The 452,704-nt window shown below is 63.1% G+C and carries 415 protein-coding genes, 4 tRNA genes, 1 other RNA gene and 6 pseudogenes (1 of these 426 cut by a window edge); 223 read left to right on the top strand and 203 right to left on the bottom strand.

Features of this window, described 5'->3' with window-relative positions; translation table 11 throughout:
* Positions 1-155 carry the end of an orotate phosphoribosyltransferase gene (locus H2LOC_RS08480; protein ID WP_136496004.1) on the top strand. The gene continues 535 nt to the left of window position 1, outside the view, so 155 of the gene's 690 nt are visible here — the last part of the coding sequence; its start codon lies off the left edge, out of view; the stop codon is at positions 153-155.
* A 24-nt stretch (positions 156-179) separates the two neighbouring features.
* On the top strand, positions 180-842 hold the full coding sequence (locus H2LOC_RS08475) for a M15 family metallopeptidase (RefSeq protein ID WP_136496003.1): 663 nt from the start codon (positions 180-182) through the stop codon (positions 840-842).
* A gap of 139 nt (positions 843-981) precedes the next feature.
* Here the strand turns inward: H2LOC_RS08475 and H2LOC_RS08470 are convergent, their stop codons facing one another.
* Entirely contained in the window at positions 982-2,358 is a 1,377-nt protein-coding gene (locus H2LOC_RS08470; protein WP_136496002.1) for a glycosyltransferase family 4 protein, read from the bottom strand.
* Positions 2,359-2,453: 95 nt separating this feature from the next.
* Between H2LOC_RS08470 and H2LOC_RS08465 the strand changes: the two genes are divergently transcribed.
* Positions 2,454-3,551 carry an FkbM family methyltransferase gene (locus H2LOC_RS08465; RefSeq protein ID WP_136496001.1) on the top strand — a complete coding sequence of 366 codons (1,098 nt, stop codon included), beginning with the start codon at positions 2,454-2,456 and terminating at the stop codon, positions 3,549-3,551.
* Positions 3,552-3,637: 86 nt separating this feature from the next.
* Here the strand turns inward: H2LOC_RS08465 and H2LOC_RS08460 are convergent, their stop codons facing one another.
* The 6 genes from H2LOC_RS08460 to H2LOC_RS08435 form a co-directional block, all read right to left on the bottom strand.
* Positions 3,638-5,221 carry an OpgD/OpgG family glucan biosynthesis protein gene (locus H2LOC_RS08460; protein WP_136496000.1) on the bottom strand — a complete coding sequence of 528 codons (1,584 nt, stop codon included), beginning with the start codon at positions 5,219-5,221 and terminating at the stop codon, positions 3,638-3,640.
* Positions 5,222-5,433: 212 nt separating this feature from the next.
* Complete coding sequence (locus tag H2LOC_RS08455) at positions 5,434-7,023, bottom strand: ATP-binding protein (protein WP_136495999.1); 1,590 nt, start codon at positions 7,021-7,023, stop codon at positions 5,434-5,436.
* Between the two features lie 413 nt (positions 7,024-7,436).
* Complete coding sequence (locus H2LOC_RS08450) at positions 7,437-7,670, bottom strand: hypothetical protein (protein WP_136495998.1); 234 nt, start codon at positions 7,668-7,670, stop codon at positions 7,437-7,439.
* A gap of 130 nt (positions 7,671-7,800) precedes the next feature.
* Positions 7,801-7,886: transfer RNA gene (locus tag H2LOC_RS08445), tRNA-Leu, on the bottom strand.
* 205 nt (positions 7,887-8,091) lie between these two features.
* Positions 8,092-10,023, bottom strand: a complete 1,932-nt coding sequence (gene acs, locus H2LOC_RS08440) for an acetate--CoA ligase (RefSeq protein WP_136495997.1) — start codon at positions 10,021-10,023, stop codon at positions 8,092-8,094.
* 132 nt (positions 10,024-10,155) lie between these two features.
* Complete coding sequence (locus tag H2LOC_RS08435) at positions 10,156-11,124, bottom strand: serine hydrolase (RefSeq protein WP_136495996.1); 969 nt, start codon at positions 11,122-11,124, stop codon at positions 10,156-10,158.
* Positions 11,125-11,428: 304 nt separating this feature from the next.
* On the opposite strand from H2LOC_RS08435, the gene H2LOC_RS08430 reads away from it, so the two are divergent.
* The 8 genes from H2LOC_RS08430 to H2LOC_RS08395 all read left to right on the top strand — a co-directional run bounded on the left by H2LOC_RS08430 (position 11,429) and on the right by H2LOC_RS08395 (position 21,606).
* Entirely contained in the window at positions 11,429-12,511 is a 1,083-nt protein-coding gene (locus tag H2LOC_RS08430; protein WP_136495995.1) for a cytochrome-c peroxidase, read from the top strand.
* A 138-nt stretch (positions 12,512-12,649) separates the two neighbouring features.
* A complete protein-coding gene (locus tag H2LOC_RS08425; RefSeq protein ID WP_136495994.1) occupies positions 12,650-13,006 on the top strand; it encodes a DUF2946 family protein in 357 nt (118 codons plus the stop codon).
* A gap of 375 nt (positions 13,007-13,381) precedes the next feature.
* Positions 13,382-15,904, top strand: coding sequence for a TonB-dependent receptor (locus H2LOC_RS08420; protein WP_136495993.1), 2,523 nt, complete (start codon positions 13,382-13,384; stop codon positions 15,902-15,904).
* Between the two features lie 73 nt (positions 15,905-15,977).
* Entirely contained in the window at positions 15,978-16,433 is a 456-nt protein-coding gene (locus tag H2LOC_RS08415; protein ID WP_162009728.1) for a TonB C-terminal domain-containing protein, read from the top strand.
* Between the two features lie 13 nt (positions 16,434-16,446).
* Entirely contained in the window at positions 16,447-17,865 is a 1,419-nt protein-coding gene (locus H2LOC_RS08410; protein ID WP_136495991.1) for a PepSY-associated TM helix domain-containing protein, read from the top strand.
* Positions 17,866-18,207: 342 nt separating this feature from the next.
* Positions 18,208-20,184, top strand: coding sequence for a PQQ-dependent dehydrogenase, methanol/ethanol family (locus tag H2LOC_RS08405; RefSeq protein WP_162009727.1), 1,977 nt, complete (start codon positions 18,208-18,210; stop codon positions 20,182-20,184).
* A 73-nt stretch (positions 20,185-20,257) separates the two neighbouring features.
* Entirely contained in the window at positions 20,258-21,142 is an 885-nt protein-coding gene (locus H2LOC_RS08400; protein WP_162009726.1) for a quinoprotein dehydrogenase-associated putative ABC transporter substrate-binding protein, read from the top strand.
* Positions 21,143-21,255: 113 nt separating this feature from the next.
* Positions 21,256-21,606, top strand: coding sequence for a hypothetical protein (locus H2LOC_RS08395; RefSeq protein WP_136495988.1), 351 nt, complete (start codon positions 21,256-21,258; stop codon positions 21,604-21,606).
* A 50-nt stretch (positions 21,607-21,656) separates the two neighbouring features.
* On the opposite strand, the gene H2LOC_RS08390 is transcribed toward H2LOC_RS08395, so the two are convergent.
* From H2LOC_RS08390 to H2LOC_RS08380, 3 genes are all read right to left on the bottom strand, one after another.
* Positions 21,657-22,586 (bottom strand): hypothetical protein, encoded by a 930-nt coding sequence (locus H2LOC_RS08390; protein ID WP_136495987.1) that lies wholly within the window; start codon positions 22,584-22,586, stop codon positions 21,657-21,659.
* Between the two features lie 82 nt (positions 22,587-22,668).
* Entirely contained in the window at positions 22,669-23,157 is a 489-nt protein-coding gene (gene gpt / locus H2LOC_RS08385) for a xanthine phosphoribosyltransferase (RefSeq protein ID WP_136495986.1), read from the bottom strand.
* Positions 23,157-23,921, bottom strand: coding sequence for a competence/damage-inducible protein A (locus H2LOC_RS08380; RefSeq protein WP_136495985.1), 765 nt, complete (start codon positions 23,919-23,921; stop codon positions 23,157-23,159). The genes gpt and H2LOC_RS08380 overlap by 1 nt, the downstream gene beginning before the upstream one ends.
* 186 nt (positions 23,922-24,107) lie before the next feature.
* On the opposite strand from H2LOC_RS08380, the gene H2LOC_RS08375 reads away from it, so the two are divergent.
* Positions 24,108-24,449 carry a hypothetical protein gene (locus H2LOC_RS08375; RefSeq protein WP_136495984.1) on the top strand — a complete coding sequence of 114 codons (342 nt, stop codon included), beginning with the start codon at positions 24,108-24,110 and terminating at the stop codon, positions 24,447-24,449.
* A gap of 62 nt (positions 24,450-24,511) precedes the next feature.
* Here H2LOC_RS08375 and H2LOC_RS08370 read toward each other — a convergent pair whose 3' ends face one another.
* From H2LOC_RS08370 to H2LOC_RS08350, 5 genes are all read right to left on the bottom strand, one after another.
* Entirely contained in the window at positions 24,512-25,363 is an 852-nt protein-coding gene (locus tag H2LOC_RS08370) for a nucleotide-binding protein (protein ID WP_136495983.1), read from the bottom strand.
* Positions 25,364-25,462: 99 nt separating this feature from the next.
* Entirely contained in the window at positions 25,463-25,930 is a 468-nt protein-coding gene (locus H2LOC_RS08365) for a hypothetical protein (RefSeq protein ID WP_136495982.1), read from the bottom strand.
* Between the two features lie 212 nt (positions 25,931-26,142).
* Positions 26,143-27,060: a prephenate/arogenate dehydrogenase family protein gene (locus H2LOC_RS08360; protein WP_202620551.1), complete on the bottom strand. Its 918-nt coding sequence runs from the start codon at positions 27,058-27,060 to the stop codon at positions 26,143-26,145.
* Positions 27,057-28,163 carry a histidinol-phosphate transaminase gene (gene hisC / locus H2LOC_RS08355; RefSeq protein WP_136495981.1) on the bottom strand — a complete coding sequence of 369 codons (1,107 nt, stop codon included), beginning with the start codon at positions 28,161-28,163 and terminating at the stop codon, positions 27,057-27,059. The genes H2LOC_RS08360 and hisC overlap by 4 nt, the downstream gene beginning before the upstream one ends.
* Before the next feature lie 45 nt (positions 28,164-28,208).
* Complete coding sequence (locus tag H2LOC_RS08350) at positions 28,209-29,072, bottom strand: chorismate mutase (RefSeq protein WP_136495980.1); 864 nt, start codon at positions 29,070-29,072, stop codon at positions 28,209-28,211.
* Between the two features lie 197 nt (positions 29,073-29,269).
* Here H2LOC_RS08350 and H2LOC_RS08345 point away from each other — a divergent pair, with 197 nt between their 5' ends.
* The 4 genes from H2LOC_RS08345 to H2LOC_RS21525 all read left to right on the top strand — a co-directional run bounded on the left by H2LOC_RS08345 (position 29,270) and on the right by H2LOC_RS21525 (position 32,517).
* Positions 29,270-30,721, top strand: coding sequence for a choice-of-anchor tandem repeat GloVer-containing protein (locus H2LOC_RS08345; protein WP_136495979.1), 1,452 nt, complete (start codon positions 29,270-29,272; stop codon positions 30,719-30,721).
* Between the two features lie 105 nt (positions 30,722-30,826).
* Positions 30,827-31,891, top strand: a complete 1,065-nt coding sequence (gene hrcA / locus H2LOC_RS08340; RefSeq protein ID WP_246207083.1) for a heat-inducible transcriptional repressor HrcA — start codon at positions 30,827-30,829, stop codon at positions 31,889-31,891.
* A gap of 126 nt (positions 31,892-32,017) precedes the next feature.
* Complete coding sequence (locus H2LOC_RS21530; RefSeq protein ID WP_154331601.1) at positions 32,018-32,185, top strand: hypothetical protein; 168 nt, start codon at positions 32,018-32,020, stop codon at positions 32,183-32,185.
* A 161-nt stretch (positions 32,186-32,346) separates the two neighbouring features.
* Entirely contained in the window at positions 32,347-32,517 is a 171-nt protein-coding gene (locus H2LOC_RS21525; RefSeq protein ID WP_202620550.1) for a hypothetical protein, read from the top strand.
* A 199-nt stretch (positions 32,518-32,716) separates the two neighbouring features.
* On the opposite strand, the gene H2LOC_RS08330 is transcribed toward H2LOC_RS21525, so the two are convergent.
* Together H2LOC_RS08330 and H2LOC_RS08325 are read right to left on the bottom strand one after the other, a co-directional pair.
* Positions 32,717-34,951 (bottom strand): primosomal protein N', encoded by a 2,235-nt coding sequence (locus tag H2LOC_RS08330; RefSeq protein ID WP_136495977.1) that lies wholly within the window; start codon positions 34,949-34,951, stop codon positions 32,717-32,719.
* Positions 34,952-35,002: 51 nt separating this feature from the next.
* Positions 35,003-35,356 (bottom strand): small metal-binding protein SmbP, encoded by a 354-nt coding sequence (locus H2LOC_RS08325; protein WP_136495976.1) that lies wholly within the window; start codon positions 35,354-35,356, stop codon positions 35,003-35,005.
* Positions 35,357-35,494: 138 nt separating this feature from the next.
* On the opposite strand from H2LOC_RS08325, the gene rnpB reads away from it, so the two are divergent.
* Positions 35,495-35,879, top strand: an RNA gene (gene rnpB, locus H2LOC_RS08320) — RNase P RNA component class A.
* Between the two features lie 93 nt (positions 35,880-35,972).
* Here rnpB and H2LOC_RS08315 read toward each other — a convergent pair.
* Complete coding sequence (locus H2LOC_RS08315; protein ID WP_136495975.1) at positions 35,973-36,329, bottom strand: endonuclease domain-containing protein; 357 nt, start codon at positions 36,327-36,329, stop codon at positions 35,973-35,975.
* Positions 36,330-36,415: 86 nt separating this feature from the next.
* Positions 36,416-36,835, bottom strand: a complete 420-nt coding sequence (locus H2LOC_RS08310) for a protease inhibitor I42 family protein (RefSeq protein ID WP_136495974.1) — start codon at positions 36,833-36,835, stop codon at positions 36,416-36,418.
* A gap of 298 nt (positions 36,836-37,133) precedes the next feature.
* Here H2LOC_RS08310 and rsmH point away from each other — a divergent pair, with 298 nt between their 5' ends.
* The 11 genes from rsmH to H2LOC_RS08255 all read left to right on the top strand — a co-directional run bounded on the left by rsmH (position 37,134) and on the right by H2LOC_RS08255 (position 50,269).
* Positions 37,134-38,144 carry a 16S rRNA (cytosine(1402)-N(4))-methyltransferase RsmH gene (rsmH, locus tag H2LOC_RS08305; protein WP_136495973.1) on the top strand — a complete coding sequence of 337 codons (1,011 nt, stop codon included), beginning with the start codon at positions 37,134-37,136 and terminating at the stop codon, positions 38,142-38,144.
* Positions 38,145-38,573: a cell division protein FtsL gene (gene ftsL, locus H2LOC_RS08300; RefSeq protein WP_136495972.1), complete on the top strand. Its 429-nt coding sequence runs from the start codon at positions 38,145-38,147 to the stop codon at positions 38,571-38,573.
* Positions 38,570-40,384 (top strand): peptidoglycan D,D-transpeptidase FtsI family protein, encoded by a 1,815-nt coding sequence (locus H2LOC_RS08295; protein ID WP_246207082.1) that lies wholly within the window; start codon positions 38,570-38,572, stop codon positions 40,382-40,384. The genes ftsL and H2LOC_RS08295 overlap by 4 nt, the downstream gene beginning before the upstream one ends.
* Positions 40,384-41,841, top strand: a complete 1,458-nt coding sequence (locus H2LOC_RS08290; protein ID WP_136495971.1) for a UDP-N-acetylmuramoyl-L-alanyl-D-glutamate--2,6-diaminopimelate ligase — start codon at positions 40,384-40,386, stop codon at positions 41,839-41,841. The genes H2LOC_RS08295 and H2LOC_RS08290 overlap by 1 nt, the downstream gene beginning before the upstream one ends.
* A complete protein-coding gene (locus tag H2LOC_RS08285; protein ID WP_136495970.1) occupies positions 41,838-43,268 on the top strand; it encodes a UDP-N-acetylmuramoylalanyl-D-glutamyl-2,6-diaminopimelate--D-alanyl-D-alanine ligase in 1,431 nt (476 codons plus the stop codon). Before H2LOC_RS08290 ends, H2LOC_RS08285 begins: the two co-directional genes overlap by 4 nt.
* A 14-nt stretch (positions 43,269-43,282) precedes the next feature.
* A complete protein-coding gene (gene mraY, locus H2LOC_RS08280) occupies positions 43,283-44,365 on the top strand; it encodes a phospho-N-acetylmuramoyl-pentapeptide-transferase (protein ID WP_136495969.1) in 1,083 nt (360 codons plus the stop codon).
* Positions 44,366-44,367: 2 nt separating this feature from the next.
* Positions 44,368-45,783 (top strand): UDP-N-acetylmuramoyl-L-alanine--D-glutamate ligase, encoded by a 1,416-nt coding sequence (gene murD / locus H2LOC_RS08275; RefSeq protein WP_136495968.1) that lies wholly within the window; start codon positions 44,368-44,370, stop codon positions 45,781-45,783.
* Positions 45,780-46,973, top strand: coding sequence for an FtsW/RodA/SpoVE family cell cycle protein (locus tag H2LOC_RS08270; RefSeq protein ID WP_136495967.1), 1,194 nt, complete (start codon positions 45,780-45,782; stop codon positions 46,971-46,973). The genes murD and H2LOC_RS08270 overlap by 4 nt, the downstream gene beginning before the upstream one ends.
* On the top strand, positions 46,970-48,091 hold the full coding sequence (locus H2LOC_RS08265; protein ID WP_136495966.1) for a UDP-N-acetylglucosamine--N-acetylmuramyl-(pentapeptide) pyrophosphoryl-undecaprenol N-acetylglucosamine transferase: 1,122 nt from the start codon (positions 46,970-46,972) through the stop codon (positions 48,089-48,091). The genes H2LOC_RS08270 and H2LOC_RS08265 overlap by 4 nt, the downstream gene beginning before the upstream one ends.
* Before the next feature lie 198 nt (positions 48,092-48,289).
* A complete protein-coding gene (gene murC / locus H2LOC_RS08260; protein ID WP_136495965.1) occupies positions 48,290-49,693 on the top strand; it encodes a UDP-N-acetylmuramate--L-alanine ligase in 1,404 nt (467 codons plus the stop codon).
* A 156-nt stretch (positions 49,694-49,849) separates the two neighbouring features.
* Positions 49,850-50,269 (top strand): DUF2267 domain-containing protein, encoded by a 420-nt coding sequence (locus H2LOC_RS08255; RefSeq protein ID WP_136495964.1) that lies wholly within the window; start codon positions 49,850-49,852, stop codon positions 50,267-50,269.
* Between the two features lie 75 nt (positions 50,270-50,344).
* Here the strand turns inward: H2LOC_RS08255 and H2LOC_RS08250 are convergent, their stop codons facing one another.
* Positions 50,345-51,676 carry a M48 family metallopeptidase gene (locus H2LOC_RS08250; RefSeq protein ID WP_136495963.1) on the bottom strand — a complete coding sequence of 444 codons (1,332 nt, stop codon included), beginning with the start codon at positions 51,674-51,676 and terminating at the stop codon, positions 50,345-50,347.
* A 745-nt stretch (positions 51,677-52,421) separates the two neighbouring features.
* Positions 52,422-53,173 (bottom strand): annotated as a pseudogene (locus H2LOC_RS08245) (IS5 family transposase).
* A 139-nt stretch (positions 53,174-53,312) separates the two neighbouring features.
* On the opposite strand from H2LOC_RS08245, the gene H2LOC_RS08240 reads away from it, so the two are divergent.
* The 5 genes from H2LOC_RS08240 to murB all read left to right on the top strand — a co-directional run bounded on the left by H2LOC_RS08240 (position 53,313) and on the right by murB (position 57,767).
* Positions 53,313-54,548: an IS701 family transposase gene (locus H2LOC_RS08240; protein WP_246207081.1), complete on the top strand. Its 1,236-nt coding sequence runs from the start codon at positions 53,313-53,315 to the stop codon at positions 54,546-54,548.
* A 240-nt stretch (positions 54,549-54,788) separates the two neighbouring features.
* Positions 54,789-55,942, top strand: a protein-coding gene (locus H2LOC_RS08235; RefSeq protein WP_136495120.1) for an IS3 family transposase whose coding sequence is annotated in 2 segments (ribosomal slippage) — positions 54,789-55,038 and positions 55,038-55,942 — 1,155 coding nt in all. Because the reading frame shifts where the segments join, the coding sequence is not laid out codon by codon here.
* Positions 55,943-56,086: 144 nt separating this feature from the next.
* Positions 56,087-56,404 (top strand): ribbon-helix-helix protein, CopG family, encoded by a 318-nt coding sequence (locus tag H2LOC_RS08230; protein ID WP_136495961.1) that lies wholly within the window; start codon positions 56,087-56,089, stop codon positions 56,402-56,404.
* Positions 56,397-56,834 carry a type II toxin-antitoxin system VapC family toxin gene (locus H2LOC_RS08225; protein ID WP_136495960.1) on the top strand — a complete coding sequence of 146 codons (438 nt, stop codon included), beginning with the start codon at positions 56,397-56,399 and terminating at the stop codon, positions 56,832-56,834. Before H2LOC_RS08230 ends, H2LOC_RS08225 begins: the two co-directional genes overlap by 8 nt.
* A gap of 9 nt (positions 56,835-56,843) precedes the next feature.
* A complete protein-coding gene (murB, locus tag H2LOC_RS08220) occupies positions 56,844-57,767 on the top strand; it encodes a UDP-N-acetylmuramate dehydrogenase (protein ID WP_136495959.1) in 924 nt (307 codons plus the stop codon).
* Between the two features lies 1 nt (position 57,768).
* Here murB and H2LOC_RS08215 read toward each other — a convergent pair whose 3' ends face one another.
* Complete coding sequence (locus tag H2LOC_RS08215) at positions 57,769-58,266, bottom strand: GNAT family N-acetyltransferase (protein ID WP_136495958.1); 498 nt, start codon at positions 58,264-58,266, stop codon at positions 57,769-57,771.
* A gap of 60 nt (positions 58,267-58,326) precedes the next feature.
* Positions 58,327-58,593: a hypothetical protein gene (locus H2LOC_RS08210; protein ID WP_136495957.1), complete on the bottom strand. Its 267-nt coding sequence runs from the start codon at positions 58,591-58,593 to the stop codon at positions 58,327-58,329.
* On the opposite strand from H2LOC_RS08210, the gene H2LOC_RS08205 reads away from it, so the two are divergent.
* The 10 genes from H2LOC_RS08205 (at position 58,568) to H2LOC_RS21730 (ending at position 68,603) form a co-directional block, all read left to right on the top strand.
* Positions 58,568-59,491, top strand: a complete 924-nt coding sequence (locus H2LOC_RS08205) for a D-alanine--D-alanine ligase (RefSeq protein ID WP_154331600.1) — start codon at positions 58,568-58,570, stop codon at positions 59,489-59,491. The genes H2LOC_RS08210 and H2LOC_RS08205 overlap by 26 nt on opposite strands.
* Complete coding sequence (locus tag H2LOC_RS08200) at positions 59,458-60,489, top strand: cell division protein FtsQ/DivIB (RefSeq protein WP_136495956.1); 1,032 nt, start codon at positions 59,458-59,460, stop codon at positions 60,487-60,489. The genes H2LOC_RS08205 and H2LOC_RS08200 overlap by 34 nt, the downstream gene beginning before the upstream one ends.
* On the top strand, positions 60,486-61,799 hold the full coding sequence (gene ftsA / locus H2LOC_RS08195; RefSeq protein ID WP_136495955.1) for a cell division protein FtsA: 1,314 nt from the start codon (positions 60,486-60,488) through the stop codon (positions 61,797-61,799). The genes H2LOC_RS08200 and ftsA overlap by 4 nt, the downstream gene beginning before the upstream one ends.
* A 92-nt stretch (positions 61,800-61,891) precedes the next feature.
* Positions 61,892-63,658 carry a cell division protein FtsZ gene (ftsZ, locus tag H2LOC_RS08190; RefSeq protein ID WP_136495954.1) on the top strand — a complete coding sequence of 589 codons (1,767 nt, stop codon included), beginning with the start codon at positions 61,892-61,894 and terminating at the stop codon, positions 63,656-63,658.
* A gap of 315 nt (positions 63,659-63,973) precedes the next feature.
* Positions 63,974-64,891 (top strand): UDP-3-O-acyl-N-acetylglucosamine deacetylase, encoded by a 918-nt coding sequence (lpxC, locus tag H2LOC_RS08185; protein ID WP_136495953.1) that lies wholly within the window; start codon positions 63,974-63,976, stop codon positions 64,889-64,891.
* A 198-nt stretch (positions 64,892-65,089) separates the two neighbouring features.
* Complete coding sequence (locus H2LOC_RS08180; protein ID WP_136495952.1) at positions 65,090-65,971, top strand: outer membrane protein assembly factor BamD; 882 nt, start codon at positions 65,090-65,092, stop codon at positions 65,969-65,971.
* A gap of 268 nt (positions 65,972-66,239) precedes the next feature.
* On the top strand, positions 66,240-66,377 hold the full coding sequence (locus tag H2LOC_RS08175) for a hypothetical protein (protein ID WP_154331599.1): 138 nt from the start codon (positions 66,240-66,242) through the stop codon (positions 66,375-66,377).
* Positions 66,378-66,392: 15 nt separating this feature from the next.
* Positions 66,393-66,878 (top strand): hypothetical protein, encoded by a 486-nt coding sequence (locus tag H2LOC_RS08170; protein WP_136495951.1) that lies wholly within the window; start codon positions 66,393-66,395, stop codon positions 66,876-66,878.
* A 204-nt stretch (positions 66,879-67,082) separates the two neighbouring features.
* On the top strand, positions 67,083-67,508 hold the full coding sequence (locus H2LOC_RS08165) for a cupin domain-containing protein (RefSeq protein WP_136495950.1): 426 nt from the start codon (positions 67,083-67,085) through the stop codon (positions 67,506-67,508).
* Between the two features lie 21 nt (positions 67,509-67,529).
* A complete protein-coding gene (locus H2LOC_RS21730) occupies positions 67,530-68,603 on the top strand; it encodes a hypothetical protein (protein WP_246207079.1) in 1,074 nt (357 codons plus the stop codon).
* A 20-nt stretch (positions 68,604-68,623) separates the two neighbouring features.
* Here H2LOC_RS21730 and H2LOC_RS08155 read toward each other — a convergent pair whose 3' ends face one another.
* Positions 68,624-69,880, bottom strand: a complete 1,257-nt coding sequence (locus tag H2LOC_RS08155) for an alkaline phosphatase family protein (protein WP_136495949.1) — start codon at positions 69,878-69,880, stop codon at positions 68,624-68,626.
* 182 nt (positions 69,881-70,062) lie between these two features.
* On the opposite strand from H2LOC_RS08155, the gene recN reads away from it, so the two are divergent.
* The 3 genes and pseudogenes from recN (at position 70,063) to H2LOC_RS08140 (ending at position 74,946) form a co-directional block, all read left to right on the top strand.
* The gene (gene recN / locus H2LOC_RS08150; protein WP_136495948.1) at positions 70,063-71,745 is read left to right on the top strand and encodes a DNA repair protein RecN; all 1,683 of its coding nucleotides are present in this window, start codon (positions 70,063-70,065) and stop codon (positions 71,743-71,745) included.
* A 214-nt stretch (positions 71,746-71,959) separates the two neighbouring features.
* Positions 71,960-74,368, top strand: a pseudogene (locus tag H2LOC_RS08145) (sensor histidine kinase); the annotation flags it as partial.
* Between the two features lie 176 nt (positions 74,369-74,544).
* Positions 74,545-74,946 (top strand): response regulator, encoded by a 402-nt coding sequence (locus tag H2LOC_RS08140; protein WP_136495946.1) that lies wholly within the window; start codon positions 74,545-74,547, stop codon positions 74,944-74,946.
* 246 nt (positions 74,947-75,192) lie between these two features.
* Here H2LOC_RS08140 and H2LOC_RS08135 read toward each other — a convergent pair whose 3' ends face one another.
* The gene (locus H2LOC_RS08135) at positions 75,193-76,470 is read right to left on the bottom strand and encodes a glycosyltransferase (RefSeq protein ID WP_136495945.1); all 1,278 of its coding nucleotides are present in this window, start codon (positions 76,468-76,470) and stop codon (positions 75,193-75,195) included.
* Between the two features lie 678 nt (positions 76,471-77,148).
* On the opposite strand from H2LOC_RS08135, the gene H2LOC_RS21520 reads away from it, so the two are divergent.
* The 6 genes from H2LOC_RS21520 (at position 77,149) to H2LOC_RS08110 (ending at position 81,518) form a co-directional block, all read left to right on the top strand.
* Entirely contained in the window at positions 77,149-77,319 is a 171-nt protein-coding gene (locus tag H2LOC_RS21520) for a hypothetical protein (protein ID WP_202620549.1), read from the top strand.
* Between the two features lie 100 nt (positions 77,320-77,419).
* A complete protein-coding gene (locus H2LOC_RS08130; RefSeq protein ID WP_136495944.1) occupies positions 77,420-78,598 on the top strand; it encodes an ABC transporter substrate-binding protein in 1,179 nt (392 codons plus the stop codon).
* Positions 78,595-79,569 carry a YVTN family beta-propeller repeat protein gene (locus tag H2LOC_RS08125; RefSeq protein ID WP_246207077.1) on the top strand — a complete coding sequence of 325 codons (975 nt, stop codon included), beginning with the start codon at positions 78,595-78,597 and terminating at the stop codon, positions 79,567-79,569. Before H2LOC_RS08130 ends, H2LOC_RS08125 begins: the two co-directional genes overlap by 4 nt.
* Entirely contained in the window at positions 79,566-80,309 is a 744-nt protein-coding gene (locus H2LOC_RS08120) for an ATP-binding cassette domain-containing protein (protein ID WP_136495942.1), read from the top strand. Before H2LOC_RS08125 ends, H2LOC_RS08120 begins: the two co-directional genes overlap by 4 nt.
* A gap of 2 nt (positions 80,310-80,311) precedes the next feature.
* Positions 80,312-80,554, top strand: coding sequence for a hypothetical protein (locus H2LOC_RS21515; protein ID WP_136495941.1), 243 nt, complete (start codon positions 80,312-80,314; stop codon positions 80,552-80,554).
* Positions 80,555-80,666: 112 nt separating this feature from the next.
* On the top strand, positions 80,667-81,518 hold the full coding sequence (locus H2LOC_RS08110) for an ABC transporter permease (protein ID WP_136495940.1): 852 nt from the start codon (positions 80,667-80,669) through the stop codon (positions 81,516-81,518).
* Between the two features lie 6 nt (positions 81,519-81,524).
* On the opposite strand, the gene H2LOC_RS08105 is transcribed toward H2LOC_RS08110, so the two are convergent.
* Positions 81,525-82,001, bottom strand: coding sequence for a J domain-containing protein (locus H2LOC_RS08105; RefSeq protein ID WP_136495939.1), 477 nt, complete (start codon positions 81,999-82,001; stop codon positions 81,525-81,527).
* Positions 82,002-82,154: 153 nt separating this feature from the next.
* On the opposite strand from H2LOC_RS08105, the gene H2LOC_RS08100 reads away from it, so the two are divergent.
* A complete protein-coding gene (locus H2LOC_RS08100) occupies positions 82,155-82,811 on the top strand; it encodes an alpha/beta hydrolase (RefSeq protein ID WP_136495938.1) in 657 nt (218 codons plus the stop codon).
* A gap of 12 nt (positions 82,812-82,823) precedes the next feature.
* On the top strand, positions 82,824-83,513 hold the full coding sequence (locus tag H2LOC_RS08095; RefSeq protein WP_136495937.1) for a glycosyltransferase family protein: 690 nt from the start codon (positions 82,824-82,826) through the stop codon (positions 83,511-83,513).
* Between the two features lie 20 nt (positions 83,514-83,533).
* Here the strand turns inward: H2LOC_RS08095 and H2LOC_RS08090 are convergent, their stop codons facing one another.
* From H2LOC_RS08090 to H2LOC_RS08060, 7 genes are all read right to left on the bottom strand, one after another.
* Entirely contained in the window at positions 83,534-85,597 is a 2,064-nt protein-coding gene (locus H2LOC_RS08090; protein ID WP_136495936.1) for a thioredoxin domain-containing protein, read from the bottom strand.
* Between the two features lie 175 nt (positions 85,598-85,772).
* On the bottom strand, positions 85,773-86,702 hold the full coding sequence (locus H2LOC_RS08085; RefSeq protein ID WP_246207075.1) for a hypothetical protein: 930 nt from the start codon (positions 86,700-86,702) through the stop codon (positions 85,773-85,775).
* 292 nt (positions 86,703-86,994) lie between these two features.
* Positions 86,995-87,522 (bottom strand): translation initiation factor IF-3, encoded by a 528-nt coding sequence (infC, locus tag H2LOC_RS08080; protein ID WP_136495935.1) that lies wholly within the window; start codon positions 87,520-87,522, stop codon positions 86,995-86,997.
* A 203-nt stretch (positions 87,523-87,725) separates the two neighbouring features.
* Positions 87,726-87,968: an FmdB family zinc ribbon protein gene (locus H2LOC_RS08075; protein ID WP_136495934.1), complete on the bottom strand. Its 243-nt coding sequence runs from the start codon at positions 87,966-87,968 to the stop codon at positions 87,726-87,728.
* 214 nt (positions 87,969-88,182) lie between these two features.
* Positions 88,183-89,397, bottom strand: coding sequence for a patatin-like phospholipase family protein (locus H2LOC_RS08070; RefSeq protein WP_136495933.1), 1,215 nt, complete (start codon positions 89,395-89,397; stop codon positions 88,183-88,185).
* A 38-nt stretch (positions 89,398-89,435) separates the two neighbouring features.
* Positions 89,436-89,888 (bottom strand): hypothetical protein, encoded by a 453-nt coding sequence (locus H2LOC_RS08065; RefSeq protein ID WP_136495932.1) that lies wholly within the window; start codon positions 89,886-89,888, stop codon positions 89,436-89,438.
* Positions 89,889-90,196: 308 nt separating this feature from the next.
* Positions 90,197-90,805 (bottom strand): hypothetical protein, encoded by a 609-nt coding sequence (locus H2LOC_RS08060; RefSeq protein WP_136495931.1) that lies wholly within the window; start codon positions 90,803-90,805, stop codon positions 90,197-90,199.
* 87 nt (positions 90,806-90,892) lie between these two features.
* Here H2LOC_RS08060 and H2LOC_RS08055 point away from each other — a divergent pair, with 87 nt between their 5' ends.
* The 3 genes from H2LOC_RS08055 (at position 90,893) to H2LOC_RS08045 (ending at position 93,011) form a co-directional block, all read left to right on the top strand.
* Positions 90,893-91,474, top strand: a complete 582-nt coding sequence (locus H2LOC_RS08055; RefSeq protein WP_162009723.1) for a DUF2975 domain-containing protein — start codon at positions 90,893-90,895, stop codon at positions 91,472-91,474.
* Positions 91,475-91,476: 2 nt separating this feature from the next.
* A complete protein-coding gene (locus tag H2LOC_RS08050) occupies positions 91,477-91,740 on the top strand; it encodes a helix-turn-helix domain-containing protein (protein ID WP_136495929.1) in 264 nt (87 codons plus the stop codon).
* Positions 91,741-91,865: 125 nt separating this feature from the next.
* A complete protein-coding gene (locus H2LOC_RS08045) occupies positions 91,866-93,011 on the top strand; it encodes a serine hydrolase domain-containing protein (RefSeq protein WP_162009722.1) in 1,146 nt (381 codons plus the stop codon).
* A gap of 117 nt (positions 93,012-93,128) precedes the next feature.
* Here the strand turns inward: H2LOC_RS08045 and H2LOC_RS08040 are convergent, their stop codons facing one another.
* Positions 93,129-93,821 (bottom strand): GyrI-like domain-containing protein, encoded by a 693-nt coding sequence (locus H2LOC_RS08040; RefSeq protein ID WP_136495927.1) that lies wholly within the window; start codon positions 93,819-93,821, stop codon positions 93,129-93,131.
* 102 nt (positions 93,822-93,923) lie between these two features.
* Between H2LOC_RS08040 and dapF the strand changes: the two genes are divergently transcribed.
* The 3 genes from dapF to H2LOC_RS08025 all read left to right on the top strand — a co-directional run bounded on the left by dapF (position 93,924) and on the right by H2LOC_RS08025 (position 97,319).
* A complete protein-coding gene (gene dapF / locus H2LOC_RS08035; RefSeq protein WP_136495926.1) occupies positions 93,924-94,790 on the top strand; it encodes a diaminopimelate epimerase in 867 nt (288 codons plus the stop codon).
* A complete protein-coding gene (mtaB, locus tag H2LOC_RS08030) occupies positions 94,787-95,989 on the top strand; it encodes a tRNA (N(6)-L-threonylcarbamoyladenosine(37)-C(2))-methylthiotransferase MtaB (protein WP_246207073.1) in 1,203 nt (400 codons plus the stop codon). Before dapF ends, mtaB begins: the two co-directional genes overlap by 4 nt.
* A gap of 655 nt (positions 95,990-96,644) precedes the next feature.
* The gene (locus tag H2LOC_RS08025; protein ID WP_136495924.1) at positions 96,645-97,319 is read left to right on the top strand and encodes a TerC family protein; all 675 of its coding nucleotides are present in this window, start codon (positions 96,645-96,647) and stop codon (positions 97,317-97,319) included.
* Between the two features lie 49 nt (positions 97,320-97,368).
* Here the strand turns inward: H2LOC_RS08025 and H2LOC_RS08020 are convergent, their stop codons facing one another.
* Both H2LOC_RS08020 and rpsU read right to left on the bottom strand, forming a co-directional pair.
* Entirely contained in the window at positions 97,369-98,226 is an 858-nt protein-coding gene (locus H2LOC_RS08020) for a tetratricopeptide repeat protein (protein WP_136495923.1), read from the bottom strand.
* Between the two features lie 110 nt (positions 98,227-98,336).
* Positions 98,337-98,579, bottom strand: a complete 243-nt coding sequence (gene rpsU, locus H2LOC_RS08015) for a 30S ribosomal protein S21 (RefSeq protein ID WP_136495922.1) — start codon at positions 98,577-98,579, stop codon at positions 98,337-98,339.
* Positions 98,580-98,803: 224 nt separating this feature from the next.
* Here rpsU and H2LOC_RS21510 point away from each other — a divergent pair, with 224 nt between their 5' ends.
* The 7 genes from H2LOC_RS21510 (at position 98,804) to H2LOC_RS07980 (ending at position 105,319) form a co-directional block, all read left to right on the top strand.
* The gene (locus tag H2LOC_RS21510; protein WP_136495921.1) at positions 98,804-98,986 is read left to right on the top strand and encodes a hypothetical protein; all 183 of its coding nucleotides are present in this window, start codon (positions 98,804-98,806) and stop codon (positions 98,984-98,986) included.
* A complete protein-coding gene (locus H2LOC_RS08005; protein ID WP_136495920.1) occupies positions 98,986-99,759 on the top strand; it encodes a metal ABC transporter ATP-binding protein in 774 nt (257 codons plus the stop codon). Before H2LOC_RS21510 ends, H2LOC_RS08005 begins: the two co-directional genes overlap by 1 nt.
* Positions 99,749-100,618 carry a metal ABC transporter permease gene (locus tag H2LOC_RS08000; RefSeq protein ID WP_136495919.1) on the top strand — a complete coding sequence of 290 codons (870 nt, stop codon included), beginning with the start codon at positions 99,749-99,751 and terminating at the stop codon, positions 100,616-100,618. Before H2LOC_RS08005 ends, H2LOC_RS08000 begins: the two co-directional genes overlap by 11 nt.
* Positions 100,619-100,620: 2 nt before the next feature.
* Positions 100,621-101,499 (top strand): metal ABC transporter substrate-binding protein, encoded by an 879-nt coding sequence (locus H2LOC_RS07995; protein WP_136495918.1) that lies wholly within the window; start codon positions 100,621-100,623, stop codon positions 101,497-101,499.
* 66 nt (positions 101,500-101,565) lie between these two features.
* Positions 101,566-102,675, top strand: coding sequence for a CobW family GTP-binding protein (locus H2LOC_RS07990; protein ID WP_136495917.1), 1,110 nt, complete (start codon positions 101,566-101,568; stop codon positions 102,673-102,675).
* A gap of 126 nt (positions 102,676-102,801) precedes the next feature.
* A complete protein-coding gene (locus H2LOC_RS07985) occupies positions 102,802-103,341 on the top strand; it encodes a YqhA family protein (RefSeq protein ID WP_202620548.1) in 540 nt (179 codons plus the stop codon).
* 196 nt (positions 103,342-103,537) lie between these two features.
* A complete protein-coding gene (locus H2LOC_RS07980) occupies positions 103,538-105,319 on the top strand; it encodes an alkaline phosphatase family protein (RefSeq protein ID WP_136495916.1) in 1,782 nt (593 codons plus the stop codon).
* Between the two features lie 209 nt (positions 105,320-105,528).
* Here H2LOC_RS07980 and H2LOC_RS07975 read toward each other — a convergent pair whose 3' ends face one another.
* Together H2LOC_RS07975 and H2LOC_RS07970 are read right to left on the bottom strand one after the other, a co-directional pair.
* Positions 105,529-105,933, bottom strand: a complete 405-nt coding sequence (locus H2LOC_RS07975; protein WP_136495915.1) for a winged helix-turn-helix domain-containing protein — start codon at positions 105,931-105,933, stop codon at positions 105,529-105,531.
* An 11-nt stretch (positions 105,934-105,944) separates the two neighbouring features.
* Entirely contained in the window at positions 105,945-106,820 is an 876-nt protein-coding gene (locus tag H2LOC_RS07970; RefSeq protein ID WP_425487327.1) for a xanthine dehydrogenase, read from the bottom strand.
* 372 nt (positions 106,821-107,192) lie between these two features.
* On the opposite strand from H2LOC_RS07970, the gene H2LOC_RS07965 reads away from it, so the two are divergent.
* Positions 107,193-107,621: a group III truncated hemoglobin gene (locus H2LOC_RS07965; RefSeq protein ID WP_136495914.1), complete on the top strand. Its 429-nt coding sequence runs from the start codon at positions 107,193-107,195 to the stop codon at positions 107,619-107,621.
* A 25-nt stretch (positions 107,622-107,646) separates the two neighbouring features.
* Here the strand turns inward: H2LOC_RS07965 and H2LOC_RS07960 are convergent, their stop codons facing one another.
* Together H2LOC_RS07960 and H2LOC_RS07955 are read right to left on the bottom strand one after the other, a co-directional pair.
* Positions 107,647-108,240 carry a 2-hydroxychromene-2-carboxylate isomerase gene (locus tag H2LOC_RS07960; RefSeq protein ID WP_202620547.1) on the bottom strand — a complete coding sequence of 198 codons (594 nt, stop codon included), beginning with the start codon at positions 108,238-108,240 and terminating at the stop codon, positions 107,647-107,649.
* A gap of 128 nt (positions 108,241-108,368) precedes the next feature.
* Positions 108,369-110,189 (bottom strand): aminopeptidase P family protein, encoded by a 1,821-nt coding sequence (locus tag H2LOC_RS07955; protein WP_136495913.1) that lies wholly within the window; start codon positions 110,187-110,189, stop codon positions 108,369-108,371.
* 194 nt (positions 110,190-110,383) lie between these two features.
* On the opposite strand from H2LOC_RS07955, the gene H2LOC_RS07950 reads away from it, so the two are divergent.
* Positions 110,384-111,238 carry a right-handed parallel beta-helix repeat-containing protein gene (locus tag H2LOC_RS07950; RefSeq protein ID WP_136495912.1) on the top strand — a complete coding sequence of 285 codons (855 nt, stop codon included), beginning with the start codon at positions 110,384-110,386 and terminating at the stop codon, positions 111,236-111,238.
* 217 nt (positions 111,239-111,455) lie between these two features.
* Here the strand turns inward: H2LOC_RS07950 and H2LOC_RS07945 are convergent, their stop codons facing one another.
* Complete coding sequence (locus H2LOC_RS07945) at positions 111,456-113,135, bottom strand: electron transfer flavoprotein-ubiquinone oxidoreductase (protein WP_136495911.1); 1,680 nt, start codon at positions 113,133-113,135, stop codon at positions 111,456-111,458.
* Between the two features lie 217 nt (positions 113,136-113,352).
* Between H2LOC_RS07945 and H2LOC_RS07940 the strand changes: the two genes are divergently transcribed.
* The 6 genes from H2LOC_RS07940 (at position 113,353) to H2LOC_RS07915 (ending at position 117,635) form a co-directional block, all read left to right on the top strand.
* The gene (locus H2LOC_RS07940) at positions 113,353-114,327 is read left to right on the top strand and encodes an HlyD family secretion protein (protein WP_136495910.1); all 975 of its coding nucleotides are present in this window, start codon (positions 113,353-113,355) and stop codon (positions 114,325-114,327) included.
* Positions 114,324-115,259, top strand: a complete 936-nt coding sequence (locus H2LOC_RS07935) for an ABC transporter ATP-binding protein (RefSeq protein ID WP_136495909.1) — start codon at positions 114,324-114,326, stop codon at positions 115,257-115,259. The genes H2LOC_RS07940 and H2LOC_RS07935 overlap by 4 nt, the downstream gene beginning before the upstream one ends.
* Positions 115,256-116,416, top strand: coding sequence for an ABC transporter permease (locus H2LOC_RS07930; protein ID WP_136495908.1), 1,161 nt, complete (start codon positions 115,256-115,258; stop codon positions 116,414-116,416). Before H2LOC_RS07935 ends, H2LOC_RS07930 begins: the two co-directional genes overlap by 4 nt.
* An 86-nt stretch (positions 116,417-116,502) precedes the next feature.
* Positions 116,503-116,712 carry a hypothetical protein gene (locus tag H2LOC_RS07925; protein ID WP_136495907.1) on the top strand — a complete coding sequence of 70 codons (210 nt, stop codon included), beginning with the start codon at positions 116,503-116,505 and terminating at the stop codon, positions 116,710-116,712.
* Positions 116,713-116,994: 282 nt separating this feature from the next.
* Complete coding sequence (locus tag H2LOC_RS07920) at positions 116,995-117,177, top strand: hypothetical protein (RefSeq protein WP_136495906.1); 183 nt, start codon at positions 116,995-116,997, stop codon at positions 117,175-117,177.
* 26 nt (positions 117,178-117,203) lie between these two features.
* On the top strand, positions 117,204-117,635 hold the full coding sequence (locus H2LOC_RS07915; protein WP_136495905.1) for a hypothetical protein: 432 nt from the start codon (positions 117,204-117,206) through the stop codon (positions 117,633-117,635).
* 16 nt (positions 117,636-117,651) lie between these two features.
* Here H2LOC_RS07915 and H2LOC_RS07910 read toward each other — a convergent pair whose 3' ends face one another.
* The 9 genes from H2LOC_RS07910 to H2LOC_RS07870 all read right to left on the bottom strand — a co-directional run bounded on the left by H2LOC_RS07910 (position 117,652) and on the right by H2LOC_RS07870 (position 129,562).
* Positions 117,652-118,140: a TOBE domain-containing protein gene (locus H2LOC_RS07910; RefSeq protein WP_136495904.1), complete on the bottom strand. Its 489-nt coding sequence runs from the start codon at positions 118,138-118,140 to the stop codon at positions 117,652-117,654.
* Between the two features lie 90 nt (positions 118,141-118,230).
* Positions 118,231-120,411 carry a TonB-dependent receptor gene (locus tag H2LOC_RS07905; protein WP_246207071.1) on the bottom strand — a complete coding sequence of 727 codons (2,181 nt, stop codon included), beginning with the start codon at positions 120,409-120,411 and terminating at the stop codon, positions 118,231-118,233.
* Positions 120,412-120,441: 30 nt separating this feature from the next.
* Positions 120,442-121,758 (bottom strand): di-heme oxidoreductase family protein, encoded by a 1,317-nt coding sequence (locus tag H2LOC_RS07900; RefSeq protein ID WP_246207069.1) that lies wholly within the window; start codon positions 121,756-121,758, stop codon positions 120,442-120,444.
* Entirely contained in the window at positions 121,755-123,071 is a 1,317-nt protein-coding gene (locus H2LOC_RS07895) for an ABC transporter substrate-binding protein (RefSeq protein ID WP_136495901.1), read from the bottom strand. The genes H2LOC_RS07900 and H2LOC_RS07895 overlap by 4 nt, the downstream gene beginning before the upstream one ends.
* Before the next feature lie 196 nt (positions 123,072-123,267).
* Positions 123,268-124,059, bottom strand: a complete 792-nt coding sequence (locus H2LOC_RS07890; protein ID WP_136495900.1) for a TOBE domain-containing protein — start codon at positions 124,057-124,059, stop codon at positions 123,268-123,270.
* 202 nt (positions 124,060-124,261) lie between these two features.
* A complete protein-coding gene (locus H2LOC_RS07885) occupies positions 124,262-124,495 on the bottom strand; it encodes a hypothetical protein (RefSeq protein WP_136495899.1) in 234 nt (77 codons plus the stop codon).
* A gap of 50 nt (positions 124,496-124,545) precedes the next feature.
* Positions 124,546-128,001, bottom strand: coding sequence for an ATP-binding protein (locus tag H2LOC_RS07880; RefSeq protein WP_136495898.1), 3,456 nt, complete (start codon positions 127,999-128,001; stop codon positions 124,546-124,548).
* A complete protein-coding gene (locus tag H2LOC_RS07875; protein WP_136495897.1) occupies positions 127,998-129,248 on the bottom strand; it encodes a metallophosphoesterase family protein in 1,251 nt (416 codons plus the stop codon). Before H2LOC_RS07875 ends, H2LOC_RS07880 begins: the two co-directional genes overlap by 4 nt.
* 17 nt (positions 129,249-129,265) lie before the next feature.
* Positions 129,266-129,562 carry a DUF6156 family protein gene (locus H2LOC_RS07870; RefSeq protein ID WP_343040077.1) on the bottom strand — a complete coding sequence of 99 codons (297 nt, stop codon included), beginning with the start codon at positions 129,560-129,562 and terminating at the stop codon, positions 129,266-129,268.
* A gap of 283 nt (positions 129,563-129,845) precedes the next feature.
* Here H2LOC_RS07870 and H2LOC_RS07865 point away from each other — a divergent pair, with 283 nt between their 5' ends.
* Entirely contained in the window at positions 129,846-131,564 is a 1,719-nt protein-coding gene (locus tag H2LOC_RS07865; RefSeq protein WP_136495895.1) for an OprO/OprP family phosphate-selective porin, read from the top strand.
* 158 nt (positions 131,565-131,722) lie between these two features.
* Here H2LOC_RS07865 and H2LOC_RS07860 read toward each other — a convergent pair whose 3' ends face one another.
* Positions 131,723-133,468, bottom strand: a complete 1,746-nt coding sequence (locus tag H2LOC_RS07860) for an outer membrane protein (protein ID WP_136495894.1) — start codon at positions 133,466-133,468, stop codon at positions 131,723-131,725.
* Between the two features lie 281 nt (positions 133,469-133,749).
* On the opposite strand from H2LOC_RS07860, the gene H2LOC_RS07855 reads away from it, so the two are divergent.
* On the top strand, positions 133,750-133,971 hold the full coding sequence (locus H2LOC_RS07855) for a hypothetical protein (RefSeq protein WP_136495893.1): 222 nt from the start codon (positions 133,750-133,752) through the stop codon (positions 133,969-133,971).
* Between the two features lie 674 nt (positions 133,972-134,645).
* On the opposite strand, the gene H2LOC_RS07850 is transcribed toward H2LOC_RS07855, so the two are convergent.
* From H2LOC_RS07850 to H2LOC_RS07830, 5 genes are all read right to left on the bottom strand, one after another.
* The gene (locus H2LOC_RS07850; protein ID WP_246207067.1) at positions 134,646-135,212 is read right to left on the bottom strand and encodes a hypothetical protein; all 567 of its coding nucleotides are present in this window, start codon (positions 135,210-135,212) and stop codon (positions 134,646-134,648) included.
* Between the two features lie 357 nt (positions 135,213-135,569).
* Positions 135,570-136,271, bottom strand: coding sequence for an aquaporin Z (aqpZ, locus tag H2LOC_RS07845; protein WP_136495891.1), 702 nt, complete (start codon positions 136,269-136,271; stop codon positions 135,570-135,572).
* Between the two features lie 199 nt (positions 136,272-136,470).
* Entirely contained in the window at positions 136,471-137,352 is an 882-nt protein-coding gene (locus tag H2LOC_RS07840; protein ID WP_136495890.1) for a gluzincin family metallopeptidase, read from the bottom strand.
* 190 nt (positions 137,353-137,542) lie between these two features.
* A complete protein-coding gene (gene blaOXA, locus H2LOC_RS07835) occupies positions 137,543-138,358 on the bottom strand; it encodes a class D beta-lactamase (RefSeq protein ID WP_136497031.1) in 816 nt (271 codons plus the stop codon).
* Positions 138,359-138,633: 275 nt separating this feature from the next.
* Positions 138,634-139,401, bottom strand: a complete 768-nt coding sequence (locus H2LOC_RS07830) for a class I SAM-dependent methyltransferase (RefSeq protein WP_136495889.1) — start codon at positions 139,399-139,401, stop codon at positions 138,634-138,636.
* Positions 139,402-139,461: 60 nt separating this feature from the next.
* Between H2LOC_RS07830 and H2LOC_RS07825 the strand changes: the two genes are divergently transcribed.
* Both H2LOC_RS07825 and H2LOC_RS07820 read left to right on the top strand, forming a co-directional pair.
* Positions 139,462-140,265, top strand: coding sequence for a helix-turn-helix domain-containing protein (locus H2LOC_RS07825; protein ID WP_136495888.1), 804 nt, complete (start codon positions 139,462-139,464; stop codon positions 140,263-140,265).
* A gap of 106 nt (positions 140,266-140,371) precedes the next feature.
* Positions 140,372-141,628: a Swt1 family HEPN domain-containing protein gene (locus H2LOC_RS07820; RefSeq protein ID WP_136495887.1), complete on the top strand. Its 1,257-nt coding sequence runs from the start codon at positions 140,372-140,374 to the stop codon at positions 141,626-141,628.
* 274 nt (positions 141,629-141,902) lie between these two features.
* Here H2LOC_RS07820 and H2LOC_RS07815 read toward each other — a convergent pair whose 3' ends face one another.
* Genes H2LOC_RS07815 through H2LOC_RS07805 form a run of 3 tightly spaced genes read right to left on the bottom strand, consistent with a single transcriptional unit; the run spans position 141,903 to position 146,498 of the window.
* A complete protein-coding gene (locus H2LOC_RS07815) occupies positions 141,903-142,106 on the bottom strand; it encodes a hypothetical protein (RefSeq protein WP_136495886.1) in 204 nt (67 codons plus the stop codon).
* The gene (locus tag H2LOC_RS07810; RefSeq protein ID WP_136495885.1) at positions 142,103-142,777 is read right to left on the bottom strand and encodes an ImmA/IrrE family metallo-endopeptidase; all 675 of its coding nucleotides are present in this window, start codon (positions 142,775-142,777) and stop codon (positions 142,103-142,105) included. Before H2LOC_RS07810 ends, H2LOC_RS07815 begins: the two co-directional genes overlap by 4 nt.
* Positions 142,778-142,793: 16 nt before the next feature.
* On the bottom strand, positions 142,794-146,498 hold the full coding sequence (locus tag H2LOC_RS07805) for a vitamin B12-dependent ribonucleotide reductase (protein ID WP_136495884.1): 3,705 nt from the start codon (positions 146,496-146,498) through the stop codon (positions 142,794-142,796).
* Positions 146,499-147,003: 505 nt separating this feature from the next.
* Between H2LOC_RS07805 and H2LOC_RS07800 the strand changes: the two genes are divergently transcribed.
* The 9 genes from H2LOC_RS07800 (at position 147,004) to H2LOC_RS07760 (ending at position 156,186) form a co-directional block, all read left to right on the top strand.
* On the top strand, positions 147,004-147,546 hold the full coding sequence (locus H2LOC_RS07800; protein ID WP_136495883.1) for an SRPBCC family protein: 543 nt from the start codon (positions 147,004-147,006) through the stop codon (positions 147,544-147,546).
* Between the two features lie 727 nt (positions 147,547-148,273).
* Positions 148,274-148,834 carry an SRPBCC family protein gene (locus H2LOC_RS07795; RefSeq protein ID WP_136495882.1) on the top strand — a complete coding sequence of 187 codons (561 nt, stop codon included), beginning with the start codon at positions 148,274-148,276 and terminating at the stop codon, positions 148,832-148,834.
* Positions 148,831-149,775, top strand: a complete 945-nt coding sequence (locus H2LOC_RS07790) for a YVTN family beta-propeller repeat protein (protein ID WP_136495881.1) — start codon at positions 148,831-148,833, stop codon at positions 149,773-149,775. Before H2LOC_RS07795 ends, H2LOC_RS07790 begins: the two co-directional genes overlap by 4 nt.
* Positions 149,776-149,869: 94 nt before the next feature.
* A complete protein-coding gene (locus H2LOC_RS07785; protein WP_136495880.1) occupies positions 149,870-150,907 on the top strand; it encodes a SphA family protein in 1,038 nt (345 codons plus the stop codon).
* Positions 150,908-150,985: 78 nt separating this feature from the next.
* A complete protein-coding gene (locus H2LOC_RS07780) occupies positions 150,986-151,393 on the top strand; it encodes an NADH:ubiquinone oxidoreductase subunit NDUFA12 (RefSeq protein WP_136495879.1) in 408 nt (135 codons plus the stop codon).
* A 114-nt stretch (positions 151,394-151,507) separates the two neighbouring features.
* Positions 151,508-152,242, top strand: coding sequence for a DUF2155 domain-containing protein (locus H2LOC_RS07775; RefSeq protein ID WP_136495878.1), 735 nt, complete (start codon positions 151,508-151,510; stop codon positions 152,240-152,242).
* A gap of 298 nt (positions 152,243-152,540) precedes the next feature.
* Complete coding sequence (locus tag H2LOC_RS07770) at positions 152,541-154,124, top strand: phytoene desaturase family protein (protein WP_136495877.1); 1,584 nt, start codon at positions 152,541-152,543, stop codon at positions 154,122-154,124.
* A 490-nt stretch (positions 154,125-154,614) separates the two neighbouring features.
* Entirely contained in the window at positions 154,615-155,169 is a 555-nt protein-coding gene (locus H2LOC_RS07765) for a hypothetical protein (RefSeq protein WP_136495876.1), read from the top strand.
* A gap of 429 nt (positions 155,170-155,598) precedes the next feature.
* On the top strand, positions 155,599-156,186 hold the full coding sequence (locus tag H2LOC_RS07760) for a hypothetical protein (RefSeq protein WP_136495875.1): 588 nt from the start codon (positions 155,599-155,601) through the stop codon (positions 156,184-156,186).
* 131 nt (positions 156,187-156,317) lie between these two features.
* Here H2LOC_RS07760 and H2LOC_RS07755 read toward each other — a convergent pair whose 3' ends face one another.
* Together H2LOC_RS07755 and H2LOC_RS07750 are read right to left on the bottom strand one after the other, a co-directional pair.
* Positions 156,318-157,616 carry an SCP2 sterol-binding domain-containing protein gene (locus tag H2LOC_RS07755; RefSeq protein WP_202620546.1) on the bottom strand — a complete coding sequence of 433 codons (1,299 nt, stop codon included), beginning with the start codon at positions 157,614-157,616 and terminating at the stop codon, positions 156,318-156,320.
* Positions 157,617-157,647: 31 nt separating this feature from the next.
* Entirely contained in the window at positions 157,648-158,049 is a 402-nt protein-coding gene (locus H2LOC_RS07750) for a MarR family winged helix-turn-helix transcriptional regulator (RefSeq protein ID WP_246207063.1), read from the bottom strand.
* Between the two features lie 175 nt (positions 158,050-158,224).
* Between H2LOC_RS07750 and H2LOC_RS07745 the strand changes: the two genes are divergently transcribed.
* Positions 158,225-158,575, top strand: a complete 351-nt coding sequence (locus H2LOC_RS07745; RefSeq protein WP_136495872.1) for a hypothetical protein — start codon at positions 158,225-158,227, stop codon at positions 158,573-158,575.
* Between the two features lie 119 nt (positions 158,576-158,694).
* Positions 158,695-159,282: a hypothetical protein gene (locus tag H2LOC_RS07740; RefSeq protein ID WP_136495871.1), complete on the top strand. Its 588-nt coding sequence runs from the start codon at positions 158,695-158,697 to the stop codon at positions 159,280-159,282.
* A gap of 107 nt (positions 159,283-159,389) precedes the next feature.
* Here H2LOC_RS07740 and H2LOC_RS07735 read toward each other — a convergent pair whose 3' ends face one another.
* Together H2LOC_RS07735 and H2LOC_RS07730 are read right to left on the bottom strand one after the other, a co-directional pair.
* Positions 159,390-159,794 (bottom strand): cell division protein ZapA, encoded by a 405-nt coding sequence (locus H2LOC_RS07735; protein ID WP_136495870.1) that lies wholly within the window; start codon positions 159,792-159,794, stop codon positions 159,390-159,392.
* A gap of 2 nt (positions 159,795-159,796) precedes the next feature.
* Positions 159,797-160,117 (bottom strand): DUF4164 family protein, encoded by a 321-nt coding sequence (locus H2LOC_RS07730; protein ID WP_136495869.1) that lies wholly within the window; start codon positions 160,115-160,117, stop codon positions 159,797-159,799.
* A gap of 348 nt (positions 160,118-160,465) precedes the next feature.
* On the opposite strand from H2LOC_RS07730, the gene gap reads away from it, so the two are divergent.
* The 6 genes from gap to H2LOC_RS07700 all read left to right on the top strand — a co-directional run bounded on the left by gap (position 160,466) and on the right by H2LOC_RS07700 (position 165,410).
* Positions 160,466-161,473: a type I glyceraldehyde-3-phosphate dehydrogenase gene (gene gap, locus H2LOC_RS07725; protein WP_136495868.1), complete on the top strand. Its 1,008-nt coding sequence runs from the start codon at positions 160,466-160,468 to the stop codon at positions 161,471-161,473.
* Between the two features lie 189 nt (positions 161,474-161,662).
* Complete coding sequence (locus H2LOC_RS07720) at positions 161,663-161,920, top strand: hypothetical protein (RefSeq protein ID WP_136495867.1); 258 nt, start codon at positions 161,663-161,665, stop codon at positions 161,918-161,920.
* A gap of 100 nt (positions 161,921-162,020) precedes the next feature.
* The gene (locus tag H2LOC_RS07715; RefSeq protein ID WP_136495866.1) at positions 162,021-163,214 is read left to right on the top strand and encodes a phosphoglycerate kinase; all 1,194 of its coding nucleotides are present in this window, start codon (positions 162,021-162,023) and stop codon (positions 163,212-163,214) included.
* A gap of 190 nt (positions 163,215-163,404) precedes the next feature.
* A complete protein-coding gene (locus H2LOC_RS07710; protein WP_154331596.1) occupies positions 163,405-163,554 on the top strand; it encodes a hypothetical protein in 150 nt (49 codons plus the stop codon).
* 280 nt (positions 163,555-163,834) lie between these two features.
* Positions 163,835-164,518, top strand: a complete 684-nt coding sequence (locus H2LOC_RS07705; protein ID WP_136495865.1) for a hypothetical protein — start codon at positions 163,835-163,837, stop codon at positions 164,516-164,518.
* A gap of 352 nt (positions 164,519-164,870) precedes the next feature.
* Positions 164,871-165,410 carry a hypothetical protein gene (locus H2LOC_RS07700; protein WP_136495864.1) on the top strand — a complete coding sequence of 180 codons (540 nt, stop codon included), beginning with the start codon at positions 164,871-164,873 and terminating at the stop codon, positions 165,408-165,410.
* Positions 165,411-165,471: 61 nt separating this feature from the next.
* Here the strand turns inward: H2LOC_RS07700 and H2LOC_RS07695 are convergent, their stop codons facing one another.
* Positions 165,472-165,957 (bottom strand): peroxiredoxin, encoded by a 486-nt coding sequence (locus H2LOC_RS07695; protein WP_136495863.1) that lies wholly within the window; start codon positions 165,955-165,957, stop codon positions 165,472-165,474.
* Between the two features lie 375 nt (positions 165,958-166,332).
* Here H2LOC_RS07695 and H2LOC_RS07690 point away from each other — a divergent pair, with 375 nt between their 5' ends.
* Together H2LOC_RS07690 and hemA are read left to right on the top strand one after the other, a co-directional pair.
* Positions 166,333-167,718, top strand: a complete 1,386-nt coding sequence (locus tag H2LOC_RS07690; RefSeq protein WP_136495862.1) for a M20/M25/M40 family metallo-hydrolase — start codon at positions 166,333-166,335, stop codon at positions 167,716-167,718.
* 316 nt (positions 167,719-168,034) lie between these two features.
* Positions 168,035-169,318: a 5-aminolevulinate synthase gene (gene hemA / locus H2LOC_RS07685; RefSeq protein WP_136495861.1), complete on the top strand. Its 1,284-nt coding sequence runs from the start codon at positions 168,035-168,037 to the stop codon at positions 169,316-169,318.
* Between the two features lie 329 nt (positions 169,319-169,647).
* On the opposite strand, the gene H2LOC_RS07680 is transcribed toward hemA, so the two are convergent.
* Entirely contained in the window at positions 169,648-170,385 is a 738-nt protein-coding gene (locus tag H2LOC_RS07680) for a tetratricopeptide repeat protein (RefSeq protein WP_246207061.1), read from the bottom strand.
* A 632-nt stretch (positions 170,386-171,017) separates the two neighbouring features.
* Between H2LOC_RS07680 and H2LOC_RS07675 the strand changes: the two genes are divergently transcribed.
* The 3 genes from H2LOC_RS07675 to H2LOC_RS07665 all read left to right on the top strand — a co-directional run bounded on the left by H2LOC_RS07675 (position 171,018) and on the right by H2LOC_RS07665 (position 172,514).
* A complete protein-coding gene (locus H2LOC_RS07675; protein ID WP_136495859.1) occupies positions 171,018-171,401 on the top strand; it encodes a c-type cytochrome in 384 nt (127 codons plus the stop codon).
* Between the two features lie 103 nt (positions 171,402-171,504).
* Entirely contained in the window at positions 171,505-172,137 is a 633-nt protein-coding gene (gene queE, locus H2LOC_RS07670; protein ID WP_136495858.1) for a 7-carboxy-7-deazaguanine synthase, read from the top strand.
* 2 nt (positions 172,138-172,139) lie between these two features.
* Positions 172,140-172,514 (top strand): 6-pyruvoyl trahydropterin synthase family protein, encoded by a 375-nt coding sequence (locus tag H2LOC_RS07665; protein WP_136495857.1) that lies wholly within the window; start codon positions 172,140-172,142, stop codon positions 172,512-172,514.
* Between the two features lie 42 nt (positions 172,515-172,556).
* On the opposite strand, the gene ygfZ is transcribed toward H2LOC_RS07665, so the two are convergent.
* Positions 172,557-173,396 carry a CAF17-like 4Fe-4S cluster assembly/insertion protein YgfZ gene (gene ygfZ / locus H2LOC_RS07660; RefSeq protein ID WP_136495856.1) on the bottom strand — a complete coding sequence of 280 codons (840 nt, stop codon included), beginning with the start codon at positions 173,394-173,396 and terminating at the stop codon, positions 172,557-172,559.
* Positions 173,397-173,560: 164 nt separating this feature from the next.
* Here ygfZ and H2LOC_RS07655 point away from each other — a divergent pair, with 164 nt between their 5' ends.
* The 3 genes from H2LOC_RS07655 to H2LOC_RS07645 all read left to right on the top strand — a co-directional run bounded on the left by H2LOC_RS07655 (position 173,561) and on the right by H2LOC_RS07645 (position 175,941).
* A complete protein-coding gene (locus H2LOC_RS07655; RefSeq protein WP_136495855.1) occupies positions 173,561-174,886 on the top strand; it encodes a dihydroorotase in 1,326 nt (441 codons plus the stop codon).
* An 89-nt stretch (positions 174,887-174,975) separates the two neighbouring features.
* Complete coding sequence (locus H2LOC_RS07650) at positions 174,976-175,383, top strand: hypothetical protein (RefSeq protein ID WP_136495854.1); 408 nt, start codon at positions 174,976-174,978, stop codon at positions 175,381-175,383.
* Positions 175,384-175,479: 96 nt separating this feature from the next.
* Positions 175,480-175,941 (top strand): DUF1643 domain-containing protein, encoded by a 462-nt coding sequence (locus H2LOC_RS07645; protein WP_136495853.1) that lies wholly within the window; start codon positions 175,480-175,482, stop codon positions 175,939-175,941.
* 76 nt (positions 175,942-176,017) lie between these two features.
* Here the strand turns inward: H2LOC_RS07645 and putA are convergent, their stop codons facing one another.
* Complete coding sequence (gene putA / locus H2LOC_RS07640) at positions 176,018-179,056, bottom strand: bifunctional proline dehydrogenase/L-glutamate gamma-semialdehyde dehydrogenase PutA (RefSeq protein WP_136495852.1); 3,039 nt, start codon at positions 179,054-179,056, stop codon at positions 176,018-176,020.
* 273 nt (positions 179,057-179,329) lie between these two features.
* Here putA and H2LOC_RS22070 point away from each other — a divergent pair, with 273 nt between their 5' ends.
* The 3 genes and pseudogenes from H2LOC_RS22070 to H2LOC_RS07625 all read left to right on the top strand — a co-directional run.
* Positions 179,330-179,608 (top strand): aldolase/citrate lyase family protein, encoded by a 279-nt coding sequence (locus H2LOC_RS22070; protein WP_136495851.1) that lies wholly within the window; start codon positions 179,330-179,332, stop codon positions 179,606-179,608.
* 40 nt (positions 179,609-179,648) lie between these two features.
* Positions 179,649-180,406 (top strand): IS5 family transposase gene (locus H2LOC_RS07630; protein ID WP_425487306.1). Its coding sequence is split into 2 segments (ribosomal slippage): positions 179,649-179,994 and positions 179,994-180,406, totalling 759 coding nucleotides; the frame shifts between segments, so codons are not numbered across the junction.
* A gap of 30 nt (positions 180,407-180,436) precedes the next feature.
* A pseudogene (locus H2LOC_RS07625) lies at positions 180,437-181,117 on the top strand (HpcH/HpaI aldolase/citrate lyase family protein); the annotation flags it as partial.
* A 307-nt stretch (positions 181,118-181,424) separates the two neighbouring features.
* Here H2LOC_RS07625 and H2LOC_RS07620 read toward each other — a convergent pair.
* From H2LOC_RS07620 to H2LOC_RS07590, 7 genes and pseudogenes are all read right to left on the bottom strand, one after another.
* Positions 181,425-181,888, bottom strand: a pseudogene (locus H2LOC_RS07620) (IS5 family transposase); the annotation flags it as partial.
* A 23-nt stretch (positions 181,889-181,911) separates the two neighbouring features.
* A complete protein-coding gene (gene tnpC / locus H2LOC_RS07615) occupies positions 181,912-183,498 on the bottom strand; it encodes an IS66 family transposase (protein ID WP_246206786.1) in 1,587 nt (528 codons plus the stop codon).
* 78 nt (positions 183,499-183,576) lie between these two features.
* Complete coding sequence (tnpB, locus tag H2LOC_RS07610; RefSeq protein ID WP_136495377.1) at positions 183,577-183,921, bottom strand: IS66 family insertion sequence element accessory protein TnpB; 345 nt, start codon at positions 183,919-183,921, stop codon at positions 183,577-183,579.
* On the bottom strand, positions 183,918-184,307 hold the full coding sequence (locus H2LOC_RS07605) for a transposase (protein ID WP_136495378.1): 390 nt from the start codon (positions 184,305-184,307) through the stop codon (positions 183,918-183,920). Before H2LOC_RS07605 ends, tnpB begins: the two co-directional genes overlap by 4 nt.
* 68 nt (positions 184,308-184,375) lie before the next feature.
* Positions 184,376-184,693, bottom strand: a pseudogene (locus H2LOC_RS07600) (transposase); the annotation flags it as partial.
* Between the two features lie 69 nt (positions 184,694-184,762).
* Positions 184,763-185,344, bottom strand: a complete 582-nt coding sequence (locus tag H2LOC_RS07595; protein ID WP_136495849.1) for a hypothetical protein — start codon at positions 185,342-185,344, stop codon at positions 184,763-184,765.
* 223 nt (positions 185,345-185,567) lie between these two features.
* Positions 185,568-185,993, bottom strand: coding sequence for a hypothetical protein (locus H2LOC_RS07590; protein ID WP_136495848.1), 426 nt, complete (start codon positions 185,991-185,993; stop codon positions 185,568-185,570).
* Positions 185,994-186,419: 426 nt separating this feature from the next.
* Here H2LOC_RS07590 and proS point away from each other — a divergent pair, with 426 nt between their 5' ends.
* Genes proS through H2LOC_RS07575 form a run of 3 tightly spaced genes read left to right on the top strand, consistent with a single transcriptional unit; the run spans position 186,420 to position 189,768 of the window.
* The gene (gene proS, locus H2LOC_RS07585) at positions 186,420-187,763 is read left to right on the top strand and encodes a proline--tRNA ligase (RefSeq protein WP_136495847.1); all 1,344 of its coding nucleotides are present in this window, start codon (positions 186,420-186,422) and stop codon (positions 187,761-187,763) included.
* Positions 187,760-189,079 (top strand): lipoprotein-releasing ABC transporter permease subunit, encoded by a 1,320-nt coding sequence (locus H2LOC_RS07580; RefSeq protein WP_136495846.1) that lies wholly within the window; start codon positions 187,760-187,762, stop codon positions 189,077-189,079. Before proS ends, H2LOC_RS07580 begins: the two co-directional genes overlap by 4 nt.
* Positions 189,080-189,084: 5 nt before the next feature.
* Complete coding sequence (locus H2LOC_RS07575) at positions 189,085-189,768, top strand: ABC transporter ATP-binding protein (RefSeq protein ID WP_136495845.1); 684 nt, start codon at positions 189,085-189,087, stop codon at positions 189,766-189,768.
* A 3-nt stretch (positions 189,769-189,771) separates the two neighbouring features.
* Here the strand turns inward: H2LOC_RS07575 and H2LOC_RS07570 are convergent, their stop codons facing one another.
* Positions 189,772-190,350, bottom strand: a complete 579-nt coding sequence (locus H2LOC_RS07570; protein ID WP_136495844.1) for a hypothetical protein — start codon at positions 190,348-190,350, stop codon at positions 189,772-189,774.
* A 480-nt stretch (positions 190,351-190,830) separates the two neighbouring features.
* Here H2LOC_RS07570 and H2LOC_RS07565 point away from each other — a divergent pair, with 480 nt between their 5' ends.
* On the top strand, positions 190,831-192,027 hold the full coding sequence (locus H2LOC_RS07565; protein ID WP_162009720.1) for a GGDEF domain-containing protein: 1,197 nt from the start codon (positions 190,831-190,833) through the stop codon (positions 192,025-192,027).
* Positions 192,028-192,086: 59 nt separating this feature from the next.
* On the opposite strand, the gene H2LOC_RS07560 is transcribed toward H2LOC_RS07565, so the two are convergent.
* Positions 192,087-192,503 carry a response regulator gene (locus H2LOC_RS07560; protein ID WP_162009719.1) on the bottom strand — a complete coding sequence of 139 codons (417 nt, stop codon included), beginning with the start codon at positions 192,501-192,503 and terminating at the stop codon, positions 192,087-192,089.
* 295 nt (positions 192,504-192,798) lie between these two features.
* Positions 192,799-194,136 carry a multicopper oxidase family protein gene (locus H2LOC_RS07555; protein WP_136495840.1) on the bottom strand — a complete coding sequence of 446 codons (1,338 nt, stop codon included), beginning with the start codon at positions 194,134-194,136 and terminating at the stop codon, positions 192,799-192,801.
* Positions 194,137-194,360: 224 nt separating this feature from the next.
* Here H2LOC_RS07555 and H2LOC_RS07550 point away from each other — a divergent pair.
* The 5 genes from H2LOC_RS07550 to H2LOC_RS07530 all read left to right on the top strand — a co-directional run bounded on the left by H2LOC_RS07550 (position 194,361) and on the right by H2LOC_RS07530 (position 200,933).
* Positions 194,361-194,445 (top strand) — tRNA-Leu (locus H2LOC_RS07550).
* 211 nt (positions 194,446-194,656) lie between these two features.
* On the top strand, positions 194,657-196,012 hold the full coding sequence (tig, locus tag H2LOC_RS07545) for a trigger factor (protein WP_136495839.1): 1,356 nt from the start codon (positions 194,657-194,659) through the stop codon (positions 196,010-196,012).
* 323 nt (positions 196,013-196,335) lie between these two features.
* Positions 196,336-196,968, top strand: a complete 633-nt coding sequence (locus H2LOC_RS07540; protein ID WP_136495838.1) for an ATP-dependent Clp protease proteolytic subunit — start codon at positions 196,336-196,338, stop codon at positions 196,966-196,968.
* A gap of 77 nt (positions 196,969-197,045) precedes the next feature.
* Positions 197,046-199,055 carry an acetyl-CoA carboxylase biotin carboxylase subunit gene (locus H2LOC_RS07535; protein ID WP_136495837.1) on the top strand — a complete coding sequence of 670 codons (2,010 nt, stop codon included), beginning with the start codon at positions 197,046-197,048 and terminating at the stop codon, positions 199,053-199,055.
* Positions 199,056-199,208: 153 nt separating this feature from the next.
* Positions 199,209-200,933, top strand: a complete 1,725-nt coding sequence (locus tag H2LOC_RS07530) for a hypothetical protein (RefSeq protein ID WP_202620544.1) — start codon at positions 199,209-199,211, stop codon at positions 200,931-200,933.
* Between the two features lie 498 nt (positions 200,934-201,431).
* Here the strand turns inward: H2LOC_RS07530 and H2LOC_RS07525 are convergent, their stop codons facing one another.
* Together H2LOC_RS07525 and H2LOC_RS07520 are read right to left on the bottom strand one after the other, a co-directional pair.
* Positions 201,432-203,177, bottom strand: coding sequence for a SulP family inorganic anion transporter (locus H2LOC_RS07525; protein ID WP_136495836.1), 1,746 nt, complete (start codon positions 203,175-203,177; stop codon positions 201,432-201,434).
* A complete protein-coding gene (locus H2LOC_RS07520; protein ID WP_136495835.1) occupies positions 203,174-204,202 on the bottom strand; it encodes a sulfate ABC transporter substrate-binding protein in 1,029 nt (342 codons plus the stop codon). Before H2LOC_RS07520 ends, H2LOC_RS07525 begins: the two co-directional genes overlap by 4 nt.
* Positions 204,203-204,545: 343 nt before the next feature.
* On the opposite strand from H2LOC_RS07520, the gene leuS reads away from it, so the two are divergent.
* From leuS to holA, 3 genes are read left to right on the top strand one after another with little or no spacing between them, the layout of a single operon-like run.
* Complete coding sequence (gene leuS / locus H2LOC_RS07515) at positions 204,546-207,167, top strand: leucine--tRNA ligase (protein WP_136495834.1); 2,622 nt, start codon at positions 204,546-204,548, stop codon at positions 207,165-207,167.
* Entirely contained in the window at positions 207,154-207,690 is a 537-nt protein-coding gene (locus tag H2LOC_RS07510) for an LPS assembly lipoprotein LptE (protein ID WP_136495833.1), read from the top strand. The genes leuS and H2LOC_RS07510 overlap by 14 nt, the downstream gene beginning before the upstream one ends.
* An 11-nt stretch (positions 207,691-207,701) precedes the next feature.
* Positions 207,702-208,703: a DNA polymerase III subunit delta gene (gene holA, locus H2LOC_RS07505; protein WP_136495832.1), complete on the top strand. Its 1,002-nt coding sequence runs from the start codon at positions 207,702-207,704 to the stop codon at positions 208,701-208,703.
* Positions 208,704-208,715: 12 nt separating this feature from the next.
* Here holA and H2LOC_RS07500 read toward each other — a convergent pair whose 3' ends face one another.
* The 7 genes from H2LOC_RS07500 to H2LOC_RS07470 all read right to left on the bottom strand — a co-directional run bounded on the left by H2LOC_RS07500 (position 208,716) and on the right by H2LOC_RS07470 (position 212,668).
* Complete coding sequence (locus tag H2LOC_RS07500; protein ID WP_136495831.1) at positions 208,716-209,132, bottom strand: hypothetical protein; 417 nt, start codon at positions 209,130-209,132, stop codon at positions 208,716-208,718.
* 33 nt (positions 209,133-209,165) lie between these two features.
* The gene (gene purQ / locus H2LOC_RS07495) at positions 209,166-209,852 is read right to left on the bottom strand and encodes a phosphoribosylformylglycinamidine synthase subunit PurQ (protein WP_136495830.1); all 687 of its coding nucleotides are present in this window, start codon (positions 209,850-209,852) and stop codon (positions 209,166-209,168) included.
* A 12-nt stretch (positions 209,853-209,864) separates the two neighbouring features.
* Positions 209,865-210,101 carry a phosphoribosylformylglycinamidine synthase subunit PurS gene (gene purS / locus H2LOC_RS07490; RefSeq protein ID WP_136497028.1) on the bottom strand — a complete coding sequence of 79 codons (237 nt, stop codon included), beginning with the start codon at positions 210,099-210,101 and terminating at the stop codon, positions 209,865-209,867.
* Positions 210,102-210,276: 175 nt separating this feature from the next.
* Positions 210,277-210,792, bottom strand: a complete 516-nt coding sequence (locus tag H2LOC_RS07485) for a DUF3280 domain-containing protein (RefSeq protein WP_136495829.1) — start codon at positions 210,790-210,792, stop codon at positions 210,277-210,279.
* Positions 210,789-211,268: a hypothetical protein gene (locus H2LOC_RS07480; RefSeq protein ID WP_154331594.1), complete on the bottom strand. Its 480-nt coding sequence runs from the start codon at positions 211,266-211,268 to the stop codon at positions 210,789-210,791. Before H2LOC_RS07480 ends, H2LOC_RS07485 begins: the two co-directional genes overlap by 4 nt.
* A 139-nt stretch (positions 211,269-211,407) precedes the next feature.
* Complete coding sequence (locus H2LOC_RS07475) at positions 211,408-211,800, bottom strand: hypothetical protein (RefSeq protein ID WP_136495828.1); 393 nt, start codon at positions 211,798-211,800, stop codon at positions 211,408-211,410.
* 118 nt (positions 211,801-211,918) lie between these two features.
* Positions 211,919-212,668: a phosphodiester glycosidase family protein gene (locus H2LOC_RS07470; RefSeq protein WP_136495827.1), complete on the bottom strand. Its 750-nt coding sequence runs from the start codon at positions 212,666-212,668 to the stop codon at positions 211,919-211,921.
* A gap of 169 nt (positions 212,669-212,837) precedes the next feature.
* Here H2LOC_RS07470 and H2LOC_RS07465 point away from each other — a divergent pair, with 169 nt between their 5' ends.
* Together H2LOC_RS07465 and ribB are read left to right on the top strand one after the other, a co-directional pair.
* The gene (locus H2LOC_RS07465) at positions 212,838-213,242 is read left to right on the top strand and encodes a hypothetical protein (protein ID WP_136495826.1); all 405 of its coding nucleotides are present in this window, start codon (positions 212,838-212,840) and stop codon (positions 213,240-213,242) included.
* Positions 213,243-213,352: 110 nt separating this feature from the next.
* A complete protein-coding gene (gene ribB / locus H2LOC_RS07460) occupies positions 213,353-214,471 on the top strand; it encodes a 3,4-dihydroxy-2-butanone-4-phosphate synthase (RefSeq protein ID WP_425487326.1) in 1,119 nt (372 codons plus the stop codon).
* Here ribB and H2LOC_RS07455 read toward each other — a convergent pair.
* Positions 214,446-215,480: a DUF4062 domain-containing protein gene (locus H2LOC_RS07455; protein ID WP_136495824.1), complete on the bottom strand. Its 1,035-nt coding sequence runs from the start codon at positions 215,478-215,480 to the stop codon at positions 214,446-214,448. The two genes, ribB and H2LOC_RS07455, sit on opposite strands and share 26 nt — an antisense overlap.
* Before the next feature lie 109 nt (positions 215,481-215,589).
* A complete protein-coding gene (locus tag H2LOC_RS07450) occupies positions 215,590-216,195 on the bottom strand; it encodes a L,D-transpeptidase (RefSeq protein WP_136495823.1) in 606 nt (201 codons plus the stop codon).
* Between the two features lie 232 nt (positions 216,196-216,427).
* On the opposite strand from H2LOC_RS07450, the gene H2LOC_RS07445 reads away from it, so the two are divergent.
* Entirely contained in the window at positions 216,428-217,357 is a 930-nt protein-coding gene (locus tag H2LOC_RS07445) for a histone deacetylase family protein (protein WP_154331593.1), read from the top strand.
* 85 nt (positions 217,358-217,442) lie between these two features.
* Here the strand turns inward: H2LOC_RS07445 and ykgO are convergent, their stop codons facing one another.
* The 3 genes from ykgO to H2LOC_RS07430 form a co-directional block, all read right to left on the bottom strand.
* Positions 217,443-217,568, bottom strand: a complete 126-nt coding sequence (gene ykgO, locus H2LOC_RS07440; protein ID WP_136495822.1) for a type B 50S ribosomal protein L36 — start codon at positions 217,566-217,568, stop codon at positions 217,443-217,445.
* A gap of 278 nt (positions 217,569-217,846) precedes the next feature.
* Positions 217,847-218,599: a 7-cyano-7-deazaguanine synthase QueC gene (gene queC, locus H2LOC_RS07435; RefSeq protein WP_136495821.1), complete on the bottom strand. Its 753-nt coding sequence runs from the start codon at positions 218,597-218,599 to the stop codon at positions 217,847-217,849.
* A gap of 134 nt (positions 218,600-218,733) precedes the next feature.
* Positions 218,734-220,275: a sensor histidine kinase gene (locus H2LOC_RS07430; protein WP_154331592.1), complete on the bottom strand. Its 1,542-nt coding sequence runs from the start codon at positions 220,273-220,275 to the stop codon at positions 218,734-218,736.
* Between the two features lie 168 nt (positions 220,276-220,443).
* Between H2LOC_RS07430 and H2LOC_RS07425 the strand changes: the two genes are divergently transcribed.
* Positions 220,444-221,097: a uracil-DNA glycosylase family protein gene (locus H2LOC_RS07425; protein WP_136495820.1), complete on the top strand. Its 654-nt coding sequence runs from the start codon at positions 220,444-220,446 to the stop codon at positions 221,095-221,097.
* Here H2LOC_RS07425 and cysE read toward each other — a convergent pair.
* Positions 221,094-221,906 (bottom strand): serine O-acetyltransferase, encoded by an 813-nt coding sequence (cysE, locus tag H2LOC_RS07420; protein ID WP_136495819.1) that lies wholly within the window; start codon positions 221,904-221,906, stop codon positions 221,094-221,096. The genes H2LOC_RS07425 and cysE overlap by 4 nt on opposite strands.
* 55 nt (positions 221,907-221,961) lie before the next feature.
* The gene (locus tag H2LOC_RS07415; RefSeq protein WP_136495818.1) at positions 221,962-222,732 is read right to left on the bottom strand and encodes an alpha/beta fold hydrolase; all 771 of its coding nucleotides are present in this window, start codon (positions 222,730-222,732) and stop codon (positions 221,962-221,964) included.
* A gap of 190 nt (positions 222,733-222,922) precedes the next feature.
* On the opposite strand from H2LOC_RS07415, the gene H2LOC_RS07410 reads away from it, so the two are divergent.
* Positions 222,923-223,492 (top strand): hypothetical protein, encoded by a 570-nt coding sequence (locus tag H2LOC_RS07410; RefSeq protein WP_246207059.1) that lies wholly within the window; start codon positions 222,923-222,925, stop codon positions 223,490-223,492.
* Positions 223,489-224,127 (top strand): SGNH/GDSL hydrolase family protein, encoded by a 639-nt coding sequence (locus H2LOC_RS07405; protein ID WP_162009718.1) that lies wholly within the window; start codon positions 223,489-223,491, stop codon positions 224,125-224,127. The genes H2LOC_RS07410 and H2LOC_RS07405 overlap by 4 nt, the downstream gene beginning before the upstream one ends.
* Before the next feature lie 7 nt (positions 224,128-224,134).
* On the opposite strand, the gene H2LOC_RS07400 is transcribed toward H2LOC_RS07405, so the two are convergent.
* A complete protein-coding gene (locus H2LOC_RS07400) occupies positions 224,135-225,124 on the bottom strand; it encodes a tyrosine recombinase XerC (protein WP_136495816.1) in 990 nt (329 codons plus the stop codon).
* Between the two features lie 59 nt (positions 225,125-225,183).
* Positions 225,184-225,507: a DUF1476 domain-containing protein gene (locus H2LOC_RS07395; protein WP_136495815.1), complete on the bottom strand. Its 324-nt coding sequence runs from the start codon at positions 225,505-225,507 to the stop codon at positions 225,184-225,186.
* 321 nt (positions 225,508-225,828) lie between these two features.
* Here H2LOC_RS07395 and purC point away from each other — a divergent pair, with 321 nt between their 5' ends.
* A complete protein-coding gene (purC, locus tag H2LOC_RS07390) occupies positions 225,829-226,623 on the top strand; it encodes a phosphoribosylaminoimidazolesuccinocarboxamide synthase (protein WP_136495814.1) in 795 nt (264 codons plus the stop codon).
* Between the two features lie 269 nt (positions 226,624-226,892).
* Here the strand turns inward: purC and H2LOC_RS07385 are convergent, their stop codons facing one another.
* The 3 genes from H2LOC_RS07385 to H2LOC_RS07375 all read right to left on the bottom strand — a co-directional run bounded on the left by H2LOC_RS07385 (position 226,893) and on the right by H2LOC_RS07375 (position 229,548).
* Positions 226,893-227,894: a histone deacetylase family protein gene (locus H2LOC_RS07385; RefSeq protein WP_136495813.1), complete on the bottom strand. Its 1,002-nt coding sequence runs from the start codon at positions 227,892-227,894 to the stop codon at positions 226,893-226,895.
* A complete protein-coding gene (aroC, locus tag H2LOC_RS07380; RefSeq protein WP_136495812.1) occupies positions 227,894-228,979 on the bottom strand; it encodes a chorismate synthase in 1,086 nt (361 codons plus the stop codon). The genes H2LOC_RS07385 and aroC overlap by 1 nt, the downstream gene beginning before the upstream one ends.
* A gap of 176 nt (positions 228,980-229,155) precedes the next feature.
* Positions 229,156-229,548, bottom strand: coding sequence for a hypothetical protein (locus H2LOC_RS07375; RefSeq protein ID WP_246207058.1), 393 nt, complete (start codon positions 229,546-229,548; stop codon positions 229,156-229,158).
* Positions 229,549-229,646: 98 nt separating this feature from the next.
* Between H2LOC_RS07375 and H2LOC_RS07370 the strand changes: the two genes are divergently transcribed.
* Positions 229,647-230,404, top strand: a protein-coding gene (locus tag H2LOC_RS07370; RefSeq protein WP_425487302.1) for an IS5 family transposase whose coding sequence is annotated in 2 segments (ribosomal slippage) — positions 229,647-229,992 and positions 229,992-230,404 — 759 coding nt in all. Because the reading frame shifts where the segments join, the coding sequence is not laid out codon by codon here.
* Between the two features lie 163 nt (positions 230,405-230,567).
* Here H2LOC_RS07370 and H2LOC_RS07365 read toward each other — a convergent pair.
* The 7 genes from H2LOC_RS07365 to H2LOC_RS07335 all read right to left on the bottom strand — a co-directional run bounded on the left by H2LOC_RS07365 (position 230,568) and on the right by H2LOC_RS07335 (position 242,508).
* Positions 230,568-230,972 carry a hypothetical protein gene (locus H2LOC_RS07365; RefSeq protein ID WP_136495811.1) on the bottom strand — a complete coding sequence of 135 codons (405 nt, stop codon included), beginning with the start codon at positions 230,970-230,972 and terminating at the stop codon, positions 230,568-230,570.
* A 670-nt stretch (positions 230,973-231,642) separates the two neighbouring features.
* Positions 231,643-232,764 (bottom strand): amidinotransferase, encoded by a 1,122-nt coding sequence (locus H2LOC_RS07360; protein WP_136495810.1) that lies wholly within the window; start codon positions 232,762-232,764, stop codon positions 231,643-231,645.
* Positions 232,765-232,883: 119 nt separating this feature from the next.
* Positions 232,884-233,255, bottom strand: a complete 372-nt coding sequence (locus H2LOC_RS07355) for a YXWGXW repeat-containing protein (RefSeq protein WP_136495809.1) — start codon at positions 233,253-233,255, stop codon at positions 232,884-232,886.
* A gap of 128 nt (positions 233,256-233,383) precedes the next feature.
* Complete coding sequence (locus tag H2LOC_RS07350) at positions 233,384-236,500, bottom strand: efflux RND transporter permease subunit (RefSeq protein ID WP_136495808.1); 3,117 nt, start codon at positions 236,498-236,500, stop codon at positions 233,384-233,386.
* On the bottom strand, positions 236,497-239,631 hold the full coding sequence (locus tag H2LOC_RS07345; RefSeq protein WP_136495807.1) for an efflux RND transporter permease subunit: 3,135 nt from the start codon (positions 239,629-239,631) through the stop codon (positions 236,497-236,499). Before H2LOC_RS07345 ends, H2LOC_RS07350 begins: the two co-directional genes overlap by 4 nt.
* Positions 239,632-239,641: 10 nt before the next feature.
* A complete protein-coding gene (locus H2LOC_RS07340; protein WP_136495806.1) occupies positions 239,642-241,015 on the bottom strand; it encodes an efflux RND transporter periplasmic adaptor subunit in 1,374 nt (457 codons plus the stop codon).
* Positions 241,012-242,508: an efflux transporter outer membrane subunit gene (locus tag H2LOC_RS07335; RefSeq protein WP_136495805.1), complete on the bottom strand. Its 1,497-nt coding sequence runs from the start codon at positions 242,506-242,508 to the stop codon at positions 241,012-241,014. The genes H2LOC_RS07340 and H2LOC_RS07335 overlap by 4 nt, the downstream gene beginning before the upstream one ends.
* A 908-nt stretch (positions 242,509-243,416) precedes the next feature.
* Between H2LOC_RS07335 and H2LOC_RS07330 the strand changes: the two genes are divergently transcribed.
* Both H2LOC_RS07330 and H2LOC_RS07325 read left to right on the top strand, forming a co-directional pair.
* Positions 243,417-245,777, top strand: a complete 2,361-nt coding sequence (locus H2LOC_RS07330; RefSeq protein ID WP_136495804.1) for an Orn/Lys/Arg family decarboxylase — start codon at positions 243,417-243,419, stop codon at positions 245,775-245,777.
* Positions 245,778-245,788: 11 nt separating this feature from the next.
* Positions 245,789-246,373, top strand: coding sequence for a GNAT family N-acetyltransferase (locus H2LOC_RS07325; RefSeq protein WP_136495803.1), 585 nt, complete (start codon positions 245,789-245,791; stop codon positions 246,371-246,373).
* Positions 246,374-246,587: 214 nt separating this feature from the next.
* On the opposite strand, the gene H2LOC_RS07320 is transcribed toward H2LOC_RS07325, so the two are convergent.
* The 10 genes from H2LOC_RS07320 to H2LOC_RS07275 all read right to left on the bottom strand — a co-directional run bounded on the left by H2LOC_RS07320 (position 246,588) and on the right by H2LOC_RS07275 (position 254,742).
* On the bottom strand, positions 246,588-247,487 hold the full coding sequence (locus H2LOC_RS07320) for a F0F1 ATP synthase subunit gamma (RefSeq protein WP_136495802.1): 900 nt from the start codon (positions 247,485-247,487) through the stop codon (positions 246,588-246,590).
* On the bottom strand, positions 247,484-249,997 hold the full coding sequence (locus H2LOC_RS21910) for an alternate F1F0 ATPase, F1 subunit alpha (protein ID WP_162009717.1): 2,514 nt from the start codon (positions 249,995-249,997) through the stop codon (positions 247,484-247,486). Before H2LOC_RS21910 ends, H2LOC_RS07320 begins: the two co-directional genes overlap by 4 nt.
* Positions 249,994-250,773 (bottom strand): F0F1 ATP synthase subunit delta, encoded by a 780-nt coding sequence (locus H2LOC_RS07310; RefSeq protein ID WP_136495801.1) that lies wholly within the window; start codon positions 250,771-250,773, stop codon positions 249,994-249,996. Before H2LOC_RS07310 ends, H2LOC_RS21910 begins: the two co-directional genes overlap by 4 nt.
* A gap of 3 nt (positions 250,774-250,776) precedes the next feature.
* Positions 250,777-251,058, bottom strand: a complete 282-nt coding sequence (locus tag H2LOC_RS07305) for a F0F1 ATP synthase subunit C (protein WP_136495800.1) — start codon at positions 251,056-251,058, stop codon at positions 250,777-250,779.
* 100 nt (positions 251,059-251,158) lie between these two features.
* Positions 251,159-251,833 (bottom strand): F0F1 ATP synthase subunit A, encoded by a 675-nt coding sequence (locus H2LOC_RS07300; protein WP_136495799.1) that lies wholly within the window; start codon positions 251,831-251,833, stop codon positions 251,159-251,161.
* A complete protein-coding gene (locus H2LOC_RS07295; protein ID WP_136495798.1) occupies positions 251,823-252,122 on the bottom strand; it encodes an ATP synthase subunit I in 300 nt (99 codons plus the stop codon). Before H2LOC_RS07295 ends, H2LOC_RS07300 begins: the two co-directional genes overlap by 11 nt.
* Positions 252,119-252,427, bottom strand: coding sequence for an AtpZ/AtpI family protein (locus H2LOC_RS07290; RefSeq protein ID WP_246207056.1), 309 nt, complete (start codon positions 252,425-252,427; stop codon positions 252,119-252,121). The genes H2LOC_RS07295 and H2LOC_RS07290 overlap by 4 nt, the downstream gene beginning before the upstream one ends.
* 16 nt (positions 252,428-252,443) lie before the next feature.
* A complete protein-coding gene (locus H2LOC_RS07285) occupies positions 252,444-252,836 on the bottom strand; it encodes a F0F1 ATP synthase subunit epsilon (RefSeq protein ID WP_136495796.1) in 393 nt (130 codons plus the stop codon).
* A 29-nt stretch (positions 252,837-252,865) separates the two neighbouring features.
* Positions 252,866-254,299 (bottom strand): F0F1 ATP synthase subunit beta, encoded by a 1,434-nt coding sequence (atpD, locus tag H2LOC_RS07280; RefSeq protein ID WP_136495795.1) that lies wholly within the window; start codon positions 254,297-254,299, stop codon positions 252,866-252,868.
* Positions 254,296-254,742, bottom strand: coding sequence for a MarR family winged helix-turn-helix transcriptional regulator (locus tag H2LOC_RS07275; protein ID WP_246207054.1), 447 nt, complete (start codon positions 254,740-254,742; stop codon positions 254,296-254,298). The genes atpD and H2LOC_RS07275 overlap by 4 nt, the downstream gene beginning before the upstream one ends.
* 332 nt (positions 254,743-255,074) lie before the next feature.
* On the opposite strand from H2LOC_RS07275, the gene H2LOC_RS07270 reads away from it, so the two are divergent.
* Entirely contained in the window at positions 255,075-255,536 is a 462-nt protein-coding gene (locus H2LOC_RS07270) for a hypothetical protein (RefSeq protein WP_136495793.1), read from the top strand.
* Here the strand turns inward: H2LOC_RS07270 and H2LOC_RS07265 are convergent.
* Genes H2LOC_RS07265 through H2LOC_RS07255 form a run of 3 tightly spaced genes read right to left on the bottom strand, consistent with a single transcriptional unit; the run spans position 255,530 to position 263,312 of the window.
* The gene (locus tag H2LOC_RS07265) at positions 255,530-258,859 is read right to left on the bottom strand and encodes an efflux RND transporter permease subunit (protein ID WP_136495792.1); all 3,330 of its coding nucleotides are present in this window, start codon (positions 258,857-258,859) and stop codon (positions 255,530-255,532) included. The genes H2LOC_RS07270 and H2LOC_RS07265 overlap by 7 nt on opposite strands.
* The gene (locus tag H2LOC_RS07260; protein WP_136495791.1) at positions 258,856-261,972 is read right to left on the bottom strand and encodes a multidrug efflux RND transporter permease subunit; all 3,117 of its coding nucleotides are present in this window, start codon (positions 261,970-261,972) and stop codon (positions 258,856-258,858) included. The genes H2LOC_RS07265 and H2LOC_RS07260 overlap by 4 nt, the downstream gene beginning before the upstream one ends.
* A 50-nt stretch (positions 261,973-262,022) precedes the next feature.
* Positions 262,023-263,312, bottom strand: coding sequence for an efflux RND transporter periplasmic adaptor subunit (locus H2LOC_RS07255; RefSeq protein WP_136495790.1), 1,290 nt, complete (start codon positions 263,310-263,312; stop codon positions 262,023-262,025).
* Positions 263,313-263,554: 242 nt separating this feature from the next.
* Here H2LOC_RS07255 and H2LOC_RS07250 point away from each other — a divergent pair, with 242 nt between their 5' ends.
* Both H2LOC_RS07250 and H2LOC_RS07245 read left to right on the top strand, forming a co-directional pair.
* Positions 263,555-265,090, top strand: coding sequence for an efflux transporter outer membrane subunit (locus H2LOC_RS07250; RefSeq protein ID WP_136495789.1), 1,536 nt, complete (start codon positions 263,555-263,557; stop codon positions 265,088-265,090).
* 88 nt (positions 265,091-265,178) lie between these two features.
* Positions 265,179-265,925, top strand: a complete 747-nt coding sequence (locus H2LOC_RS07245) for a bestrophin-like domain (RefSeq protein WP_136495788.1) — start codon at positions 265,179-265,181, stop codon at positions 265,923-265,925.
* A 45-nt stretch (positions 265,926-265,970) separates the two neighbouring features.
* Here H2LOC_RS07245 and H2LOC_RS07240 read toward each other — a convergent pair whose 3' ends face one another.
* The gene (locus H2LOC_RS07240) at positions 265,971-267,575 is read right to left on the bottom strand and encodes an efflux transporter outer membrane subunit (protein ID WP_136495787.1); all 1,605 of its coding nucleotides are present in this window, start codon (positions 267,573-267,575) and stop codon (positions 265,971-265,973) included.
* A gap of 302 nt (positions 267,576-267,877) precedes the next feature.
* On the opposite strand from H2LOC_RS07240, the gene H2LOC_RS07235 reads away from it, so the two are divergent.
* From H2LOC_RS07235 to H2LOC_RS07220, 4 genes are all read left to right on the top strand, one after another.
* Positions 267,878-269,071 (top strand): efflux RND transporter periplasmic adaptor subunit, encoded by a 1,194-nt coding sequence (locus H2LOC_RS07235; RefSeq protein WP_136495786.1) that lies wholly within the window; start codon positions 267,878-267,880, stop codon positions 269,069-269,071.
* 59 nt (positions 269,072-269,130) lie between these two features.
* A complete protein-coding gene (locus tag H2LOC_RS07230) occupies positions 269,131-272,412 on the top strand; it encodes an efflux RND transporter permease subunit (RefSeq protein ID WP_136495785.1) in 3,282 nt (1,093 codons plus the stop codon).
* A 355-nt stretch (positions 272,413-272,767) separates the two neighbouring features.
* On the top strand, positions 272,768-273,448 hold the full coding sequence (locus H2LOC_RS21905; RefSeq protein WP_136495784.1) for a response regulator: 681 nt from the start codon (positions 272,768-272,770) through the stop codon (positions 273,446-273,448).
* A 133-nt stretch (positions 273,449-273,581) separates the two neighbouring features.
* The gene (locus H2LOC_RS07220; RefSeq protein ID WP_136495783.1) at positions 273,582-275,162 is read left to right on the top strand and encodes a sensor histidine kinase; all 1,581 of its coding nucleotides are present in this window, start codon (positions 273,582-273,584) and stop codon (positions 275,160-275,162) included.
* A 55-nt stretch (positions 275,163-275,217) separates the two neighbouring features.
* Here H2LOC_RS07220 and H2LOC_RS07215 read toward each other — a convergent pair whose 3' ends face one another.
* The 13 genes and pseudogenes from H2LOC_RS07215 to H2LOC_RS07155 form a co-directional block, all read right to left on the bottom strand.
* Complete coding sequence (locus tag H2LOC_RS07215) at positions 275,218-275,556, bottom strand: P-II family nitrogen regulator (RefSeq protein WP_136495782.1); 339 nt, start codon at positions 275,554-275,556, stop codon at positions 275,218-275,220.
* 289 nt (positions 275,557-275,845) lie between these two features.
* Complete coding sequence (locus H2LOC_RS07210) at positions 275,846-278,290, bottom strand: outer membrane beta-barrel protein (RefSeq protein WP_136495781.1); 2,445 nt, start codon at positions 278,288-278,290, stop codon at positions 275,846-275,848.
* 885 nt (positions 278,291-279,175) lie between these two features.
* A pseudogene (locus tag H2LOC_RS07205) lies at positions 279,176-280,660 on the bottom strand (cyclic peptide export ABC transporter); the annotation flags it as partial.
* Between the two features lie 24 nt (positions 280,661-280,684).
* A complete protein-coding gene (locus H2LOC_RS07200; protein ID WP_154331591.1) occupies positions 280,685-280,825 on the bottom strand; it encodes a hypothetical protein in 141 nt (46 codons plus the stop codon).
* A gap of 146 nt (positions 280,826-280,971) precedes the next feature.
* Positions 280,972-281,670 (bottom strand): winged helix-turn-helix domain-containing protein, encoded by a 699-nt coding sequence (locus H2LOC_RS07195; RefSeq protein WP_136495779.1) that lies wholly within the window; start codon positions 281,668-281,670, stop codon positions 280,972-280,974.
* A complete protein-coding gene (locus H2LOC_RS07190) occupies positions 281,667-281,927 on the bottom strand; it encodes a hypothetical protein (protein ID WP_136495778.1) in 261 nt (86 codons plus the stop codon). The genes H2LOC_RS07195 and H2LOC_RS07190 overlap by 4 nt, the downstream gene beginning before the upstream one ends.
* Positions 281,928-282,001: 74 nt before the next feature.
* Positions 282,002-284,461: an outer membrane beta-barrel protein gene (locus tag H2LOC_RS07185; RefSeq protein ID WP_136495777.1), complete on the bottom strand. Its 2,460-nt coding sequence runs from the start codon at positions 284,459-284,461 to the stop codon at positions 282,002-282,004.
* Between the two features lie 253 nt (positions 284,462-284,714).
* Complete coding sequence (locus H2LOC_RS07180) at positions 284,715-285,728, bottom strand: P1 family peptidase (protein WP_136495776.1); 1,014 nt, start codon at positions 285,726-285,728, stop codon at positions 284,715-284,717.
* 43 nt (positions 285,729-285,771) lie between these two features.
* Positions 285,772-286,941: a serine hydrolase domain-containing protein gene (locus H2LOC_RS07175; RefSeq protein ID WP_154331590.1), complete on the bottom strand. Its 1,170-nt coding sequence runs from the start codon at positions 286,939-286,941 to the stop codon at positions 285,772-285,774.
* A gap of 47 nt (positions 286,942-286,988) precedes the next feature.
* Entirely contained in the window at positions 286,989-288,095 is a 1,107-nt protein-coding gene (locus H2LOC_RS07170) for a site-2 protease family protein (protein WP_136495774.1), read from the bottom strand.
* Between the two features lie 70 nt (positions 288,096-288,165).
* Positions 288,166-288,522 (bottom strand): small metal-binding protein SmbP, encoded by a 357-nt coding sequence (smbP, locus tag H2LOC_RS07165; RefSeq protein ID WP_136495773.1) that lies wholly within the window; start codon positions 288,520-288,522, stop codon positions 288,166-288,168.
* Between the two features lie 156 nt (positions 288,523-288,678).
* On the bottom strand, positions 288,679-288,891 hold the full coding sequence (locus H2LOC_RS21505; RefSeq protein ID WP_136495772.1) for a hypothetical protein: 213 nt from the start codon (positions 288,889-288,891) through the stop codon (positions 288,679-288,681).
* A gap of 143 nt (positions 288,892-289,034) precedes the next feature.
* Complete coding sequence (locus H2LOC_RS07155) at positions 289,035-289,835, bottom strand: bestrophin-like domain (RefSeq protein WP_162009716.1); 801 nt, start codon at positions 289,833-289,835, stop codon at positions 289,035-289,037.
* 43 nt (positions 289,836-289,878) lie between these two features.
* On the opposite strand from H2LOC_RS07155, the gene H2LOC_RS07150 reads away from it, so the two are divergent.
* A complete protein-coding gene (locus tag H2LOC_RS07150; RefSeq protein ID WP_136495770.1) occupies positions 289,879-290,427 on the top strand; it encodes a hypothetical protein in 549 nt (182 codons plus the stop codon).
* Positions 290,428-290,588: 161 nt separating this feature from the next.
* On the opposite strand, the gene H2LOC_RS07145 is transcribed toward H2LOC_RS07150, so the two are convergent.
* The gene (locus H2LOC_RS07145) at positions 290,589-292,820 is read right to left on the bottom strand and encodes an NHL domain-containing protein (RefSeq protein ID WP_162009715.1); all 2,232 of its coding nucleotides are present in this window, start codon (positions 292,818-292,820) and stop codon (positions 290,589-290,591) included.
* Between the two features lie 294 nt (positions 292,821-293,114).
* On the opposite strand from H2LOC_RS07145, the gene H2LOC_RS07140 reads away from it, so the two are divergent.
* The 5 genes from H2LOC_RS07140 (at position 293,115) to H2LOC_RS07120 (ending at position 300,772) form a co-directional block, all read left to right on the top strand.
* Positions 293,115-295,625: a sensor domain-containing protein gene (locus H2LOC_RS07140; protein WP_162009714.1), complete on the top strand. Its 2,511-nt coding sequence runs from the start codon at positions 293,115-293,117 to the stop codon at positions 295,623-295,625.
* A 330-nt stretch (positions 295,626-295,955) separates the two neighbouring features.
* A complete protein-coding gene (locus H2LOC_RS07135; RefSeq protein ID WP_136495767.1) occupies positions 295,956-296,195 on the top strand; it encodes a hypothetical protein in 240 nt (79 codons plus the stop codon).
* A gap of 307 nt (positions 296,196-296,502) precedes the next feature.
* Complete coding sequence (locus H2LOC_RS07130) at positions 296,503-298,686, top strand: carbohydrate porin (protein WP_136495766.1); 2,184 nt, start codon at positions 296,503-296,505, stop codon at positions 298,684-298,686.
* A gap of 332 nt (positions 298,687-299,018) precedes the next feature.
* Complete coding sequence (locus H2LOC_RS07125; protein ID WP_162009713.1) at positions 299,019-299,822, top strand: MEDS domain-containing protein; 804 nt, start codon at positions 299,019-299,021, stop codon at positions 299,820-299,822.
* On the top strand, positions 299,774-300,772 hold the full coding sequence (locus H2LOC_RS07120; RefSeq protein WP_136495764.1) for a PAS domain-containing sensor histidine kinase: 999 nt from the start codon (positions 299,774-299,776) through the stop codon (positions 300,770-300,772). The genes H2LOC_RS07125 and H2LOC_RS07120 overlap by 49 nt, the downstream gene beginning before the upstream one ends.
* Positions 300,773-300,878: 106 nt before the next feature.
* Here the strand turns inward: H2LOC_RS07120 and H2LOC_RS07115 are convergent, their stop codons facing one another.
* The 5 genes from H2LOC_RS07115 to H2LOC_RS07095 all read right to left on the bottom strand — a co-directional run bounded on the left by H2LOC_RS07115 (position 300,879) and on the right by H2LOC_RS07095 (position 305,500).
* Positions 300,879-301,106, bottom strand: coding sequence for a hypothetical protein (locus tag H2LOC_RS07115; protein ID WP_136495763.1), 228 nt, complete (start codon positions 301,104-301,106; stop codon positions 300,879-300,881).
* A gap of 230 nt (positions 301,107-301,336) precedes the next feature.
* Positions 301,337-302,743 carry an outer membrane beta-barrel protein gene (locus H2LOC_RS07110; RefSeq protein ID WP_246207052.1) on the bottom strand — a complete coding sequence of 469 codons (1,407 nt, stop codon included), beginning with the start codon at positions 302,741-302,743 and terminating at the stop codon, positions 301,337-301,339.
* A gap of 438 nt (positions 302,744-303,181) precedes the next feature.
* Positions 303,182-303,520 (bottom strand): P-II family nitrogen regulator, encoded by a 339-nt coding sequence (locus H2LOC_RS07105; RefSeq protein ID WP_136495762.1) that lies wholly within the window; start codon positions 303,518-303,520, stop codon positions 303,182-303,184.
* Positions 303,521-303,634: 114 nt separating this feature from the next.
* Positions 303,635-305,080 (bottom strand): ammonium transporter, encoded by a 1,446-nt coding sequence (locus H2LOC_RS07100; RefSeq protein ID WP_246207155.1) that lies wholly within the window; start codon positions 305,078-305,080, stop codon positions 303,635-303,637.
* Positions 305,081-305,161: 81 nt separating this feature from the next.
* On the bottom strand, positions 305,162-305,500 hold the full coding sequence (locus H2LOC_RS07095; protein ID WP_136495760.1) for a P-II family nitrogen regulator: 339 nt from the start codon (positions 305,498-305,500) through the stop codon (positions 305,162-305,164).
* A 635-nt stretch (positions 305,501-306,135) separates the two neighbouring features.
* Here H2LOC_RS07095 and H2LOC_RS07090 point away from each other — a divergent pair.
* Positions 306,136-306,543, top strand: coding sequence for a winged helix-turn-helix domain-containing protein (locus H2LOC_RS07090; protein WP_162009712.1), 408 nt, complete (start codon positions 306,136-306,138; stop codon positions 306,541-306,543).
* 643 nt (positions 306,544-307,186) lie between these two features.
* Complete coding sequence (locus H2LOC_RS07085) at positions 307,187-307,576, top strand: helix-turn-helix domain-containing protein (protein ID WP_154331588.1); 390 nt, start codon at positions 307,187-307,189, stop codon at positions 307,574-307,576.
* A 30-nt stretch (positions 307,577-307,606) separates the two neighbouring features.
* Here H2LOC_RS07085 and H2LOC_RS07080 read toward each other — a convergent pair whose 3' ends face one another.
* The 3 genes from H2LOC_RS07080 to H2LOC_RS07070 all read right to left on the bottom strand — a co-directional run bounded on the left by H2LOC_RS07080 (position 307,607) and on the right by H2LOC_RS07070 (position 310,326).
* On the bottom strand, positions 307,607-308,758 hold the full coding sequence (locus H2LOC_RS07080) for an AAA family ATPase (RefSeq protein WP_154331587.1): 1,152 nt from the start codon (positions 308,756-308,758) through the stop codon (positions 307,607-307,609).
* 88 nt (positions 308,759-308,846) lie between these two features.
* Entirely contained in the window at positions 308,847-309,422 is a 576-nt protein-coding gene (locus tag H2LOC_RS07075) for a hypothetical protein (protein ID WP_136495757.1), read from the bottom strand.
* A 94-nt stretch (positions 309,423-309,516) separates the two neighbouring features.
* Positions 309,517-310,326 (bottom strand): HEAT repeat domain-containing protein, encoded by an 810-nt coding sequence (locus H2LOC_RS07070; protein WP_136495756.1) that lies wholly within the window; start codon positions 310,324-310,326, stop codon positions 309,517-309,519.
* A 231-nt stretch (positions 310,327-310,557) separates the two neighbouring features.
* Between H2LOC_RS07070 and H2LOC_RS07065 the strand changes: the two genes are divergently transcribed.
* A complete protein-coding gene (locus H2LOC_RS07065; RefSeq protein ID WP_136495755.1) occupies positions 310,558-311,349 on the top strand; it encodes a DUF2092 domain-containing protein in 792 nt (263 codons plus the stop codon).
* 18 nt (positions 311,350-311,367) lie between these two features.
* On the top strand, positions 311,368-311,991 hold the full coding sequence (locus H2LOC_RS07060) for a hypothetical protein (RefSeq protein ID WP_136495754.1): 624 nt from the start codon (positions 311,368-311,370) through the stop codon (positions 311,989-311,991).
* A gap of 126 nt (positions 311,992-312,117) precedes the next feature.
* Here the strand turns inward: H2LOC_RS07060 and H2LOC_RS07055 are convergent, their stop codons facing one another.
* Entirely contained in the window at positions 312,118-312,879 is a 762-nt protein-coding gene (locus H2LOC_RS07055; protein WP_136495753.1) for an Imm52 family immunity protein, read from the bottom strand.
* A complete protein-coding gene (locus H2LOC_RS07050; RefSeq protein WP_136495752.1) occupies positions 312,879-313,175 on the bottom strand; it encodes a hypothetical protein in 297 nt (98 codons plus the stop codon). Before H2LOC_RS07050 ends, H2LOC_RS07055 begins: the two co-directional genes overlap by 1 nt.
* 45 nt (positions 313,176-313,220) lie before the next feature.
* Between H2LOC_RS07050 and H2LOC_RS07045 the strand changes: the two genes are divergently transcribed.
* Positions 313,221-313,421 (top strand): hypothetical protein, encoded by a 201-nt coding sequence (locus H2LOC_RS07045; RefSeq protein WP_136495751.1) that lies wholly within the window; start codon positions 313,221-313,223, stop codon positions 313,419-313,421.
* A gap of 107 nt (positions 313,422-313,528) precedes the next feature.
* Here H2LOC_RS07045 and H2LOC_RS07040 read toward each other — a convergent pair whose 3' ends face one another.
* A complete protein-coding gene (locus H2LOC_RS07040; RefSeq protein ID WP_136495750.1) occupies positions 313,529-315,088 on the bottom strand; it encodes an ATP-binding protein in 1,560 nt (519 codons plus the stop codon).
* A 4-nt stretch (positions 315,089-315,092) separates the two neighbouring features.
* Entirely contained in the window at positions 315,093-316,574 is a 1,482-nt protein-coding gene (locus tag H2LOC_RS07035) for an ATPase domain-containing protein (RefSeq protein WP_136495749.1), read from the bottom strand.
* A gap of 368 nt (positions 316,575-316,942) precedes the next feature.
* On the opposite strand from H2LOC_RS07035, the gene H2LOC_RS07030 reads away from it, so the two are divergent.
* From H2LOC_RS07030 to H2LOC_RS07010, 5 genes are all read left to right on the top strand, one after another.
* Positions 316,943-317,745, top strand: a protein-coding gene (locus H2LOC_RS07030; protein WP_425487309.1) for an IS5 family transposase whose coding sequence is annotated in 2 segments (ribosomal slippage) — positions 316,943-317,269 and positions 317,272-317,745 — 801 coding nt in all. Because the reading frame shifts where the segments join, the coding sequence is not laid out codon by codon here.
* Between the two features lie 201 nt (positions 317,746-317,946).
* A complete protein-coding gene (locus tag H2LOC_RS07025; RefSeq protein WP_136495747.1) occupies positions 317,947-319,362 on the top strand; it encodes an MBOAT family O-acyltransferase in 1,416 nt (471 codons plus the stop codon).
* 60 nt (positions 319,363-319,422) lie between these two features.
* On the top strand, positions 319,423-320,529 hold the full coding sequence (locus H2LOC_RS07020) for an alginate O-acetyltransferase AlgX-related protein (protein ID WP_202620543.1): 1,107 nt from the start codon (positions 319,423-319,425) through the stop codon (positions 320,527-320,529).
* A complete protein-coding gene (locus H2LOC_RS07015) occupies positions 320,526-321,341 on the top strand; it encodes an SGNH/GDSL hydrolase family protein (RefSeq protein WP_202620542.1) in 816 nt (271 codons plus the stop codon). Before H2LOC_RS07020 ends, H2LOC_RS07015 begins: the two co-directional genes overlap by 4 nt.
* 36 nt (positions 321,342-321,377) lie before the next feature.
* Positions 321,378-322,094: an ABC transporter permease gene (locus H2LOC_RS07010; RefSeq protein ID WP_136495745.1), complete on the top strand. Its 717-nt coding sequence runs from the start codon at positions 321,378-321,380 to the stop codon at positions 322,092-322,094.
* 312 nt (positions 322,095-322,406) lie between these two features.
* On the opposite strand, the gene H2LOC_RS07005 is transcribed toward H2LOC_RS07010, so the two are convergent.
* Positions 322,407-322,482: transfer RNA gene (locus tag H2LOC_RS07005), tRNA-Glu, on the bottom strand.
* Positions 322,483-323,043: 561 nt separating this feature from the next.
* Between H2LOC_RS07005 and H2LOC_RS07000 the strand changes: the two genes are divergently transcribed.
* The gene (locus tag H2LOC_RS07000) at positions 323,044-324,906 is read left to right on the top strand and encodes an ABC-F family ATP-binding cassette domain-containing protein (RefSeq protein ID WP_136497023.1); all 1,863 of its coding nucleotides are present in this window, start codon (positions 323,044-323,046) and stop codon (positions 324,904-324,906) included.
* A 4-nt stretch (positions 324,907-324,910) separates the two neighbouring features.
* Here the strand turns inward: H2LOC_RS07000 and H2LOC_RS06995 are convergent, their stop codons facing one another.
* Entirely contained in the window at positions 324,911-326,479 is a 1,569-nt protein-coding gene (locus tag H2LOC_RS06995) for an MFS transporter (RefSeq protein ID WP_136495744.1), read from the bottom strand.
* A 141-nt stretch (positions 326,480-326,620) separates the two neighbouring features.
* Here H2LOC_RS06995 and H2LOC_RS06990 point away from each other — a divergent pair, with 141 nt between their 5' ends.
* Positions 326,621-327,514, top strand: coding sequence for a LysR family transcriptional regulator (locus H2LOC_RS06990; protein WP_136495743.1), 894 nt, complete (start codon positions 326,621-326,623; stop codon positions 327,512-327,514).
* A gap of 50 nt (positions 327,515-327,564) precedes the next feature.
* Here the strand turns inward: H2LOC_RS06990 and H2LOC_RS06985 are convergent, their stop codons facing one another.
* From H2LOC_RS06985 to H2LOC_RS06960, 6 genes are all read right to left on the bottom strand, one after another.
* Positions 327,565-327,888, bottom strand: coding sequence for a TIGR02300 family protein (locus H2LOC_RS06985; RefSeq protein ID WP_136495742.1), 324 nt, complete (start codon positions 327,886-327,888; stop codon positions 327,565-327,567).
* A 271-nt stretch (positions 327,889-328,159) separates the two neighbouring features.
* On the bottom strand, positions 328,160-328,528 hold the full coding sequence (locus H2LOC_RS06980; protein ID WP_136495741.1) for a hypothetical protein: 369 nt from the start codon (positions 328,526-328,528) through the stop codon (positions 328,160-328,162).
* Between the two features lie 454 nt (positions 328,529-328,982).
* Positions 328,983-330,347: an O-linked N-acetylglucosamine transferase, SPINDLY family protein gene (locus tag H2LOC_RS06975; protein ID WP_425487340.1), complete on the bottom strand. Its 1,365-nt coding sequence runs from the start codon at positions 330,345-330,347 to the stop codon at positions 328,983-328,985.
* 202 nt (positions 330,348-330,549) lie between these two features.
* Positions 330,550-330,750 (bottom strand): DUF2905 domain-containing protein, encoded by a 201-nt coding sequence (locus H2LOC_RS06970; protein WP_136495739.1) that lies wholly within the window; start codon positions 330,748-330,750, stop codon positions 330,550-330,552.
* Positions 330,751-330,813: 63 nt separating this feature from the next.
* A complete protein-coding gene (locus H2LOC_RS06965; protein WP_136495738.1) occupies positions 330,814-332,142 on the bottom strand; it encodes a sensor histidine kinase in 1,329 nt (442 codons plus the stop codon).
* Positions 332,143-332,189: 47 nt separating this feature from the next.
* Positions 332,190-332,867 (bottom strand): response regulator, encoded by a 678-nt coding sequence (locus tag H2LOC_RS06960; RefSeq protein WP_136495737.1) that lies wholly within the window; start codon positions 332,865-332,867, stop codon positions 332,190-332,192.
* A 317-nt stretch (positions 332,868-333,184) separates the two neighbouring features.
* Between H2LOC_RS06960 and H2LOC_RS06955 the strand changes: the two genes are divergently transcribed.
* Positions 333,185-333,610 carry a hypothetical protein gene (locus H2LOC_RS06955; protein ID WP_136495736.1) on the top strand — a complete coding sequence of 142 codons (426 nt, stop codon included), beginning with the start codon at positions 333,185-333,187 and terminating at the stop codon, positions 333,608-333,610.
* A 53-nt stretch (positions 333,611-333,663) separates the two neighbouring features.
* Positions 333,664-335,880 carry a TonB-dependent siderophore receptor gene (locus H2LOC_RS06950; RefSeq protein ID WP_136495735.1) on the top strand — a complete coding sequence of 739 codons (2,217 nt, stop codon included), beginning with the start codon at positions 333,664-333,666 and terminating at the stop codon, positions 335,878-335,880.
* A 49-nt stretch (positions 335,881-335,929) separates the two neighbouring features.
* On the opposite strand, the gene H2LOC_RS06945 is transcribed toward H2LOC_RS06950, so the two are convergent.
* The 3 genes from H2LOC_RS06945 to H2LOC_RS06935 all read right to left on the bottom strand — a co-directional run bounded on the left by H2LOC_RS06945 (position 335,930) and on the right by H2LOC_RS06935 (position 339,237).
* Positions 335,930-337,294 carry a multicopper oxidase family protein gene (locus tag H2LOC_RS06945; protein WP_136497022.1) on the bottom strand — a complete coding sequence of 455 codons (1,365 nt, stop codon included), beginning with the start codon at positions 337,292-337,294 and terminating at the stop codon, positions 335,930-335,932.
* Positions 337,295-337,317: 23 nt separating this feature from the next.
* On the bottom strand, positions 337,318-338,586 hold the full coding sequence (locus tag H2LOC_RS06940) for a TolC family protein (RefSeq protein ID WP_246207050.1): 1,269 nt from the start codon (positions 338,584-338,586) through the stop codon (positions 337,318-337,320).
* Positions 338,587-338,850: 264 nt separating this feature from the next.
* Positions 338,851-339,237 (bottom strand): hypothetical protein, encoded by a 387-nt coding sequence (locus tag H2LOC_RS06935; protein WP_136495733.1) that lies wholly within the window; start codon positions 339,235-339,237, stop codon positions 338,851-338,853.
* Between the two features lie 475 nt (positions 339,238-339,712).
* Between H2LOC_RS06935 and H2LOC_RS06930 the strand changes: the two genes are divergently transcribed.
* From H2LOC_RS06930 to H2LOC_RS06900, 7 genes are all read left to right on the top strand, one after another.
* Positions 339,713-340,027, top strand: a complete 315-nt coding sequence (locus H2LOC_RS06930) for a hypothetical protein (RefSeq protein WP_136495732.1) — start codon at positions 339,713-339,715, stop codon at positions 340,025-340,027.
* A 434-nt stretch (positions 340,028-340,461) separates the two neighbouring features.
* Positions 340,462-341,079, top strand: a complete 618-nt coding sequence (locus H2LOC_RS06925; protein WP_136495731.1) for a CDP-alcohol phosphatidyltransferase family protein — start codon at positions 340,462-340,464, stop codon at positions 341,077-341,079.
* Positions 341,076-342,836 carry a bifunctional alpha/beta hydrolase/class I SAM-dependent methyltransferase gene (locus H2LOC_RS06920; protein WP_136495730.1) on the top strand — a complete coding sequence of 587 codons (1,761 nt, stop codon included), beginning with the start codon at positions 341,076-341,078 and terminating at the stop codon, positions 342,834-342,836. Before H2LOC_RS06925 ends, H2LOC_RS06920 begins: the two co-directional genes overlap by 4 nt.
* The gene (locus tag H2LOC_RS06915; protein ID WP_202620541.1) at positions 342,833-344,152 is read left to right on the top strand and encodes a phosphatase PAP2/dual specificity phosphatase family protein; all 1,320 of its coding nucleotides are present in this window, start codon (positions 342,833-342,835) and stop codon (positions 344,150-344,152) included. The genes H2LOC_RS06920 and H2LOC_RS06915 overlap by 4 nt, the downstream gene beginning before the upstream one ends.
* Positions 344,145-344,588, top strand: coding sequence for a hypothetical protein (locus H2LOC_RS06910; RefSeq protein WP_136495729.1), 444 nt, complete (start codon positions 344,145-344,147; stop codon positions 344,586-344,588). Before H2LOC_RS06915 ends, H2LOC_RS06910 begins: the two co-directional genes overlap by 8 nt.
* Entirely contained in the window at positions 344,588-345,223 is a 636-nt protein-coding gene (locus H2LOC_RS06905) for a lysophospholipid acyltransferase family protein (RefSeq protein ID WP_136495728.1), read from the top strand. The genes H2LOC_RS06910 and H2LOC_RS06905 overlap by 1 nt, the downstream gene beginning before the upstream one ends.
* Positions 345,220-346,182 (top strand): phosphatidate cytidylyltransferase, encoded by a 963-nt coding sequence (locus H2LOC_RS06900; RefSeq protein WP_246207048.1) that lies wholly within the window; start codon positions 345,220-345,222, stop codon positions 346,180-346,182. The genes H2LOC_RS06905 and H2LOC_RS06900 overlap by 4 nt, the downstream gene beginning before the upstream one ends.
* A 37-nt stretch (positions 346,183-346,219) precedes the next feature.
* Here H2LOC_RS06900 and H2LOC_RS06895 read toward each other — a convergent pair.
* From H2LOC_RS06895 to gyrB, 3 genes are all read right to left on the bottom strand, one after another.
* Positions 346,220-346,977, bottom strand: a protein-coding gene (locus H2LOC_RS06895) for an IS5 family transposase (RefSeq protein ID WP_425487325.1) whose coding sequence is annotated in 2 segments (ribosomal slippage) — positions 346,220-346,632 and positions 346,632-346,977 — 759 coding nt in all. Because the reading frame shifts where the segments join, the coding sequence is not laid out codon by codon here.
* Positions 346,978-347,452: 475 nt separating this feature from the next.
* Positions 347,453-347,845 (bottom strand): hypothetical protein, encoded by a 393-nt coding sequence (locus tag H2LOC_RS06890; protein ID WP_136495726.1) that lies wholly within the window; start codon positions 347,843-347,845, stop codon positions 347,453-347,455.
* Between the two features lie 439 nt (positions 347,846-348,284).
* A complete protein-coding gene (gene gyrB / locus H2LOC_RS06885) occupies positions 348,285-350,720 on the bottom strand; it encodes a DNA topoisomerase (ATP-hydrolyzing) subunit B (RefSeq protein ID WP_136495725.1) in 2,436 nt (811 codons plus the stop codon).
* A 228-nt stretch (positions 350,721-350,948) separates the two neighbouring features.
* Between gyrB and H2LOC_RS06880 the strand changes: the two genes are divergently transcribed.
* On the top strand, positions 350,949-351,992 hold the full coding sequence (locus H2LOC_RS06880) for a sensor domain-containing diguanylate cyclase (RefSeq protein ID WP_202620540.1): 1,044 nt from the start codon (positions 350,949-350,951) through the stop codon (positions 351,990-351,992).
* Here H2LOC_RS06880 and H2LOC_RS06875 read toward each other — a convergent pair.
* Positions 351,977-352,498, bottom strand: a complete 522-nt coding sequence (locus tag H2LOC_RS06875; RefSeq protein ID WP_136495723.1) for a cytochrome c — start codon at positions 352,496-352,498, stop codon at positions 351,977-351,979. The two genes, H2LOC_RS06880 and H2LOC_RS06875, sit on opposite strands and share 16 nt — an antisense overlap.
* A gap of 157 nt (positions 352,499-352,655) precedes the next feature.
* Here H2LOC_RS06875 and H2LOC_RS06870 point away from each other — a divergent pair, with 157 nt between their 5' ends.
* Complete coding sequence (locus tag H2LOC_RS06870) at positions 352,656-353,783, top strand: acetylserotonin O-methyltransferase (RefSeq protein ID WP_246207046.1); 1,128 nt, start codon at positions 352,656-352,658, stop codon at positions 353,781-353,783.
* Between the two features lie 50 nt (positions 353,784-353,833).
* Here the strand turns inward: H2LOC_RS06870 and H2LOC_RS06865 are convergent, their stop codons facing one another.
* Together H2LOC_RS06865 and H2LOC_RS06860 are read right to left on the bottom strand one after the other, a co-directional pair.
* The gene (locus H2LOC_RS06865) at positions 353,834-354,439 is read right to left on the bottom strand and encodes a PilZ domain-containing protein (RefSeq protein WP_136495722.1); all 606 of its coding nucleotides are present in this window, start codon (positions 354,437-354,439) and stop codon (positions 353,834-353,836) included.
* Positions 354,440-354,518: 79 nt separating this feature from the next.
* Positions 354,519-355,151: a PAS domain-containing protein gene (locus H2LOC_RS06860; protein ID WP_136495721.1), complete on the bottom strand. Its 633-nt coding sequence runs from the start codon at positions 355,149-355,151 to the stop codon at positions 354,519-354,521.
* Positions 355,152-355,611: 460 nt separating this feature from the next.
* Here H2LOC_RS06860 and H2LOC_RS06855 point away from each other — a divergent pair, with 460 nt between their 5' ends.
* On the top strand, positions 355,612-356,415 hold the full coding sequence (locus H2LOC_RS06855; protein WP_136495720.1) for a rhomboid family intramembrane serine protease: 804 nt from the start codon (positions 355,612-355,614) through the stop codon (positions 356,413-356,415).
* A gap of 97 nt (positions 356,416-356,512) precedes the next feature.
* Here the strand turns inward: H2LOC_RS06855 and H2LOC_RS06850 are convergent, their stop codons facing one another.
* The 5 genes from H2LOC_RS06850 to H2LOC_RS21900 form a co-directional block, all read right to left on the bottom strand.
* A complete protein-coding gene (locus H2LOC_RS06850; RefSeq protein WP_246207044.1) occupies positions 356,513-357,553 on the bottom strand; it encodes a patatin-like phospholipase family protein in 1,041 nt (346 codons plus the stop codon).
* A gap of 125 nt (positions 357,554-357,678) precedes the next feature.
* The gene (gene hisI, locus H2LOC_RS06845) at positions 357,679-358,092 is read right to left on the bottom strand and encodes a phosphoribosyl-AMP cyclohydrolase (RefSeq protein ID WP_246207042.1); all 414 of its coding nucleotides are present in this window, start codon (positions 358,090-358,092) and stop codon (positions 357,679-357,681) included.
* A gap of 186 nt (positions 358,093-358,278) precedes the next feature.
* On the bottom strand, positions 358,279-359,604 hold the full coding sequence (locus H2LOC_RS06840; protein WP_162009710.1) for a TadE/TadG family type IV pilus assembly protein: 1,326 nt from the start codon (positions 359,602-359,604) through the stop codon (positions 358,279-358,281).
* 376 nt (positions 359,605-359,980) lie between these two features.
* Positions 359,981-360,613, bottom strand: a complete 633-nt coding sequence (folE, locus tag H2LOC_RS06835) for a GTP cyclohydrolase I FolE (protein ID WP_136495717.1) — start codon at positions 360,611-360,613, stop codon at positions 359,981-359,983.
* Positions 360,606-360,734 (bottom strand): hypothetical protein, encoded by a 129-nt coding sequence (locus tag H2LOC_RS21900; protein ID WP_281350554.1) that lies wholly within the window; start codon positions 360,732-360,734, stop codon positions 360,606-360,608. Before H2LOC_RS21900 ends, folE begins: the two co-directional genes overlap by 8 nt.
* Before the next feature lie 239 nt (positions 360,735-360,973).
* Between H2LOC_RS21900 and H2LOC_RS06830 the strand changes: the two genes are divergently transcribed.
* The 3 genes from H2LOC_RS06830 to ruvA all read left to right on the top strand — a co-directional run bounded on the left by H2LOC_RS06830 (position 360,974) and on the right by ruvA (position 362,671).
* Entirely contained in the window at positions 360,974-361,414 is a 441-nt protein-coding gene (locus tag H2LOC_RS06830; RefSeq protein ID WP_136495716.1) for an iron-sulfur cluster assembly scaffold protein, read from the top strand.
* A 122-nt stretch (positions 361,415-361,536) separates the two neighbouring features.
* Positions 361,537-362,046 carry a crossover junction endodeoxyribonuclease RuvC gene (gene ruvC / locus H2LOC_RS06825; RefSeq protein WP_136495715.1) on the top strand — a complete coding sequence of 170 codons (510 nt, stop codon included), beginning with the start codon at positions 361,537-361,539 and terminating at the stop codon, positions 362,044-362,046.
* A 10-nt stretch (positions 362,047-362,056) separates the two neighbouring features.
* The gene (gene ruvA / locus H2LOC_RS06820) at positions 362,057-362,671 is read left to right on the top strand and encodes a Holliday junction branch migration protein RuvA (protein WP_136495714.1); all 615 of its coding nucleotides are present in this window, start codon (positions 362,057-362,059) and stop codon (positions 362,669-362,671) included.
* On the opposite strand, the gene H2LOC_RS06815 is transcribed toward ruvA, so the two are convergent.
* Positions 362,601-363,242, bottom strand: coding sequence for a hypothetical protein (locus H2LOC_RS06815; protein WP_136495713.1), 642 nt, complete (start codon positions 363,240-363,242; stop codon positions 362,601-362,603). The genes ruvA and H2LOC_RS06815 overlap by 71 nt on opposite strands.
* Positions 363,243-363,455: 213 nt before the next feature.
* Between H2LOC_RS06815 and H2LOC_RS06810 the strand changes: the two genes are divergently transcribed.
* The 7 genes from H2LOC_RS06810 to adh all read left to right on the top strand — a co-directional run bounded on the left by H2LOC_RS06810 (position 363,456) and on the right by adh (position 369,416).
* Positions 363,456-364,403 (top strand): aldo/keto reductase, encoded by a 948-nt coding sequence (locus tag H2LOC_RS06810; RefSeq protein ID WP_136495712.1) that lies wholly within the window; start codon positions 363,456-363,458, stop codon positions 364,401-364,403.
* A 95-nt stretch (positions 364,404-364,498) separates the two neighbouring features.
* Positions 364,499-364,723 carry a hypothetical protein gene (locus H2LOC_RS06805; protein ID WP_136495711.1) on the top strand — a complete coding sequence of 75 codons (225 nt, stop codon included), beginning with the start codon at positions 364,499-364,501 and terminating at the stop codon, positions 364,721-364,723.
* A 123-nt stretch (positions 364,724-364,846) separates the two neighbouring features.
* Positions 364,847-365,101, top strand: a complete 255-nt coding sequence (locus H2LOC_RS06800) for a hypothetical protein (protein ID WP_136495710.1) — start codon at positions 364,847-364,849, stop codon at positions 365,099-365,101.
* 319 nt (positions 365,102-365,420) lie between these two features.
* On the top strand, positions 365,421-365,765 hold the full coding sequence (locus H2LOC_RS06795) for a PadR family transcriptional regulator (protein WP_136495709.1): 345 nt from the start codon (positions 365,421-365,423) through the stop codon (positions 365,763-365,765).
* On the top strand, positions 365,762-366,499 hold the full coding sequence (locus H2LOC_RS06790; protein ID WP_202620539.1) for a hemerythrin domain-containing protein: 738 nt from the start codon (positions 365,762-365,764) through the stop codon (positions 366,497-366,499). Before H2LOC_RS06795 ends, H2LOC_RS06790 begins: the two co-directional genes overlap by 4 nt.
* Positions 366,500-366,505: 6 nt before the next feature.
* Positions 366,506-367,726: a chromate efflux transporter gene (gene chrA / locus H2LOC_RS06785; protein ID WP_136495708.1), complete on the top strand. Its 1,221-nt coding sequence runs from the start codon at positions 366,506-366,508 to the stop codon at positions 367,724-367,726.
* A gap of 172 nt (positions 367,727-367,898) precedes the next feature.
* On the top strand, positions 367,899-369,416 hold the full coding sequence (gene adh / locus H2LOC_RS06780) for an aldehyde dehydrogenase (protein ID WP_136495707.1): 1,518 nt from the start codon (positions 367,899-367,901) through the stop codon (positions 369,414-369,416).
* A gap of 44 nt (positions 369,417-369,460) precedes the next feature.
* On the opposite strand, the gene H2LOC_RS06775 is transcribed toward adh, so the two are convergent.
* Entirely contained in the window at positions 369,461-369,748 is a 288-nt protein-coding gene (locus tag H2LOC_RS06775) for a helix-turn-helix domain-containing protein (protein WP_136495706.1), read from the bottom strand.
* Between the two features lie 371 nt (positions 369,749-370,119).
* Between H2LOC_RS06775 and H2LOC_RS06770 the strand changes: the two genes are divergently transcribed.
* A complete protein-coding gene (locus H2LOC_RS06770) occupies positions 370,120-370,320 on the top strand; it encodes a hypothetical protein (RefSeq protein ID WP_136495705.1) in 201 nt (66 codons plus the stop codon).
* Between the two features lie 25 nt (positions 370,321-370,345).
* On the opposite strand, the gene H2LOC_RS06765 is transcribed toward H2LOC_RS06770, so the two are convergent.
* The 3 genes from H2LOC_RS06765 to H2LOC_RS06755 all read right to left on the bottom strand — a co-directional run bounded on the left by H2LOC_RS06765 (position 370,346) and on the right by H2LOC_RS06755 (position 371,816).
* Complete coding sequence (locus H2LOC_RS06765; protein WP_246207040.1) at positions 370,346-370,723, bottom strand: DUF983 domain-containing protein; 378 nt, start codon at positions 370,721-370,723, stop codon at positions 370,346-370,348.
* A gap of 129 nt (positions 370,724-370,852) precedes the next feature.
* The gene (locus H2LOC_RS06760) at positions 370,853-371,302 is read right to left on the bottom strand and encodes a response regulator (protein ID WP_136495703.1); all 450 of its coding nucleotides are present in this window, start codon (positions 371,300-371,302) and stop codon (positions 370,853-370,855) included.
* 437 nt (positions 371,303-371,739) lie between these two features.
* Positions 371,740-371,816, bottom strand: a tRNA-Arg gene (locus H2LOC_RS06755).
* 83 nt (positions 371,817-371,899) lie between these two features.
* Between H2LOC_RS06755 and pap the strand changes: the two genes are divergently transcribed.
* Entirely contained in the window at positions 371,900-373,390 is a 1,491-nt protein-coding gene (gene pap / locus H2LOC_RS06750; RefSeq protein WP_162009709.1) for a polyphosphate:AMP phosphotransferase, read from the top strand.
* Between the two features lie 16 nt (positions 373,391-373,406).
* Here the strand turns inward: pap and H2LOC_RS06745 are convergent, their stop codons facing one another.
* Positions 373,407-374,777: a PleD family two-component system response regulator gene (locus H2LOC_RS06745; RefSeq protein ID WP_136495701.1), complete on the bottom strand. Its 1,371-nt coding sequence runs from the start codon at positions 374,775-374,777 to the stop codon at positions 373,407-373,409.
* Between the two features lie 15 nt (positions 374,778-374,792).
* Positions 374,793-375,164 (bottom strand): response regulator, encoded by a 372-nt coding sequence (locus H2LOC_RS06740; RefSeq protein WP_136495700.1) that lies wholly within the window; start codon positions 375,162-375,164, stop codon positions 374,793-374,795.
* Between the two features lie 113 nt (positions 375,165-375,277).
* On the opposite strand from H2LOC_RS06740, the gene H2LOC_RS06735 reads away from it, so the two are divergent.
* Complete coding sequence (locus H2LOC_RS06735) at positions 375,278-375,601, top strand: DUF3572 domain-containing protein (RefSeq protein WP_136495699.1); 324 nt, start codon at positions 375,278-375,280, stop codon at positions 375,599-375,601.
* Between the two features lie 184 nt (positions 375,602-375,785).
* Here H2LOC_RS06735 and rnd read toward each other — a convergent pair whose 3' ends face one another.
* Both rnd and H2LOC_RS06725 read right to left on the bottom strand, forming a co-directional pair.
* On the bottom strand, positions 375,786-376,955 hold the full coding sequence (rnd, locus tag H2LOC_RS06730; protein ID WP_136495698.1) for a ribonuclease D: 1,170 nt from the start codon (positions 376,953-376,955) through the stop codon (positions 375,786-375,788).
* A gap of 91 nt (positions 376,956-377,046) precedes the next feature.
* Positions 377,047-377,868, bottom strand: a complete 822-nt coding sequence (locus tag H2LOC_RS06725) for a cell envelope integrity EipB family protein (RefSeq protein ID WP_136495697.1) — start codon at positions 377,866-377,868, stop codon at positions 377,047-377,049.
* Positions 377,869-377,977: 109 nt separating this feature from the next.
* Here H2LOC_RS06725 and H2LOC_RS06720 point away from each other — a divergent pair, with 109 nt between their 5' ends.
* The 9 genes from H2LOC_RS06720 to H2LOC_RS06685 all read left to right on the top strand — a co-directional run bounded on the left by H2LOC_RS06720 (position 377,978) and on the right by H2LOC_RS06685 (position 386,907).
* Positions 377,978-378,460 carry a RidA family protein gene (locus H2LOC_RS06720; RefSeq protein ID WP_136495696.1) on the top strand — a complete coding sequence of 161 codons (483 nt, stop codon included), beginning with the start codon at positions 377,978-377,980 and terminating at the stop codon, positions 378,458-378,460.
* A 23-nt stretch (positions 378,461-378,483) separates the two neighbouring features.
* Positions 378,484-379,224 (top strand): glycerophosphodiester phosphodiesterase family protein, encoded by a 741-nt coding sequence (locus H2LOC_RS06715; RefSeq protein ID WP_246207038.1) that lies wholly within the window; start codon positions 378,484-378,486, stop codon positions 379,222-379,224.
* 355 nt (positions 379,225-379,579) lie between these two features.
* Complete coding sequence (gene ribH / locus H2LOC_RS06710; RefSeq protein ID WP_136495694.1) at positions 379,580-380,071, top strand: 6,7-dimethyl-8-ribityllumazine synthase; 492 nt, start codon at positions 379,580-379,582, stop codon at positions 380,069-380,071.
* The gene (gene nusB, locus H2LOC_RS06705) at positions 380,068-380,538 is read left to right on the top strand and encodes a transcription antitermination factor NusB (RefSeq protein WP_136495693.1); all 471 of its coding nucleotides are present in this window, start codon (positions 380,068-380,070) and stop codon (positions 380,536-380,538) included. Before ribH ends, nusB begins: the two co-directional genes overlap by 4 nt.
* A 38-nt stretch (positions 380,539-380,576) precedes the next feature.
* Entirely contained in the window at positions 380,577-381,557 is a 981-nt protein-coding gene (gene thiL / locus H2LOC_RS06700) for a thiamine-phosphate kinase (RefSeq protein ID WP_136495692.1), read from the top strand.
* Positions 381,558-381,850: 293 nt separating this feature from the next.
* Positions 381,851-384,028 carry a sodium-translocating pyrophosphatase gene (locus tag H2LOC_RS06695; protein WP_136495691.1) on the top strand — a complete coding sequence of 726 codons (2,178 nt, stop codon included), beginning with the start codon at positions 381,851-381,853 and terminating at the stop codon, positions 384,026-384,028.
* Between the two features lie 121 nt (positions 384,029-384,149).
* The gene (locus H2LOC_RS06690; protein ID WP_136495690.1) at positions 384,150-386,180 is read left to right on the top strand and encodes an NAD(+) synthase; all 2,031 of its coding nucleotides are present in this window, start codon (positions 384,150-384,152) and stop codon (positions 386,178-386,180) included.
* A gap of 66 nt (positions 386,181-386,246) precedes the next feature.
* On the top strand, positions 386,247-386,606 hold the full coding sequence (locus tag H2LOC_RS21500) for a hypothetical protein (RefSeq protein ID WP_202620598.1): 360 nt from the start codon (positions 386,247-386,249) through the stop codon (positions 386,604-386,606).
* Entirely contained in the window at positions 386,515-386,907 is a 393-nt protein-coding gene (locus H2LOC_RS06685; protein ID WP_343040072.1) for a type II toxin-antitoxin system HicA family toxin, read from the top strand. Before H2LOC_RS21500 ends, H2LOC_RS06685 begins: the two co-directional genes overlap by 92 nt.
* Before the next feature lie 671 nt (positions 386,908-387,578).
* Here H2LOC_RS06685 and purN read toward each other — a convergent pair.
* The gene (gene purN, locus H2LOC_RS06680) at positions 387,579-388,226 is read right to left on the bottom strand and encodes a phosphoribosylglycinamide formyltransferase (RefSeq protein WP_136495689.1); all 648 of its coding nucleotides are present in this window, start codon (positions 388,224-388,226) and stop codon (positions 387,579-387,581) included.
* The gene (purM, locus tag H2LOC_RS06675; RefSeq protein ID WP_136495688.1) at positions 388,223-389,287 is read right to left on the bottom strand and encodes a phosphoribosylformylglycinamidine cyclo-ligase; all 1,065 of its coding nucleotides are present in this window, start codon (positions 389,285-389,287) and stop codon (positions 388,223-388,225) included. The genes purN and purM overlap by 4 nt, the downstream gene beginning before the upstream one ends.
* Positions 389,288-389,574: 287 nt before the next feature.
* Between purM and H2LOC_RS06670 the strand changes: the two genes are divergently transcribed.
* The 3 genes from H2LOC_RS06670 (at position 389,575) to H2LOC_RS06660 (ending at position 393,392) form a co-directional block, all read left to right on the top strand.
* Positions 389,575-390,657, top strand: a complete 1,083-nt coding sequence (locus H2LOC_RS06670; RefSeq protein ID WP_136495687.1) for a hypothetical protein — start codon at positions 389,575-389,577, stop codon at positions 390,655-390,657.
* Between the two features lie 175 nt (positions 390,658-390,832).
* Positions 390,833-391,549, top strand: a complete 717-nt coding sequence (locus H2LOC_RS06665) for a DUF1013 domain-containing protein (protein WP_136495686.1) — start codon at positions 390,833-390,835, stop codon at positions 391,547-391,549.
* A gap of 214 nt (positions 391,550-391,763) precedes the next feature.
* Positions 391,764-393,392: an acyl-CoA synthetase gene (locus tag H2LOC_RS06660; RefSeq protein WP_136495685.1), complete on the top strand. Its 1,629-nt coding sequence runs from the start codon at positions 391,764-391,766 to the stop codon at positions 393,390-393,392.
* Positions 393,393-393,567: 175 nt separating this feature from the next.
* Here H2LOC_RS06660 and H2LOC_RS21495 read toward each other — a convergent pair whose 3' ends face one another.
* Positions 393,568-393,735 carry a hypothetical protein gene (locus H2LOC_RS21495; RefSeq protein ID WP_202620538.1) on the bottom strand — a complete coding sequence of 56 codons (168 nt, stop codon included), beginning with the start codon at positions 393,733-393,735 and terminating at the stop codon, positions 393,568-393,570.
* Positions 393,736-394,189: 454 nt separating this feature from the next.
* Between H2LOC_RS21495 and H2LOC_RS06655 the strand changes: the two genes are divergently transcribed.
* From H2LOC_RS06655 to H2LOC_RS06645, 3 genes are all read left to right on the top strand, one after another.
* Positions 394,190-395,968, top strand: a complete 1,779-nt coding sequence (locus tag H2LOC_RS06655) for an ABC transporter transmembrane domain-containing protein (RefSeq protein ID WP_136495684.1) — start codon at positions 394,190-394,192, stop codon at positions 395,966-395,968.
* Between the two features lie 291 nt (positions 395,969-396,259).
* Positions 396,260-397,750, top strand: coding sequence for an IMP dehydrogenase (guaB, locus tag H2LOC_RS06650; protein ID WP_136495683.1), 1,491 nt, complete (start codon positions 396,260-396,262; stop codon positions 397,748-397,750).
* A gap of 109 nt (positions 397,751-397,859) precedes the next feature.
* Positions 397,860-398,177: a YdhR family protein gene (locus H2LOC_RS06645; protein ID WP_136495682.1), complete on the top strand. Its 318-nt coding sequence runs from the start codon at positions 397,860-397,862 to the stop codon at positions 398,175-398,177.
* A gap of 150 nt (positions 398,178-398,327) precedes the next feature.
* Here the strand turns inward: H2LOC_RS06645 and H2LOC_RS06640 are convergent, their stop codons facing one another.
* Positions 398,328-398,696, bottom strand: a complete 369-nt coding sequence (locus tag H2LOC_RS06640; RefSeq protein ID WP_136495681.1) for a hypothetical protein — start codon at positions 398,694-398,696, stop codon at positions 398,328-398,330.
* Positions 398,697-398,773: 77 nt separating this feature from the next.
* The gene (locus H2LOC_RS06635) at positions 398,774-399,172 is read right to left on the bottom strand and encodes a nuclear transport factor 2 family protein (RefSeq protein ID WP_246207033.1); all 399 of its coding nucleotides are present in this window, start codon (positions 399,170-399,172) and stop codon (positions 398,774-398,776) included.
* Between the two features lie 130 nt (positions 399,173-399,302).
* On the opposite strand from H2LOC_RS06635, the gene H2LOC_RS06630 reads away from it, so the two are divergent.
* The 8 genes from H2LOC_RS06630 (at position 399,303) to H2LOC_RS06595 (ending at position 405,966) form a co-directional block, all read left to right on the top strand.
* Positions 399,303-399,860, top strand: coding sequence for a NifU family protein (locus H2LOC_RS06630; RefSeq protein ID WP_136495679.1), 558 nt, complete (start codon positions 399,303-399,305; stop codon positions 399,858-399,860).
* Positions 399,861-399,928: 68 nt separating this feature from the next.
* Positions 399,929-400,621 carry a tRNA (adenosine(37)-N6)-threonylcarbamoyltransferase complex dimerization subunit type 1 TsaB gene (gene tsaB / locus H2LOC_RS06625; RefSeq protein WP_136495678.1) on the top strand — a complete coding sequence of 231 codons (693 nt, stop codon included), beginning with the start codon at positions 399,929-399,931 and terminating at the stop codon, positions 400,619-400,621.
* Positions 400,622-400,631: 10 nt separating this feature from the next.
* The gene (locus H2LOC_RS06620) at positions 400,632-401,123 is read left to right on the top strand and encodes a GNAT family N-acetyltransferase (RefSeq protein WP_154331586.1); all 492 of its coding nucleotides are present in this window, start codon (positions 400,632-400,634) and stop codon (positions 401,121-401,123) included.
* A 51-nt stretch (positions 401,124-401,174) separates the two neighbouring features.
* Entirely contained in the window at positions 401,175-401,972 is a 798-nt protein-coding gene (locus tag H2LOC_RS06615; protein WP_136495676.1) for a lysophospholipid acyltransferase family protein, read from the top strand.
* 54 nt (positions 401,973-402,026) lie between these two features.
* Entirely contained in the window at positions 402,027-403,445 is a 1,419-nt protein-coding gene (miaB, locus tag H2LOC_RS06610) for a tRNA (N6-isopentenyl adenosine(37)-C2)-methylthiotransferase MiaB (protein ID WP_425487339.1), read from the top strand.
* Positions 403,438-404,478: a PhoH family protein gene (locus H2LOC_RS06605; RefSeq protein WP_136495674.1), complete on the top strand. Its 1,041-nt coding sequence runs from the start codon at positions 403,438-403,440 to the stop codon at positions 404,476-404,478. Before miaB ends, H2LOC_RS06605 begins: the two co-directional genes overlap by 8 nt.
* Complete coding sequence (gene ybeY, locus H2LOC_RS06600; protein ID WP_202620537.1) at positions 404,475-404,999, top strand: rRNA maturation RNase YbeY; 525 nt, start codon at positions 404,475-404,477, stop codon at positions 404,997-404,999. The genes H2LOC_RS06605 and ybeY overlap by 4 nt, the downstream gene beginning before the upstream one ends.
* Positions 404,989-405,966: a hemolysin family protein gene (locus H2LOC_RS06595; RefSeq protein ID WP_136495673.1), complete on the top strand. Its 978-nt coding sequence runs from the start codon at positions 404,989-404,991 to the stop codon at positions 405,964-405,966. Before ybeY ends, H2LOC_RS06595 begins: the two co-directional genes overlap by 11 nt.
* Positions 405,967-405,981: 15 nt before the next feature.
* Here H2LOC_RS06595 and H2LOC_RS06590 read toward each other — a convergent pair whose 3' ends face one another.
* Together H2LOC_RS06590 and H2LOC_RS06585 are read right to left on the bottom strand one after the other, a co-directional pair.
* On the bottom strand, positions 405,982-408,561 hold the full coding sequence (locus H2LOC_RS06590; RefSeq protein WP_246207030.1) for an ABC transporter permease: 2,580 nt from the start codon (positions 408,559-408,561) through the stop codon (positions 405,982-405,984).
* Positions 408,562-408,570: 9 nt separating this feature from the next.
* Entirely contained in the window at positions 408,571-409,245 is a 675-nt protein-coding gene (locus H2LOC_RS06585) for an ABC transporter ATP-binding protein (protein WP_425487324.1), read from the bottom strand.
* 112 nt (positions 409,246-409,357) lie between these two features.
* Here H2LOC_RS06585 and H2LOC_RS06580 point away from each other — a divergent pair, with 112 nt between their 5' ends.
* Together H2LOC_RS06580 and thpR are read left to right on the top strand one after the other, a co-directional pair.
* Entirely contained in the window at positions 409,358-409,990 is a 633-nt protein-coding gene (locus H2LOC_RS06580; protein ID WP_246207028.1) for an arylesterase, read from the top strand.
* 86 nt (positions 409,991-410,076) lie between these two features.
* Positions 410,077-410,646, top strand: a complete 570-nt coding sequence (gene thpR, locus H2LOC_RS06575; protein WP_136495670.1) for an RNA 2',3'-cyclic phosphodiesterase — start codon at positions 410,077-410,079, stop codon at positions 410,644-410,646.
* Here thpR and H2LOC_RS06570 read toward each other — a convergent pair.
* The 4 genes from H2LOC_RS06570 to ftsE form a co-directional block, all read right to left on the bottom strand.
* Positions 410,635-411,423, bottom strand: a complete 789-nt coding sequence (locus H2LOC_RS06570) for a lysophospholipid acyltransferase family protein (RefSeq protein WP_136495669.1) — start codon at positions 411,421-411,423, stop codon at positions 410,635-410,637. The two genes, thpR and H2LOC_RS06570, sit on opposite strands and share 12 nt — an antisense overlap.
* Before the next feature lie 77 nt (positions 411,424-411,500).
* Positions 411,501-412,190, bottom strand: coding sequence for a YdcF family protein (locus H2LOC_RS06565; RefSeq protein ID WP_202620536.1), 690 nt, complete (start codon positions 412,188-412,190; stop codon positions 411,501-411,503).
* Between the two features lie 276 nt (positions 412,191-412,466).
* The gene (locus H2LOC_RS06560; protein ID WP_136495668.1) at positions 412,467-413,441 is read right to left on the bottom strand and encodes a cell division protein FtsX; all 975 of its coding nucleotides are present in this window, start codon (positions 413,439-413,441) and stop codon (positions 412,467-412,469) included.
* A 7-nt stretch (positions 413,442-413,448) separates the two neighbouring features.
* Positions 413,449-414,111, bottom strand: a complete 663-nt coding sequence (gene ftsE, locus H2LOC_RS06555; RefSeq protein WP_136497012.1) for a cell division ATP-binding protein FtsE — start codon at positions 414,109-414,111, stop codon at positions 413,449-413,451.
* Positions 414,112-414,303: 192 nt separating this feature from the next.
* On the opposite strand from ftsE, the gene H2LOC_RS06550 reads away from it, so the two are divergent.
* Entirely contained in the window at positions 414,304-414,945 is a 642-nt protein-coding gene (locus H2LOC_RS06550) for a DUF3426 domain-containing protein (RefSeq protein ID WP_136495667.1), read from the top strand.
* Between the two features lies 1 nt (position 414,946).
* Here H2LOC_RS06550 and H2LOC_RS06545 read toward each other — a convergent pair whose 3' ends face one another.
* Together H2LOC_RS06545 and H2LOC_RS06540 are read right to left on the bottom strand one after the other, a co-directional pair.
* Positions 414,947-415,753: an FkbM family methyltransferase gene (locus H2LOC_RS06545; RefSeq protein WP_162009708.1), complete on the bottom strand. Its 807-nt coding sequence runs from the start codon at positions 415,751-415,753 to the stop codon at positions 414,947-414,949.
* 273 nt (positions 415,754-416,026) lie between these two features.
* Positions 416,027-418,150 carry an alkaline phosphatase family protein gene (locus H2LOC_RS06540; RefSeq protein ID WP_136495665.1) on the bottom strand — a complete coding sequence of 708 codons (2,124 nt, stop codon included), beginning with the start codon at positions 418,148-418,150 and terminating at the stop codon, positions 416,027-416,029.
* Between the two features lie 340 nt (positions 418,151-418,490).
* Here H2LOC_RS06540 and pyrC point away from each other — a divergent pair, with 340 nt between their 5' ends.
* From pyrC to tuf, 3 genes are all read left to right on the top strand, one after another.
* Positions 418,491-419,813: a dihydroorotase gene (pyrC, locus tag H2LOC_RS06535; RefSeq protein ID WP_136495664.1), complete on the top strand. Its 1,323-nt coding sequence runs from the start codon at positions 418,491-418,493 to the stop codon at positions 419,811-419,813.
* Positions 419,814-419,950: 137 nt separating this feature from the next.
* Positions 419,951-421,063, top strand: coding sequence for an ISAs1 family transposase (locus H2LOC_RS06530; RefSeq protein ID WP_136494500.1), 1,113 nt, complete (start codon positions 419,951-419,953; stop codon positions 421,061-421,063).
* A gap of 109 nt (positions 421,064-421,172) precedes the next feature.
* Positions 421,173-422,363, top strand: coding sequence for an elongation factor Tu (gene tuf, locus H2LOC_RS06525; protein ID WP_136495663.1), 1,191 nt, complete (start codon positions 421,173-421,175; stop codon positions 422,361-422,363).
* 220 nt (positions 422,364-422,583) lie between these two features.
* Here the strand turns inward: tuf and H2LOC_RS06520 are convergent, their stop codons facing one another.
* Together H2LOC_RS06520 and H2LOC_RS06515 are read right to left on the bottom strand one after the other, a co-directional pair.
* Complete coding sequence (locus tag H2LOC_RS06520; protein WP_162009707.1) at positions 422,584-423,831, bottom strand: metallophosphoesterase family protein; 1,248 nt, start codon at positions 423,829-423,831, stop codon at positions 422,584-422,586.
* Positions 423,832-424,055: 224 nt separating this feature from the next.
* The gene (locus H2LOC_RS06515) at positions 424,056-424,262 is read right to left on the bottom strand and encodes a hypothetical protein (protein ID WP_136495661.1); all 207 of its coding nucleotides are present in this window, start codon (positions 424,260-424,262) and stop codon (positions 424,056-424,058) included.
* Between the two features lie 184 nt (positions 424,263-424,446).
* Here H2LOC_RS06515 and H2LOC_RS06510 point away from each other — a divergent pair, with 184 nt between their 5' ends.
* From H2LOC_RS06510 to H2LOC_RS06490, 5 genes are all read left to right on the top strand, one after another.
* Complete coding sequence (locus H2LOC_RS06510) at positions 424,447-425,223, top strand: DUF1499 domain-containing protein (protein ID WP_136495660.1); 777 nt, start codon at positions 424,447-424,449, stop codon at positions 425,221-425,223.
* A gap of 118 nt (positions 425,224-425,341) precedes the next feature.
* On the top strand, positions 425,342-426,349 hold the full coding sequence (pdhA, locus tag H2LOC_RS06505; protein WP_136495659.1) for a pyruvate dehydrogenase (acetyl-transferring) E1 component subunit alpha: 1,008 nt from the start codon (positions 425,342-425,344) through the stop codon (positions 426,347-426,349).
* 49 nt (positions 426,350-426,398) lie between these two features.
* On the top strand, positions 426,399-427,775 hold the full coding sequence (locus tag H2LOC_RS06500) for a pyruvate dehydrogenase complex E1 component subunit beta (RefSeq protein WP_136495658.1): 1,377 nt from the start codon (positions 426,399-426,401) through the stop codon (positions 427,773-427,775).
* 6 nt (positions 427,776-427,781) lie between these two features.
* Positions 427,782-427,976 (top strand): hypothetical protein, encoded by a 195-nt coding sequence (locus H2LOC_RS06495; RefSeq protein ID WP_136495657.1) that lies wholly within the window; start codon positions 427,782-427,784, stop codon positions 427,974-427,976.
* A gap of 49 nt (positions 427,977-428,025) precedes the next feature.
* Positions 428,026-428,946, top strand: coding sequence for a 2-oxo acid dehydrogenase subunit E2 (locus H2LOC_RS06490; protein WP_136495656.1), 921 nt, complete (start codon positions 428,026-428,028; stop codon positions 428,944-428,946).
* A 9-nt stretch (positions 428,947-428,955) separates the two neighbouring features.
* Here the strand turns inward: H2LOC_RS06490 and H2LOC_RS06485 are convergent, their stop codons facing one another.
* Positions 428,956-429,780 (bottom strand): protein-disulfide reductase DsbD domain-containing protein, encoded by an 825-nt coding sequence (locus tag H2LOC_RS06485; RefSeq protein ID WP_136495655.1) that lies wholly within the window; start codon positions 429,778-429,780, stop codon positions 428,956-428,958.
* An 87-nt stretch (positions 429,781-429,867) separates the two neighbouring features.
* Here H2LOC_RS06485 and H2LOC_RS06480 point away from each other — a divergent pair, with 87 nt between their 5' ends.
* Complete coding sequence (locus tag H2LOC_RS06480; RefSeq protein WP_136495654.1) at positions 429,868-430,512, top strand: YqgE/AlgH family protein; 645 nt, start codon at positions 429,868-429,870, stop codon at positions 430,510-430,512.
* Between the two features lie 71 nt (positions 430,513-430,583).
* Here H2LOC_RS06480 and H2LOC_RS06475 read toward each other — a convergent pair whose 3' ends face one another.
* The 3 genes from H2LOC_RS06475 to H2LOC_RS06465 form a co-directional block, all read right to left on the bottom strand.
* Positions 430,584-431,633, bottom strand: a complete 1,050-nt coding sequence (locus H2LOC_RS06475; RefSeq protein WP_136495653.1) for an NADP(H)-dependent aldo-keto reductase — start codon at positions 431,631-431,633, stop codon at positions 430,584-430,586.
* A 177-nt stretch (positions 431,634-431,810) separates the two neighbouring features.
* A complete protein-coding gene (locus H2LOC_RS06470; RefSeq protein ID WP_136495652.1) occupies positions 431,811-432,521 on the bottom strand; it encodes a P-loop NTPase family protein in 711 nt (236 codons plus the stop codon).
* A 65-nt stretch (positions 432,522-432,586) separates the two neighbouring features.
* A complete protein-coding gene (locus H2LOC_RS06465) occupies positions 432,587-433,345 on the bottom strand; it encodes a hypothetical protein (RefSeq protein WP_136495651.1) in 759 nt (252 codons plus the stop codon).
* A 469-nt stretch (positions 433,346-433,814) separates the two neighbouring features.
* Here H2LOC_RS06465 and H2LOC_RS06460 point away from each other — a divergent pair, with 469 nt between their 5' ends.
* The 7 genes from H2LOC_RS06460 to cysN are packed head-to-tail and all read left to right on the top strand — an operon-like array spanning position 433,815 to position 439,975.
* A complete protein-coding gene (locus tag H2LOC_RS06460; protein WP_425487323.1) occupies positions 433,815-434,141 on the top strand; it encodes a 2Fe-2S iron-sulfur cluster-binding protein in 327 nt (108 codons plus the stop codon).
* Entirely contained in the window at positions 434,141-434,470 is a 330-nt protein-coding gene (locus H2LOC_RS06455; RefSeq protein WP_136495649.1) for a DUF2849 domain-containing protein, read from the top strand. The genes H2LOC_RS06460 and H2LOC_RS06455 overlap by 1 nt, the downstream gene beginning before the upstream one ends.
* Positions 434,467-436,191 (top strand): nitrite/sulfite reductase, encoded by a 1,725-nt coding sequence (locus H2LOC_RS06450; protein WP_136495648.1) that lies wholly within the window; start codon positions 434,467-434,469, stop codon positions 436,189-436,191. The genes H2LOC_RS06455 and H2LOC_RS06450 overlap by 4 nt, the downstream gene beginning before the upstream one ends.
* On the top strand, positions 436,175-436,678 hold the full coding sequence (locus H2LOC_RS06445) for a DUF934 domain-containing protein (protein WP_136495647.1): 504 nt from the start codon (positions 436,175-436,177) through the stop codon (positions 436,676-436,678). Before H2LOC_RS06450 ends, H2LOC_RS06445 begins: the two co-directional genes overlap by 17 nt.
* Positions 436,675-437,430: a phosphoadenylyl-sulfate reductase gene (locus tag H2LOC_RS06440; RefSeq protein WP_136495646.1), complete on the top strand. Its 756-nt coding sequence runs from the start codon at positions 436,675-436,677 to the stop codon at positions 437,428-437,430. The genes H2LOC_RS06445 and H2LOC_RS06440 overlap by 4 nt, the downstream gene beginning before the upstream one ends.
* Entirely contained in the window at positions 437,427-438,344 is a 918-nt protein-coding gene (cysD, locus tag H2LOC_RS06435) for a sulfate adenylyltransferase subunit CysD (RefSeq protein ID WP_136495645.1), read from the top strand. The genes H2LOC_RS06440 and cysD overlap by 4 nt, the downstream gene beginning before the upstream one ends.
* Positions 438,344-439,975 carry a sulfate adenylyltransferase subunit CysN gene (cysN, locus tag H2LOC_RS06430; RefSeq protein WP_136495644.1) on the top strand — a complete coding sequence of 544 codons (1,632 nt, stop codon included), beginning with the start codon at positions 438,344-438,346 and terminating at the stop codon, positions 439,973-439,975. Before cysD ends, cysN begins: the two co-directional genes overlap by 1 nt.
* A gap of 127 nt (positions 439,976-440,102) precedes the next feature.
* On the opposite strand, the gene H2LOC_RS06425 is transcribed toward cysN, so the two are convergent.
* The 5 genes from H2LOC_RS06425 to H2LOC_RS21705 all read right to left on the bottom strand — a co-directional run bounded on the left by H2LOC_RS06425 (position 440,103) and on the right by H2LOC_RS21705 (position 446,853).
* Positions 440,103-440,924, bottom strand: coding sequence for a class I SAM-dependent methyltransferase (locus tag H2LOC_RS06425; protein WP_136495643.1), 822 nt, complete (start codon positions 440,922-440,924; stop codon positions 440,103-440,105).
* Positions 440,925-440,942: 18 nt separating this feature from the next.
* Positions 440,943-441,893 (bottom strand): HNH endonuclease, encoded by a 951-nt coding sequence (locus H2LOC_RS06420; RefSeq protein ID WP_136495642.1) that lies wholly within the window; start codon positions 441,891-441,893, stop codon positions 440,943-440,945.
* 98 nt (positions 441,894-441,991) lie between these two features.
* Complete coding sequence (gene polA / locus H2LOC_RS06415; protein ID WP_136495641.1) at positions 441,992-444,985, bottom strand: DNA polymerase I; 2,994 nt, start codon at positions 444,983-444,985, stop codon at positions 441,992-441,994.
* 180 nt (positions 444,986-445,165) lie between these two features.
* A complete protein-coding gene (locus H2LOC_RS06410) occupies positions 445,166-446,503 on the bottom strand; it encodes a glycosyltransferase (protein WP_136495640.1) in 1,338 nt (445 codons plus the stop codon).
* Positions 446,500-446,853, bottom strand: coding sequence for a hypothetical protein (locus H2LOC_RS21705; protein WP_246207026.1), 354 nt, complete (start codon positions 446,851-446,853; stop codon positions 446,500-446,502). The genes H2LOC_RS06410 and H2LOC_RS21705 overlap by 4 nt, the downstream gene beginning before the upstream one ends.
* Positions 446,854-447,258: 405 nt before the next feature.
* Here H2LOC_RS21705 and H2LOC_RS06400 point away from each other — a divergent pair, with 405 nt between their 5' ends.
* A complete protein-coding gene (locus H2LOC_RS06400; protein ID WP_136495639.1) occupies positions 447,259-447,450 on the top strand; it encodes a hypothetical protein in 192 nt (63 codons plus the stop codon).
* A gap of 168 nt (positions 447,451-447,618) precedes the next feature.
* Here H2LOC_RS06400 and H2LOC_RS06395 read toward each other — a convergent pair whose 3' ends face one another.
* A complete protein-coding gene (locus H2LOC_RS06395) occupies positions 447,619-448,737 on the bottom strand; it encodes a GSCFA domain-containing protein (RefSeq protein ID WP_136495638.1) in 1,119 nt (372 codons plus the stop codon).
* A 4-nt stretch (positions 448,738-448,741) separates the two neighbouring features.
* Positions 448,742-449,497 (bottom strand): hypothetical protein, encoded by a 756-nt coding sequence (locus H2LOC_RS06390; RefSeq protein ID WP_136495637.1) that lies wholly within the window; start codon positions 449,495-449,497, stop codon positions 448,742-448,744.
* A 386-nt stretch (positions 449,498-449,883) separates the two neighbouring features.
* Between H2LOC_RS06390 and H2LOC_RS06385 the strand changes: the two genes are divergently transcribed.
* Positions 449,884-452,331 (top strand): PAS domain-containing protein, encoded by a 2,448-nt coding sequence (locus tag H2LOC_RS06385; protein WP_136495636.1) that lies wholly within the window; start codon positions 449,884-449,886, stop codon positions 452,329-452,331.
* 135 nt (positions 452,332-452,466) lie between these two features.
* Here the strand turns inward: H2LOC_RS06385 and H2LOC_RS06380 are convergent, their stop codons facing one another.
* On the bottom strand, positions 452,467-452,700 hold the full coding sequence (locus H2LOC_RS06380; protein ID WP_136495635.1) for a hypothetical protein: 234 nt from the start codon (positions 452,698-452,700) through the stop codon (positions 452,467-452,469).
* Between the last annotated feature and the right edge of the window lie 4 nt (positions 452,701-452,704).

The following is a 452,704-nucleotide window of genomic DNA, read 5'->3' as shown; positions in this document are numbered from 1 at the left end:
CGCTGCACTGGCTCGCCACCTGGCGCGATATTCTCGACGTCGCGCGCGCGCATCGGTATTTCTCGGATGCGGCGCTGAACGAAGTCGAGAAATTCATCGCCGATCCGGTGGCCTGGTCTGCGGCGCATGGCGGCGCCGCAAAGCCCAAGGCTTGACCAACGGCGGGGATCTTTTACGAGATGAGGCCCGCGACCGGTTCAATCGTCGCCAGTGTGGCTCTGAAATCTCTGCTTCTCCTGTCCCCGGCGTTCGCGGCCGAGCCGCCGCCGGGCTTCGTGCGGTTGGCCGATGCGGCGCCGGGCGTGATCCAGGAGATGCGTTACGCCGGAGCGGATAATTTCACCGGCCGTCCCGTGCCCGGCTATGGCGCAGCGCAGTGCTGGCTCAGAGCGGAGGCAGCCAGGGCCCTCAAAGCCGCTCAGGCGGAGGCGCGCCGCAGGGGATTGGATCTGGTGGTTTACGATTGCTATCGTCCGAGACGCGCGGTCGCGGCGTTCATGGAGTGGTCGAAGAATCCCGACGAGGCCGCCAAGAGCGCCCATTATCCCAATATCGACAAGCGGTCGCTCTTCGCGCAGGGCTATATCGCCGAGCAATCCACCCATTCGACAGGCCTCGCCGTCGATATCGGCGTCAAGGGCTGGGATTTCGGCGCGCCCTTCGATTTCTTCGACCGGCGCTCCTGGACCGACGCTCGCGTTCCCGGCGTCGCTCGCGCGCATCGCGCGTCGCTCGTTGCGCTGATGCGCCGCCACGGTTTCGAAAACTATCCGCGCGAGTGGTGGCATTTCGCCTACAGGGCGGAAAAGAACCCCGAAAGCTACGACGTCCCGATAGAATGAGCCGGCGCTAATTGCTCAACAACGCCGATTACGCCAGCGCGGTCATTGCGAGGAGCGTCAGCGACGAAGCAATCCAGGGCAATTATCGCGACTCTGGAGTGCTTCGCCTTCGGCTCGCAATGGCGGGCCTGAGCGCAATTTAGAGCCGCGCGCTCAGCTGTCCATATTGATAGGCGTCGCTTTCGATCATCGCCAAGAGGTTCTCGGTCGCCTCGCGCCAGCTCACGATTGGAATCGCCGGCGCGGTTTTGGGCGCGGCGAGGGCTTCGCGCAGGCGCAGAGCCAGCATGTCGGCGTCGCCGAGTTGGAAGTAGGCGGCGGAATCGCCCGCAATCTCCCGAAACACGGGAATATCACTGACTATTGCGGGCAGGCCGTAATGGGCCGCTTCTGCGAGCGCGAGGCCGTATCCTTCGGCGATGCTGGCGAAAACGAGCGCATGGGCGCTGCTATAGAGCTGGCGCAGATCGGCGTCGCCGGCATTGTCGAGCCAGAACAGCCGCCGTCCATATTCGGGGTGGGAGAGAATGCGCCGTTTCAGCGCGGAGACGAGCCAGCCCTCGCGGCCGACGATGACGTAACTCGCATCGGCGCCTTCGCGCCAAAGCTTGTCGAATGCATCGAGCGCGATCGCATAGCCCTTGCGCGGCTCCAGAGTGCTCACGCCGAGGAAAAAGGGCGTCTTCCCTTCAGAGATCGAAAGCGCCTGCTGCGATGGCTGTTCGTCGGCGCCGCTCGAAAAATCGGCGCCGAGCCCCTGCCAGCCCAGCCTGAGACCGGGTTTGAAGGGGCGCTTCTGTTGCGACATGAGTTCGATCAACTCGTCGGCGACCGCCTGCGATATGCAGACGACGGCGTCGGAGGCGAGGACTATCCTGTCGAACCAGACCACGAAGTTTTCCACATTGCTGCAAATCTCGCGATAGAGCAGCGGGAAGAGATCGAACAGGATGGTGACCGTCGACCCGCCCTTCTGCGAAAAAGCCTCGATGACCGCAGCCGTTTGCGCGGGCGCGGCCCACCAGGCCCCGGCGAGGATCAACTTGTCTCCGGGGGCGATCTCGACGGGCCTAGGCGGCTGTCCCGCGATGAGGCAGGCCCAGGCGTGGCCGTCGTGCAGAAACACGGGAACGCCGCCTTGGCGCATCGCAGAGAGGCAGACCTCGAGGGCCACGCGCTGAATGCCGGTGATGCGTTCCGTCAGCAAAAGCTGGGTCACGTCGATGAAGAATCGCCGCCCCGGCGCCGGCGTGGCGGCGCTGGAGGGATGCGCGGCCAGAAATTTTTGCAGGGCGCGCCGCCAGACGCGCAGATTCGTGCTGCCGTCGTGGAGATAGCCGAGGCCGACCAGCCGCGTCGCGGTCCAGTAGAATTCTTTCGCTTTCTGAGCAAGGAAGCGCTTCGCCGTCTCCAGCGGGTGGGTCGTCTGCCGGGGCGGGGCGACGACATGTTCCCGGTCTTCGGCGTGGATGACGACCGAGATATAATCTTTCAGCCGGTCGTTCTCGCTGCGCATTGCTTGATTCCCCGCCGTGGGCGCCCAAGCGCAGGGCTTGCGGCCGATTTCGCTGACATAGCAATGGAACCGACGCTCGCGCAATAGAGCGATCTTTGTCTCGTTTTGAGATGAATACAAGGATCGCCCGGTCGGCCGCCGGACGAAGCGAGGTCTTGGACTTGGGTGGTCAAGTGACAATCGTTCGGCTAATCTGGCAGTGTTGCTTGGAACGGGGCTTTGATATAGCAGAAATGGAATGCGCTAGGCTCGGCGTTCGAATTGATCCCATTCGCACGAGCGGAAGGAACTCAATGGCCACGCTCGGTGAACTCCGTAAAAAATACGATTTATTCCGCCGCAAGACTTTCCCTCAGTCGGTGAACGACGCCCAATGGCGTTACGAAGAATTGCGGGCCCGCCTGATCGAGATAAAAGACATTCTGGCTCCGCATTTCAGCCAGACCTCGGCTGGCGCAACCATCGTGCTGCAAGAGGAACTGCGCGCGACTTTGCGCCTGCTCGAACCGCAGAAAGTCGTAGGATTTTCAAAAATACGGATCGGTTCCGCGGGTGACGGCGGCTATGTGCAAATCGACGATCTCGAAGAGTTGACGCACGCTTTCTCCTTTGGGGTATGCGACGACGACACTTGGGATCTAGCCATGGCGCAGGCCGGCGTTCCAGTCGAACAATTCGACCATTCGGTCGAGCGCGCACCATCGGCGCATTCACTCCTGCGCTTCCATCGCAAGATGATAACCGCGCATTCCGGCGCGGACACGCAATCTTTGAGCGCGCTAGTGGCGGAGTTTTCAAAGACCGACAAGCCGGACCTGTTCCTCAAAATCGACATCGAAGGATGGGAATGGGAGGTCTTCGACACGACGCCGGATGAGCTTCTGGCCAAACACGCGCAGATCGTCTGCGAGTTCCACAATCTCTCGCAGTTGCTGTCTCCGCATTTCTATTTTCGTGCAAAAAGAGTGTTCGAGAAGCTGAGCCGAATTTTCGCCGTTACGCATGTGCACGCAAATAACTGCATGCCTTTCAACCTGCTGGCCAATATCCCGCTGCCTGACGTTCTCGAAGTTTCCTTCGCGAGCCGCGCGCGCTACAGCTTCGAGCCCAGCCAGGAGGTCTTCCCTACGCCGCTCGACGCGCCATGTTCACCCAAGCAGCCGGACTATTTTCTCGGAGCGTTTCGCTTTTAAGCCGGATATCGGCTGACGTTGCTTAGACATTGCGGCGTGCATTTCAATCGCAATCAAATGCGCCGCCGCAACGCCGAATGTCATCGCTAAAACGGATGATACTGGTATAGCCAGTCCTCAGACACGATGTTGTCGCCGACCTTGAGGTGCAGCCGCATCTCGACCGGTTCCGTTCCGTCTACGGTGAGATCGAACTGCGCGCGCCAATGGCCGGGCACGCCGTCGAACACCGCCTCGGTGTAGATATAGGAGAAGCTTCCCCGCGAGGCCCACAGCACGGGCTCGGGCTTCACGCCGAAGGGGAGTTTTTCGAGCTGCCCGCCGAGGAACTCCACCATGAATTTGCGCACGCCCTTTGGGCGCGGTTTGCCCGGCTGGCCGCCATTGCCGAGCCGCGTCGCCACGCAGCGGGCGAGCGGGGCGGGGTAGGGTTCGTCGGCGAGCCAGTGCAGGCGGTAGGAAAACTCGAATTCGGCCCCCGGAACGGCGGGCTTTTCGGGGACCCAGACCGCGACGATGTTGTCGTGAATTTCGTCGTCGGTCGGGATTTCGACGAGATGGATCGCGCCCTTGCCCCAATCGCCTTTAGGCTCCACCCAGACGCTGGGACGGCGGTCGTAGAACACGTTGTCGAGATAATGGTCGTAATTGCGGTCGCGCTGCATCAGGCCCCAGCCCTTGGGGTTGTTGTCGCCGAAGGCGGAAGCGATCACATGCGCGGGATTGTTGAGCGGGCGCCACAGCCGTTCGCCCGTTCCGGTCCACATCGAAAGACCGTCGGAGTCGTGCACCTCCGGGCGCCAGTCGACCGCGGTGGGCTTGCGCGTTTCCGAGAACCAATACATCGAGGTCAGCGGCGCTATGCCGAAGCGCACGAAATCTCCGCGCAGATGCAGCTTGCAGTCGATGTCCATGACGACGCCCTTGCCCCGCGTCATCAGGAAGCGATAGGCGCCGACGATATGCGGCCCTTCGAGCAGCGCGTGCAGCACCACGCCGTCCTCGGTCTCCGGGCCGACGTAAATATGGGTGAAGTCGGGAAACTCCTCCGGGCGTCCGGCGACCCAGGTGTCGAGCGCGACGCCGCGCGCCGAAAGTCCGTATTGGCGCAATTCGCCTATGGCGCGGAAATAGGAGGCGCCGAGGAACGCGACCCAGTCGTTCTTCTTCCAGTCCAGCGGGCCGTCCTTCGACTCCTGAATGCGAAAGCCGGCGAAGCCCGCGCCGGGCGACAGCTGGCGGGCCACCGAATCCTCGGGCATGTTGAAATAGCTCGGATCATAGAGGATCTCGCGCGCCTGGCCGCCCTCGACCTGATGTATGCGCACAGCCTTTTTGAAGAACATGCCGAGGTGGAAGAATTCGAGCGGGAAGCGCTCGGGGCCGGCTGCAAACAGCGCATGGTCGGTGTTGTAGGTGATCTTGCCCCAGGCTTCGTAGTCGATCCTGCTCGTGATCTCGGGATTGGGAATCGCGGGCGCGCGATAGGGCTCCTTGATCAGCCGCGCCGCCTCGGCCTTCAGCGTCTCATAGGAGAAGGGCGTCGCATCGCCGAGCTTGATTCCGCTGGCGTTGATCAGCGGCTCGGCATGGGCCCCCGCGACGGCGCCGAGCGCGCCGGTGGCGGCGGCGGCCTTGAGAAAAGCGCGGCGATCCGGATGGTCCGTCATTTGGCGTTTCCTTGGAGCTTATTGCGGGCGAGGCGGGAGGGGCCCGTTTTTCAAAAAAGGAGGCGCGACCCCCCGAAACCTACTTTGGCCGGGGAATCTTAATAAAATTGCGGCGATTACACGGCGCGGTCAAGCCGAGGTCCGGCTGGAACCGGTAGCTGGGACAGGAGGTTGACGGGCTCGCGGGGTGGGCGTTCATATGGTCGGCCGGCTTATCCCACGGAGGCCTTCGCTTGCGTGAGCGCCCGGACGCTGGCCGAGAATTGATCGAGGGTGAAAGGCTTCCTCAGAACATCCATGTTCGGCGCAATTTCAAGCTTTTCCAGCGATGCGCCCGCATAGCCCGTAATGAGCAGGATCGGCAGCGCCGGCCTGGCGGCGTGGGCGATCTCGGCCAACTGGCCCCCGCTCATGCCGGGAAGGCCTACGTCGCTGACCAGCAGATTCAATTCGCCGGCGGCTTCGAGCATTTTCAAACCGGTTATGCCGTCCGGGGCTTCGCAGACGGCGTAACCCATCTCCTGAAGCGCGTCGACCACCTGGGAGCGGACCTCCGGCTGATCCTCCACGACGAGCGCTTTTCCGCGAGCGCGCGAGCCGCAGTGATCGAAGCTTTCGGCTGAGGGCGGCGCGCTTCCGGCCTGCAGGCACGCCGTGGGCGCATGTCCGGGAAGATAAATTCGAACCGAAGTTCCTTTTCCGGGCTCGCTTTCGATACGCATCAACCCGCCTGATTGCCTCACGAAGCCATAGATCTGCGAGAGGCCGAGGCCGGTGCCTCTGCCGACGGGTTTGGTCGTGAAATAGGGTTCGAAAGCCCGATCCAGAACTTCCCGGCTCATGCCGGCGCCGTTGTCCTCCACCTCGATCTCGACATAGTCGCCTGGCGGCACGTCGGAGTCTGCGATATCGGCCGGCGGGTTTCGATCGGCGGTCGATATCCTGAGGGTTCCGCCTTGCGGCATGGCGTCCCGGGCGTTGATCGCCAGATTGAGCAGAGCGCTCTCGAGCTGGGACGGATCGCAGGTCACATTGGAGCGACAGCGCAGCGGGCGCAGATCGAGCCGGATCTCCGGCCCGAGCGTCCGGCGCAGCATTTCCTCCATGCCCGCGACTAGCCTGTCCGGCTCGATCTCGCGCGGAGCCAGCGTCTGCCGTCGCGAGAACGCCAGCATCCGCGCGACGAGGTTCGTGGCGGTGTTGGACGCTCTTTTTATCGCCTCCAGCGACGGCGCTATATCGGCGTCGCGGTTTTGAGCCAATTTGCGCTCGATCACGCTCAGAGAGCCGCTGATGACCTGGAGGACATTGTTGAAATCATGGGCTATGCCGCCGGTCAGCTGCCCTATCGCCTCCAATTTCTGCGCATGGGCCAGGCGTTCTTCGCTGGCGCGCAACGCGACATTGGCCCGGCGCAGCTGCTCGAAGGAGGGAAGGGCGAGAAAATTCGGAAGCCCGCGCCACAGCGCGTAGGCGGTGATGACGGAGGTGATCGCGGTCGCGGCTTTGATGAGCCCGAGGAGACTGTAGAGGGGAGTCCACAGGGTCAGAAGATCGAGCCAGTGGCTGGTGCCGCAAAGCAGGATGAAAGCTGCGAACAGCCCCAATAACGGCCTGAAGACGAGATCGCCGCGGTGCTTTCCAATGATCGCGAGACTGAGCGGAATGGAGAAATAGGCCAGCGCGATCATTGTATCGGAGGCCGCATATAGCCAGATCAGTCCCGGTTCCCAGAGCAGGCAGTATCCATGCGGCTCCAACCCGGCGGTGTTGAAGAGCCACTGGCTCAGCGTAGACAACATGCACGGCTCTCCAGCGACGCGGCGAACCAAGGAAAGGGCGAGGGAGACTGCGCGCATTCCGGCGGCGCAAGCGGACCTCGGCCAGTCCTGCGCGTGAACGCCTCCGCGGCTTCCTCGAACGCCGCCGGCGTTTCCAGCCCCTCGGGTCTTGCTGCAAGCAGAACAATAGCTTAGCTCAAGTCCCGGGTAGGCGCGCGCACCCGTCAATCAAGAGTTGTTTTCGCCGATATCGGGTCCAAAGAAAAGGCAAATCTGTTTGTGTCGCAATCCTTTCGGCGACGACCGGAAGCGCTGGCGCCCGGATGGAAGTCCTCGCAAACAATAAAAAAAGCGCCGCCCCCGAAACGGGCGGCGCCTCGGCGCACGGGGTTGCGCTGCTGTGACATCAACGGGGATTGGCGCGTCTTTGCTGTTCAGCCCCTGATGGGCTCGTTCTTGACGGCTGTGCGCATGAAGAAGTAGAGGCCCACGAAACCGGCGAGCGCAAAGATCGCCTCGAAAGCGCGGCTGACCAGGGGATCGAGCTGGAACAGGCCGCCGAGCGCCCATCCGGCGGCCCAGGAAGCGCCGACGAGTTCTGTGCCGACGAGGATCGCCACCGCGACCAGAGTCGAAAGATGTCGGAAATTGATCGGCTTCTGGCTCATATCGCTGTTCCCGCGGGTTTAGCTGGAGCGGCATCGCCGTTCCTTTGGTCCCTCGACGCCTGCTATATGATCGCCCGCCTCTGGGCAAGCCCCCTGCGGGTCGGCTTCTCGGGCGGGATAGCGAAGCGAATGGTGCGGACGGCGGGACTCGAACCCGCACAGCCAATGGCCGAGGGATTTTAAGTCCCTTGCGTCTACCGATTTCGCCACGTCCGCATGCGTCTCTTGGCTGGCCCGGCCACAGCTACAACCGAGCCGCTCGAGCCGACTCAGAGTAGCATGCTCGCCATAGGTAGCCGCAAGCCGGGGGATCAGCAAGCCGGCAGGGCTTCGACTTCGGGGTGCCAGCGCGCGTTAATTGGCCGTTACTATCCGCCCCCTCTCCCCGAGGGATGCTCCCTTCGTCCCCGCGCGCCGTCCTTCACGCCCCTCGGGTTTTGATCAGCTCGCCGACCACGCCGGGATCGGCGAGGGTCGAGGTGTCCCCGAGCGCGCCGAACTCGCCTTCGGCGATCTTGCGCAGGATGCGGCGCATGATCTTGCCCGAGCGCGTCTTGGGCAGGCCCGGCGAGAAATGGATCACGTCCGGCGTCGCTATGGGGCCGATCTCCTGGCGCACCCACGCGACCAGCTCCTTGCGCAGATGCTCGCTGGGATCGGCGTCGTCGTTCAGCGTCACATAGGCGTAGATGCCCTGGCCCTTGATGTCGTGAGGGAAGCCGACGACCGCGGCCTCGCAGACTTTTTCATGGGCGACCAGCGCGCTTTCGACCTCCGCCGTGCCCATGCGATGGCCGGAGACATTGATGACGTCGTCGACGCGGCCGGTGATCCAATAGTAGCCGTCGGCGTCGCGCCGGGCGCCGTCGCCGGTGAAATATTTGCCGGGATAGGCGTGGAAATAGGTCTGGGAGAAGCGGTCGTGATCGCCGTAAAGCGTGCGCGCCTGTCCCGGCCAGGAATCCGCGATGACGAGATTGCCCTCGCAGGCGCCGGTGAGCACGGCGCCGGCCGCGTCCACGATCTCCGGGAAAACCCCGAAGAAGGGTTTGGTGGCGGAGCCCGGCTTGAGCGCGGTCGCGCCGGGCAGGGGGGCGATCAATATGCCGCCGGTTTCGGTCTGCCACCAGGTGTCGACGATGGGGCAGCGGCCGTCGCCGACGACCCGGTGATACCACTCCCAGGCCTCGGGATTGATCGGTTCGCCCACCGAGCCGAGCAGCCGCAGCGAGGCGCGGCTCGCCTTCTGCACCGGCGCCTCGCCCGCCGCCATCAGCGAGCGGATCGCGGTCGGCGCGGTGTAGAAGATGCTGACCTTGTGCTTGTCGATCGCCTCCCAGAAGCGCGACGGCGAAGGATAGGTCGGCACGCCTTCGAACATCACCGTGGTCGCGCCGTTGGCCAGCGGGCCGTAGACGATATAGCTGTGGCCCGTCACCCAGCCGACGTCGGCCGTGCACCAGTAGACGTCGCCCTCGCGATAATCGAACACGAGCTCGTGGCTGAGCGCGGCGTGCACGAGATAGCCGCCGGTCGTATGCACCACGCCCTTGGGCTTTCCGGTGGAGCCTGATGTATAAAGGATGAACAGCGGGTCTTCCGCATTCATCTCGGCATAGGGGCAGTAGGGCGAAACCGTCTTCCACTCGTCCTCGTAGCGGAAGTCGCGGCCGCGCTCCATATCGACTTCCCCGCCCGTGCGCGTGACCACCAGCACCGTCTTTACGGAGACCTTCTCCAGCGCGGCGTCGACATTGGCCTTGAGCGGCACGCGCTTGCCGCCGCGCAGTCCTTCGTCGGCGGTGATGATAATCTGGGATTCCGCATCCTCGATGCGTCCGGCGAGCGCCTCGGGGGAAAAGCCTGCGAAGACCACCGAGTGAACCGCTCCGATCCGCGCGCAGGCGAGCATGGCGTAGGCCGCCTCGGGGATCATCGGAAGGTAGATGGTGATGCGGTCGCCGCGCTTGGCCCCGTGTTTTTTCAGCACATTGGCGAAGCGGCAGACCTGTTCGTGAAGCTCGCGGTAGGTGACATGGCGCGAAACCGAAGGATCGTCGCCCTCCCAGATGATCGCGGTCTGCTCGGCGCGGTCGCGCAAATGCCTGTCGATGCAGTTCATCGCGACATTGGTGGCGCCGTCCTCGAACCATCTGATCGAGACGTAATGCGGCTCGAAGCTGGTGTGCTTGACTTTGGTGTAGGGCGAAATCCAGTCGATCCTCCGGCCCTGCTCGCGCCAGAAGCCCTCCGGATCATTCAGCGAGCGGGCGTAGAGCTCGTCATATTTCTTTTCGTCTATGGCGGCGTCCGCCTTCCATTCCTCCGGCACAGGATAGACTTTGTCGGACATCCGCATCCTCCCTCGGGCCTTGGCGGCCTTGTCGTTTTCCCGCGGCTTTCTGCAGCCGGCGCTTGCGTTATTTTCACACTTGCGGGAGAGGCCGGTCAATCCGACCAGCGCCCGCGCTCGGCGGGCCGAGGCTCAGCACATTTGCGCCGCATAGCCGAGAATTTTTGCGAGGGCCGCGCCGAAGCGCGCCTGAACGTCCGCCTCGGCGCCGATCCAGTTCAACGTGAAGCAGAAGGTTATGGGCTCGTTGTTCACGACCATCTGACCCGGGACGCACAGAGCGTGGAAGGGGTCCCAATTGATGCTGCCGCCCTTGGCGTAGCCCTTGACGCCGTCGGGCACGATCCGCGCTATGGCGTCGGCGGTCGCCTGTATGCGGCGGAACTCGGAAAGGGTCGTCTTCTGTGTGAAAAACTGGCCTGAGAGGGCGCGCTGGTAATACGACACCATCTCGGACGCCGTGCTCATCATGGTTTCCTGCATGTTGAGCGGCGAGCGCAACGGGCCGAAGTAGTGGCCCGCCGCGATCTGCTGCATTCCCGCCCAGCCCATGTCCACGCCATAAGGGGCGCCAGCCAGATATGAGAACATGATGCGCGTGGAGTCGGGAACGATCGTCTGGGTGAGTCCGGCCGACGCTATGAATTGGCGGACGTTGGCGACCCCCGCTGCAGCCATGGCCGCATCCGTCGCGGTATTGTCGCTGTGGGAGATCATGGCCTCCAGCACGTCGGCCGCACGCGTGGAGCCGGTGAGATTCAGGAAGACCGGGCTGTCCAGCGAGCGGATGCCGTCGTCGATGGGGATCTGCTGGTTTTCGGAAAGTTCTCCCGCCTCGACGCGCCGCAGGAATTCGGCCAGGATAAAGGTTTTGACGGCGCTGCCGACAAACATCTGATGGTCGGGATTGTAGCTTCTGTCCACGCGGGCGCATTGGCGGGCGCTGCGAATGAGGAAGCTTTTCGATCCGGGAAGCCGAAGGAATTCCGCTATGGCGTCTTCGATGCCGCTCGAACCAACCGCCGCCGGCTGCGCCGAGGCTTCAAAAGAGGGCGACGCCAAGCTCGCAGCGGCCAACGCAAGAAAACTTCTCCGCTCCATGACGCCTCCACGCCCCACGGACACCAGCAGGCGAACAAAGCGAAGCCATGGGGAGATTGGCTGTCTGCCACGCCCGGGCGCCGCTGGCAAGTCGCCGCCCCGGGCGGAACCGAGGTCGGGTCCGGCAAAGGAAAAACCGGATTTTGGGTGCGTGGCGCGGCGCGTGAGGCCGAACGCGAGGCGACCCCTTGCCGCAGTCCGACAAAAAACCCTCCGCCCGCGGCTATGGCGCTTGGCGCGGCTCGGCGCGGCTGTGGTAATGTGAAGCTGTGCAAAGCCGACTCGAACCGAGGCGCCTATGAAAATGCGTTTTCCGCTGCTTGCGTCCCTTCTCGCCGTTCTCGCCGCCGGCCCGGCGCTCGCCGACGATTCTCTCCGCGATTCCGCAAAGAAACTTTTCGAGCCGATCCCGGACACGGCGCCTCAGCTTCCGGGCGAGCCGTCGACCCCGGAAAAGCTGGCGCTCGGCAAGATGCTCTATTTCGACCCCCGCATCTCGGAAAGCCACGAGCTTTCCTGCAGCGCCTGCCATGATCTCGGCATGGGCGGCGGAGACGGCCGCGCTTCCTCCACCGCGCGAAGCTGGCAGCTCGCAGGCCGCAAATCCCAGACGGTGCTCAACGCCGTCTTCAACAAGACCCTGTTCTTCGACGGACGCGCCTCCGATCTCAAGGACCAGGTGCTGCGTTCCGTGATGGCCTTCCCCGGCGCCATGCAGAAAACGCGCGGCGGGCCGACCATTTTCAATCCCGCGGACGCGAATCCCGCCAAGGCGCATGCGGTGGAGTTCCTCAAGGGCGTGCCCGGCTATGTCGACGCCTTCAACAAAGCTTTCCCCGGCGATCCCAATCCGGTCACCTACGACAATGCCGCCCGCGCCATCGCCGTGTTCGAGACGACCCTGATCACCCCGGGCGCGCCTTTCGATCTTTGGCTCAAGGGCGACGACGCCGCGCTCGGCGAATCCCAGAAGGCGGGGCTCAAGCTCTTCGTGGATAAGGGCTGCTCGGGCTGCCACAACGGGGTCAATCTCGGCGGCGCGAGCTTCGAACGTTTTGGCGTCGTTCACAATCCGGGGCCGGAAATTCTCCCGACCGACGACTGGGGCCGTTACGCGATCACCAAGAATCTGGCCGATAAATACGTGTTCCGCGTGCAGGAGCTGCGCAATGTCGAGCTGAACCCGCCCTATTTCCACAGCGGGCGGGTCTGGGATCTGAAAAAGGCCGTCGAAGTGATGGCGGACGCCCAGCTCGGGGTTCAGCTCAGCGACGAGGAATCCGGCAAGATCGCCGATTTCCTGAAATCGCTCACGGGGCGTCAGCCCGAGGTGACGCTGCCTCACATGCCTCCCATGGTGGCGACCACCCCGCGTCCGCAGCCCTGAGGCCGCCGCGACCGTCGCGCGGCCGATGTGGCCGGCGGGACACATGCTAGCGAAAAGTGAAGAGAGCCCGTCCCAGCGATTGCAACAGCCGAGCTAAGCCGCTAGGTTTTTTTGCTTCGTGGATGGGCTCTTACGCTGATGCGTGGTTTCTGGTTCAGGACGTGGTTCCTAGTGCTGGCGCTGGTCGTTCAGACCGCGGCTGGCGGAGCTTCTGTCTCCGGACCGATGACGCCCATGGATGGCGCCGCGGTTGCGCAGCATTGCGTCAATCACAGCGGCGACCAGGGCAATACCTCAGGCGAGCACAAGCACGATTGCCTGTCGTGCCCGTTCTGCGCGGCGAGCCTCCTCACCGCTTTCACCTTTGCCGCCGTCGCCCATGTTCTCGGCGAACGCGCCGCAGTCACGCTGGGCCCGCCGCCGCAATCGCTGGCGCCTTCTTCTCCGTCCAGCGCCCGTGCGCATCAGCCGAGAGCGCCGCCGGCCCTCGCCTGAGCCCAATCTTCCCCTGAGATACGCCGAGCCGCACGCCCGGCGCCGGTTCCGCCGAACGGAATCGTTCAGCGACCAGAACCGCGTCCGCCTGGAATGCATTCCGCAAGGCGCGACGAGAGCGGCGCATTCTCGCGGGGTCCGATCCGATCATCCAATCAAAAGAAAAAATCCGGGGTCCGAACGGCCGCGGCGCGCTTTGCGCGGTTTCTGCTCGAGCGCAATCGTCAGAGCGGGATAATCGCGCATCATCAAACTGCTGTAGCGCATTTTCATCGCGGGGGCCTTGTCGGCTCTCGCGGCGGTGCGCTCGAGCGCGCGCGGGCCTGACGGCCTTATGGGGGCGCCGCCTTGCACGCGGCGCGGGGAGTTTCCGTAATGCACCGCACTTGTCTTCTGCGCAGCGCTTCCGCTGTCGCGCTCGCCTTGTCTTTCGTCGTTCCCTCTCACGCCCAGGAGGCGCTGCCGACCATCGACGTCGGCGCGGCCGCTCCGCCGCCGGCTCCGGTCGTGGGCGCCGCTCCGCCGCCCTCCGCTCCGGGGCAGGCCGACAGCCTCGGCCACACCGGCAAGCCGTTCAGCGGCTCCTACCTGCCGGAAAGCGTCGCCCATGTCGCCGACGTCAGTTCGGCGACGCGAGAGGAGATAGAAAAGACCGTCAATGTCATGACCACCGCGGAGACCTTCAAATATCTCCCGAGCGTGCTGGTGCGCGAGCGTTACATCGGCGACCGCAACGCCACGGTGGAGGGGCGGGTCAACAATCCGCAGGACAGCGCCCGCACCATGGTCTTCGCCGATGGCGTGCTGTTGTCCAACTACCTCGGCAACAGCTACGCCTATCCGCCGCGCTGGGGCATGGTCTCGCCCACGGAAATAGAACGCATCGACGTGATCGCCGGGCCGTTTTCGGCGCTTTATCCAGGCAATTCGGTCAGCGGCGTCTATACGATCACGACCCGTATGCCGGAGAGTTTCGAGGCGCATTTCTCCGGCACCGGCGCGGTGCAGCCTTTCGGCTGGTTCCTGGAAAATTCGACCAATCTTTCCGGGGACATGAATATAGCGGTCGGCGACCGCATCAACGACTTCTCCTATTGGGTCACCTACGACCGGCTCGACGCACAGGGGCAGGCCCAGACCTTTTCCATGAACACCTTCAACACGAGCCCCGGCAAGAACGGATTGCTCGGCGCCTTTGGCGGGCAGTTCGCGGCCGACCAGAACGGCAACCTCAATCTCATCGGGGGATCGGCGGGCGCCGACCACAGCGAGCAGCACATGGGCAAGGTCAAGCTGGCCTATGATTTCTCGCCGACGACGCGGCTCACCTATCAGATCGGGTTCTGGTCGCTGGTGGACAACACCTTCGTCAACCCCTTCATGACCACGACCAGCGGGGTTCCGCTCTACAATCTCGGCAAGGGCACGCAGATCAACCTCGGCCCTTACGGCTACTATGGGCTTTCGGGCCTCAATCCGTCTCATTCCAACGCCTCGCATCTGATGCAGGCGGCCGAGCTGAAGAGCGACACCAAAGGCCTGTTCGATTACGATCTCGTCGCTACGCAGTATAATTTCCTGCGCGATTATTCGAACACGGCTTCCGCCTATGGCTTCATTCCCTCGGTCTCCACCAAGGGCGTGACGAGCTGGTCGATCAATCCCACCGGCTCGAACGTCAATCAGGGCGGCAATTTCTGGCGCACCTTCGACGCGCGCTTCATCTACCGTCCCGACCTCGATCTCTTCGGCCGGCACATCATATCCTTCGGCGGGCACGCCGACGTCTATTCGCTCAACACCGTGCAGACCAACACCGACGTATGGATGTCGAACTATTATTACGACATCCAGGCGGTGAACTACGGCAAGACCCAGACCAACGGCCTCTATATCCAGGACGAGTGGAAGTTCGCGCCACAATGGCGGCTCACGACCGGCGCGCGCGGGGATTTCTGGAGCGCCTTCGGCGGCGTGAACAATACGCTCGGCAAGGCGCCGCTCTATTCGCCTGAATCCGACAAGGGCGCCTTCGAACCCAAGGCGGCGCTGGAATATCAGGTCACGCCGGAATTCCTGCTGCGCGCCGCGTTCGGGCGCAATTATCGCTTCCCGACGGTCAGCGAATTGTTCCAGGCCATCAGCGGCCCGAACTCAATTCTCGTGAACAACCCCAATCTCCAACCCGAGTCCTCGACCGTTTACGATCTCACCGGCGAATATCATTGGGCCGACGCTTTTGGCGGCAAGGTCGGGCTCGTGGTCCCGCGCGTCAGCCTGTTCGAGGACGATCGCTGGAACTTCATCGCCAGCCAGACCGCCTTTTACACCGGCATACCCCTGACGCAGCAATACAACATCGACCAAGTGCGCTTCCGCGGCGTCGAGGGCGCGGTGGATATGAAGGACGTGTATTGGCGAGGGCTCAATTTCAACGCCAGCGCCACATTCACCGATTCCAAGACGCTGGCAGATAAGGCGCAGCCCTGGTACGACGGCATGCAGGTTCCGCGCGTGCCGCGCATCCGCATCCGCGCTGTGGGGAGCTACTCGCCAGACGATAAATGGACCTTCGCGGGCGGCGTGCGCTATGCGACCGGCTCCTTCGTTTCGCTCGCTAATACCGATTTCAACCACAATACCTATGGCACGACGGACAGCGAATATCTCGTTTTCGACGCGAAGGTGACCTACAAATTTGCGCCGAATTGGACCGCCACAGCCGGCATCGACAACATCGGGCGCTGGAAATATGTGGTCAATCCAAACCCCTATCCCGAGCGCACCTACTTCCTCGGCGTGAAATACGACATCGGGGGACCGGGCAATCCGGGCGGGGGAACGACGCTCGCCGGCGCCGACGCGCCCGGAACGAGCTCCGGACTCCATGCAAGATGATTTCAGGCTTCCCCGGGCCCGCATTCAGCGGGCCCGGGGGCGGAACAAACCATTGGTTCTGGAGAGGGATAAAATGAAACATCTGGCGTTGGGTCTCGCGGCGCTGGTCTTCGCCACATCCGCCTGGGCCGAAACCGGCCAGGGCGTTCCGCCGGCCGCGGAGCCCGCCGAAACCTCGAAGCCGGCGCCGCCCGCAGACAGCGCGACGCCGACCGCGCCGGCTCACGCCGGCAAGGCCAAGATGCATGTGGGGGGACGGGCCAAGGCCTACGAAATGCCGCGCAAGGCCTATGCGAAGACGCTGGCTGCCGAGATCAGGCGGCACACGCCGAAAATCGCCTCGCAGGAATCCGGCGTGGTGACAGTGGCCTTTACCGTCGGCGCATCGGGCAGGGTTGTTTCCCATACCGTCAAACACGCCTCGAACCCCGCGCTGGTCGCGGCGGTCGGCAAGATCCTGTCGTCGATCCAAACCCCTCCGCCGCCCGGCGGGTCTTTCACCGCCGAACAGGAATTCCGGTTCCGGTAACAGGAGAGAAGCGATGAATGCGATTGTTCGTCCCTTGGCCGGAGCTGATCCGGCCGCGAATTTCGGCGCCGCCTACCGCGTGGTGTGGCGCTGGCATTTCTATGCCGGGCTGTTCTGCCTGCCGTTCATTGTGGTGCTGTGCCTTTCCGGCGGGGTCTATCTGTTCAAGCCGCAGATCGACGCGTTCTTTGACCGGCCCTACGATCGTCTCGAGCTTGCAGGCGAAGCGAAGACGCTCGACCAGCAGGTCGAGGCCGCGCTCAAAGCCAATCCCGGCGCGCGGCTGAAAGCGCTGGAGCTGCGCAGCGATCCGACCGACGCCGCGCGGGTGCGGCTGATGACAGCGGAAGGGCGCGAACTGCGCGTGCTGGTGCGGCCCGATACGCTGGAGATCATGAAGACGGAGGCGGAAAAAAGCCGTCTGACCACGCTGATGCACGACATTCACGGCGAATTGCTGATCGGCGAGCCGGGGGCGATTGCGGTTGAGCTCGCGGGGGCGTGGGCGATCATAATGGTGATCACAGGGCTGTATCTGTGGTGGCCGCGCTCGCACAATGGTCTTGCGGGGGTCCTCTATCCGCGGCTTTCGGCTGGCGGGCGCGTCTTTCTGCGCGACCTTCACGCCGTAACCGGCGTTTGGCTTTCTTTCTTCGCCATGTTCTTCCTCATCACGGCGCTGCCATGGACCAAGGTCTGGGGCGAGGGTTTCAAATATGCGCGCAGCATCGGCCAGCAGCATGAGGTGCGGCAGGACTGGACCACGGGACCGGCTTCGGAGCAGACGGGCAGGATGGCGGAGTTCCGCAACGCGCCGCCCGCCGCAGAGGACGAGCACGCGGAACATCGCGCGGCGGGTCACGCCGGCCACGGCGGAATGCGGCCGTCGATCGCGGGCTTCGATGAAATCGCGGCCCAGGTCCTGCCGCTGAAGCTCGCCGACCCGGTGTATGTTTCTCCGCCCTCGCCGAAACGGCCCAACTGGGTGGTGCGTTCGGACGCGCAGAACCGGCCGCTGCGCACGACGCTGGAGTTCGACCCCAAGAGCTTCGAACAGATCAAGGAGAGCTCGTTCTCAGAACGTCCGCTGCTCGATCGCGTGCTCGGCGTCGGCATCGCCGCGCATGAGGGCCAGCTCTTCGGCTGGTTCAACCAGCTGCTCGGCCTGCTCACGGCGATCGGCTATCTCGTGCTGGTCGTTTCCGGCGCGCTGATGTGGTGGCGTCGCCGGCCGCAGGGCGTGCTGGGCGCGCCGCCGGCGCTTTCCTCTCCGCCGCGCCTCGCGCCTTTCGTTATCGCCGTGGCGGTCGTCCTCGGCGTGCTGCTGCCGACGCTCGGCCTGTCGCTCGTCGCGGTTCTGGCGATCGAGGCGCTGCTGAAGCGCTATTCGCCCAAAGCGAGCGCTTGGCTGGGCTTCCCTTCGGCCCGGTAAGCCACGCTATATAGTCTCAGCATTTGGCGCGCTGTCCGAGGCCGGGCGGCGCGCCTTTTTTCGTGCATAGCGCTTCGGGCCTGAAACGCCTGATAGACCTGGCGATACAGCACGAAGTCGAAATCGGAAATTGTCAAAAATACGTCAATTTTTACCAGATGTTAGTAGCTCTAGCGTCGCATTAATGCCGCATTCTGCTCATAGACCAGAAACATTGTTTCTAGAGTGTTACTACATTGTTTCTTCAACTGCTGGTTAACTATGAGATTTATGCTTTGACCGGCCCCAGTAATGAGGGCGACCGCCGGGTTTATTCTGGATCCCATGAGAGGGCTTGAACGGATGAATAATCGCTACGCCATGCAAACGAAAAATTTAACCGGCTTGCGCCGGGCCGCCAAAGGCTGTCTCGACATATCTGTCCTCGCCCTTTCTGTCTTCGTCGGCGGCGTTTGGGCTGGCTCCGCGGCGGCGCAGGCGGCGCCTCCCCAGACCGGGGCCGAGTGGTGGACCGCGGGCGGCACGCAGCAGGGAACCCGGTATAGCGGCCTGAAGGAAATCACCGCAGCGAATGCAGGCGGACTGACCGAGGAGTTTTCCTACCCTACCGGCGTCAAGAACAGCCATCAGGGCAGTCCTCTCGTCGTCGGAAACACGCTCTATATCGTCACGCCGTTCCCGAACAATCTGATTTCGGTCGACCTGTCGTCGCACTCGCAGAACTGGATCTACGCCGGTAACGCGGCGCAATTCTCCAAAGGCCTGACCTGCTGCGACGTCGTCAACCGCGGCGGCGCCTATGGCGTCGTCAACGGCAAGGGCGTCGTCGTCTACACCCTGCTGGACGGCCATGTCGTTGCGGTCGACGCCTCGACCGGCAAGGAGGTCTGGAAGGTCAAGGTCGCCGATCCCTGGACTGGCGAAACGCTGAACACGGCTCCGATTATCGCCAACGACAAGGTCATTTTCGGCAGTTCGGGATCCGAAATGGGCGTGCGCGGTTCGGTGCGGGCCCTGAACCTCGCGACCGGCAAGCTGGCGTGGCAGGCCTACGCCACCGGGCCCGACGCCGACGTGCTGATCGATTCGTCCACCAAACCCTGGTTCCAAAAGGACAAGGGGGCAAATCTCGGGACGACGACATGGCCCGGTTCGCTCTGGAAGCAGGGCGGAGGAACGTCCTGGGCGTGGATCACCCATGATCCCGACACCAACACGGTTTTCTACGGAACTTCGCAGCCCGGCACCTTCAATCCGACGATGCGGCAGCTCTCGCCGGGAACGCCGGGCGACAATAAATGGGCGGCCTCCATCTTCGCCCGTGACGCCGATACCGGCAAGGCGAAATGGGTCTATCAGCTCGTGCCCTGGGACAATTGGGATTATGACGCGGTCAACGAAAGCACCGTCGTGGATCTCCCGCTCGGCGCCGGCGGCGCGTTGCGCCGCGTTGTCGTCCATTTCAACAAGGACGGCTTCGCCTATATTCTCGACGCCGCGACCGGGCAGCTGGTCAGCGCGAATCCCTTCAGCGACGCCAACTGGGCGACCGGCATCGATCTCAACACCGGTTATCCGAACGTTGTTTCCTCCAAGCTCACCCAGGAAGGCCAGAGGACCGACTACATCTGTCCGTCGGCTTTCGGCGCGAAGGACTGGGAATATTCGGCTTTTTCGCCCGTCACCGGCCTCTTTTACTTCGGCGCGCACAATATGTGCATGAACTACGAGCCGCTCAGGGTGAACTATATCGCCGGGACGCCGTTCACCGGCGCCGATGTCGGCATCGTGCCTCACAAGGACGCGCAGGGCGCCATCGAGCCCAATCTCGGCGAGTTCGTCGCCTTTGATCCGGTCAAAGGCCAGCGCAAATGGACCATCAAGGAAAACACGCCGGTCTTTGGCGGCGCGCTGGTCACAGCGGGCAATGTCGTCTTCTACGGCACTCTCGATAAGAAGTTCAAAGCCGTCGACGCCAATACCGGCGTCGAGCTGTTCTCCGCCATTCTCGAATGCGGCGTGACGTCGGCGCCGATCACTTTCACCGGAAGCGACGGCAAGCAGAGAGTCGCCATCACCACCGGGCTCGGACGTCTCAACGGCGCATTTTCGGGCAGCGGCCCGTGTCCGGCGATTTCATCGGGCGAGTCCTCCGCGACGGTTTCGCCGCAGACGAAAATGGCGAAATCCTATGCGGGGGACGCGGAAGGGGAGAACGCGACTTCGGCCGCTCCTCATCATGTCGTTTCGGCGCATACGGTCGGCGCGGCGGCGACTGCTCCGACCACCGGCTTTGTCCATGTGTTCAAGCTCCCCTGAGCCATCGACGCCGCCGCGCCCGACGCGGCGGCTCATAACGGGGTCTTTTAATTTTCACATGAGGCAACGCGCCATGCTGCAAATTCACAACGCCTTGGCCGGCGTCATCGCCGCCATCGGCTCTGCGGCGCTCCTTGCGTCGTCGGCTTATGGAGGAGATGGGTCGCCAGAGTCCAAAACAAGGCTGACGGTCTGCGCCGATCCGGGAAATCTGCCTTATTCCAATAAGGCCCGGGAGGGTTTCGAGAATAAGATCGCGCAGATTCTGGCCGACGACCTCCATATGGAGCTCGATTATTTCTGGTTCGCCGAGCACAAGGGATTTCTGGGCCGCACCCTGCTGATAAATCGGTGCGATGCGGTCATCAGCGTTCCCAACGGTCTGTCTCTGGTTGCGACGACGCGCCCATATTTCTCATCGAGCTATGTCGTGGTGATGAGATCCGGCGACGACAGACGCTTCTCGTCCTTCGACGACGCCTGGCTGCAAAAAGCGCGTATCGGATTACAACTGGTCGGCAATGAAGGCGCGACCACGCCGCCGGCCGTAGCGCTTTCACGGCGCGGCGCCAATAAGAATATCACGCCCTTTCCGATGTGGTCGGAGGAAGAGACGGGCTCGCCCCAGGGCGAAATCGTCAAAGCCGTAGTGGACGGAGGGATCGACGTCGCCTTCGTCTGGGGGCCCTTCGGGGGCTATTTCGCAAAAGCGCATGGAAGCGAGCTTGGGGTCGAGGCCGTTCTCGACGATCCCAAATCGCCCGACCAGACTTTCGTGTTCCCTATGTCCATCGGGGTCAGAAAATCCGACGCCGTTCTTAAAGACCGGCTCCAGGAAGCGCTCGACCGCCACGAGGCCGAGATCGCGACGATCCTGAAAGACTACGGAATTCCCACGGTCGGTTCTCCGCCGAAAGCGGAGCGGGCGGCGGATGCTTCGCCGCGCGACAATCATTAGCCCGTTCACGAAAAGCGCGAAGCGGTTTTCGGTGAAGCCTGCGTAATCAATGGCCTGAGAAATAAATTCGGCTGTGTTCAAACTCGGCGCTCTTGCGCCTGGAGGATTGTTTAATGCGCACAATCAGCTTCTACGTCGCATTTGGGATGATCGCGTCTTCGCTGGGTTCGGCCCATGCTCTCGACGCCGTTGGAGAAGGCCGCAGGGCCTGGCTGCGTTTCAACTGCTATGGATGCCATGGCGGCAATGGCGCGGGCGGCATGGGGCCGAACATCCAGCACACGGAGGCCGGCGACGTCAGCAGCGCCATGTGGGGCGACGCCAGGGAAGGCGGCATGAGGTCTTTCGCGGGCACGGGCGCCACCTTGCAGGACGCCTCCAATATCGCGAAATATCTCGCGTCCATCGGCACGGCGCGCGAACCGAAATGGCTCCAATGGTGGGTTCCGGTCCCGCATAAGTAAGGTTCGGGGGAGGCTGTCCCGAACAGCCGCCTCGCCTGTGTTCCGTTGTTTCAGAGGATTTCCCGGAAACCCGTCTGCAACAGGACGTTCATCACGCCGCGGATATCTGTTTTGGCGCAGAAGCCGACCAGATTATCCCAGCCGTCGAGCTCGCGGTTCTTGTCGAATTCATGGGATTTGATCGCATAGTGGATTATCCGGCGGTCCAGCATGGCGTTGACGCGGTTCGCATAGAAGGTGGCGGCTTCGGGAGAAGCCATCACCGGAAAAGGTTCGGTTCCGCCGTTGGCCATGTTGAATTTTACGTCCATCTCCTGATGCGCGTAGCCGTTCCGGTTTATGTTGAGGCACAAGGCTATCTGGTCGTTGAAGAAACTGTCGTAGCGACTTCCGACGAAGGCGATGTCTTCGGCGAAGGTCCGGGACATGTGCCGCGCCATATCGCGAGAGAGAGCCACATTCCCGAAACTGAAATAGGCGGGGGAATATTTCAGCGGCGTCGCCACCGGATATCCGCTGTAGATAATCTTGTGTCCCGTCGCCGGCAGCCCGCGGCTTTCCAGCATCGCGCCGAGATCGACGTCGTGCGGAGGCCCCCAGGCGGGCCTGGCGATGACCGCCTCGGTCGCCGCCGCCGTCTCGATCAGATCCGTCAACGGCCCAACCGACAACAGATCCGCATCCATGATCAGCGCAACGTCGGCGGTGTGCTCATGCAGGATGCATTGGAGACGCGTGCCGACATAACTGTAGGACTCGAACAAATCCCGGTCGACCCATCGGAATTCCACCGGATAGTCCTTCGCCCAGCTCAACAGCGGGCTCGAAAAATCCTCGGCGGTGTCGAGGCTGACGGTGAAGATCACCCGCCAGTCGCCGGGAAAACGAGCGTTCCTGGCCAATGAACGCACGAGCGCATGGCTCATCGTCGCAAAGTTGCGGTTGAGACTGATGCGGACGTGGATTTCAGTGCTTGTCACTAAGCAACCTCGAAAGGGCGGGCTGGGTGGAGTGCTCAGGCGGCAAATCGCGGCTGCCGGGGCGGCAGCCGCCCTGGACGGGCTAGCTCTTCGCCTTGGCGATGGGAGCCTGGAAGCTCAGGCCGGTGTCCCAGGGGAAATATATCCAGGTGTCCTGCGCTACTTCGCGCACGAAAGCATCCACCAGCGGAAGTCCCTGCGGCTTGGCGTAGACGGTGGCGAAATAGGCCTGCGGCAGCATTTCGCGCAGGAGCTTCGCGGTTGCGCCCGTATCGACCAGATCGTCGATGATGAGCACTTCGGAGCTCGGGCGGGCGGTAAGCTCGGGCGACGGCGGCTTCAGCACTGCGAGTTCTCCGCGCTCGGTTTCCTCATGGTAGCTCGCGACGCAGACAGTATCGACCACCCTGATGCCGAGTTCGCGCGCGATCACTCCGGCGGGGAACAGGCCGCCGCGCGTCACCGCCGCAATGGCGGAAAAGCCGCCCCGGTTCGCGAGGCGGCCGGCCAGCGCGCGGGTGTCGGCATGGAAGGCGTCCCAGGAGAGCGCGAGAATCTTGCGGTTTTCCATCAGCACCCCGGGGGCCGGTCGTTGGTCTTTCCCGTGAGCATGGCTAGCACGGCTTCCTTGGCCAAGGCCAGTGGTTCGGAATCGCGTGAGCGCAGGACGATCTGATTGCGGACGCCGTCGCTGGAGAAATGCGGATAGGAGCCGATGCTCACCTGCGGCCACGCCTCCGCCAGCGCCCCCAGCTCCCTGGCGTAGCGCCCCTCGGGGATAGAACCCGCGTCGACGGTCTCCACCAGCACCCGCGCGCCGGTCCTGAGCTTCAGCGCCACCGCGTCGAGCATGGCCTGCATGATGACCGGCACGCCGGCCATGACGATCACATTGCCGATCATGAAGCCGGGCGCTTTCGATATGGCGTTTTCGATCAGCTCCGCGCCCAGAGGAATCCGCGCCATCCGTCGGCGCGCTTCGTTGAGCTGGTCGGGCCTTATCCGCTCCAGCAGCATGGCGATGGCGGCGGGGTTTTCCTCAATGCCGACGGCGAAAGCCTTCGCCATGGCGTCGGCGGTGATGTCGTCGTGGGTCGGCCCGATGCCTCCCGTCGTAAAGACGTAATCATAGCGGGCGCGCAGCGCATTTACGGCCCCGACGATTTCTTCCTCCAAGTCGGGAACAACCCTTATCTCGCGAAGATCGACCCCGACCCGAGCGAGATAATTCGCGATATAGTGGCTGTTGGCGTCCTGCGTGCGGCCGGAGAGTATCTCGTCCCCAATCACGAGAACCGCCGCCGTAACCTGTTCCTGCTGCGGCGCAGAGGTCATTTTTCTTTCCCCGGATCCAGTCGCGCGATCATATGCCGGCTGGAGCGCGGGGCAAGAGCCCCCGCGTTTGGACCAAATTGTGATTTGCGCCGCTTTTGCTGTAGCGTCTCGGGGCGAACAAAGACGTAGAACCGGCGTGCAGTCGCGCTATCTGATTGCACGCATGTTTCTTTCGAGGAGGAATCGATGAAAACGAGCACTGTTGGCCTGGTGGGCGCCGTGACGGCTTTGGCCGCCGGAGCGGTCGGGGCGGCCCAGGCAAAAGAAGTGGAAGAACTTTTTACGCCCCGCTCATATGCCGAGCTGTTGCAGCCTATTCCCAATGCGGTCGCGCTGCTCGACGCCGCCGACTCCTTGCACGCCTCGAAGTCCCAGGAGCGGGACGCCGAGATGCAGCTCGCCCAATATTATTATTATCCCCACCATCATCACCACCACCATCACCATTGGCGTTGGCGTCACCACCACCATCATCACCATCATCACTGGCGGCGCTACCATCACCACCACCATCACAATTATTATTGAGGTCGGGCGGAATGCGTTTCCTCGCCGCGCCGTGAAGGGTGGCGAGCGCCATGGGCGCCGGCCTACTGCTCGATCTGAAACCCTAGAAACGGCAAGGCGGGGGTGAGATTTTCGCCGAAATCGCGAAGGAACTTCGCGATATGCGCGCGCTCGGTAATCGAGAGGATTCCCGCCTTCTCGGCGCGCGTAAAACGAATGTTCTCGGCGTCGAGCTTGGCGAATGTGCCCGAGGGCAGGGCGGGAAACTCGATTTCGACGCCGCCGGCGTCGAGCAGCGCTTTGCGCGTCTTGCCGCCTTTCGCCTCGCCCTTCGCGTCGACGAAGCCGTACCAGAAAGGAAAATCCCCCGGCGGTTTTCCGTGTTTGAGATTGATGACCGCTACATGGTCGGCCCGGTCTCCCACGAGACTGAGCCAGCGGGCCACAGACTGCGCGGCGCCCACGTCCGGCGAAACGACATGGAACACCGTAAGCCGGTAGCCATGCGCCTCGAAAGCGTCGATGAGTCCGTCGAGCCCTTCGCCGCTGTCGACGATGCGGGTGAGATCGGCCAGCAGGCCTCCGGCGAGATCGTGGATATAGAGCGCTTCGCCCGTTTCGATCGAATCGAGCAGTATGTTGCGCTCATTCTCTGCGCGGCCGTTGTAATAGCCGACGCCGGCGACGGGATCCTGCTCGCGTTCGATAGCCCCGTTTTCGCCGCGCGTTCCGAGCACGCGCACCGTGGCGCCGACGCTGCCGTCAGCGTCGTAGGCGGCGACGCGTTTGCCCTTTGAGCGCAGATAATCCACCAGCGTTCGGGTGAACACGGATTTGCCGACGCCGCCCTTTTCATTGGCGATCATCGCGACGCGCTTTATCGTGTCCAGCGACGCGGGCGTCCGGAATCTTGTCGTTTTGGGGGCGGTCGCCATGCCGGTTGAACCTTTCCTGTCGGGCGCCTCGGGAAAACTCTTCGTTCGGCTCGTTGCGATGCTTGTCGTTCGAACGACTCCGTTCGGGCGAAAGGAGCGTTAGACGTCTTCGTCGAACCGATGGCCGAGAACATCGCTCGCCTGTCGCCTTCGCATCGGCATGGAGGGAGGAGCGGCAATGAGAAGCGACGCGCGCGCCGGTTCGGCGCGTTGCGTGACGCGCGGCGTCGGCGCCGGCGCAGAGGCGGCCTTCGTCTCGCGCGCAGTCGGAGCGGGCGGCGGCTTCTTCTTTTTGACAGGCCTGCGCGGCGCGAATTCGGCCATATATTTCATCAATGTACGTGCGGAGATTTCGAAGCCGTGCTCGCGCATGACCTCGGCGAGTTCCGCGCCGCTGTATCCCTTGGCGCGAAAGGCGAGCAGATCTGAACGCAATTGCGCGACCGCGGCCTTGAGCGGGCTGCGCGGAGTCGCCGCGCGTTTTTTCGGCGCCGCGCGCAAGGCGGAACGCAAGGCGAGAACCTTATCCTCGGGAGGCTTTTTCGCCGGCGGAGTCCTGGCCGTCATCATCGCTTTCTTCGCAGCTCTCCAAGCGCGCGAAACCGACCGCAACCGCCTCGGCGATTGCGTTGATTTTCCTTCGCGCACAACGCTTTATGCGTCAAGTGATGCGGCGGAAAGGCGGCATAATTAGGACCATTGCGGCGCGAATGGAAGGCTTCCTCGCGCAACTGTGGAAAGCGCGAGGCGCGCGCGAAAGCCCGCTGGCTTAGCGCTTTTTAATGGGTGCGGCCGAAGTCCGGCGCCGCGGTGTCCTGGCCCTGTTCCACAATGCCGCGTCTGATCGCACGGGTGCGGGTGAAAAGATCGAACAGACCTTGTCCGTCGCCCTTCTCGATCATGCTGCGCAGCGCATCGAGATCGGCGTTGAAGCGCGACAGCATTTCGAGCACGGCTTCCCGGTTGTTGAGGAAGATGTCTCGCCACATCGTGGGGTCGGAGGCCGCGATGCGGGTGAAGTCGCGAAAGCCGGAGGCGGAGAATTTGATGACCTCCGACTGCGTGACCTGTTCGAGATGCGCCGCCGTGCCGACGATATTGAAAGCAATCAGATGCGGCAGATGGCTCGTGACCGCGAGCGCGAGGTCGTGGTGCTCGGTCGTCATGGTTTCGACCTTGGCGCCGAGCCTTTTCCAGAATTCGGCCGTCGCCTCGACAGCGTCGCCTCCCGCCCTGGCGGGCGTGAGAATGCACCAGCGATTTTGAAACAGCGTCGCAAACCCCGCGTCGGGACCGGAATATTCCGTGCCGGCGAGCGGATGGGCGGGAATGAAATGCACGCCATGCGGCACATGCGGCGCGATCTGGGCGACGACCGAGCCCTTGACCGATCCGACGTCGGAGAGCACCGCGCCGGTTTCGAGATAGGGCGCGACCGTCTTTGCGACCGCGCCGATGACGCCGACCGGAACGCACAGTATAACGAGATCGGCGCCCTTCAAGGCGCGCTCCATATCGCCGCCGGCGTCGTCGGCTATGCCGAGCTCCCGCACCCGCGCCAGCACCTGCGGCGAGGCGTCGAGCGCGGAGATTTCCTGCACGGCCCTGGAAGCCCGCGCGGCCCTGGCGATCGACGAGCCGATGAGACCGAGGCCGATGAGGCAGAGTTTCTTGAAGAGCGGCTCGGTCAGGCTCATCTCGCGCCTTTCATAAAGTCCTTCAGCGCCGCTACCACGCGCTCATTGGCTTCATCAGGCCCGACGGTCAGGCGCAGAAACTGCGGCATTCCATAGGCGCCGATCGCGCGCAGGATGAGTCCGCGCCCGGTGAGATATTTATCGGCGTCGGCCGCGCGCAGGCCGTTCTGTTCAGGAAAACGGATGGCGATGAAGTTTCCCGCGCTCGGCAGCACGTCGAGGCCCAGCGCCGAGATGTTCTGCGAGAGCCACGGCAGCCATTTGGCGTTATGGGCCACGGCGGCGGCGATGTGCTCGCGGTCCTGCAGCGCCGCTATTCCGGCGGCGGAGGCGGGGCTCGAAACATTGAAGGGCGAGCGGATGCGCTCCAGCGCATCGATCACATGCTTCGGGCCGTAGCCCCAGCCGAGGCGCAGGCCCGCAAGGCCATAGATCTTCGAGAAGGTGCGGGTCATGACGACATTCTCGCGCGCCGAGGCCAGCGCGACGCCGGCCTCGTAATCCTCGGCCTGCACATATTCCGCATAGGCGGCGTCGAGCACCAGGAGCACCTGCGGCGGCAGGGCGTCGGCGAGTCGCGCGACTTCCCTCGCCGGAAGATAGGTTCCGGTGGGATTGTTGGGGTTGGCGAGAAAGACGATCTTGGTCTTCTCTGTCACCTGCTCCAGAATCGCGTCGACATTGGCGGTGTAATTGTCCTCCGGCGCGATTTTGGGCGTCGCGCCGGCGGCGATGATGACGATCTTATATTCGAGGAAGCCGTATTGGCTGTAGACGCCCTCGTCGCCTCGCCCGAGATAGGCGATCGCGAGCAGTTCGAGAATCTGGTCGGAGCCGGCTCCCGCGATGATGCGGGCGGGATCGAGGCCGTGGCGCTCGCCGATGGCCTGGCGCAGCAGGCTTGAAGAGCCTTCCGGATAATCGGCGATCTGCGGCGCGAGATCGCGCACCGCCTCCACTGCGCGGGGAGAGGGACCGAGCGGAGTCTCGTTGGCGGAGAGCTTATAGACGCGCGCGCCGCCGAGGACATGGGACGCCGCGCTCTTGCCGGGCACGTAAGCGTCGATGTTCATCAATTCGGCCCGTGGCGCGGGTCTGGTCATGGCGCAAAGTCCTGTTTGTGATTCTCGGATCGAAGTTGGGGAAATTCAGCTTTTCGGCGCAAAGACGCCGGCGCGGGCCTCGTTCATCTCGAAACGCGCGGCGTGGCCGCCCACGGATTCGACTCTCGCGCCCACGACTCCGGCGTTGGCGAGTTCGCGCACGAGGCCGCCTTCGCCGATGGCGGCGGGGGCCGCCACGAGCAGCGCATAGCCGCCGGATTTGGGAGCGCTGGCGAGGATCTCGCCCTGCGCCGCAGCGATGGCGGCGGGCGCGGCGTGGCTCCATTGCGCCAGCGAGACCGAATGAAGCGCGATGTCCTGCGGCCCCAGTTCGGCGGCAGGCTTCGCCACCACGAAGACGGGCAGTCCGGCGGGGTGATCGGGTCGTTCGACGAAGGGCAGGCGCGCGATGATCTTCGGAGCGGCGTCTCCGACGAGGCGCAGCCACCAGGCTCCGTCGCCGCTGCCGCCGGCCGAGCGCAGCACCCCGAGATCGCCGCCGGAGCGTTCCACCGCCTCGATCACCGCCACCGCCCCGTGATGCGGAACGTAAGGCACGGTGAAGCCGAAGTGAAAGCGCGCGCTGTCCCGCATTTGCGCGTCCCCGCCCGAGTCGTCGGCGTGAACGGAATAATGCGCCTGAACATAAGTGAAGGTGGAGACGATGATGCGCCAGATTCCTTCGACCGCGTCGAGCGGCAGCAGGCCCTGGTGGCGCTCGACCAGCGCACGCATCATCTGGGCTTCGCGGTCGGGGCGGAAGGCGCAGCCGCCGCCCTGCGCGCGCTTGACCTCGATCAGCCGGTCGATGATCTCGCCGCGCTGCATCAGCAGCTTGTGCATGGCGAGGTCGATACGGTCGATCTCACAGCGCAATTCGCTGAGCGTGTCGGTCGGGGTCTTGAACACGGTTGGATCTCTTTTGGGGCGCGCCGCTTTCGGAGCCTTGTCTTAGGGCAGGGGAGGCGCCGGCGCAATCTAGGCGACGCGCGGTTCCAGCGCGACGCGGAGCGTAAACCGTGGGCAAGCTTGCAAAAAAAGTGTGACTCCACGCATACTTAAGCTACTGCCCCACCTCTCGAATACGTCGATTGGAGCCGTCCAACATGATTTGTTCGCTGTTTTTCCGCGCGGTGTATGTCGCCTGCGCAATTTTCGCCGCTCACGCGGCTAGGGCGGAGGAAGCCGGGCCGTCGGCGAGTGTCGCAACCTCGACCAGGGCTGGCGCGGTCAGGCCAAAAGTCCCGACTACCGAGACCATTCTGCATTATTTTCAAGGCTCGGCCGCCAATGACGGGGCAACGCCGTATGTCGCCGGTCTGATCGCCGCGGATGACGGTTCGCTTTATGGCGCAACGGCCCAGGGCGGCGTGTGGGGCGGTTGCGCCGGGATGGGCTGTGGCGCGGTGTTCAAGCTCACGCCGCCGGCGTCGGGCGTCGGCCCCTGGACGGAGACAATTCTGTATCAATTCCCCCAAGCGCCGGGCGGTTGCAAGGGAGCTTATCCCGGCGAAATCGTGACGGATCGGAGCGGAGCGATTTACGGGATCGCCGAGGGCGGCGGCCAGATCCCGTGCAGCGTGGTCTATAAGCTCGCCCCGCCACAGGCCGGACAGGCCCAGTGGAGCATGACCGTCCTCGCCGCATGGACGGATACGATATATGGCCAAGACTACCCCCTCTATCTGGCGCTGGGACCGGACGGCGCGCTTTATGGCGTGGCGCAGAACGGCGGGTCCCATGGCTACGGCATGATCTACAAGGTGACGCCGAACGCCCATGGAAGCATCGACTGTTCCAGTCCGGCGGGCAGCAGTTCACGGAGATGCGGCGTCACCGTCCTTTATAATTTCACCGGAGGCGCGGACGGCGGCTCGCCTGCCGGGGGCCTCGTTTTCGACGCCTCGGGAGCGATCTATGGCTCCACCACTTTGGGCGGCGCCGTGAACTGCGGCTTGGGAGCGGCGCAGGGATGCGGCGCAGTGTTCAGATTGACGCCGCCGCCGCCGCCGACCAACTGCGGCGTCTGTGCTCCGGCGCAATGGGTTCTGACGTCGATCTACGGTTTCCAGGGCGGCCTGGCCAATGACGGCGCGGGACCGCAAGGCGATTTGATCATCGACTCTTCGGGCGCGCTCTATGGCGTGACCGCGAATGGAGGCCCCGCGAACCAGGGCACGGTGTTCAGGCTGACGCCGCCCGCGGCTGGTCAAACGCAGTGGAGCGAGGCCATCCTCTATTCTTTCCCGGTCACGCAAACCCACACGGCCCCCTATGGGTCCCGGCCGTTTGGCCGTCTGGTCTTCGACGCCAGCGGTAATTTGTACGGGACGACCGTTGGCGGCGGCAGGTGGGGCATGGGCGTCGCCTACATGCTGTCGCCGCCGCAGCAGGGCCCGGCGCAATGGAATGAAACCGTCCTGCATTCCTTCAATTCCACTGGAGGGCAAGACGGATCGACGCCTCTCGGCTTCGCCATCGGCAAGTCCGGAGCCCTGTACGGCATGACGATGCAAGGCGGCTCCTACGGCTGGGGTGAAGTCTTCAGCCTGAATTAACGGCCTCTTCGGAAAGGAAGCTTCGGCTCCGTACCGGGCGGGGTCGACGCCTTCGGACCCTCTCCCGTTCTCGCGCCGATGCGTTATTGTGGCGGGATGATAGCCATGCCGCCACGCATAACCCCCTCCAACCTTCCCCAGCTCGGCGACCGCTCACGGGAGATTTTCCGCCAGATCGTCGACAGCTACCTGGCTTCGGGCGAGCCGGTGGGCTCGCGCCACCTCTCTCGCCTGCTGCCGATGTCGCTCTCCCCGGCTTCGATCCGCAATGTGATGCAGGATCTGGAGGAGCTCGGCCTCGTCTACGCGCCTCATATCAGCGCCGGTCGCCTGCCCACCGAACTGGGCTTGCGCTTTTTTGTCGATTCGCTGCTCCAGGTCGGCGACCTCGAGGCAGAAGAGCGCGCCCAGATCAAGTCTCAGGTCGAGGCCGCCTCCAAGGACCGGGACCTCGAGGGCGTGCTGACGGAGGCCACCAGCCTGCTTTCGGGCCTTACCCGGGTCGCCGGCGTGGTCGTGGCCGGCAAGAACGACGCGCGCCTGAAGCAGATCGACTTCGTGCGGCTGGAGCCCGAGCGGGTGCTGGCCATTCTCGTCGCCGAGGACGGCGCGGTGGAGAACCGGGTTCTGCCGGTTCCCCGCGATTTGCCCGCTTCGGCGCTTGTCGAGGCCGAAAACTACCTCAACGCCAGAATCAAGGGACGCACGCTGGCGGAAGCGCGGGCGCAGGTCGAAGGGGCGCGCGCCGCCGCCCAGGCGGAGCTGGACACGCTGACCGCGCGGCTGGTCGATGCGGGGCTTGCGAGCTGGGGCGGATCGGGGCGCCAGCTCATCGTGCGCGGGCAGGCCCATCTGCTCGAAGACCTCACGGCCATGGAGGAGCTGGAGCGCATCCGCCTGCTGTTCGCCGATCTCGAGACCCAGACCGAGGTCATCGACCTCCTGGAGCGCGCCGAGGAGGGCGAGGGCGTGCGCATTTTCATCGGCTCCGAAAACAAGCTGTTTTCGCTGTCGGGCTCCTCGATGATCGCAGCCCCGCTGCGGGACGCCAATAGAAGGATCGTCGGCGCCCTCGGCGTCATCGGGCCGACGCGGCTCAATTACGCCCGCATCGTGCCGATGGTGGACTATACCGCGCGCGTGGTGATGCGGGTGGTGGGCGGCGGGTAATGTCTATGGCTTAGGTGAAGTCAAACTTTTTTGACGCGACCTATTGTCGCAGTCTGTGATCGGAGTATTATTCTCTCTGTCCGGGCCATCGGGGCCTGAGCATTCGAGTTCGGGGAGGATTTTCGCATGTCGATGGCAGTCCACCACAATTCCGAATTGGGCAAGGTCGCCCTCGCCATCATCGGCGTCGTCGCTTTCGTGATGGTCGCCTTGACTTGGGTGCCGGAACTCATGGCGCCGCAGGGCGGACCCGGCGGGTCGGATCCTGGAAGCACCGTCAGGATGATCCGTTGAGCCGGATGTAGACCGAGTCTTGTTTCAGCCGCGTCGGCATTTCCGGCGCGGCTTTTTTGTATGGATGAAATTTTGAGACAGGCCATTGCCTGCGCATGAGACTCCGCTAGCTGCCAATAGAGCCGCACGGTGCGGCGGATATAACGGTAACGAGGCTGTCCATGCCCCTTGCAGTCCACCACAATTCCGAAATCGGAAAAGTCCTGATGGCGATCATCGGCATCGTCGTCTTCGTCGTGATCGCCTTGACCTGGATTCCCGAATTGATCGCTCCCCAGGGCGGCACCGAGAGAGAGACCAATATGGGTCAAACGGTCAGGATGATCCGCTAATCCGGGTTTCACGCGCGGGATTATGGCTCCAGGGCCGATATTCTTACCAGTTTTTCTTTGCTTCCCGAGGCGTCATCCCCCCGACGCCCGCTCCTTGACCTGCGGCTCGGTTTCCCCGGGCCGCATTTTTTTTGCTTCCACTCCCGTTACCGCTCCTTCTCCCCGCGTTGGCGGTCGCGGCGCGGGGAGAGGGATCAGCTCACAAAAAGCTTTGCGGGTCGACGTCGACCTGCACGCGCACGCCGCCGCGCTCCTTGGGTCCCGCCGCCAGCATGTCGCGCAAAAAGCCCTGCAGATCGGCGCTGCGCGGGGCCTTGATCAGCAGGCGCCAGCGAAAGCGTCCGCGCACGAGCGCGATCGGCGCTTCGGCCGGGCCGAGCACGAGGATCTCGTTTTCCTCAGGGAGGCCGCCCAGCGCCGCGACGCGGTAACGCGGCGTCGGCGGCAGGCTTTGCGCCGCGCGCGCCAGCGCTCGCGCATGGCTTTCCGCGAGCGCGGACTCCTTCGCGGAAACGATCAGCGCCGCGAGCCGGCCGAAGGGCGGCAGTCCCGCGCGTTCGCGCAGCGCGATCTCCTGAGCGTAAAAAGCCTCGGCGTCGCCCGAAAGCAGCGCACGGATCACCGGATGCTCGGGCTGAAAGGTCTGGAGCAGGGCCCTGCCGGGCTTGTCGCCGCGTCCGGCGCGGCCGGTCACCTGAGCGAGCAGTTGGAATGTGCGCTCGGCCGCACGCGGGTCGCCGCTGCCGAGGCCGAGATCGGCGTCGACCACGCCGACGAGCGTCAGATAGGGGAAATTATGGCCCTTGGCGACGAGCTGGGTGCCGATCACGATGTCGAAGGCGCCGCTCGCGATCTCTTCGATCTCGCGCCGCAGCCGTTCCGCGCCGCCGGGAAAATCGGACGACAACACCAGCGTGCGGGCGTCGGGAAAGAGCATAGCCGCCTCCTCGGCCAGTCTTTCGACGCCCGGTCCGCAGGCGGTGAGGGAATCCTCCGCCTCGCATTCGGGGCAGGCGTCGGGCCGGCGCTCCATATGGCCGCAATGGTGGCAGACCAGCGCGCGGCGGAAGCGGTGCTCCACCAGCCAGGCGTCGCAATTGCGGCAGCGGAACCTGTGGCCGCAATGGCGGCACAAAGTGAGCGGAGCATAGCCGCGCCGATTGAGGAAAAGCAGCGCCTGTTCGCCCCGAGCGACGGTTTCGCCCACCGCCATAGCGAGTCGCGGCGCGATCCAGCGATGCTTGTCCGGGCCTGCGACGCGCATGTCTATGGCGTCGAGCGCCGGCATCGGCCGGGCGCCGGCGCGCGCGTCGAGATGCAGCCGGACATAGCGGCCGCTGGCGGCGTTGACTCGCGTCTCGATCGAAGGCGTGGCGGAGGCGAGCACGATCGCCGCTTGCTCGATGCGCGCGCGCACCACGGCCATATCGCGCGCATGATAAGAGACCACCTCGTCCTGCTTGTAGGCGCCTTCATGTTCTTCGTCGACCACGATGAGACGCAGGTCGCAAAAGGGAAGAAACAGCGCCGACCGCGCGCCGACGACGACCTTGACCTCGCCTTCCGCGGCAGCGCGCCAGATGCGCGCGCGCCTGCGCGGCGTGACGCCGGAGTGCCATTCCGCCGGCGGCGCGCCGAAGCGCGCGGCGAAGCGCTCCAGGAACTGCTTGGTCAGCGCGATTTCCGGCATCATGACCAGCGCCTGTCCGCCGTTTTGCAGAGCGGCGGCGATGGCCTCGAAATAGACTTCGGTCTTGCCGGAGCCGGTGACGCCTTCGAGCAGGAAAGGCCGATAGCCGCGGGCGAAAACCGCTTCCCTGAGGGCCTCGGCCGCCTCAGCCTGCCTGGGCTCCAGCCTGGGCGCGCCGAACAAGGCGTCGAGCGGCTCGGCGACGGGCGCGGGGGGCGCCGTCACGGTTTCGAGCGCCCCTTCGTCGACGAGGGCGTCGATGACGCCGCCGGAGCAGGAGGCGGCCTCCATCAGCGCCTTTTTGGCGAAGGTCATGCCGCCCTCGGCGGTTTTCAGCACGCGCGCCCTGGTTTGAGTGGGGCGTTGAGGCTGCTTGCCTGTGGTGCGGTAGAGCAGGCGGGGCGCGTCCGGGGCGGCGTCCTCGGCGGCGCGGGTGGCGAGGCGAAGCGCCATGCCGCGCGGGGTCAGGGTCCAGCGCGCCAGCCAATCGAGAAAATCCCGCATGCGTTGCGAGAGCGGCGGCCGGTCGTAGCGCGAAATCACGCTCTTGAGATTGCCGATCGCTGCCGGCGCCGGCGCCGCTTCCCAAACGACGCCATAGGCGTCGCGCGCGCCCAGCGGAACCTTCACGCTGTCTCCGGGCGCGAGATCGAGGCCCGGCGGCGCGAAATAGCTATAGGTCTGATCCACCGCCACCGGCAGCAGAACCTCGACGATCTTCGCTCCGCCGCCCGTGTCGCTCATGGCCTGCGGTTTAGCACGGCGGAATCGCGAGCGGCGAGGGTGGTTGCGATACTATTTCGCGGCCTTGAGCTGTCCGAGCGCCTTGGTCGCCTGGGTGGCGCCCTTGTGCAAAATGCTCGGCCAATGGCTGCCGTCGACGATTCTGCGACCGTGACGCAGATAGAGGATGGCTTTCTTTATGTGCATGTTGGGGTGGGCTTTTTGCGCCATCACCGCATGATCGATCGCGTTGTCGATATGCTGGATGAAGGACGAGCCGTGGTGGGGCTCGGTGCCGTAATGGATCGCCTTTTGGGTTTCGGCGATCGCCATGTCGAGATGGCTTTGCTGCGGCTGGGCGGAGGCTGGCGCGGCGAGCAAGGCGAGAGCCAAGCCTATGGAAGTCAAATAGCGACGGAAATTCATGACGGCCTTCCTCGCAAAAAAGGGGTCTTGAGAAACCCGGTCGGCCAGCCCCGTCAAAATAGCTAGTTCGACGCCGCGCCGGGGAAAGCTGCGGCGCGCCGCTTGACGTTCTCGCCCCGGCTCCCTATCCCATGAGAGCCAGCCGGCCGGATGACCGCTGCCGCAAGGGAGAGGAAAGTCCGGGCTCCACGGAGACACGGCGCCGGATAATGTCCGGCGGGGGCGACCCCAGGGAAAGCGCCACAGAAATCGAACCGCCGCGCAGGACGCGGTAAGGGTGAAAAGGTGCGGTAAGAGCGCACCGCTCGGACGGCAACGTCCGAGGCATGGCAAGCCCCGCCGGGAGCAAGACCGAATAGGGGCGACAGAGGGCGCAAGCCTTCAGCCCGTCTCCGGGCCCGTCGCCCGGGTTGGTCGCCAGAGGCGGCCGGCAACGGCCGTCCCAGATGAATGGTCGTCACGCGAGGCCTGAGGGAAACCTTGCCTCGCCATACAAAACCCGGCTTACAGGCCGGCTGGCTCTTTTCACGTCGAAATTTGGCCCGGCGGCGCGGGCGGATACCCTCTCCCCGCGGTGCGCGGGGAGAGGGTTAGGGTGAGGGGCTTGGGGCTTTTTTCAATCACGCTCCAATGCGGCTAGAATCGTATCGCAGACGCTTTCGAGAGATTGAGAAACGTCAATGTTGTTGATCCGCAGGACGCGGTAGCCGGCTTCCTCGAGGAACGTAGTGCGCCGGGCGTCATAGGCGATTTCTTCGTCGCTGGAGTGAGTCGCGCCGTCGACCTCGACAATCAGCTTGCGCTCCCGACATACGAAATCACCGAAATAGGGGCCGATCGGATGCTGCCGCACGAATTTCCAGCCTGCTAACTGGCGGCCGCGCAATCTGCGCCAGAGCTTTTCTTCGGCCTGCGTCTGGTAGGCGCGCAGATCACGGCTTCGATTGCGCTCGAACAGACGGATTCCGCGCAAGCGTTTTCCTCTCGCTCTTTTTACCCCGGCCCCTCACCCTAACCCTCTCCCCGCGGTGCGCGGGGAGAGGGGACTGGGTTGCGCCCTCACTTCACGCTGGCGTCCACCTCTTGCGTCTGCGCCGGGGCCTTTCCCTTCTCCCAGGGCCGTTCCAGCACAAGGACCAGTTTGGCCTGACCCGAAGCCAGCGCGATCACGGACCATTTATGGACGCCGGGGGCGCCGACGATCGGCGGGGCGCCGGGTTTCTGCTGGGGAGGCGAGAAGCCGAGATCGTCGAGCCGGACCACGCCGGCGTTCTGGCTCTTATCCGGATCCAGGCGCCAGACATAGCCGGTGGTGGGGTTCTCCTGCAGCGTGAATCCGGCGGTCTCTCCAGGCGCGAGTTTGATCGAAATCGATTCGGCCAGGGCCGGGGCGGCCAGCAGGGCCAGAGCCAAACCTGTTCGCAACGGTTTGAATTTCCCCATTTCTGCGCCCTCCGGCGGTCTCTCGAACCGATTCATTCTCGAAATCCTGTAAACCCGGTCTTAACACTAACAAAGCTTAATGGAACATGGTTGCCGAATTGGCGCGGCGGCGGCCGTTTCCGTTTCGACGCCCCTGGCTTTAATCTTGCCCCTGACCGCCCCGCCGCTATCCGGGTTCCAAGCCCCGCCCTCGCCGGGACGCCGCGCGCTTGTTCCGCGCGCGCTCGATGGACGGGCGCTCCGTCGTTGCGAGCATATGGCGAAGCGATGGAGACGGTCGAAGCCTCGTCCAGCGCCGGGAGCCGGGATTACATTCTCCTCGAGGAGCAGTTTCATGAACGGCGCCGACGCCCGCCATGTTCCGGTGCTGATGCGCGAAGCGGTTGCGGCGCTGGCGCCTCGCGACGGGGGACGCTATCTCGACGGCACCTTCGGCGCCGGCGGCTATACGCGCGCCATACTGGAAATCCCGGGAACGCGTGTCCTCGCTCTCGACCGCGACCCCACCGCAATCCGGGAGGGCGGCGCCCTGGTCGCGCAGAGCGGGGGCCGTCTCATCCTCGCGGAAGCGCGTTTCTCCGAACTGGAGGAAATCGCGGAGGCCAGGGGCTTCTTGCCGCTCGATGGCGCGGTTTTCGACATCGGCGTCTCCTCCATGCAATTCGATCAGGCGGAGAGGGGATTTTCCTTCCGCAGCGACGGGCCGCTCGACATGAGGATGGAGGGCCAGGGCCGTAGCGCCGCCGACATCGTCAACGAGGCGGACGAGGAAGACCTCGCCGATATCCTCTACTACTATGGCGAAGAGCGCGCTTCCCGCCGCATCGCCCGGGCCATTGTTCACGACCGCCAGAGCACGCCTTTCACGACGACGCGGCAGCTCGCCTCGATGATCGAGCGCGTCGCCCCGGGCCGGCCCGGCGACATTCATCCGGCCACCAGAAGCTTCCAGGCCCTGCGGATTGCGGTGAACGACGAACTCGGCGAGCTCGTCGCCGCCCTTCACGCCGCCGAGCGCGCGCTGTGCGAGGGGGGCGTTCTGGCCGTGGTGACTTTCCATTCGCTCGAAGACCGCATCGTGAAGCTCTTCTTCAGCGAGCGGGGCGGGCGCGGGGAAACCGGTTCGCGCCGGCTGCCCGGCGAGCGCGCGCCGCCGGCCGCGACCTTCGTTTGCAAGGGGCGTCAGCCCATAGCGCCGGGGCCTGAGGAGATCGCCGCCAATCCGCGCGCCCGCTCGGCCAAGCTGCGCTACGGCGTGCGGACGGGCGCCACGCCGCGCGAGGCCGAGGACAAACTGCTGCGTCTCGCGCGCCTGCCGTCCCAAGCCGAGGGGAGGGGCGAATAGATGCTGCGCTTTCTCAATATCGCCGCGATTCTGACGTTAGTCGGGTCCGCGCTCTACGCCTATTCGATCAAATATCAGACGAGCTACCGCGCCGAGCAGATCGCGAAAACCAGACTCGAAATCAAGGCGGAGCGCGACGCCATCGGCGTGCTGCGCGCCGAATGGGCCTTCCTCACCCGGCCCGAGCGCATCCAGCAGCTCGCCGACCGCTACCTCGATCTTCAGCCGCTCACGGTGGACAAGATCGTCACGGCGCGCTCCCTGCCCGAGCGGGGCGTTCACGTCGACGCTATCGCCAACAAGATCGACGCGCTGGGGCTCGACAGCACGCCGCCCGCCGATCCGGGCGCCGCGCCGACGACGCCGAAAGGTAGCGCCAAAGAATCCAAGGGAAGCACGAAGCCGCAGACCGCCGGACACCCAAGATGACCATGCACACAGGCGATTTTTTTGAGGCGCCGCAGGCGACCGCCCCCGACGCGAGGCCCCGGAAGGGCAAGAGCGTCGGAGCGCGGCTGCGCGATTTTTCGAGGGTCGCCTTCTCGACGAGCCTCTCAACGAGCACGTCGCGCATCCGGCTGGTGGCGATAGCCTTCCTCGGCCTTTATGCGATCATCGGCGGTCGCCTGGTCTATCTCGGATTCAAACCCGATCCGGCGAACCTGCGCCGCGCCGCCGCCGAGGCCGTGGCCGCCTCCCGGCCCGATCTTCTGGACCGCAACGGGGAAATCCTGGCGACCGACGTCAAAACCATGTCGGTCTTCGCCGAACCCCGCCGGCTGATCGACAAGGACGAGGCCACGGAGCTTCTCACCGCAGCGTTGCCTCAGGTCGACGCCAAGGAGCTGCGCGAGCGTCTCGGCTCTAAAAAGGGCTTCGTCTGGGTCAAGCGCGAGGTCACGCCGCATCAGCGCGACGAGGTGTTTCACCTCGGCCTTCCCGGCGTGGGACTGCTCGCCGAGAACAAGCGCGTCTATCCCAACGGGCCGCTCGGCGCTCATGTGCTGGGCTTCGCCAATATCGACAACGCCGGCATCGCGGGCATCGAGAAATATATCGACGGCCAGGGGCTCGCCGATCTCCATGGCGCGGGATTCAGCCTTGCGCGCGACGATCTGCAGCCGATCGCCCTGTCGCTCGACGTGAAGGCGACCCACGCCCTGCGCGATGAAGTCGTCAAAGGGGTCGAGCACTTCAAGGCCAAGGCGGGCGCCAGCGTCATAATGGACGTCAACACCGGCGAGATCGTCGCCATGGCGTCCTATCCGGATTACGACCCCAACAGCCCGCCGGACGTCCGCGACGCCAATCTCATCAATCGCCTCAACGTCGGCGTCTACGAGATGGGCTCGACCTTCAAGGCCTTGACCATCGCCATGGCGCTGGACAGCGGCAAGGTCAATCTCAACACGCACCTGGACGCCCGCAGCGCGCTCACTTTCGGCCGATTCAAAATTCACGATTATCACGCGCAGAACCGCGCGCTGAGCGTCACGGAAGTATTCACCTATTCGTCGAACGTCGGCACCGCGCGCATGGCGCTGGGGCAGGGCGTCGAGAAGCACAAGGCCTTTCTGCGCAAGATGGGCCAGTTGACGCGCATGCGCACGGAGCTTCCCGAAAGCGCCGAGCCGATCGTGCCTAAAAACTGGGGCGAGCTCAACACCATGACCATCGCCTTCGGCCACGGTCTCGCGGTCGCGCCGCTGCAGGCGATGATGGCGGTCGGCGCGCTGATGAACGGCGGCTATCTCATCACGCCCACATTCCTGAAGCGCAACGAGGAAGAGGCGAGGAAGGACGCGCCGCGCGTCATCAAGCCCGAGACCAGCGAGGCGATGCGCTTTCTGATGCGCCGCAACGCCGAAATCGGCACCGCCAAGAAGGTCGACGTCCCCGGCTATTTCGTGGGCGGCAAGACCGGAACGGCCGAAAAGGTCGTCAACGGCCATTACGCCAAGAACCGCCTCTTCACCACATTCATGGCGGTCGCGCCCGCGGACAAGCCCAAATATCTCTTTATGACGCTCATGGACGAGCCGCAGGGCCTGCCCGAGACGGGCGGCTACGCGACTGCGGCCTATAACTCCGGAACCGTCACCGGCAAGATCATCGAGCGCGTCGGCCCGATGCTCGATCTGCAACCGCGTTTCGATCCGCCCAAGGAGCCTTTCCCGCTGCTGGCCAGAATGGGCTTCGGCTATGTAAACCAGCCCGCATCGGGCGGCGGAGGACATTGATGAAGCTTGGCGAACTCCTCGCGGATGCGGCGCTCGACGCCGGCCTTTGCGATCTCGGGATCGCCGGGCTGAGCGCGGATAGCCGCCAGATCCGCGAGGGTTTTGTTTTCTTCGCCATTCCGGGCTTTGCCGGGGACGGGCTTTCCTTCGTCGCCGACGCCAAGGCGCGCGGCGCCGTCGCCGTGGTCGCCCCGCGCGAGGCGCAATGCGGCTTGCCGCTGATCGTCGTTCCGGACGTGCGGGCTGCGCTCGCCCATGCGGCGGCGAGGTTCTATCCGCGCCAGCCCGAAACCATCGCCGCGGTCACGGGCACCAGCGGCAAGACATCGGTTGTCGCCTTTCTGCGCCAGATATGGCTCCAGCTCGGCGCGCGGTCGGCTTCGCTCGGCACGGTCGGCGTGGTTGACGATACGGGCGCGCATTATGGTTCTCTGACCACGCCGGGCCCTGTGGAGTTGCATCGCACGCTCGACGAACTCGCAGGAAGAGGCGTCACCCATCTCGCCATGGAGGCGTCGTCCCTCGGGATCGACCAGCGCCGGCTCGACGGCGTCAGGCTGACTGCGGCCGCCTTCACGAATTTCTCGCGCGATCACCTCGATCATCACCGCGACATGGAAGATTATTTCGCGGCCAAGGCGCGGCTGTTCGACACGCTGCTGGAGCCAGGCCGCACGGCGGTCTACGACGCCGACAGCGACGCGGCGTCGCGCATTCGCGCCATTATCGAGGCCACGGGGCTCAAAGCTTTCGGCGTCGGCGCAAACGGCGACGGCATTACGCTCCTCGAAGCCGATCAGCGCGCTTTTTCAACCGGCTTGCGCCTGCGCTGCGCCGGCGTCGACTACAGCGTGGAGTTGCCGCTCGCGGGAGCGTTCCAGACCGCAAATGCGCTGGTCGCGGCCGGCCTCGCCATAGCCTGCGGCGGCGCGCCCGCCCGCGTTTTGGCGGCGCTCGAAAAGCTGCAGGGCGCCCCCGGCCGGCTGGAGCTGGCGGGCAAGCGGCTGGACGCGCCGGTTTTCATCGATTACGCCCATAAGCCCGATGCGCTGGAAAAGGTGCTGGCTACGGTGCGCCCGCTCGCCAAAGGGCGCGTGATCGTGGTGTTCGGCTGCGGCGGCGACCGCGATCGCGGCAAGCGCCCGCTGATGGGCGGGATCGCCGCGCGCAAGGCGGATGTCGTCATCGTCACCGACGACAATCCGCGCAGCGAGGACGCCGCCTCGATCCGCGCGGCGATACTGGCCGGCGCCGAAAGCGCACAGGGCGCGGCGACGGTTGAGGAAATCGGCGACCGCCGTGAAGCGATTTTCGCCGGCGTCGCGCAGTTGCGCGCGGGCGACGTTCTGGTCGTCGCCGGCAAAGGCCACGAAACCGGCCAGATCGTGGGACAAGTCACGATCCCCTTCTCCGATCATGCGACCGTGAAGGCGGCCCTTCAGGAATATGCTTCATGATCCAGGAACCCTTATGGACCGGCCTCGCCCTTTTCGGGGCGCTCAATGCGCGATTGAGCGGCGGAGGCGTTCCGCGCGAAATCGGCGGCGTCTCGATCGACACGCGCACGTTGCAGAAGGGCGATCTCTTCCTGGCCATCAAGGGCGAGGCCCGCGACGGTCATGAGTTCGTGCGTGCAGCGCATGAAAAGGGCGCCGCGGCGGCTGTCGTCGACGAAGCCCATGCGCGCGAATTGTCCGATGCGGGGCCGCTCTATGTGGTCAAAGACGTGCAGGCCGCGCTGGAACGCCTCGGCGCTTCCGCCCGGGCGCGTTCGGGGGCCTATGTCGCGGCGATCACGGGGTCGGTCGGCAAGACTTCCACCAAGGAAATGGCCAGGGTCGCATTCTCGCGCTTCGGCGCGACTCACGCCTCCGCCGCCTCCTACAACAATCAGTGGGGCGTGCCGCTCTCGCTCGCGAGAATGCATGCCGCGACGCGCTTCGGCGTTTTTGAGCTCGGCATGAACCACGCCGGCGAGATTGCCGGGCTGGTGGAGCAGGTGAAGCCTCATGTCGCGGTGGTGACGCGCGTCGCCGCGGTGCATCTCCAGCATTTCGAGAACATCGAGCAGATCGCCGACGCCAAGGCGGAAGTGTTCGGCGGCGTTCTCGAGGGCGGCGTCGCGGTCATCAATCGCGACGACGAAACCTATGACCGTCTCGCCAGGGCCGCGGCGGCGTCTCCCGCCGCGCATGTCTTCACCTTCGGCGGGCATGAAAGCTCCGACGCCCGGCTGATCGGCTACAAGACCGTCGGCTCGATGGGCGTCGCGGAGGCGCGCGTCTTCGGCCGTCGCGTCGACTTCCGCATCAATGCGCCCGGCCTCCACATGGCGCAAAACGCGCTTGCAGTGCTGCTCACGGCGCATGTGTTCGACGTCGATCTCGATGAAGCGGCGGCGGCGCTGGAGGATTTCACTCCTCCGACAGGCCGCGGGCTTCGCGAGCAGCTCGCCGTCGAAGGCGGGGAAATCACGCTCATCGACGAGAGCTACAACGCCAACCCGACCTCCATGCGCGCCGCGCTCGAACTGCTCAAATCCGCTTGGGTCGGGTCGGGCGGAAGGCGCATCGCGGTGCTGGGCGACATGCTCGAGCTTGGACCGCATTCCGGCGAGCTGCACGCCGAACTGGCCGACGATCTCTCGCGCGCCGGAGTCGATCTCGCCTTCACCGCCGGCCCCGACATGGCGCGCGCCTATTACGACGCGCCGGAGCGGATGCGGGGCGCGCATCGCCGCACGGCGTCGGAGCTCGAAGAGCTGGTCGTCGCGGCGCTCCGTCCCGGCGACGTCGTGATGGTGAAAGGCTCCAATGGTTCGCGCATGGGCCAAATCGTAGCGGCCTTGCGCAAGAAATCCGCTTCCACCGCGAACGCAAGTTAAGGACCCCCATACAAATGCTCACGCTGCTCGCGGAACTCTCCCATATCTTCGGACCGCTGAACATCTTCCGCTACATCACCTTCCGCGCGGCCTGCGCGGCGGCGACGGCGTTGTATTTCGTGTTTTTGTTCGGGCCGGGAATCATCGCCGCGCTGCGCATCAAGCAGGGCAAGGGCCAGCCGATCCGCGAGGACGGCCCGGCCTCGCACCTCCTCACCAAGAAAGGCACGCCCACCATGGGCGGGCTGATGATCCTTTCCGGGCTGGTCGTCAGCACATTGCTTTGGGCCAATCTGAAGAACCCTTATGTCTGGATCGTGCTGTTCGTGACCGTCTCCTTCGGCGGCATCGGCTTTTACGACGATTATCTCAAGGTCTCGAAGCAATCCCACAAGGGCTTTTCCGGCCGCATGAGGCTGCTGCTGGAGTTCCTGATCGCCGGCTCGGCCTGCTACGCCCTGATGCTCGCCGGAACCGACGACACGACGAAGCTCGCCGTGCCCATGCTCAAGGGCTTCCTGCTCAATCTCGGCTGGTTCTTCATTCCCTTCGGGGCCTTCGTGATCGTGTCCGCGGGCAATTGCGTCAATCTCACCGACGGTCTCGACGGCCTCGCCATCGTGCCTTCCATGATCGCCGCCGGAACCTTTGCGATTTTCGCCTATCTCGTCGGCAATTCGATCTTCTCGAACTATCTCGGCGTCAATCACGTCACCGGGGTCGGCGAACTCACCATCGTCTGCTCGGCCCTGATCGGCGCAGGCCTCGGCTTTTTGTGGTTCAATGCGCCGCCCGCGCAGATTTTCATGGGAGACACCGGCTCGCTCGCCCTCGGCGGACTGCTCGGCGCGATAGCCGTTTCGGTCAAGCAGGAGTTCGTGCTCGCCATCGTGGGCGGCCTTTTCGTGCTGGAAGGCGCTTCGGTGATCATCCAGGTCGGCTATTTCAAAATGACCGGAAGGCGCATCTTCCTGATGGCGCCGATCCACCATCATTTCGAGCAAAAGGGCTGGAAAGAGCCGCAAATCGTGATCCGTTTCTGGATCATCGCCTTTGTGCTCGCGCTGATCGGCCTCTCCACTTTGAAGCTGAGGTGATCATGACCCCTGTGAGCGTCTTCAAGGGTAGAAGCGTCGCCTTGTTCGGCCTCGGCGGCTCGGGCCTCGCCACCGCCCATGCGCTGACGGCCGGAGGCGCCTCCGTCACCGCCTGGGACGACGGCGAAGCCGGCCGCGCAAAGGCCCTGGCGGAGAGTATTCGCGTCGAGGATATCCGCGGCGCCGATTGGACGCAGTTCGACGCTTTGATCCTCGCCCCGGGCGTGCCGCTGACTCATCCCGTTCCCCATTGGACGGTGGAGTGCGCCAGGGCCGCAGGGATCGAGATTATCGGGGACATAGAGCTTTTTTGCCGGGAGCGGGAAAGCCGCGCGGGCGGGGCGCCTTTCGTGGCGATCACCGGCACCAACGGCAAATCGACCACGACCGCGCTCATCGCCCATATTCTGCGGGAGGCGGGACGCGACGTGCAGCTCGGCGGCAATATCGGCGTGCCGATACTTTCGCTGGAGCCGCCGGCCGACGACCGCATCCATGTGGTCGAATGCTCGTCCTTCCAGATCGACCTCACGCCGTCGCTGGCCCCCACCGTGGGCGTGCTCATCAACCTCACGCCCGACCATATCGACCGGCACGGCTCCATGGAAAATTACGCCGCGGTGAAGGAGCGGCTGGTCGCGGGCGCGGAGATTGCGCTGGTCGGGGTCGACGACGCCTTCTGCCACGCCATCGGCGCCCGCCTGACCGAACGGGCGAAGCCGGGCCAGCGCGTCGCTCCCGTATCCGCCCAGCGCGTTCTCGATTGGGGATTTTATGTCGAGGGCGGCAAGATCATGTTTCGCGAAGCCGGCCATGAGCCGCAGGAGGCGGAGGAGATCGGCGCCCTCGCCGGCGCCCGCGCGCTGCGCGGCGCCCATAACGCCCAGAATGCCGCTTTCGCCGCAGCCGCATGCTGGGAGCTCGGTCTCGACGACGACGAGATCGCTCGCGGCCTCCTCAGCTATCCGGGGTTGCCGCATCGCATGGAGGAAGCGGCGCGCAAGGGCAATGTCGTCTATGTGAACGACAGCAAGGCCACCAACGCCGACGCAGCCGCCAAGGCGCTCGCGAGCTACGACGAGATCTACTGGATCCTCGGCGGCAAGCCCAAGGAAGGCGGCATAGAGGAACTGCGCCCTTTCTTTCCGCGCATCGCCAGGGCCTATCTCATCGGCGAGGCGACCGAGCAATTCGCCGCGACGCTGGGCGGCGATGTTCCCTTCGAGCGCTGCGTCACGCTGCAAACCGCGATCCAGTGCGCCGCGCGCGACGCCGCTCGCAGCGCCGGACCGGAGCCGGTCGTGCTGCTTTCGCCGGCCTGCGCCTCTTATGACCAATTCGCCAATTTCGAGGCCCGCGGAGATCTGTTCCGGAAACTCGCCCTGGAAATCGCGTCCGACCACGGAGAAAACCCATGATTTCGCGCGCGCGACGAACGCCGCTTTCCGATTGGGCCTGGACAATAGACCGCTGGCTGCTCGCAGCCATCGCGATGATCATTGTCGGCGGCCTCGTATTCTCGATGGCGGGAAGCCCGCCCGAGGCCGAGCGGCTCCATCTCCACACCTTCTATTTCGTAAACCGGCAGGCCCTGTTCCTGTTGCCGGCGCTGATCGTGATGTTCGGCGTTTCGCTGCTCTCGCCGCGCCATATCCGCCGTGCGGCGCTGGTGATGTATGTCGTGTTTCTGGCGCTGGTCATCGGCACGATATTCTACGGCCAGGAGGTCAAGGGCGCGCGCCGTTGGATCCTGGGGGTGCAGCCCTCGGAGTTCCTGAAGCCGGCCTTCGTCGTGCTGGTCGCCTGGGCTTTTTCGGAAGGAGCCCGCCGCAAGGACGTTCCGGGCAATTGGTTGGCGCTTCTGCTCTTTCCGCTGACCATCGCTCCCCTGGTGATGCAGCCCGACTTCGGCCAGACCATGCTGCTTTCGATGGTGTGGGCCATTCTCTACTTCATGGCCGGCCTCCATTGGATGTGGGTGGTGGGCATCGGCGGGGCGGGCGCGGCCTCGGCGCTGCTCGCCTATAAATTCGTGCCTCACGTTCACGCCCGCATTCAGACCTTTCTGGAGCCGCCGCCATCGGTGACGGCCGGCGTGCCGACCAATTTCCAGGCCGAAACCGCGCTTGAAAGCTTCATCTCCGGTTCCTGGTTCGGCAAGGGCCCGGGAGAAGGAACCATCAAGCGCATCCTGCCGGATTCGCACACCGACTATGTATTCGCAGTGATCGGCGAGGAGTTCGGCGTCGTCGTCTGTCTCGCGCTCGTCGCCCTCTTCGCTTTCATCGTGCTGCGCACGCTGTTCTCGGCCGCGCGCAACGACGATCCCTTTTGCCGCTTCGCCAGCGCCGGGCTCGTCATGCTGTTCGGCCTGCAGAGCTGCATAAATATGATGGTGAATCTCCAGTTGATGCCCGCCAAGGGCATGACCTTGCCTTTCGTGTCCTATGGCGGCTCGTCGTTGATCTCGCTTGCGATCGAAATGGGTTTCCTGCTTGCGGTGACGCGCCGGCGTCGGCATTCCCACGCCCTCACGCAGCAGGCGGATGGGCGATCCGGGGCGGTTGCGCATAACGGTCCCTACGGCCCCGTGGGGGCGCCGACATGAGCCTCGGCCCCGTATTGCTCGCCGCCGGAGGCACCGGCGGTCACCTCTTCCCCGCGGAGGCGCTGGCGCACGTGCTGAGCCGGCGCGGCGTTCCTGTGGAACTCGTCACCGACGAAAGGGCGCTGCGCTACGGCGATAGTTTTCCCGCGCGGGCGATGCACACTATTCATTCGGCGACGCCGCGGGGCGGCTCGCCGCTGGCTCGGGCCAGCGCAGTGGCGCGTCTCGGCCTCGGGGTCGTTCAGTCACTCGCGCTCGTCCGCCGGCTCCAGCCCCGCGCCGTCATCGGCTTTGGCGGTTATCCCACCGTGCCGCCGCTCGTCGCCGCATGGCTCCTGCGCACGCCGACCGTGCTGCATGAAGCCAATGGCGTGATGGGCAAAGCCAACCGCTTTTTGGCCGGCCGGGTCGACGCCATCGCCGCGGGCTTTCCGCTCGGCGGCGTTCCCGAGTCATGGCGCGGGAAGATCGTCGTCACCGGCAACCCGCTGCGGCCCAACGCCATCGCGGCCATGTCGGAACCTTACCCCGAAGCCAATGGCTGCTTGCGCCTGCTTGTGACCGGCGGTTCGCAGGGTGCGCGCGTGATGTCGGATATCGTGCCGGCGGCCGTTGCGGCGCTGCCCGAGGAATTGCGCGCGCGGCTCGTCATCGTGCAGCAGACGCGGCAGGAGGATATCGCCCGCGTGAGCGGCGTCTATGAGCGCGCCGGCGTTGCGCCGGAGATCGCGCCCTTCTTTTCCGATCTGCCCCATCGCATAGCGCAGGCGCAGCTCGTGATCGCGCGTTCGGGGGCCTCCACGGTTTCGGAGCTGGCGGCCATAGGGCGCGCGTCGATCCTGGTGCCGCTGCCCCATGCGCTCGACCAGGACCAGGCCAACAACGCCGCCGTGCTTCAATCCGTCGGCGGGGCCGAGGTCGTGCGGCAGGAGAACTTCACCCCGCGCTACCTCACCGAGCGTCTGATGCAGTTTCTCGCCGATCCCGAGGCGTTGCGCAGGGGCGGCGAAAACGCCAGGAAGGCGGGCGTCGCCGACGCGGCGGAACGACTCGCCGATCTCGTGGAGAAGACGGCCGGAGCGCGTTTGGTCCTGGCTGAATCAAAACCGGCGGTCTAGATGTGAGCGCCTCCAGCCGAAGCGGCCCCGGTTCGGCGTAGGAAGCGCATCAAAACAAAAGCTTAGGGCGTAATTCTTTCGCAAGAGCATGCCAGCTTTTGGGGAATGCGCTCCCGGAGGGGAAGGGCTTAAGGTAGCCGCATCCCGAATCGATTCGCGCCGCGATCCCGTTCCGCCGTGAATTTCCTGGAGAGATATATGAAACTGCCGCGCGAACTCGGCCCCATTCATTTCGTCGGCATCGGCGGCATCGGCATGTCGGGCATCGCCGAGGTGCTGCTCAATCTCGGCTACACGGTCCAGGGTTCGGACGCTTCCGAAAACGCCAATGTGAAGCGATTGGTCGACAAGGGCGCTACGATTCATATCGGCCATGACGCAAAATGGCTGGGCGAGGCCGCCGTCGTCGTCGTCTCAACTGCGATCAAGCGCGACAATCCCGAACTCGTCGCCGCGCGCGAGCGCCGCCTGCCGGTCGTCCGCCGCGCCGAAATGCTCGCCGAGCTGATGCGGCTGAAGCAATGCGTCGCCATAGCGGGCACCCACGGCAAGACCACCACCACCTCGCTGGTCGCCACTCTGCTCGACGCCGGCGGCCTCGATCCCACCGTCATCAATGGCGGCATCATCAACGCCTATGGCACCAACGCCCGCCTCGGCGCCGGCGACTGGATGGTGGTCGAGGCCGATGAAAGCGACGGCACCTTTCTCAAGCTGCCCGCCGACGTCGCCATCGTCACCAATATCGATCCCGAGCATCTCGACCACTTCCAGACCTTCGACGCGATCAAGGACGCCTTTCTGCAATTCGTCGAGAACCTGCCGTTCTACGGCTTTGCGGTGATGTGCCTCGACCATCCCACGGTGCAGGAGCTCGTCGGACGCATCGCGGATCGCCGCGTCTATACCTATGGCGAAAATCCCCAGGCCGATGTGCGGCTGATGGACGTCAATCTGGAAGGCGGCGTATCACGCTTCAATGTGCTGTTGCGCGACCGCAAGACTTCTCAGGCGACCTATCTCGAAAATCTTCTGCTGCCCATGCCGGGCCACCACAATGCGCTGAATGCGACCGCCGCGATCACCGTCGCCTATCAGCTCGGCCTCTCGCCGGAGCAGATCAGAAAGGCGCTCGCGGGCTTTGGCGGCGTCAAGCGCCGCTTCACCAAGACGGGAGAGTGGAACGGGGTTTCCATCTTCGACGACTATGGCCATCATCCGGTGGAAATCGCCGCGGTGCTGCGCGCGGCGCGCGCCTCCACCAAGGGCAAGGTGGTCGCGGTGATGCAGCCGCATCGCTATAGCCGCCTGCAATCTTTGTTCGATCAGTTCGCGACCTGTTTCAACGACGCGGACGCCGTCATTATTTCGGATGTCTATCCCGCCGGCGAACAGAAGATCGAGGGCGTCGATCGCGACGCGCTGGTTTCGGCGATCAAGGCCCATGGCCATCGCCGCGCCGTCGGCCTGCCGTCGCCGGAAGTGTTGCCGGCGATGATCCGCGAGATCGTCGCGCCCGGCGATTATGTGGTGTGCCTCGGCGCCGGCAACATCACTCAATGGGCCTATGCGCTTCCGGAGCAATTGGAAGCGAAGGGGTGAGGCGAGGCTTTAGAGCATGTTCCCAAAAAGTGCGAAACGGTTTTTGGAAAAGAACATGCTCCGTCAATGAGATTTGGAGCGCGCTCGACTGCGTTCAAACCGAACGCGCTCCAGCGCGCAATCGCCCGGTTGGTTTCCAGTATTGGAGAAATTCCAATGCCGATGCCTATGGAATACCAGCACGCTTCGGAGGAGTTCGAACGGTTCCTTCGCGACGCGATCAGCGAGTCGGGTCTAACGACTCGGAACCAAATCTACACGATGACGCAAGGCGTTCTTCAAGTTTTCCGTCGGCGGCTCGATGTCGCCGATGCGCTGAAGTTTGCTGATGTCCTGCCGCCCGTCCTGCGAGCGATCTTCGTTTCCGAATGGGATATCAACGAGCCGAAGCTTGCGTTCGAGAGCCGTGAACGGATGACCGCAGAGGTTAAATCACTTCGAGCCGACCACAATTTTTCGCCCGACACGGCGATCAGAGATGTCGCGACAGCGCTACGCAAGAATGTGAATGAGACGGAATTCGATCGTGTTCTCGCCGCACTGCCCAAAGAGGCCGTCGAGTTTTGGCGTGTCTGAGTGGATGCGGCGGATCTGATGCGGAATACGCTGAATGAATCTCAGTTCAGACGCAAATTCCGGCGCCTTCCAGTGTCACGCAGTGTCTGTCCCGAACAGCTTCAAAGCTGAGCGCGCGCGGGATGATCGCAGCGCATGGCCGATTTCCTCTACAAACGCTTGCGGCTTCCATCCCTGAATCTTCTTGACGCGCATCACAATCGTGCGTTTTTCCGCATCGTAGCGGGTACGCTTGCCGCTTGACTGCGCCGGTCGAAATTGAGCTTCCTCCTTAAGGAGGAATGCGACCGAAAGGCCGTTGTTCTCCACTGCGCTTAAATCCTCGACGTCGTTCCAGGGCAGGGTGGTTTCGAGATCGCGAAATTGGCATGAGTCCTCGGCGATCTGGAAGAACGGCTCGTCGGTGTCGCCGAAAGGCCGACGCGCATAAAACACATAGAGGACGCCGGCGACAAACATGGCCACGGCCCCAGATATCACTACCCAATTCTCTCTGTGGTCGGGCCTCATCCATAGCCCTGCCAACATAGCGAAACCAATCGCAGCCAGCATCATGCCCGCAAACGCGTGGCCATTGAGAAGGCTCAGAAGGCCTGTCGGCCCCTCGCTGAATTCCCACGTCTCGACCGGCTTTTGAGTATTCTCCCTTAACTGCGATACGATCATCGCGCGCTCTTGGCGGAACTTCGCAAAGACATCCGCCGTCAGCCGACGCGACAGCGCGGGGGCGTCTGCGAAGGCGTCGATCAGCGTTACCTCAAAATCTTCCGGCGCGCGCGCGCCGGCTTGGTCCAAAAGCGCTTCATCCGCTTTCAAGCCCAGCGCCTCGATGCGCGCCGACATTGGCGGATGCGAGTCGAAAGGATGTGGCGTCTCCACAGAGAGCAGAGCCTGTGCATCCTGCGCCGGCGCTTCGCGAATGGCCTTGGCGAAATCTCGTACGAGATCTTCGGACTCGGCGCCCTCCTCGACGATTTGCTGTAAAGCCTTGCCGAGGAGGGGCGCGAAAGCGCAGAAGCGCAGAAGCGCCGTCGCCACGACTTCGGGGCCGAACAGCTTGCTTGCGGCGGCGTCCGCTTCCAGCTCGCGAGCGCGGCTCCAGCGTTGCACCGCGCCATGGAACAGATCAATCAGCAGAACGCCCTGGAAGATCGCCGGCAGCGTCACGAAAAGCGTTGAGAGCGGGGAACGCTTATCGTCATCCGGCGCGTCGCCGGAAAAGGCGGAAAGGCTCCTGCTCATCGAGGCGTAGTTTGGCGCGATGCGAAGGGAATATTCCGTATCCTCGCCGGCGAAGTGCGCGAGCTCATGGGCCACGACGGACCCGAATTGGCCGGGGCTGAGCAATAGCAGCGTCGGCAGCGGCAAATAGAGCGTACGGCCCTCGACAACCTTGTCCTCCGGCATGAGCCTCAACGGACATGCGGTCGCAAACGGCCCGCCCAGAAGTCCCACCACGATCCGATCGGGGCATCGCGTTCCGACTTTGGCGGCGAGCGTTCGCACATCCGCCCAAAGCCGCGGCGCTTCCTCGAGGCTGACAGCGCGACCGAGCTGCTCGAAGGGTTGCAGCTGGAAACGCCCGCAACGCTGCGGCCAGCCCGCACAACCCGCGATAGACGCCGTAAAGACCCGCGAGCGCGAGCGCAGCGATGTAAATCAGCAAGCGCGCACGTGCTTGGGGCAGGGCGAAGACGCAAACCACGCCGCCGAAGATCGCTGCGCCGAAGCCAGCCGTCGTCAGCATCATGGCGACGGGAACGACGCTCCGGCAAAAGCGAAAGGCGGCGACCAGCGCGTTGCGCGAGCGGCTGGCGAAGAGCGCGCCCAGCACGACGCAAAAAAGGCTTGCCGCGGCTGCGCTCAAAGCGGTCGTCCCGCCCCAAAACACGGCGTCGATTGCGTAGGATGCCCATTTCGGAGTGGCGGCCCTCAACATCGTGTGAGCTCCCGCGATAGGGAGTCCATGAGTGTGAAGATGGAGGCCGATGGCGAAGACGACGATGGGCGGGACGAGGATGAAGGAGATAGGGCGAAGATAACGGAACATGAAATTCCTCGACAACACCAGCAGCGGCGGCCGCGAGCAGGCGCCGGAGGGCGAAAGATTGCTCAGGAATATTCGGCGAGCCGGCTTAGGGCTTGTTGAGATTCATCGCGAATTGATGAGCGCGGCGGCGAGGCGGATCATGGCTGTGAAGCTTTGATCGGTTTTGTCGGCGCGCAGGGCGATCCGCTTGAACTCCTTGAGTTTGCCGAAGAAGTTTTCGATGAGGTGACGGGCTTTGTAAAGCTCGATGTCGATGGCGAGAGGCGCGTTTCGTCTTGGATGTTGGGAGATGACGATTTGCGCGCCGCGCTCGTTCAGTTCGGCGACGATCCAGTCGCTGTCGAAGGCCTTGTCGGCGAGCAGCGCGCCAAATTCGACGCCCTCGATCAAAGGCGCGACGCCGACCGTGTCGAAGCGTTGCCCCGGCAGCAGAACGAAGCGGACCAAATTGCCGAGCGCGTCGGTGAGCGCGAGGATTTTGGTGGTCCAGCCGCCTTTGGATTTGCCTATGGCCTGGCCCTGAGTCCCCCTTTTGCGCCCTGTCCATGGCGGTGGACCTTGACGATGGTGGCGTCGATCATGGCGTATTCCATGTCTGGATCGTCCGACACGGCGTCAAACATCCGCTTGAACACATCGGCCTTCACCCAATCGCGAAAGCGTTTGAACACGGTGTTCCACTTGCCGAAGGCGGGAGGCAGATCGCGCCAGGGGCTGCCCGTGCGCGCAATCCACAAGATCGCCTCTAAAAACAATCGCCCATCGCTCCCGGTCCGGCCGGGATCGGAGGGCTTGCCAAGACAAAAGGGCTCCAGCTTCGACCATTGGCCGTCCGTCAGACAGAATCGGGGCATTGCAAACTCCTTTCGGAGCTTGAATCATCCTTCCACCAAAATGGGAATCCTGATTCTCAACAGGCCCTAGCATTACAGTTGCGTTTACGGCTGATTTCAGACTCCTTGGATCACCATGATTCGTCATGGGGGTCGTGGGATGTGGGGAGCTTCGATCGAGGCGACTCTGGAGCTGTGGGCGTCGTCGTTGCGGGATGTGAAGCGTCGGATGCGGCCGCTTTTCGCCCAGGCGCGCGTGGCCCTCTCGGCGGAGAATTTTCTGGAGGGCTTGCTCGGGGAGGAGCGCCGCAAGACCGGTTGGATGCGCGCCGAGGCGGCCGGCGATCCGGGGCCGTGGCGACAACAAGCGATCCTTGGCCGCGGACGTTGGGACGCGGATGCGTTGCGCGACGTCGTGCGCGATTACGCGCTCGAAACCCTGGCCGATGACGACGCGGTTTTCGTCGTCGACGAGACGGGGTTCCTGAAACAGGGCAAGGCGTCCTGTGGCGTCGCGCGGCAATACACGGGTTCTGCGGGCAAGATCACGAACTGCCAGATCGGCGTCTTCGCCTGCTATGTCACGCCGCGCGGACATGCCTTCATCGACCGCGAATTGTATCTGCCCAAAAGCTGGACGGACGATCCGGAGCGCATGGCCAAGGCGCATGTTCCACAGGAGATCCTCGACAGCGCGTCTGGCGGCTTTGCGACCAAGCCGGCGTTGGCGCGCGTCATGATCGAGCGCGCCATCGCGGCGAAAGTTCCCTTCTCCTTCGTCGCCGCCGACACTGTCTATGGCGTCGGCGAGATCGAGACGGCGCTGCGACGCGCCGGCAAGGGCTATGTGCTCGGCGTGAAATCCAACGACTCGTTTCGCTCTTGGGGCAAGCCCCAGGCCATCGCCGGAACAGCAAAGGAGATCGCCAATGGTTCGCCAGCCACCGCGTGGCGGCGTCTTTCGGCGGGCGCGGGCACGAAAGGCGAGCGCTTTCACGACTGGGCCTATCTCGAACTCGCCGATCTGGACGCTGGCGAATACAACGAGGCGCTCGCCGGGCAGGCATGGACGCGCGGTCTTCTGATCCGGCGCAAAATCGCCGATGGCGATCTCGCCTTCTTCACGACATGGGCGCCGACCGGAACATCGATCGAAAGACTGGCGAACATCGAAGGGCATCGTTGGGCGATCGAAGACAGTTTCGAAACGACGAAGAACGAACTCGGCCTCGATCACAATGAGACGCGCTCCTGGCATGGTTGGCGTCGTCACGTGTCGCTGGTCATGCTCGCCTTCGCCATGATGGCGGCAATCCGCGTTCACGCCAACGCGGTCGCGTCGCCCCCAAAAACGATGCGGCGCAAGGCGACGACGCCCAACTCGCTTCAAAGCTGACCTGCCCGTCGCTTATCCGCTGGTCCATCCAGGAAATCCGCCGCATCGCAACGCGACTGGCTCGAAAGCGCATCCGACCAGAGTGCGTTATCGCTTGGTCGCTTTGGCGAAGAGCCCATCAAGCCCAGGCGAGGCACGCCCACCTGAAAGCGCAACTGTAATGCTAGTTTGGGGTTAAATGAGCTGCTGCCGGTTTGGTGGACACCGAGATAAGGTGTTTTACGGAACCGGAGGTGGAGCATGGAACGGCGTCAGTTCAGCCGGGAGTTCAAGGTCGAAGCGGTCCGTTTGGTGCGCGAGCGCGGCGTAAGCGTTGCGCAGGCGGCGCGGGATCTGGAACTGCACGAGAACATGCTGCGGCGTTGGGTGAAGGAATTGGCGGCTGATCCGGCCGCCGCCTTTCCTGGTCAGGGGCAGATGAAGCCCGAGCAGCTTGAAATCGAGCGCCTGCGGCGCGAAGTCACCAAGCTGCGGGCGGAGCGCGACATCCTAAAAAAGGCCGCGGCCTTCTTTGCGAGGGAAGCGAAATGAGGTTCGCTTTTATCGCAAAGCACCGTTCGATCTGGCCGGTGGCGTGGCTCTGCAAAGCGCTGGATGTCTCCCGGTCGGGTTTTCACGCCTGGCTCAAGCGCGGACCGAGCGCTCGCGACAAGCTTGATGAGGAGATGACGGCCTCCATCCGGGCGAGCTTTGTCGCCAGCGCCAGAACCTATGGCGCACGCCGGGTCTGGCGGGATGTTCTGGCTGACGGCTTTTGCTGCGGACTGCATAAGATCGAGCGCTTGATGCAGGAAAACGCCTTGCGGGCGCGGCCTCGCCGGCGTGGCTTGCCCAAAGACGGCGGTCAGCGGCTCGCCGACGCCGTGGCGCCGAATGTTCTGGACCGCCAGTTCGTCGCCGAGCGGCCGAACCAGAGGTGGATCGCCGACTTCACCTACATCTGGACGGCAGAGGGCTGGCTGTATGTCGCCGCTGTCATCGACTTGTTCTCGCGGCGTGTTGTCGGCTGGTCCATGAAGGCCGAGATGACCGCGCAATTGGTGGCGGACGCCCTGATCATGGCGATCTGGCGACGCGGCAGGCCAGACGCCTTGCTGCACCACTCCGACCAGGGCAGCCAATACACCAGCGACCACTTCCAGCGCCTGATGGCCGACAACGGCGTCACCTGTTCGATGAGCCGATCCGGCAACGTCTGGGACAATGCGGCGATGGAGTCGTTCTTCTCGTCGATGAAAACCGAGCGCGTCGCCAGGAAAATCTACCGGACGCGCGACGAGGCCAGGGCAGATGTGTTTGATTATATCGAGCGCTTCTACAACACCGTCCGCCGTCACTCGACCATCGGCTATCTCAGCCCGGTTGAGTTCGAGCGGAAGGTCGCATTAGCTTAACCAGCTGTCCACCAAACCGGCAGCAGCTCAAAATGTTCAACCTGGAAGCGCGGGGGTGGATCAATCTATAGCAGTGCGCGCAAAGCCTGGTCGGCGCGCGCATGCGATATCGGCCGAATTGACACTATCACAAAAGAGAGTACATTGGACTACATCCTAGTCGATCTTGGCGCCGTTATGAAACACGCCGCACAGCCTTCCCCCACTTCCGTTCGTCTCTCCGACGATACGCGCAAAATACTCGACGAGGCGGCGCGGCTTACGCGTCGCTCGCGTTCGTATCTTGTTGAGGAGACGCTGAAGCAATTCCTTCCGCGCATCGTGCAGAAAGAGACACGCCCCGCGGCCGAGGAGCGCATTCGGCGCTTGAAGGAGCTACAAGGAATAGGCGCACGTCTGCTGGGGCCAAAAACCATCGAGGAAATCGACGCAAACATTCGCCAAATCCGCGGCGATGACTGATTTTTCAGCGCACAGTGTCTCTCGCGCCTATTTCGACACCAACGCCATCATCTATTTCGTGGAAGGCCACCCCGAATTCCAGACCAAGGTGGCGGACCTCTGGTATGCGCTGATCGAGCGAAACGCCTGCCTCGTCACAAGCGAGATAGGCGTCGCTGAATGTCTCTTCGGGGCCTTTCGGCAGGGAAGCCGAGAGCTCGAGCAAGGTTATGAACGCCTCTTCTTCCAGGAGGACGCTTTTGATATCCAGCCAGTGAATCTGGAGGCGCTGATCGAGGCTGGCCGGCTCGGCGCAAGTCAGGGAATGAGACTGATCGACGCCATCCATTTCCACGCCGCAGCCACGACCAAATGCGAAATCTTCGTGACGAACGACCGCCGCATCCGTTCAAATCACGGTGTGCGGGTCATCTACATCAGCGAGCTTTAAAGAATCCCCATGACCGTTCCCCACCTCGCCGCCAAGCTTTCGCCGCTCCTGATGCAACTGCGCGGGAGCGTCCGCTTCGACGAGCCGCTGGCGCCCTATACCTGGTTTCGCGTCGGCGGACCGGCGCAACTCCTGTTCATGCCGGCCGACGAGGACGATCTCGCCGGTTTTCTCAGCTGTCTTCCGGCTGAAATCCCGGTGACGGTCATCGGTCTCGGCTCCAATCTCATCGTGCGCGACGGGGGGGTCGACGGCGCGGTGATCAGGCTTTCGGCCAAGGGTTTTGGCGGGATCGAAGTTCTGGAAGACAGCCGCCTTCGCGTCGGAGCGGCGGTCCCTGATGTTAAAGCCGCGCGCGCGGCGGCGGAGGCGGGGATCGACGGCCTTGCTTTTTACCGCGGCATTCCGGGCTGCATCGGCGGCGCGCTGCGCATGAACGCCGGCGCGCATGGCGGGGAGACCAAAGATGCGCTGGTCGAAGCGCATGGCGTGACGCGAAGCGGCGAGAAGGTGAAATTCTCCAACGCCGAGATGGGGTTTTCCTATCGCCACTGCGGGGCCCCCGCCGACGTTGTCTTTACCGGCGCGACCTTTCAGGGCCGGCCGGGCGATCCGGCCGCGATCCTGGCCGAGATGGACCGCATCACCGCGGCGCGCGAAGCCTCCCAGCCGATCCGCGAAAAAACCGGCGGCTCCACCTTCGCCAATCCGCCCGGCCACAAGGCCTGGCAGTTGATCGACGCCGCAGGCTGCCGCGGCCTCGTCAAGGGCGACGCCCAGGTCAGCGAAATGCACTGCAATTTCCTGCTGAACCGCGGCAATGCGACGGCGGCCGACATTGAGGGGCTGGGCGAAGAGGTGCGGGCGCGGGTGCTGGCGACGAGCGGCGTCGAACTGCGCTGGGAGATCAAGCGGATCGGAAAACCGGCGTGAGTCAATCCTCCGACTGCCCGCTCCTCCCGGCCAGTCCCAGCAAGGCGTCGCCGGTCACGCGGCAAATCTTCCATTCGTCCAGCAGCGTGGCCCCGCAACTACGGTAGAATTCGATGGCGTGCTCGTTCCAATCGAGCACCGCCCATTCGAACCGCGCCCAGCCATTGGCGACGCAGAGGCGGGCGATATGCTCCAGAAAGGCCTTGCCAATGCCGCGGCCACGATGGGACGGGCGCACGAAAATATCTTCGAGATAGACGCCCCGGCGGCCGCGAAATGAAGAAAAACTATTGAAATAAATGGCGAATCCCGCCGGCTCGCCGGCCCATTCGGCGATCAGGCAAAAGGCGGCCGGCGAGGGGCCGAACAGGGCGGCCGCGATCATCTCCTCGGTGGCGTCGACCTCGGCCGAAAGGCTTTCGAATTCGGCAAGCTCTTTAACAAAGGAGAGGACCAGAGCCGCTTCGCCCGGTCGCGCGGCGCGTATATGGAGGGTCATGTGTTGATCCGCGAGCTCGAAAACGCAACTGCAATGAGGCCGTCCGGCGCAGCTTGTCAATCAATCCTTCAATCCGAACAGCCGGCCAAATCGGCGGATTGAAGGCGCTTCGTTAACCATTTGGGAACTATAAGGTGCGGGACCGTTCCGCGAGCCGGAGCGCGTCGCCGTTTCGGCTTTTTTCGAAACATGGGCGACAAAACCGCCAAATTCCTCGGGCGGCGCCGAATTCCGCCGGAAAAATGCGCCAGCTTTTCCGGACAGATTCGCTTTTGCCCCGAATGCAGAAAGGCTTGCAAAAGTGTCCAGACATATAGCGGTGCTCATGGGCGGGCTCTCCGCCGAACGCCCTGTCTCCTTGCGCTCCGGCGAGGCCTGCGCCAAGGCCCTGGAAGGGGAGGGCTTCCGCGTCACCCGCGTCGATGTGGGACATGACGCCGCACAGGTCCTGGCCGAGCTCCAACCCGATGTCGCCTTCAACGCGCTGCACGGGCGCTTCGGCGAGGACGGCGTCATCCAGGGGGTGCTCGAGCTGCTGCGCATTCCCTACACCCATTCGGGAGTGCTGGCTTCTTCCGTGGCGATGCAGAAGGAGGTCGCGAAGACGGTCATGGCGGCGGCGGGCGTGCCGGTCCCCAAGGGCCGCGTCGTGCGCCGGCTCGAGGCCGCGAAGTCTCACGTTCTGCCCACCCCTTATGTCTTGAAGCCGGTTTCGGAAGGGTCGTCCTTCGGGGTGTTCATCGTCCGGGAGGGTCAGGAGCATCCGCCGCAGGAGCTGACGCGTTCCGACTGGCGCCACGGCGACCTCATGCTTGCGGAAGAATTTATTGCGGGACGCGAACTTACCTGCGCCGTGATGGGCGATCGCGCCCTCGGCGTGATCGAGATCGTGGCGGCCGACGGCGGCTGGTACGACTATGAGGCCAAATATGCCGCGGGCGGCTCAAAACACATTTTGCCGGCAAATGTTAAACCGAATATTTACCAAAAAGTCCAAGAGTTGGCGCTTGAGGCTCACAGTGCTCTCGGGTGCCGCGGCGTAAGCCGCGCAGATTTCCGTTACGACGATCGACCGGACGGCTCCGGCCAACTCGTCGTTCTGGAGGTCAACACCCAGCCCGGGATGACCGAGACCTCGCTCGTGCCAGAAATGGCGGCCCATGCAGGTTTTTCGTTCGGCGAGCTGGTTCGATGGATGGTGGAAGACGCTTCCTGCGATCGCTGAAAGAGCAGCTTTACTCGCTGCTCTGGCCGGCCTTGCTGCGCCCTGCCGGCGCGGTCGGGGCGCAGCTTCCGCTCAATCCTTTTCAGCCCCGGCCGGCGCCTCGCTTTCGGCCCCCGCAGCAGCCGCAGCCTGAAGCTGCGCCCGCCGCGCCGGCGCGGCGCGAGGGTCCGAGCGCGCTGGATCGACTCACGGCTTTCGCCGCGTTGCCGGGCGTCGGCACGCTCGGCCTAGCGATCCTCTTCGGAGGCGTCGGCTGGACGGCGGTGGTGCATAACGGAAGCTACGCCGCGCTGGTCGCGCAGGGCGGCGACCCCGCGGACATAGTCGCGCGCGCGATAGGCTTTCCCATCGACGCGGTGACGATTTCCGGTCAGCAGCGCCTGCGCGAACAGGAGATTCTCGCCGCCGCCCATATCGATCCGCGCAAGTCGCTGCTGCTGCTCGACGCCGCCGAAGTGAGGCGGCGGCTCATACAGCTCCCGCTCGTGAAGAGCGTGCGGGTGCTGAAGTTCTATCCCGATCGCCTCGTGATCGCCCTGGAGGAGCGCGAGCCCAACGCTCTCTGGCAGCGCGACGGCAAAGTCGCGGTGATCGCAGCGGACGGCACCGTGATCGACGAACTCAGCGACGATCGTTTTCTGGGGCTGCCGTTCGTGGTCGGGGAGGGCGCCGAGAAGCGCCTGCCGGAATACAAGGCGCTGCGGGAAGGGCTCGGAGATATCGCGAGCCGAATCAAGGCGGGCGTTCTGGTCTCCGGCCGACGCTGGTCGCTGATGACGAACAACGGAGTTGAAATCAAGTTGCCGGAGCGCGATCCGGGCGCCGCGGTCGGGACGCTGACGCGTCTCCAGCGCGAGGCGCGCATTCTCGACAAGGATATTCTTTCGATCGACCTGCGCATGCCGGGCCGCGTCGCGGTTCGCTTGACGGAGGACGGCGCCGCGGCCCGAGCCGCAGCGGCTCCGCGTAAACCAGTAAAGAGTGGCGGGCACACATGAAGAACCAGATGGTTCCATCGCGGATGAAGCAGCTTGCCCCGCGCCGCTCGGCGACGGTGGCGGCGCTGGACATCGGCAGCTCCAAGGTCGCCTGCCTTATCGCTCGGCTCACTCCCGAACGCGATACGCCGGCGGGGCAATGGCGCACGCATCGCGCGCGCATCTTGGGCATCGGGCACCAGCGCTCGCGCGGGGTCAAGGCCGGCCTCGTCGTCGACATGGACGAAGCGGAAAGCGCCATCCGCCAGACTGTCGACGCCGCGGAGCGCATGGCGGGCCTGCAGATCGACCAGGTGATCGTCACCGCTTCGGGCGGGCGCCTGTCCTCGCAGCATTTCACGGCCAAAACCGTCATCGGAGGCCGTCAGGTGGCCGAGTCGGACGTGCACCGCGTCCTCGAAGCCTCGGCGATACATCCCATGACGCGGGGCCGGGTGGCGATCCATTCGCTGCCTACGGGATTCTCGCTCGACGGCGTGCCCGGCGTGCGCGAGCCCAAGAACATGATCGGCGAGGAGCTCGGCGCCGCGCTACACGTCGTCACCTGCGACCAGGCGGCGGCGCGCAATCTCGTCTTCGCCGTGGAGCGCGGCCATCTCCTGGCCGAGGCGGTCGCCGCCGCTCCTTATGCCGCGGGGCTTTCCGTGCTGGAGCCGGACGAAGTGGAAATGGGCGTGGTGCTGATCGACATGGGCGCGGGCTCGACCTCCGCGGCGGTGTTCCAGGGCGGCGGGCTCCAGCATGTGGACGCCATAACGCTCGGCGGCAACCACATCACCATGGATATCGCGCGCGGGCTCAACGCGCGGCTGTCCGACGCGGAAAGGCTGAAGACCTTTCACGGCGCGGCGATTTCCTCGCCTTCGGACGAGCGGGAGACCATCACCTTCGCCCATGTGGGCGAAGACGGCGAACATCCGGTTCATGCGCCGAAGTCGCATCTCGTGCGCATCATCCGGCCGCGCGTCGAGGAGACGCTGGAGTTTCTGCGCGATCGCCTTGCGCGCGCGGGCTTTGGTTCGAGTTCCGGGCGGCGCGTCGTCCTCACGGGCGGCGCCTGTCAGCTTACCGGCGCGCCCGAGGCGGTGCGCCGAATCATCGGCGGGCAGGTCCGTGTCGGCCGCCCGCTCGGCGTCGAAGGATTGCCGGAAGCGGCGCGCAGTCCCGCCTTTGCCGCAGCAGCAGGACTTTTCGTCTATCCGCAGGTGGCGGGCCGCGAGTATTTCGAACCCTATCGGGAGCAACGGCTGGCGACCGCTTCCAACGGATACATGTCGCGGGTGGGGCGGTGGCTGATGGAAAGTTTCTAAGACGCGGAAAACCGGGAACAAGGCGGCCTGGCGGGCCGGCGAGAACAGACAGTGACGCAGCAGCGCATCCAGAGAATCGAAAGGCTTGAAGTATGACGATCAATCTGAAGGCTCCCGAACTAAGGGAATTGAAGCCCCGCATCATGGTGTGCGGCGTTGGAGGCGGCGGTTGCAACGCGGTCAACAACATGATTGCTTCGGGCTTGTCCGGCGTCGATTTCCTGGTCGCCAACACCGACGCCCAGGCGCTCATGTCCTCTCGCGCCGAGCGCATCATTCAGATGGGCCTACAGGTCACCGAGGGCCTCGGCGCGGGAGCGCAGCCCGAGGTCGGCCGCGCCGCGGCGGAAGAAGCGCGTGAAGAAATCCGCGAGCATCTTACCGGCGCCCATATGTGCTTCGTCACCGCCGGCATGGGCGGCGGCACCGGCACGGGTGCGGCTCCGGTCATCGCCACCATCGCGCGCGAGATGGGAATCCTCACGGTCGGCGTCGTGACCAAGCCCTTCCATTTCGAGGGCCAGCGCCGCTTGCGCATCGCCGACAGCGGCATCGCCGAACTGCAGAAATGCGTCGACACGCTGATCGTGATTCCGAACCAGAACCTGTTCCGCATCGCGAACGAGAAGACGACCTTCGCCGACGCCTTCGCGATGGCCGATCAGGTGCTGTATTCGGGCGTCGCCTCCGTCACCGACCTCATGGTGAAGGAAGGCCTCATCAATCTCGACTTCGCCGACGTGCGCTCGATCATGCGCGGCATGGGCAAGGCGATGATGGGCACGGGCGAAGCGACCGGCGACCGGCGTGCGATCCTGTCGGCGGAAGCGGCTATCGCCAATCCGCTGCTCGACGAAGTTTCGATGAAGGGCGCGCGCGGACTGCTGATCTCCATCACCGGCGGCAACGACCTCACCCTTTACGAAGTCGACGAGGCGGCCAGCCGCATTCGTCAGGAGGTCGATGAGGAAGCCAACATCATCCTCGGCGCGACCTTCGATTCCTCCCTCGAAGGCGTCATCCGCGTTTCGGTGGTCGCGACCGGGATCGATCCGGCGGCGATCACGGTCCAGGATTCGGGCCTCAACGAGGCTCGCGTCGCCGAGCAGGCCGCCGAACGCCTGCGCACGCAGCTTGCGCAGCAGGCCCGGCAGACGCAGGCGGCGGCCGCCGCCGTGGCGGAGGCTGCGGCTCAGGCGCCCGCGGCTCCCGCATATCAGCCGGCCGCCGAACCCCCGGCGCAGGCCTATTACCAGGAAGCGCATTATCCGGACGCCGCCCAATATGCGGAGCCTGTCCGCGAGGTCTCCGCGCCGCACGGCGTCTATATCGAGCCGGTTCCCGCTCGCCAGGCTTATGCCGAACCGGCGCGGGAGCACTCTCGCCACTATCAGGAAGAAGCTCAGGCGCCCTATATCCCGCCGGCTCCCGAGCAGCCGATGCGCGCGCCGCGCATGCCGCAGATCGAGGATTTCCCTCGTCCGGGGCAGGAGCAGTTGCGGCAGGCCCGTGGCGAGGTTCCGGTGGCCGACGCCCGCCGCAAGTCGATCTTCGAGCGGCTCGCCTCCTTCGGCGCCAGCCGCCAGGAAGAGGCCTTGCAGCACGCCCAGGCTCCGCAGCCCGCGCGCAATCTCGCCGCGCCGCAGGCGGCTCCCGGATATGGGCGCGCGGAGCATCCGCATGCGCAACCGTCGCCGGCGCATATCGAATACGCCAAGCGGCCGAGCGCCAGCGCGCTTCCTGCCAGCGGCCCGCAGGCTGGGCTCGATCAGCACGGCCGCCGCGCCCCCATGCCGCGCAGCGTGGAGGAGGATCATCTTGAAATTCCGGCCTTCCTGCGTCGTCAGGCCAACAACTGATAAAGCTGCAACAGCTTTGGAAAAGACCCGCTCCGGCGGGTCTTTTTGCATTTGAGGAAGGCGCGGCGGCTTTTGAACCGACCCGGCGCAAATGAGGCGCATCGACGAGGCGGGCTGTAACAATCTGTCGCAAAGCGTGACTGGAGCGCGGGCAGGGGCCGGTTTATTATCCAAATACCGACCTTTAGGGCGCAATCCGCAGAAGTTTGCGACTCTTGCGAAAGGAACGCGCTCCAACCGTCGGTCTTTCGCGTGATTCCTTTCGAGCGATGAATTCGCCGAGCGCGCCGACGACCCCAGGAACGCAAAGACCCGATGAAGCCCCGTTTCGACACCCGCAGGCGGCAGACCACGCTCGGCAAATCCATCGCCCTGTCTGGGCGCGGCGCCCATGGCGACCGCCCTGCCAGGCTGCGCATTTCTCCCGCGGGCGCGGACGTCGGGATCGCTTTCGCCGTCGCAGGGGAGGTGCGGCAGATTCCGGCCTGCTGGTCCAATGTCGGCGCGACGCAGTTGCGCACAGAAATATGCAGCGGGTCCGTCCGCGTATCGACAGTCGAGCATTTGCTGGCCGCCCTTTCGGGCATGGGCGTCGACAACGCCCTGATAGAGATAGACGGGCCGGAGGCGCCCGCGATGGACGGCTCCGCGCGGGATTTCGTCGCCGCGATCCTGGAGGCGGGCCTCGTGCGCCTCGCCGCCCCGCGCCGGGGCATAAAAATCCTGAAAACCGTCCGGGTGAGCGACGGCGCGGGCTGGGCGGAGCTTTCCCCATCCGATGACGAGGAACTCCATCTCGACGTCGAGATCGCTTTTCCCGGCCCCATCGGCCGGCAGCGGCTGGCGCTGTCCCTGTCCGCCGAGGTCTTCGAGCGCGAACTCGCCTCTGCGCGCAGCTTCGGCTTCGTGCAGGACGCCGAGCGGCTGTGGCGGCAAGGGCTGGCTTTAGGCGCCTCGCTGGAGAACAGCCTTGTGCTGGACGGCTCCCGAGTGCTCAATCCGCAAGGCATGCGCTTCCCCGACGAGCCCGTGCGTCACAAGATGCTGGACGTCGTAGGCGATCTGGCGCTCGCGGGGGCGCCCGTCGCGGGCGTGTTCCGTTCCTATCGCGGCGGCCACGGGCTCAATTTCCGGTTGGTCGAGCGTCTGATGACGACGCCGGGCGCCTTTGTCGCAACACGGGGCGAAAGGCGCTCCAACACGCTTCCCGAAGTTGAACCGGCCAGGCTCTGACTTGGCCGCTCGCCATAATATCGCCAGAGGAAGTTCGTTTTTTGACAGCCTGCTTCGGCCTCGAGCGACAGATTGGGGCGCGATTTTGTTCGGTCGGGCGGGAAAAGCGCGCCATTGGCGCCCGCCCGGTCTTTGGGCTAAAGCTTCGGAAGACTTAAAGGGGGCGAGGAACGCCCGGAACGCCGTGAGAGGCTTGAGATGACCGTTCTGTTTCGCCCGATCCGTTTTAGCGTCTTGCCGGCCGTTTTCTTTCTTGCGTCGGCTGCAGGCGGCGCGCGCGCGGATCTGCTTGATCCGGTCACCAATCTGTTTACGGGCGGCGGAGAGAAATACAAGACCGAGGTCAAGGAAGACGTTCCGGCCGAGGATATGTATAATCTTGGCCTCGCCAAGCTGGAAAAACACGACTACGAAGGCGCAGCCAAGAAATTCGGCGAGCTGGAGAAGCAATATCCCTTCTCGCAATGGTCGCGCAAAGCTCTGGTCATGGCTGCCTATTCGCAGTTTCAGAAGCCGGCCTACGACGATGCGGTGGCTTCCGCGACGCGATATGTCGGGCTTTATCCTAAATCCCCCGACACGCCCTATATGTATTACATCGCGGGCATGGCCTATTACAATCAGATCACCAGCGTGATGCAGGACCAGACCAACGCCGAGAAAGCCTTGCAGGCCTTTACCGCCCTGGTCGAGAAATTCCCGAATTCCGAATACGCCTCCGACGCGAAGACCAAGATTCAGGTCGCGCGCGATCAGCTCGCCGCCAAGGAGATGCAGGTCGGCCGCTTCTATCTGACCCGCAAGAACTATCCCGCCGCGATCAACCGCTTTCACACCGTGCTCGGCAAATACCAGACCACGCGTCACACCGAGGAGGCGCTCTACCGGCTTACCGAAGCCTATCTCGGCATGGGCGTCGCCAACGAGGCGCAGACCGCGGCGGCGATCCTCGGCCATAATTTCCCGGATTCCCAGTGGTACGGGGACGCTCTCGCTCTGCTGAAGAACGACGGGCTGACGCCGGAGGAACACACCGATTCCTGGATGTCGAAAATCACGAAGACGCTTCGCCCGGGCTGATATCCTGGCGGCGCGCTCGGTTCGCATAGAAGCGCTCGAAAAGATTCCCCCAGACCGCGCGCATTCTCGTCAAAGCCGTCCATAGGCGCAGCCGCTACGTTGGCAGCGCCTTTTCTTTCGCCTCGACCCGGCCGGCGGTTTTGCGGCGGGTTCGGTCCAACCCGGCTGAAGGCGTTGGCTGTGCCCTTGGTCGAGCACGCTTTTCTTGCAGACCGATCCGCTCTTTCCTGGGGAAAGGCTCAAGCGAGGCGGTGACAACTATTAAGAAATGTTTAGAAAAGTCGCCGGCCAAGGCTTGCTGGCGCTGATTCTGCCGGAAGCTTCACGGATGCGGCGGCTGCTTGTGTTCGTGGTCTTTTCGGTGGCGCAACATTGGTTCGCCCGCATTTGGATCACGATCGTCTGATTGGGAGGAAAATTGATGAAATTCAAGCTTCGGATTATGGCCTTGGCTTTGTCTTGCGGCGCGCTCGCGGCTTCGGCCGCCATGGCGGGAACCGCGAACGGGGTTGTGGTCCTCACAATCACGGGCACGTTCAATCAAGCCGTCAGCGCCAATGGCGTCGCGATGTGCACGGGCCTGCTCTATCAGTCCGCTTCGCCCTTGGCCGGCGGCGTCTCCCCGAATCTCGCGAGCATTGGCAGCGTGGTGAATCTTCTGATCCACAGTGGTTCGCAACAGGCCTCCGCCCCCGCCACGATCACCAATAACGGCGCCGGTTTCACCTGCACGGTGACCGTTCCCTACAACTGGGCCAATGCGGGCCCGCAAATGGGCATCGCCTACACGGTCAAGGCGAGCGACAAAAACGGCGCGAAGCCCGGCAAGACTCAGCAGAACCTGGGCACGATCCCCATGCCCGCAAATGGCGTGACCACGCCGATCGCGGTCAACGTCAGCCTCTAGCTCTTCCTGAAAAAATGGTTTCAGTCATGGAGTTGGAGCGCATTCTTTTCGCAGCGGCGCGTCGAGCGTTTGTGAAGAGGCGCTCCAAACCTGCTGAGGCCGTGCAGGGATCGGCGTCGGCCTGCGCCGACTGATCCCTCTCGATGTCTCCATTGCCCCGATGGTTTGAACTCCATATTCTCCTGGTCGAATATGGAGACGATCATGCCCGAACAGAACGCCGCGAAAGCCTCGAAGCCCTTCGCTCTCGTAAGGGGCGCCGAAGTCGTGAGAGGCAAGCAGGGGCTTACCTTCGCCCCCGGGATTTCCGCCGAATCGGTCGGTTCCAAAGGCCTTTATCTCGAGCTGCTGACCATACCGCCGGGGGCGCGGGCGAAGCCGCACCTGCACGAATCTCATGAGACCGGCATCTATATGATCAGCGGCGAGGCGACGACCTATTATGGCGAGCGGCTGGAGCACAAGGTCGAGTCCCGCGCGGGGGATTTCGTTTACATCGCCCCCAATGTGCCGCACATGCCGATGAACTCGAGCAAGACCGAGGTCGCGGTCGCGGTGGTCGCGCGCACCGACCCGAACGAGCAGGAGAGCGTCGTCCTTCTACCGGAACTCGAACATCTCGTCCCCTAACTGGAGACCCGGCGGAAGGCGATGAAGCTCGGAATATGGCGCTGGTTGACGCGCGGCGGCGGAGGGGGGCGGAACGAGGTTTCGCCGAACGACGCCATCGCCGCCGCCATCTCCGCGAATTTGCGCGGGCTCGGCTTATATGTCCGCTCCAAAAAATATGGAGACGGCTTTTGCGAGATCGCCGCTTCGACTTCCAGTAAAATGATTACGCTGCCTCATGATCCCGAGGCTTCCGGCGTCGCGCTGCTGCTTGCGCAAAAATACGATCCGCCGACGCTTGTGTTCGAGGAGATAAATTCCCTGCGGCCGGGACTCGGCCGGGCGATGATCGGCGCGGTCGCTATGGGTCTGAACGCGCATCCGGGCGTTTTCGGCCGGATAAGGGTCAACGACCTGTCGCGCCGGCTGCATGACGGGCGCCGGTGGTGGGAGCATATCGCGGACGCCTATCCGGAATTCGAGTGGATCATCACGCATGATGCGGATTTTCAGACCCATATTCCTGAGCCGCTGCGGCGTCCCGCAGAAAGCGAAGATTTCCTGAAAAAGAGCGCAAAGCTTCATGAGCTTGCGCTCGAGTTCGGTCATGATCCGGGCAAGGCGGTTTTAAGCCCGGAGACGCGCATTTTCGATTGTCTCGGGCAAAGCTTCACCGCCGAAGGGGAGGCTTTTCCCGACGGAAGCATCAAAATCTATTACGATCCGAAGATGAGCGACGCGAGGATGGCCTGTTGCCTCGCGCATGAAATTCAGCACCTGCGTTACTTCGCTGTGCGAGAGGCCTACCTCGGCGAACCGGAGGATGGGCCGCTGCACGGACGCTTTTCAAAATTCACGCCCGGCCTTCTCGCGGCGCAACGCGGCGTCTCCGATTATTCCAACGAGCACTGGGACAGCTGGCGGGCTGCTGCGCCGCCGAAGCTTTTTTCGATGGAGATGGAGGAGGGCGGGAGCGAGCCGATCAACGAGACCGTCGCCGATGTGGCCAAGGCGCTCTACAATTGGGGGCCTGAGGTGCGCATCAATCCGGTTTGGAAAGAACTGCAGCAGGCCGTGAACGACGAGTATCGAAAGCTCACGAGCGGCGGAGTGTGACCCCGCCGCTCGCAGAATTTTTAGTGGTGGCTCTGCTGGCGGAAGCCGAAGAGCTCGTTCATGACCAGCGAGGTCTTGTCGCAGGCGTGATTGAGGCAGGGCAGGCCGAAGCCGGCTTCGAGCGTGCGCAGCAGCGAATAGTGGTCGTAAGGCGTGGTGCTCACGAAGCCGTTGGCGGCGTAGTTGGTCTCGACGAGGAAGATCACGCGATTGGCGAGGTTTTCGTAGTCGTTCTCGTCCCAAACCACGACGATGGCGTTGCGGCCCTTGCGCCAGGCCGGCGAAGAGGTGATGCCGGTGACGATCTTGGCGAGCGCAGCGTCGCTCTCCTGCATGAGGAGGTTGGCTTCATCCGTCGTCTTGGTCGAGCAGATCGGCGTGCCGCCCGAAACGCCGCCGTGCATGTCATGGCACTGATTCGGGACGATGAAGGCGAGGTTCGGCATTCCGTGCTCGGTCTGCATGTCCGCCCACAGGCCGTTGGGGCCCGAGAAATCGACCACCTGGTTCATGCTCAGGGCCGGGTTGGAGCCGGTCTCGATGTCCAGGAAATAGGCGAAGGGGTTGTGCTTGACGGCATAGAGCTTCTGGATCGGGCCCGGTCCGAAGACCGCGACGGGGCTCAGGCTCGAGAATTCGCCGTCCGAATAGTTCACGCCGAAAGCGCCGGGAACGAGGGAGGGCAGGCTCTCCTGATAGGTCTTCCAGGTCAAGCCGTTCTGAACCAGCTGGTGCGCGATCGTCTTCGGCGTGAAGTTCGTGGCCGGATAGTCATACAGCGCGCAGTTGTTCGGCGCGGCCGTTCCGGTGACAGTCAGCTGGCCGTTGCAGTCGCTGGCAGTCTTCGTGGTTGCGACCACGGCGTTGTCCACGCCGACGCCCGAAACCGGGGTGAAGGCGTTCTGGCAGCCGGTGCTGCCCGGAGCGTTATCGACGCAGCCGATGCCGGACCACTTGGGCCAATAGTCTTCGTTGAGGCCGAAGTTCGAGCCGCCGACGATTTCAAGGTAGTTGGGCGCGCTGGGATGGCCGACGGCGAAGTAATTGGTCGCACGGTTGGCGAAGCGCGCATAGGCGTTGATGAAAGGCGCGTTGGCGTTGCCGAGGATGTCGGTGTCGGCCTCGTTCTCCATCATGATCACGAAAACGTGGTCGAGGTGGCCGAACTGGCTCATCGGCGACTGGAGTTCCCTGGCCGTCGCGGCGGCGGAAACTGCCGCTGCGCCGATCAGCGCAAGGGCGGTAGTCTTCAGGAAACGGGTGAAAAGCGAACGCATGTGGCTCCCCCAAGGAATATCAATCCGCCGGATTCGGCGGCGGGCGGAACTTGACGGGCTTGGGTGAAGCTTTTTGAACGAAATTGTGAAGCTTGCGTTTTATGCGCGGACGCTTCGGTTTGGCGAATGCGCTCGGACGCAAAATCGCGTAAAAGAGCGCCGATCCGTTGACGCTGGGGCTCATGCTAGTTCGGCTTTCAATTCGCGACATCGTGCTCATCGACGCGCTCGACCTCGAATTCGAGCGCGGGCTGACGACGCTCACCGGCGAAACCGGAGCGGGCAAATCGATATTGCTCGACGCTTTCGTGCTGGCGCTGGGCGGGCGCGGCGACGCTTCCCTGGTTCGCGCCGGCAGGCCTCAGGGGCAGGTTTCAGCCGTCTTCGATCTTTCTCCCGACCACCCCGCCAATCTCGCGGCTCGCGAACTCGGCCTCGAGGCGCAGGGCGAACTCATTCTGCGCCGTATCCAGTCGGTCGACGGGCGCACCCGCGCCTTCGTCAACGATCAGCCGATCAGCGCGCAGGGGTTGCGCGTCATCGGCCGGGAGCTCGTGGAGATCCACTGCCAGCACGACGAGCGGGCGATGGTCGATTCCTCCGCGCATCGCGAGCTCGTCGACGCCCATGGCGGACTCTTGCGCGAGGCGGGGGAGGTGCGGGCGCTGCATGACGCCATGCATGCGGCGCGTCACGCGCTGGAGGACGAAGAGTCGAGGGTCGCCAAGGCTCGGGCGGACGCCGATTATCTGCGCCACGCCCACGAAGAGCTCGACAAGCTGGCGCCGGAGGACGGCGAGGAGGAGCGCCTCGCCGAACGCCGGCAGTCGATGCAGCGCGCGGAAAAAGTCGCGGTCGATCTGAGGGACGCGCTCGGCGCCTTTTCCGGCGACAATTCCCCGGCGGGCCACATCGCGCAGGCGGCCCGGCGCCTGGAGCGCCGCGCGGCGCAGGCCCCTGACTTGCTGGAGCCTCCCCTTCGCGCGCTCGCGGCCGCCGTCGACGCCCTTTCCTTCGCCGAAGAGGCCGTCGAAAGCGCTCTGGAGCAGAGCAATTTCGATCCGCGCGAGTTGGAGACGCTTGAAGAGCGCCTGTTCGCCTTGCGCGCCTGCGCCCGCAAGCATCATGTGAGCGTCGCGGAACTGCCGCGGCTCGCCGAGCGCTTCGCCCTGGAAATCGCCGCGCTGGACGCTTCCGAGACGCGGCTGGCTCTGCTCCAGGAAAAGGCGGAGGCCGCCAGGGCCGACTATGACGCCGCGGCGCAGGCGCTGTCGAAGGCGCGCCGCGAGGCGGCGAAGAAGCTCGATGCGCTGGTGGATGCGGAGCTGAAGCCTCTGAAGCTCGAGGGGGCCCATTTTCGCACCGAGATCGCGAGCGACCCCGAAAACCGCACGTCCGAAGGAATCGATCGCGCCGAATTCTGGGTGCAGACCAATCCGGGCTCGCGGCCGGGGCCTATGGTCAAAGTCGCCTCGGGCGGCGAACTGGCGCGCTTTCTCCTTGCGCTCAAGGTGGTGCTCGCGGATCGCGGCTCGGCCCCGACGCTGGTGTTCGACGAGATCGATACGGGCGTCGGAGGCGCCGTCGCGGACGCCATCGGCCGGCGCCTGGCGCGGCTCGGCGCGCGGGTGCAGGTTCTGGCGGTCACTCATGCCCCGCAGGTCGCAGCCAAGGCCTCGCGGCATCTTCGCATCGCCAAGGGCGCGGTCGGCGAGGCCGCCGCCGGGGAGAACCGGGTTTCGACGATGGTGACGCTGCTCCAGGAAGCGGAACGCCGCGAGGAGATCGCCCGCATGCTCGCCGGAGCGACCATCACCGACGAGGCGAGAGCGGCGGCCGCGCGGCTTCTGGAAGGGAGGGCGTGAACGTCGGCGAGCCGCTGAGCGGCTATTTTTTTCTCAGCTTTTCCCAATATTTGCGCGCTCGAGGTTGCAAGCCTTCGTCGCTGCAGCTAATCTTATAGAAGGAAATGATTTTCTCAATCCGGGCCCGGATTTGGCGGGCTGTGCGGGAGGTTCGTTCGCGGGCCTCCGAAGCATCAGGGCAATCAAAAGCGCCAAGCTGCATTCCCACAGTCTCATGCTTTTTTGCTCTGAATTCGGTTTATTGCAGGAGCGGGTCATGGAGACCGCAGCGCAGAGTTTTTCATATCCCGGATACTTTTTCGGCGGCGGGGATGTCGCCGCCAGCATGAGGGGCGCCGATTGGGCGAATACTCCCCTCGGGGCGCCCGCGTTCTGGCCTCAGGGCCTCTGCGCCGCTGTCAGCCTCTGCCTCAACTCGACCTATCCGTTATTGATCTGCTGGGGGCCGGATCTTGCACTGCTTTTCAACGACGCGGGCAAGGAGGCGATGGGCGGAGCGGACGAGGCCTGGCTCGGCAGGCCTCTCGCCGAGGTTCTCCCCGACCTCTGGAAAAACCTGGCGCCTGTGATCGAAAAGGTTCTGAACTCGGGCGAGCCCGCGACGGCGTCCTGCCACATGGGGGCGAACCCCGGCTCCCCCAGACGAGATCTGCGCATCGGTCCGATCCCTGTCGCCAACGGCTTTGGGGGCGTGTTCTGCTCTATTCTCCTTGCGGAGGCCTACGGCGCCCAAAAGCGGCGCGAGCGTCCGCGGGAAACCGGATCGCATCCGAATACGGGTTTCAGGGCCGTTGGCCTCGCCCCGGGAAGGGGCGACGGGGGCGGGAGCCGCGTTTGCTTTTCAGACGAAGCGCAGCCCGGTTGCTCTGGCGACGCGCCGGATAACCCGACATCCAGCAGGCTCCCCGAAGAGCAGGCGTGCCTGTTCCTGTTCCTGGCCGAACAGTGCGATGAATTCATCGCCATCTGGAACCTCGACCGCTCGCTGTCATTTCTGAACCCGGCCGGTATGAGAATGCTGGGTCTGAAGAGCCTCGACGAGGCGAAAAACATTCCGCTCGAGGAGTTTTTCTTTCCCGAAGACCGGTCTTCCGTTCGTCATGAAGATGACTTGAGCGCGGCCGGCGAAGGGCGCAGAGAGACTGAAATCCGCTTCCGCAATTTCGAGACCGGCGAGCCGGTTTGGATGCAGCGCTCGGTTTTCACGCTGACCGGAAGGGACGGCGCGCCCGTCGGCTATGCGTCGATCAATCGCGAGATCGGCGATGATAAGCGAGCGCAGCAGAGGCTGATGGAGGCGGAAAGGAGGCTCCAGGCGGTGATGTGCGCCGCGCCGATCGGGATCGGTTACTCGAACGATCCCGGATGCGAAGTCGTGTTCGGCAACCCCACTCTTTATTCGCTGCTTGAAATCTGCGATTCCGAGGACGCCATCTCGTCGCCGGCTCCGGACCCGAGCCGCAGAAGCATCCGCTATTTCAAGGACGGGCGCGAACTCGCCTTCAGTGAGCTGCCGATGCAGCGCGCGGTGGCGCAGAACGGGGAGATCGCTCCCGAGGAGATCGAGGTGCTTCTTCCCAGCGGGAGACGCTGGTGCGCGGAGATTTCAGCAAGTCCGATCCGTGGTGAGGACGGCCTGCCGGTGGGGGCCGTCGCAGTGGTCGCCGACCGGACACAGCGCAAGCACGACGCCGAAGCGCTTCGGGAAAACGAGGAACTGTTTCGCGCGCTCGCGGAGCTCAATCCCGACGCCATCATGGTGCTGCTGGAAGGGAGATATGTCTACGCCAACCAGGCGGCGGCGCGGCTTCTCGGCGCGGCGAGCGGCGACGAGATCCTGGGCCTGACGCCCTTCGACATAGTCGATCCCGTCTATCATGATCTGGTGGTCGAGCGCATGAGAAGCGTGCTCGAGGAAAGCCGCGTCCAACCGCTGATAAATCACCGCTGGCGCAAATTGAACGGGACGCCTCTGGACGTGGAGACCGCGACCGGTCCCACCAGATGGCGGGGCAGGCCGGCCGTGCAGGTGGTGGCGCGCGACGTCACCGAGCGCAATCGGGTGCTGCAGGCCCTGCGCGACGCCGACCGTCAAAAGGACGAATTTCTGGCGACGCTCGCCCATGAGTTGCGCAATCCGCTGGCGCCGATCAGCAACGCCATGCATTTCATGCGCAAGGCGGACGACGCGGATGCGGCGACGAACGAGCGTAAACGCGCCCTGCTCGCCATGATGGAACGGCAGATTTTCCATCTGGTGCGGCTGGTGGACGACCTGCTGGAGATATCGCGCATAAGCCGAGGCAAGATTCTCCTTCGCAAGGAAGCGGTCGATTTGGCCTCCGTCCTTCGCGACGCGATCGATACGAGCCGTCCTCTCATCGATTCGGCCGGCCTCGTGCTGCAGATCAGATTGCCGCCGGAGGCCATGCTGCTCGACGCCGACCCCACGAGACTGACGCAGGTCTTCGCCAATCTGCTCAACAACGCCGCAAAATACACCGAATCGGGCGGCCGCATCGAGCTGACTGCGGAACGCAGGGGCGAGGAAGCCGTGGTGAGCGTCCGCGATAACGGCGCGGGCGTGCCGCCCGAGATGCTCCCCCGCCTGTTCGAAATCTTCACGCAGGTCGATCGCACGCTCGGGCGCGCCCGGGGGGGCTGGGCATCGGGTTGGCTCTGGCGCGCAAGCTGGTACAACTACATGGCGGCGAGATCGAGGCTTACAGCGACGGGCCTGGGCGGGGCAGCGAATTCATCGTTCGGTTCCCCCTATTCAATGTTTTCGAGAGAGAACCGATGAGCGACAAGGTGGTGCCAAAGGATAGCCGGTCTCCTCGGCGCGTTCTCGTGATCGACGACGATCACGACGTCGCCGACAGTCTCGTGCTGCTGCTGGAGACCTTCGGCGCGACGGCGCGCGCCGCCTACAGCGGCGCCGAGGGGCTGGAACAGATCCCGCAGTTCAAGCCCGAACTGGTCTTTCTCGATCTGGGCATGCCGCATATGAACGGCTACGAGACGGCTGCGAGAATACGCGAGTGTCCGGAAGGCCGGGCCTTGAACCTGGTCGCGCTCAGCGGCTGGGGACAGGAAGAGGACGTCGCCCGCAGCCGGCAGGCCGGTTTCGACGACCATTTCACCAAGCCGGCCGACATCGAGGCGCTGGAGGAATTACTGCAGCGACTGGACGCCGCCTGAACCGGGGCGCGCCCGATTTCTCATCGCTCGAACGACTCCGTTCGAGCGGAAAGCGCACGCGCGCGCATTCCGCAAAAGTCGGGACGCTTTTGCGATGAGAATGCGCTCACATGCATTGATCTGGCGCGATTTCCTATCGCTCGAACGACTCCGTTCGAGCGGAAAGCGCACGCGCCCGCATTCCGCAAAAGTCGGGACGCTTTTGCGATGAGAATGCGCTCACATGCATTGATCTGGCGCGATTTCCTATCGCTCGAACGACTCCGTTCGAGCGGAAAGCGCGCCGGTTTTCCCGAGGAGCGGCGCGATAAGCCCGACGAGATTGCGGCGGTACGCTTCTGCGGAAAAATGCGCCTGATAATAGGCGCGCGAAGCGGCGTTTTCGCGTTCCCGCGCGCTCGGTGGCGCAGCGGCGGCTGCTGTCTGCAACGCGCGCGCGAAGGCCTGCGGCTGGTCCGCGACGACTATGCCCGGGAGGGACAGCGCCTGCTCGCCCATGCCGCGCAACGCGAGCGTGGTGGCGATCAGGGGAAGCCCGCTCGCCATCGCTTCGACGGTCTTGATCGAAAGGCCGTGGCCGCTGATCGTCGGCAGCAAAGCCAGGCGCGCGCTTGCATAAACCGCGGCGGGGTCCTGGACCCGGCCGAGAAACCAGCTGCGGTAGCGTTCGAAGAGAGCAGCCGCGCGGGACCGCACCCCCGCGTCGACGTTGCCGACGATCTTCACCGCCACGCCTTCAGCCAGAGGGGCGACTTCGCGCAGGAACCAGATCACGCTTTCGACATTGGCCGAATTGTTGCTCGCGACCAAAACGACGTCCGGTCCGCCCGGTCCTGTCGGCGCCTCGGGCACCGCCGGATAAAGCAGGGCATGGGTCTTTTCCGGCAGCATCGCGCGGAATTCCTCGTCCTCCCGCGCATTGAGGTGGATGAGCAGATCGGCCCTGCGCATATAGGCGAGTTCCTCCGCGAGCATCGTCTCATAGCTCACATGCGGCTTCAGCCAGGGCATTCGCTCGTTCATCAGCGCGAACTGGCGCGCCTGCAGGTCGTGGCTGTCGAGCAACACCCGGGCTTCGCCGCGGGCGAGACGTTCGGCTACGGGCATCAGGAAGAAATGGTTGCAGTGAACCAGATCGTATGACTGCCGTTCCGCTTCCGGCGACAGGGCGGAGCGCTCGGCGAAGCCGGTGCGGATGATCGCCTGATCGCCATGGAGGTAAGGCCACAGCACTTCCCCGAGGAACTTCGGCTCCAGCATGGCTCGAAAGGGCGTCCCCCCAAAATAGCGCGGTCCGTCGTCGAGCTCGGGCGTCGATCTCAAGAAATCCCGCCATATCCAGCGACGCTCAGGGACGTAGCCGGGGTCCGTGCCGATGGCGATGGGAAAGACTTCGGCTCCCAATGCGCGGTAGGCGGCAATCTGGCCCAAAACCACGCGATATGTCCCGCAGCTGTGCCAGGCCGGGTGAACCAGCGAGACCTTGCGGCCAAGCAGTGGGCGGGGGGAATCGCTTGTCGGCATTCGTTCGCATATCCTAGAGTGTTTTCGAGCGAAGCGGATACCGGTTCGCGTGAAGAAAACACGTTTAAACAAAGAGTTCTAGAGTCTTTCCGGTTCAATCTGAACCGGAAAGACTCTAGTGGTCCTGCCGCCTGCAGCATGACATCGCCGGGCGGCGCTTCTCAAAAGCGGACAGTTTCTTAGCGCGCTTTCCGGTGGAACCGACAGCGGTCGCGCTGATGTTGTCGCTCGATTTCTTGTCACCCGTGCGTCCCTACCGTGTCCGCAGAGCTTCTCCTGCGGAAATCGGGGCGGCGCATCAAAGGTTTTTTAAAGCAGCCTCCGCTCCGACGCCACGCAGGCGGGCTCGGGCGGCGTCCGGGCGCTCTTTGCGCCGCCATGCTTTCAAGCACGGCGAGGACGCGCCGAAGGCGAGCGGCGCAGACGGCTGCGCGACGAGTCTCATATTCTAATAACTCCAAGCATAGAACTCACGAGTTTGAGAATTAAGCCAATAATTGTTTTCTCATGCGACGGTTTATCGCATGGCGATTTGACGCGCTCGGCGTAGTTTTTACAGCTGCAAGGCGTCATGCCTCGCGCGCGCCAAAGAATATAACAGGCGCGTGGACGAATCCGCTGGCGTCAGCTGTCGGCTTGCGCCGCGGAAGGTCCTGGAAACGCAAAAGGAGATCTTTCATGAGCACTCAACTTGGCGAAGGCGAAATCTCCCAGAAGGTCATGTTGTTTGGCGGCGCAGGCGCCGTTCTCGGGGCCATTGTCGGCGGGGCGGTGCTGGGCTTTCCCGCGCTTCTCGCCAGCACGGTAGTATTTGCGCTTGGAGGCGCGATTCTCGGTTCTTTCTTCTAAAGGTTTGAGTTGGGGCGGCGCTGAACTGCAGGCGGCGCCGTTCCGCATCTTTGCAATAATTCCCGTTGATCCTCGCGTGCGAAGCCTGCAAGAAAGAGGCATGCGCGCGCTCCTCGTTCTGCTCGGCCTCTGCGTTTCCGCCGCCGCTTTTGCGGCAGACCCGTTGACCGTGAAGGTCGGGGTGCTGCGGCAGACCCATTCTCGCGAAACCATCTCGATACTGGATATCCCCGCCGCGGACGACGTTCTCGCCGGCGCCCTCATGGGCGCGGACGACGACAACACCACGGGCAAATTCACCGGCCAGACTTTCGAGACCATCGACGCCCTGCTGCAGGAGGGCGACGACGCCGGCGCGGCGCTCGACAAGCTCATCGAGAAAGGCGCGCGGCTCGTCATCGCCGATCTCGACGCGCCGCGTCTCCTTGCCGCCGCCGACCGCGCCAGGGCGACGGGCGGGCTGCTCTTCAATGTCTCGGCTCCCGACGAAAGCCTGCGCGAGGACAGCTGCCGAGCCGATGTGATCCATGTCACGCCATCCCGCGCCATGCTGGCCGACGGGTTGGCGCAATATCTCGTCTGGAAGAAATGGAGCCGCTGGCTGCTGATCAAGGGTTCGCATCCGGCCGATGAACTTCTGGCGCAGGCCTATCGCGCCGCGGCCAAGAAATTCGGCGCAAAAATCGTGGAAGAGCGGGTCTATGAGGATACCGGCGGCGGACGGCGGAGCGATTCCGGTTCGGTGCAGACGCAGCGGCAGATGCCTGTCCTCACGCAGGGCGCGCCCGCCTATGACGTGCTGATCGCGGCGGACGAAAGCGAGGTTTTTGCCGGCTATCTGCCTTATCGCAACTGGGACGCGCGGCCCGTGGCGGGTTCGGCCGGTCTCGTTCCGACGAGTTGGGACGGCGCCCATGAACAATGGGGCGCACAGCAGTTGCAGAACCGCTTCATGCAGCGCTTTCGCCGCATCATGAACGCCCGGGACAACAACGCCTGGCTCGCCATGCGCATGATCGGCGAGGCCGCGACGCGCACCGGCTCCGATGATCCGCAAAAACTGCGCGCCTATCTCGCCGGGCCCGATTTTTTGATCGCGGCCTTCAAGGGCGTGCGCCTTTCCCTGCGGGGCTGGAACCAGCAGCTGCGCCAGCCGATCCTTCTCTCGGACGGGCGCATGGTCGTCTCGGTATCGCCGCAAGAGGGCTTTTTGCACCAGACCAGCGAGCTCGACACGCTCGGCCTCGACAAGCCGGAAACGAAATGCAGGCTGCAATGACCACTAAGAATATCCTGTCTCTGCTTGGCGCTATGGCGTTTTTTTCCGCGACGCCCGCCAACGCCTTTCTCGCTTATGTGAGCAATGAGAAAGGCAACAGCATAACCGTCATCGACACCGATAAGCTGGAGGCGGTCCAGACCATTAAGGTCGGACGGCGTCCGCGGGGAGTCGAACTCACCAAAGACGGCTCGGAGCTTTTCATCTGCGCCGGCGACGACGACGCCATTCAGGTGCTCGACACCAAGACGCTCCAGATCACCGGCAAGTTGCCCTCGGGTCCCGATCCCGAGCTGATGGCGCTGAGCCCCGACGGCAAGACGGTCTATGTCTCGAACGAGAACGACAATCTCGTCACCATGATCGACGCGCAGACCAAGCGCCAGATCGGCGATGTGCCGGTGGGCGTCGAGCCCGAGGGCATGGCGGTCAGTCCCGACGGCAAGACGCTCGTCAACACCTCCGAAACCACCAATATGGCGCATATGATCGATACGCAGACGAAGCAGATCGTCGCCAATATTCTGGTCGATGCGCGTCCGCGTTTTGCTCAGTACAAGGCCGACGGCTCGGAGCTTTGGGTTTCCTCGGAGGTCGGCGGCACGATCTCGGTGATCGACCCCGAGAAACGCGAGGCCAAGCAAAAGATTTCCTTCCAAATTCCGGGGCTCACCAAAGAGGCGATCCAGCCGATCGGCATTTCCTTCACCAAGGACGGCAAGCGCGCTTTCGTTGCGCTGGGCCCGGCCAATCGTGTCGCCGTGATCGACGCCGAGACCAAAAGGATTGAAAAATATCTGCTGGTCGGCCAGCGGGTCTGGCATCTCGCCTTCACGCCCGACGAAAAATATCTGCTCACCGCCAATGGCGTGTCCAACGATGTTTCGGTCATCGACGTCGCAAGCCTCAAGGTGGTGAAGTCCATTCCGGTCGGCCAGTTCCCGTGGGGCGTCGTGGTGGCGGGCAAATGAGCGCCGAGGCGCCGGCTCTGGCGCTCAAGAATCTTTCGCATTCCTATGGCGTCCGCAAGGCGCTCGACGATGTGAGCTTCAACATCGAAAGCGGCTCGTTCACCGCGCTGCTCGGGCTCAACGGCGCCGGCAAAAGCACGCTGTTTTCGCTCGTGACCGGCCTTTACGCCGCACGCGGCGGCTCGGTCGAGATTTTCGGCTACGACATTGCGCGCCAGCCCGGCGAAGCGTTGCGCCGGCTCGGCGTCGTGTTTCAGGCGCGCACGCTCGACCTCGAACTGAGCGTGATGCAGAACTTGGCTTACCACGCCGCGCTGCATGGAATCGGCCCGGTCGAGGGCAAGCGTCTCGCCGAGGCGGCTCTGGCGCGGGCGGGGCTGGCGGAGCGCGGCAAGGACAAGGCGCGCGCGCTTTCCGGCGGGCAGATGCGGCGCATCGAAATCGCCCGCGCTTTGTTGCACGGACCGCGCCTGCTGCTGCTCGACGAGCCCACCGTCGGCCTCGACATCAAGGCGCGTGCCGACATTCTCGCCCATGTGCGCGACCTCGTGAAGCGCGAGGGCCTTGCCGTGCTGTGGACCACGCATCTCATCGACGAGATCGAGCCGCAGGATGATGTCGTCGTGCTGCATAAGGGCAGGGCGCTGGCCAAGGGCTCCGCCGCCGATATCGTCGCGGCGCAGGGCGCGGCGGGCGTTGGCGAGGCTTTTGAGCGGCTGACGTCGGGAGGGGAGGGGTAGGGTTGAAGGAGCAATCGGTCGTACCATTAAGCGCCGATGAGGAAGCTTCGTTCGCGGCATCCTTCGCGCAGGCGGAGCGCGGTGAATTTGCCTCGGACGAGCAGGTCCGCGCCGTCTGGGCCAAGCACGGACTGAGGAGCTTTGATACGCACACCGCGCTCGACGGCTTGATCAATAACAACCCCGTCATGACCGGGCTTGTCCCGGTCATCTACGCTGGGAAATCACGCAAGCGCTCGATATGAGCGGGTGTTTCCGTGGATGCCCGCGACAAGCGCGGGCATGACGGGTTTGGCGGCGTGCGCCACGCTGCCCGGCGCTGATGGTTCGCGGCAATAACAAATTTTAAAGGGGAAAATGACCAGCTCCAGCTCCTCAGCCGCCGGCTCGCGCAGCCTTCCCGCCTTCACCTCCGCCCAATACGCCATCTGCCTCGGCGGCGTGGTGTGGCGCGAGGCGCTGCGCTTTCTGCATCAGCGCGAGCGCTTCGTTTCCGCGCTGGTGCGGCCGCTGGTGTGGCTGTTCATCTTCGCCGCCGGGTTTCGCTCGGTGCTGGGGATTTCGATCATCCCGCCCTACGAGACCTATGTTCTCTATGAGGTCTACATCACGCCGGGCCTGATGGCGATGATCCAGCTTTTCAACGGCATGCAGTCCTCGCTGTCGATGGTCTACGACCGCGAGATGGGCAATATGCGCACGCTGCTGGTCTCGCCGTTCCCGCGCTGGTTCCTGCTCGGCGCCAAGCTCTTTGCGGGCGTTTGCGTCTCCATTCTCCAGGTCTACGCCTATCTGCTGATCGCCTATTTCTGGGAGATCGAGCCGCCGACCAAATGGGGCTATGTCACGGTGCTGCCGGCGCTGGCGCTGTCGGGCCTCATGCTCGGCGCGCTCGGCATGCTGCTGTCGTCGCTCATCAAGCAGCTCGAGAACTTCGCCGGGGTGATGAACTTCGTGATTTTTCCGATGTTCTTTGCGTCTTCCGCGCTCTATCCGCTCTGGCGGGTGCAGGAGGCGAGCCCCTGGCTCTATTACTTCTGCGCAGTAAATCCCTTCACCCATGCGGTGGAGCTGATACGCTTCGCCTTCTATCAGAAGATGGCCTGGGACTCGTGCGCGGCTCTGCTGGCGTACACCAGCCTGTTCCTGATCGGCGCGATTTGGGCTTACGATCCGTCCAAGGGGCTCTTGATCCGCAAAGGCGGGTAAAGCGCCCTAAACCCTGTCGGCATATTGGTCGAGCAGCGCGTCGCGCGCTTCCGCGATGCGGCGGTAATGCTCATTGCTGCCGCCGGCGTCGGGATGCGCGGTTTTCGCCAGCTTTCGGAAGGCCGCATTGATGTCCGACGCCGTGATCGGCCCTTCGCTCGGCAGGCCGAGAGTCTCGCGGCGCTCCTCTTCCTCGTCGTCGAAATCCAGCCTCGCGAATATGGCCCGGCGTTTTTCCTGGCCCTCGATCCGAAGGTCGACCTGATCCTGTTTCCATCTCTCGTTGGACATAACGAAACAGGCGCCGAAGGCGATCCGCCCTTGCGTTTCGAGTTCATCGAGATCGAACGGCCCTACCATGTCATAGGGTGGGGCGAGACAGGCTCGTCTGCCTTCGGCGCCATGCTCGATATGGCCGATCGCGACCCGATCGAGAACGCCCAGCGAGCCGTTCCAGACGACCCATTCCGTCTTATCCGTCATGCAGCGCGCTTCCAGGGAGCCGATCGTCCATTTGTGCGAACGGCCGGAATTTCTCCGCTTCCATGCATGTTCAAAGCCAAAGCCGGCGCGGTCCCTCGGCAGCGGCTTTGCATAGCGATGGTCAAGGAATCGTCGATCGAGGAGACTTGGGGCATGGCCGCGGTTGTCGAAGGGCCCAAGATTGCAGCGTTGTCCTGCGGCAAGCCGGCCTATGTCGTAGTTTTGCTTCATGGTCCGGGCGGCGACGGCGCGGCGATCATCGATCAGGCGCTGAACTGGGCTCCGACCATGCCGAAGGCGGATTTTGTCGCCGCGGAGGCGCCCTTTCCGGCCGCTGCGGGAGGGCGGCAATGGTTCGACGCCACGGATTTGGATCCCGCGGGCCTCAAACGGGCGCTAGAAACCACCGGGCCTCTTTTCGACGCTTTTCTCGACGACATGCTCGCCAAATGTCGATTGCCCGACAACCACCTTGCGCTTGTCGGCTTTTCGCATGGAGCGACGCTGGCTTTGCACGTCGGACTGAGGCGCGCGAAGCCTCTCGCGGCCATCGTTTCCTTCTCCGGCCTGTTTCACGGCGGAGAAAACCTGGCGATAGGCTCCAGGCCGCCCGTGCTCTTGATCCATGGCGACGCCGACCCGATCGCGCCGATCGGCGGCATGATGGCGACGCGGGAGTTCCTCAAAGGCGAGGGCGTTCCGGTCAAAACCATGCGCCGGCCCGGCCTCGGCCATGCGATGGACGACGACGGCGTTATGGCGGCAGGGGATTTTCTCACCGCCAATGTCGTGCATCGCCCGGCGGAATAGGAGGGCGCGCCGATGAATGTTCTCGCCATAGTTTCCGCAACCCTGACCTGCGACGGCCGGGAAACAGCGATATTGTCGCCGGCGGAAGGGAAGCCTCTGCTCGGCCTATTGCTGGACCGGCTTTCGGGCGTCGATAAGCTCGCCGGCGTCGTCGTTACGACCAGCGACGAGCCGGAAGACCAGCCGATACGCGATTACTGCGAGGCGCGCGGGACCGTCTGCGAAAGCGGTCCGCGCGACGATCTGCTGGGTCGTCTCCTTGGCTCCCTCAAGGCGACCGGCGCCAAGGGCGGGGTCATGATCGACGCCCGCAATCCTCTGATCGACCCCGCGCTGGTGGATCAGGTCGCGAATCTGCTGCAAATGACGGACGGCATGCTCGACTGGATCGGCAACACGCTCACCCAAACCTGGCCCAAGGGGATGGAAATAGACGGTTTCACCACTGCCGCGCTCGAGGAGGCGGGAACCCGCGCATCGCCCGAGCAGCGCCGGGAAGGGCCGGCTTTCCTGCGCCAGAACAGCCGAGTGTACCGGCCCCTGAGCTTGACCGCTCCGCCGGAACTCGCGTGTCCCAAGGTGAGGCTCGACCTCGAAGGCCCGCAGGACTTGCCGAGAATAGAGTCGATTATTCGCCATTTCTCCGGCAGGACGGATTTCAGCCTGGCGGAAATTCTCGCCTATCTCGACCAGGCGCATTGAATAAGGGGCCGATCCTGGCCCTAAGAAACAGGCCGTTCGAGTCTATCGAGCAAATCCCGCTTGTCTGTGATCGGCGCGGAACAGGCGCCGCCGGCGCAGACGAAGGCCGCGGCCTCGCCGGCCGAATCCGCTTGCGCCCGCCTCGGGCTCTCGGCAGGAAGCAGCTCGGGGCGATCGATATCGATGACGATGCGCTCAGGGAAGGGCGCGCCGAGCGCTGTCTCGTAAAGCTCCTGCCGCTTTGGGCCGGCCGTGACGATCTCCTTCACGCCGAGGCGGAAATCCAGGGCGTTCAGGATGCCGGCGTGGGCGAGCAGATTGGTCTGCGCCGAAGGGCCCACGGCCGCGAATAATTCATCCGCGCGCTTGATCCAGCCCGCGTCCCCGGTAAAGCCCGCAAGCCGCACGAGCGCTGTGAGATATAGAGGATGCGCGTTTGGAATGGCGTCGTCGGCGGTGGGAGCGAGCCGAACCAAGACATCGCTCGCGTCGCTCGCGGCCATGGTGAGGAGCCCCGTTCGGGCGTCGCGGTGGCGAGCTTCGAGCGATCTCGCCCAGGCGATTGCGTCAGCGAGGTAGTCCCGTTCGCGGCGCCCGACCCAATTGCGGGTTTCGTGAAGCGCGAGGGCGGCGCGGATCATAGCTGCATAATCGAGCGCCATTCCCGGGCGGACGGAAACGCCGGCGCGCCAGCTGTGGGCGAGGCGGATGTCGCCAGCCTCGTCAGAATAGCTCATGGCGCCGACGATGAAATCATAGGCTCGCGCTGCGAGGCCGATCCACTCGGGTTCATCGAAGAGCGTGGCCGCATTGATCAGCGCCGCGATCATGAGCCCGTTCCAGTCGGCCATGATCTTGTCGTCGAGACCGGGGCGGATACGTTTTTCCCGCGCCTCGAACAGCTTCTTGCGCAAGGGCGCGAGCCGCGCTTCTTCCTGCGGCGACGGGGACGTCGCATCGAGCTGGTTCAGGATGACGACGGTTCGGCCGTGGTCGTCGGTCCAATTGCCGCCGCTCGCAGCGTCATAGACGAGGCCGAAGAAACGGGCGTCGTCCTCGTCGAGAATCTCCTTCAGCTCATCCGTGGTCCAGACGTAGAACTTGCCTTCTTCTCCCTCGCTGTCGGCGTCGAGGCTGGCGCAAAACGCCCCTTCCGGATGCGTCATCTCTCGCCGCAGCCAAGCCACCGTTTCTCGCGCCCGCGTGCGGAAAATTACGTCGCCCGAGTCGCGATGGCACAGGGCGAGGAGCTCCAATATCTGGGCGTTGTCGTAGAGCATCTTTTCGAAATGGGGGACGAGCCATCTCTCGTCCGTGGAGTAGCGGGCGTAGCCGCCGCCGAGATGATCGAACAGGCCGCCTTCCGACATGCGCGTCAGGGTCAGCTTCACCAGCTCCAGATAGAAGCTATCTCTCAGCCTCCGCCCGGCTCGCCACAGAAACTCCAATATCGGAGCGTTGGGAAATTTAGGCGCGCCTCGCAGGCCGCCGTTGCGGGAATCGATCAGCCCCGCGACGCGGGGCGCAAGCTCGTCGAGAGCGCGGGGGGCGATTTCGGTCTTTTCGCTGCGGGCGGCCAGCGCCGCCTGGGCCAGGCTTTTGCGGACCGCCGCCGCATTGTGGGCGATTTTGTCCGGCTCGGCGCGGAATGTCTGCGAGACGGTTTTCATGACCGTCACAAAATCGGGCCTGCCATATTGCGCGACCTTGGGAAAATAGGTCCCGCCCCAAAAGGCCTCGCCCTCCGGCGTGAGGAACATCGTCAGCGGCCAGCCGCCTTGCAGGCCGAAGGCCTGGAGCGAGGACATATAGATGTGGTCGATATCCGGCCTTTCCTCGCGGTCCACCTTGATGTTGACGAAGAGGTCGTTCATCACGGCGGCGGTCGCGGGGTCCTCGAAGCTTTCATGGGCCATGACGTGACACCAATGGCAGGCCGCGTAGCCGATCGACAGCAGTATCGGTTTGCGCTGTTCCCTGGCTTCCTCTAAAGCCGCCGGGGTCCACATCCGCCAGTGCACCGGATTGGCCGCGTGCTGTTGAAGATAGGGGCTGGCCGCCCGGCCGAGTTCGTTCGACGACATGGGTCCCGCTTCCTTCAATCAGGCTGGGGCTCGATCCCTTGAGATAAAGGGCGCTCGCCCTCTGAACCAATCCCGCGGCGCGAGTCGGGCTTGCAGCGGCCAAGCGATGCGATCCGCGGGCCAATCGCAGAACGAGGTTTTCCCGGATTATGCGGCGAGGCGGCGGGGGGCTCGGCTATCTCTTGCTGCGGCCCGGCTTGCGCGGGGCAGGCTGGTCGTCCGCGGCAAGATTGGCCGGCAGCTTGACGCCGGTGGCGAGCTGCGTGCCGAGCGTAAGCGCCCGCGCTTCGGTGACGCGCAACGCGCAATAGCCGAAGTCGGACTCCTGAGCGTAGCTGCGGCATATTTCCTCGCGGCGCGAGGAAAAGCCCGCCTGCTCGCGCACGAGCAGTTTGCGGACGATCTTGTCGGTTTTGTTCTTGTCGTAAAGGGCCTGGAAATCGGCGCGGACGGTCTTTTCAACCCGGGCGCGCTGGTTGAGCATTTCGGCAGCGCGCTTGGGGTCGGTCAGTTCGGCTCCCGGCACGCCCCAGAGGCCATTGGGGTCGGCCCGGCAATCGGCGGCCTTCAGTTCGCAGGCGCCGCCTTCGTTGACGACGAGAACGGCGCCGTCCAGCACCTCCAGCGTGAAGGGGCAGGCCGGGAAATCGACCTGATAACGTCGCAGTCCGCCCTGGTTTTCTCGCGGCGACAGCTTCAGCGGCGTGCCTGCGACGTCCACGCGGCAGCTTTCGCCCGAACGGGTGATGCTGTCGCCGCTCAACGTCAGCTTGGCGACCTGGAGTTCGCCGGCCGGGCGCTGCAATTCGATCAGGCTGCGCGATCCGTCCAGCCACAGCTGCTTGCCGGCGACGCTGTCCTCGCTCGGCGGCTTCGGCGCGATAGCCGGCCCCGAGGCCCCCTCGGAGGAGGCCCTCGGGCGCTTCTTTTGTGCGGGCTTGGCCTGCGTCTCGACGCCGACTGCGACCGAGCCCTCTTCCGCAGGCGCGACCGCTCCCGGAAGTGCGAGCTGCGCGCGGGCGGCGGAGCTGGTCGACAGCGCCAGCAGAGTGGCCAGAACCGCGGCGCGCCGCCAATGAGGCCTGTGGGAACCAGGGTTCGACATAAATCGCCAGCCAGAGTGAGGCGCCGTCCGCTCCAACGCCGCCGAAAGCAGCGTCCCGGCGCCTAGCGCGCTTTCCGATCGGACGGGATCGTCCGATCGATCAGAAATCGCGCCGGATCAGACAGTTGGAGCGCATTCCTATCGCAAAAGCATATCAGCATTTGCGGAATGCGCTCTAGCGCGCTTTCCGATCGGACGGGATCGTCCGATCGATCAGAAATCGCGCCGGATCAGACAGTTGGAGCGCACTCCTGTCGCAGGAGCATATCGGCTCCCGCGAAAAGAATGCGCCCTAGCGCGGCGACAGGACCATGATCATTTGCCGTCCTTCCATCGAGGGCTCGAGTTCGACCTTGGCGATGGAGGCGGTTTCGGCCTTGACCCTCGTCATCAGACGGTAGCCGAGGTCCTGGTGGGCGATTTCGCGGCCACGGAAGCGCAAGGTGACTTTGACCTTGTCGCCTTCCTCGAAGAAGCGGCGGGCCGCCTTCATCTTGGTGTCGTAGTCGTGGTCGTCGATGCCGGGGCGAAGCTTTATTTCCTTGACCTCGACGATCTTCTGCTTCTTGCGCGCTTCGGCTGCGCGCTTCTGTTCAAGGAAACGAAAACGGCCATAATCAAGAATTTTGCAAACCGGCGGCTGCGAATTCGGATCGATTTCGACGAGATCCAGCCCCCCTTCCTCGGCTAGGCCCAGGGCGTCGAGGAACGGGACAATGCCGTGGTTTTTTCCTTCGGAATCGATCAGTCGCACTTCTCGCGCGCGAATCTCCCTGTTAATTCTGGGGCCTTCCTTGGTGGGGGCCGCAGAGCTCTTCACTGGACGGCGAATGGATGTTCTCCTCTTGATACCGCCAAAGCTTCTGGCGTAAGCAAATGATCTTCTGAACGCCCCACGCGAGGCGCCAAGCTGCGCGCGGCGCAGGCTTCTTGCGCCGGTAGCATCCCATTATTGCGCGCCTTGTCAACCGCCGAACGCGTCATGCAAACCGAAAATTCGGGACTGTGTCCCCGGCGTATGGCTCAGGCGGCGTCGCCGAAGGCAGGGCAGCCCGCGCCGCACGGCGCTCCGCCGTTCATCGCCGCGCAGCTCGCCGGCGCGCCCGCGGCGTCGCTCGGCCCGCCCGGAGCGGGTTTTGCGATGAGGGACATCTGCCGCTCCAGCTTCTCGCCTCCGCATTTGGGGCAGGCGGGCGTCTCATCCGAGCGGACCAGAGTTTCGAATTGATGCGAGCAATCCGAGCAAGCGTAAGCGTAAATCGGCATGGGGCCTCCGGGGTTGCGATCTTGCGGTTATCGCGCCTGGCGCGTCTCCCGACCCGATGGACTCGTCCGGTCGATGAGAAATCGCTCCCGATCATATCGTTGGCGCGGATTTTTATCGCAAAAGCATGTCTGCTTTTGCGAAAATGAGCGCCGGACGCCCGCGGCGCAAGCCAGCCTGACCGCGGCGGACCTGCAGCCGAACGGGCGGCGAAAGTTACTTCTCGCTTTTCTGGAATCCGGGCGGCGCATGTTCCCAGGGATAGCCCTTCGCCGCCTTGTCATAGCCGTAGCGGTAAAGCGCCCTCATATAGGTCGGATCGAAATCCTCGGGATGCGGCGCCTGGAAGTCGTCTTCCATATAGGCGAGGTTATAGGTTCCGCCGGCGCGCATGGTGACCATATACATGCGATAGAGATCCCCGACGCCATTGTAATTGATGAGCGTCGACACCGCTTTCCCGGCGATGGTGAGCGTGTTTTTTTCCACGTCGCTCCAGGTGGTGTTCAGGCGGCCGTTGCGGATGATGTAGGAGTTGACGCCTTTTCTCCGATAGCCGGCTTTCTCCAGCACTGCGCGGGTATTGAGAGTCGGCGGGACGAGAAAGGCCTGGCTGACGGCGCCGCCGTCGACGTGCATTTCCTGGTAGGAGACGCCTTCGGCTTCCACATCGAACATCACGGGCGGGAAAGCCGCGGGAATCGAGGCGGACGCAAGCATGATATGCCTTACGAGATCAAGCGCTTCCGGGCGGCCGGTCGCCGCAATGGCGCCGATGTTCCAGAGCACGGGGCGGCCGGCGTCGAGATCGGTGGTCTGCAGAAGCAGTATCCGCCCTTTGTCGTATTCGGCCGCGATCCTGGCGAGAACCGTCGCGTCGATATGGCGCGAGATCGTCTCGTAGAGCGGGTGACTGTCGGACAGCGCATCCTGCGCCAGCGCCGCGAAGGGGGCGAAGCGCTTTTCATAGACCATGGCGGCGTCGATATGGGTATAAACGTCGGTCAGCGGCTCGTCGTATTCCGGACCGAGGAAAGCGAAAGGCGCGATCAGCGCGCCGGTGCTCACGCCCGTGACCAGTTTGAACTGCGGCCGATCGCCATGCGCCGTCCAGCCGACCAACAGGCCGGCCCCGAAGGCGCCATTGTCGCCGCCGCCCGAGAGCGCCAGCATATTCGCCGTGGGCAGGGTTCCGCCCCGGGGGACGCCGTTCAGTTTCGCCTCGCGGACCAGCGCGCGTTGCTGCTCCGCCGCCATCGCCGCCGGTTCGTCGACGTAAAATCGCCCGTTCGGAATGCCGAGAACGGTCGCCTTGCGCCATTCTGCTGCCGGCGCCGGCTTTCCTCTGTCGGTGGAGGAACAGGCCGACAGCAGCAACATGGCGAAAGCCGCGGCAAGGAATGAAAATCTGGGGGTCTGCGAAGCCGTCATTCCGATACTCACCAGTTACATACGAGCCGCGATCTCGCCTAACTTTGCGCAGGGGCGCGAGCCACTCCGATCGCCGCATACAGGAAGGCCGTCGTCAATCCGAACAGAATAAGGCCGTTCATCGCCTCGATCGCGCCGAGCAGTCGCCACCTTTGTGCAAGAAAAATCTCCGCGTGGCCATAGCTCGTGATTGCGTTCAGTGAATAAAGAATGGCTTCGCCGGGATCCGGGAGGGCGCCGACCAGCACATAAAGCGCGGCCCAGGCGCTCGCCTCGATCCCGTGAAGCAGCGCCGCGCCCAATCCGATCAGGGCCAAAGGCGCAATATACTCGGGGAGGCTCCGCAGCACCCTGCGCCCGCGCGGGCGGCGGATCAGCTTCTTTTCCATCATTACGAACATGTAAATATGAAAAGTGATCGTGATGACGAGCAGAGGCAGTCCCCAGACCCAGTCGAACGCCCAATACATGGTCCAGCCCCTAGTGCGCATTTCGATCGACGCAAATCTCGCCGCTTCGAATGGTTGGAGCGCATCCTTGCCGCAAAAGCACATCGGCTTTTGCTGAACGCGCCCTGGATCGCTCTGCCTTCTGACCAAATCGCCCGAATGTGGATGAGGCGATCACATTCCCGAGAGTCGAAGCAGCCTCAGGCGAAAAACCGTTTTTGGTTCTCTCGCAGCGCCCTCCAGCTGCTGTTTGGAACGACTTTAGCGGAAAATCGGGAATTTGGACCGGCTCTGGTTCAAAGGCTCGTGATTCTCGCCGCATGTTGCAAAGCTGCAACATCCTTGCGCTTTCAACGCGTTCTCGCCTGACGTCCGGGGCAGGGCGGGAGAAATTCATTCAGTTCGGTTTCGTCTTTGGCGCTCTGGCGGACGTCGAGCCCGGAATTGAGAGGCAGCCAGCCGGTTTCGTCGTCAGCGTGGATGAAAACATCGATCGGGATGGGGCCGGCAGCAATATCCTCGCGCCGGCAACCGAGATTTCCGGCAAGGTGAATGCGGCCGCGCGTTTTCGCGCCCTCCGCTTTGAGGCGCGCCGTCTCCTGCTGCGCGGCGCGCGCCGCCGCGAGACTCGCGGGCGTAAGCTCGATAACGGCGAGCGATTGCGGTCCGCCCGCCTTTTCAAGCGCTTCGACATCTGAAGGATGCGCCGCTTTCTGCAACCGCAAGGCCACTGTCCTCGCCTCGGATTCGTCGTCGCCGTCGCGCCAATATCTCACTTCGAGCGTGGCCCTCTCCGGCGTCGCCATGGTCCAGGGCGGACCGCCGAGCGCAAATCGGGTCTGCGCCAGATCGGCTGTCGCAATATTGAAGTTGCGCAGCTTCCATTGGGTGGCGATCGACGGGCCATTGCAGGCGGAGACTGCGAGCAACAGGGGAAGAGCCAGAAGCGGGCGCATCATTGCCTCATATCATCCTCTATCTATAATTTAATGTTTGACATGAAAAAATAGTTTGTCAATATGAAGCCATTGCAAAAGGAGAAACCAATGGCCATGCGTGACCCCGACATTCTCGCACCCTTGCAGAGCCAACAAGTCCTGCGGGAAAAGATCGGTTGGATCTGCCAAGGCGCCCGTTACGCCGCGATCGTCTATGCGTTGTGGGTGATCTTTCTTCAGGCGAGGTACTGGTCGGATCTTTCGGCGATCAACGCTGGTTATGGCCGGCTCTTGCAAAGGGATCTATCCGAAATCGGCGCCTGGCAGCAGGCGGGCGCCTTCGGGGTCAACCTCGTCATCTGGCTGTTCGTCGCTTACGCCTGCTACAGCGCCTGGCGTCTGTTCAGCTTCTATCTCGAGGGCGAAATCTTCTCGCTCGCGGCCACGAAATGGCTGCGGCGGCTCGCCACTTTCGGCATCGCGGCGCAGGCGCTGGCGATTTTTACGCGGCCGCTTGTTTCCGTGATCCTCACGCTGCATTTCCCGCCGGGTCAGCGGCAGCGCATATTAAATATATTCATCCAGCCCGACGATCTCGCGATTTTGTTGCTGCTGCTCGTTCTGCTGACGCTCGCGCATATACAAAAGAGCGCAGCCGAGATCGCGGACGACCACGCGCAGTTCGTCTGACCATGCCGATAATCGTCAATCTCGATGTCATGCTGGCCAAGCGCAAGATGCGTTCGCGCGATCTCGCCGCCAGGATCGGAATCGCCGAACAGAATGTCAGCCTGCTGAAATCCGGCAAGGTGAAGGGCGTGCGCTTCGATACGCTGGAGAAGATCTGCGAAGTTCTCGACTGCCAACCAGGCGATATTCTCGAATACAGGTCCGAGAAAACGACGGAGGATGGGCAGGAGAACGCCGCAACTCCTCCGGCTCCACCAAGTCGTTGATCTGCACGAGTGCAAGTCAGCATCCCAGCAAGCTGCATTTCGACCCAGTGCGGCAACGAATATACCAAAACACGCTACTGATATGAGGATTCTTCTTGCGGAACAAAGTATGCGAGCTCACGTTCTTGAGCCTGGCGTTTTTTTCCCGATTGCTCGGGTCCTTCCCGCGCATATCATTGTCTTTTTTGACGCTTTCCTTGCTTCAGGCCTGCACTTCAATTCCAGAATTGAAGCCTGCGGCGGGCCTTGGCGAAGTTCTGAAATTTCTTGCTGAAAAACACAATATTTGCGGCGTCGCGGTCGCAGTCGTCAGGGCGGGAAAAGTTGAGCAAACCGAGACCGCTTCAGCCTGCCGAGGCCTTTCGCCGATAGACTCGAATAGCATCTTTCAAGCCGCGTCTTTGAGCAAACCCGTATTCGCCTATGTCGTTCTCAAAATGGCGCAACAGGGAAAAATTGACCTTGACGCCCCTGTAATGCGTTACCTGCCGCAAGGATATTTTTCCCGGCCCTATCCGTTCCTGTCAAACTTTGACGCCAAAACCAGTCCGGTTACCGATCCGCGGTTGAGCGTCACAACGGTGCGAATGCTCCTAAACCACACGTCCGGCCTTCCAAATTGGAGCGACGGTCCACTGGGGTTTGACTTTACGCCTGGTAGTCATTGGCAATACTCAGGAGAGGGTTACGTGCTATTGCAACGCGCTGTCGAGGCTATCACGCGAACTCGGTTGGATGTGTTGATGGACAGCTACGCGCTCCGGCCACTCGCCATGAACGACAGCAGTTATGTTTGGCGATCAGAATTCGAGGGGCATTTTCAGCGCGGCGACAACGGCCAAGATAACTCCACCTTGACGTTCTCCGAGCCGATTGCGCCGGCGACGCTCTATACCAGCGCAAAGGATTATGGGCGTTTTATTGCCGAAGTTGTCGCCGACAAGAATCTGATCAGGACCACTTTGGCATCCGCGGTTCCGGTCGATGAGAGCCTTCACCTCAGTTGGGGCCTCGGTTGGGGGATTGAGCAGACTGCAAACGACACTCTGATTTTTCAGTGGGGCAACAATCCCGGTTACAGAGCCTTCGCCATTGCATCGGCAAAAACTGGAGACGGTCTCGTGATCCTGACCAACAGCGAAGACGGGATGGCTCTCGCCGAGCCCATCACGAAGTTTGTTTTGCCGGGCGAGCATCCAGTCTTTAGATTTTACATGTTGCAGGAAGGCGTCGCCGGCGTTCTCTGCGCGACGCTAGGTGTTTGTCCGTAGAGTAATCGGAACGAACAAGAAGTCTATTATCTCGTAGCACAACCTATGCCGCCAGTCTGAAATAAGAGCAGACTGGCAGCTTATAAAATCGCCGCGTCCCGGCTGCAGGCCATCGCCTCACTTCACAAAGACATAAATGTCGACGTCGACATTGGCGTCTTCGGCGGGGTTGAGGTCAGTCAGATATTCCTCGATGAACAGATTCTTGGTGTCGAGGCCTTTCTCGTCGAGATAGGCGGTGATCGCCTCATAGGTGGCGTCGATCTCGTCATAGGAGCCGCGGTGCTCGAATTTGAGCGCCTTGCCGTCGGGCGAGGAGCCGATCTCGATCCCCTCGGCGAGCTTTGTCTTGCCGTCCGGGGCCTTGGCCAAAGGCAGCATGGCCTGGAACTGGAACCCGTTGTCGTCGGTCTTGGTGAAGACCGCGAGGGGGCGGCCGCTCGCCGCCAGTCCGGCCTTCCGGGCCGCTTCGGTCACTTTTCCTATGCCGTCGCTGAGCACTTTGGCGGCGTCGTCCCATTTGCCCTCGCCCTTGATCATGAGAACCGGGCGCGCGGGCACCTCGACCATCTGGCTCTGCACGCTTTCCGCTGGCGATTCCGCTTCGCCCTTGTCGGTCGGAGCCGACTTCTCTTCCGGCTTTTCGGGGCCGGCCGCGGTCGTGGGGGCGGGGGCAGCGGGGAAGAATTTCTTTTGCACGAAAAACGCGCCGACCGAGAGCAAAAGCAGCAGCGCGCCGACGAAACGCCAGTGGCCCGCGAGACGGCGCAAAGTGGACCGAAAATCGTTGAACTCGTCGAGAAAGCCCATTGATGCGTCCTTATGTCTTTCCCCCACTCTGGCGCGCGGGGGGCGCTTCTTCTATACAGGAGCGGCTTGACGTTTTCACCGGCAAATCAACAAACACGGGCAATGACCCATAAGCTCGACCGTCGTCCGATCCTGCGCATGAACGGAATCGGAAATGAAATCCTGGTGCTGGATCTGCGCGGCTCGGACATCGTCCTGGAGCCCCAGGAGGCGCGCGCCATCGCGCGACAGCCCGGCCTGAAATTCGATCAGCTCATGGTGTTGCACGACCCTCGCGGCGAGGGCGCCGACGCGGCCATGCGAATCTACAATATCGACGGCTCGCTTTCCGCCGCATGCGGCAACGGAACCCGCTGCGTCGCCTATGCGCTCGCCCGCAACGGCGGCCCGGAGCGGCTGCTGCTCGAGACCGACGCCGGGCCGGTTCGAAGCCGGCGCGAGGCCGAGACGGTCTTCACCATAGACATGGGGCGCCCGCGACTCGCCGCGCGCGAGATTCCTCTTTCGCGCGATGTCGCCGACACCACGGCCGTAATGGTGGAGCCTAAGGTCCAGGGCGCGCCGAACTTCTTTTGCGCCGTCAACATGGGCAATCCCCATGCGGTGTTCTTCGTCCCGGACGCGGCTGCGGTGGATCTGGAAACGCTCGGTCCGGCGCTGGAGCGCCATCCGCTTTTTCCCGAACGCGCCAATATTTCCTTCGCCCAGCTTCTTACCGGCGAGACGATCCTGCTGCGGGTCTGGGAGCGCGGCACGGGCGTCACCAGGGCTTGCGGCTCCGCCGCCTGCGCCACTGTCGTCGCTGCGGCCCGCACCGGGCGGGCGGGGCGCAAGGCGGTCGTAAAGCTGCCGGGCGGCGATCTCGCCATAGCCTGGGGCGAGGACGATCACGTCCTGATGACCGGCCCCGTCGAATTCGAATTCGAGACCGAACTCGACGCCTCCATGTTCGAGGAATGCGCCGCGTGAAGGCGTCCGCGCCGGCGGTCGACGTCGTCACTTTCGGCTGCCGGCTGAACATCGTCGAATCCGAGGAGCTGGCGCGCCAGGCCCGCGCCGCGGGCGAGAGCGATCTCGTGATCGTGAACACCTGCGCCGTCACCGCCGAATCCTCGCGTCAGGCGCGCCAGAGCATCCGCCGCCTGCACCGCGAGCGGCCCGACGCCAAAATTATCGTGACCGGCTGCGCCGCCACCATCGCGCCTTCGGATTTCGCCGGGCTGGAGGGGGTCGCGCGGGTCATCGCCAACGCCGACAAGAGCCTCAACGCCGGCGAGAGCAGCGCTTGGAGCGCCGCCCGCGCCGCCACCGCGAGCGAAGGCACGCGCGGTTTTCTTTCGGTCCAGAACGGCTGCGACCATCGCTGCACCTTCTGCGTCATTCCGTTCGGTCGCGGTCCTTCGCGCTCGGCGCCGCCGCCGGAGGTTCTTCAAGGCGCGCGAGGACTGCTGGAAGCGGGCAAGCGGGAGATCGTTCTGACCGGGGTAGACCTCACCTCCTATGGCGCAGACCTTGGCGACGGCGTCACGCTGGGGCGTCTGGTGCGACTGCTGCTGAAGGAATTGCCTGAACTCGAGCGTCTGCGCATTTCCTCCATCGACTGCATCGAGGCCGACCCCGATCTCGTCGCGGCCATCGCGGAGGAAAAACGGCTGATGCCTCATCTGCATCTCTCCCTGCAGGCAGGCGACGATCTGATTCTGAAGCGGATGAAGCGACGCCATTCCAGCAGCGAGGCGGTTCGCTTTTGCGAGGAACTGCGCGCGATGCGGCCCGACATCGTTTTCGGCGCCGATTTCATCGTCGGATTCCCCACCGAGACCGAAGCGATGTTCCGACGCACGCTCGACCTCGTGGAAGAGTGCGGATTGACGCATCTTCACGTCTTTCCTTTTTCATCCCGTCCGCAGACTCCGGCGGCGCGAATGCCTCCCGTGCGCAGCGAGGAGATAAAGGAGCGCGCCGCGCGGCTGCGCGCGTTGGGGGAAGAGCGGCGGAAGGCGCATCTTTCCGCTCAGCATGGCAAGACGCTGCGCCTTTTGACCGAGCGGGGCGGCGCCGCCCGCGCGGAGGATTTCACCCTCGCACACACCCCCGGCCTGCCGCCGGGCCAGATGCTGGATCTGCGCGTGAGCGGCGACGACGGCAAAGCGCTGCTGGTGGTGTAGGGGAAAATCGTTTCGCCATTCGGCGGCATTCCGTGGCCTGAAAATAAAGAGACCGCCAGCGGGCGGAACGCTGACGGCTCCTATCGTTCGACGCGGGTGCTGCGGCTAGAGGGAAAGCCGCTCGCTGCCGATCAGGACGACTTGCGCATCAGGATGAGAGCGCCGCCGACGACGATCGCGATCATCACTCCCGGAATGAGGTAACCCATGACTTCCTCCCGTGTTTCGCCTCTTCGGGCGTTAATGGCGTCGGGCGCTGGGTGCGTCTCAACGCAACATGCAGCTTTTCGGAGCTTTGAAACTTTGTCAAGCAGCCCAGAAGAGCTCCGTTTTGCGGGACCTCCTTTCGCTGGCGCAGCAAAAGCAGTAATATTAAACGGCTCTGGACGTCTTTCTGCGCTCTCCCGGCGTGTCGCGTGGTCTGGCGTCCAGGGACGCTCTTCGGGATCGCGAAAACGAGAAATCGCGCTGGCGGTCGGTAGAGTTCAACTCCGACCCGCCGCCCGATCGACTTCTGAATGCGCTCAACCTTGTGATTTCTCCTCGACGGAAGACCCGTCTGGCGGATGAGCGCCGTAGCGTGCGCCGGTCGTTTCTTTCTACCCACGGACTGCGGGCAGCCGGCGAAGGCCCCGTTCGAAACGGAAAACCATAGATGTCCGGCTACAGCCAGTTTGCCTTGGAAATCCTCGAGATTATCTGGATCAATATTCTGCTTTCGGGGGACAACGCCATATTGATCGCGCTGGCGTGTCGCCATCTTCCCCCGCAGACGCGCCGTTGGGGCGTGATCCTCGGCGCGCTCGGCGGCGTTGTTCTGCGCATCATCTTCACGCTCGTCATTGTCCAGCTCATGGCGGCGCCGCTGCTCAAGGTCATCGGCGGACTGCTGCTGCTGGGCGTAGCCATAAAGCTGCTGGTCGACGAAACCGACCACTCGGGCGTCGAGGCAAAAACAGATCTCTGGGGCGCCGTCACGGCCATCGTGGTCGCCGATGCGGTGATGTCTCTCGACAATGTGATCGCCATCGCCGCGGCCGCGCAGGGGCGCATGGAGCTGATCGTTTTCGGCCTCACCGTATCGGTGCCCATCGTCGTGTTCGGCGCGGGCGCCTTGCTCAAGGTGCTCGAGCGCTTCCCTGCGCTGGTCTGGGCCGGCGCGGGCGTTTTGGGCTGGGTTGCAGGCGAGATGGCGGCGAGCGACGCCATATGGAGCCATATGGGCCTGGAGGAGGCGAAGTTCGAGACCTTGAGCGCGGCGGCCGGATGCGTGTTCGTGCTCGCCGTTGCCGCAGCGGTGGAGTGGCTTCGCGCGCGCCGCGCGGAATGAGGAGGTGTTTTTGCGCGACGCGCCGCCTCTCCGCGGGGGAGAACGGCCGTCAGCCGTGCGCGCCCTGCCGGGCGATGGGCTGGTTCGGATCGAGATTGAGCGAGCGCTGGTAGGATTCCTGAGCCTTGGCCCGATTGCCGCTGCGGTCATAGGCCAGACCGAGCCAGGCCCAGGCGACCGCGCTCTTGCTGTCGACATTGAGGGCGGCGTTGAAGTCTTCGATCGCCTTGTCGTATTTGCCCAGATTCACGAGGCTTTCTCCGCGCGCCTGATAGGGCGCCGCGGCGAAGGGATCGCGGTCGATGGCGTTGTCGAAGTCGCTGACGGCGCGGGCGTTGTCGCCGCGTTTCTGGTGTATCAGGCCGCGCGCATGGAAAGCCTGCGCGTTTTCGGGGTTCAGACGGATGGCGGCGTCGAGATCGGCGAGCGCCTGATCCAGACTGCCCTGCGCGCGCAAGAGATTGGCGCGGCCGATATAGGCCGGCGCGTGATTCGGATTGGCGGAGATGGCGCGATCGAAGTCTATCCGCGCGAGATCGTCGCGCTTGGTCTGGCGATAGGCCAGGGCGCGATTGGTGTAGGCCGCCGCGTTGTTGGGGGAGAGCTGGATCGAATGGGTGAAGTCGTCGATCGCTTCCGGGAAGCGGCCGGTGCGCGCATAGGCGACGCCGCGGGTATTATAGGCTTCGGCGCTGGAAGGATTGCGCCTGATGACGTCCGAGAGAGATTCGATATTGGCCGAGGCCGCCTTGGGATCGGTGTCCGAGACCTCGGCTATGCCGCGCCCGGGCGGCCGAATGCCGCCGGCGGTCTCGCATCCCGCCAGCGCGAGCGCCGCGAGGGCGCCGGCGCCGAGCAGGGCGAGCTGGGGAAATCTGCGGCCGGCCGCCAACAAACTCTCGCCCATGCCGACTGAACCTCCCCAACGATATCCATAAAACCGATTCGCCCCGGCGCGGCTCGTCAGGCCAAGCGGTCCGATGACGCGATATTTGGACCCGTAGGCTTAATCAATCGTCAACGGGCGGCGCCGAAAGCCGGCTTCGCCTTCATGGGCAGAAGGCCTTCGCGCTGCAGCTTCTTGCGGGCGAGCTTGCGGGCGCGGCGCACGGCCTCCGCCTTTTCGCGGGCGCGCTTCTCGGACGGCTTCTCATAATGCCCACGCAGCTTCATTTCGCGGAAGATGCCTTCGCGCTGCATCTTCTTCTTCAGCGCCTTGAGAGCTTGGTCGACATTGTTGTCGCGAACGAGAACTTGCACGAAGCGATCCTTGGTTGCAGCGGCCGGCGTGTTGCGGCCGGGGGCTAGAATGGAGGGAACAGTAAACCGGGCGCTGACGGAGCGCCTGATCCGTAGCAGCCGGCTTAACAGAATCGGGCCGCGGTGTCCATCCGGAATTAGGGTTTTGGGGCTCAAATGCCGGATCAGGGCCGCCAAAACCGCGGCGCTTGGCGGCGTCTGGCGGTTATATTATAACATTCCGCATGAGCCATTCGCCGCCGACCACCGCCCATGCTCACGACCACGCCCGTCATCGCCCAGCCGCGATTCCCGGGCGCGCGGAGCCGCGCATATCGGCTCTCGGGCGTTCCGGTCTCGAGCGGCTGTTTCACGCGGCGATCGTCGTCGCGCTTCTTTGGGCCGCCGTTTTTTGGGCGATGAGCTGATGCAAGCGGCTGCACCCATTCGCCTTGCCGATGTGACGCTGGGTTACGACCGTCACCCCGCCGTGCATCATCTCACCGGACTCATACCGGCCGGCGCCCTGCTGGCCGTCTGCGGCCCCAACGGCGCCGGCAAGTCGACCCTGCTCAAGGGAATCGCCGGGCTCATCCCGCTGCTCGGGGGGCGCATAGACCGCGGCGGGCTCGGCCCCCGCGACATCGCATATCTGCCCCAGGCGATGGAGATCGACCGTTCCTTTCCGATCGACGTCCTGGACTTCGTGAGCCTCGGCGCCCTGCGGCGCAAAGGATTGTTCGGCCGCCTGGATCAGGCCGAGCGGGAGCGGGTGAGCGCGGCGCTCGCCGCAGTTCGGCTGGAAGGCTTCGAGAGCCGGGGGCTCGACACGCTCTCGGGCGGCCAGATGCAGCGCGCGCTGTTCGCGCGGCTGATCGTCGAGGACCAGCAGGCGATTCTGCTGGACGAGCCGTTCGGCGCGGTTGACGAGGCGACGACGGAGGATCTCCTGCATCTTATCGGCCATTGGCGCGACGAAGGCCGCACCGTCGTCGCGGTGCTGCATGATTACGAACTCGTCCGGCGCGTCTTTCCCCAAACCCTGCTGATTGCGCGGGAGCCCGTGTTCTGGGGCGCGACCGCGGAGGCGCTGACGAGCGAGAATCTCGCCCGGGCGCGCGGCATGGTCGAGGCCTTGGACGAAGCCGCGCCCGTTTGCGGCCGCGACAGCGGAGAAGCGAGGCGCGCCAATGCTTTCTGATCTGCTGATCGCGCCCTTTCTCGACTACGCCTTCATGCGCCGGGCGCTGGTCGGCTCCATCGCCCTCGCCATTTCGGGCGCGCCTCTCGGCGTGTTTCTCGTCCTGCGGCGCATGTCGCTGGCCGGGGATGCGCTTTCCCACGCGATTCTTCCCGGAGCGGCGCTCGGTTATCTCGTCGCGGGCCTTTCGCTGCCGGCCATGACCATCGGCGGCCTCGTCGCCGGGCTGGTCGTCGCGCTCGCGGCGGGCGCTGCCGCGCGTTTCACCGCCTTGCGCGAGGACGCTTCGCTCGCGGCCTTCTATCTCGTGTCGCTGGCGCTCGGTGTCAGCATCGTTTCGTTGAAGGGCTCCAACGTCGATCTCCTGCATGTGCTGTTCGGTTCGGCGCTGGCGCTCGACAACGCGGCCCTGCTCCTGCTCGCTGGGGTGGCGACGCTGACGCTCTTCACGCTGGCGTTCTTTTTCCGGGCGCTGGCGCTCGACACGCTCGATCCTCTGTTCCTGCGCTGCGCGAGCGGGCTGGGGGAGACGATTCCCTTTTTGTTTCTGGCTCTGGTCGTGCTCAATCTCGTGGCTGGGTTTCATGCTCTCGGCACGCTCATGGCGGTGGGAATCATCATGCTTCCGGCCGCCGCGGCGCGGCTCTGGACCCGCGATCTTGCGGCGGCCCTTCCGCTCGCCGCGGCGCTCGGGGCGCTTTCGAGCTATGCGGGGCTGGTTTTTTCGTTCGGGTCGGGGGCTCCGGCCGGTCCCGCCATCATCCTCGCGGCGGGCGCGATCTATTTCTTTTCCCTGGGCTTCGGCGGCGCCGGCGGGCTGATGCGCCTGCGCCGGCCGCGCCGCCATCTCGAAAGGTGATCATGAGCCTGACCCGTCGCGCACTGATCGCAGGGGCCGCCTTGGCGCCCTTCAGCCGCGCCCTCGGCGGCGAGGAGCCGATCCCGGTCGTCGCCAGCTTCTCGATCCTTGGGGATTTCGTGAAGCAGGTAGGGGGCTCCGCGGTTTCGCTTTCGACGATCGTCGGCCCGGACGGCGACGCCCATGTCTACGAACCGACGCCGGCCGACGGCAAAAAGCTCCAGCGCGCCAAGCTCGTCTTCGTCAACGGCCTCGGCTTCGAGGGCTGGCTCGACCGGCTCATAAAGGCCTCGGGGACGAAGGCCCGGGTCGTCGTCGCGAGCGCAGGCGTCACGCCGCGAGAGCTGGAAGGCGCGCCGGACCCCCACGCCTGGCAGGATGTCGGCAATGCGCGCCGCTATTTGGTGAATATCCGCGACGGCCTCGCCGCCGCAGACCCCGGGCGCGCGGCGCTATATGACGCCAATGCGGCGCAATATCTCAAAGAGCTCGAGGCGCTCGACGCCGAGATCAGACGCGAGCTCGGGGCGATCCCTGCCGACCGTCGCCGTGTCGTCTCGACCCATGACGCCTTCGGCTATTTCTCCGCCCGTTATGGCGTAGAATTCATAGCGCCGGAGGGGCTTTCGACCGAGTCCGAGCCGAGCGCCAAGGATGTCGCCCGAATAGTGGATGCGGCCCGGAAGGAAAAAGTCGCAGCCGTATTTCTGGAGAATGTCGTAGATCCGCGCCTCGCGCGGTCGATCTCGGCCGATTCCGGCGCCAGGATGGGCGGGGCGCTCTATTCGGATGCGCTTTCGCCGGCGGGAGGCCCCGCGCCGGACTATATCGCTATGATGCTCCATAATGTAAGAGAGCTGGTGAAAGCGCTGGGGCGGTGACGGGAAGGCTCGCGCGTCGCCCGCGAGAGCCCAGGGCCCGCCGGTCCCGCAATGGAGAAGATCGATTTGACCGACAGGATCCCCGTGACCGTCATCACCGGCTATCTCGGCGCCGGCAAGACCACGCTGCTGAACCGCATCCTCACCGAACAGCATGGGCGGCGTTATGCGGTGATCGTCAATGAATTCGGCGAGATCGGGATCGACAACGACCTCGTCGTCGGCGCCGATGAAGAAATCTTCGAAATGAACAACGGCTGCATCTGCTGCACCGTCCGTGGCGATCTCATCCGCATCATAGAAGGGCTGATGCGCCGGCGCGGCAAATTCGACGCGATCATCGTCGAAACCACGGGGCTCGCCGATCCGGCTCCGGTGGCGCAAACCTTTTTCGTCGATGCCGACGTGAAAGACGCGGCCCGGCTCGACGCGGTGGTGACGCTGGCGGACGCCAAATGGCTGCTCGACCGCCTCAAGGACGCGCCCGAGGCCAAGAACCAGATCGCCTTCGCCGATGTGATCGTGCTCAACAAGACCGATCTCGTGACGCCGGAAGAACTGGAGGAAGTCGAGGCGCGCATCCGCGGGGTCAATCCTTACGCCCGGCTGCTGCGCGCCGTAAAGGCCGACGTGCCGCTGAGCGCCGTGCTGGATCAGAACGCCTTCGAACTCGACCGCATTCTCGAAATCGAGCCGAATTTTCTTGTCGTCGAAGAGCATGATCACGACCACGATCACGGGCATCGCCATCATCATGACCACGATCACGAGTGCGGCCCCGAATGCGGCCACGATCATCATCATCACGACCACGAAGATCATGGCCATGAAGAACACAGCCACAAAGAACACAGCCACGCCTTGAAGGCCTATCACGACGAAGACATCCAGACCGTCGCGATCGAGCATGGCGGCGAGGTCGATCCAGAGCGTTTCGTGCCCTGGCTGAACGAGCTGACACAGCGCGACGGGCCCGATATTCTGCGCTGCAAGGGCATCATAGCTTTCACGAACGAGCCCCGCCGCTTCGTGTTCCAGGGCGTGCACATGATCCTGGACGGCGATTTGCAGCGCGAGTGGCGGGCGGATGAAAAGCGCCGTTCCAAGCTGGTTTTCATCGGGCGCAAGCTCAAGGAAGCCGAAATCCGCGAAGGTTTCGCACGGACGGTCGCCTGATTGCATCCCGCGACCTTTTCGGGCTCGCCGCCGCAAAAGGCTTTCAACCCTTGCGGTTTACGCTAAGGTAAAGCCTCGCATGCAATGTGCCCCGCCTGATCCCACCTTGAGCAAAGCCTGCGGCCGATGCTGAAACGTCTGTTCGAATATTATCTTCTGATGTCGCGCTGGCTGCTCGCGCCTTTTCTCGTCATGATGACCTTGTGTCTCGCGGCGCTGATGGTGAATGCGGCCAAGAAGACCTTGACCGTCGTCGCCATTCTGGCGAAAGATGAGAGCGACCATGTAACCTTGGAAATATTGAACATCATCGACGTCACGCTCACGGGCGCGCTTCTCGTTCTTGTTTCGGTCTCGGTCTACGAAAATTTCGTCTCCCGCGTTTCAAAAACGGAATTCTCCGGCTGGCCCGATTGGATGGGGAGCATCGATTTCTCGCAGCTCAAGCTGAAGCTCCTTTCGACCATCGTCGCCATCTCGGCGATCAAATTGCTCGAAGCCTTCATGGATCTGTCCGAGACCTCCGACCGGGATCTCTATTTCTACATGGGGATTCACCTGACCTTCGTGGCGTCCACGGTGGCTTTCGCGCTCGGCGAGCGTCTCTCGTCGAGCCATGGCTCCCATGGCGAGGCGACCTCCCAAAGCGAGACATACAACCCCTGAGCCTTTCGGCCTTTTAGAGCGCCGCGATCTCCCAAAACGCGGCCCGCACAGGATCGGGAGCCGATACATTTAATTTGGACGGCGGGACAAGGATTTATTTTCTCTGCTTTTTTCCTGTTCCTGTCATCTCGCTGTAATGCTGTGGTGAGACATGCGCTCCCGATTGAAACTGTTTTCAATAGGGAGACCGTCCAAAATGAAGAATCGTCTGCTCGCCTCCGTCACGGCGGCGGCATTGGCCTCGACCAGCGTGGGACCGGCCCTGGCCGGAACGACGCCGAGCCTTGCTCAGAATTCGCCGAACTACAGCAGCGGTCTGGTGCGCCACGTTCTGCTGATCAGCATCGACGGCATGCATTCGCTGGATTTCATCAACTGCGCCAGCGGTCTTCCGTCCGTGAACAACGGCCAGCCCTATTGCCCCCATCTCGCGAGCCTCAAGGCGACCGGCGTCAATTATCTCGACGCTTCGACTCCCCGCCCGTCGGATTCTTTCCCGGGGCTGATGGCCATCGTGAGCGGCGGCTCGCCCCGCACCGTGGGCGCCTTCTACGACGTGGCCTATGACCGCTCCCTGCAGCCCCCGGCCGTCACGACCGGCAACGGCGTCCAGGCCGGAAGCTGCAAGCCCAATCAGGTTCCGACCGGCACGACCACCGAATATGAGGAAGGCATCGACATAAATCAGGCCTATCTCAACGGCGTCGGGCCTACCGGCGGCGACGGCGGCATCGCCTCGATCGATCCCAACAAGCTTCCGCGCGATCCGGCCGACAACTGCCAGCCGGTCTATCCCTGGAACTTCGTGCGGACCAACACGATTTTCGGCGTGATCAAGGCGGCCGGCGGCTATACCGCCTGGGCCGACAAGCATCCGTCCTATTCGTCGGTGGCGGGCCCCGGCAACGGCGGCAATCTCGACGACTTCTATTCGCCCGAGATCAACTCGATTCCGGTTTCCCTGCCGGGCGTCACCACCGCGAGCGGCCTCAGCTGCAGCCCGCTTCCCGACCAGACCGCGGTGGGATCGAGCGCCGACTACACCGTCAGCTTCCAGAACATCCAGTGCTACGATCAGCTGAAGGTCAACGCGATCCTCAACCAGATCAACCGCACGACGCATGACGGCTCGCGCCACGCGCTCTACCCCAATCTGTTCGGAATGAATTTCCAGTCGGTCAGCATCGGCCAGAAGCTCATCGAGAAGACTCTGAATCCCAAGGTCAAGGGCGGTTATCTCGACAATGCCGGCACGCCCACGCCCGCTCTGCTCAGCGAGATCCAGTTCGTGGACAGCGCGATCGGCCAGATGATCGGCGCGCTGAAGGCCACGAATTCCTTGCTGAACACGATGATCGTGATTACGGCGAAACACGGCCAGAGCCCCGTGGACAATCCGCGCTTCACGGAAATCACCACGAACGGACCGGTCACGACCTCGCCCGCCACGATTCTGGACACCGCCGGCTGCCTGCCTGCGTCCGAGTCGCCCTCGAGCAACGGCATCGGTCCGACCGAGGATGACGTTTCGCTGATCTGGCTGAACAACAGCAGCGCTGCTTGCTCGGTTCCGGGCGCGGTCGCCCTGCTCGAGTCGCAGTCGCCGGCCTCGAACAATATCGCCGGCATCGGCCAGATCTTCTCTGGTCCGGCGCTCTCGCAGCTGTTCAACGCGCCGGGCCTGCCGCCCTACGGCGACCCGCGCACGCCCGACATCATCGTCGCGCCGAATGTCGGAGTCACCTACACCGGCAGCAGCAAGAAGCAGGCGGAACATGGCGGCTTTGCGCATGACGACACCAATGTGATGCTGCTTCTGTCCAATCCGCTTCTGCGCCCCGGGGTCGTGACCACGCCGGTGACGACCATGCAGGTCGCTCCGACCATCCTGAAGGCCGTCGGGCTCCAGCCGGAGGATTTGCAGGCGGTTCAGATCGAAGGCACCCAGGTTCTTCCGGGCTTCTCCGTCACGCCCTGATAGGCAGCGGTCGATCGGCGCTCGCCGGCAGGCGGCGCAAAGACACAGAGAGCGCGGCGGCGACGCCGCGCTTTCCTTTTGTGCCGGGCATGGCGTGGCGGGTGCTATGGAGGCGCACCGAAGTCCGCAGTCGAACGCGCTCCGAATCTCCTTGATGGAGCAGTCCTTTTCTAAAAAACCGCTTCGCACTTATTGGGAACATGCTCCAGCTAGCGCTGAAACGCCGGATCGAGCGCGGATGACAACTCATCCAGCGCGGGAGCAGCGGCGTTCCCGGCGCGACGGGTAATGGAGCCGTAGAGCGCCACGAGGCGTTCGCCGAAAGGCGTCAGCTCGGCGCCGCCGCCGCGACGCCCGGGAAAAGTCGCAAATACGGGGGTCTCGAAAGTGCGATTCATAGCGTCCACGACGAGCCAGCATTTGCGATAGGAAACGCCGGTCGCACGGCTGGCGCCGAGGATGGAGCGCTGCTTGCGCACGGCCTCGATCAGCATGATGTCTTCAGGCGATAATCTCCCGCCGTTCGGAAAGTTCAACGTCACTTCGATCAGGGCAGGGGCCTTCGTCTCCGCGCTGGGAAGAAGCGATGGTTTCTCCGACGGTTTCGTCGCCATAAGTCCTCTTGCTATTCGGCGATCGCATTTGAAGACAGGCGCGGAGCGATACGACTCCGCAGCGCCCCCGCCGTCGCGTCGGCGATGGCTCTCCCGCGTTCGTCCGTGCCGGTCCATTCGGCGCTGCGGCCTCGCGGGTCCAGTTCGGCGATTTTGACGCCATAAGGAATTTCCGCGCCGTCTCGCGCCACGCCGCGCAGAAAACCGTCCATCGGCGCGCGCATGGGCATGCCGTCGAGATGACCGATCACATAACCTTTGAATATTCTGGCGCCGATGTCGAGCGGCGTGCGCCAAGGCCCGCTGCGGTCGGAATAAATGAAGCGCTCAGCCCCGGCTCCGCCCAACCGGCGCGCGACATGGTCCGCCGCGCGGGTCGCTCCCGCGCTCAGAAGGCTTCCGGTCGCCTGCGGATGGGTTTCGACCGCGACATCGCAATTTACGCCGGCGACGAAGCTGGGGCCGAGTCCCACGGTCGCGCGGGCGATGCGCCGCAGGTCGGGCGTCGCCTGATATTTTTGCATGCGCGCGTCGATCAGAGCGTCGAGCGCGCGCATCGCCATCAATTCAGTGAGCTGCAGCGGCGTCACCGCCACGCAGCCGGGCTGCCCGAGCAGCACGGCGATGTCGAGAAGGCTCTCCGCGCGCCGGCCCTCGATGCCGTCGACCTTCGCCATATCGTCGTAGAGGGCGTCATGAAAGGCCATGCCGCGTCGGATCACGGGCGGATGCGGATCATGGCTGAGAACGACGAAATAACCGTCCCAGGCGAGCCGTACGGCGACCGCCGATGCGATTTCATTTGTTCCGAGCACGATCGCCAGGGGGCGGCTCGGCTGGGCGAAAAGGCGAAATATGGTCCCGTCGCGCATCGGTCTGGTCTCCATGGAAAGCAAGCTCCCGATGTGGTCGCAGACCATTTTTCGGAAAACCGCTTCAACCTGAAATTTCAAGCGGGCGACCGCGGCTCGCAATGGTTTTGCGAGCAAGAACCGCCTGGCGATTTTGTGCAAGCAAGCGCCGAGCCAGATGCGGCAGTCCTTTGATTATAACCGCTTATGCAATTCTGTGGTCCTTTGGCGCGCCTCTCCCAGCCAAAAAAGCTATATTGACGACAATATAACTGAGCCGGCCGGCCAAAGCTGTAAAGAAAACGACAATGCGTCGAACAATGAGACAAATCTCATTGAAAAATAAGGGTGTTTTCCGCGGCGCAGGATTTGCTTGTCGGGGAGCGCAATCGCGCGCAGGAGGATAGAATGCAATTTGAGTTTCCGCCGGTGGAAGACGCGGCCGAATGCGCCGCGGTGGAAGACGCGATAAAGGAATGCGTGAGGGTCTTTTACGAAAAAGGAGCGGCCGATCCCCTGCTCGGCCCGATCTTCGCCGATACGATCCACGACCTCGAAAAACACCGCGACATCGTCGCCAACTTCTGGTCGAAGTCCTTGCTCCGCACCGAGCGCTACGACGGCCATCCTTTCGGCGTACATGTCAATCTTCCGGTCGAGCCGGAGCATTTCGCCCGCTGGCTGCAGCTTTTCACCGAAAGCGTTCGGGAAACCATGCCCAAGGCCCAGGGCGACCAGGCGATCGCCAAGGCCTCGCACATGACTCAATGTTTTCAGTCGGGCCTGTTTCCCTTCACCGGCGCCGACGGCAAGCCTTCCCGCACCCCGCCGCAATAGCGGCGGGCCTTATGCGGAGGAGGGGTTATCGGCGCAGGGCCCAATCCAGCCCGTCTTCGAGCCGGTCATTGCCCCAGAATACCTCGCCATCGACAGTGACGAGGCAGGGCGCGCCGGGCAGGCCGATCTCGATCGCGCGTGCGCTTTGGAGCTTCAGGCGTTCTTTATTGTCGGGGTTCTGCGCGCGGACGAGAACATCGTCGGCGTCGAGGCCCAGCCCATCGAGGATCGGCGCGAGCGTGGCGGGCTCGGCGATCGGCCGGCCTTCGCCGAATTCGGCGCGGTAGACCTTGCGCGAAAACGCCGGCCTCTCATCGTCGCCGAGAACCAATGCGATGCGCGCGGTGAGCAGGCTATGCTGCGGAAAGGGATCCGGCCGGACCAGCGGCAAGCCCATTGAAGCGCAAATGCGCTCCATGTCGCGCCACATGTAGCGGCCCTTGGCGGGGTAGATGTTGAAGGGCGAGTCGCGCCAGCCCTGCGCCACAAAGATCGGCCCCAGCAAAAACGGCCGCCACGTCACCGCAACTCCGCGCGCCGCCGCCAGAGCCTCAACCCGCATCGCCGCAGGGTAGGAATAGGTGCTGGCGAATTCATACCAGAAGTCGATGCTGGTCACTTCACACCGTTTCTTTCTGATTGAATTGTATGGTCATCGCGAGGAGCGCAGCGACGCGGCGATCCAGAAGGGGCGCTCGGGCCTGGATCGCTTCGCTTGCGATGCCGCCAATTGATCAGGCGGAGCCTTTATTCCCACACCTTTCTCGTCGCATTCCTCAGCCAGCGTCGCGTCTTGGCGTCGATCAGCGGCGACAGCGTCTTGCGCACGTTCGCGTGATAGGCGTCTAGCCAGGCGGCTTCTTCCTCCGTCAGCAGCGATGGCTCGATGCAGTTGAGATCGAAGGGCGCGAGCGTGATGGTTTCGAAGCCGCGCATCTCGCGCTCGCCGCCCTTTATCTCGCGCGGTTCGACGACGACGAGATTCTCGAGCCGAATGCCATATTCGCCCGCGCGATAATAGCCGGGCTCGTTGGAGAGGATCATGCCCGGCTCCAGCGACGTAGAGCCGAATTTGCTGATGCGCTGCGGCCCCTCATGCACCGAGAGATAGACGCCGACGCCATGGCCGACGCCATGGTCGAAATCGAGGCCCGCCTCCCACAGATGGCGCCGCGCGAAAGCATCCAATTGCGAGCCGGAGACGCCCTTTGGAAACACTGCGCGCGCGATGGCGATATGCCCCTTGAGAACGCGGGTGAAATGATCGCGCAATTGTTTCGAGGCGCGGCCGACGACGACAGTCCGGGTGACGTCGGTGGTGCCGTCGAGATATTGCGCGCCGGAATCGACCAGATAGACCCCGCGCCCGATCTTTAGATTGCTGCTCTCGCTGACCCGGTAATGCGGGATCGCGGCGTGAGGCCCGAAGGCGGAAATGGTGGGAAAGGAAATGTCACGCAGCTCCCCGCCTTCGCGCCGGAAAGTCTCGAGCGCCTCGGCTGCGGAAATTTCCGTGAGCTTGCCTTTGAGCGCTTCCTCCTCGAACCAGGCGAGGAATCGCGTCAGAGCCGCGCCGTCGCGAATATGCGCTTCGCGCATGCCGGCGAGCTCGGCCTCATTCTTGATCGCCTTGGGCAGCGCTATCGGATCGTCGGCGAGCTTGGCTTTCCCGCCCGCTGCGCGCAGGGCTTCGACCAGCTTCGCCGGCGCGGTCGCGCTATCGAACAATATGGTCTCGCCCCTGGCGCCCGCTTCGCGCAAATCTTCAGCCAAATGCTGAGGCGGCGCAACGCTCAAGAATTTCTCCAGCGCCGCTTTCACTTTGTGGGAAAGCTTCGCCTCATCTGCATAGAGCGTCGGGGTTCCGTCCGCGGGCAGGAGCGCGAAGGCCAGCGCAATCGGCGTATGGGCCACATCGGCGCCGCGAATGTTGAAAGCCCAGGCCAGCGAATGCGGATCGGAAAGCAGCAGCGCGTCGACGCCTTCCATTTTCTTGCGGATCAGCGCGAGCTTGGATTTGACGCTGGCGCCGGCGTGGCGCGCGGGATAGACCGAAATCTGTCCCTGCGGCGCAGGCGGCCTATCGTCCCAGACCGCGTCGATCGGATTGCGTTCCACGGCGACCAGCGCAACGTCCTTGCCCTCCAGCGCTTTGGTGAAACGCTCGATCTGGGCGCAGGTGTGAACCAGAGGATCGTAGCCGATCCGTGCGCCCTTGGCGGCGTGTTCGGCCAGCCAGCGCGCCGGCTGGATTTCCGCGATATCCAGCGGCGCAAAGAGCTTGTCGTCGATCTCGCCGCGCACTTGCAGGACATAGCGCCCGTCGACGAAGATCGCCGCCTCATCCTGCAGAACGACGGCGAAACCCGCCGAACCGGAAAAGCCGGTCAGCCAGGCCAGGCGCTCGGCGCAGGGCGCGACATATTCGTTCTGGTGCTCGTCGGCGCGCGGGACCAGAAAACCGTCGAGGTTTTCTTCGGCGAATTTGGCGCGAAGAGATTTGAGGCGGGGCTCGCTGGCGTCGCTATGGCTGGCGTCGGCGAAGGTCTGGAATTTTGCTTCGAACATGATGCGAGGCTAATCCCGCCGGGCAGGGGGAGCAAGCTTCTCGAAGCGCGGGAGCAGGACTTCATCTGCGCTCGCGAGGCGGGCATCCACGCGAAATCCTGTTCAGACATATAAAGATATAGGACAAAAGCTCCGACTCGGGTTAGGTTCGTGTAATGCGGCTTTTTCTGCGCAGCCTCTTCGAGGTAATTGACATGCTGAAGAATTACTTTGTCGCCGCCTTGATCGTTGTCCCGCTCAACGGTACGGCCAGAGCCTCGGGCTCCATCGCGGTCTGGGTCAGCGGCTCTGGCGCCGACGCCCCGGGCTGCGGCAGCCTGACCGCGCCCTGTCGGCACTTCCAATATGCTCACGACAATGCGCTCGGCCCCGATGGCGGGGATATTCTGATTCACGATTCCGCCTCCTACGGCCCGCTGACGATCACCAAATCGGTTTCCGTCATCAACGACGGCGTGGGTACGGCGGGAACGGGAGCCGCTTCGGGGCAGATCGCGATCGCAATCAATGCGCCGCAAGCCAATGTCACGCTGCGGGGCCTCAGCATCGACGGCGTCGGCGGAGCCTATGGCGGCGTCAATGCCTATACTGTCGGCAGTCTGACCATAAAGAACTGCTTCATCCAGAACTTTACGCAATATGGCATAAACTTCACCGGAAACTTCAACGCCGTTAAATATTTAATTTCCGACACGGTAATCCAGAACAATGGCGTCGCCGGCATAACCATGAACAGCTTCCCCAACGTGCTTCAGGGCAACATCAGCAACGTCAAACTCTTCAACAACGGCATAGGATTACAAATCGCGATCATAGCCTATGGCGAGTCGTTTCAGGCGATGGTTTCGGACACGATCTTCTCCGGCAACGGCACGGGGCTCTCCGTGTCGGGGCCGGGAGCGCTCGCGGCGCTGCGCCGCTCGATCATCACCTGGAACAACACGGGCTATAATATCTCTGGCTCCGCAATTGTGCAGACCTATCAGGACAATACCGTCAACGGCAATGCGGGCAACGTCGGGTCCCTGACGACGGTCGGCAATAATTAAAGTAAGCGCCGGTTCGTCCGGCGCAGGCGGCTAGAGCGCGTTTGGTTTAAACAAAGTCGAACGCGCTCCAAATCTCATTGACGGAGCATGTTCTTTTCCAAAAAATCGCTTCGCACTTTTTGGGAACGTGCTCTAATAAAACCCGCCGCCCGCCGCCCCTTGGCCTACCCAAAAACATTCGCGCCCCGGAAGTGCCGGGGCGCAAAGTCTCGCAGCGTTACATGTTGGGATAATTGGGGCCGCCGCCGCCTTCGGGCGGAACCCAGGTGATGTTCTGCGCCGGGTCCTTGATGTCGCAGGTTTTGCAGTGGACGCAGTTCTGCGCATTGATGACGAAGCGGGGATCGGCCTTGGCGGCTTCGTCGCCATAGACCACCTCATAGACTCCCGCCGGGCAATAGAGCCGCGCCGGCTCGCCGTAGCGCGGCAGGTTCTGGGCGATCGGAATGGTCGGGTCGGTGAGCTTGAGATGCGCCGGCTGGTCTTCTTCGTGGTTCGTGTTTGAGACGAAGACCGACGACAGCTTGTCGAACACCGTCTTTGCCGAGAGCTTTTGATAGACCTTCGGCGTGATCTCTGCGAGCGGCTTCAGCGCGGCGTAGTCGGGCTTGCCGTGCGCCAGCGTGCCGAAGAAGGAAAAGCCGAACAGTTCGTTGGTCCACATGTCGAGCCCGCCGAGCGGCGCGCCGATATAGGTGCCATAGGTCGACCACAGCGGCTTGACGTTGCGCACCGGCTTGAGGTCGCGCCCGATCTCGGAATTCCTCCAGCCAGCGTCATAATCGGTCAGCTCGTCATGGGCGCGCCCGTCCGCGAGCGCTTTGGCCGCGGCTTCGGCGGCGAAGACGCCGGAGAGGATGGCGTTGTGCGAGCCCTTGATGCGCGGGACGTTCATGAAGCCCGCCGTGCAGCCGACCAGCGCGCCGCCGGGGAAGGCGAGCTTCGGCACGCTCTGCCAGCCGCCTTCGGTCAGCGCGCGGGCGCCGTAGGAAAGGCGTTCGCCGCCCTCCAGCATCGCCGCGACCTTGGGATGGGCCTTGAAGCGCTGGAATTCGTCGAAGGGAGAAAGGGTGGGATTGGAATAGTTGAGATGGACGACGAAGCCGATCGAAACCAGATCCTCGTCGAAGTGGTAGAGGAAGGAGCCGCCGCCGGTGTCGGGATCGAGCGGCCAGCCGAAGCTGTGCTGCACCAGGCCCGCCTTGTGCTTGTCCTTGGGGATGCGCCACAGCTCCTTGAAGCCGATGCCGAATTTCTGCGGCTCGGATTTGGCGCAGAGATCATATTTGGCGAGGATCTGCTTGGTCAGCGAGCCGCGCGCGCCCTCGGCGAAGATCGTGTATTTGCCGCGCAGCTCCATGCCGCGGGTAAAACTGTCCTTGATATGGCCGTCCTTGGCGATGCCCATGTCGCCGGTCGCGACGCCCAGCACTTCCCCGCTGTCGCCGTAGAGGATTTCGGCGCCGGCGAAGCCCGGGTAGATTTCGACCCCGAGGTTTTCCGCCTCGCTGGCGAGGAAGCGCACCACATTGCCGAGCGAGCCCACGAAATTGCCGTGGTTGTTCATCAGCTTCGGCATAAGGAAATTGGGCAGGCGGATCGCGCCGGTCTCGGTGAAGACAAAGAAATTGTCTTCGTGCACCTGCGTTTTCAGCGGGCAGGCGTCATTGTTGCGCCAGTCGGGCAGCAGGCGGTCGAGGCCCACAGGGTCGATCACCGCGCCGGAAAGAATATGCGCGCCGGGCTCGGAGCCTTTTTCGATCACGACGACGGAAAGATCGGGAGAAATCTGTTTTAGGCGAATCGCGGCCGCGAGGCCAGAGGGTCCCGCCCCGACGATGACCACATCGTAATCCATTCCCTCGCGCGGCGGCAGTTCCGTGATCTCAGAGCCCATGATTTCTCCCTCTTGGCGGCGTTGAGCGGACCGGACGGCGGCGGCGCCGACCTTTTCCGGCCTCTTTGCGCCGGAACATAGCCCTTTTTTGCCGCCTGCGCCAAAACCGGGGGCGGGCGCTGCGCTGAAAAGACGGGCGCCGATAGCGCGGCCGCCGATTCGCCTTTATTACCGGGCTGGCGGAGGCCTTGCGGGCCGTCGCGAGGGAGCGAACGCCATGAAGCGCGCCGCCGCCGCGGTTGTCCTCGGTCTTGCGATCCTGTGGTTCGTCTTCGGCGGCGCCCGCCCCGAGGACGGCGCCTATCTCGGCTATGTCGAGGGCGATCTGCTTTACATCGGCCCCATCGAGGGCGAGCGGCTCGGCGCCCTCTCGGTCGAGTCCGGCGATCAGGTTGCTGCCGGGGCTCTCCTCTTTGAGATGGAAACCCCGCTGCTGGAGGCCCAGCGGCGCGAGGCCGCCGACCGCATCTCGCAGATGCGGGCCCAGCTCGAAAATCTCCAGGCCGCGCTCAACCGGCCGCAGCAGGTCGCGGTGCTGGAGGCGACGGTCGAGCGCAGAAAAGCCGAGCTGCTTCTCTCGCAGCAGAATTTCGAACGCCAGAAGATCCTCTATGCGCAAAAGGACGTCTCCAAGGCCACCTTGGACAACGCCCAGATGGCGCTCTCGCGCGACGAGGCCAACCTCAAGGAGGCAGAGCGCCAGGTCGACGCCGCCTTGCTCACCGGCCGCACCCAGGAGATCAGGGCCGCCGAGGCCGCGATGCAGCAGGCCGGCTCCGCGCTCAATCAGATCAAAATCCGCATCGAGCGCCAAAGGGTCCATGCGCCGGCGGCGGGCGTGGTGCAGGAGGTGTTTTTCAGGCGCGGGGAGACGGTGACGGCCGGCCAGCCGGTGTTGAGCCTGCTTCCGCCGGAAAACCGTAAGGCGCGCTTTTATGCGCCGCAGGCGCGCCTCGCCCGGTTCAGGCTCGGCGGGCGCGTGCGCGTGGCCTGCGACGGCTGCGCCGACAATCTGTACGCCAAAATTTTCTATATATCCGGGCGCGAAGAATTCACCCCGCCTGTGATCTTCAGCGACGACGAACGGCAGAAGCTGGTGTTCAAGATCGAGGCGCGCATGGAGGGCGCAGCGACCGAGCTGCCGCTCGGCCTGCCTTTGCGCATCTATCCCCTGGCGCAGGCGGCGAAATGAGCGCGCCCGCCCCAGACGTCGTCATAGAGGTCGAAGGGCTGACCAAGGTCTTTGGAACCAGGAAGGTCGTCGACAATCTTTCCATGCGCGTCGAACGCGGCATGATCTATGGCTTCCTCGGCCCCAACGGCAGCGGCAAGACCACGACGATCCGCATGCTGTGCGGGCTTTTGACCCCCGACGCCGGACGCGGCTCGTGCCTCGGCTACGACATCCTGACCCAGCAGGACGAGATCAAGCGGCGGGTCGGCTATATGACTCAGAAATTCTCGCTCTACGCCGATCTCACCATTCGCGAGAATCTGGAGTTCGTCGCCCGCATCTACGGACTCGCCGATCCGGTCGCCGCCGCGGCCGCCGCGCTGAAACGGCTGGGCCTGCTTGATCGCGCAGGCCAGCTCGCCGCCGAACTCTCGGGCGGCTGGAAACAGCGCCTGGCGCTCGGAGCCTGCACTCTGCCCGATCCCGCCCTGCTGCTGCTCGACGAGCCTACCGCCGGCGTCGACCCCAAGGCGCGCCGCGATTTCTGGGACGAGATCCACCACCTCGCCGCGCGCGGGCTGACGGTGCTGGTCTCCACCCATTATATGGACGAGGCCGAACGCTGCCACAGGATCGCCTATATCGCCGGCGGACGCCTGCTCGTCACCGGGACGATCGGCGAGATCATCGCCGATGCGGGGCTGACGACCTATGTCGTCACGGGGCCGCAGCTCGATGAGCTATCGCAGAAACTGCAAAAAACGCCCGGCGTCGAAATGGCGGCCCTGTTCGGCTCCGCGCTGCATGTCTCTGGGCGCGACGCCGCGCTGCTGGCCAATATTGCGCAACAATTCGGCGCAGGGGCGCCGCAGCGCTGGACGCCGGGCGAGGCGACTCTCGAAGACGTGTTCATCGATCTGATGATCCGCGCCGGGGGAGCGCCGCTATGAGCGGGGCGGGAGCGCCGCTTACCGGCTATCGCGCCGCGCTTCAGCGCCTCTATGCGGTTTTTCTGAAGGAGTTTCTCCAGCTGCGCCGGGACCGCGGCACCATGGCGATGATCGTGTTCATTCCGCTGATGCAGCTGATGCTGTTCGGCTATGCGATCAACACCGATCCCAAGCATTTGCCGACGGCGCTCCTGGTCCAGGACGACGGACCGCTCGCGCGCAGCGTAGCGGCGGCCTTGCGCATGACCGATTATTTCGCGATCAAGCGCGCAGCAAAAAGCGAAGAAGACGCGGATCGCATGATCCGTTCCAACGAGGTGCAGTTCATCATAGAAATTCCCGCGGACTTCGACCGTCGCCTCGTGCATGGGGACAGGCCCGCCGTGCTGCTCATCGCCGACGCCACCGACCCCACGGCGACGGTGGGCGCCGTCGCCGGCGCCAATGGCGCAATGGCGGGCGCGCTAAGCCGGGAGCTGACCGGGCCCCTCGCAAGGCTCGCCCAGGGCGCGGCGCCGTTCGAATTGCGGGTGCAGGCGCGTTACAACCCGGCCGCGGAAGCGCGGCGCAATATCGTGCCGGGCCTGATCGGCACCATATTGACCATGACCATGCTGATCTACACCAGTCTCTCGGTCACGAAGGAAATCGAACGCGGCACCATGGAGACTCTCCTTTCGATGCCGGTGCGGCCCGTGGAGATCATGCTCGGCAAGATATTGCCCTATGTCGCGGTGGGCGCCGTTCAGATGACGATCATCCTGCTCGTCGCCACCCTGTTCTTTCATGTGCCGATCATGGGCTCGCTGGCGACGCTCATTCCCCTGACGCTCCTGTTCATCGTCGCCAATCTTTCGATCGGTTACACATTTTCAACCATCGCCAGCAACCAGATGCAGGCGTTTCAAATGTCCTTCATGTTTTTCCTGCCGAGCATGCTGCTCTCGGGATTTCTCTTTCCCTTTCGCGGCATGCCGGATTGGGCGCAGGATATCGGCGCGATTCTGCCGCTGACCCATTATCTGCGCATCGTGCGATCCGTAATGCTGAAAGGTTCGGGCTTTTCAGATCTTTCGACGGACACCGGCGCTCTCGCGCTCTTCACTCTCGCGGCCATGACCCTCGCCATCAGCCGGTTTCGACAGACGCTCGACTGAACCCAGAATGGAAATGTCAATCTCTTGACGCAAGTTCCTTCAAAGCTCACCATATCAAGGTATTCAGCGGAATTAAGGAGGTGAACATGAGCGCGTTGGAGGCGCTGCCCTGGCAAATATCGTTTGCGGCCGGCAACATAAAAGAATACTTGCGTGAAGCGAAAGAAGCACGGAAACTCGATGAGGCTATTACAGCTCTCGCCAAGATTGACACTCAAGTGGACGCCCTCATCGAGGCGGCATTGACGGCATGTGCCGAGCCTGAAATTGAGGAAATCGGAACCGAAGGGCTGTGAGAGATCAGCGGGTTTCCTGTTGCATTGAGTTCTAAATACTTGGCGTCTTTCAAATGATACTCTATTGTTGCTTCGTTCTGTTTTTATGGCGCCGTTGACGGCGAATGCTCTGGAAAAAGGCCAACCGGGCCGAACACAAACCCCGTCACCGCGAAGAAAATTGCACTTGGCGCGCGTTCCGCGCCTGTGGAATCATGGCCCCGGGATGATTGCCGTCGAGGCGTATTTCGGTCGCAAAAATCCGTAAAATTCGGGGCGGACGCCCCTTGAGGAAACGGTCCTATGGAAAAACGCAGCGTCAATCTATGGCTCGCGGCTCTGATCGGCTTGTTCTGCTGCTACTATCTCTGGTCCTTTTTCGTTTCCAGCCGATACCAGGCGCTCTGCAACATGACCTATTGGTTCGCGACACCCGCCCAGGTCGAAAGCTGCAAGGAAATCAAGTCGGAACTGGACAACAGATAACCGGCGGCGCAGGAGGAACGGAGCCGATGAGGACGAACGCCAGTCTGATAATAGCGTTTCTCCTGCTTTCAGGACGACTCGCCCTCGCTGAGGAAATTCACCTCGATTGCGCGCGCACCAACCAGACCGTCATGGTCGACGTCGACACGAACCGCCGCTTCATGCAGCTGATGTGGGGGCAGGGGGTCGCCGAAGAGTATCAGAACGGCGAATCTTATATCTCGGGTCCCGACGCCTTCGGCGAAAAGCAGAAGGTCACCTATGTCCTTTCGGTGGATAAGGATGTCGTGACTTTCGGTCAGGATCGCGCCTGTCTGCAGAGCGGGAGCAAACATCCTTGCGCGGAGAAGAAATCGCGCAACACGCTGGATGTGAAACGCGGCGAGCTCAGATACGACGACGGCGACGAGATCGCGATCCTGCATTGCGTTCCCGCTCCGCCGGGAAGGCAATTTTAGTTCGGGCGGAGAAGGCCTATCGCCCGGTCGGTTCCGGCTTTCCCGGAACCGCGCGAGGCCAGCGGCGCGGCCGGGGAAGCCGATCGGAAAAGACTGCGCCTTCGCCCACCGCCACCGTCTTGATCATCGCCCATGCGCGCAGGCCCGGCTCCAGCGCCAGGCGCTCGACAGATTCGCTGGTGACGAGCGCGTAGAGCCGCACCGAGCCGAGATCGAAAGCGACGCGCACGAAGGGAAGCTGCAAGGGCGCGACCTCCACTATGGTTCCCGGCAGGCGATTGGTGATCGAAACATCCATCGGCCGTGAAAGGGCGATGGAGACGTCGCGTGCGTCGATGGCGATTCGAATGCCGGCGCCGATGGGAGCCTCGACCAGAGGAACGCGCAGCTCGCCGTCGCCGATGAACAGAGTCGAAAGTCCGTAATGGGCGTCATGGCGCAGCACGCGCGCATCGAGCGTCGTGACGGCGTGGGGCGGCTGCTCTTTTGCGCGCAGGATCGGCATATCCTCGGGCAAGCGAAAACCGGACCAAATGCGAGCGCCTGCTCCGCAATGCGCCGCGCGGAGACTGCTCCCCGCGCGGCGGCAGAGGCGTCAGAACGTCGCTTTCACGCCGAGGTAGAGGCTTCGGCCCGGTTCGGGATAGCCCCAGGTGAAGGTGTAGCCCGTATCGAAGAGATTGCGCACGCCGGCGGAAATCTTGAGATTTTTGTTCACCTGATATTCCACATTGGCGTTGACCTTCACGAAGGCGCCGGTGCGGTAATAATAGGGCAGGCCGATGTCCGTCACCGTCCAGCGCGAGCCGCTGTATTCGATGCTCGGCGTAAGCGTCAGCCCTTCGATGGGACGATAGCCGACGAAGGTCAGTATTTTGAGGTCCGGCACGCCGATTGGCTGGAAGTTCAGAATATAGGGCGCGTAGACATGCCTGTGTTCGACCGAGAGATTGCCGCCGATCGACAGATCGTCCCGCACGGCGTAATCGGCGGTGATTTCGCCGCCGAAATATTGGCCGTCGCCGACATTCTGGCTTTGCGTGACGCCGGCGCCGTATTGCGGAACCGGCACGGACTGAATCAGATTGCGGATGATGTCGTAGTAGACGTCGACCGTGATCTTGCTGCGCGGCGCGAAATTGCTGGCCCAGCCGAGATCGAAGTTGATCGCGCGCTCGGGCGCGAGAGCGGGATTGGAGGTCGCGCCGCCGAACTGCGTGCTGAAGCGCTCGAACAAAGTGGGGAAGCGTTCGCGATCGGAGACGTTGAAATGCACGTTGTCGGTGTCGTTGTAACGATAGACCGCAGCGCCCTGGAAGTTGGGGGCGGTGCCGTCGTTGACGGGATAGTTGACGACTCCGAACGGGTAGGGCGACGTTTTTGAGGGAAGGTTCGAGTTGAAGTCCTGCGCCTGGCGCAGGTGACGCCAGTCGTAGCTGAAGCCTTGCACCAAGTCGATCTGCGGGATCGGATGGTAAGTGTTCTCCAGCGCGATCGAATAGACGTCTTCCAGCGACGTCGTGGTCGGCTGGGTATAGCAGACGACATTGGGGATGCAGCTCGAGATCCCCTTGAAAGCGAAATACTGCTGGGAAGGATGGTGGCCGTCGAGGCGGTATTCGAGACTCGTCTTGAGAGTGTCGACGCCGGCGATTTCGGTTCCGGCCTCGATCGCCGTGCCGAGCGCATAGTCGTTATAGACGCTGTTGAACGCCGCAGGGGTGTTCTGCAGGTTCATGTAGATGTTGCTATAGGAGTCGAGGCTGTTGTCGAACGTGTTCCAATAGCCCTTGAGCTTCACATAGGAGGCGTCGCCGACCTTGGTGTTGGACAGGAAGTAGAGGCTCTGGGTGTTCCAGAAGGGCCAGGTCCAGTATTTTTGCGCGGAAAGCGGGTCCACGACATTCAGGGGCGCGCCCTTCTTGCCCTCCTGATGATTGAAGGTGAGCGAATATTCGTCGGTTGCGTTGGGCGTCAGAGCGACTCGCGCGCTCAGGTTCCAGTCATATGTTCCGGTCTGGTTGCGGAAACCCCAGCCCTGGACGTTGGTCGACTGGAAGCTGTCCGGCAGCATCCATCCTTTTTCGTCGCGCCACACGCCGCTGAGCTGAGCGTAATAGCCCTGCTGCTTCGTGCCGACATAGGCCGAGTTCATCACGCCTTCATAGGTGCCGTCGCGGCCGAAATCCAACCGCGAGCGGGCGTCGATGTCGATTTCCTTGGTCGGCTTGCGCGTGACGATATTGATGAGGCCGCCCATCGCTCCCGGTCCGTCGAGCACCGACACATAGCCCTTGGAAATCTCGATCGCGGCGATGTTGGGCGTGTCGAAGCGGGCGAAATCGAGCCGATTGTCCTGCGGCAGATAGACCCTGATCCCGTCGACGGTGATCGGAACCTGCCAGCGGTCGAAGCCGCGCACATAAATGTTTTGCTCGTTGCGCGCAGAGCCGGTGGTGTTGCTGTTGACGCCGGCGGCGAGATTGACCGCCTGATCGAGGGTTTCGGTCGCGAAGGTTTCGGTCTGGCGGTTGCTGATCGAGACGCCGCCGTAGTTATCGGTCTTCTGGCGCGGGGCGGGACCGTTGTCCGCGTTCTTGTTCTCGTCGGGCCGCAGCGTGACGGCGCCCTTCTGTTCGCCCACCGCGCTTTGGCCGAGCTGGAACGGCTGAGTTTGACCGATGTCGATGTCGGGCAGCGCTTCCTGCGCGACGGCGCCGCCGGAAATGAAAGCCAAGCTCAAGCTTTTGGCCAGAATCGTAGTACGTTTGAGCATTTTCATGCGCTCAGCCCCTGGAGTGCAGTTTCAGAGTGAATTGAGAAAGGCGAGCAGCGCCTCGCGTTCGCCGCTGGAGAGCTTGCGAAAGGCGCTTGCCGCCGCCTGTGCCTCGCCCCCGTGCCAGAGGATGGCCTCCGTGAGGCTGCGGGCGCGGCCGTCGTGCAGATAGTCGCCGCCGTCGCCGAACTTTCCGGCGAGGCCGAGGCCCCACAGCGGCGGCGTGCGCCACTCGCGCGGGCCGGCGAGGAAGTCGGGGCGGCCGTCGGCGAGATCTTCGCCCATGTCGTGCAGCAGCAGGTCGGTGTAGGGATGAATTTCTTCGCCCTCCACCCCGGGCAGCGACGAAAGGGCGGCGAGCGTGAAGCTTTCGCGATGACAAGCGGAGCAGCCGCTGGCCGCAAAGAGCGCTTCGCCCTGTCTCACGCCAGCGTCCTCCGCGCCGCGCCGCGCGGGAGGGGCCAGCGCCCGGATGTAGAGAAGAACCGCGTCGAGTTGCGCTCTGGAAAGCTCGATATTGCGGTCGTTTTTTGCGGCCGCGAGGCAGGCGGTTTCAGCCCCGGTGCAGGTCGCTCCCGGAAAGAGGCTCGAGCTGATCCCGATATCCTCGGCGAAAGCCCCGGCGATCTGTTGTTCCAGGCTGGGCTGATTGGCCTTGAGGCCGAATCGCCCGAGCTTCACGGCGCCGGACGCGACGTCGAAAACGTAATTGGCCTTGCCCCCGTTTTTCGTCCCTTCGACAATCTGTTTCTCGGGCACGGCCTCCAGAAGGCCCAAGCCGAAAACGGGCGGGGCGTTGCGCAGCGAGGTCATCGCCGAAGCGCCCAGAGGCCCGTAGGCGAGATCGGTGACCGCGACCCGCGGGCGGCGCATCGGGACGGCCGTTCCGTCCGCGAGCGCAGTCTCGAAAAACGCGTAGGACAGAACCGCGCGGCCTTCTCCGGGGACGCCGGGTACGCCTTCCGGGTTGAGCTGGCCGCCATAGGCGGGATGGGGGGCAGGACCGCCATGAGCGTCGGCGCCCGGAACGGAGAGCCGCAGCACCATAGACCGGGCGACTCCGCCCGCATCCTCAGGCGCCGCGCCGCGCCCGTTCCTGGCGTGGCAGGCTATGCAGGACAGCCGATTATATAGCGGCCCCAACCCTTCGAAGTCCGGATGATCCTGCGACGGACCGATGACCCAGGCCTGGCGGAAGACGCCGCTTCCCTTGTGGAAGGTCTCGATTTGCGCGCCGCCCAGGGTCGCGAAAGGTTGGTTGAAGGCCTCGCCGCTCAGGATCGGATTTTCAAATCTCCCGGCCCCGGTCAGAACGATCAGCGCGCCAACGGCGAGAAGCCTTCTCACAGCGCGGCTCCCGCCAGAAGCTCCTTCGCCTTGGCGTGAGCGGCGTCGATTTCCGAGCGCCATTTCTGCGTAATCGCGGGATCGATCTTGTCCCGCGCGGCGTAGCTTTCGAGGAATGACGGATTGGCCGCGTCTCGTGCGGAAACCGGAACAAAACCGGCGAGACGACGCGCTTCGGCCAGGGCCGGAGGCGTCGCCTCGCCGGAGTGCTTCAGCTCCGCCGCATGAAGCTCTCGCCACAGGGCGGCGGTTTTCTCGCGCCGCTCTGTAATTAAAATATCAAACAGGCTGACGACCAGTCCCGGCCTGCGCCTCCCTATCTCGAGATCATAGGCGGCGATGGCGCCTTTCGGCAGCGTAAAGGGATCCACCAGCGCGGCGGGCTTGTCGACGTAGGCGTCTGGCCGGGCGGGATGGCGCGAGCTGCCATTCTCCATCATCAGCCTCTGGCCCTGGTTGGACAGCAGGAAATCCACGAAAGCTTTGGCGAGATCGGGGCGTTTGGTCGAGGCCGTGATCGCCACATGGGCGGGCAGAAAGGCGGTTTTCGCCGGATAGACGAAATCGACGGCGAGCCCGTTCGCGCGGGCCTGCGAGGCGAAGAAGTCTATAGAGAGACCGAGCGGCGCGCGGCCGTCGGTGACGTCCCGGGTCGGCAAATGGCCGGCGTCGAGCAGTTGCGCATTGGCGGCGATTTCGCTGAGCAGCGCCCAGCCCTTGTCCCAGCCTTCCGATTGCAGAACGATGTCGTAGAGGGCCGGAGAAAAGCCCACCTTGGCGGCGTTCGGCATGACGATCTGGCCGCTGTAGGCTGGCGAGGCGAGATCGCGCCAGCTTCGGGGCGCGTCGAGCCCGCGCTGCTTCAGCAGGGCCGGATTCGTCACGATCCCGTAGCCTGCGACGTCGTAGGCCTCGAAATAGCCGTCCGGATCGGAGAGCTGCAGATCCTGCAGTTTCCCGGGCAGCGCAGCGCGGTCCACCGCGATTTTGCGAAACGCCGAGCGCTCGCGCAGCATGAAGAAATTATTGGGGGAGGGCGCCCAATAGACATCGGCGCCGCTCTGGTCCGGCTTGACGAGATAATCGAGGGCGTCGCGCGTTTGCTTCCAGACGAATTGGATATGCGCGTCCGGGTGGAGCTTTTCGAACTCCTCCTCGTAGCGGATCGTCAATTCCTCTGGAAAGCTGGTCACGACCTGCAATGTGGCCGTTTGCGCGCCGGCGGGGCGAGTGAAGGCGGCCGAGGCGGCGAGAGCGCCGAGCAAGACTGATCTGCGGCTGGGGGTGTGAAGACGCTGCGCCTTCCGCCTCATCGTCGTATCTCCGTAATACATAACGATAAGTAAAGACGCCCCCAGACGGCCTGTCAATGAACGGGCGCCTGCGCAACGAGCAGAAAATGTTGAAATTTAAGCCTATCGGACGAATTTGGCGTCCGCTGTGGTAAAAATGTAACTTTTTTACATAGCGTTGCGTCGGACCGGCGACGCCGGGTCGCCGCCCCGCGGATCAGTCGACCGCGAGGATCACATTGGCGGGGCTGAAGCTCGCCACCGCCTCCACGCCTTCGGAAAGTTGCATGTCTTCGGCGGTCTGGCGCGCGATGACGGCGGTCATGGTCTTGCCGCCGCCGATGTCGAGCAGCACCTCGCAATTGCGCTCGGCGTCGATGCGCCGCCGCACAACTCCCTTGAACCGGTTGCGGCCGGCGGGTTTCTCGGGGTCGAAGGGTTCGAGGCTCACGAAAGAAGATTTCACCAGCGCGAGCGCGCGGCGGCCGGGGACGAGCTCCAATTCCTCGGTCGCCTCATTGGTCACGATGGCGTGGATGACGATCTCACCGGAGATTTTCAGCGTCACCTCGACGTCGACCGGCCAGCGCCGCACCGAGACGACCTCGGTCTGGAAGACGTTGCGGGTGGAGATTTTGATGCCGAGGCTCCAGAGCGCGAATTCGTCGTGGCCGGCGAGGCCTTCCTGAGCGATCAGCGAGGAGATGCGCGACATGCGCTCCTCCAGCCGGTGGAAGGTTTCGATGAGACGCCTGCCTTCCTCCGTGACCATGGCGCCGCCGCCGCTGCGGCCCCCGGCCTTGGTCACGAAGGCCGGGCTCGGCAGCAGATTGTTGATGGCGTCCACGGCGTCCCAGGCGGTCTTGTAGCTGAAGCCCGCGATTTTGGCGGCCTTGGTGATGCTGCCGTGTTCGGCGACCGCCTCGAGCAGCTTGATGCGGTCTCGCCCAACCAAGAGCCGCCCTTCGCTGCGCAGCGCCAGAAGGGCGTCGATCTTGTTGGCGGTCATGCGGCTGTTCTCCTTTAAGCCAATCCTGTCGTGATGTGGCTAGGTTGTGCGCCCACTCGATCGGTGGCGATTTCATCTCGATTCAGCTCCGCCGCCGCGCGGAAGCGCCGCATTGTAGCGGATTCGCGGCGATAGAGCGAAGCGTTATGCGTCCCGCGCCCGGAACCGGTTCGATGTCCGGAATATATGGCGCCGGTCGGGCTCATGGTTTCAGCAGATAGGAGCCGACTATCGCTGCTGAGACAGCCAGCAGCAAGGCCGTAAAATGCGCAATCCAGCCCCAATATTCGCGGGGCGATTCACCGCGCCTGATCCAGCGCTGGTTGGTGTAGAAAACGCCGGTCGCCAGCGCGATGGGAAGGTAGAGCGCCAGGCCCAACATCGCGAGCGCGCCCGGCCAGTTTTCCTGAAGGTGGCGCAGAAATCCGGGCGACATGACTCAACCCTTTCTTCGCTCGGACACCCCGGGCTAGAGCTGGACGAAGGCTAAAATTCGACCACGTCGATATCGGCGCCGGGGAGCCGCTGCGCGATCTCCGCGACATGGCGATGATGAGTGAAGAGGATCGCCTGCCGCTTGCGGCCGAATTCGGCCAGAAGGCCCAGTGCGCATGCGGTTCTCCGCTCGTCGAAGCTCGCCAGCAGATCGTCGCCGATAAAGGGCAGCGGCTCGGCGGCCCGCAGCTCCAGCAAAGCGAGGCGCAAGGAGAGAAAGAGCTGGTCGCGCGCGCCCTCGCTCATGCCCGACACCGGCACGCGGGCGCCGTTCTCCCGTATGCCTATGAGCGACGGGGCGTCGTTCTCGTCGAAATCGGCGCCGAGCGAAGCATAGGCCCGGTCCGTTGCGATCGAGAAGAGTTCCGAGGCCCGTTTCAGCAGCGGGTTCTGCACGGCGGCGCGATGACGCTCGATGGTTTGGGCGGCGAGGCGAGCCGCAGCGGCGCGCACCAGCCAGCGGGTGGCGATTTCGCCGAGCCGGACGCCCGCTTCCGCCCTTTCCAGGGCGGCTCCCGCCGCATCGCGGCCGGCCGAGAGGGTTTCGAGAGCCTTTTCGGCCTCGTGCTGCGCGGCGGCGGCGCGCTGGAGGTCGTCCAGGGTTTGCCGCGCGTCGATCTTCTGACGCTCGATGGCGCCGTCCAGCATGCCGAATTCAACATTGGCCTGTTCGTCGCGTAGTGCGGCCTCCTCCAGGCCGTCGGCGCTCTCGCAAAGGTCGCGCAGGGCGCGATCGAGTTCGTCGCGCAGGGAAAAGCGGCTTTCCAGGCGCACGAAACAAGGCGTCAGCGCGGCGTTCTCTTCCAGAGCCAGGGCGGCGCGAGCCTCTCCGACGACGCGCTGCGCCGTGGCGCTATGCTGCAGCAACTCGGCGCGTTTGCTGTCCCTGCGCCGGGCGGCCGTGCGCAGATCTTCGCGCTTGTCGCGCGCGCGTCGCGCATCGCCGAGTTTGAAGTAGAGAATATCGAGCGCATCGCGCCGCGGGCGGCCGCGCAGATCGGGCGCGGCCCGCTCGACCAGCGCCGCGGTCTTTTGCTCGAAAGCGGCGATGTCCCGCTGCATGGCGTGGATGCGATGATCGAGATCGCTCAGCCTGTCCTTCCGGGCCGGCACGCTCTGCCATATGGCGAGGGCGGCCTCCGCCTGCTTCGGCGTCGCCGCGCCGTCGAGGCCGACTGGCGCGAGGGCGGCTGGCCAGGCTTGCCTTACGTTTGCGGCTTCGGCCGTGGCCCCCGCGAGATCGCGCTCCGCTTTCTCCGCGGTTTTGCGCGCCTTGTCCCGCACAGCGACGCTGGCGCGGGTTTCGCTCCATGCCGCTTGCCGCCGGTCGAGCGCCGCGCGCGCCAGCCGGTAGAGCGCTTCGACGGGCGAAGGGTCGTCGCCGTCCCCGGTCATGTCGTTCAAAAGCCGCCTGAGCCCGCTGGCGCAGCTCTCCAACTTTTGCCTCAAGGCCTCGTTTTCATGCGCACGCTGTTCTATGTCGGCGCGGCGCTTCAGCATGTCTTCGACGCGCTCCAGCCAGCGCGCCATATTCCGGGGAGGCTTGGGGCTCACGCCGCTCGGCGCCCAGAGTTCCGCCCAGGATTGCAGCGCCTCCTCCCGGCGCCTCGCGACCTCTTCTCGCGCGGCCTGCGCCGACTTGTTCTCCAGCAGCTGGCGCCCGCGCCTTTCGCGCGCGGATTCATAACGGGCGGAGCGATCCGCGTCGGCCAGAAGAATGTCCGCCGCGGCGTCGACCGAGCGAATGGCTTCGCCTACGGCGGAAAAACATTCACGCCGCGTGGATTCGTTTTTATCGAGCGCGAGCCCGAGTCTCTGAAAAAGCTCGTCGCGGCGCCGGCGCTCTTCGCCGAGTTCCTCGCGCGTCGCCATCGCGCCGGCGAGGGAGAGCTGCGCGATCTCTTCTTCTATCCGCTGCAATGAAGCAGCGAGATCCCCGGCGCGCGCCGCAGCCTGTTTTTCCTCTTCGTCGAGCTGCGCGAAAAGCCGCCGGGAGGCCTCGATCTGGAGCGCGTCCGGCAATATGCGCCGGGCGAGTTGCTGCGGGTCGCCTCCGGGCGGGTCCAGGCGGTCCGCTTCCTCTTCGAGCGTTCTCCGCTCATGCGCCAGGGCCGCCTCGCTTCGCCGCAGCCGGTCGGCGTCGGCGGGAATGTCGGCGAAAACGCTCAACCGCTGTGATAGCGGCGCCGGATCGGTCGCCGCCTCGAGACCGGCGACCTCGGATTCGAGTTCCTCGAGTTCGCGCCGCGCGAGGCCCCGCGCCGCTTCGGCTTCGCACAGCGCGCGTTCGGCGGCGACGCGCTGGCCGACGAGTTCGCGCACCAGCGCCAGTTGCGGGGCGGTCGGCTGGCTGCCCAGCAGTTGCTCCTCGTCGGCGAGGCCGAGCTCCGCCGCGGCTTTGCGCAGGTCTTCGCGTGCGCCGCGCGCCTCGGCGAGCCGCTTCGGCAGGTCTTCTTCGTGCTTGAGCACGGCGCCGAGATCCTGCCGCAATCTTTCTATGTGCTCGCCTTGTTCCAGCAGAGTCTCGTCGACGTCGAGCGCGGCGGCCTCGGCGCCCGCCGCGGCGTCTTCCGCCTGCACCTGCGCGAGGTCCTTCTCGATCTGCGTCGCCTCGTCCTGCGCCCTGCGCCACCGGGAGAGGGTCTCGGCCTCGATTTCCGGCAGGTCGGCGAGGCCTGCGAGCTGTTCGCGAAGGATTGCGATGCGCGACAGCTTGGGGCGGGTGCGCTGGCTGCGGTGCAGGAGCGCCAGCTCCCGGCCTATGCGTTCATGTTCCGCCGTGAGAGTCCCGCGTTTCTCTTTGGCTTCATCGACGGCGCGCCGTGAGGCCTCGAGCGCCTCGGCGGTGACGATCGCGTCGCGCAGATGCGTCTCGGCGTCCTTGTATTGGTCGTAGGCGTCATAGAACGGCTTGCGGGAGCGGCGCGGACCGAAGAGTTCCTCCGCCTCGGCGGAAAGCCGCGCGCGCAGCTGCGCCAGCGCCGAGAGCTGCGCCGAGGAGGCGGCGAGCGTTTCGGCGAGACGCCCGCCTGCGCGCAGAAGCTCCCGCCCGCCCGCGCGCAGCGACTCCGAGGTCAGACCGAATTCGGAAAAGAAAATCTCGCGCGTGACCGAACCGAGCAAAGGCGCCAGCGGATCGGCGGCGAGCGGACCGTCGTTCTCGTCCAGCAGCGTGTTTTTGGCGCCTTTGCGCCGTCGCAGCGCAAGCTGTGACCCATCCGCGAGACGCAACTGCGCGCCGATGCGCAACGAAGTTTTGTCGTGCAGGAAATCATAGGCGGTGGTGTGGCCGAAGCCGAACAGAAAATCGCCGATGGCGTTGAGGGTGGAGGTCTTGCCGGCTTCGTTGGCGCCCACCACGACATGAAGCCGCGCCTGCGGCCGCAACTCGAGCGCGCGATCGGTGAAGGGGCCGTAGCGCTCCAGAAGCAGTCGTTCGAATCTCATGGCTCGCCGCTTCCCGAACGCAATTCGCCGAGCAGCCGGTCGCGCGCCTCCAGGGCGAGTTGCGCCAATCCTTCGGGGTTTCGCGGCGCGCCTTCGCGTAAGGCGGGCGGCAGTTTTTCTGCGATCTGCGCCGTAAGTTCAGCGAGAACTGCCGAAAATTCCGGGTCTTCCGAAGCGGCGGCGATGAGCGCTTCGACATCGAGAGCATCGCCTTCCGGATCGGCGCAGCGCGGGGCCGCTCGCGGGCGGGTGTCGAGCTTGAGCCGCTCGACCCAAAGCTCGCCCGAAATGCGAAAAGCGATGGCGCGCGCTTCCTCCTCGAGCTCCTCCCTGCGCGCGACCAGCCGCGCGTGAAGCGGAGTTTCTCCCCGCAGCGTCAGACGCGCCGCGAGCGGACGCCCTTCGGCGCCTGAATATTCCATGGCGAGCTGCGCCTCCATGCGCGCTGAAATTTCCGCCTCGTCTTCGCAGCCGGCGACATCGACGCTGGCGCTTGCCCAGCGCGCCGCGTCGAGCGCAATGCGCTGCGCTTCGACCACGCGGCCGTCGGAAACGGTGACGCGCATGGCGCCCTTGGCGCCCGTCTCGCGCACGTTGCGGCCCTGGATATTTCCCGGATAGACGACCCACGGATCGCGACAAACCTCCTCGGCCGCATGGACATGGCCGAGAGCCCAATAATCGTAGCCGAAGCGCGCGAGATCCTCGACCGTGCAGGGCGCATAGGATTCATGTCCGCGGGCCCCATCGAGCGCTGTGTGCAGGAGCCCGATATTGAAATAGCCTTCATGGCGCGGCGGATAGGAAGAGAGGAAATCCTTCGCGACCAGCCTTTCCGGAAAGCTACGGCCGTGCAGGCAGACGCGCAGTTCTTCGATTCGATGCGATTGCGCCGCCCGCGCGGAAAAAACTTTGGCGCTTTCCGGATAGGGCAGGGATCTCGACATCAGGCTGGCGGCGTCGTGATTGCCGTTCACGATGAATGTGGCGATTCCCGCCTGCTCCAGCCGCCCGAGCTGGCGAATGAAGAAAAGTCCCGTCGTCGCGTCTTTCCAATCCCCGTCGAAAATATCGCCGCAGACGAGCAGGAAGGAAGCTTTGGCGGCGATGGTTTCGTCGATCAGCGCCTCGACCGCCCGCCGTCCCGCCCGGGCGAACAGGGCGGCGATGGAGCGGTCCTTGACGCCGAGGCCGGCGAGCGGACTGTCGATGTGAAGATCGGCTGCGTGGATGAATGTGAAGGCCATGCGACGCCGGAAATCTCTCAAGCCTTCAGCTGTGAGCCGTTTTCGTCGAACAGAATTTCGGTGGGGTCGTCGTCCCCCATGCGGATCTGCGCCCGGGCCAGCGCGCCGCCGGGTCCGTATTCGTAACGATGCTCGAGCTCGACCTCGCCATAAACGAGCTTTTCGCAGCAAACGATCCGGTCGGACGAGTCGTAGAGAGCCCGAAAATAGGTGTTCCGGTTTTCGAGTTCTTCCGGATTCAGGGGGGACAGAAGTTTCAGTGGCAGCTTCACTCCGCTGTATGACAGGAAATAACGGTAACTCTCGGCGTTCAAGACGATCCTCCCCCCAAGCGCGCCGCCTTAAAAGGCGATGGACTTCCTGCGATGGAATGCGCCTGAGCTCTGATGATCTGGTTTTTCTCGCCGGCGCTTGCTCCACCTTAGCCTTTTTTCACCGTCATTCACATGATTTTCATGCCGCTGGGGCGAAGCGGCGCCCGCGCGCGGTCCTCGATTTATCCTAAATAAATGATTAAAATGCCTTTCATGGAATCGTTCTGGGGCGCCGGCGAAGCGCGGTTGGAAAGGCGGCGCGCAGGGCGGAATTGGAGCTCTGATGGCGCGTCGTAATTTATCGCAAGCATTTCTGATCGGGGGGGCGGCCTGCGCGCTGGGCGCAATTTCGCCGCCGGCGGTTCATGCCGAAGACCTTGCCGAAACCGTCAGGCTATTGAAGGCGCGCCTCGACGCCAATGAGGCGGAAACGCGCGCGCTAAAAGCCGAACTCGACGCCCTGCGGACCAAAAGCGCAGGCAAGAAGCCCGCCCCGGCGCGGCTCGTCCGTCGTCCGTCAGAGCCCGCGTCGCAAAGCGAGGCGCCGGCAAAGAGCGCTGCCGGGACGACTGTCGCTCCCGCACCCCTGCCGCTGCTGGTCAACCTCTCGCGCGGGTTGATGATCGAGACGCCGGATCACGCCAACAGCTTCAAGATCGGAGGACGCATTCTGGTCGATGGCGGCGGCTCGACCATGCCGGAACAGGGATACAGCAGCGTGGCGAATTTCCGCCAGGCGAGACTCGAGGTCGAAGGCAAGGCGCTCGAATATTGGAACTACAAATTCCAATATGACTTCACCGCCGGCAACACGACCAAGGTCGGCGTCGTCGGTGGCATCCGCGACGCCTATATCGCCTGGCGTTATCTCAATCCGCTGGTTTTGCAGGTCGGCCAGTTCTTCGAGCCGCAAGGCCTGGAATGGACGCAGTCGAAAAACACCACCGACTTTCTCGAGCGGGCGCTGCTGTTTTCAGGCCCCCTGCATCACATCGGCTTTGCCGCGCTCACTCACGGTGCCAATTGGAGCATCAAGGTCGGCGTCTTCACGACGAGCACGGTCGAAAGCTCTCTCGCTCCCGCCGATGGGACGCCGGTTGTCTTCGGAGTTCCGGAAACCGCCAATTGGGTCGCGACCGGCGGCGGGCAATATGTCGACATCGCCGGCAGGGCGACCTATGCGCCGATTATGGACGACCGCCGCCTGCTGCATTTCGGGGTCAGCGGGCGCTTCCATCGGCCCAACGACTCGACCGCCGCCAACGACGGCCTGCTTTCTCCAGGCGTCGGCGTGAAAACCGAAAGCAATATATTAAACGAGAATCTGCTCGGCGCGCCGGATCTCTCCTGCGGAGCGGTTTCGTTTTACGGCAACCCCGCGGTCGCAGGGAAATGCGTTCGGGATGCGCGGTTGTTCGGCGCGGAGTTCGTGGCCTCCTACGGGCCGGCGTCGTTGCAGGCCGAATATCTCGGCGCGCGCTTCGACCGCGACAATCTGGCCATCCTCACCGCCAATGCGGCGGGAAATTACGCGCCCGGGGGCTCGAGAGTCGATTTCAACGGCTATTATGTCTACGGGACCTGGTATCTGACGGGGGAATCGCGCGCCGCCGCCTATCAGGTCGACGGCCTCAATCCCGCGACCTTCGGCCAGATCAAGATCAACAATCCGCTGAGCGCCGGCGGTTGGGGCGCGTGGGAACTCGCTGCGAGGACAAGCGCGATCAACCTCGACAACGGCGCTTACGCCGGCTCTTATTTCGCCAACGTCCTTGCCTTCGCACAGGGCAATCCGGCTTTACAGAAGATGATCGGAAATTCCGGCGTGCTGGGGGGGCGCGAGCAGGACTTCACCCTCGGCCTGAACTGGTATCCCGATCCGGGTTTCCGCGTGATGATGAACTGGACGCGGGTGCTTCATCTCACCGCGCCCTGGGATCGCGCCTATCTCAACGGCGCGCATCCCAACACTGTGCTGATGCGCGTGCAAGCCGATTGGTGAGGCGCAGCAGGCGGCGGGCCTCTGCGCGTTCGGTTTCGCAGGCCCTGGATCGCGCCCTCGCGACGGCGTCGAGAAGCGGGTTATCCGCTTCGCCGCAAGATCGTGGCTTTCTGCGGCACGGACTTCAAAACGCCGCTCCGGTCGAGCGGAGTTTAAAATCAGAGTCGCAGGCTGATGCTGGTCACCGGGCCATGCAGAATAGCGTTCAAGCCGCTCGGCTGGCCCTTGATCGTTTGCGAATAGTCGACGCTGAGGGCGCGATAGCCGATCGAGCTGGTGAGCTTCAGGCCGCAGAACTCGAAATCATGGCTATAGCCGCCGTAGACTTGCCAGCTGAATTTGCTGCCGGCGCCGAAGCCGCCGATGTCGCCGCGCAATTGGAACTGCTCGCCGGGCGCGAATTCATGGCGCAGACGTCCGCCGATCACAGGGTCGATCCACTGGATATCGCCGGATTTGGCGATCGCCCAGGCGCCCAATTGATCGAGGCCGAGAAGCTGGGCGTTGGCGGCGCCGACGATGTCGAGCCGCATATTCGTGTTCAAGAACCAGTAGCGCAGGCCGGCATAGGCGTCCAATGCGGTGAAGGAATTCGGCGCGCCGAAGAATTTCCAGCGCGCAACCTCATAGCCGGCGCCGACTTCGGCGATCGCCAGCGTCAACTTCGTACGAGTGTCGGCGTTGGCGGCGACGCCGATTTCCGCGAAAGGCGAGCGCAATTGCGTCGAGGAACCGGAGGTTCGCATCTGCATCCAGATCAGATCGCCGTAAAAGCTGACCGGTCCGTTGCTGGCGTCGATCCGGCCGGAAAAGGCGAGCGGAAAGGTGCTGACTTTGTCCAGGAAGTCGATGAACGAATAATCGACTCCCAGGGTTTGGCCTTTCGCGGTCACGTTCCCGTTGAGGCCCATGGCCCAGGTATATTGGGTCAGAAGAACATTCCAGTCGCCAAACGCGGGCGCTGGAGCCGCAGCGAATTTGGGCTCCGCCAGCAGCGGCGTCGCGCCGGAGCCCGCGGTTTGAGGCTCGCTCCAGTCGAAGCGATAATTCAGGCCGGCGCGCACCACATGGCCGTCGAACCTTGTCGAAACCGAGGTGGCGTCGGCGACGCGCTGGGCTCCCATCAGCGCGCCCTGGAACGAAATCGGACTGATGTTGGCGTTGGTCAGCCCCATGGAGCCGAGGTCGTAATAAAGATATTCGAGCTTCGCGCTCAGGTTTCGCGTGAGCGCATATTCGACGCCGACGCCCGCGGTCCAGCCGGCGCGGTTTTCGAACGAGGCGCCTTTGGCTGTGTCGGAGGGGAACAGCGAGGGGACGAGATTCTGCCCGAAAGTGGCGCTCTCGTTGATTCCGCCATAGGCGAGGCCGCCTGTCGCGTAGACCAGCAGGTTGGGCAGCACCGTATAACCCAGGGCGCCGCGCACTGTTCCAAAATATTCGAGATTGCGGTTGAGCTTGGCTCCGGTGACCGCAAAAAAGGCGGGAGTTGGGGCTGGAACATAATTGGCGAGGCCGCCGCCGCCGCGCACGCCGTAGCCTTGCAGATCGGCCTCGATCCGCGCGACCCAGCGGTCGGCGAACTGCCAATTATAGCCTATGCCGCCGCCGGTGAAGAACCCGTCGAGATTGGAATTGACGACCCCCGATGCGCTGAGGGCCGAGGCAGCTCCCCAGCCCGCGAACGACTTGTCGTAGATATTCGCGGAGACGGCGTTGATCGATCGGCTCGGGGACCATGTGTAGCCGAAATCGGCGCCGATGTAGAGGCCGGTCCAGGTGAAGGCTGCAGGCGGGGCGGAGGGCGGCGCTTTGACCGAAGGCAGGTCGGCGGCCGCTGCCGGCTGGCAAAACAGCGCGGCGAAGCCGGCGAGAATTAAAAGAGATCCGCCACGCTGATACATTCCCGCTTCCCTGCTGTGAATATTTTGCGGACTGCCGATTCGCCGGGTTATAACAACTGCCGATTCGTCGCGTGCAAAACAGAAAGACGATGATTCAGACCTGCCGGCGTGTCAACGAACCCCTCGGCGCCCGGGGGCGGCGGCGGGGACTATTTCCGTGACTGTGCTATTTTTACCACGACGGGCTCGAGGCGCCATTGGCCGTCGTCCCGCCGCCCCCTCCGGTTCCCAATCGAATGCCCGGAAGATATGTTGGCCTTGGTCGGTTCGAGGATTCCAAAATGTTGCGCAGGTTCGCCGTTCTCCTTGCATTCGCCGGCGCGCTCGGCGTTGCGACCCAGGCCGACGCGGGTTGCCGTCACGGACGCCGGCGCGTTGCAGACTGCCGGCCGCATGACCGCCTGGTGTGGCATCCCGAACTGGGCGCCTATACCTATTGGGGCTGGGGCGCCTGCTGGAACTGGGATTTCCGCAAGGGCGGCTGGGTCTATATCTGCTATTAGAGCATGTTCCCAAAAAGTGCGAAGCGGGTTTTGGAAAAGAACATGCTCCGGCAATGAGATTTGGAGCGCGTTCGACTGCGTTTGAACCGAACCCGCTACAGAACGTGCCGAAACGGCCGCGATCGAGCGCTTCTTCTTCGAAAAATGGCGCGAATTCATAGGGCTGTCCCGCGTCTGCGATCGTCGGGGGGGTGCGCCGTCCGGGACGGCTGCGCGAAAGTCATTGGAGAGATTGGATTCTCGCCGGTTTCTTGTCGAAAAATCTCATGGGATGCGTCTTATATTTAAATAAAGCGGCGCTGTCTTTATTGACAAGAATCTCAAAATTACTTGGGCGCGGCATTTTGCTGCGGGCGGGAGTTGCTTAGAAGTGCATTGTATAACAATGATTTACTGTGGCGCGTAATAGTGACGCAGCCGAGCTTTATTGCACGTTACTCTTCGAAGGGGCAGCATTTCCCTGCGGCTAACAACCAAGACCGCTGCAATAAATTGGGGGAACTCACATGAAGGCTGCCCATTCTCCTGTGGAACTCGCCAAAGGCGTCGCCGTCGTCGTCGGCATTGCCGTTTTCTTCCTCGTCGTCATCCATCAGATCACGATGAGCCTGGGCTAAGACCCGACAGTTCAGGCCCCGGAAACCGCGCGGCGGTTTCCGGGCGCCGTTTCAAGCTCAAGCCGACGCGGCGCTCTTTCGCTTGCGAAGCTTGACATAGGCGAAGCCGCCGCCGACTGCGGCCACAAAAAGTCCGAAGCCTGCATAAGCGTATAGATCGGCGTTGTCGAGCAGGCCCACGGTGAAATGATGGCGACCGACATATTCCCTGGCGCCGTCGTCGCTCTTCACCCTCACGAGCAAAATATATTTATCAGCGGCGGCAAAGCTATAGTCGAAGTTCACCATGCCGTTGCGGTACTTTTCCGGCGGCAGTTTGAACACCGTATCCGCTTCGATATTTTCCTCCCCGTCCGGGCGGCCGCTGTCCCGCAGCACGCGAATGTCCCAGAGCATCTCGCGTAGCTCGGGATCTGGCGCGTCCAGTGCGATGACGGTGGAGCCGACGTCTCCGAGCGCATCGCAGACCCGGTCGATGTTTCGCTTCGGCTGCATCGCCACGAATTTCATCGACTTTCCGCCGAGCGAGATCGGGCATTCGGGATCGTAATAATGCCAGCCGGCGGCGAGCGCCGCACCGGGTGCGGCGGCGAAGAGAGCGAGGGCGGCGAGAGCGGACCGCATTGTTCTTGTCATTATCGAGCGCGCCGCCATCGACGAAACCTCCTGGCCTTAGCGTCACATGAAGACGCGGAGCGTCTGATCGAAAAAGTCCGCTGACTTTTTCGAAAAATGCGCTCTGAAGCGGGCCGCGAAGGTGCATTTTTTTGTGCAGTTTGGCAATCGCCTCCGAAAACGATTTCGCCTCCGACCCGGTTGGGACGGAGGCGTTCGCTAACCCTGCGCGGTAATGCGCACATCACACGGATTCCGCGAGATCGCTTCCTGATCCGCAGAAGCGACCGCCGCAAAAATCGCCGATCGGCATAGATTTTTGCGGCCAAGAATACGAACTGCCGTTCTAATCGAGCGGGTTTCGTATCAGTCCTTATCGGCCAGCGCGAAGCGATGGATGAGCCCGCCGAGCAGACCGCCGAGCAGCGGAGCGGCCCAGAACAGCCACAGCTGTTGCAGCGCCCAGCCGCCGACGAACAGCGCCTGGCTGGTCGAGCGCGCCGGATTGACGGAGGCGTTGGTGACCGGAATATCCACGAGATGGATCAGCGTCAGGGCGAGTCCGATGGCGATGGGAGCGAATCCGGCCGCCGCCCGGCTTTCCGTGGCCCCGAGAATGACCAGCAGGAAGAAGGCCGTCAGCACGACCTCCACCAGAAAGGCGGATTGCAGGGCATAACCGTTGGGAGAGTGCTCGTCATAGCCATTGGCCGCGAAGCCGTTGGCGAGCGAAAAATCGATATTGCCCTCGCAGATCTTGAGCAGAACGAAGGCCGCGGCTGTCGCGCCGAGAAGCTGGACCAGCCAATAGGGTCCGAGCTCTTTCCAGGAGAAGCGGCCGGCCGTCGCAAGGCCCAGAGACACAGCCGGATTGAAGTGGCCGCCCGAAACGGGACCGAAGGCGTAGGCTCCGGTCAGCACGGTGAGGCCGAAGGCGAGCGAAACGCCCGTGAAGCCGATGCCGAGCTGTGGAAAGCCCGCAGAGATCAGCGCGCTGCCGCAGCCGCCGAAGACGAGCCAAAAGGTTCCCAGAAATTCGGCGAAAAGCTTGCGTAGGAAGAGATGCATATTTGGGCCTCCAGAATCTTCGCTTGCGAACCCGGCAAGCCAACCCGACGGCGCAGTTGGGCGACAGTGGAAAAAGTCATGAATCGCCAACAAACTTTCGCGGGCGGAAAAATCCCTCGCCTCTTCGCTGCTCGTTCAGGCTAGCCGTTCGGCGCTCTTTCGCAAGTGAGAATTTGCGCGGCGGTTGGTCACGCAAACATCAAATCGGGGTAGCCGGCGCCGGGAGGCCGCCTTTTGGGCTGCTCCCAGGCGCGCCGGTCCCGGCGATCGTTTTGGCTATGAAGCGGGCGCGCGCGGCGGCGAGGCTTTCGGCGTAGCTCGCGTCGAAGGCCTGTCTGAAGCGCTCGCCCTCGAACAATCGGTTCATTAAGGCTTTGAACGCCTCGGGCTTTTCCTCGCGAAGAAAGACGACGAAGAGGCTGGCCTGTCTGTAAGCCAGATGCATGCGCGCGACATTCTCGTCTTTCTCGGAGCCGCGCGGCGGAGCGAGGCTGAAATTGGCGAAAACATTGGCTTCGTCCGGAGTGTCGATGAAACGGCCCTGCGCAATGGCGCGCTCGGCCTCCCGCGTCGAGACGCGCTGCGCGCCGCCGCCCCCGGAGGCCATCACCGCCAGTCCTTCGACGAACCAGACCGGAATGGCGAAATAGTCAGCTGCGCTGAGATTGCTGTGCAAGTGCTCATGTGAAAGCTCATGCGTCAGGTCGGCCTCGAGGTATGCGGAGTCCTCGCGCCAGAGGGCGGGCGAGAGCGTCACGCGATCGAAGAAGGTGACGCCGCGCGCCTTGGGTGTTCCAAGTCCGTTGGCCGCGGCATAGGCGTCGTCGTCGGCGAAGACCGTGACGGTGAAGGGCTTGCCGAATGGCCGCCCTTGCACGGCCTCGATGGTTGCCGCCGCTTGCGGCAGGAGCGCAGCCACCGCCGTCGCGTAAGGCGCGGCGCCGGGTTGGTAATGGATGCGCGGGTCCTGCGGCAGGGCCGGCAGTGTCTGGGGATCATGCAGGGCGGCGGAAACCGGACTGCAACCTGCGGCGGCGAAGGACGCCAAAAAAGCGAGCGCAAGAGGACGGAAACCGCGCATGGGAAATCTCCTCCCTAAAAATTGGTCTACGCGAAAAACATAATGTAAAACATTAAATAATACAAGTTGTGCATTTATTAGCGACATCATCGCGACCGCGAGCCAAAGGCGGAGCGAGCGGCGATCCATGACGATCGATACGACCCTGGATCGCCGCGTCGCTGCGCTCCTCGCAAAGACGGTCCGGCCGTCAGTCGGATTGGCTGTTTAATATGGACGGGAGTTCCTTCAGCAAGCCGTCGCGTGCGCGCAAACCCGAAGATTCCGCCTCTCGTTTTTCATCCTGAGTGAGGCGCGCGAACACAATTTTGCGTTGGCCTTTAATCCCCCAGCCGACGAACCAGCCATAGAAGTGAGCCTCATCCTGCGCGCCGCCGGGCAAGACAGGAGCGCCCGATCCTGTCTTGCCATGCAATTCCCATCCGGCGGGAGGCGCGTCGATGAGCGTGATTTTGCCGGTCATCTCATAGGCCGAAGCGCTCACAGGAAGCCGGCGATTGACGATTTTTTCAAGGAAGGCGATCTGCTCCAGCGGAGAGATTTTCAGCGAGGAGCTGAGCCAGGCCCGGGTCAGGCCGTTATCCTTGCCGGCGTCGCCCGAGGCGTCCTCATTGCCGTAGCCAAAATCCCTCACATATTTTGCGAACCGCTCCGGCCCCAGAGCTTGCGTGATTTGCTGGGAGAACCACACGACGGATTCTTTCATCCATTTCGCCGGGTCGGTCGCCTCGCGCCAGCTCGGCCTCCAATCGGGATAGCCTTGCTTGAAGGGGAGTCTGGGCGAATGCTCGTCTTTCAGAAATCCTGAATCAAAGCCCATCAGGCTGATCGCGATCTTGAACGACGAGGCCGGCGTGACGCGCTGGTCGCAATGTTCGCCGCGCTTGAAGAAGACCTTTCCCGTCTCGGCGTCGGCGAAGACGGTGCAGAGCTCGCGGGCTTCCGCCGCATGCGGCATGGAGAACAAGAAAAGAAGAGCGAAGGTTTTTTTCATGCGGGTTTCCATTGGGCTCGCAGTCATCGCGACCGCGAGCGAAAAGCGAAGCGGGTGGCGATCCAGGGGGATTAACATGGTTCTGGACTGCTTCGTCGCTTGCGCTCCTCGCGATGACGTTGTGGGCGAAAGGCGGGGTCGGGAAACCAACTCCCCCGCCCTGAGGAGCCCGCGGAGCGGGCGTCTCGAAGGGCGGGCCGCCGCGGTTCCTAAAACATCCTTCGAGGCTCTTTGCGGTCTGCAAAAGCGCCTCAGGATGAAGGCGGCGCGATTCCCTCAAAACCATATTATTCCTTCATCGCCACGATCATTGCTGTGTCCAGCTCAAAACTGCCATCCGCCTCGATGACAAAATAATCCACCACCTCCGCCGGCGCGCGCCGTTGCAGCGAGCGTATCGCCTCGACATGAACCGCCGGCGTGTTCATGCGCGAGACCCAGGAGGCAAACTCCAGGCGGATGCGAAATTGTGTCGTCTCCTCCACGAAAAATCCCGCCTTCGCCAGCATGGCGCGCCAGTCGTCAAGCGAGGGATTGCGCACATGGGAGGGGTCGCGCAGCAATTCGAGGGCTTGCAACCAGGTGTCGAGCAGCGGGTCTTCGGGCGCGATGGTGTCGATGAAGATCGCCATGCCGCCGGGTTTCAACACGCGGTGCATCTGCACGAGGCCGGCGGGCAGATCGCGCCAATGATGGGCGGAAAAGCGGGTCGCGGCTACATCGAATGATTCCGAAGGGCAGGGCAGGTCTTCCGCCGCGCCCTGTTTGGTCACGATGTTCTGCAGCCCGCGACGCAGGGCTTCCTCCGTCACAGTCGCCAGCATGTCGGGGGAGAGGTCATAGGCGACGACTTTCTTCACCAAAGGGGCCAGCCGAAAACTCACATGGCCGCCGCCGCAACCCATGTCGAGCGCGATCGCCTCCGGGCGCGGCCCGACGCGCTGCTCCAAAGAATCGAGGTCCTGGCCGGAGGCGTGAACGGCGCTGGCGAGATAGGCCTCTGCGCGCGGTCCGAATTGGCTGGCGACGACTTCGGTCTGGCTTTGGCGGGTCATGATCGGCTCCGTGAAAAGGGTTTCTCCCGCCATGATGGCCGGAATTTCTACCGGTAAAAGATGAGCGATTATCCTGGTATAATAAGCGCCATGGAGAGAACCGACCGCTGGCGCCTGCTCGGCGCTTTTCTTCGCGCCCATCGTGAGCGCATGTCGCCCCCGGCCGGGGCTGCAACGCGTCGCCGCACGCCCGGAATGCGGCGGGAGGAACTGGCCGAAGCAGCCGGGATCAGCGTGACCTGGGTCACCTGGCTCGAACAAGGCAGGGAGGTGAACGCCTCCGTCGCGGCGCTGTCGCGCATAGCGAAGGCGTTGAGCCTCACCCCGGCGGAACGGGCCTCGCTGTTCGATCTTGCGGGAAAACGCGATCCCAGCGCCCCGGCTGCGGCCCTGCCCGATCTGCCCGCAGAATTGCTGGAGCTGCCTGCACAATTTGCCGGGCCGGCCTATCTGCTCGACGCGGTCTGGACGGCGCGGGCCTGGAATGGGGCCGCCGCCGATCTCTTCACCGGCTGGCTCGATGAGGCTTCATCCGAGCGCAACCTGCTCGCTTTCGTGTTTCTTTCGCCGCTCGCCCCGCGCCTCATCGGCGATTGGGCCGAGCGCGCGCGGCGTCTTGCGGCTGAGTTTCGCGCCGATTTCAACCGCCGCCCCAATGATCCGGCGATGGGCGCGCTGGTCGACCGCCTCTCGGATCAAAGCGCGCTGTTTGCTTCGCTTTGGCGCGATCAGGATGTGCTCGGCCGCGAAGGCGGAGAACGCTGTTTTACCCATCCGTTGCGCGGAAAATTGCATTTCCGCCAGACGACGCTGCTCATCGCCTCCCGGCCGGAGGTTAAGCTGGTGTGTTTGACGGGGGTGTAGGGAGGCGAAGGTGTGAAGAGAAGCAACATTTCACCGAGAGGTACTTTGTTGCCATCGTGCGCAGCCATGGTTATCTGGCTTCGCCATTCCGACCAGCGCGGTGCAGATGTCCGACGACGTTATCCCAAAAATCGGCTCACCTTTAGACGGCAGTGACTCGCTCCGACTGATTAACAAGTCAGCGATCAATCCACTGCTAGGTTCTATGAACTCTACCCATCTCAATGAAATAGAACGCTTATCGGCGCTGGTGAAGCAATTCAGCCCCCCTGTTATGCCAGAATTAGAGGGGCTGACGAAGATGGCGGATATTGCGTCTGCACATCTTAAAGAAATGGATCGCTTATCGGCATTTGCTAAGCAATTCCAAGCCCCTGTTATCCCAGAAGTAGAGAGGTTCGCGAACATATCAAATCTTGCGTCTGCTCATCTGAAGGAAATGGAGCGGCTATCGACGTCGGCCAAGCAATTTGGAACCTATATTTGTCCAGAAGTAGAGGCGTTATCGAAATACTCCCGCGCAGCCTCCCTTGCAATTGCGCCCTTTTCAGCCGAAACGGGGAGAAGTTTATGGGAGAGTAGGATTGCCGGAAAATTGGGAGCTTTCAACCGACCTTGGGCACTGGAGGGGGCGCTGGGGATTTCGGTCACTGGATTCGCCCGCTTGGCCCGCATTAGCGATGCCGCGCATTATAGTCAGCCTTTTGATGAACCGGTCGCTGAATTATTCCGAGAGGAACTCGGTTTTGGGATCGAAGCGGACGAAAGCGCGGATGCGGAAGCCCGCGATGCTGCGGCCGTCGAAGCCGGATTGCATCCAGGGCTGATTGCTTTTCCCCGCGAGGAATACGGCGATGTAATATGCGCGGCCGGATTTCAATTTGAATTCGCTGTCGCTCCTCTGCCTGTCGCAATAGAAGATGGCGATCCGGGTGCTGTATTGGATCCCCGACACAACGAGGTGCTTACTAACTTAGAGCTATCTTTACGGTATGCTATCGAAGCAAAACTATCTGCGCTGGATGGTGATGCTTGGGTCAAGAGGCGTGTTCCACCTAAGCTCCGGGACGAATGGCAAGCTCTTCAGGCGAAGGATCGCCAAGACGGGCGGTCCGTTTATGGACTAATACATTACGCTGACTTCTCGCATTTGGAGAGCATTATTGCACAAAAAAACAACTGGAGTGACGCGTTCGGAGCTATTTTTGGAAATAAGGAGTTTTTCTGTTTAGCGCTTCGGCAGTTGTGTCAGATTAGAAACGCTGTATCGCATCGTCGACCCCTCGGGAGAGCTGATGTCTTGATGTTGTTTGCACAATCAACTCGGATCTACAAGGCGCTAGGACTTAAGGTATTTAGATGACTTGACGTCTTATGCCCTCCCGCCCGCGGTCGCCTCGTATGTCTCGGGATCGAGCGTCGGCCCGATCCCCTTGTCCCGCAGTTCGATAAGCCAAGCAATCAGACGTCTTGCTTGGCCGCACGCTTGCCCCCTCAATTACACCCCGTCGTGCTGCCGCAGGTCTCGCACTTCAGGCACGTCCCGTTGCGCACCAGGGTAAAATTCGCGCATTCGGGGCAGGCTTCGCCGACATAGCCCTTCATCCGCTCTTCGGCTTGATCAGCTCGCGCCTAATCTAAGGTTTGTTCTTCAGCAATTCGTCGAGAGACGATACCTGCTCTTTTTTAAGGACCGTTTTGAGTTGAGCATCAGACCTAAAGTCTTTTGCAAACCCTTCACCGTAAATCTTCCTTAGCGTACCGACAAGAGTATCACTTCTTTTGCGATGGATTTGACCGTCTTTGTCTCTATGGCGATCATCAAGTCCTGGCTGCTTCATCGAACTCCTCCAGCGTTAGGGGTATCCAACTCATTTCCGCAAGTTTCACATTTTAGCGCATTACCTTTGCGCGCCAGCGTAAAGCAGCCGCATTTCGGGCACTCCTGACAAACATATCGCTTCTCAGCCTTCAATGCGGCGATCTGGCGTTCCACCACTTTCCGCTCGACGTTGCAGGCGGACGCGATGGCGTTAATATCGAAACGAAAAGAAAACAAATATTTCCATGGCACTAGTAGGTTATCAGCGAAGGTGTCTGCCTGCCATTCAGCTAACTCTTCTTTTGGCCAAGCCTTGAGGCGTTCGGCTTCGCTGGAAGAAAAAGCTTTCGCAGTGTTATCGTGCTCTACTATGTGGGCTATTTCATGGGCGACAACGTATTTTTCGAACGGGAAACCAAGAAGCGCTGCTTCCTTCACATCTCGATCAATGAAGAGACGCAGAGGTTTGTATTTCACTCTAGCGGGCGCGTAGCCAAGCGGAGCATTAAATGTGTGAACCGTCAAAACGCCTTTGTTGGGTAACTCCGTTCTTTCTAAGAACTCAATTGCTTGCCACACCTTGAACTCGGGGCGATGGTCAGCCCCGAGTAATTTCCGCAAGGACTCGGCGTCTGCTGCGAGACGCGCAAAGCTTTTGGGAGCGACTTTATAGTCGGTGGGGTGTGACACTGCCGGCTCCTCCGCATCAGGAGCAGCCGGTCGTTCCCCCGCATGTATCGCATTTCAGGCATGTGCCATTACGAACCAGCGTAAAGTTACCACATTCCGGGCAGGCTTCGCCAACGTAACCCTTCATACGAGCCTGATCTCTCCTCGCACTAAGCGAGGGTTTGCTCCACTCGACGTCCCTCGAGAAAGCTAAGCCTCCCGTCGTGGGATCGTTATCATCATCAAAAGGGTTAGTGGATTCTTCGATCTCACGGGCGAGCTCCGATTTCAGCGCCAGGGCGCCGCTGGAAGCATGGGCCATCGGCGGCGTCGCATCGGCGCGGTTCACCAGCGTCAGCCGGTCGGCCTTGTTGCGCAGCAGCCCGCGCGAGACGACGGAGGCGGCTTCCGGCGCCTTGCCCTCATGCTCGCCCTTGCCGAGCACGTCATGGCCGATGTCGTCGGGCGAGACATGGGCGAGATCGTTGCGGCCGAGATAAGAGACCGCAAGCTCGCGGAACACATAATCGAGAATCGAGGTCGCGTTCTTGATCATGTCGTTGCCTTGCACCGGGCCGGCGGGCTCGAAGCGGGTGAAGGTGAAGGCGTCGACATATTCTTCGAGCGGCACGCCATATTGCAGGCCGAGAGAAATGGCGATGGCGAAATTGTTCATCAGGCTGCGGAAGGCGGCGCCCTCCTTGTGCATGTCGATGAAGATTTCGCCGAGGCGTCCGTCGCCATATTCGCCGGTGCGCAGATAGACCTTATGTCCCCCGACTGCGGCCTTCTGGGTGTAGCCCTTGCGGCGATCGGGCAGCTTTTCGCGCTCGCGCACCAGCTGATGGACGATGCGCTCGACGACGCGTTCGGCCACCTGCGCCGCGCGCGCCGGCACGCTGGCCGCGATCAGCTGCTCGACCTTGTCGCCGGCGTCTTCGTCTTCTTCATCACCCGCTATGAGCTGCGCCGAAAGCGGCTGCGAAAGCTTTGAGCCGTCGCGATAAAGCGCATTGGCCTTGAGCGCGAGGCGCCAGGACAAGAGATAGGACTGCTCGCAATCCTCGATCGTTGCCTCATTGGGCATGTTGATGGTCTTGGAGATCGCGCCCGAGATGAAGGGCTGCGCCGCCGCCATCATGCGGATATGCGATTCGACCGAGAGATAGCGCTTTCCGGTGCGCCCGCACGGGTTGGCGCAGTCGAACACGGCATAATGCTCGCGCTTGAGGAAGGGCGCGCCCTCCAGCGTCATCGCGCCGCAAATATGGACGTTGGCGGCTTCGATCTCCGCGCGCGAGAACCCGAGATGCGAAAGCAGATCGAAATTCTTGTCGTCGAGCGCGGCGGGAGAAACCCTCAGCGCAGAGCTGAGGAAATCGGCGCCGAGAGTCCATTTGTTGAAGACGAATTTGATGTCGAAGGCGCCGGCGAGCGCCTTTTCCACCACCTGGAGTTTTTCATCGGTGAAGCCGCGCGCGCGCAGGCTCGTCGTGTTGATCGCCGGCGCATTGGAAAGGCTGGCATGGCCGACCGCATAGGCCTCGATATCGGCGATCTCCGCCTCGTTATAGCCGAGCGTGCGCAAGGCCTCGGGCACGGCGCGGTTGACGATCTTGAGATAGCCGCCGCCGGCCAGCTTCTTGAACTTCACCAGCGCGAAATCGGGCTCTATGCCGGTGGTGTCGCAATCCATGACGAGGCCGATGGTGCCGGTGGGCGCGACGACGGAAACCTGCGCATTGCGATAGCCGTGAAGCTCGCCCTGGCGCAGCGCGTTCTCCCAGGCGCGGGCGGCGGCCTCGTTCAGCGCCTTGTCGGGGCAGGCGGCGATGTCGAGCGGCACCGGGGCGATGGAGAGCTTTTCATAGCCGCTATGCTCGCCGAGCGCGGCGCGGCGATGGTTGCGGATGACGCGCAGCATGGCCTCGCGGTTTTCCATGAAGCGCGCGAAGGGGCCGAGCTCCCTGGCCATTTCCGCCGATGTGGCGTAGGCGACGCCGGTCATGATCGCCGACAGCGCGCCGGTGATGGCGCGGCCTTGCGCGCTGTCATAGGCGATGCCGGAGGACATCAGCAGCCCGCCGACATTGGCGTAGCCGAGGCCGAGCGTGCGGTAGTCATAGGAAAGCTGGGCGATCTCGCGCGAGGGGAACTGCGCCATCAGCACCGAGATTTCCAGCACCACGGTCCATAGCCGCACCGCGTGCTCATAGGCTGCGATGTCGATCTGCTTGGTGGCCTCGTCGCGGAACTGCAGCAGGTTGAGCGAGGCGAGGTTACAGGCCGTGTCGTCGAGGAACATATATTCCGAGCACGGATTGGAGGCGCGGATCGGGCCGCCGGCCGGGCAGGTGTGCCAGTCGTTGATGGTGGTGTGGAACTGAATGCCGGGATCGGCGGAAGCCCAGGCGGCGTAGCCGATCTTCTCCCAGAGGTCTTTGGCCTTGACCGTCTTGGCGGTCTTGCCGTCGAGCCGGCGGATCAGCGCCCAGTCTTTATCCTCCTCAACCGCGCGCAAAAAGTCGTCGGTGACGCGCACCGTGTTGTTGGAGTTCTGGCCCGAGACGGTGAGATAGGCCTCGCTGTCCCAATCGGTGTCGAAAGTTTCAAAGGCGATGTCCTTATAGCCCTGGCGGGCGAATTGGATGATGCGCTTGATGAAATTGTCCGGCACGTCTTCGCGGCGGGCCAGCTTGATCTCGCGCTTGAGCGCGGGGTTTTTCTCGGGGTTGAAGCAATCGTCGTTGGCGCCTTCGCAGTTCACGCAGGCGCGCAGGATCGCCTTGAGGTGCTTCTTGACGATCTTGGAGCCGGCGACGAGCGAGGCGACTTTTTCCTCCTCCTTCACCTTCCAGTCGATGAAGGCCTCGACGTCGGGGTGATCGACGTCCACCACCACCATTTTGGCGGCGCGGCGGGTGGTGCCGCCGGATTTGATCGCGCCCGCGGCGCGATCGCCGATCTTGAGGAAGGACATCAGCCCCGAGGAGGCGCCGCCGCCAGAGAGCTTTTCGTTTTCGCCGCGCAGCCGGGAGAAGTTGGAGCCGGTGCCGGAGCCGTATTTGAACAGGCGGGCCTCGCGCACCCACAGATCCATGATGCCGCCGTCGTTGACGAGATCGTCTTCCACCGACTGGATGAAGCAGGCGTGCGGCTGCGGATGCTCATAGGCGCTCTTCGACCTCACCAGCTTGCCGCTGGCGAAATCCACATAAAAATGGCCCTGGCCGGGGCCGTCGACGCCATAGGCCCAGTGCAGGCCGGTGTTGAACCATTGCGGCGAGTTGGGCGCGGCCATTTGTCTCGCCAGCATGTAGCGCAGCTCGTCCATGAAGGCCTGGGCGTCTTCCTCGCTGTCGAAATAGCCGCCCTTCCAGCCCCAATAGGTCCAGGCCCCGGCCAGCCGGTCGAACACCTGCTGCGCCGTGGTTTCGCAGACATAGCGCTGGTCCTTGGGCAGGGCGGCGAGCGCCTCCGCGTCGGCCGTGGAGCGCCACAGGAAAGAGGGGATCGAATTTTCCTCGATCCGCTTGAGCCGGGCCGGCACGCCCGCCTTGCGGAAGTATTTTTGCGCCAGCACGTCGGCGGCGACCTGGCTCCAGCCCGCCGGGACCTCGATGCCGTCGAGCGAGAACACCACCGATCCATCCGGGTTCCTGATCTCGCTTTTCGTCGTGCGGAACTCGATCGACGCGTAAGGAGACTGGCCGGCGGCGGTGAAGCGGCGCTCGATCTTCATATGGCTCAATTCCTCAAATCTGGGTTCGCGCGTGGGAGCGCGCCGAGGGACGCCGGCTAGCGGCCGCTCTTGCAGGAGGGCCGGACCGGCGTTCCGGTGGAACGCTTCTGAACGAAACGCATTACGGCTGATGGGCTTGTGGCAAAGCGGCGGGTTCGACCCGTCCGGCTGGGATTGTTTCCGACTCTGCTCCGCTTCGTCACGAGGACCCCCGCAAACTGCGTGAACCGGTCTCTGTCGTCAAGATATAGTGACCAAAAAGTTTCGGATCTCTATATATTGCTAAAATAGTGGATAGTGGGGAAAACTCTTCAAATGCGCTGCAGCATGGTGGTCTTGCTCCAGGGATTCGGCAAGAGGCGCCTGTGGATGAATTTTGCGCTTTGAGGGCCGGCGCCGGGCCTTCAGCCGACGCTTTGCCTTGACGGGAGCTTCAGGTGCGATTTTATGTCGCCCCGGAGCCGCCGCCGGCGGCGACAAGCTCTCTATCTTTGGAGACCCATCAATGTCTTTCGTCGCCCCGCGCCGCGCTTTCCTCGCTGCGGCCCTGTCGCTCGTTCCCGCAATCGCACTCGCCCACGGTCCCTCGCGCCAGAAGGTCGTGGAAAAGATCGAGATCGACGCTCCGCCCGCCAAGGTCTGGGAGATCGTCGGCAATTTCGGCGACATCAACTGGCTGCCGGGCGTCGCCAAGACCGAGGCGACCGGCGGCAATACGCCGGAGCAGGCCAAGCGCAAGCTCACGCTCAGCAACGGCGGGACCATCGACGAGTCCCTGACCAAATACGACGCCGCCGCGATGTCGCTCTCCTACAAGATCGATCAGGTGGACCCCAAGGTTCTGCCCGTCAACAACTATTCCTCCACCATCACGGTCACGCCCGCCGACGGCGGCAAGTCCACGGTGGAATGGAAGGGCGCCTTCTATCGCGGCTTCATGAACAACGATCCGCCGCCGGAACTCTCGGACGAGGCCGCCCTCAAGGCGGTCGGCGGCATCTACACCAGCGGCCTCGCGGCGCTGAAGGCCAAGGCCGAAGGCAAGTAAGAAGGCTTTGTGGCCGATTCTCGCCGTCATCGCGAGGAGCGTAGCGACGTGGCGATCCAGCCGTTGGCGTGGCTCTGGATCGCTTCGCTGCGCTCGCGATGACGCGAACCAATCTGCCGAAAGCTGTGCTTAGGAGGGGGAAGCATTCCGGAGCGCAGTCCGGATTGCTTCTCGCCCGAGAGGTTTTCGCGAAAGCCTATAAGCACTTGCGATAAGAACGCGTCGCCGCTTACTAATCGGGAGCGGCTCCGATCGGCCGCAGGAATACGGCCGCACGATCGCGAGCGCCGCCGCGCTGGCCTCTCGACGCCAGGGCGAAGGGCGCAGTCCCTCCTTGGCGGGCTAAGGCATGCACATATCTCGAAAGTCGCCAACCCCGTCATGGCCGGGCTTGTCCCGGCCATCCGCGCCGAGCAATGGCGAAATCCTCGGAATACGCCTGCAATATAGAAGGTTCTCGTGTTTTGCGCGGGCGCGCGTTAGCGCAGCGGCAACGCGCAACTTAGTACGAACCGAGGGGAACAGGCTCCCTCTCCCCGCGGGCGGGGAGAGGGCAGGGGTGAGGGGCTTGGGCATTTTTTCGTCCGGCCCATCGCGTCCAAAGCCCGAGTGCGATTGTGCTCTAAGAGGCGCGGGCAATATTTTCCTCTCGTGTTTTTTGCCCCGGCCCCTCACCCTAACCCTCTGCCCGCGAGCGCGGGGAGAGGGGATTCACAATGTCCCGGCCATGACGGCCCAGCAGAGACTTCGGTCTCCTTTACGTTTTGCGTGGGTTCTGGCCATTGCTCTCGCGGCGCTGACGCCGCTTGCGGCTTTCGGCCACGGGGCCACGCCGCAAAAAGTGATCGAGGCCATCGAGATCGACGCTCCTCCGGCCAGGGTCTGGGCGGTGGTGGGCGATTTCCAGGATGCGAGCTGGCTGCCGGGCGTCGTCAGATCGGAAGGCGAGGGCGGCAATACGCCGGAAACTGGAAAACGGCGCCTGTTTCTGGCGAACGGCGCCGCGATCGACGAACGCCTCGTGCAATATGACGAATCCGCCATGTCGCTGCGCTATCTGATGGAGCATGTCGACATCAAGGTTCTGCCGGTCGGCAATCTATCCGCGACGCTGAAGGTTTCTCCCGCGGGCGCCGGGTCTCTGGTCGAGTGGAAGAGCCGTTTCTATCGCGCCTTTCCCGGCGGCAATCCGCCCGAGCAATTCACCGACGAAATCGCCGTTCAGGCGGTGACGGATCTTTTCAGGAGCGGGCTCGCAAATTTGAAAGCCAGGGTCGAGCGGCGATGATCGGGCGGCTTCTCGGCGCTTCGGCGCTCATCGGCCTCGCCGCCGCGCCGGCCTTGGCGGACGAAGCCTTCGTGACCAACCAGACCGGCGACAATCTGACCATCGTCGAGCTTTCGGCGATGAAGCCGCTGGCGACCCTGCCCATCGGCGGCAAGCCGGCCGGCGTCGCTGCGAGCCCGGACGGCTCCCGCGTTTATGTCACCAGTCCCGAAGGGCATTTTCTGACCGTCGTCGACGCCGCCGAGCGGCGCGTCGTCAAGAAGATCGAACTCGGCGGCGGGCCTCTCGGCGTCGCGGTCTCGCCGGACGGGCGGCGAATTTATGTCGCCGACATGTATGGGCGCGATCTGATCGAGATCGACGCGGCGACCGAGGCGATCCGCCGCGCCGAGATCGGCGCAATGCCCGCAGGCCTCGCCGCGACGCCCGACGGAAAGCTGCTCGTGGCTGCGGCGCGCGACGACAACGCCCTCGTTGTTTTCGACGCCCGGAGCCTCGCCCGGCTCGCCGTCGTGCCCGTGGGGCGGCACCCCTACGGCGTGACCATCGACGCCGAGGGCAGGCGGGCCTATAGCGCCAATGTCGAATCGAACGACGTGAGCGTCGTCGACCTCATCGAGCGCAGGCTGATCGCGAATGTGGCGGTCGGCAGTCATCCCTATAGCGTCGCACTCGCCAGGGGCCGCGCCTTCGCCGCGAATCAATATGACGAGAGCGTCAGCGTCTTCGACGCCCAAAGCTTGAAGCCGCTGGGCGTGGTGAAGGTCGGGGAATATCCCGAGAGCGTGGCGGCGAGCCGCGACGGGGCCTTTATTTACGTCACCAACTGGTTCTCCAACGAATTATGGTCGATCGACGCAGCGACGCTGAATATCGTCGCCAAAGCTCCCACCGGCGACGGACCGCGCGCTTTCGGAGCCTTCGTGCGTGTCGCCAATTAGCGCCGTCGCCCTTGCCGCGCGCATTTGGATGCGCGAACCTCGGAGGGCGCATTCTGCATGAGTCGCCGGGCTTTTGCGATTTGAGGGCGGGCCGATGCGGCGGAGGGGAGGAGGGGTTGTTCGTTACGCGCGACGGGCGCTTCTCCTGGGCGGCCAGCTCGCCGGGCTGGCGCTTGCGGGCGGCGCTGCGGCTCCCGCTCTCGGGGATGAAAGCGGTTCCAGCTTCTGGACGCCGGGAACCTATGACAGCTTCTCGGCCATCCCCAACCAGCCGGGCTGGTCGGTGACGATCTATGGTCTTCACAGCACCGGCTACGCCGGCTCCAGCATTTCCGCGGCGAGGCTCAGCCGCATCGGCGCGCTCGACGGGACCCAGCTCGGCGACGTCACCTCCAATTCCGGGAGCGTGACAAATCAGATCAACATCACGCCGAGCTATGGCTTTTCCTTGCCGGCGCTGGACGCCAGCGCCGCTCTCAGCGTCACCGGCGTCGTAGGTCACGCCACGGCGACCGAAACCGACACTGCATTCGGCGCGATGGGAGCGCCGAACCCAATTCCGCCCTTGAGCTTCGGCGACTCGGTGACCGGCGGCGGCGATCTTTCTCCCCAGGCGACGCTGTTCTGGAATCGGGGTGTCCACAATTTCATGGTCTACGCCACCGGCAACGCGCCCGTGGGCGCCTATGATAAAAAGAGGTTGGCGAATCTCGGGATCGGCCATGGCGCCGTCGACGCCGGCGGAGGCTATACCTATTCCGACAGCGTCAGCGGCGTTGAATTTTCCGCAGTCGCAGGCTTCACCTATAATCTCATCAATCCGACCACCGAATACCGAAGCGGGGTGGACTTCCATCTCGACGTCGGCGCGTCGAAACACCTCACCGAGCATCTTTTCGTGGGGCCGGTGGGTTATCTCTACAATCAGGTGAGCTGCGACGGCGGCCCAGGCGATGAAGTCGGGTGTTTCAGGTCGCGAGTCGCCGGACTCGGCGCGCAGCTCGGGTACAATTTTCCCGTTGGGCCGGCCTATCAGGCCGCTGTCCATTTCAAGGGATATGGAGAATTCGCCACCGAGAACCGCGCGGCGGGCTGGGCCGCGCGCGCAACCCTGACCATCTCGCCAAAATAAGCCGGCTGGTTTCACGGCGCTGGACATCGCGCCCGTCAAACGCGATAAGGGCCGCAGAACTCACAGGACACGACGCGCATGTCTTTTATCGTTCGTCTCTTCACATGGTGGAACCGAGCCACGCTCAGCACGGGCCTGTGGACGCTGCTCTATGGCGAGCGCGTCGGCGAGGACGAATTCGGCAACGTCTACTACCGCACCAGAGGCGGGAAGATCGACCCGGCGCTCGGCTTCGAGCGCCGCTGGGTGATCTACAAGGGCTACGCCGAGGGCTCCGGGACGCCGACCGGCTGGTATGGCTGGCTGCATCATACGGTGGACACGCCCCCGACGCAGGAAGACTACAAGCCGAAGGAATGGCAGCTCCCCTTCCAGGAGAACAAGACCGGCGCCGCCCAGGCCTATCGTCCGCCGGGATCGATCCTGAGCTCCGGCCAGCGGCCGCCGGCCTATGGGGACTACAACGCCTGGCGTCCCGAAGGCTGAGAGGCGGCGGTCCGCCGCCCGCGGGCGTCTCGAACACCAAATCGCCTTTCTCGCGTGCATCTTCTGTAGCGTGACCAATTCTTTCTGTCGCGGTTTCAGCGGCGCGGAGATGTGATGCTCTTTCCTTACGGCTTGTCCTTCCTTCGGCGCAGACCAGTCGTCGGCGCGCTTTTCGCGTTGGCGGCCTTTCCGGTCTCGGCCGATCCCATCCGCCACCCGACGGCGATTTTCGCCGGTCTCGACAAGACGACAGGGCGCATCATCAATTTTGACGTGGCCATCGACGAAACGGTGCAGTTCGGGTCGCTTCAGGTGACCGCAAAGGTCTGCAACACGCGCCCGCAGACCGAAACGCCGCAAACCACCAGTTTCGTCGAAATAGACGAGCAGGCGACCAAGCCCGAGCAGAAGCGCGACTCCAAAACCGAGGCCAAGCCCGAGATCAAGCGGGTGTTCTCCGGCTGGATGTTTGCGGCCAGCCCCGGTCTCCATGGCGTCGAGCACCCGGTTTACGACGTGTGGCTGGTGGATTGTAAGGGCGGCAAGGAAGTGGTCGCGCAGCAGCCGCCGACGGCTGCTCCGGCGCCGGCTCCCGCCGCGGCCCCGGAACCCAACAAGCGGAGCGGGCGCGCGCGCAAGGTGGAGCCCGCAGCGCCGGCCGCCGTCGAGGCCCAGCCTATCGGTCCGGCCGATGAACCGGTGTTCGGCGAAAGCTTGAAGATGGATCCGGCCCTCGATCCCGCTCAAAGCGAGACTCCCCCAGCCGAGAAACCCAAGCGCCCGAGGAAGAAAAAGCCAGCGGCTCCGGCCGAAGCGGCTCCGGCGGCCGATCCGGGCATGGCTTTCTAGCGCGCTTTCCGCTCGGCATAGCCCGTCATGCGACGAGCGTCCAAAAGGACGCCCTTTGACCGTTCGTGCGATGCGGTCACGCGATTAGAGCCGCGCCGCCGCCTGGCGGTCTTTTTCCCGCATGAGGCGCTTTCTTTCGCCCGCCACGGCCGATGGCGGCGCGATGTGGGATATAAGACTTTCTGGATCATGCGAGCGGCGGGCGAGCGCGCCATATCGTCGAACTGAACCAATTCTTATCGAAAAAGTCAGAAACTTTTTTCCGCGAATCGCTGCGGCGGAAATTCCGGGGATCCCGATGACGACAGGAAAGAAATTCGACGCCGTGGTGATCGGCTCGGGGCTGGGCGGGCTCACCGCCGGCGCGCTGCTCGCAAAGCGCGGCTATAGCGTCTGTCTGCTGGAGCGCAACTTCAGCCTGGGAGGAGCCGCCTCCGTCTACAGGGTCGGCAATCTCACAGTCGAATCCTCGCTTCACCAGACCTCGGATGCGCGAAACCCGCGCGATCCGAAGCACGGCGTATTGAGCGAACTCGGAATCCTGGACGAGATCGAATGGCGGCCCACCGGGCCGCTGCATAATGTGCGGGGCGGCCCGGTAGGTGAAAATTTCGCTCTGCCGGCCGGCTTCGACGCCGCCTATGACGCCCTGGCGTCGCGTTTTCCCGACAAGAGCCAGGCCATCAAGAGCTTTCTCAACGAGGTCGAACAGATCCACGATTCGCTCTGGACGATCAGGCAGGCGCGCGAGACCGGCTCGGTGGCCAAATTCGCCAAGGCTCTTTGGGAGATCGAACCGGCCGCGCGCGGCTGGCAGGATTCGCTCGACGAGGTTTTCGAGCGGGACTTTGGCGGAGCGGAGGCGCTCAAATGCGCGCTCGGCGCCAATCTTCTCTATTTCGGCGACGATCCGGCGCGGACCTGGTGGATTTATTACGCCCTGGCGCAGGGCGCGAACATCGCCTCCGGAGGGGTCTATATCAAGGGCGGCTCGCGCCAGCTCAGTCTCAAGCTGGCCAAGGCCATAACCAAGGCGGGAGGGGTGGTTCGTCTGGGCCGGCTCGCGACCGCGATCGAAACCGACTCGGAAGGCCACGTCGCCCGCGTGCGCCATGTGGCGCGCAAGAGCGGCGAGGATGAAGAAACGCTCGACGCGCGCGTGGTCATGGCCAATTGCTCTCCGGCGGTCGCGGGCGATCTGCTGCCGGCGCAAGCGCGCGAACTGATGGAAGCCGAGTTTGGCGCGAGGCCGCTTTCCACCTCTCTGTTCTGCGCCAATTTCGGTCTGAAGGCGAAGCCGGAGACGGTTGGCCTCAAGGACTATTCTTCGATCGTGCTGCCGCAATCGCTCACGCGCTTCTCTCAATATGGCGACGGGGCGGGGGCTATGGGCGGCGATCCGGAGAACGGCGCCCTGCCGCTCTATTCCGTCGCCAATTTCACTGCGGTCGATTCTGGCCTTTGGGACGACCCGCCGATTCTGGTCAGCGTGCTCGGCCTCGATCGTCTCGACAACTGGCGCAACGTCACCCGCGAGGATGCAGGGGAGCGGCGCGAGCGCTGGCTCGACGCCTTCCAGGACGCGCTCGAGAGAGACTATCCCGGATTTTCGTCCCTCGTGACGGATCGGATGATGCTCAACGCCCATTCGATGGCGGGTTATCTCAATACGCCGGATGGAGCCGTTTACGGCTTTGAGCCCCTGCCTCCCGAAGACCCCATCGTCGCCGGCTTCCCCCGCACGCCGCGGACTCCGGTCGGGGGGCTCTATCTCTCCTCGGCCTTTGGCGGGGAGCACGGATTCAATGGCGCCATCCTGTCCGGCGCGGAAGCGGCGCGCTTGGCGGCGGGGCGGCTCGAATCCTGCGCCGAAGCCGATTGAGAGGCGGGCTCATCATGGCGCGTGTTCGTCCAAGCCCGGTGGAACACACATCAAAGCGAACGATTAACCATGCTGTTCTTGCCGTGAACCGCTTCGCCTTCTTTTTGGGGCGCGCTTGTCGGCGCCTCCCACCTGAACGGCGTCGTCAGGGGAATTTGCAGTTCTTATCGCGAAAACCCGTCGATTTTCACGGGAAGCGCGCTAGTTCCGCCCCTGTACAGGCGTGCGAGCGCCCGTCGTGAAAAAAAATTGCGAGGACAGATTCGGCGCGTCTCCCGCTTTTTCAGTCAAGCCCTTGTTTTTATCCGAAGAGTGCGCTGAAAAGCGTGGGTGCGCCGATTTGACTGGCTTCGTCAATTATGGCGTAACTGAGACTAAGTATATTCCGCAGTCGTGGGTGCGAGAGACTGACATGGAACTGTCGTATACTAACAATTTGGTAATCAAATCCCTTTGCTGTTCGTCGGCGCGTGTCGTGAGGGCGCTGCCCTTGGCCGCGTTCATCCTGTTGGGCTGCCAGATCGAGGCGCAGGCCGGCTTTCTCGAAGAGTTCTTCGGGGCCTTCGGCGCCGGTGGAGGCCAGCAACGGGCCGTCGAGGCGCCGAGCGTGGAGCGGCCTCGGCAGCGCGCCTATAAATCGAGCCTGGATTATCTGCCCAAGGCGTCGAATTCCCGGCGCCGCGCGGCTGGCCGCAAGGGTGGAGAGAACAAGGTGGCGGGCTCGGGACCGATCAAGAAGGGCTTCTGCTACGACAAGCCGCCGCAGGGCGTCGATCCCGGCGAGGCAGAGGCTTTGCTGCACGACACGACCCTGCGCGTCGGAGACACCATCGTGACCGCCGAGGGCCTGCGGGTTTTTCAGGGCGGCGGCGGGTGCCCGCACAAGACGGACGACTTCCTCGCGCTCGTCGACTCCCGGAGCGTCAAGGGCTCTCAGCGCAACTCGCTGCTCGCCATCGAGAACGCCATGAAGACCCGCCTCGACGGCGGGCACGTTCACAGCCTTCTCTTCAGCGCCAAGGATAGAGAGGCGATGTCCCGCTGAGGCCGGTCGGTCTCGGTCAACTCTCTCCAGAGCCCCAAAACGTGTTGCGCGCCAAGACCGCCGCGTTCCCTTGCCATTCCCCGAATGACAGGGGCGCGCCAGGCTGAATAGAGCTTCGCCTCAGCTCGCGCTGCGTGTCAATCCCGCCGTCGAACAGGCCTACCGGCAAAAACATTTTCGAGCGGGAATTGGCGTCGTCTCGTATTTTAGCGTTCAAGCGCTTGTTTTCGCCCGAACAATACACTGAGAGAGCGAGCAGGCGCCGATTTGACTGGCTTCGTCAATTACGGTGTAACTAAGACTAAGTATTCTCCGCAGTCGTGGCTGGGAGAGACTGCCATGAAAGCCTTATATTCTAAGAATACTTTAGTAAGATGCGTTTCTCATTTGAGCCGTTCACCGTGGAGACGATGTCTTCAGGCCCTGACGTTGTCGGCGTTTCTCCTGTTGGGCGGCCAGATCGACGCTCAGGCCGGCTTTCTCGAAGACCTGTTCGGGGCCTTCGGCGGCGGCGGCCAGCAGTGGGGGGCGGAGCCTCGCGCGGCTTCGAGGCGCCTGGAGCGGCCGAGGCGACGGGAAGTGCGGTCGAGCCTCGAATATCTGAAAGCGTCGCCGAAACAAAAAGCGCCGCAGAAGAAATATTCCAAAAGGCCCCAGTCCCTGGCCAGCAAGGATAGCGACGACGTGTCGGCGGCCGGTCCGATCAAGAAGGGCTTTTGCTACGATCAACCGCCGCAGGGCGCCGATCCCGGCGAGGCCGAGGCGCTGCTGCACGACGCTACCTTGCGCGCCGGAGATGCGATCGCGACCGCCGAGGGCCTGCGCATATACCAGGGTAGCAGCGGATGCCCGCACAAGCCCGGCGATTTTCTGGCCCTGGTCGACGCCCGCGGCGTCAAAGGCGCTCGACTCAATTCGCTGCAGGCCATCGAGAACGCCATGAAGATCCGCGCAGACGAGGCGGCGGCGCGCAGCCTGTTTTCCAGCGCCCGGGATCAAGAAGCGATGTCGCATTGACGCTTGGAGCGCCTTCATCTTTCGCGGAAACATGAAAGCACTCCAAGTTTTTCTTTTGACGCGTTTCCCACGCCGAACCGGCATCCGCTTCGGCTGGAAACGCTCAAGGCTGCGTGGAGGCTGTTTCGCCCCTATGCCGGAAAACAGCGTCCAAAAGCGAGAAGCAGACGAGGATCGCCGCGCAGCCTGATCTTGAAGCGCAGCATCGCCAGCGGCAGGCTCGCCTCTTTTCTCAAACATGCGATCCATGTGGCGGCGTCGGCCGTAACCGTGAGGTCTGGCGCTCCAGCAAGGCCGTCGATGATTCGGAGTTTCCTGTCTGCGATCACGACCGTCGCGCGTCGCCGGCTCTCCCCCGTGAAAATGAAATGATACGAGGCGTTGAGCTTCCCGGCCTGTCCGCGTTGGAAGAGCGCGGGAAGAAAACCCAGAAAATTATCGACATTGGTCGGACGCAGGCCCGAGCCGACGCGCTTGGCGGCTTTGTGTGGGAAGCGCCTCGCGACATAGCTTTCGGCGTCGGATCCGGGGATCACATAGACGGTTTCGCGCTTGCCCTGAAGCGGATCGAGGAAGGTCTCGAGAAACCCCTTCTTGTCGTCGCGATAGGCCCCGATCACGTCCTCGCCCGCGGGGCAGACGGCGAGGCAATAGGCCGCCTTGTAGTTGGGCCCGAAAGCGAGGCTCTGCCACATCGAAACGGTCTCGGAGTCGCGCACCCTGGCGCGGTAGTTTTTCGCATTTCCAGCCCCGGCGACGGTTTCGGTCCAATCGGCGAAGCCGCCCATGAATTCGCGATAATTATGCGTGTAGCAGGCCGAAAAATCGAAATGTCCGTCGGGCGCTATGGCGCCGGTGGGGCAGGCTGCGACGCATAGCTTGCAGGAAAGGCAAGGGTTGGTCTCCAGAGGGCGCGCGGGCGCTTCGCTTTCCACATCGACGGCCACCGTTCCGAGCAGGATGAAATTGCCGAATTTCGGGTGAATGACGTTGCGATGCAGGCCCATATGGCCAAGCCCCGCGGCGACGGCGATCGGCTTATGGGAGATCACCCATATTTTTCCGGGCCAGTTGTCCGCTTCCATCGGAAAACCCATCGAAGGAAATCCGGCCTGGCGACCCTTGTCCTCCAGCGCGCGCACGATGGCGCGGGCGACTTCGTCGCATTCGTCGCCGGCGTGATGGAATTCGAGATTGGCGACCGAGCGCGCAGGGCTGCGAATATTCGCCCGATTCATCCTGACGACGAAAGACACCAGCGACTTGGCGAAAGGAAAAAGGCGAAGAATCCCGGCCCTCTGTTCGTCCAGTGCGGGCTCGCCGAGCGAGACGACCCCGGCGTCGTCGGCGCCCATGGCGAGCGCGAGTTCGCGGAGGCCGGCGGCGCCGGGCGGGAGGCTGGCTTGTGAGGATCGCAGAAGCGCTCTCATTTGTGTATATACCCCTTTTGCTGCGAAAGGATTACGCGCCCGGTGATTCATCGGGCTCCCGGGCGAGGGCGCGAAGCTCGGAAAGGAGTTCGCGCAGCCGATCGGCGCCGAATCTGTTTTCCACCGTGGCTTGCGCCTTGCGCCATAAGGGCAGGGCTTCAGCGAGCTTGTGCGCCCCGGTCTCTGTGAGGGTCACGAGCCGGGTTCGCCGATCCTCTCCCGGGACGACGCGAACAAGGCCGGCTTTCTCCATGACGCCGAGGTTGCGCGCGAGCGCGCTGCGCTCGATGGCGAGAGCCTCCGCAAGCCTGCTGACGGTTATGCTCCTGGCCAGCGAGCAGGCCACCAGCAGAGAATATTGGGTGGGTTCGAGTCCGGCTTGCGCCAGGAACTGGCCATAGTGGCGATTCAGTGTGCGGCTGGTCCGGCGCACATTCGCCGCGGCGCAGCTTTGCGCACATGCACGGAGTTCGGATGGGTCGAGATCGGTCGCCATGACAATAGGGGTATATACATCATTTGCCCCGGGGTCAATTCCGGCGCCGCCGAGAGGAGGCCCGCTTGTTCGAAGAGGCCTCGCGCTGTAGGAATTTGCAGCCGCACTCCGAATGGATCGCGCCTCAATGCGAAAACGTCTCGTCATCCTCTTCGCCGTGGCGGCGCCGCCCGCTATGGCCGCCGACCTCAACGACTACCCGACATCGGCGCGGGCCGATTATGTTTTCGCCTGCATGAAGGCGAATGGAGACAGTCGCCAAGCTCTCGATCAGTGTTCCTGTTCGATTGACGTCATCGCGACCATCATTCCTTATGAGAAATATGTGGCGGCGGAGACCGTCGCGAGCATCTCCCAGCAGGCCGGGCAGATCGGAAGCATGTTCCGCAACACCGCTACGGCGCGAGACCGGCTCGACGAGTTGCGACGAGCCCAGGCCGAGGCGCAGGTGCGCTGCTTCTGACGCCAAATCCCGCACTTGCCAGAAGCGTGGCGATGGCTCAATTTGTGCGCCAACAAGCCGGCTCGGACCGCCTCTTTTCGGGGCGGCGGATAACACGCCGGCGTCGAGGGGAGTAAAAAATGTCGTCCTGGAACCGCCTGCCAGCGCTTTCGCTTTCCGCCGTCCTCTTGCTCGGCGCCTTCGCCGCCGCGCCCGCGCAGGCCGCCAAGCTCGGGCCTTATTTTCCTTTGCCCAACAACTTCCCGCTCGGCGGCAATTCGGGCAGGGACGACCTGTTGAAGATCCAGGCGAGATGGCTCGAAAACGGCCTCGAGAATCTGGAAAAGGCGAAGAAAGAAACTACTGCCGCCCTGGACAAGGCGAAGGGCGAGAACGCCAAGCCGGAACAGATCGCGGCGCTCGAGCAGAAGCAGACTTCGCTCGACTCCGATATCGAGGCGACCAAAAAAGAAATCGCCCTCGAAAACGACGACATGGCGCCCAAAGAGCAGCAGGCCGACCGCAAGCGCCAGTTCCTGCTGAATGTGAATCAGTGGATTCAGGAAATCGGCCGCCAGGCGACGCAGGCGCTCAAGGATTCGATTCTCAAGGACGGGGCCGAGGCCGAAATCGCGCAGAATCGCCACGATCAGCTCGAGAATCTCGCCGATCGGCTGGAGCGCGCAAAGCGCGACCAGAGCGTCGAAAACTGGGGCGTCACGCGCTGAAGCCCAATCCAGTATAATCGACGGAAGCGCGCCGGAGCGCGTTCGGTTCAAACGCAGTCGAACGCGCTCCGGATCTCATTGACGTCGCCCTGACGCGCCTTGAACGGTCAAAAATCGCTCGGCAGGCCGATCTCGGCGGAGTCTTCGTTCGATTCTGCGCGCGAGAGGTCCCTGACCAGCTGCTCGATTCGCCCGGCGGCGTCGCCGAGCGCCTGCTCCAGGCGCGTCTCCAGAGCGCTTTCCCTGGCCTGCGCGCTTGCGACATGGGCGCGGGCGGAGGCGAGTTCGGCTTCGAGGGCGGCGACGCGGTCGCGCGCGTCGGCCGCTTCGTCGGCGATCTGAAGCGCCGCCATCACGACGATGCGCTGGTCCCCGATTTCGCCGAAGCTACCCTTCATTGCGGCGATCTTGCCGTCGACCAGCGCGGCCAACTCCTCCAGCCGCTTTTCCTGGCCCTCGTCGCACCCCATGCGGTAGGTGCGTCCGGCGATGGTGACGATTGCGAGCGCCATGGTTATTCCCGGTCGCCGCGCGGCGGCTCCACGCCCAGCACCGCGGCGACGCTCGCGCTGGCGCGATCGATGCGGCGCACCACTTCGTCGCGGTTCTTCTCGACCGTTATCGCGCGCGCAAGGGCGGCGTCGAGGTCGAGCGCCAGGCGGCTGCGGTCGTCCTGCATCACGGCGAGCTCCTCCTCGAGATCGGCGAGGGTCATTTCATCCTCCAGCCGCTTCGCAACGGCGAGCTCCAGCGCCTCGAGCGCTTTTCCGAGACGGGAGAGCGCGGCCCCGAGCCCGGGCGACAGCGGGTCGTCTGGCGGAGGTGATGGCGTCATCGGCGGCGATCTTTCCTTGGGCGGCGCGCCGCGCGGCTTCTTGCCCGCGCATCGGCGCAAAAGCTGACAGGCTTTTGCGATGAGAATGCGTTCCTGTCAAAAATCGGCGCGATTTCCCGCCGGAGAGCGCGCCGGCTGAATCGCTTCCGGCGATTCGGCGCAGCCCGTTTGGTAGCATGAAACGCCCCAATCCCAAGGCGCGACGCCTCCTGCGCGCGTTGTCGTCGCGTTGACAGAGGGGCGGCAGATGTTATCTCTCCGCCCAGACCCGTCGTCCGCCGAGTTCGGCGGTTCCGGGCGCTCGGCCGCCGCAGCCTCGTCGGCGGCTCACCATCAGGAGATATTCCCATGGCCGTGAGAGTCGCGATCAACGGATTTGGACGCATCGGGCGCAATGTCCTGCGCTATATCGTCGAGTCCGGGCGCACGGACATCGAAGTCGTGGCCATCAACGATCTCGGCCCGGTCGAAACCAACGCGCATCTGTTGCGCTACGACTCGGTCCATGGCCGCTTCCCGCATACCGTCACGGTTTCGGGCGACACGATCGACGCAGGTCGCGGCCCGATCAAGGTCACCGCCATCAAGAACCCGGCGGAACTGCCCTATAAGGATTTTCAGATCGACGTTGCGCTGGAATGCACCGGCCTGTTCACCGCGCGCGAGAAAGCCAAGATGCTGCTCGACGCCGGCGCAAAGCGCGTGCTGGTTTCGGCTCCGGGCGACGGCGCCGACCTCACCGTGGTTTACGGCGTGAACCATCAGAAGATCGCCAAGGAGCATCTTGTCATCTCCAACGCCTCCTGCACCACCAATTGTCTGGCCCCCGTCGCCAAGGTGCTGCATGACGCGATCGGCATCGACAAGGGGATCATGACGACGATTCACTCCTACACCGGCGACCAGCCGACGCTGGACACGCTGCACAAGGACCTCTATCGCGCCCGCGCCGCGGCTCTCTCCATGATCCCGACCTCGACCGGCGCCGCCAAGGCGGTCGGCCTCGTGCTGCCGGAGCTCAACGGGCGCCTCGACGGCTTCGCAATCCGCGTGCCGACCCCGAATGTCTCGGCGGTCGATCTCAAATTCGTCGCCAAACGCCCGACCACGAAGGACGAGGTCAACGCCGCGATCAAGGCGGCGGCGGAAGGGCCGCTGAAAGGCGTGCTCGACTACACGACCGAGAAGCTGGTCTCCTCGGATTTCAACCACAATCCGGCTTCTTCCACCTTCCACATGGATCAGACCAAGGTCCTCGACGGCAATCTCGTGTCGATCCTGTCCTGGTACGACAATGAGTGGGGTTTCTCGGCCCGCATGACGGATACTGCGGTCGCAATCGGGAATGTGATATAAAACTTTGATGCGCGGCGGAGGTCAACACCATGGACGACGGCTTCCGCCGCACTAACGGCTTGGCCGACGACGATGCGCTGGACGAATTAGTCGATATCGTCGATCCGGCTTTTCCGAATTTGTCTTGACTGCGTTCCTATTCGTGCAGGCGCCGCCGACGATACCGGCGGTGGCGGACCGGAGGATCCCATGCTCGAGCAGCGCGTCGGCAAGCTGGAAGAAAAGGTCGATCGCATTGAGGCGATACTCACCCGCCTTGAGCCAAAAATCATAGAGACATTATCGACTGGCGCTAAGCAAGCGGACTTAACCAAACTTCAGATCGATGGGTCGAAGTCACCGAAGTCAGAGCCGCCGGCGCAAAGCAGGTTGACCTCGATAAGGCGCAAATCGAACTTGCTGAAATTAAAGGCCGTGCTTCGAGCCTCCCGACGTGGCGGATGCTGATCGCCGCAATTATCACGACGTGGGGCGCAGGATTCGTAATTGCGAACTCCATAAACAAGACGCCGGCGCCAATAGAAAAAGCGACAGAGAAAGCCCCGAAATGAGCTCTTTCAAAACCCTCGACGACATAGACGTCAAAGGCAAGCGCGTGCTGCTGCGCGTCGATCTCAACGTGCCGATGGAAAACGGCCGCGTCGCCGACGCCACCCGCATCGAGCGGGTGCTGCCGACGATCCGGGAAATCGCCGACAAGGGCGGCAAAGTCGTCCTGCTCGCGCATTTCGGCCGGCCCAAGGGCGCGCCGAACGAGGAAGACTCCCTGCGTCCTGTCGCCGGCGCGCTCGAGGAGCTGCTCGGACGCAGCGTCGCTTTCGCGGCGGATTGCATCGGCGCCCCTGCGGCCGAGACCGTCGCGGCGATGAAGAACGGCGACGTCGCTCTGCTGGAGAACACGCGCTTCCACAAGGGCGAGGAGAAGAACGACGCGGGTTTCGCCGACGAGCTGGCGAAAAACGGCGACATCTATGTCAACGACGCCTTTTCCGCGGCCCATCGCGCCCATGCCTCCACCGAGGGCCTCGCGCATAAGCTTCCGTCTTTTGCCGGGCGCGCCATGCAGGCCGAGCTGGAGGCGCTGGAGAAGGCGCTGGGCAAGCCCCAGCGCCCGGTGCTGGCGGTCGTGGGCGGGGCCAAGATTTCGACCAAGCTCGATCTGCTCGGCAATCTCGTGGCCAAGGTCGATTATCTCGTCATCGGCGGCGGCATGGCCAACACATTTCTTGCCGCTCAGGGCAAGGCGGTCGGCAAATCGCTGTGCGAGAAGGATCTGCTGGATACCGCCCGCGACATCATAGCAAAAGCCAAGTCCGCGGGATGCGAGATCGTCCTTCCCGAGGATGTGACCGTCGCGCAGAAATTCGAGGCCCACGCCCCCGCGCATTTCGTGACCGTCGACCACGTCGGCGCCGACGACATGATTCTCGATGTCGGCCCCAAGACGGTCGCCCATGTCGAAAGCCTGCTCGCCAAGACCAAAACCCTGGTCTGGAACGGCCCCTTCGGCGCCTTCGAGCTGCCGCCTTTCGACGAGGGCACCAGCGCCGTGGCGCAGACGGCCGCGCGCCTCACCCGCGAGGGCAAGCTGCTCTCGGTCGCGGGCGGGGGAGACACGGTCTCGGCGCTCAATCAGGCCGGCGCGGCGGCCGAATTCACTTATGTCTCGACCGCCGGCGGCGCCTTTCTGGAGTGGCTGGAAGGCAAGGAGCTGCCGGGCGTCGCGGCGCTGGCGAAGTAAGCCAGTCCGCGGGAATGACGAGTGCGCCGATCATGCAGCGGCGCCTCGTCGATATGTCGTGACGGTGGCGATTAGTAGTTCAGTTGTAGGAGCGGCGTAGGCGCTCACGCTCTGCTCCGGTGTAAAATTCAAGACTTTTGGAACTTTTCACACAGGAGATTTAGACGTGTCCGTATGGTTAGGAAGCACTTTGGGCGCGTTTCTTGGCCTCTTCATCGTGGGAGGCGTCCTCTGGTTCGTGTTCTGGCGAACGCCCGAACGCCGAAGCGACGGAGGCCTTACTCAGCATGACGCCAGCTATTACGCCTCAGGCGACGACGACAGCCATCATCCCGATTGAGCGCGTGTTGCAAAATCCAAGATTTTTGCGACGCGAGTCTTTCCCGAAAAAGCACGCCCTTTTGAGAGACCGCTGGGGTCACGGCCTTCGGCAGGCCTCTCGTTGAAGGCTGAGGCCCATGATTTTCTCTCTGAAAAAATAGGAAGGCTGGAAGCCTATTCCCTGCACGGCGGGCGCCGAGATAAAAAATGCGAAGCTTTAGCCCGTTTGGTCAGGGATGAGTGGTTGATCAGGGAAAGGCGATGAGTGCAGACGCTCCGAAAGGCGCACGGGACACAAAATGACTGCGCTATTAACATGGAACGGTATTCCGCCGCGAATTCTCGGCTCATTGAATAAAGAACAACAGAACGCCGTGGTTGCTTACGCCTCCGGCGACAAGCGCGAATCTTACTATAATTGGCAGCGCGACGGCGTTGCAGAACCAATCCGTCCGTTTGCAAACTTTGTTGACGGCGCGGCAGGTAGCTTTGTACGTTGGGGGGCGACTATTCTCGACGTCAACAGGATCAATCTCATTTCATCACGAGTCGAAATTGGTCGATCAACCTATAGCGGTCTCGACACGAAACTGCACTCTGACATAAGATACGCACTAGATAGTTTGAAAGAAGAACGTTTTATTTGTTTACGATTGGTATGCGTTTCTAGTGCAGCTGCTACTTTTATTGATTTGACAGGTGAAGATATTATGGAATCAATCCTTGATGCGCACCGGATCGATAATGGCCGTATTTATAAAACGGAGTTGTTGACGCTGGCCAATAGGAATAGACAAAGCGTAAACCCCAGACCTTGGGACGTTATCGCCTTCGACGGTAACACTCCACATATTCCTCCGGGTGCGCTCGAATCTAATCAGCGTGTTTTTCAGCAGGCCTGGATAGAAATGCAGTTGCCTCCAAATTGGCGTCCACGCGTAAGAAGTGGCGACACCCCTTTGTTCATGTCACAAAAATCTTAATAAGTGTAAGGCGGAAATTGAGAAGTCTTCCCGCTTTGGAGCAAAGTCTGATTATGACGAAGCGACCATGCCTCGCAACCTACGCGGTCGCGACGGTGAGGCCTTCTCATCCTGGTCGGATTGCCGGCGCAGCCATTGTAATGGGAGCAAAAATCAAGATGTTTGCAACAGAGCCGGCTCTTCGGGTTTAAGAAGCAGAAGCTTTTTAGCCGGTTTGCGCCCCAACCGAAGGCAAGTATCGTGGGGCGCTTTATAAAGACCGAGGCCTCGATGCCGGCCAGGGATTTTTGCGGCGATCGTTTCCGCAGAGCACGAAGCGATCTTGTTTAAATCGTAGCAAAGGAGACGTGAGATGTCGGACCGCGGTTTTCCAGATCGAGAGGCGGCTTTTCACGAAATTTACAAGCCCAACCAAATGACCGCGCAGCTATTGATCAAATATGCGCGCTATGCCGTCGACACGGAGACGGATCCGGTCCAAAAGCGTCGCGCCGAAGAGCGCTTTCTGTTGCTCTACGATCTCTACATCAAGGCGCGAAGCTATGGGATTCTGAACAAGACCTTCTTTTGGCTCTCGCTCGTCACTTCGCTTCTCGTATTGTTTTGGCCTTCGCTCTCCGTCGTCTTCGGCGACGTGACCGAAAGACAGGAATGGATCAAATCAGCCGTCGTGCAGACGACGGTGACCGGCGTCGCCGCACTGAACTACGCCTTCTACAGCCAATATAAGAGCCGGCAGACCTATGCGGAAAACCTCATGCGTCACGCGCTGTTCTCGAAGGAGGACGTCCCGACGCTTTCCGCCAGGCTCGCCGACGAAATCTCCAAGATCGACAAGGGCTTCAGCTTCGGGTTGACGACCAAGAGAGAGGATGAAGGTAAGGCGGGATAGCCGGAGGGGGACCGCCTCTCCAAGGGCCCGCGGCGCCCGAAGGCGCCGCCGTAAGTCGATATCACAGCTTTCCGAGCGCCGATTCCGCGCTCGAAACGGTGGCGCAACTCGAATTGTCCTCGATATCGATCCACTTCACCACGCCGTCGTCGATCAGCGCGGCGTAGCGCTTGGAGCGCAGCCCCAAGCCGGCGGCTCCGAGATCGAGTTCGGTTCCGGTTTCCTTCGCGAAATTGGCGGAGCCGTCGGCGAGACCGTCGACCTTGCCCTTGGCGTTGCTCGCCTCAAGCCAGGCGTCGAGCACGAAGGCGTCGTTGACGGCGACGACGGCCACTCTATCAACGCCGCGCGCCTTTATGGCGTCGACCTTTGCGACGAAACCCGGCAAATGGGTTTTGGAGCAGGTGGGCGTGAAGGCGCCGGGGACCGAAAACAGAACGACCTTGCGGCCCTTGAAATAGTCTGCGGATTTGATCGGCTGGGGGCCGTTTTCGCCCATGGTCGCGAAAGTCACGTCGGGAATTCTGTCGCCGGCCTTAATGGTCATCTCATGTCTCGCTTTGCTGGAAAAGAGCGCCGTCGCGCCCCGCAGGTCGGGGATATAGACCTGCGGGTCTCGGCCTCAAGCGCTATGTATCCTCTTAGAGCGCTTTCCGACCGGACGGAAACGTCCGGTCGACAAGAAATCGCTCCATATCCGTGCAGGAGCGCATTCCTATCGCAAAAGCCTGTCAACTTTTGCGGAATGCGCTCAGATCATAGGGCCGGGCGCACTCGTATCGCAAAAGTACGCCAACGTGTGCGCAAATGCGTCCGAGCGGCGCCTTTGCCAAGCAGGCGACGCTCTATTATTCGGCTCGGAAGGCTCGCGCCTTTTAACCAGTTTTGCTTTAACGTCACGGTCCAAAGGGAGAGCTTCTTTATGGCCACGCTGGACGCCGTTCTCGCCACCATCGACAAAGGCATCGACGCTTCGAAGGAGCGTCTGTTCGATTTCCTGCGCATAAAATCGGTTTCGACCGATCCCGCCTACACCGGCGAATGCCTTCGCGCGGCCGGCTGGCTCGCCGGCGAGCTCCAGAGCCTCGGATATCAGGCCGAAGTCAGGCCCACGCCGGGACATCCTATCGTCGTCGGACACGCTCCTGCCAAGCGCAAGGACGCGCCTCATGTGCTGTTCTACGGCCATTATGACGTGCAGCCCGCCGATCCGCTGGAGCTCTGGACCACCGATCCCTTCGAGCCGAGGCTGCAGGAAGGCAAAGAGGGGCAGGAAATCGTCGCCCGCGGGGCTTCTGACGACAAGGGCCAGTTGATGACCTTCGTCGAGGCCTGTCGCGCTTACGAGGCGAACGGCGGCCTGCCATGCGCCGTGACCTTCCTCTTCGAAGGCGAAGAAGAGACGGGCTCGCCTTCGTTGCCGGAGTTTCTGCAACAGCACAAGGCCGAATTGTCGAAACCCGCGCTCGCCCTCGTGTGCGACACCGGCATGTGGAACGCCCGCACGCCCGCCATCACCATCATGCTTCGCGGCCTGGCGCAGGAAGAAGTGATTCTTCGCGGGGCGAGCCACGATCTGCATTCGGGCATGTTCGGCGGGCCTGTCGTCAATCCGATCCACGTGCTCGCGAAAATAATCGCCGATCTGCACGACGAGGAAGGAAAAGTCGCGCTTCCCGGCTTTTACGACGGCGTGCCTGCGTTGCCTGAGGACATAGCCTCGCAGTGGCGGTCGCTCGATTTCGACGAAAAAGCCTTCCTGGAGGGAATCGGCCTGACGACGGTCGGCGGCGAGGCAGGCCGTAGCGTCATGGAGCAGATCTGGGCGCGTCCCACATGCGACGTCAACGGGATCGTCGGCGGCTACACCGGCAGGGGAACCAAGACCGTCCTGCCGGCGCAGGCGAGCGCGAAATTCTCCTTCCGCCTGGTCGGGACGCAGGATCCAACCAAAATACTGGAGCGCTTCCGCGCCTTCGTGCGCGAGCGCCTGCCAGCCGACGTCAAGGCGGAGTTCGTTTCGCAGGGGGCGTCCGGCGCGCTCAACCTGCCGTTCGGTTCGGAGGCGCTCAAGCGGGCGCGTCAGGCGCTGGACGAGGAATGGGGCGTCGAGACCGCTCTCACCGGCTGCGGGGGATCGATTCCGATCGTCGGGGCCTTCAAGCGCGATCTCGACATGGATGCGCTGATGGTCGGCTTTGCTCTGGAAGACGACCGCATTCATTCGCCCAACGAGAAATACTCCTTCACCTCGTTCCACAAGGGCGCGCGATCCTGGGCCCGGGTTCTGGCAGCCCTCGCGGCTTAAGTTATCGTTATCTCTGCGACAACCTGCCCGGCCGGGACGATGTGAGGGCCCTCGCATTCTTGATCGGGATCGGTTATGTAATGTTTCGGACAGAGCTTGAACGTCTGGGGAGACCGTCAGCCTGTCCGGGTCCAGAGCGCATCCCCGGCGCGCTGAGGCCAGCGGCTGTTCTCAAAGACCGCCATGCGGTCTTTGGAAAAGAACAAGCCCGATCAACGACGCTCGAAGCGCGCTCGACTCTGTTCCAGCCGAACGCGCTGAAAGGCCAAGGGGCGCAGGAATCGCACCCGCAAGCGTGCTCAGTGAGGACTTTGGCATGGTTTATCGGCGCTACTTCCAGGCAGCTGTCTCCCGTCTTCGCTCCGAACGGCGCTACCGTGTCTTCGCCCATCTCGAACGCGACGTCGAAACCTTCCCGCAGGCGGTCTGGCACCGCCCGGACGGGCAAACGGAAGACGTGACGGTCTGGTGCTCGAATGATTACCTCGGCATGGGTCAGCACCCGGAGGTCATCGCCGCGATGATCGAGACCGCAGGCAAGGTCGGCGCCGGAGCCGGCGGAACGCGCAATATCTCCGGCACCAGCCACGCCATCGTCGAGCTGGAACGCGAGTTGGCCGATCTGCACGGCAAGGAAGCGGCGCTGGTGTTCACCTCGGGCTGGATTTCCAACCTCGCGGCCATTTCGACCATCGCCGGCCTGCTGCCGGGTTGCCTGATTCTCTCCGACGCCTCCAACCACAATTCGATGATCGAGGGCGTGAAGCGCTCCCGCGCCGAGACCAAGATTTTCCGGCACAACGATCTCGCCCATCTCGAAGAGCTGCTCCAGGCGGCGGGCGACCGCCCCAAGCTGATCGTTTTCGAGAGCCTTTATTCGATGAACGGCAATATCGCGCCGGTGGCGGAAATCGCCGCCCTCGCCGAGCGTTACGGCGCGATGACCTATATCGACGAGGTTCACGCGGTCGGAATGTACGGCGCGCGCGGCGGCGGCATTTGCGAACTCGCCGGCGTCATGAACAAGATCGACGTGATCGAAGGGACGCTGGCCAAGGGATTCGGCACGCTGGGCGGCTATATCGCCGGCGACGCCGACCTCATCGACGCCATTCGCGGCTACGCTCCCTCTTTCATATTCACCACGGCCCTGCCGCCGGCGGTGGCCGCCGCGGCCTGCGCCGCCGTGCGCCTGCTCAAGGCGCGGCCCGATCTGCGGACGGCGCATCAGCGCGCCGCCCATATCACCAAGCATGCTCTCGCTGCCGCCGGCCTGCCGGTGCTCGAGAACGGCTCGCATATCGTGCCCGTGATGGTGCGCGATGCGCAGCTCTGCAAGGCGGCCAGCGACATGCTGCTGGATCGTCATTACATTTACATCCAGCCCATCAATTACCCGACCGTCGCCAAGGGGTCGGAGCGGCTCCGCATCACCCCGACGCCGCGCCACACCCACGAGCACATAGCCTCTCTCGTGGAGGCGATGGTGGATGTCTGGCACACGCTCGGCATTCCTTTCGTCGAGCCGCCGGAGCATCTCCACGTCGACAAGAACGGGGATCGCTGCACCTATCCGGAAATCAAGCTGGCGGCGCAGTAAGCGGTTGGAGAAAATAAAAAGCCCCGCCGCGGCGGGGCTTTTTTTATTTTACGCAGCGCCAGAAAAAACCAAGGCGGTGCTTGCGACTCTCCAAACCAAGGGGCAGGGGCGTCATTGCGAGTAGCGTAAGCGACGAAGCAATCCAGATAAATTGTTTGAGGTATTTTCCGCCAGGCCTGATTATAAAATGGCGCTGGCGCGGCTCTGGATTGCTTCGCTTCGCTCGCAATGACGGGCGAAAATCATGCGGTCGTGGGCGGATGTCCAACTACTGCGAGTTTCTTCTAGCGCTGTCCAGAGAACGCTGCCCCGCAGAAGAATGTTTTCCTTCACTCGCGCCGCTTGAGATAGCTTTCCAGCATCGCCACGGCGGCCTTGCGCTCCGCCTCGGAGGCCGAGGCCAGGGCCTTGTCGTGAGAGTCGATGATCCACTGGTCCGAGGACGAGCCGCTCGCGGCCTCGCGCGCCAGCGTCAGATACATCAATCCGCGCGGCCGCTGCCCCACGCCTCCCGCGACGCCCGTGAACATGAGCTGTCCGAGCAGCGCCTCCGCCTGGACATGGCCCTTGCGCGCAGCGAGGTCCAGCCAGCTCACGCCCTGGCGCAGGTCCTTCTTGACGCCGTATCCCTCGAGATACATGCGAGCGACGTTATACTGGGCGTCCGCGCTCCTGAAGAAGGTCGCTGCATAGCGGAACAGGTCGAAAGCGCGCTCTGGGTCGGCGGGCACCTTGGCGCTCGCTATGCCCTCGCGAAGATAAAGTCCCACGGCGACGAAAGCCGAGGAGGCGGCGGAACGCAGGCTCGGATCGGGATCGTCGTCGGTGAAATGCTCGACGATCCTGGAGAAGTAATCGAAAGCCTTGCGGTCGTCGCGCGTCACGCCGTCGCCGTCGGCGTACATCTTTGCGAGCTTCCACTGGGCGAGGGATTCGCCGCCGTCGGCGGCATAGCGCAAGGCTTCCACCGAGGCGCTGCGCGCGCCCGAGTGATAGCTCTCGATCCCAGCGCGCAGCGCGGTCTGGGGATCCTTGAACATGGGCAGCTGGGCGGTGGGCGAAGTCATGCGCTGTTCCGCAGAGTCCAGCGCGGGCGCGGGCGCGGAGAAAGCTCCCAGCGCGAAGGCCGCGCACAAGCCGCATGCGCCGCTGAGCATGATGCGCCGCCGGACGTTGCGTCGCGCGTGTAGTTCGGCTGAGAGAAACCTGACCATTATCGACTCGACTTCCCCACGCGACCTTCGCCGCACGCGCTGCACAATACTGGGCCGCAACCGGCCGGAACTTGGAAAAAACTCGCCCTTCCTCCTGGAATCGGACCTTCCCAGGGGGCGTCTCCGCTTTGGCGTTTGACCTTGTGACACAATGACCTTAGCGCGGTGTTTATGGCTGAAAAGGGGCTTGACGTTGCGATTCACGAGTCCTGCGATTTATGTCCGTCACTGTTGCAAGAGGATCACATTTTTGCGCGTGCGAAGCGGCGCCCACGGCTCCGATCAAGCTTTTCACCGCTTGCCGAAACCCGAAGAAGGACCGTTTCGGGCGCGTGTGTCGTGCGTCGCGATGACGCGTCGCGGGGCGACCCCGATTCTTTCCGGGGCGGATGCTCTGTGATTTACTTCCGGGGGTCTGCCGAATCGCGTTCAAGCGGGCGGGGGACCGCGCTGAAAAGCAAAGAAACGCTGAGAAGGATGTGCTCATGATTCTCCCGCGTCGCCGTCCCGCTCGTCTGGTCGTGGTTCTTGCCGCGGGCTTTTGCTGGGGTTCTCCGGCGCTGGCTGCGGGCGACGCGGCCCACGGCGCCGTGATCGCCAAGCGCTGGTGCGCCGCCTGCCATGTCGTTTCGGCGGATCAGCAGAGCGCCAACGCCGACGCACCCCCTTTCGCCGACATCGCTCAGCGGCGGCCGGACGATAAGCAGCTGCGGAATTTTCTTGCCGATCCGCATCCGAAGATGCCCGACATGAGCCTCACGCGTAAGGAGATCGAGGACATAGTGGCCTATATTCGCCGCTTCGATGCGCGGCCGCGTCCGCCGGCCGAGCCCGACGAGAAGGACAAGGAGCAGCCCAAGCGCGGCTAGCGCTTTCCTCCCCCCGAGAGAGAAGAGTGATTCAGATCGCAAAATCCGGCGCCTTTTGCGAAAATGGGCCCGGGGCGCCGATGCGCCATCAGGGCGAGCGCGAATGGCTTACGCGGTAAAGGAGGCGTTCTACACTCTGCAGGGCGAAGGGCTTCAGGCCGGCCGCCCGGCGGTCTTTTGTCGATTCGCCGGGTGCAATCTGTGGAGCGGGCGGGAGGACGATCGCGCAGCTGCGGGCTGTCGGTTCTGCGACACTGATTTTATCGGCGTCGACGGCGAAAACGGCGGCAAGTTCCGCACGGCTGAAGAACTCGCCGAAATGCTGGCCCGGCTTTGGGGGCCTTCCCGCGACAGGCGTTTCGTCGTGTTGACCGGAGGCGAACCCATGCTGCAGACGGATGCGCCTCTGATCGACGCGTTGCATCGACAGGGCTTCGAAATCGCCATGGAGACCAACGGAACGCTGCCGGCGCCGGAAACAATCGACTGGATCTGCGTTTCGCCGAAGGCGGGCGCGCCCCTGGCCCAAACCCGGGGGCAGGAGCTGAAGCTGGTTTATCCGCAGCCCGGAGCGGAACCGGAACTGTTCGAAGGCCTGGATTTCGCGCATTTTCTGATCCAACCCATGGACGGGCCGGAAATTCTGCGCAATACGAAAGCCGCGGTAGACTATTGCCTCGCGCATCCGCGCTGGCGGCTGTCCGTTCAAACCCACAAGACCATCGGGGTGAAGTAGACGTGGCGAGTTTCGAGGTTTTCCGGGAGTTCTATTTCGAGGCGGCGCATGCGCTGTACGACCCGGAGCATCCTACCGGCGGCAAATACCGCAACCTGCACGGACATTCGTTCCGCGTGCGGGTGACGCTGCGCGGCGAGCGCCATCCCGAAGAACAGTGGGTCATGGATCTCGGCCGTCTGGGCCGCCGTCTCGCCGAATTACGCGAGAAGCTCGACCATTCCTTCCTGAACGATCTCGAAGGGCTGGGCAAGCCGACGCTCGAGAATCTGTGCGTTTACGTCTGGCGCGATCTCGCGCCTTTCGCGCCTGGGCTTTGCGAGGTCGGAATCTTCCGCGACAGTTGCTTCGAAGGATGCGTCTATCGCGGCGATTGATCCGCCCGGACTCGTGCGGGTAGGGCGCGCTCCCGGCGTCTGTCACGAAGCTCCGGAAGGCGCCGCAAACTCCAGGCTTACGCCTTCCGCCGTGGTAGCGATCCCGGCGGCGGCGGCGTCCGCCAGCTTATCCAGCCGTATCAGCGCAAGGCCGATCTCGCCGCTGTGCGAGCCGGTGAGGCCGATATCGATTTCCCCCGCGCGCACGGCCGCACCCGGCGCGGGAGCCTGACCTTGGCTGGTGCGGTACGGCGCCACGCGCTTCCTCGCGAGATTGCGATGCTTGGTGCGGGAAACGACTTCCTGGCCGACATAGCACCCCTTGGTGAAATCGACCCCGGCGATGAGGTCCATATTGGCCTCGTGGGGAAAAGCGTCGCCATAGGCGAAGTCGAGCCCGCCTTCGGGAATTCCCGCCGCAACCCGCGCGGCGTCGTAATCCGCGCGCCCCCCGGAGGCGGGGATGGCGCCCTGCTGCGCAAGAGCGCGCCAGCCCAACCGCTCCGAACGCGGGTCCTCCGCGAGAGCGACCGCTTCCGCCTGCGGCTTCTCGGCGGCAAGGAAAGCGTAGCTTACGAGTTCGCCGCTGCGGGGCGTGACGGTCACATTGGCGCGGAGCTTGTACATTCCCAGCCGCTTGACGAGATCGCCGACGAGAGCGAGCGGGCAATCCAGCAGATAGCGGCGATCCTCTCCCTCACCGACTGCGAAGACCAGGAAATCGAACAGGATCTTGCCCTGCGGCGCGAGAAGGGCGCAGAACCTCGCTTGGCCGGGAAGAAGCTTGGCGATATCGTTGGTTACGAGATTGTGCAGGAACTTCGCCGCATCCGGTCCCCCGACCTCGACGACGCCGCGATCCTCGAGAATGATTGCCGACATTGTGGCTAACTCCATCAGCGCCCTGAATGCGCCGCCCAGTGTAACGAGAGTGTTCCCCGCCTGTACGAAAGCGAAAGAAAACTCTCTTGTTTCCGGCGTCGCGATGGACGATTTGTCCCAAGAGGTATGTTTCTCCAACGCACGCTGCAAGCGAGGCGCCATATATGGCAAGAACTTTCGACACCATCCTTTGGGGCGCGACGCTCGTCAACCATGACGGCGAGACGCAGCGCGACGTCGCCGTTTCGGACGGCAGAATCGCCGAGATCGGCGCTCTCGGCGGGGCGAGCGCCGGAGAGCGCATCGACTGCAGGGGCCTGCATATTCTGCCGGGAGTCATCGACACACAGGTCCATTTCCGCGAGCCCGGTCCCGTTCACAAGGAAGACCTGGAAACGGGTTCGCGCGCCGCGGCGCTCGGCGGCGTGACGGCGGTGTTCGAAATGCCGAACACCAATCCCCTCACCACGACCGCTTCCGACATTTCCGACAAGGTCGCCCGCGCGCGTGGAAGAATGCATTGCGATTTCGCCTTCTGGGTCGGGGGCACGCATGACAACGCCAAAGACATTCCCGAGTTGGAGCGTCAGCCGGGCGCCGCGGGAATCAAGGTGTTCATGGGCTCCTCGACCGGCTCGCTGCTGGTGGCCGACGACGAAGGGATCGCCAGCATTCTCTCCCATACGAGGCGGCGCGCCGCTTTTCACAGCGAGGACGAATTCCGGCTGAAGGAGCGCGAGCATCTGCGCGTTCCGGGCGATCCCTCGTCCCATCCGGTCTGGCGCGACGAGGCCACCGCAATGCGCTCGACCGAGCGCCTGCTTTCGATTGCGAGGGAGAAACGCGCGCTGATCCATGTGCTGCATGTCTCCACCGAGGAGGAGATTGCGCTTCTCTCCCGGCATAAGGACATCGCGAGCGTGGAAGCCACGCCGCATCATCTCACCATGACCAGCGACGATTACGCCCGCATCGGGACGCTGGCGCAGATGAATCCGCCGGTTCGCGCCAGCCGCCATCGCGACGGGCTATGGCGGGGGGTGGATCAGGGCGTCGTGGATGTGCTCGGCTCCGATCACGCGCCCCACACTCTGGAGGAAAAGGCGAAGCCTTATCCGCAGAGCCCATCCGGCATGACCGGCGTTCAGACGCTCGTGCCGATCATGCTCGATCACGTCAACGCCGGGCGGATGTCGCTCTTGCGGCTGGCGGACCTCACCAGCGCGGGGCCCGCCCGACTCTTCGGCGTCGCGGCCAAGGGGCGCATTGCGGTCGGCTATGACGCCGATCTCACCGTCATCGACATGAAGCGGCGCGAGACCATCCGCAACGACTGGATCGCCTCGCGCTGCGGCTGGACCCCTTACGACGGCAGGGAAGTCCTGGGCTGGCCGGTGGGGACTTTCGTCCGCGGGGCGCGCGTGATGTGGCAGGGAGAGCTGACGACGCCGGCGACCGGAGCTCCGGTGAGGTTTCACGCGGCGCTGTAACGATCGATTCCGCGTCCTGGCGGGCGAAGGAAAATGAAGCGCTCGCAAAGCTCGAGGGCAACCATTCCGCGCCTTGCGCGTTGATCTGCATGCGCCGCTTTGTTCTCGCCGTCGCGCTCATGCTCGGCCCCGGTCTTTACGCCCATCCGGCGGAGGCCGAGGATTTCGCCGCGCAGCTTTCCGCCTGGCGGGCGCGTGTCGAGCGGTCGCGTCAGGAATATGAGTCTTTCGCCGCCGAGGCGCGAAGCCGCCTGATAAAGCCCCGCAGGCCGGCCGTCGTCCAGGGCGGCGCGCCCGTCCGCGATTTTTTGAGCGACGAGACCTTGCGCAGCGGCGACGTCATCGTCACCGACGGCGGCCTGGTCGTCTTCACCGGCGAGCCGCGGCTCGGCCACGACCCCAAAGATTTCACGCGGCTGAGACAGTGGCGCGGCGACCTGCGCTACGGCGTCCGGCTCAAGGAGATCGAACGCGCCAACGCCGGCGCCCCGCGGTGAGGGATTCTTATCGCACTTCCCTCCAGTATTATGGCGCAAGTGCTACAAGACGCGACCCGCGTTCTGGCGCTGATGCAGTTTCTGAAAGGGTAACGCTTGAAAAAGTCGGCAACTATTTCAGCTTGTGGACGATACCGATACGAACTGCGGCGGGTTTGGGATGAATCGAAGCGGTTCGTTTTGTTCGTGTGCTTAAACCCATCAACAGCTGATGCGGATCAAGATGATAATACTTCTCGCGTTTGTATTAAATATGCAGAAAGATGGGGCTATGGGGGACTGTTAATAGGTAATTTATTCGCATATCGGTCAGTTGATAAATCTGTTATCAAAAAAGTTAATGATCCTATTGGCCCTGAAAACGACGAGTGGCTAAGGAAGCTCCAGGATGAAGCCTCGCTTATCGTTTGCGCATGGGGCGACGACGGCGGGTACAGAATGCGAGACGAATCTGTACTTTCTTTCATCAAAGCGCCGCATTATTTAGTTAGATTAAATAGCGGCCGTCCCGGGCATCCTCTATACAAATCTCAAGACATCAAGCCAAGTATTCTATGAGTGCGGGCGCTAATGGCGTGCAAAACTCAAGAAAAGATCTTCAAAATTTACCTTGCAGCTTGCGCTGTATCCCCCTTCAATCCTCCATCGCCATGAGCCCGGCGTCGCCGCCGGCTGCGGCGGTGTTCACCGTCACTGTTATCTCGCGCATGAATCGGCGCAGATAATCGGGACCGCCGGCTTTCGGTCCGGTTCCGGAAAGGCCGAACCCGCCGAAGGGCTGGCCGCCGACCGCGGCGCCGATCATGTTGCGGTTGACGTAAATATTGCCGGCGGGAGCCATGGCGCCGAGCGCGTGCCGGCGTCGCTCGATGCGCGTCTCCAATCCCATCGTCAGGCCGGATCCCCGTCTCGCGATCGCCTCGACCAGCGCGTCGAATGCTTCCGCGCGCCAGCGCACGACATGCAGCACCGGGCCGAAAACTTCCTCCTTTAGATCTTCGAGGCGATCGAGCCGCACGATGTGCGGCGCGACGAAACAGCCCGCCGCGGGCGCCTCGCCCGCATAGATGATGCGTCCCCGCGCCGCGCAGCCGGCAAGATAGGCCTCGAGCCGCTCCTTCGCTTCGGCGTCGATGACCGGTCCTAAATGCACGCCCAAATCCCGCGGATCGCCGATGCGCAATTGCGCCGCGGCGCCGGCGATAAGCTCCGTGCAGCCGCCGGCGATTTCCTCCTGAAGGCAGAGGACGCGCAAGGCCGAACAGCGCTGTCCGGCGGAGCGGAAGGCGGAGGTCAGTACGTCGTCGGCGACCGTCTCGGGCAGGGCGGTGGAGTCCACGATCATGGCGTTGACCCCCCCGGTCTCGGCGATCAGCGGAACGATAGCGCCCGGCTTTTGCGCCAGCGCTCTGTTGATGGATTTGGCGACTTCCAGGGAGCCCGTGAAAACCACGCCCGCGCAGCAGGGATGTTCGACCAGAGCGGCGCCGACATCGCCGCCGCCCGGGGCAAATTGCAGGACGTCCTGGGGGACGCCGGCCTCATGCAGCAGGCTGACGGCCTCAAAGGCGACGAGCGGGGTCTGCTCGGCCGGTTTGGCGATGGCGCTGTTGCCGGCTGCAAGCGCCGCCGCGACCTGCCCAATAAAAATGGCCAGAGGGAAATTCCAGGGCGAGACGCAGACGAAGACGCCGCGCCCGCAGCGGCGCAGGCTGCTCGCTTCGCCGGTGGGGCCGGGAAGCGCGGTTTCAGTGCAAAGCTCGCGCGCCTGCGCCGCGTAATAGCGGCAGAGGTCGGCGGCCTCGCGCACCTCGCCAAGGGCATCGTCCAGCGTTTTGCCGGCCTCTTCCTGCAGAAGGGCGATGAAAGATGCGCGGCGGGCTTCGATGAGGTCGGCGGTGCGGTCGAGAACCCAGGCTCTGGCCACGACGCTGGTAGCCGCCCAGCTATCGAAGGAATGTTGGGCTGCGGCCATCGCGGCCTCGATCGATTTCCCGTCGCTATCGATCACGGAGCCGATCTCCTTGCCGTCGATGGGCGAGCGGCAGGCGCGCCTCTCCTTATGCGAGGGCTGCGAGGGCAGGGCGGTCGGGCGCAGCTTGCGCGCGATTTCGATTTCGGTCAGCAGGGCGTCGAGACCGGCGCGCTCGCCAAATTCAACGCCCTTGGAATTGGCGCGCAGGGGCCGGTAGATATCGGCCGGGGCGCGCAGCCGGCGATTGCGCGTCTCTTTGGGCGAGGCGATCAGCTCATAGGGGTCTGCGAGCAGAACTTCCGGCGGGGTGGCCGGGTCGGCCGCGCGGGCGACGAAGGAGGAATTGGCCCCGTTCTCGATCAAGCGGCGCACCAGATAGGCCAGCAGATCGCGATGCGGCCCTACCGGCGCATAGACCCGCCATGGAATGGCGAAACGCTCCCGCGTCGCTTCGGATAGCGCCTCGCCCATGCCGTGCAGGCGCTGGAACTCGAAAGGCCGGCGATCCGCTTCGGCGAGGATCGACGCCACCGTGAGCGCGTTGTGGGTCGCAAATTGAGGGTAGAGCCGCGGCGCATCGAAAAGCCGTCTGGCGCAGGCGAGATAATTGATATCGGTCATCGCCTTGCGCGTGAACACCGGATAATCGGGAAGGCCCCGTTCCTGCGCACGCTTGATCTCGCTGTCCCAATAGGCGCCCTTGACCAGCCTCACATTGAGGCGGCGTGAGCGGCTTTCCGCCAGTGCCGCGGCGTAATCGATTACGGCCGCCGCGCGCTTTTGATAGGCCTGCACGGCGAGGCCGAATCCGTTCCATCCGACAAGAGAGCCATCGCTGAGCGCGCGGGCGAAGACTTCGAGCGATAGCTCCAGCCGGTCGGCTTCTTCGGCGTCGACCGTCAGCTGGACGCCTTCCGATTTGGCGAGCCGCGCCAACTCCAGCAGGCGGGGTGTCAGCTCCTTGAGCACGCGCTCGCGCGAGATCGCCTCATAGCGCGGATGCAGGGCGGAAAGCTTGACGGATATGCCGGCGTCTCTCGCCGCGTCGCTGGCGCCTATCGCCCTTATGGCTTCGGCGTAGGCGCTAAAATAGCGCTCCGCATCCTCGGCCATGCGCGCCGCCTCTCCCAGCATATCGAAAGAATGCAGTCCACGTCCGCGCGCGCGCTCCAGCGCCGCGTCAATGGTTTCGCCGAAGACGAAATGCGAGCCCATGACCCGCATCGCCTGCCGAGCGGCGAGGCGCAGGGCCGGAGCGCCGAGGCGCCGCGCGAGATCGGCTGCGATGGCGCTCGGAGATTCCTCCGCCGCGATGAGCCTGGTCGAAAGGCCGAGCGCGAAGGCGCAGGCTTGCGTCAGCAGCGTTTCGGAATGGGCCTTGTGGCGGTCGAACTCGCCCGCCGAAAGCCGGTCGGCCAAAAGGCGGTCCAATGTGGCGTCGTCGGGCACGCGCAGCAGCGATTCCGCCAGCGCCATGACGGCGAGGCCTTCGCGGGAGGAGAGCGAGAATTCATGCAGGAAATCTTCCACGCCTCCGATGTCGCTGTGCGCCGCCCTCATGGCGGAGAGAAGCTCGCGCCCTAGCCTTTGCGTTTCGGCGGCCAGGGAGGGCTTGGGTGCGCCCGCCAGCAGAACTGCGGCGAGTTCTTCATCCGGCGGCGCATAGGGGGCGGAAAAGGGCGGGAGGTCATGCGGCATGGCGGTCGTCCGGGCTGGCGTCGCTCAAGATGGATATAGGGCCTCGGAGCCAGTTTGCCCTGCCATAGATCCAAAAGCTCCGATTGCACGGCCACGGCGATCTGGCGAAGGGCGCTTACCCTCCACTTGAGGGGGAGGGTCGCCGCGAAGCGGCGGGGTCGGGTGATTTCTCCCCGCACTGGCAGCGATGCATCACGCGCCTGCATTGTTGCCGGTGGAACGCAACCAAATTCCTCTGCCCGTGATTTCCCTGTGGTGGAACGAGCCTCCGCCATGAGCGACAATTTTCCGATCCTTCGCAGCGTCATCTATGTGCCGGGCACAGATCCCCAGAAAATCGAGAAGGCGCTTACCAGTCAGGCGGATGGCGTTATTCTCGACCTCGAGGATTCAACCTCGCCTCACAACAAGGTGAGGGCTCGCGGCCATATCATGGAAGCGATTAAAAGAGGCAGCTTTGGATACCGCACAGTTATAGTTCGGTGTAACGCCCTGAGCACGGAATGGGGTCCGGAAGATTTAGGGTCCAGACCCATAAAGTGCTTGGCGTAAAGAGCGGGTTGTGATTCAGGGCTTCCGAAAGGAAGCGCCGATGATTCCCGAACAATTCTGGCTGACAGATGCGCAGTTTTCGAAGATTGCGCCACATCTTCCCACTGACACGCGCGGCAAGGCGCGGGTCGACGACCGCAGGGTCATCAGCGGCATCGTCCAAGTGCTCAAATCCGGCGGGCGCTGGGTCGACGCACCGCCGGAATACGGGCCCAAAAAGACACTTTATAATCGCTATGTCCGTTGGGCCGCCAAGGGCGTCTGGGTCGACTTGTTCCATGCACTCGCTCAAGCCGGCGGGCCGCCGACGGAAGTTCTCATCGACTCCTCGGCGGTGAAAGCGCATCGCTCGGCCAGCGGCGGCAAAGGGGGGAGAAAAATCAGGCCATCGGCCGCTCGCGCGGTGGACGCACAACGAAAATCCACGCGCTGACCGACGCGCAATGTCGACCCATAGCTTTCATGCTCACAGCCGGAAACGTCGCCGATTGCACAGCGGGCGCGGAACTTCTTGCCCATCTTCCGCCTTGCGAAGTCCTCCACGGCGACAAGGGATACGATAGCAACGCCATCCGCCGTAGGATCGAGGACGGCGGCGCACTGCCGAATATTCCGCCCAAGGCCAACCGCAAATGGAAGAACTGCTTTTCGCCGCTCCTCTATCGAAACCGCAACGCCATCGAGCGCATGTTCTGCCGTTTGAAGGATTTTAGACGCGTGGCGACGCGCTACGACAGAAACGCCGTCAATTTCCTCGCCGCCGTTTGCCTCGCTGCCACTGTCGCCTATTGGTTATGAGTCTGGGCCCTAAGACATGCAGCAGCCGTCGGCCCCCACGCGATATTGGCGCCCAAGGTCGATACGGAGAGGGATGTTCGCGCTTATCTCGCCGCTATCATCGCTGCCCCTCCGCGCACCGAACTTTGGGTCATGGCGGAAACCGCAACCTGCTTTAACGGAAACCTCCCGAAAATCGCCGCCATCGGAAGCGAGCCGGGCTCGCGTCTGACGACCTTGGTCATGGGCACGAACGACCTCAAAAAGGAAATGAGGGCGCTCGACGCGCCGGGACGCGAGCCGCTTCAATTTGCTCTTGCTCAGGCGGTGATAGCCGCGCGGGACAATAATTTGCTGGTCCTTGATGGCGTCCATAATAAATTTGTCGGCAAGGATAAAAGCGAAGAAGAAAACAAAGCCATTACAGAGGCGTTCGAGGCGGAATGCGAGCAAGGCCGCTGTTTCGGTTTCGACGGCAAAACTCTCATCCATCCCACCCAGATAAGCATAGCCAACAACATATTTCGGCCAAGTGCCGCTGAAGTGGCGCGGGATCAGAAGATCATCGAGATTTTCGATCTGCCGGAAAATATCGGAAAAGCTGTCGTCGCCGCCCCCTGGGGCGGGATGCTCGAAGCGGAAATACATCTGGCCCAAGCGAAAAGGACGGTCGCAACCAATCGCAGGATTGGGGAAATCGAGGCTTTGTTTGCTGAGAATGTGAAGGGATGAGGGGCGCGAGGTCATGCGGCATGCGGCGGTCGTCCGGGCTGGCGTCGCTTAAGGTGGATGCAGGGCAGAGACCGAGCCTGTTTGCTGGGCAGGGCAGTTATAGGCGCTCGTTCTTGCCAGCCGGCGGTGGTCTGGTTGAAATTCGGCGAGACTAAGCGCCAAGAGCAGACTCTCATCACGTTGTCGCTGTGGAGCGACTTGAAGGCCATCGGCAATCTGTGACTCTCTACGCGCATCGGGCGGCAATAAGCTAAGATGACGGAATCGGACGCAGACGTCGGGTAAGGGCCGGCCTTAGGGCCCAGACTCATAACCAATAGCTGACAGTGGCAGCGAGGCAAACGGCGGCGAGGAAATTGACGGCGTTTCTGTCGTAGCGCGTCGCCACGCGTCTAAAATCCTTCAAACGGCAGAACATGCGCTCGATGGCGTTGCGGTTTCGATAGAGGAGCGGCGAAAAGCAGTTCTTCCATTTGCGGTTGGCCTTGGGCGGAATATTCGGCAGTGCGCCGCCGTCCTCGATCCTACGGCGGATGGCGTTGCTGTCGTATCCCTTGTCGCCGTGGAGGATTTCGCAAGGCGGAAGATGCGCAAGGAGTTCCGCGCCCGCTGTGCAGTCGGCGACGTTTCCGCCTGTGAGCATGAAAGCGATGGGTCGACACTGCGCGTCGGTCAACGCGTGGATTTTCGTTGTGCGTCCTCCGCGCGAGCGGCCGATGGCCTGATTTTTCTCCCCCCTTTGCCGCCACTGGCCGAGCGATGCGCTTTCACCGTAAGCGCAAAGCCGAGGCCGTTTAGGCGACGTAATTCCAGGGCATGAGAGCCTCGATGTCGCGGTTTGGCCAGCCGTTGGCGATGCGCTCGAGGGTTTGCTTGAGCCAGGCGAATGGATCGGCGCCGTTCATTTTCGCGGTGGTCAGCAGGGTCGCCAAAGTTGCCCACGTCCGGCCACCACCGTCGGAACCGGCGAAGAGCGCATTCTTTCTTGTAATGGTCTGGGGCCGGATCGCCCGCTCGACTACATTGGAGTCGATCTCGACGTGGCCGTCGGCGAGGAACAGTTCCAAGCTGGCTCGGCGCCCCAAAGCGTAGCGGATGTGTTCGGCGAGCTTGGATTTGCCCGAGATGAGCGCCAGCTCCCGTTCCCAGCGCGCAAACAATTCGGCGACGATCGGAGCCGAGGATTGGCGGCGCGCCGCCAACCTATCGTCCGGCATCAGATCGCGAACCTGGTCTTCCACCGACCAGAGATCCTTCATCCGCTCGACCGTAGCGGTGGCCAAGCTGGAGCTGCCGGCGACATGCAGTTCGTAAAATCTTCGGCGCAGATGCGCCCAGCAGCAGGCCAGGAGCAAAGCCTTCTCGCCGCGATCTGCCCCGGCCAGCCGCTGATAGGCGGCGTAGCCATCGACTTGCAGAATGCCGTAATACCCCTTCAGATGCCGCAAGGCGCAATCGCCGGAACGGCTGTCCTCGAAGCGGTAGGCGACCATCGGCGGATCGCCGCCGCCAAAGGGCCGATCGTCTCTCGCGTAGGCCCATAAATAGGCTTTCTTCGCCTTGCCGGCGCCGGGCTCCAGCGTCGGCAACGTCGTCTCGTCGGCAAAGACGCGCGGGCTCTGCTTGATCCGCCACAGCACATGGTCCGAAAGCGGCTCCAGTTCGAAGCCAAGCCGCCCCATCCATTGCGCCATCAGCGAACGATCAAGCTCGACCCCGTCGCGGGCGTAAATGCCTTCCTGCCTATAAAGCGGCAGGCCGTCGGCGTATTTGGAGACGGCGATCATCGCCAACAGGGCCTCGGTGGGAATGCCGCCCTCGATAATGCGCGCGGGAGCAGGCGCCTGGATGACGCCATCGACGTCGACGTCTTTGAAGGCGTATTTCGGGCGGCGGGTGACGATCACCCGGAAGCGCGGCGGCTCGACGTCCAAGCGTTCACAAACGTCCTCGCCGATCTTGATCTTCTCCTTGCCCAGATGTTCGGCGGGTACCTCGGGCTCGATCACCACCTCGACCCGTTCAAGATGAGAGGCGAACGCCTTACGCGGACGCGGCGCCCGCTTTTGTTTGGCCGAGCCGCCCGCTTTGTCCAGCCCCGCCTTGATTTCGGCGATGCCGGTCTGGATCTCCTCAAACACGAAGGCCTGCTGTTCGGCCGCGGCAGCCCCCAGCTTTTCCGAGCGCTTGCCGAAGCGGTTTCGCTCCAGCGCCTTGAGGATCGAAGTCAGCCGGGCGATGCGTTCGTCAGCTGCCGCATTGAGGACTTTGAGGTCGCGGATTTCGCTTTCGAGCGCCTCTGTGCGCGCCGCCTTTTCGGCCATGACGCGGACCAGCGCTTTCAGCGCGTCAACATCGTCAGGAAGCGGAAAATCGAGCATTTTCATTAGGATGATTAAAGCACAGATCCAGTGGAAACGCTCGTGTTTTCAACGTAATCATGCCGATTTTCCGACCGTTCAGCCGGCGCTGACCGGGCGTTTGAGGTCGACCGGACGCACCCGTTTCCAATCCAATCCGTCAACCAGCGCCATCAACTGGGCATGATTGAGTTGAACCTGGTTTGGCCCGATCCGCGGCCAGCAAAATTGCGATTCCTCCAATCGCTTCGAGAACAGGCACACGCCGGTCCCATCAAACCAAACGATCTTGATTCTATCGGCTCTCTTGGCCCGGAACACATAAAGCGCGCCGTTGAACGGGTCGGCGCCGACATCGCGCACCAGCGACAGCAAACCGTCCGGGCCTTTGCGAAAATCGACCGGTTGGCTGGCCAGATAGATTTTCACGCCCGACGCGATCATGCCGAGCGCACCGCGCGGATCACGCGACGCAGATCGGCTTCGCCAATGTCGGCGCTGACGCGGATCACTGTGGCGCCGACGGAGATTTCCACCGTTGGCGCAGACCTGCCCTCGACATCCGGCGGATTCGCGCAAGCGGTAGGCGAGGCCGTCACCGCACCTTCGCGCATCGCTTGCCGGCGCCAGCCAAAAAGCTGAGACGGCGAAATGCCCATCTCCCGCGCGGCCGCGGAAATATTCACGTCGGGATCCAGTGTCGCCGCAACAGCTCGTGCCTTGAACTCGTCAGACCACCGGCGACGGCGAGAAACCGGAGCGCCATCAAGACGATCAACCACGGCTTCGATCAGTTGGAAACTTCTATCACCAGGCATAGGCGCAGACATAGATGCTCACAGCAGTACAAATTGTGCTGCTATTGATAGCTGGGCCACCTATGCGCCGCCATCACGGGGCTGCCTTGGCGCTTACCTTTCACCGCCGAGGAGTCGATGAGAACTTCCGTCGGCGGCCCGCCGGCTTGAGCGAGTGCATGGAACAAGTCGACCCAGACGCCCTTGGCGGCCCAACGGACATAGCGATTATAAAGTGTCTTTTTGGGCCCGTATTCCGGCGGCGCGTCGACCCAGCGCCCGCCGGATTTGAGCACTTGGACGATGCCGCTGATGACCCTGCGGTCGTCGACCCGCGCCTTGCCGCGCGTGTCAGTGGGAAGATGTGGCGCAATCTTCGAAAACTGCGCATCTGTCAGCCAGAATTGTTCGGGAATCATCGGCGCTTCCTTTCGGAAGCCCTGAATCACAACCCGCTCTTTACGCCAAGCACATTATGGGTCTGGACCCTAGTATTCGTTCGGCGCTTCCATCGCAGTATCTTCCGGCGCGAGGGGTGCAGTTTCAAAATACCCGTTATTGTCCCGAGCATGCTTAAAAATTAGCTCAAGTATTCTCGGAATAGAATCCTCTAGCTGAACGCGGACTGGCTCCCAACTTAACTCTGTCAGTGAATCTATGGAGTCTGTGATCCACTGCAGGTCAGCAAGCCCGGCATGCCATCCATACTCCTGAACAAGGGACAGCTTTGAAAATACAACGTCCCAAAGAGCTTCCTCAGGCCCTCCCCCTTCTTCGTAGAAATCCGAAGGACGGAACTCGGGCCTAACCGCGAGTTGAGAAACTACGTCGAGCGTGAGTCTGAACGAGCTTCTCCAAGTATTACATATCGATATGTAGCGGCGTGTCAAACATGATTGCGTTACCGAACGCCGTCCGTCGACTCCGCCCGAGAAAGCTTCGATAAAAATCCACTTCTTACTGCTCTGATGATAACGAGCTAGTGCATTCGTTATGCTGTCAAACTGGCTCCTCTCCCAAGCAAAACGTTCGCTGTAAAAAATGCGATCGAGATTTTCCTTGTTATACAAATCAACGAGTCCGCTGAATCCGGCAAATTCGGCTGCGTGCTCATTTCTAGACTCGTCTACTACAAACCACGGAAGATCTCTTCTATAGTGATACTTGCATGTCGTTCGCGATGAGTTCCAAATTATTGAGTTGTGGTGAAGACAAAAACCAATACCTCTGCCAATATTGAGCGTTTGGCTTGAGTTATGAATGCAATTCCTACACGAGAACAATATATCCATATCACACCTGCTGGAAGTATTGTTGAACGCGATGGAAGCCCCAAGTCACTATATCCTTGCGGGCAATACCACTTATGTCGAAAGCCCATCGCACGAGGCCTTCCTTTCGCATGCGTGCGTAACGCAGCGCCTGGAGGGCCTTTAAACGCGCGGCCTTCTCTTCGGATGAGGCGGAGGCTTGCAGCGCGGCTACCAAGTCCTCGTGTTCTATGATTTGGTGACCATCCGCTGCCGCCTTTTGACGTAACAGGAGATAGTCGACCTCACCAAACGGCTCGATCTTGTTGCGGTCGAGAGATACGCTGGTAAAGGCCGTTTTTTTGCCCCTCGCATTCACAATGTGGTCTGCGTATTCGCATTGCTTGGAAAGGTCAGGCGCGGTAATGGCTTCCTTCTGGTCACCGCGGAAGTAGTTCCTCTCTGTCATCCGCTTTCTTGGCTCCCATTAACGTAGCTGCTAAGATCCCGATGTTTGGGCCGCTCTCGACTGTAAGGATAGGTCGGGGGGCAAGCACGTGCAACCAACCAAATATGTTGGGCTTGCTTGGAGCCGCCTGCGCCCGTGGTTTCCGGCCAGGCACTCGGAGGAGAGCGACGCTGCTCCGATATGCGCGGCAATAGCTCTTACGTACGCGCTGAACGGCTGCTTCTAAACGGCGCTCTCGGGTCTGAGAATGGAAAAGGATCACAACCCCAAACCCTGAACCTCCCCACCCCCCTCCCGCCGCAACCCTTGTCTTTTGGCGCTAGGTGCGTTTGAACAGGCGCCGCTGCGCCGGGCTTCCGGCGCGAAAGCCGATTCGCTTGATCAGACAGGCCCCGTCGCCCGCGACGGGCGTCCAAAGGACAGCCCATGCGCCTCTCCCGCTATTTTCTTCCCATTCTGCGCGAAACGCCCAAGGAGGCGGAGATCGTCTCGCACCGCCTGATGCTGCGGGCGGGCCTGATCCGGCAGGAGTCGGCCGGCATTTACGCCTGGCTGCCGCTGGGCCTGCGGGTTCTCAACAAGATCAACGCCATCATTCGCGAGGAGCAGACCCGGGCAGGGGCCGTCGAAGTGCTGATGCCGACGATCCAGTCGGCGGATCTGTGGCGCGAATCGGGCCGCTACGACGCCTATGGCAAGGAGATGCTGCGCATCACCGACCGCCACGACCGCGAGATGCTGTTCGGCCCCACCAATGAGGAGATGATCACCGAGATCGTCCGGGGCTATGTCCGCTCATACAAGGACCTGCCGCTCAACCTGTTCCATATCCAGTGGAAATTCCGCGACGAGGTGCGCCCCCGCTTCGGCGTCATGCGCTCGCGCGAGTTCCTGATGAAGGACGCCTATTCCTTCGATCTCGACCCCGTCGCCGGCCGCCATTCTTACAACAAGATGTTCGTCGCCTATCTTCGCACCTTCGCGCGCATGGGGCTGACCGCAATACCTATGGTGGCTGAAACCGGGCCGATCGGCGGCAATCTCTCCCATGAATTCATCATTCTCGCCCACACCGGCGAGAGCGAGGTGTTCTGCCACAAGGATTTTCTGACCTTCGCGCCGCCGCCTGCCGACATCGACTTCGAGAACCCCGCGGCGCTGGAGGAGGTGGTCGGCAAATGGACCAGCCTCTATGCCGCGACCAGCGAGATGCATGACGAGGCCGCCTATAACGCCGTGCCCGATGAAGCCAAAATGGCCGCGCGAGGGATCGAAGTCGGCCATATTTTCTTCTTTGGAACCAAATATTCCGAGCCGATGCGCGCGGTGGTCAACGGCCCCGACGGCAAGGAGATCACTTTGTCCATGGGTTCCTACGGCATCGGCCCCTCGCGTCTCGTCGCTGCGCTGATCGAGGCGAACCACGACGACAACGGCATCATCTGGCCGGAACAGGTCGCGCCCTTCCATGTCGGCGTCGCCGACCTCAAGCAGGGCGATCCCGCGACCGGCAAGGTCTGCGCGGAGCTGGTCCAGCAACTCGAGAATGCCGGGCTGGATGTGCTCCATGACGACCGCGACGACCGTCCCGGGGCCAAATTCGCGACGCTCGACCTGATCGGGCTGCCCTGGCAGGTGGTGGTCGGCCCCAAGGGGCTCGCCGACGGCGTGGTCGAGGTCAAGCGCCGCCGCGACGGCGCGCGCGAGCTTCTGGCCCCGGCTGACGCGGTGGCGCGCATCGTCGCTTCAGTTCGGGCGGCGCGCGCATGACCGACGGGGCCGAGGCCGCAGGCGATCATGCTGTGGGCGGAGCCGCGCAGGGGCGCTCGGGCGAAGGCCGGATGTTTTCCGTTTTCGAATGGAGCGTCGCTTTGCGCTATCTTCGCGCGCGGCGTTCGAGCGGCTTCGTCTCGGTGATCGCGGTTTTCTCCTTCCTCGGCATCACGCTGGGGGTCGCGACGCTCATCGTCGTGATGTCGGTGATGAACGGGTTCCACCGCGAGCTGATGGACAAGATCCTGGGGGTCAACGGCCACGCCTTCGTGCAGGCTATCGACGCGCCTTTTACCGATTGGGAGAGCGTCGCCGCGAGCCTCTCCAAGATCCCCGGGGTGGAGCTTGCTGCGCCTATGGTCGAGGGCGCCGCCGGGGCTTCCACCCCCTATGGCCAGACCGGCGTGCTGGCGCGGGGCCTGCGCGGCAAAGACCTATTGAAACTGCCGGGGGTCGCCAGCACTCTGCGCGATGGAAGTTTTGAAAATTTCGACAATGCCGGCGGCGTCGCCATCGGGCAGCGCCTTGCCGAAAAGCTGGGCGTGCGCGTCGGGGACAAGATCAGCCTCCTCAGCGCGAAAGGCGCGCAGACGCCTTTCGGCGTGACGCCCCGCATCAAGGCCTATCCGATCGCAGCGATCTTCCAGATCGGCATGTCCGAATTCGACAATCTCTTCGTCTATCTGCCGCTCCGGGAAGCGCAGAATTTCTTCAACAAGGACAATGAGGTCACGACGGTCGAGGTCTTCGTCGCCAATCCGGAGGCGATGGACGCCTTTCGCGCGGCGGTGGATAAGGAAGTGACGCGCCCGGTGATCATCACCGACTGGCGTCAGATGAACAAGACCTTCTTCGACACGCTCCAGGTGGAGAAGAACATACTTTTCATCATCCTCACGCTGATCGTGATCGTGGCGGCGTTCAACATCGTTTCCGGCCTGACCATGCTGGTGAAGGACAAGACCAGGGACATCGCCATCCTGCGCACGATGGGCGCGACTCGGGGGTCGGTCCTGCGCATCTTCCTCATCATCGGCGCCTCCATCGGCACGACGGGGGCCTTTGTCGGATTTCTGCTGGGGCTGCTGATCGCCAAGAACCTAGACGCCATCCGGCTGCTGCTGAACAAGCTGCTGGACGCCAATCTTTTTCCCGCCGAGCTTTATTTCCTGTCCCGGCTTCCTTCCATCGTGGAGCCGCGCGAGGTGATGCTGGTCGTCGGGATGACGGTGACTCTGGCTATTCTGGCTTCGATCTATCCCGCGTGGAAAGCCGCCTCGCTCGATCCCATACAGGCGCTTCGCAGCGAGTGACGAAGATGAACGCTCCCGTCCTGAAATTGAACCGGGTCTCGCGCCATTACCGTGAAGGCGACGCGCGGCTGGATATTCTCGTCGATGCGGATTTGGCGCTGGAGGCGGGCCAGACGGTCGCGCTGATCGCGCCTTCGGGCGCCGGCAAATCGACCCTGCTCCATATCGCTGGCCTCCTGGAGCGCCCGGACGAGGGAGAGGTCAGCATCAAAAATGCGCCGACGTCCGGCATGAGCGACGACGAAAGAACTCGCCTTCGCCGCGTCGCCATCGGCTTCGTCTACCAGTTCCACCATCTCCTGCCGGAATTCACCGCGCTCGAAAACGTGGTCCTGCCCCAGATCATCGCTGGGCTGGACCGAAAGATTGCAGCCGACCGGGCCCAGCAGCTGCTCGATTATCTGCGTCTTGGTGCGCGCGCCGACCATCGTCCGGCGGAGCTTTCCGGCGGAGAGCAGCAGCGCGTCGCGATAGCGCGCGCGGTCGCCAACGGGCCTGACCTGCTTCTGGCCGACGAGCCGACGGGAAATCTCGACCCGCGCACTTCGGAACATGTCTTCGACACGCTCCTTCGGCTCGCCCGCGGCAGCGGCCTCGCCGCGCTCGTCGCCACGCATAATCTCGATCTCGCAAAACAAATGGACCGCCGCGTAACCTTACGCGACGGCCAGCTTATCGAGATCGAATGAGCCTTACGCCTTGGGCTGGGCCTTTTTCTTGTCCAGGAAGGCGTGCTTGTAATAAAGGCCGAAGGCCACGAGGCCGATGAAAGCGCCGAAGGCCGCGAGCATGATGTTCTTGTCCCCCGTTTCGCCGACGGCGAAGGGGAAGCGCGAAACATATTCCTTGGTGCCGTCGTCGCTGCGCGCCTTGACGAGACCGATGAAGTTGCCCTTGGTGGCGAAATTATATTCGAAGTTCAGCGTTCCGGTCTTGTACTTCTTGGGCGGAACGTAGATTTCGGTGTTGGCTTCGAGATTCTCGTTGTCGTCCTTCTGGCCGACATTGCGGAGAATGCGGATCTCGAGCGCCATGTCGCGCAATTCGTCCTGCTGCGCGTCGAGAACGATGATGGTCGGGCCGATGTCGGGAATATCGTCGCAGAACTGCTCGCGGGACTTGAGCGGCTGATAACCGGTGAAGGTCATCTGGTCGGGGCCGATCTTCATGATGCACTGGCCTTGATCGAGGCTCACGCCGCCATGGGCGAAGGCCTGGCCCGCCATCCCGAATGTCGCGAACGCCAGGGCGGCGAGGAATCTCCTGTTCATCTTTTTCTCCCTGTTCTTTCTTCTCAGAAGAACCGCTTTATGCGGTTTTGAAGCAGCACGGCGCCCCGTCTAGTCGTCGTCCGCCCTGAACGGGCTCGCTTCAAGGATGCGAAGGCGCCTCCAAAAAGCTCGGCCTACGATATCTTATATCAGGTTTTCCTGCCTTGTCCCGTGGCGATCCGCCACAGGCGGAGCGCAAACATCGCCGCAACCGCAAAAATTTACATGGGCTTGCGAAAGGGACCGTCGCCGGAGATCGGCGGAGGGCGTTGCGGCGCTGCAAATCGACCGCGCTTCGCCGAATCCGTTTGCGAATGAATAACTTCAACATGTGCATTCTGTTAACAATAGGATCGGGGGAGGCTATCCTTTATGGACTAGGATATTGTCGAGTTCATGCATGGACTTAACCGTCGCGCGGCTCGGGTCTGCGGGATCGGTTGGCGGCGGCGCAAATCGGCGGAGTTGGCGAGGATCGGAATGAGCATGACGCTGCCGACGCTTTTTGCTTTCAACGCCTTCCTTTACGCCGTGCTCGCGGTGTTCATGCTCTTCCTGTGGCGCGAGGACCGAGCCGAGGAATTTCGTTTCTGGTCGGTCTCCTATTTCCTCAGCAGCGTTGCGCTGGCTCTGTTCGCGGTCCGCGATATTTTCGACTTCCATTCCGCCTGGATCGCGGGGACCCTCAGTCTATGGTCGCTGGGCGCGATCTGGTGCGGGGTCAGAGTGTTCGCGGAGCGGCCGATCCGCAAGATCGCGGCTGCGGCGGGCGGCTTGATCTGGCTGGCGGGTTTTGCTGTGGCGACGCCCGTCGCCCGCTTTGAAGCGCGCGCCGCCATCGTCGCCGCATATGCGTTTCTCATCGCCTGCGAGCTTTCGTCCTACGCCAAGGAGCGTCTGCCGGTGGCGCGGGCTACGGCGGCTTTGGCGGCGCTGCATGGCGGGTTTCAGGCACTGTTGGGAGTCAGCTCCTTCTTCATGCCGTTCCATGAGGGGGCGACGGCGCCCTTCGACATTCCGATCGTCAAGCTTCTGGCCGCCGAAGCCATGGGCTATGGCGTCATTCTCGGCTTCATGCTGCTCGCGCTCTCAAAGGCCCGCGCCGCGGCGCGGCAGGAGACCGCGGCCCTGACCGATCCGCTCACCGGCCTCGCCAATCGTCGCGCTTTCGACCTCGCCGCCGAGCGGGTGATCAAGGGTTCGCAAGGAACCGAAATACCGGTTTTACTCGCTTTCGATCTCGACAGGTTCAAGGCGGTCAACGACCGTTTCGGCCATGCCGAAGGCGATCGCGCGCTGACGCTCTTCGCCCGGGTGGCGGCGGCCAATCTGCGCAAGGGAGATATCATCGCCCGTCTGGGGGGAGAGGAGTTCGCAGCGCTCCTGATCGCAGATCCAACGACCGCCTTGTCGATAGCCGACAGGATTCGCTGCGTTTTCGCCGAGGAAGCCGCCTCCATCGCCGACGGTCTCGTCACCGTCAGCGTGGGCGTCGCGGCCATGGATGATCCGAATCAGGATTTTTCGAAACTCATGCGCGCTGCGGACGCCGCCCTCTATCTGGCGAAGGCCGCAGGCAGGAACCGCGTTTTTCTTTCTCCGAATGTGGGCTCCGGCGGATCGCGGGCGTCCAGAGGCGCGGTCGACGGGTCTTTTCCGCCCTCCAACGCGGCCTGAACGCGCCGGCCCTTCCGGTCGGCGCAGTGGAAGCCTCGCGCGGCCGGCGTGGCGCTGCTTCAGCCGTTCGAATAGCGCGCGCGAACCGGGAATGGAACGACGTTGGTGCGCGCTCGCGGCGGGTCGCTGAACGCGAGGTTAACTATTTCCTGCAGTTGAGGCCAGCTGAAGGGCTTGGTGAGGAAGTCCGTGGCGCCGGCTTCGAGAGCCTTGCGCCAATAATCCTCGGATATGTTTGCCGACATAAGTATAAACCGAGGGCATGAAATTACCGGATGATCATGGATCCGCTGCAGCAGCTCCAACCCGTTGGTCGGCTCCATGTTCCAGTCGCTCAATATTAAGTCGACCCTGAATCTCTTGAGATGAGACCAGGCGACCTCTCCGTTTTCTGCTGGTATCACGTATCTGAAATTCATACGGTATAGCATAAATGTAACCATTTCCCGCAGGCTTTCGTCATCTTCTACGACCATTGCGCTATTTAAGTGAAATGGCATTTCATGGGGCCCGATTTTTGGGTCGCCACCACGTCTCAATCCCGGAACTCTACATGGGATCAGCTGGGATTATGCGACGGAAGATAGGTGTTGTTAACGCTGTTAATAGGGTTAAACGCTTAGGAATATCCTGCTGGAATAGCTAAACTTTTATGCGAACTGGATTTATCAACAGGGGAACGACGCCCGTGGGCGCGCGTCGTCGCGCTGTCGGCGGCGGCCGGTTTGCGCCCCTATCTTCAAGAATTGCCGCGGTAGCCGGGAGCGTGCTTCAAGTCACCTCGAACCATGTCGCGAGGCCTGCCGCTTCATGGTCGAGAATATCGTCGTGCAGCGCCCATTTTCCGGGACTGTCGGCGATGAAGGCGACATGTTTGGTCTTGCCCGGCGGAGCGACTACGGCGTTGCGCCAATAGGGCTCCCAGCCGTCGTCGAGATCATGCAGCAGGCGGACCGCATGGCCGTGTACATGCATGACGAGAGGAACCCTGGCGCGATTGTCGAAACCGAGCGTCACCGGCGCGCCTCTCTTGACCCGAAACAGCGGATCGCCGGAATAACCGCCGGACGGCGCGCCGTTGAGGCGCCAGCCCGCGCCGTCGGGCGCGATGACGAGATCGACCTTCTTCGACTGTTGCAGCTTGATTTCGCGGGGCAGGGCGGGATTGTCGGGCAGCGAGCGAATCGGCGGGCGCGGCGGAAGCTTTTCTCCCTTGGCCGCGAATCGCATCAAGTCCTTATCCTGTCCGTCCGCGCCGCGCAGAATCAGCCGGGCCTTGCCGGCGGGTTCGGCCGGAAGATCGAACAGCAGCTCAAAGCGGGCGCCGGGCGCGACCGGAATGCTGTCGCGAACCGGAACGAAGGCGTCGCAGGGCTGGCTGTCGACCGCGACGACATAGGGCTTCACGCCCTCGAACGACAGGATCATGATTCGGGCGTTGGCGAGATTCGCCAGCCTCAGCCGCACCCTCGCGCCGGGGGCGGCCTCGTGGGTGGCGAGGGAAGGAGAGCCGTTGACCGTCAGGGCCGCTCCGATCTGGCCCTCGCCCGTTCCGGAATCCTTTGAAAAATCCTTGTCGACCGCGCCAGCGGAATCGAGCTTCCAATCGTCCAGCGCCACCACGATGTCGGCGTCGCTTTCCAGCGGGGAGGGCTCGTCCACGATCAGCAGCCCTTTCAGGCCGCGTCCCAGAAGCTCGCCGCTGCGCGGATAAACGCTGGGGCGGTAGCAGAACAGGCCTGGTTCGGGCAGGGGACGACGGTAGTCGAAGCTGGCGCCGGGCGCGACCGCCGCCTGGGTGAGGGGCGCCGCGCCATCCATGGCGTTTTCCCCTCTCATGCCCTGCCAGTGCAGGGTCAGCGGCAGGTCGGTCTTGTTGACGAGGCGCGCGAAAAGCGCGTCGCCCTGCTTGTAGCGCAGCAGGGGGCCGGGCGTGGTCCCGTCGAAGCCGAGGATGTCGCTCGGCGGCGCCGGCGCCGCAAGAAGCTGTGCCTTGGCCGGACGCGCCTCGATAATCCTGGGCGCGGCCGTCGCTTCGGAACGAGCGGGCAGGGGAAGCACGGTGGCGCTGACGCCGAGGATGAAGCTTCGCCGGGAGCAGGCTGGCATTTTTCAAGGTCCGGAGGTTCGGGGCTGGCAAGCCGTTCGATTCTAGCGCGCCCGCGTCGGTTTTGCGACGCCGGCGCGCTCTCCCGGTCGGGGTGGTGCGCCGGGAAGCCCTTTTACGCATAATTTCTGCTGCACGGACGATCCGTCATGCTATAGAGCGGCGCGACGCGTCGGCGGGCTCAGCCTTCCGGCGACCGTGGGTTATGGTCGAAAGACCTCCCGTCGCGGGCGTGGCGGAACTGGTAGACGCGCCGGATTTAGGTTCCGGTGACGCAAGTCGTGGGGGTTCGAGTCCCTCCGCCCGCACCAAAACCCGGCGCAAGCGTCATCGAGAGGCCCGAGCCGCAAGGCCGGCGTCTGGCTTGCCGAAGGCCTTTGGCCAGGCTCGCTAATGTGATTTCCGCGCGCTCGATGCGCGCAGAGAGGCTTCGGCGCTCGTAAGCGCCGCCAGAACAGACGCTCAACGGCGTCTCAGGAACGCCCCGCCGCGAGCGGCGGGCTATTGCGGAAGGCGAATGACATGCAAGTGACGCAAACCCTTTCCGAGGGCTTGAAAAGGGAATTTAAGGTTGTGTTGCCGGCGGGCGATCTGGCCGCCAAGCTCGAGACGCAGCTCCAGGAGATGCGCGCCAAGGCTCACATCAAGGGCTTCCGCCCGGGCAAGGCTCCGGTTTCCCACCTCAAGAAGCTCTACGGAAAGAGCCTCATGGGCGAGGTGCTGCAGGAGGCCGTGAACGAGGCCAACCGCAAGATCCTCGACGAAAACCAGTTGCGCGTCGCCATGGAGCCGAAGCTCGATTTCCCGGCCCAGGAAGAAGTCGAGAAGGCGCTCGAAGCGGCTGGCGATTTCTCCTTCGTCGTTTCTTTCGAGACGCTGCCGACCTTCGAAATCGGCGTGCTGGACGACATCTCGCTGGAGAAGCCCGTCGCTCCCGTGACCGACGAGGACGTCCAGTCGGCGATCGAGAAGCTCGCCGAGCGCATCCGCGAGTTCGAGCCCAAGGCGGAAGAGGGCGCCAAGGCTGAAAAAGGCGACAAGGTGACCATCGATTTCGCCGGCAAGCTCGACGGCGTCCCCTTCGAGGGCGGCACGGGCGGCGACATCGATCTCGTGCTCGGCTCCGGAACCTTCATTCCGGGCTTCGAGGAGCAGCTCGAAGGCGCGGCGACGGGCGATCAGCGCGTCGTGAAAGTGACCTTCCCCGAGAACTACTCGGCGCAGAATCTCGCCGGCAAGGAAGCCGAGTTCGACGTCGTCGTGAAGGCGGTCGCGGCTCCCAAGGCCCAGGCGCTGGACGACGAGTTCGCCAAGAAATACGGCTTCGATACGCTCGACGCCTTCAAGGAGGCCGTGCGCGGCAATATTGAAGCCGACTTCGACAAGGCCTCGCGGGACAAGCTCAAGCGCGCCCTGCTGGATGCGCTCGACGTCCGCTACAGCTTCGAGCTGCCGCAGGGCCTCGTCGACCAGGAATTCGAGTCGATCTGGCGCGAGTTCGAGGCCGAGCGCAAGCGGGCCGGCAAGACCGCGACCGACGAAGGCAAGAGCGAGGAAGAGCTGCGCGCCGAATATCGCGCCATCGCCGAGCGGCGCGTGCGCCTCGGACTGGTTTTGGCGGAAATCGGCCAGCGGGCAGGCGTCAAGGTCGAGGAAAAAGACCTCACCGACGCCGTCATCGAGCGGGCGCGGCAGTTCCCCGGCCAGGAAAAGCAGGTTTGGGACTTCTACCGCAACAACGAAGCGGCCCTGGCCCAGTTGCGAGCCCCGATCTATGAGGAGCGGGTGGTCGCCCATCTGAGCGGCGTCATCAAGATCGCCGACAAGACCGTCACCCGCGAGGAGCTGTTCGCCGAGGACGAAGACGAAGCGGCCTGATCGGCTCGGTCGGACCAGACCGGGCGATTGGGCGTGAGGCGCTTTCCCTCCCCTCGAGACGGGGGAGGGTCGCCGCGAAGCGGCGGGGTGAGGTGAAGCGCAGCCTGTTCTGCGTCTTTATATTCCCCGCTCGCCCGCCTTCCGGGGGGCGACTTCCCCGCGAAAGTGAGTCGGGGGCGCCCCATAGAGGGGGTCTTCCCCTCCCCGTTTCCCGGCTGGTCCTGGTTTTGCGTCTTGCCGCCCGGACGAAATATGACTAGAGGCAGGACTGCCGCGCCCTGAACGGGGGCGGCGGCCCTCCAAGGGCGAGAAAGGCACCGAAGATGCGCGATCCTATCGAAGTGTATAACCAGTATCTCATTCCGCAGGTGATCGAGAACACCTCGCGGGGCGAACGCGGTTTCGACATTTATTCGCGCCTGCTGCGCGAGCGCATCATTTTCCTGACCGGCCAGGTGGAAGACCACATGGCGTCGGTGATCATCGCGCAGCTGCTCTTCCTCGAGTCCGAGAACCCGAAGAAGGAAATTTCGCTTTATATCAACTCGCCCGGCGGCGTCGTGACTTCGGGCCTCGCCATCTACGACACCATGCAATTCATCAAGCCGAAGGTTTCGACCCTCTGCGTCGGGCAGGCGGCTTCCATGGGTTCGCTGCTGCTCTGCGCGGGCGAGGCCGGGCTTCGCTTCGCTCTGCCCAACGCCCGCGTCATGCTGCACCAGCCTTCGGGCGGCTTCCAGGGCCAGGCCTCCGACATTCAGCGTCATGCGGAAGACATCTTGAAGATCAAGCGCCGCCTGAACGACATCTATGTCAAGCATACGGGCAAGGAATACGACCTCATCGAGAAGACCCTCGACCGCGACCACTTCATGACCGCGGATGAGGCGCAGGCGTTCGGCATTATCGACAGCGTCCAGGCCAAGCGGCCCGAGGACGACGCCGAAGCAAAGTAAAAACAACAACAACCGGCGCCCGCCAGTTTCCGGGGGAGCGGAGGCGGGCGCGTCAAACGCTTTAATCTGGGGCGCGCATGTTTCGCAAAATACTGATCGCCAACCGCGGCGAGATCGCTTGCCGCATTATCAAGACCGCCCGTCGCATGGGCATCGCCACGGTAGCCGTTTATTCGGACGCGGACGCCGACGCGCTGCATGTGGAAATGGCGGACGAGGCGATTCATATCGGCCCGCCGCCCGCCGCCCAATCCTATCTGCTGATCGACAAGATCATCGAGGCCTGCAAGATCACGGGCGCCGAGGCGGTGCATCCGGGTTACGGCTTCCTTTCGGAGCGCGCGGCTTTCGCCAAGGCGCTCGCGGACGCCAATATCGTCTTCATCGGCCCCAATCCCAGGGCCATCGAGGCGATGGGCGACAAGATCGAATCGAAGAAATTCGCCTCCAAGGCCAAGGTCAATGTCGTGCCGGGCTATCTCGGCGTGATTCAGGACGGCGAGGAAGCGGTCAAGATCGCCAATGAGATCGGCTATCCGGTCATGCTGAAGGCCTCCGCCGGCGGCGGCGGCAAGGGCATGCGAGTCGCCTACAAGGCCGACGAAGTCGTCGAAGGCTTCAACCGCGCCCGCTCCGAAGCCGCGTCCTCCTTCGGCGACGACCGCGTCTTCATCGAAAAATTCATCGTCAATCCGCGCCACATCGAAATCCAGGTGCTGGGCGACAGCTTCGGCAATGTCATTCACCTCAACGAGCGTGAATGTTCGATCCAGCGCCGCAACCAGAAGGTCATCGAGGAAGCGCCTTCGCCGCTGCTCGACGAAGAGACCCGCGCTGCGATGGGCGCGCAGGCCGTGGCGCTCGCGAAAGCCGTGGACTACAACTCGGCCGGAACGGTCGAGTTCGTCGCCGGGCAGGACAAGAGTTTCTACTTCCTCGAGATGAACACCCGCTTGCAGGTCGAGCATCCGGTGACCGAACTCATCACCGGCATCGATCTCGTCGAGCAGATGATCCGCGTCGCCGCGGGCGAGCCGCTCCAGATCAGGCAGGAGGAGGTCAAGATCAAGGGCTGGGCGGTGGAAAGCCGCATCTACGCCGAAGATCCGACGCGCAATTTCCTGCCCTCCATCGGCCGTCTGGTGAAATACCGCCCGCCGGAGGAAAAGCGCGCCGACGGAATCACCGTGCGCAACGACACGGGCGTCACCGAAGGGCGCGAAATTTCTATTCACTACGATCCGATGATCGCCAAACTGGTCACCCATGGGCCGGATCGTCTCGCCGCCATCCAGGCGCAGGCCGACGCGCTCGACCGTTTCGTGATCGACGGCATCCGCCACAATATTCCCTTCCTGTCCTCGCTCATGATGCATGATCGCTGGCGGTCGGGAAAACTCTCGACCGGCTTCATCGCCGAGGAATATGCGGGCGGCTTCGTCGCGCCGGAGCCCCAGGGCGAACTGGCGCATGTCCTCGCCGCCGTGGCGACGCTGATGGACCACATCGGCAACGAGCGTAAGCGCAATATTTCCGGGCAGCTGCGCAATGGCGCGCCGGTTCGCTTCGCCCGCGACCGCGTATGCATGCTGGCCGACCAGCGTTTCGACGTTTCGATCGAATCCCAGGGCGAAGCTTTGATCGTGCGATTCGCGCAAGGGGACAACCGCGCTCATCGCGTGTCCTCCGACTGGCGGCCCGGCGAACCGGTGTTCGAAGGCACGGTCGACGGCCACACGGTGTTCGTTCAGGCGCGTGCGATCCTCAACGGCTATGAACTTTCCCATCAGGGCGTCAGCGTCGCTGCGCGGGTCTATACGGTTCGCGAAGCGGAACTCGCCACCTTCATGCCGAAGAAGAAGGACGCCGGCGTCTCCAAGCATCTGCTTTGCCCGATGCCGGGCCTCGTCAAGACCATCGACGTGGCCGAGGGTCAGGAGGTCAAGGCCGGCGAGGCGCTGTGCATGGTCGAGGCGATGAAGATGGAGAACGTGCTGCGCGCCGAGCGCGACGTGACCGTCAAGAAAATCGTCGCCAAGGCGGGCGACAGCCTCGCCGTCGACGCCGTGATCATGGAGTTCGCCTGAAAAGCGGACGCCTCTATTCGTTGCGGCAGGCGCAAAGGCCTGCCGCAGCACGGTTTTTTCTGTAGTTTTTTCTTCGCACCCCTGTCACGGGCGCCGGATAGAGCCCGCCCTGAGCCTGTCGCAAAACAGCACAGGCGAATGAAGGGGGGCTTTATGCTCAAAAAGCGCGAAACGATTTCAGCAAACTGCACGGCCGCCGCCACGGTGGCCTTCGCCATCGCCGGCTTTGGCGGCGCGGCTATTGCGGACGAGGGCCACGGCGACCATCGTCTGTTTCCCGGCAATCTGCTCGTCAGCCGGGTCGTCTATGACAACAACGCCAACAATATCTCGGTCGGCCAGTCCCTGCCGCCGAATTGCGTTGCGCCCAATTGCGTGAAGGCGACCGCTAACGGCGTCTATCCGGCGGTCTTCAACAATGTGCTCGTCGACGGCAGCTTCGGCGTCACTGCGAAGATCGTGCTGGATCAGTACACGCCCTGGGCCTGGCGCATCAACTCCATCGAAGTGCCGAACAGCTCTCAGCGCGGCGTCAATTCCAATTCGGACCAGATGGTCACGAGCTTCCCGTCGAAATCCGAAGTGGGGCTCAACCTGTCGCTCGACGGGAAGCATGTCACCTTCATGGGCTATTATGCCCCGGTCGACGCGGTGGATGTCTCCAACTCCAATACGCCCGGCGTGATCGATTCCACCAACCCGGTTCCGGCCGCTTATTACCGCGTGGTCGCCGATCTCGACCAGACCGGCAATTTCCACTTCACCGCCACCAACGCCTACAGCGGCAACAACGGCCGCGCAGCGATCCTGGTCCCCAATCCGGACGGCTGGACGCATTCGGACGATCGCCGCGGCCATGGACGGAACAATCCTTCCTCCAACCTCATCTATGCCTCGGGCAACGCCGGCAACGGCTCCAATCCGCAGCCGAATGGCATTCTGCTCGGCGCCGGCGCGCAAATCCTGACCGAGGCTACGACGCCGCTGGTCGCCCAGAACCCCGGCCTGCCCACGCCCGTCGGCAGTTTCAACATCACGCAGTTGGGCGACAAGGCGGACAAGCTCGGCAAGGACGACAATTTCCGCGGTCTGACCGTCTCCAATAACGTCGTTTATTTCACCAAGGGCAGCGGCGGCAACGGCGTCAACACGGTCTATTTCGTCGACGCCAGCGGAACAGACTCGAACGGCCAGCCTCTCGCCTGTCCGAAGGGCGTCGGCGTGCCCAATCCGAACGCCGGCCTCCCGACCACAGCGCTGCAATTGCAGGGGTCGAACGGCCTGCCCAACGATATGTGCGTGCTCAGCGGCTTCAACACGACGATCGCGAAGAACACCACGGACGTCTTCCCCTTCGGCCTCTGGTTCGCAAACCCGACCACGCTTTACGTGGCCGACGAAGGCAATGGGTCGAACAAGTTCGATTCCACCCAGGGTCCGAACGGAACCTATACCGACGCGGCCAAGCAGACCAAGGCCGGGCTGCAGAAATGGGTGTTCGACAAGACCAAGAACGCCTGGGTTCTCGCCTATGTGCTTCAGCAGGGCCTCGATCTCGGCGCGCCTTACGCGGTTTCGGGCTACCCGACCGGCAATAACGCTGCCACCAATCTGCCTTGGGCGCCCGCGACGGACGGCCTTCGCAACCTCACCGGCCGCGTCAATCGCGACGGCACGGTGACGATCTGGGCCGTCACTTCGACGGTGAGCGGCGGCGGCGACCAGGGCGCCGATCCCAACCGTTTTGTGACGATCACCGACAATCTGGCGGCTCAGACCCTGCCCGCGGGCGAAAGCTTCCAGACGATCAGCAGCGCGGGCTTCGCGGAAGCCTATCGCGGCGTGTCGTTCACGCCCGGGACCGGCGCCGATCGCTAGCGCGCTTTCCGCTCGACCATAGCCCGTCATGAATGACGGGCGTCCAAAAGGACGCCCTATAGCCCGTCATGAATGACGGGCGTCCAAAAGGACGCCCTATAGCCCGTCATGAATGACGGGCGTCCAAAAGGACGCCCTATAGCCCGTCATGAATGACGGGCGTCCAAAAGGACGCCCTATAGCCCGTCATGAATGACGGGCGTCCAAAAGGACGCCCTATAGCCCGTCATGAATGACGGGCGTCCAAAAGGACGCCCTATAGCCCGTCATGAATGACGGGCGTCCAAAAGGACGCCCTATAGCCCGTCATGAATGACGGGCGTCCAAAAGGACGCCTTATGATCGTTCGAGCGATAAGAAATCGCGCAAAATCAATACATGGAGCGCATTCTTGTCGCAAAAGTCCGCCAACTTTTGCGGAATGCGCTCTAAAGAAAACCTGGACGCGAGGGGGCAGGGCGCCCCTTCGCGTCTCTTCATCCGAGGACGCTATTCGCTTCACACCAGATAGCGAAGCTTGTCTTCCTGTTCGCTTTGCTGCGCCGACAAGGCTGCGCGCACGCCGCGGATCGCCGCGAGCGTCGCAGAATCTTCGTCCGAGCCTTGTTGGAACAGGCGCTCTTTGGGGACCCACGCGGCAAAGCCGAGGTGAGCGAAGCATTCGACCAGATCGGGCTTGAGCCCGGCGAGCCAGACGGCGACGCCCTCGGCCTGGGTTTCCTTGAGGAAGTGTTCGAGATGCTCCAGGCTCACCATGTCGGGGTTTCGCACGCGTTTGAGCCGCAGCACGATATGGCGAAGCCCTTGTTCGCGCGCGCGGACCATCAGGCTTTCGAGGGTCCGTTCGAGTTCGGGGCCGGCGCCGAAGAATAGTTCGCCCTCGAGATCATAGAGAACGTAACCTTCGTTCGGAGGATCGGCGGGCCGACGCTCGCGCACGACCTCGTCTTTATCGACCACGAGCTCCACCGCCCTGAGCCTCGCCGCTCGGGGAACGAACAGCAGGATCGAAAGCGCGACCCCGATCAATATCGCCTCGTCCAGTCCAAAGGCGATGGCGCTGAGCGACGTGACCGCCATGACGCTGGCGTCGACGCGGGTCGACCTCATCGCATAGCCGAGACGATGAAGGTCGATGAGCCGCGTCGCGGTGAGCAGCAGCAGGGCGGCGAGGGCGGGCTTGGGCGCGAAGCGCGCGAGCGGCGCCAGCGCGAGCACGGCGGCCGCGACGAAAAGCGCGGTGAGAATGCCGGAAAACCGGGTCGCAGCCCCGGCCTGGAAATTAATGGCGGAACGCGACAGCGAGCCGGAGCCGGGCAGGCACTGGAAGAAGCCTCCGGCGAGATTGGCGACGCCTTCGGCGAGGCATTGCCGATTGTAGTCCAGCGGCTGGCGAGTCTGATGTGCGATCGATTTCGCGATCGCGAGGGCTTCGAGCAGGCCGAGGAAGGCGATCGCGGCGGCGTCCGAGGCAAGATCCCTGAACCACGACAGCTCGACGCGCGGGATATGCGGCGCGGGCAGGCTGCTCGGCACGGCGCCGGAAACCGCGATCAGGGTCTTGCCGTCGGCTCCGGGAATGGTCCAACCGGCGATATAGGCGCCGATGCCGACGATCACGAGCGCAAGGAGCATGTCGAATTGCGGCAGCTTGTAGCGGCGCACGAAACGGCGCAGCAGCACGGCGAGGACGAGGGTCGTCACGGTCACCGCTATCGCCTTGTAGTTCAGGGGGTCGCCCTGGGTCAGGGTGATCCAGAGGCGATATAGAATATGCTGCGCGCCCGTGCCTTTGTCGCGCACGCCGAGCGCGTTGCCGACCTGGCCCAGCGCAAGCAGAAGGCTCGCCGCGCTCATGAAACCCAGGATGACCGCCTCCGAAATGTAGCGCGTCAGGTCGCCGAGGCGAAAGAAAGCGATCGAAATCTGGATCGTTCCGATCAGGGCGCCGAGGAGAAAGGTCGCTTCCGCCGCTTCGACTCTCTGCTCGGAATCGAAACTGGCGAGGGCGCCGAAAACGACCAGGGAAATCGCGCTGGTCGGGCCGTTGATGAGATGCGAGGAAGACCCGAAGACGGAAGCTACCGCGGTGACGACAATCGCCGAATAGAGGCCGTAGCGCGGATCGATGCCGGCGAGCAGCGCATAGGCCATCCCCTGGGGCAGAGAGATAGCCGCGACGGTCAGACCGGCGATGAAATCGCGGCGCAGCGCCGTTCGGTCATATCGGATAGCCGTTATCATTGCTTCGGAGCTCCCAATACGTCGTCGATCACCCCATTCTCGGCAAAGAACCTGTCGTTCGCGTCGCTCCAGTCGCGAGCGATTTCGGTGATCGGAATGAGGTTTATTTTGGGGAAGGAGACGCCGGCCGCCTTTGCGGCGTCAGGATTGACCGGCCGGTAACCCAGTTTGGCGATGCGCTTTTGGGCTTCGTCGCTGAAGAGAAAATTGAGATAGGCCCGGGCCGCGGGGAGATCGCCCTTATGGGCGGGGGATTTGTCGAGCCAGGCGACCACGGGTTCGGCGCGGATGCTGATCGGCGGATAGATGATTTCGAGTTTTCCGCCGGATTGCGCGACTTCCCTGAGCGCTTCGTTCTCCCAAACGAGATGGACGTCGCCTTGTTCCTGCGTGGCGAAACTGATCGCCGCGCCGCGCGCGCCTTCGGCCAGCGCCGAGGCATGGCGGTAAAATTCCCGCAGATAGCCGCGCGCCTCGGCTTCGGAGCCGCCGCGTGTGACGATGGCGGCCCATGCGGCAAGGGCGGAGAGCTTGCCGTTGCCGGAGGTTCTGGGATCCGGCGTGACGATGTCCACGCCTGGCTGGAGCAGATCGGGCCAATCCTTGATCGAATGGGGATTGCCTTTGCGGACGACGAAAACGATCGTCGAGCCGTAGGGAGAGGAATGATTGGGCAACCGCGAGGCCCAGTCGTTCGCAACGAGCCCCCTCTTGCGCAGGCTGTCGATGTCGGAATAGAGGCCGAGCGTCACGACGTCGGCTTTCAGTTCGCCGCTGACGACTTTGCGGGCTTGCCGGCTCGATCCGCCGTGAGACTGAACGATATTCAGGCCTCGGCCCGTTTCTTTGCGATAGGCCTCGATGAAGAGCGGGTTGATCTCCTGATATAGCTCGCGCGTCGGATCATAGGAGACGTTGATCAGTTGCTCGTCGGCCTTGCCCGGTGCGTTTGTCACCGCGATCAGGGTCAGTCCCGCCGCTGCGGCGGCCATTGCGACGGCGTTCAGCCAGTTGCTGCTCTTCATGCCAATTTCCATTAATCAGGCCGCGCGGTCCGAGGTGGCGTTCGCGTAGCAGTACATAAAGTTGATAGAAATAATATTCTATGTCAACTGCGGCTCGGCTGCGACAGGCGCGGTCGAACCCGCGCCGACGGGCCGACAAAGGGACGGCGCCGGTCCGGCGTTAGGCCTTTGACAAGCCGCGTTGCGCCCGGCATTACAGGGAAAACCCGCTAGCGCGCATTCCGCTCGAACGGAATCGTCCGAGCGACAGGAAATCGCGCCACGTTTAGGAGTGGGAGCGCATTATCGCAAAAGCCTGTCAGCTTTTGCGATAATGCGCTCTAGAGCCGGACCAATCCCGATCATGAGAGCCGAACGCTATAATTTCGCCGCTGTCGAACCCAAGTGGCGAAAAATCTGGGAAGACGCGCAGGTCTTCAAGGCGGGGGCGCACCCCGAAAAGCCCAAATATTACGTGCTGGAGATGTTCCCCTATCCCTCCGGGCGCATCCACATGGGCCATGTGCGCAACTATTCCATGGGCGACGTCATCGCCCGCTTCATGCGCGCCAAAGGCTCCGACGTGCTGCATCCCATGGGCTGGGACGCCTTCGGACTTCCAGCCGAAAACGCGGCCATGCAGGGCAAGCGCCACCCCGCCGAATGGACCTACGCCAATATCGCGTCGATGCGCGCCCAGCTCAAGTCGCTCGGCCTTTCGCTCGATTGGTCGCGGGAGATCGCGACTTGCGATCCCGCCTATTACGGCCGCCAGCAACAGCTCTTTCTCGATTTTCTGCGCGCCGGGATCGTCGACCGTAAGCAGTCCAAGGTCAATTGGGACCCGGTGGATCACACCGTGCTGGCGAACGAGCAGGTGATCGATGGGCGCGGCTGGCGCTCGGGCGCGCTGGTGGAGCAGCGCGACCTGACCCAGTGGTTCTTCAAGATCACCGACTACTCGGAGGATCTGCTCGCGGGCCTGGAGACGCTCGAGCGATGGCCTGAAAAAGTGCGGCTGATGCAGCACAACTGGATCGGCCGTTCGGAAGGGTTGCTGCTGCGCTTCGCGCTTGCGTCGGCTCTGGGCGAAGCCCGCGAGATCGAAGTCTTCACCACGCGGCCGGATACGCTGTTCGGCGCAAAGTTCCTCGCGGTGGCGGCGGATCACCCTCTGGCGCAGTCGCTTGCCGCGGACAATGCGGCGCTCGGGGCGTTCATCGACGAATGCCACCAGATGGGCACCTCGGTCGCGGCGATCGAGACGGCCGAGAAAAAGGGCTTCGACACCGGGTTGAAGGTCCGCCACCCGTTCGACGAAAACTGGCTGCTGCCGGTCTATGTCGCCAATTTCGTGCTCATGGATTACGGCACGGGCGCGATCTTCGGTTGCCCGGCCCATGACCAGCGCGATCTGGATTTCTCCCGGATTTTCGGCCTCGGCGCGACCCCTGTGGTGTGTCCCGAAGGCGTGGACCCGGCGAGCCTCAAAGTGACCGACGAGGCCTTTGAGGGCGAGGGACGGCTGATCAATTCGGACTTCCTCGACGGGCTGACCGTGGCGGAAGCGAAGGAGGCGGCGGCTTCCCGGCTCGAGCGAACGCTGCTGTTCGGCGCCCCGCAGGGCAAGCGCAAGGTCAATTACAAGCTGCGCGACTGGGGCGTCTCGCGCCAGCGCTATTGGGGCTGCCCGATCCCGATCATCCACTGCGACGATTGCGGCGCGGTTCCGGTTCCCTCCGCCGATCTGCCCGTCACCTTGCCCGAGGACGTCACCTTCGACCAGCCCGGCAATCCGCTGGATCGCCATCCGACCTGGAAGCATGTCGCCTGTCCGAACTGCGGCAAGCCGGCGCGGCGCGAGACCGACACGATGGACACTTTCGTCGACTCGTCCTGGTATTACGCGCGCTTCGCCGATCCGCACAATGCTTCGGCGCCGGCGGACAGGGAGGCGCTGCGCCGCTGGCTGCCGGTGGACCAATACATCGGCGGCATCGAGCACGCGATCCTGCATCTGCTCTATTCGCGCTTCTTCGCCCGCGCCATGCGTGATTCCGGCCATGGGGACATCGCCGAGCCTTTCTCTGGCCTGTTCACCCAGGGCATGGTGGTGCACGAAACCTACAAAGGCCCGGAGGGCTGGGTTTCTCCCGCCGAGATCCGCTTCGAGACCAACGAAAAGGGCCGGCGCGCCTTCCTGATCGAGGACGGCGCCGAAGTCGTCATCGGCTCGATCGAGAAGATGTCGAAGTCCAAGAAGAATACCGTCGACCCCGACGACATCATCGCGAGCTACGGCGCCGACACCGCGCGGCTTTTCGTGCTTTCGGACTCGCCGCCGGACCGCGACGTGATCTGGTCGGACGAAGGCGCGCAGGGAGCGTGGCGCTTCGTGCAGCGCCTGTGGCGCCTAACCGGCGAAGCCGGCTGCGTCGCCGCCCCGATCGATGCGCCGGCTCCGGCGCAGTTCGGCGAAGAGGCGACCAGGCTGCGCCAGGCGACCCACCGCGCCGTCGCCCAGGTGAGCGAAAACATCGAGCGCCTGCGCTTCAACAGCGCGATCGCCCGCATCCGCGAATTCGCCAATGAGCTGACGACGGCGCTGGACGCCGTGACCGAAGAGGGCGTTTCCGACGATCTGGCTTTCGCTTTCCGCGAGGCCGCCGAAAAGCTGATCCTTCTGGTGGCGCCGATGACGCCTCACGTCGCCGAGGAATGCTGGGAGGATCTCGGTCATGAGGATCTGGCGGCGCAGGCTTCCTGGCCGGTCGCCGATCCTACCCTGATCGCCCAGGAACTGATAAGCTTGCCGGTGCAGGTCAATGGAAAGAAGCGCGCCGAGATTCTGGTCGCGCATGACGCGGACGAGGCGACGGTCCGGGCCGAAGCCTTGAAGCAGGAAGGCGTGCAGCGCGCGCTGGAGGGCCGGCCGGTGAAGAAGTTCATTCTCGTTCCGAAGAGGATCGTCAATGTCGTGGTTTGATCGGGGGCGGCGTCGGGCTCGCGTTCTCGCCGCCGTGGCGTTGGCCGCCACGGCTTTGTCGGGCTGCATAGAGCCCATGTACGGCCCGCTGAGCTCGAACGCCGGCCTCGCCGACGAACTTCAGGCGATCGACGTCGTTCCGATTCCCGACCGGCTCGGGCATTTCGTGCGCAACGAGCTGATCTTCGCGCTCAACGGCACCGGCTCGCATGTCACGCCGCGCTACCGCCTGACGGTGACGCTGCGGGAAAGCGCCCGCACGCCGATCATCGACACGGTGACCTCGCGCGCGACCTCCGCCACCGTGATCGTCGACGCGCAATATGCGCTCGTGACCTTGCCCGACGAAAAAGAAATCACCAAGGGCGTGGCTTTGAACATTGCGAGCTACGACCGTTTCAGCAACCGGTTGACCAATATTCGCGCCGCGCGCGACGCCGAGAACCGCAACGCCAGGGTGATCGCCGACGAAATCAGGACCAGAGTCGCCACGGCGCTGGCCTCGCGTCCGCCGGCGCCTTAGCTTTCCCGCGGATGGTCGCGATCAGAAAGGGCGATGCGGAACGCTTCATCGAAGCGCCGCCCGCGCATGTGTTTCTGTTTCTCGTGCATGGCTCGGACGCCGGGCTGGTGCGCGAACGCGCCCTGCGCCTCGCCGAGCGTCGGGTCGACGACCGCCGCGATCCTTTCCAGTTCGTCGAAATGAACGGCGACGCGGTGGCCGCCGATCCGCTTACGCTGCTCGACGAGGCCAACACCGTGCCGCTCTTTGGCGGCCGGCGCGCTTTGCTGGTCGAGACCGGGGCAAAGGCGGTGGCGCCGGCCGTCGAAAAGCTCCTGGCTGCGCCGCCGAGGGACTGCAGCGTCATACTCACGGCGGGAGCGTTGCGCAGGGACGCGCCGCTGCGCAAATTGATCGAGGGCGCCAAGGACGGCGCCGCGATCGAATGTTCGCCCGACAGCGATGCGGATGTGAACGCGCTGATCGACAGGACGCTGCATGAGGCCGGGCTCGCGATCTCCTCGGAAGCGCGCGCGCTGCTGCAGGCGGCGCTCGGCGAAGACCGGCTGATGAGCCGCTCGGAATTGCAGAAGCTCCTGCTTTACATGCATGGGCGCAAGCGCATCGAGCCGACCGACATATTGGAGATCGTGGCGCACGCCTCGAAAAGCGCCGCCGATTCCGTGATGCTGGACGCCTTCAGCGGGAGAATGCGGGCGGCGGGCGCCGATTTCGACGAGACCCTGGCGCAGGGCGGCGATCCGACGCTGCTGATCTCCAACGCCTTGCGCTACGCCCTCTCGCTGCATCGCGGGCGCATCGGGGGCGGCCTGATGACGGTGAAGCGCGGCGGCTTTTTCGCCGTTCCCGACTCGGTGATCGAGGCCCATCTCAAGCTTTGGCCGGCGCCGCGGCTCGCCGCCCTCATCGAGACCCTGCGCGCCGCGCAGGGCAGGGCGCGGGCTCACGCCGACATGGCGCGGGTGGAAGCCGCGCGCGCCTTGATGACCATCGCCCATGGCGCGGGGCGGTGAGCCGCCGTAAAGCTATTGGCAGTGCAGGTAATAGCCGCCGCTGACGCCGGTCAGTCGGTCGTTTTCGGCGCTCCACTGCACCGAACCGCTGCGCCGGCATCTGTCGTTGATGCTGGAGCCGCGCTCATAGACGGCTTCCTGTTCCGCCGAATGGGCGTCCTTGCGGAGCTTGAAGCCCTCGCCGAGCAGCGCGGCGATCATGGCCGATTCGGATGAGCCTTTGGGAAAGCGCTTGTCGAGACGGGCGAGGAAAGCTTCCTGGCTACCTGCGGCGCTGGAGTCCTCGAGCCCCTGCAATAGGGCCGGGACCGCGGGCGGCTCGCTGAACTGCCAGATGCGCGCGCCGAAGGCCGCCAGCAGCGCGGCCAGGGCGGCGAGGCCCAGTCCCAAGGCGACTGGAAATTTCTTGCGTCCGCTGCTCTCCGGCATGTTGCCCACCCTCCGAAAGGCGACCAGCCGCGCTCAGGCGGCGGCGAGGCTTTCGAACAGGCCGCGCCCGTCGATCCCGCCGGCGAGCGGGTCGATCAGATTTTCGGGGTGCGGCATCAGTCCCAGCACATTGCGCCGATCAGAAAAAATCCCGGCGATGTCGTTGCGCGAGCCGTTGGGATTGGCCGCGCCGCCGACGCGGCCCTGCGCGTCGCAATAACGGAAGGCCACGAGACCCTCGCCCTCCAGCCGCTCGATGGTGGCGTCGTCGGCCTCGTAATTGCCCTCGCCATGGGCGATGGCGACCTCGATCGTCTGGCCGGCGGCATAATGGCGGGTGAAGGGGGTGTCGCTGCGCTCGACGCGAAGATGCTGCATCTTGCACACGAAACGCAGATTGGCGTTGCGCATCAGGACGCCCGGCAGCAGCCCGCTCTCGCAGAGAATCTGGAAGCCGTTGCAGACCCCGAGCACGAGGCCGCCGCGCGCGGCGTGAGCCCGCACCGCGTCCATGATCGCAGCGCGTCCGGCGACGGCTCCGCAGCGCAGATAGTCGCCATAGGAAAAGCCTCCCGGCAGCACGACGAGGTCCGTGCCCGCGGGGAGTTCATGGTCGCCGTGCCAGAGCATGTCGGGCTTGCGGCCGGTCGCCTGTTGCAGTGCGCGGGCCATGTCGCCCTCGCGGTTGGAGCCGGGGAAGACGATGACGGCGGCTTTCATGAACGGCTCCGCTCAAAGCTCGATGTGGAAATTCTCGATCACGGTGTTGGCGAGCAGCTTCTCGCAGGCGGCGGTCAGCGCCTCGCGCGCCGCCTCCTTATCGGCCAGCGAAAGCTCGACGTCGAACACCTTGCCCTGCCGGACGCTGGCGACGCCGGGGACGCCGAGCGAGGAAAGCGCGCCTTCGATCGCCTTGCCCTGGGGGTCGAGTACGCCGTTTTTCAGGGTGACGATGACGCGGGCTTTCATGGCTCTTTCCACCGGCTGAGAACTGATGGCCATGGGTTAAAGGTCTCGGCGCGAAAGCGCAAGGTTTGCGTGGAGCGGGGCGGCGCGAGGAACCCGGGCCTGTGTATCGCGGCTTTGGGGCGCTGTCGCGGCCTGCCGGGAGGCGGGGGCTCGGGCTCCACGCCGCCGCCGCCGACTATTGGGCTTCCCCCTGGGCCATCTTGCGTGCGAGGCTTCGAGCGAAGAATTCCGCCGCTCGCGTCCAGGCTTCGTCGGTGTCGCCGCGGAAGCCGAAGTTCTGGATATAGACGGGCCGGTCGGTCGCGACTCTCTTGATCTCGATATCCATGCTGCCGACCAGCGTGCTGATCTTGTTGAATTTGCCTCGCATGACGAACTCGGCCCCCGCCTGTTGCGCGAGTTCGATCTCGCAGCCGTTGCAGTCGCGCAAGTATTGACGCGCCAGAATTTCATGAATTCTGGCTTCGAGCAGGGCATTGTCGGCGATCTGGTAGAGTCCGCGCCGGTCGAGCGCCTCGGCGATATGATCACGGATCATCGCCAGCCGGCGCTCATGCTCGGATCTGCGATCGACCGGCTCGTTGGACGTATCCAGAATCTCGAAGTTCAGTATGAGCAGGCGCGGCGCGGCGAGAGCCTGTCCGACGCCGACCAAGAAGAGCGCGCCGAAGGCGGCGACAAACCTCTTCATACGATCCTCCGGGCGTCGCGATTCGAGCGCCACGCGGCATGGACCACGGTCCCGGCCAGGACCAAAAAGCCGATCGTCACGGCCGAAAAGCTTATCGCGGCGAGGGGCGGGAAATGCGGCTCCGGCAGCAGAGCGGGATCGAGCTTGGGCGCAAGGGCGCGTCTCACGAAGGACAAGGGATTGACGAAGGCGCCGAAGCTCGCCGCCAGTATGGCCCAGCGCGGCGGCTCGATCTCATATTGGCGCGCGAGCAGGCCGAACAGAAAGAAGAACTGGGCCATCATCAGAAAATCGATATGTGCGCGGATGAGATCCTGACGCTCGACAATATGCCTCGCGAGTTCGCCGTTCGGAAAAAACAGCGTCACGCCCAGCGCCCAGGCGATGAGAAGCGCGATCGCGAGCAGCAGCGTGGCGTAGAGAAGCAGGAAACCCGCGCGGGACGGGAGTTTCTGGCTTATGGAGGCAAAGGTCATCGGGGTGGTCCTCGTTGTTTGGCGGCGGGCCTGAGAAGGCCTGACAAGACGCTCGAACGAAACGGAACCTCTCCCGTAAATGATGGGCAAATTGCCTTGATCGGGGCGGGTGCGCGGGCCGGGAGGCCCGGCGCGCCTGTCAGCGCGCGTCGGCGGCGACGTAGGTCGAGGTCAGCGTGGCCCCGGATCTTTCCGCGGTCATCGACAGTTCGAGTTCGTCGCCGTGCGTTCTGAGACGCAGCTGAAGGGCGCCGCCCCATGCGCCATGCGTATTCCAAGAGCCGCCGCCGACCGCGCCGTGCGGTCCGCCGACCACTCTGGCCGACCAGCCGTTGCTGCTCGAGATCAGATAGCCGTCGCCCTCCTGCTGGATGGTGATCGAGCAGGTCGGACATTGGCCTGCGGTGGAATAGGTCTGGAGCCAGGTTCCCAGCAGCGGATCGCCGCCGCCGCGCTCGCCATAAGCTTGCGCCAGCGCGCCGAGCGGCGTGAGGCAGGCGAGAAGACCAAGAGTCCGCAGGATCGATCGCATATCAGGAGCCTTCCAATATGGGCGCGCGCAGGATCGGGCGCGGCTTCGGTTAAGTATTCATTTTATTATGAATAGGGCAATGGCGCCGCGTGCGCGCTTATCGTCGCGGCTGCACAGGTCACGGTTTCTTCACCACGCCCACAATCGGTCCCATCGGCATGAAACGGTCGCGGCGCCCGAGTTCGGGAGCGTAAAGCGAGGAGATCGAGCCGTCGAGAAACAGGGCGTCGGCGCATTGCAGCCGTTCGCGGAAGAGATGGGCGAAGGCGTGGAAGGTGACAGGCTGGTTGGAGATCACGAAACGGACGAACCGCCCTTCCGCCACGCAGACGCCGTTACGGATCTTTTCCGAACTGCCGCTGTCATGAATGTGAGGGTTGATCCGGCCGCCGGACACCAGCAGCGGGCCTGACTGCGTGGCATAGGCGGGATGCAGACGGGAGCTGAGAAAACGGCCCGTTTCCGTGACCCCGGCTTTGCCATCGTCGATCCAGAACACGCCATTGGGCTTCATGTGGAAGTTGCCTGCGCCCGGGCGGGTGTTGGCGGGGTGAACGATCTGGCCGCGCTGGATGAACAGGCCTATCGGCTCGCGGTTCTGGTCGTACATCCCGGCGTTCATGGCGAAGGCCAGCGCTTCGCCCTTGGCGTTCAGCGCGCTTTCGAGAGCGGAAAAACTCCCCAACACCACGCCTTTGGAGTCCTCGAGGAACAGCCGTATGTCGCTCTTGCGCGCGTCGAACTCGCATATGGCGTAGGAGGCCGCTCCCTCTTCGAAATCGCGGCAGGCCGCCGCCGCGGGGACGCCCCATAAAACGGCCAGGACCAGAGCCAGGAAGAGCTTCTGCGGGTTCGACCGTCCGATCATTTTCCTTTGTCTCCTCAGCCGAAGCGGGCGGTCCGTGCGCGTTCGTGTGGCCAAAACCGTCGCCAAAATCAACGGCTAAAATTTGAGTGAAAACTGGGCGCGATTGGAAATGGTTTGGACCTAGAAACACCTTCAGGACGGTCGAAGCCATTCGGCTCGAGGAGGTCAGGTGCTCGGATTCGAAATCTGGAAAAACGGCAGGAAAGTCGCTGTAGCCGGGTTGGAGGACAGCGGCGCCGTATCCCTTATGCTGACCTGGGTCGGCAAGGGCGCCCTCGCTTCATCCCGCGCGGTCGAGGGCTCCGGGATAGACGGCCTCGATCTGCGGGTCGGCGGCATCGACACCTCCGACCCTCTCGGCGACCAGAGCGTGGAGTGGATCGAGGACACCGAGTTCCGCCTCGGCGACGAAATCCAGGTCAGGCTCGTCTCGGTCGCCGGCGCGGATGCGCCGATGCGGCGGGAGCCCACCAGAGCGCTGCTCGCGGGCGAGGCCGGCTACCGATTCGCGCCTTGTTCGAAATGCGGCGGCGTCCGGCTGCGTGAGCGCGCCGTCGAGCCGGATTTCAATTGAACGAAAGCGCCGCTTCGGCCGGATCGTCCGGCCGATTTCCTCCTCCGCCAGTTTCCATGCGGGCGGAAAGCGCGCTAGATGATCGGGAAACACAGCCAGCCGCGAAGCCTATGTCTCGCGCTTTTCCTGCTGTCCCGGAGTTAGCTTTGCCTCAGTCCATCATGCAAGCCCTGGAGGCTTTCGCCCGCGGCGAGATCGTGGTCGTGACCGACGACGACGACCGCGAGAACGAGGGCGATCTCGTCATCGCCGCATCGCTCTGCACGCCGGAAAAAATGGCCTTCATCATCCGCCATTGCTGCGGCATCGTCTGCGCTCCGCTGAGTTTGGAGGAAGCGCGGCGCCTGCATCTCGCACCGATGGTGGCGCAGAACGACGCCCCGCTCGGCACCGCCTTCACGGTCTCGGTGGACGTCCGGCACGGGCTCACCACCGGCATTTCGGCGGAGCAGCGCTGCAACACCGTGCGCGCGCTCGCCAACGGAAACATGGGCGCGGGCGATTTCGTCCGGCCCGGCCATGTGTTTCCCCTGATCGCCCGGGAGGGTGGCGTGCTCATGCGCTCGGGCCACACCGAGGCCGCGGTCGATCTGTGCCGTCTCTCCGGACTGCCCCCGGTCGGCGTCATTTGCGAGCTCGCCAATGACGACGGCACGGTGATGACCGGCGAGCAGATCACGCAATTCGCCCGCGAGCACAAGCTGGTGGTGGTGTCGGTCGCGGATCTCATCGCCTATCGCCAATCGCGCGAGAAACTGGTGGAGCGGGTCGCGACCTTTCCGGTGTCCACCGACGCCGGGGAAATGACCGGCCACGCCTATGTCACGCCTTTCGACAGCGTGCAGCATTTCGCTTTCGTGGTCGGCTCGATCGGCGACGGGCGCGACGTTCCAGCGCGGCTGCACCGCGCCGATATTCTGGCGGATGTCATGGGCGGGGCCGAGGTCATCAGGAAGACCCTGGCGCGTTTTTCCCGCGAGGGCAGGGGCGTGCTGGTTTACTTGCGCGACGGCGCCGCCGGCGTGCCCGCCAATGTGGTGCGGCCCCAGGCCGAGAACGCCGAGGAAAGCCGCAAGCGCAACTGGCACGATGTCGGGCTCGGGGCGCAGATATTGAAGGATCTCGGGGTTTCCTCGATTCGCCTGCGCAGCACCCAGCCCAAACCCCGCGCCTATATCGGGCTTTCGGGTTTCGGGATCGAGATCACGGCCGTGGAGCCGGTGGAGTAGGGGATTCTGCCGAATTGCGTCGGATGGCCGTGAGCTGTCCGATGTATTTCCGGCCTTTATCGGTTAACCTCCAATGTAACCGCTTGCCGATACCAGTGTCTTTCGTGATGGCTTCGATCAAGCCAAGGAATTCCAGTTGAGTACGAATTTGGGTAAATTCTTCTAGTCTTAGAGAAGCTTGGTTGGTGCTAATGTCTTGGCTATTACCGTATTTCTTGTTTATTATGTGTTGTGAAAGGAGTCCCATGATATTGTCTTCTGGTTTTTCGATGTATATATGCTCTATAAAAAACATAAATATTTCATCCCAACTCATTGAAAAGCTAAAATTTTCATATTCTCTCCCATTGAGGAATGACACGCATCTGATATTGTACAAATCTGCACCGCTGGATGTGTCTTTAGGGAATGAAACTGCGGCATTCTCGCTTTGCGTCACTTGGTTGCGAAGTTGATCAATTGTTTTTCTCGCTGCTTCAAGCTCTTTATAAACGTTGAGGTCCATTGCTTGATCGCCACGAATCCAGCCGATACCTGGTCGTCGCCTGATGGATGAGTTGATGCTGTCCTTCACTTTCCAAACGAGATCATCTGTTGTTTCCCAAAAATCTACTATCCTCTGTGATGATAACTCATCGCGGAATTTATTTAATTTATCGATTAAGTCAACGCTATTGTCCATCTCTCCAAACTTCAGGTTATTTATGTCTTTGTACAAGAAGGCGTGGACGGGAATTCCTTTCTTGCGCGCATATAAGTATTCTTTGTGAGTGTAGCTCAAACCGTCTGGCGCCAAGGAACCATAGCGGCCTTTTATAATAAGAATGTAGTAGTCAGTGTCGTCGATTTGAGGACGAATATATTCCATTTGCTCTTCGTCTGTGGCGCGAAACTGCTCCATTCCAACCGCAATGAGTCCTGTTTTTGTTAATTCGTAAATGACCCGTTCGCGCTCTTCCTTTAAATCGACATAAGTGGAGCTAACGAAAATCTGATAGCGCTTATTCATGCGGTGAGCCTCTTAGCCGAAACCAAACGCGAGAACCAAAACGAATCAAAAAGCCCGGCGAGCATCAAGCTGGCGCCGGGCTTTTTTCAAAACAACGCTGGCGTTGTGATCAGATCACCACCACCGGCGTGCCGACCTTGACGCGGTTGTAGAGGTCGATGGCGTCGATGTCGCGCATGCGGATGCAGCCCGACGACACGCCCTGGCCGATCTTGTCCGGCTCATTGGTGCCGTGAATGCGATACATCGAATCCTTGCCGCCCTGGAAAAGATAGAGCGCGCGCGAGCCCAGCGGATTGTCCGGGCCGCCTGGCAGCCCGCCGGCGTCGGCGGTCGGCTGCAGATGCGGCCAGCGCTCGAGCATGTCCTTGGGCGGCATCCAGCGCGGCCACTCCTGCATTGCGCCGACCGTGGCGCGACCGCTCCATCCCATCGCGTCCTTGCCGGTCGCGACGCCATAGCGGATGGCCTTGCCGCCGGGCTGGATGAAATAGAGGAAGTGGTTGCGCGAATCGACGATGACCGAACCCACCGGCTCGCTGGTCTTGTAATCGACCTGATAGCGATCGAATTCCGAGGGGATTTCCGCCTTGGGAGCCAGAGCCAGAAACTCGGCGTCGCGGCCGCTCACCTTGGGATCTGGCAGGTGAACGCCGTTACAGCCGGCTAGGAAGGCGAAGGCCAGTGTGGCGACCGCATATGACCCAACGCGCATCAAAATTCTCCCTTCCGCCGCAAAAAAGATGATTAGTCGTCTGATTACCATAAACTTGTGGCCATAGATTATGAGAACCGCAATTTTACTGTTATGTGTCCCCGGCGCCACACTCTCACGTCGTGCAAAGGCTCAGTCAAAGGCGGAAAACTCCATGTCTCTCGAACGCTTCGATCGCGCTCCGCCTGGAACGGCGCGAGCCAGGCCGCATTCCACCCCGGAGCGTTGAAACTTGCGCACTTTGCTCGTCACCCATCCTAGCTCCCTGGAGCACGAAATGGGACCGGGGCATCCGGAGCAACCCGCTCGGCTGACCGCGATCGAGACCGCCCTGGCCAAGGATAAGTTCGACAGGCTTGAAAGAACCATTGCCCCGATCGCCGAAAGCGAGCAACTGCGGCGCGTGCATCCTCAAAGCTATCTCCGCGCGCTGGAGGAGGCTTCCCCGCGCGAGGGGCTGGTTGCGCTCGACTCCGACACCGCGATGAACCCCAAGACGCTGGAGGCGGCGCAATTTGCGGCGGGAGCGGCCGTCGCGGCCGTCGATGCGGTGATGTCGCATAGCGCCGACACCGCCTTCGTCGCGGTCCGGCCGCCGGGCCATCACGCGGGGATCTCAACCGCGATGGGCTTTTGCTTCCTCAACAACGTCGCTATCGCCGCGCGCCACGCCATGGCCGTCCACAGCGCCGAGCGCATAGCCATCGTCGATTTCGACGTGCATCACGGCAATGGCACGCAGGAGATTTTCTGGGCCGAGAGGAATGTCCTGTACTGCTCCACCCATCAGGCGCCTTATTATCCCGGCTCCGGCGGGACGCTGGAAAAAGGCGAGTTCGGCAATATCGTCAACGCCCCGCTTTTCGCGGGTTCCGGCGGCGAGGTTTTCCACGAGGCGCTGGCCGATGCGATCCTGCCGCGCATGAATGAGTTCAGACCCGATCTGATACTGATTTCGGCGGGCTTCGACGCGCATGAACGCGACCCCCTCGGCGGGCTGCGGCTGAAGGAGAGGGATTATTCCGAGGCCACCAAGCGCCTGCTGGATCTCGCGGACCGGCGCTGCGGCGGGCGAATCGTATCGCTGCTGGAGGGCGGATATGATCTCGAAGCGCTCGGCGCCTCGGTCGCCGCCCATGTCGAGGCGCTGATGGGGGCGTGAGCCCGTCGAGCCGCAAGCGCTTAAAAAACAGCAAGGCCGCGGGCGTGAGCCGCGCGGCCTGGCAGAACGGGATATGGTCCCGGATTTAGCCCTGGCGGGCCTTGTAGCGCTTCTGCACCTTGTTGATGATGTAGACGCGGCCCTTGCGGCGCACGAGCTGGTTGGCGCGATGGCGGCCAAGCAGGGACTTGAGGGAGTTGCGGACTTTCATTTTCGTTCCTCGGCAAATTTTCTTCGGCCGGGATGAACGCCCAGCGCCTCGTGTGAGGAGCCTATGCCCTAAAACGCCGCCCGGATCAAGGCAAAAAGGCCCCGGAGGGCGGCTTGGAAACGGCGTCGGCGGGCAATTTCAGCGCCCGCTTCGGCGTTAAGCGCCTTCCGACCGGACGGAATCGTCTGGTCGATAAGAAATCGCTTCAGATTCAATAAGCTGGAGCAAAATCTTATCGAAAAAGTCTATCAGCTTTTTCGGATTTTGCTCTAAGCGCATCAAGGGCGGAGTCCAGGGCTCGCGGCCTTCTCTCTCGCGTATTTTTCCCACCCCGCCGCCCTCAGGCGGCATGCGGGGCATTCGCCGCAGCCATAGCCCCAATCGAATCGTCGGCCCCGCTCGCCGAGATAGCAGGTGTGGGTCTCTTCGATGATGAGTCGCACCAGCGCCTCGCCCCCGAGTTTCTCGGCGAGCCGCCATGTGTCGGCCTTGTCGATCCACATCAGCGGGGTGTGAATGGCGAATTCCCGATCCATGCCGAGCGATAGAGCGTTCTCGGTCGCGCGGATGGTCGCGTCGCGGCAATCGGGATAGCCGGAATAATCGGTCTCGCACATGCCGCCGACGAGATGGGAAACGCCGCGCCGGTAGGCGAGGGCGGCGGCGAAGGTCAGAAAGACGATGTTGCGCCCGGGGACGAAGGTGTTGGGCAGGCCGGTTTCGTTGAAGGCGATTTCGGTCTCGCGCGTCAGCGCGGTCTGGGAAATCTCTCCCAGCGCTGGAAGCGAAACGACATGATCGGCGCCGAGTCGCTCGCGCCACAAGGGCGACATTGCGGCGAGCCCGGAGCGCAAGACTTCGCGGCGATCCAGTTCCACCGCATGGCGCTGGCCGTAGTCGAAGCCGATGGTTTCGACGCGGCCGAAGCGTTTCAGCGCATAAGCGAGGCAGGTGGTCGAATCCTGCCCGCCGGAGAAGAGCACCAGGGCGGCGTCGCCCTTTGCGTTGGTCGGCGTTGTTTCGCTGTTCATTTCACACGCCTTTCGGCGCCGTTAGAGCGCTTTCCGACCGGACGGAATCGTCTGGTCGATAAGAAATCGCTCCAGATTCAAAAAGCTGGAGCAAAATCTTATCGAAAAGTCTATCAACTTTTTCGGATTTTGCTCTAGGCAGTCGCGAAACGCGGCGCGGATTTGGGACGGTCCCTCGTCTCGTGGCGAGGAAGTGCGTTCATCACGCGCTGCGGCGGCAGAATGACGATGGCGTCGGTACCCTCACGCACCTTGGACTTCAGCATGAAATGGCCGCCGTGGAGTTCGATCAGCCCCTTTACGATCGGCAGACCCAATCCCGAGCCTTCGTCGGCGTTCTTCTGCGCGAGCGCGCCGCGCCCGAACGAGGACATGACGACGTTGATCTCGCTTTCGGGAATGCCGGGCCCGGTGTCCTTTATCGCGATATACTGTCCGCCTGCGCTCGTCCAGCCAACCTTAATGGTCACTTGACCGCCTTGCGGCGTGAATTTGATCGCATTGGTGAGCAGGTTGATGACGACCTGGCGGATCGCCCGCTCGTCCGCCCAGATTCGGGGCAGGTTGGGCTCGATCATCTCGACCATTCTGATCTCGCGCTTGGCCGCGCGAATGTTCAGCAGATGCCGGCACTCCTGGGCCACGCCGCCGAGCGAGACGCTTTCTTCCTTGAGCTCGTAGCGCCCCGCCTCGACCCTGGAGAGGTCCAGGATTTCATTGATCAGCATCAGGAGATGCTGTCCGCTGGCGTGGATGTCGCTGGAATATTCGCGATAGGCCGGATTGGCGTGCTGGCCGTACAGCTCGCTCTTCAGCACCTCCGAAAAACCGAGGATCGCGTTGAGCGGCGTGCGCAGCTCGTGGCTCATGGTCGCGAGGAAGCGCGATTTGGCGAGATTGGCTTCTTCGGCGCGCCGGCGCGCCTCGTCGGAGTTGGCCTTGGCCTGTTCCAACTCGGCGATGAGCTCGGTCTTCTCCGCCCGGTAGAAGACGCTTTCGAATGAGATCTGATGCAGGCGCTTCGCCAGCACGAAAAAAAACATCAGGGCCGCGCCGACGAGCGCGAGCACCGCAGTGGAGCTGTCCTGAAAGGAGCGGAATCCCAGCGTCGTCAGCATGGCTGCGGTCATGGGAATGACGGTGGCGTAGACGGCGAGCGGGATGGTGGCCGAGACCACGATGTTGAACGCGGTCGACAGCAGCAGCATGACGATGAGGAAAATTTTGGCGTTGGGATCAGGAACGCCGTACATGACGCCGACCAGCCCGGCCCAGGCGAGGCTGTGGACGAATTCGGCGGCGATGAACCTGCTGCTCCATTTCTTGACCGTTACGCGCTCATCGTCATAGCTCTTCATGTTCTTCGCGGAGCCGTAGCACAGCATGAGCGTCGAAAGGGCCAGCACCGCCCACACCAGCGCGGTGTTGGTCTTGATCCAGTAGAAGCTGGTCGCCGCGACCATGAGGATGAGGCTCGCGGCCGGCAGGATGGCGCTTTCCCTGGCGGCGCAATAGGAGCGCAACAGGGCGAGGTCGCAGCCGCGATGTCCAGTGTCGGAACTCGTGAGGCGTTCGCGCGCGCTCTGCACCTTGGAGCCGCGTTTGCGTCGTTCAGCCGCGATTTCGGGATCGACGCCCCGGCCGCGTTCAATCATTTCCGCAGTGACTTCACTCATGTCTACGCACGCAAACTCGAAAGCGTCCAGCGTTTCCAGTCCCCGGGGCGCGGCAGCCCCTTCATGAAGAAATCGTTACCCAGGGCAGGAGCCGGACCGAACAGGCTCATAATGAGCTGGAAAGGTTAACGCCTAGCTCACAAATTAGTAAGAGTTTTCGAGAAAACCATGCCCCAGCCCGACTTATCGCTCGAAAAACTGCTTGAACGCATTCGCGCTTGTCGCCTTTGCGCCACGCAGCCCGCGCGCCGGCCCTTGCCGCAGGAGCCCAATCCGGTCTTACGGGTTTCGCGCAGCGCCAGGCTGCTGATCGCCGGTCAGGCTCCCGGCGTGCGCGTGCATCTGACCGGCGTGCCTTTCAACGATCGCTCGGGCGATCGCCTGCGCGAGTGGATGGGCGTCGATCGGGCGTTGTTCTACGACGAATCCAAAATCGCAATCGCGGCGATGAGCTTCTGTTTTCCCGGGCATGATCGCGGTGGTGGGGATTTGCCGCCGCGCCGCGAGTGCCGCCTGCAATGGCACGACGCCCTGTTCGAGGAGACGCCCGGCATTGAAACCATACTCGCCATCGGCCGCTACGCCCAGGATTATCACTTCGATCGCCTGGGGTTGGCCAGGGGCGGGAGCGTCGGCGAAACCGTGGCGCGCTGGCGGGAATACGCCTCGTCGCGGCCGCGGGTCTTTCCCCTGCCTCATCCTTCCTGGCGCAATACTGGCTGGCTGAAGCGGCATCCCTGGTTCGAGGAGGAACTGCTGCCGGAACTGCGCAAGGAAATCGCCCGCCTCTTCGGCGAAAACGCGAATGACAGTGAGTTCTAGATCCCTGCGTCGATGACGTCGTGGACCTGGTCCATGGCCCGCGAGGGCTCGGCCACGGCGACGTCTCCCACGATCCGCGCCGGGACGCCGGCGACCGTCATATGGGCCGGCACATCGTCCAGCACCACTGATCCCGCCGCGACTAGAGCGCCCGCGCCGATCTCGATATTGCCGAATATCTGCGCGCCCGCACCGATGAGCACGCCGCGCCTGACCTTGGGATGGCGGTCTCCGCCGCTCTTCCCGCTGCCTCCGAGGGTGACGCCGTGCAGCATGGAGACGTCGTCCTCGATGACCGCTGTCGCGCCTATGACGACGCCGGTCGCATGGTCGAGGAAAAAGCCCCGGCCGACGCGGGCGGCGGGATGTATGTCGGTTTGGAACACCTGCGCGGACAATGATTGCAGGCAAAGCGCGAAGTCGCTGCGCCCGGTGCGCCACAGGGCGTGCGCCAGCCGGTGAGTCTGGATGGCGTGAAAGCCCTTGAAATAGAGGACCGGCTCCAGCAGTCGGTTGCAGGCGGGGTCGCGATCGAGAACCGCGAGCAGATCGCTGCGCATCGCCGCGCCGATCGCCGGGTCGCGCGCGAGATGTTCCGAGAAAGCATAGCGAATGTTCGAATAGGGCGCCTCAGGCCTGTCGAGACGCTGCGCGATGCGATGCGCAATCGCGTTCTCGAGACTGTCCTGAGCCAGGATGGCGCTGTAGATCAACCCTCCGAGATCGGGTTCGCGCGCCAACGCCTCCTCCGCTTCGGAGCGTAAGCGCAAGAACAGCGGATCGGATGTCGGGTCGGATGCGACGGCCATATGCCTCCTCGGCCCTGATGCGGGCGCAATACAGCCCGGGCCTGCGGCCCGGAGGCTAGGGGCGTTGCGCCAGAAAGTCCAGCACCGCCTGCTTGTAGATGCGGTCGCCCACGGCGCGGTTATGATCACGGCCCGGAATGTCGACGATCCGAACGTCCCTGAACAATTTCGCCAGCGGATGGGGATCGCCGGCCACGTCGTCGCGCGTGCCGACACAGACCAGCACCGGCGCCTCGATGTGGGCGAGTGCGGCGGGATCGATGCCTTGTCCCGCGGCGCCCCGCGCACAGGCGGCGAGAGCCTTGAGATCGCTGCGGGTCGACTCCGCGAAGCCTCGGAAAATCTTCAGCCCCGGATCCTCGATGTCCTCGATCCGCTCGATCTCCATCGCTTCCGCCAGCCCTTCGGGAAGCGTGTTGGGCGCGATGAGGCTCAAGCCTACGCCGCCGAGCGTGAGCGAACGCACCCGTTCGGGACGCTCCAGAGCGAACACCGTCGCGATGCGGGCGCCGAGCGAATATCCCATGATATCCGCGCGCTCGATCTTCAGATGGTCCATCAGGCCATCGAGATCGCCGGCCATCGCGTCAAGCCCGTAAGCTGCGGGATCGTAAAGCTTCTGCGAGCGGCCGTGCCCTCGATTGTCGAACAGCACGACCCGGCGACCGTCTTCCGTCAAGGTTTTCACCCACTGGGTGAAAAGCCAGTTCACGGCATGGGTGGACGCAAACCCGTGGACCAGTACGATCGGCTCATCCTTATCCGCAACAAGCGGCTTGAAATCCAGATAGGAAATCGCGACGCCATTCGAGAGAAACTCTTCCATTTCGATTCCTTGTTAGATTACATCCATTTAAATCAGTTTGCGGGCTATGCAAGCGCCCGCATCCGTAAAATAGAACGCATGGAGTTAACGTGCGCCCCGAAAAGGGGTTGCATGGCGTTCCGGCCGGCGCCCTCGATGTTTCCGCGGTCCGGCGCTATAAGCGACGCCTGCGGCACTTGCTCGGGAGCGCATGATGGATTTGATCTTACGTCGCATTGCTCGTGCGTTCTGGTTCACGCTCGCGGTGCTCTTCCTGCTCGAGAGCTGGCTCTGGGACCATGTGAAGGTCTGGCTGCGCCTTTTGGCGGAAGCTCTCGGCGTCAAGCGGATCGAGGAACGGATCGCCAGCCTCATCAGGGATTTGTCGCCATGGGCGACGCTGACGGTCTTCATCATCCCGGTGCTGACGATCCTGCCGCTGAAAATCTATGCGGTAGCCCAAATGGCCCAGGGCCATTTCGCTTATGGGCTTTGCGTGATCTTCGCGGCGAAGGCTCTGGGGCTCGGCGTCACGGCTTTCCTGTTCGACCTGTGCCGCGACAAGCTTCTGCAGATGAGCTGGTTCGCCAGCTTTTATCATCTCGTTCTGCGCATTCGCGCCTGGGCGCATGATCTCGTGGCGCCGGTGCGGGCCCGTCTCCATGAGCTTCGGCTCGCGGCGAAGGCGATGCTCGCAGAAGCCCTCGGGGCGGGCCGATCCCAATTTCTGCGCAGGCTCAAGCTGATCCGCGCGATGGCGCGGCGGGGCGGCGGGGCGTGACGGCTCTGCTCTTCGCCGCTTTTTGCGTTGTCCTTGTTCTCGCGGCGGCATTGATCGCCATCGCGCTCGCGGACGCAGACGCGCGCTGCGGCCTGCGCCTTGCTCTCGCCCGCAAGCTCCCCTGGTTGGCTCCGCAAGCGATCGTCGCCGGCGACAGTCTCGCCGCCTGCTGCGACTTCCGGCCGCTCGCATCCAGACCCTTCGGCGTTGTCTCGCTGGCCAGGGGCGGGGCCACATTGCCGGAGATCGCAGGGCAGCTTGGTCGGGCCAGCGGAGTCGAGGCGGGCGTCGTCATCGTCGACGGCGGCCTCAATGATCTGCTGAGCCACGGGGCCTCGCCCGAGCGGATCGCCCGGGATTTCGTGGCGCTGCTGACGCTCATGGGCCCAAGGGACAAAGTCGTGTTTACGCTGATGCCCCATGTCGCTGACAGCGCCTACAGCCGGCGCATAGACCGGGCCAACGAATTGATCGGCGCGATCTGCCGCGAGAAGGGCGTCGTCGCGCTCGACCTCAACCCTCGTCTTTCGGTCGGCGGGGTGCGCAGGCCTGAGATGACCGATGACGGGCTTCACTTCACCGCGCGCGCAAACGCCCTGTGGGTGGAAGCCCTGCGAAGCCTCCAAAAAGCATGAGGCTTCCTCAGTCCGCGCGCGGATGGGACAGTCTGTAGGCGTCGAGCAGGCGCTGCTTGTCGACCGCAGTGTATATTTGCGTGGTCGAAAGCGAAGCGTGGCCGAGCAGTTCCTGAATCGTGCGCAGATCTCCGCCGCGCCCCAACAGATGCGTGGCAAAGGAGTGGCGCAGGGCGTGAGGCGTGGCGCTGTCGGGCAGGCCCAGCGCGCCGCGCATGCGCTGCGTCGCGAGCTGGACGATGCGCGGCGAGAGCGGGCCTCCCTTGGCGCCCACAAAGAGCGGGCCTCCGGCAAGGGCGTAGGGGCAGAGGTCGATATAGTCCTCGATCAAGCGCCGCACGGGCTCGATAACCGGCACGGTGCGGGTTTTGCCGCCCTTGCCGGTGATGGTCACGCGGTCGACGGCCCCGATGGGGGCGCGCGCATGTTCGATCGAGAGCGCTTCCGAGATGCGCAATCCGGCGCCGTAGAGCAGGGCGAGCGCAGCCGCGTCGCGCGCCAAAATCCAGGGCTCGCGCGCTTCGCCGGCTCTCGTCCCCGGATCGACCAGGTCGCGGGCGTCGTCGACCGTGAGCGCTTTGGGCAGGCTATGCGGGCGCTTGGGCGCTCTTACCGCGCCGAACAGGTCGGTCTTGGCCAGCCCTTTTTTTTCGAGAAAGCGCAGAAAGGAGCGGATGGCCGCCAGGGCGCGCAGCAGCGATCTGCTCTCGATCCCCTCGTTCCGGCGCTTGGCCAGGAACGACCTGACGTCGGCGGGCTCGAGCGCCTTCAGGGCCGCCGGATCGGGCGGAGCGCCGAGATGTTCGGTCAGGAAGGCCAGGAAAAAGCGAACGTCGCGGGCGTAGGCGTCGAGCGTGAGGGGGGACGAGCGGCGCTCGCCCCCGAGCCATGCGAGCCAGAGTCGGGCCTGCTCGCCGATCTCCGGGCTCGCCGGGAAAGCCTCGCCGCCGGGGAAAGGCTTCGCCGACCGCAGGCTGGTGGTGCGTGATTCGCGCATGGGGCCAGGATTGCGCCTCGGGGGTAAACAAAGCCTCGCCGAGGCGACCCGGCCGGGTTTTACTCGCCGGATTTGATCTCGGCCAAAGCCTTGGTCAGCATCTCGTCCATGGTGCGGCGAATCTGGTGCTCCGACTGTTCGACGCCGGCGTCGGCGAAGTCCTTGAGCAGGCGGGCGACGACGATCTCCACGGCGTTGGCCGCGGTCTCCGCCGCCACGAGCTGATCGGCGTAGCTTTCGGCGTCGGCCCCGCTTTTCCCGAGCTTTTCCGCCGCCCAGAGGCCCACCAGCTTGTTGCGGCGCGCTTCGGCGCGGAAGTGAAGCTCTTCCTCATGGACGAAACTCTTTTCGAACGTATCCTCGCGCTTATCGAAGGTGCTCATAATTCCGTCCTCGGCTATTGCAAGAAATCAGCGCGGCGCTGTCGTCAGCCGGCGGCGCCTCCGCGGGGGATATACGTTGATCCGCCGCAAAATCCAATGGCGAAGGCGCTTCTGCCCATAAACAGTGCGCGTTGTGCAGCGCGGCGCTTTGCGCTAAGGTTCTCCAAAGGGTTGTCACAGGCGCGGGAACACGCTACCACCGCGCCACCCGCGGCTATTCAAAGAACGCCGCTCCGCGGAAAGCGCGAGTTCGCAGGCCTATGCCCCCGAACGAGACGGCCGGCGCTGGAGCGCTAAACTAAGGAGCCACGGGTCCCACCCATGGATTTTCTCAAGCCTCGGTTGATCCCAATGAACCGCCGCCGCCGCATTTATGAGGGCAAGGCCAAAGTGCTCTACGAAGGGCCCGAGCCCGGGACCCTCATCCAGCACTTCAAGGACGACGCCACGGCCTTCAACGCCAAGAAACACGAGGTGATCGACGGGAAGGGCGTGCTCAACAACCGGATTTCGGAATATGTGTTCCAGAATCTGAACGCCATCGGCGTGCCGACGCATTTCATACGCCGGCTCAACATGCGCGAGCAGCTCATCCGCGAGGTCGAGATCATTCCGCTGGAAGTGGTTGTCCGCAATGTGGCGGCCGGCTCGCTCTCGAAGCGCCTCGGCCTGGAGGAAGGCACGCAGCTGCCGCGCTCCATCATCGAGTTCTATTACAAGAACGACGCCCTCGACGACCCGATGGTCTCGGAGGAGCACATCACCGCCTTCGGCTGGGCGAGCCCCCAGGAAATCGACGACATCATGGCCCTGGCCATTCGCGTCAACGACTTCCTCACCGGCTTGTTCCTCGGCGTCGGCATCAGGCTGGTCGATTTCAAGATGGAATGCGGCCGGCTGTGGGAAGGCGAGATGATGCGCATCGTCGTCGCCGACGAGATTTCCCCGGATTCCTGCCGCTTGTGGGACATCAAGTCCAACGACAAGCTCGACAAGGACCGTTTCCGCCGCGACATGGGCGGGCTCGTGGAAGCCTATACCGAGGTCGCCCGCCGTCTCGGCATCATGCAGGACAACGAAGCTCCGCGCCCCGCTGCGCCCAAGCTGGTCGATTAAAGCAGGAAAACCAATTCCCTCGCCCTGGGGAGCCCGCGTAGCGGGCGTCTCGAAGGGCGAGGGTGACGGGGTTTTGAATATCACCCGTCGCGCTGCGCGCTCCGCCCTCCCTGCAAGGGGGAGGGATGAGGAGCCCCACGTTCAATGGTTCTTTTTCCCTTCATCAGATTCCCCTGAAGCCCGGCCATGACGGCTTCCGGGAGAGATGTGTGCATGCGGTAGCCCATCGAGGGGAGGGTAAGCGCCCTTCGCCCGATTCCCCAGTTCTTTTACGCCTCCAGCAGAGCGCCGACATGAGCCGCGACCGAGGCGGCGAGATCATCGGGCCGGTAGCCGCCTTCGAGCAGGGAGACCACCCGCCCGCCGCAGCGCCGTGCGGCGATTTCCATGATTCGCAGCGTCACCTCATAGAAATCCGCCTCGACGAGCCGCAGGCCGCCGAGCGGATCGTGCAGATGGGCGTCGAAGCCCGCGCAGATGATTATGAGATCGGGGCTGAACGCGCTCAGGCGCGGCAGAATCCGCGATGCCCAAGCCTCCCGAAAAGCCGCGCCGCCGTCTCCCTTGGAGAGCGGCGCATTGACGATATTGTCGAAGGCTCCCGTCTCGCCTAACGCGCCCGTGCCGGGGTAAAGTGGGGTCTGGTGACTGGAGCAATACAGCACGTTTTGCTCGCTCCAGAAAATCTGCTGAACGCCATTGCCGTGATGGACGTCGAAATCGACGATTCCCACGCGCTCTGCGCCGCGGGCGGTCAAGGCGTGGTGCGCGGCGATCGCGGCGTTGTTGAAAAAACAAAAGCCCATGGCCGTCTGTGGCAGGGCGTGGTGCCCGGGCGGGCGCGTCGCGACGAAGGCGTTGCGCGCCTCTTTGCGCATGACCTGTTCGACCGCGAAGACGCCGCCTCCGGCCGCCGTCAGCGCCGCCTGCAGGGAGCCGGGGGACATCGCCATATCCGGGGCGATCTGGGCGTATCCGCTCGTGGGCGAAGCGGCCTCGAGGCGTGCGACATAAGCGGCTTCATGCACGCGCAGCAGCGCCTCCTTCGATGCCGGCCGCGCTTCCGCGCGGGCCGCAGCCGCAAAGGGCTCTTGTGCAAGCACGCGCTTCACGGCTTCGAGGCGTTCGGGTCGATCCGGCCGGCCCGGCCCGGGATCATGGGCGGGCTCCGGCGGAGGCAGAACCAGGAGGGTCGCTGGCCGCGCGGCGAAAGCGGAGCAAAAAGGAGCCGCCGCCAGCGCAAGCGCTTCGCGACGGGTGGGCCTTATCATCAGCCGATCTGGGCGCGGTGGCGCAGGAACTGGTCGGCGAGCACGCAGGCCATCATGGCCTCGCCCACCGGGACCCCCCTGATGCCGACGCAGGGATCGTGGCGGCCTTTGGTGACGACATCGGCGTCCTGGCCTTTGCTGTCGATCGAGCGGCGCGGAGTCAGGATCGAGGAAGTCGGCTTCACCGCAAAACGCGCCACGATCGGTTGCCCGGTGGAAATGCCGCCGAGCATGCCTCCCGCGTTGTTGGACAGAAACAAGGGAGCGCCGTCGGGCCCTGCGCGCATTTCGTCGGCGTTGGCCTCGCCGGTAAGCTCCGCCGCGGCGAAGCCGGCCCCGATTTCCACGCCCTTCACCGCATTGATCGACATGAGCGCGGCGGCGAGCTCCGAATCGAGCTTGCCGTAGATCGGCGCGCCCCAGCCGACCGGGACGCCCGTCGCCTCGATTTCTATGATCGCGCCGATGGAGGAGCCCGCCTTGCGGATATCGTCGAGATAATCGGCCCAGCGCGCGGCGGTCTCCTTGTCGGGGCAGAAGAAAGGATTGTTCTCCACCTCGGCCCAATCGAACCGCGAACGATCGATTCTGTGGGGGCCGATCTGCACCAATGCGCCCCGGATCGTCACGCCGGGAATAATCTTGCGCGCCACGGCTCCGGCCGCGACGCGGGCGGCGGTCTCGCGCGCGGACGAGCGGCCGCCGCCGCGGTAGTCCCTGACGCCATATTTGGCGTCATAGACGTAATCGGCGTGGCCGGGCCGGTATTTCTGGGCGATTTCGCCGTAGTCCTTGGAGCGCTGGTCGGTGTTCTCGATCATCAGCGCAATCGGGGTTCCGGTCGTGACCTGCCGGCCGGAGCGGTCCTCGAAGACGCCGGAAAGAATCTTCACTTCGTCCGGCTCACGCCTTTGCGTGGTGAAGCGCGACTGGCCGGGCTTCCGCTTGTCGAGATAGACCTGAATTTCCGCTGCCGTCAGCTCGATGCGCGGCGGGCAGCCGTCGATTACGGCGCCGAGGGCGGGGCCATGGCTTTCGCCGAAGGTCGTGACGCGGAAGAGATGGCCGAAACTGTTGTGGGACATGGGCAGGCCGCGCGGGATTTCTTTTGGGGTTCGCGCGTTTGTAGGGCTCTGGGGATGCGCGGTCAAACCTCGTCCGCCAAAGCCGCCGCCGGGAGAGATCGCCTGGTCCGCGCAAAAAAAGAAACAGGGCGGAAAGAGGCCGCCCTGTCGAAAACGCACGCGATGCGGATCTGGCGTCAGTAAAAGAAGCCGGGTCCCCATGGCCCCCATGAGTCCCAATCCATCGCGGCCTCCTGGTTCATGGCCGCCGCCGCCTGCTGTTCGTCGGCGATGTTCTGGGCGATGCGAATTTGCTGATATTGTTGGTAATTAGCCTCTTTGCCGATGTAGAGGCACTGGCACTGAGCGGCGTCGGCGTAAATATAGTAGTTCTTGCCGTTTTTGACGACGAGGGTCACCTTGTTCTGCGGCAACGCCTTGAGCTTGGCGAGTTTAGCGGGCGTGTCCGCCTGTTTGCGGGCGAATTGCGCGGCGGCCAGTTGATCCTGGGTTTGTTGAGCGCCCAGGCCGGCGCAGGCCGCGACTCCGACGGTCAGAGCGAGAGCGCAGAATATCGCTGTTTTACGCATTCATCCCCCTAATTTGAAACTTGCCCTAGGGTCCAGACCCATAAAGTGCTTGGCGTAAAGAGCGGGTTGTGATTCAGGGCTTCCGAAAGGAAGCGCCGATGATTCGCGATCAATTCTGGCTGACAGATGCGCAGTTTTCGAAGATTGCGCCACATCTTCCCACTGACACGCGCGGCAAGGCGCGGGTCGACGACCGCAGGGTCATCAGCGGCATCGTCCAAGTGCTCAAATCCGGCGGGCGCTGGGTCGACGCACCGCCGGAATACGGGCCCAAAAAGACACTTTATAATCGCTATGTCCGTTGGGCCGCCAAGGGCGTCTGGGTCGACTTGTTCCATGCACTCGCTCAAGCCGGCGGGCCGCCGACGGAAGTTCTCATCGACTCCTCGGCGGTGAAAGCGCATCGCTCGGCCAGCGGCGGCAAAGGGGGGAGAAAAATCAGGCCATCGGCCGCTCGCGCGGTGGACGCACAACGAAAATCCACGCGCTGACCGACGCGCAATGTCGACCCATAGCTTTCATGCTCACAGCCGGAAACGTCGCCGATTGCACAGCGGGCGCGGAACTTCTTGCCCATCTTCCGCCTTGCGAAGTCCTCCACGGCGACAAGGGATACGACAGCAACGCCATCCGCCGTAGGATCGAGGACGGCGGCGCACTGCCGAATATTCCGCCCAAGGCCAACCGCAAATGGAAGAACTGCTTTTCGCCGCTCCTCTATCGAAACCGCAACGCCATCGAGCGCATGTTCTGCCGTTTAAAGGATTTTAGACGCGTGGCGACGCGCTACGACAGAAACGCCGTCAATTTCCTCGCCGCCGTTTGCCTCGCTGCCACTGTCAGCTATTGGTTATGAGTCTGGGCCCTAAGACTTGGTCCAACAACTCCTTCGAATAGCATCGGAATGAACCGCCTCCAAGTCGCAGACGCCGAGCGCCGCGGCGCTGTGACGAAACGACGCCCGCGGGAGCTCCGGCGCGCGATGCGGCGCGGCGATGTCTATCGCCGCGCCCGAGAGGTCAGTGAGACGAATTGGAGAGAAGCTCGATTGCGACCGTTCGATCGGAAGACGGCGCGACGCTCAAATTATAGAAGCCCTTGAAAGGCGCCTTGCCGCCCTCCTGGTGAGAGATAATCTCGATCTGGTAATCGCCGGTCTGGGGCAATTTGCCGCTCAGCGTGAGCGGCAGGGAGCCCGCCACGCTGCCTATGAGCGATCCGCCCCGCCGGATGTCGAGCCGCGCCGAGTCGCCCTGGCTGCCTTTGGCGCCGTCGCGCTCGAGCGTTACCGCGACGGTCTCATTGGCGACGCCGGCGAACTGCCAGATATCGTGGCTCTTCAGGAGGGGCGAGGTTTGGCTGCTCCGGACGGCGTTGAGGTGAAGAGGGGCGGCCGCGGCCGCAGACGCATGACGCGCAGCCATTGGTCCTTCGCCGCCAGTTTCTGCAGAAATCGTAACTCTCGGAAACGGCGCAGCGCTTGCGCACCATGACTTTGCAGGCGCCTCTCCGACATTCAGCGTTACTTGGATTTTCCAGGGCCTCCCCTTCGGCGGCTCCATGGGTTGAAATAGGACGGTCTCCGAATTTACTACGCCGTCCGTTACTCCAAGATTCGAGCAATATTCTTTGTTTGCGCCCCGCCTTTTCGCATAGCATTCCCAATCGCCAAATGGCGAAAATACATTTACGTCCGCTGTGTAGAAGTGCGTGCGCGTAGCGCCTGCTGGAACAATAGTTCCAGTAGCCGATGTGCTCCGCATCCAGGGCCCACTGCATCCGATCACTATATCGTATGGATTTTTGTTGGCGACATAGAAATCGAGGCGTGAGTCAGCAGCTTGCGACGGCGTGGGAGCCAGACCGCCGAGCAGGGACGCTATCGAAAAATACATCGTCGTCCGAGCATTGATCGTGCGTTTCATAAACAGACCTCCAAATCAAACGGTCGTATAGTTCTGTCAAAGGTAAAAATATGCGGCAAGTGAATTATTTTTCATCTTGCTAAACCGCCCCATGGGTCCGAATCAACCTACCATTTAGAGGATTGAGCTGTAGGGGCGAAAAGGCATTATGAATTATTTTAATTTATACTCACGAGAACCAGCTCGCGAGCCCGCCGCGCCGTCTCGTGTCCAGGGTGGCGCAGTGAAACGAGCCGCCGAAGGCCGCATAATGCAGGAAGGGGCACGGGATTGGCTCCAATCCCCAATCCTTCATCGCCTTCATCGTGGCCTTGTGATGCGGATCGACGATGACGCGCTTCTCGTTGATCATCAGCACATTCATGTTGAGCCATTTGCCGCACAGGGAAGTCAGCTCGAGAAGGCGACCCTCGATCGGATCCGGCTCCGGCGCGACCAAAATCTCCCATTTCTTCATGATCGGCGGCAGCCGCTCGACGTCGACATATTCCGGGTTGACGAGGAACCTGCCGGGGCCGAGCGGCAGGACCGTGGTGTCGATATGCATGGGCGTGCGGCAACGGCTCTCGATTTCATGAATGCGATAGCTCTCGCCGAGATGGCGCCGCAGCCAGTCTATGCCGAATGCGTTGGTGACATTGCTGCGGATGACGAAAATATCCCGCCCGCAGCGGAAGAAATCCGCCGAGTCGAAGAGGGGTTCGAATTCCGTCAATATGTAGGAGACCGGTTCGCCGGGCTGCGGAATGCGGAAGTCGGGATCGAACGATTGGTCGAGGAGTTGGGGTCGCGGCGCTGCGGTCCAGCGCGCCCCGCGGCGGAAATAATCCTTCAAGAGCGTGCGGTAGGAATGAGTTTCAAAATAGCGGCAGGGCCAGGCCATCGGCGTCTCGATGATTTCGTCGCCGATGACCAGCATGCAATCTCGCGGGCAGGCGTTGCAAAAGCCTCTCGAAGACCAGCCGGGCGCGCCGAAGCGCCGCTTAAAATCGAAGACATCAGGGCGGCGGACCGTCACGCCCAGCGATTGCAGCAAGGAGATAAAGCCGTCGAGCTCCCGCTGCGCCGGCGCGACCAGAATTTGAGGGTAGGGAAAGCCGGCGGCGAGCGCCTGCGCCCGCGCCGCAAGCCCCGGAATATTGCAGGACACGACAGGATGGCTGGAAGGGATGACTGCGCCTTCCAGGCGCCCCACGATCACTTCTTCGAGAGGAGACCATTCGTCATGGGAATTGACGGGAAGTCCCTGCGCCTTTTCGGCGGCGTCCGAGGCTTGAACGATTGCGTCCATGAAGCCGAAACGCGAGCGCGTCGAGGAAGTTCCGCCCAAAGGGCCTGCGTGAGCGCGGCAATGAGCCGCGCCGTTTTTTTATGGACCGGACGATCCCGCCCGGTCGGAAAACATGCGCGCTAGTGGTGGAACCAGGCGCCGCGGTTCCAGTTCCAGCGGTCGTTGTCCCAGCCCCAATGTCCGCGAACCCAGACATGCTCGGGCGAAGGGCGCGGAGGAGGGGCTTCGACCACCACGGCCGGCATGGGCGGAACGACGGTTTCCACATAATGGCCCGAGGCCCAGAACCAGTCCGAACCGCGCCAAATCCAATGGCCCGGAACCCAATGGGCGCCGACATGCGGCGGCGGCGGCGCATGTTCCATCATGGGCGCCGGCATCTCTCGCTCGTAAAGGGCGGGTTGCGCCTGCGCAATTCCCCCGCCGAGGGCGGCGGCGATGAGCGCGCCTTTCAATGACGCAGACAAGGGGCGGCGGAATATCCTGTTCATTGTGGTAATTCTCCGTATTGCCACGAGGCCCGCTCCCGGAAGCGCAGGTGGGAGGCTCGGGCCTTCGACGCTTTCGATAATGCTCCGCCCGAGCTGAACGCAGGTTGAAACCGCCGTTCACCCGCAGTTTAGATTCGGCTGGGAGCGGGGCCGGAGAGTCGCGCCGGGTCCGGCGCCGGCGATGTTTTCTTGCGGCGCTGCAGCTTGCTCATCAGAAGGTAAATCACCGGCGTCGTGTACAGCGTGAGCATCTGGCTCAAAATCAGGCCGCCGACGATGGTGATCCCCAGCGGCCTTCGCATTTCCGCGCCGACGCCGCTCGCGAAGGCGAGAGGCAAAGCCCCGAACAAAGCCGCGAGAGTCGTCATCAGGATCGGGCGAAAACGCTCCAGCGCGGCTTCTATTGCGGCGTCGTGCACGGAGAGGCCCTTATCCCGCTGCGCATGCAACGCGAAATCCACCAGCATGATGCCGTTTTTCTTGACGATGCCAGTGAGAAGCAGAAGGCCGATGAAGGAGATGGTCGTGAATTCGATGTGGAACAGCTCGAGCGCGAGCAAAGCGCCGACGCCCGCCGAAGGCAGAGTCGAGATGATCGTGATGGGATGGATATAGCTCTCGTACAAAACGCCGAGGATGATGTAGACCGACAGCAATGCGCCCAGCAGGGCGACGGCCATGCCGCCGGAGGTTCTGCGGAAATCCGCTGCGTCTCCGGCGAAACCGGTGCGCAATCCGCGCGGGAGATCCATCTCCGCCACCGCGTCTTCGATCGCCGTCGTGCCCTGCTGAAGCGAAGAGCCTTTCGCGAGATTGAAGGTTATCGTGATCGCGGGGACGACGCCCTGATGATTGACGATAAGCGGCATGCTCCCGCGCTCGATGCGCGCGACCGCGGTCAGCGGCACCTGACCGCCGTTGGCGGCGGTGACATAAACGCCGGCGAGGTCGCGAATATCGCGCTGGCGGCTGCGCGGCGTCTCCACGACCACGCGATAGTTGTTCCTCTGCGTGTAGATGATCGAATCCTGCCTCTGGCCGAAGGCGCTGTTCAGGGCGGCGTCGATCGTCGAGATGGCGACGCCCACGCGCGCGGCGGCGGTGCGGTCGATCACGACATTGGCTTTCAATCCGCCGTTCTGCCGATCGGAGGAAACATCCGCGAGCTGGGGCAGCTTTTGCAGCCGCTCCAGGACCTTGGGGTAATATTGGTCGAGCTCTGCGAGATCGGGGTCGGAGAGCGTGTATTGAAAGAGCCCCTTGCTCTGCCTGCCGCCGGAACGCAAATCCTGGGAGGGTTGCATGGTCACGCTGAGGCCGGCGATTTTTGCAAATTGAGGCCGCAGTCGATCAATGACCTCGAAGCTCGACGATTTGCGCTGATCCGACGGCTTCAGCGCGACGAACAGGCGGCCCTGATTGCTGGATGACGTCAGATTGGCGGAACCGATGAATGAGCCGATGTTCTCCACGTCGGGATCTTCCTGGAGCACTTTCATGGCGAGCTTCTGCAGCCGGACCATTTCATCGAATGAAACGTCCGCCGAAGCCTCCGTCGTGCCGTTGATGAGCCCGATATCGTCCTGAGGAAGGTTTCCTTTGGGAATGGTTTGATAGAGATAAACCGTCCAGGCGACCGTCACGACGATCGCGACGAGCGACAGCCAGGGATGGTCGACGAGCTTGCGCAGGCTGCGCTCATATAGAGTCAACACTTTGCCGAGCACGGCCTCGAAAACGCGGTCGAAGGCCGTGGGGTTGTCGTGTTTAGGCGCGGGCAGCCACGCGCAGAGCATGGGCGTCACCGTCAGCGAGACGACCATGGAGATAAGAATGGCGAAGGTCAGCGTATAGCCGAACTCCTGCAGCAGGCGCCCCGCTATGCCCGGCAGGAAAAGCAGCGGCACAAACACCGCGACGAGCGACAGGCTGATCGAAAGGACCGTAAAGCCGATCTCCCGCGCCCCCAGCAGCGTCGCCTCCATACGGTTCATGCCGCGCTCTACATTGGTCTCGACGTTTTCGATCATGACGATGGCGTCGTCGACGACGAATCCGACCGCGATGGTCAGCGCCATTAGCGAGAGATTGTCGATCGAGAATCCGGCCGCCCACATCGCCGCGCATGAACCGACCAGCGAGAGCGGCACGGTGACGCCCGCGGCGACGACAGGAGATATCCGGCGCAGGAAAAGGAACACCACCGCCATGACGAGGCAAATGGATATGAACAGCGTGCGCTGTATGTCCGCGACGCTCGCGCGGATGGTTTGCGTTCTGTCGGAGAGTACGGAAATTTTGATCCCTTGCGGAATCCATTGCTGAAGGCTGGGCAGCAGCGTTTTTATATTGTCGACCGTCTCGATGACATTGGCGCCGGGCTGCTTGAAGACGAGCAGGATGACCGCCGGCTGCCCATTGAACCAGCCGGCCGCCATGCGGTTGCGGACGCTGTTTTTGACCGAGGCGACGTCTTGCAGCTTCACCACGGCGCCGTTTTTGGAAGCGACGACGATGCCGCCATAATCCGACGGCGTATCCAGCTGCCCATTGGTGGCGATGGTGACGCCCTGGCCGTCGCCGCTGAAGGCGCCGTTGGGCGTCTGCACATTGGAGTTCACGATGGCGTTGGCCACCTGATCCACGCCGACTCCCATGGCGGCGAGACGCGCGGAGTCGAGCTGGACGCGTATGGCGGGCTGCTCGGCTCCCGCCACCACGACGCCGCCCACCCCGCCGACCTGGGAAATGCGCTGTGCGATAACCGTGTCGGTGGCGTCATAGACGGCGCTGGTGGTCATCGAATTGGAGGTGAGCGCCAGCACCAGCACCGGAGATCCTGAGGAATTGACCTTTCGGAAGGAAGGCAGCGTAGAAAGATCGGTCGGTAGATCGGTCGCCGCGGCGTTGATCGCCGCCTGCACGTCGCGGGCGGCGGAGTCGATGTTCCGTTGCAGATCGAACTGCGCGATGATCGAGGTCGAACCGAGCGAACTGATGGATGTCAGTTCCGTGAGACTCGAGATATTCGCGAGGCGGCGCTCGAGTGGCGCGGCCACGGTAGCCGCCATGGTCTGGGGGTCGGCGCCGGGTCGCGCCGCCGAAATGCCGATGGTCGGAAAATCCACTGCGGGCAGGCTGGCGACCGGCAGGAAGAAATAGGCCACGCAGCCGACCATGAACAGAGCGGCCGCAAGCAGCGTCGTGCCGACCGGCCTTTTGATGAAAGGCTCGGAAATGCTCACTCTGCAGCCTCCCTGCGGGCCGGAACGTCAGCCTTGCTCTCCAGATGTGGCTCGGGCCGGGGTCCGGCCTTCCGCAGCCGGACGCGCAGGCGCTCGACCGCGAGATAGATGACGGGGGTGGTGTAGAGCGTCAGCATTTGCGAGAGCAGCAGGCCGCCGATGATGGAGACGCCCAGGGGAATGCGCAGCTCGCTCCCGGCCCCGTGCGACATCGCGAGCGGCAGCGCGCCGAGCAAAGCGGCGAGAGTGGTCATCATGATCGGGCGGAAACGCAAATGACAGGCGCGCACGATCGATTGCTCCGGCGGCAGGCCCTCGAGCCGCTCGGTTTCGAGCGCGAAGTCGATCATCATGATCGCGTTTTTCTTGACGATGCCCATCAGCAGCACGATGCCGATCAAGGCGACGATGGACATGTCGAGCCGGAACAGGATCAGCGCCAGCAAGGCGCCGACGCCGGCGGAGGGCAGGGTCGTCAGAACCGTGAAGGGATGCACGAAGCTCTCGTAGAGCACCCCGAGCACCACATAGATGGCGATGACGGCGGCGAGTATCAGCCAGGGTTCGCTCGCGAGCGATTTGTTGAACTCGGCGGCGTCGCCGCTGAAGATGCCCAGTATGTCGGCCGGCATGCCGATTTCCTTCTGGACCCGGGATATCGCGGCGAGAGCCTCGCCCAGCGAAGCGTCGGGCGCGAGATCGAAGCTGAGGGTCGCGGCCGGAAATTGCTCCTGATGCGAGACGGAGAGCGGCGCGCTGACGGAGTCGATATGGACGATGGTTCCGAGCGGTACCTGAGGCCCGCCGCCGGGCGCCGCGACATAGAGCTTTTCCAGCGCTCTGGGGTCGCGTTGATATTGTTCCGCCGCCTCCAGAATGACGCGATATTGGTTCGACTGGGTATAGATGGTCGAGATTTGCCGCTGCGCGAAGGCGTCGTTGAGAATGTCGTCGACATGCTGCATGGCGATGCCGAGGCGCCCCATCTTCTCGCGGTCGATCTTTACGAAGCTGCGCAGGCCGCCGGTCTGTATTTCGGAAGCTACGTTGCGCAAGGCCGGTTCGTCCCGCAAGGCGTCGAGCAGCTTGCCGGACCAATTCAGCAGGGCGGCGCTGTCTGCGGTGGTCAATGTGTATTGATATTGCGAGCGGCTGGCGCGGGTGGTGATCTGGATATCCTGCACCGGCTCGATATAGAGCGTCGCGCCGACGATTTTTTCTCCCGCTGTCTTCAGGCGATCGGCGACCTGATCGGCGCTGTCCGAGCGATGTTCGCGGTCTCGCAGCGAAACCGAGAAATGCCCGACGTTGGAGGTGGGATTGAGGGGGCCGATCCCGAGCACCGAGGTGACGCTCGTGACCTCCTTGTCCTGCTCGAAAACCTTGGCGACGTCGGCCTGCAGCTTCTTCATGGCGTCGAAGGATATGTCGGGCGCCGCCTCCAGCACGACGGTCAGGAGGCTGGTGTCCTGGCGCGGCAGGAAGCCCTTGGGAATGAAGATGTAGAGCGCTATCGTGAGAGCCAGGGTGGCCCCTGTGAGCACGAGCATGAAAGGCTGGCGCTGCAGCGCCCAGTCCAGGGTCGTCACATAGAGGCGGTCGAGCCATGAAGACGCGTGCTCGCCGGAATGGCCCTGTCCGCCATGCTCCTTGGGGAGCTTGAGCAGCACGGCGCAGAGCATCGGCGTCAGCGTCAGCGACACGATGGCCGAAACCACGACGGCCATCGAAAGCGTGAGCGCGAACTCGCGGAACATGCGGCCGACGATCCCGCTCATGAACAGCAGCGGGATGAAGACCGCAATGAGCGAGACCGTGAGCGAAACGACGGTGAAGCCGATCTCGCGCGCGCCGTCCAGCGCGGCTTCGAGCGGCGTCTTGCCCTTTTCGATGTTGCGGACGATGTTCTCGATCATGACGATGGCGTCGTCCACGACGAAGCCGGTTCCGATCGTGAGCGCCATCAGGGAGAGGTTGTCGAGCGAAAAGCCCGCCGCCCACATGGCCGCGAATGTCGCGACGATGGAGAGCGGCAGGCTGACGCCGGCGATGATGGTGGCGCGAATGTTCTTGAGGAACAGCAGCACCACCAGGATAACGAGCCCGATGGCGACGATCAGCGTGAACTCGACGTCGGCGATCGACGCGCGGATCGTATCGGTGCGGTCGTTCACGATGTCGAGGGACATGCCCTTGGGCAGAATGGTGCGAAGCTGCGGGAGCTCCTTCTTGAGCGCCTCGACGGTGTTGATGATATTGGCGCCCGGCTGGCGCAGGACGTCCAGAACGACCGCCGGCTCTCCACGATACCAGCCGCCGACCCTGCTGTTTTCGAGGCCCTCGACCACATTGGCGACGTCGCGCAGCATGAGCGGCCGGCCATTGACCCAGTTGACGACGATATTCTTGTATTGGTCGGCGATCAGGATCTGGTCGTTGGCGTCGAGCGTGTAGGATTGCCGGGCGCCGTCGATCGAGCCCTTGGCTCCAGCGAAATTCGCCGCCGCTATGGCGAGGCGCAAATCGTCCATGCTCATCCGGTTGGCGGCGAGGCGGGCGAGATCCGCCTGGATTCTGACCGCCGGCCGGACGCCGCCCTCCACCAGAACGCGGCCCACGCCGCCGACCTCCGAGAGTCGCGGGGCGATTTGTGTGTCGGCGAGATCGCTCATCTCGCGCAGCGTGGCGTTCTGCGAACGCACCACCAGCGTGACGATGGGCGTATCGGCTGGATTGACCTTCGCGTAGACCGGCGGATAGGGCAGATTGCGGGGCAGGGTCGAAGCCGCGGCGTTGATCGCGGATTGCACGTCCTGGGCGGCGGCGTCGATGTCGCGGTCCAGGTCGAATTGAAGCGTGATCTGGGAAAAGCCGAACGAGCTTTGCGACGACATCGTCGAAAGCGAGGGGATCTGGCCGAACTGGCGTTCGAGAGAGGCCGTCACCAGCGCCGCTATCGTATCGGGATTGGCCCCGGGCAGTTGGGTCGTCACCTGAATGGTGGGGAAATCCACCTGGGGCAGGGGCGAAACCGACAGCCGCGAGAAACCCATCGCGCCCGCGAGAAGCACCGCGAAGGCGAGCAGGGTCGTCGCAACCGGGCGTCTGATGAAAGGCGCCGATATGTTCATGACGTTGCCTTCACTTTGCCTGGGCTCCCGCAGTCGAAGGCGCATCGCCCCCGCCGCCGTCGGCCGGCTGTGTTTCGGAATGCTGGGCCCCCGGCGCCGGCGCGTCGCCGCCGCGTCTGTGGCGGCCCCGCTCGCCCCCGCCCGAACCCTTGGCCCCGCTCCATGATCTCGCCGAGCCGTCGTCCGAGGCCCTGGCGGGGGCGGACGAGGCGGGCGAGCCTGTTTCGACGGTCGAAACGACATGCACGGGCGAGCCGTTCGAAAGACGGGCGAAGCCGGTGGTGATCACCTGGGCGTCCTTGTCCAGCCCCTTGACGATGACGGCGATGTTTTCGTCCTGCTGCCCGGTCACCACGGGAGTCATGACCGCCTGGCCGTCGTTTCCGAGCACATAGACGAAGGCGCCGCTCGGTCCGCGCTGGATCGCCGTGCTCGGCGTGACGATGGCGTTCTTCACGGTGTCGACGGTAAGGCGGACATTGACGAATTGGCCCGGCCACAGATGCAGGGTGGGATTGGCGAAGGTCGCCTTGATGCGGGCCGTGCCGGTGGCCTGATCGATCTGGTTGTCGATCACGGAAACTTCGCCGGTCTCGATCACGGCCGCATTGTCGGGGCCGAGAGCGGTGACGTGCGGAATCCCCTTTTCCTGCGCCCGCTGCACCGCTGGAAGCGCTTGCTGGGGAATGGTGAAAATAACGTAGATCGGCTTCAGCTGCGTAATCACGAGGATGCCGGTCGCGTCCGAGGCGTGGAGAATATTGCCGACGTCCACGAGCCTGATTCCGGTGCGGCCGTCGATCGGAGAAGCGATCGTGGTGTAGCCGAGAGTGGTTTTGGCGCTGTCGATGGCCGCCTGATCCGCCCTGACCTGAGCCTCGAGCTGGGCGACGAGCGCCTTTTGCGTGTCGTATTGCTGCTGTGATCCGTAATTGCCGACGGTCAGCTTCTTGTAACGGACGAGATCGACCCGCGCATTGGCGAGCGTGGCTTCGTCCTGGGCCTTCTTTGCGACGGCCTGGTCGTATTGGGCTTTGTAGAGATCCGGTTCGATCAGCGCGACGACATCGCCTTTCTTGACGTCTTCTCCTTCGTTGAAGGGAAGCTTGACCAGCCGGCCGTCGACCTGGGTGCGGATGGTCGCGGTATTCAGCGCCTGGACGGTGCCGACCGCGTCGATGGTCACGGGCACGTCCTCCACGCGGGCGGAGGCCACCGTCACCGGAACGACCTCGGCCGCATCGCCATGGCGTCTGCCGCGATGAGAGGACGCGGCGTCCTCACGCGACGGGGGATGAGCGAAACGCCAGCCTCCGACGGCGACAGCCAGCGCCGCGACGGCGCCGGCCGCGATCAGGAAGCGCCGGTTTTGCGGAAATTTCATGGCCAGGGACCTTTGTCTGCTTGATAGGCTTCTTCGGCGCGGGCGATTTCGACCTCCCGCGTCGTCGGCGACCAGCCGCCGCCCAGAGCCTGGTAGAAGCTCGTCAAAGCCTGGAAATTGGCGAGCCGCACCTGCTCCAGAGTGGTCTGGGCCTGAAAATAATTGGTCTCCGTGGTCGAGAGCGTCACGATGTCGATCGTGCCCGCGCGCAGCCGGGCCTGAGCCGCTTCGAGCGCCCGCCGGGCGGCGGCGACCGCGTCCATCTGCAATTTCAGCTGCCGCTCGGTCTGGGCGATGGCGACAAGAGCGTTCTCGGTGTCGGACAGGGCCGTGACGATCTGCTTGCGGTAATCCGCCAGCAGTTCGGCGTATTTGCCCTGCTGCAGCATGTATTGACCCTGCAGATTATAACCATCGAGCAAGGGCTGCGCCATGCTGGTCATGACCTGCCAGGCGATCGCCTCGGGCCGCATCAGATTGCTGAACACTATGCTCTGCACGCCATATTGGCCGGTCAGCGTGATCTGGGGGAAGAAGGCCGCACGGGCCTGCAGGACCGAGAACTCCTGCGACGCCAGCTTGGCCTCGGCCTCCGCGACGTCCGGGCGGCGCAGCAGCACCTCGGAAGGCAGGCCGGGTTCGATCCTGGGCGTGCGCAGCTTCTTCAGCGACGAGCCGCCGACGCCGAAGTCCTCGGGCGCCCGGCCGAGCAGGACGGCGAGGAGATTGCGTTGCTGGCGCAGGGTTTGCTCCAGCGGCGGGATCGAGGCCAGCTGGTTGTCGAGCACGGTCTCCTGTTGCGCGACATCCAGCGCGGTCGCGGTTCCGACCTCGAGCCGGACCTTGATGGCGTCGAAGACCTCCCGCGCGAGCTTCACGTTGTCATGAGCGATGCGGAGCTGATCCTCGGCGTTGAGGACCTGGAAATAGCCGTTGAGCACGGCGGCGACGGTCGAAATTTCGACGACGTCGCGATCGAAGCGGCTGGCGTTGGCCAGGATTCTGCCGGCCTTGGAGGCGTCTTCGTTCTTGCCCCAGAAATCCACCTGGTAGCTGGCGTTGAGCCCGAGGTTGAACAAGGTGCGCCGCGACGCCGAGAAGCCCGCCTTGGAGGAGAGTGAATTGCCCGAGGAAACGGCGGTGGAAAGGTTGCTGGGCGTCTGGGCCGTCGCCGTTCCGGGGATCTGGTAGCGCTGCCACGAATTGTTCATGGAAAGCGACGGCCACAGGGCTGAGCTGGCGATGCGCGCATTGGCGTCGGCTTGATCTATGCGCGCGACGGCTGCGGCTATGTCGAAATTGTTGGCGACGGCTTCGTCTACAAAGCCCAGCAATTCGGGCGAGCCGAATCTGCCGGCGAAATCATGCGCCGATCCGATAGAGGGCGCCGATTTCGGCTTGGCCGCCCGGAAACGTTCGGGCAAAGGCGTGCTCGGATCGGGCTTTTCCCAATCGAGGTCGCAGCCGGTGAGGCAAGTGGTTGTCGCAAGCATGACGAACAAACCGGAGCGTCTGGAAAGTCGGGACAGGCTCTGCAAGGTGGCTTTCCGATTTCTCCAAGTGGTATCAGGGTTCTAGCGAATGCCTATCATTTTACTAGACTAAAACCGGCCGGTTGCAAAGACTGGCGCAGCGCCGGGAGGGCTTTCAGCGAGGCGTTCGCGAGGTTGATGGGGCAGGGCCGAGGGAGCTCCCCTTCGCGGCTCCGATTATGGCGTTGTTTTCACATGCAGGCCGATCGGGTAGGCGGCGAGGCCTCCCTTTCTCGCCTCAGTATGTATGGCCGAGAGATGTGACGTCGTTTTGTTGTATATGGCCCTGCTATTGCTCGTTTGTGTCTGCCGGGTTGCGGGTCCGGGCGGCAGGCGTGTGAGATCGCCCGGGCCGGAGCCCCGTCCGTTTGGAGGGCGCCGCGCCGGCGGGCTGATCGCCATCGGAGCCGAACCTCTAGCGAAACCAGACAAAAAGAATAGAGAAACCCAGCGCCAGAATCAGGCCGATGATGACGCTTCTGAGAAAGCCGCCCTCGAATTCTTCCATTTGCTCCAGCTCCCGGCCGCCGCGCCCCCTGCACGGGGCGGGCATCCTCGCCGCTCTCGTCTCAGCCTAGCATGACCTTTCTCAGAGGCAATCATTTCAGCTTCATGCGCCCTATGCGCGGTTGCGAGGCCGCGCGCCGCCGCCGGGTGAAAATCGCGCCGAACCGAAATTCTGTGCAAAAGGCCCAAAACCAACGGGCCGCGGGTTCAGAGGCTCAGTCGAATCGCGCAGAAGCTCGATCCTGTCACATAGGCGTCATGGACTTCGTTTGACAAACCGACGGCGGGAAGCCTATCGCCGCCCCGCGGCGTCGCTCTCGCCTCTCGACGCGCTTACGCTCCAGGTCCCCAGGGAGAACCCGATGAATTTTTTCCAGCGCTTCACGTTCCTGTTCTCGGCGCCGGTCTTCGACGCCGACGATCTCGAGGGAATGCGCTTCAAGGAGATCATCGCCTGCATCGAGCGGATGGGCTTCCAGGTGGTGAAGGCCCGGCGCCTCGAGGATGCGGAACTCGCCGTCCAGACCGACGCCGCCATCGGCTGCATGGTGGTGGACTGGGGCAAGAAGGGTCTCGAAGGAAAGGCGGCGTCCCTCATCAACCTGATGCGTTCGCGCGGCCTGGACATGCCTATCGTCATTCTCGTGCGGCGCAAGCGGTTCGAAGACATCCCGGTGGAAGTGCTGGACTTCATCGACGGCTATGTTTTTCTCGCCGAGGAGACGCCAGAGTTCATCGCCAAGAATCTGGTCAGCCGGCTCAAGCAATATGCCGAAACCCTGAAAACCCCGTTTTTCGGGGCCCTGGTGGACTATGCCGAAGAAGGCAACCAGCTCTGGACCTGCCCCGGCCACAACGGCGGGATTTTCTACAGCCGCAGCCCCATCGGCCGCATCTTCATGGAGCATCTGGGCGAAGCGGTGTTCCGGGACGATCTCGACAACTCCGTTCTCGAACTCGGAGATCTTCTCACCCATGAGGGGCCGGCTCTCGCCGCGCAGAAGTCGGCCGCGGCGATCTTCGGAGCCGAGAAAACCTATTTCGTGCTCAACGGCACTTCGTCGTCCAACAAGATCGTGCTCTCCAATCTCATTGCCGAGGACGACCTCGTCCTGTTCGATCGCAACAATCACAAGGCGGCGCATCACGGCGCGCTCCTGCTCAGCGGCGGCGTGCCGATCTTCCTGCCGACCGACCGCAACGCCTTTGGGCTCATCGGGCCGATCTGGGCCGAGGCCTTCGACGAGACGAAGCTGAGAGAGCGCATTCGCGACAATCCTCTGGTGCAGGACAAGGAAGCCTGGAAAAAGGAGCGCCCTTTCCGTGCGGCGGTGATCGAGCAATGCACCTATGACGGCACGATCTACGACGCCCAGACCATCGTCGACCGCATCGGCCATCTTTGCGATTATATCCTGTTCGACGAAGCCTGGGCGGGGTTCATGAAGTTCCACCCTCTCTATGAACGCCGCTTCGCGATGGGGCTCAAGAATCTGGGGCCGGAATCGCCGGGCGTGGTCGCCACCCAGTCGACGCACAAGCAGCTGGCCAGCTTCTCCCAGGCCTCGCAAATCCATGTGCGGGATCGTCATATTACCGGGCAGAAGCGCAGGGTGGAGCACAAGCGCTTCAACGAAGGCTTCATGCAGCACGCCTCGACATCGCCATTCTATCCGCTGTTCGCTTCGCTCGATGTCGGCGCCCAGATGATGAAGGGCAGATCGGGAGAGGTCCTGTGGGACGACACGGTTCGCCTCGGCATCGAATTGCGCAAGAAGCTGCGCGCCATCAAGCGCGAGTTCGACGAGAAAGAGCGTGACTCGACGCGGCGCTGGTTTTTCGACCCCTTCGTGCCCGACCGCATCACCATACCGGATGTCGCGCGCGAGGACGGCGGCGTGCATGACGTCGCCTGGGAAAGCATCCCGACCGACCAGCTTGCGCGACATGCCCGATATTGGGAGCTTGCCCCCGGCGCAGCCTGGCACGGCTTCACTCATGTCGAGCAGGGCTTCGCCATCACCGATCCCTGCAAGCTCACTCTGCTTACGCCCGGCTTCGACCGCAAGACCGGCGCCTATGAGGCCCATGGCGTGCCGGCGCCGGTGGTTGCACAATATCTGCGCGAGAATCGCGTGGTTCCCGAGAAAAACGATCTCAATTCCCTGCTTTTCCTGCTTACGCCCGGCGTCGAGTCGAGCAAGGCGGGAACGCTGGTCAGCGCGCTCGTGGCCTTCAAACGGTTGCATGACGACAATGCGCTGCTCGACGACGTCATGCCCGAATTCGTGGCGAAGCGCCCCAAACGCTACAGGGGCGTGCGTTTGCGCGATCTATGCGGAGACATGCATGGTTTCTTCCGCGAGGCCAATGTCAGCGCGCTGCAAAAGGCGCAGTTCTGCGCCGAGCATCTGCCGGAAATGACGATGACCCCGCGCGCGGCTTCGCGCTATCTCGTGCGCAACAATGTCGATTATCTGCCGATCGACGAGATCGAAGGCCGTATCGCGACGACGCTCTTCGTTATTTATCCGCCTGGAATCGCGACGGTGGTTCCCGGCGAGCGGCTCTCCGGAAAGGCGAAGGCGATGATCGACTATCTGAAGGCTTTCGAGCGCAGTTCGAACGAATTCCCCGGTTTCGACGCGGAAATCCAGGGCCTTTACCGGGAGACCGACGAAAACGGCAAAATCCGTTTCTACACCTATGTCGCGAAGGAATAGGGCCGGGCGCGATGGTTTTCCAATCTACCACCGGCAGCGTCGCGGCGTCCCGCATCGTCGTAAGGCCTTCGCGCGACGCCGACGTCGCAGCGATGCTCGCGATCTATCTCCATCACATCCGCCATGGCGTCGATCCCTCTCAACACCACGACATCGAGGCCCCCGACGCCGACGACATCCGCAGGCGCCGCAAGAACATGCAGAAGCACAAGCTGCCGCACCTGGTTGCGGAGCTCGAAGGCGTGGTGGTCGGCTACGCCTATGCCGTGCCTTTCCGAAAAAGGCCGGCCTATCGCTATGTCGTCAAGCACTCGATCTATGTGCATCACGACTATCTGCATTGCGGCATAGGGCGAATGCTGCTGCCTGCGCTGATCGACGCCTGCGCCGCTTCGGGATATCGCCAGATCATCGGCTATATCGACGCATCCAACCGCCCGTCGCTGCAACTGCACGAGTCGTTCGGTTTCCGGCAGGTCGGCTGTCTGCCGTCCATCGGGTTCAAATTCGGACAGTGGACCGATTCAGTGATGATGCAGCGTTCGCTGGGGCTCGGCGCCACGACGCCGCCGGACGCGCCGCCGCACAACTCGTGATTTTCACGAGCCCACCCGACGCCTCATCCTGAGGCGCTTTTTTCGGAGCGCAAAAGCCTCGAAGGATGCTCCAGGAGAGAGGGGACTGGATTTCTCGATGTGGCTGCTCCCGAGCAGATCAAACGGATTTCCTATCAGACCCGGAAATCGAGCATCCTCGCGACGCCAGCTCGCAAGGCGTTGGCTCCAGCGCTCGAGGCGGCGGCGCGGTCGGCTACCGATCGCCTGAAGTCGCAGGCGAAGAAAGCGCCTCGAAGCCGGCGGTCACGTCGAACAATTCTTCGTCGATCGCGCTCTGCCGCAGGCGATGATAGGCCGCGGTGAGATCGACCAGCATCTCGTCGATATTGGTGTCGGCGCGCTGCATGGCGGCGAGCCTGCTGGCGTTTTCGCTGGCGAGAGACTCCGCGCAGGCCCTGAACAGGGAAACGAACAGATATTCCCGGATCAGTTCCTGCAGCACGGCGTCGCCGCCGATGACCTCGGGAAGATTGGTCGTAGGCCAGGGAGATTTTCTGAGCGCGCGGCGCCATTCCTCGTCGAGCGGCAGCAGGCGTTGATCCACCGGCGCGTAAGCGGCTCCGAGGGCCGGCCGGTTGTGAAACAGGTAAAGCTCCGTCACCGCGCCGCACCCCGGAGGCGTCTCTATGGCGGCGACGATCTGGCCGATCAGCGGCGATATCGATTTGACCGAGCCGGGCACGGGAAACAGCTCGACCGGCGTCAGACCAGCGTCCTCGAGGCGCGAGAAAGCGCGCTCCCCCACGGCGAAGACGCAGGGTCTTTTTTTCAGGGTCGAAAATTTCTCGATGGCGAAGTCCGCGACTACATCGTTGAAGCGGCCGACCAGTCCCTGATCCGACCCGAACACCACAGCGCCCGTGATCCTCGCTTTCGCTCCCGCCGCCTCCGGCGTCGGTTCCGCGAGCGCGCTTCGTCTCAGGCAGACGCTCAACCCCATTTCGACGCTGCGATAATAGTCGCCGAGCGATCGCACCGCCTTTTCATATTGGCCGATATTGGCGGCTGCGAGCGCTTTCATGGTGCGAACGACCGCTTGAAGATCTCCCGCGCTTTTGATCTTGCGCTGCAGGCCGGCGGCGTTTTCGGTCACTTCGCCGGGCCTTTCTCCTGCGGCGAAAACCGAACCTCCGTCTCCATGCCCGGACGCAATACGAGCGCGGGATTGGTCGCCTCGACAGCGATCCTCGTGGTTTTTGCGCCGGGGCCGCCGATCACGCGCATGACCTCGCCTTTGAAGGTCTGGCCGGGGAAGTTTTTCACCGAGAACGAAACTTTCAGTCCGGGCGAGACCAGTCCCGCCGCCTCGTCATCAGTCATGGCGTCGATGCGAACCGTATCGAGATTGGCGATGACGAAGGGCGGGGGGCTTTGGCCGGGCTCCACGGATCGGCCGTCTTCTGCATTTTTGGCGATCACGATCCCGGAAATGGGGGCGACGAGCTCGGTCTTTTCGAGGTCGTCGCGCGCCTCGTTCAGTTTCGCGTCGCTTTCGAGCAGCGCCATCTGGGCTTCTTCAGCGCGGCTGCGGGCAAGCTCCAGCGCCTTCTGCGCCGCCTCGATCCGTCCCCTGGAGGCCGCTTTGCGACCGGCGTTTTGTTCGAGCCGCTGGAAGGCCGATTGCGCTTTCTTGAAAGCCGCATCCGCCTGTCGCGCCTGGCCATGGGCCGCCTCGTTTTCGATTTCCCGTCGCTGCAGCGCCGCCCTATAGGGCGTGGAGTCGATCCTCGCGCAGAGCTGGCCCTGTTCCACCGGCTCGTCGACCGCGCAATTCACGCTTTCCAGCTTCCCGGAAGCGCGCGGTTCGATCTTCGCGAGCCATGCCGGCGGGGCGATGCGGCCGGCGGCGCTGAACGCGTGGGGCTCGGTCGGTTGCGGCGCGCGACCCGGCTCCGTCGGCCGAAAGGCGAACCATCCCGCCGCCACGGCCAGAGCTGCGACGAGAGTCAGCGTGGATTTTCCGAGCGGCTCTTTGCCGGTGCGCCCGCCCGCCGGGGCAGCCGCCGCTTGGGGGTCGGTTTTCAGCTCCGCAACCGTCAGCGGCGGCGCGGCCGGCTCCGCCTCGGGCTCCGGCTGCTCTGGAGTTGGGCGAAAGGGCGCGAGGGCCTGCCGGGCCAGAGCGAGCATGGCCTTGCGGTCGGCGTCGCCGAGCTTCGAGGCCGTCTGCATGCGGGAGGCGAGTTCCGGCGGGGCGGCAGCCTCGGCGTCGAGGAGGGCGCTTTCCGCGCCGGCCATTTTTTCGAGCGGAACGTCGTCGAGCAGGCCTTCCGACAAGGCCAGCAGAACGGCGATCTGCCCGGGAACCGAAACGGGCGAAAACTCGGATTGGCGGAGCGTCGCGCGTATGCGCTGCCCGTGCTCGATGATCTTGCGGGAGGCCTCGTCCAGCCGCGCGCCAAAACGGGCGAAGCTCTCGAGTTCCTCGAATTGCGCGTAAGCGAGTTTCAGATCGCCCGCGGCGGCGCGGTAAACGGCCCGCTGGGCTTTGCCGCCGACGCGGGACACCGATTTGCCGACATCGACCGCCGGCAGCACGCCGAGCTCGAAAAGGGACGGGGAGAGATAGATCTGCCCGTCGGTTATCGAGATCAGATTGGTCGGGATATAGGCGGAGATGTTCTGAGCCTCTGTCTCCACGATCGGCAGCGCGGTCAGCGATCCGCCGCCGAGTTCGGCGCGCAGATGCGTCGCGCGTTCGAGCAGGCGGGAATGGATATAGAAAATGTCTCCGGGAAAAGCCTCGCGCCCCGGGGGGCGGCGCAGCAGCAGGGAAAGCTCGCGATAGGCCTGGGCGTGCTGGGTGAGATCGTCGTAGACGATCAGCACGTCGCGACCCGCCTCCATGAAATGCTCCGCTATGCTGGTCGCGGCATAGGGAGCGATATAGGCGAGGCCGGGGGCGTCATTGCCCCTGGTGACGACGACGACGGTGTTGTCCATCGCGCCTTTTTCGCGCAGTACGGCGATGGCGCGGGCCACGGAAGAAGCGCGCTGGCCGATCGCACAATAAATGCAGACGACGCCGTCGTCTTTCTGGTTGAGGATCGTATCGAGAGCGATGGCGGTCTTTCCGGTCTGCCTGTCGCCGAGAATGAGTTCCCGCTGTCCGCGCCCGACGGGTATCAGCGCGTCGATGACCTTGATCCCGGTCTGCAGCGGCTCGGTCACGGGCGCGCGATCCATGATCGCGGCGGCGGGCCGCTCGATGGGCAGACGGCTGGCCGTCGCGGGCGGGGGACCGCCGTCCAGAGGCCGGCCCAGGGGATCGATCACCCGGCCGAGCAGGCTTTCGCCGACCGGGACATCCATCACCCGCCCGGTGCGCAAGGCTTCGTCGCCGGCCTGCAGTTTCTCGTAATCGCCGAGCAGGACGACGCCGATCTCCTGCGGATCGACATTGAAGGCTATGCCCAGGATATCGCCCGGAAAGCGGATCAGTTCCTCGAAGGCGACATTGGGCAGGCCGGACACTTTGGCGATGCCGGTCGCGACGCTCGTGACGGACCCGGTTTCGCGCAGGCGCAGGCCCGGCTCGAACTCCCGCCGGGCCTCGGCGAGGTCGGCGAACATTCCTTCGACGGTCTCGCGCAGCTTTTCGCTCATGCCGTCTCCGCGCCCAGCTTCATTTTTTCGGATTGCAGGCTCGCAAGATCGTCTTCCATCGAGGCGAGGTAATCGGAAACGCTCCAGCCGGCCTTGAGACCTCCTGCGACCAGTTCAACTCCGGCGATCAGGTCGGGCGCAGTTTGGAAGCGAACGGCGGTCTTGGCGGAGAATTCCTTCTGGATGGCGGCCTCTATTGCGGCGCGCTGGTCGGGCGGAAGTTGGAAAGCGCTGCGAACGAGCGGCGCTCCGTCGCTCCGCAAACAAGCTTCGAGGCTCGCCCGTTGCGCTTGCGGCAGATCCGCCAGCCGGCGCAGAAACGCCTCGACCATGCGGCGCTCCAGCGAATCCCCGGCGAGATCCTGCAGCGCCTTCCGCGCCACGGCGAAGACTTCATCCTTTGCGCGATCGCGGATCAGGCCGCCGATATTGCGGGTTTCATCCTCCAGCGCGCGATAGCGTTGGGCGCGCAGCAATTCGGCCGCCTTGCGCGCGTCTTCCATTATCTTGCGGCTCTCCGCTTTGGCTTTCTCCTCGGCCTCGGCGATCAGGGTCTCGCGCTCGCGGTCGAAGGCGGCGTTCCTTTCCAGGAAATCGTCCCGCTGCTTTTGCGCTTGCGCCATTTTTGCTTCGGCGTCGGAAAGCTGCTGCGCCACGCGCCTTTCCCGCGCGTCGATGGCGTCGAGAATGGGCTTATAGAGAAAACGCTTCAGCAGCCAAACGAGGATGAGGAAGTTGATCGCCTGCGCGCCGACGGTGAACCAGTCGATGAGCATGGGTCATTTTCCGGAGGCTTGGGAGATCATATGGTTCCAGAAGGGATTGGCGAATATGAGAATCATCGAGACGACGAAGCAGTAGATCGCGATCGATTCGATCATGGCCAATCCGACGAACAGGGTTCGGGTGATGGTCGTGGCCGCGTCCGGCTGCTGCGCCAGCGAACTCAGGGCTGTCGCCACCGCGCGGCCTTCTCCGAGCGCCGGTCCGATGCTGCCGAGCGCGATGGTCAGCCCCGCGGTGATAATCGATGCGATTGCAACCAGCGTCGCGTTGTCCATGGAACGCCTCTCTTTGTCCGCGCCTCGCGAGCGCTCTCTACAGCTTTGCACGATCGTGTTCTCTACACGCGAATCGGTCTCCGCTTCGCACGAAAACACGCTATCCGTCTTCGCCGCCTCGCGTCGCCGCCGCAATGTACACGGCCGCGAGTATCGAGAAGATATACGCCTGAACCATGCCGGTCAGAAGACCGAGCGCGCTCATCACGATTGGAAAGATAAAGGGAGTCACCGTCAGCAATATGGCCAGGATCATGGAGCCGCTCATCATATTGCCGAAGAGGCGGACGGCCAGCGCCAGCGTGCGCGAAAGCTCGCTGATGATGTTGAAGGGCAGCATGAGGGGAGTGGGTTCGGCGTAGCTCTTCAGATAGGAGAGCAGCCCCTGTTCGGCGATTCCATAGAGAGGGACGGCCGCCAGCACGCAGAGCGCCAGCGCCGCGGTGGTCGAAAGCGAACCCGTCGGCGGTTCGTATCCGGGAAATATGGTGAAGAGATTGGCCGAGGCGACGAACAGAAACAGCGTTCCGAGAAAGCCGAGATATTTCCTAGGGCGCTGCAGCCCGACCTCGCCGATCTGCTTTTCTATGCCGGTGACCACGATCTCCAGCAGATTCTGCCAGCGGCTGCGATGAAGGCCCGTCGAAAGATTCCGGGTGACGAGCCGGGAGCCGAGGGTCAGAAACAGCATCAATCCCCAAGTGTAGAGGATCGTGGCGTTGAGCTTTATGAAGCCGCTCCGCCAGAAAACGATGTCGTCGGCGCTAAGGCGCAAGACTGTCCTCCCGGGAAGCGCCGGAATGCTCGATCATGCGCGTCAGGACGAACCTCGCGCACAGGAAGCCGACGAGGCAGGCGGCGAGCCTGTCCCAGCGGCCGCCCGAGACCAAATAGAATCCGCCGAGGGCGACGGCCATGCGCGCCATCAGGCTGCCCATGAACCAGAGCGCGGGGCGATCCGATCGCAGGCCCTTGCGGACGGTGAACCAGAGCCCGCCGAAGAACAGCGCGCCGAGCAGGACTCCCGCGACTGTGGGAAGCGCAAGCTGAGCCATTTCGTTCATCGGCCGTCGTCCTGATCGTCCCGAATGCGTTTTTCTTCCTCCGCCACCCAACGCCAGGCGCTCAGGCACCCGAGGATCAGCCCGACGATCAGAAGCGTCAGCGTCCAGGAATGCGGCGAGGGGTAGCGCCTGTCCAGCCACAGTCCCAGCGCCGCGCCCAGCACGGTCGGCGTCGCCACCGACCAGCCGATCAGCCCCATCATGCCGAGGCCATACCAGACGCCATGAGGGCCCTTGCGCCGGGCCTTCAGCTTTCTGGAGGCCTTGGCCCCCACCTCTTCGGCCAGCGAAGGCTGCGGGCGCATTGGTTTTTCCGGTTTTTCAGCGGCCATTGTGAATGGCCGCCATGCGTCGGATCAGATCGCTTTCCATCCGCGCCAGAGCGGAGCGCACGCTGCGCTCCTGTTCGTCGAGGTTCTTGAATTCCCGCTCGACGGCGGCGCGCAGTTCGCCGACATCGCCGCTCGCTATGGCGTTGCGCACGGAAATCAGCACATCGGGTCCCGCTTTCACGAGCACTCCTTCGTCAACCGCGATGCAGGTCTCCGCCTCGCCGGCGCGCTGCCATGTCAATATGCCCGGCGCCAGCGCGGCGACGCAATCCAATCTGTGCGGGAGGACGCCGAAAGAGCCTGCCGGCGTCTCGGCGACGATGCGCGTCACATCCGCGGCTTCGGCGAAGACCTGAAAGGGCAGGAGAACTTTCAGATTCATGTTTTCTCCGAGGCGCCCCGTCTTTCCGGTCAGGCCGCTTTGCTTTTAGCTTCGTCGATGGTCCCGATCATATACAGGGCGTTTTCGGGATAGTCCTTGAACTCGTCGCGCAAAATGCGTTCGCACCCGTCCAGCGCGTCTTCGAGCCGGACGAATTTGCCCTCGATGCCGGTGAATTGCGTGGTGGTGAAAAAGGGTTGCGTCAAAAATCGCTCGAGACGACGCGCCCGCGCGACCACATTGCGATCCTCGCGCGAGAGCTGCTCCATGCCCAGCATCGCGATGATGTCCTTGAGCTGGGCGTATTGCGCCAGCGTGCGGCGGATTTCCTGGGCGAGCTCGTAATGGCGCCGGCCGACGACGCCGGGCGTCGCCATCTTGGAGCTGGACTGCAGAGGGTCGATCGCGGGAAAAAGACCTTCGCCCGCCCGCTTGCGGGAAAGCACGATCGAGGCGGAAAGATGCGAGAAAGTGTGGACCGCCGCGGGATCGGTGAAATCGTCCGCCGGCACATAGACCGCCTGGATTGAGGTTATGGCTCCGGCGTCGGTGTTGGCGATGCGTTCCTCGAGCTGCGACAATTCCGTGCCCATGGTCGGTTGATAGCCGAGGCGCGACGGCATCTGCCCCATGAGGCCGGAGACTTCCATCCCCGCCTGGATGAAACGGAAGATGTTGTCGATGAGCAGCAGCACGTCCCTGTGCTCGTCGTCCCGGAAATATTCCGCCATGGTCAGCGCGGCGTGGGCGACCCGGAAACGGGCGCCCGGCGGATCGTTCATCTGGCCGAAGACCATCACCATATTGGCGAGCACATTGGCCGCCTTCATGTCGCGGTAGAGCTCCTCGCCCTCGCGGCAGCGTTCGCCGACGCCGCAGAAAATGCTCACGCCTTCGTGCTGCTTCACCAGATTGTGGATGATCTCGCCGAGCAGGACCGTCTTGCCGACGCCCGCGCCGCCGAAGAGGCCGGCCTTTCCGCCTCGCTCCAGCGGCGCCAGCACGTCGATCAGCTTTACGCCGGTTTCGAAGATCTCCGATCTGGTGGAGCGGCTCGTCAGGGGCGGGGGCGCCCGGTGCACGGGCCGCCAGGAAACATCGGAAAGCTCGGCTCCGCGATCGATCACGTTTCCGAACACGTCGAACATGCGGGAGAGGATCTGTCTGCCGACCGGGGCTTTGAGAGGGCCGCCGGTAAAATGCGCCTCCATGCCGCGCGCCAGCCCCTGCGTGGGGGTCAGCGCAATGCCCCGCACATGGCGGGCGTCGAGCTGCGAAAGCGCTTCTATTACGATCGAGCCGTTCTCGCCCGCCCGCAGAATGGAGTAGATCGGGGGCAACCGGCCCTCGAACCTGACGTCGACCACGCTGCCGCGGACTGCGGCGACGACGCCGGTGCATGGATCCCCGCTCGATGAAGGCGCCCCTTCCGGCTGATCCGCGCTGGGCAGGAAATCGTTCATGACGTCGTCAGCGGCTCGTCTTTGGCTGCGTTGAACAGATCGAGGAAGGCGCTTTCGCTCTTGCGCAATTCGCACAGATGGACCGAGGCGAGATGGCTCAGGCAACGCTCGCCCGAAGCGGTGAGCACGACCAGGGACCGCCGCCGGTCCGTCGGATCGGTCTTGCGCCGCACCAGCTTGGCCTGAACCAGGCGCGAAACCATTTCGGCCGCGCTGTGCTCCTTGATCATCAACTCGGCGGCGAGCTGGCCGACGCTGATGTGTTCGCCGCCCGGGTAGGTTTTGATCACCAGCAGGGCCTGATAGCGCTGCGTCGTCAGACCGACATTCGCCGCCGCCTGCTCGCTGAAGGCGAGGAACCTGCGAAGCGTCGATCGAAAGGCCGCCAGTGCGCGGAACTCCGTCTCGCTTGGAAAGGTCTCGCCGCTCTCCGAGGCCGGCAATTGGTTCTCATGCGGAATGGTCAGATCAACCCCCTCGCCGCGTCTGCCAAAAACCGCGCCGACCGGTTTTGGTTCGCTCTTTTGTAATTTTAACGCGACTTTCCCAATCGCATGACCCTGGGACGTCCATCCGGTCAGAAAACGCACCAGTGGCCGCGGCTTGGGCAAAGCGCGCCGAAAACGCTTGTCCTACAATGCTATCCCGGCGCCGTCGGGTCAACCGCGGGGGCTGGCCTTTGCGCCCCGCGCGACTATCGTGCGAGAGCCGTTCCGGGTTAACCTCGTGCGTCAGGCGGCCGCTGCAAATGCGGCGCCCACCAAAGTCAGGCATTATGAGGCGCTGGTTTTTCAAACCTTTGCTTATTGGGGCGGCGGCGTCGCTGGTCTCATGCGCCGGCGCGCTTCAGCCCTTTTCGCCCGCTATGGTCGATTGCCGGGGCGGCGTCGACTGCGACCGGAAATGGAGCCGCGCCGCGAGGTGGGTGGCGATCAACGCCTTCTATCCGATCGAAACCCGGACCGATTCGCTGATCAAGACTTCGGGCCCCTGGGGAAAGAGCGCCGGCGTGGCGGCGAGCGTCATCAAGACCCCTGCGCCCGACGGGAGCGCCTGGATCGTCGCCTCTTTCGAATGCGCCGGCGTTGCCGGCTGCGCGCCGACGCCCGAGCATCTCTCGCGAACATTCGTCGCCTATGTGAGCGGGGCCTCGTCTCTGGCGGCGGACATTCCTCGGCCTGACCTCCATGCGCGGGCTCCGGCGCCGCTGGGCGATCCGCTGTTGATATTTCAATAATCCGGTCGGCCCGTTATCCGGCTCATGAAACCGCGCCAGCGCAGACCCGCCCAATTGCTGAACTGGTCGAGGTAGAGATAGATCACCGGCGTCGTATAGAGCGTGAGGGCCTGGCTGACGATGAGGCCCCCGACGATGGCGATGCCGAGCGGCCGGCGGACCTCTCCGCCATTGCCGAAGCTCAGCGCCAGAGGCGCGGCCCCGAGAATCGCCGCCATGGTCGTCATCATGATTGGCCGAAAACGCAACAGGCAGGCCTGGTAGATCGCGTCATAGGACGAAGCGCCGTGCAGTCGCCTCGCGTCGATGGCGAAGTCGATCATGAGGATGGCGTTTTTCTTCACGATCCCGATCAGGAGGATAACGCCGATGAAGGCGATGATGCTGAACTCGGTATGGAGCAGCAGCAGCGCCAGTATCGCGCCGACCCCGGCCGACGGCAAAGTGGAGAGGATGGTGATGGGATGCACGAAGCTCTCATAGAGAATGCCGAGCACGATATAGACCGCCGTGACGCCGGCGAGGATCAGATAGGGTTCCGTGCGCAGCGCCTGGGTGAAGAGTTCGGCGGTTCCCGTCAGCGAGCCTCGTAAATTCGGGGGCATATGGATTTCTGCGGCGGCGCGTTCGATCTCCGCGAGCGCGTCGCTGAGGGAAGCGCCGAGCGCCAGATTGAAGGAGATGGTGGTCGCCACGAACAGGCCCTGGTGATTGATCGACAGGGCGGTGAGACCCGGCTTGTACCGGCTGATGGCGGAAAGCGGAACCATGTTCTCCTGGTTCGTGCTGACGGCCGAACCGGTCGAGGCCACCGCGTTGCCCACCACGGCGAGCGCGTTGTTCTGGGCGTTCCGGGCGGTGGCCGTGACGCTGGCGAGCGACGCAGCGGCGGCGCTGCGGCTCGTCGAGGCGGTGGAGGGCGTTTGCGGCGGCGCCGTCGACTCGACCGCCGTTCCGACCGGAAAATTCGTCGTCGCCGTGCCCCGCGGCGGCCCGCCGGCGGTGGAGACATAAATATCCTTGAGCGAGGAGGGCCGCTGCGTGTTGCGCGGATTGGCCTCCATCACGACATGATATTGGTTGTTTGCGCTGTAGATGACCGAAACCTGCCGCTGCCCGAAGGCGTCGTAGAGCGTGTTGTCGACCTGGGAGGCGACTATGCCGAGCCGGGACGCCGTCTCCCTGTCGATCACGACGTCGGATTCGAGGGCGCTCAACTGCTGGTCGGAACTCACGTCCTTGAGCGCCTTGCCTCGGCTCAAGGCCTCGACCAGCTTGGGCGTCCAGGAATAGAGATCGGCGTCGGCGCCGAGCATTGTGTATTGATAAAGGGCGTTCGACTGCCTGGCGCCGACGCGGAAATCCTGGATGGCGCTCAGAAACACCTCTCCGCCCGGGATTTCGCTCAAGGCGGGGCGGAGCCGGGCGATCACCTCGCTGGCGCTGTCTTTGCGGTCCGAAAGCGGTTTCAGATTGACATAGACCGAGGCGGTGTTGATCGCGGCGGCGGCGCCGCCGCTGCCGGCTCCAGTGAAGCCGATCACATTGTCGACGGCCGGGTCCTTGCGCACCATGGCGATCATCTGGGACAGCTTCTTGCTCATCGCCTGGAACGAAACGCTCTGGTCGCCGCGAAGCACTCCCGTTATGCGTCCGGTGTCCTGCTCCGGAAAAAAACCCTTCGGCGCTATCCGGAAGAGCTCGAAGTTCAGGGCCACCGTCGCAGCAAGTATCGCCAGGACGAGGAGCCGGTGGCGCAGCGCCCAAAGCAGGCTGCGCTCATAGCCGCCCAGCAGACGCTCGAAAAAACCCGGCCGCTTCGGCTTTTGCGCCTCTTCGCTCGATTTGCTGCGCAAAAGCAGCGCGCAGAGCATGGGCGTCGCCGTGAGTGAGACCAGCAGCGAAATCAGAATGGCGATCGACAGCGTCAGCGCGAATTCGCGGAAGAAACGGCCGGGCACGCCGCCCATGAACAGGATGGGCGTAAACACCGCGACAAGCGAAAGGCTTATCGAAAGCACGGTGAAGCCGACTTCTCCCGCCCCGCGCAGGGCGGCCTCCCTGCGCGGCATGCCGGCTTCGAGATGGCGCGATATGTTCTCCACCACGACCACTGCGTCGTCGACGACGAAGCCCGTGGCGATGGTGAGCGCCATCAGGGACAGAATGTCCAGGGTGAAGCCGGCGAGATACATCACGCCGAAGGAGCCGACGATCGACACTGGAACCGCAATGCTCGGCACCAGCGTCGCGCGGATGTCGCGCAGGAAGAAATAGACCACCAGAACCACGAGAACGACCGCGATGGCCAGGGTGGTCTCGGTGTCTTCGAGAGAGGCGCGGATGGTGAGCGATTTGTCGCCCGCGATCTTCACGTTGATGTCGCCCGGCATCGCCGCTTCGAGCCGCGGCAGCTCGGCCTTGAGACGCTCCACCGTGTCGATGATATTGGCGCCGGGCTGCGTGAAGGGAATGACGACGACGGAGGGAGCCTCGTCGAGGTAGCCGGCGTTGCGCAGGTCTTCCACGGAATCGCGCACTTCCGCCACATCGGAGAGTCGCACGGCGTTCCCGTTGCGGTAGGCGATCACCAGCGGCGCGTAATCGGCGGCGCGGGAGGCCTGGTCGTTGTCGTAGATCTGGAAGTGGTCGTCGCCTTGTTCTATCGCGCCCTTCGGGCTGTTGGCGTTGGCCGAGGCGAGCGCGGCGCGCACGTCCTCGAAGCCGATGCCGAATTTGTTCAGGGCTTCGAGATCGAGCTCCACCCGAACCGCGGGCAGGGTGGCGCCGGCTATGATGACCTGTCCGACGCCCTCCAGCTGCGACAGGCGCTGCTGAAGAATATTGCTCGCCGCATCATACATCTGGCCGCGGGTGAGGGTCTTCGACGTCAGCGCCAGGATCATGATAGGCGCGTCGGCGGGGTTCACCTTGCGATAGGTCGGGTTGGTGCGCAGATTGGTGGGCAGATCCGCGCGCGCGGCGTTGATGCCCGCCTGGACGTCGCGCGCGGCGCCGTCGATGTCCCGGTCGAGTCCGAACTGCAAGCCGATGCGCGAGAAGCCGAGGCTGCTCGACGAAGTCATTTCGGTCACGTCGGCGATCCGTCCGAGATGACGCTCGAGAGGGCTCGCCACGCTGTTTGCGACAGTCTCGGGACTGGCGCCGGGAAGCTGCGCCAGCACGGTGACCGTGGGAATATCCACCTGCGGCACGGGCGCCACAGGCAGTTTGAAGAAGGCGAGGGCGCCCGAGAGAGCAATGCCGATCGTGAGAAGGGCGGTCGCCACCGGCCGTGCGATGAAGGGCGCGGAAATATTCATCCTGCAGCCTCTGTCGGGGTTCCCTCCGCTGCCGGGCGCCCTTTCACCCTGCGCGCCAGACGATCGAAATAAAGATAGATCACCGGCGTCGTGAACAGGGTGAGCATCTGGCTGACGACCAGCCCGCCGACGATGGCGTAACCGAGCGGGCGGCGCAGCTCCGAGCCCGCGCCTCCGCCCAGCATGAGCGGCAAGGCCCCGAGTATGGCGGCCATGGTCGTCATCAGAATGGGGCGGAATCTCAGGAGGCAGGCCTGATAGATCGCCTCGCGCGGCGGCTTGCCCTCGTTGCGTTCCGCATCGAGAGCGAAATCGATCATCATGATCGCGTTCTTCTTGACGATGCCGATGAGCAGAATGATCCCGATCACCGCGATGACGTCGAGCTCATAGCCGAAGACCAGCAAAATCAGCAGCGCGCCGACGCTGGCGGAAGGAAGGGTCGAGAGGATCGTGATCGGATGGATGTAGCTCTCATAGAGAACGCCGAGCACGATATACATTGCTGCAATGGCGGCGAGGATGAGCAGAAGCTCGTTGGAGAGCGAAGAACGAAAGGCAGACAAAGCGCCCTGATAGGCCACGATGAAACTTTGGGGGAGATTGATGTCGCGCTGCGCCTGTTCGAGCGCATTGGCTGCAGCGCCCAGCGAAGATCCCTCGGCGAGGTTGAACGAAATGGTCGTCGCAGGAAATTGGCCGTAATGCGTGATGAGCAGGGGCGCCCATCTTTGCCGCACATGTACGATCGCGGAAAGCGGCGTCTGTCCGTTGGTAGTGGAGGTGGAGGAGGGAAGATAGATCGAGTCGAGACTGTCGAGCCTGCTTTGCAGGGAAGGCGCGGCCTCCAGAATGACCCGGTACTGATTGGATTGCGTGTAGATCGTCGAAATGATGCGCTGGCCGAAGGAATCATAAAGCGCGTTGTCGATGGTGGCCGGCGTTATGCCGAAACGGGCGGCGGTGGCGCGGTCTATGGTCAGATCCACGGCGAGGCCGCGCTGCTGCATGTCGCTTGCGACGTCGGCGAGCTCGGGCGCCTTCCTCAATCTTTCCACGAGCCGCGGCACCCAGTTCTCGAATTCCTCGGTCCGCGGGTTTTCGAGCACGAATTTGTATTGGGCGCGGGTGACGCTGGCGTCTATGGTCAGATCCTGAACCGGCTGCATGAACAGCTCGATGCTGGAAATATGCGAGACCTCCTGCTTCAGCCTGCGGATGATCTGGGCGGCGGACAGCCTGCGTCGCTCGAAGGGCTTCAATGCGATGAGGAACCTGCCGGAGTTGAGCGTGGGGTTGGTTCCGTCGATCCCGATGAAGGAGCTCAGGCTTTCGACGTCGGGGTCCTTGAGGATGGCCTGCGCCAGCTCTCCCTGCAGCCTCGTCATTTGTGCGAAGGACGCCTGCTGCGGGCCTACGGAGATCGCCTGGATCATGCCGACGTCCTGGACCGGGAAGAATCCCTTTGGAATGACGATATAGAGCAGGACCGTGAGCGCCAGAGTCGCCAGCGCGACGAAGAGCGTCAGGGGTTGATGGTCGAGCACGACGTCGAGCGCGCCGGCGTATCGGTCGATCATGCCTTTCAAGACGCGGTCCGCCGCCAGATCGAACCGCCCCCTTTCGGATTCGGAGCGGTGGCGGATGAGCCTCGCGCACATCATGGGCACGAGAGTGAGGGAGACAGCAGCCGATATGATGATCGTCGCCGCGAGCGTGATCGCGAATTCGTGAAAGAGCCGTCCGACCACTTCCTTCATGAACAGCAGCGGAATCAGCACCGCGATGAGGGAGATCGTGAGGGAGATGATCGTGAAGCCGATCTGTCCCGCGCCTTCGAGCGCCGCGGGCATCGGTTCCGCGCCCCCTTCCACGTAACGCGCGATGTTTTCGATCATCACTATGGCGTCGTCGACGACGAATCCGGTCGAGATCGTCAACGCCATGAGCGAAAGATTGTCCAGGCTGAAGTGAAGCAGATACATCACGCCGAGACAGCCTATCAGCGACAGGGGCGCCGAAAGGCTGGGGATCAGGGTCGCCGCGAAGGTGCGCAGAAACACGAAAATGACCAGGACGACCAAAAGAATGGCGAGTACCAGCTCGAATCCGACGTCTTCGACGGAAGCCCGAATGGTCGTGGTCCGGTCGCTGATGACGTCGAGGTCCACTGCGGCCGGAAGACCGGATCGAAGCTGCGGCAGCAGCGTTTTTATCGAGTCGACGACCTGGATCACATTGGCGCCCGGCTGGCGCCGGATGTTGAGGATGATCGCCGGAGTGGCGTTCGCCCAGGCGGCGAGCTTCACGTTTTCCGGTCCCTCAACCACCGTGGCGACGTCCGACAGCTTGACCGGATTTCCGTTGCGATAGGCCACAAGGAGGTTGCGGAACTGTTCCGCGCCGGTGAGCTGGTCGTTGGCGTTGATGGTCGAGGCCTGTTCCGGGCCGTCAAAATTTCCTTTGGGTATATTGACGTTGGAGCTGTTGAGGACGGTCCTCATGTCGTCGATGCTCAGCCCATAGGCGGCAAGGGCGGCAGGATTGAGCTGAACGCGGACCGCAGGCCTGTTGCCGCCGCTCACCGTCACCTGACCGACGCCGGGCTGCTGCGATATTCTCTGCGCGATCCGGGTCTCGCACAGATCCTCGATTTCCAGCAGGGACAGGGTCTTGGAGGTGACCGCGAGCGTGAGGACCGGCGCATCCGCAGGATTGACCTTCGAATAGACCGGCGGCGTCGGCAGGTCCGCCGGCAGGAGATTATTGGCCGCGTTTATCGCCGCCTGAACTTCCTGTTCGGCGATGTCGAGCGGAAGGTCGAGGGTGAATTGCAGCGTGATGATCGAGGCGCCCGCGGAGCTCGCCGATATCATCTGATTGAGCCCGGGTTGCTGGCCGAGCTGGACTTCGAGGGGAGCCGTGACCGAAGAGGTCATGACCTCCGGGCTTGCGCCGGGATAGAAGGTCTGGACCTGGATCGTGGGATAGTCGACCTCGGGCAGGGTCGCGAGCGGCAGCAAACCGAACGAAACGAGTCCTGAAAGCAAAATTGCGACCATCAACAGCGTGGTTGCGACCGGTCGCTTGATGAAAGGCTCCGATACGTTCATCCGCTCTCGTCTCTAGGATGGCGCGCGTTCGCACAGCGGCGCGAGCCGGGTCATCTGGCCTTCGCCTTCGGCTGGCGCTGTTCTTCTCCGCGGGATTGTCCAGCGCCGGGAACGGCGGCCTCGGGAATCTTGACAGGCGATCCATCCCTCAGCCGGTCGGCGCCGTCGACGACGACGCGGTCTCCGACCGAGAGGCCGGAGGCCGCCTGCACCAAATCTCCTTCTGTCGGTCCGAGGGAAAGAACATGCACTCTCGCCTTGTTGTCGGCGTCGACGACATAGGCGTAGGCCCCCGGAGCGCCGCGTTGAACGGCGGCGGTCGGAATGACGACGACGTCGTGCAGCGTCCTCGTCAGCAGATGGGCGTTGACGAACTGGTTTGGAAACAATTTGTTGTTGCGATTGTCGAAACGCGCGCGCAGCTTGACCATTCCGGTGGTCGTGTCGATTTCATTGTCGGCGGTCAGCAGCTCGCCCTCGGCGAGCTTATTGATATTGGCGCGATCGTATATCTCGACCTTCATGGGAACGCCGGCGTCGACCTGCGGCATGATCTCGGGGAGATCATCCTCGGGCACGGGAAAAATCACGGTGATCGGCTGCAATTGCGTGAGGACCGCGATGGAGGCGTTGGTTCCGCCCACCTGCACATAGTTGCCGGGGTCGACCAGCCTGAGACCGACGCGCGCATCTACCGGCGAGACGATATGGCAGTAAATGAGATTGAGCTTCTGGGCGTCGATCAGCGCGCGGTCGGTTTTCACCGAGCCTTCATATTGCTTCACGAGATAGACCTGGTCTTCCTCGGTCTGTCGGGCGATCGAATTTTGTTTGAGCAGGGTCTGATAGCGCGCGAGGTCGATCCTGGCCTGATCGAGAAGCCCCTGATCGCGCAGCAATTGTCCCTCATATTGCGCTTGCAGAACCTCATAGGGGCGCGGATCGATCTGAGCGAGGAAGTCGCCCTTCTTCACCAATTGTCCCTCGCGGAAACCCACTTCGGTCAGCACGCCGTTTATCTGCGTGACGACGTTGACGGTCGCGATGGGCGTGACGGAGCCGAGCCCGCTCACGAAGACCTTTATCTCGCCGATGCGTGCGGTTGCGATTTTCACGGGCTGGACGGGTCCGCCGCCGCCTTTGGTCGAACTCGTGGGTAGGATGACGTCGCGCAACAGCAGCCAGGCGAGCGCCCCGACAAGGAGCGCGGCGACGACGCCGAGCAAAGCGCGGGAGTTCTTTCCCTGAAAAGGGATATGTTCCAGAAGGGATTTCAGGCGACCGGGAGAGTCGCTCCGCGACGAATCGGCCTCTGGGTCATGCCGGGGTTCAAAGGTCATGTTTTCCGTCTGGGCGTCTTCGATCGCGGGCGGCAGAATGAACGCAAGCGACTGATCTTCGCAAGCGGAAATGGGGCCTGGACAAACGGTTTTTCGTCGCCTTTGCAATCGACCGGCGCTTGGGCTAATTCTTTATGCGGAGATTTGAGCCCGAATGCTGCAAATCGCAGTGGCCGGCGCGGAAGGGCCTTCGGCAGTCCAGCCAATGTGCGGCCGGGTTCCAATCATGAAAGGGCGCGCGCGTGAATCTGCCGCGGCGGGCTTTACTGTTCGCGCTCGCAGCAGGCGTCGCGTCATGCACCGTCGGGCCTGATTATGTCCCGGCGAGCGCGCCTGTTCCCGATAATTTCAAGGAGCTGAAAGGCAAGACGCTCAAGGGGTGGAAGCTGGCCGCTCCCTATGATTGCGTGGATTCCGGTCCGTGGTGGACAGTATACCGGGACCCCTTGCTCGATTCCCTCGAGCGTCAGGTCGAAATTTCAAACCAGACGGTCGCGGCCGCCGCTGCGGCCTATGAGCAGGCGAGAACGCTCATTCGCGAGGCGCAGGCGGCGTTGTTTCCCACCGTCACGGCCGGCTACAGCGTCGTGCGCCAGTACACGGGCCAGAAGCTCTATGGTAATTCCGGGACGGCGACGCCGACTTCCACTGGAGTGTCGACGTCGCCCGGCGGCGTGGTGACGACCTCCTATACGACGCAGGCCAGCCTGACATGGGACCTCGACGTGTGGGGAAAGATCCGCCGCCAGATCGAGAGCAATGTCGCCGGCGCGCAGGTCGGCGCCGCGGACCTCGCCAACGCCAGACTGACCGCGCAGGCGCAGTTGGCGCTGGCCTATTTCGAGCTGCGCGCCGCTTACACTTTGAAGAATCTGCTGGAGAAAACTTCCGAAGAGTTCAGGAAGACCCTCGCGATAACAAAGAACCAATACAGGGCGGGAACCGTGTCGGAGGCGGATGTCGTCGCCGCCGAAACCCAGCTTCTAAGCACGGAATCGGCCGCGATAAACACCGGCGTGATCATCTCGCAGCTACAGCACGCCATTGCGGTGCTGATCGGCCGGCCGCCCAGCGAGGTTGCGCTGGATCGCATGTTCCTCGTCGGCGACATACCGGCCTTTCCCGTGTCCGTCCCCTCCAAACTGCTGGAGCGCCGGCCCGACATCGCCGGAGCGGAGAGGCTGATGCAGCAGCAGAACGCGCTGATCGGCGTCGCCGTCGCCGCCTATTATCCCGATATCACTCTCTCCGCGTCCCTCGGCTACAGGGGCTTCACGCCGCTGCCGATCGACCCCGCCCATGAATTCTGGACGCTCGGGGCGACTGCGCTCGAAACCGTCTTCGACGGCGGGATGCGGTCGGCGCAGGTCGACTCGGCCCAGGCGAGCTACTGGCAGAGCGTCGCAAATTATCGCCAGACCGTTCTCACCGCCTTCCAGCAGGTGGAAGACGAGCTTGCGGCGATCCGCGTGCTCAGCGCGCAGCTGAGAGTCCAGAACAAGGCGGTCGTGGAGGCGCGCAAGGCGGTCGTCGTCTATCTCAATCAATATCGCGCGGGAACGGTGGCCTTTACGAGCGTCGTCGTGGCTGAAGCGGCGCTGCTCTCGGCGGAGCAGGCGGCGCTGCAAACACGCGAGAGCCTTTTCCTCGCCAGCATCAGCCTGATCCAGGCGCTCGGCGGCGGCTGGGACCGGACCCAGCTTCCCACAGCCCGCGAGGCGGCGACCGGGGTTTCGATGTTCCCGCAACTGGAGCCGTCAAGCGAACCGCCTCATTGAACATGGGCTTGTCACCAAGGTTGCGCCGTGGAAGATAGCCTCCGGGCGACGCAGCTATAGCTTGGTCCCGACCCAAAAAGGGCGGCTGATGATTCCCTTCACTGTGTTCATGGTCGTTTTTGTTGCGGCCTTTTGCGCCGGCATGTTCGGGATGTGGCTCAACGGGCGTTTGCCCGACGCCCATCTCGATTTCGACAGCAAGGAAGTCATAAAGCTGGTGATGGGTTTGATCGGCTCCATGGCCGCCCTGGTCCTGGGCCTGCTGGTCGCCTCCGCCAACAGCAATTACAACGCCCAGAGCAGCGAGTTGCAGGCGCTTTCCGCCAATGTCGTCCTGCTCGACCGAATCCTGCTTTCCTATGGACCCGAAGCGCAGGGCGCTCGCCAGGAGCTGCGCACCGCCATTGCGGCGGCGCGCGACCGCATCTGGTCCCCCGACGGCCTGAAAGCGCCCAACCTTGACGCCGCAGGCAAGCTCGCCCGGCGCATGCAGGCGCTCGATCCGAAAACCGACGCCGCTCGCTCTGCACAAACCCGGGCGATTCAACTCACCGACTCGATAATGCAGACGCGGCTGCTGATGTTCCAGCAGCAAGAGGGCGCCGGCCTTCCGTCGTTGTTCCTGAATGCGCTCGTGTTCTGGATATGCGCTTTGTTCTTCGGCTTTGGGCTGCTGACGAGATACAATGTCACCGTCGCCGCGTCGCTCGTCGTCGGCGCGTTCTCGGTCGCCGCCGCGATATTTCTCATCATGGAGCTGAACCAGCCCTATCAGGGCTTTCTGCAGCTCTCCGACGCGCCCTTGCGAGAGGCGCTGGCCCAGGTCGAAGGATAATTTTCGTCCTGCGCGGGCGCGCCGCGCGAAAGTTCCACGGCGGGATCAATCCCAGAAGCTCGGGAACCAGCTCGAATTGACCGGGCCGTCGATCTTGTCGACCTCTTGCGGCGCGGGCGATCCCCATCCGGAGAACGGGTTCTCACGCGGGGCGTCGGGCGAGAGGCGTTTGAGGTTCTCGTCCTTCCAGCCGCCGCCGAGCGCCATGAACAGGGCCACGACGTCGGCCAGCCGCGAGCCCTCCGCCTGCACGCGAGCGACCGAGGCCTGGAGGTAGGTCTGCTCGGCGTTGAGCAGGGCCAGCACATTGACCGAGCCGAAATCGAGCTGCTTGCGGATGATGTCCAGGCTCTTTCTGGCGGTGGTCTCGGCGTAGACGGCGGCCTTGACCGCCTTGGCGTCCGCCTGCAGCGCGCGCAGCGCGTCGGCCACGTTCTGGAAGCCGGTGATCACCGCCTGGCGATAATTGGCCTCGGCCTGCACCAACCCGGCTTCCGCCGCCTTCTGCTTGTTGAGCAGCGCGAAGCCGTCGAACAGAGGCTGGGTCGCTCCCGCAGCGAGGGTGTAGAAACCCGTGCCGGGCGTGAAGAGCTGGGCGTAGCTGTATGCGGAAAAGCCGTTCTGGGTGCTGAGGGTGACGTTGGGCAGGCGCGCGGCTATCGCCACGCCGATCTGGGCGCTGGCGGAATGCATGGCCGCTTCGGCGGCGCGCACGTCCGGACGCTGGCGCACGAAGGACGAGGGCAGGGTGAGAGGCAGGTCGCGGGGCAGGGAGACCGCGTTCATCGTGAAGGTCTCAGGCGCCTGCGCCGTGGAATATCGGCCCGCCAGCGCGGTCAGCAGGTCGCGCTGCTGTGCGAGCTGCTTTTCCAGCGGCGGCAGCAGCTGCATGACCTGCGCGAGCTGGGCCTCCTGGGTGAGCACGTCGGACTGGGCCACCGAGCCGATCGCATATTGCCGGCGCAGGAGCCCGAGCAAATGCTCCTCGATGTTGATGACATGCCTCGTCGCCGCGATCTGGCCGCGCAGGGAGGCTTCGGTCACCGCCGCGGTGGCGACGTTGCTGGTCAGGGAGAGATAGGTCGCCTCGAGCTGGTAGCGTTGCTGGTCGGTCTGAGCTTCCAGCGATTCGACCGCACGCCGGTTCTGGCCCCAGATGTCGGGCGTGTAGGAAACCGAGACCTGGCGCAGGAACAGGCCATAGGGGTTGGTGAAGGCGTTGGGCGTCACCGTGTTCTGCACGCCCGACTGGAGATTGTTCGTGTCGCTCCAGTTCAGAAGCGCGCTGGGCAGAAACCCGCCTTTTTGCGCCTCCGCCGCGAAATAGGCGGTTTTTATCGACGCCTCCGCCGCCTGAAGCGACGGATTGTGTTCGATCGTCGCCTCGACGAGCCTGTTGAGGTTTTTATTGTGGAAAACTTCCCACCAGCGCTTCGGGATTTCATCCTTTACGACCAGGGGCCGTCCGCCGACCGAGGACAGGTTTTCCGGGGTGAAGCGGCTGACGTCGGGCGCCGGCGGCGAGACGAAGTCCGGCCCCACCGCACAGCCGCTCAATCCCGCCGCGGCGAGAGCCGCGGCCGAAACCGCGGCGCGGGCCGTAATCTTGCGGGTGGGGCGATCAAACGGCTTTTCTTTGGGAAGTTGCATCACCGATCGGAGTTCCTGCACTTTATTCGGACGTCCATCGAGCGACTCGGCGCGAATTTCCTGAATATGCCGGCCCGTATAAAGCCACGGAAGTTGTTTGGATAGGCTAGCCGGCAACCTTCGACGGACGCAGCGTGGACATTCCAGTCGTCATCCGGATACTGCAATCGAGCGCTTTGTCGGGTCTACTGTCAGATTTGACAGTGGACCGGAACATGAAGCGCCGGTCATACATCCGGCAAGAAGCGGACGTGCGAGCGCGCGCATCCAGAAAAGCCCCCTTCATCCTGCAGGGCCGTTAGATGAATCGAGACAAGAAAACACTGGCGCTTTACGGCGCATTTGTGGTCCTGGCGCTGTTTGCATTCTACAAGGGTTATTCGTTGCTGCGGGGAGAAAAGCCCGAGCAGGCCCAAAAGGCGGCGGCCGAAGCGAGTGCGCCGGGCGAGCTGGCGGTCGATCTCAACGAGAAGCAGGTCGCCGCGATCAAATCGGGCGAGGCCGGCTCCAAATCCTTCGCCATCGAACGCAAGGCGGTTGGCAATATCGATTTCAACCAGAATATGCTGACCCAGGTGTTCACCCCCTATCAGGGCCGAATCATCAACGCCTATCCCAATGTCGGCGACAAGGTGGAGAAGGACCAGGTTCTCTTCACCATAGACAGCCCCGACCTTCTCACCGCCGAGTCGACCTTGATCGCCGCAGCCGGGGTTCTGAAGCTGCAGAACGCGACGCTCTCCCGCGCCCAGAAGATGAAATCCTTCGGCGGCGCCTCCCAGCAGGCGGTCGACCAATCGACTTCAGATCAGCAGACCGCCGAGGGCGCTCTCAAATCGGCGCGCGACGCAGTGCGCATTTTTGGCAAGACCGACGCCGAGATCGACAAAATCATCCAGGAGCGCAAGGCGGATCCCCGCCTGATCGTGAAAAGCCCGATGACCGGTTATGTCACTTCGCGCAATGCGGCCCCGGGGCTCTTCGTTCAGCCGGGCGTGGCGCCGGCCCCCTTCATCGTGGCCGATCTCTCCACCATGTGGATGCTGGCCAATATTCCCGAGAGCGATACGCCGGATCTGCGCGTCGGGCAGGAGGTCAGGGCGCGCGTCGCGGCTTACCCGGACCGCGAATTCAAAGGCAAGATCTCGGTTATGGGCGCTTCGGTGGATCCCAATACGCGGCGGGTCTTCGTGCGGTCGGAAGTCGAGGACCCGGACCATTCGCTCCGCGCCGGCATGTTCGCCAATTTCGTTATCGGCATCGGGGATTCGAAGGAGGGCGTCGCGGTTCCGACGACCGCGGTGGTGCGCGAAGGCGATGGCTCGATGACGATCTGGATCGTCAAAAGCGAGCGCCATTTCGTCCGCAGGACCGTGACACTCGGGCATCAGCAGGACGGCTTCTATGAAATAGTCGAAGGGCTGCAGCCAGGCGAGAAGATCGTCACCGAAGGGGCGATCTTCCTGAGCAACATTCTCGCCGGCGGCGCGGATTAGAGCGGGCTTCGGGGCGAGCGTTCCGTAAATCGTAGAACTCACACGGTCGGGGATAAGAATTGCTGAAGTCGATTCTCGAATTCGGTCTGACGCGCCGCGCGATCGTCGTTCTCGGCGTGATCGTCTTCACGGTGTCGGGTCTGTTCGCCTTCACCAAGCTCAATATCGAAGCCTATCCCAACCCCGCGCCGGTGATCCTGGAGATCACGGCGCAGGCGCCGGGGCTTTCGGCCGAGGAGATGGAGAAATACTACACCATCCCCATGGAGGTTGCGCTCTATCCGGTTCCCGGCGTGGTCAATGTGCGTTCCACCTCCTTTTACGGGCTGAGCTTCGTCCGCGTCACATTCAAATACGGCGTCGACTATTACTTCGCCTATCAGCAGGCGGCGATCGCGCTGCAGCAGAATGTCACGCTGCCGGGCAACCAATCGCCCCAGATTCAGCAATCGAGCCTGACCGGAGAGATCTTCCGCTATCAAGTCAAAGGCCCGCCGAATTTCGGCCTGACCAATCTGCGCACCATCCAGGACTGGATCGTCACGCGGCGCCTGCTGACGATACCGGGCGTCGTGCAGATCAATTCCTGGGGCGGCACCACCAAGCAGTTCAATGTCGACGTCGATCTGCAGAAGGCGGAGGCCTATAATGTCACCGTGGCGCAGATCGTCACGGCGCTCGGCAACGCCAATGTGAACGTCGGCGGCCGCGAGATACAGGTCGGCCAGCAATCCGTGAACATCCGCGGCGTCGGATTGATCGACGACGGCGGCGCCGACGACCTCACCAAGGGCGTCCGCGTCGACGATATCGAGAATATCGTCCTCTCGCAGACCAACGGCGTGCCTGTGCAGATCAAGGACGTCGCCAATGTTTACGTCGGCTTCGTGCCGCGCCTCGGCATCGCCGGCCGCGACCACGAGGACGACGTGGCGGCGGCGATCCTGCTGATGGGCCGCAGCCAGCACACCAACGACGTGCTTCCGAAAGTCGAGGAGGAAGTCAAAAAAATCAACCAGGACGGGACTTTGCCGCCGGGCGTGAAGGTTGAGTCCTATTACGATCGCGGTTCGCTGGTGGAGGTCACCACGCACACCGTGTTACACAACCTCTTCTTCGGCTGCGCCCTGGTCTTCCTGATACAGTGGATATTCCTCGGCGACCTGCGAAGCGCGATGATCGTCGGCGTCAATATTCCCTTCGCGCTGTTCTTCGCCATCATCATTCTCGTGATGCAGGGCGAGGACGCCAACCTGCTCTCCGTGGGCGCGGTCGACTTTGGCATCATCGTCGACTCCGCGGTTATCCTGGTCGAGAACATATTCCGAAACTTCCAGGCTTCCGGGGACGCGCGCAACCGGCTGCTGCAGCATTTGACCGAGGGCTTCTGGGGGCCGGACCCCACCAGCGCCATGGGGAGCCACGGCAGCGTGTTGCGCTGGACCAACCGGCTGCGCCTGATTTTCATCAGCGCGCTGCAGGTGGACAAGGCGGTCTTCTTCACGGCGACGATCACAGTCACCGCCTTCCTGCCGCTCTTCACCATGACCGGCGTCGAAGGCCAGATCTTCGGACCCATGGCGCGCACTTACGCCTACGCCCTGTTCGGCGCCTTGCTTGCGACCTTCACCGTGACGCCGGTGCTGGCTTCGCTGGTGCTGCCCAAACATGTCGAGGAGGTGGAGACCTGGGTGGTTCGCCAGTTGCGCGAGCGCTATACGCCGGCGCTGCGCTGGGCGCTGGGCAATGTCAAGGTCGCCATCGGAGCGGGATTGGCTTTCCTGCTCGTCAGCGGCGTCGTCGCGACGAGACTCGGCAGCGAGTTTCTGCCTGCGCTCGAAGAGGGCAATTTCTGGATCAGGGCGCAAATGCCGCCGACGATCTCGCTGGACGACGGCACCGAGGCCACGCGCAAGATGCGGGAAATTCTCCTGCGCCATCCCGAGGTCGTGACTGTCGTTTCGCAGCATGGCAGACCGGATAACGGCTCCGACGCCTCGCCCTTCTCCAATGTCGAACTGTTCGTGCCGCTCAAGCCTTTCGACCAGTGGCCGAGCGGGCTCGACAAGGAGAAGCTCACCGAAATCCTCCAGAAGGAGTTCTCGGACGAACTGCCGGGCATCGGCTTCAACTTCTCACAATATATCCAGGACAACGTCGAGGAGGCGCTGTCGGGCGTCAAAGGCGCCAACTCCATAAAGATCGTAGGCCCCAACCTCACCAAGCTCGAGGAAATCGCCGAACAGACGATGGCCGAGGTGAAACAGGTCCGCGGAGTGGAAGACCTCGGCATCTTCCATGTGATGGGTCAGCCCAATCTCAACATCAAGGTGGATCGCGCGGCGGCGGCGCGCTATGGCTTGAATGTCGGCGACGTCAATGCGCTGGTGCAGGCGGCCGTGGGCGGCTCCGTGGCGACCAATGTGCTGGAGGCCGATCGTCAGTTCGGCGTGCAGGTGCGCCTCGCCCAGCAATACCGCCGGTCGATCGACGCCATCAAGAACATCAAGGTCGGCTATTCCACCCCATCGGGAGCCAACGCCTACATTCCGCTCAAGCAGCTGGCGACGATCTCGTTCGACACCGGGGCTTCCTTCATCTATCGCGACCGCAGCCAGCGCTACGTGCCGATCAAATTCAGCATTCGCGGGCGCGACCTCGGCAGCACCGTGGCCGAGGCGCAGGAGCGCGTGCAGAAGGCGATCAAGCTGCCGACCGGTTATCAGATCCTTTGGGCCGGCGAGTTCGAGAACCTTCAGCAGGCCAAGAAGCGCCTGATGATCGTGGTGCCTGTGACCTTCCTCGCCATTCTGCTGCTGCTCTACTCGCTCTTCAACACGCTGCGCGACAGCCTCGTCGCGATCGCGGGCATTCCCTTCGCCATCGGCGGCGGCATCATCGCCCTATATGTGAACGGCCTCGATTTCTCGGTTTCCGCGGCCATCGGCTTCATCTCGCTGTTCGGCGTCGCGGTGATGGACGGCATTCTCAACATCACCTATTTCCGCGAGCTGACGATCCAGGGCATGCCTTTCAAGGAAGCGATCTTCCACGGTTCGGAGCAGAGAATGCGGCCGATGCTGATGACCGCGCTTTCCGCGGGCGTCGGCTTGTTCCCGGCCGCCATTTCCCATGGAATCGGCTCCCAGGTTCAAAGACCGCTCGCCACCGTCGTCGTCGGAGGAATGCTGATCGGCCCGATCATGCTCCTCGTGGTGGCCCCGGCGCTGCGCTCGGTGTTCCTGAAAGGGTACGTCCATTCCAGCGGCGTATCCGAGTCCGAAGACGCGGATGACGACGCCCACGGCGGCGGGTCTCACGGGATAGGGTCCGGGGCCTGACCAGGGGGCGCCGCCCTGCCTGCGGTTTGGCGTCAGCCCGGCAATATGCTGGTCAGGAAACATATATGAACATTACAGACTGCCGGGCTTTCATATCGCCCGGCAGTATCTGTTTTGTTCCGGCTTCCCGGTCGATGCCGCGGGATGCCGGGCTTTTTGCCTGCAGGGAGGCGGCCCGGCTCGCAGGGGAATCGAGTTGACAGATGCCTGTTCTGTCAGCAAAAGTTATTGATATGGAATTAATAGGATAGGGAAATCAGCGAATTAGGAATGGCGTTTTTATGTGGCGCCCGTTTAGTTCGACGATGCGAAGAGGCGCCGCATCAATGCCGCCTCCCAAGTATACGGGCATCGAATGGTTAAAGCCTCTCTATCCGTGGCGACCGAAAAGCCTGCGTCTGGCGCGTCGCCGCATCCCAAGCCCCGCCTCGTCGCCTTAAACCCGGCGACCGTCCTTTGCCTGGAGGATGACCGCGATATGGCGGCGCTGATCGGCGAGGAGCTCGAAAGCCGCGGCTTTCGGGTCCTGCTGGCGCATGACGGCCAGCAGGGCCTGTCGCTGCTGCTGAAGGCCAAGCCCGACGTCATTCTGTCGGACATCAACCTGCCGTCCATGAGCGGGCTGGAGGTATTGGAGGCGCTGAACGAGCATGCGCCCCGCTTCGCCCGGGTTCCCTTTATTTTCCTCACCGCGCTCAACGGTCGTGAGGACGAGCTCAAGGGGCGGCGCCTCGGCGCTGACGACTACATCGCCAAACCGGTCGATTTCGACGTTCTTCACGCCATTATCGACGCCCGGCTCAAAGGCGTCGCCCGGCTGAACGTCTGGAAGTCCCAATGCGATCTGAACGACAGGGAGATCGAGGCGCTGATGTGGGCCGCGCGCGGAAAGACCACCGAGGACATCGGCGCGATCATGTCGATCACCGAGCGCACGGTGCATTTCCACCTCAACAACGCCCGCGACAAGCTTGGCGTCGCCACCCGCATCCAGGCCGCGGTGAAAGCCACGGTCGCAGGCTTCATCGAGCCCTGAAAGCCGCGGCGGGCTCGCCTCTTTCCTGGACGGGAGCTGAAGCATAGAATTTGAAAAAAAACGGGGGCGAGACGCTTCCGGCCCCCGCGCCGACCTGGAGCAGGGTCGATCGGCAGGCGACTGGGGGACGGATGTGAGCGGATTTAAAACGATCGGGTCCCGGCTCACCGCTTCTTTTTTGGCGCTGCTCTGCATTCTTATCGGCTTTGGCCTCTTCGGCCTGGCGCGGCTCGAGGGTTTCAACGAGGAATCGATCGAAATACGTGAGCGTTGGCTCAAGACGACGCGTTATATCGGCGATCTGAGCAATTACACCTCCGATTTCAGGGCGCTCGAAGGGGCCTTTCTCCTTTCTCCGCCGAACGCGGACGCGGCGGGGCTCAAGCAGGAGCGCGATCGGCTCGACGAGGATATCGCGCGTTCGGAAAGGAACTTCGAAGCCATCGCCCACGACGGTCCGGAGATCGCGGAATATACGCGCTTCAAACGGAGCTGGGGCGACTACCGCGCGGAGTTCGACCGCGCGCTCAATCTGCTGGCGGCGCAGGACTCGGCAGGCGCGAGAGCCATATATCTCGCTGCGTCCCGCAAGACTTTCGCGCAGGCGAGCGAGCAGCTGGAGCAACTCAGCGAACGCAACAATCTGCGCGCGCAAGAAGCGGGAGATCGCGCGGGCGCCGCGATACTCGAGGCCTGGCAATTCATCCGGGGCGCCATCATCTTCAGCTGCCTCACCGGTCTTGCCCTGCTGCTTTACATCACCCGCAAGGTGAGCCTGCCGCTGCGAGATCTTTCGCGTGTCATGCGGCGGCTGGCCGGGGGCGAGATGGACATCGAAATCTCAGGGGGCGAGCGAGCCGACGAACTCGGCGACATGGCCCGATCGGTGAGCGTTTTCCGGGCCAATGCAGTCGAGCTTCGGCTAGGGCAGCGCGGGCTCGCCTCGCAGGCCTCGATGCTGGAGGAAAAGCTCGCCCACGAGCGCATGCTCAGCGGGCAGCAGCGCAACTTCATCTCCATGGCGTCGCATGAGTTTCGCACGCCCATGGCCCTGATCGACGGGCACGCGCAAAGACTGATCAACGCCAAGGACTCTTCGCCGGACGACGTCGTGGCCCGCGCCCGCAAGATCAGGGTCGCCGTCAAACGCATGAGCGTCATGATCGACAGGCTGCTCAGCTCCTGCCGGCTGGTGGACATGAATCCCGAACTCTATTTCCATCCCCAGGAGTTCGACATGCGGGCGCTTTTGCACGAGGTCTGCAAGCTTCATCGCGAAATCTCGCCCAACGCCGTAATCTGCGAGGAGCTCGGTTATGAACCGATGCGGATCGACGGCGACAGGAACCTTCTCTATCAGGTCTTCAGCAACCTCATCGGCAATGCGGTGAAATATTCTCCCGGGGGCGGATGGGTCGGGGTCAGCGCCTCACTGACCGGAGACGTCCTGTCGGCGTCGGTGGAGGACAAAGGCATCGGCATCCCGAAGAAGGATCAGGAGCGCCTGTTCGAGCGCTACCATCGCGGCTCCAACGTCGGCGGCATCGTCGGGGCTGGAATAGGCCTGTTTCTGGCGAAGCTCGTCGCCGAACTGCATGGGGGAAGCATCGACGTCGAAAGCGAGGAAAATCAGGGGACTCGCTTCACCATATCGTTGCCGCGCGTCGTGACTGCGAATCAAAGCGCGATCGACCCCGAGGCCGACGCAGCGTGATCCATCGGTCCGGCGCATGGCGTGCAAAAGCCGGTCGGCTTACGCCATGAAGCGCTCAGACCGCTTCCTTGTCGCGTTCCCGCGTTCGGATGCGAACGACCTGATCCATCGTAAAGACAAAAATCTTGCCGTCGCCATGGGCGCCGGTGTGTGCGACGGAGAGAATCGCCTCGATGGCGATTTCCACCGACTCGCTCGGCACGACCACTTCCAGTTTGAGTTTTGGAATGAAATTGGCCGTGTATTCGGCGCCCCGGTAGATGTCCGTGTGGCCCCTCTGGCGTCCGTATCCGCGGACCTCGGTGACGGTCAAACCCGCGACTCCGGCCTTCAGAAGGGCGTCCTTGATTTCGATGAGCTTGAAAGGGCGGATGATGGCGACGACGCACTTCATTATCGTTCCCCTCGGCTGGAACAGGTCTAATCTGGCGACGCTGAATCCCTAGGGTAATTCTGGACAATAGTGATAACGTAAACAACTAAAAAAACCGTTCCCGCGCCGTCATAATTCTAGGCTGCGGCAAACACGCCGAATTGATTTGCGGGATTCTGCTTTAGAACTCTCCAAATGTAATCTTCGCATCATTTATTCTGAATAAGAAACGGCGGCATATCTCTATGCCGCCGCGTCTGCAGCCTTTCAGCCCGCGTCTGCGATCAGGCCGAGCCTGAGCCTGTCCGGCCTAGTAGTGCCAGATCAGATCCGCAGAGAAGATCGTGGCGTGGCTCTGCGTGCCGTTCGAGAAGGCCGGCGTCTTCAGCGAGTTGTAGAAAGCCACCTCGGGACGGATCGTGATGGTCGGGGTCAGCCAGTGCTGCCAGCCCATCGCGTAGTTGAAGTAGCTCGTCTTGTAACCCGTGCGCTGGCCGGTGATGTCGTTGAAATATTCGGCGCGCCAGGAAATGTTGTCCTGCGGCGAGAACTTCCAGTTCAGGTAGCTGAGGATCGACCATTCACGCGAAGTGCAGGTCGGGTTCAGGCTGCTAACGCACTGCGCGGGATTCGGGCCGTTGGTGAGGTTGAAGAACATATACGGCGAGGCGCCATAGAAGGGCGAGGCGGCGTTCGGCGTGTTGAGTTCGTGCATGTGCCAGAACTCGAAGGTGATGTGCCAGTCCTCGTTGAACTTGTGGTAGGCCGTCGTCGTGAACTGCTGGAGGTTGTTGTAGCCGAAGGTTCCGTTGTTGATCGAGTTGGCGCAGGAATAGATCGCGTTATAGGCGTCGTCCGACTGATAACGGATACATCCCGTGAAGCTCGGCTTCACGCCGGGGTCGTTCTGGCCCCAATAGGCAGATTGGCCCGCCATGAAGATGCCGCCCGGAACCGTCTGCCACACGCCTGGCAGCAGGCTGTAAGGCGCGCCGGCGGGAAGCGCGTTGTAGTGGACGTTGCGCGCATTCCACAGCATCGAGTCGGTGCCGATGGTAATGCCCGCTTGCACCATCCAGTTCTTCGTCACCTGCAAGGTGCCGATGAGGCCGGTGTTGGTGTAGTTGTCGTAGCCGTAGGTCATCGAGTGCGAATACATATAGTTGTTGGGCGCCAGCTGCGCTTCCGTATCCGGAACCGAAATGTAGCGTCCGAGGCGCAGCAACAGGCCTTCCATGATTTTCGGTATGTACAATTCGCCGTAGATCATCGGGGCGTCATAGCCGGCGAAGAGGTTCCATTTCTGCAGCTGCTTGGAGAAGAAGCCGTCCGCCGTGGTGTAGCGATAGGTTTCGCCATAGAGCGGCGAGAGGCGGAAGCCCCAGTCGATGTGATCCTGCTGAACCGTATCGGGCAGACGCTCGATGATCGTCACGATCTGGTCGAGTTGCAGCACATTGGGCTGATAGGAGTAAGCGGCGGGGAAGTTGCCGCCCGTGATCTGGCCCGGCAGCGTATGCGTGTTGGAGATGTTGAAGCCAGGATTGACCCAGCCGTAGATCTGGATGTGATTGTCGTTCAGCCACTGGCCGACCGCGGTAGGGGCCAGAGCCTTCATGAGCGGGCTGTCGACCGAATTGGGCACGGTCGCGCCGATCGCATTCGCGCCGCCGAAAGGCCATTCCGTGAAGGGGTAGGGTCCGGTGGTGACTGGCGCCGGCGGGAAATAGGCGCGCCGGCTGGGCGGGGCGGACGGGTCGTCCGCCGGCGTTCCGAGACCCCATTCGTCCTTATAGGCGTGATAGAGGCGGCCGATGAAGCTCGGGTCCGGCGGGGGCGGCGGCTCGGCGGCGGCTTTGGGAGCGGTCGGGCCTTTGGGAGCCGCCTCGGCGAGGACCGGAGCTTCCGGAGCGCCGATGTGATAGTTGATGCCGAGGCGGATGTTGTCCTCGGTCTCGCGGACCTTGTAGGTCAGGCCGAAAATGCCTCCCGGCGCCAGGCTGTTCGGGCCGATACCGACCTGCTGGTTGCCGGTCGAAGTGACGGTCGCGGAGCCGAAGTCGTTGTGGCGATATTCGAGATTGGCGGACCACTGGTCGGTGAAGGCGTATTCCACGCCGCCGCCGACGGTCCAGCCGAAGCGCTCGATGTTGTTGATGTCGTTGTTCGGGATCATGGTCGTATAGCCGAACGACGTGAAGGCCGTCGGCTGACCCCAGAAATTGTGCTGGACCGAGTTCCCGCCGTTCACCACGCCGCCCAAAGCATAGTAGAGGGCGCGGTCGTCGGCGTAGCCGGCTTTGCCGACCACCGAAACGCGCCAATTGTCCTGCATGCTGGTCTGGAACGGCGCATAGCCGCCCGGCATCGCGAAATTGAGCGAACCGCCGTAGACGGTCTTGGCCGTATGGTTGGTGGCGTAATCGACGTCGGCTTCGGCGCCGAGAACGAAATGGCCGAACTGCTTCAGATAGCCGACATGCGCGCCGGTCTGGAGGCCGCGCGGGGAATAGCTCTGCTGGAAGCCGCCGGGACCCGTGAGGTTCGGGACGAAGCCCGCCGGATAAGGATCGAAGCCGGTCTCATTGACGGTGCTGAAGCCGTAGCCGACCATCGCGCCGACATAAACGCCGTCCCACGAGAACATCAGCGGCGGCGCGACCGGCGGCGCCTTGGTTTTCGGCAGGTCGGCCGCCAATGCGACGCTCGGCAGCGCCACCAGCAACGCGGCCCAGGATATTGCCCCTCTAGGCATGAAAACTCCCCTTGATTCAGTCGCGAAGCGCTAGGTTCGCCAACGTGACAAGGGTGCGCGGGCTCGGGCGCTCGTTCCATTATGTTTTTTTGAGGACGGAGCCGCTCCGCGTAACAGGCGAAATTCATTCGCTTGGGACGCGCTGATGAATGTTTGGGCCATTTGTACGTTTTCAGCCCAACAGGGCATAAAACGTACAATTCAGGACTCGCGCGCGGAGCTTGCGCCCTTCAGGCGGGCGCTGCGAGCATTTAAGTAAGGTGCTGACATAAAGCCACATTTTGTCGAAGCAACAGCCCCTTTGGCGCTTCTTGCGACAAAGATCTAAATGTAAATAAATCGTTACGGCATAACCTGCAGAATAACGGCTTCGACAGGCTGAACTATACGGTCCGAGAGCCGCCTAAGGATTCCATATCGCTGTGACATTAGAGCCACAATGCTCTCACAACTAATCTAATAACAGATAGATATGAGTAGCTCTGGAAGTTTCTGCGGTTGCCTGCCGGCGCCCTTTCCACAAGCGCGGCAGAGAGCGCCGAACCCGTGTATTTATAGTCATTTATATTTTCATTATGGACTATTCGCCGCGATGCGGATCAGAACCACATTAAGTCGAGGATTTCGCCGATAAATTCGGCGCCGGGCCGCCAAAGGTACCCGGTCGCGCGGCAGTTGTGGGCGTTATGCTCGTTGATCTGCCGAAATGCCGCCGCGTGCGAGACGGGGTGACCAAGCGCGAACCGAACCAGAACCCGATCAGGGTTCGGCGCCGTTATTGGCTTGGCTGGTTAAACAGAATGACGGAGCCATTCTGGAAGGAAGCCCCCAAATTTCCGATCGATTTCAGTGATGATGGCGCAGTTTCAGGCGATAGCGCCGCATCTATGCAGACGTGGCGGCCGCGGCTTCGACGATCTTTCCGTCCTTGATCTTTAGAATTCTGTCGGCGGCGTCGAAATAGCGATCGTCATGCGAGACGACGATCAGCGTTTTTCCCTTTCGTTTCATTTCCGGCAGAATCTCGCGATAGAAAATGCGCCGGAACGTAGGGTCCTGTTCCGCGGCCCATTCGTCGAGAACGACGACCGGGCGTTTTTCGAGATAGGTTACGATCAACGCCAGCCGTTTGCGCTGGCCGGCCGAGAGGTCGAGAGTCGAAAACGCGCCGTCGTGAAAGGATGTCTTATGCGCGATGTCGAGACGCGTAAGATGCGCGCGAACTTCGTCTTCATCCGTTTCCTCCACTCCCGTCAGCCGCGCGAACAGGTGGAAGTCGAAAAAGATCGCCGAGAAATACTGGCGATAGTGGTCGCGGTTGGAGTCGTCAATGCAGACGCCGTTGAGAAAGATCTGGCCGTCGGGTGACGGATATATTCCCAGCAGCACTTTGATCAGCGTCGTCTTGCCGCTGCCGTTTTCTCCGACGATGAAAATCGTCTCGCCCGCATTCACGCGAAGATCGATCGGGCCGAGAACGAAGGGCGCGACTTCCTCCTTGACCGGAAAGGCGAAGCGCAGACCGCGACATTCGAGGCTCTCGAATGCGCCGAGTGTGCGCGAATCGCTTTGCGACCCGAGCAGACCCTCTTCGGATTGGCGCAGCCTCTGCGACAATTCGGCGACGTTCTTGAAGGAGATCAGCGACTGATCGAAGGTCGGCAAGCTCAACACGATCTGTCCCACAGGTCCTTTGAGATACATCAGGATCAGGATGAATTGGGCGAGCTCGCTCTTGTCGAGCCAAGCAGACAGCCCGATCAGCGCGCCTGCCATGATGAAGAAGGATGCCGAATCCAGTGCGACGCTCAGTACAGAGCCGACGGAGGAACTGTTCGTGGCAGCCCGAATGCGCTCGATGTCGGTCGCGATTTGATCATAAAAGAACCGATAACGCAGGCGCCGGTTGAGCCGGAGCTCCTTCGCTCCGTCGATCAGGGCCTGATAGGACTTCTGAATGTTGTCGACGGACTGGCGCTCTTCCATGTAGCGGGCGTAAGCCAATCGCGACGCCGCGCGAATGCCCAGATAATTCGCGACACCGACCAGAGCCACAGCGCAAAACATCGGCCAGGACAGATAAGCCATATAGATGGCGCAGGCCGCCGCTTCGCATGATGCGACGATGAGATAGGCCAGGCCGCGGATGAATCCGCTGATCCGACCGACATCCGCAGTCAATGCGGCGATGAGACGATGCCTTTCCGTCTGCTCGAGCTGATCGATCGGGGCAAGAATGATCTTGCGCACGAGATCCCTTCGTATATCGGCGACGATGTCCTGGCCGACAAGGCTTTGCCCGACTCCGGCGCCAAATTCGCCGAGGAACATGACGATAAGCAGCCCTGCGAATGCGAGCATCACCTCGAGAGTGGCCGGCTCGGACGTGTGTAGCTAGTTGTCGACGATCGAGAGGAGCTTCACGGCCGCGAAACTATCGACAAAGCCCAGCGCGGTCGCGAAGGCCGCCAGTTTCCAGTATGGCCGCAGCATGCGCCACGCATAGCCGATGAGTTCGCGAGAGTCGGGTTTCATGATGTGATCGTCAAATATAAGTGAAGCGCAACCGTGAAAAGGACTAAGTTTCAAGCGCAACTATGCCGCGATTCGCAGGCTTTGGTAAGGCTCGATGCGGCGTGGCGAGCAAAAACAGTGCGGTTGGCGATTTACGGAGTCACGTATCATTCCGAATGAACAGGTCCGCTGGGAATCAGCCGATAGCCCACGCCCCGTTCCGTGACGAGCAATTTGGGTTGGGCGGGATCGTCCTCGATCTTGGCGCGCAGTCGTCCGATGAACACGCGCAAATATTGGACGCTGTCGGGATTGGCCGGTCCCCACACCAGCTCGATCAATTGCCGCTGCGTGACGACCCGTCCATTGGCGCTTGCGAGAATATGCAGGACCTCGAATTCCTTTGAGGTGAATCTGAGATGCTGGCCTTTCAGGGTCACGGTCCTCGTCGCTGCGTCGATGACGAGGGATCCGACCTGATAAACCAGCGAAACGGGTTCGAAACTGACCCGTTCTCTCAGGGCGGCGCGGGCCCGGGCCATGAGCTCCCCGAACTTGATCGGCTTGCACACAAAATCTCTTGCGCCGAGATCCAGCGTCGCGATTTTCTCCGCCTCGAAATCGCGCGAGGAAACAGCGATGATCGCAACGGGCGAATGCTTCCGCAATACGCGGATGACTTCCTTTCCGTCGATGTCGGGGAGGTTGATGTCCAGAACCACGAGTTCGGGCTGCCATGAAACGGCAAGCACGATGGCCTCGCCGCCCGAGCCGGTTTGCGAAATTTCATATCCCTCGGCGACGAATGCGTTTTTCAACACCTTCACCGACGCTTCATCGGGGTCCACGATCAGAACTTTTTTCATTGCTGCGCGGGCGTTGTCATCAATACTTCGGTCGCCCCGAGAACTTCCCGGAGGGGTTCGCCGTCGCGTCTTTGCAAGACGATGTCCTGCTGACGCGAACGAGGAATGCGCTCAGACTTCTTTGTCGGCGCGAATACTGATCGCTCGAACGATTCCATCCGCGGAACGCGCGCGAGACGATATAAGCTTGCATATTGTGGAGCATAAACAAACGAGTTTTTCAGCGTGACTTCAGGCCGCAGACGGGCGAACGGCATGGCGTCGCTTCTCCTCGCCGCAAGAAAAAGGGGGCCTCGGCGGCCCCCTCTTTCCCGTCCAGGGGCGCCCCGGACTAGAAGTGCCAGAGCAGATCCGCCGAGAAGACCGTGACATTGCTCTTGGTGCCGACGCCGCCGAGCAGGGGAGCCGCGGTCTGGAAAGCCGGCGCCTGGAGCGAGTGATAGAAGGCGACTTCCGGCCGCACCTCGATGGTCGGCGAGAACCAGTGCTGCCAACCCATTCCATAGTTGAAATAGGCCGTCTTGGTTCCCGAGCGCTGGCCGTTGATGTCGTCGAAATATTCCGCGCGCCAGGAAAGGTTGTCCATGGGCGAGAATTTGTAGTTCAGATAGGCCAGGGTCGACCATTCCTGAGCGGTGCAGGTCGGATTGGGATTTCCGGGGCACTGCGCCAGATAGGGGGCGTTGACCATGTAATAGAACGGATTGGGAGCGGTCAATCCGATGGTCGAGTTCACTATGCTGTTGACGTTGGGCACATTGTTTTCCTGCATGTGCCAGGCTTCGATCGAGATGTGCCAGTCGTCGTTGAACTTGTGGTAGTAGGTGCCGCCGTACCACTGAAGGTTGTTGTAGCCGAACGTGCCGGTGTTGATGCCGTTCATGCAGAGATAGATATTGTCGTAGGCGGTGTCGGTCTGGTAGCGCGCGCAGGCGGTGAAGGTCGGCTTCAGGCCCGGATCGACGGCCCCCGAGTAATAAGTCTGCGTTCCCGTCACCGCAAACACGCCGGGCACGGGCTGATAGAGCGTGCCGCCCTGCACCGGCGGCAGGAAGGTGTGGCGACCCTGCCAGGGCATGGCTTCCGTGCCGATGGAAAGGCCGCCCTGCAGCATGAAGTTCTTCGTCACCTGCACCGAGGCCACGACGCCCGTATTGGTGTAGTTGTCGAAGCCATAGGTCATCGAATGCGAGTACATGTAATTGTTCGGCGCGAGCTGCGCTTCGATGTCGGGCAGCGAGATATAGCGGCCGAAGCGGATGTTGGCGCCTTCGAAGATGTTGGGAATGTAAAGTTCGCCATACATCATCGGAATGTCGTAACCGGCGAACTGATTCCACTTTTGCAGCTGTTGGCTCCAGAGACCGCCTGCCGTGGTGTAGCGGTAGGTTTCGCCATAGAGCGGCGAGAGGCGGAAGCCCCAGTCCCAATGGTCTTTCTGCACTTCGTCGGGCAGGCGTTCGATGATGACGACCGCCTGGTCGAGCTGGAACACGTTAGGCTGATAGGCATAGGCGGCGGGGGCGTTGCCGCCGACCAGCGTGCCGGGCAGCGAACGCGCGGAGCTGATGTTGAAGCCCGGGTTGATCCAGCCGTAGATCTGGATGTGGTTGTCTTCCAGCCATTTGCCGGCCGGCGTCGGGCTCAGCGCCTTCATCAGCGGCGCATCCACCGAGTTGGGCGTCGTCGCGCCGATGGCTTGCGATCCGCCGAAGGACCATTCGGTGAAGGGGTAAGGCGGCTGCGTCGTCGGCGCCGGCGGGAAATAGGCGCGGCGGCTGGGCGGCGCGCTGGGGTCCGCGATCGGAGCGTCGAGACCCCATTCGTCGGCGTAAGCGTGATAGAGGCGGCCGATGAAGCTCGGGTCCGGCGGGGGCGGGGGCGCGGCGGGCGCGCTCGCTTGCTTTGCCGGCTCGGCCGGAGCCTGCGCGGGCAGCGTCGTCACGAAGAAGGGCAGGCCGGTGTGGTAGTTCAGGCCGAGGCGGACAGTATCTTCATAGGCGCGTTCGCGGAAGGACAGGCCTGGGAACAGGTTCGAGCTGACCGTCGCCGTTCCGAAATCATTGTGTCGATACTCGACATTGGCCGACCATTGATTGGTGAAGGCGTATTCGATGCCGGCGCCGACGCTCCAGCCGAAGCGCTCGACGTTGTACTGTCCGCTGCCGCCGAAGTTGCTGGTGGTGAAGGGATTGATGGGCGTATTATTGAGATCTGTCCCGCTGGTGTAAGGCGTCACGCCGGGGACGTTCCAGTAATTGTGCCGGATGCTGGCTCCGCCGCTGACCAGGCCGCCTGTGACGTAATAGAGCGAGCGGTCGTCGGCGTAACCGGCGCGCGCGCGCGCGGACCAGCGGAAGCTGTCCTGGATATTGGTCTGGATCGGACCGCCGGTGGCGAGCCCAAGGCCGCCGAAGACGGTTTTGTTGGTGTTTTGCCCGGCGTAGTCGAGGTCCCATTCGCCGCCGAGCACGAAGCGGCCATATTGCTTGTTGTAGCCGAACTGAAAGCCGGTCAGCGGTCCGCGCGACGAATAGGAGTTCTGGTCGTTGACCCCGATCGGGTTGAGGAAGCCGGAATAGCCCGGGACATAATCGGTCGCCTGTTCGGAAACAGTGTTGAAGCCATAGCCGGCGTGAACGCCGACATATACGCCTTCCCAGGTGAAGGCCGGCGGCGGCGGCGCGCTCGGTTTCTTGGAGGGGAGATCGGCCGCGCCTGCGGCGCCGTTGATTGTCATAAGTGCGAGCAAGCTGGTGGATAGAAGCAATCCAGGCTTGTGGGATTTCATGAGCTGACCCTTCTTTGGAATCGGCTGACCGTTCAATTGTCTGATGAAAAAGGACTAGGTATTCCGTGGTTTGGACACAATTATCGGTTCCTAATGCTCTGTAACGCTTTCTTTATAACTAGAGAGGGAAAGCTTAAGCAGATTGCCTAAAGCTTATGCGCCGCCCTATGCGCAAAGGAGCGCAAAAACGGTCGTGAAATACATATAACGCTTTGATATATTTTGGTTGTCTCGGGAGAGGAGCGCCTGGCGCTCAGCCGAGCCCTTGCTGTGTGGCGAAAAGGTCACGCCATGTCGGAAATGCGCCGTCAACGGATAGGGCGGTCGCTTCAAAAACGCCGCGAGCTATCGCTCTCGCCAGCGTATCCGCCGCGATCATGCCGATTTCGGCGAGGTCGCGGAACTGTGGCGGGCGGGCGTTTCGCGCCGTCGAAGCGGCGAAAACAATATCTCCGTCCAGCTCGGAATGAGCGGGGCGCAGGGCGTGCGCCATGCCGTCATGCGCCTGCACCGCGAGTCGCTTGGCCTGCGTCTTTGTCAGCGGAGCGTCCGTCGCCACGATTGCGATCGTGGTGTTTTCGAGCCGGTCGGTCTGAAGCCGCAGTTCGAGAGCGGAAAAAGGAGTGGCCTTCGGCCAGCCGAGGCCGCCGAATTCCTGACCGCGCTCGAAGGGCGCCGCCCAGAAATGGGGGCTGTCGCCGATGGTCGCCTGTCCCAGACTGTTCACCGCGACGAGGGCTCCGACACGGTAGCCGTTTGAAGTGGTCGCGCTCGCCGAACCGAGGCCGCCCTTGAGATTGGCGGTGTTGGCCCCGAGTCCGGCTCCGACGGAGCCGAGCCGGAACAGCCGCGACGCATTTTCGGCGGCCTGATAGCCGAGTTCCCAGTAGGGGGGCATGCGGCCCCAGTTCTTGTCGCCGCCATTGAGCAGATCGAACAGGATTGCGCCCGGCGCGATCGGCGCGCGCATGTCTCCTATGGCGAAGCCACGATTGCGTTCTCGCAAGAGGGCGAGGGTTCCGCCCATGGCGTCGAGGCCGTAGACGGAGCCGCCGGAGAGAACCAGTGCGTCGACGCGCTCGACCGTCATCTCGGGTTCGAGCAGGGCGGTGTCGCGCACGCCGGGCGCGCCGCCATGAATGGCTATCGATGCGGTGGCGGCCTCGTCGAACACGACGGCCGTGACGCCCGTTGCCGCACGCAGGTCCTCGGCGTTGCCGACGGCGAGACCGGCGACGTCGGTGATGAGATTGGCCGGCGTCGTCATGGCGGAGTCCCTTTCGGTCTGCGCGCGATCGCGGACGAAAACGTTAGGCGTATTTCAGATAGAGCGCCTGTTGAAGCCTAAGGAGCGCGTCTTCCGCCCTTTTCCCGGCGATGTTCGTGGTCAGGGTTATCGCCAGATCCTTGTTCTTGTCGACGAGGACCTTGGCGAAGTTCATCGAGTTGGAGCCGTTGTGCGTCAGCACTGGATTTGCCGTCCAGTCGAATTTGATCACGCCCCAGCCGAACGCATATTCGCCTTCCTGCGGCGTTCCGGGGCGCGCATTAGGCAATTTTCCGGTGCTTATACGCGGACGATGAATTTCAAGCAGCGTCTCGGGCTTCACCAGCGCGGGACCGCGTTTGCCGCCCGAAGCGTTCCACGACGCCCAGCGGGCGAAATCCAGCACCGACATGTGAGCGCAGCCGGCCGGCCCCACCAGCGGAGGAAGATCCGCCGCCGGTCCCCAGGGCATGGGCGTGATCTTGCCGGAGTCGTCCAGATTATGGCCCACGGCGGCGTCGAACCTGCCCGTCGTCGCCTGAGGGCCTATACCCGCCGTCGTCAGCTTCAAAGGCGCATAGAGCCGGGTGGTGAGGAACTCCTCCCAGGAGACTCCGGCCGCTTTCTCGATCATCGCGCCGGCGATCATGTAGCCGCAATTGGAGTAATGGAATCCGAGGCCCGGGGGGGTGCGGAGGAGGTGAGCCTTGAGGGCGCGGATTGCGCGAATGCGCATCTCGGGCGCTTCGTAATGAAAATTGTCGGGGTTGAAATAGAGCCTGAGGATCTCGTCGTTGTCCGGGGAAATCCCTCCCGAATGCGAAAGGAGTTGCTCCAGCGTAACCCCGGCGAGCCTCGGCCTCATGCCCGGGATCTCGCCCCCGAGAACTTCGCCGATCGTGGACGTCCAACGCAGCTTGCCTTCGTCGACCAGCATTCCCGCGAGCGTCGCGGTCATGGCCTTGGTGTCGGAGCCGATGTGAAAGCGGTCGTTGACGGTGACTTTTTCGTTTCGTCCGTAGGCGCGCACGCCCGCGGCGCCAGAAGCGACGATCTCGCCTTTTTTGGCGACCGCCGCGGCTATGGCGGGCAGGCCGTGCTCGGCGCGGGTCGCCTCGAGTTGCTGGTCCAGGCTTGCGCTTTGCTCCTCCGCGAAAGCGGGGGCGGGGCCGAGGCAAAGAAGGAGGGAGGCGAGACAGTCGCGGCGGCGCATTCAAGAACTCCTGCAAATATGCGTGAAAATGTTGCGGATGGAAGGGATCACCTGAGAGACGTTTTGGGCGGTCGCGAGAACCGCCAGTCTGGTCGCGCCGCTTTGATCAGCATGACCTCGGCGATGGATTGCCCGGTAACGAGCCCCTGCAATACGCCGTCTTCCCCGGCGACGCCGACGACCGCCGCATCATTCAGCTTGTCGAGCGCCTTGTCCAGCGTCTCGCCGGGTCCGATGATCGGAAAATCCTTTTGCGCAAAGGCTGCAATCGGCGCATCCGGCGCAGCGCTCTTGAGCGCGTCGACGATATCGGTGCGCGACAACATGCCGACGAGCGCGCCTTTTTGATCGACCAGGGGAAAGCTGTCCTGCGGCGCAGCCAGCAGGATTTCGACCGCGTCGCTTATGGTGGCTCCGCGGTCGATCGCCGTGATGCGGGTTTCCATCGCGTCGCTGACCTTCACGCCTCGGGCGGTTTGCGCCGTAAGGCTCATCTGCGCCTCGCCGGACGCCGCGAAGAAGATGAAAAGGGCGATGAAAAGCAGCATGGGATGGCCGAAGAGGCCGAGGAAACCGAGCAACAGGGCGAAGGCCTGGCCGATCGCGGCTGCTATCCTGGTGGCCTGCATCTCTCCCAGCCACAGACCGAGGGCCGCATGCAAAACCCTGCCGCCATCCATCGGAAAGGCCGGCACCATGTTGAACACGGCCAGAAAGATATTGGTGACGGCCAGCCGCCCGAGCAGACCGCTCCCCGGATCGTCGAGATGGGCGAGCGCCTCGGGCTTGATAGCGTCCACGCCCAGCAGCAACACTCCCGCTATCACGAGATTCACCGCCGGCCCCGCTAGCGCGATCAGCAGTTCCTGAGAGGGCTTTTCGGGCATTTTGTTGATATCGGCGACGCCTCCGATCGGCAGCAGCGTGACCTCCTTGGAGTCGATGCCGAAGCGCTTCGCCACCAATATGTGGCCGAACTCATGCAGCACGACGCAGGTGAAGATCGCGATGATGAAGATCACGTTTTCGCGCGCCGCTGCGGCGCCTCCGCGCGCGAAGGCGGAGAAGCCGATCCAGGCCAGGAACAGCAGGAAGGTGACATGAATGCGGACGGCGGTTCCCGCAAACCGCCCGATAGTGATTGACCATCCCATGATGCATCAGCGCGTTGGAGGTGGAAGGGCGCGGCGCCCGGCGTGAAAGCCGGGCGAAACGGGTGTTGTTCTATTTGGTTGCCGCCTCGAGATGTTCGAGCGCTTCCTTGGCCTGGTTGTGCGCGCCGTCGAGGCGGCGCATGCGGGCGTCGACGATGGCCTGCTTGAGATGCGGCCGAGCCCGCCCCAGACGATTGTGAGCCTCCAGGTCTTTTCCGGTGACCCTGTGGTGAAAGGCGTCGTTGGCGTATCTGAGCGCATTGCGCAGATGTACGACGAAGGCATGGGCGTCGTCCTTCTCCGCGAGCGCGGCCTTGGTCCGTTCGATCGCCTTGTTCAAAACAGGGTCTTCGGCGGCGAGGGACGCCGGAGAAGACGTCATGGCAATACTCAGAAGCAATGAGAAAACGACAGTCCTGTAGTTCATGAACCGCTCCAATCGCTCTTACGTCGGATGCTCGCCACTGCGTCCCGCGGCGGGCGCGCCGCTCCCGAAAGCCAAGCGGCGGACGAGGCTGATGGCCAGGTCCGCCGCAGTGTTTTCAGGGGATTGGCCGACGGGCTTGCGCGCGCCTCGCAGCACTCACCAATATCTTCTGTGAACCACGACCGGGCCACGATAGTAGGGATGGTAATAGTGCGGCCGATAGTAGGGGCGACGGGCGACTACGGCGCCGCGGGGGCCGGCGCAACCGGCGCGATAAGGGCCGCGCGCACAGACGTAAGCGTCCGCCTCGGTGGCGAAGGCTGCAAGGCCGAAAAAGGCGAGAGCCGCGAGAGCAACGGACTTCTTCATCAACCAGATCCTTTCATCTGCCTTTGCGGCGAAAGCCGAAAATGACGTCAGCCGCCGACGACAATGCGACGGACGCCGCCTTCAAGCTCGACAACGCAGGAAAAATAGGGTCTTCGCCTGAGGGTGTCTACCCGGGACCGCCGTCATTCTCTTGAATGCTTAAGCAAATCAGAACCGAAGTCGTCGATCACGGCTTGCAGCGGTTGCGCGCTGGCGTGCACCGGACCGGTGAAGGGATGGTCGAAAGAGACGAGGACCAGCAATCCCATGAACACGATCGACGACAATATGCCCGTCATCGCGACCTGAGCGGAGAGATTCTCCGTTCCAAAGAAGAATGTGAAGGCGACGGTCATGAGCGCGCCGCAGACCAGTATCCCCCAGAGCATTGAGGGAATGATGCCCTCCGAGAGATGCAGGCGGGTGCGGCGCGCCTGGGTTATGATGTCGAGTTCGCCGATCATCGCGGGCGCCGCGGCGGCTTTCCTCGGGAGGATTTCGGGCAGGGCCAGAATGGCGTCGTAGAGAGAATTGAGCGCCGCGGTGGTCTTGCGGCTCTCGGTTTCAGCCGCCATGGCAGGCCAGTCGTCCCGTATGGCCGAGTCGAGATAGGCGGTGAGCGCCTGCCGCGCCGCTACGGCGGCGGGTTCGGGCCCCTGGGCGAGACGATAGAGCGTCGCCGCGGCGCCGGCTTCCTTGGTGGTCGCAGTCTCGGCTTCGCTGTAGCGCTCCCATACCGCCACGATGGCGAAAGCGAGGATGACGGCGTAGATCACTCCCACCGTCGCGAATTTGAACCCGGCGATTTCATTGTTGGTGGTCAGGCGGAGGAGATCGACCCTTCGCCGCACGACGACAGGGCCCGCCATGGCTATGAGCGTCGGCGCCACGACCAGCAGAAGACTTGCCTCCCAAACCGGAAGCTGGCAAAGGAAAAGCAGCATTTTTCTAGCCCTTTTTGGGTTCTCTATCATAATGGCGTAAACTTTGCTGCCGCAACTTCCCGCGGATATCCCTCCGTTTATAAACGAAGATGCTGAAATCCAAGGAGCACTGTATATGTGGATCGGTCGACTCGCCGTTGTAAATGCGGCAGCGGGCTTTCTCTCGGTTGCATTCGTGAGCGTTGGCGCTGTCGACGCGCGCGCGCAGACAGCCGAGTTGACTGAATGCGCCACGCAGTATCAGGCCGCCAAGGCGGATAACAAGCTGGCGGGCCAGCCCTGGCAGGATTTCTACGTGGCCTGCAAGGCCAAGCTCTCCACCGGGGCCCCCGCGGCTAAGGCTGAGGCGCCCGAAGCCGCGGCGCCTGTTCCTGCGCCTGAGCCTAAAACAGAGGCAGAGGCGCCTAAGCCAGAGGCTGCCCCCGCCGCCCCGGCGGCTCCTGCGGCCGAAAGCGCCGCGCCGGCCCCGGCTTCCAAGCCGGACAAAGCCGCGCTCGAGAAGAAGTGTCGCGCCCAATTCAAGGCCGAGAAGAAAAAGGACCCCAAGGCGACCTGGGATAAATATTGGAAGCAATGCGGCTCGAAAGGCTGAAGTTTCAGCCATCCGCCGCAATGATTATCGCGCCCGGAGTAATTTCCGGGCGCCTGTTTTTCGTGCGTCGCCGGGGGGCGACAAATGCTCCCCGCCGGCGCGTTTTTTCATAGGAATGGATTTCAGACCCGTGTGCCGGGCCGATTTCCCTTCGCCGAAGGTCAGGGCGCGCCGGCCTTTGCGGCGAACCACGCCGAGAAGACGCCGCCCATCACCGTCGGCGTGCCGGCATAATCGCGGATCATGAGCGGCCCGCCGTTTCCAAAGGCGTCGGTCGGGCAGTTCCACCCTGTCGACGTCGCGGTTTTGGCGTTCCAGGTCCATCCCAGGACGCCGAACACATTGCCTTTGGCCGTCTCGCCGTCGATCAGCGAGAGCGCATGGCTGGTGTAGCCGGCGGAGCCTGAATCGCAATATTGCTCGCCGAGTTCGCCCAGCATCACAGGCAAGACGGCTGCGATCGGCTCCAGCTGCCCCGTGAACATGCCGTCGATCCCGTTCCCGACGCCGAAGTCGTAGATATGGGCGGAGGCGATCAATTGTCCCTGCGGATCGGCCGGCAAATAGGCGAGGAGCTGGGAGAGATCGCTGTTGTAGCTGAGGCCTCCCAGAACGATGGGTTGAGTCGCCCCCTGCGACCTGATCGCGTTCACGAGCGATTGAACTCCGGCCGCGGCGAATCTTCCCCCATAGACCGAATCCAGCGTGCAGCCGTCGCGCCAGCAGGCCCATTGTCCGGCCGGGGTCGGATGCGGATCATTCCAGGACGCCATGCCGACTTCGTTGATCAAGTCGAAAATGATCCCGTGGTCGCTCCTGAAGGTCGCGGCGACGCTTCGCCAGAAGTCCGGCATGTGGTCGGCGTCGGGCATATAGTCGATCTGCGTCGACTGAAAGACGCCCGGCGCCGACACATGCGCTTCGACGACCACGTAGAAGCCGTCGTTGCGCAGCAGGTCGACATAAGCCGCCACCGCATTGCGATAGCCGGTCACGTCGCCGCCGGCCGGCAGGCCGTTGATCCCCAGCCAGCAATCTTCATTGAGCGTGATGCGGACCGTGGTCATCTTCCACGGCAGCATAGCGGTCACCGAGGCCTGGTCGTCGGGGCCGTCCGGGAAGCCCGAATTGTCGTAGATGCAGCGGCTTTCGTATATCGCCCGGTTTGTTCCCCTCAACTGAACGGGTTGTCCCGCTCCGTTGACGAGTCGGCGGCCGTTGACGGCGACCGTCGGCGAACCGCCGAGAGAGGAATTCACCCGACGAATGCGGTTGTCGCGCCAATCCGCGACGAGCACATAGCCGTCGGGCGTCACGCTCGCATCGAAAGGCATGTTCAACTGGGCGCTCGTCGCGGCTCCGCCGTCGCCGCATGCGCTGACGGCGGAAGGGCAGGGGGAGTCGGCCGTTCCGGCCAGCGTGTGAATGACGCCGTTCTTAACCGCCCGCACCAGATGGCTGTAGGTGTCGGCGATGACGATGGTTCCGTCCGCCGCCGCCGCGACGCTGCTCGGGGCGTTGAGGTTGGCGCTCGTCGCGGCGATATTTTCGCCCCAGCTGCCGGCGACGCCGTTGCCGGCGATGGTGGTGATGACGCCAGAGGTTGAGACTGCGCGGATTCTGTTGTCGCCGGAGTCGCTGATGGCGATGCCGCCATCGGGCAGCAGTGCGATCCCGTCGGGCATGTTGAGGCGGGCCAGGACGGCGGGACCGCCGTCGCCGCAGGGGGCGGTAGACAGTCCGCAGCGAACGCCGTCGCCAGCGACGCGGGTGATGGTTCCGGAGGCTGAAACCTTCCTGACCTTGTCGCCGCCGTCCTCGGTGATCAGAAAGCTCCCGTCGGGGAGCGGAAGAACGCGATTGGGCCTGTTCAGATGCGCCGCCACGGCGGGGCCGCCGTCGCCGCAATGGCCGGCCGGATTAGCGCATGCGGATCCGTTTCCTGCGATAGTAGTTATGACGCCGGACGGCGACACGCGGCGAATACGATGATTCAAACGATCCGCAATCATAAAGCCGCCGTCGGGCAAAGAAGCGACCCCGGTCGGCCCGTTCAGCCGAGCGGATGTGGCGGGGCCTCCGTCTCCGCTGAAGCCCGGCAGCCCTACAATTCCGGCGATGGTGTGGATGGTTCCGTCGGGTCGGATCTTGCGAACGACGTTATTGGCCTCGTCGGCGATCAATATGCCTCCGTCCAGCGAAGAAACGGCGCGTATCGGAAGATGGAGCTGCGCCGTGGCCGAGGCGCCCCCGTCGCCTGAATAGCCGGGCAGTCCGGTTCCCGCGATGGTTGCAATGCGGCCATCTCCCGCCAAAGCGGCTCCGAAGCCGCTCGCCAGCCAGCCGACGGCGAGGACGCAAGCCGCGGCGAAGGGTCCATTCTTGAAAAACATCACAATCTCCAGCGCTGAAATGATAATCAGACGAACGCAATATCGCCCGAAAAGCCAAATGGCGGAAGGGCCGCTCTCCATGTGCGGCGTCGAGTCAGGCTCGCGCCCTGCGCCTCGGAGGAACAGGTAAAAGCTCTCGTCCCTTGTATGACGGCCGCAGCGTTCGGCGCGTTAGACAATTTGTTAGTTCAAGTGTTTATTCTGAACTCTCACTTTCCTTGTAATGGGTTTTGATTGTTCATGGCGGCGCACCATCCGCAACAGGAAAGCCGTTTCGATCAGGGAAAAGCGAATATGGAAGCGCTCGACGAATCCGTGGGAGCAAGTAAAGGCGCAGGAGCCTCCGGCGCTCCCGATGGATCGCCGCCCCTCGATCTGATGGCGATGTTTCAGGCCTTGCCGATAGCGCTTTTGCTCAAGGACGGATCGGGACGCATAATCTGCGTAAACAGGGCCTGCGGCGAACTTCTGGGCCTACCGCCCGACGATCCCCGCGCGGCCGATCCGGCCGGGGCGCCCGCGCAAGATCTGCTCGGCGTGTTCCAGGGCGATGACGAGGAAGTTTTTCGAGGCGGGGCCGTCGTCGAAGTGGGGTGCAGCTTTTGGTGTTCGGGCTCAGCCGAACGCCGACACGGCCTCATGTTCAAGAGGCCTATCTACGACCCTCTGGGCGTCCCGGCGTTCATCTTATGCGCGATTGTCGACGTCACCGAGCGCAGGAAGGTCGAGGAGAGCCTGCGCGCGAGCGAAGAGAAGCTGCGGAGCCTTTACGAATTGTCGCCGCTGGGAATCGCGCTCACCGACATGGAGGGCCGCTATGTCGATTTCAATGGAGCGTTCGAGCGCATCTGCGGTTATCCGCGGGAGGAGTTGAACTCTCTCGATTATTGGACCCTCACCCCGAGAGAGTACGAGGCGGAGGAGCAAGAGCATCTCCGGTCTCTCGTCGAAACCGGCTGCTATGGCCCTTATGAAAAGGAATATGTCCGGAAAGACGGAATGCGCGTTCCGCTGCGTCTCAACGGAGTTCTGGTGACGGGCAGCGACGGCGCGCCTTACATCTGGTCGGTCGTCGAGGATGTCGCGGAGCGCAAGAAGAATCACGATTCGCTTTATCTCGGCGCTCTCATCTTCAATTCGAGCAGCGAAGGAGTTTTGATCGCCGACGCCGACGAAAACATCGTGGACGTCAATCCGGCGTTTTCGAGACATCTGGGCTTTTCCCGCGAGGAGGCCAAAGGCTGCAATTGCAGCCTGATCGGGCTGGGCCTGAACGAAGACCAGGGAACGAGCCTGTCCGAAGCCCTCAAAGGGCAAGAGCGTCACGAGAGCGAGACCTGGGCCCGGCACAAGGATGGGAGACGCCTTGCGCTGTCCGCCACCTTCAGCCTCATCCGCGGCAAGGACGGCGGCGTTTTTCGCTACATCATGCAGTTCTCCGACGTGACCGAGCGCCGCAGGAAAGACGAAACGATCTGGAGACAGGCGAATTTCGATCCCTTGACGGAACTGCCGAACCGGCGGCTCTTTTACGATCGGCTCGAGTCCGAAATCTCGCGCGCGGAGCGCGCCGGGCAAATTCTGGCGGTGCTCTTCATCGATCTGGATCGCTTCAAGGAAGCCAATGACAGTCTCGGCCATCACGCCGGAGACGCCGTATTGGTGGAGACGGCGCAGCGGTTGAGACGTTGCGTGCGATCCGGGGACGTCGTTGCGCGGTTGGGCGGCGACGAATTCACCGTGATACTTTGCGAACTGGGCGACCGTTCCGTCGCGGAGCATTTCGCCCGAAGGATCAACCGCGAGATCAGCGCGCCTTATGTCGTCGACGACAAGAACATCCATCTTTCCGCGAGCATCGGGATCACCGTATTTCCCGAGGACGCGCAGGATGCGGAGAGCTTGCTGAAGCGCTCCGATCTCGCGATGTATCAAGCCAAATACGAAGGGCGCAACCGGTTCACGCATTTTACCCAGTCGCTGCAGCAAGAGGCGGACAGGAGGCTCACGCTGACCAACGATCTCGCCTGCGCGCTGGAGCGCGGCGAACTCGAACTGTTTTATCAGCCTATCGTCGAACTCGGCAGTGGACGCCTGGCGAAGGCGGAGGCGCTGCTGCGCTGGCGCCATCCCCGGCGGGGAATGATCAGCCCGGGAGAATTCATTCCGATTGCCGAGGAGTCGGGTCTTATTCTGGATATCGGCGATTGGGTTCTGAACGAGGCGGCCGACGTCGCGTTGCGCTGGGCGATGAATTACGAGCAAAGGATTCAGCTGGCCGTGAATATTTCCCCCCTGCAGTTCGCTGAGCGGACGAGGGTCCTGCAATGGGTGGACAGGCTCGCAACGCTGCATCTGCCGCCGGGATCGCTCGCGTTGGAGTTCACCGAAGGCATGCTCATACGGGAGCGGCCGGAATTGCAGCAACAGCTCTCGGCGTTGCGGAGCATCGGCGTGGAAATGTCCATCGACGATTTCGGAACGGGGTTCTCGTCGCTCTCCTATCTGAAGCGTTTCTGCATCGAGACGCTGAAGATCGACCGATCTTTCATCAAGGACATCGCCGAGGACGCGACCGACAGGTCGCTTACGGAGGCGATCATCCTGATGGCGAAAAAGCTCGGCATAAAGACGGTCGCCGAGGGCGTCGAAACCGCAGTGCAGCTCCGACTGCTGGAGCAATTCGGTTGCGATTGCGTTCAAGGGTTTCTGTTTGCGCGCCCCACGCCGCTCGACGAATTCGAAATGCGGTTCATCAAAGAAGCCGGCGGCATGCTCAGAATGGATCCTATGGCGGATCTCTAGCTGTGGAGCCTCAACAGGTTGTCCCCGGTTCCGCGGCGGACATTCATGTTCGCGCCCACCGGCAGATTCCTCTTGACAAGCCGGGGCCTCGGGTCGATATCGCCGACAGATGGCGGACAAGCATCGCCTTCGACGACAACCAAAGAAAGAAACATGGGCAGTAGCAGCTTCGGCGACGCCAGCGCAGCAACGGTTGCGCGATCGACGCCGGTCTACATCGATGGCGTCCGCGGTCCCGGAGACCGTGCGAGAGGTCTCGCGCGAGCGTAAAGCTCCTGCCTGCCGCTCATGCTCCGGGCCGTGGAAACCAACGGCAAAAGGAGATGAGCGATGAAAAAGCTCACAAAAATCTGTTTTGCGCCTTTGGGCGTTCGAGACGCCGGGGCTTTTCCCGGCGCGGCCAAGTCAAGCTCGATGCTCCGCGCCTCGCGGAGGACGCTCGTCTGCGTCTGGAAGCGCGACTCCATGTCCGGCCGCCTCGTCTGTTCATGGATCGAACCGGCGCAAGCCGATGAAAATCCGGCATGGAATTCCAGCGAGCCTCCCCCTTCCTTCGCCCTTGCGGCCTGACGACGGAAAAGCGCCGTGTGCGACGGGCCGGCCAGCGCGCCTTCCGACCGGATGGAAGCATCCGGTCGATAAGGCGCAGACGATGCGCCCGCAGGCTCCTCGTGTCATCATCATATCGTGGCCGCCGGGGAGGGCCTCTTCCGGCGCCGTCGAGATGGCCCGTCGTTCGCTAACTGCGCTCACGTAACCCATTGGGCGCTCGGAATGCTCCGGGAGCGCAAGGGCGCGGTCATTTTTCCGTTATTGCGAAAGTTTAGCTGGGCTCGCCGCCTTGACCGAATCGATCAGACTCTAAAAAGGACTTGGAATGCGCATTCTGGCGATTCGCCTATCCTCCGCACTCGCGCTGCAGGCCGCCGCAACGGCGACGGCGCTCGCCGAACAGGCGGCGGTCCCGGCGTATTTTTCTTGGGCGGGCATGTATTTCGGCGCCAGTGCGGGCGGCGCCGTTCCCTTGCACAGCGGCGAGACCTTCCAGGCGGCGAGCGGCTTCGGCGCGCCGGTCTATGACCTCAACCCGCCGGGACGCGGGGGAGCGGGCGTCACTTTTGGCGTATCGGTCGGCTACAACTGGCAGCACGGCCCCTGGGTTTACGGGGCCGAGACCGAGCTGAATTTCCTGGACGGGCGTCGCGCCCCGGCAGGGACCTTTCCCGCGCCCGCCGCTTTCGCCGCCATGGGAGTGAATTCATATACGCTGGCGCCCTACGACGGGGGTAATTACTTCGGCAGTTTCCGCGGCCGCGTGGGATACGCTTTCGATCGCGCCCTGATTTACGCCACCGCCGGCGTCGCGAGCGGCGGCTGGCGCGGAGCCTCCACCCTCGTCCTCAACGGCGGCGGCCCCGGCAATCCCTTCGTGAGCGGGAACTCGGCCACGTCGCGCATGAAATATGTGGTGGGCGGCGGCGTCGAATACGCCTTCGCCGATCATTGGTCCGCCCGCGCGGAATATCTTTTCCTCGATCAATCCTTCGGGACACAGGTTTTCGACAACGGCAATATGTATGACTTTGTCTCGAGAACGCGCTCGGACAGCCATGTATTCCGGCTCGGCCTCGTCTACAATCTCGGGGAGCCCAATACTTTCCAGGCGGCGGCGGAAAAAAAGCCCGAGACGAAGACGGACGGCGGGTCCGCCGCAAATCTGCCTTTTCCCAATGTCGGCGCTGTGACCGAGGGCAACATGTCCTCCACCGCGACCACGACGCCCAAGATCAATCCGACCACGCAGACGGACACCGCCGAAGCCGAGCGATACAGCGTTCATGGCCAGATAACGGTGCTGCCGCAGGGGTATCCGAAGTTTCCGGCGCTGTATTCCGGGACCAACAGCCTGCCGCCGAACGGACAGGTCCGCGCCACCGTGTCGAACACCGGCTTTTTCGGCGTCAAACTATGGGACGGCGGGGAAGCCTATGTGAATCCCGAGATCGACGAGGGTTATGGCCTCGAAGGGTCGCTCGGCGTCGCCGGCTTCACCAGCGCCGAGGCTTATAAGATCGGCCATGCGCGGCCCTATTTGCGGTTCCAGCGCTATTTTGTCCGCCAGACCTTTGGCCTCGGCGGCGACGCCGAGACGATCGATCCGGGACAAAATCTGCTCGGCGGTCCGGTCGACGGCAACCGGCTGACCTTTACGGCCGGCAAATTTTCGGTCGTCGACATCTTCGACGACAACCGCTACGCCCACGACGCCCGCAACGGCTTTATAAACTGGTCGATCGTCGATCTCGGCTCTTTCGACTACCCGGCCGACGCCTGGGGGTTCACGGAGGGCGCTGCGGCCGAGTGGAAACAGGATTCCTGGACGGCGCGCGGCGGCCTCTTTCAGATCTCCGCGGTTCCCAACGGGGAAACCATCGAACCGATCCCGTTCCGGCAGTTCGGAGCGGTCGGAGAGCTCGAGCTGCGGCACAATCTGCTGTTCAACCAGCCCGGCAAGATCAAGCTGCTCGCCTTCGCCGATTTCGCCTATCTCGGAAAATTCGACCAGGCCGTATATCTCGGTCTCGCGACGAATGCGACGCCCGACATCACGCAGGTCCGCGCCAAGCGCACCAAGGCCGGCGGCGGAATCAACATCGAACAGCCGATCTCAGATGACCTCGGCTTCTTTCTGCGCGCCGGCCTCTCCAACGGGCGCTACGAAACCGTCGACTTCACGGACATCCATCGCAGCGTTTCGGCTGGCCTGGTCTTGACCGGCGCGGGGTGGAACCGGCCCAAGGACGCAATCGGCCTCGCCGGCGTGCTCAACGGGATTTCGGGCGGCGAGGCCAGATATCTGGGTTCGGGCGGGCTTACTGCGATGATAGGCGACGGAGCGCTTTCCTATAACGGCGAGCATATTCTCGAGACCTATTACAAATATAATCTAGCAGAAGGCGTGCACATCACCGGAGACTATCAGTTCGTCGACAATCCCGCCTATAACGCTGCCCGAGGCCCCGCAAATATTTTCGCCTTGCGATTGCACGGCGAGTTTTGAGCCCGCAACCTGCGAAATCGAACGCGGGCGCGGCGGCGGGCGCCCGCGCCCGCGCAATTCGTCGCCGGGAATGGGTGTGCAATATGAGGATGTTGCACGGATCTCCTTGGAAAATACGAAGGTTGTGTGATTTGTGCTGGCGGTAGCCTCTCGCTTTTGTGTAATGTCCGCTAGAGCGGCGGTATCCGGCGTCAGCGGGCGCCTTCGGTTCGAACGGAGCCGTTCGATCAAATAGAAATCGCGCCAAGAGCAGTAAGTCGGAGTGCATTCTCACCGCAAAAAGGCGCTTAGACTTTTGCGGCGATGCCTCGAGCGTAGCGGGCGGCAAACCAGTGGACGACTATACGGGCGATCGCGGGTATTCCTTGCGCCATGAACCGTTGCGAAAGTCTGGTCTGCAGGCTCTCGGCGACATTCCATGGGGCGCGCATTTCTGCGTTCTGTACAGCTCGCCGGAAGAGTTGCTCGATGTCGTGGCGCCCTATTTTGCGGCGGGCCTGGCTGAAAACGAACTTTGCATGTGGGTCGCTTCCGATCAGGTAAACGCCCGGCGAGCCAAGGCGTCGCTGGGAGAACTGGTGCCGGAGATAGACTCCTTCATCGCCTCCGGTCAGCTCGAAATCATCAGCTACTCGGATTGGTACCTTCGAGACGGCCGTTTCGACGGCGAGCGGGTGATGCAGGCATGGGCCGACAAGCTCGCAGCGGCGGAGCGGCTCGGCTTTGCCGGACTGCGTCTTTCCGGCGACACTTTCTGGTTGGAGAAAGCCGATTGGCGCGGCTTCATGCGCTATGAAGAAATGGTCGAGCGCGTTATCGCCTCCGACACCATCCTCGCTCTTTGCGCCTATCCCTTGCCCAATTGCAATCCGCGCGAGACCTTCGACGTCATCGCGAACCATGATTTCGCCATGATCAAGGAGGACGGGCGCTGGCTGTCGTTCAAAAGCGTGAACCGCCGCCGCCTGGGACGGGCCTTGCGCGAAAGCGAAGGGCGCCAGCACGCCATTCTGGAGGCCGTTCAGGACGCCATCGTCGCTTTTGACAAGCCGGCTCGATCCTTTCGATCAACGCGGCGGGCGCTCGCATGTTCGGTTATGAGACGGAAGAGCTTGCTGGGACCGAAATACGTTTGATCCTTCCCGATCTCGGCGCCAAACTCTCCGCTCTGCATCTCCGCACGAACAACAGGATCCACAGCTGCAAGGAGGCAATAGGGCGGCGCAGCAATGGCGAGGCTTTTCCGGTCGAACTGAATCTGGCGCAGACCACCCATCAGGGCTCCCCCATATTCGTCGGCAGCGCACGGGACCTATCGGAAAAATACCGGGCCGAGGCGCGGCTGAAGCGCCTGCAGGTCGATCGTCTGGCGGCGATGGGGGGCATAGCCGCCGGGCTCGCCCATGAACTCAACCAGCCTCTGTCGGCGACCAAAACCTATCTCAAAGTCATTGAGCGCCTCGTCGAGCATCCGAATAAGGCGCATCCTGTCCGAATAGAAGACGCGCTGGCTCGCGCCTCCGAGCAGGTGGAGCGGGCGGGGCGCATCATAAGCAGCCTGAGGGGACTCGCCGCTCAGGGCGAACCCAATATGCTGATTCAGAGTCTGCATCGGCTGATAGAACAGATTTGCGAAGGTTTTGCGGGAACGTTCGCCGATCTGCGCGTCGTCGCCATACTCGAACTCGGCGCCTCCAACGACACTGTTCTGGTCGACGGCGTGCAGATCCAGCAGGTGCTCTCGAATCTCATGAAAAACGCCATCGAAGCGATGACAAAGACCCAGTTCCGTCGCCTGACTATTTCAACTTCCGTTCGGGACGGAGATATTCAGGTCGACGTCGCCGATAGCGGAACCGGAATTCCCGACGACATCAAAGGCCAGTTGTTCGAGCCGCTGCCCTCCACGAAAGACGGTGGAATGGGCGTCGGTCTGCCGATGTCCCGCGTGATTGTGGAGGCTCATGAAGGAAGAATCTGGGCTCGGGACAATATCGAGCGCGGAGCCGTTCTCAGCTTCACCTTGCCGCTCATGGAGGGAATATCCAGCCTGATGGAGACCCGTTCCCAAAAGCTCGGGCGATAGAAACGAGGCTTCAACTCGTGGACCGCGCCTGATCTCGCACTACGCTCCGTTCGCGGGCGGGGGCCGTCGCAAGCGCCGCTCGCCGCCTCGGGAGCGGGAAAGGGCGTTACCTTCCCTGGCGGCTCTGTTCCGCAGCTATGCGCTCGAGTTCTTCGATTACGGTTGTTGCGCTCGAAATCCAGAAAATCCTGTCCTGCGGCTCGAGTTCTTCCCAAACGTCTCCGTTGGGAAGCATTTGCTCCTGCTTATCGAACAGAACACGGGCCAAACGTTCGACGGATTCGAACGCAAGCCCAAAAAACTTCCCGAACTCGTCGCTTCGCACGTCCGTCATTTTTGTTCGCCTGATTGATCGCGAAACGCCTCACACTATGGGCCGGATTCTCACGAAGCCGCGCGCCAAAGGGACATATCCGCGAATCCCGTTCGTATACTCGTTCTCACGGCCACTGCCAATTAGCCGCCGGGATATATCGAAGGCAAGGCGAAACGGCGCGAAGCTTTCCTTCTCCGCGCGATTCTGGAGCGCATTCCGCGATGGAATGCGCTCCAGCCTGGCGTTGGTTACTTGATCGTGAACGGAAGCACCACGTCCACGGCGAAAGTGAAGTTGTTGTTCTTGGTCCTGCCCGCGAAAGGAGCCACGCCGTTCAGGGTGGTGTCCCAGCGGGCTTCCGGACGCAGAACCACGTTCTGGACATAGGGGTTCTTCGGCAGCTCAGGCGTGATGGTCACGCCGCCGGTCAGGCCGAGATAGGTGGTTCCCTGGTTCTGCGGGCCCGCGGTGTAGGCCGACGGAGCGGGATAGCCATGCTCGACATTGACGAAGTCGAAATAGCCGGGGAAGGCGCCGATGAAGAAGTTGTTGTTGTCGCGGAAGACTTCCACGCGACCGCCGACCTTGAAGAGATCATTGATCTTATACAGAGCGTAGAGGGCCGCGCCATAGGCGGAGACGCCCTGGCTGCGCAGCGTGAACGGATTCACGTTCCAGCCGTTGTCGTGATAATAGGCCGAGTCCAGCATCAGGGTGAACTGGTCGGTCACTTTCCAGGTCACGTTGAGGTCGTTGAGGAAGCGCCAGGTGTTGTTCGGGTTGCAGCCGCAGGACACAGGCGTGCCGCCAACGACGCCGTTCGGCCAGCCGACCATGAGCGGATCGAGCTGCATGGGGTTTTCAGGGCCGTCGTGAGTCGCGGCGTTGATCAGCAGCTTGCCGTCGAAGAAGTTCATCGAGATGGCGCCGAGGATCGAGGGCGAGTTGTTGTTGTCGCCCGCCCAGCCGAGGCCGGTGTTTTCGCCGCTGGTCACGCCCGCGGAAATGTCGAGCCAGGAGTTGACGTGGTCGGTCGCCAGGACGCCGGTGTGCTGGAAGGGGCCGGCGTTGAAGATGAAGCTGTGCGAGTAGAAGGCGTTGTCGGGCGCGGTGATGACTTCCAGTCCGAGCGGCGTCGCGAACTGGCCGACCTTGAGGTCGATGCCGCCTTCGCTGACCGGCGAAGTCCAGGGAAGATGCGCCAGCACATTCGCCTCGATCGGGGCGAACTGGGTGCGCGTATGCATCAGGTAATCGAATTCGCCCAGATAATGGAGGTAGCGCGCATCTTCGCCGACGAGGGCCTGAAACTTGAAGCCGAAGTCGTAGCCGGTCGCCTTGGGATCGAGCGCCCGCGCGACGGTCAGAACCGCCTGGTTGAAATTGGGCGTGCTCGCGCGGTCGTCGAACAGGCGGCCGAAGTTGATGCCGTTGTAGGGGTTGGCGAAGTTGATGGTGGTGCTGCCCTCGATGTCGCCGGTAATCGTGACGCTATCCCAGAACGTTGGCGGAGGCGCCGGGGGAGCGCTCTTCGTTACAACCGCATCGGCGCCAAGCGCCGAACCAGCGGCCAAAGCAGCCATCGCGACGCCGGCGGCAAGGGACCATTTCATTTTCACCACTCCGATTCTGAGGTTGTGTTCTGAGACGATCATCGGGAAATTCGGCCTGGAAACAAGCTCAAGGTGTAGGCTATAGCACAAACATTAGGCATACTTGATTGAGTTGGATGTTTTCTTCCATTCGCGTGGCCAAAATGTCACAATTTTTCCGTTTTCAGAGCGGTTCGGCCGATGCAGTCGAATAGGGTTCGTCACGCGGCGGGACGGCGAGCCGGGCTTGAAAGGCCTCTCCAAAGGCGTTGGCGGTTTCTGGAAGACGAGGCGGCGGCCGCAGCGGGCTGCGCTGGCATAACAATGAATTAAATCAATGCGCTACGGCTAGAAAAAAGGCGTTGGCCTCGTTACCGAAGGGGCGTCGAATCCGGTCGAGATCGGGGAGCGCGCGTGAAACGCCGGTCTGCGACCGGGACGCGAATATCGAATGGCAAACAAGCTCGAACGGCGGAGGAACCGCGATGTCGGCCGCGAAGATTACAGGGCGAGTTCGTCCCTGTCGCCGGTGCGGATGCGCGTGACGCTGTCGACCGGCTGGACGTAAATCTTGCCGTCTCCGGTGGTTCCCGTCCGGGCCGCGTCTGCGACCGCCTTCACGACGACTTCGACCTGTTCCTCCGGGACGATCACCTCGACGCGAAGCTTGGCGAGGTAATGGGCGACATATTCGACGGACCCGTAGATCTCGGAATGCCCTTTTTGATGGCCGTGCCCTTTGGCCTGGTACACGGTCAGACCGTCGACGCCGATCGCGTGCAGCGCGGAATGCACGTCGGTGAGCTTGAAGGGCTTGATGATTGCGACCACGACCTTCATGGCAATCGTTCCCGCGTTGGAAGCTGGCGACAGGCGGGGCCTGAAACCGGTTCGGGGATCGTGGGGATGAAGAGCGGCGCTTGTGCGCCGTTCTCCATCCGCTGTTGCAACCCGTCAGGAGTTGTAGGCCCGCTCGCCGTGGTCGGAGATGTCGAGGCCTTCGCGTTCCTGATCCGGGGCCGGGCGCAGGCCGATGGCGACGTCCACGATCTTGTAGAGGATCGCCGAGCCGATGCCGGAGTAGAGCAGGGTGGCGACGACGGCGGTTCCCTGCGCGATCATCTGGGCGACGAGATCGTATTTGCCGGCGTAGTTCTCTCCGATGTTGCTGTAGTCGGTGATGCCGACGCCGCCCAGCGTCGGGGAGACCAGCAGGCCCGTCGCCAGGGCGCCGGTGATGCCGCCGATGCAGTGCACGCCGAAGACGTCCAGCGCGTCGTCGTAGCCGAGGGCGTTCTTCACCTTGGAGACGAAGAACAGGCAGATCGGGGAGACGAGAAGGCCGAGAACCAGCGAGCCGATCGGTCCGGCGTAGCCCGAGGCCGGGGTGACGGCGACCAGACCCGCGACCGCGCCGGAGATCAGGCCGAGCAGCGAGGGCTTGCCCTTGGCGGCCCATTCCGTCAGCAGCCAGGACAGCGCCGCCGCGGCGGTGGCGACCATGGTGTTGACGAAGGCGAGCGCCGTAGTGCCGTTGGCCTCCAGATTGGAGCCGGCGTTGAAGCCGAACCAGCCGACCCACAGCAGCGAGGCGCCGACCATGGAGAGCGTCAGCGAATGCGGGGGCAGGGCTTCCTTGCCGTAGCCGATGCGCTTGCCGACCATGATGGCGCCGACGAGGCCCGCGATGCCGGCGTTGATGTGGACGACGGTGCCGCCGGCGAAGTCGAGCGCGCCGGTGCCCTTCATCCAGGGGGCGAGGCCGCCGGCAAGCCAGCCGACCGAGGTCGTGGCGGCGTCGATCTTGGCCTGCGCCGCCTGCTTGGCCGCGTCGGTGGTGGCTGCGGCGAGCTCGGTCGCGGCGTCGACGATGACGTTGGGATCGGCGACGGCCCAGACCCAATGCGCGATCGGGAAATAGATCAGCGTGACCCAGCCGATGATGAAGGTGAACACCGCCGAGAACTTCATGCGCTCGGCGAAGGCGCCGATGATGAGGGCCGGGGTGATCATGGCGAAGGTCATCTGGAATACGAAGTAAGCGTATTCGGGAATGACGTGGCCGGGGGTGAAGGTCGGGGAGGTCGAGGAAGCGTCGACGCCCTTGAGGAAGGCCTTGCCGAGGCCGCCGATGAAGGCGTTGAGCGAGCCGCCGTCGCCGAAAGCCAGCGAGTAGCCGTAAAGGGTCCACAACACGCCGACCAGCGCGACGATCATGAAGGTCTGCGTCAGGATGGAGGCCATGTTCTTGGTGCGCACGAGGCCGCCGTAGAACAAGGCGAGGCCCGGCACCGACATCATCAGCACGAGAAGGCTCGAGGTGAGCATCCAGGCGGTGTCGCCGGGATTGGGAACGGGCGCATTGCTGGCGGCCAAGGCCGGCGTAGCGGCAATAAGCATCGCAGAAACGATCGCGGCTCTATTGAGCCCGCGAGGCAGACGGGAACTCATGTTTTGCTCCTGGACTTTGGGGACAGACGATCAGAGCGCGTCCGCGTCTTTTTCACCGGTGCGGATGCGGATGGCTTGCTCCACCGGCAACACGAAGATCTTTCCGTCTCCGATCTGGCCGGTGCGCGTGGTGTTCTGGATGATGTCCGTCGCCTGGTCCGCCATATTCGCAGGGACCGCGACCTCCACTTTTATTTTTGGCAGAAAAGTTACGGTGTATTCGGCGCCCCGGTAGATTTCGGTGTGGCCCTTCTGTCGACCGTAACCTTTGACCTCCGTAACGGTGAGACCGTTGACGCCGATAGCGGTCAACGCGTCCCGAACCTCGTCGAGTTTAAACGGCTTGATGATCGCGATGATGAGTTTCATCTGCCTATCCTGTGTCGTCCCCGAAAAGCGCCAATGTTAAAAAATTGAGACGCTTCGCCTTTGAGCTTCAACGCGATGCCGGGGGGTGCATCCCCTCCAATTGTCGAAATGCCGACGAAATTAGCAAGATTAAGCTAGCGGCATATGACCACAAATTAAGCAGAAATGTTTCTTGGGCAGGGATCGTGCGAGACCGGCGTTCGCGGTCGTCTTTCAAGTCCGAGCCTGCCGGTTTCGTACGCTCGGTTCGGGCGTTTCGATAACTCTCACGTAATGACATGACGCGGAAAAGGGCGTTTCTCCGGCGGAAATCGCGGACCGCGGAGGGCGGGGCGTCTAGGGTTTTACTGCCGTCTGCGACGTTTTAGCGGCGGCTGTCGGCTCATTTTCCACCATGTGCGACGCCCGATTTGGGCATGAGGAGGGCCATTCGAGCGTCTCGCGGGGGACAATTACGGCGCCTATATTTTGGGCGCCATAATATGTGCCCTACTTATGAACTGCTTATGCGAGCATTACGAAAAACTTATGGAATCCTTATGCGAAGATGACGGAAGATCACCTGAACATGACGACAGGCGAAAGCGGCCGAGTCGGCTTTTTTGAGCAGGGGGAGCGTTTCCCATGGTGCAAAGTTGAGGAACGATCGAGAAGGGGGTTCGGGTAAGGCCGGCGCCGGGCTGCAGCGGGAGGTGGAAAGGCGCGAGCGCGAACCGGCGGCTGTCCTGTACAGGGTCGGCGATCTGACCATAGACGCCGCCAGGCGGATCGCGGAGCGTGGAGCGCGGTCCGTCTGCTTTTCGCCCAAAGAGTTCGAGGCGCTTCATGTGCTGGCGAACGCCAATGGCGGCGTCGTATCCCCCCTCGAACTGATTGAACTCGTGTGGGGACCGAGACCTGCCGGCGCGGCGCAGCATCTGCGCGTCTTTATCGGCCGCATACGCGCAAAAATCGAGGACGATCCCGAGCGGCCGAAGGTGCTCCTGACCGAGAAAGGATCGGGCTACCGGATGGCGCCGAACGAAGCGGCGCGCCCCCGGTGACCAAGGCCGAAGGGAGCGCGGGGAACGCTCTCGCGGCGGGAGGAGCGCAGCCAAATGACGGCCGATTTCCCCTCGGCAAAATGCACGAAGAACTCAATGCTCGGGGAGTAATCTCTTGATCCGAGAGTAGACGTCTTGACTCTTGTGCGTTGTGTAAATGTTATGGTTTGTATATGTGCAGTTATATTATGACGCGAAGATTATAATAGAGAATTGCTGGCTTTATCTGTATTAAATGAGTTCATGATAATAAATACATGAGCCGAAGCTGATTGTCATATGCGCGTATCGTATATGTCTGATGCTGGCGTGATTGAAGAAAGAATGCCGACGATGATACGTATAGGCGGCCATGTTTGGGCTGTCGTGGCAGGTGCGATATTTGCTGCGATGCTGACGAATACAGCCAGAGCAGAGTCTCCATTAGACGGACTGTTCGCGCTCCTCGGATTCTCCAGCAGCCCTGCGTTAGAGCGTCCTGCGGCGGAAACCGCCAAGACGGGCCCCAGCGAAGCCAAAGGATGCTTCGTCTCCTATAGCCCGACCGAAATAGCGAAAGGCATCCGTCACTGGAAACCAGATTGTCAGTGAGACGAGCGAAGCAGCTGATCGATACTCCGGCGGCGCAATACAGAGCGGCGAAATGCAGCAGGATAACGTGAAAGCCCTCGATATCGTAAGCAGATACAGGAGCGGTGAGCCCGTATCGGCGCTTTCGAAGACATTCAACGTCTCTCCGCAACGGATATACCAGATAATCGACCGCGAGACCGCCGAGGAGATGCGGTCGAAACTGCCGGTCGGCGCGCTTTCCACGCGAACGATGAAAGCCTTGTTGCATAATCCTGTCGCTCCGGTGGAAATGAGCGAGATAAATCCTGAGTGGGTGGTCCGGAATTTCGACAGGTTCGACCTCAGAGGCATTCCCAACCTGGGGGAGAAAGGCCAGAAAGAGGTCATCGCCTGGGTGGAGTCGAATGGGTTGAGGCTGCGCGACAGGGCGATCGTCTGGTCGAGATCGAGCAGGCAGTAAAAGCCTTTACACCATCGGCCTCGACGAAGATCATCGCGACGGCCACACCCATTTGGGCGCTTGCGCATCGGGCGCGAGGGTTTCGCCGAACTGCTTTTCCAGCCGGATTTCGCTCGCCCCTGGCGTGTCGAGACAGGCGTCGACGAGCTTTCGCGAATGCGACACCACGATGAGGCCCGTCCGTTTCGAAGCCGCCATGACGAGACGCGCGAGCGGCGCGATCAGATCTGGATGCAGGCTCGCCTCCGGTTCGTTGAGTATCATGAGTTGCGGCGGCCGCGGCGTCAGCAGAGCGGCGAGCAGAAGAAGATAGCGCAGCGTGCCGTCCGAAAGCTCGGGGCTTCGCAACGGGCGCAGCAGCCCGTGTTGATGCATCTCCACTTCGACATGACCGTCCGATTCCCGGCACACCACGCTGGCGCCGGGGAAAGCGTCCGCAACCGAGGCGTCCAGCGCCTCGCCGTCGCCGATCGTCGCGATGGTCTGGAGCGCCGCCGCGAGATCGCTGCCGTCGCTGGCGAGGACGGGCGTGTAGGTGCCGATCTGCAGCCTTCGCGCCGGCGCGTCGCGGTCGGTCCGAAACTGATCGTAGAAGCGCCAGCCGCGCATGGTTTCGCGCAACTGGAAAAGCTCGAACCCCTCTCGCTGATCCGCGCAATGCGTCGCCATGCTGTCGAATGGGTTCAAGGCGGTTGCCGCCTGACGCCATAGGCCGTTTTCGTTCTTCAGGCGCACGCCGGGACCGCGTCGCTCGGCGAGAAGATTGGAACGGCCCAGCGTTTCGCCGAGCCAGAGGGCTTCGAGCTTGATCTGTGGATCGAGCGCGAAAACGGCGGGCGCGGAAGGCATGCCGAGGTCGATCGAATAGCCGTAGCGCGGCCCGGAAACGCCGAGCTTCAAAGCGATCGGTTTGCGGCGCACGAGGCCCTCGACCGGATATGCGCCCGCTTTCACCTCGCGCGAAAAAGTCTCGGGACCGGCCCAGAGGATCGATTGCAGACCGCCCTCTGCGGCGATCGATTGCACGATGCGGCCTTGTGCGACATCTGCGAGGAGCCTGAGCGCGCGATAGAGGCTGGACTTGCCGCTGCCGTTGGCGCCCGTGACCAGGGTGAGCGGGGTCAGCGCGAATTTTGCGTTGCGCAAAGAGCGATAGCCGGAAACGGCGAGGCGCGTAATCAAGGAAGGCGATCCGTTCAACGAAATAGTCCGGCCTGAAGACGGGGCTCCGGCGCCGAGGAAGCATTGCCGGCGCCCGCATTTGCGCCCGCTAATCGCAGGAGGACGACCGCTTCAGCAGGAAAGCGTGATTTTCCGGGTTGTCCGGGCTCAGATACAGGAACGGAGCGCTGGCGTCGGGGCCGGTCTCCGGCAATTCCAGCCGCTTGTGTACGGCGAGCAGGAGGCCTTCCGGCTTCGGCGAGAGGCGGAACGAGCCGGCGTCGCTCGCGTCGATGCGGCAATCGCGCACGCCGTCCCCCTTGGATTTGCAGGGGTCGATTTCGGCCGCCGACAGAGAGGCGTTGCACATGAGTTCTTCGCCCTGCTTCCAGCAGGCGCCTGTCGAATCGAAGCGCTTTTTGGCGCCGTGCGCCCAGATCCGGAGATCGGCGTCGGCGACGATGCGCTGCGGGTCTGTGGCGGACTGAGGCTCCCATTCCGGGGCCGCGCGAATCTTCAGCCGCACGCGGGTGACGATCTGATCCTTATGCGCGGATAGATGTCCCTTGTCGTAGACGCGTTCGTAGCAGCCCGCGAGCGGCGGGTTTTCCGCTGCGCCGGCGCTGGCCGCGGAAACAAGAAGACTGGCCCCGACTCCCACGCCGCGTAGCGCCGCTGCGATCATGTCCTTCCCCCGGTTTGTCCAAGAGAGTTTAGCAAGTGCGAGACCCGAAATCAGCCGGGAAGCAGGACCGCCATATGCGCCCTTGTGTCGCCGGTCAGTCGGGAGAAGACTCCTTGAGCGCCTGCGAGCCGAATTTCTTTTCCAGGGCGGCTGCGTAATCGGCGCCGCGCCATTCCTTCGGCGCGTCCTCGAGTCCGAGGAGACGGCAGGCGGCGGATACTGCGCCGCGGGTTTCGCCGTCGGGATGGAGCAAATCTTCGAGAAGCGCCGGCAGCGCGCGCGGATCGCCACGCTTGGCGAGGCCCATTATGGCTTCGAGACGCGCATCGAAGAAAGAGTCGCCGAGACGCTCAACAAGCGCGTTGCGAATTTCTTCGCTGTCGGCGTCGCCTCGTTCACCAAGGCTGAATGTCGCCCAATCGCGCACGACTTCGTCCTCGTCGCGCATCAATTGCATCAGGATCGCGATATTGGCGGGATCATCCGCGCAACTGCCGAGCGCGAAAGCTACGGCGTATCGCACAAGCTGGCGATCGTGCGCGGCAAAGCGCCGCGTTTGAGCGACGCCCGCTAAATCGCCAATATGGCCGAGAGCAAAAATCGCGGAGGCGATGGGCTCGGCCTCCGTTTCACGCGCAAGCAGAACGACGAGCGCATCGCGCGCCTCGATCGGAAAGGCGCTTCGCCGCTCTCGCCCGACGCCCATTTGAGCCAGCACATCCGCGCCGCGCTGGCGGCGCAGCGGGTCTTTGTCGTGCAGCCACTGAACTGCAATGTCGAAAACCTCTCGCGAGCCGAGCAATCGGAGTTCGCGAACGGCTGCCCACGCTTCGTCGTCTTCATCGTCGCCTGAAGACGTGAGCGTGCGTTCGAAAAGCGCGTGGATGTCTGGAGAGTCTGTCATGGCGAAATTTTTGAAAACCCTCGATAGGGCATGCTCCGATTATCCGGTCAGATTGTATAGAGCGAAAGTTTCGTAATCGGGCCGGACGGAAACAGTAAAAACGCCGCTAACCGTCTGGCGCGTCCAAACTTGCGGAGGGCATTTCTTTGGCGCATAGTTTGAGCTGGGTGGAAACCCTCAATTTAGCGCGTGTCCGTTTAGAACGCTTCAACATAGGAGCGCAGAGCGACAATGAAGCGAATTTCGTACATTCTGCTGAGCGCGGCCTTGGCGACCTGCCTGGCGGCCCCGCTTCGCGCCGAGACGCCGCAAGCCCCTGCGGCGACCTCAAAGGCGCCGGAGGCCATAGCTCCGGCCGCTCTCAACATATTGAAGGAAATGAGCGAGACGCTTGCGAAAGCCAAGTCGCTTTCTTTCAGCGTCCGCCGCGCCTTCGACGAACCCGCGTCCAACGGACAGCCTCTTTTCTATATGGTCGACTCCAGGATCAGCCTGCGCCGTCCAGACCAGTTGAAAGTCGAGGTGCTCGGCGACGGGCCGAAATCCGAATTCTATTACGACGGCAAGGAATTCGCCGTTTATCTGCCGGCGTCCAACCTGATCGCGGTGGAAACCGCGCCGCCTCATCTCGAGGAAATGCTGGAGGCCGCCTACAGCAAGGCGGGGATCTATTTTCCTTTCGTCGATTTCATCGTCGACGATCCCTATGCCGCCATAACGGAGAAGCTGACCTCGGCCTTCGTGATGGGCAAATCGGAAGTCGTGGGCGGAACGACGACCGACATTATCGCAATCGCAAACAAGGATTTTCAGGCGCAGCTCTGGATCGGCGCGAAAGACAAGCTGCCTCGCCTGGTCTGGCTCAATCCGACCAACGGCAAGGAAAAGTCGCGAAGCATGATCGAGTTTTCAAATTGGCGCCTCGGCGCCGCGAAGCTCAATTTCGCGCGCGCCCCGGGCTCCGCGAAAGCCGGACGCATCAAGTTCGAAAAGCCGGGTGAAGCTCATTCCGTCAAGCGCTAACGTCATGAGGCAGCCGATATGAAGAAGCTCTTCATTTCCATTTCCGTCGTCGCGATGGCCGCCGCTGCGATCACGCCGGCGCTCGCCTTTCGCGGCGGGTTCGGCGGCGGCGGCTTTGGAGGCCGCAGCTTCGGAGGCGGCGGTTTCGCCGCGGCTCGCGGACCCGAAGGCGGCTTCCACGCCGGCGGCGAGACCCGCGACGGCGGCACATGGCATGCCGGCGGCGATGACGGAGCCTACCATGCCGGGGGCACGACCGCCGGAGGCGAAAGCTGGCATGCAGCCGGCGAAGCCGGAGAGGGCGGCGCCTGGCATGCGGGCGGCGTCAACGGCAACGGCGGCACCTGGCATTCGGACGGCTACCACGGGGGAGCTGTCGTCGGCGGCTACGGCTATCATGGCCCCACCGTCGTCAACAGCTATTACGCAGGGGGCTGCTACAACTGCGGCGCGGTCGCAGCCGGGGCGGCTGTCGGCGCGGCGGCCGCCGCCCTTGCGGTCGGCGCGACGCTCGCCACGCTCCCTCCCGCATGCGTTCCGCGGGATGTCGGCGGCGACTCCTATTATGTCTGCAACGGCTCCTGGCTCGCGCCGAGATATGGCAACAACGGGGTCTATTACGTCGTTGTCGATCCGCTCTGACGCGGCCGCTCGAACGGCGCCATTCCAGGCGAAGCGCGCGCTGGAGCGAGAAGTTTTCCGAGAGCGGGCGGCGTTCTCGGAAATGAGTTCTACCCTAGAGAATGCGCTCTAGCGTCTGATGTCCGCTCATCTGCCGGATGGCCAGGGCAGCCTGTCGAGAGGTGCCATGGCCTTCGCCATGTCTTTGGCGGCGGCCATATGCGCGGGATTATCGACATCGAAGGTTTCGGTCGTCGCGGTCATCAAGAGGCCTCCGTTCGGTAGACGCTCGGCCAGGACGGTCGAAGGCGGCGTGATCATTTCGGCGAGCCAGGGACAGAGATATTTCATCCAGGCAGGCCCGAAAAATATGCCGCCCCCATATGTTCGAACGAGCGGGTGTGACATCGCCCTCGCATGGACGGGATCCCAGGCGTCGACGATTGCGAGCAGGGCGGCGCGAAAGATGCGGTAGCTCACGACATTCTCATCCGGCCGGGAGGGGATATCAGCCTCGGTGGAAAGTGTAACGCGATTCCCGAACACATTTCTGAGTTGCGAGCCCGTCCGGCATAACACAGAAAAGGAACGCGCCTTCGGCGTGTTGCGCGTGAAGGCGCCGAAGGAATAGCCCTCTTCCGGACAGGGTTTGTTGGTCCATTCGTCCCGCGCCACGCCCGCGGCGACTTCCGCGGCGTAGCGGTCGCGAACTTCTTCGAGCTTCTCCGGGCGTCGCGCGCCGCAGGTCCAGAGGCTGAAAACGGGGTCGATCTCTTTCAAGGCGTCGATCATGCGCAGGAAACGCGCGGCGAGATTGTCCGGCGTCTCGGCGCGCGCTTCCCAATCGGCGCCTATGAAAAAATCTTTGCTCTTGCCTTTGATTTCTATGCCTATTGGCGGACGGGTCATCACCACAGCTCCGGGGGTACGACGATTATTTTGATCTTGCTATACCTGTCGTTTGCCTCAAACCACTTTCGCGCCAATTCGGCGGCCTCGGGTTCGGCGAAATACCATTCGATATCGCGCGATCCGGCGGCGCTGACTTGGCGTTCAGCCTGATCCTCCAATTCGTGGTAAAAGCTTAGTTCGGGTTTTCCGCCAGCTTTTAGCATCCAGGCAAGGCCAGGCCCCTTGGCGTCGATCATGGTTCCGTCGCTCTCGCGCCGCTCGATTGCCGTCGCCGATGGAATTGACAGCTTCAAATGTTCTCCCTATGTTCTTACTGTTTCCCGCGCCCGGAGACAAATATGGGCTTCGAAATCTTTCTGGATGATTTTCACAACGGAGAGGCCGCCCCATTCCCGAGCTCGCTCGTGAAGCAATGTTTCGGTTCTTACCTCAGCGGTTCGAGCGGTAAAGATTGGAGCCTCGAATATCCAGGCTATGCTGAGATTTATGCGGATGAGGGCGAGCAACTTCGGTTCGCGCGCACCTGCATCCGGCGCTGATCGAAGCGCTGGGCGAGCCCAAGCTGGTTACGGCGCCGGAGCAAATTCTCGAGGAAATCAGGAAGAGCTGAGGGGCGCGGCGCGCCTCGGCTATCCACTCGCCAGAATTAGGACGCAAGCAGATGGCGTAGCGCGGCGAGATCCATCGGCTTGACGAAATGGTGGGAAAATCCTGCCGTTCTGGTGCGCTCGCGATCCTCGCTCCGGCCCCATCCGCTCAACGCGACCAGAACGATGTCTTTTCCTCCCGGCGCCGCCTGTATCCGCTTCGCCGTCTCATAGCCGTCCATCAGCGGCATGCCGAGATCGAGGAAGACGACATGCGGTTCGAAATCCGACACCGCCCCGAGCGCTTCCTGGCCGCCATAGGCGACCCGGCTCTCTACGCCCATCGACTTCAGCAGCAATGCGAAACTGTCCGCGACGTCGCGATCGTCGTCGACGACGAGAGCCTTCACATCTGCGGCCTCGGCGGCGCAGGGCCCCGCGCCGGCCGGCTCTTCGCCGCAATCCGCCAGCGGCAGACGCACGATGAATTCGCTGCCGCGATGCTCGCCGTCGCTGTGCGCTTCTATTGCGCCGCCATGCAATTCGACCAGGCTTCGCGCCAGCGCGAGGCCGATGCCGAGGCCGCCTTGTTCGCGGCCGGAGCCGCCGTGGGACTGCGAAAACAGGTCGAACACCTTGGGCAGCATCTCAGGGGATATGCCGATGCCGTCATCGCGCACGGAGACGATCGCCCTCGCGCCCTCCGCCCGCAGGGAGAGGCGTATCTTGCCGCCGCTCGGGGAGTATTTGGCCGCGTTGTTCAGGAGGTTGGCGAAAACCTGCGCGAGGCGGACCGTATCGCAATCGACGAAGACAGGCCGGTCGGGCAAGCAAATCGCCAAGGCGTGGCTTTCGGCGCTGATCAGCGGCTGGCTGATTTCCTGGGCCTGGCGAATGATCGCCTTGAGGTCCGTACGTCGCCTGGCGAGAGTGATCTTGCCGGTCGTGATGCGGGAAACCTCCAGCAGATCGTCGACGAGCCGGACGAGATGATCGACCTGGCGCTCCACCATAGAGATCAGCGCGCGCGCCCGATCATGCGAGGCGGGCGGGCCGAACTCCAGTCGATTCAACACATAGACCGCGCTGCGGATCGGAGCCAAAGGATTGCGCAATTCGTGCGACAGGATCGCAAGGAACTCGTCCTTCCTGCGGTTGGCGATGCGAAGCTCTTCGAGAGCGTCGCGGACGGCATATTGAAGCCGGCGCGCCTCCAGGGCGGCGCGCAGGGCGCTGATAAGGGTCCGCTTCGGGACAGGCCGCTCCAGAAAACCGACGTTCGGCCGGGTTTCGAGCGCGCGCAACGCCGGGATGTTCCGCAGCGAAGCGCCCCGGCCGAGGAGTATGATCACCGGCAGCGACGACCAGGACGGCTCGCTGCCCAACCAATCCTCGGGGCTGTCGGCAAGCGCCGTCGGCAGAGCCTCTTCCGCGATCAACGCGCAACCCGCGCCGAGGTCGATCTCCCGCCGCAATTCCTGGAGGCTGCCGCAAATGCATGTCGCGAGACCACTGCGGCCGAGCGTCTGATCGGCGAGAGAGGCGTCGCGTCCCCACGGCGTCAGGATCAGGATGCGCTGGCCTGTTTCGGAACTCGCACGATCGCCGCTTTGGTTCATGCGTTCAACCGTCGCGGCTCGGCATCGAGCTGTATACGGGCGTGCCCGTTAGAACGCCCGAGAAGCCCTCGAGCGGCTCGCTCACTGTGACGCCGCAGGCATCAAGGACAAGCTCGCGGATGGTGCGCTCATGACGCCCGCTGCGCTTCTTCACCACGGACAGCGCCTTGTGGATAGCCCCGCCAACCTCGTAGTAACGCAGCAGAACGACATTATCGGTGAGAAAGCTCAGATCGATCGGCGCCTGCATCTCGGAGCCGAGGATGCCATGCTGGGTGAGGGTCAGGAATATCGCCACGTTTCGGCGGCTGAGGTAAGTGATGAGCTCGCGGATGTGCAGCAGCACCGTCGGCTCGTCCATGGCCGATTGCAGATAGCCGTTCAGCGTGTCGATCACGACCACGGCGATGTGCTCCTCCTCCACCTGCCGCACGAGAAGCTCCGCGATTTGCCCGACGCTGAGTTCGGCGGGGTCGAGATGGTTCAGGCGGACGAGCCCGGAGTCCGTCGCTCCGCTTATGTCGAGCCCCAGACCCTCGCCTCGAGCCATATGGGTTTCGACGCTCTCGTCGAAAAGCAGGATGCTGCTCTTTTCCCCTCGTTTCGCCGCTTCCATCGCATAGAGCGTGGATATCGTCGACTTGCCGATGCCCGCGGGCCCGATGATCAGCGTGCTGGAGCCTCGTGGCAGACCGCCGCCCGTAAGCGCGTCGATCGCCGGAATGCCGCTTTGCAGATCCGGGCCGAGCTTGGCGGGTTCGTAAGTTTGGGCGACAAGGCGCGGGTAGACGACCAGCCCTCCCGAGACGATGGTGAAATCATGCGCGCCGCTGAGATAGCGGCAGCCGCGCAGCTTTCGCACCCTCAGCCGGCGGCGGTCCGCGCCGTAATTGCAATCAACCTGCTTGAGTTCGATGATCCCGTCGGCGAGCGTCTGGCTGCGCAGGTCTTTTTCCGTCATCGACGCTTCGTCGAGCATGATCGTCGTGCAATTGCGCGCGGCCATGTGATCGCGAATGCGCTTCAGTTGACGCCGGTGAAACGCCGGCGTCGGAGCCAGAATCCGCAGGCTCGAGATCGTGTCGAGCACCAGAAGGCTAGGCCGCAGCCGTTCGACTTCTTCAAAGAGATGGCGCAGCGTTTCGTCCACCTCGACTTCGGCTTCGGGAAAGAGCGTATATTCGCCCTGCTCTTCCGCCGGGGAAGCATCTGCGAGGTCGGTGATGTTTATCCCGTCGAGGCTCCAGCCGTGGGAGAGGCCGATCGCCCGAAGCTGTTCCGGCGTTTCGGCATTGGTCGCCAGCAGGCAGCTCTCGCCATCGCGGACGGCCTGCAGCAGAAATTGCAGCGCGATGGTCGTCTTTCCGCTTCCCGGCGGCCCCTCCACGAGGATGGACGCGTTGCGCGGCAGGCCGCCCTGCAGAACATTGTCGAGGCCCGGAACCCCCGACGGGAACCGGGGAACCGGGACGAGCAATCCAGACATGCGCCGCAGCCTCGTAATAAAACCGAAATCGATACAAGCATATTGGCGATCAGCCATCAATGGTGGAAGCCGAGAATTCTGTTTTTGGCGCGGCCCTTAGTCTCGTCCTTAGGTAATATTCCAGCAGAAAGTTTTCGAGTGCAAAGATACGCTTCCGTTTATACAACGAAATCAAATAGAATTCCGCGTCCAGAGCTAGAGCCTGTTCCTAAAAATTGCGAAGCGGTTTTTAAAAAAGAACATGTTCTGCGAGTGAAATTTGGACCGCGTTCGACGGTGTTTAAACCGAACGCGCTCTAGGCCACAAACTCATAAAGGGGATTCCGTTTTCAAGCGAATAGTGATTCAAGCTCCTTGGAGGAGCGAGAATGAGCCAGCGCCGGTATGAACTTTCGGATTTCGAGTGGTCGATCATTGCGCCGCTATTGCCGAACAAGCCGCGCGGGGTTGCTCGCGCGGACGACCGCAAAGTGCTGAACGGCATCTATTGGCGGCTGCGAACGGGGTCGCCCTGGGCCGATATTCCCGAACGCTACGGACCAGCGACGACCTGCTACAACCGCTTCGTGCGCTGGCGCAGGCTTGGCGTCTGGGACCGCATCTTCGAGGCGGTCTCCAAGGCCTATGACGGCGATTTGCAAATGATCGATTCTTCCTCCATCCGGGTGCATCAGCATGGCGCCAACGGTAAAAAGGGGGCGAAGGCGAAACGCCGGCCGCCGTTGGGAACCTCTCTGCAAGCCGATGCATGGGGCGCTCGCGCGGCGGACTGACAACGAAGATTCATGCGCTTGTCGACGCCAATGGCCTACCGATCGCCCTGAAGCTCACGGAAGGCCAGGCTCACGATGGCAAGAGCGCCGCAGACATGCTGGGAGGCCTTGGCGATGGCCAAATTCTGCTCGCTGACCGCGCTTATGACAGCGATGCCCTACGAAGCTCTCTCGAGGAAAGAGGCGCTTGGGCCAACATCAAGCCCATGCCGGGGCGGGTTAATGTCCCAGCCTTCAGCCCCTTCCTTTATCGATACCGCAATCTCGTCGAGCGCTTCTTCAACAAGCTCAAACACTTCAGGGCTGTAGCGACGCGCTTCGAAAAGCACGACGCTAACTACCTCGCTCTCGCCAAACTCGCCGCAGTCAAAATCTGGATAAGATTTATGAGTCGGTGACCTAAATTGCCCGAGGCCGGCCCTTTTTCGTCGTAGCTCCTCTCTGCGCATGAGGTTCGGCGACATCCAGGCCGCTGCCGAACCTCCCGGCTTAACGGAACGCCAACGCTTCGCAGGTTACGTAGTGGCGAGCATCGGGCAGACCAACGAGCGCGTCCTCGCAAACGCGCGCCTGTTGCGGCGATCGTGCGGCGTCTAGTCATGATATTTGCTTCCTTCGAGTTTCTTTTCCTGTTTCTACCTGCGTTCCTGACGATCTATTTCTTGGCGCCCACGGCGCGGCGAAGTTGGGTCATTCTATTGTTTTCCTGGGCGTTTTACGCCTGGTGGCGGGTCGACTTCCTCGTGCTCCTCGTAGGGGTCACGGTCTTCACCTATGTCGTCGCCAGGATGATGGAGGCCGTCGGGCCGAGGTCCTCTTGCGGCGGCAGGCTCATGGTGGTCGGACTCGTCGGCAATTTGGCGTCGCTCGCTTATTTCAAATACGCGAATTTTGGCGTCGCCACCTTCAACCAGGTGATCGGAGCGCTAGGCTTTCGCCCGATCGCCTGGACGGACGTCATCTTGCCTGTCGGGCTGTCGTTTTACGTACTGCAATCGATCTCCTATCTGGTCGATGTTCGCCGGGGCGACGCGCCGGTAGCGCGTTCGCTCGTGGACTACGCCGCGTACAAGGCGATCTTTTGCCAGCTCATCGCCGGTCCGATCGTCCGCTACGCCGAGATCGCCTCGCAAATGAAGGGACGCGACCATTCCCTGGAGCAATTCGGCTTGGGTGGGCGCATTTTCGCAATCGGTTTGGCGATGAAAGTAGCCATCGCCGACACGATCAGCCCGTTGGTGGACGCCGCATTCGCGCTCAGCGAACCAGGATTTGTCGAAGGCTGGCTCGCGGCTCTGGGCTACACGCTGCAAATTTATTTCGACTTCGCAGGCTATTCGCTGATGGCGATCGGTCTTGCGCGCATGATGGGCTTTCATTTTCCGCAAAATTTTGACAATCCGTATCTGTCCGGCTCGATCCAGGAGTTTTGGCGCCGCTGGCATATGACGCTGTCGCGGTTCCTGCGCGATTACCTCTACATTCCCCTTGGGGGAAATCGGCTAGGCCCGGCGCGCGCTTACGCGAACCTCATGCTGGTCATGGGTATCGGCGGCGCTTGGCATGGGGCAAGCTGGAATTTCATATTTTGGGGGGTTTGGCATGGCGGCCTGCTCGCGGCGCATCGGCGGTGGTCGCATCGACCGGCGCCAAGTAGGCGAATGCCGTTTGCCTTCGCCAACGCCCTGACCTTGCTGGCCGTGATCGTCGGTTGGGTGGTGTTTCGCGCGAAAAACCTTCAGGAGGCCTCGGCGATTTATTGGGGCATGCTGGGTTTTAACGGCTTCGCCTTATCCGACGATCTCGCCTGGCGGATAACGCCGGATGAGCTATGGTTCATGGCCATCGCTGTCGCCCTCGTCTTCCTGCCGCTCCGCCCAAACTGGCTTGCGCGGAGGCGTCCGGCCGTCCTCTTTCGCCTTGCGAAAGCCGTTGGTCCCTTCGCCGCACTCGGCCTGTCGATCGTGCTGCTTTACAGCCGCGACGCCGCTCCTTTCCTCTATTTCCAGTTTTAGCCCATGGCTTGCCAGGACCCGACTCCAAGCGCAAACAAGATGGCGCGTCGAAGCCGCTCCATGTCCGCGCGATTGCAAGGCCTGTTCTTGATCGCTCTGCTGATCGTCGGCGCCTGGCAGGGCTCGGCCGCGCTTGCGACGAACGTCGCGGAGCGTCGCTTGGCGCGCATCGCCAATCTGCAAGCCTTGTTCGACGGACGCGCCGCGCGGACGGTGAATTTTATCGAAGCGCATTATTTGCCGGCTGATGGCGCCTTGCGCATGATCGGCGGCATTTTGCGTTGGCGTGTGTTTCGCTCCGGCGGTCCGCAGGTCGACGTGGGATGCGATGACTGGCTGTTTTTCAAGGAGGAATTGCGAAACTGGCCGGACGCCGAAGCGCATATGCGCGAAAGGGTCGCCGGCCTGGGCCGGATCGCCGCGCGCCTGGCAGGAGATGGAATTCAATTGGTGGTCGCGCCCGTGCCGGACAAGGCGCGCGTGGAGGCTGGAGCCCTGTGCGGATCGCACCGGACAGCGCAAGCCGACCAGCGCTATGGGGCGCTCATGAGACTTCTCCGCGACCAGGGGATCGCGACAGTGGAATTGCTGGCGCCGCTCGCGGCGGCGCGTGCACGGGAGCCGATGTTTTATCGGACCGACACGCATTGGAACCAGACGGGCGCCGCGATCGCGTCCAAAAGCGTCGCCGAGGCGGTCACCGCGCCGATCGAGCGGCGTTTTGGTTTTCACACGGAGAAAGCCACAGTCGAAACCGACTGGCCCGGTGATCTACTGCGCCTCATGAGCCTCGACGCGACCCCTGACATCTGGCTAAAACTCCGGCCGCGGCCGGATCGTCAGTTAGTCGAACGCACGGTCGCGACCCAGCGCGCCGAAAGCGTCGGCCTGCTCGACGAGGATCCGGGCGACAGGATCGTGCTTCTGGGAAGTTCGTATGCGCTCAACGCCAATTTCCACGGGCGGTTGCAGGAATATCTGCGCGCGCCCGTCGACAATCTGGCCGAAGCCGGCGGCGGTTTCGCGGGCTCGGCGAACCACTATTTCAGGGGAGCGCGCTTTTCCGAAACTCCACCGCGCCTGATCATATGGGAGTTCCCCGAACGCGCACTTTCCCCGCCGCTCAATGCGGACGACCGCGCCTTGCTCGAGTTTTTCCAACGGTGATCGGCCTCATCATCAATCTGCGACTATTCAGGTTTCAGCCAATTTTAAAGGATGCTAGATACGAGTTAGCGAAAGTTGCGGCGCGCCTGGCTTTGACGCTGTCTGGCTCTATTGCCCTGTTCGCTTGCGACGTTTTTGAGCGATGGGCCTTGGACATGCAGAACATTCTTGCCGGTGTCGCCTTTCTGATCATAGGCGACAGTCATTTTTCCAGGGAAAATTATCTCATCACGACGTTGCATAACGAATTGTTGCAGCGGGGGGCGCAGGTGGAAACTTTTGGCGCTTGCGGCCTTACCGCGGGCGAGTGGATCGACTCGACTTTCGCATCCTGCGGAACCGCCCACCGCGGCGGCGACGGTCCAGTGGAAGAATACCGGACAGGAGCCAAAAGCTGGCCGATCGACGCGCTGATCGATCGCGTCAAGCCCAACGTGGTCGTCGTCAGCATAGGCGACACCATGGCCGCCTACGGCCGGCGCGACATGCCGAAGCAATGGATTAGCGAAAACGTCAAGGCGCTGACCAGCCGCATCACAGCGCATCATGTGTCCTGCATCTGGGTCGGACCGGCGTGGGGCTCCGAAGGCGGCCCGTTTTTCAAGACCTTCGAGCGGGCGAAGGAAATGTCCAGTTTCCTCGCGACGCAGGTCGGCCCGTGTGTTTACGTCGATTCGCTCGCGCTTGCGGCGCCGGGAGAATGGAAAACCTTCGACGGTATGCACTTTACGACGCTCGGGTATCGGCAATGGGGAGCGGCCCTCGCGACCGCCATAGCACAGTGCATTCCCGAGAAGCGTGCGGGGCACTGAACCTTGTCGCGCCTGCCGTGGGGAGTTTGGACGACAATGACGAGCCCAGCAAAAATATTTCGCATCCACGCCAAGCCAGTGCGGCGATTTGGCGGATGGCGCGTCCTCGTCATGCTTGCTCTATCGGCGACGACCGCCTCGGCGCAGATGTCGCTGTATGAGCGGCTTCCGGCGGGGTTTGCCTTTGTTCGTTTCGCCAGCGCTCTTCCCGGCGACGTCATCGTCAAACCTGAAAGCATCACCGAACCGATGACGCTCACGACGGAAGGGGCCGGGCGCATTTCTGCCTATTATGGCGTCGAGGATGTCGTAGATCGCACGTTTTTCGTCGAACTGGGCGGGAAGGCCAGGACGAGCTTCGCGTTGACGCCGGGCGTGTTCCAGACTGTCTTGCTAGAACGGTCCGGGGGTGGCCTGGCGGCTAGAGTAGTGATCGACCAGGCCGAATTGAGCCAGAACAAGGCCAGGCTCGCCTTTTACAACGCCGTGCCGGATTGCGCCGGGGCGAATTTGCAGATTGAACCGGATGGACAAGCGATTTTCTTGAACGTCGGTCCCAACCTAATGCGCGGTCGCTCAGTCAATCCCGCGCCAAACGCACGCGTCATTGCGAGTTGCGGCTCCGCCCAAATGGTCGCACTGAACCTGGGGCCTCTCGATGCCGGCGGCCAATACAGCGTTTGGCTGATGGCGCCGGAGGGCGCGCCGATCGCGTTCATCTCGAAGAATACGATAGCGCCTTACTTGCGCTGACCGAAGCCGCTGGTTCGAGTGAAGTTGCGCTCAGGCCGTGGGCGCGGCGCGCTGGTAGTCTTGCGCTCGCGCTTCAAGACGCTGGATGGCGCTCAAGGCGATGGGTGACGGGAAACGCCGGTCAACAGCCAAGCCCATCGAAGCCGACTACAGCACCGCCATTTTGGTGCGCGAGGCTAAGCGCTCGGTCACCATGACAGGCGATCTCATGCGAGTCGGGCAGAGAGCTGTCGTCCGCCCACGCTTATCAGGCAAATGTTGGGTACGCGCCGGACTTGGGTATAAAAACTATTCGTAAGTGCTTGATTTCTTTGGCGCGCCCAAGGGGATTCGAACCCCTGTTTTCGCCGTGAAAGGGCGACGTCCTAGGCCTCTAGACGATGGGCGCGGGCTCTCGCAGCGCAGCGGCGCGACGAAGCGAACTGATCTATAGAGGGGCGGGGGCCGGATGACAAGCGTCCCCGGCGAAGAAAAAGTTGATAAGTCTCACGAGGAGCATTCGCCGCAGGGATTTGATCTGCCGCGACTTCCTGTCGATCGAACGTTGCCATTCGATCGATGTGCGCGCTTGTGAGCTTCCCGTTTGCGCAACCTGGGGAAAATGCCTTACACCCGGCCCAAATGCATCGCCCGACTGTGGGTGAGCCCAAAAGCTTATTCTTTTCCAAAATGCGCCCAGCTGCTTTTGGAAAAGAATATGCATCTGCCAATGACGAAAGAGCATGTTCCCAAAAAGTGCGCAGCGGTTTCTGGACAAGAACATGCTTAACCAACGAAAGAGCATGTTCCCAAAGAGTGCGCAGCGGTTTTTGGAGAAGGACATGTTTAATCAGTGATGAAGCGCGTTCGGTCGTGTTCGGGCCGAACGCGCGCCAGCGGTTGAAAGGTTGGAGGGCGCCGGATCGCAAAGCCTGACGGCTTTTGCGCAATGGGCTCCAAAAGCGGCTTCATGCTCACGATCAATGATCTCACCTACCGGCTGGGCGAGCGGATGCTCTTCGACAAGGCCGGAGTCGCCCTGCCGACGCGCGGCCGCGCCGGATTCGTCGGCCGCAACGGGGCCGGGAAAACCACGCTGTTTCGGCTCATCGCGGGAGAAATCTCGGCCGAAAGCGGCGCGATCTCGATTCCGCCGCGCAGCCGGCTGGGCCGCGTCGAGCAGGAGGCGCCTGGCGGCCCGACCCGACTGATCGATTTCGTCCTCGCCGCCGATGTGGAGCGCGCCTCGCTTCTGGACCGCGCACAGGTCGAGACCGACCCGCATGAAATCGCCGAAATCCAGACCCGTCTCGCCGATATCGAGGCCCATGCCGCGCCCGCGCGCGCAGCGGCGATCCTGCACGGCCTCGGTTTCGATTCGCAGGCGCAGCAGCGACCGCTTTCGGAGTTCTCCGGCGGCTGGCGCATGCGCGTCGCCCTGGCCGCGGTGCTGTTTTCGCGTCCCGACCTCCTGCTGCTCGACGAGCCCACCAACTATCTCGATCTCGAAGGCACGCTCTGGCTGGTCGACTATCTCGCGCGCTATCCGGCTTCCGTGATCGTCATCAGCCACGACCGCGACCTCCTCGACGACGTGGCGACTCACATCCTTCACCTCGATCGCGGCAAGCTTCAGCTCTACAAGGGGAACTATTCCTCCTTCGAGAAGCAGCGCCGCGAGGCCCAGGAGCTGGCCCTCAAGGCCGGCAAGAAGCAGGAGGAGCAGCGCAAGCATCTCCAGTCCTTCGTCGATCGCTTCCGCTCCAAGGCCACCAAGGCCCGGCAGGCGCAATCGCGCATAAAGCTGCTGGCCAAGATGCAGGAGGTCGCGCCGATCGTGGACGAGGCCGTGCTGCCGATTCATCTGCCTTCGCCGGAAAAGCCGCTGTCGCCGCCGATCATATCGCTGGAAAACGCCAGCGTCGGCTATGGCGAACGGGTCGTGCTGTCGCGACTGACGCTCAGCCTGTCCGAAGACGACCGCATCGGCCTGCTCGGCGCCAACGGCAACGGCAAATCGACCTTCGCCAAGCTACTCGGCGGCCGGCTGCAGCCGTTGTCCGGCAAGGCGGTTCGGGCGGCCAAGCTCGATGTGGGTTTCTTTGCGCAGCATCAGGTCGATGATCTCAATCCGGACGACACGCCGTACAGCGTGTTCTCGCGGCTGATGCCGGACGCCCCCGAAGCCCGCGTCCGCGCCGCCGCCGCGCGCGTCGGGTTTTCCGGCCCGCGCGCCGACACCAAGGTCGAACGTCTCTCGGGTGGCGAGAAGGCGCGGCTGCTGCTCGGCGTCACGTCTTTTCACGCGCCGCATCTCCTGATCCTGGACGAACCCACCAACCATCTCGACATCGACAGCCGCGCCGCGCTGATCACAGCCATCAACGAATATGAAGGCGCGGTGGTGCTGGTGTCGCATGATCGCTATCTGCTGGAGGCCTGCGCCGATCGCCTATGGGTGGTCGAGGACGGCCGGGTGCGCAATTTCGACGGCGATATGGACGAATATGCGCGCTATATTCTGTCGAAATCGCGCGAAGACGAGCGTCCGGCTGCGGTGGCGGCGGCCAAGCCCGCCGAAAAGGCGCCGCCCGTTTCAAAGCCCCGGCGCGATCCCGGCTTCGTCCGTCGCCAGCTCGCCGCGGCCGAGGAGAAGGTGAACAAGTTCACGCAGCTTCTGGAGCGGGTGGACGCCGCGCTGTCGGACCCGGAAGCTTTCGCGCGCAACCCGCAGGAGGCCGCGCGCCTCGCCGCCCAGCGCGAGGAACTCGCCAAGGCTCTGGCGAGCGCCGAGGAGCAATGGCTGGAAATCGCGGGGCAGGCGGAGGGGTGAGCATTCAACTCATAGCGCTTCCGGTTTTGATTGAGTCAAAGCCGGTGTCGTCAGGCGATTTCGCTCGAGGTGAAGATGCTCTATCGCCGCGGAGCAATGCGAAGACGATCAGCGCCGAAACAACCGTGATGCCGACGAGCACGATGCTCAAATGCTGAAAGGCGACAGCATAGCTGTTGTGGATTTCCGCGGCCGGCAATGCGGGCAGGATCGCCGCGGCCCCATGGACGTCTCCCATCGCCAGCCTTTGGGCCGCCGCTCTTATTTCGGCGCCGCCCTGCGGAACGAAAGTGGACAACCGGGCTTCCGCAAGACTTGCAAGGATGGCGTTGACGATCGCCAATGCAACGCCTTCTCCCGCCACCCGCGTCGTGCTGAAAATCCCGGTCGCCATGCCGGCGCGCTCCTTGGGAACGACGCTGATCGACAGGCCGTCCATTAGGCCCCATGGAACGCCGGTTCCCGCGCCGATGAGAAGCATCGGGAGGATTACCGCCATGCCGCTGGCTGCGGGATCGACATGGGCAAGCCAGAACAGCCCGACAGCGGCCAGAAGGAGGCCGGCGCCGGAAAGAGCGCCCGCCGAGAACCAGCGAACGAGCTGGGAGGCTATGAGCGGCACGACCAGCATGGGGGCGGACAGGGCGACGAGCAGCAGGCCGGCGTCGATCTCGCTGAGGCCGCCGACGCCGATGAAACGCAAAGGCAGCAGAACCAGAAGCACGACATAGCAGTAGCATGTGGCGACCGGCAGGACTTGAACGCCGATGAAGAGCGGATAGCGAAACAGAGTGAGGTCCAGCATCGGCCGGGCTGATCGCGTTTCGACGGCGATGAAGACCGCGAGCGTGGCGGCCGCGCCAAGGAGCGACGCCGCGACAATCGGATGGCTCCAGCCGACTTCAGGCGCTTCGATGACGCCATAAGTGAAGAGCGTCAGCATTGCGGTGAAGGCGAGAGCGCCGGGCCAGTCGAGACCGACCGCATGGGGGTCTCGGCTCTCTCTCATCCTTTTGCCCGCCAGCAGCAGCGCGATCGCTCCAATGATCGTTCCCGACAGGAATATCGCCCGCCAGCCGAGAGATGCGATCAGGAAGCCGGCAAGAAGCGGTCCGAAGGCCAGCCCGACGCCGAAGGTCGCTCCAAGGAGGCTGAACGCCCGCGTCCGCGCGTAACCCTCGAATTCTTGCGCAAGCGCCGACGTTCCGCCGGCGAGCGCGGCGGCCGCCGCAAAGCCCTGTCCCGCGCGGAGAATGTCGACGACAAGGATTGTGGGGGCAAGGCTCAATGCAAGGGATAGCGCCGCGAAGGCGGCGATGCCGGTCATGAACAGGCGCTTGCGGCCGAATTGATCGGCCAGGGCGCCCGCGGCCATGAGCGAGCTGCCGAAGGTGAGCATGAAGGCATTGGTGATCCAGCCCATCGCCGTCGGACTGCCGCCCAGATCGGCGCCGATCGCAGGCGTCGCCACCGCGCCGCCGGCAAAGCCGAGAGGGAGAACAACCGCGGCAAGGCAGACCGCCGCGAGGATCGGCATTCTGTCGGTTGGGGTTTCAGCTGTCGCAGCGGCCATCGGCTTTTTTCTCCATCTTCATCCCGGAAACAGCGACGCAGACATCGTTGCTGTCCCGAGGCGTCTCTATCGCGGAGTAAAGGTGCGATAAATGGCCGATGATTCCTTTGATTACGGAGATAACCTCCTTAATATGCCGGTATGGAGAGTTTGAGCGGCATCGCGGCCTTCGTGCAGGCGGCAGAGCATCTTAGCTTTGTGGCCGCTGGCCGCGCGCTCGGCATATCCGCTTCCGCTGTCGGCAAGAGCATCGCCCGGTTGGAAGAGAGCGTCGGCGCCCGGCTTTTTCACCGCACGACCAGACGCATTGCGCTAACGGAGGAGGGCGCGGCGTTTTACGAGCGCTGTCGCCGCATTCTCGACGACCTGCGCGACGCGGAAGCCATGCTCTCGAGCACGACACGCGCTCCACGCGGCAGGCTGCGCGTGAGCGTTCCGACCATCGGCTACCGTTTTCTCCTGCCCGTCATCCCGGAGTTCCGCCAGCGTTATCCCGACATCGAACTGGATATCGATTTCAATGACAGGCTTGTCGACATCGTGGAAGAAGGTCTCGACGCGGCGATCCGCAGCGGGCCATTGACGGACTCAAGCCTTATGGCGCGCCGTCTGGGGCCATTCCGTTTCGTCCTGTGCGCGTCCCCGTCCTATCTGGATCGAAACGGCGCCCCGCAGTTCCCCAAAGATTTGGAGCGGCATGATTGCCTGCGGTTCCGCTTCCCGACATCCGGCAAGCTCCAGATCTGGCCGCTCGCCGAGGGGGAGGGGGTCGATCCCTTCCGCGGTCCATCGCCTCTCACCTGCAACAATATGGAAGCGTTGCGCGGGGCCGCGATTTCCGGATTGGGTATCGCTTATATGCCGGACTTTCTGGCGCGGGACGCCGTGGAGGCCGGCCTGCTCCGGACGGTGCTCGACGCCTATCTCGCCGATCCGGGTCAGTTCAGCATATTATGGCCGTCCAACCGTCTCGTCTCGCCTCGCTTGCGGGTTTTCATCGACCACATGGCGGAAACTCTTTTTCCCAAAGCGTGACGACAAATGTCAGCCCGGAGATGCTTTCCAGCCTGGCGATGGCGCGAGACTCAGAGGTCCGGGTCGGGGAGGATTGCCTCGTCTTCGTCGTCGAGGGGCGGCAAGACATTCTCTTCGTCGAGGTCCTGCTCCTCGGAGAGCGACGGCGCCTCTTCATCTGAAACCGGATCGGCGTCGGCGTCGTTTTCGACCGCGTCCTGTCTCGGCGTGCGGTCGGGATCGAACGGCGGGCGCCGGGGTCTCGAATGTGCGATCTCTATGACTTCGAATACGGTTTGGCAGTTCGGACAGACGGGCGGCGCCCGATTGAGGTCGAAGAAGGCCTTGTTGCAACTCAGGCAGCGGCGCTTTACGCCCAGCTCGGCTCTGCTCACGCGCAATCCTTGATCGGAGCATGTTCCCAAAAGCGCGAAGCGGCTTTTCTTAAAAGAACAGCTCATCCAAACAATACATATGGCGCGTTCGCGTCTTTTTCAAATCGAACCCGCTTCTTGCGCCGCCGGCCTTCGTCCGCGAAACACACGGAGCCGTTCGAGCGAGTTCGTTTTTTTTGGAGCGCATTGCCGCAAAACCCGGAAGGCCTGCGAAAAGAACGCGCCCCAATTTTTCTATATCAGCGCGCGACCGTATCGAGCGGAGAAGACATTAGAATCCGGCGCGGATTTTGAACTTGGTGTTGTCGCACTGGACTTCGCCGACCGAGCCCTTGGACTTCTCGCCGGCCTGGCCGGTCCAAACGCAGCCGTTCTTGCCATCGGTCCGCTTATCCAGCTTGACCGTGTAGGTGGAGCCGGCGACCGTTCCCTCGAAGGTGTAGGTCAGAGGATTGCCGTTGGTGAGCTGCAGTTCGGCGGTTCCCGAGATCTTGCCGTTGGCTTCGGTCACCAGCCAGGTGCCCTGCGCAGACTTGATGCCGGAAGCGGCTTCCTCGGTGATGTTCCAGACCTGAGCGGCCATGGCCGAGCCGGTGAAGGAGACGAGCAGAGCGGCGGCGGTCAAAGTGAGCTTACGCATATGTGTATCCTAGCGTTGATGAGCGACAATGCGCTTCGCGCGATGACTCTCGCGGAAGACGAGTCGATTGAGGAGGGCTTTTGCGACAGTTTTCGGCTGTGGGTTGTCCTGCCGAGGCGCCGACGTCGAGGACATTGGCGGCGAAAGCAGGAAACGTCGATGCGTTTCTGTCCGGGCCGCCGTAAGGCTTTCCGGAGCACGACGCCGCATTATGCCGCTTCAAGATTGCATGGCGTGTTCCTCACGAGAACAACCGCTGGCGCTCCGGGGCGTCCCAAGCCCTGCCGATCGATTTTCTGGATAGGAAGGCGCCGCCAAACCGCCAGATCATGGCGCTGTGGCAAAGTCTTTCAGTCTAAAACTTCGACGTGTTCTAAATACGCCATCCTTCTCATAATTACAAGCGTCGCCATCGATGGCGCGCAGTGAGATTCATCATGCAGATCATTCGTTCCTATGGTGCCGGGCGCGTCGCCTCGGGCCGTGCTGCAGGAAGTCTCAGTGTCGTCAATGGAGATCCCGCGCGGCGTCGGCTCCACATTTCCAGGTAAAGCTTTTCGAGCGCGGCGGTATAGGCTTCGACGTCGAACAGCGGCGTGGTCAAGCGATTGAAAGCGAGTTTGCTTCGAAGTCCTGCGAGCGAATTGGGGTTGGAGGCGAGAGCGAGCGCCCGTTCAAAATAGTCGTCCTCGCAGTCGACGATCAGTTCTGGAAGTCCGATCGCGGACAAAAGGCTTCCTGCGACTCGGGAGGCGAATGTTTCGCCGGGCCATGTGATCAACGGCACGCCGGCCCACAGCGCATCGCTCGCAGTCGTATGCGCGCCATAAGGCGCCGTGTCCAATACGAGATCGGCAAGTTGAAGGCGGGCGAGATGCCGGCTCTGCGGGAGGTCGGGCGCGAAAATCAGGCGCGATGCCGCGATCCCGCGCTTTAGCGCCTCGTTGCGCAGGTTGCCTTCCGCAGCGCTGGACCCAAGGAGCCAAAGCACGCTCGCCGGCACCGCGTCGAGAAGCCGACACCAGATGTCGAATATGCCGGGCGTGAGTTTGAACGCTTGATTAAAGCAACAAAAGACGAAGCCCTCTATCGGCAAGCCGGCGGAGGCGCGGTCGGGAGCAGGATCGATCAAAACTTTGCGGCCGTGCGGCTGATAGCAGTGAGGAAGCAGGGCGAAGGTTTCCGCGTAGTCCTCTGCGGCGGAGTCCGGGGTCACGAACGAATCTGAAATTATGTAGTCGCACAGCTCCGCCCCGAGAGTGCCGGGATAGCCCAGATAGTTCACTTGCACGGGCGCCGGGCGCAAGGCGAGGATCGAAGTTCGCGTGTTTTGCGTGAAGCCTTTTAGATCGATGAGGATATGTATGCCGTCGTCGTTGATCCTGCGCGCGGCCTCGTTGTCCGAGTTGGAGCTTATGTCGTGGAAATGGTCGAAGGCGCAGGCAAGCCTTCGCCTCATCTCCCTGCCATCGTCCTTTCCGTAGGAATAGGCGTGGACCTCGAAGCGTGAGCGATCATGCGCCTCCAATGTCTCCACCAGCAGGAGCGCCGTGGCGTGATCGTGAAAATCGTTCGAAAGATATCCGAGCCTTATTTTCCCGGTTTCGCCCGCCGGAAAATCGAAGGCCAGCCGCTCTTTCTCGACGGCGGCGAGCGCCAGCCGCTTGCGCATCCAGATATCGGAACTCGCGCGGTGCTCGCGCCCCGAAACGCCCGGTTCCGACAAAAGCCAAAAGGGAGGAATGGGTTCGCCGTCAAGATCGCGCAAGCGCTCTCGAACGAAAGCTTCGCGCGTGTGAAAGTCATCCCACTCGCACATGTGGCGTGAACGATTGAAGGACCGCATCGCTTCTTTCCGACGGCTCTCGAGCCAGTCTCGTTGCAGAAGAAGGATGCAAGCCCCTCTGGAATGCAGAGAGGCGAAGCAATATCTACGCCATTTGCGATCCGCCAGAAAAAGAACGCGCTGCGCTCCTTACGTTTCAGGCGATATCCTGGGGATGAATTCGGCCGCGCTTCGTTTAACGATTGAACAGCCAGAACAGCAGGCTGAGTGCGGCGCTGATGAGCAGGGACGTGGCGATGGGTATGTAGATCCGCACATTGCCGCGCTCGATCACCATGTCTCCCGGCAGGCGCCCGAGCCCGAGGCGCTCGCCGACCAGCCATGCGAGCCCGAGCAGGATCAGCGCGATTCCAGAGAGGATGAGAAGCCTGGGCATGGGATGAAGCCAATGCGTCCTTTGTCTCTATTTCGTCAAAAATGATGGCCTCTCCAAGGGGCGTCAAGGCATTTCGGTTTTGCGAAACGCAGCCTTGAAAACCGTGCCGCCCTTGCTGCCGCCTTCGACCCGGATAGCGCCTCCGTGTCGCTCGACGATCTCCTTCACGATGGCGAGACCGAGGCCAGTGCCCGGAGTCGTCTCGCTTTTTCGCCAAAACGGCTCGAAGATCATCTCGCGCTCGCTTTCCGCGATCCCGGCGCCGTGGTCGATTACTTCGACGATTCCGCCGATCTTTACGCGAACGAAGACGGTTCCTCCTTTTGGCTCGGCGCGCACGGCGTTGTCGATCAGATTGGCGACGACGCATTCGATGGCTTGCAGATTGCCGAGCACCGTAACGTGCGGATCTTCGGTTTCAAACGCGATTCGGCGCCCGGCTTTGAAAATGAGCGGGCTGTAATCCGCCACGATCCTGCGGACCGATGTGGCGAGATCCACTTCCTGATCCAGAGGCGCCTGGCGTTCGTTCAACCGCGCAGATATCAGCAGTTGTTCGACGATGCCCTGAATGCGTCGTGCGTCCCATTTGAGCTTTGTCTTGAAATCCTGCTCCTCCGGATTTTCCAGCCGCGCGCGCAGAATAGCAACGGGTGTGCGCAACTCATGCGCGGCGTTGGCGGTATAGCGGCGCATGCGCGCAACGCCGGCGTCAAGCCGCTCCAATGCGCTGTTTACGGCGTCGACGAAGGGGCGGACCTCGCGAGGCATTCCCTCCGTGGAGATGCTCTGGTTGAGCGAGTCCATGTCGACGCGTTCGATCGTTTCCACCGCCTGCCGCATGGGCGCAAGTCCACGCCAAACCGCGATCCAGGCGACGATGGCGGAGACCAATGCAATCAAAAACAGATACAGGCTCTGGGAGACGAGTTCGTTGCGAAACGCATAAAATGGATCCGTCCAGGTGAAGACATAGCCGTTGGCGGCGATGAAGAGAGGACCGAATTCCGTGTTCCAGCGCCAGACCGATCCCATGGTTCTGGATCCCGCGGCTGAGTTGAGAAAGAAATCCATCCCGTTGATTTCGACACTCTTCACACTGCGCAGGGCCTCAGACAGCTCGCGCGAAGAGCCCGGCAAAGCCTCCTGGCTCAGCAATTTGAAGGCGGCGAATCTCAAGGTCGGAATTCGCTCCATTTCTTCCCGCAGGCCGCCGGTCGGTTCGAGACGGAGCGACCCATCGGAGGCCTTCACCACCGACTGGGCGACAAGGTCGCGTATGCGAAAATAAGAATAGGACTCCGCGTTCGAATAGCCGACCGCGCCAATCAGCCCCGCGCCGGCCAGCAGGGTCGTGACGGACCAGGCCAGCACAACGGCCAAAGATTGCATTAAGGCCAGACGCGATATGATTCGGAGCGTCAGTGAAGGGACAGGCTTCACTTTTCGACCTCGGAGATGAAATAGCCGACCCCGCGGACCATGTTGATCTCGACCCGGGCGCCCAGCTTTTCGAGGCGCGAGCGCAATCGAGATACGATAATGGTCAAAGCGTGCGATTGAACCTCGCCGTCCAGTCCCCAGATTTCCGACAGCAGGGTTTCGCGCTCGACGATTCTGCCCGCGCGACGCAGGAGTCCTTCCAGCAACGCCAGTTCCCGCTGGTGGAGAATTACGGGCTTGCCCGCAATGGAAATGTTCCTGCTGCGGAGGTCGAAGGAAAGCTCGCCTATCGTAATCGGCGGCGCCGCGTCGCCCCCCGGCCGGCGCAAGCTGGCGCGTATCCGGGCCATCATCTCGTCGAGGTCGAAGGGCTTCGTGAGATAGTCGTCGGCGCCGGCGTCGAGGCCGTTGATCCTTTCGTCCACCGCGTCGAGAGCGGTCAACACCAATACGCGACAGCCGGGCTGGCGGCGTCTGATGTCGGGGATAATCGAAAGGCCGTCGCCGTCCGGCAGCCGCCGATCCAATACGACCACGGGGTACTGCTGCGACCACAGCGCGGTCATGGCGTCTTGGAAGGTGGCGACCCGGTCGACGGCGAAGCCCGAACTTTCCATGCGCCGCCGAATTTCGTGCGCCAACTCTTCATGATCTTCAACCAGTAAAATTCGCATGGGCCGCTCCCGGCCGGCCGCCTTCCGAGGTAGCGCCAAAGGCTCTGTCACCCTGCGGGACGGGCGAGCGCTCTCGTCAACGAGCCGAGGGCGGAAGAAGGCGGGAATATCTGTTGCAGTCAAGCCACAGTAAAGGGGAATTTGCGCCAAAGCGCGAGATGAAACTTTCGTGAGAGTTCCACGTGCATTCTGTTGAGGGATTCAAAGCCTTGAGGAATGGGGCGACAGGGGCGGGCTTGCTTCCGACGGATTAGGACGGCGCCCGTGAACTGAGCGGCGGCATGAGATTGAAACCTACGGATCTCTCGAAGCATCGGATGAGAATTTTTGCCCGCGCGACCGTGGCGGGGCTCCTCTTATGCGTGTTCGCGCTGACCGGCTTGAGGAATCACCTCGTTACGAGCGTCACAGGCGATATTTCCGGGTTCGATCGCTGGACCGTCGCTACGTTGGCCTTCGTCGAAAATTGCCAGACTCATGGCGGTCAAAACGGCCCGGAGCCGCAGCGCCACGACCATTCCCAGTGTTGCGTATGTTGCGTCGCGAGTGGGCGCGATCTCGTCCTGTTCGTCGCATTGTCTCCGGAAATCGCAGACGAACGGGGTTCCGCGCATACCGACATATTTCGCGTTCACGCCTCATCGGACGATCTGAATTATGGCCCTCCCGGTTGGGGGAGCGCATGGTCTTCGCGCTCCTCCCGCCGCTTCCTGAAAGTCGAGCTTCGTTACGGGGTCGCGTAGCCTTTTTTAGATGGCTTGGACGCGACTAAGGCGCACCTTCAGGAAAGAGCACAATGTTCCGCAATGTCTTCATGCGCGGCGTTTCCGCCGGCGTAGTCTCCATCGCATTTCCCACCTTGCAGGCCAAAGCGCAAGAATCCTTGCCCGCCATCGAAATTGGGGCGCAGCAATCTGCAAGCCCGACTGGCCCGACGGACGGCCCCATTCCGGCGAACTTTTTGCCGGGCGGGCCAAATGATCCCGCGGCCTACAGCAAGCCGGATACGACCACCGCCACCAAGACCGACACCCCGATCATGCAGACTCCGTTCAGCGTGCAAATTGTGCCGCAGCAGGTGCTTCAGGATCAGCAGGTCGTCGTTCTCGATCAAGCCCTGCAAAATGTCAGCGCGGTGACTCCGGTCACAAATGGACTTTTGCAAAACGGCTATAATATACGCGGCTTCACAACCTATGAGTATTACCTCGACGGCGTGCGCGTAAACACGTTCTATACGCCGCCGTCTCGCGAGATGGCGGATATTCAGCAAGTGGAAGTGCTGAAAGGGCCGGCGTCGATTTTGTACGGACGACTGGAGCCGGGCGGGTTGGTCAATCTCGTTCCCAAGCAACCCATGAGCGAACCACATGCGGAGCTGCAGCAGCAGATCGGTTCCTATGGGTTCTACCGCACCACGCTAGATATGACCGGCCCCGTCACGACGGATCGCAGCCTGCTTTATCGTTTCGACATGGCCTATGAAAACGCGGACTCTTTCCGCGACATGGATCACAGCTACCGGATTTTCGTGGCCCCGCGACTGCGGTGGGCGCCGACGCAAGATACGCAAGTCAATTTATACGCGGAATTTTTCAATGGCCGAGACCCGGTCGATCTCGGGATTCCGACGGTCGGCAATTATCTTGCGCCGGTTCCGATTTCCCGCAGTTTCGGCGCGCCGGACAGCGCCCTGAACACCAATTCGGATCTGCGCGTCGGCTACAATTGGTCGCATAATTTCAACAAGGACTGGAAGATCACCCAGCGTTTCGACGCCAACTACCGGGATGTTCCCTCAATGGCTGTCGTGCCGCTGGGCGCCGATCCGACCAATTGCACGCTTTGGTCGTGCCCTGTGCCGAGGATCATCAACGCAAATCCAGACGTCAGGATACAAAATTATTTCGCCAGCGCCGACGTTACCGGGCGCTTCGAAACTTTGGGTCTGTCTCATGAGCTGCTGGCTGGAGCCGATTATTACAGCAACCATAGCATCGTCTCCAACCTGCTGAATTTTTCAACCGTCCCCGGCACTGATTTATTCAGTCCGGTCTACACGCCAAATCTGCGTTATCTGCTGGCGACGCCAGATACGGCGACCAGCGGCGTGACGGATCAAAGCTGGTATGGACTCTATGTCCAGGACCAACTGACGCTCCCCTATGATTTTCATATGCTGGCCGGATTCCGCTACGACAACGCGACCGCGGGCAATTATTCGCTTGCCACCATTCCGGCGCCGCCGAGCGAATCCAGTTCGTTTCAGCATGAAACTGCGCTCAAGCCGCGCTTCGGCCTGCTGTGGCAGCCGATCCCCCAGCTGAGCTTCTACGGCGACTACGTCGAAAACTTCGGATTGTCGAACCCGCAAAACCCCCTTCAATCGGTACTGCCCCCAACCAGCGCGAGGCAGTGGGAGGCCGGAGTCAAAACCGACCTGCTCGATGGCCGCTTCATGACCACGGTGGCCTGGTTCGACATCGTGAAAAACAACGTCGCCACTCCCAGTCCTGATCCGACGCTTGCTGCGCAGGGAATTCAGGTCGCGACCGGCGCGGTGAGAAACACCGGCGTGGAAATGGATTTCAAGGGTCAGGTGACCCCAGAGCTGAAGGTCATAGGCAGCTACGCCATGATCAACTCCGCCATCATTGCAGACAATGGCGGCAATGTCGGCAACCGTCTGTTTGGCGTTCCGCGGAAAAGCGGCAGCCTTTGGGCGGTTTATGAGCCCCAGGCGCATGCGTTGAAAGGATTGGCCTTCGGCGCAGGTCTCTACGGACAGACCAATGTGGAAATCGACAACGCCAACAGCTTCACCTTGCCGGGCTATATTACCGTCAACATGATGGGGCGATACAAGCTCGTTGTCGCCGGGCGCGACGTCACCTTTCAGCTCAACGTCAACAACATGCTGAATAAGGGCTATTACCTCGCCAGCGGAAGCAGCGTCGGCATATTCCCGGGCGCGCCCCGCAGCTTCCTCGGCTCGCTCAAAGTGGAGTTTTGAACCGTCTCTCTGGAGCGTGCCGGATGGGTGCGCTCCAGAGAAATTTGCGTCAATGATGATGCTCGTGCCCATGAGGCGGAGCGCCCTCGATCGCGCCCGAAGCAGGCTCGGACGAAGTCTTCCCCGCGCTGGCGTCTTCCACCTCATGGGCGACGGTTCCGGCAGGATGGTCGTAGCCGCCGGGATCGCGGTAATCGTTTGCGGACATATTCTCGCGGATTTTGATTATGGAGAACATGCCGCCCATTTCCGCCGGCCCGAACTGCCCCTGGCCCGCCATCATCGGCAGAGTGTTTGCAGGCCCCGGCATCGCCATCTCAGCCATTTCGGCCATGCCGGTCGAGCCCATCGGCATATAACCCGGGGCGAGCTTCGCCACGGCTTTGGCCAGCGCCGGTTTGGGCTTCACGCCCAGAAAATTGCGCACGCCATGGCCCATGGCGTTCATGGTGTGATGCGACTTATGGCAGTGGATCGGCCAGTCGCCGGGGTTGTCCGCCTGGAACTCGATGGCGCGAATGACTCCGACCGGCACGTCGCTGGTCGATTCCGGCCAGCGCGCGGATTCCTTCACCCATCCCCCGTCCGTGCCGGTCACTTCAAAGTGATGTCCGTGCATATGAATGGGATGATTTGTCATGGTGAGATTGGCCATGCGCAGGCGCACCCGGTCGCCGCGACGCACGGGCATGGGATCGATGCCGGGAAAAACCCGGCTGTTCCAGGTCCAGAGATTGAAGTCGGTCATCTCGGAGACATGCGGAAGAGAAGCGCCGGGATCGATGCGATAGGCGCTCATCATGAAGACGAAATCGCGGTCGACGCGCATGAAGTCCGGATCGCGCGGATGCACGACGAACATGCCCATCATGCCCATCGCCATTTGAACCATTTCGTCGGAGTGCGGATGATACATGAAGCTCCCGCTTTCCCTGGTTTCGAACTCATAGACGAAGGTTTTCCCTGGCGGGATATGCGGCTGGGTGACGCCGCCGACGCCGTCCATGCCTGCGGGCAGAAGCACGCCATGCCAATGCACCGCTGTGTGCTCCGGCAGTTTGTTGGTGACATAGATGCGGACCTTGTCGCCTTGCACGGTTTCTATCGTCGGCCCGGGCGAGGTTCCGTTATAGCCCCACAGATTCGCCTTCATGCCGGGCGCGAGCTCGCGCGTCACCGGTTCCGCGACGAGATGAAACTCCTTCCAGCCATTGTTCATCCGAAAGGGCAGGGACCAGCCGTTGAGCGTGACGACGGGTCTGTAATCCGGGCCGCTCGAGGGAGCCAAAGGCGGCTGGGTGACGACGCTGGTCATGCGCGGCGCTTCAGGAACGGCGGCGGCGCCCGCGCGCCCGCTCACGGCCGAGGCGGCCATGGCGACGGCGGACTTCACAAAAGCGCGTCTGGAGATCATCGAGCGTCTCGCTTGGGTCTTCTTCATGGCTGGTCACCTCCCGCCTCGGAAGCCGGCGCGGCGGATGCTGTCTTATCGGCAGGGTCGCGTCCGCCGCCGATCACGGCGGTCTGCAGCTCGACGTCCGCGAGCCAGAAATCCCGCTTGGCGTCGATGGCGGCGGCGGTCGCGACCATGCGGCGCCGGGCGCTGTCGATAAGGGCGAACACATCGACCAGCATCGCATTGTAACGGCGCAGCGATTCCCGGGTGATCGTCTCGTAGAGCGGAAGGATCTCGCGGGTCTGATGGCGCGCGATTTCATGGGCCGCGCGATAATTGCGATAGGCCTCGCGCGCCTGTGACCGCACATTGACCGCTTTTTCGGCGAGAAGGTTCAAGGACTCCAGCCAGCGCTGCTCGGCTTCGCGCAGGCGCGTCTCACCGAGATCGAAGATCGGAATTTCGATGACGGCGCCGACGCCGGGATCGTTGAAATTCACGCGCTCGCCGTTGACGTTTTCGCGCGTGATCTTGCCCCGCGCCGCCAATTCGAAAAGATCGACGAAGCGCGTCGATTGGGTGAGCCCGAGCGACTTCGCCAGCACTGAAAGGCGCTTTCGGGCGACCTGCAGATCAAGCCGGCGGTCGACGGCTTCGTGCTCGATAGCGGGAAGCTCGCGCGGCTGCGCTGGCGGCGCCGGAAGGGCATCGGGCAGCGTGAAAGAGAGGCTCGAACCCCACAGCCCGAGAGCGCGAATGAGCCTCTCTCGTTCGGCGAGCGCCTGCTGCCGGGCGCCCGCGAGCTGCGTCGTGACTTCGGCGTAGAAGACCTGGTTGCGCGATTGGTCGAGCTTGTTCATCGCGCCGGTCTGGCCGAGCTCGTCGGCGAATTTGGCGGCGCTCTCCGCCGCCTTCGCCGCCTGTTCGAGCGCGCGAATTTTCTCCCGCGCTCCCACGGCTCGAATCCATGCGCGGCGCGCCTCGGCGCCGGTTCGCATCGTGGCCTCGGCCGCCTCCAGCTTTGCGGCTTCGAAGCGCTCGTCTGCGATCTCGGTGCGCGCAGGCAAGGTCGCCAGAGCGAGAATGTCGGCGGCCACGGCGGCCTCGATTTCCGACGAGAGACTCCCGGCGACCCGAGAAAAGGCGATGGTGGGATTCGGCGGCAGGCTTTCACGTGCTCTCAGGGCATCCTCGACGCCGAGACGGTTATAGGCGGCCTGCAGCCCCCGGTTCGAAAGCAGCGCGACCTCGACGGCGGCCGAAGCGCTCAACGGGCGCTGCAACAGCTTCGCTGTTCGGTTCTGGGCCACGTTTGCGTCTTCCTCGGAGCGTATAGCGGTCGCCTCGCGCCCGAAGGCCTCGCGCGCGACTTCGGTTGAAGGGCCAAGGCCGCCATCGGGGGAAAAGCCGGCGCAGCCCGACAGAGCGGCGGCTAGAAAAGCGCAGACGAAGAATGGTCGAGCGCGCCGTGGCCGGCCTCCGACGGAGGCGGCATGCGCGCGAGCAAAGGAAAGCATAGGGGACTCGCAGCGATAAAATGGACATTCCGGCCGGTTCGCCGGGGCCGTTGATCGTCAGGCGAGGGTTTTGGGCGGCGGGCTCAGCTGCTCTGGACGGAAATCATCCGCCGTGACGGCCGAAGCCACAAAGGAGAGAGCAGAATAATCCGGTTGCGCCAATGCCGGGGCGGCGCCGGCGATCACGGCGATAGAGCAGGAAAAATGGCAGTCCGGCCCGCCGTGCCCGAAAGCGCCATGAGGCGCAGTCGCTCCATCCTTGCCGTCATGATGGGCGCCGGCTTCGGCATGGCCGTCTTGTTGCATCGCCAAATGGCAAGAGCTTTGCGGGGCATGGTCGAAACCCGACGCTGCAGCCGGACCGAGGAGCGCGCCAAACGCATAAAGCGCGACCGCGAATAGTGCGATCACGATGCGTGTCTTTTGGGCGATCAGTTCGGGCATTCTTTCGGAAGCTTTCGAAATCGAGAACACGAAGCATAGGGCGGGTCATCACGAGGAGCGTAAGCTCCGCGGCGATCCAGCGCGCTTCCGCTCGAACGGAATCGTTCTAGCGACAAGGACTCTTCGCTGCGCTCGCGATGACGGCGTGAGGCCGGATATTTCAGTTGGCATCGTATAGCACTCACCACAAAAAGTCGAAATCCGCTCCTCTCGGGCGCAGCGCGGCCGTCCCCGGGAGGCTGCTCTCAGCCAAGGCGCCAAAATTGCTTAATCGCTCGGGGCAGGCGCGCGGGACATCTGACACATCCCGCGTCCAAAGATTCGAAGGGGTTTGCCACCGGGGCATTGGTGAAAGGCAGAGCCGCTCGACGCGGGGGCTTTCATCCCTCACCCATCGAGGGGAGGGTGGGCGCCCCACTCCCGATCGCCTCGGATTTGGAACGAAGACGCGAAACGGAACAGGGCAGACAAGCAGATGAAAACGACCTTGATCAGAACCACCTCCGACGGCCGCGCGGTTGAAGTCATCGGAGCCTATATTTGCGTCGACCGGGACCCGGTGGCGGACCGGATCGTCGAGATCGAGACGCACCCCAACCGCAAGGCGATCCTGGCCGCCGTCCCCAACGCGACCCATATGGCCGGGCCGCTCGTGCTGACGGCGGAGGAAGCTTCGGCGGTTCGCGGCGCGCTGGCGGCGGCGGAGCCGCCGATCACCGATCCGGGCGCAATCTCCAAGCGCATCAGCGAGGCGGTCGGCAGACGCAATCGCAACGCCGGGATCGAGTAGGGCGGGGGCGTCGCACATCCGGCTCAGCGGATGTGCGACGGCGCAATGCTGCAAAGCATTGGCCTGTTCCGCTTCCTGTCTGTGAACCGGAATCTTCGATTGTTTTTTGCCCGATCGACTACAATGGCGATCGGTAGTCGTTTCCTGTGCCAAGACTTGACTGGCGCTGCCAGGCTCCAGGGCGCTACGCGGTCTGATTCAACGTGAAAGTGGGCGAGAGATCTGCGGCGAATATTCGGGGGGAACAAAGCTCAGCTTGGCTTCGTCTATCGCATTGTTGGCTCCTCCGGGGGCGGAAAGTCTTTCTTTAACGGAAGTCGAGGGTGCAGGGGACGCCCAGTTGATTTATTGAACTCGCGTTGGCGGCGCTTAAACCTTGCTTCAATATTTATCCCTTAAGAGTTCGTCATTCTATTAGCATTTGAAAGCGTCCCATGACCCTTTATGCGCTGAAGCCGCGGTTCCAGGCGCTTTTGCGGCCGATTGCGGCGCGGGCCGTCGCGCGTGGCGTCACCGCCAATCAAGTCACCGTGACGACCGCCGCGCTCTCTTGCCTGCTCGGCGCGCTCCTGGCCTGGAGCAGCCACCCCGGTCTCTTTCTCCTTCTGCCGCTTTGGCTCTTCACGCGCATGGCGCTCAACGCCATCGACGGCATGATGGCGCGCGAGTTTGGGCAAAAGTCGCGGCTCGGCGCCTATCTCAACGAAATCTGCGACGTCGTCTCCGACGCCGCCCTCATCCTGCCCTTCGCCGCTGTGACGCCCTTCGGTCCCTCGTGGATAGTCGCGGTCGCATTTCTGGCAGCTCTTTCCGAATATGCCGGCGTGATGGGGCCGCTCGCCGGGGCCAGTCGTCGCTATGACGGCCCCTTCGGCAAGAGCGACCGCGCGTTCGCCTTCGGGGCTCTCGGAGCCGCTATCGGCCTCTTCGGGCGCCTGCCAGGCTGGGCCGATTGGCTGATGCCGATCTTCGCCCTTCTGCTTATCATCACGACCGCCAATCGCATCCGTCGCGGCGTGGCCGAGGCTGAACCCCGACAGGACGCCGCATGACGCGCATTGGTGAAGACGACCGCTTCACGACCCATGACGGGGTCGAACTATTCTATCGCCGCTGGGCGGCGACGACCGAGCGGCGCCGTGGCGCAGTGGTCCTTTTCCATCGCGGTCACGAGCATGGCGCGCGCATGGCCCATCTCGTCGACGAACTCGATCTGCCCGATTTCGATTTCTACGCCTGGGACGCCCGCGGCCATGGCCTCTCGCCCGGCGCGCGCGGCCATTCGCCCTCCTTCTCCCACAGCGTGCGGGATGTCGAGACATTTGTCTCCCATATCGAGCAGGAGCATGGAGTGGCGCGCGCCGACATGGCTGTGGTCGCGCAATCGGTTGGCGCGGTTGTCGCCGCAACCTGGGCGCATGACTATGCGCCGCGGATTCGCGCGCTGGTCCTCGCGGCGCCCGCCTTTTCGGTCAAGCTCTATGTGCCCTTGGCGCGGCCGGGGCTGCAACTGCTGCGCCGCTTGCGCGGAAATTTCGACGTCAATTCCTATCTGAAGTCGCGCTTCCTCACCCATGATCCGGCAAGACGAGAAAGTTTCGACGCCGATCCGCTGATCTCGCGCGCCATTTCAGTCGATATTCTGCTTGGGCTCTATGAGGCCGGCGAGCGCGTAGCGGCGGATGCGCGAGCGATCACAATCCCGACGCAGGTTCTGGTAGCCGGCGCCGATTTCGTCGTCCGCTCGGGACCGCAACATGCGTTTTTCGTCGGGCTCGCAAGCGGCGCCAAGGAGAGAAAGATCTATCCCGGCCTCTATCACGATTTGCTGGGCGAGCGCGATCGCGCTCCCGTCATCGCCGATATTCGCCGCTTTGTGCTCGATCGCTTCGCCGAGCCGTTGGAGACGGTCGACCTTCGCTGGGCCGATCGCGTCGGCTATACGCGCGACGAAGCCGACCAGTTGGCGTCTCCACTCCCGGCGCTGTCGCTGCGCGGCCTGTGGTGGTCGGCGTATCGCGCCAATCTGAAATTGGGCGGCCTCCTCTCCGAAGGGATAAAACTGGGCCACGCCACCGGATTCGATTCCGGCTCTACTCTTGATTATGTCTATCGCGACACAGCCCAGGGCGTCGGCGTCCTCGGCCGCGCGATAGATCGCGCCTATCTGGACGCGACCGGCTGGCGCGGAATCCGGCAGCGAAAGCTCAATGTGGAAGAATTGATCCGCATTGCGCTCACCCGGCTGCGGGCGGATGGCGCGGCGGCGCGAGTGGTCGACATCGCCGCCGGCCATGGGCGCTATGTGCTGGAGGCGCTGATCTCGGGCGTCGTGCGGCCCGAGTCGATCCTGCTGCGCGATTATTCCGAGCTCAATGTCGCCGCGGGCTCGAAGCTGATCGCCGAAAAAGGGCTCGCCGACATCGCCCGCTTCGAGCGCGGCGACGCCTTCGACGGCGCGGATCTCGCCGCCCTCTCGTCCCGCCCGACCCTCGCCATCGTCTCGGGGCTCTATGAGCTCTTCCCCGATAATGCGCTGGTCGCCCGTTCGCTGGGCGGCCTCGGCCGCGCCGTGCCCCCCGGCGGATTTCTCGTCTACACCGGCCAGCCCTGGCATCCCCAGCTCGAAATGATCGCCCGCGCGCTCACGTCACACCGTGCGGGGCAGGCCTGGGTGATGCGGCGGCGGACCCAAGCGGAGATGGACCAGTTGGTCGCCGCCGCGGGATTCCGTAAGATCGAGCAGCGCATCGACCCCTGGGGCATATTCACCGTATCGCTGGCGGTGCGCGAAGCGGAGGAGGCGTGACGGCCCTCGAATCGAAGACTGAGGAACCTCGCCCTGCGCGGCCGTTCCGCGGCGCCGCCATCGCGCTCGCCGGCCTCGGGACGTTCTTCTATGCGAGCTACGGCTTCTCCAACTGGATCACTGGATTGCGGGCCGAGGTTCCCTCGGTCGTGTTCGATTGGGAAAAGGCCATCCCCTTTCTCGCCTGGACCATCATCCCCTATTGGACCACCAATATCCTCTACGCCGGATCTATGTTCCTTTGCTCCACAGAGCGGGAACTCTCCATTCACACACGCCGGCTGCTCGCCATACAGCTCGTCGCCGTCGGCTGTTTCCTCGCCTTCCCGTTGAAGGTCATCTGGACCAAGCCCGATACTTCCGGGACTTTTGGCCTTCTCTTCGAAAGCCTCGGCTCCTTCGACCGCCCGTTCAACCAGGCGCCGTCGCTGCATGTGGCTTTGACCGTGGCGCTCTCCGCGCTTTATCTGCGCTATCTGCCGCGTGCGTTCTTTGGGCCTTTCCTGGCCTGGTCGGGCCTTGTGGTGGCTTCGACCCTCACCACTTTCCAGCATCATTTCATCGATCTGCCGACCGGAGCGCTGCTCGGCTTCCTGGCCTTGTGGACCTGGCCGATGCAGGGCGCCTCGCCGCTTTCCGAAATCCGCCTCGCTGCGGCTCCGGATCGCGTCGCGCTGGCGCTCCGATATGGCCTCGGCGCGCTTCTCCTCGCCGCCATCGCGGCCCAGCTTCGAGGAGCCGCCCTGTGGCTGCTGTGGCCGGCGGCGTCGCTGCTCATGGTTTCGCTCGCTTATGGCGCGCTTGGCCCGCGCGCCTTCGCCAAAGACGTCGACGGGCGCATGAGCTTTTCCGCGCGCATCCTCTTTGCGCCCTATCTCATCGGCGTTTTCGTCAATTCGCGCCTGTGGACGCGCGGCGAGCCGCGGCGGGTGGAGGTCACAGGCGGCGTTTTCCTCGGCCGAGTTCCGGCGGCGGGCGATCTCGACGGCGTCGCCACGGTGATCGACCTTTGCGCCGAATATTCGCGGCCCCCGGGCGATGTCGTCTGGCGCGCCTTTCCGAGCCTCGATCTCGTCGCGCCTGATGTCGATCTGCTGCGCCGCGCCGCCGACGCTATTGAGACATCAGCCCGGCCCACTCTCGTCGTCTGCGCGCTCGGCTATGGCCGCAGCGTGGCGGCGCTGGCGGTATGGCTGGTTCGCTCGCAGCGCGCGAAGACGATCGCGGAAGCGCTCGATCGACTGCGGCGCGTCCGTCCGCGGCTCGCGCCGCGCCCGGCGCAGATCGCCGCAATGAAAGAGGCCGCGCATGGCTGACGGCTCAATGCCCCGGCGCAAAGCGGAAATCGGGGCGGCCCTGGCGCAGTCTGGCGCAGGTCTGCGCGCCGTCTCGCTGGCTGTGGGTCTCGCGGGCGTCGCGCTCGGCGTGATCTTCGCGAGGCTCGGGCCGTCCCGCGCCGCGGCGGCTATCTCCGTCCTCACCATCGCTCAGGCGCTTCTCACCGGCTTCGGCCAATTCCTCGGTCTGCGCAGCTCCATCGACGCAGCGCTTTTCGCTGGCCTCGCGCGCGATCCCGATCTCGCCTCCTTCGACGCCGCTATGAGCGAACTCGGCCTCTTGCCGGCAGAGAAACAGGGGCGGGCCATGGCCGCGCGCGTCGCCGGACTAAAGCGGCTTCTTCATCTTCAAGGGCTCGGGCTCGCCGCGCAGCTCACGCTCCTCGTCGCCTTGCTGGCGCCGGGAGGCCTGTGATGAAACCTCTCGCCGCCCGTGCTGCCCGACGCCTTATTGCGGGCTTCGCGCGCGCCGTCACCGGCGTCTCGGCCGATTGGCGCGGCTGCCGTCCGGAGCCGCAGCAGCGGGTCTATTTCGCCAACCACGCCAGCCATGGCGATTTCGTGCTGATCTGGACGGTGCTGCCGCCGGAGCTGCGCCGGATCACGCGGCCGGTCGCGGCGGCGGAGCTATGGGACAGGCCGGGGATCGGCGGCTTCATCGGACGCGAAGTGTTCCGGGCCGTGCCGATCGATCGGGACGCGCATCGTGCCGGCGCCGCAATGGCGGCGATGTCGACGGCGCTCAATGAGGGCGCCTCGCTGATCCTCTTTCCCGAGGGCACGCGCAACACGGGAGAAGAGCCGCTCCTGCCGCTGCGATCGGGCCTCTTTCACCTCGCCAAGGCCTTTCCGCACATCGATTTCGTGCCGGTGTGGATCGACAATATCTCCCGGGTTATGCCCAAAGGCGAATTCCTGCCCATCCCGCTTCTTTGCAGCGTCACCTTCGGCGAGCCGCTCGCTATCGATCCGGCGGAGGAGCGCTCCGCATTTCTCGAACGCGCGCGCGGCGCTCTGCTCGCACTGAAGCCGGAGGCTCTCGTCGAGTGACCGCGATAACCGATTTCCTCGCTGCGCAACATCCGGCAGTATGGCTCTTTCTCGGCGTCGGGGCCATTCTCGTCGTCGCCACTGCGATCGGCCAGGCGCTCGCCCGCCGCGCCGGCGGGGAGCCGTCGCCGACGATCGACAATCTCAACCAGCGCATCGCCGCGTGGTGGGTGATGGTGGCGGTGATTGGACTTGCTTTCCTGTTCGGGCGCGGCGGCGTGATCCTGCTTTTCGCCTTCGCCTCTTTCGGCGCGCTACGCGAGTTCGTCACGCTCACCCCGACCCGGCGCGGCGATCATTGGGCTCTCGCCTCGGTTTTCTTTCTGCTTATACCGGCCCAATATTGGCTCGTCTGGGATCAATGGTACGGGCTCTATTCGATTTTCCTGCCGGTCTACGGATTCTTGTTCCTGCCCATCGTCGCGGCGCTGCGCGGCGACACCACGCATTTCCTGCGGCGCGTCGCCTTTTTGCAATGGGGGATGATGATCTGCATCTTTTTCCCATCGCATGTGCCGGCGCTCCTCACTCTCGACATCCCGGGCTATGAAGGAAAGGGGCTGCTCCTGATCGCTTTCCTTGTGATCGTGGTGCAGGGTTCCGATGTGCTGCAATATGTCTTCGGCAAGCTGTTCGGGCGACACAAGGTGGCGCCCAATCTGTCGCCGTCGAAGACCTGGGAGGGGCTCATCGGCGGCGTCGCGAGCGCCACGCTGCTGGGCTCCGCATTATGGTGGATCACGCCCTTCTCGCCGCTCGCCGCCGCCGGCATGGCTCTGGTCATCTGCGGGCTCGGATTCTTCGGGGGGCTGGTGATGTCGGCGATCAAACGCGATCGCGGCGTCAAGGATTGGGGCCAAATGATCCGCGGCCATGGCGGGATGCTAGATCGACTCGACAGCGTGATTTTCGCGGCCCCGATCTACTTTCATCTGACGCGCTTTTGGTATTCGCCTTGAGGCGATCGATTGCGCCCTATTAAATTAGGGCCCAGACTCATAACCAATAGCTGACAGTGGCAGCGAGGCAAACGGCGGCGAGGAAATTGACGGCGTTTCTGTCGTAGCGCGTCGCCACGCGTCTAAAATCCTTCAAACGGCAGAACATGCGCTCGATGGCGTTGCGGTTTCGATAGAGGAGCGGCGAAAAGCAGTTCTTCCATTTGCGGTTGGCCTTGGGCGGAATATTCGGCAGTGCGCCGCCGTCCTCGATCCTACGGCGGATGGCGTTGCTGTCGTATCCCTTGTCGCCGTGGAGGACTTCGCAAGGCGGAAGATGGGCAAGAAGTTCCGCGCCCGCTGTGCAATCGGCGACGTTTCCGGCTGTGAGCATGAAAGCTATGGGTCGACATTGCGCGTCGGTCAGCGCGTGGATTTTCGTTGTGCGTCCACCGCGCGAGCGGCCGATGGCCTGATTTTTCTCCCCCCTTTGCCGCCGCTGGCCGAGCGATGCGCTTTCACCGCCGAGGAGTCGATGAGAACTTCCGTCGGCGGCCCGCCGGCTTGAGCGAGTGCATGGAACAAGTCGACCCAGACGCCCTTGGCGGCCCAACGGACATAGCGATTATAAAGTGTCTTTTTGGGCCCGTATTCCGGCGGTGCGTCGACCCAGCGCCCGCCGGATTTGAGCACTTGGACGATGCCGCTGATGACCCTGCGGTCGTCGACCCGCGCCTTGCCGCGCGTGTCAGTGAGAAGATGTGGCGCAATCTTCGAAAACTGCGCATCTGTCAGCCAGAATTGTTCGGGAATCATCGGCGCTTCCTTTCGGAAGCCCTGAATCACAACCCGCTCTTTACGCCAAGCACTTTATGGGTCTGGACCCTAATGGCTTTTTCAAACGGTTTCGCTTTGATCGGAACGCCAACAGGTAACGAAGAAGGGTGGGCCTGAAAGCGGAGTAGCGCGCCGCGTTCCGCTTTCCATTTCTTGCGCGCTCGAAACGGGACATCGATGGCGGCAAACTGGGCATCGCCTTGGTCGGGGGCGGTGCGCGGGGAGACGGCCTCAGGTGATGGGGATTCCTCCTCCACAAAGGTCCGCGACCGGGGCGAGGATTGATCGGGATTCCGTGCTATAAGCTTTCCCCCCAACGCTACGCGGTGTGGACGGCGCACCGGGAGAGGTGCAGGCTGTGCGGCGGCACGGTGTCTCCCTCGTCGTCATCGCAAACACAAGACTCAGAGGCTGTGCGCTCACGGATTGCCCGACATCAACTCGATGAGCCCGCTCATTCGTTGATGTTCTCGATATAGGCGAAGCGATAGTCTCCGTTCTTTTCGAGAAGCCCGAATATCACCCCATTGCAGTCGACGCCCCAGTCGCCGGGCTTGGTTCCCGCTTCAAGCTTGCCTTTAGCCAGGCATTCGCGGAAGTTTTCCGTGAAGATGGCTTTGAACTTGCTCGCCAGGGCCTTTTTGGAGACGATGTTGCCGCCCCCGAGATCGTTCGAGACGATGGGGAACCTCGATACGGAGGCAACAATCTCGACGTCTTTCTGCGCGACCCCTTCCAAGAAAATGCGCCAAACCTCCTGCGCCTTCGCCGGCGCCTCCCCCGCGAAGGCCGCCGAATGGGCGCTCAGCATCGCGAGCATCATCACGCCATAAGCAAAAATGCGCATTGATTACTCCTTAATAAAAGCGGTCCAGACAATCGGGCTCCGCCCTATCTGCCTTCGGCAGTCGACCTCCCCACGCAGGGTTATCGAATTCACACATCTCTCAAGTCGTCAGCCCCGTCGTGCCCGGACTTCAGTGGAATTGGATGAAGGGAAGAACCATGGAACGTGGGGCGCATCCCTCCCCCTTGCGGGGAGGGCGGAGCGCGCAGCGCGACGGGTGGGGGGATAAATGACGAAAATTGCGCCAGAAAGTCAGCCCACCCCGCCGCTTCGCGGCGACCCTCCCCGTCAAGGGGAGGGATAGCGCCCTTCGCCCAATCGCGCGGGGCCGGCCCGACCAAGACGGTCTCCAGGAAATATGTGATTCCCTTAGCCACGCAGGGTGAGGTAGGGGGCTCCATATCAAATGTTTCTTTGCTTCACTCGATCGCCTCGGATCTCACACGTCCAGATTCGCCACGTTCAGCGCGTTTTCCGTGATGAATTCGCGGCGGGGCTCCACGATGTCGCCCATCAGCTTGACGAAGATGTCGTCGGCTTCGACGAGGTCCTTGATCTTCACCTGCAGCAGCGAGCGTGCATCGCGGTCGAGCGTCGTCTCCCAAAGCTGATCGGCGTTCATTTCGCCGAGGCCTTTGTAGCGCTGGATGGCGAGGCCCTTGCGTCCCTGCGCGTTCATCGCCTCGTAAAGCGCGATCGGCCCCGAGACCGGGGATTCGTCGCCGCGCCGCACCAGCTTCGCCTCGCCGGCGAAGATTTCGCGCAACTCCTGCGCCCGCTCGTTGAGCTTGCGCGCTTCGCTCGAACTCAGCAGCGAAGCGTCCAGCAGCGAGACATGCTCGACGCCGCGCAGCGTGCGTCGGAATATGTAGCCGCCTTCTCGCGGAGCGCCGCGCCAGCCGCGCTCGGTCTCTTCCGCGATGGCGTTGAGACGGTCCGCCACTTTGTTGGCGAGTTCCTGCGCCTGCGCCTCGTCGGCCGGCGGCGGCTGAAGCGCGTCGGCCATCGCCGCCTGTTCGACCGCCGTTTGGTCGTAGCGCGAATGCAGGCTCAGCGCGAGATAACGGAAGGCGCGCGCGTCCTCCAGAACCTTGCGCAGATCGGCGCCGGCGCGATCCTCGCCCGAGACGCTGCGCAGCACGGCGCCGTCGAGCAGCGCGTCGATGAGATAATCCTCCAGCGCGCGCTCGTCCTTGAGATATTGGGTCGACTTGCCTTTGGTGACCTTATAGAGCGGCGCCTGCGCGATGTAGACATGGCCGCGTTCGATCAGCTCCGGCATCTGCCGATAGAAGAAGGTCAGGATCAGCGTTCTGATATGGGCGCCGTCGACGTCGGCGTCGGTCATGATGATGATCTTGTGATAGCGCAGCTTCTCGATATTGAATTCGTCGCGGCCGATGCCGGCGCCGAGCGCGGTGATCAGCGTTCCGATCTGTTCATTGCCGAGCAATTTGTCGAAACGCGCGCGTTCGACGTTGAGGATCTTGCCGCGCAGCGGAAGCACCGCCTGGAACTCGCGGTTGCGTCCCTGTTTGGCGGTGCCGCCGGCCGAGTCGCCCTCCACGATGAAGAGTTCGGATTTGGCCGGATCGCGCTCCTGGCAGTCGGCGAGCTTGCCCGGCAGATTGGCGACGTCGAGCGCGCCCTTGCGGCGCGTGAGATCGCGCGCCTTGCGCGCCGCTTCGCGCGCTGCAGCGGCTTCCGCGGCCTTGGCGACGACGGTCTTGGCGTCGTTGGGGTGCTCTTCGAGCCATTGCCCCAGGATTTCGTTGACGACGTTCTCGACCGCCGGACGCACTTCCGAGGACACCAGCTTGTCCTTGGTCTGCGACGAGAATTTCGGGTCCGGCACCTTGACCGAAACCACGCAGGTCAGGCCTTCGCGGCAGTCGTCGCCGGAAAGATCGACCTTTTCGCGCTTGGCGATTCCAGAGCTTTCGGCATAGCCGGTGACCTGGCGCGTCAGCGCGGCGCGAAAGCCGGCGAGATGGGCGCCGCCGTCGCGCTGGGGAATGTTGTTGGTGAAGACCAGCACATTCTCGTGATAGCTGTCGTTCCACCATAGCGCGACTTCCACGGCGATATGGTCGCGCTTGCCCGCGATCATGATCGGCGCGCCGATCAGCGGCGCCTTGGCGCGGTCGAGCCACCGCACGAAAGCTTCCAGCCCGCCTTCGTAATAGAGCTCCTCGCTCTTGATTTCGGCGTGGCGCGCGTCGGTGAGGATGATGCGGACGCCGGAGTTGAGAAATGCGAGTTCCCGCAGCCGGTGCTCGATGGTCGCATAGTCGAACTCGACCATGGTGAAGGTTGCGGAGGAGGGCAGGAAGGTGACTTCCGTGCCGCGCTTGGGCTTGTCGCCCTCCAGAGGCGCGGGCCCGGTGACGACGAGATCGGCCACGGCGTCGCCATTGGCGAACTCCATGAAATGCTCTTTGCCGTCGCGCCAGATGCGCAGCTTGAGCCATACCGAAAGCGCATTGACCACGGAGACGCCGACGCCGTGCAGGCCGCCAGAGACCTTGTAGGAGTTCTGGTCGAATTTCCCGCCCGCATGGAGCTGGGTCATGATGACCTGCGCCGCCGAAACCTTTTCTTCCTCGTGGATTCCGGTGGGAATGCCGCGTCCGTTGTCGATCACGGTGCAGGAGCCGTCGGCGTTGAGCGTGACGCTCACCCGGGTCGCGTGGCCGGCCAGCGCCTCGTCGATGGCGTTGTCGACGACCTCATAGACCATGTGGTGAAGGCCGGTCCCGTCGTCGGTGTCGCCGATATACATGCCCGGGCGCTTGCGCACCGCGTCGAGGCCGCGCAAAACCTTGATCGAGCCGGCGCCATAATCTTCGCCGTTGGGGAGGTCGGTGTCGGTCATTCTTCTCTGGGTTTCCGAGGGCGGCGGCGGCCGCGATTCGATCCGGTCATTCTATGCGAAAATGGCTCCCGATGGCGCCATAATCGCCGGTTTTCCAAGCGGCTCCGCGTTTCCCGGCCGGCTTTCGCGAAAAACGCACAGCAACTTATAGAAGCATTACAACGCTTCTTAAACCGGCGACGTGCCAGAGTTTCCCACGGGCGGCTTGATTTTCCGAGATTTGAACGCATGACGGAAAAGCGATTGATGTCCTGCCGGGGCCGTGACGAGCTGCGCGGCTTCGAAGAACGGGACCATGGCGTATTCGCGGCCAAGCTCATGGAGCATCTGGCGGTGGCGGCCTTTGTCATCGACCGGTCCAGCCGCGTGCTGATCTGGAACAAGGCCCTGGAGCGCCTTACCGGCGTCCCGGCCGGCGAGATGATCGGCCGGACCGATTACTGGCGGGCTTTTTACGCCGAACAGCGCCCTTGCCTCGTCGATCTTCTGCTCGCCGGCGATTTTTCCAGGGCCGGAGATCTTTACGAGGCCTGGTCCGATCCCGACGTCAATCCGGGCGGATTATGCGCGGAAAACTGGTGTCTCATGCCGCGGGCGGGCCGAAAATGCTATCTCGCCTTCGACGTCGGGCCGATCTTCGACGAGTCCGGGGACGTCATCGCGGTCGTCGAAACCCTGCGCGATCTGACCGCTCATAAGCGCATGGAGGCCGAGCTGGAGGATCTGGCGGGGCGCGACGCGCTGACGTCGATCGCGAATCGCAGAACTTTCGACAACAGGCTCGGCGAGGAATGGCGACGCTGCAGGCGGATGGCCCAGCCTTTGTCCCTGCTGGCGATAGATGTCGATTATTTCAAGCAATACAATGACGCTTACGGCCATCTCCAGGGCGACGAATGCCTCAAGCGCGTCGCCGGTTGCCTGCAAGGAGAGGCGTTGCGCGGAGGCGACCTCGCTGCGCGCCTCGGCGGCGAGGAATTCAGCATCATTCTCCCTCAGACGCCGAACTCCGGCGCCCTCGCCGTGGCCGAAAGGATTCGCAAGTCCCTGCGCGCCGCCCGGCTGATGCATGGTTCGTCGCCGATATCCCAATATGTCACCGTCAGCATCGGCGTCGTGACCACGACGGACGAGTCCGCGGTCATGGAGCTCAACGAGTTGGTAGCCATGGCCGACGCCGCCCTTTATTGCGCCAAAAGACGAGGGCGCGACTGCGTGGTGAGCTTCTCGGAAGACTGCTGCGACGCGGATCGTCTTTATCTCAGCCGATAGGCGGAATGGCAGGCGGCGCAGTTTTCAGTCACCTTCGCCAGCGCCTTCAGCGCGGGTTTGGGGTCGCCGCCGGGCTGCATCTTGGCGGCTTCCGCGGCGAAATCGCTGGCCGATTCATGCATGGCGTAGCCGATCGCCCGCATCTCCTCCGGCATGACTTGAGACATCATTGAAGCCATATGCGTCATATGGTCTTCTTCGCTTCCCGTCCGCTTCGCGGGCTTCACGCAGGCCGCGGCCGCCGGCGATTCCAGCCCAAGCCGCTCCCGGGCGACCCGGCTCGCCTTCGGGCCGTCGCCTTCGCCGAGCGCGGCCAGGATATCTCCGAGCGCCTCGAAATGCGACCTCATGTTCATAAGCATATGCTTGCGCATCGGCTCAGGAAAATCGAGCTGCTGGCGGTCGTCCGTCGGCATGGGCGCGTGCTCGTGCTGCTGGGCGGCGACGCTGACGGCTCCAAGGACCAGGATCCCTGTGGCAGCTATCAATATCGGCGTCGGCTTCATTGGTTCTCCTTACTCGGTTCTCGCGCACGAGCCGAGCCGGAGTCTTCGGTCGGACGTTCGTCTTTAGACATACACTTTAAATGGTGAGCCGCTAAGCAAGCAGGCTGAGGGGAATCGTCGCAGTGGCCGGCGCGTTTCCTTTGATGGAGAGGCGGCGATGGACATGAAGGCGGAGGCGGCCAGGCTCGAGGACCGGCTGCTGGCGTGGCGCGACAGGCTGATCGCCGATCCCGGCTTTCAGCAATGGAGCCTGCGCAATCCGTTGACGCGGGCGATAGCGCGGCGCAGGGGCCGGGCCATGCTCGATCTCTGCGCGGGCTTCGTCTATTCGCAGACGCTTTTCGCCTGCGTGCGCCTGCGCCTGTTCGAAATCCTGAAGGAAGGGCCTCTGACCGGCGAACAGCTCGCCCAAAGGCTCGATCTGTCCGTCGCCGCCGCCCGGCGGCTTCTCGATGCGGCCTCATCTCTGGGGCTGGCCGAGCGGCGCGGTTCGGACCGCTACGGTCTCGGGCAATTGGGCGCGGCCCTGATCGGCAACCCGCCGGCGATGGCTCTGATCGAACATCAGCAGATGCTTTACGAAGATCTCGCCGATCCGGTTGCGCTTCTGCGCGGTTCTCGCAAATCGCGCCTCGCCGATTACTGGCCCTATTCGGCGTCGGATCGTCCCAGCGCGCTGGGTGGGGAAGCCGTCGCCGCCTATAGCGCGCTGATGGCGGCGTCTCAGCCGATGGTCGCGGAAGAGGCGCTTGCGGTCTACCCCATCCGCCGGCATCGCCGGCTCATGGACGTCGGCGGAGGCGAGGGCGTCTTTCTGGCGCAGGCCGCGGCGAGAGCTCCCGGGCTGGAACTCGCCCTTTTCGATCTGCCCGCAGTGACGGAGCGGGCCAGAGCGCATTTGGACGGGCTGGGCCTGCTCGCACGCATGGAAATCTTTGGCGGAGATTTCCTGAGGGACCCGTTGCCTCCGGGAGCCGACGTCATATCCCTGGTGCGCATCGTCCATGATCACGACGACGACAGCGCCCTCGCTCTGCTGGGCAATGTCCGTCGCGCTCTGCCGCCCGGAGGGACGCTGCTGATCGTCGAGGCTGTTTCGGGCCAGAAGGCCGTCGAGCCTCTGGACGCCTATTATGGTTTTTACACGCTGGCGATGGGGCGCGGCGAGCCGCGGACTTTCGAGGAAATAAGCGAGTTGCTGCGGGCCGCCGGCTTCTCCGGCGCAAGATTGATCGAAACCAGAATGCCGGTGGCGGCGAGCGTGATCGTCTCGACGGCGGCCTGAGCGGGCCGCGGTCGCGCCTTCGGCGAAGAGCTCTCAGCGGAGCGTCCGGGTTAGAGGCGCGTCGACTCGTCGACCTGGCCGGCCTGGAACGGCTTGGTGAATTCTCCCGCGAAGCCTCCGGGGAAATGACGGACGACCACCGCGGGCGTCGTTCCCACCACCACCTGGCTTCCCAAGGGAGGCGTCACTTCGGTTTCGATGCCGACGCCCGAAAGGGAAATGTCGAGGATCTTGACGATGAACTCGCGTCCATCGGCCAGCCTGAGGTTCGCGCGCCGCATCAGCGGCACGACGCGCTCATGCCGACGGTCTTCGGGAAGGCCGACGGCGTGGCGGTTGGCGAACCAGGTCAACTGATCGGCGAGTTTGTCCCGCTTCAGCGCCGGCAAATTCATCGACATCGCAAAACCCGCTCCGTCGACGCGGGTGGCGACGCCGGCGAAGCGGCCGAGTTCGTCGAGATAGACGATGACCTTTTCGCCGACATTCGGCTTGGCCGGCCCGAAAAGCAGCATGTCCCCAGGCGACATTTCCACCGTCTGGCAGGCATATTCGCTTTTTGATTCCAGCATATATCTGCCGAAGAGAGTAACGGGGACGCTCTGAAACCTCGGGGCTTCGAAGTCCTCGAAATGGTTCTGGAGCTGGAGTGTCATGCGCCGCCATCCAGGACTTGGAGAAAATCTTGTCTGGCGGCGAGACTAAAAGTCAGCGCTTAACAACGGATTACGTTGGCTAGAAAAGATTGGATTCAATTCCGGATTTGCCTCCCTGATACACGACGAATCTCGGCGTACGGACTCCTGCCGCCGCGATCCTCGACGCTCCCGGACGCGTCGCCATGGCCTGCTGCGCCTCCTCGGTTCTGATGACGCGCATCGAGACGAAATTGAGCGGAGGGGCGGCCTGGCCCGCGGGCCAATTGCATTGGTCGCGCGAAGAAAGAGCGCCGAGGACGCGGGAATGTGTCTTGCCGAAGTGGCGCAAGGGCAGCAGAAGCAGCTCGAAATTCATATCCCTTTGCGGAAGGGCGGGCGACGCCAGCGGCCTGGGGACCCGCACTCCGGCGACCACCGGCGCAACCCCGTCGATCACCGTGAATATCGTCGCCGCGACGTTCAGGCGGTCTTCGAGCCGCCACAGCTCGAGGAAGGATTCGCCCTTCTGTTCGGACTGCCGCAGCGCGTTGATCCGGGTGCCGCAGAGCCTGATGGGAAAGACGCCGGCAGAGTCGGTTTCGAGGATGAAGCTGTCGGCGAGGACATGCCTGATCGCGGCGGGGTCTATGTCGCCGCGCTCGGGGGCGGCGCGCGCTCCCCGCAGTTCGTTCCAATAGGCGAACAGGTCCTTGCTGACCGGATGTCTCATCTTGTGCCTCGCTGCTCCCTACGGGCCAGAGTTGCTTCGCTTCGGCACGCCGACAGGCGCGTCCGAGCTCCCCGGAAGATTAATTGCAGTCCACGTGCCATGGCGGGGCGGGATTAACCTTTTCGAAAGGCTTTCGTTGCGCCGAGGGCCATCACATGATTTCCTGCGACTGTTCCTGAAGCGCTTTCGCGCAATGCTCCGATCGTGGCGGCTCTTCACGGAAACTGCGTAACGCCTGCCTGAATGTCCTGCTATCCGGGTGCGTGCGGCTTGAAAAAAAGCCGGAAGGAAACGGCCGTGATGCTCCAGCGCGGCCGAGCCTCGGACTCGGAGGAAAATGCAACATGGAACGCGCCTGCGAAGCGATTTCGCCGGCCGGGCGCGTTCCAAGACGGCGGGTGAAAATCCTGCGGCTGTGCTAGATTGGATCAGCGGCCCTCGCCCGAGGGCGCGGCGGTTAATGACTTGGCTAGGAGACGGCGTGAACCGGGAGAGGATCGTTAATCTGCCGGGCGTCGTCAGCGCCCTCATCGCCGTTCTGGTTGCGATTGAAATTGCCGGCGACATTTTCCCGCAGTCCATCGGCCGGACGCTGATGGTCTACGGCTCCTTCATTCCCGCGCGCATTACTTTTCTTTTTGCGCCGAACCGCTTCTTCAAGGCCCTGGAGGGGGTGGACATCGACGGCGACGAGCTGGCGTCTTTCCTGAACACCACGGGCGACGCCTGGTGGACTCCGCTCAGCTACGCTTTTCTCCACGCGAACTGGACTCATCTCGGCGTGAACTGCCTGACGCTGGCGGCCTTCGGCGCCCCTGTCGCGCGGCGGCTCGGAACCGTTCGCTTCATCGCCTTTTTCGCCATCACGGCGGTGGCGGGCGCGGCGGCCCATCTTGTCGCGCACCCGTTCGATCTTGCGCCGGTGGTCGGGGCCTCGGCTGCGATTTCCGGCGCCATGGGCGGCATCGTGCGCTTCGCCTTCGCCCATGGCGAGGCTTTGGGCGAGCGGGAGCCCTATGGGGCGCCGCAGACGCGGGAAGCTCGCAAGTCCCTCTCTCTGACCCGGGTCCTGGCCAATCGGCGCGCCGCCTTTTTCGTATTTACGTGGATCGCGGTGAATCTTTTCTTCGGCGTGGCGGCGCAGCCGCCGGGCGGGACCGGCGTGATCGCGTGGGAAGCGCACATGGGTGGATTTCTCGCCGGCCTGCTGCTGTTCGGCTTGTTCGACGCCACAGGCAGGCGCCCGTCGACCAGCGGCGGCTAGCTAGCGCGTTTCCTGCCGAAGCGGACGCCGGCTCGGCGGGAAACGCCTCAACACAAAACTTGGAGCGTCTTCTTGTTTCCGTGAAGCATGAAGCGCTCTAGCTTTCCGTGACAGTCTCGGGAACCGGGATGTGCTGGAAGACGTTCGGGAGGGCCCGCTTCGTCGCGGCCCGCCCGAGGGCGATGAGATAGTCCGCCTTGTGAAAGTCGAACATCCCGACGTCGTCCATGCGCGCGTTGATGGTCGCATCGGGGGGGTCCCCGGCCAGCCGCGAGCGCAAAATGCGGTCCTGGATGATATTGAAGGCGTCGATCATCGCCGTCGCGACATTGGGAGCGTCTCCCGGGCGCCGGTCGAAGTAGCGCGGCAGAAGCCTGTCTTCTATTCCCGCCCCCGGCCGATCCGCAAAAGGCCCTTTGGTTCCTGCTTCGCTGGGCTGCGCGGAGGCCGATTGGTTGGGGATCACTTTCGAGCGGTACATCGTGTCGGCGGCGATATTCACCGCGATGACGAAGTCGGCTCCGAGAGCGCGGCAAACCGTGACCGGCACCGGATTCACCAGCGCTCCGTCGAAAAGATAGCGGTCGCCGATGCGCACCGGCTCGAACACGCCCGGCAGGGCGTAAGAGGCGCGGATCGCCAGCGACAGCGGGCCATGCTGGAGCCAGACTTCATGGCCGGCGCCGACCTCGGTTGCAACCGCGGCAAAAGGGATCGGCAAATCCTCGATCATGACGCCGCTCAGCTCCTGGTCGAGCGCGCCCCTCAAACGGTCGCCGCCGATCAGGCTCATGCCCGAGAAGGAGAGATCCATCATCGCGAAGACCCGCCGCTTGGTGAGCGATCGCGCAAAATTCTCGATCTGGTCGAGCTTGCCCGCCGCATAGCAGCCGCCGACCACCGCCCCTATGGAGGTGCCCGCCACTATGTCCGGCCTGATGCCGTTGTCGGCCAGCTCCCGAAGCACGCCGATATGGGACCAGCCGCGCGCAGCGCCCGCGCCGAGCGCCAGGCCGATTTTCGGCCGCCGGGCTTTCTCCGGGGCGCCGTCCTCTTCTTTCGCCTCCGAGGGCTGCGTAAAGACCGCGGCCCCGCGGTCGCTCGACATGTCGAAACTCTTCCGCATTATCGAAAACATGGAGCTGCTCCTGCGCGCGTCTCCCGTCTCTGAACCGAATCGCGTCCCACCCTCGCATTCTTATCTGGGATACAAGCCTGCGCTCCGAAAGTGGTGGATGTGTTAACGGCGGTCTGCCGGGGTCATTAACGCAAAAAAACCAGGCGCCGGCCGTCGCCTCGCTCGAGGCGGCGATAAAAACAGGATTTGCGTCCGGTATGGCAGGCCTTGCCGTCCCCGCCGGGCTCGACCTCGAGCAGCAGGGCGTCCTGGTCGCAATCGACGCCGAGCGACACCACGCGCTGAACCTGGCCGGAGGTGTCTCCTTTACGCCAGAGCGATTGACGGGAGCGGGACCAGTAATGAGCGTCGCCGGTCTCGATCGTCTTATCGAGCGCGAGCCTGTTCATATAAGCGACCATGAGCACCTCGCGGCTGGCCGAATCGATCGTCACGCAAACGATCAGGCCGTTGGCGTCGAAGCGGGGGGCGAATTCCGCTCCCTCTTCCAGCTCGTGCTTATGGTCGGGCGCCCCTTTGGGGCTGTCGGACAGGCTCACTCGCTCGGCTCTCTCAACCGGGGCGCGCATTTCGCGCGGCGCTCGTTCGCTCCAGGGATTTGAGCCGGAAAACGGCGCCCGCCTCGCCATCTGCTTAGGGCGTTTTTCGAAGTCGGGCAAGGGGAGCGGAATTGCCGACCGCCAGCAGGGCGCCGGCGGTCGAGGATTAGACGTGCGGGAGGGTCTTCATTTCGTAAGCGCGGCGGGGGTGATCGTGGTGATCCCCGGCGTCGTCACTCCGGCCGTGGCGCACCCCGAGGCCGATTGGGTGAAGTTGATCACCGCGGTTCCGTTGGCGGTGAAGCTGTTCACCACCAGCATCGCGCAGTTCTCGGCGCTGCTTTGCGTATTGCCGTTGAGGGTCAGATCCGTGTGGGGCATGTAGACCACCCCGTCGAACCCGAAGGTGGCTCCCGGCCCCCAGGTGTCGTCCTCGTCGACGCCCCAGGTTGCGCTGACGCCGCTGGTCAAGGCGGGATCGACGAAAACCGCTATTCCCTGCCACGGGTTGCTTGCGCTGGTCGGAGCCTCGACGGTCAGCGTCGCAGCCTGTCCCTGTCCCGTGGGGAAGGTGATCTGGTGATTGGCGCTGTTGCTGCCGGTGAGGACGAAAGCGGCCTGCGAGGCCGTGACATTGGCGTATTTGCCGACGTTCAGGTTGCCGTTTTCGATCACGAACACGGAGTTGGACGGCAGGCTTCCCGTGCCGGACAGGTTGAGATCGCCGCAGACATGATATTCGGTGTAGCTCGACTTGCGCACAACGACGAGATCCGGGTCGCTCGGGATAGCACCCCCTACCGTCCAGTTCACGGCGTTGTTGGCGCCGCCGCAGACCGTCGTGATGGCCGACGCGCGGGAGGCGTAAGTGTCGATCCAGCCCGAGGTCGGTCCCGGATGGGTGCAGCTCGACACGGAGCCCACCGCCACCGAAGCGTTCGCCCCGCCGCCATGGCCGTTGCAGTTCATGCTCGTGTTCGAGACGATGTTGCAGCCGGCGAGATTCCAGCTCGGCGCCCCGTTGAGAACCAGCGAGTATGTGGTGGTGGAGAGGTTGGCGCCGAGCGTGACCAGGCAATAGCCGACCCCCGGAGCGGTCGTCGTGGACGGGAAACCGGCGCTGCTCGTCGCGGCGATGTTCATACTCTGCAACCCGAGCAGGCGCGTGAAGGCGACAGGGAGCTGTATCGAGGCGGTTCCGGTGATGCCCGCGCCGCTGGTGTTGAAAGTGACATTCACATTGCCCCACCGACCGTCGTTCGGCGTGTTCGAACTGAACACGCTCTGGGCGGCGGCGAGGTTGCTGGAACTGGCCGACGCGCCTGCGAGAACGGCGCTGTCGAGGGCATCCTGCAGCTGCAATTTCGCTCTTGCGGCTCGACTGTAGTCGATCGTGACGCCGAGCATCAGCATCATCGGAATCAGGATGATTCCGAAGGTCACTCCGACAACGCCCGATTGCGAACGCACGAAGAGTCTTGTTCCACAGGCGATGCGCCTGCGGAGGGTCACCACGCTTGCCTTCATGTCTTGGCCCATCAAAAAATTGTTCGGGGACATGAGTTTAAGAGTAGCGAGGCGAGACTGACCTTTTGTTTAACAAAATACCGTCAAACTTAAATTCGTTACACTGCGGTAATGATTGGGACGCGCCGCCCGGCACGGGCAACGTGGGGTTGTGTCATCGAACTCATAGGGTTGGCTTAAACCCCGATCGCCGACTCCGCGGCGGGCGAATGCAAAAATTCTGGTTTAGAGGTGGTTGCCGGTCTTAGAGCGGTCGGGGGCGAGGGGAGACGCCGCAGGAGGTTTTCGGTCGCGGCGATTGGGCGGCCGGGATAAGGAACCGCGCGGGCGCGACCACGCCGCGCCCGTCGGTCCAACGCGCTCAGCGCCCGCCGCGCAACAGGGTGTAGAAATGCGCCTGTTCGCTGGGGTTGTCTCTGAATGAGCCGGAAAACTGCACGGTGACGGTGGAGGCGCCCTGTTTCAGAACGCCGCGCATCGACATGCACATATGTTCCGCCTCGACCAGCACCGCGACGCCTCTGGGGTTGAGTTCGGTCTCGATGGTGGAGGCGATCTGCGCCGTCATCGCTTCCTGCGTCTGGAGGCGCTTGGCGAAGACATCGACAAGCCGCGCCAGCTTGGAGAGCCCGACCACGCCGTCGGTCGGGTAATAGGCGATATGGGCCTTGCCGACGAAGGGCACCATATGGTGCTCGCAGTGCGAGAAGAACGGGATGTCGCGCACGAGCACGAGGTCGTCGTAGCCCTCGACCTCGGCGAAGACGCGTTCGAGCACTTCCCTCGGATCCTGGCGATAGCCGCTGAAAAGCTCCTCATAGGCTTTGACGACTCTCGCCGGGGTTTCGAGCAACCCTTCGCGTTCCGGATTATCGCCGGCCCAGCGCAGCAGGACGCGCACGGCCTCCTCGGCTTCCTCGCGGCTGGGTTTGCCATTGGCGGAGGTAACGACTCTTTCAGGGCGAGATATCAAGGACTTAACCACGTCATCCATGTGGCGCCTCCGATTTGGCGGTGGGTTGCCCGAGCCTCGCGGCCCCGGCGTAGGCCAGCCCGCGAACGCCAGTGTTGAAATCCGTCGCGGTCGGCGCGACGACGGAACGGTGAATGCTCACGCGAGGGATGCTCCCTTCCCCAGGCCGCCGAGTGGCGACCGGAAGTCCCAGTTTGCGCCGAAATGTCGGAGAATCAACAAGAGCCGCAACCCGTCGCGCGAATTTCCATACTTTGGGGCGAAGGTCGCAACTTTCGGGCCGGCGCCGCCATGAGCCACAGCGGTATCGCGTGGATCGTTCCGACCCTATATAATGGCCCCCACAGGTAAAGGTAAGCCCTGCGGCCGGTCTTTCTTCCCATGCTCGACTCCGTATACAACAAACGCATCCTCGAACTCGCGGCGGACATCCCGCGCCTCGGCCGGCTGGAAAGCCCGCAGGCCAGCGCGACGGCCTATTCCCGGCTCTGCGGTTCGACCATCACCGTGGATCTCACGCTGCGCGAGGGCAGGGTGGTCGAATACGCCCAGGAGCTGAAGGCCTGCGCCCTCGGCCAGGCCTCGGCTTCGATCATGGGCCGACTCGTCGTCGGCGCGACCCCGCAGGAGCTGCGCGAGATTCGCGAGGCCATGCGCAAGATGCTCAAGGAGAACGGCCCGCCGCCCGGCGGCAGATGGGCCGATCTCGCCGTGCTGGAGCCCGTGCGGGATTACAAAGCCCGCCACGCCTCCACGCTGCTGCCCTTCGACGCCGTCGTGGATGCGCTCGGCAAGATCGAAGCGGCTTCGGCGGAAGCTTGATCTGCGGCAGGGGAGCGGACACGCGCCCTCAGACTGAGGGGTTAAAATCCGCTTCACCCGACCGCCTGCCGCATATAGCGGTCGATTATTGCGTTATGAGGCGGCAGACCTAATCTGGCCCGATGACGCATCCCGCGATTCGAATCATCGGCATCGACCCCGGCCTTCGCAACACAGGCTGGGGCATCGTCGACGCGCAGGGAGCGCGGCTTTCCTTCGTCGCCTCGGGCTGTATTCATTCCGACGGCGCGAGCCCGATGGGCGTGCGGCTGCGGCAATTGCACGAGGGGCTGCGCGAGGTCATAGAGACCCATGCGCCGGACGAGGCCGCGGTGGAGGAGACCTTCGTCAACCGCGATCCGCAATCGGCGCTGAAGCTCGGGCAGGCGCGCGGCGTCGCCCTCTCGGTTCCGGCTCTCGCGGGACTCGATGTCGAGGAATACGCAGCCAATCTGGTCAAGAAGACCGTGGTCGGCAACGGCCACGCCGACAAGGCGCAGATTGCGATGATGGTGCGGGTGCTGCTGCCGGCGAGCTTCGCCGCAAGCAAGGACGCGGCCGACGCGCTGGCGGTGGCGATCTGCCACGCCCAGCATCGGGGCGCGCGTCTTCTCGCGCGCAAGCTGGCGTGAGGCTGAAAAAATGATCGGCAAACTCAAGGGCGTCGTGGACAGTTTCGGAGAGGATTGGGTCATCCTCGACGTGCACGGCGTCGGCTATGTGGTCTCCTGTTCGGTCCGCACGCTCCAGAACCTGCCGCGTCCCGGCGAGGCGGCGGCGCTCGCGATAGAGACGCAGGTGCGGGAAGATTCCATAAGGCTGTTCGGCTTCCTTCAGGAGGCCGAGCGCGAGTGGTTCCGCCTGCTGCAGAGCGTGCAGGGTGTCGGGGCCAAGGTCGCGCTGGCGATTTTGTCGATCCTCTCGCCCGACGAACTCTCCGGCGCCATCGCGATGCAGGACAAGGCGATGGTTTCGCGCGCGCCCGGCGTCGGACCCAAACTCGCGGCGCGCATCGTCGCCGAGCTCAAGGACAAGGCTCCGGTTTTCGGCTCGGTCGATATGACGGCGGCGCGTATTGCGGGCGCGGACGCCGCCGCCGAGCCCGGCGCGGTGCAGGACGCGATTTCCGCCCTGTGCAATCTCGGCTACGCCCGCCCGCAGGCGGCGGCGGCCGTGGCCGCCAGCGTCAAGGCGCTGGGGGAGGGCGCCGACGCTTCGGCGCTGATCCGGCGCGGGCTGAAGGAGCTGGCGAAGTAAAGACCGGCTCGATGGCCGCGAGCATCCACCGCGCGCGGCGGGCCGTGGCGGGGTCATCGCCGTCAATTCGCTTTTTCAAATCCTGGCGCAGCGAGGGCGTCGCTATTCTGCGCGCGAGGCGGCAATAACGCTGAAATTCCTGCGAAGCGCGCTGGTCGACGACCCCGAGCACAACGGCGCGCAGGCGTTCCGCGCGCTCCTCCGACAAGGGCATTCTCTTGACGAGGCGGAGGACGTCGGCCTTCACATAGCCTGAGCGAAAAAACATCGGATCGGCTTCGAGAAACTCGATCGCCGTCTCCAGCGCCGCTTCGTCTCCTTTGGTCAGCGGGCGTTCACGCAGCGAGACGCCGCAATGAACGGCGTAATAGCGCGATATTCGCCGCAGCCGGTTGATTTGTTCCCAGAATCGGGGCGGGAAGGCGGCCTCCAGCGCCGCGTTAAAATCCGAGATTGCGCCTTTCCAGGCGGTGATGCTTTTTTCCGTCGCCTCCTGCAGAAAGGCTTCATGAATCTTGCGCCGCGCCGCCTCGACTTCTGCAGCGCGCCCAGCGTAATCGAACTCTGTCATGGTCTTGCCCGCCTCGTGCGGGCCAGGTGATTATTGCGCCCGTCAGGCGCGTTCAATAGTTATCACCAATCGGAGCCTTTGCCCTCGCCGTCAAGGCGCTGGAGGGCGCCGGCGCTTCGGCGCTGATCCGGCGCGGCCTCTCCTTTGCTTGGTTGCGGCGCAATGAAGCCAAGGCGACATCCGCGAGCGTCGGAGGTCGATGGAGCCTCCCTCATGCAACGTCGCCGGCTCGGCGCAACCGGTCTTTCCTGCGTTCCGCTGGCGCTGGGCTGCCATGTTTTCGGCTGGACGGCGGACCGCGCCGCTTCCTGGTCGATTCTCGACGCTTTCGTCGATCGCGGCGGTTCGCTCATCGACACGGCCGACACCTATTCGACCTGGGTTCCCGGCCATTGCGGCGGCGAGTCCGAAAGCATCATCGGCGATTGGTTGAAGGCGAGCGGAAAGCGCGACAGGGTCCTCATTGCGACCAAGCTCGGCGGCGATATGCCGGGGGTCGGCCGAGGCCTCTCGAAAGCCCATATTCTGCGTTCGGCCGAGGATTCGCTGCGCCGGCTCAAAACCGACTGCATCGATCTTTATCAGGCTCATTTCGACGACGCCTTCACGCCGCTCGAAGAAACGCTGGAGGCTTTCTCGACGCTGGTGAAGTCGGGCAAGGCGCGCGCGATCGGCTGTTCCAATTATTCGGCCCCGCGTCTCGCGGAAGCGCTTCGGATCGCCCGCGCCTCCGGCCTGCCGCATTATGGGGTGGTTCAGCCGCATTACAGCCTCGTCACCCGAGGCTTCTATGAGGGCGGTCTGGAACGGCTTTGCGTCGCCGAGAATCTCGGCGTCATTCCCTTTCGGCCTCTGGAGGCCGGTTTCCTCACCGGGAAATATCGCTCTCTCGACGATGTGAAGCGCGCGGCGCGCGGCGCGGTCGTCGCCCGCATTCTGGACGACCGCAGCCTTGATATTCTGCGCGAAACGGAGGCGGCGGCGCGGCGTCTGGGCGCCAGTCCTGCGCAGATCGCCCTCGCTTGGCTGCTGACCCGCCCGGCCGTCGCCGCGCCGATCGTCAGTTTCACAAGTCTCGAGCAGCTCGAAGAGGCCTTCGGCTCCCTGAAGGTGACGCTCGACGCCCGGACGCTGGCCCGCCTCGAACTCATCAGCGCCTGAAAAGCAGGCGCGGTTGCCCGCAATAACGCTTTGCAGCGCCGCGTGATGCGGCCCCTCCTTTGCATGTTGTTCGCAGTGCAACAGGAGCGTGTTCGATGCCGATCAAACCGGAAGAGATTCAGCCCGGCAAATGCTATCGCAGCAAGGGCGGCGAAATAAACTCTGAAAAATACACGATCATCAGCGTCACGCGCGGTATCGTCACCTATCAGAGTTGGACCACCGATGCGAGCCGGCTCTCGCTGCGCACCAATGTCGGCGCCAAAGCGCTCGCCGAGGTGATCTATAAGGAAATTCCTTGCCCCTCCCGTGAATCCTGACGCGCGGACTGCGAAACAGTCGCGCGGGATGATCCCTTTTTTCCACTACCGCGAATCCGAATTCTTGCTATCTTGAGGTGAGCAGTCTTCCTATGGTTGCGTCGACTGCGCGAGGATGTCGAGATGCGGGCGACGAGGCTGTTGACGGCTATGGTGCTGGGGCTCCTGGCGGGAGCCTGCGCGACGACCACTCCGGCCGAACAACGGGCGGCCGACGAAAATCGGTGCCAGTCCTTCGGCTTTCGACGCGGGACCGATCCTTTTTCCAAATGCCTGCTCGATCTCGACATGAACCGGGCCGCCGACCGGCGCGCAGATCTCTACGGCTATCCCTATGGTCCGGGTTGGGGCTGGGGGCCGGGTTGGAGACGCTGGTAGGGCGCTGCGGAGTTCCAAACTGAGGACGTCGGTTCGCGCGAAAAGCAAAATTCGTCTGCGCTGATTGGGTGGAGCCAGCCAGGAGTTGCTTTGGGGCGAGGATAGGCCCCAACGGGCTCGCCGTCGTTGTCGACGCGGGCAGCCTGCCATTCTCCGCTATGCCTGTTGGATCGCGCCGGCCACTGGCGTGCGTTTCTCCGAGGCCTGATACTCTTCGCATTGAGGCGGCTCCGCGAGGGACCGCTTTCCGAAGGGCGCTCGATTGTTGACAGGGGCCGCTCTCGCGTTAGGATTACGAAAGTCGATATCGGTTATCGTAATGGACCATAAGCACCTTTATGCCGGCCTCATAAGGCTTCATGTGCTCCACCATGCCGTGAAAGAGCCGATCTACGGTCTCGCCATGATCGAGGAGCTGCAACGCCATGGCTATAAAATCAGCGCCGGAACGCTTTACCCGATCCTCCACGGTCTTGAACGCAAGGGCTATCTGACGTCGACCGAAGAGCGCAGCGGCGGCTCGGCGCGCCGCGTCTATCGAGCGACCCCAGCCGGAGCCGAGGCGTTCTCGGCCGCCAAACTCAAGGTGCGGGAACTCTTCGGGGAGTTGTTCGAAGACGAAGAACCTCTCTCGTCCACATTCGAGGAAAGGAAACGCCCGTGACTGAATTCGCCGAGGCGCGCCGCCGCATCGTCATCGCCGCGGGGGCCGGACTCCTGCTGGCGGGGGCCGACGCCAAAATCGCCCGAGTCGCCGAACATACCGAGCCAGAGAAGAAAAACGACGGAGACGAAAAAGAAGTCGGAGCGGTCGAAGATTTGATGCGCGAGCACGGCGTCATCCGCCGCGCGATCCTCGTTTATCGCAATATAGCTTCAAAGCTGCGCGCAAAGCCCGCGAGCGTCGATCCCGATCTGCTCCGCCGCACGGCGACCTTGTTCAGGACATTCGGCGAAGACTATCACGAGAAAAAACTCGAAGAGACGCATATTTTCCCGACCATCAAAAAAGCCGGCGGGCCTGCCGCCGCCTATGTCGATGTTCTGATCGCCCAGCACCAGCGGGGGCGGGAGCTGACGGATTTCGTTCTCGCCAAGGCAGGCAAAGGCTCGATCGCAGCCAGCGACGCCGAGGCGCTGGCGGGCGTCCTGGATGGTTTCGAACTCATGTACGCGCATCACGCCGTGCGTGAGGACACTATTGTCTTTCCGGCATGGAAGGACGCCCTCTTGGCTCATCAGCTCGATGAAATCGGGGACTTGTTCGAGGAGATCGAGCGCCAGCAGTTCGGCAAGGACGGCTTCGAGGACGCCGTTGCGCAGATCGCGCAGATCGAGCAGGCGCTCGGGATCGCCGATATCGCGCAATTCACGCCGCCGCCGCCGCCGAAGGGATAGTGGTTCATGAAAGCCGGTAGAGCGGTGGCGCCTTCCCGGCGGGAGGGCGCCTTTCTGGAAGTGTTCGCGGCGTTTCTGCGCCTCGGCGTCACGAGCTTCGGCGGACCGATCGCCCATCTCGGCTATTTCCGCTCCGAATTCGTCGAGCGCCGCAAATGGCTGGATGAGGCCTCCTACACCGACATCATAGCGCTTTGTCAGTTTCTGCCGGGGCCCGCGAGCAGTCAGGTCGGAATTATTCTCGGCATGCTCCGTGGCGGCATTGCAGGCGCGCTCGCGGCATGGGTCGGCTTCACCGCGCCTTCGGCGATCGCCCTCATCGCCTTCGCTTACGGCGTCGGGGCGCTCGGCGATCTATCGCAGGTGGCCTGGCTGCACGGTCTCAAGATCGTGGCGGTCGCGGTGGTCGCGCAAGCGGTCTGGGGCATGGCGCGCAACCTCTGTCCGGATCGTGAGCGGGCGACGATGGCTGTGGCGGCGACGCTGCTGACATTGGCGGTTCCGTCGGCCCTCGGCCAGATCGGCGCCATATTGGCGGGTGGCGCGATCGGCCGGCTCCTGCTTCCGGGGTCGAGCAAGGAGGCCGGCGCTCCGCTCGCTATTCCCGTCGGCCGCGGGATGGCCATCGCCTCCATCGCGCTGTTCGTTGCTCTGCTTTTCGGGCTGCCGGCGCTGGCGGAAGCGACCGCCGACCGCACCATCGCGCTGATCAGCAGTTTTTATCGCGCGGGCTCGCTCGTTTTCGGCGGCGGGCATGTGGTGCTGCCGCTGCTGCAGCAGGCCGTCGTTCCGCGCGGCTGGATCGACAACGACGCCTTTCTGGCCGGCTATGGCGCGGCGCAAGCCGTTCCCGGTCCGCTGTTCGCCTTCGCGGCCTATCTCGGGACCGCGATGAAATCTGCCCCCAATGGCTGGATCGGAGGCCTCGTCTGCCTCGCGGCGATCTATCTGCCGTCTTTCCTTCTCCTGATCGGGGCTTTGCCATTTTGGGGCGAGCTACGTCATCGCGCAGGGGTTCAATCGGCGCTCAAGGGCGTAAACGCGACCGTCGTCGGGGTTTTGCTTGGGGCGCTCTACACGCCGGTCTGGACCAGCGCGATTTTCTCTCCCGCAGATTTCGGCCTCGGCGTTCTCGCCTTCCTGCTGCTCGTGTTCTGGCGGGCGCCGCCCTGGGCGGTGGTGGTTTTCGGCGCGCTCGGCGCCACCGTTCTCGCAATGGTCAAATAGCGCCGGCCTGATCTCATCCGCGGTAATGAGCCACATTGCGCTTGGCTTCGGGTCCCCGTTCATATTCTGCGACTGCAGGAAAAGCCGTCCTTGCACTTGACCCGCGTCGGCGGGCGCTAGATCGCGAAGCAGGAGCTTTTCGCTCTCAAAATCAAACGCCAGGGGAAACGCAATGAACAAGCCGGAGCTTCGCGTCTCGCGCGCCGCGCCCTTCAGGGAGCGCTATGGGAATTTTATCGGCGGCAAATTCGTGGAGCCGGTCGGAGGGCGTTACTTCGATAATCTTTCCCCGATCACGGGCGGAAAAATCTGCGAGGTGGCGCGCTCGCAGAAAGAAGACATCGAACTCGCCCTCGACGCCGCTCATGCGGCGCGCGAAGCCTGGGGCAAGGCGAGCCCGGCGGAACGCGCCAATGCGCTGATCGCCGTCGCCCAAAAGATGCAGGACAATCTCGACCTGCTCGCGCTGGCCGAAACCTGGGACAACGGCAAGCCGATCCGCGAGACCACTCTGGCCGACGTGCCGCTGGCGATCGACCATTTCCGCTATTTCGCCGGCGCCGTGCGGGCGCAGGAGGGCGGCGTCAGCGAGATCGACAGCGACACCATCGCCTATCATTTCCATGAGCCGCTCGGCGTCGTCGGCCAGATCATCCCCTGGAATTTCCCGCTGCTGATGGCGGTGTGGAAGCTCGCCCCGGCGCTCGCCGCCGGCAATTGCGTGGTGATGAAGCCGGCCGAGCAGACCCCGGCGAGCATCATGGTCCTGATGGAGCTGATCGGCGATCTGCTGCCGCCGGGCGTGATCAATGTCGTCAACGGCTTTGGCCTCGAGGCCGGCAAGCCGTTGGCCTCCAGCCCGCGCATCGCCAAGATCGCCTTCACCGGCGAGACCACGACGGGCCGGCTGATCATGCAATACGCCAGCGAGAACCTCATTCCGGTGACGCTGGAGCTCGGCGGAAAATCGCCCAATATCTTCTTTGCCGACGTCATGGCCGAAGACGACGATTTCCTCGACAAGGCGATCGAGGGCTTTGTGATGTTCGCCTTCAACCAGGGCGAGGTCTGCACCTGTCCGAGCCGCGCGCTCATCGAGGAGTCGATCTACGAGCGCTTCATCGAGCGCGCCTTGCAGCGCGTGAAGGCGATCAAGCAGGGTGACCCGCTCGATCCCTCGACGATGATCGGCGCCCAGGCCTCGAACGACCAGCTCGAAAAAATCCTGAGCTACATCCAGATCGGAGCCCAGGAGGGCGCCGAGCTTCTGATCGGCGGCGCGCGCAACGATCTTCCGGGGGACCTCGCGGGCGGTTTTTATGTCCAGCCCACCGTGCTGCGCGGCCACAACAAGATGCGCGTGTTCCAGGAGGAGATTTTCGGTCCGGTGCTCGCGGTCGCGACATTCAAGAACGACGACGAAGCGCTGCGGATCGCGAACGACACGCTCTATGGCCTCGGCGCCGGAGTCTGGAGCCGCGACATCAACCGCTGTTACAGATTCGGCCGCGCCATCCAGGCCGGCCGCGTCTGGACCAATTGCTATCACGCCTATCCGGCTCATGCGGCTTTCGGCGGCTACAAGCAATCAGGCATCGGCCGCGAGAACCACAAGATGATGCTGGAACATTACCAGCAGACCAAAAACATTCTGGTCAGCTATAATCCAAAGAAGGTCGGCTTCTTCTAAAAAAACATGGAGCGCGGGGTCGCCCGCGCTCCATCCGGAGCGCTTTACTCGTCGTTCTGGGCGTTTAATTCATCCAGCGGTATCACGGTCGGCCTGCCGTAGGATTTCGACTTTCGCAGCCTCACGCCGGCGCCCTGGCCGTCTTCGTCGACGAAGATCACGCCGCCGGTCTCGAGCGCGCGTTTCAGCGCGAGAACGGTCGCCGTTTGCGGCATTGAATATCTGTCTTCGAAACGTTCGATGGTTTCCTTGTCGATATGCGCGGCTTCGGCGAGGGCTTGCCTCGTCCAGTCGAGCAATCCGCGTCCGGCGCGGCATTGCGCGGGAGTCATCTGATGTCTCCTTCGCGTAGGGACGCCGCACGCCGCGGCGTCCACGACGCCTTGAAATGAAAATTTGCAAAATTAAATGGCGCAGCCAGAGCGCTCAGCAAGTCGGCGATGCCGCGGCGCATTTGCCCGAAAGCCGGCAGGATTTCTCTGCGCTTCGTTCAATACTTACCCCGCACGCGCTTGATGCGGGGATTGTTGTCTATAATTTTACGAATTAGTGTTGCTGTTTATCACGCCGCGTTTAGGCTTGGGCCAGAACGCAAATGTCTCGGTCGATTCTGAAGGGTGTTTTAGCGCGCTTTTTGCTTAGAACCGGTTCCTGCTTTTCACAGCGCGCTTGATGCCCGTTGCGGTTTCTTGAGGAGGCGATCATGCTTGAGCTGCTTTACATCGCTCGTCTCGACTATCTCGCCAGAGACAGCGCCAGACGAGAAACCGAGGCCCCTCGCTCCGCCGTCCAGCCGCGCGGGGATGATTTCCTCGCCCAGTTCGAGCGTGCTTCCGCGGCCCGTCGCAAGGCCCGCAAAAGTCACGCGATCGCCAATGGCCGCACGCCCTTCGACCCGCATTGAAACCGCAAAGCGCGGGCTCCGCGGCCTATCGCCCGTCTCGCCTGATGCGCCAAAGCGCGGCGATGAAGAGTCCCTTGGCGAAAGGAAGCGTGAGCAGCGTCGCGCCGATGGTGACGGCTGCGAGAATCGCGAATTCCGTTCCGTAGGACAGTGAACCATCCCGCTCCAGGAGCCACAGGAGCGGGATCACGATATGCGCCACGATCCCGATCGTGAGCCAGGCGGGCCCGTCGTCCGCGTCGAGCCCCAGAAAGCTTTCGCCGCAGGCGTCGCAGGCGTCTTTTCTCTTCAGATAGCTCGAAAACAGCTTGCCCTCGCCGCAGCGGGGGCAGGTGAGCTTTGCGCCCTTCCAAAGCGTCTCGGCCAGGCCGGGCGCTGCGACGGTCGTGTTCTGCTCTGACAAAGCCGGTTTCTCCTTCGCGGCGGCGCGGCGCAATGCGGCGTGAAGGCGCTTATACCGCCGCCTGTTTACGATCGCCATAAGGGCCGATCGAAACAGTCTGCGTTGCGCGCCCGCGACCCGGAGCTCCAGTCAGATGAACATTCCCGCAAAAGGGTCGTTCCGGGTCCGTGACGGGCTCGAGTTGCAGACCGGACGCAACGACGCCAGCAGGTTTTCCAGCGCTTCAGCGCCTAAGGGTTTGACGAAATGATGGTCGAAACCGGCTTCTGCGGTCCGCCGGCGAGCTTCGTCGTGACCCCATGCCGTCAATGCGGCGAGCACGAGATTTTTCCCTTCCGGCATTTGTCGAATGCGGCGCGCGGTTTCGCAGCCGTCCATGCCGGGCATGCCGATGTCCATGACGACCATATGCGGCTTGAACTCGAGGATCATCGCCAGCGCCGTTTCGCCGTCGTAGACGGCTCGTGCGTCCGCCCCCAGGCAGCGCCAGAGAAGCGTTTGTGAGTCGGCGACATCCGGATCGTCGTCAACCTGCAAAATCCTGCAGTTGAGATCGCAGTGGCGGCATTCACGCCCCATCAGAGGCCTCGCTTTGCTTTTTGCTTTTCGATTTGAGACCCATTGCAGCTAAGGAATGATCGAAAAAGAGGCTATACGCGTAAATACCTAACGCCTAAGATTGAGACGTGGCGGACGCTTGGGCGCCGCGAGCGCAAAAAGCAGTTGGGTGTTTCAAACAAAGATTTGTGTGACAGCAAGGCCCCCGTGGGCGCGGCAAAATGCCGCTGGGCGACCGGCTCGCCGAAGACCCTTCGAAGGGTGGCGGCTTCCCTTCGCGGCGCTACACTGAGAGTGCGTCCGGCTTAAACGCAGTCGAACGCGCTCCGAATCTGATTGACCGAGCATGTCCCCAGAAACCGCTTCGCACGTTCCGGGAACATGCTCTAGCGCTTGAGCTTTTGCGGCGCGGGAAAGGGCAGGGATTTCGCGCGGACTGCTATTGCCCGTTGAATTTATGGCGGTCTCGACAGGATTCGAACCTGTGACCTTCGGTTTAGGAAACCGCTGCTCTATCCTGCTGAGCTACGAGACCCGCTATTCATGTCTAGCCAAGGAGCGTATTTTTGCAAGGTTTTCTGTTTAGAATCTTTTTTCCGCCCGCCTGGAGATCCTGCGATGTTCGACTCCGTCCGCTTGCCTCATAGCCTTGATAAGCAACAGTTTGAAGAGGTTAGCGAGCAGTTGCGGGAGAAGCTGCTCGACGCGCAATTCGAGCTTCAGCAGCGCAAAAAGAAAACCATCCTGCTGGTCATCAACGGTTCGGACGGCGCCGGCAAGGGCGAGGTGCTCAACCGGCTCTACGAGTGGCTGGACGACCATTATCTCGAAACGCTCTCCTATGGCGAGCCGACCGACGAAGAGCGGGAGCGCCCGCTCGAATGGCGCTATTGGCGGGACATGCCGGGCTACGGCCGCATCGGGCTGGTGCTGGGCTCATGGCATCACCGCGCGCTGCTGCTGCGGGCCACGGGAAAGACCGGCCGCGACGGCTTCCAGGCGGCGCTCGAGGAAATCAATCGCGCCGAGGAAATGCTGTCCCAGGAAGGCGTGATCGTCGTCAAGGTCCTGCTTTTCATGGAGCAGGAAAAAGCCCACCGCCGCCTCACGAAAATAAGGAAGACCAGCGGCGCCCTGCGCCGCGCCACGGTCATCGAATGGGAGGACACGCTCAAGGGCAAGGAACGCCAACGCCTGACGCGAGCGGCGCTGGATATGGTGGAGAGAACTTCCACCGGCTATGCGCCCTGGGCGGTCATCGCCGCCGACGATGCGCGCTATCGCGACGCCGCCGTGGCCGATCTTCTGCTGCAGGCGCTGGAGCGCGCCAATGTCGAGACCGCTCCCGCGGCGCAGGCCGTTCCTCGCGATCCGGCCTCGCTCGTCGCTCTGCCTCGCTCCAGCCTGGTTGGCTCGCTGGACATGACGCAACGCGCCGACCCCGAGAGCTATTCCGACGAATTGGCCCGGCTTCAGAGCCGCATCACCGAACTGACCACCGGAAGAAAATTCCAGAAGCGGGGCCTCGTGCTGCTTTTCGAGGGCAATGACGCTGCGGGCAAGGGCGGGGCCATCCGCCGCGTGCGCGCCGCGCTGGACCCGCGCCAGTTCCGCGTCAACGGGGTCGCCGCCCCGACCGACGAGGAGCGGGCGCGTCCATATCTCTGGCGCTTCTGGCGCAATATTCCGCGAATCGGCCATGTCTCCATCTTCGATCGCAGCTGGTATGGACGCGTTCTGGTCGAACGGGTCGAGGGCCTGTGTTCGCGGGAGGACTGGATGCGGGCCTATCAGGAGATCAATGATTTCGAGCATCAGCTCGACCGGGCGCGGCTGAGCGTGGTGAAATTCTGGCTGGCCATCACTCAGGAAGAGCAGCTCAGGCGGTTCGAAGACCGTGAGGCGCGGCCCACCAAAAGATACAAGATCACCAAGGAAGACTGGCGCAACCGGGAAAAATGGGGGCTCTACGAAGAAGCCGCCAATGACATGATCGACCGCACCAGCTCACAGCGCGCGCCTTGGACCCTGGTCGAGGCCAACGACAAGAAATTCGCGCGGCTGAAGGTGTTGCAGACGATCGTCGACCGGCTCGAAGCCGAACTATAGGAGGGGTGGCCCGCGATCAGGCGGCCGCGAGAGTCACTCTGTTGCGGCCGGTCGTCTTGGAATTATAGAGCGCCTTGTCCGCGCGCCTCAGCAGCGCGTCCGGATTGGCGTCCGCGCCGCGCTCGGCGAGGCCCACCGAGATCGTGACGGGGATCGAGTTTCCCTTGGCGTCGATCAGGAATTGCTCCATCTCCACCGCCGCGCGGACTCTTTCGGCCACTTTGCCCGCGACGGCGAGAGAGGTGTCCGGCATCACGATGACGAACTCCTCGCCGCCCAGCCGGCAAACCAGATCGGCGCTGCGCACCACGCGCCGGATGCGCTGGGCGAGGCCTTTCAGCACCTCGTCGCCGGCGTCGTGGCCGTAGGTGTCGTTGACCGATTTGAAGTGGTCGACGTCGAGAATCATCAGCGACAGCGGACGTCCGTTCTGCGCCGCCTGATCCAGCTCGCTCGAAAGGTGGGTTTCGAGGTAGCGCCGGTTGTGCAGCCCCGTCAGCGCATCGACGATGGCGAGCTCGAAAGCGGCCTGGACATTCTCCCGCAACGTGTCGGCGTAGCGCTTGCGGCGCAACTGGGTGCGGACGCGGGCCAGCAGCTCGTTGCGGTCGATCGGGCGCAGAATATAGTCGTTCACGCCGAGATCGAGGCCGCGCAAGATCCTCGCCCGTTCTTCTTCTTCGGCGACGAGGAGGATGGGCAGCGCTCTGGTGCGCTCCAGCGAGCGCAGCTGGCTGCAAAGGCGCAGGGCGTCGAAATTGGCGAGAGCCAGTCCGACGATCACCATGTCGAAATCGCCTTCGGCCGCGCGAATGAGCGCGTCCTGCGGCACCCTCTCCACCTCGACCTCATGCACGCCCTCCAGGGCGGCGACGATGCGTTCGGCTGAACTGGCGCGATCTTCGACCAGCAGGATACGGCCGTTGTCGCCTGCGTTGGCGCGGACCAGATCGGCCGCGTCCTTGAGGCCGAGATTGGCGGAGGTGATGACTCGGGCGCGCAGTTCGTCGAGCATCACTTTGAGACGCGACAAGGATCGCACGCGAGCGATGAGCGCGATCTCGTCGACGGGTTTGGTCAGGAAATCGTCGGCTCCGGCTTCGAGGCCGCGCACGCGGTCGGCGGGCTGGTCGAGGGCGGTCACCATCACCACGGGCAGGTGGACGGTCGCCGGATCGGCCTTCAATCTGCGGCAAACTTCAAAGCCGTCCATACCCGGCATCATGACGTCCAGGAGAACGATGTCGCAGCGCCCCTGGCGGCACAGGTCGAGCGCCTCAAATCCGTTGGTCGCGGATATCACGTCGAAATATTCGGCCGTCAGCCGGGCTTCCAACAATTTGATGTTGGGAAGCAGATCGTCGACGATGAGCACACGCGCGGTCATGGTGCTTCGATCCTCTTACCTGTCAGCAAGAAATGAGTTAACCGTCTCTAGGAACTTGGCTACGGATATGGGTTTCGAAAGGTAAGCTTCACAGCCGCCCTGCCGGATTTTTTCCTCGTCGCCCTTCATCGCGAAAGCCGTGATGGCGATGACCGGAATGGTCCGCAGGTTCTCGTCGTCCTTGATCCATCGCGTGACTTCGAGTCCCGAGACCTCGGGCAGCTGGATATCCATCAAAATGAGATCGGGTCGGTGCTCCCGGGCGAGGTTGATGGCTTCGACGCCGCTCTTCGTCCGCAGGGTGACGTGGCCGTTTCTCTCCAACAGGTCGTTGAAGAGTTTCATGTTGAGTTCGTTATCCTCTACGATGAGGACGGTTTTCGCCATGGCGAGCGACTTTTCTTTCAACTGTGGATACATCTCGAACGTGTCCGATGGGCGCCCGAGGCCCTACGGCTACCTTTGTTGAGTTCGTGGTGTAAAGGAGGAAGATTGATGAAATGAGAATGGCAAACGATATTAGTACTCCCCACAGCTCCAGGTCCCGCGCCCTTCCCACTCGCGAAGAGGCGGAAACCCTCGGTTTGCAGGCGCTCGCCTTTCTGGTCGAGGAGAACGATCGAATTGAAAGGTTTCTGCGGCTGACCGGCGTCGACGCCGGCGACCTTCCGGCCTTGGCCCCACAGCCTTTGTTTCTGCTTGCGGTTCTGGACCATCTCGCCGGCCACGAAGCGCTGCTTCTCGAGTTCGCGCGTATTTCGAATGTCGCGCCGGAACTCATATCTCATGCGCGCCGCGCCCTGGGCGGGGGCGACCCGTCGTAGGGATCGCGGCGGGAGTCTGCCGGCTTTTGGGGGATGCGCTCGACCCCTGGAGCGATTGCGCGCCGGGCGCGCCTCAGGGCTTCACCGCGAAGCGGGCGGGGCAGGGCGATTCGCTCTTTCCCGCTGCGCTTCGGGCGCAAAGGCGGCGGCGCGAATGCTCGCGCGGATATCGTCCCGAGGCCGGTCAACCGGCCGCGGGAACGTCGGCGTCCCGCCAATCGAAGGTGACGACCTTGCCGTTCTCGACGGCGAGGGCGAGGCGACCGCGTTTGAGTTCGATGGCCTTTTCGCCGAAGATGATCCGGCGCCAGCCTCGCAACGCGCTCACGTCGGCGTTGTCGTCGTTGGCGATGGCTTCGAGATCGTCGACGGTGGCGATCATCTTGGCCGCCACCCCGGTTTCCTCGGCGACCTGGCGCAGCAGCACCTTCAGGAGCTCGACGGTGGCGCCGTTGTTGTTGCGTCTCTCGCGCTCGATGCGCGGCAGGCTGGAGGGATCGCGGGCGAGGCCGCGCTCGATCGCGGCCACGATATCGGCTCCCGACCGCGAGCGCTCCATGCCGCGCGGAAAGGCCCTGAGGTTGGCCAGGGCTTCGAGGCTGCGCGGAGCGGCCTGTGCGATTTCGAGCAGGACGTCGTCCTTGAGAACCCGCGAGCGCGGGATGTCGCGGCCCTGGGCTTCGATCTCCCGCCATGCGGCGAGCTCCATCAGCACGGCGAGGTCGCGGGGCTTGCGCGCCCTGTGCCGCAGCCTCTCCCATGCGTCGTCGGGATGCTGTTCGTAGGTCGCCGGCGAGGTCAGGGTTTCCATCTCGTCGGCGAGCCAGTCGAGACGCTTTGAGCGATCCAGCCGCGACAGCAGATGCTTATAGATTTCCCGTAGATGGGTGACGTCCGCTATGGCGTAGCTGACCTGGGCGTCCGAAAGCGGGCGGCGCGACCAGTCGGTAAATCGGGACGATTTATCCAGATTGACCCTCGTTACGCTCTTCACCAGCTCTACATAGGAAACCTGTTCTCCGAAGCCGCAGACCATGGCGGCGACCTGGGTGTCGAACAGGGGCTTGGGTATGATGCGGGCGAGACGCCAGACGATTTCCACATCCTGGCGGGCGGCATGGAAGACCTTGACCACTGATTCGTTCGACATCAGGTCGAAGAACGGGGAGAGGTCCATGCCCTCGGACAAAGTGTCGATCGCGACGGCTTCATCCGGGGAGGCGAGCTGAATCACGCAGACTTTCGGCCAGAATGTGGTCTCGCGTAAAAACTCGGTGTCGACCGTCACGAAGGGATGCTTCGCAAGACGGTCGCAAATCGCGGCAAGTTGATCGGTGGTGGTGACGAGGCTCATTGAATTTATTCTAAAGCATTTTTTGCGGGCTCTAAAGTCCCTTGAAGAGCGCCGCCGCCTCGGCGCTCCGGCGACGGCGCAAACGGTCGGGCTATTTCTCGCATTTGGGAACCGGAAGCAGCGTAAGCTCGGTCATTTCGCCGGCGAGCACGAAGTCGCCGTAGTCCAGCTTGAGCGCCCGGGAAACCCCGTTTTCATAGAGATCGAAGGACAGCACATAGGCCGGCTGCTGATCTTTCTGGCCGGTTTCGAAATAGGAGATGGACACCGGCCAGCGGCGCAGGGATTTGAGCGTCTCGATCTGGGACGGTTTCTCGGCGGCGGGGCCGGTCAGCGGTTTTCCGATGACGGCGAGCGTATCGTAGGGTTTGGAGCCGTCGCCCGAGCCGTCGAAAACCCGGGCTTCGAGCAAATTCTCACCGGCGCGCGCCGAGGACAGGATATTGCGCATATGTTCTGTCGGGAACAGGACCGGGCCTCCGAATTCGCTTTTGGCCCGATTCGGCCGTTTCAGCTCGATCGCGACTTTGGAGCTGGCCTTTTGGGCTGCGCCGTCCAGATCCTGGCCGGCGGAATCGCCCGAGCTGGTGGTGATCCTGAACCGATAGGTCTGTCCGTCTCCGGCCTCGAACGTCGCGGACTTCAGGTCCGAGACGCGCGCGGTCCCTTCTTCGGGCTGCAGCTCCGTGATTTGCCGAAAGTTCTGCACATAGCCTTCGCAGGCGGAGCCGCCGAAGTCGAAGGCGATGCGTCCATGGGCGGCGGTAGGGGCTTTCGCGCCCGTGCTTTTCAGAAGGCTCAATTCATAAACCGCACGGTGCGGAACGAGCGGCGGGGCCGGTTCGCCGCGGGCCGCGCCGCCACAGATTGCGAGGACGAGCGTCGAAAAAACCAGATAACGGGAAAAAGCCATTTAGCTCAGCCTTTGAACGCGGCCGGATCGCGCCGGTCGGCGATTGCATCGCAGAGCATATAAAACTACGGTCGCGGCGCGCAATTGCAACTTTGGGAGGCCAGACGATATGACAGCCGCCACGCACGATTCTCCGCTCGGACGGCTCCAGGCGCTCGGTCTGTCGCTGCCGCAGGCGGCGGCCCCCGTCGCCAATTACACGCCCTATTCCCGCGCCGGCAGTCTCCTGTTCGTATCCGGCCAGCTCCCGCTGCGGGACGGGGCGGTCGATCCCGCGCATCGGGGCAAGCTGGGCGCGGGCGTTTCGCTCGAAGCCGGGCAGGCGGCGGCGCGGCTCGCGGCCCTGAACGTGCTGGCGCAGGCGAGCGCCGCTGTGGGCGACCTTTCCAGGCTTCGGGCGGTGCGCCTCGGCGGCTATGTCAACAGCGCCCCGGATTTCGGCCAATTGCCTCAGGTGGTCAACGGCGCTTCCGATCTCGTCGCCAATGTTCTCGGAGAAAACGGGAAACATGCGCGTTTCGCCGTGGGCGTTGCGCAATTGCCGCTCGACGTGGCCGTCGAGATCGAGGGAATCTTTGAGATTCTGGAGTGAACGGCCGCAATCTGGATTGGCTCGTGTCGGTCCCCATCGCGCATCGCGGGCTGCATGACGCCGAAGCGGGCGTGGTCGAGAACTCCCTCGGCGCGGCGCGGGCGGCGGCGGCGGCCGGCTACGCCATCGAATGCGACGTGCAATTGAGCGCGGACGGCGAGGCCGTCGTCTTCCACGACGATCTCCTTGGCCGCCTCACCGGCGCCGCCGGGCGCGTCTGCGACATGACCGCTCGCGAGCTTGCCGCCTTGGCGCTCAAAGGCTCGGGCGAGGGCGTGCCGTTCCTCTCTGAGCTGTTGGAAGCGGTTCAGGGGCGCGTTCCGCTCGTCGTGGAGCTCAAATCCAGCTTCGACGGCAATCTCGCGCTGGCGCGCCGGGTCGGCGAGCTGCTCCTCGGCTACAGCGGCCCCGTCGCGATCGAGAGCTTCGATCCCGATCCGATCGCTTTCCTGCGCGAGCACCGTAAGGCGATGGGAATCGAGGCGATTCCGGTGGGATTGGTGGCCCAGGCCTTCTATTCCGAGAGCGAGTGGCCGGAGCTCCCGGCTTCGCGGCGCGTCGAACTCGCCCAGTGGCTGCATTTTTCGCGCAGCCGACCGGAGTTCCTGTCGTTCAATGTGGACGACCTGCCCCATGTGGCGGCGGTGCTGTGGCGAGAAGGGCTGAAGCTGCCGCTGACGGTCTGGACGGTTCGCGACGCCGAGCAGGCCGAAATCGCCGCAAAATGGGCGGATCAGATCGTTTTCGAGGGCTTCCGGCCGTAAAACATTTTCAAGCCGGGCGGAAACGCCTGACGACTTGGGAAAAGTGCGACCCTGCGAGGATTGGGGCGCATTCTGCTCAAACAGAGTCGAGCGCGCTCCAAACGCCCGTGATCATGCGTGTTTTGGGAGCCGTCCTGAAGCCGCCTTCAGCGTGGGCGCTGAAAACATTCGCGTTCGATTCGTTCATGGGCTATAGCCGGGCCAATTCAAAAAACAGCCGCCTGCTTCGCCTTTGCGCGTCCGTCCGCCGTCTTCGGCCGGCCGCGCGATTTTGGAACGATGCGGGCTCGACAAAGACAGAAAGCTCGGATCTCTCCGCCGCTCGAGGCGGAGCTACCGGCGCTCGGAGCAAATCATGGCAGGATTTTCCCGCTCGCGGGACGACGGCGCGCCCGTTCCCGGCGCAAGAATTCTCGTGGTCGTCGCGCAGTTCAACGCCGAAACAACCACGCTGCTGCGCCAGGGGGCCCTGGAGGCGCTCTCGAAGCTCGGTGCGGAGGCGATCGTGATCGAGGTCCCTGGAGCGCTGGAGATCGCCTGTGCGGCCGCCATCGCGCTCGACGCGGGCAAGGAGGCGGGCGCGCCCTATGACGGGTTGGTTGCGCTCGGCTGCGTCATTCGCGGGGAGACCTATCATTTCGAGATCGTGGCCAATGAGAGCGCCCGCGCCCTCATCGATCTTTCGGTCGCGATGCGGCTGCCTCTCGGCAATGGGATTCTGACCGTGGAAAACGAAGCGCAGGCGATTACGCGCGCCGATCCGGAACAGGGAAACAAGGGGGCGGACGCCGCCCTCGCGGCTCTCTCGCTGGTTCGCCTTGCAAGGGAAGCGGGGGCGCGGGCATGAGCGGCGTCGAACAGCGTTCCAGCGCCCGGCTCGCCGTCGTGCAGGCGCTTTACCAGATGGAAGTCGCAGGCAAGGGCCTGAACGAAGTTCTCGCCGAGTTCGAAACCCATTGGATCGGCCGCGAAATCGAGGGCGACCAGTACAAGCCGGCCGAGGTGGGCTTCTTTCGCGACGTGCTGCAGGGCGTTCTCGGCAACCAGAAGCTGATCGACCAGCAGATTCACGCCGCGCTTCAGGGCGGCTGGCCTCTCGCGCGCCTCGAGTCGGTCATGCGCGCGATCCTCCGCGCGGGGGCCTATGAGCTGCATATGCGCAAGGATGTGCCCATGCGGGTCGTCATCAAGGAATATGTCGACGTGGCCGGGGCTTTCTTCGGTCCCGTGGAGGCGGGCATGATTAACGCCGTGCTCGACCGGCTGGCCCGGGACACGAGATCCGAGGAAGCCGTTCGGAAAGGCGGGGCCTGAGACGCTGACCGCATCACGCGTTCGACCAGGGTAGGCGCATGGACCGGCGTTACACAGAGGACGAACTGATCGCAAAACTGTTCGCGCCTCTTGCCGGGCCCGCCGCGCTCGGCCTTATGGACGATGCGGCTCTGCTGCCGCCCTGCGTCAATCCGATGGTCGCGACCGTCGACGCCCTCGTCGCGGGCGTCCATTTTTTTCCGGAAGACCCGGCCGATTCGATAGCCAAAAAGGCGCTGAGGGCCAATCTTTCGGACCTCGCCGCCAAGGGCGCCGAGCCGATCGGCTTCCTGCTTGCCCTGGCTCTGCCGCCCGACTGGACCAATCAATGGCTGGAGGCCTTCGCCGCCGGTCTCGCCGAGGATTGCAAGGCTTTCGGCTGCCCGCTGCTGGGTGGCGACACCGTGGCGACGCCCGGACCGCTCACCTTGTCGATCACGGCGCTGGGCGAGGCGGCGCAGGGGAGCTTCGTCGGCCGGAGCGGGGCGCGGCCGGGCGACGCCCTGTACGTCAGCGGAACCATCGGCGACGCCGCCCTCGGCCTGCGGCTGCGGCGCGACGCGGCGTTGCGGGCCGGGCTATCCCCGAAGGCGCGGGATTATCTTCTGGAGCGCTATCTGCTTCCCCGTCCCCGGCTCGCGCTCGCGCCCCTGCTGCGGACCAGCGCCAGCGCGGCGATGGACGTGTCCGACGGCCTTGTCGGCGATCTCGCAAAGCTCGCAAGAGCCTCGCGCGTGGCCGCGCGGGTGACGACCAGGGACATTCCATTGTCGGAAGCCGCGCGAGAAGCCATCGCCATCGATCCGACCCTGTTCGAACTGGCCCTGACCGGCGGGGACGATTATGAAATCCTGTTCTGCGCCCGGGGGAACGCTTCAGAAATTGAAAGGCTTGCATCGGCTGCTTCCGCGCCCTGCGTCATGATAGGCGAGATCATTGCAGGAGACGGCGAGACGATATTCCTCGACGCCCAGGAAAACATCATGAAATTCAACCGATTGTCGTTCAGCCACTTTTGAGACGAGATTCAGCGTGGGCATTGCCGGAAGGCCCGCTTTCTGGCAAAGAAACACGCCTAAAATGGCGGCGCCCGCGATTCTAACCGCAAGGCGCCCAGTTTTGCTGCGCCAGCGCCTTGACCGCTTGCGAGGGTCCCGAATGCCAGGAGCGTTTTCCCATTGCATGGGCCGTGCGGGAAAATCTGGTTAACTCAAAAAGTTAGAGCAGGTTCAGGCAAAGATCGACCATTGTTCTCGACACTGCTCTCTAAAGGCCGCGCTAAAGCGGTCCTGAAAGAAAGGGCGAACCCACCATGGTGCTATTTTTAACCATCGTCTTCGGACTTCTGTCCGTCGTCTACGGGGTGAAAACCTCGCAGGAACTGCTCGCGGCGGACGCCGGCTCGCAGAAAATGCAGGAAATCGCGGGCGCGATCGCGGAAGGCGCGCAAGCCTATCTCAAACGCCAATATACCGCGATCGCCTATGTCGGCGGCGGCATTTTCGTCGTTCTGGTCGTTCTGCTCGGCTGGTGGGTCGCTTTCGGCTTTCTTCTCGGCGCGGTGCTCTCCGGAGCCGCCGGCTTCATCGGCATGAATGTTTCAGTGCGCGCCAATGTCCGCACCGCCCAGGCCGCCACGAAGTCGCTCGCCGAAGGGCTCGACATTTCCTTCAAAGCCGGCGCCATCACCGGCCTTCTCGTCGCCGGCCTCGCCCTGCTCGGCGTCGCGGTCTATTACGCCATTCTGACATGGTTCGGCGGCCACTCCGCCTCCGATCGCGTCGTGGTCGACGCGCTGGTCGCGCTCGGTTTCGGCGCCTCGCTGATCTCCATCTTCGCGCGCCTCGGCGGCGGCATCTTCACCAAGGGCGCCGACGTCGGCGCCGATCTCGTGGGCAAGGTCGAAGCCGGCATTCCCGAGGATGATCCGCGCAACCCTGCGACCATCGCGGACAATGTGGGCGACAACGTCGGCGATTGCGCCGGCATGGCCGCCGACCTTTTCGAAACCTATGCGGTGACCGTTGTCGCCACCATGGTCCTGGCTTCGATCTTCTTTGCCGGCCAGTCGGGCCTCTCCAGCGCCGTGATCTACCCGCTTGCGATCGGCGGCCTCTCCATCGTGGCCTCCATCGCGGGCACTTACTTCGTCAAGCTGGGCGCCAGCGATCTTCCGCTCGCCGAATATTTCGAGCCGCTCTTCGCCAAGCTCGGCGTCGGCGAAACCATCATGGGCGCGCTCTACAAGGGCCTCATCGCGGCGGGCGTCTTCTCCGTCGCCGGCCTGTTCCTGGCCACCACCTTCACCGTGGGCTGGGGCGAGATCGGCAAGGCGAACGGCGAAGCCATCCACGGCTACGGCCTGTTCCTTTCGGGCGTGATCGGCCTCGCCGTCACCGCCGCCATCGTGGTCATTACCGAATATTACACCGGCACCGGCAAGCGTCCGGTGGTCTCCATCGCCCAGGCTTCGGTGACGGGCCACGGCACCAATGTGATCCAGGGCCTCGCCGTTTCGCTCGAATCGACTGCGGCTCCGGCTCTGGTGATCGTGCTGGGCATTCTCTTCACCTATAATCTCGGCGGCCTCTACGGCACGGCGATCGCGGTGACGACCATGCTCGGCCTCGCCGGCATCGTCGTCGCGCTCGACGCCTTCGGCCCCGTCACCGACAACGCCGGCGGCATCGCCGAGATGTCGGGCCTGCCCAAGGAAGTGCGCCAGTCGACCGACGCGCTCGACGCCGTGGGCAACACCACCAAGGCGGTGACCAAGGGCTACGCCATCGGTTCGGCCGGCCTCGGCGCGCTGGTGCTGTTCGCCGCCTACACCAACGATCTCAAGCACTTCATCGAGACCGGCGTGCCTTTCTTCAAGGGCATCGACAAGGTCGATTTCGACCTCTCCAACCCCTATGTCGTCGCGGGCCTGATTTTCGGCGGCCTCATTCCCTACCTGTTCGGCGGCATCGCCATGACCGCTGTCGGCCGCGCCGCCGGCTCGGTGGTGGAAGAAGTTCGCCGCCAGTTCAAGAACCCGGGCATCATGGCCGGAACCGTCCGGCCTGATTACGGCCGCGCAGTCGACTTGCTCACCCAGGCGGCGATCAAGGAGATGATCATCCCCTCGCTGCTGCCGGTGCTGGCGCCGATCGTGGCCTTCCTGGTCGCCTGGCTTCTCGGCGGCAAGGCCAACGCCTTCGCCGCTCTCGGCGCGCTGCTGCTGGGCGTGATCGTCAACGGCCTCTTCGTCGCCATTTCGATGACCTCGGGCGGCGGCGCTTGGGACAACGCCAAGAAGAGCTTCGAGGACGGTTTCGTCGACAAGGACGGCGTGCGGCACGAGAAGGGCGGCGACGCCCATAAGGCGGCCGTGACCGGCGACACCGTCGGCGACCCCTATAAGGACACCGCCGGCCCGGCCGTGAACCCGGCGATCAAGATCACCAATATCGTCGCTCTGCTGCTGCTGGCGGTTCTGGCGCACTGAAACAGCCTGGGCTCTGGAGCGGCGGCGCAGAGACGGAAAAACAACCACAAGGGCGGGGGAAACCTCGCCCTTTTTGTTGGAGTGTTTTCGCTTTTTGCCGATCGCCAAATATACTCCGCCCATGAACCACTCGTTTTTCGATCTCCACACCCATGGCTTTCTGCGCGTTGCAGTCGCGGCGCCGAATGTCGCCGTCGCGGACCCGGCGACCAACGCCGCGCGCACGCTGGAGATGGCGAGACGAGCGCTGGGGCAGGGCGCCTCGATTGCGCTGTTTCCGGAGCTTGGGCTGAGCGCCTACGCCATAGACGATCTCCTGCAGCAGCGCGCGCTGCTCGCTGCGGTCGAGCGAGCCATTGCCGACATCGCCGAAGCTTCGCGCGGGATGAATATTCTGCTTGCGGTAGGGGCGCCGCTGCGCTGGCGCGAGCGGCTCTATAATTGCGCCGTGCTGATCCTGCGCGGAGAGGTGCTGGCCGTAATTCCCAAAAGCTTCCTTCCCAATTACCGGGAGTTCTACGAGCGGCGGCACTTTGCTTCCGGCGCCTTTGTCGCGGACGCCGAAATCGACGTCGCCGGGCGGCGCGCGCCTTTCGGCTCGGACATATTGCTGTCTGCGCGCGATGTTCCCGAACTGGTGGCGCATGCGGAAATCTGCGAGGATCTGTGGGTTCCCGTTCCGCCCTCGACCCGCGCCGCGCTCGCGGGCGCGACGGTGCTGCTCAATCTTTCCGCCAGCAACGCCATCGTCGGAAAATCCGACCAGCGCCAGATGCTCTGCGCTTCGCAATCGGCGCGCTGCATCGCCGCCTATCTATATTCGGCGGCGGGGCAGGGCGAATCGACCACCGATCTCGCCTGGGACGGCGAAGCCGTCATTTATGAAATGGGCGCGCTGCTGGCGAAGGCGCCGCGCTTTTCCGACCAGCCGCAGCTCGTCGTGACCGATATAGACCTCGGGCGGCTGGCGGCGGAGCGCCTGCGTCAGGGAACCTTCGGCGACTGCGCCGATCTAGAGGGGAACGGCGCGCTGTTCCGCCGGATCGGGTTCGACCTTGCGCCCGTCCGCGGCGACAAGGGACTGTTGCGCCCGGTTCAGCGCTATCCTTACGTGCCGGACGACGAAACCAGGCTCGCGGAACTATGCTTCGAGGCGGTCAATATTCAGGCGCATGGTCTCGAGCAGCGGCTGCGCGCCTCCCGCATCCAAAGGCTGGTCATCGGCGTATCAGGGGGGCTCGATTCCACTCACGCGCTGCTGGTCGCGGCCACGGCGATGGATTCTCTGGGCCTGCCCCGGACCAATATCCTCGCTTATACGCTGCCCGCCTTTGCGACGACGGAACGCACCAAATCCAACGCATGGGCCTTGATGCGGGCGCTGGGCGTGACGGCCCAGGAGATCGACGTCACCCCCGCCTGCCGGCAGATGCTCGCGGACATCGCCCATCCCGCGGCGCTGGGCGAGGCTCTCTATGACGCAACCTATGAGAATGTGCAGGCGGGCGCCCGCACCTCGCTGCTGTTCCGCCTCGCCAATCGCCACAATGCGCTGGTGCTCGGGACCGGCGATCTGTCCGAGCTTGCGCTCGGCTGGTGCACCTATGGCGTCGGCGATCAGATGTCGCATTACAATGTCAACGCCTCGGTTCCCAAGACGCTGATCCAGCATCTGATCCGCTGGTGCGCGCGCGACGCCAGATTTGGCCGGGAGACGGTGACCGTGCTGCAGGACATTCTCGCCACCGAGATTTCTCCCGAGCTGGTTCCGGGAGCGGAGGTCCAGCGCACCGAGGAGTTCGTCGGCCCCTACGCCTTGCAGGATTTCAACCTCTTCTACACGACGCGCTACGGCTACGCGCCATCGAAGATCGCCTTTCTGGCCATGCATGCCTGGAGCGACGCCGATGCGGGCGTGTGGCCTTCGGTCGTGCCGGCGGATAAGCGCCTCGCCTATGATTTGCGCGCGATAAAACATTGGCTGGGCGTGTTTTTGCGGCGGTTTTTCGAGACCAGCCAGTTCAAGCGCACGGCGATGCCCAATGGGCCCAAGGTCAGTTCCGGCGGGTCGCTCTCGCCGCGCGGCGACTGGCGCGCGCCGAGCGATTCCTCGGCAGCGGCCTGGCTGGCGGATTTGGACGCGATCCCGTGAGGCGCCGGTTGAGGCGGGAGAAACTCCGCCGGCGTCGCTATAGAAAGTAAGCTGCTTGAGGGAGAGATGGGTTACGAAACGACAATCGTGGATACAAGCGCGCCTGACCTAATTGTAAAGGCGATTAAACGCGTTAATTCGACACCGGGGCTCAGAATACAGCCAGGTATAGAAGCTCTTTGGGCTCTATATCAGGCCCCCGAGCATTCAATGCTTCGCTCCGATATCGAGCGCCAATTCGGAGCGTTTGATTTGCACTTCGGATGGTTTTGCCGTCGCGTTGCCGAAGAACTTGGTGCTGATCAGCTCGACGTATTGGCGTTAGTTGATTACCATGACGGCGAAGATGGTCAATTGCTCACTCTCAAATCCTCCGTCGTCGCGGCAATTGGCGGACTCAAAGCTATGTCTAAAAATCCAAACTGACTCGGTGACCTTCCGTTTGTCCGTTTGCTTTGATATCGAGAGCCTATTGATCGCCCTCGGCGCCGAGCGCTCAGAAGGGCGCGGCTCTCACATCCGGTTCCTGCTTGGCGGGGCTGAGGCGGTATTCCATCGCCCGCACCCCAAACCGGAAATCGATAAGGGCACCGTCGCTAATAAATCAGAGGCTCGAATTTCAAAGTCATTTCGCAAACCAATAAAGCTTGCCGTCGTTGCCTCGCCTCGTAATAAATCTGAATTATTTCTCTCGTTCCCATGGGATAAACCAATGGTTAAACGATAAAAGTATTGAAATGTCTGCGAAGATAATCTTCATGGGACCAGGATTTATGGTTTCCTGTACGGAGAAATCAAAATAACTGTCTACCTCAAGCCGGTCATGACGTAGATAAGAAGGCATTAGATGGGTCGAAATACGGCCTTTCGAGCAATCCATATCGCCATCTGCGGCTCCCTGGATTGACGGCCCATTTTCGAATCTCAGTTCGCATATACCGATGAACGGCTGAACCCCCCGCAACGGTATTATCCCAACGTTCGAAACTCGGAACGAAGTTGGAGACGTAGTCGATGGATCAAAGGCCCCAAGTGAAGACAGAGTTATACGAGGTAGAAAGGTTGCAGTGCCGGCCGCTGTACCAATTAGCGTTGCGAAAATAACAAATGCTCCCCACGCGACACGAGGAACTGAAAAAATTTCTTTTGTTTCTCTTTTGGGCTGTGTTCCCGTTGGCTTCTTTGTCTGAGATGTGGGTCTTCTTGGTTTCTGTTTCTTCATATCCATGAAGCCGCTTTTTGAATCCTATGCCTTGAAGATGCATCGAAGACAAAAGCTCTGAATGACTCGGATATAGCATTGGCTTTGGCTCTTCCCTTGGGAGCCCATCTGCCTCAGATTCTTAATCTACCCTGCTACCTATACGATAAAAAGAGCGGCAACGAGCGTATCTCGCACTACACCGCCGGAACCGTCATCGCGCCGGGGTCCGTTGGGACCGCCCCCAGCACCCTGTTGCCTTCAACCCTCACCGCGCCGGAGGCCGCGAGCCGCAGCGCCAGCGGATAGATCCGATGTTCCTGCCGCAGCACGCGGGCGCCGAGGCTTTCCGGCGTATCGTCGTCGAGCACGGGCACGGCGGCCTGCGCGACAATCGGGCCTTCGTCCATCTGCGGAACGACGAAATGCACGGTGCAGCCGTGGATTTTGACGCCGTCGGCGAGGGCGCGCTCATGGGTGTGGAGACCGCGATAGGACGGCAGCAGGGCGGGATGGATATTTAGCATCCTGCCGCTCCAGAGGTTGATGAACCAGGGCGTCAGCAGGCGCAAGAAGCCGGCGAGACAGATGAAGTCGATGCGATAGGTTTCGAGCACCTGCTGCATGGAGCGCTCGAATTCCTCGCGGCCGGCGTAAATCTTGTGATCGACCGCGGCCGTCGCCAGCCCCATCGCCTTGGCCCGAACCAGACCCTCCGCTTCGGGCCGGTTCGACATCACCAGCGCGATCTCGGCCGGAAAGTCCTTCTCCCGCGCCGCCGCGATCAGCGCGTCCATATTGGAGCCGCGCCCGGATATGAATATCGCCGTGCGCAGCCGCCTCACAGTCCCAGAGTCCCCTGCATGACGACCCGCTCTCCTTCCGGCGCCTCGATGATCTCGCCGATACGGACCGGGCTTTCTCCGGCGGCTCTCAGCGCGTTTTCGACTTCCTGCGCGTCGCCCTGCGACGCGACGACGATCATGCCGATCCCGCAGTTGAAGGTTCTCAGCATTTCCGCCTGCGAAACCCCGCCCGCCTCGGCGAGCCATTTGAAAACCGTGGGAACCGGGAAGGCGGAAAGCTCGAGCCGCGCCCCGAGCCCCTTGGGCAGGACGCGCGGGACATTGTCTGGAAAGCCGCCGCCGGTGATATGGGCGAGCGCTGCGATTTTGGAAGTCGCTTTGAGCGCCGCGAGCAGGGGTTTGACATAGATGCGGGTGGGCTCCAGCAGAGCCGCGGCGAGCGAACGCTCGGGCGCGAAGGGCGCTGGCGCGTCCCACGCTAGCCGAACGCGTTCGACAATCCTGCGCACCAGCGAGAAGCCGTTGGAATGCACGCCGGAGGAGGGCAGGCCGAACAGCGCGTCGCCCTTCGCCACTGCGCGCGGCAGAAGCCCGGAACGATTGACCGCGCCCACGGCGAAGCCGGCGAGATCGTAGTCGCCTGCAGCGTAAAGGCCGGGCATTTCGGCGGTTTCGCCGCCGAGCAGGGCGCAGCCCGCCGTCACGCAGCCGTCGGCGATGCCCTTGACCACGGCCGCCGCGGCCTCGGGCTCCAGCTTTCCGGTGGCGTAATAATCCAGGAAGAAGAGGGGCTCGGCGCCCTGGACGACGAGATCGTTGACGCACATGGCGACGAGATCGACGCCGATCGTATCGTGGATGCCGGATTCGATGGCGATTTTGACCTTGGTGCCGACGCCGTCATTGGCCGCGACGAGGAGGGGATCGACGAAGCCGGCCGCTTTGAGATCGAAGACGCCGCCAAAGCCGCCGATCTCGCCGTCGGCCCCCGAGCGCCGAGTCGCGCGGACGGCGGGCCGGATCAGATCGACCAGCCGGTTGCCCGCGTCGATGTCTACGCCCGCCTGGGCGTAAGTGAGGCCATTGTTTTTGTCCGGCATTTTTCGCGTCCCTCATGCGACGAGGAGGCCCGTCGGGCTGAGGGGTTAATGAGCGAAAGCAGCCGCGGGTGTCAAATGGGCGTGCGCCAGGGTCTCGCGGATTTTCCTTGCGATCTCTGCCCGGAGGCGACTTTGCCATTGATTTGGGCGTGAATTCTTATCGCTCGAACGATTCCGTTCGAGCGGAAAGCGCGCAAGCGTGCTTTACTCGTGAAAACGATCGCCCTTTCCTAGCCTGATTTCGCTCTTAACGATCCTGGCCTCGAGCTTTGCCACAAGGAACACCCATGGGCCGCCTTTCCGTCGACGACAATGAATTGCGCGCCGCGCTCGAGGCCGGCGTCATCGACCGGCCGACATATGAGCGTCTCGCGGAGTTCTTTAGCGCCGGGCTCGAACCTTCGGCGCCGGAACCCGATCCCTCGGCCCGCCGTTTCGATTTCGTCAATCTGCTCTGGTATCTCGGGGCGCTGATCGTCATCGGGGCGATGGGGCTGTTTTCAACCAACGCCTTCGGCCTCTGGGGCGCGGAGTCCCTTCTCTACACCTCGACGGGCTATGCGGCGGTCTTCGTCCTCGCGGGCTCCTATCTCTGGAAGCGCAAGGGCCTGCACACGCCCGGGGGCCTGCTGATCGTCTGCGCTGTGGGAATGGTTCCCCTGTTCATATTTGCGGTTCAGTCGCTCATGGGGGTGGACCCCACGCAATCGCTGCCCTACCGCGATTTTTACAAATGGATCAAATCGAGCTGGCTGCCGATGGAGGTCGGGACCATTGCGGCGTCCCTCGCGGCCCTGATCTTCTTTCCCTTTCCCTTCCTGGTCATGCCCATAGCCTTCTCGCTCTGGTTCATGTCGATGGACCTTACTCCCTGGATCGCGGGAGGCGAGAGCTTCACCTGGGACGATCGCGCCAAGGTGAGCATGGTTTTCGGCGCCGTGATGCTGCTCTGCGCCTGGGCCGTCGATCTGCGGCGCTGGCGCAGCGGCGATTTCGCCTACTGGCTGCATCTTTTCGGGCTCATGGCCTTCTGGGGCGGCCTCACCGAACAGCATAGTGGCGACGCCTTGGGCAAGGCCATTTACTGCGCGGTGAATGTGGGGCTGATCTTCCTGTCTCTTTACTTCATGCGCCGCGCCTACGCCGTGTTCGGCGGCATCGGGTTGACGCTGTACCTCGGTTATCTCGCCGACGAGGTCTTCCGCAATTCGATCGCCTTTCCCTTCGCACTTTCGGCCATCGGCCTCCTGATCATAGCGGCGGGTCTGTTCTTCCATCGCTTCGGCGATCGCATCTCGAAGGCGCTGGGCGGCGTTCTGCCCGCCTTTCTGAGGCGGCTCCGACCGGCCCATGCGCGCTTTTGCTCGTGACCCTCCGCGGCCCGCCCGCGCCGCGCGCGCAAAGCGGCGTCGTAAATCATTGCGCTGGAGCGGGCGGCGCGCTATATGAAGCACATCCCCAGCATGGATGAAGTCTCGTTACGCCCGCGCCGGATCGCGCGCGCTCTGACTCCCATGCTTGCAACGACTTTTGAGGAGTATTCCGATGAGCAACGCCCCGCTGATGCCCAAGGCGACCGCCGTCTGGCTCGTTGAGAATACATCGCTGACTTTCGACCAGATCGCGGAATTCTGCAAGCTGCATCCGCTCGAGGTGAAGGGCATCGCCGACGGCGAGGTCGCTGCGGGCATTCGCGGCCACGATCCCATTACCTCCGGCCAGCTGTCGCGCGAGGAAATCGGCAAGGGCGAGGCCAACCCCGACCATCGGCTGCATCTCTACGTCTCCAAGGTGAAGCTGCCGGAAATCAAGCGTGCGCGCGGGCCGCGCTACACGCCGCTTTCGCGCCGCCAGGATCGCCCGAACGCCATCCTTTGGCTCCTGCGCAACCATCCGGAGCTCAAGGACGCCCAGATCATGCGCCTCGTGGGCACGACCAAGACCACGCTGAAGGCGATCCGCGAGCGCACCCACTGGAATTCCGCGGCTCTTTCTCCCATGGACCCGGTCACGCTGGGCCTGTGCTCGCAGATCGACCTCGACTTCGAGGTCGCGCGCGCCGCCAAGGATCGTCCGGCCCATATCGAAGATCACGGCCAGACGCTGGCTCCCGCGGAATACACCACGCAGCCCCATTATGAGCCGGCGGCCACGGAGGAGGATGTTTTCGGAAAACGTGCGCCCGTGGCTCCGCCCGAGGACGACCATTTCGACGCCGACCGGGTCTTCGGGCGCCTCAAGGACCTCGATATCGAGGAATAGGCCGGACGCGGGCGAAACCTCGGCGCGAAGCGGACCGATGCTCCGCTGCGCCTGGGTGGCGGCCGAGACGGAGGGTCTCGGGCCGCGGCACATTTTTTGAATTGGCGTCCCCCTGCGCTCGAAGGATTTTGTTCGGGTGCAAAGCACGGTAAGCAGGGTTGCGGAAAAAGCGGCGACGGACGCCGGTTCACCAATCTCCGCAGGAGACGTTGCATTGAATCTCTCGCCTTACGACTGCGACCTCGACCGCAATCCAGCGAATTTTCAGCCGCTGACCCCGCTGGTGTTTCTTGCGCGCGCCGCCGAGGTGTTCCCGGACCGCACCGCGATCATTCACGGCGACCTGCGCCGCAACTACGCGGAGTTCTACGCCCGCAGCCGTCGCCTCGCCAGCGCGCTCGCCGCCCGAGGGATCAAGCGCGGCGACACCGTCTCGGCGATGCTCGCCAATACGCCGGCCATGCTCGAATGCCACTATGGCGTGCCCATGACCGGGGCCGTGCTCAATACGCTGAACACCCGGCTCGACGCGCCGGTCCTGGCCTTCATGCTGGACCACGCCGAAGCCAAGATCTTGATCGTAGACCGCGAATTTGCCGAGCTCATCAAATCGGCGCTGGCTCTAGCCCAGTGCAAGCCGCTGGTGATCGACTACGACGACCCCGAATACGCCGGTCCCGGCGAGCCGATCGGCGCGCTCGACTACGAAGACTTCGTCGCCTCGGGCGATCCCGATTACGCCTATCCGGGCCCCACGGACGAGTGGGACGCCATTTCGCTGAACTATACCTCGGGCACGACGGGCGATCCCAAGGGCGTGGTTTACCACCATCGCGGGGCGCATCTGCTCGCGCTCGGCAATGTGCTGACGGGCGACATGGGGCGCCACCCGGTCTATCTGTGGACCTTGCCGATGTTCCACTGCAACGGCTGGTGTTTTCCCTGGGCGATCTCGGTGGCCGCGGGAACGCATGTCTGCCTGAGGCAGGTGCGCGCGGGCCATATATATCAATTGATGGCGGAGCACGCGGTCACGCATTTGTGCGGCGCGCCCATCGTGATGTCCACGCTGCTTTCCGCCTCCGAAAGCGAAAAGCGCCCCTTGCACGCCACCGCGCGCTTCTTCACCGCCGCCGCGCCTCCGCCCCAGGCGGTGCTGGCCGCCATGAAGGAGGCCGGCTTCGAGGTCACGCATCTCTATGGCCTCACCGAGACATATGGACCCGCGGCCGTCGACGAATGGCGGCAGGAATGGGACGAACTCGATCCGGCCGCCCAGGCGGAGAAGAAAGCCCGGCAGGGGGTGCGCTACATCGTGCTCGACGGGTTGGAGGTGATGGACCCGGAAACCATGACGCCAGTGCCGCGCGACGGCCAAACCATGGGCGAGGTCATGTTCCGGGGCAATCTGGTCATGAAAGGCTATCTCAAAAACAAGAAGGCCTCCGACGCCGCCTTTCACGGGGGCTGGTTCCACTCCGGCGACCTCGGCGTCATGCACGAGGACGGCTATATTCAGCTCAAGGACCGCTCGAAGGACATCATCATCTCCGGCGGCGAAAACATCTCGTCGATCGAGGTCGAGGACGCGCTCTTCAAGCACCCCAAGGTGCGCGGGGCTGCGGTGGTGGCGGCTCCCGACGACAAATGGGGCGAAACGCCTTGCGCTTTCGTGGAGTTGAAGGATGGCGCCGAGGCCACGGCGGAGGAACTCATCGCCTGGTGCCGCGACAATTTGGCGCATTTCAAATGCCCGCGCCGTGTGGTGTTTGGGGACCTGCCGAAGACGTCCACAGGCAAGATAAAGAAATTCGTTCTCAGAGAGTTGGCGCGACAACTTTAAAAAGAACGGTTTCGCATCGAGCCTCGCCGTTTCTCGGCCGGCTCCGTGGCCGCCGATCGGCAGCGCTGCGAAAGCTGAATAAGGGAAACGCCAGCAGTCGCTGTAACAACCGCTGGCGATCGACCGTTCCGCTATTGCTAACTGCCGCCTTTTGGCGGTATGGAAGCGGAAGGTTTTAGAAGAACAGGCCGAGGCAGCCACCGGCGAGAGCGCCGACGACGCCGGCCGACAGCGTATTGGCGACGCCGCCGAGACCGAAAGCGCCGAGAGCGCCGAGGATCAGAGCGCCGACGCCAGCGAAGATGTAGGTGTTTGTGGTGATTTCAAATTCCTTGGAAGCCATGTTCGTCTCCTCTTCGTTGGTTTCCTGGAGCGTCGCGCCTTATCGTTGATATGTGGCGCTTTTGGCTCTCGCCCCCCATTGGGCTGTCTTACGACAGGCGAGAGGTTAGCATAATGGTGTGGTGTGTCCAGATGTCGCACCCCCTGCCTTTCAATCTCATACAAGTTGCTGCATGAGACGAAACTCCTTTGATTTCCGGGGTCGGACCCGTTCGACGCTCTGATGGCGCTTTGTCGCCGAAAAATATTTTTTGTTTTTTTTTTGCCTGCGGGGATGACGAACCACAGCAAAACGGTTCGCCGGCCTGCTACTCGAACAGAAACGTCGGCGCGATAGAAAACCCCGCTGAATCAATGAGTTCAGGCGCAATTCCGTGGCGGGAGGCTGGCGGCTGTTGCGGAAAGCGCGCTAAAGGGTGTCGCGTCCAGGGCGTTTGGGCGCTATAGCCACCGTTATGACTGAGACCGCCGTTTCCGAATCGCGTCGTGGCTTCGGCTCCACGCTGGCGCCCCTGCGCCCGCTGCTTCCCTATGTGCTGAGGCATTTCAAGACCATCATTCTGGCGCTCATCGCCCTGTCGGTGGCCGCCGGAGCCACTTTGACTCTCCCGGTGGCCGTCCGGGGGATGATCGACCACGGTTTTTCGAAAGACAGCGCCGGCGGGGTAAACGCCGGGTTCGGGGCTCTCATCCTTGTGGTGGCGGTGCTCGCGCTGGCGTCGGGGACCAGATATTATCTCGTCACCGTTCTCGGAGAGCGGGTCGTAGCCGACTTGCGCACGGCTCTCTTCCGGCATCTCTCGATACTCGACGCGAGCTTCTTCGATTCCGCCAAAACCGGCGAATTGATCTCGCGGCTGACCGCCGACACCACCCAGTTGAAGGCGACTTTCGGCTCCTCGGCCTCGGTGGCGCTGCGCAATCTTTTCATGTTCTTCGGCGCGATCGTGATGATGATCGTCTCCAGTCCCAAGCTCTCGGGCGTGGCGCTGGCGGCGATACCTTTGATCGTCGCGCCGCTGATTCTCTCGGGGCGGGCCGTGCGCGGGCGCTCGCGGCTGGCTCAGGACGCGCTGGCGGGAGCCTCCGCCTACGCCGCCGAAAATCTCGCGGCCATCAGGACCATGCAGGCCTGCGGCGCCCAGGATTCCGTCGTAGCGAGGTTCAAGGGGGCGGCCGAGGGCGTTTACGACGCGGCGCGGGAAGCGACGCGGCTGCGGGCCTATCTGACCGCCGGAGCGATCTTTCTCGTGTTCTCGAGCGTCGTCGCGGTTCTCTGGCTCGGCGCCCAGGACGTGCTCGCGAGTCGCATGACCTCGGGTCTGTTGTCCCAGTTCGTTCTTTATGCGGTCCTGGCGGCGAGTTCCCTCGGAGAACTGTCGCAGGTATGGAGCGAGGCGGCGGCGGCGGCGGGCGCCGCGGGACGGATCGGCGACATTCTCGCTCTGCGCCCCAAAATCGCCGCGCCGGCGAAGCCGAAACTCCTGAAAGAGCCGGTGCGCGGGCGGCTGGCCTTTGAAAATGTCCGCTTCAGCTACGGCGGGAACGACGGCCCGGCTGCAATCGAGGGCCTCGACCTCGTTGTCGAGCCCGGCGAAAGGGTGGCGCTCGTCGGGCCTTCGGGGGCCGGAAAATCGACCCTGTTCCAGCTGCTGCTCCGCTTCTACGACGTCAACTCCGGATCGGTGTCGGTCGATGGAGTGGACGTGCGCGAACTCGATCCGGTCCAGTTGCGCCGCGTCATAGCGCTCGCTCCGCAGGACCCCGTGGTGTTCGGCGCCAGCGTGGCTCAGAATATCGCCTATGGGCGGGAGGACGCCCCGCGGCGGGAGATCGAAGCCGCGGCGAGACGAGCCCAGGCTCACGATTTCATCGCCGCCCTGCCGAACGGATACGACACCGAACTCGGCGAGCGCGGCGTGACGCTGTCGGGCGGTCAGCGCCAGAGGCTTGCGATCGCGCGGGCGATTCTCGCCGATGCGCCTGTGCTGCTGCTGGACGAGGCGACCTCCGCGCTCGATGCGCAGAACGAAGCTCTGGTGCAGGCCGCGCTGGAGGACGTCATGGCGGGCCGCACCAGCCTCGTCATCGCCCATCGGCTCGCCACGGTGCTGGAAGCCGACAGAATCATCGTTCTCGACGCAGGGCGCATCGTGGAGCAGGGAACCCATGCCGAACTCATCGAGCAAGGGGGGCTTTACTCCAATCTCGCTCGGCTTCAGTTCGGGGAGTGATGCGAAATCCGCTCGATTGGAGCGGCAGTTCGTATTCGTATGAAACGCGGCCCGCGTCATTTCGCCCACAGTCTTTGTTTTGACGCGTTTCCTGCGCCGAATCGGCGTACACTTCGGTTGGAAACGCTCTATGAGCGCAATTTCTATTTGCCGCCGCCTTTGATGATGCTAAGAGCACCCGCCAACCCATTGCGCGGGAGACGAGGCTGCTACAGCCTCGGGGCGGGGCAGCCGCCGCGCATATTTTCGCCTGGGAACACGCCGCTGTAGCGCGTTGAGGAGTTGGCAATCATGCATTCGAAATTCGCGCCCGCGGTCGGCGAAGCCCTCACTTTCGACGACGTTCTGCTGCGGCCCGGCCACTCGCTGGTCGCGCCCTCGATGGTCGATGTGTCGACCCGCCTCTCGCGCGACGTCGTTTTGCATCTGCCTCTGATTTCCGCCGCCATGGATACGGTGACGGAAGCCCGCCTCGCCATCGCCATGGCGCAGGCCGGCGGCATCGGGGTGATTCACCAGAACCTCTCGGCCGACGATCAGGCCGCCGAAGTGCGCAAGGTGAAGCGCTACGAAAGCGGCATGGTGGTCGATCCCATCACGATCCACCCGGACGAGACTCTCGCCGACGCTCTTGCGCTGATGGCCCGCAACGGCATCTCCGGCATTCCGGTGGTGGAGCGCGCCGACGGCGCGAAAAAGGGCCGGCTGGTCGGCATTCTGACCAACCGCGACGTGCGCTTTGCGCAGGACAAGCGGCAACCCATCGCCGAACTCATGACCAAGACGCTCATCACCGTGCGTGAGGGCGTCTCGCAGGATGAGGCGCAGCGTCTGCTGCATCAGCATCGGATCGAGAAGCTGCTCGTCGTCGACGGGAATTTCTGCTGCGTCGGCCTCGTCACGGTGAAAGACATCGAGAAGGCGACCCAGCATCCCAACGCCTGCAAGGATGCGGAGGGCCGCCTGCGGGTCGCCGCGGCCACGACCGTCGGCGATCACGGCTATGAGCGCGCGCTGCGCCTCATCGACGCCGGGGTCGACTGCCTCGTCATCGACACCGCCCACGGCCATTCCCAGGCCGTGCTGGATCAGGTCGCCCGGGTCAAGAAATCCTATGGCGACGTGGCCGTCATTGCGGGCAATGTCGCCACCGCGGACGGCGCCAAAGCGCTGATCGACGCCGGCGCCGACACAATCAAGGTCGGCATCGGACCGGGCTCGATCTGCACGACGCGGATCGTCGCGGGCGTGGGCGTGCCTCAGCTCACTGCGGTTCTCGACGCATCGGAAGTGGCCCGCAAAGCCGGGGTTCCGGTCATCGCCGACGGCGGCGTCAAATATTCCGGCGATTTCGCCAAGGCCATCGCGGCCGGCGCCAATGTGGTGATGATCGGCTCGCTCCTCGCGGGCACCGAGGAGTCGCCCGGCGAAGTGTTCCTGTATCAGGGCCGCTCCTTCAAGGCCTATCGCGGCATGGGCTCGGTGGGAGCCATGGCGGCGGGCTCGGCGACGCGTTATTTCCAGGGCGACGTCAAGGACCAGCTCAAGCTGGTCCCGGAGGGCGTGGAGGGGCAGGTGCCCTATCGTGGGCCGGTGGCTCCGATCCTCTATCAGCTCGCCGGAGGGCTCCGCGCCGCCATGGGCTATGTGGGCGCGCCGACGATTCCCGAATATCAGGAAAAAGCGACCTTCGTGCGCATCACCAACGCCGGCTTGCGCGAAAGCCATGTGCACGACGTGACGATCACGCGCGAAAGCCCCAACTACCCGACCGGGGGCTGATTTCTGTGGCGCGTCCTGCAGTCGCAGGGCGCGTCTCCCCCGGCTCAGCCGTCGCTGTTGCCGCCATTTTCAGATTTAGGAATTACCGGCGCTGTCCTGGAGCAAGAGAATGTCTGAACCAAAAGTGTATCTTTACGCCGAATATCAGGTCTCGATCCCGTTCTCGCAGATCGATTGGGAGCCGATCAACGTCGAGATGAAAAAGTTTCCCGGCTTGATTTCAAAGACCTGGCTCGCGGGGGTCAACACGCATAGCGTAGGGGGATTTTACGCCTTCGAAACGCTGGAGAATGCGCAAGATTACATCGACGGCCTGCTTTCGCCTTTCGCGAAAAAGGTCGGGGGAAATCTCTCTGTCCGAATTTTCGACGCGGACGCCACGCGGGCGGCGAGCGTCGGCATGAATTCGCCTTTCTTTGCCGGGTGACGCAGCAGCCGGCGCGCTCGGGGAGGGGGAGGCCAATCCGCTGACGAGGGACGGCCAGCGCTCGCCGAGCGCCTTCAATCTATGAATGTGGAGGTTGCGAAAACAGGAAGGTCCCGGCTTTGCCGGCCGGGCAACTTCAACGTAATCGCATCAGGAGCAGCTGCCCTTCTTCTGCAAGAACTGCTTCTTGTTGACGAGGTTGATATAGCGGATGCCGATGTCGCCGGTGTCGAGGTCGATGTTCCAGTCCCACTGCACTTTGGTGTCGGCCCAGCTCTGCTTGAAGGCGATGCGGCTTTTGGTGATCGCGAGCGAGCCTTTGTCGATAGTGTCGGCGCTGACGAGGCTGGAGGCCGTCGCGCCGTAAAATATGCGTCCGTCCCTGACCTGTATGACGAGGTTCTGCTGGGGCAGCTCCGCGGAGGAAATCACGCAGGTAAGCTGCATATCTTCGGCTCTCGCCTGAGAAACGAAGCCGCAGATCGTCGCGGCAAGAGTGAAAATCGCAAATCTCTTCATGGCAGCCTCCCGTCGCCAAGGTTTTAGCATGGCGCAAAGCTGCGTCATAACCCCGGCGCTTGTGAGACGATGAGGGCTCAATGCATCGTCTTGCGGGGCGGCGCTTCGGGCGCGGCTGTCGCGAGCGGGCTGGCCTGATGGTGGATCATCAGCCAGCGGCCCTCGATGCGCCTGAAGCAGTTGGTGGCGACCAGAGACGAGCCGCCGACGCTCTCGACGCAAAAGACCCGCGCTTCCTCGCCGGCGGCGACGACGGTTTCATCGCCGTGCCGGAGCGGCTCCTGCATCGGGTTGCGGAAAATGTCTCCATAGGAAGAAAGCACGGCGCGACGGCCGATCAGGACCGGCCAGCCGGGATGGATGCAGGAGACGTCCTCCTGCGCCCAGATCGAAGACATGGCTTCATTGCTGCGTGCGCAAAAGGCGTCGTAATAGGCCTTGTTGGCGGCGAGGATCTGGTCTTTGTCGTCGGTCACGCAGCGAAGTCTGCGCCTTTTTCGGGACGGGGGCAATCGCCTTTGATTTTTCGTCATCCCGGCAGGACAGTTTATGATAATTATATTTCCTGCGAGCCGGCCTTGAACCGGCGTTGGCGGAGAAAATCGAATGTTCATTCAAACCGAAGCGACGCCGAATCCGGCGACGCTGAAATTCTTGCCCGGACAGGCGGTCCTCGGGGAGGGCGCGCTTGAATTTCACTCGCCGGAAAGCGCCGCCGAGACGCCGCTGGCGCAGGCGCTTCTATCGATTCCCGGCGTCGCCTCGGTGATGTACGGCCCCGATTTCGTCTCGGTGACCAAGAACGGAGCCGAATGGCCCCATATCAAGCCGGCGGTGCTCGGCGTGATCATGGAGCATTTTTCGTCCAAGGCGCCGCTTTTCACCGGCGAGGCGCGCGCCGAGCCGCCCGACGGGGAGTTTTTCGATCCCGCCGACGCCGAGACCGTCGCGACCATCAAGCAGCTGCTGGAGACCCGCGTGCGTCCGGCGGTGGCCGGCGACGGCGGCGACATCACTTTCCGGGGCTTCAGGGACGGCGTGGTCTATCTGAAAATGAAGGGCGCCTGTTCCGGTTGCCCTTCTTCGACCGCGACGCTGAAGAACGGCATCGAGAATCTCTTGCGGCATTTCGTGCCGCAGATACGCGCCGTCGAGCAAATCTAGAGCACGGCGATGGGCCTCGTCTCCGGGAGCGTGTTTGCCTGTGGCGGGAAAACCGTCATAATCGGGCTATGAGAATCCTCGCTCTAGACACCGCCTTGCCCGCCGTATCCGCCTGCGTGCTCGACACCAGCGGAGCGGAGCCTTTAGCTCGCGAGACCATCGCCATGGAGCGCGGCCATGCCGAGGCGCTCCTGCCTCTGGTGGAACGGGTCGTGGGTTCGGTCGAGGGCGGTTTCGGTTCCATAGAGCGGGTCGCCGTCACCGTAGGGCCGGGGTCCTTCACCGGCATCCGCATCGGCCTCGCCTGCGCCCAGGCCATCGCCCTGGCGAGAAAAATCGAGGCGGTGGGGGTCTCGACCCTCTCGGCGCTGGCCGCTCCCGTCATCATGGAGCCCTTCGAGGGCGTGGTGGCGGCGGCTATCGACGCCCGGCATGGCCAGGTTTACGTCGCCGCCTATGGGCCGGACGGGCGCACCATTTTAACGCCTCGCCGCGTGGGGGCTCATGAAGCCCTGCGCGCCCTCGGCAATGGCCCCTTGCAACTCGTGGGCTCCGGCGCGCCGATCCTCGAAGCGCAGGCGCGGGGAACCGGCGTTCCGGTTCATGTCGTGAGCGCCTCGCCGGCGCCCGACATCGCTTTCGTCGCGCGCCTCGGACTCGCGGCGGCGCCGGCGGACGCTCCGGTGCGGCCGCTTTATCTCAAGGCCCCGGACGCCAAGCCGCTCGACCGCCAGGGCGCGGTCGCCGCCGCCCTCGCGTAATCGGCCGCTCATGTCTCTCATCAAGGGCTTTTTCGCCAAACCAACCTATTCCGTCCAGGCGATCGGCGCCGATCGGGCCGAGGAATGCGAGCGTCTGCATGGCGCATCCTTCGCTTTCCCATGGTCCAGCGCCGATTTCGAAAGCTATCTGACCGACGCGGCGATCATCGCCGACGGCGCGGTGAACGATTTGACGCCGAAAGGACCGCTCGGCGGATTCGTCATGTCGCGCCTCACCCCGCCGGACGCCGAGGTTCTGACTTTCGCGGTCGATCCGGCGCGGCGCGGCGTCGGACTCGGCCGCATTCTGCTGGAGCGGCATCTCTTGAATCTGGAGCGCGGCGGCGCCCGGCTGATTTTTCTGGAGGTCGCCGACGACAACGCCGCAGCGCTCGCCCTCTATGAGCGGGCGGGCTTTAAAATCATCGGCAGGCGCGAAAATTACTATCAGCGCGCCAATGGCGAACGCAGGGCGGCTCTGACCATGAGGCTCGAACTTTAGCTCCTGCGCCGACGTCATAATAGTGTCGCGTCAGAAGGGCCAATCGGGATCATGGCATATCTGCGCGCCTTCGCTTTCGTCTGGGCCATGGCCTTTTTCGTCATCCTCGTGGCGCCGTTCCAGGCGCTCGCGAGACGCCGGGAATGGGCGTTGCAGCATGGAATCCAGAAATTTTTCTGCCGCACCATGTGCCGGATCATCGGCATCGAAGTGATCTCGCGAGGCGGCCTGAACGGAACCGCCCCGAGATTCGTCGTGGCGAATCACGTCTCCTGGACCGACATCCTCGCGGTCGCCAGCATCGAGCCGCTTCTATTCCTGGCGAAGTCCGAGGTCGCGAACTGGCCGGTGCTGGGGCTCCTGGCGCGGCTCCAGGGCACGATATTCGTCGAGCGCGCGAATCGCCGGAAAATCCCGGCCGTCAATCAGGCGCTGGCCGAGCAATTGCGGGCGGGGCGGGATATTGTGGTGTTCGCGGAAGGAACTTCGAGCAGCGGCGCCGGCGTGCTCAAGTTCAACGCTTCCCACTTCGCCATGCTGAGCGATCTGGCTCAGGGGCCCGATTCGCTGAAAGTCGCTGTGGTGCCGGCCGCCTTCGCCTATTTTCCGCGCGTCCGGGAAGGCGGCGCGGAGCCGGCGCGCTTCGACGTCGGCTGGTATGGCGACATGACCTTCGTGCCGCATCTGTGGAGCCTGATGAAGCGGGGCGGGGCCCGCTGCCTGGTCTCTTTCGGCGAAGCGATCGATCCCGCGGTTTTTCAGGATCGCAAGCAGCTTGCCGCGATCGCGCAAAATAGAGTCGAGGGATTGCTGGCGCGGTCTTCCGCTGGAGGCGGCGGAATATTATGATCGGACGGCACGACGCCAAAAGGAGCTAACGAGATTACCGACACCGCATCCAGCCTGACCCGAGACTTCGCGGCGGAAATGCCTGCGCCGCAGGACGGGTCCGCCTCCCCGCAGGGCGCAAAGGCGCTGGTCAAGTCATATGGCTGCCAGATGAACGTCTATGACGCGACGCGCATGACCGATCTCCTGGCCAAGGAAGGCTATGGGCAGGCGGCGGTGGAGGAAGACGCCGATCTGGTCGTCCTGAACACTTGCCATATTCGTGAGAAGGCGGCGGAAAAAATCTATTCCGAACTCGGCAAGCTCGCCGTGACGAAGCGCGAGCGCGCGCAGGCCGGGCGCGATTTCAAGATCGTGGTCGCGGGCTGCGTGGCGCAGGCCGAAGGCGTCGAAGTGCTGCGCCGCCAAAGGGCGGTCGATCTGGTCGTAGGCCCGCAAAGCTACCATCGGCTGCCGGAACTGCTTTCGCAGGCGGCGCAGGGCCGACAGTTGACGGACACCGATTTCGCCGTAGAGGAGAAATTCAGGGAGCTGCCTCAGCCCTCTCGCGCGCAGATACGGGCGCGCGGCGTATCGGCCTTCGTCACCGTGCAGGAGGGCTGCGACAAGTTCTGCTCGTTCTGCGTCGTTCCCTATACCCGGGGCGCCGAAATATCCCGCAGCGTCGAGGAGGTTCTCGCCGAGGCGCGGCGCCTCGTCGAGTCCGGCGTGAGCGAGATCACCCTGATCGGGCAGAACGTCAACGCCTATCGAGGCGAGGATTCGGGCGGAATTATCTGGCCTCTGGAGCGGCTTTTCGAGGCTCTTTCAGGGATGGAGGGGCTGCATCGGCTCCGCTACACGACGAGTCACCCGGTGGACATGACGCAGGGCCTCATCGACGCCCATGGCGCTCTGCCCAAGCTCATGCCTTTCGTGCATCTGCCGGTTCAGTCCGGCTCCGATCGCGTGCTGAAGGCCATGAATCGTCGCCATCGGGCGCAGGACTATCTCGATATCGTGCAGCGGCTGCGCGCGGCGCGGCCCGATATCGCTCTTTCCTCGGATTTCATCGTGGGCTTTCCGGGAGAGACCGACGCCGATTTCGAGGAAACCCTCGCGCTGATCAGGGAGGTGGATTTCGCCTCCACCTTTTCGTTCAAATATTCCCCGCGGCCCGGCACGCCCGGCGCCGAACGGGAAGACCAGATCGACGACGAAATCATGCGCGAGCGGCTCGCCGTGTTGCAGGCGCTGGTCGAATCCCAGCGCCAGGCGTTCAACGCCGCGACGGTGGGGCGGACGGTCGACGTGCTGTTTGAAAAGCCGGGCCGGCACGAAGGCCAGATCGCCGGCAAGAGTCCTTATATGCAGGCGGTGCATGTCGATGGACCGACCGAGATGATCGGCGGCGTCGTCCCGGTGAAGATCGTCGTGGCGGGCTCGAATTCGCTCGGCGGAAAGATTTCGGAGGGCGAGGGTGAGGATGGCTGACGAGGCGAGATTTGCCCGGGAGAGGCGCTCCGCCGAGGCGGAGCCGGATGCGGAAATAACGCTCGCCTTCGACGACAATCGTCATGCCTCTCAGGTTTTTGGCCAGTTCGACCAGAATCTCGTCAAGCTCGAGCGCCGTTTGCGCATCGGCTGCGTGGCGAGCGGCAATCACGTCACCTTGAAAGGCGCCGCCGAAGCCTGCGAACACGCCCGCCGCGCTCTGGAGATTCTCTACGGCCGGGTGCAGCTCGGCCAGGAGGTTGGGCTGGGGGATGTGGATGGCGCCGTCGAGGAGAGCGCAAGGCAGAAGAGCCTGTTTTCCGAGGCGGAGACCGGCCGCGCGGTCTTCGACCAGATCGGCACGCGCAAGCGCGGCCCGGTCCGCGCCCGCAACCACGCTCAGGACCTCTACCTCCGCGCGCTGAAACGCTACGAGCTGGTTTTCGCGGAAGGCCCCGCGGGCACCGGCAAGACATGGCTGGCGGTCGGCCATGCGGTCTCCCTGCTGGAGCAGGGCGTAGTGGAGCGGCTGATACTTTCTCGGCCGGCGGTGGAAGCGGGAGAGCGGCTCGGCTTTCTGCCGGGCGACATGCGCGAGAAGGTGGACCCCTATCTGCGCCCGATCTACGACGGATTGCACGATTTCATGGACCCCAGAATGGTCGAACGCGGCATGCAGACCGGGATGATCGAGGTTGCCCCGCTCGCTTTCATGCGCGGGCGCACGCTCACCAAATCCTGCGTCCTGCTGGACGAGGCGCAGAACGCGACCTCGATGCAGATGAAGATGTTCCTGACTCGTCTCGGCGAGGGGTCGCGCATGATCGTCACCGGCGACCCGTCCCAGACCGATCTGCCGCCCGGCCAGAAGTCCGGCCTCGCCGAAGCCATCGGCCTGCTTTCGGGCCTCGACAATATCGGCCATGTGAAATTCGTCGAAGCCGATGTGGTCCGTCACGATCTCGTCAGGCAGATCGTCGGCGCCTATGAGAACGCCGCAAGGCAGAGAAATCTCGCGCGGACTGACGGATGAGCGTGGAAGTCGACATATTGATCAATGCGCCCGCCTGGGAGGCGCTGCCGGAGCTCGAGCGACTCGCGAGCCGGGTCGTGCATGAGACCCACGCGCAGAGCGGCGCCCGGCTCGCCGAGGACTGCGAGCTTTGCATCACTTTTTGCGACGACGAAGAGATCCGGGCGTTGAACGCACAGTGGCGCGGCCAGGATAAGCCCACCAATGTCCTTTCCTTCCCAACCCCTGGAGACCTCGCGAAAAAGCCGCTGCTGGGAGATATCGTCATCGCCTTCGAGACGGTCGCGCGCGAGGCCGGGGAGCAGGACAAGACCCTGGCCGATCATACCGCCCATATGATCATTCATGGATTTTTGCATCTGATCGGCTATGATCACGAAACCCCGGCGGAGGCCGAGGTCATGGAGGCGCTCGAACGGCGCAGCGCGAAGGCGCTGGGGATGAACGATCCCTTCGCGGGAGCGGAGCTGATCGAGAGCGCCGGCGAAGCGGCGGAACCAAGCGGGAGCCATGTCGACTAAGATTGAGAATGGCGCGGTCGATTATTCCGGCGCGCGCAACGGGGACTCTCCGCGGCTGTCTCTTCTGGAGAGGCTGCGCTCCCTTCTCGGTCTCGGGCCGGTCTCCCTGCGCGAAGATCTCGAAGACGCTCTGGAGGAGACTTCGGGCGACGTTACCGCTCAGGAGCGCGCGCTCCTCAAGAACGTGCTCGGCCTGCATGAATTGCGCGTCGCCGACGTGATGATCCCGCGCGCCGACATCGTGGCCGTGCCGCTGAGCGCGACCCTGCGTGAGGTGCTGGCGGTTTTCCGCAGCGAGGGGCACTCACGCCTGCCGGTTTTTGGCGAGACGCTCGACGATCCCCGCGGCATGGTCCATATCCGCGATTTCGTGAACTATCTCGCCGAATGCGCGGCCATGTCCCGCCTCGACGAGAGCGGTGAAAAGCAAAGCCTCTCCGTAGCCTCGATCGACTTCGGCGCGAAGCTCGAAGGCGCCGATATTCTGCGGCCGGTTCTCTATGTTCCGCGCTCGATGCCGGCGCTGGATCTTCTCGTTCGGATGCAGGCGACCCGCACCCATATGGCGCTGGTCATAGACGAATATGGCGGAGCCGACGGCCTCGCCTCGATCGAGGATATCGTCGAGACCATCGTCGGCGACATCGAGGACGAGCACGACGTCAGCGAAGGCCCAGCGGTCGAACGCCTGGCCAATGGCGATTTTCTGGTCGACGCCAAGGCCGATCTGGACGAGGCGACCCAAGAGATCGGCGTCGATTTTCGTGAGGAAGACACGCCGCAGGAGGTGACGACCTTCGGCGGGCTGGTGGCTTTTCTCGCCGGCCGCGTGCCGATCAGGGGCGAAATCGTTCCGGCCCCGGTCGAAGGCTATGAGTTCGAGATTCTCGAAGCCGACCCGAGGCGGGTCGGCAAGCTCAAGGTGCGCAGGATCGCCGCTACAAAGGCGGCGAAGGAAGGGGAATAGGGGCTGCTTCTCCCCTCACAAATTCCTCAGCTCCGGTCCCGGCTTTTTGGCCAGCACGCGCCATGTGCCGGCTATTCCGAGCAGCATCGTCACGATCAGCGCGGCGAGGGCGGTCGCGAGCATGGTTCCCGGCAGGAAGACGAAACTGCTCTTCATCAGTAGGGCGACGACGCCATAGGCCGCGCCGGCCCCTGCGACGAGAGCAAAGAGACAGGCGACGCTCCCCAGCAGGGCGAATTCCATCACATAGGCCGCCGTCAGCCACGGCCTCGTCGCCCCCAGAGTCTTGAGCACCACGGCGTCGTGCCGGCGCGCCCGCTGTCCGGCGGCGATGGCGCTGCCGAGAGCAAGCAGCGCGGTGACGATCGCGACGCCCGCCGCCGCGCGCGCCGCGAGAGCCAGTTGTCCCGCGATTTTATCGACCGCTTCGAGCGCGTCCTTGACCCGGATCGACGCGGCCATGGGGAAGCGCTTCGCTACGTCGCGCGCAAGCTTGCCGTCAATGCGCTCAGGCTCGGGGGCGTCATAGGCGATGGTGAACATTTCCGAATAGGGCGCGCCGGCGAAGGCGTCGGGCGAGAACACCATGACGAAATTGATGCCGTAGCTGCGCCAGTCGACCCGCCGCAAATTGGCGATGCGGGCGGTGATTTCGCGGCCGAGGACATTGACCGTGATCTCGTCGCCGAGCGCCAGTCCCAGCCCTCTCGCAACCCTGCCCTCCAATGAGACGAAAGGTCCTTTCTCGCCGGGCTTCCACCATGCGCCTTCTTCGATCTTCGAGCCCTGCGGCGGCTCGGCGGAAAAAGTGATGCCGCGGTCGCCGTCCAGCGCCCAGGCGGCGTCCTCGCCCACATGCAGCGTCTCGGCGCGGGCGCCTTTCACTGCGACGATGCGCCCGCGCATCATCGGCACATGGTCAATCCGCCCGCCGGGGACCTCCTGCTTCAGGAAGCTGTCGAAATTGCCGGCTTCCTCCTGCGGAACGTCGATGAAATAGAAACGCGGGATCTCGCCGGAGCCGGAGCGCTCCAACTCGCTGTGGATCGCGCCTTCGACGAGGGCCAGCGCGACCAGCAGGGTTACGGTCACGCCGATGGAAAGAATCAGAGCCGGCGCGAGGCTGCCGGGCCGTCCGATATTGCTCTGCGCGAGACGCAGCCGGGCGTCGCGCGCGCGGGGCAGGGAGCGCGCGGCGCGCATCGCCAGAGCTGCGACGCCCCGCAGCAGCAGGAAAGCGGCGAGCACGCAGGCGATGAACATGCCGGCGAGCTTCTTGTCCGCCGAAGAGAATAGAACGGTCGCCACGAGCATCAGCATCGCTGCCGCCGCGGCGAGGCGGTAACGCAAAGGACTTTGGCGCGCGGATTCGGCTTCGCCGCGCAGCAGCGCCGCGACCGGGATTTCATGCGCGCGGCCGAGCGGCCCGAGCGAAAAAACCAGCGTGACGAGAAGACCGTAAAGAGCGCCGACGCCGAGCGCGCCGGGGTCTGCCTCTGCGACCACGGGCAATTCGACGGCCCGGCGCAGCGCCTCGGCCCCGGCGAAGGGAATGGCCGCGCCGATGGCGAGGCCGCCGAGAATCGCCAGCGCCGCCATGAACAGCACTTCGGTCAGGGCGATCGAGAAAACGCGGCTTGCGGGGGCGCCGAGGGCTTTCAGAATCGCGAAGGCCGCGCGCTTGCGCTCGATCAGGCCCTGCACCGCGTTGGCGACGCCGGCGCCGCCGGCGACGAGAGCGGTCAGCGCCACGAGGGTCAGCAATTGAGAAAAGCGTTCGAGATTGCGGGTAAACTGCGGAGAGACTGCGTCGCGCTTGCGAATGTCCCAGCCAGCTCGAGGAAAGGCGGCGTTGGCCGTATCCACGAAGCGTGCGACCTCTTCGTCGCTCGGCCCGTCGGGGAGGGCGACGCGCGCGATATAGCGCAAGATGGTTCCGGGCTGGATGAAGCCGGTGGCCTCGAGCCCGGCCAAGGAAACCAGCGCACGCGAGCCGAAGCCCAGACCGCCCGAAAGTTTGTCGGGCTCGGCGCGCAGAACGGCGCGTATCTCGAACCGCGCCGCGCCGATGACGAGGCGGTCGCCTGTTTTGGCGTCGAGCCGCGCGAGCAGCATCGGATCGGCGATGATCCCGAAGACGCCGCCGCGCTCCCGCAGAGCCTCGACTGCGCTCATCGCCGGTTCCGTTTCGAGCGATCCGAAACTCGGATAAATCGACGGATCGACCGCTTTCAATTCGACCAGAGCGGGCGCCGGATCCTCGGCGGGCGCCGCTTTTTCAAGGCTGGTCATGGCGCGCATCAGCGCGATTTCGTCGATGCGGCCGCGCTTGGCGAGCCAGGCTTTCTCGTCTGGTTCGAGCTCACGCTGCGCCAGATTGAAGGATACGTCCCCGCCCAGAATGACGCGCCCCTCTCGTGCAAGTCCCTGAGAGAGCGCGCGCGACAGGCCGTTGACGCCGGAAATCGCCGCGACGCCGATCACGATGCAGGCGATGAAGATCCCGAAGCCTTTGCTGTCGCCGAGGAGATCGCGGAGCGCGAAGCGAACCGAGATCGGAAGCCTGTCGATCATGCCCCGTCGCGTAATGGTCATGCGGAATTCCTAGTCTTGGCCTTCGATTCTGCCGGAGCGCAGCCGCACCACGCGGTCGCAGCGCGCAGCAAGGGCGGCGTCGTGCGTGACCAGGACGAGCGTGGCGTTGCGGCGGGACTTCTGCTCGAAGATGAGGTCGACGATGCTGGAGCCGGTTTCCGAATCGAGATTGCCGGTCGGCTCGTCGGCGGCAAGTATCAGAGGATCCGGCGCTAGCGCGCGCGCCAGCGCGACCCGTTGCTGTTCGCCGCCGGACAATTGGCGCGGATAATGCGAGAGGCGTTGGCCCAGGCCGACCGCCGCCAGCTCTTCGGCCGCGCGTTCGAAAGCGTCGCTTCGCCCCGCAAGTTCAAGCGGGACAGCGACATTCTCCAGCGCGGTCATGGTCGGGATGAGCTGGAAAGACTGGAAGACGATGCCTATGTTTTCACCACGGAAGCGCGCCAGGGCGTCTTCATCGAGAGTGGTCAGATCACAGCCATTCAGCCGGACCGATCCTCTGTCGGGTCGCTCGAGGCCCGCGAGAGTCATCAAAAGTGTGGATTTCCCGGAGCCGGACGGCCCCACGAGCCCAATCGTTTCTCCGCGCGCTATCTTCAGACTGAGATTCTTGAGAACATGAACCCGCGCCGCGCCGGCGCCGAGAGTGAGGTCTATGTCGAGAAGCTCGATTAAACTTGACACCAGAGAGGCCTCGTCGGAAGCGCCCCGCAGGGCGGCGCTGATTTCGCGCTCTTATCGCGCTTTGTCGCGCCCGTTCCAAGCTCTTCCTCCGATCCTTCGTCCGGTCGCCCCGGTGATCCTCGCCGCCGGGCTCCTTTCCAGCGCGGCGGGCGCCGAGCCTCTGCGCGTGGTGGCTCTGGGGGACAGCCTTTCCGCGGGCTACATGCTGCCGGCCGACGCAGCCTTTCCGTTCCAGCTCGAGCGCAGGCTGGCGGCGGACGGCGTGGACGCCAAGGTCGTGAACGCCGGCGTCTCCGGAGACACTACCGGGGGAGGCCTCGCTCGGCTCGCCTTTGCGATGGGCGGCGGAGCCGATCTCGTCATCGTCGAGCTCGGCGCGAACGATATGCTGCGCGGCCTCGACCCCAGGATCGCCGAGAACAATCTCGAGAAGATCCTGGATCAGATCAAGGCCAAGGGGGCTTCGGCGCTGCTGGCCGGGATGCTGGCGAGCGGGAATTTCGGTCCCGCATACAAGACGCGGTTCGACGCCATATTTCCAGATCTCGCGACGAGCCGCGGCCTGCCGCTTTATCCGTTTTTCCTGGCCGGAGTATCAGGGGACAAGGCGCTGACGCTGCCCGACGGACTGCACCCCAACGCCAAGGGCGTCGCGCGCATCGTCGACGGAATAGCGCCGCTGGTCGAGGAGAGTCTCAAGCGCATCGGGAGCGCGAAGGCGGCGCGCGCTGCGCCGGATCGTTAAAGCGCGTCCGGCTCCATGGGGCGGACGCGCTCTCGGGTTGAGCATGTTCTTTTCCAGAAAACGCGCGCCCATGGAGGGAGGACCAAATGCCAAGATTATTTACGGCCCTCGAAATTCCTTTTTCCGTAGCAGACAGCCTTGCGAGCTTGCGGGGCGGGCTCGGCGGCGCCCGCTGGATCGACGCCGAAAACTACCACATCACGCTGCGCTTCATCGGCGATGTCGATGAACGCCTCGCCCATGACGTCGCTCATGCGCTCGACGCCATCCGGCGTCGCGCGCTCACCGTCACGATCGACCAGCTCGCCTCCTTCGGCGGCGACAAGCCGAGGGCCATCGTCGCAAGGGCCCGTCCGGAGCCCGCGCTGATCGAGCTGCAGGCCGAACAGGAAAGACTGTTGCGGCGTCTCGGCGCGCCGCCCGAGCCACGCAAATATATTCCCCATGTCACGCTGGCGCGGCTGCGGGGCGCGGCTCCAGGCGCTGTGGCGGCCTATCTCGGGGCGCGCGGATATTTCCCGCCGCTGAAGTTCGAGGCGCCGCGCTTCGTTCTCTACTCGTCGCGCGATTCCGTGGGCGGAGGGCCTTATATCGTCGAGGCCGAATATCCGCTGGAACCGCTCGAACTCGCGCTGGGCTCTGGTTCAACCCTTTGACGGCTGCGCCTTGGCGGGCAACTTGCGATTCGCCTCCACGATCGGGGCGAGGGAAGGGTCTTTTGCGACCGCCTCGGCGATCAAGGCGTCGCTGGCGGTCTCCATGCGATTTTGCAGCTCGGTGAAGAACTCGCGCTGGCTCATTCCCGGCTCGATCGCCGGCAAAAATTCGAGCACCACCGTTCCGGGACGGATTATGAAGGCGCGACGAGCCCAGAAAAGCCCGGAGTTGAGCGCCGCTGGAATCACGGGCGCCCCGGTGTCTTTGTAGATCTGGGCGACGCCGAATTTATAGGCGGCAGGCGCGCCGGCCGGGCGCCGGGTGCCTTCCGGGAAGATGAAGAGCTGTCTTCCTTGCGCGAATATCTCTTTCGTTTTCCGCACCAGCTGGGGCAGCAGCTTGCCGCCTTTGGAACGGTCGATGGCGATCTGTTCGGCCGAGAGGAGATACCAGCCGAAGAAAGGTATGAAGACCAGCTCGCGCTTGAGAATGTAGGAGAAATCCGGAAACAGCAGCGGCAGGACGAAAGTGTCCCAGACCGACTGATGCTTGCAGGCGACGATGACCGCGCCGGATCTGATGTTTTCCAGCCCGCGGAACTCGTGTTTCACGCCGCAGATTTTTTCCAGCCACCATAGCGAGGTGCGACCCCACTGGCGCCCGAGCTCCAGCGTCACGCGCCGATGCAACGGCAGGGCCGGCAGCCAGAGGACCATCCAGAAGAAGAGGTTGGCGTAGTAGACGATCTGAAAAACGAGTGAGCGCAGGAAGAGCATGATCTCGCGGCCTGTTGGCGGGTGGCGCTGCTTTTTACGGCAGGATGGCCGCAAAGAACAAGAAGGCGGAGGCGTTTTCAGAACAGAAAACGCGGCTTTTCAATGCCTTCTCCACTGGCGTCGCCGCCGCCGGCGAAGCCCTCCCATTTGGTTCTCACGATCGCCCGCAGATATTTCAGATATTCGCGTGCGACCAGGGCCCGCACGCGGCTGTCGTCGCGCCAGCTGCGGACATTCACATGCTCGCTGACGACCGGAAACGGATAAAGCGTGAAGCCCGGAAGCGCCGCGGACAGTTCGACCATGGCGCGCGGCATGTGGTAATTCGAGGTGACGACGATCAGCGGCCCGCGGATATTGCGCGATCTCGCCCATTCGAGCGTCTCGCGGGCGTTTCCCGCCGTATCCATCGCCTTGTAGCCGAGATCGACGCAACAGGCGAAGAGATCCCTGGAGACGGGGAGAATCTTCTCGAGATCGGCCCCGTGAGTCGCGCGGTTCACTCCGGTGATGAGCAGGCGCCGGGCCTGGCCGCGGGCGAGAAACTCCGCCGCCTCCAGCACCCGATCCGAGCCGCCGGTGAGCGCCACGACGCCTTCCGCCTGAACCAGAAGAACAGGCTCGGTCCGTTCCAGGGAGGAGGCGAAACCGACGAAGCCCGCGATGAAGGCGGAGATCAGAAAGGCCCCGGAACATGTGACGGCCAGGGCCAGTCGCCGACCGCAGCGCGGCTTTCTCGTTCGGGGAATTTCTCCCTCAGGGGACAATTCGCAACTCCCGCCGCGTGTTCTCGGTTTGAGACAGAAGGGCCCGTCTCGCCGAAACGCAACCGAATCCTCGTCCGCTATAGCGCATTCCGCAAAAGTTGACAGACTTTTGCGATGAGAATGCGCTCCAGCTATTTGATTTTGCGCGATTTCTTATCGCTCGAACGATTCCGTTCGAGCGGAAGCGCGCTAGATTGGGCGCCCGCCAGGAAAACGCCAGTTAATTTCAGCCGCCGACGGTTTCAGTCGGGTTAGGAAGGCGTTGAACTCCCGCCCTTAATTGAGTTCCTTGAGCCGCCTCAGGACGATCAGCCGCGACATCACGCCGGTGAGGGCGGCGACAGCCAGGGAAAGCGCCATGATGACGGCGAAGCCGCGGGCGTCCAGGGACGCGCTTCCGAACATGGCTTCGATTTCGTCGCCTCCGGGCGTCGCAGTCCAGCGGCGGGCCAATAAGCCCGCGACAAGGAAGAAAAGGGCGGCGCCGCCGCCGCCGATGAGCGCGCCGCGCAGGCCGAGCGCAAGAAACCGGCGCTGGAATTCCCGCGCGATGAAATCGTCCGCAGCGCCGACGATATGGAGGACTTCCACGATCTCGCGATTGGTCGCGACCGCCGCCCTCGTGGCCGATGCGACCGCCACCGCCATGGCGACGACCACCAGAGCGAAAATCAGCGCCGCTGTTCCGACCACGGTTCCGGCCATGGCGTCGAGCCGCTCGACCCAGAGGCGGTGGTCGTCCAGGGTCGCATAGGGGGCTCCCGCCGCGAGGTCTTGCTTCAACCTGGCGAGATCGGTCCGTTTGGTGACGTCGAGCCTGACCACGATCATGCGCGGGGTCGGCAGCTCTGTGAGATCGAGGCCCTTGCCGAGCCAGGGCGAAAGCAAAGCCTCGGACTCGGCCTTGGTGTATATGCGCGCCTCCTTTACGCCCGGGGTCGCCTCGATGATCCTGGCCGCGGCGCGAACGTCGGCGTCGATGTCGCGGCCGGGCAGCGAGCGAACCTGGACGCTGGCCTCTCTGGCGACTTCCTTTCGCCAGTCGACGCTGGCGTCGGCGACGAGGAGCGCGGCGCCGGCGGCCAGAGCGGCGAGAAACGTCATGATGGCTATGACGATGACCACAGAGCGGCCCGCGACGGAATCGGTGGGAGCCAGCGGCTGTTCGCGCGGCGGAGCGTCTTCTTCGGTCGCTTCCAGCGGCTCCAGATTGGTCCAGCTGAAGGCCTTGCGCAGCGGAATTCGCGACATTGGCGACTCATTCGAAGACGTGGAGACGCCCGTCCGCAAGAACGAAGCGGCGCGCGCTGTCGAATTGATCCATGAGGTTTAGGTCGTGAGTGGCGATCACGACCGAAGTGCCGGATTTATGCAATTCCACGAAAAGCCGCAAGAGACGGCGGGCGAGCGTGGGATCGACATTGCCGGTGGGTTCGTCGGCCAGGAGCACTTCCGGCCGTGCAATCAAAGCCCGGGCGATGGCCGCGCGCTGCTTTTCTCCCCCCGAGAGCACGGTCGGGAAGCTGTATTTGCGTTCGAACAGCCCGACCCAGCGCAAGAGCTCGAAGACCTCCGATCGGTAGGTCGCCTCCTCCTGTCCCAGCACCCGCAGCGGCAAAGCCACGTTTTCATAGAGGGTGAGGTGGTCGAGCAGCCGGAAATCCTGGAAAACCACGCCGATGCGCCTGCGGATCTGGGTGATTTCGTCCTTGCTCAGGGTCGCGGAATCGCGCCCGAACAATATGATTTTTCCCCGGGTGGGCTTTAGCGCCAGCAGGAAAAGCTTGAGCAGCGAGGTTTTTCCGGCCCCCGAAGGCCCGGTGAGGAATTGAAACGAATTCGGTTCGATGGCGAAGTTCAAGTCGCGAAGAGTTTCCGGTCCGGTCCCGTAGCTGAGGCCTACGTTCTCGAAGCTCAACAATTGGTCGCTCTCCCGCATCGAAAAGTCGCCGTCCCGCCGGTTCGCCGCGGAATGGGAATCACCCCGCGCTATCTGTTGCGAGATTAGCCATTGTCGAGCGCGGTTGGAAACGCGCGGCCTCGCGGCGGTGACGCTTCGTTAACCACGATGCGCCTTAATGGCGGCGTCTTCCTCGAGCCAGCGACCAACGCCATGCGCGCCCAACCGCACGATTCAACCCATGACGGGGCTTTCGATTCCGTTTCGATTTCGGCGGAGGCGGTCAGCGAATTCGCGCGCGGGCCTTCTTATGACGAGCTGTGGCGAGACTCCCGTCGAGGTCCGAGACGGGAGGAGCCCGCGCCGCGCAAATCCGATCGCGCTCCCGTGGTCGCAGCCCTGTTGGCGACGCTCCTCGGAGCCATGGCGCTGATAGGCCTGCGGGAGAAAATCGTCAGCGTCGCCCCGCCGGCGGCGGCCGTATATTGGGCGATCGGTTTGCCGGTCAATCTTTCAGGGCTCGAGCTTCGCAGCGTCCGCTCCCGCATCATGATGGAAGGGGAGCGCAAGGTGCTGGCCATCGAAGGCGAGATCGTGAATCTGCGCCGGGACGCAAATGCGGTTCCCCCCGTGGCTTTGACGGTCCGCGCGGACAATGGGACCAGCAAATATTCATGGACCGCGCGCGCGCCGAAGGGCCGCCTCGATCCGGGCGAAACGGTCGCCTTCCGCGCGCGGCTCGCCGCGCCGCCGGAGGGCGCTTCCGATGTGCTCGTGCGCTTCGCCGGCCATGCCGAAATGACGTCGAAAACATCGTCCGCGCCGGCGGGCGCGCTTACCGCGCGGCTGTATTAAATCAGGCCTTTGCGCCGATCCTCGCATGGGTGTCGTACCATCCGTTGCGAATTCCCATGCCGTATCGGAAAATGAATTCCGCCCATTTAGGGACGTAAGGATCGTCTCCGACCAGCACATATCTGAGGAACACCCTTTTATATTTTTCGATGGCTTCCTCGCTCGACATCCATTGGCCGGGCGCTTCCTCTCCGAACATTCCGCTCGAACCCTTTTCAAAGCGGTGCGGAACGTAGACGCCCTCCAGGGCGGGTCTGGGCGGTTGCTGCCGCCATACGCGCTGCTGGGGGACGATCTTGAATTCGTCGTATCCGAGACCCTCGAGGATTTCGAACTCCCTGCGCAACGCCCGAAACGAGTCCTTTTCCGATTCCATCGAGATATAGGCCGGCAATTCGTTGGAGAATCTCAATCCCTGCAGGGCGACGACGTCGAGACCCTCTATGTCGAGCTTGATATAATAGGGAACGCCGAATTCCTGCAGCAGATCGGCCATGGTCGTCGCCTCCACTTCGCACAAAGTGGTTTCCATGCCCTGGCGGCGGTTTCTCTTGTCGAATTCGGGATCGAGCGTGCTCCACACGGAAAAGGCGCTCTTGTAGAAAGTCACCGTTCCGGCCTCTTTGGCCAGAGCCTTGTTTACGATGGTTAGTCTCCCGTCCGCGACGGCGTCGGCGAATTTCTCGGCGACGGCCTTGCAATGATCTTCGTCGGCCTCGACCGCGACAACCCTGAAGCCCTTTTTCAGATAGAACTCGGTGTCCTGGCCCTCGTGCAGCCCGATGTCGAAAATCAGATCGCTTTGCAATGCGGCCTCCTCGGTTGTCCCCGGCCGAACTTTTTGCAAACCCGTCCCGGTTGCAAAAGTCGTTCAGGCCCGAACCGGAGTTTCCCTGTGGGGAGCGGGGAAGGGAAGGCGCAAAGGCGGGGTAGCGCCTAATAGCCCGCCTGTAATCCGTATAAATTGGCGTGGTTCGTTTCGCGGCCTGCGCGCCATCGGCGGAGAGGCTGGAATTTGCGCACGGCTCAAAAGCAAACGGGCGGATGAAACATCCGCCCGTCCGTGTCTATCCAGGAAGGATCAGCGATCGAAGTTGAACATGTCCATCATGTCGCCGATCGCGGGCGCATTGACGGGGATATAGGGATTCCCGTCCGTGAGCGGGTTGGGGAGATTGTCGCGGCTGCGGTTGGTCAGCGGCGCAAGACCCCAGTTGGCTTCGATGAACTTCACGATCGAGGCGTGGTCCGTGTAGCTGTGCGCAACATGGCCGCCCTGGCTGTATTTCGACACGACGATCATGGGAACGCGGGTGCCGTCGCCGAAGAAGTCGACCGGCTGGACATATCCGGAGTCCCAGTAGCCGCCGCCCTCGTCGAAAGTGACGAAGATTGCGGTGTCGTTGCGAAGCTGGGGATTGGCCTTGGCCAGATCGACGATCTTCTTCACGAAGCCCTCATAGAGGTTGAGCTTCGAGGACGCCGGATGGCCGTCGACGAGGCCGCTCGGCTTCACATAGGACACCGCCGGGAGATTGCCGCTCTGAAGGGCGGCGTAAAGATCGGTAGTGTCTTTCAGATGAGCCGCGCGCTGGGCCGGATCGGTCATGATCGAGGTGGAGAACTGCGCCCAGTTGCAGATGTTGCAATAGGCGTCCGCCGGGTTCAGCTGATATTTGTCGTTGACGTAGAGATTCCACTGGTCCCCGTAATAGGCCCAGGAAATCTTCTTGTCGTTCAGGGCGTCGCCGACGTGGCGGACCTTGGTCGGCGGAATGGTGTACACATAGTTGTTCGAGTCGGTGTCGGTATAGGCGTTGGAGCCGTCGCCGAAATAACCCGGGTTGTAGTTGTTCAGCAGATAGTAGTGGCCGGCGTCGCAGCGCGACGGCACCGGATTGGGCAGCGCATTGAGATAGGTCAACACGGCCGACACGCCGGGCTGGGCGGGATCGGCGCAGTTGACATAGGAGCCGCCGCCGTAATTGGCGTGGGGCGCAACAGCGGTAGGCGAGCCCGAACCGCCGCCGTAGCCGTCCTCGATGTAGTAATTGTTGGTGCCCGGCTGGGGATTGGGGTTTTCGATTTCGCTGAGAGCGCTGACGCCGTTGGGAGGCGTGCCGGGATTCTTGGGGTCGACCGGGTTGTTCGGAGGAACCAGCGGACTGCCCTTTCCGTCGCTGAACCACAACAGGTCGGCGTAGCCGAGCACGAAATGGTTGGCTCCGGTGCCGCCCTGGGCGCCCTGATGGTAGTTGTCGGCGAGCGTGAAGCTGTCGGCGAGTTCCTTCAAATAGGGCGCGTCGCCCTGCAGCATGTTGAAGAAGCCCATCGAAGTTGAGCCTTCTCCGGTGGTCGTGTTGTTGAAGCCGCCGGGCTGCCCCTTGCCGTTGGAGCCGGCGCCCACGCTGACCTCGACCCACGGGAACAGATCGTTCAAGCAGCCGAAGCCGTTGGCGCGATCCACAGCCGCGGCGTCGCAGTCGAGCTGCTGCCACATCTGGAAGAAGCGATGCACGGGGCTCGCCGCATAGGCGTCATAGGGGTAGTTGGCGTTGGTGAGCTGATAGGGTCCGGGGGGCAGGTGGGTGGCGTCGTGCCCGGCGTAGCTGACGCGCGTATCCGGAACCTTGCCTGCCTGGCCGGTGCCGCCGGTCAGGAGATACTGGTAGTAATCGTCGGGCAGGCCGTTTTCCACGCTCTTGGCGAGAGCGAGGGTCGTGGGATTGACGCAGGACGTTCCGGTGGTGACGCCGGCGGCCTGACAAACGGCAGGCGTCGCCGGTCCGCCGGTCAGAGCCGGAGGCAGCACCGAATAAGGCGCCTTGAACGGGTTCATGCGATACACGTCGGTGTCCTGCGCCTCATACTGAAGCGAGAGGCCGTAATTCGGGCCCGGCGTGCCGTCTTCGTTGACGATATGGCGAGACAGCAGGTTGAGAACCTTGTCTCCCTGATGCCGCGGCTTGTAGGTCGCGAACACATGGTCGAAGGTGCGGTTCTCGCCGATGATCACGATGACATGCTTGATCGGCGTTCTCGTGGCCGTGTCGCGGCCATGGCTCACCTCGATCGGCGCATGGGCGATTTCGGCCTGCGCGAAGGCTAAAGTCGGAGCGGCCGTGTTGCAAAGAACTGCGGCAAGCCCCGCAAGCGAAGAAAACTGACGACATAGTCTTTTCAGACGAGCGACTCTCGTTTGCATGTGATTCCCCCACCGATGCGGAGCGAGCGCTCCGCTCGAAACACAAGAGTTGCTGCAGCGGGCGGGACCATGGCGCCGTTACATGATCGGAAAATGACGAATTTTCTTCATCTTGCCGCCTGAGCCTCGGCCGGACGGATCAACGGTGAGATTTTGCGGGGCGACGCGACCTGCGCCGGGCCGAAAAGCGGTGGTTTTCCGGTTGTCTGAGCCTGTTGGGCCGGCGTCCTCCGCCATCTGCAATCGCGGAATTTATTCCACTTACATTACGGCCTCGAACCCTCGGCCGGCGGCGCGAAGCCTGTTCCCTCGGCGCCGCAAATGGCCTAATCAAATCGTCATGCTTTCGCGCTTCGCTCCAAAGACCGACGCCCAACCCTTGGTCCTGCTGAACGCCCGCCTGATCGATCCGGCGACGGAGACCGACATTCGCGGCGGGCTGCTCATCCGCGCGGGCGTCATCGCCGACCTCGGCCCCGGGGTGACGGTCGATAATGCCCCGAACCGGGCGCGCATCATCGACTGCCGCGGGGACGTCGTGTGCCCCGGCCTGATCGACATGCAGGCTTTCGTGGGCGAGCCGGGCGCCGAACATCGGGAAACCATCGCCACCGCCACCGCCGCCGCCGCCGCGGGCGGGGTGACCACAATTCTGGCGACGCCGGCGACCTCTCCGGTGGTCGACGATCCCGCCGTGGTGGATTTCGTTCTGCGCCGCGCGCGGGACACCGGCAAAGTGCGCGTGCTGCCGATGGCGGCGCTCACCAAGGGGTGCGAGGGGCGCGAAATCGCGGAGCTCGGCCTTCTGGGGCAGGCCGGCGCAGTCGCTTTTTCGGACGGGGCCCATGCCGTCGCCAATGCTCTGGTGATGCGCCGCGCGCTGAGCTACGCCCGCGATTTCGACGCGCTGGTGGTGCATTTCCCCCAGGATCGCGACCTCGCCGGCGAAGGTGTGATGAACGAGGGCGAAACCTCGTTGCGGCTCGGACTCGCCGGCGTGCCGGCCGAGGCGGAAACCATCGTGCTGGACCGCGATCTGCGCCTCGCCGCCCTGACAGGCGGCCGCTATCACGCCAGCATCATAGCAGCGCCCCTGTCGCTGGAGGCGATCAGCGAGGCGAAAGTCTCCGGCCACGACGTCACCTGCGGAACCTCGATCAATCACCTCACGCTCAACGAGAACGACATCGGCGATTACCGCACCTTCCTCAAGCTGCGGCCGCCGCTGCGCAGCGAGCCGGACCGGCGGGCGCTGGTCCATGCGCTGGCGGAAGGTCTGGTTGACGTGATCGTCTCCGACCACGATCCGCAGGACGTCGAAACCAAGCGCCTGCCTTTCGGCGCCGCGGAATTCGGCGCTATCGGCCTCGAGACCATGCTGGCGGCGGGCCTGCGCCTCGTGCATTCGGGCGACGTGCCGCTGACGCGCCTGCTCGCCGCGATGACCTGCAATCCGGCCAAGATTCTCAAGCTGGAGCAGGGGCGGCTGCAGAAGGGCGCGCCGGCCGACGTCATTCGCTTCGACCCCGACGAGCCCTTCGTGGTCGATCCTTTGAAGCTTCGTTCGCGCTGCCGCAACACGCCTTTCGCCGGCGCGCTTTTGCAGGGGGTGGTCAAAATGACCATCGTCGGCGGGGAGATTGTTTGGGAAGTCGCCGCGTAACGCTATCGCAGGGTTGTTTGCGTCGCGGGCGACCCGGGGGAAGCCGAAGACTGGCCAGGGGAATCGCATTTGACGAAATGAGGTAGCGCCGGGCTGTTGAATGGATTCTGTCATTGGTTCCGATTCGCGAGGAGCCGATGAGCCTGTTGATCACGATCTTGCGGGATGTTCCCGATCCGCGCAGCGGCAACGCCACGCGGCACGAGTTGCTGGATATTCTGATGATCGCGCTGACGGCGTCGATCTGCGGCTGCGAGGGCTGCGTCGAATTTGCCGACTTTGCCGAGGACCGGGAAGAGCTGTTTCGTGAAGTCCTGAGCCTCGAGAACGGCTTGCCGAGCCACGACACGTTTTCGCGTCTGTTCCGGCAGATCGACCCGGAGGCGCTGGCGGCCTGTTTCGGGCGCTTTCTGGAGGCGCTGGGCGAGGATGGCGCGGGCGTCGTCGCCATCGACGGCAAGACGCTGCGCCGCTCCTTCGACAAGGCCAAAGGCGCCTCGGCGCTGCATGTGGTGACGGCCTTCGCCGCCGATGCGAAGCTGGTCATCGGCCAGAAGGCGGTGGAGGACGGCGGCAACGAGATCACTGCGGCCCGGGCGCTCATCGATCTGCTCGACCTGACCGGCGCGCTGGTGACCGCCGACGCCATCCACTGCAACGCTCCGACGGCGCAGAAGGTGCTCGACCGCGGCGGCGACTGGCTGTTCGCCCTGAAGGCCAACCGCCCGGCGACACTGAAAGATGTGGAGACGTTTCTGGCCGACCCCGAAGCTTGCATCGCCGGGACATTCGAGACGACGGACGCCGATCATGGCCGGGTGGAGACGCGTCGCCACGCGGTCGTTCACGATGTCGGCTGGCTGTTTCCAAAGGGCGACAAGGATCGCCCGGCGATGCCGCAGCTTTCGACCATCGGGCGGATCGAGACAGAGGTCGAGCGCGACGGCAGGATCACGCGGTCCTGCCGCTACTATCTTTCTTCCGCAAAGCTGTCCGCCGAAGCCTTCGCCAAGGCGGTTCGCGCCCACTGGAGCATCGAGAACGGCGTCCACTGGGTGCTGGACGTGACCTTCGACGAGGACAGGGCCCGCAACCGCAAGGATCACGGCGCCGAAAATCTCGCGACCATCCGAAAGCTCGCCCTCAACGTCCTCAAGCGAGCAAGGCCGGAAATCTCCATCCGACGGAAGCGCAAGCGCTCCGGATGGTCCGACGCCTTCGCCAGATCCGTCCTCGGTCAAATGCGATAGCCCTGGAAGACTGGCCCGCCCCCCTTGAACATTCCAACCAATCCGCATAAACCCTCGCCGCGCGCGGCCATGGGGCCCGGCGAGCAATTTTGGGATTGGACCTGCGACTATGGCCAAGGAAAAGTTCTCACGCACGAAGCCGCATTGCAACATCGGGACGATTGGTCACGTCGACCATGGCAAGACCTCGCTGACGGCGGCGATCACCAAGGTTCTGGCTGAGTCGGGCGGCGCGACCTTCACGGCCTACGACCAGATCGACAAGGCCCCCGAGGAGCGCGCGCGCGGCATCACGATCTCGACGGCTCACGTCGAATACGAGACCCAGAACCGCCACTACGCTCACGTCGACTGCCCCGGCCACGCCGACTATGTGAAGAACATGATCACCGGCGCGGCGCAGATGGACGGCGCGATCCTGGTGGTTTCGGCGGCCGACGGCCCGATGCCGCAGACCCGCGAGCACATCCTGCTCGCCCGTCAGGTCGGCGTGCCGGCTCTGGTCGTGTTCCTGAACAAGGTCGACATGGTCGACGATCCGGAGCTTCTGGAGCTGGTCGAACTCGAAGTGCGCGAGCTGCTTTCGAAGTATGAGTTCCCGGGCGACGACATTCCGATCACCAAGGGTTCGGCGCTGTGCGCTCTCGAGAACAAGAACCCCGAGATCGGCCATGACGCGATCCTGAAGCTGATGCAGACGGTCGACGCCTATATCCCGCAGCCGGAGCGTCCGAAGGATCAGCCCTTCCTGATGCCGGTGGAAGACGTGTTCTCGATCTCGGGCCGCGGCACCGTGGTTACGGGCCGTATCGAGCGCGGCGTGATCAAGGTCGGCGAGGAAGTCGAGATCGTCGGCATCAAGGCGACCGTGAAGTCGACCGTGACGGGCGTCGAAATGTTCCGCAAGCTGCTGGATCAGGGCGAGGCCGGCGACAACGTGGGCTGCCTGCTGCGCGGCACCAAGCGCGAGGACGTGGAGCGCGGTCAGGTTCTGTGCAAGCCGGGTTCGGTGAAGCCGCACACCAAGTTCAAGGCCGAGGCCTACATCCTGACGAAGGAAGAAGGCGGCCGTCATACGCCGTTCTTCACCAACTATCGTCCGCAGTTCTACTTCCGCACGACGGACGTGACCGGCATCGTGACGCTTCCCGAGGGCGTCGAGATGGTGATGCCGGGCGACAACGTGGCCATGGAAGTGGCGCTGATCGTTCCGATCGCCATGGAAGAGAAGCTGCGCTTCGCTATCCGTGAAGGCGGCCGCACCGTCGGCGCCGGCGTCGTCGCCTCGATCATCGAGTAATCGAAGAACGAAGCAGATTGAACGAGGCCGTCTTCTCGCGAAGGCGGCCTTTTTTGTAAATAAATCGGCCTCGCGCCGTCATCGCGAGGAGCGTAGCGACGCGGCGATCCAGGGGATTGGCGCGGCCCTGGATCGCTTCGTTTTTCGCTCGCGATCGCGATGACGGGAAACCGATCACCCGACAGCCGCTTTACCGGCGCCGAGATCGGCCTTTCCGACATTACGGCTCGCAATCCAGTTTTTTGCCGCGCAAATGGCAGCGGGCGAGCTGTTCGCCATGGACGCCGAAGGAGGTGAGCAGCCATTCGTCGTCGCGCCGCTCCAGCGTTGCGAATCCGAACCGATTGTTGAGGCCGATTCCCTTTTCGACCTTGGCGTCGTCCATCGCCACGCCGTCGAGCTTCTCCGGCGTGAATCTATCGAGCGTCGTTCCGCCGTGTCCTGCGACGATCTGCGCAGGAAGATCGCTCGAATAGCTCATCGCCTGGAATGTGTGGATGTGGCCGGAGAGCAGCAGTTGCGCATTGGCCGGGACGGCGCCGCGGGTCGCTGCGGCGAGCGTCTTGTTGACGCCGACATTGACGCCGTCCTTGATCCGCACCGAGGCGTAGATCGGCTTGTGCATCGCGATCCACAGCGGGGCCTCGGTCTTTGCGAGAGAGACGAATTGCTGGCGGAACAGAGGCGCGAGCGCGTCGTTCACGGCGCGGTCCTCGGCCTGCGTCACGTCGAGCACGGCGAGGGCGATCCCGCCGAGATCGACGAGATAGGGAGGTTCCTGCCGGCTGCATGTTCCCTCGGTAAAGGGCAGCGGGCTGGCGAAGCGATTCCAGCCGGCGCGGGAGCGGTCGCAGTCCTCATGGTTGCCGCGTATGAACACCCACGGCGCGGCGGAGAGCAGGGCGCGGCCGGGTTCGAACACATCCGCCTTCCATGTGTCCCAGTTATCGCCATAAGGAGACCCGGCGCAGCCCTTGTTGGAATCCGGGCAGGCGCGCTCGCGATAGACCAGATCGCCGACATGGATCACGAGATCCGGGGCCATTTCGGCGGCGGTATCGGCTGCAAGACGGAAGGGCCAGTCCTTGATGAAGTTGCACGCCTGCAGCATCATCATCTGGAGCCGGCAGCCGGTGTCTCCGATCAGCAGGATTTTTTGGGCGCGGGGCGGCGGCAGCGCCAGCGGCCGCCCGTTGATCGAGGCTTCGCGTGCGTTCTTGGGGATCGCCAGCGAACAGACCAGCGCGGGGAAATCGCCGTTCGGCCTCGCGCGGATGTTCATTTGAGCGTCGCTTCCGTCGATCGCGGCCTTTGGGCAGGCCGCTTCGCTGGTGACGACGCGGGCTTCGAGGCCTTCGCCGGTAAACTGGGTCCACGCGTAGATTTCCGCAGCCTGCGCGGCGGCGCCGATGAAGACGACCGCGGCGAGAAGCGCGCCGAATCCGGTGAGAAAGAGGGATCGGCGCATGCCCCGGATCTTATGAAAAATCATTGGGAGTCCTCTGCGGGAATATCGCCCGGGGATTCGAACTTTTTTCTGCGCGACGCAAGCGTCGAAATGCCGGCGGCGATAAATCCTGATGGACTTGCTTGAAAAAAAGGGCGAGCCCGGCGCTTGCAGGTCGAAGCGCGGACTCGCCGGGGCAAGACCTCTATGCGGGCGAAAGGGCTTCGCCTCGCGTTCTCGGATTTTTAGGCCGCGAGGCTTTCTTCCGTCAGAAATGCGGGAGTTTGGAATTCCCGAGCGCGCTCGCGATCTTCATCCTGAGGCGAATTGAGGATGCCGAGAGCGGCGGCGACGGCGGAGAGGCCGATTTCGCGATAGAGCCGAGCCATCAGATCGTGCTCGGGGCTTTCGGGGGACAACTCCTGAAACTCGGTGACGAACTGTTGCGGCATGGCTGCACTCTACTCTGTTACGCAGTTAAGCGGGAATTAATCCGCGCGGCCAATTTCCCGCCATCGGGTTAAGGCCGCGTTAATCACGGCGCGTCCGGCGCGGCGCGGATCATTCAGCTTCGCAGAGCTTTACGGGAGCGCGGGCCGCGCGATATTGTCCGATCTTCGCTTGGAATTTCGCCCGATGCGCCGCCATCTTCCACCGGAGCCCGTCTCGCGGGCAGCCATCTGGAGCAGACGCCTGGGGTTATTGGCGGCTGCTGCGGCTGCGCTCATCGTCGCTCTCGCTCGCCTTCACAAATTGGACGCCGGCGCCGCGCTGGCCTGTTTCGGGGTCGTCATCGCGGTCGCTCTCGGCGCGGTTTTCTTGTTCAGCGTCGCATGCGTCAGCATCTGGCGATGGGGCGGCCGCGGCGTCGGCGCCGCAATATACGGCTTCCTGTTTGCGGCCCTCACCCTGGCCTGGCCCTCATATCTGGCGGTGGAAGCGCTTCGCCTGCCGGTTCTTTCCGATATTTCGACCGATGTCGACGATCCTCCGGATTTTTCGCATTCGCATCAGGCGCTGAAGGCGAGAGGGGGGTATTCGCCGCCCAACCCCACCGCCGCGGAACGCAGCGAGCAGGCCGCCGCTTATCCCGACGTAAAGCCTGTCGTCATCGACGTCGATCTGGACGAGGCCGTGGCGCTCGCGCTCAAAGCCGCCGCGGCGAGAGGCTGGCGGGTGGTCGAGCAGCGGCCGGCCAGCGCCCGTTCGGGGGACGCCCATATCGATTTCCTGGATCGGACGTTGATTCTGGGAACCGACGAAGACGTCGCCGTTCGGGTAAGGCCGCTCGCCGGCCAGACGCGCATCGACGTGCGCGCGGCCTCACGACACGGGCGGCATGATTTTGGCTTCAACGCACGTCGGATCAAACAATTCGGCGAAGAACTGCAGACGCAGGAAGAACAGCGTTGACGCATCGGCCGTTTTCCAGACGGGGAGCGCTCGTTTTCAACTGCGGTTTCGGTTATGCTGGAAGTGGCGCATGCTTATCGCAAGAGCCGCTCGGCTTTGCGGCCAAAGGACGGCGGACATGACGGAACAGGTCGAAACGAGCGCTCCTGCTGAGCGGAAGGCGCCGCAGCTCTTTACGATGGACGAGGAGCGCGCGGCGTATCGGGAAATGCTCCTGATCCGGCGCTTCGAGGAAAAAGCCGGCCAAATGTACGGCATGGGCCTCATCGCCGGTTTCTGCCACCTTTACATCGGTCAGGAGGCCGTCGTCGTCGGCGTAAAATTGGCGTCGCGCGAAGGGGACCAGTTCATCACCGGATACCGCGACCACGGCCACATGCTCGCCTGCGGCCTGGAGCCGAGGGCCGTGATGGCGGAGCTGACGGGGCGCCGCGGCGGCGTCTCCAAGGGCAAGGGCGGCTCGATGCACATGTTCTCGCCGCAGAAGAATTTCTTCGGCGGCCACGGCATCGTCGGCGCTCCCGCGCCGCTCGGCGCGGGGCTTGCTTTCGCCAACAATTATCGTCGTCAGGATCGGGTTTCTCTGACTTTCTTCGGCGACGGCGCCGCCAACCAGGGGCAGGTCTACGAGAGCTTCAACATGGCCGAGCTCTGGCGCCTTCCAGTCGTCTTCATCGTCGAGAACAATCGCTACGCCATGGGCACGTCGGTAGCGCGTTCCTCTGCGCAGTCCGATTTCGCCAAGCGCGGCGTCGCCTTCAACATCCCCGGCGTCCAGATCGACGGCATGGATGTGCGCGCCGTCCGCGAAGCCGCCGCAGAAGCTATGGAATGGTGCCGCAGCGGCAAGGGGCCTTATCTGATCGAGGCGCAAACCTACCGCTATCGCGGCCACTCCATGTCGGACCCCGCCAAATACCGCTCGAAGGAAGAAGTCACGAGGATGCGCGAAGAGCATGATCCTATCGAGCAGGTGCGGGTCCGGATGCTCGCCGGCGGCCTCGGCGAGGACGAACTGAAAAAAATAGACGCCGACATTCGCAAGGTCGTCGCGGAGGCCGCGGATTTCGCATCGCAGGACCGCGAGCCGGACCCGAGCGAATTGTGGACCGACGTTCTGGCTTGAACATGAGCGAAGAATCGAAGCGTTTTCGCAGGCTGCGGGGTTGGAGACGATGACCGTCAATATTTTGATGCCCGCGCTCTCGCCGACCATGGAGCACGGAAAGCTCGCCAAATGGCTCAAGGCCGAAGGCGACAGCGTGAAGGCCGGCGACGTCGTGGCCGAAATCGAGACCGACAAGGCGACGATGGAGGTGGAAGTCGTCGACGAAGGCGTGCTCGCCCGCATTCTGGTCCCCGCGGGAACCGATAATGTCCCCGTCAATTCCCCCATCGCGGTGATCGCGGCCGAGGGAGAGGACGTATCGGCGGCGCCTGCGCCCGCACCTTCGCCAGCCCCTCGGGCCGAGCCCGCGCCCGCGCCCGCGGCGCAGAGCAATGTCGCTGCGGCTCCCGCAGCGGTCGAGATCGCGAAGCCGGCCGAACCCGAGGTTCCCGCCGGAACCACCATGCTGGCCATGACCATGCGCGAAGCTTTGCGCGACGCCATGGCCGAGGAAATGCGTCGCGACGCCGACGTCTTCATTCTGGGAGAAGAAGTCGCCGAATATCAGGGCGCCTATAAGGTCACGCAGGGCCTGTTGCAGGAGTTCGGGGCGCGCCGCGTCGTCGACGCGCCGATCACCGAATATGGCTTCGCCGGGCTCGGAGTCGGCGCGGCTTTCGCCGGCCTGCGCCCGATCGTCGAGTTCATGACCTTCAACTTCTCGATGCAGGCGATCGACCACATCATCAATTCCGCGGCCAAGACGCTTTACATGTCCGGCGGGCAGCTCAACTGTCCGATCGTGTTCCGCGGACCCAACGGCGCCGCGGCCAGGGTAGGGGCCCAGCACAGCCAGGACTACACCGCCTGGTATTCCCAGGTCCCGGGGCTCAAGGTGGTGGCGCCCTCCAACGCCGCCGACGCCAAGGGCCTGCTGAAAAGCGCCATTCGCGACAACAACCCCGTGGTCTTTCTGGAGAACGAAATTCTCTACGGAAGGACTGGGGAGGTGCCGGCGATCGACGATTTCGTCATTCCCCTCGGCAAGGCGCGCATCGCCCGTGAGGGCAAGGATATTACGCTGGTCTCCTTCTCGATCGGCGTGACCTATGCGCTCGCCGCAGCAGAGGAGCTCGCCAAAGAAGGCGTCGAAGCGGAAGTCGTCGATCTGCGCACGATACGGCCGATGGACATCGGAACCATTGTCGAATCGGTCAAGAAAACCAACCGCTGCGTCGCGATCGAAGAAGGTTGGCCGCAGAACGGCGTCACCTCCTATATCGCGGCGCGGGTGCAGCAGGAGGCGTTCGATTATCTTGACGCGCCCGTGCTGTGCGTGACCGGCAAGGACGTGCCCATGCCCTACGCCGCCAATCTGGAAAAGCTGGCGTTGCCCTCCGTCGCCGAAGTGATCGCCGCCGCGAAAGCGGCGCTCTACCGTTGAGTTCAAATGGCCGACTCGCCGAGAAACGAGAAAACTGCGGCAAAACCCGCGCAGCGCAGAAATATTCTGTTGGCGGCGGGCGCAGCGCTCGGCGCGGCGATGGCGGCATTCATGGTCTTTTCCCAGGACCGGGAATTTGCGGTGGATCTGATGCGGGCATTGTTCGGCTTGGCGGGAGGCGCGACCGCGGGCGGGCAGTAGGCGCGCGCCCGATCCGACAGCCTGCACGCCCTTTTGAAGGAACGCGCTGATGACGACAGCGATTGAAACCGCCCGCATATTCGCATCGCCTCTCGCGCGCAGGCTCGCGAGAGAGGCGGGGCTCGACATTGGCGCGTTGAAGGGGTCGGGACCTCACGGCCGCGTGATCGAGCGCGACGTGCAGGCGGCCATGGCTTCAGGGCGCGCTTCGCAGCAAGGCGCCGGCGCGAAGGCCGCGCTCGCGCCGCAGAAGACGTTCCCCGACGGCGGCTATGAACAGATCCCCCACGATTCGATGCGCAAGGCCATTGCGCGCCGCCTGACCGAGGCCGCGCAGAGCATTCCGCATTTCTATCTGACCTGCGATTGCGAGATCGACGCATTGTTGCGCCTGCGCGAGGATTTCAATTCCGCGGCGCCGCAGGGGGCTGACGGCAAGCCGGCATGGAAGGCCTCGGTGAACGACTTCATCGTGAAGGCATTCGCCATGGCGCTGCAGAGCGTGCCGGACGCCAATGTCACCTATACGCCCGAGGCGATGCTGCGGCACAGGACGAGCGACATCGGCGTCGCCGTCTCTATTCCCGGCGGGCTGGTGACGCCGATCATTCGCAACGCCGAGGCGAAGAGCGTGCGCGAAATCTCGATCGAGATCAGGGAGCTTTCCGCCAGGGCGAAGGACCGTCGCCTCAAGCCGGCCGAATATGAAGGCGGCGTCAGCTCGGTCTCAAATCTCGGCATGTTCGGGATCAGGAATTTCACCGCGATCATCAACCCGCCGCAATCCAGCATTCTCGCCGTCGGCCAGGGCGAGCAGCGCGTGGTGGTGAGAAACGGCGCCCCCGCCGTCGCCACCATGATGACCGTGACGCTCTCATGCGATCATCGGGCGATAGACGGAGCGCTGGGCGCCGATCTTCTCGCCGCCTTCAAACGCCTGATCGAGCGTCCGGCGGCGATGTTCGCGTAAAGCTCCCGCTTATTTCAGCTCCAAGGGGGCTTCGAAAGCCCCCTTGTCCGTGACTACGGTCAGGGTCGCGGCGACCGCTTTCGGCGCAGCGACCGTTCCGTTGGTCGAGAGCGTCAGCTCGAAAGCCTTGCCGTCCGTCGAGGGCGCCGCTTCGAGATAGAGCGGTTCGGGCGCCTCGGCGAAAATCTCGCGGGCACTGTCCTTGCCGAGATATTCCAGCCGCCAGGAAAGGCTTTCCCCCGGGCGGCGCGACAGGCCGAGCAGCGCTTTGGCCTCACCGGCCGTGAGTTTTCGAGGGACTTTCGCCAGCGCCGCCGCTATGTCCGCAAGGAAGGGCGAGGCGCCGCTCTGCGGCAGGGCGAGGGCAAGCCGGGCTTTGGTCGGCAGGCATATCCTGTCGCAGGCCGCATAGTCGAGCGACAGCTCCAGAACCACCGGCGCCTCAGGATTGCGCGGCTTCACCCGCAGCGGAAATACGACCTTCGAATCATAGCCGGCGACGATGCTCCCGGCTTCCTCTATACGTTTCGGCGCGGGGTAGAGGGGTTCGACAGAATCGACGTTTTGCGAACGCTTGAAATCGAACCGGGGCGGGACGCCGGCCTCGCCGGGTTGGCGCCAATATGTCAGCGCCTTCGGCTTGAGGTCGATCTCCAGCGCGACGAGATAGGTTCCGTCTTTGGCGGGCTCCCCCGCGATCAGGCGGGCGGATGAAAACTCGGAGTTCGCCGCGTCGGAAGCGAAAGGGGAAGCGCCATGCGCCGCGCCCGCGCCGAACAGGGCGCCGGCGAAAGCGAGACGGCGGAACCAGCGAAAACGGAATTGTTTGACCATTCAAAGGCCCTGATAAATTTCCGGGTTGGGCTGCCGCGGTTTTAGAGAACCCTTGAGATTGAAAGGCGGCGGGCGTAGCATGACCCTATGAGCGAGCCCCAAAAGAAGCAAGGTTCCGCGACCGGCTCACCGGAAAACACGGAATTGCGCGAGCACCGATTTCTCGAAGGGCAGATGCTCGTCGCCATGCCCGGGATGGAGGATGAACGTTTCGCGCGTTCCGTCGTCTATATCTGTGCGCATTCCGCCGACGGAGCGATGGGCATCATGCTCAACAAGCCGGCGCGCGTGCGCAATTTTCCCGACCTTCTGGAGCAGCTGAAAGTCATCGCTCCCAAGGAGCGCATCAGCCTGCCTGCCGCGGCCAAGGAAGTTCAGGTGCTGTCCGGCGGACCGGTCCAGACCGACCGCGGGTTCGTCCTGCATTCGGCGGATTTCTTCCTGGACAATTCGACCCTGCCGATCGACGACGGCGTCTCGCTCACGGCTACGGTCGACATCCTGCGCGCGATCGCCGCCGGCAATGGACCGGACCGCGCCGTGCTCGCTCTGGGCTACGCTTGCTGGGACGCCGGGCAGCTCGAAAATGAAATCCAGCACAACGGCTGGCTGCACTGCCCGGCCGATCCGGGGATTCTGTTCGACCACGACCTCGACACCAAATATCTGCGCGCTTTGCGCTCTCTCGGCATCGACCTCGCCAGCCTGTCATCCTCGGCCGGCCACGCCTGAAACAGCGGAGGCTTCGTTCCCGAGCGTAGCGAAGCAATCGGGAATTGCGCCGAAATCCCCACGCCCTTCGATCACGGCGCCGGATTGCTGTGAATCTGGTGGATGGCGTCGATGCGCGCTTCGATCTCCGGCGTGATCCTCACATTGACCGAATCGATGTCGCTCACGAGTTGCCGCATCGTGGTGGCGCCGATGATGTTCGAGGTCACAAAGGGCCGAGAAGTCACGAAGGCGATGGCGAATTGCGCCGGATCGAGCCCGAGCTCGCGGGCGAGCGCAAGATATTGGTCGATCGCCTGTTCTACCCCCGGCGTCTCATATCTCTGGCCGCGCTCGAACAGGGTCGTCCGCGCGCCCGGCGGTCTTGCGCCGCGCTGATATTTGCCGGTGAGATAGCCTTGCGCCAGCGGCGAATAGGCCAGCAAGCCGACCTGATCGCGATAGGCGAATTCGGCCAGACCCATTTCGAACGTGCGGTTCAGGAAATGATAAGCGTTCTGGATCGAGGCGACGCGCGGTCCATGGCCGAGCTCGGCGGCGCGCAGAAAACGGGCGACGCCCCACGGCGTTTCGTTGGAAAGGCCGACATGGCGCACTTTGCCCGCCTTCACGAGTTCGTCCAGCGCCTCAAGCGTTTCCTCGATGTCCACTTCGGTCCGGACGCTCGGGTGGCGCCAGGTCGTGCCGCCGGAGCCGAACAAGGGAACCGAGCGGTCGGGCCAGTGCAACTGATAGAGGTCGATGTAATCGGTTTGCAGGCGCTTCAGCGATTGCTCCACGGCATAATGGATGTTCTTGCGGTCGAGTCGCGTGGGTTCGTTGTTTTCTCGCAGCCAGTTCATTTCGGCGCGACCCGAGACCTTGGTCGCGAGAATCACCTTGTCGCGGTTCTTTCTGGCCTTGAGCCAGGAGCCGATGATGCGCTCGGTCGAGCCCTGGGTCTCACGGCGTGGCGGGATCGAATACATCTCGGCGGTGTCGATGAAATTTATGCCGCGGTCGAGAGCGTAATCGAGCTGCTCATGGCCCTCCGCTTCCGTGTTCTGCTGGCCGAAGGTCATAGTGCCGAGGCAAATGGCGGAAACGGAAATTCCTGTCCGTCCAAGCTTGCGGCGCTCCATGGCGAATCCTCTCGAGGTGGCGCGGACAAAGGGGGCGTCGGGGCCAGACTGCAGCAGCAAGAATCATGCGCGCGGATCGGCGGAAAATCAGCGCGCCTTCCTCTTTCTGCATTGTTGGGAGATGTCCGCCGGAATCATCTTAGCGGAGTCGGCGCGGATCACAAAAGTTCGCCGAAATCAGAGATAGGGGCTGGATTCCAGTCGCCGGCGCAGCTCGAAGCTTTGGAACTGGGCGAAAATCGACGAAACCCAGGCCTTTAGCGAGGCGCGCACTACGATCGACATTTCCTGGGGCGGCGAGCGCAGAAAACTCTGCAGGGACACGCTGGAATCGGCAAGGCTGCGCGCAACCGGGATCGGCAGGGACGGAATGACGAACTTGCCTTGCACGGGGTAGCGCTGAAATATTTCCGCTTCATCCGGCTCGAGAGGACGCGCCCCTTCGTTGTGCACCAGCATGATCGCCATATCCGGCCAAAATTTGCGTAGCGCCAGCACGCCCTCCAGCGAGTTGCGGCTGGCGTCCGCATGATAGAGCAATATTGGTTCGATTCCCTGGCGATGGGCTTCGTCGATGAAGCCTATGTCCTGCACGGTTTCAAAGAAACGCAAATAGGACCGGTGCCAGACGTCTACGATCTTGGCCCGGTCCTGGTTTGCGAGCAGTCCGTCGAAAAGAGCGATCTGCCCCTTGATGTCCGTCGCGTCGAGAACATGCACCCGGTCTGGAAAATAGGGCGCATAGCATGGCTCGAGAGGATCGGTGTCGAAACCGAGCGGTTCGGCGTTGGTGAAGCAGAGATAATCGGTCAGGAGCCGGGCGGTCGTTGAAACTCCGGCTCTGGCGCAGGGCGAGCAGGCGATAAAGACGTTGGCGCGCCTATCCATCTAACCTGCTCGCCGACGCTCCAAATTCAGTCGCCGGCGCCTTTCAAATGGCTGTGGCGGGAAAGTTATCTTTCTTTGGCGGCTTTCGCGGCCTTGCTGTCGCGCGGAGCCACCAGCCCCAGGAGCTGAACGCGGTCGAACTCCTCGGCGATTCTGCCCAGCCAGGTGCGGACATAGCCGCGCAGCACGAAGGATTGTCCCGCGGGAGCGCCCTCGGCGGTGCGATCGGCGACGAAGGTCGAGAAAGGGACCCCCGCGATTTCGACCTGCTCGTAAGACATTTCGTTGAGCTTGGGGATGGTCAGCTCGCCGCTGGTCATCACCTTTTCGAAATATTTCCCGTGGGTGACGGGGTCCCACTCGAAAAAGGTGGTGTCGTTGACGTGATTCTTGACCAGAAAGTAATGGGCGTCCGACACGAAAGGCGCGATCTCGTCGATCTCGTCCAGCGACGCGATGGACGAGCCCAGGACGTGGAAGATCAGGAAATTGAACTCGCCGGCATGGACGGCGTCGAGGAAGCCGGTGTCTTCGAGCGCCTGCAGGGCGAGGCTGAGCCCTCCCGCGCGCACGTCGATCACAGTCACCTTCACCTGAGTCGTGTTCAGCGTGTCGAGGACCCGCATCTGATCGGACGTCGAGGTCAGGTCGATCACACTGGTCTGATCGGGATGGAAACGGTGAAGCGTGCCACGCGGGAATTCCGTGTCGAAGCCGCGCGTCACGACGTTGTTGGTGTTGAGATAATCAAGCACGGCCCGAGCGATGGTGGTCTTGCCCACGCCGCCCTTGTCAGCGCCAACGAGTATAACTGAAGGTTTCATGTCCACTCTCGCTCCCTGCGTAGACGCAGGCGCAACCTCTGGTTGATCAGCCTCTTCGGCTGCGATCGTAATAGTCGGCTTATTTTGCTTTTCGACAGGTTTCTTGACCATGGCCGTCCCTATAGCATTCGGCGCACATGCGCGCACTAACCTTTGCCGGAAAGTTAAGAAAATTAGCCGACAATCCCCAGCTCGGGTCGCATTTAAAACAACAGACTTTTTATGTGCAATGTAATTAATAGGCAGTTGTTTTAAGTGAATTGACATTCGCGGGCCGATGGGTATGTAACCAGAAGCAATCCAGGCCGCGCCTTCCGGGGAGGGCGCATGCGCTGATGCGTCCTGGAGAGCCGTAGCGGCTTTCGCATCACAATGCGGGGATTTCCGGCGTGGTCGCTCGCGCGATTCGCGCCGCGAGAATTTCGCTGAAATGCAGTAGGGGAGGCGCATGCGGAGCGCAGAGGCAAGCTTGGAAAAGCCGATAAGTCTGGTTCGGGTCGAAGACCGGAACGGAGTGTCGCACGACCTCGAGCCGGTCGAAGGCTGGCGGTTGATGGAAATTCTTCGCGATTACGGCATGGGGATGGACAATACCTGCGGCGGCGCGCTGGCCTGCGCGGAGTGTCATGTCCTCATCGATCCCGAGTGGGTGGCCCGGCTTCCGGCTCCCCGCGAGGAAGAACTGGAAAAGCTCGACGAACTGCCGCTCGTTTTCGACAATTCGCGCCTCGCCTGCCAAATTATCTGGTCCGACGAATACGACGGGCTGCGTCTGACAATAGCCAAGGCGGTCTGATGGCGCTTCTCAAGAACCCCCAAATTCTCATCGCAAGCGATCTTCGCGACGGCGAAGCGCTGTTTCTCGGAGCGGACGGCTGGGCGCGCGACCACAAGTCGGCGGCGGTGGCCCGCGACAGCCAGGAAGCGGCGGCGCTGGAAGCGCGTGGCAAGGGCGAGATCGCCGCAAATCGCGTCGTCGACGTCTATCTCGCGGATGTGGGCCTGGAGGCGGACGGTAGCCCGACGCCGCTGCACTACCGCGAGAAAATGCGGATCAAAGGCCCCAGCGTGAGGCCGGACCTCGGCAAACAGGCTCGGGCCGCCCAATCGGGAGACGCGAAATGACCGCGCATGACCCACAGCAGGCGGCGCGTCCCAACACGCCGACCACCACCTATCTCTACGACAACTACGACACGGCCTTCGTGCGCGAGCGCGTCGCCGAGTTTCGCGAGCAGGTGCGCAGGCGCCTGGAAGGCGCGACGACGGAGGAGGAATTCCGTCCCTTCCGCCTGATGAACGGGCTCTATCTGCAGCTGCACGCCTATATGCTGCGCGTCGCTATTCCCTATGGCACGCTGACGGCGCGCCAGATGCGCAGCCTCGCCGACATCGCCGACAAATGGGACAAGGGCTACGGTCATTTCACGACCCGCCAGAACCTGCAGTTCAATTGGCCGAAGCTCGTCGACGTCCCGGATATTCTGGAGGCGCTGGCCGAAGTCGAGATGCACGCCATCCAGACCTCCGGCAACTGCATTCGCAACGTCACCGCCGACCATTTTTCGGGCGTCGCCGCCGACGAATACGAAGACCCGCGTCCGACCGCGGAATTCCTGCGTCAGTGGTCGAGCCTGCATTCCGAGTTCAGCTTCCTGCCGCGCAAGTTCAAGATCGCGGTGAGCGGCGCCGCCCAGGACCGCGCTGCGGTCAAGGTCCATGACATCGGCCTCAGGGTGGTCGCAGGCCCCGGCGGCGAGCCGGGCTATGAGGTTTATGTCGGAGGCGGCCTCGGCCGTTCGCCCTTCGTCGGCAAGGTGGTGCGGGAGTTTCTGCCGCGGGAGGACCTGCTCGCCTATCTCGAGGCCATTCTGCGCGTCTATAACCGCTTCGGCCGGCGCGACAACAAATACAAGGCCCGCATCAAGATATTGGTGCACGAGACCGGGCTCGATCAGATCAGGGCCGAGGTCGAAGCCGAATTCGCGGCCATGGATCGTACGCCCTTCGCCCATGACGCGGAGGAATTCGCCCGCATCGCAGCCTTCTTCGCGCCCCCGCCCTACGAAACGCTGCCCGCCCAATCCGAGGCGCTCCAGTCGGCGAAACGGGAAAACCCCGCCTTCGCCGCTTTCGCCGAGGTCAATGTCTCGGCGCACAAGATCGACGGCTATGCGATCGTCACGGTCTCGCTGAAGCCGACAGGAGGAATTCCGGGCGACGCGACCTCGGCCCAGATGCGAGTTCTGGCCGACGCCAGCGAAAAATTCGGCTTCGGCGAATTGCGCGTCAGCCACGAGCAGAACATCGTCCTGCCGCATGTGAAGAAGGACGACCTCTTCGCGCTGTGGCGTATGCTGGACGCGGCGGGGCTGGCGACCGCGAATGTCGGTCTCCTGACCGACATCATCTCCTGTCCGGGGCTCGATTACTGCTCGCTCGCCACCGCGCGTTCGATCCCGATCGCGCAGGCGATTTCGCGTCGCTTCAAGGATGAGGAACGCCAGCGCGAGATCGGCAGGCTGGGGATAAAAATCTCGGGCTGCATCAACGCCTGCGGGCATCACCATGTCGGAGCGATTGGCGTTCTGGGCCTCGAAAAGAAAGGCCAGGAATCCTACCAGATCACGCTCGGCGGCGACCCTTCGCTGTCGGCGTCGGTCGGCGAGCTGCTCGGCCCCGGCGTCGGCGCAGACCAGGTGGCGGACGTCATCGAGCATATCGTCGATTTCTATCTCTCCGAGCGGCAGGGGGAAGAGCGTTTCATCGACACCTGGCGGCGGCTGGGACACGCCCGCTTCAAGGACGTGCTGCGGCGGGAGGGCGAAAATGGCGCTGATATCTGAGGGAAAGTTCGTCGAAGACGAGTGGCGCCATCTCGCCGACGAAGAAGACCTGCCGAGGTCCGGCAAGATCGTCGTGTCGCAGCAGCGGCTCGAGGAGGCGCTGGCGGGCCTCGGGCCGGAACAGGGCCTCGGGGTCCGGTTGCCGAACACCGCCGATCCGGCGGCGATTGCTCCCTATTTTTCGCGTTTGTCGCTGATAGCGATCGCCTTTCCGGCCTTCACGGACGGGCGCGGCTTTTCGCTCGCGCGGCTCGTGCGCCGCGCCGGGTTCAAGGGCGAGCTGCGGGCGAGCGGGCGCCTCGTCGCGGATCAGGCCTTGCATGCGCGCCAATGCGGTTTCGACACCATCGAAATCCCGCACGACATCGCCCAGCGCCAGAACGAAGCGCAATGGGCCAAGGCGCTCGGCAGCTATGCCGAGACCTATCAGGAAGGTTATGGAACGCGCGGCTCCATATTGGAGCGGCGCCGAAAGGCTGCGTTATGAAGCCGTCGTTGATGGAAGTTCTGGAGCCGCGCTTCGCGCCGCTCGATCTCGACCACCGCCTGCAACTGCTGCGGGAATTCGTGCCCGGACGCATAGTCTTCACGACGAGCTTCGGCGTCGAGGATCAGTGGATCGCCCATTCGATCTTCACCCAGGGGCTCGATATCGAGGTGGCGACGCTGGACACCGGCCGGCTGTTTCCGCAGACCTATGAGCTGTGGGAGCGCACCGAGGCGCGATATGCGCGCCGTATCGCGGCGGTCTATCCGCAAGCCGAGCCTCTGCAGGAATGGGTGGCCGAGAGCGGCGTCAACGGTTTCTACAAATCAGTCGAGAACCGCAAGGCTTGCTGCCACATCCGCAAGGTCGAGCCCTTGGGGCGGCTGCTGGCCTCCGCCTCCGCCTGGGTGACCGGATTGCGCGCCGATCAATCGGCGGCGAGGTCGGATATTTCCTATGTGGAGTTCGACGCGGGCCATAAGCTGCTCAAGGTCAATCCGTTGCTCGACTACAGCCGGGAGATCATCGTCGCCGAGACCGAAAAGCTCAGCGTGCCGGTGAACGAACTGCACGTGCAGGGCTTCCTTTCCATCGGCTGCGCGCCCTGCACCCGCGCGGTGCAGCCCGGCGAAGGCGAGCGCGCCGGCCGCTGGTGGTGGGAGGACGACGGCAAAAAGGAATGCGGCCTCCATGTCGACGAGAACGGCGTCCTGCGCCGCGGTCCGGCGCCGCACAGCGAGGTCGCGCAATGAGTTCCACGGCAATCCGCAAGCTCGGCCATCTCGACCGGCTCGAAGCCGAGAGCATCCACATCATGCGCGAGGTCGTCGCGGAATGCGAACGACCGGTGATGCTCTATTCCATCGGCAAAGACTCCGCGGTGATGCTCCACATCGCGATGAAGGCTTTCTACCCCTCCAAGCCGCCCTTTCCCCTGCTGCATGTCGACACGACCTGGAAGTTCAGGGAGATGATCGAGTTCCGCGACCGCCGCGCAAAGGAGCTCGGCGTCGAACTGCTGGTCCATGTCAATCCGCAAGGGATCGCGATGGGCATCGATCCTTTCGTGCATGGATCGAAGCTCCACACCGAGATCATGAAGACCGAGGGCCTCAAGCAGGCGCTCGACAAATGGCGTTTCGACGCCGCTTTTGGCGGAGCGCGGCGCGACGAGGAGAAATCCCGCGCCAAGGAGCGCGTCCTTTCCTTCCGCACCGCGCAGCATCGCTGGGACCCCAAGAACCAGCGGCCGGAGTTCTGGCGGCTTTACAACGCGCGCAAGGGGCCCGGCGAAAGCCTGCGCGTGTTTCCGCTGTCCAACTGGACCGAGGCGGATGTGTGGGACTACATCGCGCGGGAGAACATCCCCGTGGTGCCGCTTTATTTCGCCAAGCCGCGCCCGGTGGTGCGGCGCGAGGGCACGCTCATCATGGTGGATGACGACCGCATGAAGCTGCTGCCGGGCGAAGTCGTCGAGCAGAAGATGGTGCGGTTCCGGACGCTCGGCTGCTATCCGCTCACCGGCGCCATAGAGAGCGCCGCCGACAATCTCGACGCCATCATCCACGAGATGCGCCACAGCCGTTCATCCGAGCGGCAGGGCCGGCTGATCGACCATGACGGGTCGACCTCGATGGAACAGAAGAAGCAAGAGGGATATTTTTGATGCACGGCGGAATCTCGCAGACGCCGCCGGAGGCGACGCCCCATCGGCACATCGCCGACAAGCCGTTGCTTCGCTTCATCACCTGCGGTTCCGTGGACGACGGCAAGTCGACCCTCATCGGCCGCATGCTCTATGACGCCGGGCTCGCGCCCGACGATCTGCTGGAAGCGCTGGAGAAGGACTCCAAGAAGCACGGCACCCAGGGCGACGATCTCGATTTCGCGCTGCTGGTCGATGGCCTCGCGGCGGAACGCGAGCAGGGCATCACCATCGATGTCGCCTATCGCTATTTCGCGACCGAGAAACGCAAGTTCATCGTCGCGGACACGCCCGGCCACGAGCAATACACCCGCAATATGGCGACGGGCGCCTCCACCGCCGAGCTCGCCGTGCTGCTGGTCGACGCGCGCAAGGGCATATTGGCCCAGACCCAGCGTCATAGCGTCATCGTCTCCATGCTCGGCGTTCGCCATGTGGTGGTGGCGGTCAACAAGATGGACCTCGTCGGCTACAGCGAGGACGTGTTCCGCCAGATCGAGAAGGACTTTGCGGAATTCGCGAAGAATCTTCGCTTCCTGTCGATCTATGTCGTGCCGCTGGTCGCCAAGGACGGCGACAATCTGGTCAAGCAGAGCGCGAAAATGGCGTGGCACAAGGGGCCGCCGCTGCTGACCTATCTCGAAGGAGTCGCAGTGGAGGATTCCTCCATAATCGCGCCCTTCCGCTATCCGGTGCAGTGGGTCAACCGGCCGAGCCATGATTTCCGCGGCTTTTCCGGCTTCGTCTGCGGCGGCAATGTGCGGCCGGGCGACATCGTGCGCATTCTTCCGCTCGGGCGCGACACCCAGGTCGCGCGGATCGTCACCTATGACGGCGATCTCGACAGCGCGGTTTCGGGCCAGTCCGTGACCCTGACTCTTGCGGAAGAAATCGACATCTCCCGCGGCGATCTTTTATGTTCGCCGGTCTCGCCAGCCAAAGTCGGAGACAGGCTCAAGGCCAAGCTGCTCTGGCTGGTGCGCGAGCCTCTCACGCTCGATAAGAGTTATCTTCTCAAGATCGGGAGCAAGACCACTCCTGCGGTCGTCGCCGCCGTCACCGCGCGGATCGAGATCGAATCCGGTCTCGCCGCGCCGCTGAAGGAAGAGGGCGAGACCCTCGCCTTCAACGCGATTGGAGAGGCCGAGCTTTCCCTCGACTCTGTGGTCGTCTGCGATCCCTATCTGGAGAACCGCGAGACCGGCGGCTTTATTCTCATCGACCGCATCACCAATGAAACGGTCGCGGTCGGCATGGTGGAGAGCGCGCAGGCGAGCGAGCGCGGCGCCACCGCTTTGCTGGAGGCCAGCTATTCCTCGATGGAAGGCTTGCCGACGCCGCCGCCTTCCGTGCTGTCGCAGAAGCGCGTCATCGCCAAGGGCCTGTCATGGCGCGTATTCGGCAGCGCGCTGACCTTCGGCGTCGTTTACGGCTTTACCCGAGACGCAGGCCTGTCGCTGTCGATCACGGTCGTGGAAGCGGCGGTCAAGCTCGCGGCTTATTTTATCCACGAGCGGTTCTGGCAGCGCGGGAGCGCCGAACCGGGCAGGGCGGGCGAACCGTCCTCGCCGCAGGACGACGCGGGGTTGTGAGAAGTCCGTCATCGCGAGCGGAGCGATCCAGACTCGGTGCGAAAATAAGCGCCCGCTGTCCGCGGATCGGCAGCAGGACGCGACAAACATAGGAGTCGTCGCGCGCGGCTCCTAGATTGCCGCGTCGCTACGCTCCTCGCGATGACATCCGCTGCCCCGCCGGCCTTTCGGCCTCGAACAGAATCGCCTGGAAGGGCAGGGTCGAGCCGAAGGCGCGCGTGAGCGTTTCGGCGTAGGCTTTTGCGATCGCTTCGGGGTCGCCGCCGCGTTCCTCGACCTCTTGAATAATCGGGCTGCCGAAAACAAGTCCGCGCGCATAATTGTTCGCGTCGAAGGCGCGCGAATGTTTGACGACCGATATGCTGATATTCACGAAGCCGCTGTCGACCAGACTCTCCTTGATCGGATCGATCGCTCCGCACGACACCGGTTGCTTCATCCATGTCGGCGGATTGTCCGGGAAAGTAGATTTCAATAGAGCGAGCGCCAGTCTGGCGAAGGGATTGTTTTCTTCCGAGTCCCACACGCCCAATATGTAGCGCCCGGCGGGACGTAATGCGCGGAAGGCTTCGCACATCGCTTTGGGCTTATCGGGAAAAAACATGTAGCCGAACATGCAGACGACGGCGTCGAAGCTCGCATCCGCAAAAGGCAGCGCGCAGGCGTCCGCGATCTCGAACCTTACTTGCTCGCCCTCGCGGATTTTTGTACGGGCGACGCTGAGCATGTCTTCGCTTATGTCGCTCGCGGTCAATTTTGCCGCCGCAGGAATGCGATTGCGCAACTCGCGCGTGACGATGCCGGAACCGGCCGCGATTTCCAGAACATCGGCCGGGTTCAGCGCTGCGGCGCGCTGCGCTGCCTCCTCGGCGTAAGGCTGAAACATCACGCAGCCGAGCTCGCGATCGTAGATCTGAGGCACGTCGCCGGCGTAAGCCCTGTCGTTCATTTCCATGTTCCCCCGAGATTAACCTTTGAATATTTCGCGTCGATGGTAGTCAAGAAATTTGGGGTGGGGCCGGAGTTCCGCTCTCTCGGGGACGATCAGACGCCTATCGCCGATCAAAAGCCGTCCGATGGTGTCGGGCAGGCGATCCTTTGCTAAAAGCAGGGTGTAGTCCTCATCAATCGAAACGAGACCCCGGTCGAAAATCCAGTGGAAGGTGCCGGATAAGGCTAGCCCATTGCGAATGCTGTCCGGCCCGCGATGCTCGACAGGGCGGATATGGGCGGCCTGCGCTTCAGATCGCCCCCCACCGTTGATCAGCTTGATGCCACTCATCGCACAGGTGTCGTTGTAGGCGCTTTTTACCGCGGCGGAGAAGGCTCTGTCTCGAAACGGCCTTGATATGAGTTGCTCGACGATCCGGCGATCCTGCTCAAACGGGACGTCACTGAGAAAAGTTAGTGGCGTTTCATGAAAGCCATCGAGAGGCGGCATAGGGTCCTCTGGCGCGTCAGGCGCAGGTCGAGTTCGTTCCTCGATGCCGATGACGTGGCCAAAACCCGCTTGCCAGATTAAATCGAACTCACTGTCCTTGATGTTGCGGACTGCGCGGCCAAAAGCTCCTTTATTGGTCGAGCCATCGGGCTTCTTGAGATTGCCCTCGTAGAAAAGGGACCCCTCTTTAAAAGGCACAGGTCGGACGAACGGCAGATAGTTCGATACTTCTGCATAAAAGTGATCAGGGCGCGATTCATCGGGAATGATGTGTTCCACGCGCGCCGTCGCAAAGTAGACTTGGCGTCCGCCGCTGCTCGATGGATCGCCAGTAGAACGCCGAGGTTCGTAATAAACGATCCAATCGCCGACCGCCTCACTGACTTGCCTCAGATAGCTCTTGGGGAAATGGTATCGGATCTCGGGCAGGTCGTCATAGACGGGAGTTACTTTCGTCGTGAGAACTGCTTTAGTCATGCCATCAGCACGCGATTAGATGTTCGGCGCTGCAGAATGCGCGCCAGCTTATCGGCTTTGTCTCCATCGCATGGCGGCATTTTCGTTCCGCCGCCCCCTCAGTGCGCCTCGTCCCAATTGGCGGCGGCGCGCGCATCCACCTGCAACGGCACCGAGAGCTGAACCGCCGGATGCGGCGCGTCGATCATGATGCGCTTCACGAGGTCGATGGTCGCCTGCGCCTCCGCGGCCGGGGCCTCGAACACGAGCTCGTCATGGACCTGCAGCAGCATTTGCGCCGCAAGCCCCTCCTTGATCAGCGCGGCGTCCATGCGCACCATCGCCCGGCGGATGATGTCGGCGGCGGCGCCTTGAATCGGAGCGTTGATCGCGGCGCGTTCGAAAAAGGCGCGCTCGGAGGCGTTGGACGAAGCGATCCTGGGGAAGTGGCATTTGCGGCCGAAGATCGTCGTCACCACGCCGTTTTCGCGCACGGCTTTGCGGGTCGAGTCCATGTAGTCGCGAATGCCCGGAAAGCGCTCGAAATATTTCTTGATATAGGCGCCGGCTTCTTCGCGCGGAATGCCGAGCTGATTGGCGAGACCGAAAGCCGAAATGCCGTAGATGATGCCGAAATTGATCGCCTTCGCCCTGCGGCGGATTTCCGAGGGCATGTCCTTCACCGGCACGCCAAACATTTCGCTCGCCGTCATGGCGTGAATGTCGATCCCCTCGGCGAAGGCCTTTTTCAGCTGCGGGATGTCGGCGACATGCGCCAGCAGGCGCAGTTCGATCTGCGAGTAGTCCGCAGAGATCAACACCCGGCCCGGCTCCGCGACAAAGGCGGTTCTGATCTTGCGCCCCATTTCGTTGCGCACCGGGATGTTCTGCAGATTGGGCTCGGAGGAGGATAGCCTTCCCGTGGTCGTCGCCGCTAGGGCGTAGGACGTATGCACGCGATGGGTCTGCGGATTGACGAAACCGGGCAGGGCGTCGGTATAGGTCGATTTCAGCTTGGCGAGCTGGCGCCATTCCAGAATCAGCGCAGCGAAACCGTTGCCGCCCTCGGCGAGTTCGTCGAGCACGCTCGCCGAGGTCGACCAGGCGCCGGTGGCGGTCTTCTTCGCACCGGGCAGGCCCATCTTGCCGAACAGAATATCGCCGAGCTGCTTGGGCGAACCGAGATTGAAACGCTCGCCGGCGGCCTCATATATATCGGCCTCGAGCCGCGCCATCGCCTGAGCGAATTCTCCCGAAAGACGCGAAAGAATATTGCGGTCGATGGCGACGCCGCGCCGCTCCATCGCCGCAAGAGTCGCGACCATCGGCCGCTCCAGCGTTTCATAGACCGTGGTCATGCTTTCGGCGGGCAGGCGCGGCTTCAGCACGCGCCACAGCCGCAGGGAGACATCGGCGTCTTCGGCGGCATATTCGGTCGCCTTGTCCAAAGCGACGCGCGCAAAGCCGATGAAATTCTTGCCGGTCCCACAGACCTCGCCGAATGCGATGTTCTTGTGCCCGAGATGTTTCAAAGCCAGCTCGTCGAGCCCATGATTGTTGCGGCCGGTGTCCAGCGCATAGGAGATCAGCATGGTGTCTTCGATCGGCGCCACCGTGACGCCATAACGCGCCAGCACCTGCAGATCATATTTCATGTTGTGCGCGATCTTGAGGACCGAAGGGTTCTCCAGCATCGGCTCGAGGCGCGCGAGCGCCTCCTGCAGCGGGATCTGTCCGGCCAGCAGATCGGCGCCGCCGAAGAGGTCGTTGGCGCCGGGCGAGCGATGCCCCAGCGGAATATAGCAGGCTCGGTCCGGCCCCAGCGCCAGCGACAGGCCGACGAGTTCGCAGCTCATGGCGTCGAGCGAGGTCGTTTCCGTATCGAAAGCGACGACGCCCAGATCCATGGCGTCGGCGATCCAATGATCGAGGCGCTCGACGGACTGAACGGTTTCGTATTTGCTGCGGTCGATCGGGGAGGCCAGCGCCTCCTTGGCGCGCGCCCCGGCAAGCGAGGCGGGCGTGTCGGCGGGTTGCGCCGCGGCGGGGGCCGGCGTCGCAGGGGCCGCAGGCTCGGCTGCGCGTTCCTTCACCTCGCCGTTGCGCCCGCGCCAGCCCGCGGGACCGAGGAAATCAGGGTCGGGCTCGATTTCGGACGCCTCGACGCCATAGGCTTCGGCCACCCGCCGCGTGATGGTGGTGAATTCCATCGCCAGCAGAAATGCCACCAGCTTCTTCGCATCGGGCTCGTGCAGCGTCAGATCCTCGAGCGGCGTCTCGACATCGACGTCGCGCACCAGCTCCACCAGCTTCTTCGAGGTGAGGATGAGCTTCACGCTCTCGGGATCGGTGAGGCACTCGCGGCGCTTCGCCTGCTTGATTTCCCCGGCGCGGGCCAGCAGCGTATCGAGATCGCCATATTCCTTGATCAGCTGCGCGGCGGTCTTTATCCCGATTCCCTTGGCGCCCGGCACATTATCGGTGCTGTCGCCCGCGAGCGCCTGGACGTCCACCACTTTCGACGGCGGCACGCCGAAATATTCCTCGACCTCTTTTTCGCCGATGAAGCGTTCGGCGCGGGCTCCGAACTTGCCCTGTTCCCCGGAGGCGGGATCGTACATCGACACGCCCTCGCCGATGAGCTGCATCAGGTCCTTGTCGGCGGAGATGATGGTGACGTCGGCGCCTTTCTCGCGGGCATGGCGCGCGTAAGTTGCGATGAGGTCGTCGGCCTCGTAGCGGTCCTGTTCGATAGGGGTGAGGCCGAAGGCGCGCACGGCCGCGCGCATCAGGGGAAACTGCGGCACGAGGTCTTCCGGCGGATCGGGCCGGTGCGCCTTGTAATCCGGGTAGATTTCCTTGCGGAAGGAATTTTCCGACTTGTCGAAGATGATGACGAGATGCGTCGGCTTCACCCCCGCGGCGCCGTCGCGCACGAATTGCAGCAGCTTGGCGCAGAACAGCCTCACAGCGCCGGTGGGCAGGCGGTCGGTGCGATAATTATATTTCGCGTCCTGTCGGATCGATTGGAAATAGGCGCGAAACACGAATGAGGAGCCGTCGACGAGAAAGACGTGGCTGCCCGGCCCGAGGGTGGTCTGCGTGGAGGTCATGCCCTCGTTCTAGCATTTTCGCGTGGCTGCGGCGATTAGAGTGTTTTCGAGCGAAGTGGATGCGGGTTCGCGTGAAGAAAACACGATCAAACATGGGATTATAGAGTCTTTCTGGTTCACTCTGAACCAGAAAGACTCTAGCCGGGAGGGCGCCCGGCAGGGAATTTATCGGAAAAGCGGTCACAGGGCGTCGATAAAGCCGTCGAGGGCCGAGAAAAACGCATCCGCGCCGCCGAGTCGGACGCGGGACACCCGGGCGAGGGCGTCCTCGCGGGCAGACGAACGCTCTTGGGCGAAGGCTTCGATGGCGTGCAGCCACCCGATTCCATCGAGCGGATCGAGGTAAACGGGGCCTTCTCCGCCGAATTCACGAAACACCTCGAGGTCGGAGGCTATCACCGGAATTCGGGCGGCGATCGCTTCCGCCACGGGCAGGCCGTAACCTTCCGCAAAAGACGGCATCAGCAGGGCTCTCGCGCCGGCGAGGAGGCTTCTCAAGCCCGGGGTCGAGAGGCCGGACGCTTCGATCACATTGGCGCGCAGGGCGGGGCAGCGGCTCATCATGTCGACGACATTCCGATTGAGCCAGCCGCGCTTGCCTATCACCACCAGCTTCGGCGTCGCCGCCCCGTGGCGGTCGGCCAGGCGGCGCCACAGATTGAGCAGCAGCAGGTGGTTCTTGCGAGGCTCGATGGTGCCGCATACGACAAAATAGCTCTTGTCGGCGAGGCTCGGATCGGGCTCCGCCGGCTCCGCGAAAATCGGCGGCGGAGGCAGGCTGGCGACGCAGATAGGCAGCTGCGGACGACCAAGGCTCGAAGCGAAGGCGCGAAGGCGCTTCGCCAGCGTCTGCGACCCCACCACGGCTCCCGCGCCGAGGCGGACGATGGCCGTAAGACGGCGGGGCCCCTTTTTCGCCTCGTCTTCCCAGAAAAACTCGGGACAGTCGACCGTAAGCAAGTCGTGCACGAAGAAAACAGGCTTCACGTCGGGCCGGCCGCTCAGCCATTTCGTGAACCAGGGCTTGTCCAGCAGGAACTGGCTGGCGTTGACATAGGCCGCGCCCTGCGGAACTCCTGCGAGCGATTCCCCGGGGTTGAGCGCCCAGCGCCGCAGCGCGCTCCAGTTCTGCGGCGCGCGCTCCAAGCGCGGGCGGACGATGCGCCGGGCCGGCTGCGCTTCGGCGCCGCTCCGCCCCAGGGCGGCGATTACGCCTTCAAACGCAGGATCGCTTTCGGGAGAGACGGATTCGCGCCAGCAGGCCTCGATTTCCTCGACCGCCTGCATCGCGCGTCGGGCGGGTGCGAGACGAGGGCCCAGCAGGGAGCAGTAAAGAGCCTGCCGCTCGCGGCGGCCTCCGCCCAGAAAATGCCGCGCCATGGCGAAATCGACGCGATCTATGCCGTTGGGATTGGGGTTGAGGGCGCGGGTCGCGAGCCTCGCGATGTCATAGACGACCGGCCGATGCTTTGCGCTCTCGGAAAGCGGCTTCGCCGGATCTTGGGCGCCCTGCGTCATCTGCACCGCTTGCTTCCGGTTTTCTTGCATTTCCAGCGGTCGATGACGTCGTTCGATTCGCGCACGGCGCGCTCCGTCTCCAGGGCGAGGCATTCCCGATAGGCGAATACGGTCTGGATATAAATCTGGACGTCCTCCTCGCATTCGGTCGGCGATTTGGTTCCCCCCGTCGTCTCCATACAGCCGGGCGGATGCGGCGGCGGGCAGTAGTCGAACCCCGGAATGCGATTGTCCTTCCGTTCCTCGGGAGGAAGGTCTCCCGCTCCAGACTGAAAATCCAGGGCGGCGGCGGCGCCTGAATGCAGGCAAGCCATGAGGGCGAGGCAGGCCGCCAGGGGGCGAAAGCGCAATTTTCGGCGGTCGCTCGGTGTGGAAAGCAAATCCGAACCTCGGAATCAGGGTGCGGGAATTCTGGTGGAAACGGCGCTCAACTCACAATCGCCGCCAAGCGACGCTTTTTAACAGGATGCGGCCTCGCAGGGCCATAAGCTGATTTACGGGCTGCAACAATCTTTCGCTCGCGGGGCGCGCCGACCTCTCCTCGACGCCCCTCGCGAGCCCTTCATGAGACTCGCGAGCGGGGCAAAAAACTGCGCACATGCGGTTCTGTGTTCCTTTAATACCAATAAAAACAATGATATGTACAAAATTTGAGAATGCGCTATTCGCCGCATTGCCAAGGAAAATGAATCGAGTTACGCTGCTGGCGATGCGGCAAGCATCTTTGGTCCAAAAACAAACAACAGGGGGAAAACATGGCCAGTGTTCACAGCAGCGCCGATATCGGCAAGACCTTGATCTACGTCGCGGGCATCGTCGCTTTCGTCGTCGTCATGCTCACCTGGGTTCCGGATTGGATTTCTCCGGAAGGCACCAACGGCACGGGCAATGGCCGGTCCTCGATCGGTTCCGATGGCGTGGGCAAGACCACCCGCATGATTCAGTAATTGCTCCGAAAGGCGTCACGTTCGGGGCGGTGGCTTCGGCGTGACGCCTTTCGAGACGACTCGCCAGGTTATTCGCTTGGCGCGACTTTCCAACCGGTCTCTTCCACCCCAGGGAGAGGCCGGTTTGGCGTTTGGGGCTCATGAAATGTGCGCGGGGCCGCGCTTTTGTCAGTCGTTCTTGCGGCGCACGTCGTCCTTCGACGAATCGAAATCGAGCGCTTCCTCGTCGCACATCAGCTTCATGGCCTTCGAGACGTTTTGAAGTGGGCTGGAGTCCGTTTGGGCGTTCAGCAATTGCAGGGCGAGGCGCATCGCCGCCTGCTCTGGCGAGTCCTCGATGAAATGCCGCTCGAACACCGCCATCACATGGTCGACGCCCTCTTGGGTGACGCTGCGCTTGTCCTCGGCGAAATAATTTTTGGAGGCGAAGCCTCCCGCAATGATCTCGTAAGAGGGAAAATAGGCGACCCCTTCGAAACTCTGGACGAGGCGCTCGCATGCGACGCGCAGGACCGATTTCGAATAGACCGTCGAGACCAGAACATGGCGAGGCTCTGCGGTCGCGACCAGAGGAACCGGCGACACCGTGAGGATTATGCGGGCGCCCGGATTTACGCCGCGCAGGCCGCCGATGAAGGCGCTCATGTCGCTTACGACGTCTTCTACGGTCAGATTCACGAACTCGTGCCGTTCCGGGGAAAACGTCCCGCCGACGACGCCGGGACAGACCGGAAAGACCGCGCCGTCGGCTCGCGAACGCCAGCATTCGGTCAGGCCGAGCGTGAAGACGAAGACGTCGAGATTCTCGAAGGCGTCGCGGACGGCCTGAAAATGCCTCGCCCGGTCGATCTCATATTCGCGCAGCGAGTTGAAACCGAGCGGCTGGATATTGGGCCGGAAAGGGTCGAGAAAAACGGTTTGGTCTTCCCGCCAGACGTCTTCCCCGGGAACGAAGCGGCCATAGGCCCGCTCGAACAGCTGCAGCAATTGCCGGCTGGTGTAGATGTTTCCGTATCTCGCGCTGTAGAGGCCGTAGTTGAGGACATCCCGGGCTTTGGGGCCGACGATGGCGTGCGCGGGCTCCGTGACGAGGTAGCAGCAGCCTTTCGCTTTCAGGAACCGGCCGATGTGCTGTGCGAAACAGCTTCCCGCGGTGACGACTCGCGCGCCGGCGTCGAAACGAAAAGGAGCCTCGACCATGGGGTCGAGTTCGCCGGGCGCGACGCGCGAGACGGCGCGGCGCCAGTTCGCATAATCGGGCAGGCGGCTGTAGGGGTGAGAAGCCATTCGATCAAACGCTCGAGTTCGGACGGGCCAAAATCAGCGACAGCGCTTCGAGCGCCATTCGCTCGCCGAAAAGGGAATTGGCGTGCGTCGCGTCCTTTCCCCAGGCGAGGGGGGCGAGCGTTCCGTTCCCGGTGAGGAATTCCGCCGGCACGGGCGCATAAAAGACGCCGAGACGCGCGCATGTCTCGCGGTAGAGGCCGTCCTGCACGCGCCACATCTTGTAGCGCAGCCAATCGGACGAGAGGCGGTCGGCGTCGACGATCGTATGCAGAAACTCTCCGGGCTTGGCGAGAACCTGCGCTCCGGGAAGAGGCGGCGGCGGCTGGATCTGCGCCAACGGCAAATCGGTGGCCTCGCGAAACGCCCTGAGCGTGTCGATTACTTCCGCCATGGCCTCCCGCAGAGTCTCGCGCACCACGGCTTCCGGCAGCACCGTGGCTTCAGCGTCCAGCGGCAGATCCGGCTCGGCGCCGAGAATGAAATCGAATCGCTCCTGCATCTGGACGATCGACAGGGCGCAGTGCTCATTGCCGCCCACCGAGAGCAGGACGCATTGGGCGTTTTGTTCGGCGATTTTTTTCAGCAGGTTGGGGTTCAGGGCGCCTTCCACGACCGGGGGAGACAGCTCTTCGCCGTCAAAATAGTAAAACCGGGCTTCGAGAAGCCGATCGTCGAATTTTTCTCCGCGCTCCATCAGCGCGTAACAGCCATGCGCGAGGGCGACGATATGGCTATGGCCGAAGCCGACGCAAGAAATCATTTTTTCTCGATCGATGTTGCTCAAAGCTCCGCTGGTCTCGCGGTCCAAGGCGATAAGATCCTCTGAAAGCGGCGCGCACACCTGTCTCTGCCGCTGCCGCGAACGCCCCCAAAAAGCGCGGCGCGCGCAGATCTGCCGAAGAGCGGCCGTGCATGAACGAACCGAAGGAGAGCGGAGCCACAGGCTGCATCGCCGTCTGGCCCCGCGCTCCCGACCCTCATAGCAGCCATGCGGCCGGGAGCCAAGGCGCCGCCGCCTGCTATCCTGGGGCGGCAATCCGTGAAATCGCCAAACCCTTGGCGTGAAGGGCGGGGCGCCGTAATCTTGTCAGATGCGTCGAGAACCCATACCCGCCCGCGGGGGTGGGCCGGCGGTAGGAGGCAGTCTTGCCTGAACATGTAGCGTGGTTGCGCGGCCAGCGCGAGGCGCTGGAGGCCGCCATCAACGGCGCGCCGCTGCAGGTCTCGCTGGATGCGCTGGTGCGCACCGCGATTCATGGGCTGGGCGAGGAGACGCGCGCCGCTTTCTACCTATCTGACGGCGCCCGCACTTCCTTGCACCATGTGGTGGGCATGTCCGCCGATTATGCTCGGATGGTGGACGGGTTAAAGATCGGGCCCGAGTCGCTGGCCTGCGGCCTGGCGACGCACACCGGCCAGCCGGTCGTAACGGGCGACGTGACCAAGGATACTCGCTGGGAGCCGTGGTTGTGGCTGGCCGACCGTTTCGATTATCGCGGCTGCTGGAGCTTTCCCATCCACAGTTCGGCCGGAAAAATGATCGGGACGCTGGCGGTATATTCCCGCTGCCCGCGCGAACCCGCGCCCCGGGACCGGGAGCTTTGCGCGATTCTGACCAATACCGCCTCCATAATCATCTCCCAATATTCGGAGTCGCAAGCGCGCAAGCAGGCCGAAGAGGCGCTGCGCGAGAGCGAGGAGCGGTTCCGGCTGTTCATGGACAACAGTCCCACCATCGCATGGGTCAAGGATGAAGACGGTCGATATGTCTATTTCAGCCGCGCCTTCGAGCAGCGTTTCGGCGTGCGATTTTCGGAATGGCGGAACAGGACCGACGCCGAGCTGTGGCCGCCGGATGTGGCCGCTGAATTCCGCAGGAGCGACGAAGACGTGCTGGCGGCGGGGCGGGCGATGGAGATCGCTTCGGAAACCCCCGGCCCGGACGGCGATCGCCTTCATTGGCTCGTAACGAAATTTCCGTTCCGCGACGCCGCCGGGCGCCGCTACGTCGGCGGAATCGGCCTCGAAATCACCGAACGCAAGCGAGCCGAGACGGAACTGAGCGAGAGTCTGGAACGCGAGCGGCTACGCGCCGAAGAGCTCGAGACCCTGCTCGATCTCGCTCCCATCGGCGTATCCATCGCGCTGGATCCCGAGGGCGCGAACATCAGGGGAAACCGGGCGCAGGTGGAGTTGTTCGGGCTTCGGCCCGGCGCCCAGCTTTCCATGACGAGCCCCGAGCCGCCGCCTATAGTCGTGCTTCAGGACGGCAGGCCGCTCGTCACCGAAGAATTGCCGATGCAGCGGGCGGTCAGGGGCGAGACCGTCGACGGCCAGATCATCGACGTGAAAACCAGAGACCGGATAGTGACCGTCCTCGTCAAGGCGACGCCTCTCTTCGACGAAGCGAGGCGACCGCGCGGGGCGATCGGCGCATTTTTGGACATCACCCCCCTCAAGCAGGCGGAACAGGCTCTTCGGGAGGCGGACCGACGCAAGGACAGGTTTCTCGCCACCCTCGCCCATGAGCTGCGCAACCCTCTCGCGCCGATCTACAACGCGATTCACGTTCTCGGCAGGAGACACGGAGGCGTCGGCGATCCCGACGCCGAACTGCTCGACGTCATGCGGCGCCAGGTCGAGCATCTGGTGAGGCTGGTGGACGACCTGCTCGAGATCTCCCGCATCAGCCGGGGCAAAATCGAGCTGCGCCGCGAGGCCGTCGACATGTCGGCGACATTGCGCGATGCGCTCGAAACCTGCCGGCCGCTGATCGAAAAGAAAGGCCACGCCGTCGCGATCGGCGGCCTCTCCGAACCGCTCGGCGTTTATGGCGATCCGGCGCGTCTGGTGCAGATCATGGCCAATGTCCTCGGCAACGCCGCGAAATACACCCGTCCCGGCGGGCGCATCGCCGTCGAACTCGGCCGAGAGGAGGGTTCGGCGATTTTTCGTGTCCGCGACAGCGGTGTTGGCATCGCCCCCGACATGCTCGGGAGCGTGTTCGAACTCTTCGCGCAGATCGACAATGGCGCAGATTGCGCCGAAGGAGGCCTCGGCATCGGCCTCGCCCTGGTTCGAGATCTCGTCGATCTCCACGGCGGCTCGGTCCAGGCCCACAGCGACGGTCCGGGAAAGGGAAGCGAATTCACGGTTCGCCTGCCGCTCTGCGGAGGATCGCCGGTTCCGGAAGCCGCCGCGGACGATGACGTCGCTTCTCTCGCTCGCCCGCAGCGCGTGCTCGTCATCGACGACGAACCCGACGTCGGCGACAGTCTCGGCCTTCTGCTCGAAAGCCTGGGAGCGGCCGTCTGCGTGGCTTACGACGGCCCGTCGGGGGTCGCGGCGGTGCGCGAATTCAAGCCCAGAATCGTTTTCATCGATCTCGGAATGCCGGCCATGGATGGTTTCGAAACCGCGCGCCGCATCCGCGAGGGCCATCCCGGCGGGCGCTACACGCTCGTCGCCGTAACCGGCTGGGGGCAGGCGGAAGACCGCATCCGCACCCGAATGGCGGGTTTCGACGTGCATCTGACCAAGCCGGCGTCGACGCGCGAAATCCGGGCGCTTCTGCAGGAGGCGGATTCGATTTGAGCGCGGTCTGGAGTGTTTGTTTCGACGCGTTTCCCACGCCGAACCGGCGTCCACTTCGGCTGGAAACGCTTTAGAGTCTTTATTTAATCGTGTTTTCTTCACGCGAACCGGTATCCACTTCGCTCGAAAACACTCTTAGCCCTCCAGCGCGACCTCGAGGCCGATGGGTTCGCCCTTGTGGATTTTTCCGGTGATCTGCCGGGCGACGCTGAGGACGCGATAGACGGACTCGCCAATGGCGACGCGGCGGCCGACGATTTCCGGAGCTTCCCCGGACATGGGGAAAGGCGCGCAGACGGCGATCATTTCGCGGCCCTTATATCCATATGGATAAAAGGCTTCGATGTCGTGAATGGTTTCGTCCGGCATGGCT

Origin of the sequence: Methylocystis heyeri (genome assembly GCF_004802635.2) — a bacterium.
In the GTDB taxonomy this organism is placed as follows: Bacteria; Pseudomonadota; Alphaproteobacteria; order Rhizobiales; family Beijerinckiaceae; genus Methylocystis; species Methylocystis heyeri.
Note: the sequence above shows the minus strand (reverse complement) of the source record. Positions and strands in the feature narration are given on the sequence as shown.

Bases quoted from the DNA above. Each gene is read 5' to 3' on its own strand.
- H2LOC_RS07655 (WP_136495855.1), top strand. From the start codon at position 173,561: ATGGCAAGAACTTTCGACACCATCCTTTGGGGCGCGACGCTCGTCAAC.
- H2LOC_RS08120 (WP_136495942.1), top strand. From the start codon at position 79,566: ATGAGCGCCGAGGCGCCGGCTCTGGCGCTCAAGAATCTTTCGCATTCC.
- H2LOC_RS07715 (WP_136495866.1), top strand. From the start codon at position 162,021: ATGAGCTCTTTCAAAACCCTCGACGACATAGACGTCAAAGGCAAGCGC.
- H2LOC_RS07770 (WP_136495877.1), top strand. From the start codon at position 152,541: ATGACGACAGGAAAGAAATTCGACGCCGTGGTGATCGGCTCGGGGCTG.
- H2LOC_RS06495 (WP_136495657.1), top strand. From the start codon at position 427,782: ATGGCCGACTCGCCGAGAAACGAGAAAACTGCGGCAAAACCCGCGCAG.
- H2LOC_RS07430 (WP_154331592.1), bottom strand. From the start codon at position 220,275: ATGAGTGAAGTCACTGCGGAAATGATTGAACGCGGCCGGGGCGTCGAT.
- cysN (WP_136495644.1), top strand. From the start codon at position 438,344: ATGCACGGCGGAATCTCGCAGACGCCGCCGGAGGCGACGCCCCATCGG.
- H2LOC_RS07570 (WP_136495844.1), bottom strand. From the start codon at position 190,350: ATGAACAGGAGATTCCTCGCCGCCCTGGCGTTCGCGACATTCGGGATG.
- H2LOC_RS08025 (WP_136495924.1), top strand. From the start codon at position 96,645: ATGTCCGGCTACAGCCAGTTTGCCTTGGAAATCCTCGAGATTATCTGG.
- H2LOC_RS06980 (WP_136495741.1), bottom strand. From the start codon at position 328,528: ATGCGTAAGCTCACTTTGACCGCCGCCGCTCTGCTCGTCTCCTTCACC.
- gyrB (WP_136495725.1), bottom strand. From the start codon at position 350,720: ATGACCGACACCGACCTCCCCAACGGCGAAGATTATGGCGCCGGCTCG.
- H2LOC_RS07400 (WP_136495816.1), bottom strand. From the start codon at position 225,124: ATGCGCGAATCACGCACCACCAGCCTGCGGTCGGCGAAGCCTTTCCCC.
- nusB (WP_136495693.1), top strand. From the start codon at position 380,068: ATGAGCGGCGTCGAACAGCGTTCCAGCGCCCGGCTCGCCGTCGTGCAG.
- H2LOC_RS06390 (WP_136495637.1), bottom strand. From the start codon at position 449,497: ATGATTTCTTGCGTCGGCTTCGGCCATAGCCATATCGTCGCCCTCGCG.
- H2LOC_RS21525 (WP_202620550.1), top strand. From the start codon at position 32,347: ATGCCCCTTGCAGTCCACCACAATTCCGAAATCGGAAAAGTCCTGATG.
- rnd (WP_136495698.1), bottom strand. From the start codon at position 376,955: ATGAGCCTCGTCACCACCACCGATCAACTTGCCGCGATTTGCGACCGT.
- leuS (WP_136495834.1), top strand. From the start codon at position 204,546: ATGAGAGCCGAACGCTATAATTTCGCCGCTGTCGAACCCAAGTGGCGA.
- dapF (WP_136495926.1), top strand. From the start codon at position 93,924: ATGACCCATAAGCTCGACCGTCGTCCGATCCTGCGCATGAACGGAATC.
- tnpB (WP_136495377.1), bottom strand. From the start codon at position 183,921: ATGATCGCGTCGGGCGTGAAAATCTATCTGGCCAGCCAACCGGTCGAT.
- H2LOC_RS08200 (WP_136495956.1), top strand. From the start codon at position 59,458: ATGGATGGTGGAAGACGCTTCCTGCGATCGCTGAAAGAGCAGCTTTAC.
- H2LOC_RS07730 (WP_136495869.1), bottom strand. From the start codon at position 160,117: ATGACGCCATCACCTCCGCCAGACGACCCGCTGTCGCCCGGGCTCGGG.
- H2LOC_RS07700 (WP_136495864.1), top strand. From the start codon at position 164,871: ATGTCGGACCGCGGTTTTCCAGATCGAGAGGCGGCTTTTCACGAAATT.
- rsmH (WP_136495973.1), top strand. From the start codon at position 37,134: ATGAACGGCGCCGACGCCCGCCATGTTCCGGTGCTGATGCGCGAAGCG.
- H2LOC_RS08345 (WP_136495979.1), top strand. From the start codon at position 29,270: ATGATTTGTTCGCTGTTTTTCCGCGCGGTGTATGTCGCCTGCGCAATT.
- H2LOC_RS06990 (WP_136495743.1), top strand. From the start codon at position 326,621: ATGGAGAGTTTGAGCGGCATCGCGGCCTTCGTGCAGGCGGCAGAGCAT.
- pyrC (WP_136495664.1), top strand. From the start codon at position 418,491: ATGCTTTCGCGCTTCGCTCCAAAGACCGACGCCCAACCCTTGGTCCTG.
- murB (WP_136495959.1), top strand. From the start codon at position 56,844: ATGACCGTTCCCCACCTCGCCGCCAAGCTTTCGCCGCTCCTGATGCAA.
- H2LOC_RS06630 (WP_136495679.1), top strand. From the start codon at position 399,303: ATGTTCATTCAAACCGAAGCGACGCCGAATCCGGCGACGCTGAAATTC.
- H2LOC_RS06935 (WP_136495733.1), bottom strand. From the start codon at position 339,237: ATGCCCGAACTGATCGCCCAAAAGACACGCATCGTGATCGCACTATTC.
- H2LOC_RS07260 (WP_136495791.1), bottom strand. From the start codon at position 261,972: ATGAACGTATCGGAGCCTTTCATCAAGCGACCGGTCGCAACCACGCTG.
- folE (WP_136495717.1), bottom strand. From the start codon at position 360,613: ATGGATGACGTGGTTAAGTCCTTGATATCTCGCCCTGAAAGAGTCGTT.
- ribB (WP_425487326.1), top strand. From the start codon at position 213,353: ATGTCTCGCGCTTTTCCTGCTGTCCCGGAGTTAGCTTTGCCTCAGTCC.
- H2LOC_RS06950 (WP_136495735.1), top strand. From the start codon at position 333,664: ATGTTCCGCAATGTCTTCATGCGCGGCGTTTCCGCCGGCGTAGTCTCC.
- H2LOC_RS07890 (WP_136495900.1), bottom strand. From the start codon at position 124,059: ATGACCGCCAACAAGATCGACGCCCTTCTGGCGCTGCGCAGCGAAGGG.
- tsaB (WP_136495678.1), top strand. From the start codon at position 399,929: ATGAGAATCCTCGCTCTAGACACCGCCTTGCCCGCCGTATCCGCCTGC.
- purQ (WP_136495830.1), bottom strand. From the start codon at position 209,852: ATGAAAGCCGCCGTCATCGTCTTCCCCGGCTCCAACCGCGAGGGCGAC.
- H2LOC_RS06425 (WP_136495643.1), bottom strand. From the start codon at position 440,924: ATGAACGACAGGGCTTACGCCGGCGACGTGCCTCAGATCTACGATCGC.
- H2LOC_RS06520 (WP_162009707.1), bottom strand. From the start codon at position 423,831: ATGCGCCGATCCCTCTTTCTCACCGGATTCGGCGCGCTTCTCGCCGCG.
- H2LOC_RS06925 (WP_136495731.1), top strand. From the start codon at position 340,462: ATGACCCTTTATGCGCTGAAGCCGCGGTTCCAGGCGCTTTTGCGGCCG.
- H2LOC_RS21500 (WP_202620598.1), top strand. From the start codon at position 386,247: ATGGGTTACGAAACGACAATCGTGGATACAAGCGCGCCTGACCTAATT.
- H2LOC_RS07155 (WP_162009716.1), bottom strand. From the start codon at position 289,835: ATGCTGCTTTTCCTTTGCCAGCTTCCGGTTTGGGAGGCAAGTCTTCTG.
- H2LOC_RS08265 (WP_136495966.1), top strand. From the start codon at position 46,970: ATGAGCCTCGGCCCCGTATTGCTCGCCGCCGGAGGCACCGGCGGTCAC.
- H2LOC_RS07530 (WP_202620544.1), top strand. From the start codon at position 199,209: ATGCTCAAAAAGCGCGAAACGATTTCAGCAAACTGCACGGCCGCCGCC.
- H2LOC_RS07535 (WP_136495837.1), top strand. From the start codon at position 197,046: ATGTTTCGCAAAATACTGATCGCCAACCGCGGCGAGATCGCTTGCCGC.
- H2LOC_RS07000 (WP_136497023.1), top strand. From the start codon at position 323,044: ATGCTCACGATCAATGATCTCACCTACCGGCTGGGCGAGCGGATGCTC.
- H2LOC_RS07060 (WP_136495754.1), top strand. From the start codon at position 311,368: ATGAAGAAGCTCTTCATTTCCATTTCCGTCGTCGCGATGGCCGCCGCT.
- H2LOC_RS07860 (WP_136495894.1), bottom strand. From the start codon at position 133,468: ATGTATCAGCGTGGCGGATCTCTTTTAATTCTCGCCGGCTTCGCCGCG.
- H2LOC_RS07295 (WP_136495798.1), bottom strand. From the start codon at position 252,122: ATGAACGAAATGGCTCAGCTTGCGCTTCCCACAGTCGCGGGAGTCCTG.
- H2LOC_RS06480 (WP_136495654.1), top strand. From the start codon at position 429,868: ATGAGCGAGCCCCAAAAGAAGCAAGGTTCCGCGACCGGCTCACCGGAA.
- H2LOC_RS08210 (WP_136495957.1), bottom strand. From the start codon at position 58,593: ATGAGCACCGCTATATGTCTGGACACTTTTGCAAGCCTTTCTGCATTC.
- ygfZ (WP_136495856.1), bottom strand. From the start codon at position 173,396: ATGTCGGCAATCATTCTCGAGGATCGCGGCGTCGTCGAGGTCGGGGGA.
- H2LOC_RS06745 (WP_136495701.1), bottom strand. From the start codon at position 374,777: ATGACCGCGCGTGTGCTCATCGTCGACGATCTGCTTCCCAACATCAAA.
- H2LOC_RS06875 (WP_136495723.1), bottom strand. From the start codon at position 352,498: ATGAAGCCGACGCCGATATTGATAGCTGCCACAGGGATCCTGGTCCTT.
- cysD (WP_136495645.1), top strand. From the start codon at position 437,427: ATGAGTTCCACGGCAATCCGCAAGCTCGGCCATCTCGACCGGCTCGAA.
- H2LOC_RS06770 (WP_136495705.1), top strand. From the start codon at position 370,120: ATGCTTGAGCTGCTTTACATCGCTCGTCTCGACTATCTCGCCAGAGAC.
- H2LOC_RS06615 (WP_136495676.1), top strand. From the start codon at position 401,175: ATGGCATATCTGCGCGCCTTCGCTTTCGTCTGGGCCATGGCCTTTTTC.
- H2LOC_RS06500 (WP_136495658.1), top strand. From the start codon at position 426,399: ATGACCGTCAATATTTTGATGCCCGCGCTCTCGCCGACCATGGAGCAC.
- H2LOC_RS06410 (WP_136495640.1), bottom strand. From the start codon at position 446,503: ATGACGCAGGGCGCCCAAGATCCGGCGAAGCCGCTTTCCGAGAGCGCA.
- H2LOC_RS21905 (WP_136495784.1), top strand. From the start codon at position 272,768: ATGGTTAAAGCCTCTCTATCCGTGGCGACCGAAAAGCCTGCGTCTGGC.
- tuf (WP_136495663.1), top strand. From the start codon at position 421,173: ATGGCCAAGGAAAAGTTCTCACGCACGAAGCCGCATTGCAACATCGGG.
- cysE (WP_136495819.1), bottom strand. From the start codon at position 221,906: ATGGCCGTCGCATCCGACCCGACATCCGATCCGCTGTTCTTGCGCTTA.
- pap (WP_162009709.1), top strand. From the start codon at position 371,900: ATGTTCGACTCCGTCCGCTTGCCTCATAGCCTTGATAAGCAACAGTTT.
- H2LOC_RS07065 (WP_136495755.1), top strand. From the start codon at position 310,558: ATGAAGCGAATTTCGTACATTCTGCTGAGCGCGGCCTTGGCGACCTGC.
- aroC (WP_136495812.1), bottom strand. From the start codon at position 228,979: ATGTCCCACAACAGTTTCGGCCATCTCTTCCGCGTCACGACCTTCGGC.
- H2LOC_RS07805 (WP_136495884.1), bottom strand. From the start codon at position 146,498: ATGAAGATCGAGCGCCGCTTCACCGCCGCCGGCCAGTCTCCTTACGCG.
- H2LOC_RS21505 (WP_136495772.1), bottom strand. From the start codon at position 288,891: ATGAAGAAGTCCGTTGCTCTCGCGGCTCTCGCCTTTTTCGGCCTTGCA.
- H2LOC_RS07020 (WP_202620543.1), top strand. From the start codon at position 319,423: ATGTCCGCGCGATTGCAAGGCCTGTTCTTGATCGCTCTGCTGATCGTC.
- mraY (WP_136495969.1), top strand. From the start codon at position 43,283: ATGCTCACGCTGCTCGCGGAACTCTCCCATATCTTCGGACCGCTGAAC.
- H2LOC_RS06735 (WP_136495699.1), top strand. From the start codon at position 375,278: ATGAGAATGGCAAACGATATTAGTACTCCCCACAGCTCCAGGTCCCGC.
- ruvC (WP_136495715.1), top strand. From the start codon at position 361,537: ATGACGCATCCCGCGATTCGAATCATCGGCATCGACCCCGGCCTTCGC.
- H2LOC_RS06930 (WP_136495732.1), top strand. From the start codon at position 339,713: ATGAAAACGACCTTGATCAGAACCACCTCCGACGGCCGCGCGGTTGAA.
- H2LOC_RS07930 (WP_136495908.1), top strand. From the start codon at position 115,256: ATGAGCGGGGCGGGAGCGCCGCTTACCGGCTATCGCGCCGCGCTTCAG.
- H2LOC_RS08415 (WP_162009728.1), top strand. From the start codon at position 15,978: ATGAAACATCTGGCGTTGGGTCTCGCGGCGCTGGTCTTCGCCACATCC.
- H2LOC_RS06395 (WP_136495638.1), bottom strand. From the start codon at position 448,737: ATGGCTTCTCACCCCTACAGCCGCCTGCCCGATTATGCGAACTGGCGC.
- H2LOC_RS06870 (WP_246207046.1), top strand. From the start codon at position 352,656: ATGGACATGAAGGCGGAGGCGGCCAGGCTCGAGGACCGGCTGCTGGCG.
- H2LOC_RS07245 (WP_136495788.1), top strand. From the start codon at position 265,179: ATGATTCCCTTCACTGTGTTCATGGTCGTTTTTGTTGCGGCCTTTTGC.
- H2LOC_RS07560 (WP_162009719.1), bottom strand. From the start codon at position 192,503: ATGGTCGTAGAAGATGACGAAAGCCTGCGGGAAATGGTTACATTTATG.
- H2LOC_RS07955 (WP_136495913.1), bottom strand. From the start codon at position 110,189: ATGTTCGAAGCAAAATTCCAGACCTTCGCCGACGCCAGCCATAGCGAC.
- pdhA (WP_136495659.1), top strand. From the start codon at position 425,342: ATGACGGAACAGGTCGAAACGAGCGCTCCTGCTGAGCGGAAGGCGCCG.
- H2LOC_RS06725 (WP_136495697.1), bottom strand. From the start codon at position 377,868: ATGGCTTTTTCCCGTTATCTGGTTTTTTCGACGCTCGTCCTCGCAATC.
- H2LOC_RS06640 (WP_136495681.1), bottom strand. From the start codon at position 398,696: ATGAAGAGATTTGCGATTTTCACTCTTGCCGCGACGATCTGCGGCTTC.
- H2LOC_RS06605 (WP_136495674.1), top strand. From the start codon at position 403,438: ATGGCTGACGAGGCGAGATTTGCCCGGGAGAGGCGCTCCGCCGAGGCG.
- H2LOC_RS08095 (WP_136495937.1), top strand. From the start codon at position 82,824: ATGAATGTTCTCGCCATAGTTTCCGCAACCCTGACCTGCGACGGCCGG.
- H2LOC_RS07410 (WP_246207059.1), top strand. From the start codon at position 222,923: ATGATGGATTTGATCTTACGTCGCATTGCTCGTGCGTTCTGGTTCACG.
- H2LOC_RS07215 (WP_136495782.1), bottom strand. From the start codon at position 275,556: ATGAAGTGCGTCGTCGCCATCATCCGCCCTTTCAAGCTCATCGAAATC.
- H2LOC_RS08050 (WP_136495929.1), top strand. From the start codon at position 91,477: ATGCCGATAATCGTCAATCTCGATGTCATGCTGGCCAAGCGCAAGATG.
- H2LOC_RS06455 (WP_136495649.1), top strand. From the start codon at position 434,141: ATGGCGCTTCTCAAGAACCCCCAAATTCTCATCGCAAGCGATCTTCGC.
- queE (WP_136495858.1), top strand. From the start codon at position 171,505: ATGGCTTACGCGGTAAAGGAGGCGTTCTACACTCTGCAGGGCGAAGGG.
- H2LOC_RS08110 (WP_136495940.1), top strand. From the start codon at position 80,667: ATGACCAGCTCCAGCTCCTCAGCCGCCGGCTCGCGCAGCCTTCCCGCC.
- H2LOC_RS06470 (WP_136495652.1), bottom strand. From the start codon at position 432,521: ATGGATAGGCGCGCCAACGTCTTTATCGCCTGCTCGCCCTGCGCCAGA.
- gap (WP_136495868.1), top strand. From the start codon at position 160,466: ATGGCCGTGAGAGTCGCGATCAACGGATTTGGACGCATCGGGCGCAAT.
- H2LOC_RS07785 (WP_136495880.1), top strand. From the start codon at position 149,870: ATGCGGCGGAGGGGAGGAGGGGTTGTTCGTTACGCGCGACGGGCGCTT.
- ruvA (WP_136495714.1), top strand. From the start codon at position 362,057: ATGATCGGCAAACTCAAGGGCGTCGTGGACAGTTTCGGAGAGGATTGG.
- H2LOC_RS07415 (WP_136495818.1), bottom strand. From the start codon at position 222,732: ATGGAAGAGTTTCTCTCGAATGGCGTCGCGATTTCCTATCTGGATTTC.
- H2LOC_RS06670 (WP_136495687.1), top strand. From the start codon at position 389,575: ATGGGCCGCCTTTCCGTCGACGACAATGAATTGCGCGCCGCGCTCGAG.
- H2LOC_RS06665 (WP_136495686.1), top strand. From the start codon at position 390,833: ATGAGCAACGCCCCGCTGATGCCCAAGGCGACCGCCGTCTGGCTCGTT.
- H2LOC_RS07790 (WP_136495881.1), top strand. From the start codon at position 148,831: ATGATCGGGCGGCTTCTCGGCGCTTCGGCGCTCATCGGCCTCGCCGCC.
- purM (WP_136495688.1), bottom strand. From the start codon at position 389,287: ATGCCGGACAAAAACAATGGCCTCACTTACGCCCAGGCGGGCGTAGAC.
- H2LOC_RS07680 (WP_246207061.1), bottom strand. From the start codon at position 170,385: ATGACTTCGCCCACCGCCCAGCTGCCCATGTTCAAGGATCCCCAGACC.
- H2LOC_RS07910 (WP_136495904.1), bottom strand. From the start codon at position 118,140: ATGCCGATCCTGCGCGCAAAAGAGCAGCCGCCCCACGCCGTCACGACG.
- H2LOC_RS07450 (WP_136495823.1), bottom strand. From the start codon at position 216,195: ATGCGCGTTGGGTCATATGCGGTCGCCACACTGGCCTTCGCCTTCCTA.
- H2LOC_RS08405 (WP_162009727.1), top strand. From the start codon at position 18,208: ATGAATAATCGCTACGCCATGCAAACGAAAAATTTAACCGGCTTGCGC.
- H2LOC_RS06720 (WP_136495696.1), top strand. From the start codon at position 377,978: ATGACAGCCGCCACGCACGATTCTCCGCTCGGACGGCTCCAGGCGCTC.
- H2LOC_RS06830 (WP_136495716.1), top strand. From the start codon at position 360,974: ATGCTCGACTCCGTATACAACAAACGCATCCTCGAACTCGCGGCGGAC.
- H2LOC_RS07800 (WP_136495883.1), top strand. From the start codon at position 147,004: ATGTCTTTCGTCGCCCCGCGCCGCGCTTTCCTCGCTGCGGCCCTGTCG.
- H2LOC_RS08020 (WP_136495923.1), bottom strand. From the start codon at position 98,226: ATGGGCGAGAGTTTGTTGGCGGCCGGCCGCAGATTTCCCCAGCTCGCC.
- H2LOC_RS06560 (WP_136495668.1), bottom strand. From the start codon at position 413,441: ATGTCGCGAATTCCGCTGCGCAAGGCCTTCAGCTGGACCAATCTGGAG.
- H2LOC_RS07795 (WP_136495882.1), top strand. From the start codon at position 148,274: ATGACGGCCCAGCAGAGACTTCGGTCTCCTTTACGTTTTGCGTGGGTT.
- H2LOC_RS07330 (WP_136495804.1), top strand. From the start codon at position 243,417: ATGAATTTTTTCCAGCGCTTCACGTTCCTGTTCTCGGCGCCGGTCTTC.
- tig (WP_136495839.1), top strand. From the start codon at position 194,657: ATGCAAGTGACGCAAACCCTTTCCGAGGGCTTGAAAAGGGAATTTAAG.
- ribH (WP_136495694.1), top strand. From the start codon at position 379,580: ATGGCAGGATTTTCCCGCTCGCGGGACGACGGCGCGCCCGTTCCCGGC.
- H2LOC_RS07705 (WP_136495865.1), top strand. From the start codon at position 163,835: ATGACTGCGCTATTAACATGGAACGGTATTCCGCCGCGAATTCTCGGC.
- H2LOC_RS08330 (WP_136495977.1), bottom strand. From the start codon at position 34,951: ATGAGCGACACGGGCGGCGGAGCGAAGATCGTCGAGGTTCTGCTGCCG.
- H2LOC_RS07425 (WP_136495820.1), top strand. From the start codon at position 220,444: ATGCCCCAGCCCGACTTATCGCTCGAAAAACTGCTTGAACGCATTCGC.
- H2LOC_RS06550 (WP_136495667.1), top strand. From the start codon at position 414,304: ATGCGCGCCCAACCGCACGATTCAACCCATGACGGGGCTTTCGATTCC.
- guaB (WP_136495683.1), top strand. From the start codon at position 396,260: ATGCATTCGAAATTCGCGCCCGCGGTCGGCGAAGCCCTCACTTTCGAC.
- H2LOC_RS07995 (WP_136495918.1), top strand. From the start codon at position 100,621: ATGAGCCTGACCCGTCGCGCACTGATCGCAGGGGCCGCCTTGGCGCCC.
- H2LOC_RS08125 (WP_246207077.1), top strand. From the start codon at position 78,595: ATGACCACTAAGAATATCCTGTCTCTGCTTGGCGCTATGGCGTTTTTT.
- H2LOC_RS07940 (WP_136495910.1), top strand. From the start codon at position 113,353: ATGAAGCGCGCCGCCGCCGCGGTTGTCCTCGGTCTTGCGATCCTGTGG.
- H2LOC_RS07480 (WP_154331594.1), bottom strand. From the start codon at position 211,268: ATGACCTTTGCCTCCATAAGCCAGAAACTCCCGTCCCGCGCGGGTTTC.
- H2LOC_RS07540 (WP_136495838.1), top strand. From the start codon at position 196,336: ATGCGCGATCCTATCGAAGTGTATAACCAGTATCTCATTCCGCAGGTG.
- H2LOC_RS07980 (WP_136495916.1), top strand. From the start codon at position 103,538: ATGAAGAATCGTCTGCTCGCCTCCGTCACGGCGGCGGCATTGGCCTCG.
- gpt (WP_136495986.1), bottom strand. From the start codon at position 23,157: ATGGAAAACCGCAAGATTCTCGCGCTCTCCTGGGACGCCTTCCATGCC.
- H2LOC_RS06955 (WP_136495736.1), top strand. From the start codon at position 333,185: ATGAGAATTTTTGCCCGCGCGACCGTGGCGGGGCTCCTCTTATGCGTG.
- queC (WP_136495821.1), bottom strand. From the start codon at position 218,599: ATGAACAGCGAAACAACGCCGACCAACGCAAAGGGCGACGCCGCCCTG.
- H2LOC_RS08255 (WP_136495964.1), top strand. From the start codon at position 49,850: ATGCCGATGCCTATGGAATACCAGCACGCTTCGGAGGAGTTCGAACGG.
- H2LOC_RS07075 (WP_136495757.1), bottom strand. From the start codon at position 309,422: ATGATCGCAGCGGCGCTACGCGGCGTGGGAGTCGGGGCCAGTCTTCTT.
- H2LOC_RS07290 (WP_246207056.1), bottom strand. From the start codon at position 252,427: ATGCGCCCGCAGCCTTCGCTGGCCGAAGAGGTGGGGGCCAAGGCCTCC.
- H2LOC_RS08130 (WP_136495944.1), top strand. From the start codon at position 77,420: ATGCGCGCGCTCCTCGTTCTGCTCGGCCTCTGCGTTTCCGCCGCCGCT.
- H2LOC_RS07815 (WP_136495886.1), bottom strand. From the start codon at position 142,106: ATGAAGCAGCCAGGACTTGATGATCGCCATAGAGACAAAGACGGTCAA.
- H2LOC_RS06965 (WP_136495738.1), bottom strand. From the start codon at position 332,142: ATGCAATCTTTGGCCGTTGTGCTGGCCTGGTCCGTCACGACCCTGCTG.
- H2LOC_RS07135 (WP_136495767.1), top strand. From the start codon at position 295,956: ATGAAAAAGCTCACAAAAATCTGTTTTGCGCCTTTGGGCGTTCGAGAC.
- H2LOC_RS07945 (WP_136495911.1), bottom strand. From the start codon at position 113,135: ATGGGCTCTGAGATCACGGAACTGCCGCCGCGCGAGGGAATGGATTAC.
- H2LOC_RS08215 (WP_136495958.1), bottom strand. From the start codon at position 58,266: ATGACCCTCCATATACGCGCCGCGCGACCGGGCGAAGCGGCTCTGGTC.
- H2LOC_RS06775 (WP_136495706.1), bottom strand. From the start codon at position 369,748: ATGACTCCCGCGCAATGCCGCGCCGGACGCGGATTGCTCGACTGGACG.
- H2LOC_RS06995 (WP_136495744.1), bottom strand. From the start codon at position 326,479: ATGGCCGCTGCGACAGCTGAAACCCCAACCGACAGAATGCCGATCCTC.
- H2LOC_RS07510 (WP_136495833.1), top strand. From the start codon at position 207,154: ATGTCGTGGTTTGATCGGGGGCGGCGTCGGGCTCGCGTTCTCGCCGCC.
- H2LOC_RS08395 (WP_136495988.1), top strand. From the start codon at position 21,256: ATGCGCACAATCAGCTTCTACGTCGCATTTGGGATGATCGCGTCTTCG.
- H2LOC_RS06860 (WP_136495721.1), bottom strand. From the start codon at position 355,151: ATGAGACATCCGGTCAGCAAGGACCTGTTCGCCTATTGGAACGAACTG.
- H2LOC_RS08090 (WP_136495936.1), bottom strand. From the start codon at position 85,597: ATGTCGTCGAACGAACTCGGCCGGGCGGCCAGCCCCTATCTTCAACAG.
- H2LOC_RS06540 (WP_136495665.1), bottom strand. From the start codon at position 418,150: ATGCAAACGAGAGTCGCTCGTCTGAAAAGACTATGTCGTCAGTTTTCT.
- H2LOC_RS06445 (WP_136495647.1), top strand. From the start codon at position 436,175: ATGGCGCTGATATCTGAGGGAAAGTTCGTCGAAGACGAGTGGCGCCAT.
- H2LOC_RS07690 (WP_136495862.1), top strand. From the start codon at position 166,333: ATGGCCACGCTGGACGCCGTTCTCGCCACCATCGACAAAGGCATCGAC.
- H2LOC_RS07375 (WP_246207058.1), bottom strand. From the start codon at position 229,548: ATGCGTAAAACAGCGATATTCTGCGCTCTCGCTCTGACCGTCGGAGTC.
- H2LOC_RS21730 (WP_246207079.1), top strand. From the start codon at position 67,530: ATGAAGCTCGGAATATGGCGCTGGTTGACGCGCGGCGGCGGAGGGGGG.
- H2LOC_RS08400 (WP_162009726.1), top strand. From the start codon at position 20,258: ATGCTGCAAATTCACAACGCCTTGGCCGGCGTCATCGCCGCCATCGGC.
- H2LOC_RS07565 (WP_162009720.1), top strand. From the start codon at position 190,831: ATGAGCATGACGCTGCCGACGCTTTTTGCTTTCAACGCCTTCCTTTAC.
- H2LOC_RS08375 (WP_136495984.1), top strand. From the start codon at position 24,108: ATGAAAACGAGCACTGTTGGCCTGGTGGGCGCCGTGACGGCTTTGGCC.
- recN (WP_136495948.1), top strand. From the start codon at position 70,063: ATGCTAGTTCGGCTTTCAATTCGCGACATCGTGCTCATCGACGCGCTC.
- H2LOC_RS07455 (WP_136495824.1), bottom strand. From the start codon at position 215,480: ATGAATAAGCGCTATCAGATTTTCGTTAGCTCCACTTATGTCGATTTA.
- H2LOC_RS07850 (WP_246207067.1), bottom strand. From the start codon at position 135,212: ATGCGGTCCGCTCTCGCCGCCCTCGCTCTCTTCGCCGCCGCACCCGGT.
- hrcA (WP_246207083.1), top strand. From the start codon at position 30,827: ATGCCGCCACGCATAACCCCCTCCAACCTTCCCCAGCTCGGCGACCGC.
- H2LOC_RS07820 (WP_136495887.1), top strand. From the start codon at position 140,372: ATGTCCGACGACGTTATCCCAAAAATCGGCTCACCTTTAGACGGCAGT.
- H2LOC_RS07190 (WP_136495778.1), bottom strand. From the start codon at position 281,927: ATGCCGTTCGCCCGTCTGCGGCCTGAAGTCACGCTGAAAAACTCGTTT.
- H2LOC_RS08085 (WP_246207075.1), bottom strand. From the start codon at position 86,702: ATGTCGAACCCTGGTTCCCACAGGCCTCATTGGCGGCGCGCCGCGGTT.
- H2LOC_RS21530 (WP_154331601.1), top strand. From the start codon at position 32,018: ATGTCGATGGCAGTCCACCACAATTCCGAATTGGGCAAGGTCGCCCTC.
- H2LOC_RS08005 (WP_136495920.1), top strand. From the start codon at position 98,986: ATGCAAGCGGCTGCACCCATTCGCCTTGCCGATGTGACGCTGGGTTAC.
- H2LOC_RS08075 (WP_136495934.1), bottom strand. From the start codon at position 87,968: ATGCCGATTTACGCTTACGCTTGCTCGGATTGCTCGCATCAATTCGAA.
- H2LOC_RS08225 (WP_136495960.1), top strand. From the start codon at position 56,397: ATGACTGATTTTTCAGCGCACAGTGTCTCTCGCGCCTATTTCGACACC.
- H2LOC_RS07255 (WP_136495790.1), bottom strand. From the start codon at position 263,312: ATGACCTTTGAACCCCGGCATGACCCAGAGGCCGATTCGTCGCGGAGC.
- H2LOC_RS08170 (WP_136495951.1), top strand. From the start codon at position 66,393: ATGAAATTCAAGCTTCGGATTATGGCCTTGGCTTTGTCTTGCGGCGCG.
- H2LOC_RS06475 (WP_136495653.1), bottom strand. From the start codon at position 431,633: ATGGAGCGCCGCAAGCTTGGACGGACAGGAATTTCCGTTTCCGCCATT.
- H2LOC_RS08000 (WP_136495919.1), top strand. From the start codon at position 99,749: ATGCTTTCTGATCTGCTGATCGCGCCCTTTCTCGACTACGCCTTCATG.
- H2LOC_RS08435 (WP_136495996.1), bottom strand. From the start codon at position 11,124: ATGGAGCGGAGAAGTTTTCTTGCGTTGGCCGCTGCGAGCTTGGCGTCG.
- H2LOC_RS08285 (WP_136495970.1), top strand. From the start codon at position 41,838: ATGATCCAGGAACCCTTATGGACCGGCCTCGCCCTTTTCGGGGCGCTC.
- aqpZ (WP_136495891.1), bottom strand. From the start codon at position 136,271: ATGCATCTCTTCCTACGCAAGCTTTTCGCCGAATTTCTGGGAACCTTT.
- murC (WP_136495965.1), top strand. From the start codon at position 48,290: ATGAAACTGCCGCGCGAACTCGGCCCCATTCATTTCGTCGGCATCGGC.
- blaOXA (WP_136497031.1), bottom strand. From the start codon at position 138,358: ATGGAAACCCGCATGAAAAAAACCTTCGCTCTTCTTTTCTTGTTCTCC.
- H2LOC_RS06910 (WP_136495729.1), top strand. From the start codon at position 344,145: ATGGCTGACGGCTCAATGCCCCGGCGCAAAGCGGAAATCGGGGCGGCC.
- H2LOC_RS07920 (WP_136495906.1), top strand. From the start codon at position 116,995: ATGGAAAAACGCAGCGTCAATCTATGGCTCGCGGCTCTGATCGGCTTG.
- H2LOC_RS07525 (WP_136495836.1), bottom strand. From the start codon at position 203,177: ATGATAACGGCTATCCGATATGACCGAACGGCGCTGCGCCGCGATTTC.
- H2LOC_RS07010 (WP_136495745.1), top strand. From the start codon at position 321,378: ATGACGAGCCCAGCAAAAATATTTCGCATCCACGCCAAGCCAGTGCGG.
- ybeY (WP_202620537.1), top strand. From the start codon at position 404,475: ATGAGCGTGGAAGTCGACATATTGATCAATGCGCCCGCCTGGGAGGCG.
- H2LOC_RS07035 (WP_136495749.1), bottom strand. From the start codon at position 316,574: ATGTCTGGATTGCTCGTCCCGGTTCCCCGGTTCCCGTCGGGGGTTCCG.
- H2LOC_RS07180 (WP_136495776.1), bottom strand. From the start codon at position 285,728: ATGACGACGCCGGCCAATCTCATCACCGACGTCGCCGGTCTCGCCGTC.
- H2LOC_RS06760 (WP_136495703.1), bottom strand. From the start codon at position 371,302: ATGGGGCGTGAATGCCGCCACTGCGATCTCAACTGCAGGATTTTGCAG.
- H2LOC_RS07575 (WP_136495845.1), top strand. From the start codon at position 189,085: ATGAACGCTCCCGTCCTGAAATTGAACCGGGTCTCGCGCCATTACCGT.
- H2LOC_RS06795 (WP_136495709.1), top strand. From the start codon at position 365,421: ATGGACCATAAGCACCTTTATGCCGGCCTCATAAGGCTTCATGTGCTC.
- H2LOC_RS06880 (WP_202620540.1), top strand. From the start codon at position 350,949: ATGACGGAAAAGCGATTGATGTCCTGCCGGGGCCGTGACGAGCTGCGC.
- H2LOC_RS07110 (WP_246207052.1), bottom strand. From the start codon at position 302,743: ATGATCGTCTCAGAACACAACCTCAGAATCGGAGTGGTGAAAATGAAA.
- H2LOC_RS07485 (WP_136495829.1), bottom strand. From the start codon at position 210,792: ATGAAGAGGTTTGTCGCCGCCTTCGGCGCGCTCTTCTTGGTCGGCGTC.
- H2LOC_RS06440 (WP_136495646.1), top strand. From the start codon at position 436,675: ATGAAGCCGTCGTTGATGGAAGTTCTGGAGCCGCGCTTCGCGCCGCTC.
- H2LOC_RS07145 (WP_162009715.1), bottom strand. From the start codon at position 292,820: ATGTTTTTCAAGAATGGACCCTTCGCCGCGGCTTGCGTCCTCGCCGTC.
- H2LOC_RS07285 (WP_136495796.1), bottom strand. From the start codon at position 252,836: ATGAATCTGAAAGTTCTCCTGCCCTTTCAGGTCTTCGCCGAAGCCGCG.
- H2LOC_RS08460 (WP_136496000.1), bottom strand. From the start codon at position 5,221: ATGACGGACCATCCGGATCGCCGCGCTTTTCTCAAGGCCGCCGCCGCC.
- H2LOC_RS07825 (WP_136495888.1), top strand. From the start codon at position 139,462: ATGAGCGATTATCCTGGTATAATAAGCGCCATGGAGAGAACCGACCGC.
- H2LOC_RS06815 (WP_136495713.1), bottom strand. From the start codon at position 363,242: ATGACAGAGTTCGATTACGCTGGGCGCGCTGCAGAAGTCGAGGCGGCG.
- H2LOC_RS21910 (WP_162009717.1), bottom strand. From the start codon at position 249,997: ATGAGCGAAAAGCTGCGCGAGACCGTCGAAGGAATGTTCGCCGACCTC.
- H2LOC_RS07755 (WP_202620546.1), bottom strand. From the start codon at position 157,616: ATGAGAGCGCTTCTGCGATCCTCACAAGCCAGCCTCCCGCCCGGCGCC.
- H2LOC_RS08180 (WP_136495952.1), top strand. From the start codon at position 65,090: ATGACCGTTCTGTTTCGCCCGATCCGTTTTAGCGTCTTGCCGGCCGTT.
- acs (WP_136495997.1), bottom strand. From the start codon at position 10,023: ATGTCCGACAAAGTCTATCCTGTGCCGGAGGAATGGAAGGCGGACGCC.
- H2LOC_RS07170 (WP_136495774.1), bottom strand. From the start codon at position 288,095: ATGGGATGGTCAATCACTATCGGGCGGTTTGCGGGAACCGCCGTCCGC.
- proS (WP_136495847.1), top strand. From the start codon at position 186,420: ATGCGCCTCTCCCGCTATTTTCTTCCCATTCTGCGCGAAACGCCCAAG.
- H2LOC_RS06420 (WP_136495642.1), bottom strand. From the start codon at position 441,893: ATGACTAAAGCAGTTCTCACGACGAAAGTAACTCCCGTCTATGACGAC.
- hisC (WP_136495981.1), bottom strand. From the start codon at position 28,163: ATGACCAGACCCGCGCCACGGGCCGAATTGATGAACATCGACGCTTAC.
- H2LOC_RS08175 (WP_154331599.1), top strand. From the start codon at position 66,240: ATGTTTAGAAAAGTCGCCGGCCAAGGCTTGCTGGCGCTGATTCTGCCG.
- H2LOC_RS08310 (WP_136495974.1), bottom strand. From the start codon at position 36,835: ATGAATCGGTTCGAGAGACCGCCGGAGGGCGCAGAAATGGGGAAATTC.
- H2LOC_RS07210 (WP_136495781.1), bottom strand. From the start codon at position 278,290: ATGCCTAGAGGGGCAATATCCTGGGCCGCGTTGCTGGTGGCGCTGCCG.
- H2LOC_RS07855 (WP_136495893.1), top strand. From the start codon at position 133,750: ATGTTGCGCAGGTTCGCCGTTCTCCTTGCATTCGCCGGCGCGCTCGGC.
- H2LOC_RS06805 (WP_136495711.1), top strand. From the start codon at position 364,499: ATGCCGATCAAACCGGAAGAGATTCAGCCCGGCAAATGCTATCGCAGC.
- H2LOC_RS07340 (WP_136495806.1), bottom strand. From the start codon at position 241,015: ATGAAATTTCCGCAAAACCGGCGCTTCCTGATCGCGGCCGGCGCCGTC.
- H2LOC_RS07305 (WP_136495800.1), bottom strand. From the start codon at position 251,058: ATGGACAACGCGACGCTGGTTGCAATCGCATCGATTATCACCGCGGGG.
- H2LOC_RS07175 (WP_154331590.1), bottom strand. From the start codon at position 286,941: ATGCGCCGCCGCGACTGTCTCGCCTCCCTCCTTCTTTGCCTCGGCCCC.
- H2LOC_RS06690 (WP_136495690.1), top strand. From the start codon at position 384,150: ATGAACCACTCGTTTTTCGATCTCCACACCCATGGCTTTCTGCGCGTT.
- H2LOC_RS06855 (WP_136495720.1), top strand. From the start codon at position 355,612: ATGACTTGGCTAGGAGACGGCGTGAACCGGGAGAGGATCGTTAATCTG.
- H2LOC_RS07025 (WP_136495747.1), top strand. From the start codon at position 317,947: ATGATATTTGCTTCCTTCGAGTTTCTTTTCCTGTTTCTACCTGCGTTC.
- H2LOC_RS07935 (WP_136495909.1), top strand. From the start codon at position 114,324: ATGAGCGCGCCCGCCCCAGACGTCGTCATAGAGGTCGAAGGGCTGACC.
- H2LOC_RS06695 (WP_136495691.1), top strand. From the start codon at position 381,851: ATGGTGCTATTTTTAACCATCGTCTTCGGACTTCTGTCCGTCGTCTAC.
- H2LOC_RS07040 (WP_136495750.1), bottom strand. From the start codon at position 315,088: ATGAACCAAAGCGGCGATCGTGCGAGTTCCGAAACAGGCCAGCGCATC.
- H2LOC_RS06530 (WP_136494500.1), top strand. From the start codon at position 419,951: ATGAGCCTGTTGATCACGATCTTGCGGGATGTTCCCGATCCGCGCAGC.
- H2LOC_RS07735 (WP_136495870.1), bottom strand. From the start codon at position 159,794: ATGGCGCTCGCAATCGTCACCATCGCCGGACGCACCTACCGCATGGGG.
- H2LOC_RS07095 (WP_136495760.1), bottom strand. From the start codon at position 305,500: ATGAAACTCATCATCGCGATCATCAAGCCGTTTAAACTCGACGAGGTT.
- purS (WP_136497028.1), bottom strand. From the start codon at position 210,101: ATGAAAGCCCGCGTCATCGTCACCCTGAAAAACGGCGTACTCGACCCC.
- H2LOC_RS06960 (WP_136495737.1), bottom strand. From the start codon at position 332,867: ATGCGAATTTTACTGGTTGAAGATCATGAAGAGTTGGCGCACGAAATT.
- H2LOC_RS07720 (WP_136495867.1), top strand. From the start codon at position 161,663: ATGCTCGAGCAGCGCGTCGGCAAGCTGGAAGAAAAGGTCGATCGCATT.
- H2LOC_RS07270 (WP_136495793.1), top strand. From the start codon at position 255,075: ATGAGGCGCTGGTTTTTCAAACCTTTGCTTATTGGGGCGGCGGCGTCG.
- H2LOC_RS06595 (WP_136495673.1), top strand. From the start codon at position 404,989: ATGTCGACTAAGATTGAGAATGGCGCGGTCGATTATTCCGGCGCGCGC.
- H2LOC_RS06920 (WP_136495730.1), top strand. From the start codon at position 341,076: ATGACGCGCATTGGTGAAGACGACCGCTTCACGACCCATGACGGGGTC.
- H2LOC_RS06620 (WP_154331586.1), top strand. From the start codon at position 400,632: ATGTCTCTCATCAAGGGCTTTTTCGCCAAACCAACCTATTCCGTCCAG.
- H2LOC_RS07365 (WP_136495811.1), bottom strand. From the start codon at position 230,972: ATGGCTGCGCGTCATGCGTCTGCGGCCGCGGCCGCCCCTCTTCACCTC.
- H2LOC_RS06450 (WP_136495648.1), top strand. From the start codon at position 434,467: ATGACCGCGCATGACCCACAGCAGGCGGCGCGTCCCAACACGCCGACC.
- H2LOC_RS08240 (WP_246207081.1), top strand. From the start codon at position 53,313: ATGTGGGGAGCTTCGATCGAGGCGACTCTGGAGCTGTGGGCGTCGTCG.
- H2LOC_RS07240 (WP_136495787.1), bottom strand. From the start codon at position 267,575: ATGCAACTTCCCAAAGAAAAGCCGTTTGATCGCCCCACCCGCAAGATT.
- H2LOC_RS08165 (WP_136495950.1), top strand. From the start codon at position 67,083: ATGCCCGAACAGAACGCCGCGAAAGCCTCGAAGCCCTTCGCTCTCGTA.
- H2LOC_RS07875 (WP_136495897.1), bottom strand. From the start codon at position 129,248: ATGGCCTTCACATTCATCCACGCAGCCGATCTTCACATCGACAGTCCG.
- H2LOC_RS07345 (WP_136495807.1), bottom strand. From the start codon at position 239,631: ATGAACATATCGGCGCCTTTCATCAGACGCCCGGTTGCGACGACCCTG.
- H2LOC_RS07905 (WP_246207071.1), bottom strand. From the start codon at position 120,411: ATGCTCAAACGTACTACGATTCTGGCCAAAAGCTTGAGCTTGGCTTTC.
- H2LOC_RS07830 (WP_136495889.1), bottom strand. From the start codon at position 139,401: ATGACCCGCCAAAGCCAGACCGAAGTCGTCGCCAGCCAATTCGGACCG.
- ftsL (WP_136495972.1), top strand. From the start codon at position 38,145: ATGCTGCGCTTTCTCAATATCGCCGCGATTCTGACGTTAGTCGGGTCC.
- tnpC (WP_246206786.1), bottom strand. From the start codon at position 183,498: ATGCTCGATTTTCCGCTTCCTGACGATGTTGACGCGCTGAAAGCGCTG.
- H2LOC_RS06970 (WP_136495739.1), bottom strand. From the start codon at position 330,750: ATGCCCAGGCTTCTCATCCTCTCTGGAATCGCGCTGATCCTGCTCGGG.
- H2LOC_RS07265 (WP_136495792.1), bottom strand. From the start codon at position 258,859: ATGAATATTTCCGCGCCCTTCATCGCACGGCCGGTGGCGACCGCCCTT.
- H2LOC_RS07975 (WP_136495915.1), bottom strand. From the start codon at position 105,933: ATGGCGACGAAACCGTCGGAGAAACCATCGCTTCTTCCCAGCGCGGAG.
- H2LOC_RS08250 (WP_136495963.1), bottom strand. From the start codon at position 51,676: ATGCCGGAGGACAAGGTTGTCGAGGGCCGTACGCTCTATTTGCCGCTG.
- murD (WP_136495968.1), top strand. From the start codon at position 44,368: ATGACCCCTGTGAGCGTCTTCAAGGGTAGAAGCGTCGCCTTGTTCGGC.
- H2LOC_RS07780 (WP_136495879.1), top strand. From the start codon at position 150,986: ATGTCTTTTATCGTTCGTCTCTTCACATGGTGGAACCGAGCCACGCTC.
- H2LOC_RS06485 (WP_136495655.1), bottom strand. From the start codon at position 429,780: ATGGTCAAACAATTCCGTTTTCGCTGGTTCCGCCGTCTCGCTTTCGCC.
- H2LOC_RS22070 (WP_136495851.1), top strand. From the start codon at position 179,330: ATGAGCGACAATTTTCCGATCCTTCGCAGCGTCATCTATGTGCCGGGC.
- H2LOC_RS06465 (WP_136495651.1), bottom strand. From the start codon at position 433,345: ATGAAACCTTCAGTTATACTCGTTGGCGCTGACAAGGGCGGCGTGGGC.
- H2LOC_RS07100 (WP_246207155.1), bottom strand. From the start codon at position 305,080: ATGCTTATTGCCGCTACGCCGGCCTTGGCCGCCAGCAATGCGCCCGTT.
- H2LOC_RS21495 (WP_202620538.1), bottom strand. From the start codon at position 393,735: ATGGCTTCCAAGGAATTTGAAATCACCACAAACACCTACATCTTCGCT.
- H2LOC_RS06380 (WP_136495635.1), bottom strand. From the start codon at position 452,700: ATGCCGGACGAAACCATTCACGACATCGAAGCCTTTTATCCATATGGA.
- H2LOC_RS07695 (WP_136495863.1), bottom strand. From the start codon at position 165,957: ATGACCATTAAGGCCGGCGACAGAATTCCCGACGTGACTTTCGCGACC.
- H2LOC_RS07580 (WP_136495846.1), top strand. From the start codon at position 187,760: ATGACCGACGGGGCCGAGGCCGCAGGCGATCATGCTGTGGGCGGAGCC.
- polA (WP_136495641.1), bottom strand. From the start codon at position 444,985: ATGACCTCCACGCAGACCACCCTCGGGCCGGGCAGCCACGTCTTTCTC.
- H2LOC_RS07745 (WP_136495872.1), top strand. From the start codon at position 158,225: ATGGATCGCGCCTCAATGCGAAAACGTCTCGTCATCCTCTTCGCCGTG.
- lpxC (WP_136495953.1), top strand. From the start codon at position 63,974: ATGAAGCCCCGTTTCGACACCCGCAGGCGGCAGACCACGCTCGGCAAA.
- H2LOC_RS08070 (WP_136495933.1), bottom strand. From the start codon at position 89,397: ATGACGGCTTCGCAGACCCCCAGATTTTCATTCCTTGCCGCGGCTTTC.
- H2LOC_RS08470 (WP_136496002.1), bottom strand. From the start codon at position 2,358: ATGCGCAGCGAGAACGACCGGCTGAAAGATTATATCTCGGTCGTCATC.
- H2LOC_RS08475 (WP_136496003.1), top strand. From the start codon at position 180: ATGAGGCCCGCGACCGGTTCAATCGTCGCCAGTGTGGCTCTGAAATCT.
- H2LOC_RS07475 (WP_136495828.1), bottom strand. From the start codon at position 211,800: ATGCGATCGATCCTGCGGACTCTTGGTCTTCTCGCCTGCCTCACGCCG.
- H2LOC_RS08105 (WP_136495939.1), bottom strand. From the start codon at position 82,001: ATGACGGATAAGACGGAATGGGTCGTCTGGAACGGCTCGCTGGGCGTT.
- H2LOC_RS07520 (WP_136495835.1), bottom strand. From the start codon at position 204,202: ATGAAGAGCAGCAACTGGCTGAACGCCGTCGCAATGGCCGCCGCAGCG.
- H2LOC_RS06645 (WP_136495682.1), top strand. From the start codon at position 397,860: ATGTCTGAACCAAAAGTGTATCTTTACGCCGAATATCAGGTCTCGATC.
- H2LOC_RS07355 (WP_136495809.1), bottom strand. From the start codon at position 233,255: ATGAACAGGATATTCCGCCGCCCCTTGTCTGCGTCATTGAAAGGCGCG.
- H2LOC_RS08360 (WP_202620551.1), bottom strand. From the start codon at position 27,060: ATGAGCCTGACCGAGCCGCTCTTCAAGAAACTCTGCCTCATCGGCCTC.
- H2LOC_RS07070 (WP_136495756.1), bottom strand. From the start codon at position 310,326: ATGACAGACTCTCCAGACATCCACGCGCTTTTCGAACGCACGCTCACG.
- thiL (WP_136495692.1), top strand. From the start codon at position 380,577: ATGGACCGGCGTTACACAGAGGACGAACTGATCGCAAAACTGTTCGCG.
- H2LOC_RS06400 (WP_136495639.1), top strand. From the start codon at position 447,259: ATGGCCAGTGTTCACAGCAGCGCCGATATCGGCAAGACCTTGATCTAC.
- H2LOC_RS07915 (WP_136495905.1), top strand. From the start codon at position 117,204: ATGAGGACGAACGCCAGTCTGATAATAGCGTTTCTCCTGCTTTCAGGA.
- smbP (WP_136495773.1), bottom strand. From the start codon at position 288,522: ATGAACTACAGGACTGTCGTTTTCTCATTGCTTCTGAGTATTGCCATG.
- H2LOC_RS07985 (WP_202620548.1), top strand. From the start codon at position 102,802: ATGCTGAAACGTCTGTTCGAATATTATCTTCTGATGTCGCGCTGGCTG.
- H2LOC_RS06890 (WP_136495726.1), bottom strand. From the start codon at position 347,845: ATGCGCATTTTTGCTTATGGCGTGATGATGCTCGCGATGCTGAGCGCC.
- H2LOC_RS07105 (WP_136495762.1), bottom strand. From the start codon at position 303,520: ATGAAGGTCGTGGTCGCAATCATCAAGCCCTTCAAGCTCACCGACGTG.
- H2LOC_RS08370 (WP_136495983.1), bottom strand. From the start codon at position 25,363: ATGGCGACCGCCCCCAAAACGACAAGATTCCGGACGCCCGCGTCGCTG.
- H2LOC_RS07385 (WP_136495813.1), bottom strand. From the start codon at position 227,894: ATGATAAGGCCCACCCGTCGCGAAGCGCTTGCGCTGGCGGCGGCTCCT.
- H2LOC_RS07115 (WP_136495763.1), bottom strand. From the start codon at position 301,106: ATGACGGACGTGCGAAGCGACGAGTTCGGGAAGTTTTTTGGGCTTGCG.
- H2LOC_RS07840 (WP_136495890.1), bottom strand. From the start codon at position 137,352: ATGCGCGGTTTCCGTCCTCTTGCGCTCGCTTTTTTGGCGTCCTTCGCC.
- H2LOC_RS07650 (WP_136495854.1), top strand. From the start codon at position 174,976: ATGCGCCGCTTTGTTCTCGCCGTCGCGCTCATGCTCGGCCCCGGTCTT.
- H2LOC_RS07950 (WP_136495912.1), top strand. From the start codon at position 110,384: ATGCTGAAGAATTACTTTGTCGCCGCCTTGATCGTTGTCCCGCTCAAC.
- H2LOC_RS07185 (WP_136495777.1), bottom strand. From the start codon at position 284,461: ATGAAATCCCACAAGCCTGGATTGCTTCTATCCACCAGCTTGCTCGCA.
- H2LOC_RS06685 (WP_343040072.1), top strand. From the start codon at position 386,515: ATGACGGCGAAGATGGTCAATTGCTCACTCTCAAATCCTCCGTCGTCG.
- H2LOC_RS07555 (WP_136495840.1), bottom strand. From the start codon at position 194,136: ATGCCAGCCTGCTCCCGGCGAAGCTTCATCCTCGGCGTCAGCGCCACC.
- H2LOC_RS07140 (WP_162009714.1), top strand. From the start codon at position 293,115: ATGGAAGCGCTCGACGAATCCGTGGGAGCAAGTAAAGGCGCAGGAGCC.
- H2LOC_RS21510 (WP_136495921.1), top strand. From the start codon at position 98,804: ATGAGCCATTCGCCGCCGACCACCGCCCATGCTCACGACCACGCCCGT.
- H2LOC_RS07500 (WP_136495831.1), bottom strand. From the start codon at position 209,132: ATGCCGGAGAGCAGCGGACGCAAGAAATTTCCAGTCGCCTTGGGACTG.
- H2LOC_RS06515 (WP_136495661.1), bottom strand. From the start codon at position 424,262: ATGCCGCAACAGTTCGTCACCGAGTTTCAGGAGTTGTCCCCCGAAAGC.
- H2LOC_RS08410 (WP_136495991.1), top strand. From the start codon at position 16,447: ATGAATGCGATTGTTCGTCCCTTGGCCGGAGCTGATCCGGCCGCGAAT.
- H2LOC_RS07470 (WP_136495827.1), bottom strand. From the start codon at position 212,668: ATGATCGGACGGTCGAACCCGCAGAAGCTCTTCCTGGCTCTGGTCCTG.
- hemA (WP_136495861.1), top strand. From the start codon at position 168,035: ATGGTTTATCGGCGCTACTTCCAGGCAGCTGTCTCCCGTCTTCGCTCC.
- holA (WP_136495832.1), top strand. From the start codon at position 207,702: ATGGTCGCGATCAGAAAGGGCGATGCGGAACGCTTCATCGAAGCGCCG.
- H2LOC_RS06850 (WP_246207044.1), bottom strand. From the start codon at position 357,553: ATGTTTTCGATAATGCGGAAGAGTTTCGACATGTCGAGCGACCGCGGG.
- H2LOC_RS08450 (WP_136495998.1), bottom strand. From the start codon at position 7,670: ATGAGCCAGAAGCCGATCAATTTCCGACATCTTTCGACTCTGGTCGCG.
- H2LOC_RS07195 (WP_136495779.1), bottom strand. From the start codon at position 281,670: ATGAAAAAAGTTCTGATCGTGGACCCCGATGAAGCGTCGGTGAAGGTG.
- H2LOC_RS07200 (WP_154331591.1), bottom strand. From the start codon at position 280,825: ATGAAACCCGACTCTCGCGAACTCATCGGCTATGCGTGGCGCATGCTG.
- purC (WP_136495814.1), top strand. From the start codon at position 225,829: ATGGATTTTCTCAAGCCTCGGTTGATCCCAATGAACCGCCGCCGCCGC.
- H2LOC_RS06655 (WP_136495684.1), top strand. From the start codon at position 394,190: ATGACTGAGACCGCCGTTTCCGAATCGCGTCGTGGCTTCGGCTCCACG.
- H2LOC_RS08100 (WP_136495938.1), top strand. From the start codon at position 82,155: ATGGCCGCGGTTGTCGAAGGGCCCAAGATTGCAGCGTTGTCCTGCGGC.
- H2LOC_RS07335 (WP_136495805.1), bottom strand. From the start codon at position 242,508: ATGCTTGCGACAACCACTTGCCTCACCGGCTGCGACCTCGATTGGGAA.
- thpR (WP_136495670.1), top strand. From the start codon at position 410,077: ATGCCAAGATTATTTACGGCCCTCGAAATTCCTTTTTCCGTAGCAGAC.
- H2LOC_RS08065 (WP_136495932.1), bottom strand. From the start codon at position 89,888: ATGCGCACTAGGGGCTGGACCATGTATTGGGCGTTCGACTGGGTCTGG.
- H2LOC_RS07880 (WP_136495898.1), bottom strand. From the start codon at position 128,001: ATGAGATTCGAACGACTGCTTCTGGAGCGCTACGGCCCCTTCACCGAT.
- H2LOC_RS08140 (WP_136495946.1), top strand. From the start codon at position 74,545: ATGAGCGACAAGGTGGTGCCAAAGGATAGCCGGTCTCCTCGGCGCGTT.
- H2LOC_RS07325 (WP_136495803.1), top strand. From the start codon at position 245,789: ATGGTTTTCCAATCTACCACCGGCAGCGTCGCGGCGTCCCGCATCGTC.
- H2LOC_RS07605 (WP_136495378.1), bottom strand. From the start codon at position 184,307: ATGTCTGCGCCTATGCCTGGTGATAGAAGTTTCCAACTGATCGAAGCC.
- H2LOC_RS07235 (WP_136495786.1), top strand. From the start codon at position 267,878: ATGAATCGAGACAAGAAAACACTGGCGCTTTACGGCGCATTTGTGGTC.
- H2LOC_RS08455 (WP_136495999.1), bottom strand. From the start codon at position 7,023: ATGTTGTCTACGCTGAGCCAGTGGCTCTTCAACACCGCCGGGTTGGAG.
- H2LOC_RS08295 (WP_246207082.1), top strand. From the start codon at position 38,570: ATGACCATGCACACAGGCGATTTTTTTGAGGCGCCGCAGGCGACCGCC.
- H2LOC_RS07925 (WP_136495907.1), top strand. From the start codon at position 116,503: ATGAGCGCGTTGGAGGCGCTGCCCTGGCAAATATCGTTTGCGGCCGGC.
- H2LOC_RS06810 (WP_136495712.1), top strand. From the start codon at position 363,456: ATGCAACGTCGCCGGCTCGGCGCAACCGGTCTTTCCTGCGTTCCGCTG.
- H2LOC_RS07310 (WP_136495801.1), bottom strand. From the start codon at position 250,773: ATGCTCATCGACTGGTTCACCGTCGGCGCGCAGGCGATCAACTTCCTC.
- H2LOC_RS07360 (WP_136495810.1), bottom strand. From the start codon at position 232,764: ATGGACGCAATCGTTCAAGCCTCGGACGCCGCCGAAAAGGCGCAGGGA.
- H2LOC_RS08425 (WP_136495994.1), top strand. From the start codon at position 12,650: ATGCGTGGTTTCTGGTTCAGGACGTGGTTCCTAGTGCTGGCGCTGGTC.
- H2LOC_RS06510 (WP_136495660.1), top strand. From the start codon at position 424,447: ATGCGCCGCCATCTTCCACCGGAGCCCGTCTCGCGGGCAGCCATCTGG.
- H2LOC_RS07395 (WP_136495815.1), bottom strand. From the start codon at position 225,507: ATGAGCACCTTCGATAAGCGCGAGGATACGTTCGAAAAGAGTTTCGTC.
- H2LOC_RS08155 (WP_136495949.1), bottom strand. From the start codon at position 69,880: ATGCGTTCGCTTTTCACCCGTTTCCTGAAGACTACCGCCCTTGCGCTG.
- H2LOC_RS06975 (WP_425487340.1), bottom strand. From the start codon at position 330,347: ATGTGCGAGTGGGATGACTTTCACACGCGCGAAGCTTTCGTTCGAGAG.
- H2LOC_RS07865 (WP_136495895.1), top strand. From the start codon at position 129,846: ATGGCGCGTCGTAATTTATCGCAAGCATTTCTGATCGGGGGGGCGGCC.
- H2LOC_RS08380 (WP_136495985.1), bottom strand. From the start codon at position 23,921: ATGACCTCTGCGCCGCAGCAGGAACAGGTTACGGCGGCGGTTCTCGTG.
- H2LOC_RS07965 (WP_136495914.1), top strand. From the start codon at position 107,193: ATGCAATTTGAGTTTCCGCCGGTGGAAGACGCGGCCGAATGCGCCGCG.
- putA (WP_136495852.1), bottom strand. From the start codon at position 179,056: ATGCCGCATGACCTCCCGCCCTTTTCCGCCCCCTATGCGCCGCCGGAT.
- H2LOC_RS07045 (WP_136495751.1), top strand. From the start codon at position 313,221: ATGGGCTTCGAAATCTTTCTGGATGATTTTCACAACGGAGAGGCCGCC.
- H2LOC_RS07895 (WP_136495901.1), bottom strand. From the start codon at position 123,071: ATGAGGCGGAAGGCGCAGCGTCTTCACACCCCCAGCCGCAGATCAGTC.
- H2LOC_RS07775 (WP_136495878.1), top strand. From the start codon at position 151,508: ATGCTCTTTCCTTACGGCTTGTCCTTCCTTCGGCGCAGACCAGTCGTC.
- H2LOC_RS06865 (WP_136495722.1), bottom strand. From the start codon at position 354,439: ATGACACTCCAGCTCCAGAACCATTTCGAGGACTTCGAAGCCCCGAGG.
- H2LOC_RS07120 (WP_136495764.1), top strand. From the start codon at position 299,774: ATGTTCGGTTATGAGACGGAAGAGCTTGCTGGGACCGAAATACGTTTG.
- H2LOC_RS07055 (WP_136495753.1), bottom strand. From the start codon at position 312,879: ATGACCCGTCCGCCAATAGGCATAGAAATCAAAGGCAAGAGCAAAGAT.
- H2LOC_RS21520 (WP_202620549.1), top strand. From the start codon at position 77,149: ATGAGCACTCAACTTGGCGAAGGCGAAATCTCCCAGAAGGTCATGTTG.
- H2LOC_RS06800 (WP_136495710.1), top strand. From the start codon at position 364,847: ATGCGGGCGACGAGGCTGTTGACGGCTATGGTGCTGGGGCTCCTGGCG.
- chrA (WP_136495708.1), top strand. From the start codon at position 366,506: ATGAAAGCCGGTAGAGCGGTGGCGCCTTCCCGGCGGGAGGGCGCCTTT.
- H2LOC_RS08135 (WP_136495945.1), bottom strand. From the start codon at position 76,470: ATGCCGACAAGCGATTCCCCCCGCCCACTGCTTGGCCGCAAGGTCTCG.
- H2LOC_RS08420 (WP_136495993.1), top strand. From the start codon at position 13,382: ATGCACCGCACTTGTCTTCTGCGCAGCGCTTCCGCTGTCGCGCTCGCC.
- H2LOC_RS08040 (WP_136495927.1), bottom strand. From the start codon at position 93,821: ATGGGCTTTCTCGACGAGTTCAACGATTTTCGGTCCACTTTGCGCCGT.
- H2LOC_RS08055 (WP_162009723.1), top strand. From the start codon at position 90,893: ATGGCCATGCGTGACCCCGACATTCTCGCACCCTTGCAGAGCCAACAA.
- H2LOC_RS07130 (WP_136495766.1), top strand. From the start codon at position 296,503: ATGCGCATTCTGGCGATTCGCCTATCCTCCGCACTCGCGCTGCAGGCC.
- H2LOC_RS07590 (WP_136495848.1), bottom strand. From the start codon at position 185,993: ATGACAGAGAGGAACTACTTCCGCGGTGACCAGAAGGAAGCCATTACC.
- H2LOC_RS06570 (WP_136495669.1), bottom strand. From the start codon at position 411,423: ATGCTCTTCCTGCGCTCACTCGTTTTTCAGATCGTCTACTACGCCAAC.
- H2LOC_RS06905 (WP_136495728.1), top strand. From the start codon at position 344,588: ATGAAACCTCTCGCCGCCCGTGCTGCCCGACGCCTTATTGCGGGCTTC.
- H2LOC_RS06590 (WP_246207030.1), bottom strand. From the start codon at position 408,561: ATGACCATTACGCGACGGGGCATGATCGACAGGCTTCCGATCTCGGTT.
- ftsZ (WP_136495954.1), top strand. From the start codon at position 61,892: ATGACGATCAATCTGAAGGCTCCCGAACTAAGGGAATTGAAGCCCCGC.
- H2LOC_RS08430 (WP_136495995.1), top strand. From the start codon at position 11,429: ATGCGTTTTCCGCTGCTTGCGTCCCTTCTCGCCGTTCTCGCCGCCGGC.
- ftsA (WP_136495955.1), top strand. From the start codon at position 60,486: ATGAAGAACCAGATGGTTCCATCGCGGATGAAGCAGCTTGCCCCGCGC.
- H2LOC_RS06740 (WP_136495700.1), bottom strand. From the start codon at position 375,164: ATGGCGAAAACCGTCCTCATCGTAGAGGATAACGAACTCAACATGAAA.
- H2LOC_RS07885 (WP_136495899.1), bottom strand. From the start codon at position 124,495: ATGTCGCCCGGATTTCTGCGCCACCTTCAGGAAAACTGGCCGGGCGCG.
- H2LOC_RS07740 (WP_136495871.1), top strand. From the start codon at position 158,695: ATGTCGTCCTGGAACCGCCTGCCAGCGCTTTCGCTTTCCGCCGTCCTC.
- H2LOC_RS07970 (WP_425487327.1), bottom strand. From the start codon at position 106,820: ATGGAGACCAGACCGATGCGCGACGGGACCATATTTCGCCTTTTCGCC.
- adh (WP_136495707.1), top strand. From the start codon at position 367,899: ATGAACAAGCCGGAGCTTCGCGTCTCGCGCGCCGCGCCCTTCAGGGAG.
- H2LOC_RS06490 (WP_136495656.1), top strand. From the start codon at position 428,026: ATGACGACAGCGATTGAAACCGCCCGCATATTCGCATCGCCTCTCGCG.
- H2LOC_RS07675 (WP_136495859.1), top strand. From the start codon at position 171,018: ATGATTCTCCCGCGTCGCCGTCCCGCTCGTCTGGTCGTGGTTCTTGCC.
- H2LOC_RS08290 (WP_136495971.1), top strand. From the start codon at position 40,384: ATGAAGCTTGGCGAACTCCTCGCGGATGCGGCGCTCGACGCCGGCCTT.
- H2LOC_RS08365 (WP_136495982.1), bottom strand. From the start codon at position 25,930: ATGACGGCCAGGACTCCGCCGGCGAAAAAGCCTCCCGAGGATAAGGTT.
- H2LOC_RS06945 (WP_136497022.1), bottom strand. From the start codon at position 337,294: ATGATCTCCAGACGCGCTTTTGTGAAGTCCGCCGTCGCCATGGCCGCC.
- H2LOC_RS08060 (WP_136495931.1), bottom strand. From the start codon at position 90,805: ATGATGCGCCCGCTTCTGGCTCTTCCCCTGTTGCTCGCAGTCTCCGCC.
- H2LOC_RS08270 (WP_136495967.1), top strand. From the start codon at position 45,780: ATGATTTCGCGCGCGCGACGAACGCCGCTTTCCGATTGGGCCTGGACA.
- H2LOC_RS08325 (WP_136495976.1), bottom strand. From the start codon at position 35,356: ATGAATTTCCGTCGCTATTTGACTTCCATAGGCTTGGCTCTCGCCTTG.
- H2LOC_RS07085 (WP_154331588.1), top strand. From the start codon at position 307,187: ATGCAGCAGGATAACGTGAAAGCCCTCGATATCGTAAGCAGATACAGG.
- ykgO (WP_136495822.1), bottom strand. From the start codon at position 217,568: ATGAAAGTCCGCAACTCCCTCAAGTCCCTGCTTGGCCGCCATCGCGCC.
- atpD (WP_136495795.1), bottom strand. From the start codon at position 254,299: ATGAACGATTTCCTGCCCAGCGCGGATCAGCCGGAAGGGGCGCCTTCA.